Origin of the sequence: Caldicellulosiruptor kronotskyensis 2002 (genome assembly GCF_000166775.1) — a bacterium.
Lineage (GTDB): Bacteria > Bacillota > Thermoanaerobacteria > Caldicellulosiruptorales > Caldicellulosiruptoraceae > Caldicellulosiruptor > Caldicellulosiruptor kronotskyensis.
In genome coordinates this window covers 1,172,501-1,633,873 of sequence record NC_014720.1, presented here as the reverse complement: position 1 = coordinate 1,633,873, position 461,373 = coordinate 1,172,501, and the positions used below count along the sequence as shown (strand labels likewise).

Annotated in this window: 451 protein-coding genes, 12 tRNA genes, 2 rRNA genes, 1 other RNA gene, 8 pseudogenes and 1 other annotated feature (2 of these 475 only partly in view); of the genes and pseudogenes, 194 read left to right on the top strand and 280 right to left on the bottom strand. The window is 34.6% G+C overall.

Annotated features, from left to right (window positions below):
* The 9 genes from CALKRO_RS07395 to CALKRO_RS07355 form a co-directional block, all read left to right on the top strand.
* A protein-coding gene (locus CALKRO_RS07395) for a Gfo/Idh/MocA family protein (protein ID WP_013430418.1) crosses the window boundary here: on the top strand, positions 1 to 237 show its 3' end. 888 nt of this gene lie to the left of the window's left edge; 237 of the gene's 1,125 nt are visible here — the last part of the coding sequence; its start codon lies off the left edge, out of view; it ends in the stop codon at positions 235 to 237.
* Positions 234 to 974 carry an acyltransferase gene (locus tag CALKRO_RS07390; protein WP_013430417.1) on the top strand — a complete coding sequence of 247 codons (741 nt, stop codon included), beginning with the start codon at positions 234 to 236 and terminating at the stop codon, positions 972 to 974. Before CALKRO_RS07395 ends, CALKRO_RS07390 begins: the two co-directional genes overlap by 4 nt.
* Positions 940 to 2,130, top strand: a complete 1,191-nt coding sequence (locus tag CALKRO_RS07385; RefSeq protein WP_013430416.1) for an O-antigen ligase family protein — start codon at positions 940 to 942, stop codon at positions 2,128 to 2,130. Before CALKRO_RS07390 ends, CALKRO_RS07385 begins: the two co-directional genes overlap by 35 nt.
* On the top strand, positions 2,114 to 3,397 hold the full coding sequence (locus CALKRO_RS07380) for an O-antigen ligase family protein (protein ID WP_013430415.1): 1,284 nt from the start codon (positions 2,114 to 2,116) through the stop codon (positions 3,395 to 3,397). The genes CALKRO_RS07385 and CALKRO_RS07380 overlap by 17 nt, the downstream gene beginning before the upstream one ends.
* A gap of 2 nt (positions 3,398 to 3,399) precedes the next feature.
* Complete coding sequence (locus CALKRO_RS07375; protein ID WP_013430414.1) at positions 3,400 to 4,500, top strand: glycosyltransferase family 4 protein; 1,101 nt, start codon at positions 3,400 to 3,402, stop codon at positions 4,498 to 4,500.
* A 31-nt stretch (positions 4,501 to 4,531) separates the two neighbouring features.
* Positions 4,532 to 5,869, top strand: a complete 1,338-nt coding sequence (locus CALKRO_RS07370; RefSeq protein WP_013430413.1) for an LCP family protein — start codon at positions 4,532 to 4,534, stop codon at positions 5,867 to 5,869.
* A gap of 82 nt (positions 5,870 to 5,951) precedes the next feature.
* The gene (locus tag CALKRO_RS07365) at positions 5,952 to 6,458 is read left to right on the top strand and encodes a CarD family transcriptional regulator (RefSeq protein WP_013430412.1); all 507 of its coding nucleotides are present in this window, start codon (positions 5,952 to 5,954) and stop codon (positions 6,456 to 6,458) included.
* A gap of 14 nt (positions 6,459 to 6,472) precedes the next feature.
* Positions 6,473 to 7,411, top strand: a complete 939-nt coding sequence (locus CALKRO_RS07360; protein WP_013430411.1) for a YesL family protein — start codon at positions 6,473 to 6,475, stop codon at positions 7,409 to 7,411.
* A 49-nt stretch (positions 7,412 to 7,460) separates the two neighbouring features.
* Entirely contained in the window at positions 7,461 to 8,063 is a 603-nt protein-coding gene (locus CALKRO_RS07355) for a 50S ribosomal protein L25/general stress protein Ctc (protein WP_013430410.1), read from the top strand.
* Between the two features lie 131 nt (positions 8,064 to 8,194).
* Here the strand turns inward: CALKRO_RS07355 and argH are convergent, their stop codons facing one another.
* The gene (gene argH / locus CALKRO_RS07350; RefSeq protein WP_041741950.1) at positions 8,195 to 9,574 is read right to left on the bottom strand and encodes an argininosuccinate lyase; all 1,380 of its coding nucleotides are present in this window, start codon (positions 9,572 to 9,574) and stop codon (positions 8,195 to 8,197) included.
* A gap of 1 nt (position 9,575) precedes the next feature.
* Positions 9,576 to 10,787 (bottom strand): argininosuccinate synthase, encoded by a 1,212-nt coding sequence (locus CALKRO_RS07345; RefSeq protein WP_013430408.1) that lies wholly within the window; start codon positions 10,785 to 10,787, stop codon positions 9,576 to 9,578.
* A 157-nt stretch (positions 10,788 to 10,944) separates the two neighbouring features.
* On the opposite strand from CALKRO_RS07345, the gene nadD reads away from it, so the two are divergent.
* From nadD to leuS, 5 genes are read left to right on the top strand one after another with little or no spacing between them, the layout of a single operon-like run.
* Positions 10,945 to 11,535: a nicotinate (nicotinamide) nucleotide adenylyltransferase gene (gene nadD / locus CALKRO_RS07340; RefSeq protein WP_013430407.1), complete on the top strand. Its 591-nt coding sequence runs from the start codon at positions 10,945 to 10,947 to the stop codon at positions 11,533 to 11,535.
* Complete coding sequence (gene yqeK / locus CALKRO_RS07335; protein ID WP_013430406.1) at positions 11,532 to 12,110, top strand: bis(5'-nucleosyl)-tetraphosphatase (symmetrical) YqeK; 579 nt, start codon at positions 11,532 to 11,534, stop codon at positions 12,108 to 12,110. The genes nadD and yqeK overlap by 4 nt, the downstream gene beginning before the upstream one ends.
* Positions 12,107 to 13,318: an LCP family protein gene (locus CALKRO_RS07330; protein ID WP_013430405.1), complete on the top strand. Its 1,212-nt coding sequence runs from the start codon at positions 12,107 to 12,109 to the stop codon at positions 13,316 to 13,318. The genes yqeK and CALKRO_RS07330 overlap by 4 nt, the downstream gene beginning before the upstream one ends.
* Positions 13,319 to 13,339: 21 nt before the next feature.
* A complete protein-coding gene (gene rsfS, locus CALKRO_RS07325; RefSeq protein WP_013430404.1) occupies positions 13,340 to 13,672 on the top strand; it encodes a ribosome silencing factor in 333 nt (110 codons plus the stop codon).
* A 45-nt stretch (positions 13,673 to 13,717) separates the two neighbouring features.
* Entirely contained in the window at positions 13,718 to 16,171 is a 2,454-nt protein-coding gene (gene leuS / locus CALKRO_RS07320; RefSeq protein ID WP_013430403.1) for a leucine--tRNA ligase, read from the top strand.
* A gap of 29 nt (positions 16,172 to 16,200) precedes the next feature.
* Here leuS and CALKRO_RS07315 read toward each other — a convergent pair whose 3' ends face one another.
* Positions 16,201 to 17,556 (bottom strand): D-alanyl-D-alanine carboxypeptidase family protein, encoded by a 1,356-nt coding sequence (locus CALKRO_RS07315; protein ID WP_013430402.1) that lies wholly within the window; start codon positions 17,554 to 17,556, stop codon positions 16,201 to 16,203.
* Positions 17,557 to 17,705: 149 nt separating this feature from the next.
* Here CALKRO_RS07315 and CALKRO_RS07310 point away from each other — a divergent pair, with 149 nt between their 5' ends.
* From CALKRO_RS07310 to CALKRO_RS07210, 21 genes are all read left to right on the top strand, one after another.
* On the top strand, positions 17,706 to 18,365 hold the full coding sequence (locus tag CALKRO_RS07310) for a helix-hairpin-helix domain-containing protein (protein ID WP_013430401.1): 660 nt from the start codon (positions 17,706 to 17,708) through the stop codon (positions 18,363 to 18,365).
* Between the two features lie 65 nt (positions 18,366 to 18,430).
* On the top strand, positions 18,431 to 18,952 hold the full coding sequence (locus CALKRO_RS07305; protein WP_013430400.1) for a YceD family protein: 522 nt from the start codon (positions 18,431 to 18,433) through the stop codon (positions 18,950 to 18,952).
* 6 nt (positions 18,953 to 18,958) lie between these two features.
* A complete protein-coding gene (gene rpmF, locus CALKRO_RS07300) occupies positions 18,959 to 19,135 on the top strand; it encodes a 50S ribosomal protein L32 (RefSeq protein WP_013403355.1) in 177 nt (58 codons plus the stop codon).
* A gap of 105 nt (positions 19,136 to 19,240) precedes the next feature.
* The gene (locus CALKRO_RS07295) at positions 19,241 to 19,840 is read left to right on the top strand and encodes a 5-formyltetrahydrofolate cyclo-ligase (protein WP_013430399.1); all 600 of its coding nucleotides are present in this window, start codon (positions 19,241 to 19,243) and stop codon (positions 19,838 to 19,840) included.
* Positions 19,821 to 20,891, top strand: coding sequence for an HD-GYP domain-containing protein (locus CALKRO_RS07290; protein WP_013430398.1), 1,071 nt, complete (start codon positions 19,821 to 19,823; stop codon positions 20,889 to 20,891). The genes CALKRO_RS07295 and CALKRO_RS07290 overlap by 20 nt, the downstream gene beginning before the upstream one ends.
* A gap of 31 nt (positions 20,892 to 20,922) precedes the next feature.
* Positions 20,923 to 24,342, top strand: a complete 3,420-nt coding sequence (locus CALKRO_RS07285) for a DNA polymerase III subunit alpha (RefSeq protein WP_013430397.1) — start codon at positions 20,923 to 20,925, stop codon at positions 24,340 to 24,342.
* Positions 24,343 to 24,390: 48 nt separating this feature from the next.
* Complete coding sequence (gene mtrB / locus CALKRO_RS07280) at positions 24,391 to 24,639, top strand: trp RNA-binding attenuation protein MtrB (RefSeq protein ID WP_013403351.1); 249 nt, start codon at positions 24,391 to 24,393, stop codon at positions 24,637 to 24,639.
* A 19-nt stretch (positions 24,640 to 24,658) separates the two neighbouring features.
* Positions 24,659 to 24,850 carry a hypothetical protein gene (locus CALKRO_RS07275; protein WP_013290583.1) on the top strand — a complete coding sequence of 64 codons (192 nt, stop codon included), beginning with the start codon at positions 24,659 to 24,661 and terminating at the stop codon, positions 24,848 to 24,850.
* Positions 24,851 to 24,876: 26 nt separating this feature from the next.
* Entirely contained in the window at positions 24,877 to 25,845 is a 969-nt protein-coding gene (pfkA, locus tag CALKRO_RS07270; protein WP_013403349.1) for a 6-phosphofructokinase, read from the top strand.
* Between the two features lie 21 nt (positions 25,846 to 25,866).
* Complete coding sequence (pyk, locus tag CALKRO_RS07265) at positions 25,867 to 27,624, top strand: pyruvate kinase (protein WP_013430396.1); 1,758 nt, start codon at positions 25,867 to 25,869, stop codon at positions 27,622 to 27,624.
* 24 nt (positions 27,625 to 27,648) lie between these two features.
* Positions 27,649 to 28,068, top strand: a complete 420-nt coding sequence (locus CALKRO_RS07260) for an acyl-CoA thioesterase (RefSeq protein ID WP_013430395.1) — start codon at positions 27,649 to 27,651, stop codon at positions 28,066 to 28,068.
* A gap of 98 nt (positions 28,069 to 28,166) precedes the next feature.
* Positions 28,167 to 28,343 carry a 30S ribosomal protein S21 gene (gene rpsU / locus CALKRO_RS07255; RefSeq protein ID WP_011917352.1) on the top strand — a complete coding sequence of 59 codons (177 nt, stop codon included), beginning with the start codon at positions 28,167 to 28,169 and terminating at the stop codon, positions 28,341 to 28,343.
* A gap of 19 nt (positions 28,344 to 28,362) precedes the next feature.
* Positions 28,363 to 28,809 carry a GatB/YqeY domain-containing protein gene (locus CALKRO_RS07250; protein ID WP_013430394.1) on the top strand — a complete coding sequence of 149 codons (447 nt, stop codon included), beginning with the start codon at positions 28,363 to 28,365 and terminating at the stop codon, positions 28,807 to 28,809.
* 135 nt (positions 28,810 to 28,944) lie between these two features.
* Entirely contained in the window at positions 28,945 to 29,247 is a 303-nt protein-coding gene (yqfC, locus tag CALKRO_RS07245) for a sporulation protein YqfC (RefSeq protein ID WP_013430393.1), read from the top strand.
* Between the two features lie 3 nt (positions 29,248 to 29,250).
* The gene (locus CALKRO_RS07240; protein ID WP_013430392.1) at positions 29,251 to 30,396 is read left to right on the top strand and encodes a sporulation protein YqfD; all 1,146 of its coding nucleotides are present in this window, start codon (positions 29,251 to 29,253) and stop codon (positions 30,394 to 30,396) included.
* 22 nt (positions 30,397 to 30,418) lie between these two features.
* Entirely contained in the window at positions 30,419 to 31,396 is a 978-nt protein-coding gene (locus tag CALKRO_RS07235; protein WP_013430391.1) for a PhoH family protein, read from the top strand.
* A gap of 3 nt (positions 31,397 to 31,399) precedes the next feature.
* Positions 31,400 to 32,911, top strand: coding sequence for an HD family phosphohydrolase (locus tag CALKRO_RS07230; protein ID WP_013430390.1), 1,512 nt, complete (start codon positions 31,400 to 31,402; stop codon positions 32,909 to 32,911).
* Positions 32,880 to 33,356: an rRNA maturation RNase YbeY gene (ybeY, locus tag CALKRO_RS07225; RefSeq protein WP_013430389.1), complete on the top strand. Its 477-nt coding sequence runs from the start codon at positions 32,880 to 32,882 to the stop codon at positions 33,354 to 33,356. Before CALKRO_RS07230 ends, ybeY begins: the two co-directional genes overlap by 32 nt.
* A complete protein-coding gene (locus CALKRO_RS07220; RefSeq protein WP_013430388.1) occupies positions 33,353 to 34,051 on the top strand; it encodes a diacylglycerol kinase in 699 nt (232 codons plus the stop codon). The genes ybeY and CALKRO_RS07220 overlap by 4 nt, the downstream gene beginning before the upstream one ends.
* Before the next feature lie 13 nt (positions 34,052 to 34,064).
* Entirely contained in the window at positions 34,065 to 35,129 is a 1,065-nt protein-coding gene (locus tag CALKRO_RS07215) for a DUF3048 domain-containing protein (protein WP_013430387.1), read from the top strand.
* Positions 35,130 to 35,144: 15 nt separating this feature from the next.
* Positions 35,145 to 36,767, top strand: a complete 1,623-nt coding sequence (locus CALKRO_RS07210; RefSeq protein WP_013430386.1) for an MBL fold metallo-hydrolase RNA specificity domain-containing protein — start codon at positions 35,145 to 35,147, stop codon at positions 36,765 to 36,767.
* 6 nt (positions 36,768 to 36,773) lie between these two features.
* Here CALKRO_RS07210 and CALKRO_RS07205 read toward each other — a convergent pair whose 3' ends face one another.
* Positions 36,774 to 37,289 (bottom strand): hypothetical protein, encoded by a 516-nt coding sequence (locus tag CALKRO_RS07205; protein WP_013430385.1) that lies wholly within the window; start codon positions 37,287 to 37,289, stop codon positions 36,774 to 36,776.
* A gap of 104 nt (positions 37,290 to 37,393) precedes the next feature.
* Here CALKRO_RS07205 and aroC point away from each other — a divergent pair, with 104 nt between their 5' ends.
* Both aroC and CALKRO_RS07195 read left to right on the top strand, forming a co-directional pair.
* Positions 37,394 to 38,545 carry a chorismate synthase gene (aroC, locus tag CALKRO_RS07200; RefSeq protein WP_013430384.1) on the top strand — a complete coding sequence of 384 codons (1,152 nt, stop codon included), beginning with the start codon at positions 37,394 to 37,396 and terminating at the stop codon, positions 38,543 to 38,545.
* Between the two features lie 59 nt (positions 38,546 to 38,604).
* Positions 38,605 to 39,729, top strand: a complete 1,125-nt coding sequence (locus tag CALKRO_RS07195; RefSeq protein WP_013430383.1) for a D-alanyl-D-alanine carboxypeptidase family protein — start codon at positions 38,605 to 38,607, stop codon at positions 39,727 to 39,729.
* Positions 39,730 to 39,770: 41 nt separating this feature from the next.
* On the opposite strand, the gene CALKRO_RS07190 is transcribed toward CALKRO_RS07195, so the two are convergent.
* Positions 39,771 to 40,001 carry an HPr family phosphocarrier protein gene (locus tag CALKRO_RS07190; RefSeq protein WP_013403334.1) on the bottom strand — a complete coding sequence of 77 codons (231 nt, stop codon included), beginning with the start codon at positions 39,999 to 40,001 and terminating at the stop codon, positions 39,771 to 39,773.
* Between the two features lie 202 nt (positions 40,002 to 40,203).
* Here CALKRO_RS07190 and mtaB point away from each other — a divergent pair, with 202 nt between their 5' ends.
* From mtaB to CALKRO_RS06825, 74 genes are all read left to right on the top strand, one after another.
* Positions 40,204 to 41,508 (top strand): tRNA (N(6)-L-threonylcarbamoyladenosine(37)-C(2))-methylthiotransferase MtaB, encoded by a 1,305-nt coding sequence (gene mtaB / locus CALKRO_RS07185; protein ID WP_013430382.1) that lies wholly within the window; start codon positions 40,204 to 40,206, stop codon positions 41,506 to 41,508.
* Positions 41,509 to 41,534: 26 nt separating this feature from the next.
* Positions 41,535 to 42,557 (top strand): phenylalanine--tRNA ligase subunit alpha, encoded by a 1,023-nt coding sequence (gene pheS, locus CALKRO_RS07180; RefSeq protein ID WP_013430381.1) that lies wholly within the window; start codon positions 41,535 to 41,537, stop codon positions 42,555 to 42,557.
* Positions 42,558 to 42,584: 27 nt separating this feature from the next.
* Positions 42,585 to 44,960: a phenylalanine--tRNA ligase subunit beta gene (pheT, locus tag CALKRO_RS07175; RefSeq protein ID WP_013430380.1), complete on the top strand. Its 2,376-nt coding sequence runs from the start codon at positions 42,585 to 42,587 to the stop codon at positions 44,958 to 44,960.
* A gap of 6 nt (positions 44,961 to 44,966) precedes the next feature.
* Complete coding sequence (locus tag CALKRO_RS07170) at positions 44,967 to 47,111, top strand: ATP-dependent helicase (RefSeq protein WP_013430379.1); 2,145 nt, start codon at positions 44,967 to 44,969, stop codon at positions 47,109 to 47,111.
* Between the two features lie 7 nt (positions 47,112 to 47,118).
* Positions 47,119 to 47,565: a divergent PAP2 family protein gene (locus CALKRO_RS07165; protein WP_013430378.1), complete on the top strand. Its 447-nt coding sequence runs from the start codon at positions 47,119 to 47,121 to the stop codon at positions 47,563 to 47,565.
* Positions 47,566 to 48,285: 720 nt separating this feature from the next.
* A complete protein-coding gene (locus CALKRO_RS07155; RefSeq protein ID WP_013430377.1) occupies positions 48,286 to 48,837 on the top strand; it encodes a hypothetical protein in 552 nt (183 codons plus the stop codon).
* Positions 48,838 to 48,855: 18 nt separating this feature from the next.
* A complete protein-coding gene (dxs, locus tag CALKRO_RS07150; protein ID WP_013430376.1) occupies positions 48,856 to 50,706 on the top strand; it encodes a 1-deoxy-D-xylulose-5-phosphate synthase in 1,851 nt (616 codons plus the stop codon).
* Positions 50,703 to 51,512 carry a TlyA family RNA methyltransferase gene (locus tag CALKRO_RS07145; RefSeq protein WP_013430375.1) on the top strand — a complete coding sequence of 270 codons (810 nt, stop codon included), beginning with the start codon at positions 50,703 to 50,705 and terminating at the stop codon, positions 51,510 to 51,512. The genes dxs and CALKRO_RS07145 overlap by 4 nt, the downstream gene beginning before the upstream one ends.
* A 20-nt stretch (positions 51,513 to 51,532) precedes the next feature.
* Positions 51,533 to 51,886, top strand: coding sequence for a hypothetical protein (locus CALKRO_RS07140; RefSeq protein ID WP_013430374.1), 354 nt, complete (start codon positions 51,533 to 51,535; stop codon positions 51,884 to 51,886).
* A gap of 5 nt (positions 51,887 to 51,891) precedes the next feature.
* On the top strand, positions 51,892 to 52,311 hold the full coding sequence (locus CALKRO_RS07135) for an ATP-binding protein (RefSeq protein ID WP_013430373.1): 420 nt from the start codon (positions 51,892 to 51,894) through the stop codon (positions 52,309 to 52,311).
* 32 nt (positions 52,312 to 52,343) lie between these two features.
* On the top strand, positions 52,344 to 53,675 hold the full coding sequence (locus CALKRO_RS07130) for a [Fe-Fe] hydrogenase large subunit C-terminal domain-containing protein (RefSeq protein WP_013430372.1): 1,332 nt from the start codon (positions 52,344 to 52,346) through the stop codon (positions 53,673 to 53,675).
* Entirely contained in the window at positions 53,675 to 54,025 is a 351-nt protein-coding gene (locus CALKRO_RS07125; protein WP_013430371.1) for a DRTGG domain-containing protein, read from the top strand. The genes CALKRO_RS07130 and CALKRO_RS07125 overlap by 1 nt, the downstream gene beginning before the upstream one ends.
* The gene (locus CALKRO_RS07120; protein WP_013430370.1) at positions 54,009 to 54,710 is read left to right on the top strand and encodes a PHP domain-containing protein; all 702 of its coding nucleotides are present in this window, start codon (positions 54,009 to 54,011) and stop codon (positions 54,708 to 54,710) included. Before CALKRO_RS07125 ends, CALKRO_RS07120 begins: the two co-directional genes overlap by 17 nt.
* A gap of 108 nt (positions 54,711 to 54,818) precedes the next feature.
* Positions 54,819 to 55,301 (top strand): NADH-quinone oxidoreductase subunit NuoE, encoded by a 483-nt coding sequence (nuoE, locus tag CALKRO_RS07115; protein WP_013430369.1) that lies wholly within the window; start codon positions 54,819 to 54,821, stop codon positions 55,299 to 55,301.
* A 42-nt stretch (positions 55,302 to 55,343) separates the two neighbouring features.
* Positions 55,344 to 55,901 carry an ATP-binding protein gene (locus tag CALKRO_RS07110; RefSeq protein WP_013430368.1) on the top strand — a complete coding sequence of 186 codons (558 nt, stop codon included), beginning with the start codon at positions 55,344 to 55,346 and terminating at the stop codon, positions 55,899 to 55,901.
* Positions 55,898 to 56,287, top strand: a complete 390-nt coding sequence (locus CALKRO_RS07105) for a (2Fe-2S) ferredoxin domain-containing protein (RefSeq protein ID WP_013430367.1) — start codon at positions 55,898 to 55,900, stop codon at positions 56,285 to 56,287. Before CALKRO_RS07110 ends, CALKRO_RS07105 begins: the two co-directional genes overlap by 4 nt.
* A gap of 17 nt (positions 56,288 to 56,304) precedes the next feature.
* Positions 56,305 to 58,101, top strand: a complete 1,797-nt coding sequence (gene nuoF, locus CALKRO_RS07100; RefSeq protein WP_013430366.1) for an NADH-quinone oxidoreductase subunit NuoF — start codon at positions 56,305 to 56,307, stop codon at positions 58,099 to 58,101.
* A gap of 19 nt (positions 58,102 to 58,120) precedes the next feature.
* Positions 58,121 to 59,860: an NADH-dependent [FeFe] hydrogenase, group A6 gene (locus CALKRO_RS07095; protein WP_013430365.1), complete on the top strand. Its 1,740-nt coding sequence runs from the start codon at positions 58,121 to 58,123 to the stop codon at positions 59,858 to 59,860.
* Between the two features lie 173 nt (positions 59,861 to 60,033).
* Positions 60,034 to 60,633, top strand: a complete 600-nt coding sequence (locus CALKRO_RS07090; RefSeq protein ID WP_013430364.1) for a Maf family protein — start codon at positions 60,034 to 60,036, stop codon at positions 60,631 to 60,633.
* Positions 60,633 to 61,664, top strand: a complete 1,032-nt coding sequence (locus CALKRO_RS07085) for a rod shape-determining protein (protein WP_013430363.1) — start codon at positions 60,633 to 60,635, stop codon at positions 61,662 to 61,664. Before CALKRO_RS07090 ends, CALKRO_RS07085 begins: the two co-directional genes overlap by 1 nt.
* A 16-nt stretch (positions 61,665 to 61,680) precedes the next feature.
* Positions 61,681 to 62,532 carry a rod shape-determining protein MreC gene (mreC, locus tag CALKRO_RS07080; RefSeq protein WP_013430362.1) on the top strand — a complete coding sequence of 284 codons (852 nt, stop codon included), beginning with the start codon at positions 61,681 to 61,683 and terminating at the stop codon, positions 62,530 to 62,532.
* Between the two features lie 522 nt (positions 62,533 to 63,054).
* Positions 63,055 to 65,160, top strand: a complete 2,106-nt coding sequence (gene mrdA / locus CALKRO_RS07070) for a penicillin-binding protein 2 (protein WP_013430360.1) — start codon at positions 63,055 to 63,057, stop codon at positions 65,158 to 65,160.
* 16 nt (positions 65,161 to 65,176) lie between these two features.
* Positions 65,177 to 65,824 carry a septum site-determining protein MinC gene (gene minC, locus CALKRO_RS07065; RefSeq protein WP_013430359.1) on the top strand — a complete coding sequence of 216 codons (648 nt, stop codon included), beginning with the start codon at positions 65,177 to 65,179 and terminating at the stop codon, positions 65,822 to 65,824.
* A gap of 28 nt (positions 65,825 to 65,852) precedes the next feature.
* Positions 65,853 to 66,653, top strand: coding sequence for a septum site-determining protein MinD (gene minD, locus CALKRO_RS07060; protein WP_013430358.1), 801 nt, complete (start codon positions 65,853 to 65,855; stop codon positions 66,651 to 66,653).
* An 11-nt stretch (positions 66,654 to 66,664) separates the two neighbouring features.
* Positions 66,665 to 66,967 (top strand): cell division topological specificity factor MinE, encoded by a 303-nt coding sequence (gene minE, locus CALKRO_RS07055; protein ID WP_013430357.1) that lies wholly within the window; start codon positions 66,665 to 66,667, stop codon positions 66,965 to 66,967.
* A 1-nt stretch (position 66,968) separates the two neighbouring features.
* Entirely contained in the window at positions 66,969 to 68,078 is a 1,110-nt protein-coding gene (gene rodA / locus CALKRO_RS07050) for a rod shape-determining protein RodA (RefSeq protein WP_013430356.1), read from the top strand.
* A 10-nt stretch (positions 68,079 to 68,088) separates the two neighbouring features.
* Positions 68,089 to 68,514: a methylglyoxal synthase gene (mgsA, locus tag CALKRO_RS07045; RefSeq protein ID WP_011917393.1), complete on the top strand. Its 426-nt coding sequence runs from the start codon at positions 68,089 to 68,091 to the stop codon at positions 68,512 to 68,514.
* Positions 68,514 to 69,629, top strand: a complete 1,116-nt coding sequence (gene steA, locus CALKRO_RS07040) for a putative cytokinetic ring protein SteA (RefSeq protein WP_013430355.1) — start codon at positions 68,514 to 68,516, stop codon at positions 69,627 to 69,629. Before mgsA ends, steA begins: the two co-directional genes overlap by 1 nt.
* Before the next feature lie 6 nt (positions 69,630 to 69,635).
* Positions 69,636 to 70,580: a copper transporter gene (locus CALKRO_RS07035; RefSeq protein ID WP_013430354.1), complete on the top strand. Its 945-nt coding sequence runs from the start codon at positions 69,636 to 69,638 to the stop codon at positions 70,578 to 70,580.
* A gap of 40 nt (positions 70,581 to 70,620) precedes the next feature.
* The gene (locus CALKRO_RS07030; protein ID WP_013430353.1) at positions 70,621 to 71,289 is read left to right on the top strand and encodes a glycosyltransferase family 2 protein; all 669 of its coding nucleotides are present in this window, start codon (positions 70,621 to 70,623) and stop codon (positions 71,287 to 71,289) included.
* A complete protein-coding gene (locus CALKRO_RS07025) occupies positions 71,277 to 72,107 on the top strand; it encodes a hypothetical protein (RefSeq protein ID WP_013430352.1) in 831 nt (276 codons plus the stop codon). Before CALKRO_RS07030 ends, CALKRO_RS07025 begins: the two co-directional genes overlap by 13 nt.
* An 85-nt stretch (positions 72,108 to 72,192) precedes the next feature.
* Positions 72,193 to 73,020, top strand: a complete 828-nt coding sequence (gene speE, locus CALKRO_RS07020) for a polyamine aminopropyltransferase (protein WP_041741947.1) — start codon at positions 72,193 to 72,195, stop codon at positions 73,018 to 73,020.
* 17 nt (positions 73,021 to 73,037) lie between these two features.
* Complete coding sequence (speB, locus tag CALKRO_RS07015; protein WP_013430350.1) at positions 73,038 to 73,895, top strand: agmatinase; 858 nt, start codon at positions 73,038 to 73,040, stop codon at positions 73,893 to 73,895.
* Positions 73,896 to 74,095: 200 nt separating this feature from the next.
* The gene (locus CALKRO_RS07010) at positions 74,096 to 75,640 is read left to right on the top strand and encodes an acyl-CoA carboxylase subunit beta (protein WP_013430349.1); all 1,545 of its coding nucleotides are present in this window, start codon (positions 74,096 to 74,098) and stop codon (positions 75,638 to 75,640) included.
* 36 nt (positions 75,641 to 75,676) lie between these two features.
* Positions 75,677 to 75,868, top strand: a complete 192-nt coding sequence (locus CALKRO_RS07005; RefSeq protein ID WP_013403299.1) for a hypothetical protein — start codon at positions 75,677 to 75,679, stop codon at positions 75,866 to 75,868.
* An 8-nt stretch (positions 75,869 to 75,876) separates the two neighbouring features.
* Positions 75,877 to 76,260, top strand: a complete 384-nt coding sequence (locus tag CALKRO_RS07000) for an acetyl-CoA carboxylase biotin carboxyl carrier protein subunit (protein ID WP_013430348.1) — start codon at positions 75,877 to 75,879, stop codon at positions 76,258 to 76,260.
* A 27-nt stretch (positions 76,261 to 76,287) separates the two neighbouring features.
* Positions 76,288 to 77,679, top strand: coding sequence for an oxaloacetate decarboxylase subunit alpha (locus tag CALKRO_RS06995; RefSeq protein WP_013430347.1), 1,392 nt, complete (start codon positions 76,288 to 76,290; stop codon positions 77,677 to 77,679).
* 128 nt (positions 77,680 to 77,807) lie between these two features.
* A complete protein-coding gene (locus tag CALKRO_RS13325) occupies positions 77,808 to 77,972 on the top strand; it encodes a YpmA family protein (protein ID WP_013430346.1) in 165 nt (54 codons plus the stop codon).
* A 13-nt stretch (positions 77,973 to 77,985) separates the two neighbouring features.
* On the top strand, positions 77,986 to 78,849 hold the full coding sequence (locus CALKRO_RS06990; protein WP_013430345.1) for a MurR/RpiR family transcriptional regulator: 864 nt from the start codon (positions 77,986 to 77,988) through the stop codon (positions 78,847 to 78,849).
* Positions 78,850 to 78,855: 6 nt separating this feature from the next.
* Positions 78,856 to 79,485: a histidine phosphatase family protein gene (locus tag CALKRO_RS06985; protein WP_013430344.1), complete on the top strand. Its 630-nt coding sequence runs from the start codon at positions 78,856 to 78,858 to the stop codon at positions 79,483 to 79,485.
* Between the two features lie 21 nt (positions 79,486 to 79,506).
* A complete protein-coding gene (locus CALKRO_RS06980; protein WP_013430343.1) occupies positions 79,507 to 79,929 on the top strand; it encodes a HutP family protein in 423 nt (140 codons plus the stop codon).
* A 44-nt stretch (positions 79,930 to 79,973) separates the two neighbouring features.
* A complete protein-coding gene (aroH, locus tag CALKRO_RS06975) occupies positions 79,974 to 80,348 on the top strand; it encodes a chorismate mutase (RefSeq protein WP_015907796.1) in 375 nt (124 codons plus the stop codon).
* Positions 80,345 to 81,025 (top strand): (d)CMP kinase, encoded by a 681-nt coding sequence (cmk, locus tag CALKRO_RS06970; RefSeq protein WP_013430341.1) that lies wholly within the window; start codon positions 80,345 to 80,347, stop codon positions 81,023 to 81,025. The genes aroH and cmk overlap by 4 nt, the downstream gene beginning before the upstream one ends.
* Positions 81,015 to 81,590: a lysophospholipid acyltransferase family protein gene (locus CALKRO_RS06965; RefSeq protein ID WP_013430340.1), complete on the top strand. Its 576-nt coding sequence runs from the start codon at positions 81,015 to 81,017 to the stop codon at positions 81,588 to 81,590. The genes cmk and CALKRO_RS06965 overlap by 11 nt, the downstream gene beginning before the upstream one ends.
* Before the next feature lie 22 nt (positions 81,591 to 81,612).
* Complete coding sequence (gene ispH / locus CALKRO_RS06960) at positions 81,613 to 83,604, top strand: 4-hydroxy-3-methylbut-2-enyl diphosphate reductase (RefSeq protein ID WP_013430339.1); 1,992 nt, start codon at positions 81,613 to 81,615, stop codon at positions 83,602 to 83,604.
* Between the two features lie 42 nt (positions 83,605 to 83,646).
* Positions 83,647 to 84,072, top strand: a complete 426-nt coding sequence (locus tag CALKRO_RS06955) for a PRC-barrel domain-containing protein (protein ID WP_013430338.1) — start codon at positions 83,647 to 83,649, stop codon at positions 84,070 to 84,072.
* 11 nt (positions 84,073 to 84,083) lie between these two features.
* Positions 84,084 to 84,245, top strand: coding sequence for a hypothetical protein (locus CALKRO_RS13690; protein WP_013430337.1), 162 nt, complete (start codon positions 84,084 to 84,086; stop codon positions 84,243 to 84,245).
* 69 nt (positions 84,246 to 84,314) lie between these two features.
* Positions 84,315 to 85,370, top strand: coding sequence for an AI-2E family transporter (locus CALKRO_RS06950; protein WP_013430336.1), 1,056 nt, complete (start codon positions 84,315 to 84,317; stop codon positions 85,368 to 85,370).
* Positions 85,371 to 85,473: 103 nt separating this feature from the next.
* A complete protein-coding gene (gene alaS, locus CALKRO_RS06945) occupies positions 85,474 to 88,125 on the top strand; it encodes an alanine--tRNA ligase (RefSeq protein ID WP_013430335.1) in 2,652 nt (883 codons plus the stop codon).
* A complete protein-coding gene (locus CALKRO_RS06940; RefSeq protein WP_013430334.1) occupies positions 88,122 to 88,466 on the top strand; it encodes a histidine triad nucleotide-binding protein in 345 nt (114 codons plus the stop codon). The genes alaS and CALKRO_RS06940 overlap by 4 nt, the downstream gene beginning before the upstream one ends.
* A 45-nt stretch (positions 88,467 to 88,511) precedes the next feature.
* Entirely contained in the window at positions 88,512 to 89,297 is a 786-nt protein-coding gene (locus CALKRO_RS06935) for an NAD(+)/NADH kinase (RefSeq protein ID WP_013430333.1), read from the top strand.
* Between the two features lie 28 nt (positions 89,298 to 89,325).
* Positions 89,326 to 89,784 carry an arginine repressor gene (locus tag CALKRO_RS06930; RefSeq protein WP_013403283.1) on the top strand — a complete coding sequence of 153 codons (459 nt, stop codon included), beginning with the start codon at positions 89,326 to 89,328 and terminating at the stop codon, positions 89,782 to 89,784.
* 5 nt (positions 89,785 to 89,789) lie between these two features.
* On the top strand, positions 89,790 to 91,445 hold the full coding sequence (recN, locus tag CALKRO_RS06925) for a DNA repair protein RecN (RefSeq protein ID WP_013430332.1): 1,656 nt from the start codon (positions 89,790 to 89,792) through the stop codon (positions 91,443 to 91,445).
* A 76-nt stretch (positions 91,446 to 91,521) separates the two neighbouring features.
* The gene (gene spoIVB / locus CALKRO_RS06920) at positions 91,522 to 92,763 is read left to right on the top strand and encodes a SpoIVB peptidase (protein WP_013430331.1); all 1,242 of its coding nucleotides are present in this window, start codon (positions 91,522 to 91,524) and stop codon (positions 92,761 to 92,763) included.
* An 81-nt stretch (positions 92,764 to 92,844) separates the two neighbouring features.
* On the top strand, positions 92,845 to 93,648 hold the full coding sequence (gene spo0A, locus CALKRO_RS06915) for a sporulation transcription factor Spo0A (protein WP_013430330.1): 804 nt from the start codon (positions 92,845 to 92,847) through the stop codon (positions 93,646 to 93,648).
* Positions 93,649 to 93,722: 74 nt separating this feature from the next.
* Positions 93,723 to 95,267 carry a putative polysaccharide biosynthesis protein gene (locus CALKRO_RS06910; protein ID WP_013430329.1) on the top strand — a complete coding sequence of 515 codons (1,545 nt, stop codon included), beginning with the start codon at positions 93,723 to 93,725 and terminating at the stop codon, positions 95,265 to 95,267.
* Entirely contained in the window at positions 95,264 to 96,046 is a 783-nt protein-coding gene (gene proC, locus CALKRO_RS06905; RefSeq protein ID WP_013430328.1) for a pyrroline-5-carboxylate reductase, read from the top strand. The genes CALKRO_RS06910 and proC overlap by 4 nt, the downstream gene beginning before the upstream one ends.
* A gap of 12 nt (positions 96,047 to 96,058) precedes the next feature.
* Positions 96,059 to 96,496 (top strand): ribonuclease HI, encoded by a 438-nt coding sequence (gene rnhA, locus CALKRO_RS06900; RefSeq protein WP_013430327.1) that lies wholly within the window; start codon positions 96,059 to 96,061, stop codon positions 96,494 to 96,496.
* A gap of 6 nt (positions 96,497 to 96,502) precedes the next feature.
* Complete coding sequence (locus CALKRO_RS06895) at positions 96,503 to 97,555, top strand: DUF3866 family protein (RefSeq protein ID WP_013430326.1); 1,053 nt, start codon at positions 96,503 to 96,505, stop codon at positions 97,553 to 97,555.
* Between the two features lie 9 nt (positions 97,556 to 97,564).
* Entirely contained in the window at positions 97,565 to 98,116 is a 552-nt protein-coding gene (locus CALKRO_RS06890; RefSeq protein WP_013430325.1) for an NUDIX domain-containing protein, read from the top strand.
* On the top strand, positions 98,113 to 99,258 hold the full coding sequence (locus CALKRO_RS06885; protein ID WP_013430324.1) for an endonuclease Q family protein: 1,146 nt from the start codon (positions 98,113 to 98,115) through the stop codon (positions 99,256 to 99,258). The genes CALKRO_RS06890 and CALKRO_RS06885 overlap by 4 nt, the downstream gene beginning before the upstream one ends.
* Positions 99,259 to 99,273: 15 nt before the next feature.
* Positions 99,274 to 99,975: a YggS family pyridoxal phosphate-dependent enzyme gene (locus CALKRO_RS06880; protein ID WP_013430323.1), complete on the top strand. Its 702-nt coding sequence runs from the start codon at positions 99,274 to 99,276 to the stop codon at positions 99,973 to 99,975.
* 19 nt (positions 99,976 to 99,994) lie between these two features.
* The gene (locus CALKRO_RS06875; protein WP_013430322.1) at positions 99,995 to 100,432 is read left to right on the top strand and encodes a cell division protein SepF; all 438 of its coding nucleotides are present in this window, start codon (positions 99,995 to 99,997) and stop codon (positions 100,430 to 100,432) included.
* Between the two features lie 28 nt (positions 100,433 to 100,460).
* A complete protein-coding gene (locus CALKRO_RS06870) occupies positions 100,461 to 100,736 on the top strand; it encodes a YggT family protein (protein WP_013430321.1) in 276 nt (91 codons plus the stop codon).
* 3 nt (positions 100,737 to 100,739) lie between these two features.
* Positions 100,740 to 101,522 carry a YlmH family RNA-binding protein gene (locus CALKRO_RS06865; RefSeq protein ID WP_049775614.1) on the top strand — a complete coding sequence of 261 codons (783 nt, stop codon included), beginning with the start codon at positions 100,740 to 100,742 and terminating at the stop codon, positions 101,520 to 101,522.
* 24 nt (positions 101,523 to 101,546) lie between these two features.
* Positions 101,547 to 102,008, top strand: a complete 462-nt coding sequence (locus CALKRO_RS06860) for a DivIVA domain-containing protein (protein WP_013290501.1) — start codon at positions 101,547 to 101,549, stop codon at positions 102,006 to 102,008.
* A 28-nt stretch (positions 102,009 to 102,036) separates the two neighbouring features.
* Positions 102,037 to 104,799, top strand: coding sequence for an isoleucine--tRNA ligase (gene ileS / locus CALKRO_RS06855; RefSeq protein WP_013430319.1), 2,763 nt, complete (start codon positions 102,037 to 102,039; stop codon positions 104,797 to 104,799).
* Between the two features lie 81 nt (positions 104,800 to 104,880).
* Positions 104,881 to 105,966 carry a 3-dehydroquinate synthase gene (aroB, locus tag CALKRO_RS06850; RefSeq protein WP_013430318.1) on the top strand — a complete coding sequence of 362 codons (1,086 nt, stop codon included), beginning with the start codon at positions 104,881 to 104,883 and terminating at the stop codon, positions 105,964 to 105,966.
* A gap of 677 nt (positions 105,967 to 106,643) precedes the next feature.
* Positions 106,644 to 107,144, top strand: coding sequence for a hypothetical protein (locus CALKRO_RS13860; RefSeq protein WP_237699045.1), 501 nt, complete (start codon positions 106,644 to 106,646; stop codon positions 107,142 to 107,144).
* On the top strand, positions 107,141 to 107,875 hold the full coding sequence (locus tag CALKRO_RS13855) for a hypothetical protein (protein WP_237699044.1): 735 nt from the start codon (positions 107,141 to 107,143) through the stop codon (positions 107,873 to 107,875). The genes CALKRO_RS13860 and CALKRO_RS13855 overlap by 4 nt, the downstream gene beginning before the upstream one ends.
* A gap of 197 nt (positions 107,876 to 108,072) precedes the next feature.
* Positions 108,073 to 108,453, top strand: coding sequence for a BlaI/MecI/CopY family transcriptional regulator (locus CALKRO_RS06840; protein WP_013430317.1), 381 nt, complete (start codon positions 108,073 to 108,075; stop codon positions 108,451 to 108,453).
* A gap of 7 nt (positions 108,454 to 108,460) precedes the next feature.
* Positions 108,461 to 110,020: a M56 family metallopeptidase gene (locus CALKRO_RS06835; RefSeq protein ID WP_013430316.1), complete on the top strand. Its 1,560-nt coding sequence runs from the start codon at positions 108,461 to 108,463 to the stop codon at positions 110,018 to 110,020.
* Between the two features lie 33 nt (positions 110,021 to 110,053).
* The gene (locus tag CALKRO_RS06830; protein WP_013430315.1) at positions 110,054 to 110,698 is read left to right on the top strand and encodes a hypothetical protein; all 645 of its coding nucleotides are present in this window, start codon (positions 110,054 to 110,056) and stop codon (positions 110,696 to 110,698) included.
* Positions 110,699 to 110,720: 22 nt separating this feature from the next.
* Positions 110,721 to 111,923, top strand: a complete 1,203-nt coding sequence (locus CALKRO_RS06825) for a hypothetical protein (protein ID WP_013430314.1) — start codon at positions 110,721 to 110,723, stop codon at positions 111,921 to 111,923.
* A gap of 35 nt (positions 111,924 to 111,958) precedes the next feature.
* Here the strand turns inward: CALKRO_RS06825 and CALKRO_RS06820 are convergent, their stop codons facing one another.
* From CALKRO_RS06820 to CALKRO_RS06810, 3 genes are all read right to left on the bottom strand, one after another.
* Positions 111,959 to 112,585: a hypothetical protein gene (locus CALKRO_RS06820; protein ID WP_013430313.1), complete on the bottom strand. Its 627-nt coding sequence runs from the start codon at positions 112,583 to 112,585 to the stop codon at positions 111,959 to 111,961.
* A gap of 191 nt (positions 112,586 to 112,776) precedes the next feature.
* Positions 112,777 to 113,805, bottom strand: a complete 1,029-nt coding sequence (mtnA, locus tag CALKRO_RS06815) for an S-methyl-5-thioribose-1-phosphate isomerase (protein ID WP_013430312.1) — start codon at positions 113,803 to 113,805, stop codon at positions 112,777 to 112,779.
* A gap of 8 nt (positions 113,806 to 113,813) precedes the next feature.
* The gene (locus CALKRO_RS06810; RefSeq protein ID WP_013430311.1) at positions 113,814 to 114,587 is read right to left on the bottom strand and encodes an S-methyl-5'-thioadenosine phosphorylase; all 774 of its coding nucleotides are present in this window, start codon (positions 114,585 to 114,587) and stop codon (positions 113,814 to 113,816) included.
* Positions 114,588 to 114,688: 101 nt separating this feature from the next.
* Here CALKRO_RS06810 and CALKRO_RS06805 point away from each other — a divergent pair, with 101 nt between their 5' ends.
* The 23 genes and pseudogenes from CALKRO_RS06805 (at position 114,689) to CALKRO_RS06700 (ending at position 137,766) form a co-directional block, all read left to right on the top strand.
* Positions 114,689 to 114,967 (top strand): DUF5665 domain-containing protein, encoded by a 279-nt coding sequence (locus tag CALKRO_RS06805; RefSeq protein ID WP_013430310.1) that lies wholly within the window; start codon positions 114,689 to 114,691, stop codon positions 114,965 to 114,967.
* 29 nt (positions 114,968 to 114,996) lie between these two features.
* Positions 114,997 to 115,614 (top strand): TraR/DksA C4-type zinc finger protein, encoded by a 618-nt coding sequence (locus tag CALKRO_RS06800; protein WP_013430309.1) that lies wholly within the window; start codon positions 114,997 to 114,999, stop codon positions 115,612 to 115,614.
* A 137-nt stretch (positions 115,615 to 115,751) separates the two neighbouring features.
* Positions 115,752 to 119,252 carry a VWA domain-containing protein gene (locus CALKRO_RS06795; protein ID WP_013430308.1) on the top strand — a complete coding sequence of 1,167 codons (3,501 nt, stop codon included), beginning with the start codon at positions 115,752 to 115,754 and terminating at the stop codon, positions 119,250 to 119,252.
* 129 nt (positions 119,253 to 119,381) lie between these two features.
* Entirely contained in the window at positions 119,382 to 120,122 is a 741-nt protein-coding gene (locus tag CALKRO_RS06790) for a hypothetical protein (protein ID WP_013430307.1), read from the top strand.
* Positions 120,123 to 120,246: 124 nt separating this feature from the next.
* Entirely contained in the window at positions 120,247 to 120,372 is a 126-nt protein-coding gene (locus CALKRO_RS14020; RefSeq protein WP_272940822.1) for a hypothetical protein, read from the top strand.
* Between the two features lie 153 nt (positions 120,373 to 120,525).
* The gene (locus CALKRO_RS06780; protein WP_013430306.1) at positions 120,526 to 121,260 is read left to right on the top strand and encodes a hypothetical protein; all 735 of its coding nucleotides are present in this window, start codon (positions 120,526 to 120,528) and stop codon (positions 121,258 to 121,260) included.
* 93 nt (positions 121,261 to 121,353) lie between these two features.
* Complete coding sequence (locus tag CALKRO_RS06775) at positions 121,354 to 121,818, top strand: hypothetical protein (RefSeq protein WP_013430305.1); 465 nt, start codon at positions 121,354 to 121,356, stop codon at positions 121,816 to 121,818.
* Between the two features lie 45 nt (positions 121,819 to 121,863).
* Entirely contained in the window at positions 121,864 to 122,316 is a 453-nt protein-coding gene (gene lspA, locus CALKRO_RS06770; protein ID WP_013430304.1) for a signal peptidase II, read from the top strand.
* A complete protein-coding gene (locus CALKRO_RS06765) occupies positions 122,313 to 123,212 on the top strand; it encodes an RluA family pseudouridine synthase (protein WP_013430303.1) in 900 nt (299 codons plus the stop codon). Before lspA ends, CALKRO_RS06765 begins: the two co-directional genes overlap by 4 nt.
* Positions 123,213 to 123,443: 231 nt before the next feature.
* Entirely contained in the window at positions 123,444 to 123,992 is a 549-nt protein-coding gene (gene pyrR / locus CALKRO_RS06760; protein WP_013430302.1) for a bifunctional pyr operon transcriptional regulator/uracil phosphoribosyltransferase PyrR, read from the top strand.
* Between the two features lie 28 nt (positions 123,993 to 124,020).
* Positions 124,021 to 125,394, top strand: a complete 1,374-nt coding sequence (gene uraA, locus CALKRO_RS06755) for a uracil permease (protein WP_013430301.1) — start codon at positions 124,021 to 124,023, stop codon at positions 125,392 to 125,394.
* A gap of 52 nt (positions 125,395 to 125,446) precedes the next feature.
* The gene (locus CALKRO_RS06750; protein WP_013430300.1) at positions 125,447 to 126,364 is read left to right on the top strand and encodes an aspartate carbamoyltransferase catalytic subunit; all 918 of its coding nucleotides are present in this window, start codon (positions 125,447 to 125,449) and stop codon (positions 126,362 to 126,364) included.
* The gene (locus CALKRO_RS06745; protein ID WP_013430299.1) at positions 126,364 to 127,656 is read left to right on the top strand and encodes a dihydroorotase; all 1,293 of its coding nucleotides are present in this window, start codon (positions 126,364 to 126,366) and stop codon (positions 127,654 to 127,656) included. The genes CALKRO_RS06750 and CALKRO_RS06745 overlap by 1 nt, the downstream gene beginning before the upstream one ends.
* On the top strand, positions 127,650 to 128,567 hold the full coding sequence (gene pyrF / locus CALKRO_RS06740; protein ID WP_013430298.1) for an orotidine-5'-phosphate decarboxylase: 918 nt from the start codon (positions 127,650 to 127,652) through the stop codon (positions 128,565 to 128,567). The genes CALKRO_RS06745 and pyrF overlap by 7 nt, the downstream gene beginning before the upstream one ends.
* A 32-nt stretch (positions 128,568 to 128,599) precedes the next feature.
* On the top strand, positions 128,600 to 131,827 hold the full coding sequence (carB, locus tag CALKRO_RS06735) for a carbamoyl-phosphate synthase large subunit (RefSeq protein ID WP_013430297.1): 3,228 nt from the start codon (positions 128,600 to 128,602) through the stop codon (positions 131,825 to 131,827).
* Positions 131,808 to 132,575 (top strand): dihydroorotate dehydrogenase electron transfer subunit, encoded by a 768-nt coding sequence (locus CALKRO_RS06730; RefSeq protein ID WP_013430296.1) that lies wholly within the window; start codon positions 131,808 to 131,810, stop codon positions 132,573 to 132,575. The genes carB (CALKRO_RS06735) and CALKRO_RS06730 overlap by 20 nt, the downstream gene beginning before the upstream one ends.
* The gene (locus tag CALKRO_RS06725; RefSeq protein WP_013430295.1) at positions 132,572 to 133,474 is read left to right on the top strand and encodes a dihydroorotate dehydrogenase; all 903 of its coding nucleotides are present in this window, start codon (positions 132,572 to 132,574) and stop codon (positions 133,472 to 133,474) included. Before CALKRO_RS06730 ends, CALKRO_RS06725 begins: the two co-directional genes overlap by 4 nt.
* 12 nt (positions 133,475 to 133,486) lie before the next feature.
* A complete protein-coding gene (locus tag CALKRO_RS06720; RefSeq protein WP_013430294.1) occupies positions 133,487 to 134,209 on the top strand; it encodes a histidine phosphatase family protein in 723 nt (240 codons plus the stop codon).
* The gene (gene pyrE, locus CALKRO_RS06715) at positions 134,202 to 134,777 is read left to right on the top strand and encodes an orotate phosphoribosyltransferase (protein WP_013430293.1); all 576 of its coding nucleotides are present in this window, start codon (positions 134,202 to 134,204) and stop codon (positions 134,775 to 134,777) included. The genes CALKRO_RS06720 and pyrE overlap by 8 nt, the downstream gene beginning before the upstream one ends.
* 129 nt (positions 134,778 to 134,906) lie before the next feature.
* Positions 134,907 to 136,092: pseudogene (locus CALKRO_RS13840) on the top strand (ISL3 family transposase).
* Between the two features lie 711 nt (positions 136,093 to 136,803).
* Positions 136,804 to 136,931, top strand: a pseudogene (locus tag CALKRO_RS14210) (IS481 family transposase); the annotation flags it as partial.
* Positions 136,926 to 137,564 carry an ATP-binding cassette domain-containing protein gene (locus CALKRO_RS06705; protein ID WP_013430292.1) on the top strand — a complete coding sequence of 213 codons (639 nt, stop codon included), beginning with the start codon at positions 136,926 to 136,928 and terminating at the stop codon, positions 137,562 to 137,564. The pseudogene CALKRO_RS14210 and the gene CALKRO_RS06705, both read left to right, overlap by 6 nt.
* Positions 137,565 to 137,580: 16 nt before the next feature.
* A complete protein-coding gene (locus CALKRO_RS06700) occupies positions 137,581 to 137,766 on the top strand; it encodes a hypothetical protein (RefSeq protein WP_013430291.1) in 186 nt (61 codons plus the stop codon).
* Positions 137,767 to 138,219: 453 nt separating this feature from the next.
* Here CALKRO_RS06700 and CALKRO_RS06695 read toward each other — a convergent pair whose 3' ends face one another.
* From CALKRO_RS06695 to CALKRO_RS06675, 5 genes are all read right to left on the bottom strand, one after another.
* Positions 138,220 to 138,924, bottom strand: a complete 705-nt coding sequence (locus CALKRO_RS06695) for an ABC transporter ATP-binding protein (RefSeq protein WP_013430290.1) — start codon at positions 138,922 to 138,924, stop codon at positions 138,220 to 138,222.
* Positions 138,917 to 139,687 (bottom strand): ABC transporter ATP-binding protein, encoded by a 771-nt coding sequence (locus CALKRO_RS06690; RefSeq protein WP_013430289.1) that lies wholly within the window; start codon positions 139,685 to 139,687, stop codon positions 138,917 to 138,919. The genes CALKRO_RS06695 and CALKRO_RS06690 overlap by 8 nt, the downstream gene beginning before the upstream one ends.
* The gene (locus CALKRO_RS06685) at positions 139,680 to 140,618 is read right to left on the bottom strand and encodes a branched-chain amino acid ABC transporter permease (RefSeq protein ID WP_013430288.1); all 939 of its coding nucleotides are present in this window, start codon (positions 140,616 to 140,618) and stop codon (positions 139,680 to 139,682) included. Before CALKRO_RS06685 ends, CALKRO_RS06690 begins: the two co-directional genes overlap by 8 nt.
* Before the next feature lie 6 nt (positions 140,619 to 140,624).
* On the bottom strand, positions 140,625 to 141,509 hold the full coding sequence (locus CALKRO_RS06680) for a branched-chain amino acid ABC transporter permease (protein ID WP_013430287.1): 885 nt from the start codon (positions 141,507 to 141,509) through the stop codon (positions 140,625 to 140,627).
* A gap of 119 nt (positions 141,510 to 141,628) precedes the next feature.
* A complete protein-coding gene (locus CALKRO_RS06675) occupies positions 141,629 to 142,801 on the bottom strand; it encodes an ABC transporter substrate-binding protein (protein ID WP_013430286.1) in 1,173 nt (390 codons plus the stop codon).
* 190 nt (positions 142,802 to 142,991) lie between these two features.
* On the opposite strand from CALKRO_RS06675, the gene CALKRO_RS06670 reads away from it, so the two are divergent.
* Positions 142,992 to 143,537 (top strand): pyruvate kinase alpha/beta domain-containing protein, encoded by a 546-nt coding sequence (locus CALKRO_RS06670; RefSeq protein WP_013430285.1) that lies wholly within the window; start codon positions 142,992 to 142,994, stop codon positions 143,535 to 143,537.
* Between the two features lie 130 nt (positions 143,538 to 143,667).
* The gene (gene xerA, locus CALKRO_RS06665; RefSeq protein WP_013430284.1) at positions 143,668 to 144,654 is read left to right on the top strand and encodes a site-specific tyrosine recombinase/integron integrase; all 987 of its coding nucleotides are present in this window, start codon (positions 143,668 to 143,670) and stop codon (positions 144,652 to 144,654) included.
* A 10-nt stretch (positions 144,655 to 144,664) separates the two neighbouring features.
* On the opposite strand, the gene CALKRO_RS06660 is transcribed toward xerA, so the two are convergent.
* From CALKRO_RS06660 to era, 15 genes are all read right to left on the bottom strand, one after another.
* Positions 144,665 to 144,994 carry a LysM peptidoglycan-binding domain-containing protein gene (locus CALKRO_RS06660; RefSeq protein WP_013430283.1) on the bottom strand — a complete coding sequence of 110 codons (330 nt, stop codon included), beginning with the start codon at positions 144,992 to 144,994 and terminating at the stop codon, positions 144,665 to 144,667.
* Between the two features lie 898 nt (positions 144,995 to 145,892).
* Positions 145,893 to 146,255 carry a hypothetical protein gene (locus CALKRO_RS06650; protein WP_237699041.1) on the bottom strand — a complete coding sequence of 121 codons (363 nt, stop codon included), beginning with the start codon at positions 146,253 to 146,255 and terminating at the stop codon, positions 145,893 to 145,895.
* A gap of 322 nt (positions 146,256 to 146,577) precedes the next feature.
* Positions 146,578 to 146,724, bottom strand: coding sequence for a hypothetical protein (locus tag CALKRO_RS13610; protein WP_158304417.1), 147 nt, complete (start codon positions 146,722 to 146,724; stop codon positions 146,578 to 146,580).
* A 609-nt stretch (positions 146,725 to 147,333) separates the two neighbouring features.
* Positions 147,334 to 147,774 carry a PIN domain-containing protein gene (locus CALKRO_RS06640; RefSeq protein ID WP_013430281.1) on the bottom strand — a complete coding sequence of 147 codons (441 nt, stop codon included), beginning with the start codon at positions 147,772 to 147,774 and terminating at the stop codon, positions 147,334 to 147,336.
* Positions 147,761 to 148,009, bottom strand: coding sequence for a DUF6364 family protein (locus CALKRO_RS06635; RefSeq protein WP_013430280.1), 249 nt, complete (start codon positions 148,007 to 148,009; stop codon positions 147,761 to 147,763). The genes CALKRO_RS06640 and CALKRO_RS06635 overlap by 14 nt, the downstream gene beginning before the upstream one ends.
* A 159-nt stretch (positions 148,010 to 148,168) precedes the next feature.
* Positions 148,169 to 149,563, bottom strand: coding sequence for a glucuronate isomerase (gene uxaC, locus CALKRO_RS06630; RefSeq protein WP_013430279.1), 1,395 nt, complete (start codon positions 149,561 to 149,563; stop codon positions 148,169 to 148,171).
* Positions 149,564 to 149,736: 173 nt separating this feature from the next.
* Positions 149,737 to 151,041, bottom strand: a complete 1,305-nt coding sequence (gene eno, locus CALKRO_RS06625) for a phosphopyruvate hydratase (RefSeq protein WP_013430278.1) — start codon at positions 151,039 to 151,041, stop codon at positions 149,737 to 149,739.
* A gap of 47 nt (positions 151,042 to 151,088) precedes the next feature.
* On the bottom strand, positions 151,089 to 152,627 hold the full coding sequence (gene gpmI / locus CALKRO_RS06620; protein WP_013430277.1) for a 2,3-bisphosphoglycerate-independent phosphoglycerate mutase: 1,539 nt from the start codon (positions 152,625 to 152,627) through the stop codon (positions 151,089 to 151,091).
* Positions 152,628 to 152,651: 24 nt separating this feature from the next.
* Entirely contained in the window at positions 152,652 to 154,604 is a 1,953-nt protein-coding gene (tpiA, locus tag CALKRO_RS06615; RefSeq protein ID WP_013430276.1) for a triose-phosphate isomerase, read from the bottom strand.
* Positions 154,605 to 154,715: 111 nt separating this feature from the next.
* Positions 154,716 to 155,729, bottom strand: a complete 1,014-nt coding sequence (gene gap, locus CALKRO_RS06610; RefSeq protein ID WP_013430275.1) for a type I glyceraldehyde-3-phosphate dehydrogenase — start codon at positions 155,727 to 155,729, stop codon at positions 154,716 to 154,718.
* An 81-nt stretch (positions 155,730 to 155,810) separates the two neighbouring features.
* The gene (locus CALKRO_RS06605) at positions 155,811 to 156,833 is read right to left on the bottom strand and encodes a sugar-binding transcriptional regulator (protein ID WP_013430274.1); all 1,023 of its coding nucleotides are present in this window, start codon (positions 156,831 to 156,833) and stop codon (positions 155,811 to 155,813) included.
* Between the two features lie 156 nt (positions 156,834 to 156,989).
* Positions 156,990 to 159,641: a pyruvate, phosphate dikinase gene (gene ppdK / locus CALKRO_RS06600; RefSeq protein ID WP_013430273.1), complete on the bottom strand. Its 2,652-nt coding sequence runs from the start codon at positions 159,639 to 159,641 to the stop codon at positions 156,990 to 156,992.
* A gap of 112 nt (positions 159,642 to 159,753) precedes the next feature.
* Positions 159,754 to 161,049 (bottom strand): glycine--tRNA ligase, encoded by a 1,296-nt coding sequence (locus tag CALKRO_RS06595; RefSeq protein WP_148222770.1) that lies wholly within the window; start codon positions 161,047 to 161,049, stop codon positions 159,754 to 159,756.
* A gap of 61 nt (positions 161,050 to 161,110) precedes the next feature.
* Positions 161,111 to 161,845: a DNA repair protein RecO gene (gene recO, locus CALKRO_RS06590; RefSeq protein WP_013430271.1), complete on the bottom strand. Its 735-nt coding sequence runs from the start codon at positions 161,843 to 161,845 to the stop codon at positions 161,111 to 161,113.
* Positions 161,846 to 161,852: 7 nt separating this feature from the next.
* Complete coding sequence (gene era, locus CALKRO_RS06585; RefSeq protein ID WP_013430270.1) at positions 161,853 to 162,755, bottom strand: GTPase Era; 903 nt, start codon at positions 162,753 to 162,755, stop codon at positions 161,853 to 161,855.
* A 121-nt stretch (positions 162,756 to 162,876) separates the two neighbouring features.
* On the opposite strand from era, the gene CALKRO_RS06580 reads away from it, so the two are divergent.
* The gene (locus CALKRO_RS06580) at positions 162,877 to 163,758 is read left to right on the top strand and encodes an RluA family pseudouridine synthase (RefSeq protein ID WP_013430269.1); all 882 of its coding nucleotides are present in this window, start codon (positions 162,877 to 162,879) and stop codon (positions 163,756 to 163,758) included.
* Here CALKRO_RS06580 and CALKRO_RS06575 read toward each other — a convergent pair.
* The 8 genes from CALKRO_RS06575 to CALKRO_RS06540 are packed head-to-tail and all read right to left on the bottom strand — an operon-like array spanning position 163,700 to position 169,427.
* The gene (locus tag CALKRO_RS06575) at positions 163,700 to 164,923 is read right to left on the bottom strand and encodes an aminotransferase class I/II-fold pyridoxal phosphate-dependent enzyme (RefSeq protein ID WP_013430268.1); all 1,224 of its coding nucleotides are present in this window, start codon (positions 164,921 to 164,923) and stop codon (positions 163,700 to 163,702) included. The two genes, CALKRO_RS06580 and CALKRO_RS06575, sit on opposite strands and share 59 nt — an antisense overlap.
* Entirely contained in the window at positions 164,920 to 165,408 is a 489-nt protein-coding gene (locus tag CALKRO_RS06570; RefSeq protein WP_013430267.1) for an Lrp/AsnC family transcriptional regulator, read from the bottom strand. The genes CALKRO_RS06575 and CALKRO_RS06570 overlap by 4 nt, the downstream gene beginning before the upstream one ends.
* On the bottom strand, positions 165,405 to 165,995 hold the full coding sequence (locus CALKRO_RS06565; protein WP_013430266.1) for a hypothetical protein: 591 nt from the start codon (positions 165,993 to 165,995) through the stop codon (positions 165,405 to 165,407). The genes CALKRO_RS06570 and CALKRO_RS06565 overlap by 4 nt, the downstream gene beginning before the upstream one ends.
* Positions 165,992 to 166,228, bottom strand: a complete 237-nt coding sequence (locus tag CALKRO_RS06560; protein WP_013430265.1) for a PRC-barrel domain-containing protein — start codon at positions 166,226 to 166,228, stop codon at positions 165,992 to 165,994. Before CALKRO_RS06560 ends, CALKRO_RS06565 begins: the two co-directional genes overlap by 4 nt.
* Before the next feature lie 21 nt (positions 166,229 to 166,249).
* Positions 166,250 to 166,693: a dUTP diphosphatase gene (gene dut / locus CALKRO_RS06555; RefSeq protein ID WP_013430264.1), complete on the bottom strand. Its 444-nt coding sequence runs from the start codon at positions 166,691 to 166,693 to the stop codon at positions 166,250 to 166,252.
* Positions 166,694 to 166,710: 17 nt separating this feature from the next.
* Positions 166,711 to 167,985, bottom strand: a complete 1,275-nt coding sequence (locus CALKRO_RS06550) for a M16 family metallopeptidase (RefSeq protein ID WP_013430263.1) — start codon at positions 167,983 to 167,985, stop codon at positions 166,711 to 166,713.
* Positions 167,986 to 168,000: 15 nt separating this feature from the next.
* Complete coding sequence (locus CALKRO_RS14015) at positions 168,001 to 168,576, bottom strand: J domain-containing protein (RefSeq protein ID WP_013430262.1); 576 nt, start codon at positions 168,574 to 168,576, stop codon at positions 168,001 to 168,003.
* Positions 168,576 to 169,427: a DUF5685 family protein gene (locus CALKRO_RS06540; protein WP_013430261.1), complete on the bottom strand. Its 852-nt coding sequence runs from the start codon at positions 169,425 to 169,427 to the stop codon at positions 168,576 to 168,578. Before CALKRO_RS06540 ends, CALKRO_RS14015 begins: the two co-directional genes overlap by 1 nt.
* A gap of 149 nt (positions 169,428 to 169,576) precedes the next feature.
* Between CALKRO_RS06540 and CALKRO_RS06535 the strand changes: the two genes are divergently transcribed.
* Positions 169,577 to 170,110: a hypothetical protein gene (locus CALKRO_RS06535; protein ID WP_013430260.1), complete on the top strand. Its 534-nt coding sequence runs from the start codon at positions 169,577 to 169,579 to the stop codon at positions 170,108 to 170,110.
* A gap of 34 nt (positions 170,111 to 170,144) precedes the next feature.
* On the opposite strand, the gene atpC is transcribed toward CALKRO_RS06535, so the two are convergent.
* From atpC to CALKRO_RS06475, 11 genes are all read right to left on the bottom strand, one after another.
* The gene (gene atpC, locus CALKRO_RS06530; protein WP_013430259.1) at positions 170,145 to 170,558 is read right to left on the bottom strand and encodes an ATP synthase F1 subunit epsilon; all 414 of its coding nucleotides are present in this window, start codon (positions 170,556 to 170,558) and stop codon (positions 170,145 to 170,147) included.
* Between the two features lie 20 nt (positions 170,559 to 170,578).
* Entirely contained in the window at positions 170,579 to 171,982 is a 1,404-nt protein-coding gene (atpD, locus tag CALKRO_RS06525; protein ID WP_013430258.1) for a F0F1 ATP synthase subunit beta, read from the bottom strand.
* Between the two features lie 45 nt (positions 171,983 to 172,027).
* The gene (atpG, locus tag CALKRO_RS06520) at positions 172,028 to 172,906 is read right to left on the bottom strand and encodes an ATP synthase F1 subunit gamma (protein WP_013430257.1); all 879 of its coding nucleotides are present in this window, start codon (positions 172,904 to 172,906) and stop codon (positions 172,028 to 172,030) included.
* Positions 172,907 to 172,919: 13 nt separating this feature from the next.
* The gene (gene atpA, locus CALKRO_RS06515; protein ID WP_013430256.1) at positions 172,920 to 174,443 is read right to left on the bottom strand and encodes a F0F1 ATP synthase subunit alpha; all 1,524 of its coding nucleotides are present in this window, start codon (positions 174,441 to 174,443) and stop codon (positions 172,920 to 172,922) included.
* A gap of 14 nt (positions 174,444 to 174,457) precedes the next feature.
* Positions 174,458 to 175,000: an ATP synthase F1 subunit delta gene (atpH, locus tag CALKRO_RS06510; RefSeq protein ID WP_013430255.1), complete on the bottom strand. Its 543-nt coding sequence runs from the start codon at positions 174,998 to 175,000 to the stop codon at positions 174,458 to 174,460.
* A 2-nt stretch (positions 175,001 to 175,002) separates the two neighbouring features.
* The gene (atpF, locus tag CALKRO_RS06505) at positions 175,003 to 175,494 is read right to left on the bottom strand and encodes a F0F1 ATP synthase subunit B (RefSeq protein WP_013430254.1); all 492 of its coding nucleotides are present in this window, start codon (positions 175,492 to 175,494) and stop codon (positions 175,003 to 175,005) included.
* 109 nt (positions 175,495 to 175,603) lie between these two features.
* Positions 175,604 to 175,819, bottom strand: coding sequence for an ATP synthase F0 subunit C (gene atpE / locus CALKRO_RS06500; protein ID WP_013430253.1), 216 nt, complete (start codon positions 175,817 to 175,819; stop codon positions 175,604 to 175,606).
* 26 nt (positions 175,820 to 175,845) lie between these two features.
* A complete protein-coding gene (locus CALKRO_RS06495; protein ID WP_013430252.1) occupies positions 175,846 to 176,526 on the bottom strand; it encodes a F0F1 ATP synthase subunit A in 681 nt (226 codons plus the stop codon).
* A gap of 470 nt (positions 176,527 to 176,996) precedes the next feature.
* The gene (guaA, locus tag CALKRO_RS06485) at positions 176,997 to 178,532 is read right to left on the bottom strand and encodes a glutamine-hydrolyzing GMP synthase (RefSeq protein ID WP_013430250.1); all 1,536 of its coding nucleotides are present in this window, start codon (positions 178,530 to 178,532) and stop codon (positions 176,997 to 176,999) included.
* Positions 178,533 to 178,560: 28 nt separating this feature from the next.
* On the bottom strand, positions 178,561 to 179,523 hold the full coding sequence (locus CALKRO_RS06480; RefSeq protein WP_013430249.1) for an AEC family transporter: 963 nt from the start codon (positions 179,521 to 179,523) through the stop codon (positions 178,561 to 178,563).
* An 87-nt stretch (positions 179,524 to 179,610) separates the two neighbouring features.
* Positions 179,611 to 180,228, bottom strand: a complete 618-nt coding sequence (locus CALKRO_RS06475) for a hypothetical protein (protein ID WP_013430248.1) — start codon at positions 180,226 to 180,228, stop codon at positions 179,611 to 179,613.
* Between the two features lie 150 nt (positions 180,229 to 180,378).
* Between CALKRO_RS06475 and CALKRO_RS06470 the strand changes: the two genes are divergently transcribed.
* Together CALKRO_RS06470 and CALKRO_RS06465 are read left to right on the top strand one after the other, a co-directional pair.
* Entirely contained in the window at positions 180,379 to 181,581 is a 1,203-nt protein-coding gene (locus CALKRO_RS06470; RefSeq protein WP_013430247.1) for an FprA family A-type flavoprotein, read from the top strand.
* Between the two features lie 18 nt (positions 181,582 to 181,599).
* Positions 181,600 to 182,781, top strand: coding sequence for an NAD(P)/FAD-dependent oxidoreductase (locus CALKRO_RS06465; protein ID WP_013430246.1), 1,182 nt, complete (start codon positions 181,600 to 181,602; stop codon positions 182,779 to 182,781).
* Positions 182,782 to 182,806: 25 nt separating this feature from the next.
* Here CALKRO_RS06465 and uvrA read toward each other — a convergent pair whose 3' ends face one another.
* From uvrA to nth, 33 genes are all read right to left on the bottom strand, one after another.
* Positions 182,807 to 185,635 (bottom strand): excinuclease ABC subunit UvrA, encoded by a 2,829-nt coding sequence (uvrA, locus tag CALKRO_RS06460; protein ID WP_013430245.1) that lies wholly within the window; start codon positions 185,633 to 185,635, stop codon positions 182,807 to 182,809.
* A gap of 30 nt (positions 185,636 to 185,665) precedes the next feature.
* Positions 185,666 to 187,651 (bottom strand): excinuclease ABC subunit UvrB, encoded by a 1,986-nt coding sequence (gene uvrB / locus CALKRO_RS06455; protein WP_013430244.1) that lies wholly within the window; start codon positions 187,649 to 187,651, stop codon positions 185,666 to 185,668.
* An 80-nt stretch (positions 187,652 to 187,731) separates the two neighbouring features.
* Positions 187,732 to 188,295 carry a lytic transglycosylase domain-containing protein gene (locus CALKRO_RS06450; RefSeq protein ID WP_013430243.1) on the bottom strand — a complete coding sequence of 188 codons (564 nt, stop codon included), beginning with the start codon at positions 188,293 to 188,295 and terminating at the stop codon, positions 187,732 to 187,734.
* Positions 188,292 to 188,891, bottom strand: coding sequence for a dephospho-CoA kinase (coaE, locus tag CALKRO_RS06445; protein ID WP_013430242.1), 600 nt, complete (start codon positions 188,889 to 188,891; stop codon positions 188,292 to 188,294). The genes CALKRO_RS06450 and coaE overlap by 4 nt, the downstream gene beginning before the upstream one ends.
* A complete protein-coding gene (gene polA / locus CALKRO_RS06440) occupies positions 188,878 to 191,430 on the bottom strand; it encodes a DNA polymerase I (protein WP_013430241.1) in 2,553 nt (850 codons plus the stop codon). Before polA ends, coaE begins: the two co-directional genes overlap by 14 nt.
* Complete coding sequence (locus CALKRO_RS06435) at positions 191,427 to 192,719, bottom strand: hypothetical protein (protein ID WP_013430240.1); 1,293 nt, start codon at positions 192,717 to 192,719, stop codon at positions 191,427 to 191,429. Before CALKRO_RS06435 ends, polA begins: the two co-directional genes overlap by 4 nt.
* A 117-nt stretch (positions 192,720 to 192,836) precedes the next feature.
* Positions 192,837 to 192,995 carry a rubredoxin gene (gene rd / locus CALKRO_RS06430; RefSeq protein WP_013430239.1) on the bottom strand — a complete coding sequence of 53 codons (159 nt, stop codon included), beginning with the start codon at positions 192,993 to 192,995 and terminating at the stop codon, positions 192,837 to 192,839.
* A gap of 80 nt (positions 192,996 to 193,075) precedes the next feature.
* Positions 193,076 to 194,338, bottom strand: coding sequence for a phosphoribosylamine--glycine ligase (gene purD, locus CALKRO_RS06425; RefSeq protein WP_013430238.1), 1,263 nt, complete (start codon positions 194,336 to 194,338; stop codon positions 193,076 to 193,078).
* 21 nt (positions 194,339 to 194,359) lie between these two features.
* On the bottom strand, positions 194,360 to 195,901 hold the full coding sequence (gene purH, locus CALKRO_RS06420; protein WP_013430237.1) for a bifunctional phosphoribosylaminoimidazolecarboxamide formyltransferase/IMP cyclohydrolase: 1,542 nt from the start codon (positions 195,899 to 195,901) through the stop codon (positions 194,360 to 194,362).
* Positions 195,898 to 196,554, bottom strand: coding sequence for a phosphoribosylglycinamide formyltransferase (gene purN / locus CALKRO_RS06415; RefSeq protein ID WP_013430236.1), 657 nt, complete (start codon positions 196,552 to 196,554; stop codon positions 195,898 to 195,900). Before purN ends, purH begins: the two co-directional genes overlap by 4 nt.
* Positions 196,551 to 197,576, bottom strand: coding sequence for a phosphoribosylformylglycinamidine cyclo-ligase (purM, locus tag CALKRO_RS06410; protein WP_013430235.1), 1,026 nt, complete (start codon positions 197,574 to 197,576; stop codon positions 196,551 to 196,553). The genes purN and purM overlap by 4 nt, the downstream gene beginning before the upstream one ends.
* 3 nt (positions 197,577 to 197,579) lie before the next feature.
* Entirely contained in the window at positions 197,580 to 199,004 is a 1,425-nt protein-coding gene (gene purF / locus CALKRO_RS06405; RefSeq protein ID WP_013430234.1) for an amidophosphoribosyltransferase, read from the bottom strand.
* A complete protein-coding gene (gene purL / locus CALKRO_RS06400) occupies positions 198,986 to 201,178 on the bottom strand; it encodes a phosphoribosylformylglycinamidine synthase subunit PurL (RefSeq protein ID WP_013430233.1) in 2,193 nt (730 codons plus the stop codon). The genes purF and purL overlap by 19 nt, the downstream gene beginning before the upstream one ends.
* Positions 201,179 to 201,184: 6 nt before the next feature.
* Positions 201,185 to 201,883 carry a phosphoribosylformylglycinamidine synthase subunit PurQ gene (gene purQ / locus CALKRO_RS06395; RefSeq protein WP_013430232.1) on the bottom strand — a complete coding sequence of 233 codons (699 nt, stop codon included), beginning with the start codon at positions 201,881 to 201,883 and terminating at the stop codon, positions 201,185 to 201,187.
* Positions 201,884 to 201,886: 3 nt separating this feature from the next.
* A complete protein-coding gene (gene purS, locus CALKRO_RS06390; protein WP_013430231.1) occupies positions 201,887 to 202,135 on the bottom strand; it encodes a phosphoribosylformylglycinamidine synthase subunit PurS in 249 nt (82 codons plus the stop codon).
* Positions 202,136 to 202,172: 37 nt separating this feature from the next.
* Positions 202,173 to 202,892, bottom strand: a complete 720-nt coding sequence (gene purC, locus CALKRO_RS06385) for a phosphoribosylaminoimidazolesuccinocarboxamide synthase (protein ID WP_013430230.1) — start codon at positions 202,890 to 202,892, stop codon at positions 202,173 to 202,175.
* A 121-nt stretch (positions 202,893 to 203,013) separates the two neighbouring features.
* Positions 203,014 to 204,402, bottom strand: a complete 1,389-nt coding sequence (locus tag CALKRO_RS06380; RefSeq protein ID WP_013430229.1) for an NCS2 family permease — start codon at positions 204,400 to 204,402, stop codon at positions 203,014 to 203,016.
* A 216-nt stretch (positions 204,403 to 204,618) separates the two neighbouring features.
* A complete protein-coding gene (locus CALKRO_RS06375) occupies positions 204,619 to 205,848 on the bottom strand; it encodes a S1C family serine protease (protein ID WP_013430228.1) in 1,230 nt (409 codons plus the stop codon).
* A gap of 91 nt (positions 205,849 to 205,939) precedes the next feature.
* Positions 205,940 to 207,343: a sensor histidine kinase gene (locus tag CALKRO_RS06370; protein WP_013430227.1), complete on the bottom strand. Its 1,404-nt coding sequence runs from the start codon at positions 207,341 to 207,343 to the stop codon at positions 205,940 to 205,942.
* Positions 207,344 to 207,367: 24 nt separating this feature from the next.
* A complete protein-coding gene (locus CALKRO_RS06365) occupies positions 207,368 to 208,039 on the bottom strand; it encodes a response regulator transcription factor (protein WP_013430226.1) in 672 nt (223 codons plus the stop codon).
* Between the two features lie 18 nt (positions 208,040 to 208,057).
* On the bottom strand, positions 208,058 to 209,035 hold the full coding sequence (locus tag CALKRO_RS06360) for an AIR synthase family protein (protein ID WP_013430225.1): 978 nt from the start codon (positions 209,033 to 209,035) through the stop codon (positions 208,058 to 208,060).
* A gap of 27 nt (positions 209,036 to 209,062) precedes the next feature.
* Entirely contained in the window at positions 209,063 to 209,422 is a 360-nt protein-coding gene (locus CALKRO_RS06355) for a phage holin family protein (RefSeq protein WP_013430224.1), read from the bottom strand.
* 45 nt (positions 209,423 to 209,467) lie between these two features.
* The gene (gene pgsA / locus CALKRO_RS06350; RefSeq protein ID WP_013430223.1) at positions 209,468 to 210,007 is read right to left on the bottom strand and encodes a CDP-diacylglycerol--glycerol-3-phosphate 3-phosphatidyltransferase; all 540 of its coding nucleotides are present in this window, start codon (positions 210,005 to 210,007) and stop codon (positions 209,468 to 209,470) included.
* A 72-nt stretch (positions 210,008 to 210,079) separates the two neighbouring features.
* Entirely contained in the window at positions 210,080 to 210,724 is a 645-nt protein-coding gene (locus CALKRO_RS06345; RefSeq protein ID WP_013430222.1) for a single-stranded DNA-binding protein, read from the bottom strand.
* 63 nt (positions 210,725 to 210,787) lie between these two features.
* On the bottom strand, positions 210,788 to 211,381 hold the full coding sequence (locus CALKRO_RS06340) for a hypothetical protein (protein ID WP_013430221.1): 594 nt from the start codon (positions 211,379 to 211,381) through the stop codon (positions 210,788 to 210,790).
* 68 nt (positions 211,382 to 211,449) lie between these two features.
* A complete protein-coding gene (pdaB, locus tag CALKRO_RS06335; RefSeq protein ID WP_013430220.1) occupies positions 211,450 to 212,217 on the bottom strand; it encodes a polysaccharide deacetylase family sporulation protein PdaB in 768 nt (255 codons plus the stop codon).
* A 79-nt stretch (positions 212,218 to 212,296) separates the two neighbouring features.
* The gene (locus CALKRO_RS06330; RefSeq protein WP_013430219.1) at positions 212,297 to 212,752 is read right to left on the bottom strand and encodes a DivIVA domain-containing protein; all 456 of its coding nucleotides are present in this window, start codon (positions 212,750 to 212,752) and stop codon (positions 212,297 to 212,299) included.
* A gap of 72 nt (positions 212,753 to 212,824) precedes the next feature.
* A complete protein-coding gene (locus CALKRO_RS06325; protein WP_013430218.1) occupies positions 212,825 to 213,553 on the bottom strand; it encodes a tRNA threonylcarbamoyladenosine dehydratase in 729 nt (242 codons plus the stop codon).
* Positions 213,554 to 213,635: 82 nt separating this feature from the next.
* Positions 213,636 to 213,844, bottom strand: a non-coding RNA gene (ssrS, locus tag CALKRO_RS13310) — 6S RNA.
* Positions 213,845 to 213,882: 38 nt separating this feature from the next.
* Entirely contained in the window at positions 213,883 to 214,875 is a 993-nt protein-coding gene (locus tag CALKRO_RS06320) for an acyl-CoA dehydratase activase (protein WP_013430217.1), read from the bottom strand.
* Positions 214,847 to 215,941: a hypothetical protein gene (locus CALKRO_RS06315; RefSeq protein WP_013430216.1), complete on the bottom strand. Its 1,095-nt coding sequence runs from the start codon at positions 215,939 to 215,941 to the stop codon at positions 214,847 to 214,849. Before CALKRO_RS06315 ends, CALKRO_RS06320 begins: the two co-directional genes overlap by 29 nt.
* Entirely contained in the window at positions 215,910 to 216,788 is an 879-nt protein-coding gene (locus CALKRO_RS06310; protein WP_013430215.1) for an acyl-CoA dehydratase activase-related protein, read from the bottom strand. The genes CALKRO_RS06315 and CALKRO_RS06310 overlap by 32 nt, the downstream gene beginning before the upstream one ends.
* A gap of 93 nt (positions 216,789 to 216,881) precedes the next feature.
* Positions 216,882 to 217,517, bottom strand: a complete 636-nt coding sequence (gene nth / locus CALKRO_RS06305; RefSeq protein ID WP_041741620.1) for an endonuclease III — start codon at positions 217,515 to 217,517, stop codon at positions 216,882 to 216,884.
* 48 nt (positions 217,518 to 217,565) lie between these two features.
* Between nth and CALKRO_RS06300 the strand changes: the two genes are divergently transcribed.
* Positions 217,566 to 218,051: a GNAT family N-acetyltransferase gene (locus CALKRO_RS06300; protein WP_013430213.1), complete on the top strand. Its 486-nt coding sequence runs from the start codon at positions 217,566 to 217,568 to the stop codon at positions 218,049 to 218,051.
* On the opposite strand, the gene murJ is transcribed toward CALKRO_RS06300, so the two are convergent.
* The 14 genes from murJ to pstB form a co-directional block, all read right to left on the bottom strand.
* Positions 218,029 to 219,600, bottom strand: a complete 1,572-nt coding sequence (gene murJ / locus CALKRO_RS06295; protein WP_013430212.1) for a murein biosynthesis integral membrane protein MurJ — start codon at positions 219,598 to 219,600, stop codon at positions 218,029 to 218,031. The two genes, CALKRO_RS06300 and murJ, sit on opposite strands and share 23 nt — an antisense overlap.
* A gap of 46 nt (positions 219,601 to 219,646) precedes the next feature.
* Positions 219,647 to 220,726 carry a mannose-1-phosphate guanylyltransferase gene (locus CALKRO_RS06290; RefSeq protein ID WP_013430211.1) on the bottom strand — a complete coding sequence of 360 codons (1,080 nt, stop codon included), beginning with the start codon at positions 220,724 to 220,726 and terminating at the stop codon, positions 219,647 to 219,649.
* A gap of 98 nt (positions 220,727 to 220,824) precedes the next feature.
* A complete protein-coding gene (hisIE, locus tag CALKRO_RS06285) occupies positions 220,825 to 221,442 on the bottom strand; it encodes a bifunctional phosphoribosyl-AMP cyclohydrolase/phosphoribosyl-ATP diphosphatase HisIE (RefSeq protein ID WP_013430210.1) in 618 nt (205 codons plus the stop codon).
* A 1-nt stretch (position 221,443) separates the two neighbouring features.
* Positions 221,444 to 222,196 (bottom strand): imidazole glycerol phosphate synthase subunit HisF, encoded by a 753-nt coding sequence (hisF, locus tag CALKRO_RS06280; protein WP_013430209.1) that lies wholly within the window; start codon positions 222,194 to 222,196, stop codon positions 221,444 to 221,446.
* A gap of 26 nt (positions 222,197 to 222,222) precedes the next feature.
* A complete protein-coding gene (gene hisA / locus CALKRO_RS06275; RefSeq protein WP_013430208.1) occupies positions 222,223 to 222,936 on the bottom strand; it encodes a 1-(5-phosphoribosyl)-5-[(5-phosphoribosylamino)methylideneamino]imidazole-4-carboxamide isomerase in 714 nt (237 codons plus the stop codon).
* Positions 222,933 to 223,538, bottom strand: a complete 606-nt coding sequence (gene hisH, locus CALKRO_RS06270) for an imidazole glycerol phosphate synthase subunit HisH (protein WP_013430207.1) — start codon at positions 223,536 to 223,538, stop codon at positions 222,933 to 222,935. The genes hisA and hisH overlap by 4 nt, the downstream gene beginning before the upstream one ends.
* Before the next feature lie 3 nt (positions 223,539 to 223,541).
* The gene (gene hisB / locus CALKRO_RS06265) at positions 223,542 to 224,126 is read right to left on the bottom strand and encodes an imidazoleglycerol-phosphate dehydratase HisB (protein WP_013430206.1); all 585 of its coding nucleotides are present in this window, start codon (positions 224,124 to 224,126) and stop codon (positions 223,542 to 223,544) included.
* Positions 224,107 to 225,180: a histidinol-phosphate transaminase gene (hisC, locus tag CALKRO_RS06260; RefSeq protein WP_013430205.1), complete on the bottom strand. Its 1,074-nt coding sequence runs from the start codon at positions 225,178 to 225,180 to the stop codon at positions 224,107 to 224,109. Before hisC ends, hisB begins: the two co-directional genes overlap by 20 nt.
* The gene (gene hisD, locus CALKRO_RS06255) at positions 225,173 to 226,468 is read right to left on the bottom strand and encodes a histidinol dehydrogenase (protein ID WP_013430204.1); all 1,296 of its coding nucleotides are present in this window, start codon (positions 226,466 to 226,468) and stop codon (positions 225,173 to 225,175) included. Before hisD ends, hisC begins: the two co-directional genes overlap by 8 nt.
* Entirely contained in the window at positions 226,465 to 227,094 is a 630-nt protein-coding gene (gene hisG, locus CALKRO_RS06250; RefSeq protein WP_013430203.1) for an ATP phosphoribosyltransferase, read from the bottom strand. The genes hisD and hisG overlap by 4 nt, the downstream gene beginning before the upstream one ends.
* Positions 227,091 to 228,272, bottom strand: a complete 1,182-nt coding sequence (locus CALKRO_RS06245; RefSeq protein WP_013430202.1) for an ATP phosphoribosyltransferase regulatory subunit — start codon at positions 228,270 to 228,272, stop codon at positions 227,091 to 227,093. The genes hisG and CALKRO_RS06245 overlap by 4 nt, the downstream gene beginning before the upstream one ends.
* Before the next feature lie 138 nt (positions 228,273 to 228,410).
* A complete protein-coding gene (locus CALKRO_RS06240) occupies positions 228,411 to 228,977 on the bottom strand; it encodes a QueT transporter family protein (RefSeq protein ID WP_041741618.1) in 567 nt (188 codons plus the stop codon).
* Positions 228,947 to 229,624: a phosphate signaling complex protein PhoU gene (phoU, locus tag CALKRO_RS06235; RefSeq protein ID WP_013430200.1), complete on the bottom strand. Its 678-nt coding sequence runs from the start codon at positions 229,622 to 229,624 to the stop codon at positions 228,947 to 228,949. The genes CALKRO_RS06240 and phoU overlap by 31 nt, the downstream gene beginning before the upstream one ends.
* 30 nt (positions 229,625 to 229,654) lie before the next feature.
* Positions 229,655 to 230,404, bottom strand: coding sequence for a phosphate ABC transporter ATP-binding protein PstB (pstB, locus tag CALKRO_RS06230; protein WP_013430199.1), 750 nt, complete (start codon positions 230,402 to 230,404; stop codon positions 229,655 to 229,657).
* A gap of 223 nt (positions 230,405 to 230,627) precedes the next feature.
* Between pstB and CALKRO_RS06225 the strand changes: the two genes are divergently transcribed.
* On the top strand, positions 230,628 to 231,254 hold the full coding sequence (locus CALKRO_RS06225) for a DUF47 domain-containing protein (RefSeq protein ID WP_013430198.1): 627 nt from the start codon (positions 230,628 to 230,630) through the stop codon (positions 231,252 to 231,254).
* Entirely contained in the window at positions 231,247 to 232,245 is a 999-nt protein-coding gene (locus tag CALKRO_RS06220; RefSeq protein ID WP_013430197.1) for an inorganic phosphate transporter, read from the top strand. The genes CALKRO_RS06225 and CALKRO_RS06220 overlap by 8 nt, the downstream gene beginning before the upstream one ends.
* 17 nt (positions 232,246 to 232,262) lie before the next feature.
* Here the strand turns inward: CALKRO_RS06220 and CALKRO_RS06215 are convergent, their stop codons facing one another.
* The 6 genes from CALKRO_RS06215 to CALKRO_RS06190 form a co-directional block, all read right to left on the bottom strand.
* Entirely contained in the window at positions 232,263 to 233,990 is a 1,728-nt protein-coding gene (locus CALKRO_RS06215) for a sensor histidine kinase (protein ID WP_013430196.1), read from the bottom strand.
* Positions 233,991 to 233,993: 3 nt separating this feature from the next.
* Positions 233,994 to 234,692, bottom strand: coding sequence for a response regulator transcription factor (locus CALKRO_RS06210; RefSeq protein ID WP_013430195.1), 699 nt, complete (start codon positions 234,690 to 234,692; stop codon positions 233,994 to 233,996).
* The gene (gene pgeF, locus CALKRO_RS06205; protein WP_013430194.1) at positions 234,693 to 235,487 is read right to left on the bottom strand and encodes a peptidoglycan editing factor PgeF; all 795 of its coding nucleotides are present in this window, start codon (positions 235,485 to 235,487) and stop codon (positions 234,693 to 234,695) included. It lies immediately after the preceding gene.
* A gap of 55 nt (positions 235,488 to 235,542) precedes the next feature.
* Entirely contained in the window at positions 235,543 to 236,196 is a 654-nt protein-coding gene (gene fsa, locus CALKRO_RS06200; protein WP_013430193.1) for a fructose-6-phosphate aldolase, read from the bottom strand.
* Positions 236,197 to 236,260: 64 nt separating this feature from the next.
* Positions 236,261 to 237,574: a bifunctional folylpolyglutamate synthase/dihydrofolate synthase gene (locus tag CALKRO_RS06195; protein WP_013430192.1), complete on the bottom strand. Its 1,314-nt coding sequence runs from the start codon at positions 237,572 to 237,574 to the stop codon at positions 236,261 to 236,263.
* The gene (locus CALKRO_RS06190; RefSeq protein WP_013430191.1) at positions 237,574 to 240,198 is read right to left on the bottom strand and encodes a valine--tRNA ligase; all 2,625 of its coding nucleotides are present in this window, start codon (positions 240,196 to 240,198) and stop codon (positions 237,574 to 237,576) included. Before CALKRO_RS06190 ends, CALKRO_RS06195 begins: the two co-directional genes overlap by 1 nt.
* Before the next feature lie 151 nt (positions 240,199 to 240,349).
* Between CALKRO_RS06190 and CALKRO_RS06185 the strand changes: the two genes are divergently transcribed.
* Positions 240,350 to 240,727 carry a desulfoferrodoxin gene (locus CALKRO_RS06185; RefSeq protein ID WP_013430190.1) on the top strand — a complete coding sequence of 126 codons (378 nt, stop codon included), beginning with the start codon at positions 240,350 to 240,352 and terminating at the stop codon, positions 240,725 to 240,727.
* Between the two features lie 76 nt (positions 240,728 to 240,803).
* Here CALKRO_RS06185 and CALKRO_RS06180 read toward each other — a convergent pair whose 3' ends face one another.
* Both CALKRO_RS06180 and pta read right to left on the bottom strand, forming a co-directional pair.
* Positions 240,804 to 242,003: an acetate kinase gene (locus CALKRO_RS06180; RefSeq protein WP_013430189.1), complete on the bottom strand. Its 1,200-nt coding sequence runs from the start codon at positions 242,001 to 242,003 to the stop codon at positions 240,804 to 240,806.
* A gap of 26 nt (positions 242,004 to 242,029) precedes the next feature.
* Positions 242,030 to 243,028, bottom strand: a complete 999-nt coding sequence (pta, locus tag CALKRO_RS06175; RefSeq protein WP_013430188.1) for a phosphate acetyltransferase — start codon at positions 243,026 to 243,028, stop codon at positions 242,030 to 242,032.
* A 200-nt stretch (positions 243,029 to 243,228) separates the two neighbouring features.
* Here pta and lexA point away from each other — a divergent pair, with 200 nt between their 5' ends.
* Positions 243,229 to 243,837 carry a transcriptional repressor LexA gene (gene lexA, locus CALKRO_RS06170; RefSeq protein WP_013430187.1) on the top strand — a complete coding sequence of 203 codons (609 nt, stop codon included), beginning with the start codon at positions 243,229 to 243,231 and terminating at the stop codon, positions 243,835 to 243,837.
* A gap of 3 nt (positions 243,838 to 243,840) precedes the next feature.
* Here the strand turns inward: lexA and CALKRO_RS06165 are convergent, their stop codons facing one another.
* The 6 genes from CALKRO_RS06165 to miaB all read right to left on the bottom strand — a co-directional run bounded on the left by CALKRO_RS06165 (position 243,841) and on the right by miaB (position 252,304).
* On the bottom strand, positions 243,841 to 245,121 hold the full coding sequence (locus CALKRO_RS06165) for a methionine gamma-lyase family protein (protein WP_013430186.1): 1,281 nt from the start codon (positions 245,119 to 245,121) through the stop codon (positions 243,841 to 243,843).
* A 101-nt stretch (positions 245,122 to 245,222) separates the two neighbouring features.
* Entirely contained in the window at positions 245,223 to 245,501 is a 279-nt protein-coding gene (hfq, locus tag CALKRO_RS06160; protein ID WP_013430185.1) for an RNA chaperone Hfq, read from the bottom strand.
* A 64-nt stretch (positions 245,502 to 245,565) separates the two neighbouring features.
* A complete protein-coding gene (miaA, locus tag CALKRO_RS06155; RefSeq protein ID WP_013430184.1) occupies positions 245,566 to 246,504 on the bottom strand; it encodes a tRNA (adenosine(37)-N6)-dimethylallyltransferase MiaA in 939 nt (312 codons plus the stop codon).
* Between the two features lie 23 nt (positions 246,505 to 246,527).
* Positions 246,528 to 248,297, bottom strand: coding sequence for a DNA mismatch repair endonuclease MutL (gene mutL, locus CALKRO_RS06150; RefSeq protein WP_013430183.1), 1,770 nt, complete (start codon positions 248,295 to 248,297; stop codon positions 246,528 to 246,530).
* Entirely contained in the window at positions 248,294 to 250,885 is a 2,592-nt protein-coding gene (gene mutS, locus CALKRO_RS06145; protein ID WP_013430182.1) for a DNA mismatch repair protein MutS, read from the bottom strand. Before mutS ends, mutL begins: the two co-directional genes overlap by 4 nt.
* A 3-nt stretch (positions 250,886 to 250,888) precedes the next feature.
* Positions 250,889 to 252,304, bottom strand: a complete 1,416-nt coding sequence (gene miaB / locus CALKRO_RS06140; protein WP_013430181.1) for a tRNA (N6-isopentenyl adenosine(37)-C2)-methylthiotransferase MiaB — start codon at positions 252,302 to 252,304, stop codon at positions 250,889 to 250,891.
* A 177-nt stretch (positions 252,305 to 252,481) separates the two neighbouring features.
* Between miaB and CALKRO_RS06135 the strand changes: the two genes are divergently transcribed.
* Entirely contained in the window at positions 252,482 to 252,679 is a 198-nt protein-coding gene (locus tag CALKRO_RS06135) for an alpha/beta-type small acid-soluble spore protein (protein WP_013403131.1), read from the top strand.
* Positions 252,680 to 252,737: 58 nt separating this feature from the next.
* Here the strand turns inward: CALKRO_RS06135 and CALKRO_RS06130 are convergent, their stop codons facing one another.
* The 20 genes and pseudogenes from CALKRO_RS06130 to CALKRO_RS06040 form a co-directional block, all read right to left on the bottom strand.
* A complete protein-coding gene (locus tag CALKRO_RS06130; RefSeq protein ID WP_013430180.1) occupies positions 252,738 to 253,169 on the bottom strand; it encodes an ACT domain-containing protein in 432 nt (143 codons plus the stop codon).
* 66 nt (positions 253,170 to 253,235) lie between these two features.
* Positions 253,236 to 254,537, bottom strand: a complete 1,302-nt coding sequence (locus CALKRO_RS06125) for a phenylacetate--CoA ligase family protein (RefSeq protein ID WP_013430179.1) — start codon at positions 254,535 to 254,537, stop codon at positions 253,236 to 253,238.
* A 2-nt stretch (positions 254,538 to 254,539) separates the two neighbouring features.
* Positions 254,540 to 255,133, bottom strand: a complete 594-nt coding sequence (locus CALKRO_RS06120) for an indolepyruvate oxidoreductase subunit beta (RefSeq protein WP_013430178.1) — start codon at positions 255,131 to 255,133, stop codon at positions 254,540 to 254,542.
* A 4-nt stretch (positions 255,134 to 255,137) separates the two neighbouring features.
* Positions 255,138 to 256,874, bottom strand: a complete 1,737-nt coding sequence (gene iorA, locus CALKRO_RS06115; RefSeq protein ID WP_013430177.1) for an indolepyruvate ferredoxin oxidoreductase subunit alpha — start codon at positions 256,872 to 256,874, stop codon at positions 255,138 to 255,140.
* A 22-nt stretch (positions 256,875 to 256,896) separates the two neighbouring features.
* Complete coding sequence (locus CALKRO_RS06110) at positions 256,897 to 258,198, bottom strand: phenylacetate--CoA ligase family protein (RefSeq protein WP_013430176.1); 1,302 nt, start codon at positions 258,196 to 258,198, stop codon at positions 256,897 to 256,899.
* A gap of 152 nt (positions 258,199 to 258,350) precedes the next feature.
* Positions 258,351 to 260,945 (bottom strand): ATP-dependent chaperone ClpB, encoded by a 2,595-nt coding sequence (gene clpB / locus CALKRO_RS06105; protein ID WP_013430175.1) that lies wholly within the window; start codon positions 260,943 to 260,945, stop codon positions 258,351 to 258,353.
* Between the two features lie 84 nt (positions 260,946 to 261,029).
* The gene (locus tag CALKRO_RS06100) at positions 261,030 to 261,476 is read right to left on the bottom strand and encodes an Hsp20/alpha crystallin family protein (protein ID WP_013430174.1); all 447 of its coding nucleotides are present in this window, start codon (positions 261,474 to 261,476) and stop codon (positions 261,030 to 261,032) included.
* A gap of 183 nt (positions 261,477 to 261,659) precedes the next feature.
* The gene (gene nrdR / locus CALKRO_RS06095; RefSeq protein ID WP_013430173.1) at positions 261,660 to 262,121 is read right to left on the bottom strand and encodes a transcriptional regulator NrdR; all 462 of its coding nucleotides are present in this window, start codon (positions 262,119 to 262,121) and stop codon (positions 261,660 to 261,662) included.
* Entirely contained in the window at positions 262,118 to 263,791 is a 1,674-nt protein-coding gene (locus CALKRO_RS06090; RefSeq protein ID WP_013430172.1) for a sensor domain-containing diguanylate cyclase, read from the bottom strand. The genes nrdR and CALKRO_RS06090 overlap by 4 nt, the downstream gene beginning before the upstream one ends.
* A 272-nt stretch (positions 263,792 to 264,063) precedes the next feature.
* Positions 264,064 to 264,283: pseudogene (locus CALKRO_RS14205) on the bottom strand (hypothetical protein); the annotation flags it as partial.
* Positions 264,284 to 264,570: 287 nt separating this feature from the next.
* Positions 264,571 to 264,657, bottom strand: a tRNA-Leu gene (locus CALKRO_RS06085).
* Positions 264,658 to 264,871: 214 nt separating this feature from the next.
* Positions 264,872 to 265,087, bottom strand: a pseudogene (locus CALKRO_RS06080) (transposase family protein); the annotation flags it as partial.
* Positions 265,088 to 265,290: 203 nt separating this feature from the next.
* Positions 265,291 to 265,365 (bottom strand) — tRNA-Glu (locus CALKRO_RS06075).
* A gap of 20 nt (positions 265,366 to 265,385) precedes the next feature.
* A tRNA-Met gene (locus tag CALKRO_RS06070) sits at positions 265,386 to 265,462 on the bottom strand.
* A 20-nt stretch (positions 265,463 to 265,482) separates the two neighbouring features.
* Positions 265,483 to 265,558, bottom strand: a tRNA-Met gene (locus CALKRO_RS06065).
* 5 nt (positions 265,559 to 265,563) lie between these two features.
* Positions 265,564 to 265,653 (bottom strand) — tRNA-Leu (locus CALKRO_RS06060).
* A 55-nt stretch (positions 265,654 to 265,708) separates the two neighbouring features.
* Positions 265,709 to 265,793 (bottom strand) — tRNA-Leu (locus CALKRO_RS06055).
* A 123-nt stretch (positions 265,794 to 265,916) separates the two neighbouring features.
* On the bottom strand, positions 265,917 to 266,309 hold the full coding sequence (locus CALKRO_RS06050; RefSeq protein WP_013430170.1) for a secondary thiamine-phosphate synthase enzyme YjbQ: 393 nt from the start codon (positions 266,307 to 266,309) through the stop codon (positions 265,917 to 265,919).
* A 21-nt stretch (positions 266,310 to 266,330) separates the two neighbouring features.
* Positions 266,331 to 266,843 carry a nitroreductase family protein gene (locus CALKRO_RS06045; protein ID WP_013430169.1) on the bottom strand — a complete coding sequence of 171 codons (513 nt, stop codon included), beginning with the start codon at positions 266,841 to 266,843 and terminating at the stop codon, positions 266,331 to 266,333.
* Between the two features lie 20 nt (positions 266,844 to 266,863).
* Positions 266,864 to 269,227 (bottom strand): ATP-binding protein, encoded by a 2,364-nt coding sequence (locus CALKRO_RS06040; protein ID WP_013430168.1) that lies wholly within the window; start codon positions 269,225 to 269,227, stop codon positions 266,864 to 266,866.
* Between the two features lie 187 nt (positions 269,228 to 269,414).
* Here CALKRO_RS06040 and CALKRO_RS06035 point away from each other — a divergent pair, with 187 nt between their 5' ends.
* Entirely contained in the window at positions 269,415 to 270,173 is a 759-nt protein-coding gene (locus CALKRO_RS06035; protein ID WP_013430167.1) for a DUF6062 family protein, read from the top strand.
* Positions 270,174 to 270,180: 7 nt separating this feature from the next.
* On the opposite strand, the gene CALKRO_RS06030 is transcribed toward CALKRO_RS06035, so the two are convergent.
* From CALKRO_RS06030 to CALKRO_RS06015, 4 genes are all read right to left on the bottom strand, one after another.
* Positions 270,181 to 270,984 carry an Asp23/Gls24 family envelope stress response protein gene (locus CALKRO_RS06030; protein WP_013430166.1) on the bottom strand — a complete coding sequence of 268 codons (804 nt, stop codon included), beginning with the start codon at positions 270,982 to 270,984 and terminating at the stop codon, positions 270,181 to 270,183.
* A 56-nt stretch (positions 270,985 to 271,040) separates the two neighbouring features.
* Positions 271,041 to 271,715, bottom strand: a complete 675-nt coding sequence (ispD, locus tag CALKRO_RS06025; RefSeq protein WP_013430165.1) for a 2-C-methyl-D-erythritol 4-phosphate cytidylyltransferase — start codon at positions 271,713 to 271,715, stop codon at positions 271,041 to 271,043.
* A 14-nt stretch (positions 271,716 to 271,729) separates the two neighbouring features.
* Positions 271,730 to 273,382 carry an FAD-dependent oxidoreductase gene (locus CALKRO_RS06020; RefSeq protein ID WP_013430164.1) on the bottom strand — a complete coding sequence of 551 codons (1,653 nt, stop codon included), beginning with the start codon at positions 273,380 to 273,382 and terminating at the stop codon, positions 271,730 to 271,732.
* A gap of 87 nt (positions 273,383 to 273,469) precedes the next feature.
* Positions 273,470 to 276,019, bottom strand: coding sequence for a calcium-translocating P-type ATPase, PMCA-type (locus tag CALKRO_RS06015; RefSeq protein WP_013430163.1), 2,550 nt, complete (start codon positions 276,017 to 276,019; stop codon positions 273,470 to 273,472).
* Between the two features lie 196 nt (positions 276,020 to 276,215).
* Between CALKRO_RS06015 and CALKRO_RS06010 the strand changes: the two genes are divergently transcribed.
* Both CALKRO_RS06010 and CALKRO_RS06005 read left to right on the top strand, forming a co-directional pair.
* Complete coding sequence (locus tag CALKRO_RS06010; protein ID WP_013430162.1) at positions 276,216 to 277,961, top strand: ABC transporter ATP-binding protein; 1,746 nt, start codon at positions 276,216 to 276,218, stop codon at positions 277,959 to 277,961.
* Positions 277,958 to 279,751, top strand: a complete 1,794-nt coding sequence (locus CALKRO_RS06005; RefSeq protein WP_013430161.1) for an ABC transporter ATP-binding protein — start codon at positions 277,958 to 277,960, stop codon at positions 279,749 to 279,751. The genes CALKRO_RS06010 and CALKRO_RS06005 overlap by 4 nt, the downstream gene beginning before the upstream one ends.
* Before the next feature lie 51 nt (positions 279,752 to 279,802).
* Here CALKRO_RS06005 and CALKRO_RS06000 read toward each other — a convergent pair whose 3' ends face one another.
* The 15 genes from CALKRO_RS06000 to CALKRO_RS05930 all read right to left on the bottom strand — a co-directional run bounded on the left by CALKRO_RS06000 (position 279,803) and on the right by CALKRO_RS05930 (position 287,191).
* The gene (locus CALKRO_RS06000; protein WP_013430160.1) at positions 279,803 to 280,174 is read right to left on the bottom strand and encodes a hypothetical protein; all 372 of its coding nucleotides are present in this window, start codon (positions 280,172 to 280,174) and stop codon (positions 279,803 to 279,805) included.
* Between the two features lie 133 nt (positions 280,175 to 280,307).
* Positions 280,308 to 280,697, bottom strand: a complete 390-nt coding sequence (rplL, locus tag CALKRO_RS05995; RefSeq protein ID WP_013430159.1) for a 50S ribosomal protein L7/L12 — start codon at positions 280,695 to 280,697, stop codon at positions 280,308 to 280,310.
* A gap of 38 nt (positions 280,698 to 280,735) precedes the next feature.
* Positions 280,736 to 281,287: a 50S ribosomal protein L10 gene (gene rplJ, locus CALKRO_RS05990; RefSeq protein ID WP_013430158.1), complete on the bottom strand. Its 552-nt coding sequence runs from the start codon at positions 281,285 to 281,287 to the stop codon at positions 280,736 to 280,738.
* Positions 281,284 to 281,488: a sequence feature (ribosomal protein L10 leader region), on the bottom strand. Its footprint overlaps the gene before it by 4 nt.
* A gap of 15 nt (positions 281,489 to 281,503) precedes the next feature.
* A complete protein-coding gene (gene rplA / locus CALKRO_RS05985) occupies positions 281,504 to 282,196 on the bottom strand; it encodes a 50S ribosomal protein L1 (protein ID WP_013430157.1) in 693 nt (230 codons plus the stop codon).
* 76 nt (positions 282,197 to 282,272) lie between these two features.
* Positions 282,273 to 282,698 (bottom strand): 50S ribosomal protein L11, encoded by a 426-nt coding sequence (gene rplK / locus CALKRO_RS05980; protein ID WP_013430156.1) that lies wholly within the window; start codon positions 282,696 to 282,698, stop codon positions 282,273 to 282,275.
* 41 nt (positions 282,699 to 282,739) lie between these two features.
* Positions 282,740 to 283,264 carry a transcription termination/antitermination protein NusG gene (nusG, locus tag CALKRO_RS05975; RefSeq protein ID WP_013430155.1) on the bottom strand — a complete coding sequence of 175 codons (525 nt, stop codon included), beginning with the start codon at positions 283,262 to 283,264 and terminating at the stop codon, positions 282,740 to 282,742.
* Between the two features lie 47 nt (positions 283,265 to 283,311).
* Positions 283,312 to 283,581 carry a preprotein translocase subunit SecE gene (gene secE, locus CALKRO_RS05970; protein ID WP_013430154.1) on the bottom strand — a complete coding sequence of 90 codons (270 nt, stop codon included), beginning with the start codon at positions 283,579 to 283,581 and terminating at the stop codon, positions 283,312 to 283,314.
* Positions 283,582 to 283,604: 23 nt separating this feature from the next.
* Complete coding sequence (gene rpmG / locus CALKRO_RS05965; protein WP_013290321.1) at positions 283,605 to 283,769, bottom strand: 50S ribosomal protein L33; 165 nt, start codon at positions 283,767 to 283,769, stop codon at positions 283,605 to 283,607.
* Positions 283,770 to 283,945: 176 nt separating this feature from the next.
* A tRNA-Thr gene (locus tag CALKRO_RS05960) sits at positions 283,946 to 284,021 on the bottom strand.
* Between the two features lie 42 nt (positions 284,022 to 284,063).
* A tRNA-Gly gene (locus CALKRO_RS05955) sits at positions 284,064 to 284,137 on the bottom strand.
* Positions 284,138 to 284,187: 50 nt separating this feature from the next.
* The gene (locus CALKRO_RS05950; protein ID WP_013290320.1) at positions 284,188 to 284,406 is read right to left on the bottom strand and encodes a DUF1858 domain-containing protein; all 219 of its coding nucleotides are present in this window, start codon (positions 284,404 to 284,406) and stop codon (positions 284,188 to 284,190) included.
* 67 nt (positions 284,407 to 284,473) lie between these two features.
* Positions 284,474 to 285,226, bottom strand: coding sequence for a nucleotidyltransferase family protein (locus CALKRO_RS05945; RefSeq protein ID WP_013430153.1), 753 nt, complete (start codon positions 285,224 to 285,226; stop codon positions 284,474 to 284,476).
* Positions 285,227 to 285,242: 16 nt separating this feature from the next.
* Positions 285,243 to 285,923 carry a GntR family transcriptional regulator gene (locus CALKRO_RS05940; RefSeq protein ID WP_013430152.1) on the bottom strand — a complete coding sequence of 227 codons (681 nt, stop codon included), beginning with the start codon at positions 285,921 to 285,923 and terminating at the stop codon, positions 285,243 to 285,245.
* Between the two features lie 23 nt (positions 285,924 to 285,946).
* Positions 285,947 to 286,816 carry a 4-(cytidine 5'-diphospho)-2-C-methyl-D-erythritol kinase gene (ispE, locus tag CALKRO_RS05935; protein WP_013430151.1) on the bottom strand — a complete coding sequence of 290 codons (870 nt, stop codon included), beginning with the start codon at positions 286,814 to 286,816 and terminating at the stop codon, positions 285,947 to 285,949.
* 283 nt (positions 286,817 to 287,099) lie between these two features.
* A tRNA-Ser gene (locus tag CALKRO_RS05930) sits at positions 287,100 to 287,191 on the bottom strand.
* A 144-nt stretch (positions 287,192 to 287,335) separates the two neighbouring features.
* Here CALKRO_RS05930 and asnB point away from each other — a divergent pair.
* The 4 genes from asnB to argF all read left to right on the top strand — a co-directional run bounded on the left by asnB (position 287,336) and on the right by argF (position 294,509).
* The gene (asnB, locus tag CALKRO_RS05925) at positions 287,336 to 289,171 is read left to right on the top strand and encodes an asparagine synthase (glutamine-hydrolyzing) (RefSeq protein ID WP_013430150.1); all 1,836 of its coding nucleotides are present in this window, start codon (positions 287,336 to 287,338) and stop codon (positions 289,169 to 289,171) included.
* Positions 289,172 to 289,297: 126 nt separating this feature from the next.
* Positions 289,298 to 290,368, top strand: coding sequence for a glutamine-hydrolyzing carbamoyl-phosphate synthase small subunit (gene carA / locus CALKRO_RS05920; protein ID WP_013430149.1), 1,071 nt, complete (start codon positions 289,298 to 289,300; stop codon positions 290,366 to 290,368).
* Between the two features lie 6 nt (positions 290,369 to 290,374).
* Positions 290,375 to 293,608, top strand: a complete 3,234-nt coding sequence (carB, locus tag CALKRO_RS05915) for a carbamoyl-phosphate synthase (glutamine-hydrolyzing) large subunit (protein ID WP_013430148.1) — start codon at positions 290,375 to 290,377, stop codon at positions 293,606 to 293,608.
* Positions 293,583 to 294,509: an ornithine carbamoyltransferase gene (gene argF, locus CALKRO_RS05910; protein WP_013430147.1), complete on the top strand. Its 927-nt coding sequence runs from the start codon at positions 293,583 to 293,585 to the stop codon at positions 294,507 to 294,509. Before carB (CALKRO_RS05915) ends, argF begins: the two co-directional genes overlap by 26 nt.
* An 87-nt stretch (positions 294,510 to 294,596) precedes the next feature.
* On the opposite strand, the gene CALKRO_RS05905 is transcribed toward argF, so the two are convergent.
* The 15 genes from CALKRO_RS05905 to CALKRO_RS05835 form a co-directional block, all read right to left on the bottom strand.
* Positions 294,597 to 294,884, bottom strand: a complete 288-nt coding sequence (locus tag CALKRO_RS05905) for a hypothetical protein (RefSeq protein ID WP_013430146.1) — start codon at positions 294,882 to 294,884, stop codon at positions 294,597 to 294,599.
* 87 nt (positions 294,885 to 294,971) lie between these two features.
* Entirely contained in the window at positions 294,972 to 296,087 is a 1,116-nt protein-coding gene (locus tag CALKRO_RS05900; RefSeq protein WP_013430145.1) for an aminopeptidase, read from the bottom strand.
* Positions 296,088 to 296,117: 30 nt separating this feature from the next.
* Complete coding sequence (locus tag CALKRO_RS05895; protein ID WP_013430144.1) at positions 296,118 to 296,840, bottom strand: pseudouridine synthase; 723 nt, start codon at positions 296,838 to 296,840, stop codon at positions 296,118 to 296,120.
* Positions 296,833 to 298,023, bottom strand: a complete 1,191-nt coding sequence (gene thiI / locus CALKRO_RS05890) for a tRNA uracil 4-sulfurtransferase ThiI (protein WP_041741612.1) — start codon at positions 298,021 to 298,023, stop codon at positions 296,833 to 296,835. The genes CALKRO_RS05895 and thiI overlap by 8 nt, the downstream gene beginning before the upstream one ends.
* 3 nt (positions 298,024 to 298,026) lie before the next feature.
* On the bottom strand, positions 298,027 to 299,175 hold the full coding sequence (locus tag CALKRO_RS05885) for a cysteine desulfurase family protein (RefSeq protein ID WP_013430142.1): 1,149 nt from the start codon (positions 299,173 to 299,175) through the stop codon (positions 298,027 to 298,029).
* 16 nt (positions 299,176 to 299,191) lie between these two features.
* Positions 299,192 to 299,923, bottom strand: a complete 732-nt coding sequence (locus CALKRO_RS05880; protein ID WP_013430141.1) for an RsmE family RNA methyltransferase — start codon at positions 299,921 to 299,923, stop codon at positions 299,192 to 299,194.
* A 6-nt stretch (positions 299,924 to 299,929) separates the two neighbouring features.
* Positions 299,930 to 300,850, bottom strand: coding sequence for a 50S ribosomal protein L11 methyltransferase (gene prmA, locus CALKRO_RS05875; RefSeq protein ID WP_013430140.1), 921 nt, complete (start codon positions 300,848 to 300,850; stop codon positions 299,930 to 299,932).
* A gap of 38 nt (positions 300,851 to 300,888) precedes the next feature.
* Complete coding sequence (gene dnaJ, locus CALKRO_RS05870) at positions 300,889 to 302,055, bottom strand: molecular chaperone DnaJ (protein WP_013430139.1); 1,167 nt, start codon at positions 302,053 to 302,055, stop codon at positions 300,889 to 300,891.
* A gap of 136 nt (positions 302,056 to 302,191) precedes the next feature.
* Entirely contained in the window at positions 302,192 to 304,015 is a 1,824-nt protein-coding gene (dnaK, locus tag CALKRO_RS05865; protein ID WP_013430138.1) for a molecular chaperone DnaK, read from the bottom strand.
* Between the two features lie 51 nt (positions 304,016 to 304,066).
* Positions 304,067 to 304,744 (bottom strand): nucleotide exchange factor GrpE, encoded by a 678-nt coding sequence (gene grpE, locus CALKRO_RS05860; protein WP_013430137.1) that lies wholly within the window; start codon positions 304,742 to 304,744, stop codon positions 304,067 to 304,069.
* A gap of 22 nt (positions 304,745 to 304,766) precedes the next feature.
* Positions 304,767 to 305,798: a heat-inducible transcriptional repressor HrcA gene (gene hrcA / locus CALKRO_RS05855; protein WP_013430136.1), complete on the bottom strand. Its 1,032-nt coding sequence runs from the start codon at positions 305,796 to 305,798 to the stop codon at positions 304,767 to 304,769.
* Positions 305,799 to 305,908: 110 nt separating this feature from the next.
* A complete protein-coding gene (gene hemW, locus CALKRO_RS05850; RefSeq protein ID WP_013430135.1) occupies positions 305,909 to 307,042 on the bottom strand; it encodes a radical SAM family heme chaperone HemW in 1,134 nt (377 codons plus the stop codon).
* 41 nt (positions 307,043 to 307,083) lie between these two features.
* A complete protein-coding gene (gene lepA / locus CALKRO_RS05845; RefSeq protein WP_013430134.1) occupies positions 307,084 to 308,892 on the bottom strand; it encodes a translation elongation factor 4 in 1,809 nt (602 codons plus the stop codon).
* Between the two features lie 35 nt (positions 308,893 to 308,927).
* Positions 308,928 to 310,175, bottom strand: coding sequence for a CapA family protein (locus tag CALKRO_RS05840; protein ID WP_013430133.1), 1,248 nt, complete (start codon positions 310,173 to 310,175; stop codon positions 308,928 to 308,930).
* Complete coding sequence (locus CALKRO_RS05835) at positions 310,172 to 311,110, bottom strand: RluA family pseudouridine synthase (protein ID WP_013430132.1); 939 nt, start codon at positions 311,108 to 311,110, stop codon at positions 310,172 to 310,174. Before CALKRO_RS05835 ends, CALKRO_RS05840 begins: the two co-directional genes overlap by 4 nt.
* A gap of 78 nt (positions 311,111 to 311,188) precedes the next feature.
* Here CALKRO_RS05835 and CALKRO_RS05830 point away from each other — a divergent pair, with 78 nt between their 5' ends.
* Complete coding sequence (locus tag CALKRO_RS05830) at positions 311,189 to 312,313, top strand: glycosyltransferase family 4 protein (protein WP_013430131.1); 1,125 nt, start codon at positions 311,189 to 311,191, stop codon at positions 312,311 to 312,313.
* A 40-nt stretch (positions 312,314 to 312,353) separates the two neighbouring features.
* A tRNA-Pro gene (locus CALKRO_RS05825) sits at positions 312,354 to 312,432 on the top strand.
* Between the two features lie 16 nt (positions 312,433 to 312,448).
* Here the strand turns inward: CALKRO_RS05825 and CALKRO_RS05820 are convergent.
* A complete protein-coding gene (locus CALKRO_RS05820; protein WP_013430130.1) occupies positions 312,449 to 313,609 on the bottom strand; it encodes a D-alanyl-D-alanine carboxypeptidase family protein in 1,161 nt (386 codons plus the stop codon).
* A gap of 156 nt (positions 313,610 to 313,765) precedes the next feature.
* On the opposite strand from CALKRO_RS05820, the gene sleB reads away from it, so the two are divergent.
* Together sleB and CALKRO_RS05810 are read left to right on the top strand one after the other, a co-directional pair.
* Complete coding sequence (sleB, locus tag CALKRO_RS05815; RefSeq protein ID WP_013430129.1) at positions 313,766 to 314,443, top strand: spore cortex-lytic enzyme; 678 nt, start codon at positions 313,766 to 313,768, stop codon at positions 314,441 to 314,443.
* 22 nt (positions 314,444 to 314,465) lie between these two features.
* Positions 314,466 to 314,771, top strand: a complete 306-nt coding sequence (locus tag CALKRO_RS05810) for a hypothetical protein (RefSeq protein ID WP_013430128.1) — start codon at positions 314,466 to 314,468, stop codon at positions 314,769 to 314,771.
* A gap of 14 nt (positions 314,772 to 314,785) precedes the next feature.
* On the opposite strand, the gene CALKRO_RS05805 is transcribed toward CALKRO_RS05810, so the two are convergent.
* The 4 genes from CALKRO_RS05805 to CALKRO_RS05795 form a co-directional block, all read right to left on the bottom strand.
* The gene (locus CALKRO_RS05805; RefSeq protein ID WP_013430127.1) at positions 314,786 to 315,229 is read right to left on the bottom strand and encodes a Fur family transcriptional regulator; all 444 of its coding nucleotides are present in this window, start codon (positions 315,227 to 315,229) and stop codon (positions 314,786 to 314,788) included.
* Between the two features lie 84 nt (positions 315,230 to 315,313).
* Positions 315,314 to 315,460 (bottom strand): hypothetical protein, encoded by a 147-nt coding sequence (locus CALKRO_RS13605; protein WP_158304416.1) that lies wholly within the window; start codon positions 315,458 to 315,460, stop codon positions 315,314 to 315,316.
* Between the two features lie 34 nt (positions 315,461 to 315,494).
* Entirely contained in the window at positions 315,495 to 317,318 is a 1,824-nt protein-coding gene (feoB, locus tag CALKRO_RS05800) for a ferrous iron transport protein B (RefSeq protein ID WP_013430126.1), read from the bottom strand.
* Between the two features lie 17 nt (positions 317,319 to 317,335).
* Complete coding sequence (locus CALKRO_RS05795; RefSeq protein WP_013430125.1) at positions 317,336 to 317,557, bottom strand: FeoA family protein; 222 nt, start codon at positions 317,555 to 317,557, stop codon at positions 317,336 to 317,338.
* Positions 317,558 to 317,915: 358 nt separating this feature from the next.
* Between CALKRO_RS05795 and CALKRO_RS05790 the strand changes: the two genes are divergently transcribed.
* The 5 genes from CALKRO_RS05790 (at position 317,916) to CALKRO_RS13830 (ending at position 321,897) form a co-directional block, all read left to right on the top strand.
* Positions 317,916 to 318,428, top strand: coding sequence for a flavin reductase family protein (locus tag CALKRO_RS05790; RefSeq protein ID WP_013430124.1), 513 nt, complete (start codon positions 317,916 to 317,918; stop codon positions 318,426 to 318,428).
* Between the two features lie 3 nt (positions 318,429 to 318,431).
* The gene (locus CALKRO_RS05785; protein WP_013430123.1) at positions 318,432 to 318,932 is read left to right on the top strand and encodes a Csac_0668 family 2Fe-2S cluster-binding (seleno)protein; all 501 of its coding nucleotides are present in this window, start codon (positions 318,432 to 318,434) and stop codon (positions 318,930 to 318,932) included.
* Between the two features lie 139 nt (positions 318,933 to 319,071).
* Positions 319,072 to 320,787 (top strand): hypothetical protein, encoded by a 1,716-nt coding sequence (locus tag CALKRO_RS05780; RefSeq protein WP_013430122.1) that lies wholly within the window; start codon positions 319,072 to 319,074, stop codon positions 320,785 to 320,787.
* A 40-nt stretch (positions 320,788 to 320,827) separates the two neighbouring features.
* Positions 320,828 to 321,403: a nitroreductase family protein gene (locus CALKRO_RS05775; RefSeq protein ID WP_013430121.1), complete on the top strand. Its 576-nt coding sequence runs from the start codon at positions 320,828 to 320,830 to the stop codon at positions 321,401 to 321,403.
* 191 nt (positions 321,404 to 321,594) lie between these two features.
* Positions 321,595 to 321,897 carry a glycosyl hydrolase family 28-related protein gene (locus tag CALKRO_RS13830; RefSeq protein ID WP_049775612.1) on the top strand — a complete coding sequence of 101 codons (303 nt, stop codon included), beginning with the start codon at positions 321,595 to 321,597 and terminating at the stop codon, positions 321,895 to 321,897.
* Between the two features lie 439 nt (positions 321,898 to 322,336).
* On the opposite strand, the gene CALKRO_RS05765 is transcribed toward CALKRO_RS13830, so the two are convergent.
* The gene (locus CALKRO_RS05765; RefSeq protein WP_013430120.1) at positions 322,337 to 323,695 is read right to left on the bottom strand and encodes a glycosyl hydrolase; all 1,359 of its coding nucleotides are present in this window, start codon (positions 323,693 to 323,695) and stop codon (positions 322,337 to 322,339) included.
* A gap of 243 nt (positions 323,696 to 323,938) precedes the next feature.
* Here CALKRO_RS05765 and CALKRO_RS05760 point away from each other — a divergent pair, with 243 nt between their 5' ends.
* The 4 genes from CALKRO_RS05760 to CALKRO_RS05745 are packed head-to-tail and all read left to right on the top strand — an operon-like array spanning position 323,939 to position 327,295.
* Positions 323,939 to 324,358 (top strand): sigma-70 family RNA polymerase sigma factor, encoded by a 420-nt coding sequence (locus tag CALKRO_RS05760; RefSeq protein WP_237699138.1) that lies wholly within the window; start codon positions 323,939 to 323,941, stop codon positions 324,356 to 324,358.
* A gap of 6 nt (positions 324,359 to 324,364) precedes the next feature.
* Positions 324,365 to 325,513, top strand: coding sequence for an anti-sigma factor family protein (locus tag CALKRO_RS05755; RefSeq protein ID WP_013430118.1), 1,149 nt, complete (start codon positions 324,365 to 324,367; stop codon positions 325,511 to 325,513).
* 28 nt (positions 325,514 to 325,541) lie between these two features.
* On the top strand, positions 325,542 to 326,441 hold the full coding sequence (locus CALKRO_RS05750; RefSeq protein WP_013430117.1) for an ABC transporter ATP-binding protein: 900 nt from the start codon (positions 325,542 to 325,544) through the stop codon (positions 326,439 to 326,441).
* Positions 326,441 to 327,295, top strand: coding sequence for an ABC transporter permease (locus CALKRO_RS05745; protein WP_013430116.1), 855 nt, complete (start codon positions 326,441 to 326,443; stop codon positions 327,293 to 327,295). The genes CALKRO_RS05750 and CALKRO_RS05745 overlap by 1 nt, the downstream gene beginning before the upstream one ends.
* A 46-nt stretch (positions 327,296 to 327,341) precedes the next feature.
* Here CALKRO_RS05745 and CALKRO_RS05740 read toward each other — a convergent pair whose 3' ends face one another.
* The 4 genes from CALKRO_RS05740 to CALKRO_RS05725 all read right to left on the bottom strand — a co-directional run bounded on the left by CALKRO_RS05740 (position 327,342) and on the right by CALKRO_RS05725 (position 331,542).
* The gene (locus tag CALKRO_RS05740; RefSeq protein WP_013430115.1) at positions 327,342 to 329,573 is read right to left on the bottom strand and encodes an ABC transporter permease; all 2,232 of its coding nucleotides are present in this window, start codon (positions 329,571 to 329,573) and stop codon (positions 327,342 to 327,344) included.
* Entirely contained in the window at positions 329,573 to 330,271 is a 699-nt protein-coding gene (locus tag CALKRO_RS05735; RefSeq protein ID WP_013430114.1) for an ABC transporter ATP-binding protein, read from the bottom strand. The genes CALKRO_RS05740 and CALKRO_RS05735 overlap by 1 nt, the downstream gene beginning before the upstream one ends.
* Positions 330,272 to 330,355: 84 nt before the next feature.
* On the bottom strand, positions 330,356 to 330,991 hold the full coding sequence (locus CALKRO_RS05730) for a TetR/AcrR family transcriptional regulator (RefSeq protein WP_013430113.1): 636 nt from the start codon (positions 330,989 to 330,991) through the stop codon (positions 330,356 to 330,358).
* Positions 330,992 to 331,176: 185 nt separating this feature from the next.
* Positions 331,177 to 331,542 (bottom strand): hypothetical protein, encoded by a 366-nt coding sequence (locus tag CALKRO_RS05725; RefSeq protein WP_013430112.1) that lies wholly within the window; start codon positions 331,540 to 331,542, stop codon positions 331,177 to 331,179.
* Positions 331,543 to 331,987: 445 nt separating this feature from the next.
* Between CALKRO_RS05725 and CALKRO_RS05720 the strand changes: the two genes are divergently transcribed.
* On the top strand, positions 331,988 to 333,310 hold the full coding sequence (locus tag CALKRO_RS05720; RefSeq protein ID WP_013430111.1) for an ATP-binding protein: 1,323 nt from the start codon (positions 331,988 to 331,990) through the stop codon (positions 333,308 to 333,310).
* Positions 333,311 to 333,364: 54 nt separating this feature from the next.
* Here CALKRO_RS05720 and CALKRO_RS05715 read toward each other — a convergent pair.
* The 7 genes and pseudogenes from CALKRO_RS05715 to CALKRO_RS13530 all read right to left on the bottom strand — a co-directional run.
* Positions 333,365 to 333,691 (bottom strand): annotated as a pseudogene (locus tag CALKRO_RS05715) (PD-(D/E)XK nuclease superfamily protein); the annotation flags it as partial.
* Between the two features lie 114 nt (positions 333,692 to 333,805).
* On the bottom strand, positions 333,806 to 334,678 hold the full coding sequence (locus CALKRO_RS05710) for a DNA adenine methylase (RefSeq protein WP_013430110.1): 873 nt from the start codon (positions 334,676 to 334,678) through the stop codon (positions 333,806 to 333,808).
* Positions 334,679 to 334,865: 187 nt separating this feature from the next.
* On the bottom strand, positions 334,866 to 335,066 hold the full coding sequence (locus CALKRO_RS05705) for a hypothetical protein (protein WP_041741608.1): 201 nt from the start codon (positions 335,064 to 335,066) through the stop codon (positions 334,866 to 334,868).
* Positions 335,067 to 335,252: 186 nt separating this feature from the next.
* On the bottom strand, positions 335,253 to 336,137 hold the full coding sequence (locus CALKRO_RS05700) for a tetratricopeptide repeat protein (protein ID WP_013430109.1): 885 nt from the start codon (positions 336,135 to 336,137) through the stop codon (positions 335,253 to 335,255).
* A gap of 3 nt (positions 336,138 to 336,140) precedes the next feature.
* Positions 336,141 to 336,689 carry a hypothetical protein gene (locus tag CALKRO_RS05695; RefSeq protein WP_013430108.1) on the bottom strand — a complete coding sequence of 183 codons (549 nt, stop codon included), beginning with the start codon at positions 336,687 to 336,689 and terminating at the stop codon, positions 336,141 to 336,143.
* Positions 336,690 to 336,708: 19 nt separating this feature from the next.
* Positions 336,709 to 338,103: an ATP-binding protein gene (locus CALKRO_RS05690; protein WP_041741606.1), complete on the bottom strand. Its 1,395-nt coding sequence runs from the start codon at positions 338,101 to 338,103 to the stop codon at positions 336,709 to 336,711.
* 116 nt (positions 338,104 to 338,219) lie between these two features.
* Positions 338,220 to 338,519 (bottom strand): annotated as a pseudogene (locus CALKRO_RS13530) (ISLre2 family transposase); the annotation flags it as partial.
* A 7-nt stretch (positions 338,520 to 338,526) separates the two neighbouring features.
* Here CALKRO_RS13530 and CALKRO_RS14145 point away from each other — a divergent pair.
* A pseudogene (locus tag CALKRO_RS14145) lies at positions 338,527 to 338,724 on the top strand (ISNCY family transposase); the annotation flags it as partial.
* Here the strand turns inward: CALKRO_RS14145 and CALKRO_RS05680 are convergent.
* The 16 genes and pseudogenes from CALKRO_RS05680 to CALKRO_RS05605 form a co-directional block, all read right to left on the bottom strand.
* Complete coding sequence (locus CALKRO_RS05680; protein WP_013430106.1) at positions 338,702 to 339,511, bottom strand: hypothetical protein; 810 nt, start codon at positions 339,509 to 339,511, stop codon at positions 338,702 to 338,704. The pseudogene CALKRO_RS14145 and the gene CALKRO_RS05680 sit on opposite strands and share 23 nt — an antisense overlap.
* A 74-nt stretch (positions 339,512 to 339,585) precedes the next feature.
* Positions 339,586 to 341,481 carry an ATP-dependent nuclease gene (locus tag CALKRO_RS05675; protein WP_013430105.1) on the bottom strand — a complete coding sequence of 632 codons (1,896 nt, stop codon included), beginning with the start codon at positions 341,479 to 341,481 and terminating at the stop codon, positions 339,586 to 339,588.
* 126 nt (positions 341,482 to 341,607) lie between these two features.
* Positions 341,608 to 344,274: a phospholipase D-like domain-containing anti-phage protein gene (locus CALKRO_RS05670; protein ID WP_013430104.1), complete on the bottom strand. Its 2,667-nt coding sequence runs from the start codon at positions 344,272 to 344,274 to the stop codon at positions 341,608 to 341,610.
* A gap of 79 nt (positions 344,275 to 344,353) precedes the next feature.
* Positions 344,354 to 347,248 (bottom strand): anti-phage-associated DUF1156 domain-containing protein, encoded by a 2,895-nt coding sequence (locus CALKRO_RS05665; RefSeq protein WP_013430103.1) that lies wholly within the window; start codon positions 347,246 to 347,248, stop codon positions 344,354 to 344,356.
* 40 nt (positions 347,249 to 347,288) lie between these two features.
* Positions 347,289 to 347,891: a DUF3780 domain-containing protein gene (locus tag CALKRO_RS05660; protein WP_013430102.1), complete on the bottom strand. Its 603-nt coding sequence runs from the start codon at positions 347,889 to 347,891 to the stop codon at positions 347,289 to 347,291.
* The gene (locus CALKRO_RS05655) at positions 347,884 to 351,126 is read right to left on the bottom strand and encodes a DUF499 domain-containing protein (protein WP_013430101.1); all 3,243 of its coding nucleotides are present in this window, start codon (positions 351,124 to 351,126) and stop codon (positions 347,884 to 347,886) included. Before CALKRO_RS05655 ends, CALKRO_RS05660 begins: the two co-directional genes overlap by 8 nt.
* 912 nt (positions 351,127 to 352,038) lie before the next feature.
* The gene (locus CALKRO_RS05650; RefSeq protein WP_013430100.1) at positions 352,039 to 352,365 is read right to left on the bottom strand and encodes a hypothetical protein; all 327 of its coding nucleotides are present in this window, start codon (positions 352,363 to 352,365) and stop codon (positions 352,039 to 352,041) included.
* Positions 352,366 to 352,494: 129 nt separating this feature from the next.
* On the bottom strand, positions 352,495 to 354,744 hold the full coding sequence (locus tag CALKRO_RS05645) for a UvrD-helicase domain-containing protein (RefSeq protein WP_041741604.1): 2,250 nt from the start codon (positions 354,742 to 354,744) through the stop codon (positions 352,495 to 352,497).
* Between the two features lie 8 nt (positions 354,745 to 354,752).
* Complete coding sequence (locus CALKRO_RS05640; protein WP_041741602.1) at positions 354,753 to 355,196, bottom strand: hypothetical protein; 444 nt, start codon at positions 355,194 to 355,196, stop codon at positions 354,753 to 354,755.
* 457 nt (positions 355,197 to 355,653) lie between these two features.
* Positions 355,654 to 358,938, bottom strand: coding sequence for a DEAD/DEAH box helicase (locus CALKRO_RS05635; RefSeq protein WP_013430099.1), 3,285 nt, complete (start codon positions 358,936 to 358,938; stop codon positions 355,654 to 355,656).
* 13 nt (positions 358,939 to 358,951) lie between these two features.
* Positions 358,952 to 359,602: a nuclease-related domain-containing protein gene (locus CALKRO_RS05630; protein WP_013430098.1), complete on the bottom strand. Its 651-nt coding sequence runs from the start codon at positions 359,600 to 359,602 to the stop codon at positions 358,952 to 358,954.
* Positions 359,603 to 359,752: 150 nt separating this feature from the next.
* A pseudogene (locus CALKRO_RS05625) lies at positions 359,753 to 361,216 on the bottom strand (IS200/IS605 family accessory protein TnpB-related protein).
* Positions 361,182 to 361,790: an IS607 family transposase gene (locus CALKRO_RS05620; protein ID WP_013430096.1), complete on the bottom strand. Its 609-nt coding sequence runs from the start codon at positions 361,788 to 361,790 to the stop codon at positions 361,182 to 361,184. The pseudogene CALKRO_RS05625 and the gene CALKRO_RS05620 overlap by 35 nt, the downstream one beginning before the upstream one ends.
* 383 nt (positions 361,791 to 362,173) lie before the next feature.
* Positions 362,174 to 363,115, bottom strand: coding sequence for a DUF4846 domain-containing protein (locus CALKRO_RS05615; protein WP_013430095.1), 942 nt, complete (start codon positions 363,113 to 363,115; stop codon positions 362,174 to 362,176).
* Between the two features lie 12 nt (positions 363,116 to 363,127).
* Positions 363,128 to 363,331 carry a hypothetical protein gene (locus CALKRO_RS05610; protein WP_013403042.1) on the bottom strand — a complete coding sequence of 68 codons (204 nt, stop codon included), beginning with the start codon at positions 363,329 to 363,331 and terminating at the stop codon, positions 363,128 to 363,130.
* Between the two features lie 43 nt (positions 363,332 to 363,374).
* Entirely contained in the window at positions 363,375 to 365,987 is a 2,613-nt protein-coding gene (locus CALKRO_RS05605) for a M48 family metalloprotease (protein WP_013430094.1), read from the bottom strand.
* A 296-nt stretch (positions 365,988 to 366,283) separates the two neighbouring features.
* On the opposite strand from CALKRO_RS05605, the gene CALKRO_RS05600 reads away from it, so the two are divergent.
* Complete coding sequence (locus CALKRO_RS05600; protein ID WP_013430093.1) at positions 366,284 to 367,222, top strand: KaiC domain-containing protein; 939 nt, start codon at positions 366,284 to 366,286, stop codon at positions 367,220 to 367,222.
* A gap of 35 nt (positions 367,223 to 367,257) precedes the next feature.
* Complete coding sequence (locus CALKRO_RS05595; RefSeq protein ID WP_013430092.1) at positions 367,258 to 367,641, top strand: hypothetical protein; 384 nt, start codon at positions 367,258 to 367,260, stop codon at positions 367,639 to 367,641.
* 10 nt (positions 367,642 to 367,651) lie between these two features.
* Here the strand turns inward: CALKRO_RS05595 and cysK are convergent, their stop codons facing one another.
* The 6 genes from cysK to CALKRO_RS05565 form a co-directional block, all read right to left on the bottom strand.
* Positions 367,652 to 368,578 carry a cysteine synthase A gene (gene cysK / locus CALKRO_RS05590; RefSeq protein ID WP_013430091.1) on the bottom strand — a complete coding sequence of 309 codons (927 nt, stop codon included), beginning with the start codon at positions 368,576 to 368,578 and terminating at the stop codon, positions 367,652 to 367,654.
* 97 nt (positions 368,579 to 368,675) lie between these two features.
* Complete coding sequence (locus tag CALKRO_RS05585; RefSeq protein WP_013430090.1) at positions 368,676 to 368,984, bottom strand: phasin family protein; 309 nt, start codon at positions 368,982 to 368,984, stop codon at positions 368,676 to 368,678.
* A 19-nt stretch (positions 368,985 to 369,003) separates the two neighbouring features.
* The gene (locus CALKRO_RS05580; protein WP_013430089.1) at positions 369,004 to 370,647 is read right to left on the bottom strand and encodes an ABC1 kinase family protein; all 1,644 of its coding nucleotides are present in this window, start codon (positions 370,645 to 370,647) and stop codon (positions 369,004 to 369,006) included.
* 6 nt (positions 370,648 to 370,653) lie between these two features.
* Positions 370,654 to 372,675: an NAD-dependent DNA ligase LigA gene (ligA, locus tag CALKRO_RS05575; protein WP_013430088.1), complete on the bottom strand. Its 2,022-nt coding sequence runs from the start codon at positions 372,673 to 372,675 to the stop codon at positions 370,654 to 370,656.
* Positions 372,676 to 372,719: 44 nt separating this feature from the next.
* Positions 372,720 to 373,820: a Nif3-like dinuclear metal center hexameric protein gene (locus CALKRO_RS05570; RefSeq protein WP_013430087.1), complete on the bottom strand. Its 1,101-nt coding sequence runs from the start codon at positions 373,818 to 373,820 to the stop codon at positions 372,720 to 372,722.
* On the bottom strand, positions 373,814 to 374,479 hold the full coding sequence (locus tag CALKRO_RS05565; protein WP_013430086.1) for a tRNA (adenine(22)-N(1))-methyltransferase: 666 nt from the start codon (positions 374,477 to 374,479) through the stop codon (positions 373,814 to 373,816). The genes CALKRO_RS05570 and CALKRO_RS05565 overlap by 7 nt, the downstream gene beginning before the upstream one ends.
* Before the next feature lie 100 nt (positions 374,480 to 374,579).
* On the opposite strand from CALKRO_RS05565, the gene CALKRO_RS13685 reads away from it, so the two are divergent.
* Complete coding sequence (locus tag CALKRO_RS13685; RefSeq protein ID WP_013430085.1) at positions 374,580 to 374,732, top strand: hypothetical protein; 153 nt, start codon at positions 374,580 to 374,582, stop codon at positions 374,730 to 374,732.
* Positions 374,733 to 374,737: 5 nt separating this feature from the next.
* Here the strand turns inward: CALKRO_RS13685 and CALKRO_RS05560 are convergent, their stop codons facing one another.
* Positions 374,738 to 375,820 (bottom strand): D-glucuronyl C5-epimerase family protein, encoded by a 1,083-nt coding sequence (locus CALKRO_RS05560; RefSeq protein WP_013430084.1) that lies wholly within the window; start codon positions 375,818 to 375,820, stop codon positions 374,738 to 374,740.
* Positions 375,817 to 376,977, bottom strand: coding sequence for a glycosyltransferase family 4 protein (locus CALKRO_RS05555; RefSeq protein ID WP_013430083.1), 1,161 nt, complete (start codon positions 376,975 to 376,977; stop codon positions 375,817 to 375,819). Before CALKRO_RS05555 ends, CALKRO_RS05560 begins: the two co-directional genes overlap by 4 nt.
* Positions 376,978 to 377,389: 412 nt before the next feature.
* On the opposite strand from CALKRO_RS05555, the gene CALKRO_RS05550 reads away from it, so the two are divergent.
* Both CALKRO_RS05550 and trxA read left to right on the top strand, forming a co-directional pair.
* Positions 377,390 to 377,659 carry a metal-sensitive transcriptional regulator gene (locus CALKRO_RS05550; RefSeq protein WP_013430082.1) on the top strand — a complete coding sequence of 90 codons (270 nt, stop codon included), beginning with the start codon at positions 377,390 to 377,392 and terminating at the stop codon, positions 377,657 to 377,659.
* A gap of 44 nt (positions 377,660 to 377,703) precedes the next feature.
* Positions 377,704 to 378,030, top strand: coding sequence for a thioredoxin (gene trxA, locus CALKRO_RS05545; RefSeq protein ID WP_013430081.1), 327 nt, complete (start codon positions 377,704 to 377,706; stop codon positions 378,028 to 378,030).
* A 70-nt stretch (positions 378,031 to 378,100) separates the two neighbouring features.
* Here trxA and CALKRO_RS05540 read toward each other — a convergent pair whose 3' ends face one another.
* The 3 genes from CALKRO_RS05540 to CALKRO_RS05530 all read right to left on the bottom strand — a co-directional run bounded on the left by CALKRO_RS05540 (position 378,101) and on the right by CALKRO_RS05530 (position 380,246).
* Positions 378,101 to 378,826, bottom strand: a complete 726-nt coding sequence (locus CALKRO_RS05540) for an SIMPL domain-containing protein (RefSeq protein ID WP_013430080.1) — start codon at positions 378,824 to 378,826, stop codon at positions 378,101 to 378,103.
* A 100-nt stretch (positions 378,827 to 378,926) separates the two neighbouring features.
* Entirely contained in the window at positions 378,927 to 379,748 is an 822-nt protein-coding gene (locus CALKRO_RS05535) for a helix-turn-helix transcriptional regulator (RefSeq protein ID WP_013430079.1), read from the bottom strand.
* A gap of 66 nt (positions 379,749 to 379,814) precedes the next feature.
* Positions 379,815 to 380,246: an EamA family transporter gene (locus CALKRO_RS05530; RefSeq protein WP_013430078.1), complete on the bottom strand. Its 432-nt coding sequence runs from the start codon at positions 380,244 to 380,246 to the stop codon at positions 379,815 to 379,817.
* 108 nt (positions 380,247 to 380,354) lie between these two features.
* Between CALKRO_RS05530 and CALKRO_RS05525 the strand changes: the two genes are divergently transcribed.
* From CALKRO_RS05525 to ychF, 6 genes are all read left to right on the top strand, one after another.
* The gene (locus CALKRO_RS05525; protein WP_013403025.1) at positions 380,355 to 380,555 is read left to right on the top strand and encodes a hypothetical protein; all 201 of its coding nucleotides are present in this window, start codon (positions 380,355 to 380,357) and stop codon (positions 380,553 to 380,555) included.
* Between the two features lie 5 nt (positions 380,556 to 380,560).
* Positions 380,561 to 382,447 (top strand): heme NO-binding domain-containing protein, encoded by a 1,887-nt coding sequence (locus CALKRO_RS05520; RefSeq protein ID WP_013430077.1) that lies wholly within the window; start codon positions 380,561 to 380,563, stop codon positions 382,445 to 382,447.
* 23 nt (positions 382,448 to 382,470) lie between these two features.
* Positions 382,471 to 382,725: a hypothetical protein gene (locus CALKRO_RS05515; protein ID WP_013430076.1), complete on the top strand. Its 255-nt coding sequence runs from the start codon at positions 382,471 to 382,473 to the stop codon at positions 382,723 to 382,725.
* 38 nt (positions 382,726 to 382,763) lie between these two features.
* Positions 382,764 to 383,432, top strand: a complete 669-nt coding sequence (locus CALKRO_RS05510; RefSeq protein ID WP_013430075.1) for a lytic transglycosylase domain-containing protein — start codon at positions 382,764 to 382,766, stop codon at positions 383,430 to 383,432.
* Between the two features lie 48 nt (positions 383,433 to 383,480).
* On the top strand, positions 383,481 to 383,639 hold the full coding sequence (locus CALKRO_RS13680) for a hypothetical protein (protein WP_013403021.1): 159 nt from the start codon (positions 383,481 to 383,483) through the stop codon (positions 383,637 to 383,639).
* 161 nt (positions 383,640 to 383,800) lie between these two features.
* The gene (gene ychF / locus CALKRO_RS05505) at positions 383,801 to 384,889 is read left to right on the top strand and encodes a redox-regulated ATPase YchF (RefSeq protein WP_013430074.1); all 1,089 of its coding nucleotides are present in this window, start codon (positions 383,801 to 383,803) and stop codon (positions 384,887 to 384,889) included.
* Between the two features lie 71 nt (positions 384,890 to 384,960).
* On the opposite strand, the gene larC2 is transcribed toward ychF, so the two are convergent.
* The 13 genes from larC2 to CALKRO_RS05440 form a co-directional block, all read right to left on the bottom strand.
* Complete coding sequence (larC2, locus tag CALKRO_RS14010) at positions 384,961 to 385,353, bottom strand: nickel pincer cofactor biosynthesis protein LarC2 (protein ID WP_041741597.1); 393 nt, start codon at positions 385,351 to 385,353, stop codon at positions 384,961 to 384,963.
* Positions 385,331 to 386,080 carry a nickel pincer cofactor biosynthesis protein LarC gene (gene larC, locus CALKRO_RS14005; protein ID WP_041741595.1) on the bottom strand — a complete coding sequence of 250 codons (750 nt, stop codon included), beginning with the start codon at positions 386,078 to 386,080 and terminating at the stop codon, positions 385,331 to 385,333. The genes larC2 and larC overlap by 23 nt, the downstream gene beginning before the upstream one ends.
* A 29-nt stretch (positions 386,081 to 386,109) precedes the next feature.
* Positions 386,110 to 386,871 carry a nickel pincer cofactor biosynthesis protein LarB gene (larB, locus tag CALKRO_RS05490; protein WP_013430073.1) on the bottom strand — a complete coding sequence of 254 codons (762 nt, stop codon included), beginning with the start codon at positions 386,869 to 386,871 and terminating at the stop codon, positions 386,110 to 386,112.
* 27 nt (positions 386,872 to 386,898) lie between these two features.
* Positions 386,899 to 387,705: an ATP-dependent sacrificial sulfur transferase LarE gene (gene larE / locus CALKRO_RS05485; protein WP_041741593.1), complete on the bottom strand. Its 807-nt coding sequence runs from the start codon at positions 387,703 to 387,705 to the stop codon at positions 386,899 to 386,901.
* A gap of 20 nt (positions 387,706 to 387,725) precedes the next feature.
* Positions 387,726 to 388,604 carry an aldose epimerase family protein gene (locus CALKRO_RS05480; protein WP_013430071.1) on the bottom strand — a complete coding sequence of 293 codons (879 nt, stop codon included), beginning with the start codon at positions 388,602 to 388,604 and terminating at the stop codon, positions 387,726 to 387,728.
* A gap of 33 nt (positions 388,605 to 388,637) precedes the next feature.
* On the bottom strand, positions 388,638 to 390,104 hold the full coding sequence (gene guaB, locus CALKRO_RS05475) for an IMP dehydrogenase (RefSeq protein ID WP_013430070.1): 1,467 nt from the start codon (positions 390,102 to 390,104) through the stop codon (positions 388,638 to 388,640).
* Positions 390,105 to 390,133: 29 nt separating this feature from the next.
* Complete coding sequence (locus CALKRO_RS05470; protein ID WP_013430069.1) at positions 390,134 to 390,658, bottom strand: DUF6106 family protein; 525 nt, start codon at positions 390,656 to 390,658, stop codon at positions 390,134 to 390,136.
* Positions 390,659 to 390,753: 95 nt separating this feature from the next.
* Positions 390,754 to 391,311 (bottom strand): signal peptidase I, encoded by a 558-nt coding sequence (gene lepB, locus CALKRO_RS05465; RefSeq protein WP_013430068.1) that lies wholly within the window; start codon positions 391,309 to 391,311, stop codon positions 390,754 to 390,756.
* Between the two features lie 91 nt (positions 391,312 to 391,402).
* The gene (locus CALKRO_RS05460) at positions 391,403 to 393,766 is read right to left on the bottom strand and encodes an endonuclease MutS2 (RefSeq protein ID WP_013430067.1); all 2,364 of its coding nucleotides are present in this window, start codon (positions 393,764 to 393,766) and stop codon (positions 391,403 to 391,405) included.
* Positions 393,767 to 393,877: 111 nt separating this feature from the next.
* On the bottom strand, positions 393,878 to 394,225 hold the full coding sequence (locus CALKRO_RS05455; RefSeq protein ID WP_013430066.1) for a nucleotidyltransferase family protein: 348 nt from the start codon (positions 394,223 to 394,225) through the stop codon (positions 393,878 to 393,880).
* 21 nt (positions 394,226 to 394,246) lie between these two features.
* A complete protein-coding gene (locus tag CALKRO_RS05450) occupies positions 394,247 to 395,506 on the bottom strand; it encodes a glutamate-5-semialdehyde dehydrogenase (RefSeq protein ID WP_013430065.1) in 1,260 nt (419 codons plus the stop codon).
* Between the two features lie 22 nt (positions 395,507 to 395,528).
* On the bottom strand, positions 395,529 to 396,329 hold the full coding sequence (gene proB, locus CALKRO_RS05445; protein ID WP_013430064.1) for a glutamate 5-kinase: 801 nt from the start codon (positions 396,327 to 396,329) through the stop codon (positions 395,529 to 395,531).
* Between the two features lie 19 nt (positions 396,330 to 396,348).
* Positions 396,349 to 396,651 carry a hypothetical protein gene (locus tag CALKRO_RS05440; RefSeq protein WP_013430063.1) on the bottom strand — a complete coding sequence of 101 codons (303 nt, stop codon included), beginning with the start codon at positions 396,649 to 396,651 and terminating at the stop codon, positions 396,349 to 396,351.
* Between the two features lie 116 nt (positions 396,652 to 396,767).
* On the opposite strand from CALKRO_RS05440, the gene thpR reads away from it, so the two are divergent.
* The 4 genes from thpR (at position 396,768) to CALKRO_RS05420 (ending at position 399,247) form a co-directional block, all read left to right on the top strand.
* Positions 396,768 to 397,319, top strand: coding sequence for an RNA 2',3'-cyclic phosphodiesterase (thpR, locus tag CALKRO_RS05435; RefSeq protein ID WP_013430062.1), 552 nt, complete (start codon positions 396,768 to 396,770; stop codon positions 397,317 to 397,319).
* Positions 397,320 to 397,404: 85 nt separating this feature from the next.
* Positions 397,405 to 398,541, top strand: a complete 1,137-nt coding sequence (locus CALKRO_RS05430) for an MFS transporter (protein ID WP_408605135.1) — start codon at positions 397,405 to 397,407, stop codon at positions 398,539 to 398,541.
* A gap of 92 nt (positions 398,542 to 398,633) precedes the next feature.
* A complete protein-coding gene (locus CALKRO_RS05425; protein ID WP_011917223.1) occupies positions 398,634 to 398,894 on the top strand; it encodes a DUF4160 domain-containing protein in 261 nt (86 codons plus the stop codon).
* A gap of 23 nt (positions 398,895 to 398,917) precedes the next feature.
* Positions 398,918 to 399,247, top strand: coding sequence for a DUF2442 domain-containing protein (locus CALKRO_RS05420; RefSeq protein ID WP_013430060.1), 330 nt, complete (start codon positions 398,918 to 398,920; stop codon positions 399,245 to 399,247).
* 18 nt (positions 399,248 to 399,265) lie between these two features.
* On the opposite strand, the gene CALKRO_RS05415 is transcribed toward CALKRO_RS05420, so the two are convergent.
* The 4 genes from CALKRO_RS05415 to CALKRO_RS05400 form a co-directional block, all read right to left on the bottom strand.
* Complete coding sequence (locus tag CALKRO_RS05415) at positions 399,266 to 399,730, bottom strand: flagellar protein FlgN (RefSeq protein WP_013430059.1); 465 nt, start codon at positions 399,728 to 399,730, stop codon at positions 399,266 to 399,268.
* 16 nt (positions 399,731 to 399,746) lie between these two features.
* Entirely contained in the window at positions 399,747 to 400,124 is a 378-nt protein-coding gene (gene fliS / locus CALKRO_RS05410) for a flagellar export chaperone FliS (protein WP_013430058.1), read from the bottom strand.
* A gap of 92 nt (positions 400,125 to 400,216) precedes the next feature.
* Entirely contained in the window at positions 400,217 to 401,791 is a 1,575-nt protein-coding gene (fliD, locus tag CALKRO_RS05405; protein ID WP_013430057.1) for a flagellar filament capping protein FliD, read from the bottom strand.
* A 14-nt stretch (positions 401,792 to 401,805) separates the two neighbouring features.
* Positions 401,806 to 402,204: a flagellar protein FlaG gene (locus tag CALKRO_RS05400; protein ID WP_013430056.1), complete on the bottom strand. Its 399-nt coding sequence runs from the start codon at positions 402,202 to 402,204 to the stop codon at positions 401,806 to 401,808.
* Positions 402,205 to 402,345: 141 nt separating this feature from the next.
* Here CALKRO_RS05400 and CALKRO_RS14000 point away from each other — a divergent pair, with 141 nt between their 5' ends.
* The 3 genes from CALKRO_RS14000 to CALKRO_RS05390 are packed head-to-tail and all read left to right on the top strand — an operon-like array spanning position 402,346 to position 403,032.
* Positions 402,346 to 402,594 (top strand): HEPN domain-containing protein, encoded by a 249-nt coding sequence (locus CALKRO_RS14000; RefSeq protein WP_272940833.1) that lies wholly within the window; start codon positions 402,346 to 402,348, stop codon positions 402,592 to 402,594.
* Positions 402,491 to 402,739 carry a HEPN domain-containing protein gene (locus CALKRO_RS14140; protein ID WP_307189278.1) on the top strand — a complete coding sequence of 83 codons (249 nt, stop codon included), beginning with the start codon at positions 402,491 to 402,493 and terminating at the stop codon, positions 402,737 to 402,739. The genes CALKRO_RS14000 and CALKRO_RS14140 overlap by 104 nt, the downstream gene beginning before the upstream one ends.
* Complete coding sequence (locus CALKRO_RS05390; protein WP_013430055.1) at positions 402,712 to 403,032, top strand: nucleotidyltransferase domain-containing protein; 321 nt, start codon at positions 402,712 to 402,714, stop codon at positions 403,030 to 403,032. The genes CALKRO_RS14140 and CALKRO_RS05390 overlap by 28 nt, the downstream gene beginning before the upstream one ends.
* 3 nt (positions 403,033 to 403,035) lie before the next feature.
* Here the strand turns inward: CALKRO_RS05390 and CALKRO_RS05385 are convergent, their stop codons facing one another.
* The 39 genes from CALKRO_RS05385 to CALKRO_RS05195 form a co-directional block, all read right to left on the bottom strand.
* Positions 403,036 to 403,542, bottom strand: a complete 507-nt coding sequence (locus CALKRO_RS05385) for a DUF488 domain-containing protein (protein ID WP_237699148.1) — start codon at positions 403,540 to 403,542, stop codon at positions 403,036 to 403,038.
* Positions 403,543 to 403,715: 173 nt separating this feature from the next.
* On the bottom strand, positions 403,716 to 404,966 hold the full coding sequence (locus CALKRO_RS05380; protein ID WP_013430054.1) for a DNA methyltransferase: 1,251 nt from the start codon (positions 404,964 to 404,966) through the stop codon (positions 403,716 to 403,718).
* A 15-nt stretch (positions 404,967 to 404,981) separates the two neighbouring features.
* Positions 404,982 to 405,785, bottom strand: coding sequence for a type II restriction endonuclease (locus CALKRO_RS05375; RefSeq protein ID WP_013430053.1), 804 nt, complete (start codon positions 405,783 to 405,785; stop codon positions 404,982 to 404,984).
* Positions 405,786 to 406,004: 219 nt separating this feature from the next.
* Positions 406,005 to 406,520, bottom strand: coding sequence for a macro domain-containing protein (locus CALKRO_RS13100; protein ID WP_158304415.1), 516 nt, complete (start codon positions 406,518 to 406,520; stop codon positions 406,005 to 406,007).
* A gap of 20 nt (positions 406,521 to 406,540) precedes the next feature.
* Positions 406,541 to 406,732, bottom strand: coding sequence for a macro domain-containing protein (locus CALKRO_RS13990; protein WP_049775608.1), 192 nt, complete (start codon positions 406,730 to 406,732; stop codon positions 406,541 to 406,543).
* A gap of 137 nt (positions 406,733 to 406,869) precedes the next feature.
* Positions 406,870 to 407,475 carry a hypothetical protein gene (locus CALKRO_RS05365; protein ID WP_013430052.1) on the bottom strand — a complete coding sequence of 202 codons (606 nt, stop codon included), beginning with the start codon at positions 407,473 to 407,475 and terminating at the stop codon, positions 406,870 to 406,872.
* Between the two features lie 429 nt (positions 407,476 to 407,904).
* The gene (gene rfbC / locus CALKRO_RS05355) at positions 407,905 to 408,465 is read right to left on the bottom strand and encodes a dTDP-4-dehydrorhamnose 3,5-epimerase (RefSeq protein WP_013430051.1); all 561 of its coding nucleotides are present in this window, start codon (positions 408,463 to 408,465) and stop codon (positions 407,905 to 407,907) included.
* 31 nt (positions 408,466 to 408,496) lie between these two features.
* Complete coding sequence (locus CALKRO_RS05350) at positions 408,497 to 409,408, bottom strand: NAD-dependent epimerase/dehydratase family protein (RefSeq protein WP_013430050.1); 912 nt, start codon at positions 409,406 to 409,408, stop codon at positions 408,497 to 408,499.
* Between the two features lie 6 nt (positions 409,409 to 409,414).
* On the bottom strand, positions 409,415 to 410,491 hold the full coding sequence (rfbG, locus tag CALKRO_RS05345) for a CDP-glucose 4,6-dehydratase (protein ID WP_013430049.1): 1,077 nt from the start codon (positions 410,489 to 410,491) through the stop codon (positions 409,415 to 409,417).
* A gap of 24 nt (positions 410,492 to 410,515) precedes the next feature.
* Entirely contained in the window at positions 410,516 to 411,289 is a 774-nt protein-coding gene (rfbF, locus tag CALKRO_RS05340; protein ID WP_013430048.1) for a glucose-1-phosphate cytidylyltransferase, read from the bottom strand.
* A 23-nt stretch (positions 411,290 to 411,312) separates the two neighbouring features.
* Positions 411,313 to 412,326, bottom strand: a complete 1,014-nt coding sequence (locus tag CALKRO_RS05335) for a radical SAM/SPASM domain-containing protein (protein WP_013430047.1) — start codon at positions 412,324 to 412,326, stop codon at positions 411,313 to 411,315.
* Positions 412,327 to 412,353: 27 nt separating this feature from the next.
* Positions 412,354 to 413,361: a radical SAM/SPASM domain-containing protein gene (locus CALKRO_RS05330; RefSeq protein WP_013430046.1), complete on the bottom strand. Its 1,008-nt coding sequence runs from the start codon at positions 413,359 to 413,361 to the stop codon at positions 412,354 to 412,356.
* Positions 413,362 to 413,365: 4 nt separating this feature from the next.
* Positions 413,366 to 414,415, bottom strand: coding sequence for a radical SAM protein (locus CALKRO_RS05325; RefSeq protein ID WP_237699134.1), 1,050 nt, complete (start codon positions 414,413 to 414,415; stop codon positions 413,366 to 413,368).
* Between the two features lie 47 nt (positions 414,416 to 414,462).
* Complete coding sequence (locus tag CALKRO_RS05320; RefSeq protein WP_013430044.1) at positions 414,463 to 415,608, bottom strand: FkbM family methyltransferase; 1,146 nt, start codon at positions 415,606 to 415,608, stop codon at positions 414,463 to 414,465.
* Entirely contained in the window at positions 415,595 to 416,851 is a 1,257-nt protein-coding gene (locus CALKRO_RS05315; RefSeq protein WP_237699147.1) for a glycosyltransferase family 4 protein, read from the bottom strand. Before CALKRO_RS05315 ends, CALKRO_RS05320 begins: the two co-directional genes overlap by 14 nt.
* Before the next feature lie 115 nt (positions 416,852 to 416,966).
* Entirely contained in the window at positions 416,967 to 420,767 is a 3,801-nt protein-coding gene (locus CALKRO_RS05310) for a glycosyltransferase (RefSeq protein ID WP_013430042.1), read from the bottom strand.
* A gap of 112 nt (positions 420,768 to 420,879) precedes the next feature.
* Positions 420,880 to 422,856 carry a glycosyltransferase family 2 protein gene (locus CALKRO_RS05305; RefSeq protein ID WP_013430041.1) on the bottom strand — a complete coding sequence of 659 codons (1,977 nt, stop codon included), beginning with the start codon at positions 422,854 to 422,856 and terminating at the stop codon, positions 420,880 to 420,882.
* A gap of 95 nt (positions 422,857 to 422,951) precedes the next feature.
* Positions 422,952 to 423,770, bottom strand: coding sequence for a flagellin N-terminal helical domain-containing protein (locus tag CALKRO_RS05300; protein WP_013430040.1), 819 nt, complete (start codon positions 423,768 to 423,770; stop codon positions 422,952 to 422,954).
* A gap of 126 nt (positions 423,771 to 423,896) precedes the next feature.
* Entirely contained in the window at positions 423,897 to 425,990 is a 2,094-nt protein-coding gene (locus CALKRO_RS05295) for a DEAD/DEAH box helicase (protein WP_013430039.1), read from the bottom strand.
* Between the two features lie 8 nt (positions 425,991 to 425,998).
* Positions 425,999 to 427,156 carry a BREX system ATP-binding domain-containing protein gene (locus CALKRO_RS05290; protein ID WP_013430038.1) on the bottom strand — a complete coding sequence of 386 codons (1,158 nt, stop codon included), beginning with the start codon at positions 427,154 to 427,156 and terminating at the stop codon, positions 425,999 to 426,001.
* 4 nt (positions 427,157 to 427,160) lie between these two features.
* The gene (locus tag CALKRO_RS05285) at positions 427,161 to 428,384 is read right to left on the bottom strand and encodes a BREX system ATP-binding domain-containing protein (protein WP_013430037.1); all 1,224 of its coding nucleotides are present in this window, start codon (positions 428,382 to 428,384) and stop codon (positions 427,161 to 427,163) included.
* Between the two features lies 1 nt (position 428,385).
* Entirely contained in the window at positions 428,386 to 429,540 is a 1,155-nt protein-coding gene (locus tag CALKRO_RS05280) for a BREX system ATP-binding domain-containing protein (RefSeq protein WP_013430036.1), read from the bottom strand.
* Between the two features lie 3 nt (positions 429,541 to 429,543).
* Positions 429,544 to 430,380, bottom strand: a complete 837-nt coding sequence (locus CALKRO_RS05275; RefSeq protein WP_013430035.1) for a hypothetical protein — start codon at positions 430,378 to 430,380, stop codon at positions 429,544 to 429,546.
* A gap of 179 nt (positions 430,381 to 430,559) precedes the next feature.
* Positions 430,560 to 431,993 (bottom strand): ATP-binding protein, encoded by a 1,434-nt coding sequence (locus CALKRO_RS05270; RefSeq protein WP_013430034.1) that lies wholly within the window; start codon positions 431,991 to 431,993, stop codon positions 430,560 to 430,562.
* A 208-nt stretch (positions 431,994 to 432,201) separates the two neighbouring features.
* A complete protein-coding gene (gene csrA / locus CALKRO_RS05265; RefSeq protein WP_013430033.1) occupies positions 432,202 to 432,444 on the bottom strand; it encodes a carbon storage regulator CsrA in 243 nt (80 codons plus the stop codon).
* 12 nt (positions 432,445 to 432,456) lie between these two features.
* Complete coding sequence (gene fliW / locus CALKRO_RS05260) at positions 432,457 to 432,915, bottom strand: flagellar assembly protein FliW (protein ID WP_013430032.1); 459 nt, start codon at positions 432,913 to 432,915, stop codon at positions 432,457 to 432,459.
* A 17-nt stretch (positions 432,916 to 432,932) separates the two neighbouring features.
* Positions 432,933 to 433,352, bottom strand: coding sequence for a type VII toxin-antitoxin system HepT family RNase toxin (gene hepT, locus CALKRO_RS05255; protein ID WP_013430031.1), 420 nt, complete (start codon positions 433,350 to 433,352; stop codon positions 432,933 to 432,935).
* The gene (locus CALKRO_RS05250) at positions 433,349 to 433,726 is read right to left on the bottom strand and encodes a DUF6470 family protein (protein WP_013430030.1); all 378 of its coding nucleotides are present in this window, start codon (positions 433,724 to 433,726) and stop codon (positions 433,349 to 433,351) included. Before CALKRO_RS05250 ends, hepT begins: the two co-directional genes overlap by 4 nt.
* A 37-nt stretch (positions 433,727 to 433,763) precedes the next feature.
* Entirely contained in the window at positions 433,764 to 434,711 is a 948-nt protein-coding gene (flgL, locus tag CALKRO_RS05245) for a flagellar hook-associated protein FlgL (protein WP_013430029.1), read from the bottom strand.
* A gap of 41 nt (positions 434,712 to 434,752) precedes the next feature.
* Positions 434,753 to 436,330, bottom strand: coding sequence for a flagellar hook-associated protein FlgK (flgK, locus tag CALKRO_RS05240; protein ID WP_013430028.1), 1,578 nt, complete (start codon positions 436,328 to 436,330; stop codon positions 434,753 to 434,755).
* A 20-nt stretch (positions 436,331 to 436,350) separates the two neighbouring features.
* The gene (locus CALKRO_RS05235) at positions 436,351 to 436,836 is read right to left on the bottom strand and encodes a flagellar protein FlgN (RefSeq protein ID WP_013430027.1); all 486 of its coding nucleotides are present in this window, start codon (positions 436,834 to 436,836) and stop codon (positions 436,351 to 436,353) included.
* A gap of 95 nt (positions 436,837 to 436,931) precedes the next feature.
* Entirely contained in the window at positions 436,932 to 437,219 is a 288-nt protein-coding gene (gene flgM, locus CALKRO_RS05230) for a flagellar biosynthesis anti-sigma factor FlgM (RefSeq protein WP_013430026.1), read from the bottom strand.
* Between the two features lie 84 nt (positions 437,220 to 437,303).
* Positions 437,304 to 437,744, bottom strand: a complete 441-nt coding sequence (locus CALKRO_RS05225) for a TIGR03826 family flagellar region protein (protein WP_013430025.1) — start codon at positions 437,742 to 437,744, stop codon at positions 437,304 to 437,306.
* A 38-nt stretch (positions 437,745 to 437,782) separates the two neighbouring features.
* Positions 437,783 to 438,478 carry a ComF family protein gene (locus CALKRO_RS05220; protein ID WP_013430024.1) on the bottom strand — a complete coding sequence of 232 codons (696 nt, stop codon included), beginning with the start codon at positions 438,476 to 438,478 and terminating at the stop codon, positions 437,783 to 437,785.
* 105 nt (positions 438,479 to 438,583) lie between these two features.
* Positions 438,584 to 439,306 (bottom strand): SigF/SigG family RNA polymerase sporulation sigma factor, encoded by a 723-nt coding sequence (locus CALKRO_RS05215; RefSeq protein ID WP_013430023.1) that lies wholly within the window; start codon positions 439,304 to 439,306, stop codon positions 438,584 to 438,586.
* Positions 439,303 to 439,755 carry an anti-sigma F factor gene (gene spoIIAB / locus CALKRO_RS05210; protein WP_041741584.1) on the bottom strand — a complete coding sequence of 151 codons (453 nt, stop codon included), beginning with the start codon at positions 439,753 to 439,755 and terminating at the stop codon, positions 439,303 to 439,305. The genes CALKRO_RS05215 and spoIIAB overlap by 4 nt, the downstream gene beginning before the upstream one ends.
* A gap of 34 nt (positions 439,756 to 439,789) precedes the next feature.
* On the bottom strand, positions 439,790 to 440,119 hold the full coding sequence (locus tag CALKRO_RS05205) for an anti-sigma factor antagonist (RefSeq protein ID WP_013430021.1): 330 nt from the start codon (positions 440,117 to 440,119) through the stop codon (positions 439,790 to 439,792).
* 170 nt (positions 440,120 to 440,289) lie between these two features.
* A tRNA-Gly gene (locus CALKRO_RS05200) sits at positions 440,290 to 440,363 on the bottom strand.
* 76 nt (positions 440,364 to 440,439) lie between these two features.
* Entirely contained in the window at positions 440,440 to 441,027 is a 588-nt protein-coding gene (locus CALKRO_RS05195) for a YdcF family protein (RefSeq protein WP_013430020.1), read from the bottom strand.
* 125 nt (positions 441,028 to 441,152) lie between these two features.
* On the opposite strand from CALKRO_RS05195, the gene CALKRO_RS05190 reads away from it, so the two are divergent.
* Positions 441,153 to 441,229: transfer RNA gene (locus CALKRO_RS05190), tRNA-Val, on the top strand.
* 10 nt (positions 441,230 to 441,239) lie between these two features.
* On the opposite strand, the gene truA is transcribed toward CALKRO_RS05190, so the two are convergent.
* From truA to CALKRO_RS05170, 4 genes are read right to left on the bottom strand one after another with little or no spacing between them, the layout of a single operon-like run.
* Positions 441,240 to 441,974: a tRNA pseudouridine(38-40) synthase TruA gene (gene truA, locus CALKRO_RS05185; protein WP_013430019.1), complete on the bottom strand. Its 735-nt coding sequence runs from the start codon at positions 441,972 to 441,974 to the stop codon at positions 441,240 to 441,242.
* A 5-nt stretch (positions 441,975 to 441,979) separates the two neighbouring features.
* Positions 441,980 to 442,768 (bottom strand): energy-coupling factor transporter transmembrane component T family protein, encoded by a 789-nt coding sequence (locus CALKRO_RS05180; protein WP_013430018.1) that lies wholly within the window; start codon positions 442,766 to 442,768, stop codon positions 441,980 to 441,982.
* Positions 442,768 to 443,634, bottom strand: coding sequence for an energy-coupling factor transporter ATPase (locus CALKRO_RS05175; RefSeq protein WP_013430017.1), 867 nt, complete (start codon positions 443,632 to 443,634; stop codon positions 442,768 to 442,770). The genes CALKRO_RS05180 and CALKRO_RS05175 overlap by 1 nt, the downstream gene beginning before the upstream one ends.
* Positions 443,619 to 444,455 (bottom strand): energy-coupling factor transporter ATPase, encoded by an 837-nt coding sequence (locus CALKRO_RS05170; protein WP_013430016.1) that lies wholly within the window; start codon positions 444,453 to 444,455, stop codon positions 443,619 to 443,621. Before CALKRO_RS05170 ends, CALKRO_RS05175 begins: the two co-directional genes overlap by 16 nt.
* A gap of 148 nt (positions 444,456 to 444,603) precedes the next feature.
* Between CALKRO_RS05170 and CALKRO_RS05165 the strand changes: the two genes are divergently transcribed.
* The gene (locus CALKRO_RS05165) at positions 444,604 to 444,783 is read left to right on the top strand and encodes a hypothetical protein (protein ID WP_013430015.1); all 180 of its coding nucleotides are present in this window, start codon (positions 444,604 to 444,606) and stop codon (positions 444,781 to 444,783) included.
* A gap of 61 nt (positions 444,784 to 444,844) precedes the next feature.
* On the opposite strand, the gene trpA is transcribed toward CALKRO_RS05165, so the two are convergent.
* The 12 genes from trpA to CALKRO_RS05105 all read right to left on the bottom strand — a co-directional run bounded on the left by trpA (position 444,845) and on the right by CALKRO_RS05105 (position 455,190).
* A complete protein-coding gene (gene trpA / locus CALKRO_RS05160; protein WP_013430014.1) occupies positions 444,845 to 445,615 on the bottom strand; it encodes a tryptophan synthase subunit alpha in 771 nt (256 codons plus the stop codon).
* Positions 445,612 to 446,793 (bottom strand): tryptophan synthase subunit beta, encoded by a 1,182-nt coding sequence (gene trpB, locus CALKRO_RS05155; protein WP_013430013.1) that lies wholly within the window; start codon positions 446,791 to 446,793, stop codon positions 445,612 to 445,614. Before trpB ends, trpA begins: the two co-directional genes overlap by 4 nt.
* Complete coding sequence (locus CALKRO_RS05150; protein WP_013430012.1) at positions 446,786 to 447,400, bottom strand: phosphoribosylanthranilate isomerase; 615 nt, start codon at positions 447,398 to 447,400, stop codon at positions 446,786 to 446,788. The genes trpB and CALKRO_RS05150 overlap by 8 nt, the downstream gene beginning before the upstream one ends.
* A complete protein-coding gene (gene trpC / locus CALKRO_RS05145; RefSeq protein ID WP_013430011.1) occupies positions 447,397 to 448,179 on the bottom strand; it encodes an indole-3-glycerol phosphate synthase TrpC in 783 nt (260 codons plus the stop codon). The genes CALKRO_RS05150 and trpC overlap by 4 nt, the downstream gene beginning before the upstream one ends.
* Positions 448,180 to 448,185: 6 nt before the next feature.
* Positions 448,186 to 449,196, bottom strand: coding sequence for an anthranilate phosphoribosyltransferase (trpD, locus tag CALKRO_RS05140; RefSeq protein ID WP_013430010.1), 1,011 nt, complete (start codon positions 449,194 to 449,196; stop codon positions 448,186 to 448,188).
* Positions 449,177 to 449,788, bottom strand: coding sequence for an anthranilate synthase component II (locus CALKRO_RS05135; RefSeq protein ID WP_013430009.1), 612 nt, complete (start codon positions 449,786 to 449,788; stop codon positions 449,177 to 449,179). Before CALKRO_RS05135 ends, trpD begins: the two co-directional genes overlap by 20 nt.
* Positions 449,769 to 451,142: an anthranilate synthase component I family protein gene (locus CALKRO_RS05130; protein ID WP_013430008.1), complete on the bottom strand. Its 1,374-nt coding sequence runs from the start codon at positions 451,140 to 451,142 to the stop codon at positions 449,769 to 449,771. Before CALKRO_RS05130 ends, CALKRO_RS05135 begins: the two co-directional genes overlap by 20 nt.
* A gap of 162 nt (positions 451,143 to 451,304) precedes the next feature.
* Positions 451,305 to 452,369: a M24 family metallopeptidase gene (locus tag CALKRO_RS05125; RefSeq protein ID WP_013430007.1), complete on the bottom strand. Its 1,065-nt coding sequence runs from the start codon at positions 452,367 to 452,369 to the stop codon at positions 451,305 to 451,307.
* Positions 452,370 to 452,389: 20 nt separating this feature from the next.
* The gene (gene aroQ / locus CALKRO_RS05120) at positions 452,390 to 452,827 is read right to left on the bottom strand and encodes a type II 3-dehydroquinate dehydratase (RefSeq protein ID WP_013430006.1); all 438 of its coding nucleotides are present in this window, start codon (positions 452,825 to 452,827) and stop codon (positions 452,390 to 452,392) included.
* Between the two features lie 9 nt (positions 452,828 to 452,836).
* Positions 452,837 to 453,697, bottom strand: a complete 861-nt coding sequence (locus CALKRO_RS05115; protein WP_013430005.1) for a TIM barrel protein — start codon at positions 453,695 to 453,697, stop codon at positions 452,837 to 452,839.
* Positions 453,694 to 454,212 carry a shikimate kinase gene (locus CALKRO_RS05110; protein ID WP_013430004.1) on the bottom strand — a complete coding sequence of 173 codons (519 nt, stop codon included), beginning with the start codon at positions 454,210 to 454,212 and terminating at the stop codon, positions 453,694 to 453,696. The genes CALKRO_RS05115 and CALKRO_RS05110 overlap by 4 nt, the downstream gene beginning before the upstream one ends.
* Before the next feature lie 129 nt (positions 454,213 to 454,341).
* Positions 454,342 to 455,190, bottom strand: a complete 849-nt coding sequence (locus tag CALKRO_RS05105) for a hypothetical protein (RefSeq protein ID WP_013430003.1) — start codon at positions 455,188 to 455,190, stop codon at positions 454,342 to 454,344.
* Between the two features lie 175 nt (positions 455,191 to 455,365).
* Between CALKRO_RS05105 and sigY the strand changes: the two genes are divergently transcribed.
* Genes sigY through CALKRO_RS05075 form a run of 6 tightly spaced genes read left to right on the top strand, consistent with a single transcriptional unit; the run spans position 455,366 to position 458,493 of the window.
* Positions 455,366 to 455,917: an RNA polymerase sigma factor SigY gene (gene sigY, locus CALKRO_RS05100; protein ID WP_013430002.1), complete on the top strand. Its 552-nt coding sequence runs from the start codon at positions 455,366 to 455,368 to the stop codon at positions 455,915 to 455,917.
* Complete coding sequence (locus CALKRO_RS05095) at positions 455,898 to 456,296, top strand: hypothetical protein (protein WP_013430001.1); 399 nt, start codon at positions 455,898 to 455,900, stop codon at positions 456,294 to 456,296. The genes sigY and CALKRO_RS05095 overlap by 20 nt, the downstream gene beginning before the upstream one ends.
* Before the next feature lie 4 nt (positions 456,297 to 456,300).
* Positions 456,301 to 456,597, top strand: coding sequence for a hypothetical protein (locus CALKRO_RS05090; RefSeq protein ID WP_013430000.1), 297 nt, complete (start codon positions 456,301 to 456,303; stop codon positions 456,595 to 456,597).
* Between the two features lie 16 nt (positions 456,598 to 456,613).
* A complete protein-coding gene (locus CALKRO_RS05085; RefSeq protein WP_013429999.1) occupies positions 456,614 to 456,820 on the top strand; it encodes a PLD nuclease N-terminal domain-containing protein in 207 nt (68 codons plus the stop codon).
* A complete protein-coding gene (locus CALKRO_RS05080; RefSeq protein ID WP_013429998.1) occupies positions 456,813 to 457,748 on the top strand; it encodes an ABC transporter ATP-binding protein in 936 nt (311 codons plus the stop codon). Before CALKRO_RS05085 ends, CALKRO_RS05080 begins: the two co-directional genes overlap by 8 nt.
* A complete protein-coding gene (locus CALKRO_RS05075; RefSeq protein ID WP_013429997.1) occupies positions 457,738 to 458,493 on the top strand; it encodes an ABC transporter permease in 756 nt (251 codons plus the stop codon). The genes CALKRO_RS05080 and CALKRO_RS05075 overlap by 11 nt, the downstream gene beginning before the upstream one ends.
* 237 nt (positions 458,494 to 458,730) lie before the next feature.
* Here CALKRO_RS05075 and rrf read toward each other — a convergent pair.
* Both rrf and CALKRO_RS05065 read right to left on the bottom strand, forming a co-directional pair.
* Positions 458,731 to 458,847, bottom strand: a 5S ribosomal RNA gene (gene rrf, locus CALKRO_RS05070).
* A 73-nt stretch (positions 458,848 to 458,920) separates the two neighbouring features.
* A 23S ribosomal RNA gene (locus CALKRO_RS05065) occupies positions 458,921 to 461,373 on the bottom strand (it continues 519 nt past the right edge of the window).

Sequence of the window (461,373 nt, the reverse complement as noted above, 5' to 3'; positions counted from 1 at the left end):
GAAAATCCAGACAATGTATACGGGTTTGGTCACACTCCTTTTATCAAGAATGTTATTGAAGCCATCAAAAGAGGAGAAAATCCACTGGTAACTGGAGAGGAAGGTAAAAAGTCGCTTGAGATAATCCTGGGTATTTATAAATCTGCAATTGAAAAAAGACCAATAAAACTGCCACTTACTAACTTTTCGACAATGGATATGAAAAAAGCTTATGAAAGGCAGAGGTTGGTAAGATGAGATTTATAAGTGAGAAAGCAAAAATAGCCGAGGACGTGGAAATAGGCTATTTTGTTGTGGTAGAAGATGATGTTAAGATAGGTAACGGATGCAAAATTGGTCACAATGTAATTATAAAAAAAGGAAGTATTATAGGTGACAATGTCGAAATTTCTGACGGGACAATTATAGGAAAGTCACCTCAAAAGGCTATTGCGAGCAAGACCACAGAAGAAATTGTTCTTCCACCCGCTAAAATAGGTAACAACGTCAAGATTGGAGCAAATAGCATAATCTACAGGGGTGCTGTAATCTCAGACAATGTCTTTATAGCTGATCTTGTGACAATAAGAGAAAATGTAAGTATTGGTGAGCAAACCATTATAGGTCGTGGTGTTAGCATAGAAAATAAGACAACTATTGGTAGTTATTGTAAAATAGAAACAAATGCATATATTACTGCACTTTCAACAATTGAGGATTGGGCATTTATTGCACCGTGTGTTGTGACCTCAAATGACAATTTTGCGGGAAGAGGGAAGGATAGGGTAAAGTATTTCAAAGGTGTTACAGTAAAACGAGGTGGCAGAATTGGTGCAAATGCCACCGTGCTTCCTGGAAAAGTGATTGGAGAAGAAGGATTTGTTGGTGCTGGCAGCGTTGTTACAAAAGATGTCATGCCAAGAAAAATTGTTGTGGGAAATCCTGCAAGGGAGATAAAAGATGTACCGGCTGAACAGTTACTTGAAAACCAATAAGTATGAATTTTTGGTTGCTGCAGGTGTTGCTACTACTGTGCAGTTTGTTAGGTATTCATATATTCCTGTATATTTATTTTTGTTAGCGTTATTTTTTATATCCTTTTATATCTATAAACCAAAAATAAGATTTGATATTTTGAATTTTGTTCCTATGTTTTTTTATGTAAGCCTTGCATTGATTTCTCTCTTGTTACTAAATGTAAGTTTAAACAAGGACAAGGCTATTATAGGTATAATAAATGCTTTTGTATTCCCAGCATTGTTTTATGTCTTTCTCATTTCATGTAACGAAAATTTTATTTTGAAAATAGAAAAAATATGGTTGTTTTTATTAGCAATTGCTTCAGTTGTGTGTATTTTTGAATTTTTGTACTATATAGCTTTCAAAAGTTTGAGAGAGAGAACTATTTCAATCTTTTTTAATCCAAACACATTTGCGTTTTTTTTAGTTATGGTTTACCCGTTAGTGGTAAACAAGTTGAAAGACGAAAAGTCAAAACTTTTGATATCACTTTTAATATTTACAGAAGTCTTACTTTCTGGTTCAAGGACAGGGTTTGTAGTATATATATTTGAGTTTTTTCTTATAAATATTTACCTTATTAAGAAAAATATCTTAAAGGTTTTCTTGGCAGTAGCTGGTATATTAATTATTTTCCTTCCAAAAATTCTCTACAGAATTCCAAGCATAAATGATGTAACAAATCCTAAAACGGCTGTTGGGCAGAGAGTTTTTGTGATTGAGTTTGTTTTGAGATATTTTTCACATAGAAGCCTGTTTGAAGGAATTGGCGCAGGTCAATTTGAGCTATTTTTTAGAAAGTTAAAAGCGCCTGGTATAGTTGCCCTTCACTCGGCACATAATTTATTTTTAAATGTCCTTATTGAATATGGTATAATAGGATATATGATTTTAGTTTTTATAGTTTATTTTTCAGTTTTTCTTTCTGCATATAATTTTTTTAAACACAAAGAAGAATATGATAGAAATATTCTTATTGGATTTATTCTTATTACCATTTTTCAAATGTTTGATATGGCTGAAATTACAAATAGTAGAATGCTATTAATTAACATGCTATATACATTTTATCTTTTCTTGCCTATTTACAGATTAAAAAGGTGGAGAGCTATAGATGGAAAATACATTTAGAATTAGATTGAAACAGCAGGTTATTCCAGCTATTTTGTACTTGACCTTTTTGAGTGGTTTTTTCGGGAGTACTCTTGCGTATCCTAAACTAAGTTACCTGTTTGCATATAGAGTGTTTTTGGCATTATTGTTTTTTCTCATTTTTATCGACATAATATTAAATGGAATTGAGCTGAAGAGTTTTCTTAACTTTTCGACTTTTTTTCTAATAGGGTGGTGTGCCTACTCACTTTTAAGTTTTTTATGGGCTCAGGATATAAAAAGTGCAGTGAGGGACCAGGTTTTTTTAACCATCAATATATTTGTGATACTGATATTTATGTATTACTCAAAATATCTTAGATGGGATGTTTTTGAAAGCATAATATTGATCTCGTTTATCATCCATCTTGCTGTAGGCTATTTCGAAGTAATTACTGACAAACATTTGTGGACATCTAAGGTACCTTTATATAATCTTCATAGAACACCCTCAACCTTTTTTACAAATCCAAACGATTTTGCAACATATTTGGTTTTATATTTGCCATTTATTTTAGCCATTGCAGTAAACAAGAAGAATAATAATTTTTTCAGAAAATGGGCAGCCTTTTTAGGCACAGTTTTGGCTATTCCTCTTTTAATTCTTACAACAAGTAGGGCAAATTACATAGGATTTTTGATAACTTTGATTATTTATTTTCTTTTAACAGATAAAGACCTGAAAAAGAGTCTTCTACAATATGGAGCTATACTTTTAATTTTTTTAATGCTTATAATAGGTTTTAGACTGGATTTTGGAGCGTTTAATAAGGCAGTTGAAATGATAAAAATTCAGATTTCTTCGCTTGCTGATTTTTCGCAGACTTCTCTTTCCTCTAATGTACGGCGTGAGCTTTTGATTGTGTATGGTCTTTCGTTTTTATACGACTACCTCTTTTTTGGTGTTGGTTCTGGCAATAGTAGGGTTTTGATGGAAAAGGTGAAACAGTATACTGTAAATATTGAACTTCATAATTGGTTTTTGGATGTTCTTGTATGTTACGGTGCAGTAATATTTATCTTGTATCTTGTTTGGATATTTTATCTACTTTATAATTTTTTCAAAATGAGAAAAAAAAATAGTGCTTTAAGTATGACTGCAGTCTCTTTAATGAGCTCTATTTCTGCATTTTTTATATCAAGTGTAAGTTCATCGAAGATGATAGAGATGAGGGTAATGTGGTTTATATTTGCACTTTCGCTGTTTGTTTTAGCAAAGTCAAAAGAAGAAAAAGGAGAGTCTTGAGCTTGAAAAAGGTGCTGGTTTTGTCATCTGCTCATCCATGGGATGATGAAAGAGTGTTTAACAAAATAACAAAGAGTCTTTCGAAAAAGTACGAAACAGCTCTATGTGCTGTTGCGGACAAGGAATTTTTTGAAGTTGACAAAATAAAGATTTTTGGACTTCCAAAATTGCCCCGTTCAAAAAGATATAAAAATTATTTAAAAATCATAAAGATAATTAATAAATTTAAACCTGATATTATTCATTTTCATGATCCTGATCTTTTGGTTTTGTCTTTATATTTTAAGTTTTTTTTGAGGAAAAAAGTAATATATGACGTACATGAAGACTATCCTTTAGCTTTCAAGGACAGAAGATATTTTCCAGAGCCATTTTCTACAATATTCTCGATTTTTTTTAATCTATTAGAAAAGACTATAAGCAGACTTTTGGACGGTGTTGTGACTGTTACAGAAGACATATATTTAAAATTTAATTGCAAGAACAAGGAGGTTATCAAAAATTACCCCATTTATGATTCATTTTTGAGCGAAAAAGATGTTGCTGTTGATGGAACCTTAAACCTTGTATATATAGGAAGCGTTTCGCAGAGCAGAGGGATAACAAATTTGATTTTGGCAGTGAAAAGTTTGCACGAACTTGACATAAGCTTAGACATTGTTGGTCCTGCTGAAAATCAAAAGTACTTTGAAGAGATAAAGAAATACGAAGATGAAAGAATAAGGATATGGGGAAGAGTGCCTAAAAAAGATATTCAAGGAATTCTAAAAGGTTCTCATGTTGGGTTTGTAACTCTTTTGCCTCTTTCGCGGTATAAAACTTCACTTCCTTTGAAGCTTTTTGAGTACATGGCTGCAAAGGTAGCTGTGGTTGCTTCGAACTTTGAACTTTGGAGGAAAATAATAGAAGAAGCTGACTGTGGTGTTTTAGTTGACCCTACAGATATTCAGGATGTCAAAAATGCTATATTATTTTTTTACAACAACAGAGACCAAATAATAAAGAAAGGATTAAATGGTTACAAGGCGTTTATAGAAAAGTACAACTGGGCAAAGGAAGAGGAAAAGCTTTTTCAATTTTATGAAAGAATTATAGGGTATTGAAAAGTGCGGGGAAAGGGGAAACAAGATTGGTATGGAAAAAGCAAGGAAAAAAAAGATTATGATTTCAATTATAGCTTCGATTTTGATTATATGCATAGCTGTGGGTGGGTATATTTACAAAGTTTTTGTTATTGATGCAAAACATATTGAGAGGGTTTTCACGAAAAAATCACAGGTGTCAAAAAACTCTTCTTTAAAATATCCTTTTGACTACAATAGTGTAAATATTTTGATTGTTGGACTTGACAAGGCAAGCAACAGGACAGTGTACGATATGCACAGAACAGACACAATTCTGTTTATAAACATTAATTTCAAAGATAAAAAAGTTAAAGGAATTTCTATTCCAAGAGATACACTTACACAAATATACAAAGTTGAAAAATGGGATAAGATTAATAGTGCATTTGGTTATGGAGGAGGAGAAAAAAAAGAAGGTTTTATATATACAATGGAAACTGTGAGTAAGCTCTTGGGTGGGATGCCGGTAGATTATTATGTCGGATTTGACCTTGATGCTATAAGAAAAGTTGTAAACATATTGGGAGGTGTTTATGTCAATGTTGAGGTGCCAGTGAGGGTAAAGACAAAGTGGGTGGACATTAATTTAAAACCGGGGTATCAAAAACTGAATGGCATAGAAACTCTTTATTATGCTCTTTGGAGAAAAACTCCAGGTGGTGACATTGACAGAATAAAAAGAGACAAAGAATTAATTCTTTCGGTTTTCCAACAGCTGAAAGAGAGTAATAAGATAATAAAATTGCCAGAAATATATTGGAAGATAAGAAAACACTTTTTTACTAATCTTTCTCTTCAACAGATAACATCGCTTGCTTATTTTGCCCAGAGCATAAATAAAGAAGACATGGTATTTGAGAGTATTCCTGGCACTTATTTTAACTATGCGGGAGTGAGCTACTGGAAACCAGATTATGAAGGGATAAAAAAGCTTGTAAAGGACCTACTTGGCTATGACATTGAAATAGACCTTCAGCTTCCTGAAAGATTTAAATATGTACCACGTATTGTAAAACATAAAAATACTAATTCTTCCAAGAAAACTATAAATCAAAATTTACAGACTACCAACCAAGAAAACCAGAAAAAAACAGAAGAACAAACTCAGCAAAGTAGTTCAATTGATACTTCCTTGCCTGTACAAAATTCAGAAACTTTTTCAACTGTTGATAATAATACAACAGTTCAGCAATCTTCACAAGAACTGGAAAGTAAGCAAACCTTGCCACCCGAAAATAGACAGCAGGGATTGTACGAAAAACAAGAACAGTTATCTTCTGTCCAAAAAGGTTCTTCAGTTTCTACACCCACTGATGTAAATAGCGATGTTTATAGTCAAGACAGATAGTAAGAATTTTTGACAAAAACTTTTAAATTGGATATACTTTATTTATGTAAAGTTATTGTAAGATAGCATGGGGTGGCAATGAATGTATAAGGTGGGAGATACTATAATACACCCTTTGCATGGAGCAGGCAGGATAGTTGAGATAGTTGAGGAGAAGGTTTTCGATAGTGTTCAGAAGTATTATGTGGTAAAGATATTGTACAATGGAATGAAGGTACTAGTTCCTGTCAAAAGCGCGTCAGAGATTGGTATTCGTAACGTGATATCTGAAGAGGAAGCAAACAGAGTATTTGAGCTTTTGAAAGATAACAGTTTTAAGGTTGACATAAATGGCTGCGGAAATTATAACAAGCGAATAAGAGAAAATCAGCAAAAGCTAAAGAGCGGGAATATTTACTGTGTAGTAGAAGTTTTAAAGATGCTTGCAATGAGAGAAAAGGTAAAAGGACTTTCGACAAATGAAAAGATGATGTTCAACACAGCAAAACAGATTTTAGTAAGTGAGCTTGGGCTTGCGAAAGGTCTTGCCATTGAAGAAGTCGAGAGGATGGTTGATAACATTTTATTTGAGCTTGAGACGGCAGAGTAAGGGGGAAGTTTTTAGTGGCAGGATTTTTTGGATTTTTTGACTATACAAAGCCTGGTCCGGGTGTGCCGGAAAACCAGCCTCCAAAATCAAAGTTTATAGTGTTTTTTGAAGTGCTTGCAAGGAAATTATGGAAACTGTGCTGGTTAAATATATTATACTTTCTTGTTTCATTACCAGTATTAGTATTGCTCTACCTTATTATTGCTAATTATTTAACTCCTATTATACAGTCTGCAACTAAAGGAGCTGGAAATGTAAAAGATATTCAGTCGCTACAAGGTTTTTTGATGACAGCTTTTGGCTTGACACTTTTAAGTGGATTTATGGTGTTTGGTATAGGACCAACAACTGCAGGTTTTACGTATATTGTGAGAAACTTTGCAAGAGAAGAACATGCATGGGTTACAAGCGATTTTTTTGAGCATACAAAAAAGAATTTCAAAGAAGGAATAATTAGTTTTATTGTAGACTTGTTAATATTATGGGTATTTTCGGTGGCTATACGATTTTACTCAATTCAAAGTCTTAAATATCCCAGTGTAGGAATTATAAAGTATTTTTTAGTATTCACACTTTTTGTCTATTTCATGATGCACATATATATCTACCCTATGATGGTAACATACAACCTGAAAGTGAGACACATTTATAAAAATGCTTTTATATTCACCATTTTAAAACTTCCTCATACTATTGGAATGTTTTTGTTATTAGTAACAGTATGGCTAATTCCTTTCCTACTTTTATTTGCTACACGATTTTTACTTGTGCTTTTTCTTTATCCCTTAATATGGGTGAGCATAATTGGGCTTGCACAGAATTTCTACACAAACTACATCTTCGGGATATATCTCAATCCTCAAAAGGAAAATGAAGAGCAGCTCGAAAGTCAAAAAAATGCTGAACTTTCTTCCGACAAAGATGATGACAGCAACAACAAAGATAGTGTATAATATATAGTACTGCGCGAAAATTTAATATGCGAAGGGAGGTTGCTTCTTTATGGAACCAGTACTTGTCTACAACAGAAGGGACATATTTACAAAGAGCAATTTAAACAAACTCAGAAAAGAAGGTTATATCCCTGCTGTTGCATATGGTGATGACATAAAGAGCCTTCCTGGTTATGTTTCTAAAAAGGAGTTTGAAAAATTATATCATCAAAAAGGTTTGGCTGGTAAGATAAAGATTTCAATTGATGGAAAAGAGAGAACTGCTCTTATAAAAGAGGTTCAGACACATTATACAAAAGGGAATATAATTCATGTGGATTTTCAAATACTTTCTGAAAACAAGCCTATCTATGTTGAGGTGCCAATTATATTTGAGAACGCAGAGATTTTGAAATCAAGAGGACTTGTGCTTCAAAGACAGATGGACACAGTTGAAATAGAAGGTCTTCCTAAGGATATTCCGGAGCATTTGGTAATTGACTTGATGAGCTATGAAAAGCCTACAGCTATAAAGCTTAAAGACATAAAACTTCCAGAGGGAATCAAAATAACAGAAGATTTAGATGAGGTTGTTGCAGTAATTGATGTAAGTGAGATTACAGAAGAGCCAGAGGTAGAGGAGAAGAAGGAAGAGACTTCTTCAAATGCATAGTCATCCAGGAATGATTAAAAAATGTGACCTATATAAATATATAAAATTGCGAAAAAGAAAGGTGGCAAAAAACTAATGTGCCACCTTTCTTTTTTATTGTAATTTGTATAATGTCAAATTAAATAAATATATCATTTTAACTTATTCAAAAATTCCTTTAGATTATCAATTTGTTTTCTTACACTCTCCAGCGAAGTTCCGCCATAGCTTTTTCTGCGGTTTACACAGGTTTCAATCTTTATAAATTGATATACATCCTCTTGAATCTTCTCACAAAATCTTTTATATTCCTCTAACGATAAGTCTTCCAATGTTTTGCCGTTTTCAATACAGTACTTTACAATGTTTCCTACAATAAAGTGGGCATCTCTAAAAGGTACTCCTTTTGTCACCAAGTAATCTGCAAGGTCTGTTGCATTGATAAATCCAGATTTACATGAATTAACCATATTTTCTTTGTCAATTTTAAGAGTTTTAAGTATTTCATTTATTACTATTAAACTCATTTCTACTGTTTCAATTGAATCAAATAAGAATTCTTTGTCTTCCTGCAAATCTTTGTTGTATGAAAGAGGTAAACCCTTTAGTACTGTTAAAAGTCCAATTAAGTCTGCATATACTCTTCCTGTTTTACCACGTATTAACTCTAAAGCGTCAGGATTTTTCTTTTGAGGCATAATACTACTGCCTGAACAGAAACTATCGTCAAGTTCAATAAATTTAAATTCATCAGTATTAAAAATAATAAAATCTTCCGCAAGTCGTGACAAATGCATCTGAATCATGGCAAGTGAAAATAACATTTCAAGTATAAAATCCCTGTCAGAGACAGTGTCGACACTGTTTTCTGTAACACTTTCAAAACCGAGTTCACTTGCTACAAAAAATCTGTCTATTTCAAATGTGGTTCCTGCCAAAGCAGCGCTGCCAAGCGGGCTGGAATTTGTCATACTGTAGTTGTGTCTAAGTCTTAACAAATCTCTTTTTAGCATTTGAGCATATGCAAGAATATAATGAGAAAAAAGTATAGGCTGGGCCTTTTGCAGATGAGTAAACCCTGGCATAATTACATCGATATTTTCTTCAGCTAAGGTTGTGATGGTATTTATTAGCGTTTTTATTAGTTCTTGAAGATACAAATTCTTTTCACGACAAAATAATCTTTCATCAAGAGCAACTTGATCGTTTCTGCTTCTGGCTGTGTGGACTTTTTTGCCAACCTCTCCTATTCTTTTAATGAGCTCTTTTTCAATCAGCATGTGTACATCTTCATCAGAAATTCCAAATTCAATTTTACCTGATTTAAAGTCTTCTAATATTTGATAGAGACTATCTATGATAAGTTTTGCCTCATCCTCACGGATAATATTGCACTTTGCAAGCATTTTAACATGTGCAACAGATCCAAGAATGTCGTATTCAAAGAGTTTTATATCAGTCATAATAGAAGCATTAAAAAGGTCAAAAATCTGCGCTGTAGATTTTGAGAACCTGCCTTCCCAGAGCTTCAGATTACTCATCCTCCTTTCTGTTCACCATTCCAAATACCTTCAAAGGCAAACCAAACAGGTTTATAAATCCTTCTGCATCCTTTTGATTGTACATCTGGTCTTCTTCAAAAGTTGCAAGGTCTTTGATATATAGCGAATTTGGTGATTTTGAACCAGCAGAGTAGATATTACCTCTATATAGTACCAACCTTACTGTGCCATTTACAACCTCTTGGGTTTTGTCGACAAATGCTGAAATTGCTTCTCTTAACGGTGAAAACCAAAGGCCATCATAAACAAGTTCAGCAAATCTAATTGCAACCATGTCTTTAAAGTGTAAAGTAGCTCTGTCAAGGCAGAGATATTCCAATTCCCTGTGAGCATAATAAAGAATTGTTCCACCAGGGGTTTCATACACGCCGCGCGATTTCATTCCAACAAGCCTGTTTTCAACTATGTCCGCAATACCAATTCCATGATTTGATCCTATTTTGTTCAAAGTTTTCAAAAGTTCAACTCCACCCATTTGCTGACCATTTACCTTCACAGGTATTCCTTTTTCAAATTCAATCTCCACAGTCTCTGGTAAATCAGCAAGTTTAAGAGGATTTTTTGTAATCTTTAGTACCTTATCAAAGTCAGGCATGTTCCATGGGTCTTCTAAGTCAAGCCCTTCATGAGAAAGATGCCATATGTTCCCGTCCATGCTGTAACTTTCTTCTTTTTTAAAAGGAATATCAATTCCTTTTTGGGTAAGATAATTGAGCTCATCCTCGCGCGATTTTAAATTCCAAATTCGCCATGGAGCTATTATCTTTATTTGTGGCATAAGCGCTTTAATTGTCACTTCAAATCTTACCTGGTCGTTTCCTTTTCCAGTTGCCCCATGTGCTATTGCATCAGCGTTTTCTTTTTTTGCAATATTGACCAGTTTTTTAGCGATTAAAGGTCTTGCCATTGATGTTCCAAGCAGATATTTTCCCTCATAAATAGCTCCAGCTTTTAAAGTGGGGAATATATATTCATTCACAAACTCTTCTTTTGCATCTTCAATGTAAACTTTTGAAGCACCTGTCTTGTAAGCTTTTTCTTTTATGGCGTCAAAGTCATCTTCCTGTCCAACATCAACAACCACCGCAATTACTTCACAGTCAAAGTTTTCTTTAAGCCAGGGAATAATTACAGAGGTATCAAGTCCACCTGAATATGCCAAGACAACTTTGTTAAGTTTCATTTTATTTATCTCCCTTCACATTATTTAATTGGTTTTATAAAATTATACACCCAAATGAATAATTATGCAATGAGCTAATTTAAATTTTCTTGAGATTTAAAGGGATTTATTTTATTATAATATCTTAGATATGAAGAATTTTTCAAGGAGTCTGTGAATGAAAGTAGCTTTATTTGGAGGTACTTTTAATCCTATTCACATTGGACATCTAATTATGGCTCAGTATGTTTTGAATTTTTCGCAAGTGCAAAAGGTTATATTTGTTCCAAATGGACATCCTCCGCACAAAGTTGAGGATGTAGCAGATGCGTTCGACAGGTTTGAAATGGTTAAGCTTTCAATAGAAGATAATCCATATTTTGATATAAGCGATTTTGAAATCAAAAAAAGTAACCCAAGCTGGACAATAGATACACTTGAGTATTTTTCATCTATATATGAAAGAGTATATTTCATTATTGGAAGTGACAATCTGTCAGAGATAGTGAAGTGGTACAAGGCAGAAGAAATTCTGAAAAGATACCCTCTTATTGTTCTTCCACGAGAAAGAAATTTGTGTGCGATAAAAAAAGAAATAGAAAAGCTTTCTTCTAAATATGCTCAAGATATTACTTTGATTCAGATGCCTATTATTGATATATCTTCAACAGAGATAAGAAAACTAATTCGCCAGAACAAGAGTATAAGATATATGGTTCATCCAAAGGTGGAAGAATATATTAAGAGAAAGGGGCTTTACAAAAGGTGAAAATTGAACAGATTAAAGATAAATTAAAAGAACTTTTGGATGAGAAAAGGTATGTGCATTCGATTGGCACAATGGAGTGTGCAGTAAAGCTTGCTGAAAGGTTTGATGAAGATACGCAAAAAGCAATGATTGCAGGTCTTGTTCATGATGTTGCAAAGTGCCTTGATAGGCAGCAGTTGTTGAATTGTGCGTTGAAATCTGGTATAGTTATAGATAACATTATGCGAAGTCAAATAGAGCTTTTGCACGGTCCTGCTGGAAGTTATTTAGCAAGAAAGCTCTTTGGAATAGAAGATGTTGACATCTTAAATGCTATTGCATATCATACAACGGGAAGAGAAAATATGTCAAAGTTAGAAAAGATAATATATGTGGCAGATTTGATTGAGCCTTCAAGACAATTCGAACATGTAGAGAGGCTCAGAGAAAAATCGTTTGAAAATTTAGAAAAAGCAGTTGTAATGGCTATGGATAATACTTTAAAGTATGTAATCGACCGTGGTGGATTAATACATCCCAATACTATTTATGCAAGAAATTGGCTTATATTACGAGAAAGCGGGGAAGTAAAGTGAAGAAGATACGAATCAAAAAAGAAGCAAAGATGTTTTTGGCATCTTTTTTAGCTACTGTAGCGGTTATATTTTTCCTTATTGTTGTAACAGCTTTGTATTATAAAAATACAAAGACACTTCCGCCAATTATAAATAGTCTAATTGAAAAGGTTACAAATACTGAAACAAGCGGGCTTGAGAATAATTTGCCGATGAACATTTTGGTTCTTGGAGGAGATGAAAAAGAAGGTGGAAGGTCAGACACTATAATGCTTGTACGTATACAAAAAGATTTCCAACCAATTATTATTTCTATTCCAAGGGATACAAGAGTAAAAATAGAGGGCATAAAAGGATATTCAAAAATCAATGCTGCATATGCCTTTGGCAAGGCAAAATTGGCCGTAAAAACTGTAGAAGATCTTCTGGACATAAAAATTGACAGGTATGTGGCTCTAAATTATGAAGCGGTCAAAAAAATTGTTGATGCAGTTGGTGGAGTGGATGTTGAAGTTCCTTTTCATTTATATTACAAAGATACAACACCAGGCAAAGAGCTTTTTATAGATATTCCTGCTGGTCTTCAACATTTGGATGGAGAAAAGGCAGTTGAGTTTTTGCGCTGGCGACACAATTCAAATGGTAAAGAGTATGGTAGAGGCGGAGATTTGGGTAGAATTGAGATGCAGAAAAAATTTGTGCTTGCATTGATTGAAAAGGTATTAAAGCCACAAAACCTTATAAAACTCCCAAGTATTATCCAGACAGCAACAAAGTACGTTGATCACAATTTTACAAGAAATGAGATGGTTTGGTTTGTCCAAAATGCAGGAAAATTCAGTAGTCAAAATATAATGACAGCTGTATTACCGGGATATCCCAAGTATATTGATAAAGTTTCTTACTATATATTGGATGAAGGGAAATGCAAGCAGCTTGTTAAAGATTTAAATGAGCCAGAAATAATAAAGGAGGATATCAGAATAAAAGTAATAGGAGAAACTGGCAGTGAAAAAGCAGCTTTGATCAAAGGCGAGCTTGAATCAAAGGGATATATAAATGTTGGGTTGGAGAGTCAAAAGAGTATTCAAAATTCTACAATTGATCTAAAGAGAATTAACAGAAAATATCTTGAACAATTAAAAAATGATATTGACCTTTCAACTTTTCAGGTGGTTTATTCACCGGATTATGAGGAAAAATATGATATTTATATTAAAATAAAATAAAAAAGGGGTGAAAAAAGTAAATTGGAACAAAAAATATATGAGATTGTAAAACTTCTATCCGACAAAAAAGCTCAGGATATAGTGGTTTTGGACATTTCAAAGCTAACAATAATAGCTGACTATTTTATTATATGCAGTGCTTCGAATGTTCAACATGTAAAAGCCATTGTGGATGAGATAGAGGAAAAAGAACCAATGCATATTTTGAGAATTGAAGGCAAAGAAAGTTTCAGATGGGTTGTTATAGATTTTGGTGATATAATTCTTCATATCTTCCATGAAAAAGAGAGAGAATTTTATAACCTTGAACGATTGTGGATAGATGCTCAAAAGGTTGAGATTGCAGCATTGTAGTAATAACAAACTATTTCAAATGAAAAATCAATGGGGGTATGAGAAATGGAATATAATTTTAAAGAAATTGAAAAGAAATGGCAGCAAAAATGGTTTTCACAGAACAAATACAAAGTATCAGAGGATAGTTCAAAACCAAAATATTATGTCCTTGAGATGTTTCCATATCCTTCAGGAAAACTTCATATGGGACATGTTAGGAACTATTCGATTGGTGATGTATTTGCTCGATTTATGAGATTAAAAGGCTACAACGTTTTGCACCCGATGGGCTGGGATGCTTTTGGATTGCCAGCTGAAAATGCTGCTATAAAGCATGGGATTCATCCTTCTGACTGGACGTGGTCAAATATTGAGAATATGAAAAGGCAACTTATGGAGCTTGGAATTAGCTATGATTGGGATAGAGAAGTAGCCACATGCCATCCAGATTATTATAAATGGACTCAGTGGATGTTCTTGCAGTTTTATAAAGCTGGGCTTGCTTATAGAAAGAGATCATATGTAAACTGGTGCCCATCATGTGAGACAGTGCTTGCAAATGAACAGGTTGTAAATGGTAGATGTGAAAGATGTAAATCACTTGTTGGCAAAAAAGATTTAGAGCAGTGGTTTTTCAGAATTACCAATTATGCAGAAAGACTTCTTCGTGATATAGAAAAGCTTGACGGGTGGCCAGAAAAAGTAAAGATAATGCAAAAGAACTGGATAGGAAGAAGTGAAGGTACAGAGATTGAGTTTGAAATTGAGGATTTGGGTAAAAAAATAAAAGTATTTACAACAAGACCTGATACTCTTTTTGGCGTCACATACCTTGTTTTGGCTCCAGAACATCCTTTAACAAAGGAGATAATAGCAGGGAAACCTCAAGAGAAAGAATGTCTTGAGTTTATCGAAAAGATGCAATATCTAAATGAGATTGAAAGAACTTCTACAGAAACAGAAAAAGAAGGAAGGTTTACGGGTGGATATGCTATTCATCCTCTAACAGGTGAAAGAGTGCCAATATACATTGCAAATTATGTACTGGTTGATTATGGAACAGGGGCTGTAATGGGTGTCCCAGCCCATGACCAGAGGGATTTTGAGTTTGCCAAAAAATATAATCTTTCAATTAAAGTTGTAATAAAAGGTGAAGGTATTGACATTGAAAATCTTCAGAGTGCTTATGAAGACGAAGGTGTTTTGATTAATTCTGGAATTTTTGATGGGCTTAATAACAAAGAAGCTATGAAAAAGATAACACAGTACCTGGAACAAAAAGGTGTTGGCAGGGCGTGTGTCACATATAAACTCAGAGACTGGTTAATATCCAGGCAGCGTTATTGGGGAGCTCCAATTCCCATTGTATATTGTGAAGAATGTGGAATTGTTCCTGTACCAGAGGAAGATTTGCCTGTTTTATTACCTTACAATGTTGAGTTTAAACCAACAGGTCAGTCACCACTTTCTTATTGTGAAGAGTTTGTCAACACTACATGCCCGAAGTGCGGGAAGCCTGCAAAGAGAGAAACTGATACAATGGACACATTTATATGTTCATCGTGGTATTATTTTAGATACACAGACCCCAAAAATGATAAAAAACCTTTTGAAAAATCGCTTGTTTCTTACTGGCTTCCTGTTGACCAGTATATTGGCGGGGTTGAACACGCTATATTGCATCTTCTGTATTCGAGGTTCTTTACAAAGGTGCTATATGACCTTGGCTATGTACCTTTTGAAGAGCCTTTCAAGAACCTCTTGACCCAAGGCATGGTGTTAAAAGATGGAGCAAAGATGTCAAAATCACTGGGAAATATAGTCAGTCCTGAAGACATAGTAGAAAAGTATGGAGCTGACACAGCAAGGTTGTTTATACTCTTTGCTGCACCACCAGAGAGAGATTTGGAGTGGTCAGACCAAGGGGTTGAGGGATGTTTTAGGTTTTTAAATAGGCTGTGGAGACTTTATATAGAACTTAAAAACAAACTTGCAGATGATAGTCTTATTGGTGAGTCTGAACTTGACGATGAACTAAGATATAGATTAAATTATACAATTAAAAAGGTTACAGAGGATATAGCAGAGAGGTTTAATTTTAATACTGCTATCAGTACTATCATGGAGCTTTTGAATTTCTTGTATGAGTACAAAGAATGTGGCAAATTAAATAAAGATTTAATTAAAGATACACTCAGGAATTTATTGATATTGATTTATCCATTTACGCCTCATATTGCATGTGAGCTATGGGAGATTATGGGGTATGGTAATGATATTGAAGAGGTAAACTGGCCTCAGTACAATGAAGCTGCTCTTGTTCGAAAGAACGTAGAGATTGCTATTCAGATAAATGGCAAGGTAAGGTCAAGGATGAACATCTCTGTGGATATGACAGAAGAAGAAGTGAAACAGGCAGTCATAAGTGACGAGAAACTTAAAGCTCTTTTGAATGGGAAAGAAATAGTCAAGTTTGTGTATGTGAAAAATAGACTTGTTAACATTGTGGTGAAATAATAAAGAGGGCATTTTGAGATGTGCCCTCTTTATTTTAATTTTCTTTTTTGCAGTGTTGTAAAATCTATTGTTTTTGTCGACCTGAGTTTTAGTTTCATTTTTTTTCGCTTAAACCTGATTATAGTTATTATTGTAAATAGAAACACACATAAAACAACTACTGCCAAGATTTCTATAACAAGCTTAGTACCCTTTATCAAATCCTTTTTTACGTTTTGTAAAATTTTCTTTGAAGTTTGCATTTCGTAGCTTTCATATGAAAGAACAGGAATGGAACTGATGAGGTATCCCCTGCTGTACACATACACATTTCCGATTACTGTGTCCTTGTATATTGGCAGTTTTAGGTCCTTTAAAAAGTCTATAGTGTATGTTAAATCAGATTCTGCTGGTGAATAAACATTTTGAAGAACATAAACAGGGGTTTTGAGATATCCATCCAGCCATTTTTGATTTGTTTTGTCTATTAATACCTTTCCGACAATTTGATGTTCTGAAAAAAGTTTCACTCTTTTAAAATTGTTAAAGCCATAATTAAACAGCTTAATTGCGTCTGAAAAAGCATCTTCAGAAGAGAGAATAACAGCAATAAGTTCTATGTTGTCTTTTTTAGCGGAGGCAATTAAGCATCTTTTTGCCTGGGCTGTATAACCTGTTTTTATTCCTGTTGCATATGGGTAATAATATTTAGAGTTTTTTCGCAAAAGCTTATTTATATTATAAATTATCTGCCACTCAGGTTTTTTATGCATTGAAGCAGTGGTTATTCTATATTCAACTGTAGAAAATATCTTTCTCAAAATTTCATTTTGATAAGCCTGTCTTGCAATAAGGCTCAAATCATAAGCAGTTGTATAATGCTGAGGAGAGTGAAGTCCGTTAGGATTTACAAAATGAGAATTTTCGGCACCAATACTTTTTGCATACTGGTTCATTTTCTCAACAAATGCGGGGATATTACCTGCTATATTTTCAGCAATCACATTAGCTGCATCGTTTGCAGATATCAAAAGCATTGCGTAAAGAAGGTCCTGGAAAGATATAGTCTCACCTGGATTCAAATAATAACTGCTACTTCCTGGTTCAATCATTGTGGCTTTTGAAGAAACTTTAAATATCTTGTTAAGATTATGTTCATATGATATAGCAACAAGTGCTGTGAGAACCTTGGTAGTACTTGCAGGAAAACATGTTAAATTAGAATTTTTTTCAAATAAAATCTGCCCCGTATGTGCTTCAACCAAAATGGCTGACTTTGCGCTCAAGAAAAGTTTGTCTGTGGACTCTTGTTGTGAGTATGTATACAAGGGGTATGTAAAAAGTAGTGCAAAAAAAAGAGCTGAAATAATTAGATATAAGACTACCTTTTTTAGAAACTGAGACATTAAATACTGTCACCGCCTTCAAAAGATTTGTGTGCATGTGATAAAATAAGTATATATTATGACCAGCTTTTATGTCAATTGCTGGACTTCTGGCAAAACTTTTTATTTATTTATCAAGTACGATAACCAAAAAAAGAAGGTGAAATAAGATGCCTGTATTTACAAAAAGAGAAAAGGTTATGATTGTGATTATTGGTGTACTTCTTATACTCAATGTATACCAGTATTTTACACACAATGGTCTTTCGGACAAAAGCACTGGGGAAGTGGTTACCATTGAGTCGCAAGAAGGTGACAATGACATTGCGAACAATGAAGGTAAAGAAACAGCTGAGACAAATATTCAAGATTTTCAGCAAAAATGCATTGTTTATGTGTGCGGAAACGTAAAAAATCCAGGAGTTTATGAGCTTTTGCCAGGCAGCAGAATAAACGATGCCTTGGTTTTGGCGGGTGGAGCTCTACCTGGAAGTGACCTGAATTCAATTAATCTTGCTGAGAAAATTTCTGATGGGCAAAAGATTTATATTCCAAAGATAGGCGAAGTGCAGTCGCAAAGTAGTTTATCTTCTTCAACGGGTGGAACAAAACAAGAAACTATTTCTGAAGATGAAAGAAAAATTAACATAAATACTGCTACCAAAGAAGAGTTGAAAACTCTTAATAGAATTGGTGATAAACTTGCTGAAAGGATAATAGAATATAGACAAAAGCATGGACCATTTAAAAGTATTGAAGAGATAAAAAACGTAAACGGTATTGGGGAGAAGATATTCGAGAGTATTAAGGATTCTATCACAGTGCAATAAATTAATTGACAAAACTCAAATAAAAGTTTATAATACAACCGTTATGATACGAGGTGACTATAAAGATGAGATTAGATGTATCAAAGTTAAAAACAAATGGTGACTCTGAAGAGTTTGAATTTTGTGAATCTTGGGAAAAGCTTGAATTTAGAGGTGATATTTTATTTTTTGTAGAACCTGTCTATTTTTACGGAGTTGCTACAAAGAAGGGAAATTTGATTGAGGTCAGTGGCAATGTTAAAACAAAACTAAAAACTATATGTTACAGATGCACAGATGATGCTTATGTTGAAGTTGACGTTCCTTTTTATGAAGAGTACTCAAATAGAGAAGATACTACAGATGATGAGGTAATTAAGTTTGAAGATGATGTCATTGAATTTGATGATAGTATAATTGCAACAATTGTTCTGTATCTGCCGATGAAGTACCTGTGTAAGGAAGACTGCAAAGGGCTTTGTCCTGTGTGCGGGACAAACCTAAATGTGAGTTCATGTTCATGTGAAAAAGATGATATTGACCCAAGATTGAGTATTTTAAAAACACTTATTAATGAGCTTGAGACAGATGAGAAAAAGGAGGTGTAAAATGAAATGGCACAACCAAAAAGAAGATGGTCAAAACAAAGAACACACAAACACAGAGCAAATTGGAAATTGGAAATTCCAAATCTTACAGAGTGTCCACAGTGTCATGAGATGAAACTTCCTCACAGGGTATGTCCAAATTGTGGGTATTATAGAAATAGAAAAGTTGTAAACCAAGACTAACAAAATAGCCCTGATTTATTTTCAGGGCTATTTTGCTTTGGGTACATAAAAGGTATTTTAATTGTAATGAAAAAGTGATAAATTAATAGAAAAGGGTGATATAAACTGGTCAAACGAAAAATAAGAAAGGTTATCGGAATCAGGCGAAAATTAGTTGAACCAAGGAGAAAGTTATATCTTGATATATTGGTATACAGAAACCTAAAAAAACTTCTTTCAACCCTTGAGTTTCAAACCGTCTTTACTTACATGAGTCTTCCATATGAAGTTGATACCAAAAGAATTATTGAATATCTTATCAAAAAAAATAAAAAGGTCTGTATGCCTAAGATTGTAAATAGTGCAGAAATGGTGGCGTGTGAATACAAAAAAAAGGATAAGCTTCACAGAAATAAGTTTGGTATCTTGGAGCCGTCAAGCAAGCAGCAGATACCTCCATCACAAATAGATGTCTGTATAGTACCTATTGTTGCGTTTGACAAGGATTTAAACAGGGTGGGGTTTGGCAAAGGTTACTATGATAGGTTTTTGAAAAAGGTAGCCCAACATTGTGTGAAGGTTGGGATTGCATACCATTTTCAAAAGGTAAAAAGAATCAAAGCAAATGAGCACGACGTAAAGCTTGATGTAATTGTGACTGACAGGCTTGTCTTATTGCAAAAAAATGCATATAGGGGAGAATGTGATGAGAAGGATACTACTTAAAAATGCAAAAGAGGGTATGGTGCTTGCACGGGACATATACAGTGAGGATGGCAAAGTTTTAATTGCAAGTGGTCAGAAACTCACAAATAGTGTTATAAAAAGGTTAAAAGAATTTGGAGTTTATGACATTTACATTGTAGATGACAATACCGAGATTTACATAGAGGATGTTATAACCAAAGAGATAAAAGAAGAAGCATTTGAGATTGTAAATGGTGTTTTTACGTCAAAATATATAAATACGCAAGAGATTACTCCTGAAATAAAGGAGCTTGTTAGCAAAATAATTTCTTCTCTTTTGAACCAAAAAGAGGTTATCTTAAACCTGTGTGATATACGTACAGTTGGGAACTACACACTTTTTCATTCATTCAACACAACCGTGCTTTCAATTTTGATTGGAATAAAGCTGGGATATGATTTTGATAAACTCATGGTACTTGGTATGGGCACTTTACTTCACGATATTGGTAAAATAAAAATTCCCAGAAATATTTTAAGTAAGAGAGGACCTCTTCAGGAAAAGGAATATGAGATGATAAAGATGCACACAATTGTTGGATATGATATCTTAAGCTCTGAGTACAAATTTGACCAAAATGTTGCAGAGATTGCACTTTTTCATCACGAGAGATTGGATGGCAGTGGTTATCCTTTTGGCAAAACCAGAGATGAAATCCCGCAAATGGCTAAAATTGTAGCTGTGGCAGATGTGTTTGACGCTTTAGTTAGTGACAGAGAGTTTAGAAAGCGATTAAAACCTCACATGGCAATTGAATATTTGCTAAATTCATGTTCAACACATTTTGATAGTTATATCGTTTCCAAGTTTGTCACATTTATTTCTCTTTTTCAAATTGGAACACCGGTTGTACTCAATACACGAGAAAAAGGAATAGTAGTTCACAATAACCCCAAGTTTCCATCAAGGCCAATTGTTAGAATTTTTTATGATAGTGAAGGTAAAAGGCTTGCATTTCGAAAGGATATAGATTTGGCTTTGAATTTCCACTATTATATTGTTGATGTGTTAGATGATTTAGAGATATAAAACCAGGAAAGAAGAAAGGTGCAAAAGAGAAATGAGTTTTGTTCATCTTCACCTTCATACTGAGTATAGTTTGTTGGACGGAGCTTGTAGGATTGATAGGCTTTTTGAAAGAGTAAAAGATTTAAATATGAACGCTGTGGGAATAACTGACCATGGAGCAATGTATGGTGTTATAGATTTTTACAAAACTGCCAAAGAAAATGGTATCAAGCCTATAATTGGATGTGAGGTATATTTAGCTCCACGGACTCGCTTTGATAAAGAACCAAATATCGACAATGATATCCACCATCTTGTCCTTCTTGCTATGGACAATGATGGCTACAGAAATCTTTCCAAGATAGTTTCAATTGGATTTGTTGAAGGATTTTACTATAAACCAAGGGTTGACAGAGAAGTCTTGAGCAAATATTCAAAAGGACTTATAGCTCTTACAAGTTGTCTTGCAGGGGAGATTCCTAAACTGATTTTGAGAGAGCAAAAGGAAAAACTGTATGATGCAATTAATTTTTATAAAGAGGTGTTTGGAGAAAACTTTTACTTTGAACTTCAATATCATTACATTGATGAGCAAAGATTTGTAAATAATGAACTTATGAGGCTATCAAAAAAATATCAAATTCCGCTTGTGGCAACAAATGATGTTCATTATTTGAGGAGAGAAGATAGAAACCTTCATGATATTTTGCTTTGCATTCAAACAGGAAAAACTATAAGTGACTCTAATCGCATGGAGTTTCCAACTGATGAATTTTATCTCAAGTCACCCGAAGAGATGCAACAGCTTTTTGGTTACATTCCGGAAGCACTGAAAAACACGTTGGAGATTGCTGAAAAATGTAATGTTGAGTTTGAGTTTGGTAAGATTAACCTTCCGAAATTTCAACTGCCAGAAGGCAAAAGTGACGCATTTGAATACCTTAAAGAGTTGGCTTTAGAAGGATTCAAAAAGAGATATAAAAATGACGACAAAGCTGCATATGACAGGCTTATGATGGAACTTCAAGTGATAAAAGATATGGGATTTGTCGAATATTTTTTAATAGTTCAGGACTTTATAAACTATGCTAAACAAAACAACATAATGGTAGGTCCTGGAAGAGGTTCTGCAGCGGGAAGTATTGTGGCATATTGTCTGGGTATTACGAATGTTGACCCAATAAAGTATGACCTTCTTTTTGAGAGATTTCTAAATCCAGAAAGAGTATCTATGCCTGACATAGACATCGACTTTTGTTATCAAAGAAGACAGGAAGTGATTGACTATGTCACTCGCAAATATGGAGAGGATAGAGTAAGTCAGATAATAACCTTTGGAACAATGGCAGCAAGGGCTTCAATCAGAGATGTTGGACGGGTTCTGGGAGTTCCATATTCTCAGGTGGACGAAATTGCAAAAATGATTCCGTTTTCTCCAGGGATGACCATTGACAAGGCACTTGAGATAAACCATGAGCTTAAAAAGATTTATGAACAAAATGATATGGTAAGAAAAATAATTGATACAGCAAGAAATCTTGAAGGTATGCCAAGACATGCGTCTGTTCATGCTGCCGGTGTTGTGATTTCAAGTTGTCCAATTACAGATTTAGTGCCGTTGGCAAGGACAGATGATGCTATTGTTACTCAGTTTCCAATGACAACGTTGGAAGAACTTGGACTTTTGAAGATGGATTTTCTTGGGTTAAGGACACTTACTGTAATTCAAAATACGTTGGAGCTTGTGAAGAAAAATAGAGGCATAGAGATTGATTTAGACAGGATAGACTATAATGACAAAAATGTTTATGAATTTATATCAGAAGGAAACACAAACGGTGTGTTCCAGCTTGAAAGCAGTGGCATGAAACAGTTTATGAAAGAACTCAAACCTGAAAACTTAGAGGATATTATTGCAGGAATTTCCCTATTTAGACCTGGCCCCATGGACCAGATTCCAGTTTATATTCAGAACAAAAATAACAGAGAAAAAATTGGATACCTCCATCCCAGCCTTGAGCCAATTTTGAATGTCACCTATGGATGTATTGTGTATCAAGAACAAGTTATGCAAATTTTCAGAACACTTGCTGGATATTCGCTTGGAAGAGCTGACCTTGTGAGAAGAGCAATGGCAAAGAAAAAAGCCGATATACTTATGGAAGAAAAGGATAGATTCATTGAAGGAGCTATGGCAAATGGAATAGATAAAGAAACAGCTGAAAAGATTTTTGCCATTATAGAAGATTTTGCAAGTTATGCATTTAACAAATCACATGCTGCCGCATATGCTATATTAGCATATCAGACAGCATATTTGAAAAAGTATTATACCATCGAGTTTATGGCAAGCTTAATTACAAGTGTTATGAACTCGAATGAGAAGGTTGGAATGTATATTGAAGAGTGCAGAAAATTTGGAATATCTATTTTGCCACCTGATATAAACAAAAGTAGTTATGACTTTACAATTGAAGGAAATAGTATAAGATTTGGACTAAGAGCTATAAAAAGTTTGGGAGAAAATGTCATTGCCCACATCTTAAAAGAGAGAGAGAAAAAAGGAGAATTTAAGGATTTATATGACTTTATAATGAGGGTTGATACAAATACTGTAAACAAAAGGATTATTGAAAATTTGATACGTTCGGGTGCATTTGACTTTACAGGTTTAAATAGAAATTCGCTTTTAGCTTCAGTAGAGGATATTCTTGCTATAAAACAAGCTAAAAAGAAGAATGCAAATCAGTTTAGTTTTTTTGAGATATCCGGTAACGAAAATGAAAGTTTTGTATACAAAAATATGCCTCAACCAACTGCCCAGGAACTCATGAAAATGGAAAAGGATACAATTGGAGTATATATAAGCAGTCATCCGCTTGAAAAGTATACAGAGGAAATTTCAAAATATAATATAACTCCTCTCTCTGAGATATCTGGTATGTCTGAAGAAGATGAATACAAATTTGAACAAATACTTGTGTGTGGAATATTAAAAGAAGTAAAAGTAAAACTTACAAAGAACAACCAGACAATGGCATTTGCAAAATTAGAGGATTTGACAGACTCTGTTGAGGTGTTATTTTTTCCTACCGTTTATGAGAAGTATTCTCATTTGATAAAGGAAGATATGGTTGTGATAATGGAGGCAAAGGCAACATTCAGAGAGGATGAAGGAGTAAAAGTTATTGCTCAAAAAGTAGACAGGTTGGGTGAGAAGCATCAGGAAGGTCAGGGAAGCGGTGAAAAAGCAATCGCAATAAGGGTAAGTGATGATACAATATTAAAGTCAAAAAAGTTCTTAGCATTTATAAAGTTCTTTTCAGGAAAGTCAAAAATAGTTCTTTATTATAATCAAAAAAGGCTAATTTCCAAGTCAAACTTATGTATAGAAATAAATCCTACTGTGATTGAACAGCTCAAAGAGTGGTTTGGCGAGGAAAATGTTTGGATAGAAGATATAGATTCTTGATTTTTAGACCGTTTTGTTATAATATTTGAAAAGAGGTGAGAGTGAGACATGGAAAATGAAAATGTATACGAATACAAAAATGGTGACTATATAGTGGTCAAAGCACTTGAAAACGGAGTAAATGTCATAGGGCTTACAAGAGGCAAGGACACAAAACTTCATCACACAGAGAAACTTGACAGTGGTGAAGTTTTACTTGCTCAGTTTACTGAAGTTACGTCGGCAATTAAGGTAAGAGGTAGGGCTGAGATCTATACAAAGTTTGGGCTTATTGTTTCAGAGTCCCAGAATAAATGATGGTGTAGAAGGTGTTTTTATGTGGGAAGTTGTTTATATAACCTCCAATAGTGAGATTGCCAACAGAATCAAAGAGGAGCTTGAGAAGGTAGGGATTCTTGCAAAGGTCAAATCTATTTCTCAGGAAGGCAAAGAAGGTTATTTTGAAATAATAGTGCCAGAAACAGATGTCAATGAAGCACACAACATAATAATTGAAAAAGGATTTTAAACTAAAAAGAAAGGGGAACAGAATATATGCCAGAAGTGAGAACTATTGGTGTTTTGACAAGCGGTGGCGATGCACCAGGAATGAACGCTGCTATACGTGCTGTTGTGAGAACTGGTATATACTATGGGTTTAGAGTGATGGGCATAAGACGCGGGTATAATGGTCTTATTGAAGGCGACATTTTTGAGATGAACCTGAGGTCTGTTTCAGATATAATCCAACGTGGTGGAACAATCCTTTTGACTGCAAGGTCTCCTGAGTTTATGACAGAAAATGGGCTCAAAAAAGCTGCTTCAATGTGCAAGATATTCAAGATTGATGCTCTTGTTGTAATTGGCGGAGACGGGTCTTTCAGAGGGGCAAGAGACTTGAGTAAGTTTGGTATAAATGTTGTTGGAATTCCTGGAACCATTGACAATGACATCGCATGTACAGACTACACTATTGGTTTTGATACAGCATTGAATACTGTACAGGATGCAATTAACAAGATAAGAGACACAGCAACCTCTCATGAAAGAGTTAGTATTCTTGAGGTAATGGGACGTCATGCGGGATATATTGCTCTTTATAGTGGCATTGCAGGCGGTGCTGAGTCGATCGTAATTCCCGAAAAAGGTCTTGACAAGGATGAGATAATAAGAAGAATAATTGATGGAAAAAACAAAGGAAAGCTTCACAACTTGATTATATTGGCTGAGGGAATTGGTGGAGCAACAGAGCTTGCAAAGGAGATTGAAGAAGCAACTGGAATAGAGACAAGAGCGACCATCCTTGGGTATATTCAGAGAGGTGGCTCGCCTACTGCGTATGACAGAGTTGTTGCAAGTTTGATGGGGGCAAAAGCTGTTGAGGTTATCAAAGAAGGGAAGCAGAACAGGATAATTGCAATGAAGGATGGAAAGATTGTTGATTATGATATTGACGAAGCACTTTCTATGCAAAAGACAATTGATGAATACATGTACAATTTAGCTACAATCCTTTCTTTATAACTTTTTATGGAGGGTTTAAGTTTGAGAAAAACAAAAATAATTTGTACATTAGGTCCAGCGACCGACTCAGAGGAGATAATAAGGAAACTTGTTGAAAATGGGATGGATGTTGTGAGGTTAAATTTTTCTCATGGTACTCATGAAGAGCATAAGAAAAAGATTGACATGGTAAAAACAATAAGAGAAGAACTTGACAAGCCTATTCCCATTTTGCTTGACACCAAGGGTCCAGAGATAAGAATAGGTTTTTTTAAAGATGGCAAAGTAGAACTGAAAGAAGGTCAGAAATTTGTTCTGACTGTGGAAGAAATCTTAGGAAATGAAGAGATTGTTAGTATAACTTATAAAGAACTTGTTGAAGATATAAAACCAGGTGATAAAATTCTGATAGATGATGGACTTATTGAGCTTATTGTTGAGGACAAGACAGAAAAGAACATAATCTGCAAGGTAAAAAATGGAGGAGTTTTAACCAACCAGAAAGGGGTAAACGTACCGGGTATACCCATTAGGCTTCCTGCACTTACCCAGAAGGATAAAGAGGATATTCTGTTTGGGATAGAAAATGATGTAGATTTTATTGCAGCCTCATTTATAAGAAAGGCAAGTGACGTTGTTGAAATTAGAGAGTTTCTGAACAAAAATGGTGGAAAGGACATTTTAATAATTGCCAAGATAGAAACTCAAGAAGGTGTTGCCAACTGCGACGAAATAATAAGAGTTGCAGATGGAATTATGGTTGCAAGAGGAGATTTAGGGGTAGAACTTCCTTTTGAGGAAGTTCCCCTTGTTCAAAAGATGCTGATTGAGAAGTGTTACAAAGCAGGAAAGCCTGTCATAACAGCAACCCAGATGCTTGAATCTATGATACGAAATCCAAGACCTACCAGGGCAGAGGTTAGCGATATTGCCAATGCCATATTTGATGGAACTTCTGCAATAATGCTTTCTGGCGAGACGGCAATGGGCAAATATCCTGTTGAAAGTGTTGCTACAATGGCAAAGATTGCCGAAAGAGTGGAAAATCAGATTGATTATATCAAGAGATTTCAATCTCAGGTATTTGATATGCCAGTTAATGTGACAAATGCTATTTCGCACGCAACTTGTACAACTGCACATGACCTTGGTGCAAAAGCTATTATAACTGTAACAAAGTCAGGTAACACTGCAAGAATGGTTTCAAAATTCAGACCTGCTTGTCCGATTATTGCAACCACACCTTGTGAGAAGGTTAGGAGACAGCTGAATCTGTCATGGGGTGTGTATCCATTTTTGGCAGAATACAAAAGTTCAACAGATGATATATTTGACCATGCTGTTGAGATAGCTGTAAAATCCAAGATTGTAAAAAACGGAGATTTAGTCGTCATTACTGCTGGAGTTCCTGTTGGCGTGAGTGGAACAACAAATATACTTAAAGTTCATGTCGTTGGACATGTTTTGGTTGAAGGGCGAGGTTGGGGAAGCGGAAAGGTAACAAGCAGGGTATGCGTTGTTAAAAACATTAATGAACTTAAGCAGAATTTTGAAGATGGAGATATAATAGTTACAAGCCAGACAAATAATGAGTTTATACCTTACATGAAAAGGGCTTCGGGAATTATCACAGAAGAGGGTGGACAGAACTCTCATGCAGTAATTGTAGGTGCTGCACTTGATATCCCTGTAATAACAGATGCTAAAAATGCATTGGAGATATTAAAAACAGGGATTGTAGTTACAATTGATACTCAAAAAGGAATAGTATTTAGTGGAGAGCAGAAGATAGAAGAATAAAAGTTTATATAGGGGTAACAAATAATGATAGAAATAGAATTAGTAGTTAGGTATGCAGAAACAGATAGAATGGGTATTGTGCATCACTCAAATTATTTTGTGTGGTTCGAAGCAGCTCGTACAGAACTTATAAAAAAGGTTGGTATATGCTATTCGCAGATTGAAAATGAGCTGGGAGTGTACCTACCACTTATAAGCTGTTCTTGCGATTTTAAGAGAGCTTGCTTTTACGAAGATAAGATAACGGTGAGTGCAAAGGTTAATAATTTAACACCTACAAGAATAAAATTTTACTATCAAGTCAAAAAGGATGGAGTTTTGTGTGCAACAGGTTTTACTGAACATGCCTTTGTTGATAAAAATTTTAAACCAATAAATCTGCAGAAAAAAAACAGGGATTTGTTTTTGAATTTTGAAAAGCTGTGGGTTGAAGACAAATTGTAATATTTAAAACTGTTTGACATATCTTAATTAAGTGAGTTATAATAATACCATAATCCTGAGGTAGTGTTTTTGAGCCTGGTTTGAGGGGAGGGAAATTGATGTCAGAAGTAAGAGTGGGTGAGAATGAATCACTCGATAGTGCCCTCAGAAGATTTAAAAAGAAATGTGCAGAAGCTGGGGTTTTAGCTGAACTCAGAAAAAGAGAGCACTATGAAAGCCCAAGCGTTAGAAGAAAGAAAAAATCAGAAGCTGCACGTAGGAGAAAGCGCAGATAAGGAGTAGGAGGCGTTTTTGTTGAGTCTCAAAGATAAGCTCCTTGAAGATTATAAAACTGCTATGAAAGAAAAGGATGTTGTTAGAAAAAATGTTGTTGGTATGGTGAGAGCTGCAATATTGCAGTTTGAAAAGGACAACAAGGTGGTTCTTGACGATAGTGGAGTTCTGAGTGTCATTGCTAAGGAAATTAAGAAGAGAAAAGATAGTTTACCTGAATATATAAAAAGTGGCAGACAGGATTTGATTGATGAGTTGAATAGAGAGATTGAAATTTTGACTTCTTATCTTCCACCCATGCTCAGCGAAGAAGAAATAGAGCAGCTTGTAAAGGAAACTATAGAAATTATAAAACCTAATGGAATAAAAGATATGGGGAAAGTAATGCAAGAGGTTATGAAAAAGGTAAGTGGCAGAGCAGATGGAAAAGTTGTAAGTGAGATTATTAAAAAATATTTACAACAATAAATAAAATAATCGAAAGATAAAAAGTGGCCTTCTTGATGCAAAAGCAGAAGGTCACTTTTTTATTTTGGATAAGTTATAAAAAAATTTGAGGGAAAATAAAATAGAGGTGAACCTTAATTTTTAAATAGGGCATTTATGCCGAAGATATCAAAGAAAAATTTAAGACAGTTTGCTTTGTTATCTCAGCTTCCCCAAGAAGTTATAACAGACCAGCCAAGAATTACTTTAATAGGTGACCAAGAAATTATTGTTGAGAACCATAAAGGACTCATTTGTTATGAAGACACTTTTGTTAAAATAAACACAAATATATCTCCTCTTGCAATTGAAGGAGATAAACTTGTAATTGAAAGAATGGACAGCGAAACAATTATTATAAACGGAAGAATAAAGTATGTAAAATATTTTTTTGATCCCGAACAAGGGAGAAGTGATTGAAAGATGTGCAGTGGAAGACTTGTTTTAAAAGTAGAAGGAGAGAATTTAAACAAATTTTTAAATATGCTTATTTTCAACAAGATTTTACTTAAACTGTATTCTAAACAGAATAATACCATAATTATAGGTATATCAACCAAAATTTTTAAAAAAGTAATAAAGATAGCAAAAAGAACAAAGTGCAAAATAAGCATTTTAGAGAAAAATGGAATGTATTTTTATTTAAAGGAGCTAACGTTATGGAAAGTAATTACAGTTGGAGTATGTATTTTTATTTTAATAGTTTTTAATCAGTTTATTTTTGACATAGCTATTTTAAACCATGGTTCTGCAGATATGTTGTTAAATGAAAAAATAAAAGAAAAACTTTACCAGTACAATATAAAGCCATTTATACTGAAAAATAAAATTGACGAAAAAATACTTGAAAGAAAACTTCTTACTGAGTTGGGTGATTTAATGTGGGTAAATGTGAAAAAAGAAGGTGTTCGTCTGTTTGTGGAGTATGTAAAAAGAGAAATGGCAGAAATAGAAAACAAGAAAGGACGGATATTTGCAGCAAGTAGCGGAATTATTAAAAGAATAATCTTAAAATCTGGGAATTTACTTGTCAAAGAAGGTGATACTGTAGTATATGGACAGCTTCTTGTAGATAATAAAGTGTTCTCCAAGGATGGAATTGAGTATTTTGAAGATGCAAATGCCCAAATTGAAGCAATCACATTTTACACCGTCCCTGCAGATTTTACTATTCCTTTATATCAAAAAGAATATATTTCAAAAGCAACAGTACCATACATAAAAGTTGGTAATTATGAAATCAAACTTAAAAATATAGTTACTAAAAACGAGAATTGTGATAAAATTAAAATAAAAGAGTATAAACTTTCACCTTTGGCTATTTGGGTGGGAGTGTATGAAGTCAAAAGATACAAGCTAAAAAGATTTGTGCCTACGTTTGATCAAATAAAGGAAAAGGCTAAAAGAGAATGTGACCAAAAGTTTATGTCACTTACAAAAAATAAGAAGATATTAAATGTTTTGTCAGTTCGCACATATATAAAAGTGATAAAGCAAAAAGGTGAGATAAGGAAAATTGAATGCCAAAGAAATTATGAATGTTTAGAAGAGATTGGCGTTAAAAAATAAAATCTTAGGAGGTTAGAAATATTTGGAAGAAAGACTCATTTCAACTTTAAGCATTGAAGACACCCAAGAACTTTGGAACATATTTGGTGAGTTTGATTCTAAAGTTAAGACTTTAGAAGAGCTTTTGAATGTAAATATTGTGTTTAGAGACAATGGTATAAAAATCATAGGCAATAATCCAGAAAATATAAGTAAAGCAGAAAAAACGATAAAAATATTACATGACATGGAGAAGAAAAAATTAGATATTGATGAACATACTATACGTTATATAGTAGAGACTTTAGAAGATGAAGAAATAAGAAGTTTAGAAAATGATGTTATCTTTATAACTCACAGAGGCAAACAGGTAAAACCTAAAACTCTTGGTCAAAAACGATATATAAATGCAATTATGAACAATACAATTGTATTTGGCATTGGACCTGCAGGTACAGGTAAGACTTACTTGGCTATGGCAATGGCTGTTCATTACCTCAAAAAGAAAGAGGTAAGCAAAATTATTCTTACAAGACCGGCTGTTGAAGCAGGTGAAAAATTAGGATTTTTACCTGGAGATTTGCAAACAAAAGTAGACCCATACTTGCGACCAATTTATGATGCACTTCATGACTTAATTGGCACAGAAACCTACCAACGGTATATGGAAAGAGGAGTAATTGAGGTTGCACCGCTTGCATACATGCGTGGAAGGACCTTAGATGATGCTTTTATAATTTTAGATGAGGCACAAAACACTACTTCAGAGCAAATGAAGATGTTTTTGACAAGACTTGGTTTTGGCTCAAAGGCAGTGGTGACTGGTGATATTACTCAGATTGACTTACCAAGTGGGATTGAGTCTGGACTTGTTCAGGTAACGAAGATACTTAGGGATATTGAAGGAATAGAATTTGTTTTTTTGACTTATCAAGACGTTGTTCGTCATCAACTTGTTCAAAAGATTATTAATGCTTACAATAGGTATGAAGAAAAACGAAAGGAGAAACAAAAAGCATAGACCATGTTAAAAATTTTTGAACGATGGCATGAGAGAAAAAGGATTTATTATTATCGATTTATTCTTTTTTTCTCTTTTTTTGGGACCTCGTCGCTATTGATAGCACTGTCTAAAAGAAAAGAAACACCCATAATTTGGAATAAAATTTTTCGGTTTTTTAATCCTGAAATAAAATATTCTAAATTTAGAATAGACGGTGATTTATCAGCTGCAATTTTATTAATTTTGATACTTTCTCTCATAATGGGAGTGTATTTATATCTTTTTGAAAGAAAATTTATAGACAACTGCAGGGATATGGCAGCAACAAGTGCTATTATAGCTCTAAATCTTCTTTTAATAAAGTTTCTTCTTCCCATACCAACATATGCTGTGCCGGCTTTTGTAGGAGTTATTTTGATTTCGCTTTTGATTGATGTAAGAGTTTCGATAATTTTTAATGTAATACTTTCTATTGTAACCCTGCTAATTGTGGGAATGAATAACCTTAGTTTTGCTCTTCATCTTTTTGTGACAGGAAGTTTGTGTGCAATTGTATCGCACAGTATTAACAATAGGCTTCAATTTATATCCCACGGATTTTTGGCCAGTTTAATATCCTCACTTTTTGTTTTGTCAACTGAATTAGTATTTAAAATGAATGAAGCTGAGGTGTTGACCACTTCAGCAAACTCTTTTATTGGTACGGCACTTTCGTTTATTATTGCGTATGGAACTTTACCTGTGTGGGAGTACTTATTTGATTTTACCACCCCGATTAGACTTATGGAACTTTCTAATCCCAACCATCCATTACTTAAAAGACTTTTACTTGAAGCTCCAGGTACTTATCATCACAGTTTAATAGTAGGGAATTTAGCCGAGATTGCATGTGAAGCAGTTGGTGGAAATTATCTTCTTGCCCGCATAGGCGCTTATTATCACGACATAGGAAAGCTAAAAAGACCTTTTTATTTTAAGGAAAATCAGATTATTGAAGAAGACCCTCACAACAGGATAACTCCTACTCTTTCAGCTCTTATAATAATCTCACATACAAAAGATGGTGTGGAGATTGGGAAGGAATATAGGCTACCAAGACAGGTTCTTGACATTATAAAACAGCACCATGGTACTACTAAGGTGGCATTTTTTTATGGAAAAGCGCTAAGTCAAAATCAGCAAGTGAGTGAGGAAAAGTTTAGGTATGATGGACCAATTCCACAGAGCAAAGAAGCTGCAATTGTTATGTTGGCTGACTCTGTTGAAGCAGCTGTCAGGGCTCTTTCTTCTCCGACGCCTCAGATGATTGAAGCTACTATAAGAAATGTAATTCAAGAAAAGCTTCTTGATGGGCAGCTAAATAACAGCGATTTGACATTTAAAGAACTTGAAATTATATTGGAAAGTTTTATCAAGGTTTTGACTGGTGTTTTTCACAAGAGGGTTAGTTATAATATATTTGAAGATTCTTCAAACAAATCAGATGAGGTGATGGTAAGAAGTGAAAATATTCATTCAAAATCAGCAAGATAAAGTTGATATTGACCAACACATTTCAAAGATAATTGAAGAGTCGATTGTAAATACCATTAAGGTTTTCTTGGAAGAAGAGAACTTTGAAATAAGTGTATTCATAGTTGATAACAGCTTCATAAAGGAACTCAATAGAAATTATAGAAATGTCAATAAAGAAACAGATGTACTATCTTTTCCTATATTCGAATTTAAAAATGGGAAGCTTTTAGAAGATATAGTGATTATGGAAGATGAAATTCCTCTTGGTGACATTGTAATTTCAATCGAAAAGGCAGCACAGCAGGCGAAAGAATTTGGTCACTCATTGGAAAGAGAAATTGCATATTTAACTGTGCATTCTGTTTTACATCTTTTGGGTTTTGACCACATAGAAGAGGATGATAGAAAAGTAATGAGGGAGTATGAAGAGCAAATTTTACAGAGCATGGGGTTGACAAGATGAACAAAAGAAGAACCTTGCTGGAGAGTTTTGACAATGCAATAAATGGAATAATAATTTCTTTTAAGACTCAAAGAAATATGAAGATTCACTTTATAATAGCTTTTACAATTCTCTTTTTAACTATTGTCTTTAAACTTAATAAGATCGAAACAGTATTAGTACTAATTTGTATTGGTTTAGTTATTGCAACAGAACTTATAAACACTGCAATAGAAAATACCATAGACCTCATAGCAAAAGAGTTTGAACCGAAAGCAAAAATTGCAAAAGACGTAGCAGCAGGAGCTGTGTTGGTGTCTGCCTTGATGTCATTAACCATAGGGTATTTTCTTTTTTATGATAAAATAAAGCTACCAATAGAATTAACACTTAAACATATAAGAGGTATTTCTTTTCATGTAGTGTTTTTATCCCTTATAATTGTAGCAATGGTCATAATAGTTGTTAAGGCTATTACAAATAGAACAAAGTTTATGCAGGGCGGAATGCCAAGCGGTCATACTGCTTTAGCTTTTGCTGCGGCAACTGCTATTTTAATGCTCACAAACAACCTCATAATAGTATCACTTGCTCTTTTTTTGGCTCTATTGGTACTTGAGAGTAGGATAGAAGCAAAGATTCATACAGTTTGGGAGACAGTTGTAGGTGCCATTATTGGAGTTCTTGTAACCCTTTTGATATTCAAGATAAAATGAAAGAGGGACCTTTATGAAACATAAAAAAGAAGTTTATTTGAAAAAGATTTTACCATTAATAATAGGAATTATAATTATTTCTTTGTCAGCATGTGGTAAAAAAGAGACCAAAAATGAAATCTTAAAAACAAGTAAAACATTACAAACGATCAAAAATGAGGAAAAAGACAATACTCAAGCTCAGCAATTTAACTATCTTTGTAGATTTACTGGAGAAGTCATTTACCCAAAAGATGAACATCAAATAATAGCAGTTATGATTAATAATGAACCTGGTGCAATCCCTCAATCTTCGTTAGATCAGGCTGAGTACCTTTATGAAGCTTTGATTGAGGGTGGAGCAACACGAATTATGGCAATATATCACCATACATATCCTAAAAAAGTAGGTCCTATAAGAAGTGCAAGACCGTATTTTATGCAGATAGCAAAGTCACTTAATGCTTACTTTGTACACTGTGGTGGTAGCCCACAAGCTTACAGGCTTTTCAAACAGAATTTTATACCTCATATTGATGCTATTTACACAGGTGGCGGAATTTTCTTCAGGACCTCAGATAGAAAAGCACCGCATAATCTCTATTCTTCTATGGAGAAGCTTTCAGCTTTTTTTGATAAAAAGGGTTACAAAATGCAGAAAACTTACAAAACATATCCTTTAACAGATGAAGTAGTGAATAAATGGAATTCAGAAAACACCAAAATAAAAATTACTTTTTCAGGATGGTATTATGTAAGATATGAATATGATGAACAGAAAAAAGTTTACAAAAGGTTTATAAAAGAAAAACCTCATCTTAACAAAGAGACAGGTGCTGTACTGACTGCAAAAAACTTAGTAATAATTTTTGCTCACTATGACACAATAAAAAACGATGACAGAGGTAGACAGGAAGTGGATTTTTCAAAAGGAAAAGGGTATGTTCTGCAAATGGGAAAAACTATTCCAATAACTTATGAATTTAATATGAAAAATTCATTTATATTAAAAGATGAAAATGGGCAAGAGATTAAGCTTTTAAAAGGGAACACATGGTTTGAGATTGTACCGCAGTATGGTAAGGTTAAGTTTGAATGAGAGGAGAGAGAAAATTTGAAGATAACTTTCATAGGTGGAGCTCAAAGTGTGACAGGTTCATGCTACCTTTTTGATCTTGAAGGCAAAAAATTTCTGGTAGATTGTGGTATGTTTCAAGGTGGTTTGACTGAAGAACTGCTCAACTATGAATCATTTCCTTTTAATCCGTCAGAAATTGAATTTGTCATTCTTTCTCACGCTCATATTGACCATAGCGGAAGAATTCCAAAACTCTATAAGGATGGATTTAGAGGAATAATTTGTACAACAGATGCGACAATGGACTTGTGTAGTATTATGTTGCCAGACAGCGCTCATATTCAGGAAAGCGAGATTGAATGGAAGAATAGAAAAAGGAAAAGAGAAGGGAAAAAACTACTGCTACCGCTTTATACCTTAGAAGACGCAGAAAATGTCTTAAAACATTTTAGAGGCGTAAAATATGGTCAGAGAATTCAAATAGACAAAAATTTGAGTTTTGTTTTTAAGGATGCTGGACATATGCTTGGTTCAGCTATAGTTGAGCTCTATGTGAAAGAAAATGGTAAGGAGTACAAACTTGTTTTTTCTGGTGATTTAGGGAACAGAAATGTTCCTATTTTGAAAGACCCTACAATAATAGATGATTGCGATTATCTGTTCATTGAAAGCACTTACGGCAATAGGCTTCATGTAGACGTTGAAAACAAATCTAAAAAACTTATAAATATAATAAGTACAACTATTTCAAATGGTGGAAAGGTTATAATTCCATCTTTTGCAGTTGGGAGAACACAGGAAATATTATATGAGATTGCAAAAGAAATTAGCACTGATTCTGAAGAGGCTAAAATTATAAGAAATGTAGAGATTTTTGTTGACAGCCCACTTGCAACTTCTGCAACTGCCATCTACAAAAAACATATAGATTATTTTGATACAGAGGCAGCTATGTTTATAAAAAATGGTATATATCCTCTTGAGCCACCTAATTTGAGGTTTATAAAATCTGTGGATGAGTCAAAATGGTTAAATGAGTATGACAAAAGTTGTATAATAATTTCTTCAAGTGGGATGTGTGAGGCAGGAAGAATAAAGCATCATCTTAAACATAATTTATGGAATGAGAAAAACACTGTGCTCTTTGTCGGTTATCAGGCACCAAACACTCTCGGAAGAAAGCTTTTGGATGGACAGAAGAAGGTAAAGATATTTGGTGAAGAGGTAGAAGTAAGAGCAAAGATAGAGTATATCGAGGCATATTCTGGTCATGCAGATAAAAGTGGGCTTTTTTCGTGGATTGAACAGATGAATCAAAAACCAAAGAAGATTTTTGTGGTCCATGGCGAGAAGGAAGTTCAGTTCGAATTTGCAAAAGAATTACAAAACCGGTTTAAAACAGATGTCATTGTTCCTATGCGTGGCGAGGTGTATGAAATTGCACCTGAATACGTTACACAAAGTGAAAGGTTATTCTCGGAACTTCCTTCATTTGTCAATCTTTCAGTACTTGCTCAGATTGAAGAGATTGAATATGAACTGAATAGACTAAAGGAAGGTATAAAAAACTCTGCTATTTCTCCAGAAAGGCTATCTACACTCAATTCGAATTTAGAAGAACTGAGATACCTTCTCAGTCTTGCGTTGAATGATTATTGAAAATGTTTATCTTATATCAACATTTTTAAGAATAAACAGTTTATCTTCAAATTTAAAGTAGATATTTATTGCAAAAATATTATATGGTAATAGATGAAATTTAGCATAGAATTTTGCTTTATACAACATAGGTTGGTCTTGAGGAAAATTTTCTATTTCAAAATAAGGAATTGGATAATATTTTTGTTTTGTGGCTGCATCTTCAATGTAAATATATTCAAAAGCAGCTTTATTAATCCTCTTTTTTTCTAAGTTTTCTATTATAAGAGTTAAACCAAAATAACTCTGATTTCCGGTAACCTGTGAGTATGTGATATAAAATTTTTCCTTTGTCACTTTTTCAAGGCTAACTTTTGTATTCTGTACGATCACTGAGTATTGTGATTCTCCGTAGCGGATTGATAAATTAGAAGGCTCATGGTAAACGTATATATGTTTATCCGAATTTTTAATAATAAATATGCTCAAGATTATATAAACCGCACATAATGTGTAGAGTATACGAATAAATCTTCTTTTCATCTTTTCTTTCTACTAACAAAACGATAATGTTTAGTACATTATCATTATATTTAAGAAGGGTAATTTGTTTGATACAAAAAAACAAAAGAAACTGAGGTGAAACAATGAGATTTTTAGATGCTGGTGAAACACATGGAAAAGCTTTGATAGCCATAATAGAAGGATTTCCTGCACATGTAAAAATAGATATAGAAAATATAAACCATCTTTTACAACTACGTCAAAGGGGTTATGGAAGAGGGAAGCGAATGGAAATAGAAAAGGACAGAGTAAAAATTTTATCAGGAGTCAGAAACTCTTTTACCACAGGAGCCCCTATTACATTGATGATTGAAAATAGGGATTACGAAAACTGGAAAAGTTTTATGGATGCAACGCAGTGTGATGTAGATACCAAAAAAGTGACAGTTCCACGGCCTGGTCATGCAGATTTGGCTGGTTGTTTAAAATATGAGTTTGATGATGCAAGAAATGTATTGGAAAGAGCCAGTGCAAGAGAAACTGCTATAAGAGTAGCAGTTGGAGCTGTTTGTGAAGAACTTTTGAAAATGTTTGGCATTAAACTTTACAACCACGTTGTTGAGATTGGTAGGGTACGGCTTACAAAATCGTATTCATTTAATGACACAGAACTTTTTGAACAGGCTTTATCTTCTTCAGATCTGTTTTGTATTGACAAGGAAGCTGAAATGAAGATGAAAGAGGAGATTGATATAGCAAAACAAATAGGTGATAGCGTGGGTGGGATTGCTGAGGTAATTTGCAAAAATGTTCCATATGGTATTGGTAGCCATGTTCACTGGGACAGAAAACTTGACGCCCAGATTGCTCACTCTGTAATGAGTATTCAGTCTGTAAAAGGTGTTGAAATTGGTATGGGATTTGAAGCGGCAAGGCGGTTTGGTTCTGAAGTTCATGATGAAATTTATTATGATGATAAGAAAGGTTTTTATCGAAAGACAAACAATGCAGGTGGTATAGAAGGCGGAATTTCAAACGGCATGGATATTGTTGTTCGGGCTGCTTTCAAGCCAATTCCAACTCTATATAAGCCCCTCAAAAGTGTAGATATAAGAACATTTCAACCTGCTGAGGCAGCAGTAGAAAGGTCTGACATATGTGCTGTGCCGGCAGGAAGTATTGTCATGAGAGCGGCAATTGCGTATGTTCTGGCAAATGCTTTAATAGAAAGGTTAGGAGGAGATTCTGCTAAGACTATGTTAGAAACTTTCAAAAGAATTTATAATAAAGGGTAAAATACATATACCCTCACATCCATGGGCATACTAATTAGATGTGGGGGTGTTTTTTTGTAATGAAAGCAAGGGTATTTGTTCTTATATTTGCATTAATAATAACTACAGCATTTGGTAAGATATGCTATGCAAATGAAAAAAAGAATTTACCACAACTGAGCTCTAAATCTGCAATAGCTATTGAATGGGTAACAGGGAAGATTCTCTTTGAAAAAAACAAGGATTTAAAACTTCCAATGGCAAGCACAACCAAAATAATGACAGCAATCCTGGTGTTAGAAAACTGTGATGTAAATAAAGAAATTGAAATTCCGCCACAGGCTGTGGGAGTTCCAGGGTCATCTATGTACCTCGAAAAAGGAGAAAAACTGAAAATAATAGACCTTTTATATGGACTTATGCTTTCTTCTGGGAATGATGCTGCTGTCGCCTTGGCAATAGCAACAGCTGGTGATGTAAAAAGATTCGTTAAACTTATGAACAAGAAAGCAAAAGATCTTGGCCTTTCAAACACTGTATTTTCATCTCCACATGGCTTGGAACAAGGTCAGCATTATACAACAGCTCACGACCTTGCAAAACTTACCGCATACGCTATGAGAAATCCAATATTTCGACAGATAGTAAAAACCAAAGATATAGAAGTACCATGGACTACAAGACCTTACAATAGAATTCTAAGAAACAAAAACAAGATGTTAAGATTATATCCTGGTGCTGATGGTGTAAAAACTGGATTTACAAAAAAGGCGGGTAGGTGTCTTGTCACTTCTGTTTGCAGAGATGATTTTAGAGTCATATGTGTGGTTTTGAATGCTCCGGATATGTGGAATGATACGCAAAAGATTCTCAACTATTGTTATAACAACTTTAAAGTGGTAAAACTTCTACCTGATGAAATGGGTTATGTAAAAGTTAAAAACGGAAAAAGTGATTGGGTAAAAGTTGGAACAACATATAAATGTTATTGGGTAGTGGAATCAAGTTGTTTGCCAAAATTAGATGTAATTTTGCAGGTAGCAGAAGCGCCTATTGAAAAAAACAAGGTGATTGGTAGGTTGAATGTGTATCTTAAAAATGAAAAACAGAGCCTCCCACTTGTTGCATTACAAGAATGTCCAAGAAAGTCTTTATGGGACAGAATAAAAGAAAAATTGTTTGAAAATAGAATTAGACAAAAATAAATTTAGCGTGGACGAAAAATCCACGCTAAATTTATTTTTTCTTATTTTTCCATAAACGGTTCAAGCTCTTTGAGCAGTTCATCGCAGTTGTCTGAATGAATTTCTACCTTAATTGGTTTGCTAAGGTCCAAACTAAATATACCCATGATAGATTTTGCGTCAACAACATACCTTCCTGATGTAAGGTCAATATCAAATGGGTACTTGCTAACAATGTTGACAAAGTTCTTGACAGCATCAATTGTGTTCAGCTTTACTGTTACTGTTTTCATTTTAAATTCCTCCCTTCACAACAAAAATAATACTCATTATTTATCATATCATGTTTATGAGCTTTAAATCAATTAACTCCTTACACATTTTCTATACCCTTTTTTCATAGAAAAATAACAATTAAAGATATATTTTTAGCTCTTCACTAATTGGCTGCTAAATATTATAATATAACTTAAATGTGGAGGTGAACAAATTAAATTGAAGATTGCCTTTTATACACTTGGATGTAAGGTCAATCAGTATGAAACCCAGGCAGTAGCTGAACTTTTTAAAGAAAGCGGGTTTGAGATTGTCGACTTTGACAGCAAAGCAGACGTGTACGTGATAAATACCTGTACAGTTACCAACATAAGCGATAGAAAATCACGACACGCAATAAAAAAGGCTAAAAAACTTTCTCCGCAAAGTATCGTAGTTGTAATGGGATGTTACCCGCAAGTGTATCCCCAAGAGGTTGAAAAGATAGAAGATGTAGATATCATAATTGGAACAAAAGATAGACAAAAGATTGTTGATTATGTTAGACAATATTTGGAGGACAAAAAGAAAATTGTAGCAATAAATGAAGATTATAAAAGAGAAGCATTTGAAGAGCTTAAGATATCAGAATTTAATGAGCGTAGCCGTGCTTTCATAAAGATAGAAGAAGGTTGTGACCAGTTTTGTTCTTATTGTATAATCCCGTATGCAAGGGGAGCAGTTAGAAGCAGAAGTTTAAAAAGTATAGAAGAAGAGGTTATAAGGCTTGTTCAGAAGGGATACAAAGAATTTGTTATTACAGGAATTAACATCTCATCTTATGGGAAGGATTTGGATGGGAAGGTTACACTTATAGATGTTATTGAGAGGGTAAATAAGATTGAAGGTGTTAAAAGAATCAGACTGAGTTCTTTAGAACCGGTTATAATGAATGGTGAATTTATAGAGAGGTTACTTAGTTTTGACAAACTGTGCCATCATTTGCATCTTTCCCTTCAAAGTGGCAGTGATAAAATATTGAAACTTATGAACAGACATTACACTACAGCACAGTATCAAAGTATAGTAGATAGAATAAGAGAAAAATGGGATGATGTAGCATTTACAACCGATATTATAGTGGGTTTTCCGGGCGAAACAGAAGAAGATTTCAACGCTACTTTAGATTTTGTTCAGAAAATAGGTTTTTCAAGGATTCACGTGTTCAGGTTTTCTCCAAAGAAGGGTACTAAAGCATATGAGATGCCAAACCAAGTAGATAGCAAAGAAAAAGAAAGACGAAGCAAGATAATGAAAGAAGTGGCAGCGAGCCTTTCATATCAATTTCATAGTAAGTTTGTTGGGAAGACGTTAGAAGTTTTGATTGAACAGGATTCTGATTTTGACGGATATTATGAAGGGTATTCAGGAAATTATATCCGTACTCTAATAAGGAAAAGTCATATGATAGTACATGGGGAAATTTACAAAGTTAAGATTACACAGGCTTATAGACAATATGTTAAAGGAGAAATAATTCAATAAAAAATACAAAAAGGTGGTGTGTAGGATTGAACACTGACATAGCAAATTTAAAAAACCAATGCATAGAAGAACTATCAAGAATCAAAAGTTTGCAGGAACTTGAAGATTTTCAGGTCAAATATTTAGGTAAAAAAGGCATTTTGAAAAGTAAGTTAAAAGAACTATCAAAGCTTGAACCAGCAATTCGTGCTCAAGTGGGAAAAGAATTAAATAGTCTGAGAGAGTACCTTGAGGAAAGCATTGCTATCCAGCGAAAAAGGTTTTTAGAGGAAGAGAAGCAAAAGAGGATACAAAGTGAACGCATTGATGTGACTATACCTGGCAAAAGAGTGGAAATAGGAGCCATTCATATTCTTTCTCAGGTTCAAAATGAAATAGCAGAAATCTTTTTAAATATGGGGTATGAAATTGCGGAGGGACCAGAAGTAGAGCTTGATTATTATAACTTTGAAGCATTGAATATCCCAGCTGACCATCCTGCACGAGATACACAAGATACTTTTTATATTTCTGAAGACGTACTTTTGAGAACGCATACCTCCCCTGTTCAAATCAGGGTTATGAAAAGTAAAAAGCCTCCAATTAAAATAATTTCTCCTGGAAGGGTGTACAGGTCAGACGAGGTGGATAGCACACACTCTCCTATTTTTCATCAAATAGAAGGACTATTTGTTGACAAAGGTGTTACAATGGCTGATTTAAAAGGGACACTTGAAGTGTTTGCAAAGAGATTTTTTGGTGAACAGACCAAGGTTAGGTTCAGACCACATCATTTTCCGTTTACTGAACCTTCGGCCGAGGTTGATATTTCATGTATCTTCTGTGGTGGGAAAGGATGTAGAACATGTAAGGGTGAAGGTTGGATAGAAATACTTGGTGCAGGAATGGTTCACAGAAAGGTTCTTTTGAACTGTGGGATTGATCCAGATATATATACTGGTTTTGCATTTGGTATGGGTGTTGAAAGAATAGCACTTTTGAGATATGAGATTGAGGACATTAGGCTCTTTTACGAAAATGATTTGAGATTTTTGAAACAATTCAGATAAAACTTTATACAGAAGGAGTGAAGAATATTGAAGGTTTCATTAGAATGGTTGAAAAGTTATGTTGATATAGATTGTTCGGTAGATGAGCTTGTTGATAAACTTACTATGAGCGGAACAAAGGTTGAGGGATATGAGAAGAGACTTGAGAATATTAAAAATGTTGTAGTGGGTAAGATTTTAGAAATTTCTTTGCACCCTCATAACCAGAATCTTTTTGTTTGTAAAGTAGATATAAAAGATAAAATACTTACAATAATAACTGCAGCAAAGAATGTAAAAGAAGGTTTATATGTTCCTGTAGCAAAACCAGGTGCTGTCTTAGAAAATGGTAAAACAATTGATGTTCTTGAGTTCAAGGGAATATTATCGGAAGGAATGCTATGTTCGCTGGAAGAGCTTGGACTTACCCGCGGAGAGTTTCCATATGCTGACGAGAATGGGATATTTATACTTGAAGGTATGGATGACAGCATGATAGGGAATGACATAAAGATTGCACTTGGAATAGATGATGTGATAATTGATTTTGAGATAACCTCAAACAGGCCCGACTGTTTGAGCATTGTGGGTATTGCAAGAGAGATAGCTGCTATTTTAAACAAACCTCTGAAGTTTCCAAATGTAAGTTTCAAAGAGACAGATGAATTGATAAAAAATTATATAGATAATATTGAAATTCAAGATAAAAAGATTTGCAGAAGGTATATCGGAAGAGTTATAAAAAACGTAAAGATTGAACAGTCACCTCTGTGGCTAAGAAGAAGACTTGTGGCTTGCGGTATAAGACCAATAAATAATATTGTTGATGTAACAAATTATGTAATGCTCGAGATGGGTCAGCCTCTTCATGCATTTGACCTCAACAAGATTTGTGGCAGAAATGTTTTTGTAAGACTTGCAAGTGATGGTGAAAAGATTATAACTCTTGATGGTGTAGAGAGGGTTTTGCGGTCATCTGACATTGTTATTGCAGATGAAAACAGAGCCATAGCAGTTGCAGGTGTGATGGGAGGATTAGATACTGAAGTTGATGAGAGTACAAAAGTTGTACTTTTAGAGTCTGCAACTTTTAATCCCGCAATGGTAAGAAGGACAGCACGATATTTAGGACTTAGAACAGAGGCTTCAAACAGGTTTGAAAAAGGTTTGAGCCCATACTTTGCAGAACTCGCAATTCAAAGAGCGTGCGCTTTGATTGAACAAATTGGAGCAGGCGAGATTGTAAAAGGAGCTGTAGATACCTATGTTGACCCATGGCAGCAAGTAGAAGTAAAAGCTGATTTTTCATATATAGAAAAACTTCTTGGTCTTAGAATTGAAAAAGATGAAGTGGTGAATATTCTTAGCAGACTTGAAATAAAATATGACGAAGTAAAAGATGTATTTATAGTACCACCTTTTAGGACTGACATTGAAGATATGGCTGACATTTCTGAAGAAGTTATAAGAATATATGGGTATGATAAACTACCTTCAAGGGTTTTCATGGGAAGTGCTATTTCGTCTGGTCTCACCCAAAAGCAAAAAATAGTAAACAATATAAAAATTTTTCTTGCCAACAGTGGTTATTATGAAATTTATTCATATTCATTTGAATCGCCAAAAGTTTATGAGATTTTAAAAGGGTATAACTTGGATGATGCTGTCAAGATTTTAAATCCACTCGGTGAAGATTTTTCTATCATGCGAATGCAGCTTATGTCTTCTGTATTAAAAACAGTTTATCTCAATATATCCCGAAATATAAAAGACGTAAAAGTATTTGAGCTATCTACAGTATTTAAAAAATCTAATGAAAAACTTCCGCATGAAAAACTTGTTTTAGCAATAGGAAGTTCGGCTCAGGATTTTTATTCTCTAAAGGGTGTACTTGAAAATCTTTTTGACATGCTTAGAATAAAAGATGTTAAGTTTTCATCGCAACATCAAAATCCAAATTTGCATCCTACACGTTCAGCAAAGATTTATACCGATGAAAGTTTTCTTATAGGCTACATTGGAGAAGTCCATCCGGATATATTAGAAAGATTTGACATACCTGTAAGAGTTGTATATGCAGAACTTTTTATAGATGAGCTGCTTGAGGCTGAGAAGGAAGAAAAGAGGTATGTTCAACTTCCGAAATATCCAGCTATTGAGAGAGACTATGCATTTGTTGTACCAGATGATGTAGAAAGCAGGGTTATTGAAGAAATCTTCAAAAAATATAGCTCTGACATTTTAGAAGAGTTTCGTCTGTTTGATGTTTACAAGGGACAACAAATAAAGCAAGGTTTCAAAAGCTATGCCTATAGAGCAATTTTCAGGTCAAAATCAAAAACACTTTCAGATAGTGATATTAACCAGATTCAAGAGAAGATTTTAGATGAGCTTAAAAACTACAATATAAGTTTGCGGGAGTAGAAAGATATGGAATGGCTAAAAGAATTAAATGAGCAGCAAAAAGAGGCGGTTCTTTCAACAGAAGGGCCGCTTTTAGTATTGGCTGGTGCAGGTTCAGGGAAAACTCGTGTCATAACATATAGAATAGCATATATATTGAATATGGGATTAGCAGATCCTGGCAATATTCTTGCAATTACGTTTACAAACAAAGCTGCTGATGAGATGAAAGAAAGAATAAAAAGGCTTGTTAGCACCCAATCATTTTCAGAGATGTGGGTGTCTACTTTTCATGCTGCGTGTGCAAGGATTTTGAGAATGGAAGCTCATAATATAGGATTTTCAAACAACTTTGTAATATTTGATACACAGGATAGAAACCAGCTTTTGAAAGAGTGTTTTGACAAATTAAACATTGACCCCGAAAAACTTGATATTAGATATGTATCAAGGCATATTAGCAATCTCAAAAATCAGTTAATTGGACCTTCTGATGTATACAGATACGGTGAGGTCGATGGTCGTGTTGTTGAAGTGTATAAACTTTACAATAAACTTTTAAAAGAATACAATGCGTTTGACTTTGATGACCTTCTGTATTACACTGTAGTTCTTTTTGAAACAAACCCTGACATTCTGGAAAAGTATCAGAATAAGTTTAAATACATCTTGGTAGATGAGTATCAGGACACAAATCATGCTCAGTTTTACTTTGTTTATTTACTTTCACAAAAACACAGAAATATCTGTGTTGTTGGTGATGACGACCAGAGTATATACAGTTTCAGAGGAGCAAATATAAAAAATATTTTGGAATTTGAAAAGGTTTTTAGCGATGCCAAGGTAATAAAATTAGAAAAAAACTATAGGTCTACAAAGACAATACTATCAGCTGCAAATGAGGTTATAAAAAACAATAATTACAGAAAATTTAAAAAATTGTGGACAGATAACATTGATGGCGAAAAGATTTTTCTGTACTCAGCTTTTGACGAAGTAAATGAAGCGGAGTTTGTTGCATCGAGTGTGAAAAATCTTATTGAAAGCGGGATTTCACCCTCAGAAATAGGAGTGCTCTACCGAACAAATGCTCAATCTGTAAACTTTGAGAATGCACTTTCAGCTTATTCTGTACCCTATAAAGTTGTAGGTGCTTTGCGATTTTATGAAAGAAAAGAAATAAAAGATATAATTGCTTATTTGAGACTCATTACAAATCCGCATGACGATTTGAGCCTATTTAGGATTATCAATGTACCCAGAAGGGGTATAGGAAACAGTACCATAGAGAAAGTAAAAGTTTTAAGTGAAGAGTATAATGTTTCTGCATATACCATTTTACTTGAGCGAGCAAAGTTTAATTTTGACAAAAAGACATATGAAAGGCTGAATGGCTTTATATCTCTGATAGAAGATTTGAAAGCTGAGGCAGAAAATTTATCTGTATCTGCAGCTATTAAACTTGTGCTTGAAAAGACAGGGTATTTAGAAAGTTTGCTCAGTAGCAAAAGTGAAGAGGAGTTTCAAAGAGCTAAAAATATTGAACAGCTTATAAGCACTGCAGCTATTTTTGAAGAAGAAAATGAAGAGCCAACCTTGCAAAATTTTTTGAACTCTATTACTTTGAGTTCTGAAGATGAAGATACTCAAAAAGAAGAGAAAGTTTCACTTATGACAGTTCATGCTGCAAAAGGATTGGAATTTGAAGTTGTCTTTCTCACAGGGCTTGAAGAAGGATTGTTTCCGCTTGTTAGGGCAGAAGAACCCATTGATGCTGAAAAGGAACTTGAAGAAGAAAGAAGACTGTGTTATGTTGCAATTACCAGAGCAAAAAAGCTTCTTGTTCTGACATATGCTAACAATCGAAGAGTATTTGGCAGGTTTTCTTCACGACAAAGGTCTTGTTTTATTGAGGAGATTCCTCAAAGATACATTCAAGTTGTCTATAGTCCTATTACTAAAACTCACCAAACATTTTCTGTCAAGATTGATCAATCTGAAGATTTTTCTGTTAGCAATTTACAGGTTGGAAACAAGGTACAGCATGGAAAGTTTGGAGTTGGAAAAGTTATCTGGCTTTCAGATGATATGAGAGAGGTAGTAGTAGATTTTGAAAAGATAGGTCAGAAAAGACTACTTCTGTCATATGCAAATCTCAAGAGGATTGGTTGATGGAAAGATGAAAGAGGTTGTGTTAGAGATTTTAAAGAATAAGGCGCTTGAGGTTGGCGTTGTTAGCTGGTTTGTTGCACAGTTTTTAAAGATTGTGATAGCATTTATCATGACACGAAAAGTTAATCTTAAATGGTTTATAAGCTCTGGAGGAATGCCAAGTTCTCATTCAGCGTTTGCATGTGGTCTTTCAACTGCTGTAGGACTTATAGATGGATTTAGTTCAACCAATTTTGCTATTTCATTAACATTCACTTTAATTGTAATGTACGATGCAGCAGGAGTAAGAAGAGAGGCTGGGAAACAGGCACAGACTTTAAATGAAATAATTGAGATGTATCTTTCACCACATTACAAGCCTCAATATAAACTAAAAGAGCTCATAGGTCACAAACCTACAGAAGTCTTTGCAGGAGCTATAGTTGGAATATTAATTGCCACAATAATGATTTGAAGCAAAACAAAAGCTGTGATATAATAATATTCTGAAAACTGAATAATCCAAGAATGTTAAATGGGATAGGGTGATGCAGTATCCTAGTCAGAGTGGCTGCTTTCGAAGGCGGGCCTAAAAATCCGCCAAAGGGCACACCGATGAAGTTCCTGGTTCCGGCTTCTGACGCCCAGTCAGGGGTTGGAGCTGGGAGTAAGGGTTAAGGGAGTCCTGCAATGGCATGCAGGATGCAACCCTTTTCCCGTGGAGGCTAACGCACAAAAAGAAAGAAGCTTTTTGTGCGTTAGTAAAACCTACCGCCAGGTGCGTCCTTTTAAAAAAGGATGTGCTTGGGGTAGTGTAGCCTGCCTTGAGCGGAATAGACGGATGGCCGAATTTCCGGCCTTCCTAAAAATAGGGCCCGTTTTTAGGAAGGTCTTGGGGCCTGAAATCTATTTCGCAAAAGAGGCTAGAAAGCATGCCCTCTGTCGAGGAAAGCTCCTAGGCTGTGCCATGTATTGGCTTTACGAAGGGGATTAAAGTGCGGACTAAGTGGCGATCTGGTTGTGTGTTGGGCAACCGCACACCCAAACTTTTAAAGGGAAACCGCCTCCTGGCGACGGGAGGTAAGTTTGGGGGAAATCCTACCAGACCTTAAGCCGCAAAATTTACCCTTCGTAAAATCACCCTATCCCAATAAATTTATGTATTTTTCAAATAGTATGTCTTAGGAGATGAAAAATGAAAAATAAGAAGAAAATTCAGAATAGAAAACGAGAATATTTCAAATGGACATTAATATTGTTTATTTTATCGTTTTTATTGTCGGCTACTCTAAACTACATTTCAAGCTATGTATCAGAAAGATTACCTGTAATAATTTCATTTATACTTTTATTTTGTATAATTTTATTAGGAATAATCTTTGACATAATTGGGATTGCTACAACCGCAGCTGATGAGGTTCCTTTTCACGCGATGGCTGCAAAGAAAGTAAAAGGGGCAAAGGTGAGTGTATGGCTCATAAAAAATGCAAGCAAAGTGTCTTCTATTTGCAACGATGTTATAGGAGATATATGCGGAATATTGAGTGGAGCACTTTCTGCAAGTATTGTATTTTATATGGCAAAAAATAGCAAAGCCAATCCCATTCTTCTTTCTATACTTCTGACTGCAATAGTTGCTGGTATAACAATATCTGGCAAGTCAATCGGAAAATATTTTGCAATCCAAAAGAGCAATGAGATTGTAAAAATATGTGGGAAAGTACTTGGAATATTTTTAAAAATGTAACTTGGGAAGTGAGAGGTATTGGGTATATTAGAAAAAGTAAACTATCCTGAAGATATAAAAAGATTGAGTATATCTGAACTTTATGAACTTGCTGAAGAAATAAGAGAATTTCTGTTGTATAACATCGCCAATACAGGTGGACACTTGGCGGCAAATTTGGGAGTTGTTGAGCTAACTCTTGCTCTGTTAAAAGTATTTGATCCACCAAAAGATAAAATTGTGTGGGATGTAGGACATCAATGTTATGTTTATAAGATTTTGACAGGACGAAAGCAAAAATTTAACACTTTAAGGAAATTTGGTGGTTTGAGCGGTTTTCCAAAATCAAAAGAAAGCATTTATGACTCGTTTGATACTGGACACAGTTCTACTTCTATTTCTGTTGCATTGGGATTTGCAGTTGCACGTGATCTTAAAAACGAAGACTACGATGTGATTGCGGTAATAGGAGATGGAGCTTTAACTGGAGGACTTGCATATGAAGGGCTCAATAATGCAGGCAGATATAATGGTAAACTTCTTGTTATTTTGAATGACAATGACATGTCAATCTCCAAAAATGTTGGTGCGATTGCAAAATATCTATCAAAGGTACGAACAAAACCACGTTATTTTAAATTGAAAAAGGCTACTGATAGTTTGGTAGAAGGAATTCCGATTGTTGGGAAAAACTTAAGCAAGTTTGTGAGAAAAGTAAAAGGAAGTTTAAAATATTTTTTCTTTCCTGGGACTTTGTTTGAAGCTCTTGGATTTGAATATTATGGACCTATTGACGGTCATGATATAGAAAGACTTTGTGAGGTATTCAAAAGTGTTAAAGATTTTGAAAGACCTGTTTTGGTTCATGTTGTTACACAAAAAGGTAAAGGATATGAACATGCTGAAAGATTTCCAGAAAAATTCCATGGTGTTCCACCATTTGACATAGAAACAGGAAATCACTTATCTGACAATACTTCAAAGACATTTTCTGAGGTTTTAGGTGATAAGCTTTGCGAGCTTGCCAAGCGCAATCCAAAGATATTAGCAATTACCGCTGCAATGCCTGATGGTACTGGTCTTAGCAAGTTTGCAATAATGTATCCTCAAAGATTTTTTGATGTTGGAATAGCAGAGGAACATGCGGTCACTTTTGCAGGTGCTCTTGCTAAAGAGGGATTTAAACCGTTTGTGGCTATATATTCAACCTTCCTGCAAAGAGCTTTTGACCAGATTATTCATGATGTGTGTCTTCAAAATTTGAATGTGGTCTTCTGTGTAGACCGAGCAGGTCTTGTAGGCGAGGATGGAGAAACACACCATGGAAGTTTTGATATATCGTATTTGAGCCTAATTCCAAACTTGACATTGATGGTGCCAAAGGATACAAAAGAATTTGAAATGATGTTGGAATTTGCAGCTTTCTACCAGGACGGTCCTATTGCAATAAGGTATCCACGCGGGAGCTGTAAGCAAGTTGGTCTTTACGATGAAATTAAACTTTCTGAACCAGAGATATTAAAACAAGGAGAGAATCTGGCTATATTTTCTATTGGAAGACATGTTTCAATATTGTATGATATTATTAGCAAAAACAAGTTGGATGTAACACTGGTAAATGTGAGATTTATAAAACCTTTGAATACTAAAATTATAAAAAGAATAGTAAATACACATAAAAAAATTTTAATTGTAGAGGACAACAGTATTATCGGTGGACTTGGTGAAAAAATAAAAAGTATTATAGCTGAAGAAAAATCAGTAGAGATTAAGCACATAGCTATACCTGATAGATTTATTCCTCATGGTTCAATTTTTCAGCTTTATTCTATGCTCGGGATGGACAGAGAGAACTTAACAAAAATTGTTATGGAGCTGATAGAGAGTTGAAAAAGAGGGCTGATTTACTTCTTGTTGAAAAAGGTCTGGTAGAATCACGTGAAAAGGCAAGAGCATTAATTTTGAGTGGTAACGTATATGTGAATAATCAAAAAATAGAAAAAGCAGGGGAAATGATAGATGAAAGGAGCCAGATAATAATTAAAGAGCCACTAAAATATGTCAGCAGAGGCGGTCTTAAACTTGAAAAGGCTTTAGATTTTTTTAAAATTTCGGTTGAAGGCAAAATAGCCCTTGACATTGGTGCTTCAACAGGAGGATTTACAGACTGTTTGCTCCAACATGGCGCTAAAAAGGTTTACTGTGTTGATGTTGGATATGGTCAGCTTGCATGGAAGTTAAGAGAGGACCCGAGAGTAGTAAATTTTGAAAAGACTAATTTTAGGTACTTTGACAGAAAAAGTATTCAGGATAAAATTGATATTATAGTATGCGATGTCTCCTTTATTTCTTTGAACCTAATTGCAGAGAAGGTAAAAGAGTTCATGGAGAATAGCACAGAAGGTATTTTGCTAATAAAACCCCAGTTTGAAGCAGGAAGAAAGGAGGTTGGAAAAAGAGGAGTTGTAAAGTCTAAGGAAACTCATAAAAATGTGATCAAAAAGGTAATTGATCACTATTTTTCTCTCGGAATCTCAATCAAGGGTCTGACATATTCGCCAATCACAGGGCCAGAGGGGAATATAGAGTATCTTCTCTATATTAAAATGGAAGATGAGACCGAAAATAACATAGTTGACATTACGATAGAAGAAATTGTCAACCAAGCCTTTGAAACATTCGGTCAGAAAAAGTAAAAATTTGGAGGTTATTTGTTATGAAATTAACAAAGATTAAGGAACTTTTAAATTGCAGGGTTTATTTCGAGCCTGAAGATCTATGTAACGAAGAATTTTTAAATGCATGTGGCTCTGACCTTATGAGTGACGTTTTGGCATTTGTAAAAGAAAAGGTGATTTTATTGACAGGTCTTGTAAATCCTCAAGTGGTAAGGACTGCAGAGATGATGGATATAAAAGCTGTGATAATTGTTCGAGGAAAACAACCATCTGAAGAAATGTTAAAACTTGCAAAAGAAAAGTGTATAGCTCTTCTTGGAACTGACTATCCAATGTTTCAAGCATGTGGAATACTTTATGAAAACGGACTTGGGAAAGAAAGGTGCTGCTGAGAAAGATGCTGCTTGAGCTGGAATTTGAGATTGAGCCAGGTAATTTTATATTAGCAGGGGAAGCTTCTTCTAAGATTAAGGAGACTCTAAAGAAACTTGGTGTAAAACCAGAGATACTTAAAAAAGTTGCAATTGTCTCTTATGAAGCAGAGATGAATATTGTTATACATTCTTTTGGTGGGATTTTAAAAGCCGTAATTTCAAAAGATAAGATTGAAATAGTAGCTCAAGATGATGGACCTGGCATTGAAGATATTGAGCTTGCTATGAAAGAAGGATATTCCACCGCTCCAGAAGAGATAAGAAACTTGGGATTTGGAGCAGGTATGGGTCTTCCAAACATGAAGAAGTATTCAGATTATTTTGAGATTGAATCACAAAAAGGAAAAGGTACAAGGGTATATATGGTTATTTACAATAAATGACTATCTTTAATATTTAGGGAAGTGAATAATAAATGAAAAATTTACATTCTATAATGCTTGACAAAGAAAAATGTAAAGGATGTACAAACTGTATTAAAAGATGTCCAACTGAAGCCATTAGAGTTCGAAACTCAAAAGCAAGGATTATTGACCAAAGGTGCATAGACTGCGGAGAGTGCATAAGGACATGCCCGTACCATGCGAAATATGCCATTACTGACAGTTTAGAGGAAATCAATAAATTTCAATATAAAGTTGCACTGCCAGCCCCTTCGTTTTACGCTCAGTTTGAGGTTGATGATGTGAATAAGCTTCTGTATGCTTTGCTTAACCTTGGGTTTGATGATATATTTGAGGTAGCAAAAGCAGCTGAGATAGTAACCCACTTTACAAAGCAGTTTATTCTTTCTGAGAAAAACAAAAAACCAGTAATTTCCTCTGCATGCCCAGCAGTTGTAAGGCTTATTCAAACAAAATTTCCGGACTTAATCGAGAATATTCTGCCAATTGCTTCACCTATGGAAGTTGCTGCATATATTGCTAAGAAAAAGATACATAAAGAAAAAGGAATTGATGAAGACAAAATAGGCGCTTTTTTTATATCTCCATGTGCAGCAAAGATGACATATATAAATAATCCTCTTGGTTTTGAGCGTTCATACGTGGATGGAGTAATAGCGATAAAAGATATTTATGGACTTGTAAGAAGTAAACTAAGAGAAATAAAAGTTATAAAGCCTCTTTCAATTACCTCAGGCAAAGGTATTGGATGGGCAGCATCAGGTGGCGAAAGCTTGGCGTTGGAAATTGAAGAGTATATAAACGTTGATGGTATTCACAACGTAGTTAAAGTTTTAGAAGAGATTGAAAATGGCAGGCTCAAAGACATCACATATTTTGAAGGTCTTGCTTGCACTGGTGGGTGTGTTGGAGGGCCTCTTGCAGTAGAAAATCCGTATGTTGCCAAAAATCGTATTAAAAGATTGTCTTCCAAATTAAAAGACAAAGAAGAGAGTCTTTCAGCGTGGACAGCGGAAATTATTAATAGTTTTTCTCTCAGGCTTGAGGATGTTCTTTTTGAAAAAGAGTTGGAGACAAATCCTGTGCTTGAACTTGACTCTGACATTGAAAGAGCTATGGAAAAGTTTGAAAAGGCAAATAATATCCTAAGTATACTTCCGGGTTTGGACTGTGGTGCTTGTGGTTCACCTACATGCAAAACTCTTGCCGAGGATATAGTGCGTGGTTTTGCCAATGATACAGATTGTATTTTTATTCTTAGGGAAAACATAAAAGAGCTTGCAAACAAGATGGTTGAGCTTTCGAATAAACTACCACCATCACTTGAAAGGAATGATGAGTAGTGCCAAGCATTTTAGATTTATGCAGGTATTTTGAATTGGCAAATGGGATTGTAAAGGATGAACAGTATGAAAATGTATATATTGGAGATGTTTTAAGTTTTGCAATATCGCATATTAAGGACAATAGTATATGGATTACCATTCAAAACAATGTAAATGTGGTTGCTATAGCAACTCTCAGAGAAGTAAAAGCAATAATCTTGACAGAAGGAGTAAAGCCCGACGCTGATATGCTTCAAAAATCAATAGAGCAGCAAATTCCAATTTTTACAACAGAACTTTCACATTTTGAAACAGCAAGGTTGCTGATTCTTAAAGAAAAGGGAGATAAAAATGAAGCTTTATTATGACCTTCATATTCATTCGTTGCTTTCTCCGTGTGCAGACAATGATATGACACCACATAATATAATAAATATGGCAAAGTTAAAGGGATTAGATGTTATATCTGTTACAGACCATAACTCCACATTAAACCTTGAAAATTTTTTGGAAGTAGCAAGTTTACTTGACATTTTATTTATACCTGGAATTGAGATTGAAACAGAAGAGGAGATTCATGTTCTGCTGTATTTTAAGCACAAAGATGTTTCAATTATCAGAGAATTTCAGGGCATTATTGACAAACATTTACCTTTTGTTAAGCTCAGAGAAGATATTTATGGTAATCAATACATTGTTGATACACAGGACAATATAATTGGAAGCTATGAAAAACTTCTTCTCCAACCACTTACTCTAAACTTAAAACAGGTTTATGAGGTTTCCAAATTCTACAACATGGTTTTTATCCCTGCTCATATAGACAGACAATCTTTTGGTGTAATTGGAAGGCTTGGTTTTTTGCCTGAAGAGCTAACTAATTTGACCTTTTTAGAGTTATCTGGCACCAATGAAATAGAATTTACCAAGTTTCTCCCTCAAAACAAAGATTATATTTTTCTCCATTCCTCAGATGCCCATCATCTGTGGGAGATAAATGAAAGGGAATTTTTTATTGAAAGTGATATACTGTATACAATATTTTTCAATTAAATTCTCCAAAATTTATACTTCATTTATAACCCATTGTATGTTACAATATTAACAGTAGCTTTAACTCCATATGTTAAATTTCTAACAATAGAAGGGGGATGCAGATTTATGTCTTGTTGCCAGGGTAAGAATCTGACAGAAGAGAATTTCAAAAAACTTGATGAGATTATTGAAAAAAATAAATCAAGAAGAGGGGCTTTAATTCCAGTTTTACATGAGGCACAGGAGCTTTTTGGATATTTGCCCTATGAAGTTCAAAAAAGAATAGCAGAAGGACTCAATATACCCATGGCGGAGGTTTACGGTGTTGCAACATTTTATACGCGCTTTACGTTAAAGCCGACAGGTGACCATAAGATAAGTGTATGCATGGGTACAGCTTGTTATGTTAAAGGTGCAGATAAAATTTTGGATAAGTTAAAAGAACTTTTAAAGATTGATGTAGGTGAAACAACAGAAGATGGAAAATTTTCGATTGAAGCGACAAGATGCTTAGGAGCTTGCGGACTTGCTCCAGTTGTTGTGATTGACAATACTGTTTACGGGAAATTGAGTGTGGATGATGTTAAAGATATTTTGTCAAGATATTAACTTAACAAATTGACAATGGTAAGAAAATATAAGGTGATATAATTGAACGAGATTTCGCTTTATATCCTTGACCTTGTTCAAAATTCGATAGAAGCAGGTGCAAGTTTAGTTAAGATTGAAATTGTCGAAGATTTGAAAGAGGACCTTTTTACCATTACAATAGAGGATAACGGCAGAGGTATTCCCAAGGATGTTATTGATAAAGTAACAGACCCTTTTTACACTACAAGAAAAACGCGAAAAGTAGGACTTGGTCTTTCTTTAGCAAAACAAGTTGCAATGGACTGTGAAGGAAGCTTTGAAATTGAAAGGCTCGAAAGAGGCACTAAAATAGTGCTAAAACTGAAACATTCTCATATAGACAGACCTCCTCTTGGAAATATTACAGAGACCCTACTTGCACTTATAAGTGGAGCACCAAATGTAGATTTTACATTTTGTTACAGAAACAATCAAAGTGAATTTATTTTTGATACGAAAAGCATTCGAGAGATTTTGGGCAATGATGTTCCTTTGAATACTCTGAGCATTCTTGACTTTATACGTGGTCAGTTAGAAAGAGGTTTATCAAATTTAACCGGAGGTGCAAATAATAAATGATTAAATCTATTCAAGAGCTTGAAGAAATAAGGAAAAAAGCGTTAGAAGAGCTTGAGTTCAGAAAACAGCAGGGCGAAGGTATAAGAGTTGTTGTTGGTATGGCAACATGTGGAATAGCAGCAGGTGCAAGACCTGTTATGCTAAAATTTATTGAAGAGATTCAAAAAAGAAATTTAAAAAACGTTACAGTTGTTCAAACTGGTTGTATTGGACTTTGCAAGTATGAGCCAATTGTAGAGGTTTATGAACCAAATAAAGAAAAGGTCACATATGTCAAGATGACGCCTGAGAAGGTCACAAGGGTTGTTGCAGAGCATTTGGTAAATGGAAAGCCGGTTTATGAGTATACAATTGGTTATGAAGAAAATAAAGAAGCAAATAACTAAAAGGAGGGAAGGCTAACATGCCATTGTACAGATCGCATGTTCTTGTATGTGGTGGGACAGGTTGTACATCAGGTGGGTCAGATAAAATTTATGATGCTTTCATTAAAGAAATAGAAGAACAAAACCTAAAAGATGAAGTTCAGGTAATTCGCACTGGATGTTTTGGTCTTTGTGCGGAAGGTCCAATTGTAATTGTTTATCCTGAAGGAGCATTTTACAGCAAAGTTGCAGACTCTGATGTAAAAGAGATTGTGGAAGAGCATCTTTTAAAAGGAAGAATAGTAAAGAGGCTTTTGTATAAAGAATCCATAGAAGAAGGTCAGATAAAATCATTAAATGAGGTTAAATTCTATAAAAAACAGATGCGAATTGCTCTTAGAAACTGCGGTGTTATAAATCCAGAAAATATTGAAGAATATATTGCATATGATGGATACAAGGCTTTGGCAAAGGTTCTTACAGAAATGACACCTGAACAGGTGATTGACTGGGTAAAAAGGTCAGGTCTTAGAGGAAGAGGTGGCGGTGGATTTCCAACAGGACTCAAATGGGAGTTTGCAGCAAAAGCTCCAGGTGATGTTAAGTATGTTGTTTGCAACGCAGACGAAGGTGACCCAGGAGCGTACATGGACAGAAGCATCTTAGAAGGTGACCCGCATTCTGTAATTGAAGCAATGGCTATCGCTGGATATGCGATTGGCTCAAAGCAAGGTTACGTTTATGTCAGAGCAGAGTATCCATTGGCAGTAAAGAGATTAGAAATTGCTATTGAACAAGCAAGACAGTATGGACTTTTGGGTAAGAATATACTCGGCACAGGATTTGAATTTGATATCGAGATAAGGCTTGGTGCTGGTGCATTTGTCTGCGGTGAGGAGACAGCGCTGATGACATCAATTGAAGGGCACAGAGGAGAACCAAGACCAAGACCACCATTCCCAGCTGTAAAAGGTTTGTGGGGAAAACCTACTTTACTTAATAACGTTGAGACATACGCAAACATTCCAGTGATAATTCTAAAGGGACCAGAGTGGTTTGCATCAATTGGAACAGAGAAGAGTAAAGGGACAAAAGTTTTTGCACTTGTTGGAAAGGTTAACAATACAGGTCTCATTGAGGTGCCAATGGGAACAACTGTAAGAGAGATAGTTGAGGATATTGGTGGTGGAATTCCTGGCGGCAAGAAATTTAAGGCAGTTCAAACAGGTGGACCATCAGGTGGATGTATTCCAGCATCGCTTATGGACACACCAATTGACTTTGATTCTTTGACTGCACTTGGTACAATGATGGGATCTGGCGGTATGATTGTAATGGATGAAGACACCTGTATGGTTGATATAGCAAAATTCTTTTTAGAATTTACAGTTGACGAGTCATGCGGAAAATGTCCACCATGTAGAATAGGGACAAGAAGAATGCTTGAAATTTTGCAGAAGATAACAAGCGGAAATGGCACAGAAGAGGATTTAGAAAAGTTAGAAGAACTTGCATACTCAATAAAAGACAGTGCTCTTTGTGGACTTGGTCAGACTGCACCAAACCCTGTTTTAAGCACGCTGAGATATTTCAGAGATGAATATGAAGCACATGTAAAAGAAAAAAGATGTCCAGCAGGTGCTTGCAAGGCACTGCTCAGGATTGTGATAGATAAAGACCTTTGCAAAGGTTGTGGCATATGTGCTAAGAATTGTCCTGCAAATGCTATCACAGGACAGATTAAAAAGCCTTTTGAGATTGATCAGAGCAAATGTATCAAATGCGGTGTTTGCATAGAGAAGTGTCCGTTTAAAGCAATCTCCAAGAAGGCATAATCAAGGGAGGGTATGACAAATGGAAATGGTAAATATAATAATAGATGGCAAGAAGATTCAGGTACCAAAAGATTATACAGTGCTTCAAGCAGCACGCGAAGCAGGAGTTGAGATTCCAACTCTGTGTTATCTCAAAGGTATAAATGAAATTGGTGCTTGCAGAATGTGCGTTGTTGAAGTAAAAGGGGCAAGAAGTTTGCAGGCTGCTTGTGTTTATCCTGTGTCAGAAGGCATGGAGGTCATCACAAACAGTGAAAGGGTAAGAAGAGCAAGAAAGGTTAATCTTGAACTTATTCTTTCAAATCATGACAGGAGCTGCTTGACATGTGTCAGAAGTGGAAACTGTGAACTTCAAAAACTCGCAGAAGATTTAAATGTTAAGCAGATTAGATATGAAGGTGAAAATATAAGAAGACCTCTCGATGATTTTTCACCTTCTGTTGTAAGAGATCCAAATAAATGTATACTTTGCAAAAGATGTATAAATGTTTGTAGGAATGTTCAAGAGGTTGGAGTTATTAATGCAAATTACAGAGGTTTCAGAACAATTATATCCACCGCATTTGACAGAAGTTTGAATGATGTTGCATGTACAATGTGCGGTCAATGTATTCAGGCTTGCCCAGTTGGAGCTTTAAGAGAAAAAGACTCAACAGACATTGTGTGGAAGGCTTTAGCAGACAAGAACAAATATGTTGTTGTTCAAGCGGCCCCAGCTGTGAGAGTTGCGCTTGGTGAAGAGTTTGGACTTCCAATTGGTACAAGAGTTACCGGCAAGATGGTAACTGCTCTTAAGATGCTTGGATTTGACAAAGTATTTGATACAGACACAGGCGCAGACCTTACCATTATGGAAGAAGGTACAGAGCTTATTAACCGAATTAAAAGCGGTGGTAAGTTACCGCTAATAACCTCATGTTCACCAGGCTGGATAAAGTTCTGTGAGCACTACTTTCCAGAATTTTTAGACAACTTATCAACCTGCAAATCACCACATGAGATGTTTGGGGCTATTTTAAAGACATACTTTGCACAGAAAATGGGAATTGACCCTGCAAACATGTTTGTTGTATCTGTCATGCCATGTACCGCTAAGAAATTTGAAGCTCAAAGAGAAGAACTTGCTGCAAGTGGATATCCAGATGTTGATGCAGTATTGACGACAAGAGAGCTCGCAAGAATGATAAAAGAAGCGGGAATTGACTTTGTGAACTTGCCAGATAGCCACTTTGACGATCCAATGGGAGATGCAACAGGTGCAGGTGTCATCTTTGGAACAACAGGTGGTGTAATGGAAGCAGCACTGCGAACTGTATATGAAGTGCTAACAGGAAAAACACTTGAAAATGTCGAAATTACTCAAGTTCGTGGCCTTGAAGGAATAAGAGAGGCTGAGATTGATGTTGGCACTATGAAGATTAAAGCAGCTGTTGCACATGGTCTTGCAAACGCTAAAAAACTTCTTGAAATGGTCAAAAACGGAGAAAAAGAGTATCATTTTATAGAAATTATGGCATGTCCCGGTGGCTGCATAATGGGTGGTGGACAGCCAATTGTTCCTGCAAAGGTAAAAGAAAAAGTAGATGTTGCAAAGCTAAGAGCAAGAGCAATATACGACGAAGATAGGTCCCTGCCAATAAGAAAGTCTCATGAAAACCCTGCTGTAAAAAGATTATATGAAGAGTTTTTAGACCATCCAAATAGTGAAAAAGCTCATCATATTCTGCATACACACTATAAAAAAAGACCACTATACTGATCTTAATTTAAACCTTAAGAAAAAAGAAGCTGGTAATACTGATTTGCCAGCTTCTTTTTTTATCAAAAGTTATTTTTTTTGTAACATATTAATGATATAATAGAATATCAGAGAGCCAAGAAAGACTGCACAAAATTCACTACTATAGAGGAAAGGGGTTAGATTTAGCAAAATTGAAAAGATTAATTCTTGCATCCTCATCACCCAGAAGAATAGAGCTTTTAAAGCAGTTTGGTATTGAGTATGAAATAATTCCATCAAACATTGATGAAAGTATAGATCAAAGTCTTTCGGTTGAAGAAAATGTAATGCAGCTTGCTAAAAAGAAAGCACAAGAGGTTTTTAATAAACTTAGGGAAGACAATAAACATTTTTTGGTTATTGCAGCTGATACTGTGGTGTTTGTTGAAGGAGTTATTCTTGGGAAGCCCTCAAATGAAGATGAAGCTTTCTGGATGCTCAGAAAAATAAGTGGTAAGTGGCATAGTGTTTACACCGGTGTATGTATAATTGATGGACCAAGGGAGAGAATTTTGGTGGAATACGAAAAAAGTAATGTTTATATAAAGCATATGTCCGATGAGGAGATATTAAGATATATCTCAACAAAAGAACCTTTTGATAAAGCGGGGGCGTATGCAATCCAAGGTTTTGGAAGCTTAATTGTTGAAAGGATAGATGGCTGTTTTTACAATGTAGTTGGTCTTCCATTATACAGACTAAACACCATGCTACGAAAACTTGGATATGACTTAATGAAAGGAGAGTTGTGATGGGACTTATAAAATCATTCTACAGAGATTTGGGAATTGATTTGGGCACTGCAAACACTCTTGTACATTTACGTGGAAAAGGCATTGTTGTGAATGAACCGTCTGTTGTGGCTGTTCAAAAAGACACTGGAAAGATTTTAGCGGTTGGAAATGAAGCAAAAGAGATGATTGGCCGAACACCTGGCAACATTGTAGCAATAAGACCGTTGAAAGATGGAGTTATTGCTGATTTTTATACAACTCAGGTTATGTTAAAGTATTTTATGGAAAAAGCGTACAAAAAATCGTTTCTTGGTTTAAGACCAAGAGTTGTAATATGTGTTCCATCAGGTGTAACAGAAGTTGAGAGAAGGGCTGTGGAAGAATCGGCTTACAAGGCAGGAGCAAAAGAGGTTTATATAATGGAAGAACCCATGGCAGCGGCTATTGGTGCAGGACTTCCTGTTGATGAGCCGTCTGGTAGCATGGTGGTAGATATTGGTGGTGGCACTTCAGAGGTTGCTGTGATATCCTTAGGTGGAATTGTCACCAGTAAATCCCTCAGAATTGCTGGAGATGAGTTTGATGAAGCAATTTCAAACTATATAAAGAAGGAATACAACTTAATGATAGGCGACAGAACTGCAGAGGAGATAAAAATAAACATTGGTTCTGCATATCCTCTTGAAAAGGAAGAATGGTACGAAATAAAAGGAAGAGACCTTATAACAGGCCTTCCAAAGATTATAAAGGTCTCATCCACAGAAATAAGAGATGCTTTAAAAGAACCTGTTATGGCAATTGTTGATGCGATAAAACAAACTCTTGAAAAAACTCCACCAGAGCTTGCAGCAGACATTATGGAAAGAGGGATTATGCTAACAGGTGGTGGTGCGCTTTTAAAAGGGCTTGACAAACTTATAAGTAAAGAGACTGGTCTTCCTGTTCATATAGCTGAAAGACCTCTTGATTGTGTTGCATTAGGTGCTGGAAAAGCATTGGAAGAAATTGAAACCTTGCAAAAGGTAATGATTAACAGGAGCTCAAGGTAGTGGAGGATGAAATATATTGAAAAAAAATATTTTATTAACTATTGTTGTTTTGTTTGCATTTTTATTTAGTATAGCTGCAACTGTAGTATCCCTCAAAAACTATGATTCAAATATTGTCTCGAGAAAATTGAAAGAGGGATATATTCCTGCAAATTCCCAAGTAGTTAAGGTTATAAGAGATATAAGAGAATATATAACCGGGATACTTCATCTCAACCAAATCATCGCTGAGAACAAGCGATTAAAAGAAGAGCTGAATAAACTAAAGACTGATAAAATTACTATTGAAGAGATAAAAAGTGAAAATATAAAATTAAAGGAACTTTTAGGGCTCAAAGAACAAATTGGGGTGGCTGCAAGTTTTGAGATTGCCAGGGTTGTTCAAAGGGCTCAAGAAGCATGGCTTAGTTTTTTTATCATAGATAAAGGAGAAAAAGATGGTGTAAAGAAAAACATGGTCGTTATCAACAATCAGGGACTGATAGGATATATTGTGGATACGGGAACGAACTGGGCAAAAGTAGTGACACTGCTTGACCCTGACTTTTCAGCATCTGCTATGGTTGTTCGTACACGGGAAATTGGTGTTGTAAGAGGTAGTGTCAATCTTTTATCAAAGAGATTATGTGAGTTGAGGTATATCTCGAAAGATTCAAAGATTAAAATTAATGATATCGTTATAACCTCTGGGATGGGAGAGATATTTCCAAAAGGAATTGCAATTGGCAGGGTTGTGCAGATAAAAAACGACAGGTTTGAGCTTACTAAAAACATTTTAATAGAACCTTTAGCTGACATCGAAAACGTAGAATATGTGATGGTAATAAAACAGGTAAAAGATATAAATTTATCGGTAGGTGTTAAGTAAATTGCTCAAGAATAAGTTTATTTTACATGGAATAAATATTGTTATTGCCATTATTTTTCAAACACTATTGCAAGAGGTTATTCAAATAAAAGGAAACACTGTATTACTTTTTTTGCCACTCATTGTTAGTAACGCTGTATTTTTTGATTTTTTAGATGCAATAATAGCTAATCTGTTTATCATTTTTGTTTTTTGTTTTTTATTTACAAACAATTTTTTCTTAAACCTCTTTTTAATAGTTTTACTTGTAATTATCTCAAATAGACTAAAGGAGAAGATTTATCTGCAAAGAGTTGAGATATTTCTCTTATTTCTTTTAATCTACATCTTTTCTCTAAATTTATTGCAATATACTGCAATAGGTATTGCCTTCAATGAAATACCAGTTCTTTCAGTATTATTGAGTAATTCTATAATTCAATTTATACTAAATTCAATATTTGGAATATTCATTTACTTTACTGTGTCGAGAGAGAGTAAATACTTACTGAAACTCAAAAAGGGGAGAAATTTGAAAGAAGAATGAAGATGTTATTTATAGAAAAGTTAAGAGATAAAAATGTATTTAGCAGGTGGACTTTTTTATACATACTTTTTATATGTCTTGTGTTAATTTTGGTTGTGCGATTGAGTTATTTGCAGATTATAAAGGGAGATTATTACTATGAGCTTTCAGAAAAGAAATTAATGCAAAAAGCAAGCTTGGAAGCGCCAAGGGGTATTATCTATGATAGAAATGGCAGACCACTTGCTGATAACAGACCTGCTTATGTTCTCCAGATTATGAAAACTCAGCAGCTTAGAACAAAAAATCAAAAAAGAGACTTCACAAAAAAGATAATAGAAATTGTGAACATTTTAAATAAAAATGGAGACAAAATTATAAATCAATTTAAAATTGACATAAATCCAATCAGATTTAACTTTAGTATTACAGACAAGAAACTTGCAAAAAAAGTAGAAATACAATGGAAAAAAGACAGAGACATTCCCTTGAATTTTTCTGCACAGCAAGCTTTTGAATTTTTGAGAAAGAAATTTTATATTCCAGAAAATCTTGACCTACAAACAACTCTTCAGGTCATGGCTATTGAGGATATGCTATTTTATAACTATTATCAAATGTATCAACCTGTTACAATTGCAGTTGATATTTCCATGAAGACAATTGCTGAGATTGAAGAAAGACGTAGAGAGTTTTCATTTGTAAACATAGAAGCAAAGGCAGTAAGAGTTTATAAGGATGCAATATACAATGCGTTTGTGGTAGGAAGGATAGGTAAAATAACTCAAGAACAATACGAAAAGCTAAAAGACAAAGGATACTCCCAGGATAGTTTAATTGGTGTTGAGGGAATAGAAAAAAGGTGCGAAGATTATTTACGTGGTAAAGATGGACTTCAGCTCATCGAGGTTGACAAGTTTGGAAGGATAAATGATGTCAAGATAGAAAAACAGCCAACAAAGGGTGCAAATGTCTATCTGACCGTAGATTCTAAACTTCAAAAAGTTGCTTATGAATCGCTCAGAAAAGTTTTACAAAAGATAAGAAACGGTGATTATGGTGAAAAATTTCCAAAAGCAAACAGTGGTGCAGCGGTAGTAATTGATGTCAAAACAGGTAATGTTCTTGCTCTCACAAGTTATCCTTCATATAATCCTAATGTATTTATAAAAGGCATCACTGCAAGCGAATGGTATAAGCTGATTAATGATCCTACAAGGCCAATGTTTAACAGAGCAATTGCCGGGGTATATCCTCCTGGTTCAACTTTTAAGATACTGACAGCAATTGCAGGTCTTCAGGAAGGTGTCATCAAGCCGGATGAAAAAATATTGGATACAGGTAGGTATTTGTACTATGCAAAATCAGGATTTACACCTGCCTGCTGGATATGGAATAGATACCACACGACCCATGGATGGGTGAACGTCGAAGATGCATTAAAGGTCTCTTGTAATGTGTTTTTTTACGAGACAGGTAGAAGACTTGGAATAGAAAGAATCGATAAATACGCTACACTGTTTGGACTTGGTGGCAAAACTGGCATCCAGCTTGATGGTGAGTCAAACGGTATACTTGCAAATGAAGAAAATAAAAAGAAAATATTTAATCAACCTTGGTATCCAGGTGATACTGTTTTAGCAGCTATTGGTCAGTCTATAAATGCATTTACACCAATTCAAATGGCGAGTTTTATTGCAACTGTAGCAAATGGAGGGACAAGATATCAGGTGAACCTCATAGACAAGATTGTGGATGCCAATGGGAAAATCATCTATAAGTCTGCACCAAAAGTACTAAGCAAGGTGAAGATGTATGAATCAACAAAAAAGGCTGTTTTTGAAGGAATGAAAAGTGTTACAAGTGAAGAGGGTGGAACTGCAAGACAAGCATTCAAGGATTTGCCGTTTACAGTGGCAGGGAAAACAGGAACATCACAGTATTCAAACTCATCGGCTGCACATGCTTGGTTTGTTGGTTTTGCACCTTATGATGACCCCCAGATTGCTTTTGCTATTATTTTGGAAAACGGTGGACATGGTTCATATGCAGCATATGTTGCGAGGGATATAATAGATGCCTATTTTGATTTACCTCAGCAACAAGAGAAAAAGTTGCAATAAAGGGGGAGGATTTATTTTGAACGAACCTGTTGTTTTGAAAGGGTTTGGGAAAGGAATAGCTGTGATTTTAGACAGCAGTTGTGATTTTGATATAATCTGTGACTATTTTAAGCAAAAAGTTATAAACGGAAAAAATTTCTTTTCGGGATATGAAATTCCTATTCAGTTTATTGGGAGAAGACTTAATAGTTATGAGTTACAAAAACTAATAGAAATAATGAAGACATTTGGAGGGGTGCATGATATAATATTCCCATGGGATGAGATCAGTTTTCATAATCTTATTTCAACTTCAGAGGAACGAGTTGAAGATATAAAAGAAGAAAAGCTCAATGCAAAGGTGCATAAAGGTACTCTGCGTTCAGGACAAGTTATAACCTCAGAGTCTGATCTAATAATTATAGGGGATGTTAATCCAGGAGCTGAGGTTATATCTAAAAATAACATTATTGTCCTGGGAGCTCTCAGAGGAATTGCACATGCGGGCATTTCAGGGAACAAAAATGCTGTTGTTTTTGCGCTTGAGATGGACCCTGTTCAAATTAGGATTGCCAATATAATTGCAAGATCACCTGATGAAGAAAATAAACGTGAAAAGTCAATTGCTGAGATAGCTTATATAGAAAATGATGTGATAGTCGTTAAGCCTGTTTCACAATTTTAAAATAACCAAAAAAGGAGAGTTTTAGAAGATGGGAGAGGTTTATGTAATTACATCTGGCAAAGGTGGAGTTGGTAAGACAACAACTACTGCAAATGTAGGAACATATTTAAGCGTTTTGGGGAAAAGGGTTCTTTTGATTGATGCTGACATAGGTCTTAGGAATTTAGATGTTGTTATGGGGCTTGAGAACAGAATTGTATTTGACATTGTAGATGTTGTAGAAGGAAGATGCAAACCAAAACAGGCTTTAATTAAGGATAAAAGGTTTGATGGACTTTACTTACTTCCTGCTGCCCAGTCAAAGGACAAAACTGCTGTTTCGCCTGAGCAAATGAAAGCTTTGTGCGAACAGTTGAAGGACGATTTTGATTTTATCTTGATTGACTGTCCTGCAGGAATTGAGCAAGGCTTTAAAAATGCAATTGCAGGTGCACAAAAAGCAATTGTGGTAACAACCCCGGAGGTATCTGCTGTACGTGACGCCGACAGGATTATTGGCCTTTTAGAAGCATATGAGCTGCACAATCCTAAGCTTATTATAAACAGGATAAGATTTGATATGGTCAAACGTGGAGATATGATGGATATTGATGATATTCTTGAAATTCTTTCGATAGAACTTCTTGGAATAATACCTGACGATGAAAAGATTATAATATCTACTAACAAAGGAGAACCTGTTGTAATGGATGAAAAATCAAGAGCAGGACAAGAGTATAGGAATATAGCAAGAAGAATCTTGGGAGAGAATATTCCTATTGTGAATGAAGAAGAAAATTTAGGATTTTTGAGCAGGCTAAAAAAGCTTTTTGGGTTAAATAATTCTTAGGAGGAATAAGAATGTTTGAATTTTTTAACAAGTTTTTTAACAAACAGGCTTCAAAAGACATTGCAAAGGAGAGGCTAAAACTTGTTATTATTCACGACAGGGCAAACGTGTCTCCAGAACTTTTAGAGTTGATAAAAAATGAAATCTTAAAAGCTATACAAAAATACATAGTGATTGACGACAAGCTCTTGGAAATTCAAATAACCAGAACACCGTCTGAGCAGAAAGGCGAATTTGTTCCTGCACTTATTGCCAACATTCCTATAAAATCTGTAAAGAAAACTGAGATTTTAAACAACGAGGCTGACGACTAAAATGATGGTCAAAAACGAACAAACGATAAAAAAAAGGTTCAATGCTTTTTTAACCATTTTAGTGATAATTCTTTGTCTTACTGGTTTTATTCTAATTGCAAGTGCAACTAATGTTCTGGAGACAGGAAAATATAAATTGGTCATTTCGCAAGTCATCTGGTTTTGTTTGGGACTGAGCTTGTACTTCATTTTTTCGTTAATTGACTATAGAATATTTGCAAACTTTTATGTTATTATTTATATGATAATGGTTAGTCTGCTTTTGTATGTAGACATAAAAGGTATAAATGTGCTTGGTGGTCAGAGATGGATAAAAATTGGACCATTTTCGTTTCAACCGTCTGAGATTTCTAAATTGCTCATGGTAATATTTTTTGCAAAAGTTGTTACAATGCAGGAAAATATTAATAAATTCAAAACATTGGTAAAAGTATTAATTTTCACTGCAATTCCTATAGTTCTTGTTTTAAAACAACCTGACTTGGGAACAGCTTCTGTGTTCATCGCCATAATTGCTACAATTTTATTTGTTGCAGGGCTGGACTTGAGATATTTCTATGCAGCAATTGGGGCACTATTGATTTTTATTCCTATTGCATGGGAATTTGTTCTTCATGAATATCAAAAAGATAGAATAAGAATATTTTTGAATCCCCAGCTTGACCCGATGGGAAAAGGATGGCAGGTAATATACTCTCAGATAGCTATAGGGTCAGGAAGAGTATTTGGAAAAGGCTTGTTTATGGGAACAATCAACAGACTTGATTATCTTCCAGTTAAAGAATCTGATTTTATATTTGGCGTAGCAGGTGAAGAACTTGGATTTGTAGGATGTATAATTATAATAGTGATATATGCACTGCTTATATTGAGTCTTATTAAAATAGCATCCACTTGTAAAGATAAACTTGGTTCTTATATTGTTGCTGGAGTTGCAGGAATGTTTGGTTTTCAGATGTTTGTCAATATTGCAATGACTCTTGGGATAATGCCAGTGACTGGAATTCCTTTGCCCTTTGTAAGCTATGGTGGAAGTTCGATGCTTACTTCCATGGCATCACTTGGAATAGTGCAAAGCATTTATAAGGAAAATATAAAAACTATGTTTTGAGGTGAAGAGAATGAATATAGCACTTATTGCCCACGACAAGAAAAAAGAACTCATGGTTCAGTTTGCAATAGCTTATAAGTTTATACTGTCAAAACATACATTATATGCAACAGGAACCACTGGAAGATTAATTCAGGAAGCAACAGGACTTGAAGTTCATAGATTTCTTCCGGGTCCGCTCGGAGGGGACCAACAGATAGGGTCGTTGATTGCATACAATCAGATTGACATGGTGATATTTTTGAGAGACCCACTTACAGCTCAGCCTCATGAGCCAGATGTAAATGCACTTTTGCGTCTTTGTGATGTCCATAATATTCCTCTTGCAACAAACATTGCAACAGCCGAACTTTTGATAAAAGCTCTTGATAGAGGAGACTTATCATGGCGTGAAATTGTAAATCCAAAATTGCAAAAAAACAAGAGTGATAAGTGATGATAAAAGGGAAGGTTAGAGTTGATAGAAAAACCAAAAACTTGGTAAGAAGACTAAGACCAGGTGAAATACCTGTTATATTGCACGAGGATATTGATGAGGTAGCTGCATATTCTCTCTTAGAAAAAAAAGTAAAGGTAGTAATCAACTGTGCTAAGTCTTTTACTGGGAAATTTCCAGCAGTTGGTGCAAAGATTCTTCTTGCACATGATGTGATCATAATTGATAATTTAGGGGAAGATGTATTTAATCGAATAAGAGAAGGGGACGTTGTAGAAATCGAAGATGATAAGATATTTTTAAACGGTAATTATCTATGCATTGCAAAATATCTTACTAAAGAAGAATTTGAATCATTTTATCAAAAGAGTTTCAAAGAGATGGAAAATCTTTTGGAAGATTTTATAGAAAATACATTGGAGTATGCAAAAAAAGAAAAAGGATTTATCTTAGGACAATTTGAAATGCCTGATATTTCAACCAAAATTGCTGGCAGACATGTACTTGTTGTGACAAGAGGAAGCAGTTTTAAAAAAGATATAAAAGCAATAAAAGGTTATATTACAGAGGTAAAACCAGTTGTGATTGCAGTTGATGGCGCTGCTGATGCATTGCTTGAGGAAAAGATAAGACCAAACATTATAATTGGGGATATGGATAGTGTATCTGAAGAAAGTCTTTACAAATGTGACGAGATAATTGTTCATTCATATCCAAATGGATATGCACCAGGGCTAAGAAAAATACAGGCTTTAGGACTTAAGGCAAAAACAATAGCATGCCCTGGTACGAGTGAAGATGTTGCTTTGCTTTTGGCTTATGAAAAGGGGGCAGAACTTATAGTTTCGGTTGGTTCTCACAGCAGTATGCTTGATTTTTTAGAGAAAGGTCGAAAAGGAATGTCAAGCACTTTTCTGGTCAGGCTAAAAATAGGTTCAAAGCTTGTGGATGCAAGAGGTGTATCCAAGCTTTATACTGAAAAGGTAAGTTTCAAGTATATTGGGGTTTTGTTGTTTTCTGCACTTATTCCTATACTTGCAATCCTGATGGTAACTCCGCCTTTTCAATACTTTTTCTATTTAATTCAACTAAAACTGAGAGTAATCTTGAGGTAGGAAAGAATGAATGGTGTGAGTATAAAGTATTTCGTTATTACTATTGCTTCTATCTTTGTTGCTCTTGGAGTTGGGATTCTTATTGGATTTTCTGTAAATAGTGAAAAATTTGTTCAAAAACAGTTTCAGCAGCAGTTAAGCCTTATAGATAAGAATTTAGTTGAGTTAAAAAAAGAAAATGACAGGCTTTTAAAAGAGATCGATGAGTACAAAACACAAATAAATCAACTGGGAAAAATAAATAACACTCTTGTAAATGCATATCTTAAAACATGCAAAAGTAATGCAGTTGTGAGTCTCATTTTAACATCAACAGATTATTCATACAACGACCTAATAGATTTTTTGAGAAAAAACCAAATAAAGTTAGCAAGAATTGTTAAAATAAAACGGACGTTTGTGGACGTTTTGAATAACAAGACAAACGATTTTCCGGAATACAAACTTCCGGAAGATGCGATAAATACTCTAATATTGTATGCGGTATTTGATATGAAGGGTGAACTTTTATCAAAACTTACAGAAAAAAGATATATAGAAATAAATAGACTATCAGGAGAAATTGCCGATACAATTTTAATAGCAGGTGGAAATACCATTCAGAACGATACTTTTAACGCAATTGATAGAAGATTTATTGAAAAGTTGAGAAATATAAATGATCTCAACATTATTGGGGTTGAGCAATCATACAGTGAGATAAACTATTGTGAAAAGTACAAAAGCATGGGCTTAGATACAGTTGATAACGTTGATGAACTGACTGGAAAAGTTTCACTTATTGAGCTTATAAGAGGCGGAAATGGCAATTATGGTATTAAAAAAGAAGCAAACCTTCTGATGCCTAATACTTTTACAAGTATTGATGTTTCTGAAAATTCATTGAAAAAAAGAAGAGAAAGTTTGATTGAACAATATCAAAGTTTACAGTCTGCAAATATTATTCAATAGAGTTAGTGTTTGCAAACTTCTTACGAGAGGAAGAAAACAATTGAATATAGTTGTGGTAATTCCTGTATATAATCCTCCACAATCTCTTGAAAAGCTTCTTCTGGACTTATCTAACATAAAGTTTATAAAAAATATACTTGTTATTGATGATGGTTCTGAGAAAAAAAATTTACTAAAGTGTGATGAGTGTACTATACTAAAACATGATAAAAACAAAGGCAAAGGTGCGGCTCTTAAAACAGCATTTGAATATCTCAAAAACAAGAATTTTGATAAAATAATACTTTTAGATGGAGACATAAAAGTAAATAAAGAAGATCTGCAAGCATTTTGCGAGAACGTATTTATTCTAAATGATAAACAAGTGGTAATTGGTTATCCTGTAAAAGTGAGAAAAAAGGGATTTGGAGTTGTCAAAAAGTTTGCTAAGTTTGTAGTGAGAATTTATACCAGAAAAGAGGTTGATCATTGTCTCAGTGGTCAGAGGATAATTCCATTTTCTGCTTTAAAAGATATTAAATATATTCCTAACAGATATGGAGTAGATATTTCAATGTTAATTGATTTTATTAAGATGGGTTATGAGATAAAAGAGGTTGAGTTTGATTTTTCACACGACGAAAAGGGAAAAAGTTTGAAAGATTTATTACATAAAATTCGACAGATGAAGGATATATTTTGGGTTTTTATTACTAAATGGAGGGCGTGAAAAATCTGGTAAAGGATTATTTAATTTTTTGTGGTTTCGAAATAGCGATGCTAATTCTTTCCACTTTTTATCTTAAAAAATACAATCTTTTGTTGAAAGAAAATTTTAGAGGTAAGAAAATCCCGTGTTGTATGGGGATTATTTTGTCGCTGAGCTGGGTTATATATTTATTACAGATATTTTTTCATAATTCAAATGCAAAATGGTTAGTTTTAGCTATTTCGATGTGGTTCATATCCTTTATAGGTTTGTTGGACGACATTTTTGGTGACAATAAAAGCAAAGGTTTTAAAGGACATGTTATAAGATTTATAAAAGATGGTGAATTTTCAACTGGACTATTAAAAATGGTGTCAGTGCCAGTTGTAATTTTTATGTCAAGCGTCATTTTGCAAAAAGAAATAGACGAATCAGTGTTTTATGCTATTTTCGGTTCACTGTGTGTTAATCTCTTTAACCTGTTTGACCTTCGACCTGGCAGATGCATAAAAGTGTTATGGATATTTGTTATGTTGTTGAGTTTTTTTATGCATTTTGACAGTACGGCAGTTGTGCTTTTGGCTTTAACTATTCCGTTTTTCATAGGTGATTTGAGAGAATTTTATATGCTTGGAGATGCCGGCTCTAACGCGATAGGGTATCTGTTCTTTCTGTTTTTGACAAATAGCTATTCAAAAACTTACAATTCGCCTTTGATATGGGCTGCGTTTGTAGTTGTTTTCGGACTCAATGTTTTATCTGAACACATCTCGTTTTCAAAGGTTATTGAAAAAAATACACTTTTAAATTTTATAGATATGTTAGGGCGAAAAAATTAATAACTTGAATTTATTTTTCGGATATTGTAATATATTCACTGTTGTTTAAAGTTTTCGGCAAGGAGGTAAATAGAAATTGGCTGAAATGGAACTTTGGTTTACCGAGCAACAGACTCCTGACTTGGGATTTACATGCAAGATAACAAAAACCATCTATACAGCAAAGACTCAATACCAAGACTTGGCAATACTTGAAACAAAACAGTTTGGCAGGATGCTTGTACTGGACGGTGCTGTTCAGACAACAATTGCAGATGAATTTTGTTACCATGAGTTAATTTCTCATGTTCCGTTATTCACCCATCCAAATCCCAAAAAGGTTGCTGTCATAGGTGGGGGAGACGGAGGAGTTATCAGAGAAATTCTCAAACATGACGAGGTTGAAAAGGCATATTTAATAGAGATTGATAGAGAAGTTATAGAAGCAAGCAAGAAATACCTTCCTGAGATAAGTTGTGCACTTGATGATGAAAGGGCAGAGGTCATTATAACCGATGGAATAAAATTTGTATCCGAGAACAAAAATATGTTTGATGTTATAATTGTGGATTCAACAGACCCTGTTGGTCCTGCAGTGGGACTTTTCCAAGATAGTTTTTATAAGGCAGTGTTTGAATGCTTAAAAGAAGATGGGCTTTTTGTTGCACAGACCGAGTCGCCTTTTTATGATCAGGACCTGATAAAAAATGTATTTCACGCTGTGAAGTCCATTTTCCCAATAACAAGACTTTATCTTGGATTTATTCCAACGTATCCGAGCGGACTTTGGAGTTTTACTCTTGGTTCTAAAAAGTATGACCCACTTGAGGTAGATATTTCAAGGATAAAAAGGATTGATACAAAGTATTACAATCCAGAGTTGCATAAAGCTCTATTTGCACTGCCAACTTTTGTTCAAGAAATTATAAAGTAAAAAAGGGGTTAAAATGAATGAGTTTTAATCTCTACAAACCCTTTTTCCTATGTGCTTCAGAGAAGTACGAAGATAGTCTCATAGTTTTAGCAGGAATTCCTATGGATTTCACAGTAAGCTTTAAACCTGGCTCGCGTTTTGCTCCTGCAAAAATAAGAGAAGTGTCAATAGAGCTGGAAGAGTATTCTATCTATCAAGACAAAAGCCTGTATGATAAGACCTTTTGTGATATGGGAGATTTAGAGCTTCCTTTTGGAAATATCGAAAAAAGTATTGAGACAATATACCAATTTGCTTGTAAGCTGTTTGAAGATAATAAAGTTCCTATTTTCTTAGGCGGTGAACATCTGATCAGCTTTCCTCTCATAAAAGCGGCGGCAAATTCAAATGGTAAAGAGTTTTATGTTCTTCACTTTGATGCTCATGCTGATATGAGAGAGGAGTATCTTGGCGAAAAGTTTTCGCATGCAACTGTTATGAGAAGAGTGGGTGAGGTAATAGGTTTTAAGAATATATACCAGTTTGGTATAAGGTCGGGGTCTAAAGAAGAGATTGAATTTGCAAGAAGAGATAGCAATCTTTATTTTATCAACAAGTGGAATGATATTAATAATGTTATTAAAGATTTGAATGGTAAGAAGGTATATCTCTCGATAGATATAGACGTGTTTGATCCGGCTTTTGCCCCTGGTACAGGAACACCAGAACCAGGCGGAATTCTATCTTCAGACTTTTTTGAGATTTTACTTAAATTAAAAGACCTTAACATAATAGGAGCAGACATAGTAGAGGTTGCTCCATATTATGATATTTCTGATAGAACAGCACTACTTGCTGCAAAGATAGTAAGAGAGCTGATATTAATGATTGAATAAAAAGTATAAATTATGCATTAAAAAATAACAGGGTGTGGACCACTTATAAAATAGTACTTTTTCAAAGTCCACACCCTCATTTTGTTTTTTCAATTTTTTCTTGCTAAAAATATTTGGATGTTATAAAATAGAAATTAGCATAATATATTAATACCAGATATTAATACTACATGATAAATCACCTTTGAGGAGGATTTTTAATGACAAACAAGCTCAGAGAGCTCAAGCAAAAGAGAGAAAGAATACTAAAGCTTGGTGGAGAAGATAAAATAAAAAAACAGCATGATAGCAAAAAACTTACTTGTAGAGAGAGAATAGAATATTTACTTGACCCTGGAAGCTTCAATGAAATAGATATGTTTGTTGAACACAGATGTCAAGAATTTGATATGAAAGATACATTTGTCCCCTGTGATGGTGTTGTAACGGGTTATGGAACAATCAACGGCAGAAAAGTTTTTGTTTATGCTCAAGATTTTACTTCAATAGGCGGTTCTCTTGGCGAGATGCATGCAAAAAAGATTTGTAAAGTTTTGGACTTAGCATTAAAATATGGTTGTCCAGTGATAGGTATAAATGATTCTGGTGGTGCAAGAATTCAAGAAGGTGTTGATGCATTAGCAGGGTATGGTGAAATCTTCTATAGAAATACCATGGCATCAGGTGTAATTCCACAAATTGCAGCTATAATGGGACCTTGTGCAGGTGGAGCTGTATACTCTCCTGCTATTATGGATTTTATTTTTATGGTGGACAAAACCAGCCAAATGTTTGTTACAGGACCTCAGGTTATAAAAGCTGTGACTGGAGAGGAGATATCCTTTGAAGAGCTTGGTGGCGCTTACACTCACAGCTCAAAGAGTGGAGTTGCTCATTTTATTGCAGAGGATGAGTATCACCTACTTGATATGATAAAGTATTTATTGTCGTTTATACCTTCAAATAACATGGAAGACCCACCTTTTATAATGTCATCTGATTCAGAAAAAAGATTTGTTCCCGAGCTCGAAAATATAATTCCGCAAGAGCCAAACAAAGCTTATGATGTAAAAGAAATAATTTATAAAGTAGTAGACAACCAAGAATTTTTAGAAGTACAACCTTATTTTGCTCAAAATGCTGTTGTAGGATTTGGTAGAATAGGGGGCTTTAGCGTAGGAATTGTAGCAAATCAGCCCAAAGTGAACGCTGGAGTGCTTGATTATGATTCGTCTGACAAGATAGCACGATTTGTAAGATTTTGTGATGCTTTTAATATTCCCATAATAACATTTACAGACGTGCCTGGATTTTTGCCAGGTGTTAACCAAGAGCACAATGGAATAATACGTCATGGGGCTAAGGTTTTGTATGCATACTCAGAGGCAACAGTTCCAAAGATAAATGTAATTTTGAGAAAAGCATATGGTGGGGCTTACATTGCAATGAGCAGCAAACACATTGGTGCAGACTTTGTGTTTGCATGGCCAACTGCCGAGATAGCTGTTATGGGACCAGATGGCGCAGCAAATATTATATTTAGAAAAGAGATACAAAGCGCTCAAAATCCCGAAGAGGAAAGAAAAAGAAGGATAGAAGAGTATACTCAAAAATTTGCAAATCCATACATTGCAGCTGCCCGTGGGTATGTTGACGATGTGATTGAGCCACAGCTTACCCGTAACAAAATCATTGAGGCGCTCAAAATTTCCATTACAAAAAGAGAGCAAAGGCCTCCCAAAAAACATGGCAATATTCCATTATAAAATGTATTTTTGTAAAAAAAGGAGAGTGTTTTAAAAATGTATGCTCAGGTCAGTACTATTTCAACCATTACAAAAGAAGAACTTGCTTGTATTTGTGCTTGCTTGCACATTGTGATGGGTAAAGAGAATTATAAAATTACCAATATTACAAAACAGCAAAACAAGTGGGTCAAAGGTGCGAGAGAGATGATACTCAATCAGTCACAGATGTTTTATAGATGGAGGTAAAGCTTGTGATGAGAAAGTTCAAGGTGAAGATCAATAGTCAAGAATTTGTTGTAGAAGTGGAAGAAATAGGAGTTGAAAATGCTACTACTGTTGTGTCAAGGCCTAAGATTGGCCATTTTGAGCCAAAACAGGAAAAACATGAGGATAAAACAAAACAAAGCCCTGTACTTTCTTCTGATAAAAATTCGGTTGTTGCCCAGCTTCCGGGTACTATTGTAAGGTTGCTGAAAAGTGAAGGCGATGTTGTGGATGCAAATGAACCTGTTTTAATTCTTGAAGCCATGAAAATGGAAAATGAAATAACTGCACCTGTCAAAGGAAAAATTAAAAGAATACATGTAAAGGAAGGGCAGAAGGTAGCAAAAGGAGATTTGCTATTTGAAATAGAGTAAGAAAAATTTTCTGGAGGTTTAAAAATAATGGGGGTAAAAATAACAGAAACAATACTCAGAGATGCTCATCAGTCACTCATTGCAACCCGCATGACAACTGAACAGATGCTTGAGATTGCTCCTGTGCTTGACCAAGTTGGTTATTATTCGGTTGAGTGCTGGGGCGGTGCTACATTTGATGCGTGTCTGAGGTTTTTCAATGAAGACCCATGGGAAAGATTAAAAAGACTGAGAACTGCTTTTAAAAAGACAAAGCTCCAGATGCTTCTTCGAGGACAAAATCTTGTTGGGTATAGACATTATTCTGATGATGTTGTTGAAGAGTTTGTAAAAAAGGCCATATACTATGGCATTGATATTATAAGAATATTTGATGCACTTAATGACATCCGGAATATTGAAATGGCTCTAAAAATAACAAAAAAAGAAAAAGGACATGCCCAGGTTGCCATATCATACACTGTCTCACCTTATCATACTATTGAAAACTATGTAAATTTGGCAAAACAAATAGAAGAGCTTGGGGCAGACTCAATTTGTATAAAAGACATGGCTGGGCTTCTCTCTCCATTTGATGCTTATAAACTTGTAAAAGCGTTAAAAGAGCAGGTAAAACTTCCTATTCATCTTCATACACACTACACCACAGGATTTGGATCAATGACATATTTGAAAGCTGTCGAAGCAGGTGTGGATGGTATTGACACGGCTTTATCTCCGCTTGCACTGGGCACATCCCAGCCTCCAACCGAAACAATTGTATATGCACTTGAAAATACAGAATATGCTCCAAAACTTGATTTAGAAAAGATCAACGAGGCAAGCGAATATTTTAAAGTACTCAGAGAAGAATATATAAGAAAAGGGCTTCTTGACCCGAAAGTATTAAGTGTTGATATAAACGCTCTTCATTATCAAATACCTGGTGGAATGCTATCAAATCTTATTTCTCAGCTAAAAGAACAAGGGCAGGAAGACAAGTTAGATGAGGTTTTAAAAGAGGTACCTGAGGTTCGAAAAGATTTTGGATATCCGCCACTTGTAACTCCTACGAGTCAAATTGTGGGAACACAAGCTGTTTTGAATGTTATAGCAGGTGAGAGATACAAACTTGTCACAAAAGAAACAAAAGCATATTTTAAAGGTGAGTATGGGAAACCTCCAGCTCCTGTGAATGAAGAGGTAAAAAGAAAAATCTTGAAAGACGAAAAAGAGATAACCTGCAGACCTGCAGATTTAATTTCTCCAGAGCTTGAGAATGCAAAAGAAAAAATTAAGGAGTATATTGAAAATGATACTGATGTGGTAACTTACTGTTTATTCCCTCAACTTGCAGAAAATTTTTTCAAATTAAGGTTCGCAAAAAAATACAAGGTTGACGCTGATCTTGTTCAGGGTAACAAAGTGTATCCTGTGTAAAATAAGGAAGGACATAAAATAGTGTTCTTCCTTTTTTTCTTTATAAAATGCTCTTATAAGAATATAAGCATTGTGATATAATTAATTAAGAAGAATAACAAAAAACGAATAGGATGTGGGATTTAAAAATGGAAAACGAAAAGCTTGAACTTATCTCTTCAATGGAATTTGAAGAAAACGTTCCAATCTATAAAATAATAGATTTTCTTAATAAAAGTTTGAAAGACAAAAATATTATTGTGGGGCTTTCAAGAAACCACAATAAGATTGTTATAAGTATATACCAAACATAAGGAGAAATGCAAAATGACTTATGATTTAGAAGCAAGGATAATTGAGCTTATGCCAGAGTTTAGTAAAGGGCAGAAAAAAATTGCTCAGTTTATTTTAGAACATGGAGAAAAAGCAGCATATATGACAGCACTTGCGCTTGGCAATTCAGTTGGTGTAAGTGAATCCACTGTTGTAAGATTTGCTGAGAGGCTTGGTTTTGAAGGTTACCCTGAGTTCCAGCGAGCTTTACAAGAGCTTATGAAAAGCAAGCTTACGTCAGTGCAAAGGGTAGAACTTTCTGCAAGTAGAATAAATGAAAAAGAGGTTTTAAAAAGTGTTCTCCTTTCTGACATGGACAAGATAAAGCAGACATTAGAACAGATAGACGAAAATGTTTTCAACCATGTTGTGGATGAGATAGTAAATGCAAAAAAGATATACATTATTGGAATTAGAAGTTCAGCAGCATTGGCTGATTTTTTAGGTTTTTATTTAAATATGATTTTGGACAATGTCAAGGTTATCACAACAAGTGGCATCAGTGATATTTTCGAACAGGTATTTAGAATTACAAGTGATGATTTAATAATTGGTATTAGTTTTCCGAGGTATTCAAAGCGCACTTTAAAGGTTTTGCAGTATGCAAAAAAACAGGGTGCTAAGATAGTTTCACTTACAGATAGCAAAATATCACCTCTATGCAAGTACAGTGACTATGTTCTTATTTGCAGAAGTGATATGGTGTCGTTTGCTGATTCGCTGGTAGCACCGCTGAGTGTAATAAACGCATTAATTGTCGCAACAGGTCTTAGGAAAAAAGAAGAGGTTGCAAAGACACTTGAAAAACTTGAAGAAATATGGGACGAGTTTCAGGTATATGAAAAGGAAAACAGGTGATGCAGCTTGAAAAGAATTTATTTGGTAAGACATGGTGAGACTGACTGGAATAAGCTCAACCTTGTTCAAGGTTCAATTGACACAGAGCTCAATTCAACTGGTATTGAACAGGCAAAAAAGATTGCTGAGAGGCTTAAAAATAAGAAGATTGATATAATATTTTCAAGTACATTAAAAAGGGCTTATACTACGGCAAGTTATATAAAATCTTATCATCCCCAAACTTTATTTGAAACTTCTGAAAAACTCAATGAGATAAATTTTGGCGAGTGGGAAGGGTTAAGCTTTGATGAACTTGAAAAGAAATACTCTCAGACATACTTGATGTGGAAAGACAATCCCGATAAAGCCATTTTCCCAGGTGAAGGTAATCTGGATGTTGTTATGAAAAGAGTTAAAAGTTTTTATGATGATGTTTTGCAAAGGGATTACAGAAATATTGTAGTTGTTACTCACGGTGGGATAGTAAAACTTTCAATCATACATCTTTTGAACCTTCCTCTTGATTTTTACAAAAAGTGCTGGATTGGGAATGCAAGTTTGAGTATTGTTGATATAAAAGGAGAAAGGACAATGTTAAGTCTTCTTAATGATATGTCTCATTTAACATCAGAACACGTTCGTCCAATAATTTAAATAAAAAGTGGGGTATATAAAGTGGTGGAAAAAAAAGAGTTTGGTAGCAAGGATGTTTCAAGAGCAGCTATTTTGATGGCCTTGAGCCAGAATAGACAAGAAGAAAAGAAGATTCAAGAAGATTTTTCTAAAATAGGAATAAGATGTGCAGCAGTAGATTTTGGTGGAGAATTTATAACCTCTGTTATGAAAATTGTTGAAAGAGCAGTTGTTGCTGCCAAGAGAGAAGGCGTTATAAACGAGGTACATCAAGAGGAAGGAGCTGTTGCAGGAGCAACAAGAGAAGCAATATCTCAAATTATGCAAAAAGCAATTGGCCTTAATGTGGGTGGAAAGATTGGCATTGCAAGGTTTGAAGAGCATGTTGCAGTTGCCATATTTTTTGGGATAGGACTTTTACATTTAAATGAGGTGGCAATAGGACTAGGTCATAGAGTTATATGAAAGTTTTTGTGCAAAAGATGAAAGAATTAGTAGGGGGAATAATCTTGGTTTTTGCAATAAGAGGTGCTACAACTGTTGAGAATGATTGCAAAGAGGAGATTGTCAAATGTACTCAAGAACTTTTGAATGAAATTATACTTAGAAACAATCTTAAAAAAGAAGAGATTGTTTTTATTTTGTTTACAATGACCAAAGACCTAAAATCGGCTTTTCCAGCATATGCAGCAAGACTCATGGGATTTGTGGATATTCCTCTTATATGTGCTCAAGAGCTTGACATTGAAGGAGCGCTAAGTAGATGTATTAGGCTTCTTATGCTTGTCCAAAGAGATAATAGCTTTACTCCTAAACATGTTTATTTGAAAGAAGCAACAAAACTCAGGGAAGACTTAACTTGCGAGAAAGGTGAAGATTTATGAAGAAGATTAACATTGCAATTGATGGTCCTGCAGGAGCAGGAAAAAGTACAATTTCAAAGCTTTTAGCAAGCCAGCTTGGATATATTCATATTGATACAGGGGCAATGTACAGAGCTGTGGGGCTCAAAGTATTAAAGAACAATATCTCACCGCATGACAGAAAAAAAATTGTTGAGATTTTAAACTCAACTGATATACAAATAAAACTTGTGGATGGCAGGCAGCTTGTCTTTTTAGATGGTGAAGATGTCACAGAAAAAATTCGCCAGCCCGAGGTTTCAATGTATGCATCTGACGTGTCAAAAATAAGAGAAGTACGAGAAAGACTTGTAAAGATGCAACAAGAATTAGCAAGACAAAAAGGGGTTATAATGGACGGAAGAGATATAGGAACTCATGTTCTACCAAATGCTGAGCTAAAAATCTTTTTAACAGCCACGGCAGAGGAAAGAGCAAAGAGAAGGTTTTTGGAACTGAAACAAAAAGGCTATGATGTAGATTACTATCAACTTTTAGATGAAATAAAGAAAAGAGACCAGAATGATATGACAAGAGAGTTTGCCCCTTTGAGAGTAGCTGAGGATGCCATTGTCATAGATTCGACTTCTCTTTCAATTGAAGAGGTCTTGCAAAAGGTTTTAGAGCTTTTTTACAAGGTGGTCAAAAATGAAGTATAATTTTTTTCTCAACCTTATTCGGAAGGTTGCTTTTATCATTTTAAAGTGTATCTTTTTCATAAGAGTTGAAGGGAAAGAAAATATACCAGAAGGTCCTTTTATTATCTGCGCAAATCACAGAAGTTATCTTGATCCAGTTTTGATTATACTTATATTCGACAGGCGAGTATATTTTATGGCCAAAAGTGAACTTTTTAAAATATGGTGGCTTGCACCAATCATCAAAGCTTTTGGAGCTTTCCCTGTCAAGCGTGGCAAAAGCGATATTGGAGCAATAAAAAAAGCTATAGAGGTTATAAGGTCTGGCAATATTTTGGGTATTTTCCCGGAGGGAAAGAGAAATAGGACAAAAGAAATTATTTTAAAAGGTGAAAAAGGAGTTGCAACTGTAATTAAAGCAACAGGCGCAAAAGTTTTACCAGTTGGCATTTCTGGTAAGATAGTTCCTTTTTGTAGGGTAAGAGTGAGAATCGGAAAGCCGATGGAATTTAGAAATAGTACTATGGATAATCAAGAGATTGTGGATAAAATTATGAATGAAATTAAAGAACTTATCCTGAAATAACAGAAGAGGGGAAGTAAAAAAAATGATTATTAAGGTTGCGCAAAGTGCTGGATTTTGTTTTGGTGTTCAAAGGGCAGTAGAAGGCGTTTTGGCGTGGGCAAAAGCAAATAAGGGAAAATCTATAAAGGTGTATGGTATGTTAATACATAATAGCTATGTTATAGATAAATTGAAAGATTTAGGTGTAAAAGTTGTAGAGGATATTGAGCAAATTGGGAAAGAAGATATAATTTTTATTCGTTCTCACGGTGTTTCAATGGAGGAGTATGCCGAGATTGAGAAAAGAGCAGAGAAAGTTTATGATTTTACATGCCCATATGTCAAAAAGATTCACGAAATAGTGAAGGAACACTCAGAAAACGGGTATGACATAATTGTTGTTGGTGATATGAGCCATCCTGAAGTAAAAGGAATTGTTGGGCATGTTGGAAATAATAGAAAATGTTTTGTGGTAGATGGTATTGAAAAAGTAAAAGAAGCGATTAATCAAATTGAAGGCAAAGCTGCAGTTGTCTGTCAGACCACGTTTGACGGCAAAAAATGGAGTGAAATAAGAGAATTTTTAGAGTCTCATACAAATTATAAAGTGTTCGATACCATATGCAAAGCAACAATAAACAGGCAAAAGGAAGCACAAGAGCTTGCAAAGCATGTGGACATAATGTTGGTGGTCGGTGATAAGAAAAGTTCTAATACCAACAAATTGTATCAGCTTCTGAAGGAGATAAAACCCACATTTTTTATTGAAAAAGTTGAAGATTTAGATTCAATAAAATTAGATAGCTATATAAAAAGCATTGGGGTGACAGCAGGTGCTTCCACTTCTCCTGAACAGATTGAAGAGGTGGTAAAACATCTGGAAGAAAAGTTTAATGAGATGAATCTGAAAGATTTTGAGAGACTTATTGATAGAAGCTTTTTGACAGTGCAAAGAGGTGAAGTTGTAAAAGGCAGGATAATAAAAGTTGAGGAAGATTATCTACTTGTTGATATTGGTTACAAGGCAGAGGGTATAATTTACAAAGACGAGGTTATCAAGAATGGAAATGTAAATTTGAAGGATCTATTTAAGATAGGTGAGGTAATCGAAGCAGTAGTGATAAAAGAGTCAGATGAAGAAGGAAATGTGGTTTTATCAAAGTATCGGGCAGATGTACTCCACGGGTTTGAAGAGCTGCTTTCAAAATATGAAAATAAAGAAACTGTAAGAGTAGTTGTTAAGTCAATTAAAGAAAAAAGCATTGTTTGTGATTTTAGAGGTACAAATGTTTATGTGCCAATTTCTCAGTGGGGTGAAGATGTTCAAATTTCTGATATAGGAAAGATATTTGAAATAGAAATCACAGATGTCAGCAAAGAAAAAAAGATCGCTTTTGGAAGTCGAAAATCTTTGTTAAAACAAAGAGAAGAGGAGAGATTTATTAAACAGATTAATTCTTTAGATTTTTCCAGAGAATACGAGGGCACTGTAGTTGAGATAAGAGAAAAAGGCATTGTGGTAAATTTTGAGAAACTACGAGGTTTTGTACCTGTAAGTGAAGTTGGATATTTGAAAAAAGGTGCAGAATTTAAAAAATTATTTGAACTTGGCGAAAAAGTCAAGGTGAAGATTCTTGATATAGACAAGAATAAAAAACAGATTTATCTTAGCATAAAAAAGACTCAAGATGATGAGTGGATAAAAAAGATTAAAAACTTGTATTTGGGAATGCTTGTTGACTGTGAAGTGACAAAGGTGTTACCTTTTGGACTTGTTGTGTGGATTACAGAACATGATGTTGATGGTTTTGTTCACATTTCAAATATTCCACTTGGATACAACCAAAGACCACATAACCTGTATAAAGTTGGAGATAGCTTGAGAGCAAAGGTTATAGAGATTGATGAAGAAAAGCGAAGGATTGCGTTGTCTTTAAAAGATTTGCACGAAGAAGAAAACATAGATACTGAGCATAATGAAGACTTTGTGATAACACTCGCTGATTTTGTGAAGAATATAAAGTTAGAACAATAAAATTTGATCTTTTAAGAGCCTATGAGGATTTCATTTTCTATCTTGAAAAACAAACCCGTCCTTAATTTGGATAACAAGATAACAGGAAAAGTAGAAGACATGTTACTCAGAGATGACAAGGTGATTGGGTTTAAAGTACGAGTCAAAAACTCATTTAAAATACCATCGTGCGCATATGTGCCGACAGAGGACATTGAGTCTATAAACAATCAACTTATGATTGTCCGCAGCATTCATACTTCCATTGACAGCTTTCCATTTTTAAGAGCACAAGAAATTTTTTTGAAAGAAGTAATAGACGAAAATGGGTTTTTGATAGGGATTGTAATTGACATTATATTTAATGCAGAGAACTTTAAAATTGTAGAATATCAGGTTTCAGAGAGTATTTGGAGTTATATAAAAAATAAAAAAATAATATTGAGCCCTGAGGAAATAATATTAAGAGAAAATAAAATATTAAGCTGAGGTGTGAAATCTTGAAAAGAATTTCTGCAAAACATGTATTGATAGGAAGCATAGTAGGCGGGATTATATCTGCCATGCTGTCCCAGGCATCTCCAAGGAGAATGAAAAATAAACTTTTAAAAAGAATGATTACTAAAAAGCTGATGGCTATGCTAAATAAGCTTTTGCGATAGGGAAGGTTTTCTTCCCTACTTTTTTAATATTTTAAGGGATAAGAATAATTCTATTTGAGGTGTTAAAAAGTGCATATAATAAAATTGGTCAAAAGATATTTTACAGATATATTGTTCATAGCTCTAATTGCAATCGTTATTTATTTTTTTGCGAATATGAAGGCATTTTGGCCGATTCTGATTCCATTTTTGATTGCACTATTTTTGTCATATCTCTTAAAACCTTGCGTAGATTTTTTAGAAACAAAGATTCGGTCAAGAGATATCTCAATCCTGATTTCGTTTGCAATAATCTTTGGTATCACCATTATGGTATTTGTATATTTTATTCCTTTATTTGTTAGCGAAACTAAGCAGCTTATCCAAAACATTCCTGATTATATAATACTAATTCAAAAATGGTTTTTTGAGATTGATTCTAAACTTTTGAATAAACTAAACATTGATATTAAAGAAATACTAAACGCTAATTCAATCAATATCGAAGGAATTTCCAAACAAACATTATCAATATTTTTAAACATTGTAAAGAGTATTTCCTCTAACATTTTGTATTATCTTCTTATTCCTATTATATCTTTTTATATCCTGAGGGATTGGAAAAGGTTAGTCATGTGGATAAAATGGTTATTACCCGAGAAATACAGAAAAGAAGGACTTTATATCTTTGTTGATATAAATAGGGTTCTTCATCAGTATATTCGAGGGCAGCTTCTTGATGCCTTTATAGTTGGACTGCTCAGCTTTGTAGGATTTTCTCTGCTTTCTGTAAGATATGCAGCTCTTTTGGGTGTAATAACTGGTATTGGCAATTTGATTCCCTATTTTGGACCAATATTTAGCAGTATTCCAGCAGTGATAATAGCACTTTCTGACTCCTACATAAAGGCTATATTGGTTGTGATTTTTTTAGTCCTACTTCAGCAAGTTGACAGTTTTATCATATCCCCACGAGTTATTGGTTCAAAAGTCGGGCTTCATCCTCTTACCATAATTATAGTTATAATCTTAGCAAACAAAATATTTGGGTTTGTTGCAATGTTCTTTGCCATTCCTATTGCTGCAGTAATAAAAATTATATTTATTAATATCATGAAAAGGATAAAATCTGAGAAGATTGAGTGAATATTGTTGACTTTGTAATTTGGCTTTAATAAAATTTTGATTGTATTGAAAAATTATAAAAACTACCTTCTAAAAAATATCAAAAGGAAAGGCTGATTGAAAGATGTACATGTCTACAGACGAGATAAGAGAAAAGTTTCTCCAGTTTTTTGAATCAAAAGGACATTTGAGGCTACCAAGTTTTTCACTTATTCCCAAAAACGACAAAAGTCTTCTTCTGATAAACGCTGGAATGGCACCATTAAAACCATATTTTTTGGGAATTGAAGAACCTCCTCGCCGAAGGATTACCACATGCCAAAAATGCATAAGAACACCAGATATCGATAGAGTAGGTAAAACTGCAAGACATGCTACTTTCTTTGAAATGCTGGGTAATTTTTCGTTTGGTGATTATTTCAAGAGAGAAGCTATTATCTGGGCGTGGGAGTTTGTTACAGAGGTTTTAAAACTTCCAAGAGAGAGGTTATGGGTTACAATATATGAGGAAGACGATGAGGCTTTTGAAATTTGGCACAAAGAGGTAGGCTTAGAGCCAGATAGAATCAAAAGAATGGGTAAAGAGGATAACTTCTGGGAAATAGGAACAGGACCTTGCGGACCATGTTCTGAGATATACTTTGATAGAGGCGAGGAAAAGGGTTGTGGCAGGCCCACTTGCGGTATCGGATGTGATTGTGACAGATTTGTTGAGTTCTGGAATCTTGTTTTTACTCAGTTTGATAAGGATGAAAATGGTGTATACCACAGGTTAAAAAATCCAAATATTGACACAGGTATGGGGCTTGAGAGAATTGCAGCAATTATGCAAGAGGTTGACTCTCTTTTTGACATTGATATAGTGAAGGCTATTCGTGACAAGGTATGTGAAGTCACAGGCTATGACTACGGAAAAGATGCAGAAAAAGATGTATCGGTTCGTGTCATCACAGACCATATTCGCGGCACAGTGTTCATGATTGGTGATGGTATTTTGCCTTCAAACGAAGGAAGAGGGTATGTTTTGAGAAGGCTTATAAGGCGTGCTGCACGACACGGTAGGATGCTTGATAAAAAAGAAGCGTTCCTGCACCTCATTGTAGACACGGTTGTAGAGTCTTACAAAAATCCGTATCCGGAACTTGTTCAAAAAGCTGAGTATATAAAGAAAGTGCTCTATAACGAGGAGAGCAGGTTCAATCAGACAATTGATGTTGGGCTTGAGATACTTGAGAGTGAGATTGAGAAGCTTAAAAAGAACAAGGAAACAGTTTTAAATGGTGAAATTGCATTTAAGATGTACGACACTTACGGATTTCCTCTTGACCTCACAAAAGAGATAGCTGCAGAAAAGGGGATTATTATTGACCAAGAGAGATTTGATGAACTTATGCAGCAGCAAAAGGAAAGGGCAAGAGCTGCTCAAAAAGAACTTGAAAATGCTGGGTGGAAGGATATAAACATTGTCATTGATGAGGATATTGAAACAATTTTTGTTGGTTATGATACTTTAAAACAAGAGGCAAAGATACTAAAGATTTTTCTGGACAATGAAGAAACAGCATATGCAAAAGAGGAAGATGTGTGTTTTGTTATCTTAGACAAAACTCCTTTTTATGCAGAAAGTGGTGGACAAGTTGCAGATAAGGGCATTTTAGAAGGTGAAGGAGTTTTAGCAGAGGTTTTAGATGTCAAGAAAGGACCAAGGGGAACAATTCTTCATAAGGTAAAAGTTTTAAAAGGTGAGATAACTGTTTTGTCAAGTGTGGTTGCTAAAGTAGACGAAGAGCTAAGACTTGCTACGATGAAGAATCATACAGCAACACATCTTTTGCACAGTGCACTAAGGAAAATATTGGGACAACACGCACAACAAAGTGGTTCACAGGTTACCCCTGACAGACTCAGATTTGACTTTGCTCATTATGAGCCACTGTCCGAGGAGCAGCTAATTGAAATTGAAAAGATGATCAATAACATTATTCAACAGGCTATCCCTGTTGAAAAGATTGTAACAGATTTGGACAGTGCTTTGAGGATGGGTGCAACTGCTTTGTTTGACGAGAAGTATTCAAATGTGGTAAGGGTTATAAAAATAGGCGATTTTAGTATGGAACTGTGCGGTGGAACACATGTGGATAACACGGGTCAGATAGGAATGTTTAAGATAATATCTGAGTCGAGTGTAGCTGCAGGGGTTAGAAGAATTGAGGCAATTACTGGAAACAAGGTCTATGGGTTTATTCTAAATACTCAGCAGACGTTAAAACAGTTAAGAAGCAAAGTGAAAGCCAGCACTGATTCTGAGATAATATCGAAGATAGAACAGCTTGAGAACAAAATAAAGAACCTTGAAGTCGAGATAGAGAAATATAAACTTTTGGTTGTTGAAAATGAACTTTCATCCCTTTTTGGTAAAGCGGTTGATTATGGTGAGTTCAAGTTGATTGTAAACAGAAAAAAGACTGACGATATGGATTATGTAAAACTTCTTACTGACAAGATTAAAGAAAGAGATTCAAAAGCAATTGTGCTCAATATCTTAGAGCAGAGTAGTAAGGTCACTGTACTCATGTCATGTTCAAAAGAGGCAGTTAAAAAGGGAGTTGATTGTGGAAAAGTGGTAAAAGAAATATGCTCAGTACTTGGTGGAAAAGGCGGTGGAAGACCAGATTTTGCCCAAGGCGGTGGAAATGATATATCGAAGATAGATATGGCATTACAGACAGCTGAGAATATTTTGAAAGATATATTAAAGGGGAGTGCTCAAAAATGAGTGAATGTATCTTTTGTAAAATCCTAAATAAAGAAATTCAATCTGAGATTGTGTATGAAGACGAGCTTATTTGTGCTTTTAAAGACATAAATCCCACTGCACCCGTGCACATCCTTATTGTTCCTAAGACACATATAGAAAATTTAAATGATGTACAGCAGCACCACAAAGAACTTATAGGTCATGTATTTGTTGTAGCAAAAGAATTGGCAAAAAAGTTTGAAATTGATGAAAAAGGATATAGAATTGTGGTAAACTGTGGAGCTGATGGTGGCCAGACTATTGACCATTTGCATTTTCACTTACTTGGCGGCAGAAAATTTTCCTGGCCAGCTGGTTAAATAAACAATTTGTTTGGGCAATAATAAAGGAGTATGGTTTTGCAAATGGAAGTTGGAATTTTTGTAAATTTTCAAAAAGAACGCAGCAGTGAGATCTTAAAAAATATTGTATCCATTTTTAACCAGAACGGCGTTAATTGGCTACTGGTAAATGAAGAGAACAAAAAAACCAAAAATTTTGACCTCCTTATCACAATAGGAGGAGATGGCACACTTCTGAATGTGGTTGAAAAGGCCTCGAAAGAAGCAACACCAGTTCTTGCCATTAACTGTGGAAGGCTGGGGTATCTTACTGAAGAGGTAGGAGATGATATTGAAAAGGCAATTTTCAATCTGTTAAAAAAAGAGTATTTTATTGAAGAGAGACACATTGTTGAAGCAAAGGTAAAAGAGAAGGTTTTCTTTGCTTTGAACGATGTTTGTATTGTCAGAAATACTTTTAACATAGTGGACCTGTGTCTTTATATTGACGGTGTGTTTGCCCAGGAGTATAGAAGTGACGGTATTATAGTTGCAACAGCTACTGGGTCGACTGCATATTCACTTTCGGCAGGTGGACCTATAGTTGAGCCACAGCTGGGGGTGATTTTAGTCACCCCTATTTGTCCTCATTCTTTGAGTTCAAGAAGTCTTGTACTTGGCAGCGCAAGAACTATAAAAGTGGAAAATTCATCTTCTGAAAATGTTCAGGTAGTAGTAGATGGCAGATTTGTAGATGAGCTTGCGCCAGAAGAATTTGTTGAATGTAAGATTTCTCAACACAATTTAAAACTTATAAGGCTTAAGCAAAGGAACTTTTATGAAATTCTTAGAGAAAAAATAAAAGAGTAATATAGAAGGATAGAGGTGAAATTTTGCTATGAAATCTGAGAGACAACAGAAGATTTTAGAAATAATTCAAAATGAAGATATAGAAACACAGGAAGAGCTTGTTGAAAGACTCAAGGCACTTGGATATGATGTGACACAGGCTACGGTCTCAAGAGATATAAAAGAGCTAAGACTTACCAAAGTTTTGACTGAAACAGGAAAGTACAAATATGCAGTTTTATCAGGTCCAGAAGCAAATATTACCGAAAAACTTATCAAGGTCTTTTCTGAGTCAATAGTCAAATATGACACTGCTGATAACTTGGTTATTATAAAGACAATTACAGGTGCTGCACAGGGTGCTGCTGCTGCCATTGATTCGTTGAGTTGGCCTGAGGTTGTGGGAACAATTGCAGGTGATGATACCATTTTCATAGCAACTAAAGGCAGTGCAGCAGCTGATAAGATAGTTGAGAGGATAAAAGCTATAATAAGCCAAGGTGAGTAGATATCATGTTAAAAAGATTATTAATCGAAAATATTGCTATAATTGATAGACTTGACATTGAATTTGACAAAGGTCTGACTATACTAACAGGTGAAACTGGTGCAGGTAAATCTATTATCATTGATTCTTTATCTTTGCTTTTGGGAACAAAATTCAAAAAAGAAATTATAAGAACAGGATGTACAAAGGCCTGCGTATCTGCAGTTTTTGAAATCGAAAAAAAGAGTACTATTGAGAGATTGACTCAGATGGGAATTTCTCTTGAAGACAATTATTTGATTGTTAGCCGTGAAGTGTACAGCAGTGGCAAAAACATCTGCAGGGTTAACAATCAGTTTGTATTACTCTCAACATTAAGAGAAATAACTAAGCATATATTTGAAATTCATGGTCAGAATGAGACTCATCTTTTAAACGATAAAAGGATTCAACTTTTGTACATAGATAGGTTCTGTGGGAGAGAACTTGAAGAGTTAAAAGCTGAATATAAGGATTTGTACCATGATTACCAAGAGAAAAAAAGGCTTTATGAACAGATAATAACAAAAGAAGAAGAGCGGGAAAGACAACTTGATTTACTAAACTACCAAATAAATGAGATTGAAAGCGTAAAACCCCAAATAGGTGAGGATATAGAGCTTGAAAAAAGAAAAGAGATTATCCAAAACAGCTGGAAACTCAAGCACAACAGTGAAAAAATGCTTGATACTATCAATAATACAATTATAGACTCTCTTGAGATGTGTATCAGACTTGCTAACGAAAATTCAAGGTTTGACAAGGAATTTGAGGCAATATCTGAAAGACTGAACAACGTGTATTATGAAATAGAAGACATCTCATTTTCTATATCCAAAAAAAGCCAGAGCTACGAAGTGAATAAAGATGAGATAGAACAAATAGTGGACAGACTTGATAAAATAAACAGATTAAAGAAGAAATATGGAAGCACAATCGAAAAGATACTGGAGTACAGAAAAAATTTATTAGAAGAGAGGGAAAAAATTAGGAGTAGTAGCGAACAAGCTTTTGAACTAAAAGAGTATTTGAGCAAAACTAAAGAAAGACTTGAGGAAATTTCTAAGAAGATGTCGAATATCAGGCGGAGAAAATCTGAGGAGTTTGAAAAAAAGGTATTAGAGATACTTTCCCAACTTGAAATGAAGAATGTAAGTTTTTATATTAATTTTCTTGAAAGAGAGCTTTACGAAGAAGGAATTGACGAAGTAGAATTTTTGATATCAACAAACGTTGGTCAGCAGCTAAAGCCACTTTCTACAATTGCTTCAGGCGGGGAACTTTCAAGAATAATGCTTGCAATAAAATCTATTGTGGCAGAAAAAGACGATATAGAGCTGATTATCTTTGATGAGATAGATAGCGGACTGAGTGGAGTTGTTGCCAACAGACTTGCAAAACTTTTAAAAGAACTATCAAAGAAACACCAAATTATATGTATTACGCATTTGCCCCAGGTTGCTGCTGCCGCAGATACACATTATTACGTATATAAAGAAGTTAAAGATAATTTTACAATCTCAAATATCAAAAAGCTTGAAGGGAATGAACAGTTAAGAGAGATTGCCAGAATGTTTTCTGGAGAAAATGTTACAGAAAGTTCTCTTCTTCATGCAAAGCAGTTAAAATCTCAGTTTATTTGAAGTATTCAAGAATATTTTAAGAGGGTAGTGGAGAGGATAATTTATTAGAAATTTTAAATTGACAGGTGTTAAACAATTGAAAAAACTGGCGGGTGGACTTTTTCTTTTCTATATTTTAATTACCACCTTTTTTGTCATCTATCTTTACATTACTCCTGATTGTCTTACTTGTTACAGCTCAGACAAAGCTATTACTATTAAAACTCCTATTTTTGTTAATGTTAATCTAAGTCCTTCAAATGTTCAAACCAGAACACAAATAAAATTTCTTTACAGAACAAATAAGATTTATATCCCAAAGAAGAATTCTTCAGTTTTATGCGAGCTAAAAATTGGTACAATACCGCTCAAAAAGGTAAGAATCTCTATTCTTGAATCAAACAAGGTCTGGGTTTCTGGGAAATTTATAGGAATCAAGCTTATGACAGATGGAATACTTGTTATAGGATATTCTTACGTAAGTAATGGTAGTAATTCAACTTCACGAGTTCCTGCAAAAGAAGCAGGTATCCAAATAGGTGATAAGATTGTATATGTAAATGGGCTGAAGGTAAAAGACTGCAATCAGCTTTTTAAAATCATAAACTCATCAGGTGGCAAGTCCTTAGTTTTTGTAATCAAAAGAGGACAAACCTATAAACAGTTCAAAGTAAAACCACTTCTAAGTAACGAAGGTGTATACAAAATAGGACTGTGGGTCAGGGATGGTACAAGTGGCATTGGAACAGTTACATTTGTAGATACCGAAAGAAAGGTTTTTGGTGCTCTTGGTCATGGTATATCAGACATAGACACAGGTATTCTTCTGGATGTGAAAGAGGGACAAATTTATTCAGCCGAAATAGTTGATATAAGAAAAAACGATAAAAGTGAGATTGGCGAAGTTGTTGGCAAAATCAATGAAAACTGTGTAGTTGGAGATGTGATTATTAATACTCCATACGGGATTTATGGTAAAATAATTCAAAGTGGTTTTTGGGATAGCCTTCAAAGTATGGAGATTGCCCGACTTCAGGATATTCACGTAGGTAGTGCATATATTTTTAGTGAGGTTTCAGGGAATATTGAAAAGTTTGAAATAAAAATAGAAAGAATTTTGCCTCTTTATAGAAATTCGACAAAAGCATTTGTTATAAGGATTACTGATAAAAGACTTCTTCAGCTCACATCTGGAATTGTTCAAGGAATGAGTGGCTCTCCAATTATTCAGGATAACAAACTTGTCGGAGCTATTACTCATGTTTTTTTGCAAGAACCAGAAAGAGGATACGGTGTTTTTATTGATAATATGCTAAATATCACAAAATATATCAAATAAATTTATTTAAAAATACTAAAAGGAAGTTTCGGTTAGCTGTTGAATTTTTATGTATATAACACATCAAAATGAGGGAGATATATGGAAAAGTTAAAAGTAGTGATTGCAGATGATAACAGACAATTTAACATGCTTTTAACAGAAGTTTTCAATTCCCAGCCAGATTTTTTTGTGGTTGGTAATTCTTACGATGGTATTGAAACCTTAAAAGTTGTTGAAGAAAAGAAACCGGACCTTTTGATGCTGGATATCATAATGCCGTACCTTGATGGAATTGGTGTAATAGAAAATCTTTCAAGTGTGGAAAAACGCCCAAACATAATTGTCATTTCTGCAGTTGGTCAGGAAAATATTTCGCAAAAAGCAATTAATATGGGAGCTCTTTACTACTTTGTTAAACCTTTTGATTTGAATATTATGATAGAAAGAGTGAGACAACTTTTAATCAGTACATCTTCAAAGTCAGAGACTGCAGAGATAAATTTTTCAAAACCTGCTGAGAAAAAACCTGTAAGCGAATTAGACTTAGAAGCCGAGGTCACAGAAATTCTAAAAGAGGTTGGAATTCCTGCACATGTGAGAGGGTATCAATTTTTGAGAGATGCAATTGTCTTAGCCACTATGGATGCAGACCTTTTAAATGGTATCACAAAGGTTTTGTACCCTATGATTGCAGAGAAATACAACACCACACCAACCAGAGTGGAAAGAGCAATAAGACATGCAATAGAGATTTCAGCAACAAGGGGCAAGGCAGAAACACTTTATAAATATTTCGGGTATTCCACGTCACAGGATAAAGGAAAGCCTACTAACGCTGAATTTATAGCCATGATAAGCGACAAGTTAAGACTCAAGATAAAGAAGTCTTCCCAAGCAAAATAAACGAGGATTTAAAACAGGATAATTTACATACACTTTTAATATGGAACAACAATTTGATGTGAAAGCTTAAGTTTATGAAAAAAGGATTAATATATTCAGCAATCATCTTAACAGTGGGGTCACTTTTTGCAAAGTTTGTTGGTGTATTTTTAAAACTTCCTCTTATAAATATTGTTGGCGATTATGGGATAGGGTTGTATCAGCTGCCTTATCCCATTTATACTACCGTTTTGACTTTTACAATGACAGGTTTTTCACTCGCAGTATCAAAACAGATTTCCTCCTCTCATGCAGAAAAAGATTACAGGGCTTGTAAACTCACATTTTACACAAGTTTGATTGTTATAACAGCTATTTCTTTTATATTTTCACTTGCATATGTGTTTTTATCCAAAAAGATTATAGAAATCTTCAAGTGGCCACAAGAGGCTTATATTCCATACTTGTCGTTAGCACCTGCACTTTTTCTTGTCTCTGTACAATCATCATACAGAGGGTATTTTAACGGTGTCAAAAAGATGACTATTGTTTCAATCTCGCAAATAATAGAGTCGATAGGACGAGTTTGCTTTGGCCTTTTGATATGCATTTTGCTCTTAAAAAAAGGGGTGCACTTTTCGGTTGCAGGGGCACTTGCAGGAAGCAGTATGGGAGCTTTATTTTCTTTAATCTATCTTGTTTTTGCTTTGCAAAAAGATAAGATTATAAATAATACCAAAAACAATGCCGAAAATAAAGAAGTATACCGTGATATAATCTTAGAATCTAAAAATATTCTTTTGCTTACTATTTATTTTTCACTGTCGTCGTTTTTGATGTCAGTAATATCAATTGTTGACTCTTTGCTTTTTCCATATTTCATGCATATAAGAGGGTATCAGGATAGAATAATCTCACAGCTGTTTGGAATATTTTCAGGAAAGGCAATGACTCTCATACATGTGCCACTTACATTCAGTGTGTCAATGGCTGTGAGCATAGTTTCATATGTTGTGGCTGCAAAACAGCAAAAAGAAAAAACAGAGCTCATTTGCACTGCTTTTGAGTACATCATTCTTGTGACACTACCTTGTTGTGCAGCGTTTTATTTTTTCTCTGATACCATATTCAAAATTGTATTTTTCAACGCTGCAACAGGGGATAGCGTGCTAAAAATCTCTGCTTTTCTTACCATCTTAATCTCTCTTGTTCAGTTTACAACGTCGGTGCTGCAAGCAACTGGACATTTTGTAGCACCTGTAAAAAGTATCCTGACGGGTTTGATTATAAAGATTATATGCATGTTTGTGTTTATTGTAATATACAATCTAAACATATCAGGGCTTGTCTTAGCTAATATCATGTGTTACTTTGTGGTGTTTGTGATAAACTTAGATAAGTTAAAATCCTTTGGTTTTGCCCATTTTAATATGCTAAAGATGTTTTATATTGTCCTTTCAAGTGTTATAATGGTTATTGTAGGCAGAGCAATACTTAACATTCTCAAATCCTCTGTCTTTATCGAAGGTGTAGTTATGATAACTTGTTGTGTATGTGTGTATTTTATGTGTACATTTGTATTCGGTATTTTGAAGGTTTCAACAATAAAGGAATTTATACTTGAGGTGAAAAGAAAATGAAGATAGGAATAATTGGCTGCGGAAACATGGCAAGTTCAATCGCACATTCAATAAAACAATCTATTGAAGCTCATCTTTTTTGCTATGACATAGACCTTGACAAGGCTAATAGGTTTTCCCAAGCTTATGGTGCCACCAAGATGAATAGTGAAATTGAGACTGCAGAAAGCAGTAGCATAATCATAATTGCTGTAAAGCCAAAAGACATCGTTGATGTGCTTGAGAAAATAAAAGATTGCATTTCTGAAAAAATAATAGTTTCTATTGCAGCAGGAATTTCAATTTCAAAAATAAAAGATGTTGTAGGGGACAAAAAGATAGTGCGAGTAATGCCGAATGTAAATATAAGTGTACAGAGAGGCGTTATGGGAATATGTTTTTCTGAAAAGGTATCAGCTGATGAAAAAGAAAAAATATTCTACCTTTTCAAAAATATGGGTGAGGTTATAGCTACTGATGAAAAACATATGGATGCAATAACAGCTTTATTTGGAAGTGGTCCAGCATTTGTTGCACACTTTATTGAAAGCTGCGTAGATGCAGCAGTCAAACTCGGATTTTCAAGACAAGAAAGTTTAAACTTGGTCTTAACATTGTTTGAAGGTACTGTTGTTAACATGAAAAATAATATGTTAACTACACAACAGATAAAGGATATGGTAACATCTCCTGGAGGTACAACAATTGAAGGGCTTGTGGAGTTTGAAAGAAGAGCAGTAAAAGGAGCAATAATAGATGGGATACTCAAGGCATATGAAAGAGCCAAAAATATATTGTAGGTGTAAAAAGTGATGAAAGAAGTTACAATTTACACCGATGGTGCTTGCAGCGGAAATCCTGGACCAGGCGGATGGTGTGCTATTCTCATATACAAAGGAATCAAGAAGGTGTTAAAAGGCTTTGAAAAATATACAACAAATAACAGAATGGAGCTCAAAGCGGTTGTGGAAGCTCTAAAGGCATTGAAGGAACCATGCAAAGTGGTAATCTATTCAGATTCTGCTTATATTGTAAATGCTATCAATCAAAATTGGATAGAAAAATGGCAGAAAAATGGATGGAAGACATCTGAAAAGGAAGAGGTCAAAAACATTGATTTGTGGAATGAACTTGTAGAGCTTATGAAAATTCACAAAGTAACTTTTGAGAAAGTAAAGGGCCATGCTGACAATGAGCTTAATAATCTTTGTGATAGAATTGCAAGAAGTATGATAAAAGGGGAGCAATAAGACAAAGTGTTTGAAATAAAAAAAGGGATTGTGACAAGAAAGATAAATAACACAGGGGTTTGCCAGTATGTTGAAGTAAAATATCAAGACGGTGATGTAGGTATAGCTATAAACTTTTTAGATATAAATCACGAGGTAAAAGAGGGACAAGAGGTTTTAGTAAACACAACAGCAAGAATGCTTCAGCTTGGGACTGGCGGATATGATTATATTTTGCCTTTTGAGGCTTTTAAAAATTTGTCAAAAGGTCATATAATGAAGCTCAGATACACACCACTGCAATTTTCTGTCCTAACAGAAGAAGAAAAAAATCCTGACCTTTTTGATAAAGTCCCAAATTTTAATGATATAATTGTTATTGTATGTGAGCTTCATAGCATGCTTTTGCCTCTATGTATTTACCTTAAAGAAAAAGTAAAAAGAATAAAGATTTCTGTCATATTAAACGATTGGGGAATGTTAAATGCAAAGCTTTCACATAACTTAGAATTTTTAAAAGAAAACAAATTTGTAGACTACATAATAACATGCCAGGAAGCATTCAATGGTGAATTTGAATGTATAAACGAAATAAATTCTCTCATTTTTTCTCAAAGCTTGGGATGTGATGTTGCTATAATTTCTCCCCTGCCCGGAATTGTGGGAACAGGGACAAAGTTTGGGTTCAGTAGTTACAAGGCTGTCCATGTTATTGAGGATGTAGTTAGGTTTGGCGGTAGAGTAGTGTTTCCTGTGAGAGTATCGAAAAATGAAAAAAGACAGCGGCACAGATTCATAAGTCATCATTCTCTTACAATATTAAATTATGTCAATTGTTCTGTAGAAATTCCAATTTTTGATTTTGAGGATAAAATATTTTTCGCAAAAATATATAAGATATTAAACAATTACCGTGCAAAGCATACTGTAGCTGTGGTAAACGAAATAGATAAAATGATAGTTGAAAAATATAAATCAATCATGAGCACAATGGGGAGAAGTTATGAGCAAGATTGTGAATACTTTTTAGAACTTTTTGCTACAGCTGAATATGTTTCGACAAAACTTAAAAGGAGATGAAGAATAAAGATGGATTTTTATGAAAAGACCATAGACTCTACATTGATATATGACGGTTCATTTATATCATTAAAAGTGGACAAGGTTTTACTTCCAAACGGCAATATCTCTCAGCGTGCTATTGTACTTCACTCGGGTGCAGCTGTAGTTGTTCCTGTCGATGATGAGAACAATGTCATCTTTGTAAAACAGTTTCGAAAACCAATTGAAAAGGTAATAATAGAACTTCCTGCAGGCAAGCTTGACAAAGACGAAGATCCACTCGAATGTGCCAAAAGAGAGCTTGAAGAAGAAACAGGTTATAAAGCAAGCGAATTAATAAAACTTACCGAGATTTATACAACGCCTGGATTTTCAAACGAAGTGATACATGTGTACCTTGCAACAGGCCTTTTCAAAGGAGAGGTTCATACAGATGCTGATGAGTTTGTGGAAGTACTAAAAATTAAGATGAATGATGCTATTTTGATGGTCAAAAAAGGTGAGATTAGGGATGCAAAGACAATAATAGGACTTCTTCTTGCAAACATGTATTTGCAGGAGCAAGGTTTGATAAAATGAGGGTATATGCCGATTTGCACGTCCACATTGGATTTTCTAATGGAAGGTATATAAAGGTACCTTCTTCAAAAACCCTTACGCTGGAGAATATTATAAAAACAGCAAAAGATGAAAAAGGACTTGATGTGATTGGTATTGTCGATTTTTTATGCAAGGATGTAATTGATGAAACTGATAAGCTATTAGATAAAGGAAAGCTTGAATTGAAAGATGGAAGCCTGTATTCTGAAAGGCTTTTGATAATACCTGCAGCCGAGATTGAATTGAGGTTTTGTTCAAATGATTTTCACTGTCTTGTCTTTTTCGAAGATTATGAAAAGTTAAAAGACTTTAGAAAAATAATTAAAACCTACTTTAATCAAATTGATTTTAGCTGTCCAGTTTTCAGAGGCCAAATTAGCGAATTTGAAAAGATTGTATCATCTTTTGGACTTTTAACTGTGCCTGCACATGCATTTACACCATATAAAGGTTTTTATTCAGCAGCACAAAGAGTTGAGGAGGTTTTTAAGAAGATAGAGGTTTTTTCAATAGAGCTTGGTCTTTCTGCAGACTCTTATATGGTAAATGCTCTTTGTAATGTTCAAAAAAGGAGTCTTCTTTCTAACTCAGACGCTCATTCTTTAAAAAATATTGCAAGAGAGTTTAACGAAATTGAGGTTGAAAATGTTTCTGCAAAAGATGTTATAAAAAGTTTAAAGGAAAACAGAATAAAGGCAAACTATGGCATAAACCCAAAACTTGGAAAATATCATAAATCGTATTGCAATAGATGTAACAGTTCATTTAATTTAAAAAGCCAAGATTTAATATTATGTCCATTTTGCAAAAGCAGAGACATTGTAATTGGTGTTGAAGACAGAATTTCTTGGCTTTGCAGGACAGAAAATCCTATTGAAAAACCGCCTTATTTTTACACATTCCCTTTTGAACTTGTACAGGGATTTGGACAAAAAACGATCAAAAAAATAATTGACGTTTTTGAAAATGAAATAAACTTTATTAAATCTCTAAATAATGGTACTTTTAAGAATTATAACATTGATGAAAATGTAGCTCAAAAACTTGTAAGATTTATGAATCAAGACTACACCGTTAAATTTGGTGCTGGAGGGCATTTTGGAAGAATTATATTTGAATAAACTGGGTGATGACTTATGGTTGACAAAGAAACGCTTAAAAAAAATATTGAGGATGTAATGGAAAGAATTGAAATGGCTTGTTTAAGAGCTGGTAGAAAGCCAGATGAGGTAAGCCTGCTTGGTGCAACCAAAGGGGTAGATGTCGAGACTATAAAGCTTGCAAACCAGTTTGGTCTAAAGATTTTTGGTGAGAACAGGGTACAAGAATTCTTGCCAAAGTTTCAAGAACTTCCTTATCTTGAATGGCATTTTATAGGAAGGCTTCAAACAAACAAGATTAAATACATTTATGATAAAGTAAGTCTCATTCATTCAATTGACAGCCCTCAGCAAATTGATGAACTTGAAAAAAGATGTGCAAAAGCAAGTAAAATATGCAGTGTACTTATAGAAATAAACATAGGTGGTGAAGAGTCAAAGGGTGGAGTTAGTATAGAGAAAGTAGATGATTTGATTGAAAAGATCAGTAATTGTTCACATGTCATTCTCAAGGGTTTTATGACAATACCTCCAATCGAAGATGACGAAATGAAATTAAGAGTGTACTTTAGAAAGATGAAAGAAATCTTTGAAAAATATAAGAAATTAAATTATAATAATGTTAACATTGAAGTGCTGTCAATGGGTATGAGTGGTGACTTTGAGGTGGCAATAGAAGAGGGTGCCACCTTGGTTAGAATAGGAACTAAAATCTTTGGGGAAAGACCACAAAAATAATAAGGGAGGTTTTTTGGTCATGTTTGATAACCTTCAAAGAAAATTTTTAAACCTTATTGGCATTGAAATTGAAGAGGAGGACAAGCCTCAGGACATTTCAAAAACAAAAGATGAAAATGCAAAACCAAAACATGAAACGCCAAAGGTAGTGACAATCGGAAAAGCAAACCAGACAGAAGTTACAGTATACAATCTCAAACTCTTTGATGAGGTTGTTAAGGTTTGCGATGCTCTTAGAGAAAACAAAATAGTTGTTTTCAATTTAGAACAAGTAGCAGAGGAGCATATACAAAGAATAATTGATTTTGTAAGCGGGGCTGTTTATGTTCTGGATGCCAAGATTCATAAGGTGAGCAAAAAGATATTTGTTGTTGTTCCAAGAAGTATTGATTTAGAGGTTGATGAACAGCTCAAAGAAGAGTTCAGGTCGAAAGGTGTATTTGCCTGGTTGAAGTAATCAAGACAAAAATTTTTGGGGGAGTTTTATGATAAGATTTTTATTTGGATTTGCAGACAAGGCAATTTCGTTTGTTGAATTTTGTATAATAGTTGATGCAATTTTATCGTGGGTGATAGTTGACCCATACAACAAATATAGGAGGATATTAGGTACTATTGTAAATCCTATCCTTGACCCTGTGAGGAGAGTAGCTTTGCGATACATTCGGATAGGTTTTATTGACTTTTCTCCTATGATTGCTATAATTCTTTTAGAAGTTTTAAGATGGCTTTTGCGACTACTTCTTATAATATTAATATGAAAAATGGGGCACCAGGCTATGACTTATATTCCCGAAGAGAACAAGTATGAAGTGCTGAAACTCAAAAACTTGATAAAAAAGCTTAGCTGGGGAATTGAATATTCTGACTTTCTTTCCCCGTTTGCAATAAAGTATGCAGTCGAGGTCCTACTAAAGAATCAAAATCATATTCTACACAGAAGTTGGGGCGGGTATGAAGACAGCGAAAGAAATATATTGGCCCTTTTTAACAGAGATTTTGAAGAATATACAGAAAATCTCACATATCCAATACAAACAATTTTAATTGAAGCTAAGAATAATCTTTCTCACAGACAAATTTTGGGTAGTTTTATTGGAAACGGACTCAAAAGAGACAAAATAGGTGACATTTTGGTCAAAGAAAATGGCGCGCTTGTGTTTGTAAAAGATGAAATTGCAACATATGTTGTAACAAATATAGACAAAATAGGCAATGAGAAAGTAAAATGCAGTATTGTTGAAAATGGTCAAATCGATATAAAATGGTTTATCAACAATAACAGTAAAAGAGTTGTTTATACAGTTGCATCGCTCAGAGTTGACAGTGTAATAAGCCACGGTTTTGGAATTTCAAGAGAAGAAGCAGCAGATTTAATCAGACAGATGAAAGTAGCAGTCAACTGGGTATACATTGATAAACCTTCGTATGCTGTTAAGGAAGGGGATTTGGTTTCGGTACGTCATCATGGGCGACTCAAAATCGAAAAGGTATTGTCCACTACGAAAAAGGGAAGAATTAGTATAGAAGTTTCGAGATTTTCATAATTTTTATGCGGAGGTAAAATATTGATGTTAACCCCTCAAGATATTGAATCTAAGACCTTTAAAAGGGTGTATATAGGCGGGTACAGTGTTGAAGAGGTAGAAGAGTTTTTGGACCAAGTTTTAAAAGATTATGAGGCTTTGTACAAGGAAAACTTAGAGCTCAAAGACAAGATTGCACTTTTGAATGAGAACATTCAAAACTATAAGACAATTGAAGAGACCCTTCAAAACACGTTGATTGTTGCACAGTCAACTGCAGAGGAGATTAAAAAGGTGGCATATCAAAAAGCTGAGACAATAATCAAAGAAGCCGAGATGAAGGCTTCAAAGATGATAGAAGAAGCAAATAGCAAAGTTTTGCAAATAACATATGAATATGGGGAGCTTAAAAAAAGGTATCAACTTTTTCTTAACAAGTTCAGGAATTTACTACAAACTGAACTTAGTGCACTTGAAATGGTAGACAAAGAACTACAAAACGACTAATATTTTTGGCAGGGGGATGAAACACGAGATGGACTGGAGTCAAACATTGAACTTACCAAAAACCGATTTTCCAATGAGAGCAAACTTAGCACAAAGAGAACCTCAATTTCTAAAGTTCTGGCAAGAAAATGATATTTTCAAAAAGATGCTCGAAAAAAATAAAAATAATAAAAAGTTTATTCTTCATGACGGACCACCTTATGCAAATGGCGACATTCATTTAGGACATGCCTTGAACAAAGTTTTAAAAGACATAGTAAATAAATACAAATCATTGCATGGCTATTACACACCTTATATTCCTGGCTGGGATACACACGGTCTTCCGATCGAGCAGCAGGTTATCAAAAAGCTTGGAGTAAACAGGCATGAAATCGACCCAGTAGAGTTTAGGAAAAAGTGTAAAGAGTTTGCCCTCAGCTATATTGACATCCAAAGACAACAGTTCAAAAGACTTGGCGTGTTTGGTGAATGGGAAAATCCTTATATGACTTTAGACCCAAAATTTGAGGCAAGACAAATTCGCGTATTTGGAGAAATGGCTAAAAAAGGGTACATCTACAAAGGTTTAAAACCTGTTTATTGGTGTCCGTCGTGTGAAACTGCATTAGCAGAAGCAGAGATTGAATATCAGGAAGACAGGACATACTCTATTTATGTTAAGTTTGAAGTGATCGACGACAAAGGATTGTTTTCAAATTTACCTATAAGAGATAAAAAGGTATACATTGTAATTTGGACAACCACAACATGGACACTTCCAGGCAACTTAGCAATTGCCTTAAATGCTGATTTTGATTATAGTTTGATTGATATCGGAAATGAGATATTAGTTGTGGCATCTGAGCTTGTAGAAAGAGTAATGAAGACAAATAAAATTGAGCAGTACAAAGAAATTGCAAGGTTTAAAGGCAAGGATTTAGAATATGTAAAATGTAAACATCCATTTTTGGATAGAACTTCTTTAGTAATTTTGGGTGAACATGTAACTTTGGAAGCAGGAACAGGTTGTGTTCACACAGCACCGGGTCATGGTGAAGAAGACTTTGAGGTTTGTCAGAAGTATAATATACCTGTAATTGTTCCAGTTGACAATAAAGGATATTTGACAAAAGAAGCTGGCAAGTTTGCAGGCCTCTTTTATGAGGATTCAAACAAGGAGATTGCAAAGGAGTTGGAAGCTTCAGGTCATCTTCTTGGTGTTGAAAAGATAACTCACCAGTATCCTCACTGCTGGAGATGTAAAAATCCTGTTATATTCAGAGCGACCGAGCAGTGGTTTGCTTCAGTCAAAGGTTTTAGAGATCAGGCTCTCAAGGCTGTAGATGATGTCAAGTGGGTGCCAGAGTGGGGAAGAGATAGAATTTACAATATGATTGCAGACAGGCAAGACTGGTGTATCTCAAGGCAGAGAATCTGGGGTGTGCCAATTCCAATATTCTATTGCAAAAATTGCAGGAAAGAGTTAATAACTGATGAAACAATTGATTATATAGCAAAAATATTTGAAAAAGAAGGTTCTGATGCTTGGTTTTCTAAGGATGTCAAAGAACTCTTGCCAGAAGGTACAAAGTGTCTTGTTTGTGGATGTAGCGAGTTTGAAAAAGAGACTGACATTATGGATGTGTGGTTTGACTCAGGTTCTTCTCATGCCTATGTTTTAGAGAGCAGAGAAGATTTAGAGTGGCCATGTGATATGTACTTAGAAGGAAACGACCAGTACAGAGGATGGTTCCAGTCATCGCTTTTGACAGCTGTTGCGACAAAAGGAAGAGCACCGTATAGAATTGTTCTGACTCATGGGTTTGTTGTTGACGGCGAAGGGAAGAAAATGTCAAAGTCAGAAGGAAATGTAATATCGCCGTTTGATATCATCAATGAGTTCGGAGCAGACATTTTAAGGCTTTGGTGCGTTTCAGCTGACTATACAACAGATATGAGAATTTCAAAGGATATTATAAAACAGCTAACAGAAATTTATAGAAAGATAAGAAACACAGCAAGATTCTTGCTTGGAAATCTTTATGATTTTAATCCGAAAACAGATAAGGTAGGATATGAAAACCTTAAAGAAATTGACAAGTGGGCGTTACAAAGGCTGTATAAGTTGATTGAAAAGGTTACAAAAGCTTACGAAGAGTATGATTATAATCAGGTATATCATCTTGTTCATAACTTCTGTGTAATTGACATGAGTAATTTGTATCTTGACATAAACAAAGATAGACTTTATGCATCAAAAAGTGAAAGCCTTGACAGAAGATCTGCACAAACTGTCATGTACGAAATACTAATTGCGCTCACAAAACTCATTGCACCAATTTTGTCTTTTACAGCAGAAGAAATTTGGCAAAATATTATTTTTAAAGAGGAAGACGCTGAATCAGTGTTTTTGACAAGCTGGCCAAGTATCAATGAAGATATATTAAGAGATGAAGCATTAAGAGAAAAGTGGGATAAAATAATTGAAATAAAAGACATTGTTTCAAAACAGCTTGAAATTGCAAGAAATGAAAAGCTTATTGGAAGTTCATTGGATAGCAAAGTGAAAATTTTTGCAAAAGGTGATATAAAAAGATTTATAGAAGAAAACAAAGACATTATTCAGGAAGTATTAATTGTTTCTCAGCTTGAGGTTGAAGAAAGTGATAGCGGCCAGATAAAAGTGGAAGTTTATAAGGCTGATGGTTCAAAGTGTGAACGATGTTGGAAATTCGATACAATGGTTGGAAAGAATGAAGAAAGTTTAAATGTATGTCCAAGGTGCTATGAGGTTGTAAAGGGTAAATAACATAAAAAAGATAAAGCCGGTATTATAAGAAGTGCCGGCTTGTCTTTTAATTTTATAAAATTTACAAAAAGGATGGGTAGGATGGAAGATAGGATTTACTTAAGTTTAAAAAGGGAAGAAAAAAATATTCCCATTATCTTTATTGAGAGTATAGAAAAAACCGGAGAATATCTTGCATCTTTTAATTGCTCAAATCTTGTAATATTTACCGACAAGATGGTCTACAGACTCTACAAAGATTTTATTGATAGTCTTTCCTACTCTTACCTCTACCTTTTTGATGAAGGAGAGGAGTCAAAGTCAATAGAATCTTACCTAAAGGCAATTGATTATCTTTTAGATAGAAATGTGGACAGAAGAGCATTGTTTGTTGCAATTGGTGGTGGAGTTATTGGTGATGTAGTCGGATTTATAGCATCTACATATAAGCGTGGTGTGAAACTCATTCACATTCCAACAACTCTTCTTTCAATGGTTGACAGTAGCATTGGTGGAAAAACTGGTATTAATCATAAATCTTACAAAAACCAGATTGGGACATTTTACCAGCCTGAAATGATAATAATATCTCCTAAGTTTTTGGAAACATTACCAAAAAGCGAGATTTTATCTGGTTTTGGTGAGATAATAAAATATGGTTTTACCTTAGACAAAAGTATATTGGATATGAAAGATAGATTTGAAAATGATGTTTTTGAGATTTTTCAAGATAAAATACTTGCTATGCAGTTGATAAAGAAATCTATTAACTGTAAAGTCGAAGTTGTTGAAAATGACGAAAAAGAATCACATTTAAGAGAGGTTCTGAATTTTGGCCACACAGTAGGTCATGCATTAGAGACATATTACAATTACCATTTTTCTCATGGTATATTCGTTATTTTTGGAATGGTTGCTGAGATGATACTTTCAAACATTCTATTTAATTTTGATTTATCAAACTTAGATTTTTTAATAAGAATTTTAGAGAAGAATAATATAAAGCTTCCTCAAAGATTTGAAAAAAGTCAAATTATCTCAATTATGAAGTATGACAAGAAGAATATAAATGCTTCAATAAGAATGGTTTTATTAAAAGATGTATGTGATTATGTTTTAGGTCACAAAATCGATGAAGATGTTTTGTATAAAGCACTTTGTAAGTTCGAGGAAATTGTTTTATCTTAAAATACATCAGTCTGACAATGTCAAGAAGAAGCTTCCTTGTCTTGGCTATATAGCTTACAAATTATAAAAAACAAATGCCAAGAAAAGGGAGCTTTTTTATGTGTTAATTATAACATATTAAGTGTTCATTTTCCTGCATCGTCGTAGATTGCCAAATAAAAATTATACTTCTCTTATGAATCTGCATCAAAAATTTCAAAAAACTTTTCAAAAACATCTTTACAAACTACTTTTTACTGTTGTAAAATATAAATGTAACTACAATTGTAAAAGGAGAGTGAAGAAAATGAACAAAGATTTATTAAAGCCATCAGAAGCTGAGTTAGAGGTGAGGTTAAAAAAAGACATCAAATGGGAGTGAAGAAAGGTTTTATCAATAAAAATTGTTTTTAATGATGTTCAATTTGGATATGGTGTTATCGCAGATATTCATATGGTTGCAGGTGGCTATCATCTACCTAGTTATGATAGACAAAAAGAATATTGGCATTATATTGCATTAATTGGTTATGATCCAGTAAATCATCAAATTTATTATTCAGATTCATCTAAATACAATAACGGATGTAAATTGACTGATAATTATAGCGAATTCGTCAAATTATGCAAAGACAGAGGTATCGTTTGGTAATTTTAAATTAGATCAAATAAAATCACAGAAACGAGGAGAAGTAAAAATGTGTAATATATCAAAAACTACGAAAAAAATATTTATTTTAATAACTGTTTTTATTTTATTTTCTTTTCTTAAATTCATTAATAGTCAACCATTACCGCGAATAGTATATGGTAAAAATCTTTTTGAATATTTTCCCAAAAATGAGGGTAATTTTAATAATATTCTTTTAAAAACATTTAAAAAGAATAAAGATGAAAATTTGATTATTGCTATTGACTCAAACAGATTTATTGGACTTTCTAACAATGAAGATGCATATTTTATTAAAGACATTAAAAAAAACTATACAAAGTTGATATACAAAATTACTGAAAAAAATTTTCTGAGCATTGCTGAAAACTTTGATGGAAGATATTTCTATTGGATAGAAGGAGAAAGAAAAAAGGGATATTTATATCTAAGTTGCAATTGGAAGTTATATGGATATGATATTAATACCAATACTATCTGCTTGATTGATAAATGTAATGAAACAGTATTTCAGCTAATGATGATATGAAAGCTAAAGCAAGTGTTATGTGGAGAGATATATTTGCTCACAATGGCAAAGTTGTTTACTTAAACTACGAAAAGGATAGAAAAGGAATTATCTATTTAGTTATAAAATTATTTGATATGAAAACAAAAAAATATTCTATAATTGAAAAAATACCTGAAAAAGAAAATAGATTAATATATCCTCCATCTATTTATGGTGATAATATAGTTTGGTGTATATCAAATATTGAAGAAACTCATACAATGAGGATAGAAAGTGGAGAAATATACTTATATAATATCGAAAAAAAGAAAAAAACGAGAATCTCTCCAAATAATGAACTTGTAATACCAAGGATTTATAAAAATTATGTTATTGCTCTTCGCCATATAAATGGCATAAGTTCTCAAGATCAAATAGTTTTATGTGATATATCAAAAGCACCAATTAGATGGAAAATAATAGTATACCCTGAATTGTATTCTATGAAAAATTCAAATATGATTACATTTGCAGACCCATATGTTTCAGGAGGATATTTGTCTTGGTACGGCAATTACTTAAAAGACGGTATTTATATATTTTCATTAAAAGATTTAAAATATTACAAGATTCCATATTTAAAACTGCAAAAAGGATATTCCAATTATATCATGCTTTATTCTGAAACTCCTTCTACTAATTTATTTATAAGAAGTTATTTTAAAGATAATACTAACGGAAAATATAGTGAGTATTTATTTTTAAAGTGAATAACCAACAATTGTAAATTGATAATGGCAATTGATTAAGATAACAGGGACTGTCCAAAAGGGCAGTCTCATTATTTTTACTTTTCAGTTATAAAAAAGGAAATAAAAATCATTTCAAAAAAACCTTCTTTACAAAATATTTTTTACTATTGTAAAATATATTATGTAATCACAATTGTAAAGGGAGAGTGAAGAAAATGAACAAAGAATTATTAAAGCCGTCAGAAGCTGAGTTAGAGGTTATGAAAGTTTTATGGGAAGAAGGAAAGCCCCTCAGTGCTCCAGAGATAGTGCAAAGGTTAAAAGAAAAAGACATCAAATGGGAAAAGTCAACCATATACACCTTGATTGACAGGCTTGTAAAAAAGAAAGCAATAAAGCAAGAGAAAAAAGATAAACTTTACTACTACAGTCCTTCTATTAGCAAAGAGGAATACGCAAAGATAGAAACAGCAAGGGTATTGAATAAGCTATTTAATGGCTCTGTAAAAGATTTATTAGCAGCATTAGTTGAAAGTGGAAACCTAAAAAAAGAAGAGCTTGAGGAGATTAAGAAGTTATTAAGAAAAGAGGAGTAGAGATGAGATGAATATAGAAGTTATATTCAAATGGATTTTAGTAATGACAGTAGGTGGAAGCATAGCTGTTTTGATATTTGCTATTTTGAGCAAAATCTTTAAAGAGCATTTGAGTGCAAGGGCAAGGTATTATATTTGGATGGTAGGGCTTTTTTGTTTCACCATTCCATGGAATGTATTGATTAAATTTTGTAAGAAAGATAGTAGAGTACTAAATCAGAGTATTATATTAGGCAACAGCAGTCATATGACCTCAAAATTAAATAACAACAATGCATTGAACTTACAACTAACAGAAAATACAGCACAAGGTGGGGCTTTAATTGCCCTGCCTTATAAAAATATTAGTTATTTTAACCTTGAAAAATTTGTAGAATTTATTGGTTATGTCTGGCTTGTAGGTGCTATAGTATTTTTTGCATGGTTTTTGATAAGGTATATTTGGTTTAAAATGATACTTATAAGAAGTTCACGAGAATGTTCAAATGAATATTGCAGGAGAATGATTGAAAGGTATTGCAATCTAAGAAAAATTCCAAAAAAGATAAAGATATTAGAAAGTGATATTATACAAACACCTATGTTAATCGGAATAATTACTCCGATCTTAGTAATACCAACAAAGGACATAGTAAGAGAAGATTTAAGATTAATCATAAGACATGAACTTGTACACTTCAAGAGAAAAGATATACTTGTTAAATGGCTAAGCAAATTAATAAATGCACTTCACTGGTTTAACCCCTTGGTATATTTTGCAGTTTTAAAGCTAAATAGAGAATGTGAATATTCATGTGACGAAGAAGTAATAAGAAAGCTTAAGAAGGATGGCAAAAGAAGGTATGCAGAGGTACTTTATAACACACTTTTGGTGAGTATAGGCAGTGGAGCAGGCGCGGCATTTGGTCTGGTAGGTAAGAAAGAAAGCATTGTTGAGAGATTTAGGTTTATTATGAGTTTGGAGTCAAGGAAAATGAGCAAAGGTGCAAAGGTGTTTGTTGTAGTGTTAGTATCAACAACAATATTCTTAAGTGCATTTGTTCAAATATGGGCAAAAGATATTTTGAGTTTTGATAGCGATGAAATAGAAGCAATCAAATCAACTATAGAAGGATTTTATGAAACACAGTACAAATCTTATCTTCAAATGGAGTATATAGATATAACACCGTACTTGGATATGTCAAAGATACAGAATCATAATAAAGTTGTTGCATTAAAAATGTTAGTATTCAGAAGAAAATATACAGACGAAAAAAAATATTGTTATGTTGAGAATAGACATTTTCCATATGAACTTCATTACAAGGAAATAGAACTTGATGGCAACAAAGCCAAGGTAGTTATTGACTTAGAGATAAAACTGAAAGAAGCATATCCATCATTTATTTCTTATGGTGATAATATTTTTGAATTAGAAAAGCAGGATGGGACATGGAAAATTACAAAGCATATCTATGACAAATGGGCCTTAATGCATTATGAATTCTCTACTGACCAAAAGTTACCAGAACCTGATTACGAGCAAATAAAAAAGCAAATAGATAGAGATTTTGGTATTGAATAGTAACATGATATTATAAAATGGGAGGCGAATACATTGAAGATAAAAAAAGTTATTCCATATATTTTATTATTCACACTAATGATGCTAAATATAAGCGGGTGCACAAGAAAGGATTTTACAAAAAAAGAAGATGAATACACTAAAGCTCAAAAAATAGCTTTTTCAGCATTGTCAGACGCTTTTTATATGGTTAAAAATAAGAATTTTAATGTACTTAAATATAAAAAACATGATAATTGGTATCTATTTTTATTTTATATGACTACCGATAATTCACCCCAATATTTGTTATGTTTGGTTGAAAACAATAAAGCGTTATGGTATGCATCTGCTGGGTATCCAGCAATGAGTATGGGATTTGGAGTAAATCGAGTTAAATATAAAGGAAAAAGCATTTATTTTTGTAACTTAAATACCTCTACATGGATACCATCAACAGGCGCACGAAAGCCTACTAACTACACTAAAATGGTATTTGAATTTGAAAATGGGACAAAACTAATAGAAAATGTAAAAGGTGATAAGGGATATATTGTTATTGTAGACGGTTATAAAAAGCTAAAAGACTTAATCTTATATAACGCAAAAGGAGAAATAGTAAATAGATACGAAGATATAGGTTATGACTGTTATGAGTGTAAGGTAGTTGCGTTTAAACATGTTAACCTCAAAGAGTAATATCTCGAGGGGACGAAAAATTATGAATTTAACTATTTGGAAAAAAGGAAATGTAAAAATAAAAACATTTTTAAACGTTTCTATAAGTTTAATAATAGCAGGAATAATTTGTTTTGTTATTATAAGTCATCTAATAGGAAATATTTCAGAAAAAGTAGGCTATGTAGAGCGTTTTGATAAAACCGAAAATGGTGACTTTTTTGCTTTATTTTATGGCAAAATCAGGCACAGTAGTGGCAAAGAAGATTTGCTTTTCAAAATCAAAATGAGCCGCAATAAAATAAAAGGTTTAGATTATTTTCCTGTACGCTTATTTGCATGGGGAAAAAATCAGGTAGCTTATTGTGGTGAGGATTTGAAAGAGTTAATTTTAGTTGATTACAAAACTAAAAAAGAAGTTTATCGAAACCAAATGCCAGAAATGATAAAATATATCAGTGCTAATAAACAAACAGGTGAGTTTGTTATTGCCACTGAAAAAAGACTGTATCTTTTGAAATCAGAGTATGTTCCAAAAAACAAAATATATACTTTTTCACTAAAACAAGTTGCAAGAGGTTCATTTTGCTTGCCAGTTCTTTCACCAAACGGAAAGTATATTGCCTGTGGTGAGATGGATAATAAAGAAAATGATGCTGCTACCTCGCTGGTTTTGATTGATTTAAATAAAAATATTAAGAAGAAGTTACTTTACGAAAGATTTGGAGATTTACCAATCAATAATGTATATAGAATTATTTACTCTATTGCATGGAGCACGGATAGCAGATATATTGCAATCAGTACTTCAACTCCTGCTGATCCATCATATATTTGGGTTTCAGTTGCTGACGTATTAACAGGGAATGTAACAGAGTTTACGAAAAATACAGGGCTGTGCTCTCCGCCTGTAAATTCTTTTTCAGAAGATAAATTTATTTTCTCACAGGGAAGTCCTGGATATAAAGAATTTGGTGACTATTCAAATATTAGAGATCCTTTTAGAGCAAAATTAGTGCTATTAAATATTAAAAATGGAAGTTTAGAATATATTAGCGAAATTCAAAAAAATATAAATACCTACTGGCCTGTTGTTGGTTTAAATGGAATATACTTTACTGATAAAGGCGGATACTTTTCAAGTGGAAAAGGGTGTTCAATTTACAAGCTAAAAAGCAAAAGAGTACTTCAGTTGTTTAAAGTAAGAGGAAATTTGGTGAGTTATGATACTATTCGAATACATTAGAGCTGATAAACAACTATTATAAGTCGCCACTATTTTTAATTGTTGCTTGAAAAATCGCTTATGATCCATTTGTTTTTAATTTTCTCAACCAAGAGAACCATTTTTTTAATATCACCATAAGGGTCAGCTGGATTTATGGTGTAAGAGTCTGTAAAGCAGTACACAAAATAAAAATATCCTTTTTTGTTCCAAATAACGGTTTGCTTGGGGTCAGCAGGTTCTACCTTATAGTAACAGGTATAAGTATCTTGTGTAGGTTTGGGAAAGAGTATTTTTAGGACTTTTTCGGATACAAATGAATATATATCTTTGTTTGAAGCAAAACCAAGGATGCTTTTGTGATTGGCTTCATTTAGCACAGCTTTAATAATTTTATAATGTACTTGCCTTTCTGCTTTTACTTTACTTATGTTGCTGTCCACAGTTGAGTTGTTTATATTCTTTTCTTCAACAACGGGTAAAACTGAGATGATATCTGCTATAAATTTCTTTTTGTTTTTTATAATATGAATTCTCTCGGAGCTATTGTCTTCTGGCTTATGCTTATTTAAGATTGTGTCAGCCTTAATGTGAGAGATTTTTAAACTAATACTTAATAATACCAATGATCCAATGAGAATTAAAGAGAATATTAACATTAATTTACGAAATATATTTTGCATTTGTTTAATCCCCCTTAATTTTACTTTGTATTAATTTTTAGAAAACTTAGTTTATAAACATTGTACCACATATGTAGATGAAATGCAATTCTAAGCAGAAAAAAAGCAATGACATTCTAAGTACTAATTCTTTATAGCTACAAAAAATAAACGGGGTACTCAATTCTTACAATACCCCGTTTTTTGACAGACTACTTTTCTTTAAGTTTTGAAATATTCTCCTCAAACGGTGGGAAAATAACACCTTTTTCTGTAATTATAGCAGTAATGTTCTCAGCCGGTGTTACATCAAATGCAGGATTAAAAACCTTCGATCCATCCGGAACAATCTTTTTATCATTGAAAAATCTTATTTCATCTTCGCTTCTCTCTTCAATAGGAATTTCTGAGCCTGATTTTATATTAAAATCAATGGTTGATACTGGTGCTGCTATGTAAAAAGGAATGCCATGGTGCTTTGCCAAAACAGAAAGAGAGTAAGTTCCAATCTTGTTTGCTGTATCTCCATTTAAAGCGATTCTGTCAGCCCCTACTATAACACAATCAATTTTTCCAAGCTTCATAAGATAACCTGCCATGTTGTCACAAATAACTGTATTGGGAATACCATCTTCAGAAAGTTCAAAAGCTGTGAGCCTTGCCCCCTGAAGATACGGCCTGGTCTCATCTACATAAACATGAATATTCTTGCCGGTAAAATGAGCTTCACGGATAACACCAAGTGCAGTTCCATACCCGCCTGTTGCTAAAGCCCCTGCATTACAGTGAGTAAGGATATTTGCACCCTCTTTTATAAGTGTATTTCCATGTTCACCAATCTTTTTATTGATACTTTTGTCTTCATCTTCTATTTTCCTTGCCTCTTGTAGCAGCAAACTATAAATTTGGCTTTGAGAAAGATTTTTTGCCTCTTCAAAAATCTTTTTCATCCTCTCAAGTGCCCAGAAAAGGTTCACAGCAGTGGGTCTTGAGCTTGCAAGAATGTTTATGACCTCATAAATTTTAGTGGACTCCATATCCTTTTCAATTATCTCCTTAAAACCCAATACAACTCCATATGCAGCAACAATTCCAATAAGCGGTGCTCCTCTTATAATCATATCCTTTATTGCTACATATACATCCTGATATGTGCTACAAACAAAATACTCTTTTTCAAATGGCAGCTTTCTCTGGTCAAGCACAATTAGCTTATCATTTTCAAACTCAAAGTGTTTCATCTTTCTTCTTACTCCTCGCAAACATAATCTACATCAATCTTTTCAATCATTCTGTATATAAGCTTTTTTACTTTGTCATTATTTTCTCTAAAGACTCTGTAAACTTCTTCTTCTGTCACAGGCTTTATATCATCTCTTCCTTCAAGTCCTGCGTCATAGTCTGTAATAAGGGATATATTCACATAACAGATACCAAGCTCTTTTGCAAGAATTACTTCTGGATACTGTGTCATGTTAATAACATCCCAGCCCATGCTTGAAAACCATCTGCTCTCAGCAGTTGTGGAAAATCTCGGACCTTGTATTACAACAACTGTCCCCTTTTCATGCACAGTAATTCCAAGCTCTTTTGCAGACTCAATTCCAATTTTTCTCAAATATTCACAGTATGGCTTTGCGGCAGATATGTGCCTTACTTCAGGTCCTTCAAAGAATGTGTCTTTCCTTCCCCATGTCCTGTCAACAAACTGGTCACACACAACAAAGTCACCAGGTTTTATCTCAGGCTTTAAGCTTCCTGACGCTGTTGGTCCAATTATCTTTTTGACTCCAAGCATCTTCATTGCCCAAATGTTTGCTCTGTACGGAATCAAGTGAGGAGGATATTGATGTTTTTTGCCATGACGGGGCAGAAAAGCTACTTTTTTGCCTGCAATCTCAACCAAAGAGATTTTGTCGCTTGGTTTTCCGTATGGTGTTTCAAGTTCTATCTCTTCAACATTATCTTCTAAAGAGTAAAAACCAGAACCGCCAAAGACCCCTATATCAGCTCTGTTTTCCATCTTTTCTTACCTCCAAGAATTAAAAACTTTTGCATTTCAAAAAAATTATATAAATAAAATGTGCAAAAATCAACAAAATAATTTATTGAGAAGGTGATATGATGTCAAGAGACGAATTTGAAGAAAAGTTAAATGATTTTATCTTAAAACTTGAAAGGATGAATTTTAGCTACTATATAGAATATTTGAAAAACCCAAAGAAGATAATTTTTACAAACTTCTTATCGGGTGCTGCACGGGGATTTGGAACAGCTTTTGGCTTTTCTATTTTGGGTGCTCTTCTTTTATATGTACTTAACGCTATCGTAAAATATAACCTTCCTGTAATTGGCCGATATATTGCTGAAATATTGAAATTTGTAAAGTTTTATATGCATTAAAAAAACTTCAGTAAAAGGAGAGATTAATATTGCAGCCAGCTGAAATTGAAATGCTGAAAAAATTGCTTTTAGAGAAAAAATCTGAAGTAGAAGAGTATTTAAAAAATACTAAAAAAAATCAGATTGCAAACTTTAGCTCACTCTATTCAAATGAGGTGTCAAACTATGACAATCATCCAGCTGACATTGCATCAGACCTATTTGAAGCGGAAAAGAACATGAGCTTGAAAGCTGACATGAAAAGAAAACTTGAGCTGATTGAAAAAGCGCTCTCCAAAATTGAAAAGGGAAACTTTGGCTACTGTATGTCCTGCAAAAAAGAGATTCCTATAGAAAGGCTTTTGGCAATCCCTTATACAGAATTTTGTATAGAGTGCCAGAAAGATATGGAAAATCAGGAAAATTATCAAACAGACCAAAGACCAATCGAAGAAAAGGTGCTGGGCAAACCTTTCAATGACAAGTTTCCAAATCAAGGGGAAGAAGAACATGATGGCACAGATATGTGGAATTTAATTAGAATTCATTCAACAAGCAATACTCCTCAAGATGAAATGGTATCTGATGGAAAAAATTATTACAAGAATGTAAATGATATTGATGATAGTGTTGAAGAAATAGATAAAATTTCTAAAGATAATTTTTAAAAGAGACTAAAACTAACTAACTTTTAATTAACACTAATGAATTACCAAAAAACTATATAGCTATTGACAAGATTTTTATAATTATTATAGAATATTTACAAGATTATTCAAATTTTTAGTAGTATGGAGGGTTTTATATGAGGTATTTAAAGAAATTTATTTCTTTGTTGGTTGTATTCTTATTTACTATCAACTTTTTTTCCCCTTACTTTGTCAAATCAGATAATTTATCATTGAGTGATGCATCAGTATTTCAAACCTCACAAAACTTTTCTCAAATCCAAAATCCCCGTGAACTTTTACAAATTCAAATTAAAAAAATTTCTACTCTCCCTGAATTATTTTATGACTTAAAACCATCCCCTGAGGAAAAAGTCAAAAAGATATCAATTTATTTAACAAAAGCCATAAATTACTTTGATAGCGACACGACAATTACTAATTCAGACTTTTTTGATTGCATTGAGAAGGCTGTAAGGCAGCTTGAATTTTATCAAAAGCACAGTAATTTTAAAAAACATTATGATTCAACTTTAGAAGAAATTAAACTAAATCTAATTGCAGTAACAAGAAAAGTTACAGAAAATCTAAAAATAGTTTGTGAAAATAATCAAGGTATATTTACCCAAAAACAAAAGAAAGAACTTTTAAAAGCAATTGAAGAGTTTAATAAAGGTGTTGAATTTGAAGGCAAAAAGAACAATGAACAAGCTATTCATTTTTATCGAAAAGCATGGGAACAGTTAAATGAACTTAATATTACTATTTTAAAGCTTCAGGACAAAGATAATGATAAATGTCCAGATTTTTTAGAAGAAAAGTTCGGTCTTAAAACAAATAAATTAGACACCGATGGAGACAATCTTTCTGATTTTTTTGAAATATTAAAACTTTTTAACTTTACAGATGGAAAATCAATTGATACTGATAAAGATGGTATACCAGACTGGCAAGAAGATCCTGATGAAGACAAGTTAACTAATATAGATGAACAAAAATACAATACTGACCCGCTTTTGCCAGACACAGATAACGATGGTTTAGATGACTATTTTGAAATATTTACATTTAAAAGTTCTCCTTTGAAATTTGACACAGATGAAGATGGACTGAGCGACAAAAGTGAATACTTATTAGGAACTAATCCTAATAATCCTGATTGTGATGCTGATGGTTTACTTGACGGACTTGAGGAATATAAGCAAACCTTTAAAGACGATCAGACTGGAACAAAAGTAGAAATTGTTGCAGAAGGGGACATTTCATCCTTTGTTGAAATAAACAATCTAAAAGACGAAGAAGTATTTTCTGAAATTTACGGAATAGTTTCAACACCAGTTGATATTGAAGTATATGCACCTTTCAAAGAAGCGACAGTATTTATACCAATTGATACAAGCAAAATCCCAAATCAAGATTTTCAAAATGTAAAAATGTTTTATCTTGATGAAGATTTGATGACTTTTGTTCCACTTGACGAACAAGGTGTTGATCCTGTAAACAAAGTGGTATGGGCAAAAACAAACCATTTTACAACATTTGTATTATTTTATATACCAACATGGAAAGCAATTTGGGAGGTTCCAATAAATAAAGGCGAAAGAGAAATAAATCAACAAATCAATTATATAGACCTTGTATTCGTGTTAGATTCATCTGGCAGCATGAGCTGGAATGATCCAAACGGGTATAGAAAAATTGCTGCAAAATCATTTGTTGATGCCTTGATACAAGGGGATAGAGCAGCTGTTGTCGATTTCGATGATTTTGGTTATTTACTACAGCCTTTAACGACTGATTTTCAAGCCGTAAAAAATGCAATTGACAGGATTGATAGCTGGGGAGGAACAAACATTGCAGAAGGCATTAGAATTGCAAACCAGCAATTAATTTCTCTTAGTTCTGAGGATAGAATAAAAGTAATTATACTTTTAACAGATGGTGAAGGATATTACGACAATAATCTCACAACTGAAGCAAAAAACAATGGTATAACAATATATACTATAGGTTTAGGAACCAGCGTTGACGAAAATCTTTTGAGAGATATAGCAACCCAAACAGGAGGCATGTATTTTCCTGTATCTTCTGCTTCTCAACTACCACAGGTGTTCAAGCGAATAACTGAAATAGTTACAGAACCAATTGATACAGACGAAGATGGTGTTCCAGATTCTGTTGAAATTTCAGGTGCACGAACAGGTCTTGGAACAATTGTATATTCTGATCCATCAAATTCTGATACAGATGGAGATGGAATTTTAGACGGCTTAGAAATTGGACCATTGGTTTGTGCAGCAAACGGGTATTATTACAAAACAACAAGTGATCCGAAAAAATGGGACAGCGATAATGACGGACTTTCTGATGCGGAAGAAGATGAACTGGGAACAAAGATAAATCTTGCAGATACCGATAAAGATGGTTTGACTGATGGAAATGAAATTAGCATGGGGTATTCACCCCTTCATAAAAATTATGATGGTGATTCATATCCTGACAAACAAGAATTCGAAAAAGGACTTGATCCTTATCTTTATGATAAAACTTGGTATGAACATATCAAAGACATCTTAGCTGGTGCAACTTGCGGCGATGCAGGTGAGATTTTAGTTCGACATGGACTTTTAGCTGAAAGAACTCTAAAATCATTCGGATATTTAATTGGTCAAATAACTTCTGGATTTATACCATTTTCAGATATAAGAGATGCTGTAGCAAGTTTGGCAAAATTAGATTTTGCAGGAGTATTAACAAATTTAATTGGCTTTATACCTGGTGTGGGAGACTGTGCTGATATTGCAAGAACACTTACAAAATTTATTAGCTTTGGTGATGAATGTATAAGCATTGTAGCAAGGTTTATTGTTCATAAGTTTGATGAATGGCAAAATGTCTTTGGAAATTTCCTGTTATCTCCTGTGTTTGCTCTTTTATGCAAAGGACAAGACAATTTTGATGTTGCAAAAAAAGTCGTAAATGGGGATTATGATAAACCTTTGAAGGCTGTCTCTGAATTTGCTCAGCACAATAATTTTGATGAAATTGCATCAATTATAAAAAATAGCAAAGTCAAATTTTCTATAACTCAAGATATAAAATTGGAAAATGCTAATAGTATCATAGCAAGAGCAAAAGAATATGTAAGTAAAGCAGGACTAAAAAGTGCAAATGCTTTAGCTGAAAGAATTGCTGTTGAAGCTGCATATGAATATTATACTAAGTTAGGCTATAAATGTATATACAAAGCAAAACACGGTGTTAAAGGACCAGATTTAATTTTTGTTACAAATACACAGCCAAGAGAATATCTAATAGTAGAAGCGAAAGGTGCTTTGGAAAACTCAAAATATCCGACAGTAGGAGAAAGCAGGCTGTTTAGCAATGTTTATAATCCCAAAACAAGAACAAAAGAAAGATTAGCCCAGCTATCTTTTGATTGGCTTTCAACAAATTCTGAAAGATACTTATATAAAGTAGAAGAAGGCATGAGAGAACAGCTTGATAAAGATGCTGCTAAAATAGAATTTGAAGAGTTTAAAAAATTCATAGAAAAAAAGGAACCTATAGAGCAGCACTGTTTTATGCTTCGCAGAATCAAAAGATTAGATGGGATGGCGGATTTGGCAAATATTTGACAGAAATTTTAAAGAATGATGAAAACATAGCATCGTTCGAAATGGTAAAGATGATATTGAAATAAAGTAAAATTGTTACCAAGGGCGGGAATGGTGGGGAAATTTTGAATGTTTTAGAGGTGAAAAATAATGGCTGAGTGGTGGGAAATTAAGCTCAATCCTAAAAAGCTTAAGAAATTACTAAGTGAAGAGCTGGCAAGAATAGAAGATGATGCAAATTATGGTTATGTACATGCTTTCAAAGTTCTCGCAGCAGGAAGGTATTACATGTATCTTGGAGATTTTGAAGAGGGGAAAAAGTATATTTTGAAAGCTATTGAAGCTAAGAAAAAAGATATTGATACTTTTATCAAAGAATGTGGCTATGAAAGTGAAGCAGTAGCGATAAACAAGGTCAGATTAGCCAAGATGTACAGGTGGGTTGGTGAAATGGATAAACTCAAGCAGGAATGTCTTGAGGCTGCTAACATTTTCAGAAAAATATATGAAGAAGGGAAAAAAATTAATAGAAGTTTAGTGTTATATCCTGATAGCAGCCGTGACTTTTATGTTGCATGGTCAGCAGCTGAATATTATCTTGGTAACTATCAAATGGCTGTGGATGTTAAAAAAATCTATGCAAAGAATACATTTGGTATTGTTTCTTCTGGTCTTGCAGAGTATATATTGAAAAAAGACGTACAAGCATTGAAAAATCAAATAAAAATTCTTGTTGAAGGTATAATTGAATTTAAATGTGCTCCAAATTATGATACGAACGTATATGACCCATGGCACTGGTATGAAGAAGCAAAGAAGATTGCTGGTCTACCTGGCATCTTTAGCTTATTCGACCCTTCTCCTCCTATTCTGCCAATACAAGAAGACTAAAAAATAAAATTTATTTAGCAATGTTTATAATCCCAAAACAAGAACAAAAGAAAGATTAGCCCAGCTATCTTTTGATTGGCTTTCAACAAATTCTGAAAGATACTTATATAAAGTAGAAGAAGGCATGAGAGAACAGCTTGATAAAGATGCTGCTAAAATAGAATTTGAAGAGTTTAAAAAATTCATAGAAAAAAAAGGAACCTATAGAGCAGCACTGTTTTATGCTTCGCAGAATCAAAAAATTAGATGAGATGGCGGATTTAATAAGTTTTTAAAAGAGATTTTGGTTAGAGACAAAAACATAACATCATTTGAGATGGTAAAAATGATTTTATAGATTTTAAGCTAAACTTTAGGGTGGGAAGGGACCGGGAAATTTTGAATGTTTTAGAGGTGAAAAATAATGGCTGAGTGGTGGGAAATTAAGCTCAATCCTAAAAAGCTTAAGAAAATGATTGAAACAAAACTAGAAGAAATAAAGAATGATGAAAGATATGGTATTATGGACAATTTTGCATTTATAGCAGCAGGAAGGTATTACATGTATCTTGGAGATTTTGAAGAGGGGAAAAAGTATATTTTGAAAGCTATTGAAGTTAAGAAAAAAGATATTGATACTTTTATCAAAGAATGTGGCTATGAAAGTGAAGCAGTAGCGATAAACAAGGTCAGATTAGCCAAGATGTACAGGTGGGTTGGTGAAATGGATAAACTCAAGCAGGAATGTCTTGAGGCTGCTAACATTTTCAGAAAAATATATGAAGAAGAGAAAAAAACTGATAGCGTCTTAGTGTTATATCCTGATAGCAGTCGTGACTTTTATGTTGCATGGTCAGCAGCTGAATATTATCTTGGTAACTATCAAATGGCTGTGGATGTTGAAAAAATCTATGCAAAGAATACATTTGGTATTGTTTCTTCTGGTCTTGCAGAGTATATATTGAAAAAAGACGTACAAGCATTGAAAAATCAAATAAAAATTCTTGTTGAAGGTATAATTGAATTTAAATGTGCTCCAAATTATGATACGAACGTATATGACCCATGGCACTGGTATGAAGAAGCAAAGAAGATTGCTGGTCTACCTGGCATCTTTAGTTTGTTTGATCTTTCTCCACCTCTGTTGCCTATTTGGTAATCCAGATTAAATAACTGATTAAGTTTTTATTGATAAGCAATTATAATTTATTATAGAAGCGGAACGAAAACAAATTATTTGGAGGTAGATATTATGAGCACACCTTCTTTTATGTTTTTAGAATATAAATTAAAACTCTTAAGTTTACCAAAGAGAGATGTTCAAGAATTTGAAGATAAATTTTTAGAGTTTATTCAAAATTTTTGTGAAATATTGTTGGCAAATATGCGAGATTATTTTCCCAACAATGCAATTGATAACACTTATTGGTCAAATATTTATTATGATTGGTCAGAAATAGAAAAGCTTGAGGATACTGTTTATCGTGTAAAGTTAGCCTTTGCTCATGATTTTACTTTATCAAAAAGAGGAAAGAAAAAGTTTGCTGAAGAGTGTAAAAATTTTGTTAGAAGACTAAATAAATTCTTTGAAATTTTTGAATTTGATGTTAGATTTGAAGATGAGCCATTTAATATAGAATACTATGATCCTGGTTCTGAAGATAATGACGACGAAGATTTGTTTTTATATGATGATGACGATGATTTGTTTGGCTAATATTATAATATCATAACATAGTTGTACATGATTCAAGGTGATTCAATGGTTTACTGGATTATAATTATGTTAACTTTTGTGTTAGACCAGATAACAAAGGCAAGAGCTGAAAATGTTTTTGTAGGAAGTTCTATTAATTTACTGGGTGGAATTTTATCGCTCACTTATGTACAAAACAGAGGCGGGGCTTTTTCAATCTTAGAGGGAAAAAGAAGATTTTTTATAGTGGTTTCTATTGTCCTCATTTTGTTTTTATGTTATATGATTTTCAAGTCCACAAACAACCTTTACAAGCTTTCTTTTTCGCTGATAGTAGGGGGAGCGATGGGAAACCTTTTTGATAGGATTGCTAAGGGTTATGTGGTAGATTTTATAGACATAAAAGTTATACCCGTTTTTAATCTTGCAGACTTTTTTATAACCTGTGGCGTGCTTCTTTTGATATTTTTGATACTAAAAGAAGGAGGCGAAGAGATATTTCTGAAGAAAAAACCTTGACAGTAGAAGGTTTTGACGGCCGACTGGATAGGTATCTTTCTGAGGCTCTTTCTAAAACCCGCAGTTTTGTTCAAAAGATAATAGAAGAAGGAAATGTATGGGTAAATCAAATTCAAGTTTTAAAACCTGCATATAAAGTCAAGAGTGGAGATATAATCAAAGTTGTTATTCCAGAGCCTAAACAACTATCTCTTGTTGCCCAAGAAATAGATATTGAGGTTTTATATGAAGATGAACACTTAGCAGTGATAAATAAACCGCGGGGGATGGTTGTACATCCCGGTGCAGGCAATTTTGAAAATACTCTTGTAAATGCACTTTTGCACAAGTTCAGTGGGAGACTTAGCAGTATAAACGGGGTTATAAGACCCGGGATTGTCCACAGGCTTGACAAAGACACATCGGGACTTTTAGTTGTTGCTAAAACAGATGAAGCACATATTAAACTTTCTGAAGCTTTAAAATCTCATCAAATAAAGAGGATATACTATGCTATATGTGAAGGTGTGTTAAAAGAAGACAGTGGCGTAATAAATGCACCGATTGGGAGGCATCCTGTAAATAGGCTTAAAATGGCTGTTGTTCCCAATGGGAAAGAAGCAGTTACTTACTTTGAGGTTTTAGAAAGGTTTGACAAATACACTTTTATAAAATTAAGATTGAAGACAGGAAGGACTCACCAGATAAGAGTTCATATATCATATATAGGTTATCCTTTGCTTGGAGACGGAATTTACGGAAGAGCAAAAAATGAATTTGGAGTTGAGGGGCAGGTTCTTCATGCAGGTGAAATTGAGTTTGTTCACCCTATAACTTCAGAAGTTCTGCACTTTTCAGCCGAGTTACCTGAATACTTTCTTAAGATTTTAAACATACTGAGAAGTAAAAAACAATAAATACCGCTTATTACATTAAAAACCATAGACAAACTGTACATCTTGGTGTTATAATAGCTAAGAAATAAATAAAAACCGAATAGTGACTTTAAGAGAATTTGAGACCTTTAAGCTGGCCCTGTGAGGCGGCAAGGTTGAAATATGAGAGGTTGAAAGTATTAGCATGTCAAAAAAGCTTCTTGCCAATTCACAGGCAGGAAGCTTTTTTTGTGCCAAAGGAGGTGCTGTATTTTGGAAAAATTAAAAGAAATTATGGATGCAAATCAAATGCGAAGGGCTTTAGTCAGGATTTCTCACGAGATACTTGAAAAAAACAAGGGTGTTGAAAATCTTTGCCTTGTTGGGATTCAGCGAAGAGGTGTAACTCTGGCAAAAAGAATACAGGAAAACATAGAAAAGATAGAAGGGATAAAACTTCCTTTAGGTATTTTGGACATCACATTTTACAGGGACGATTTGAGTTTGCTTTCTGAGCATCCTACGGTTAACTCCACAAGGATTGATTTTGATATAAACAACAAGAAGATAGTTTTAGTAGACGATGTTCTTTTTACAGGTAGAACAGTAAGAGCAGCAATTGAAGCTTTGATGGACATGGGAAGACCAAAGATGATTCAGCTTGCAGTGTTGATTGACAGAGGACACAGAGAACTTCCAATTAGGGCTGACTATGTAGGAAAAAATGTTCCAACTTCAAGAAAAGAAATTGTTCATGTTCTTGTTGATGAGTTTGACAACGACAACAGAGTAATAATTGAACAGCTTGATAGGGAAATATAACTTTAAAAGAAAGGGGAAAGCTTTGAAAATGAACAGAGTTGTTCAGGTTGAAGAAAAGCTTCCATTTTTGAAAACATTGCCTTTGAGTCTTCAACATCTTTTTGCAATGGTTGGCGCAACAATCTTGGTTCCTATTCTGGTAGGACTTAGCCCAACTGTGGCTCTCTTTACAAGTGGTGTGGGGACCATAATATATATTCTTGTAACAAAAAATAAAGTTCCAGCTTATCTTGGTTCGTCTTTTGCATATATAAATCCTATTATCACAGTTTCTGCCTCGCTTGGAGGAAAAGAATATGCTCTTGCTGGATGCATTGCATCAGGTGTTGTATATCTGATTGTAGCATTTCTTGTTTACCTATTTGGGACAAACTGGATTGACAAGATTTTGCCACCGGTAGTTGTTGGTCCTGTTGTAATGATTATTGGACTTTCTCTTGCAAGAGCTGCTGCTGTGAAATCAGCAGGACTTTTCAAAGAGGTTGTAAAAGATGGTCAGATTTTGGAAGTTGCTGTAAATGTCCTAAAAAGTCCTGTTTGCTGGGTTTCTATATTTACATTACTTGTTGCCGTATTTGGCTCTGTTTACTTTAAAGGATTTTTTAAAGTCATACCTGTTTTAATTGGACTTGTGAGTGGATATCTTTTTGCATATGTACTTGACTTGATTGGTATGAATACAAATCTTCTAAATTCGTTCTATCCAAATGGCAAGTATATTCCATTTTTAAATTATGAAGTTATCAAGAATGCAAAGTGGATAGGGCTTCCTCAGTTTACATTTCCTAAATTTTCACTCTCTGCTATTTTATCAATTGCTCCAATTGCCATAGTTACAATAACAGAACATATAGGACATCTTCTTGTGACAAATAATGTTGTGGGAAGAGATTTTACAAAAAATCCAGGACTTCACAGGTCATTAGCAGGAGATGGACTTGCAACAATTGCTGCAGGTTTTCTTGGAGGTCCTCCTAATACAACATATGGTGAAAATATTGGCGTTATGGCAATAACAAAGGTGTACAGTACATGGGTAATCTTATGGGCAGCAATCCTGGCAATTTTGCTTTCATTTGTCCAAAAGCTTGGTGCTCTTATTCAGGTAATTCCTTCATCTGTAATTGGAGGAATCAGCATCCTGCTGTTTGGTGTTATTGCTTCATCTGGTTTGAGAATGATGATTGAAAGCAAGGTGGACTTGTCTCAAACACGCAACCTTGTAATTGCTTCTGTGGTTTTAATAATTGGTGTTGGTGGAACAAGACTCAAATTTTTCAACATTGAATTTGAAGGAATGGCTCTTGCTACATTTGTAGGAATAATTTTAAATCTTCTTTTACCAGAGTCAAAAGAACTTAAAATAGCAAAGACAAAAGAAGCTTTAGAACCAAATAATTAAGGGTAGGGGTTATTTTCCCTACCTTTTTTGTAAACAGTCGGAGGTGGATAAATTGAAACATTTGCTTGGGCTAAGAGAGCTTTCAAAAGAGGATATAATAAAAATACTGAATCTTGCAAAAGATATGAAGACAATTCTAAAGAGCGAAACAAAAAAGACTCCTCATCTGCAGGGGTATTCGGTTGTAACTCTGTTTTATGAAAATAGTACCAGAACACGAACATCGTTTGAGCTTGCAGCAAAGTTTATGAGTGCAAATACAACATCAATCTCGGTGCAAACCAGCAGTGTGCAGAAAGGGGAATCTTTGCTTGACACTGTAAAAACTTTGGAAGCTCTGAAAACAGATGTTCTCATTGTTAGACATTCAGTTTCTGGCGTGCCGCATTTTATTGCTAAAAACTGCTCATTTTCGGTCATAAACGCAGGTGATGGAATGAACGAGCATCCAACTCAGGCACTGCTTGATATGTTCACAATAAGAGAAAGGCTTGGAACAATTGAGAGGTTGAAGATAGCAATCATTGGTGATATTCTTCACAGCAGGGTTGCAAGAAGCAACATATGGGGACTTTCTAAGTTTGACAACCAAATCACAGTGTTTGGGCCACAAACTCTTATTCCGCCTTATATTGAAAACTTTGCTTATGTTGCATCTTCTTTAGAAGAGGCAGTCTCAGGAAAAGATGTTGTAATAGATTTGAGGATTCAACTTGAAAGACAAAAACGAGGCTTTATAACCTCAAAACAAGAATATTACAAGTTTTATGGATTAAACGAAGATATAATGAGGTATATTTCAGGCAGCACCCTGATTATGCATCCTGGTCCTGTCAACAGGGGGGTTGAAATTTCTTCAGAGGTGATGCAGCTGCCAAATTCAACAATTGATGAGCAGGTCACAAACGGTATTGCCGTTAGAATGGCAGTTTTATACCTTTGCACGCGCAAGGAGGGAATTTATAGGTGATGATATTGATAAAAAATGCACAGATTGTAAATAGTATTCACGACAAAAATGAAAAAGCTGATATACTGATAGTTGATGACAAGATAGAAAAGATTGGTATTAACATAGAAGAAAATCCAGATAATATGATTATAATAGATGCAAGCGGCAAGTATGTAATGCCAAGCTTTACCGATATTCACTGTCATTTGCGGGAACCTGGTTTCGAGTACAAAGAAGACATAAAGAGTGGCAGCAGAGCTGCTTTAGCAGGAGGATTTACAACCATCTGTTGTATGCCAAACACAAACCCTCCTATAGACAACAGAGCAATGATTGCGTATATAAAATACCGTGCAAAAGAGGTCTCACCAATTGAGGTTTTACCTGTTGGGGCTATAACAAAAGGACTTTCAGGAGAAGAGCTTGCAGAGATAGGATTTATGAAAGAAGAAGGGGCCATTGCTATATCAGACGATGGAAAGTGTGTTATGAACGCAAACATTATGAGAAATGCTCTTTTGTACTCAAAAGATTTTTCAATACCTGTCATTTCGCACTGTGAGGATTCGAACTTATCTGAAGGAGGACAGATAAATTTAGGATATGTGTCAACAATCACGGGACTTAGAGGAATTCCACGCGAGGCAGAATCAATTATTGTCGCAAGAGATATTCTTCTTGCAAAAGAAACAAAAGCACATCTTCATATAACCCATGTGTCCACCAAAGAATCTGTTAGACTTATAAAAATTGCAAAAGAGTGGGGTGTAAATGTCACGGCTGACACATGCCCACATTATATAAGTCTTACAGAAGAAGAGGTGCTTGGATTTAATACAAATGCAAAAGTAAACCCCCCTTTGAGAACACAAGAGGACGTGGAAGCTTTGATTGAAGGACTAAAAGAAGGTGTAATCGACTGTATATCAACAGACCATGCCCCACATCATAAAGATGAAAAGAATGTCGAATTTAACCTTGCTGCAAGCGGGACAATTGGATTTGAAACTGCATTTTCTGTGCTGTTCACATATCTTGTTGAGAAAAATGGATTTGATATTGGGAAAATAGTGGAGCTTCTGCACCACAATCCAAGAAAAATAATTGGACTTTCTCCAAATGTTATAAAAGAAGGAAAAAAAGCTAACCTTGTAATTGTAGATTTAAAGAAAAAGTGGGAAGTAAAAGAGGATAACATTGTGTCAAAATCAAAAAATAGTGTGTTTTTGGGTAAACTTTTGACTTCTTATGTTGAGACAGTAATATATAATGGGAAGATATTAAAAAAGGACGGTGTTTTGAATTGCTGAACTTTTCTGATAGGCTAATTGAGTCTATAAAAAAGAAAAATAGTGTTCTTATAGCAGGAATTGATACAAGCATTGAAAATATACCAGATTATTTTATCAAAAGATTTTATGATAAAGAAAAAAGCGAGATTGACAATTTAAAAACCATTTTGTTTGAATACAACCGAAGGATTATCGATGCTGTGGAAGAAAATGTGGTTGGAGTAAAGTTTCAGGCAGCATTCTTTGAACAGTACTCTTACCATGGATTTGAGGTTTTGCATAAACTCTGTGAATATGCAAAAAACAAAAAGCTTGTGGTAATCTTTGATGGTAAAAGAAACGACATCTCAAGTTCTGCAAAAGGATACTCAAACGCCTATCTTGGCGAAACACCCATTTTTGGTAAAAAAATAAGGTTTTTTGAGTTTGATGCAATCACCACAAACCCTTATCTTGGTCAAGACGGTATAAAGCCATTTATTGAAGACTGTGAGAGATTCAAAAAAGGTTTGTTTGTGCTTGTTAAGACTTCCAATCCTTCTTCTGGTGATTTTCAAGATCTGATGGTAGAAGATAAATACCTTTTTGAAGTTGTAGCCGAAAAAGTTTATGAATGGGGGAAAAACTGCATAGGGAAAGAAGGTTACAGTGATGTTGGTGCTGTTGTAGGTGCAACCCAGCCTGAGGCTGGTAAAAGAATAAGGGAAATCTTGCCAAACTCTTTCCTTCTTGTACCGGGAATTGGTGTGCAAGGAGGAAAAGTAGAAGATTTGAAATATTTTGTGGACAGCAACAACATGGGCATAATAGTAAATTCGTCGCGTGATATAATCTATGCATACAAAAACTATGTTCATTCTGATTTTGAAAAGAGTAGCTACTTAGCTTCAAAAAGTATCAAGGAAAGTATCAATGCAGCAATCTCTTAAAGAAATAAAATCAAAAGAGGTGAGACTTTAAAGTGCCACTGAGAAAGGATATAAAAAAGGTTTTGGTTATTGGTTCAGGACCGATTATAATTGGCCAAGCAGCTGAGTTTGACTATTCAGGAAGCCAGGCTTGTAAGGCGTTAAAAGAAGAGGGTATTGAGGTTATTCTTATAAACTCAAACCCAGCAACAATCATGACAGACAAAACAATGGCAGACAGTATCTATATCGAGCCTATAACTTGTGAAATAATAGAAAAGATAATTCAAAAAGAAAGAGTTGATGCCATATTACCAACACTTGGAGGGCAAACAGGTCTTAACACTGCTGTTGAACTTTACAAAAGTGGGATCCTTGACAAATACAATGTCAAGGTAATTGGAACAAACATTGAAGCTATTGAGTTTGCAGAAGATAGACAACTTTTTAAACAGCTGATGATAAAAATTGGCGAACCTGTTGTTCCGAGTGAGGTTGTAAACTGTGTAGAAGATGGTCTTGCGTTTGCAAAGAAAATAGGCTTTCCTGTTATAATAAGACCGGCATATACCCTTGGTGGGACTGGCGGTGGTATTGCAAACAATGAAGAGGAGTTTGTTGAGATTGCAAGAAGAGGTCTTTCGTACAGTCCTGTGCACCAAATACTTGTAGAGAAAAGTATAAAAGGGTGGAAAGAGATAGAGTATGAGGTTATGCGAGACTCAAACGGATGCCTGATTACTGTGTGTAACATGGAAAATATTGACCCGGTGGGAATTCATACAGGCGATAGCATTGTTATTGCACCATCGCAGACACTTTCTGATAAAGAATATCAAATGCTAAGATCATCTGCTCTCAAAATCATAGATGCTCTGAAGATTGAAGGAGGGTGCAATGTTCAGTTTGCTCTAAATCCTGATAGCTTTGAATATGCAGTAATTGAAGTAAATCCAAGGGTCAGCCGCTCATCTGCTTTAGCTTCAAAAGCGACAGGGTATCCAATTGCCAGAATTGCTGCAAAGATTGCGCTTGGCTATACACTTGACGAAATAGAAAATGCTATTACAAAAATGACATACGCAAGCTTTGAACCTGCTCTTGACTATGTTGTTCTGAAAATTCCACGCTGGCCGTTTGACAAGTTCACTTATGCAAATAGAAAGCTTGGTACACAGATGAAGGCAACTGGAGAGGTCATGGCAATTGGAAGGACCTTTGAAGAAAGCCTTTTAAAAGGTATAAGGTCTCTTGACATAGGACTGGACTACTTAGACCTTCCAGAGCTAAAAAGTTTAGATAACGAATCTCTCTCACAACTTATAATCGAGGCTGATGACAGAAGAATATTTGCACTTGCTGAGGCTATAAGAAGAAGATATGAAGTAGAATACCTATACCGAATCAGCAAAGTAGACAGATTTTTCCTTCACAAGATTAAAAATATAATCGAGATGGAAGAGAGAATTAGAAAAGAGGATTTAAACAGCAGTATTCTGCTTGAAGCAAAGAAGATGGGGTTCAGTGACAAGACAATTGCAAGTCTCAAAGAGATATCTGAAAATGATGTGAGGAGTTTAAGAAAAAGCCTAAACATAACACCGGTATACAAAATGGTTGATACATGTGCAGCAGAATTTGAAGCAAAAACTCCATATTATTACTCAACATATGAAAGAGAAAATGATGTAGCAGTATCACAAACATCATATACACAGAGAAAAATTGTTGTTTTGGGCTCAGGTCCGATTAGAATTGGTCAGGGAATTGAGTTTGATTATACTTCTGTACACAGTGTTTATGCACTCTCAAAGCTTGGCATAAAATCTGTCATTATAAACAACAACCCCGAAACTGTAAGCACTGATTTTGATACCTCAGATATGCTCTTTTTTGAACCTCTCACAAAAGAAGATGTGCTAAATGTTATTGAAACAGTAAAGGCAGAGGGTGTGATAGTCCAATTTGGCGGTCAAACAGCTATAAAACTTTCTCAGCAGCTTGCAAAAGAGGGTATCAAGATTTTTGGTACAAGCGCAGAGGGAATAGATATCGCAGAAGACAGGGAAAGATTTGACAAAATCTTGAATAAGCTTAACATCAAAAGACCTCCAGGTTACACATGTTATACGCTGCAAGAAGCACTAAGAATAGCAAACTCATTGGGATATCCTGTGCTTGTGCGGCCATCATACGTTCTTGGCGGACAGGGTATGAAGATTGCCTTTGATGATGACGATATTGTTGAGATGCTCAGCTATGCAAAAAATTTAAATAACCACCCTATCCTCATTGACAAATACATCGTCGGAAAAGAAATAGAGGTTGATGCTATATCTGATGGCGAGGATATCTTGATACCCGGGATAATGGAACATATTGAAAGAGCGGGTATTCATTCGGGAGACAGTATTTCACTGTATCCTGCAAGGAATATTTCAAAGTATATTGAAGAGAAGATTGTCGAATACACCCTCAAAATAGCAAGAGAGCTTGAATGCAAAGGGCTTATGAATGTGCAGTTTATTGTTCAAAATGAAGAACTTTATGTTATCGAAGTAAATCCAAGAGGCAGCAGAACGGTACCGTTTTTGAGCAAGGTAACTGGTGTTCCCATGGTTGAGCTTGCAACAATGGTAAGTTTAGGGTATAAGCTGAAAGATTTGGTAAACACAGTTGGGCTTTTGCCGAAAAAAGATTTCTATGCCTTTAAAGTTCCTGTTTTCTCATTTGAAAAACTGCCTGATGTTGAAGTATCACTTGGTCCTGAGATGAAGTCAACAGGCGAGGTTATGGGAATTTCGAAAGACTATTATGTTGCTCTCTACAAAGGGCTTGTTGCAAGCGGAACAAAGCTGCCATTAGAAGGTGGAGTGCTTTTTACTGTTGCCGACCCTGATAAAAATGAAATCATCCCTATTGCTGAGAAGTTTGAAAAGCTTGGATTCAAAATATATGCAACATCAAAGACAGCAAAACATCTGAACTTTTATCAGGTTGCTGCAAATTATGTTAAAAAAGTGTCTGAAGGAAGTCCAAATATAATAGATTTGATTAGAAAGGGAGAAATAAACATTGTTATCAATACTCCTACAAAAGGAAGGCAGCCTCAAAGAGATGGTTTTTTGATAAGAAGGTTTGCTGTGGAAAACAAAGTGCCAATCTTCACTTCAGTTGACACTGCAAAAGCTGTAGTTGAAATTATTGAGTTTCTAAAACAAAAAAGAGAACTTGACATATTTAACATAGGAGAGATTGATAATGAAGCTATTAGAGGTTAAAATTGAAGAAAATGTAATGATTGCAAATAATATATTTCTTCTATCCTTTGAATCTGAATATTTAGCAGAAAATTTTAAACCGGGCAATTTTGTGAATATTCTAATTGATAAAGAGAGCATTTATCCTCTTTTGAGAAGACCTTTCAGCATCTCTTTTGTTGAGGGAAAAAGAGTCTATATCGGTTACAAAGTGGTAGGTAAAGGCACAAAGCTTCTTTCTCAAAAATCAAAAGGAGAGGCTATTGATGTCTTGGGTCCACTTGGAAACTCATTTTTGACAGACACATTCGACGGTAAGGTTGCTGTAATTGGAGGGGGGGTTGGAATTTTCCCCCTTGTTGGCCTCTGTAAAGAGCTCAAAAATAGAGGCAATAAAGTTGATGTATTTCTTGGATTCAGAAGCATAAAATCAATGTTTTTGGTAGAAAGATTCAATAGCATTTGCAACAATACCTTAATAGCAACAGATGATGGCAGTAGCGGTTACAAAGGGAGTGTTGTTGAGCTTTTTAAAGCAAATTTTTCAAAAGAGAAATATAAAATTGTTTTTTGCTGTGGGCCAAAGCCTATGTTAAAGGCGATTAAAAATCTTAATCTCCCTGTAAAATGTTATGCCTCTTTAGAAGAAAAAATGGCGTGCGGGATAGGCGCATGTCTTTGCTGTAGTATAAAAGGAAAAGGTGACAAAATGTATCATGTGTGTTCAGATGGCCCTGTTTTTGATATAATGGAGGTTGAGATTGAATGAATTTAGAAGTTGAGATAGCAGGGGTAAGACTCAAAAACCCTGTTATTGCAGCATCAGGCACATTTGGTTTTGGTCGTGAATATTCAAAGTTAATTGACATAAGTGAATTTGGCGCTATATGTACAAAGGGCATCACTTTAAAAAAGAGAATTGGCAATCCCCAGCCAAGACTTTGTGAAGTGTATGCAGGAATAATAAATTCTGTTGGTCTTGAAAATCCCGGAGTTGAAGCATTTGTAAATGAAGAACTCCCTTTTTTAAAAGGCTTTAATACCAAAATCATTGCCAATATAAACGGTTTTACCAAAGAAGAGTTTGTTGAGCTTACAAAAATCTTGGGTTCGCTTGTGGATATGATTGAAGTAAATTTATCTTGCCCGAACGTGAAAGAAGGTGGAATGGCCTTTGGCAAAGATCCAGAAAAGGTCTATGAGATAACAAAGTCTGTGAAAGATGTGGCAAGCTGTCCGATCATTGTTAAACTTACACCAAATGTCACAGATATAACTCAGCTGGCAATAGCTGCAGAAAAAGCAGGAGCAGATGCAATTTCACTTATAAACACTGTGTCTGCTATGGCAATTGATATTGAAACAAGAAAACCCTTGATAAAGATGGTAACAGGTGGACTTTCAGGCCCTGCTATAAAGCCAATTGCAGTTAGAATGGTTTATGAGTGTTTCAAGAAAGTTAGAATACCTATTGTTGGCATGGGAGGAATTATGAATTACAAAGATGCCATTGAGTTTTTTATTGCTGGTGCAACTGCCATTCAGATAGGCACTGTGAATTTTATAAATCCTAAAGCTGTTTGCGAAATAAAAGAGGGAATTGAGGCTTATCTTGAAAGAAAGGGTTTTAATTCCATAAAAGAGCTTGTAGGTAACATAAATATCTGAGGTGAAAACAAAATGTCAAAAACAGTTGTATATCTTATTCGTCATGCAGAGGCAGAAGGAAATTTTATAAGAAGATTTCATGGTATTACAGATTCCAATGTAACAGAAAAGGGTAAATTGCAAGCTCAAAAACTTGCAGAAAGATTAAAAAATGTCCATTTTGATGTGATTTATTCAAGTCCTCTGAAAAGAGCCCTTTATACTGCAAGCAAAATAGCAGAGGGAAGGGATATAAAGATTATAATAAGAGAAGATTTGATAGAGATAAATGGTGGAGATTGGGAAGACATGTGCTGGGATGAGCTTCCTTTGCTTTATCCAACAGAGTATGAAATGTGGGAGAAAATGCCTCACAAACATTGTATGCCAAATGGTGAAAGTATGTATGAACTTTTCTTGAGGGCAAAATCTGCTTTTGAGGACATCGTAAAGTCAAATGTGGGAAAAAGAATATGCATCGTAACCCACGGAACATTAATTAGGGCTCTTCTGACGTATATAAAAGGATATGAATTTGAAAGACTCAACGAGATTTTGTGGCAGGACAATACTGCTATAAATATAATCGAGTACAAGGAAGGGAAATACCACCTTGTTGTTGAGGGCGATTGGTCTCATCTTGGAAAGGAGTTTTCCACAATAGCATATCAAGATTGGTGGCAACAGTTTTTAAAAGAAAGAGGAATTGAAAAACAAGATTTAACTATCATTGAAAGGAGAGAAAGCTATGAATAAAGAGGCTTACATTCAGATGTTCAAAGACACGGGTGCACTTTTGGAAGGACATTTTCTTTTATCCTCTGGAAAACACAGTGCAAAGTACCTTCAATGTGCAAAAGTATTGCAGTACCCAAACTTGGCAGAAATGATCTGCAGGGACCTTGCACAATACTTTAAAGATAAGCAAATTGACGTTGTTATAGGACCTGCATTAGGAGCAGTAACGCTTTCGTACGAACTTGCAAGACAGCTAAATTGCCGTTCCATCTTTGCAGAAAGAGAAGATGGGATAATGAAACTTAGAAGAGGATTTAAGATTGAAGAGGGAGAAAAAGTTTTGGTAGTTGAAGACGTCATAACAACAGGCGGGTCTGTGAAAGAAATAATTGAAATTGTAAAAGAGTACAAGGGAGAAATTGTAGCAATTGCCGGTATTGTTGATAGAAGTGGTGGTAAAGTGGATTTAGGATATCCTCTAAAGACACTTTTGACTCTTAGCATTGAAACTTACGAGTCAGATGAATGCCCTCTTTGCAGGGAAGGAGTTCCTATTGTAAAGCCAGGGAGTAGAAAGATAAAATAGAGGCTCTATAATAAATATTGGGGTGGTAAGAAAAGAAAAAATATAGCACTTATTCTGAATGCCTGCTATAATTAAAATTGTTTTTAGAGATAAAAAAAACACACAAAAGAAAGGAGGCATCCAGAATAAGTGCTCAATCATAATTATATCACAGAACTTTTGAAATCAAAAGATATCATTCTCCACCAAGTAGTAGAAAGCGAAAAGGAGGTAGAACTGCACATAAGTCAGACGCAAAAACCTCACAAGTGTCCTAAGTGTGGTAGTATCACAAGCAAGATACATGATTATCGTGTCCAAAGAGTAAAGGACGTACCAATAATGGGTAAGAGAACATATTTAGTTTTAAGAAAGCGAAGATATGTTTGCAAAGAATGTGGAAAGAAATTTTTTGAACACATAAATTTTTTAGGCAAGGACAAAGAATGACAAATAGATTAGCAGCATACATTATAAGTCAGCTCAGTAGCTTAAGCAGTATGAAAGAAGTGGCAAGACAGACAAATGTATCAGTTACAACAGTTATGAGGTTATTTGATAAGGTAAGTCCTACCAAGAAAATAGAGGATTTTTCTTCTGAGGCGATATGCATAGATGAATTCAAAGGAAATGCAGGTGGAGCTAAATATCAGTGTATAATTGTGGACCCTGTGAAAAAGCAGATAGTAGAAATTTTAAAAGACAGAAGACAAGATGTTTTGATTGAATATTTTAAGAGATTGAAGGATAGGGATAAAGTAAAATATTTTGTATGTGACATGTGGAGACAATTTGTGGAGACAGCAAAGATATATTTTAAAAACGCGAAAATAGTAATAGACAAATTTCATTTTACAAGATATGTGTATTGGGCGTTAGAAAATGTAAGGAAGAGAGTACAAAAGGAATTAGAAGATAATTTAAGGAAGTATTTCAAGAGAAGCAGGAAACTACTGTTAAAGTCTTATGAAGAACTTACAGCAGAGCAGAGAGAAGAGTTAGAAGTGATGTTTTGGTACAGTAGAGATTTAAGGAAAGCGCATAGACTCAAGGAAGAATTTAGAAAAGTTTTGGAAAGCAGTAATTCAGCACAAGCAAAAGTTGAATTAAAAAATGGATAGAGGCAGCAGAGAGAAGTGGCCTTTCTGAATTTTGCAGATGTATAAAGGTTTTTAGGAACTGGTTTTCAGAGATAGTAAATTCATTTGATGTTCCATATACAAATAGTGTAACAGAAGGTTTTAACAATAAGATAAAAGTTTTAAAGAGAAATGCATTTGGATATAGAAATTTTGAGAGATTTAGAAAGAGGATTTTATACAGTTGTGGTAGTTAGGAGTTAGAAAGAGAATATTTAAAACCCGCAAAAGTCGCGGGGAAAGGCAATATTAGGTTTTTAAAATTATTTACCTGTAATAGGCATATATTACAATTAATGCTTGGTTGATAAAACTGAAAAAGGTGGGCATTCAGAGTACCCACCCCAACTCTTGACAAAGAGCCAAAATAGAAAGGATGTTAAAACAAGACCGACCGAGAAAATAATTGTAGGTCGGTCTTGTTTTGTTATAAACTTGAGAAAATTGAAGAAATTTTAAGCTATTTAAAGAAAAGAGTATTCTGAGCTCAAAATTTAGCTGAAAATGGACTAAAAAAAAAAACGGGATTGACAGTGTGAAAATATATGAGATAAAATTTGCATAGAAATTCCAAGAAGAAGTTTACAGAAAAATAGTTTGAGAATAAAGTGCTCTAAATAAGAGAATAAAGAAACAATCATACTAAAAAATCAAGTGGGATGAAGAAATGAGAACTCGAATAAGTGTAAAGATATTTACCACAACGAAAGGATGTACGAAGCTGCTTTTGGGAAAGTTATAAAAAGAATTGAGGCTGCCTCCATCCTGGCATGAATATGATTAAAAAGTGTAATCTCACATTCAAAAGAAAAGTCAAAAAACTACCAGGATGGGAGAACAGCCTACTATGAATATCATATCATGAAGTAAGAAAAATATCTCCTGAAAAAGCCAGAGAATTAGTGAGAAATGTAAGAAACCAAATAAAAATCCGAAAAGAATAATGGAGCAGAATTTTATGGGGGAAGTGAAAAAAAGCTAAAGAAGTAGAAATGAGAGGCTGTCATTTTTAGGAGTAGAGCCAAATCCTATTCCACATCTACAAATAGAAAATCTTAGCTATAGCTATGATGGAAAGAAGTGGATATTAAAAGATCTAAATATGTCTATAAATAAGAATGAAATAATAAAAATTAAGGGGCCTAATGGGAGTGGAAAAACCACATTATTAAAGATTTTGATGGGAATCATCGAAGACGACAAACTTATTTACTCAGCATATTTGGATGGTAAACAGGTAAGATTTTCGGATATAAAGTTCAAATTTTCTTATGTTCCAGACAAAATATACTTACTTGAGAATCTTTCTGGTTTTAAAAATATAAAGTTTTTCTCATATGTTTTTGATGATAACGAATACATTAAAAAAGTGTATGAGTTATGCAACTTATTAAACATAAGTACGTATCTTAAACAAACTGTTTCAGAATATTCAGCAGGAATGAAGCAAAAATTATTTATAGCTATGATGCTGGCTAAAAAAGCTGAGCTGTATCTTATGGACGAGCCATTTAATAGTTTAGATACAGAAAGTAAGATTATTTTAGCAGATATTATTTTTGAAATGAAAAAGCAAGATAAGTCATTTGTAATTGTATCGCATTCAGATAGTGATAATTTAGTGTATGATAGGATTATTGACCTTGCTCAATATAAAAATCAATTATAAAGGAGGTTTTTTTAAATTGAGTAACAGAAAGGTTTGGTTATACATTATTGGATTTATCGTAATTATACTAGCTGCTGTGATACTAAGAGTGTTTTTTGAGATTAAAGGTAATGTAGCATTGTTAATCTTCATTATTCTAATTTTAGGATGGGGTAGTTTATTTCAGAGAGAGTTAATAAAATTAGTGAATAGAAGAAAATAATCGTTCTAAAATATAATTTTAGACATAAAACATTAATCATTTATAATTTACGAAGTAGCAAAAATTGTTGAAGGGACAAGGTTATAAAAACTTTGGCAAGTAAAATAAAGCCAGAGAGAAGGACATGTAAAAAAATTCTCCTGTATTTTGCCTCAGTCTAAATGACTGCCAGGTAAAGATTGATACGAGTAAAGTTTTAGATTTTTGAGAGTGCTATAGGAAGGGTAATTTGAGGCATCGATAATATTGATTATAAAGTATGTATAAAAAAATAAGCAAGAGGATAACAAGGTCGGAGAAGGTACAAGATAGAGGTATGATAAATGATGTAACTTAAATTTTTTCGGTCTTCCTCTCCTGCTCCCTAAAACACAGAAGGAAAAAAAATAAAAATTAACAGGGCTTTTCCGCAAATTTTTGTCGGACAAAGCCCTGTATTTTCCCTTAGAATAATTACCCACCCAGATATGCTTTTTTAACCTCAGGATTTGCTGCAATTTCTTTTGCCTCTCCGGATAAAACAATTTTACCCGTCTCTATTACATATGCTCTGTCAGCTATTGAAAGTGCCATGTTAGCATTCTGTTCAATCAGAAGAATAGTTGTCCCCTGAGAATTAATTTCTTTTATTATCTTAAAAATCTCTGTTACAAGTATAGGTGCAAGTCCCATAGAAGGCTCATCAAGCAGAAGTAATTTGGGTCTTGACATTAGAGACCTTCCGATTGCCAGCATTTGCTGTTCTCCGCCAGAAAGTGTCCCTGCAAGTTGATTTTTTCTTTCATATAGTCTTGGAAATCTTTCAAACACAAGTTCTAAGTCTTTTTTTATTGCCTGTTTATCTTTCCTCAAAAAAGCTCCAAGCTCCAAATTTTCTAATACCGTCATTTCAGGAAACACGCGTCTTCCTTCTGGCACGTGAGAAATGCCAAGTTTAACAATCTCCATTGAAGATTTTTTGGTAATATCAATATCCTCAAACAAAATAGTGCCTGAACGTGGTCTTATCAAACCAGATATAGTCTTTAGCAGCGTTGATTTTCCTGCACCATTTGCTCCGATTAATGTTACAATCTCTCCTTTTTTAACCTCAAGTGAAACAGAAAACAATGCTTGAATAGCACCGTAAAATACGTCAATTTCATTTACTTTAAGCAAACTCTAAATCCCCCTCTCCAAGGTAGGCTTCTATCACACGAGGGTTGTTCTTGACCTCAATAGGAGTTCCGACAGCTATAACTTCTCCATAGTCAAGAACATAGATTTTCTCACATATGTCCATTACAACCGACATGTCATGTTCAATTAAAAGTATAGTCAAATCAAACTTCTCTTTTATAAATTTAATAAGGTTCTTTAGTTCCTGTGTTTCTTGAGGATTCATTCCAGCTGCTGGTTCGTCTAATAAAAGCAGTTTTGGTGATGTTGCAAGTGCACGAACAATTTCAAGCTTCCTTTGTTCACCATAGGGTAGATTTTTAGCAAGTTCAAATCTTTTTTCATAAAGTCCAAAAATTTTTAGAAGTTCTTCAGCTTTTTTATGATTTTGTTCCTCTTCTTTCAAAAACTTCGATGTTCTGAAAATCGCATCAAAAAGGTTATAACTAATGTTCTTATGAAAAGAAATTTTCACATTGTCAATTACACTGAGTTCCTTGAACAATCTTATGTTCTGAAAAGTCCTTGAAATCCCCAGCGCAGAAACCTGGTATGTCTTTTTATAAGTAATATCGTAGTTTGAAAATTCTATCCTGCCAGTATTAGGATTATATATACCTGAAATCACATTGAACACTGTGGTTTTCCCAGCACCATTGGGACCGATTAGCCCGATTATTGCACCTTTTTCAATATCAATGTTGACATTGTTCAGAGCTATAATTCCTCCAAAATTTACTGTTACATTTTTTATTCTAAGCATTTTTCTCACCACCAATTGGTATAAGCTTTGAAAGTTTTATTTCTTTTGTCCCCATAAGCCCTTGAGGCCTAAATAACATAATTATTATCAAAATAATAGAGTATAAGACCATCCTCACAGCTGGATAATCTTGTAATAACGCAGAGATTATAGTTAAAACTATAGCGGAGATAATTGAACCTGATATGCTTCCAAGCCCACCCAAAACAACTATTACTAATATGTCAATTGATTTAAAGAAGTTGAACATATCTGGCTGAATAAATCCAAAAGAACCAGAATAAATTGAGCCTGCAACACCTGCAAAAAAGGCACCTATCATAAATGCAAGGACTTTATATAAAGTTGTATTGATTCCCATAGCTTCTGCAGCTATCTCATCTTCTCTGATGGCAATCATAGCTCTACCAAACGAGGAATTGATAATGTTTAATATAACCACTACACTTAAAACTGTAATGACAAAATATCCGGTCCAGTCAATTCCTTGTGGTATATCACTTATTCCACTTGCTCCACCTAAGTAATCTATATTCTGTATGATTACTCTTATAATCTCTCCAAAACCAAGTGTAGCAATTGCAAGATAGTCACCCCTCAGCCTTAGCACAGGAAGACCAATAATAAGACCACATATCATTGCAAACAACCCACCAATTAAAACGGTGAGATAAAATGGTACTGGTTTTTCAAGAGTTGTTAAAACTGCAGTTGTATATGCTCCAATTGCCATAAATCCTGCGTGTCCAAGGGAAAACTGACCAGTGATACCATTTATTAAATTTAAACTAACAGCCAAAATAATATTTAACATTATCAAAAAGAGGTTTAGTTTGATATAATCGTCTATAATACCAATCTTTATTAAAAGCATTATTATTAAATACAAAACAATTATAAATACAGAATATACCAGAAGTCTTTTCTTCATCTTTCCCTACACCTTCTCTTTTATATTTTTTCCAAGCAGACCTGAAGGTTTTATAATCAAAATCAATATCAAAAGGGCAAACGCAACTGCATCTTTATACATAGAACTGCCATATCCACTAACAAGTGTTTCAATAATACCAAGTGAAAATCCACCAAGCATTGCACCAGGAATGATACCTATTCCGCCAAACACAGCGGCTATAAAAGCTTTGAGGCCAGGTAGAACACCCATAAGAGGGTTTATAGTGTTATAGTAAAGTCCAACTAAAACACCAGCTGCTGCAGCAAGAGCAGAACCAATTGCAAATGTATATGAAATTGTAGTGTCGACGTTTATCCCCATAAGTCTTGCTGCATCCATATCTTGAGATACTGCTCTCATTGCTTTTCCTACCTTTGTTCTTTTGACAACAAAGTTTAAAATTATCATTAAAATGATTGTAATAATTAAAAGGTATATCTGTTTATTGTTTATTACAATCTTGCTTTGAAACAAATGATAATTTTTTTCATCAACAAGCCTGGGAAAAACTCTCGAATCAGCACCCATTACTATTTGCATCAAATTTTCCAAAAGTAGTGAAACGCCAATTGCTGTTATTAATGCTGAGATTCGTGGTGAGTTTCTCAAAGGCTTGTAGGCAAATTTCTCAATAAGCATTCCTAAAATGCTGCAGAACATCATAGAAATAATCAAAGAAGGTATTAAACCCAGTTTCAAATATGTAACACTCAAATACGCAATATATGCGCCAACCATAAAAATGTCACCATGAGCAAAGTTTATAAGTTTTATTATCCCATATACCATGGTATAACCAAGACTTATAAGAGCATAAATACTTCCAAGAGTTATACCATTTATTAATTGTTGCATGAAAGTAGACAACGTTTTTCTCACCTCTTTCAAAACATAAAAAATATTTTTAGAAACAAATGGTAAACAATATAAGGGAAGGGGCTATTTCACTAACAATTGCCCCTTCCGAATCTCAGTGTAACTTAGTTTTATGGATTAAGTTTCTGTTTAAATTTTTGTACACCATCTTTGAGCTCAATAATAACAGCAGATTTTTCAGCATTGTGATATTTATTTATGCTTATAATTCCTGTAACACCAACAAAGTTCTTTGTATTTTCGATTGCCGCTTTCAACCTTTCTCTGTCCTTTGCTACACTGTCAAACTTCAAGTTAGCTCTTTTGAGAGCATCTGCAATAAAATACCCAAGGTCATAACCAAGAGCAGCAAATGCATTTGGTTCTTGATTGTATTTTGCTTTAAATTTCTTTATAAACTCTTGAACCTTCACATCTGTATCTTGGGAAGAATAATGAGCAGAGAAAAACACATTGTTAGCATTCTTTTTGCCAGCTTTTTCAACAACTTTTGGATCATCAAAACCATCTGCACCAAGTATAGGAATATTCATTCCAAGTTCACGAGCTTGTTTTATGATAAGTCCTGCTTCATCATAATAAACAGGCGCAAACAGTACATCTGGATTTTTGGCTCTTATTTTTGTAAGTATGCTGCTAAAATCTTGTTCACCCTTGCCAAATGCCTCTTGAGCAATAACTTTTCCGCCGCTTTTCTCAAATATATTTTTGAAATTCTTTAATAGTCCTTTGCTATAGTCTGAAGTCGCATCATAAATTATAGCTGCCTTTTTAGCTTTCAAAGTTTTCAATGCAAAGTTTGCCATTACATTTCCCTGGAATGAGTCGTTAAAACATGTTCTGAAAACATATGCCTTTGTTTTCCCAGTTCTTTCATCAACTGTAACTGCATCATCTGTTGCAGAAGGTGAAATTATAGGAACTTTATGCTTTGTTGCAGCAACTGCAGCTGACTTTGTAGCACCTGAAGTTGCCGGTCCTAAAATAGCAAGAACATTTTCTCTTACAGCAAGTTTTGTTGCAACATTTTGAGCTTCAGTCTTGTCAGATTTGTTGTCAATAACTACAAGTTCAATCTTTTTACCTCCAATACCACCTTTTTTATTGATTTCGTCAATTGCAAGTCTTATACCTTCGAGTTCTTTTTGTCCGTATTGAGCAACTGCCTGTGAAAGTTCTAAATCTACACCTATCTTGATGGCATTTTTAGATGAAGCAAATGATACAGTAAATATTGAAAGCGCAAATACTAACAAGAGGATTATTGAAACAATTTTTTTCACTATAGTTCACTCTCCTTTTGAAAATTTTTGTATGTATTTTGTCTTTATAGTTTATAGTATAAAATATCTTTAGATTGAATACAAGTATTCAGAGTGTTTTTTCTGCTGTTGTTATAGACATCATTATTTCCACGTTGTAAAATTAATATAATTGAAAGAAAACCATAGGGTAGGTAAGGAGTGAGTAAATATGTACTTTAAGTCGGCAGGTCCTCATAATACTCTTGAGACAATTGAGCTTGCGATAAAAACTGCAATTGAAAGAAATATTAACTATATTGTGGTGGCTTCATGCAGTGGAAGTACAGCTAAACTTCTAAAAGATTGTGGGAAAAATGTTGTAGTTGTAACACACGTAAATGGTTTTTCTGAACCTGGAAAGATGGAAATAAGCCAGCAAATTATTGAAGAGCTTAAAGCAATGGGATTTAAGGTCTATACAGGCACACATGTTTTGTCAGGAGCTGAAAGAGGAATATCGAGAAAGTTTGGTGGAGTATATCCAGTTGAAATTATGGCACATACACTTAGAATGCTTGGGCAAGGCGTGAAGGTTGCAGTAGAGATTTCTGTTATGGCTTTAGATGCAGGACTGATACCGTATGGAGAAGATATAATTGCGATTGGTGGAACATCTGAAGGTGCTGATACTGCTGTAATTATAAGACCTTCACATGCAGCTTCTATATTTGAAACAAAAATTAAAGAAATAATTTGCAAACCTTACGATTTTTAAAAAGCCATATAGGTTGTTAAACAAGAAAAAGAAAAAAGCTTGACATGATAAAAAGAAGAGAAGTATAATAAATTTTAGAAAAATATAATTGCACAAAATAAAAATTTTGTGCAATGAAGGGAATGAGAAAATGAATTTTTCTGATATTCCATCTTATGTTGCAGATTTTTTGAATTATATGATTACAATCAAAAATAAATCTCCAAATACCATCAAAGAATATTATTACGACTTGAGAAACTTTTTGAGATATCTAAAAGCAAAAGATCTGAATATGCTCAGCCAAATCGAAAAGATTGAAGACCTTGAAAATATTGATGTAAGCAATTTTGAAATTGAAAAGCTAAAAGCCTTAACTCTTAGCAATCTGTATGAATATTTTTCTTTTCTTGCTACACATTTTAACAACGGTCCTTATGCAAGAGCCCGAAAAGTTGCATCAATTAGAAGCTTTTTTAAATATCTTTACAGCAAAGCTAAACTCATTCCTGATAACCCTGCAAAAGATTTAGAATCGCCAAAACTTGGTAAAAGAAATCCAAGGTATCTTACACTTGATGAAAGCAAAAAGCTACTTTCTGCAATTGATGGTGAAAATAAAGAAAGGGACTTTGCAATAATTACTATTTTTCTAAACTGCGGATTGCGCCTTTCAGAGCTTGTAAATATAAACCTTTCGGATATAAAAGATGATATGCTCAGGATTGTTGGTAAAGGCAATAAAGAAAGAATAATATACTTAAACAAAGCCTGTAAAGATGCTATTGAAAACTATTTGAAAGTCCGCCCTACAGAAGGTGTAAAAGACAAAGATGCTCTTTTTTTGAGTGAAAGAAAGAAAAGAATTAGCAGAAGAACTGTTCAATACATTGTTGAAAAGTATGTGAAGATGGCAGGTATAAATCAGAAAAAGATTTCTGCCCACAAGCTTCGTCACACTGCAGCAACACTTATGTACAGGCACGGCAAAGTTGATATAAGGTCTCTTCAGACTATCTTGGGTCATCAAAGTATCTCCACAACAGAGATTTATACTCATGTAAATGACGATGACATCAAAAAAGCCTTTGAAAAAAACCCCCTCTCAGGAGAAAACCAGGACGTGTTGGACTCCTGATAAGGGGGTTTTATTTTGTGCACAGAAGTTTGTACGTTTTTACATCTACAAATTTTAACACTTGCCCAGGATACAAAATTGCATTTTCTAACTTATTTACCTTTCGTACAAAAGAGATATAATCGCGAATGTCTACACTATCATCAACAAAATTCTTTGAAATTGTCCACAGCGAATCTCCCTCTTTTACCTTCACAAATATCCAATTTATATTCTTTTCTTTATCAATTCCCTTCCCTTCTCCAATCGAAATCATCAAAACTGTTATAACAAATACCATTATAAGAAGCAATGCAATACCAAAACGAAACTTATTTTTTATAACAACTTTTGTTCTCATAAAATATTCATTCTCTCCGATAAAATGTTCTATATAAAGAATATCAAACAAATGTTTATATGTCAAGAGGTAATACAAAAAAGTATTTAATACTTTTATTTTTACAAATCTCTTTAGATAATTTTTTATTTCCTCCTGCTATTTTCGTTATATCACTTGCTAAATGAAAATTATCCAATATAAATTCTGCTCCATCTATTTACTCTAATCTCTTCTTTATTTAATAAATATGAATAAATCTTTCTTTTCTAATATTAGAAAAGTAGTTACTTTAAGTCAAATATTTAAAATTCCAATTATAACAAAATTTCAAGGCTGCCAGTTCGCTCCAGAACATATGAAATGATCTTTCTCAACTGGCAGCCTTGAATTATTCCGTTTGACGTATAATTGTAATATCTTAAATTATCCTTAGTATTTTTAACAAGAATACTATAAATATTACTAAACCTCCTAAGCCATATAAGCCAACACTTTGTTTGTAAACCGCAAATAAAGATACACACTCCAAATAAATTGGTACTATAATTGCAATTTTACTCCATTTCTTTTTACTCTTAACTATTCCTAATACAAATAAAAAGGCTAAAATAGAATATAATATAAAAAAAGCTATCAGCATAGAAATATCACCCCATTTTTAAATAAAATGTATTAACGAAAATGAAGGGTGTTTAAATAATTTTAAGATAAGCCGTTTTTCTTGGTAAATAATCATTCAAAATTTTATTGCCAACTTTCTATTTTTGAGTGTTTCGTTAATTCATTTTTCAAAACAAGAAAGATTATTTGAATTTTACATACTCCCGAAACTACTAAACTTTCTATTTAACAAGGGGTTGCCTATTCTATATTCAAATAAGCAGTCCCTAAAAGTTTAATTTTTATCTTGAATTCATTAGTGCATTTTTACCGGTCTAAAATATTTATATAAAAAACCTCTACTCGCATCAATTCTTATTTCATCCTCATTAACCTCAATAATTATTTTACCACACAGCCAATTTGTAAGCTTATGCGGTGTTGTTGCAATAATTTTGTTGGCATCTTTTTCAATTTTAGTGTAATACCCTGTTCTTTTTATTCGTTCTTCTAATTCATTTTCTGATATAGTACCTTTTTTATAGACATATACTTCATGATCACATAAGTAACCAAAAATAATTGCCATTGTCAAAGAGCACAAAAATATCATCAAACCAAATACTAATATAATTTCCGGCTTTACATATAAATCATTTAATTTTGCTACTATCAACACAAACAAACCAACTCCTGCTGAAGCACCAAAACAGTATGCAAAACATTTTAAAATCGATTTAAAAAGCAATCCCTATCACCTACTTTTACTTCATAATTAAAATGGAGTAAAGGAACCAATTGCCCCAATCACCATTGCAGCTGACCACGCTGTTTTAAACATATCTTTAACTTCACCAGTATTATAAGCAATTACAGCCCCTGCAGCCATTCCATACGTAAAGCCTAATACTGCACCTGCTATCGCACCGAATATTCTATTACCATTTATTTTTTTTTTTTAATTTATTGTCTTTTAAGACTGTATAATCTTTTAAGCTGATCTAATAACCAATATACACCACCTCCAATAATTGCGCCAACAAAAGAACTAACAGGTTCTGCCGCTGAGCCAAAAGCTGAACCAGCAACACACAAACACCCAATACTGTCCCACCAACTTCACTAAGATAAAAACCCAAGTCGTTCAAACCCAATTCCCACCTGAAATGTTTAGTAATATTGACATTGCAAAAATATTCAATATCAACAAGCCCTTCTGTGGACTTAATTACTTAAAAAACTTTTCAAAAAATTCCTTTTTTCTTTCTTGAATCTCTCATTTGGTACAAGAAATACCAAAATCCCTGTCCATATTTTATAGTATCTTTTCTTCATCTCTCCATCCCACTTGATTTTTAGTATGTTGCCTTCTTTATTCTCTTATTTAGGATATTTTGTACTCATGCTATTTTTCTGTAAATTTCTTCTTGAAATTTCTATGTAAATTTTATCTTATACATTTTCACTCTGTCAATCCCGTTTTTTTTTAGCCCATTTTCAACTAAATTTTGAGCTCAGAATATACTTTTCTTTAAATAGCTTAAATTTTCTTGAGTTTTTTAAATGATAAGTTTGAAAATAGGAAAAATATATCGTTTGTTTAATAAAAGAAATAACCACATAGAGTAAATGTAGTAACAAAAGAAAAAGCCCTCTGTGTTACAATTTTGATTTTAGAGAAAAGCTGCAACAAAACATAAGGGAAGATAAAAAATAAAGAATAGAACAACCAATGAAATGTAATTTGTTTCAAATTTTCACCATGTGCTTAAAGACAAAAATGGATTTACTACTTTTATTTTACCAAAATACTGACCAGAATTTAAATCTTCACTCCATACTACCGAACATCCCAAACTGATAGCGCTACAAAGTATCAAAGCATCCCAAAAAGAGATTTTATATCTTTGTGAGAGCTTGATGGCTTCTAAAATATCTTCTACTTCAATTGTGGCTACCTTCCATAACTTTAAGTCTGATATGATTTGAAAAGCAGTATCAAAACTTATAGGATTTTTAACTTTTTTTGTAACAACAACAAAAAATTCTTGAAGAACTTGAGTGCTCAGCGCGCCATTTCTTTCTTTCCAAAGTTTCTCCACAATTTGTTTAGCTACTACGTGCTTTTCACCTGCAGATTTATCATAAGCATAGACCAAAATATTTGTGTCAACAAATTGATAGTTACTTTCTTTCATATAAATCTTCTCTCCTCCACGTGATTGCTCCACCTGTTCCAAGGTCAAATCCTTCTTCTAAAAGCTTAAGATGCTGTAGATAAATCTTTTGATATGATTCCTCTCTATTTACAAGCTCTTCTAACAAGCTTGTAAGCAGCGCAGAAATAGATGTATTCCTTTCAACAGCAATATGTTTTATCTTTTGAATAAGTTCCTTAGGAAGAGACAAAGTAATATTCTGATACTTACGCATGTTTTTCACCTCCACGTAAAATAGTGTATCACATATTTACGTGAAATTCAACATTAAGTTTGGATGTATTATTCACCAATCAATTATGTGATAGGAAATGGAAGTATAAAAATTAGGGTGGAATATACAATTCCACCCTATGTCTTCCTCATCTATCTTTTAAAACCCAAAATACTTTTTTGCATTATAATAACAAATGCCTTGAACTATTTTGCCAAGTGTTTCCAAATCATAAGGATATTCGCCGTTTTCCACCCACTCGCCAATCAAATTGCAAAGTAGTCTTCTAAAGTATTCATGTCTTGCGTAAGACAGAAAGCTTCGAGAATCTGTTACCATTCCAACAAATCTGCTCAAAAGCCCAAGATTTGCAAGGTCTTTCATCTGCTGAATGTTGCCATCTTTGCTATCGTTGAACCACCAAGCTGCACCAAGCTGCATCTTGCCAGGAATGCCACCGCCCTGGAAAGACCCCATAATTGTTGCAAGAACATAGTTGTCTTTTGGATTTAAGGAATACAAAATTGTCTTTGGCAATGAATTTTCTTTCTCTAATGAATCAAGGAATTTAACAAGTGCAAAGGCTATATGACCATCGTTTATTGAATCATATCCTGTGTCAGGCCCCAAAATATTGAACATTCGTGTGTTGTTGTTTCTCAGAGCATTTATATGAAGCTGCATTGCCCAGCCAAGACTTGAATAAACCTTTCCTAAGAATCTCAATGTATACGTTTTATATTTCGCGACTTCAATTTCTGTAAGTTTCTCACCTGCTAAAGCTTTTTTGAAAATATCAGCTACTTCATCAAAAGATGCATCGGCAAAAACCATATCGTCAATAGCATGGTCAGAAGCACGACATCCCACAGAGTGGAAAAACTCTGCTCTTGACTTTAGAGCATCTAAAAACTCATCATAGATTTCTATCTTTTTTCCATAAACTTCTCCAAGCTTTTCTACCCACGGAATGAACGTTTCTCTATCGATGTTCACACCCTTGTCAGGTCTGAAAGTAGGATAAACTTTAACATTGAAGCCTTTATCATCTTTCAGTTTTAAATGATACTCAAGTGTATCAACAGGGTCGTCTGTTGTGCAAATCACTTCTACATTTGACTTCAAAATTATATCTCTTGCTCCAAGCTCTTTGAGGACTTTGTTTGTGTTTTCCCAAATGATAGGTGCAGATTTTTCATTTAATATATCATCTATTCCAAAGTATCTTTTAAGTTCTAAATGCGTCCAATGATAAATTGGGTTTCCTATTGCCATTGGAATGGTCTTTGCCCATGCCAAGAACTTTTCATAGTCATCTGCGTTACCTGTTATATACTTTTCTTCAATTCCGTTTGCTCTCATAAGTCTCCACTTGTAATGGTCTCCTCCAAGCCAAACCTCCGTGATATTCCTAAACTTCTTATTTTCATAAATTTCCTTTGGATTCAAATGACAGTGGAAATCTACAATTGGCATATCCTTTGTATATTTTTCGTAAAGCACTTTAGCAGTCTGGTTATTCAAAAGAAAATCCTCATCCATAAATCTTTTCATCTTTCCAAACCTCCTTGAAACTTATTTCAACACAATTACTAAAAGATTCAAACAAAATTCACAACAAAATCTGTTTGAATATATTATAAAATGAAAAGAGGGAAAGTTCAAGACTTTCCCTCTCTCTTTATTCTGTTTTGAATTCAAAATCTTATATTTGGACTTTTGTGGAGTTATTTTTTCTTCAAGTTAAAGAAAGCGTTCATTCCAGGATATACGGCAATACTACCAAGCTCTTCTTCGATTCTCAAGAGCTGATTGTATTTTGCCACTCTGTCTGTTCTTGACGGTGCACCTGTCTTTATCTGACCAGCATTTACTGCAACAACAAGGTCAGCAATTGTTGTATCTTCTGTCTCGCCTGATCTGTGTGATACCACTGCAGTGTAGCCTGCTCTATTTGCCATCTCAATTGCTTCTAAAGTTTCTGTAAGTGTTCCTATCTGGTTGAGCTTAATTAATATTGAGTTTGCAACACCAAGCTCAATTCCCTTTGCAAGCCTCTTTGTGTTTGTAACAAACAAATCATCACCAACAAGCTGAATCTTGTTGCCAAGTGCTTCTGTGAGCATCTTCCAGCCTTCCCAGTCTTCTTCTGCAACACCGTCTTCAATGGAAACAATTGGATACTTCTCAACAAGCTTTACCCAGAACTCTACCATTTCTTCTTTTGTTCTAACTTTACCTTCTCTTTCGAAATGATACTTTCCATCCTCTTCGTTGTAGAGCTCCGATGTTGCAGGGTCAAGTGCAATTGCAATGTCTTTACCTGGAGTATAACCAGCTTTTTCAATTGCTTCAACAATCACTTCCAACGGTTCTTCGTTAGACTTCAAGTTTGGCGCAAATCCACCCTCGTCACCAACTGTTGTGTTGTATCCTCTTGCTTTGAGCACATTTCTCAAATGATGGAACGTCTCAGCACACATTCTGAGCGCTTCACTAAAAGATTTTGCACCGACAGGCATAATCATAAACTCTTGCAAATCAACCGAGTTGTCAGCGTGCTTACCACCGTTTAAGATGTTCATCATTGGCACAGGCAAATATTTTGCGTTAACACCGCCAATGTATTGATACAGTGGAAGGCCAAGTGCGTTTGCTGCTGCTTTTGCAACTGCCAAAGATACACCCAAAATTGCGTTTGCACCAAGCTTGCTCTTGTTCTCTGTTCCATCAAGCTCAATCATAAGTTTATCAATCTCAACTTGGTTAAGGGCGTTCATTCCAATAATTTCTGGCGCAATAACTTCATTAACATTTTCAACTGCCTTGAGAACACCTTTGCCCATATATCTCTTTTTATCACCATCTCTGAGCTCAACAGCCTCAAATATACCTGTTGACGCACCTGATGGAACAGCAGCTCTACCTACAAATTCGTCATTTACAATAACTTCCACCTCAACAGTTGGGTTTCCTCTTGAATCAAGAATTTCTCTTGCTTTTACAGCTGTAATAGAAAGGTCAACCTTCATTTATTTATTCCTCCCTCTAAACATTTTTTGTCAGTATCTATATGATTTTATTTAATAATAAGCGAACTTCCTTTCATCTCTGAAGGCTTTTCTAACCCTAAGATGTCTAAGATTGTTGGAGCAATGTCTGCTAAAATTCCGTCATTCCTCAATTTTACATTGCCATATCCAACAAGATACAAAGGTACCTTATTTGTTGTATGAGCTGTATGAGGTTCACCTGTTTCATAATCAATCATCTGTTCGCAGTTGCCATGGTCAGCAGTAATAATAACCACTCCGCCTTTTTCTAAAACTTTGTTAACAACTTTTCCTATACACTCATCAACAGCCTCAACTGCTTTTATTGCAGCCTCCAACACTCCAGTGTGTCCAACCATATCACCGTTTGCATAGTTACAAATTATCACATCATACTGGTTGCTTTCAATTCTCTCAAGAAGAGCTTCAGTTACCTCATAAGCACTCATCTCAGGTTTTAGGTCATATGTTGCAACCTTTGGGGATGGCACCAAAACCCTGTCTTCTCCGACATTTGGTACTTCAACACCACCATTGAAAAAGAAGGTGACATGAGCATACTTTTCTGTCTCAGCAATTCGAAGTTGTTTTAACCCTAACTTGCTAAGGTATTCTCCCAAAGTGTTTGTTAAGTTCTCTGGCTTGAAAGCAACATAACAGTTCTTTATTGTCACATCATACTGGGTCATACATACAAAGAACACTTCAAAATATCCCTTTTTCCTTTCAAACCCATCAAACTCAACATCACAAAATGCTCTTGTGATTTGCCTTGCTCTATCGGGTCTAAAGTTGAAAAATATTATGCTGTCGTGTTCATTTATGGTTGCAGTGGGCTTGCCATTTTCGAGCACAACAGTCGGAATTACAAATTCATCAGTGTTACCTTTTTCATACGACTTTTCAACCGCCTCTAATGCTGAGCTTGCGTACTCCCCTTCACCAAACACCATTGCATTATAAGCCTTTTCTACTCTTTCCCACCTTTTGTCTCTGTCCATTGCATAGTATCTGCCCATCACTGTTGCAATCTTGCCACAACCTATCTCTTTCATCTTCTGTTCAAGTTCTTCAATGTAAATCTTTGCGCTTGAAGGTGGAACGTCTCTTCCATCCAAAAAACAGTGAACAAATACCTTTTCAAGATTATGCCTCTTTGCTAGCTCCAAAAGAGCATAAAGGTGAGTGTTGTGACTGTGAACACCACCGTCTGATAAAAGCCCCATTAAATGCAGCGATGAATTGTATTTTTTGCAATTCTCTATTGCCATTAAAAACTCTTCTTTTTCAAAAAAGTCACCATCTTTAATTGACTTTGTTATCCTTGTGAATTCTTGATACACGATTCTCCCAGCACCTAAATTTAGATGACCTACCTCAGAATTTCCCATCTGACCTTCAGGAAGACCAACGTCCATGCCACTGCTACCAATCAAAGTATATGGGTAATTCTTTTCGTAATAGTCAAGGTTGGGGGTCTTACCCAAAGCAACAGCATTACCCTCTTGCTTTGGGTTGTAACCCCAACCATCCATGATGATAAGAACAACAGGTTTTTTCATCATCTTATTCCCCTTTACTTGCCATAATTAGTAGTGTAATATCTTTGCAAATTCCTGAGCATTAAGGCTTGCCCCACCAACTAAACCTCCATCAATCTCTGGCATATTGAAAATGTCTGCTGAATTTGCAGAGTTTACACTACCGCCATACTGAATTCTAACCTTTTGTGCAGTATCTTCATTGTACATCTCTGCAATTACATTTCTGATAACCCCAATTACTCTATTTGCCTCTTCAGGTGTTGCATTCTTACCTGTACCTATTGCCCAGATGGGCTCATATGCAATGACAACCTTTTCAACATCTTCTTTTGAAACACCATTTAGTGCAATCTTGACCTGAAGCCTTACAAGCTCATCTGTAACGCCATATTCTCTTTGCTTTAAAGTCTCACCAACACATACAATAGGTTTTATACCAAATTTCAGCGCTGCCAAAACTTTTTTGTTTACAATTTCGTCTGTTTCACCAAAGTACTGCCTTCTTTCAGAGTGACCAATTACCACATACTCAACTCCAACTGCTTTAAGCATCGGACCAGATATCTCACCTGTATATGCACCTTTTTCTTCATAGAACATGTTTTGTGTTCCAAGTTTTATATTTGTTCCTTCTATTGCTTCTTTAACATAAGGAACAAGAATTGATGGAGCACATATAACTACTTCTGCCTGAACATCATCAATATATTTTTTCAGCTCTTCCACAAACTCTTTTGCTTCCTGTGGAGTCTTGTTCATCTTCCAGTTTGCTGCGATTATTTTCTTTCTTGGGTTTTTGTCAAGCAGACATGCAATACCAGGTAGTACCTTTCCTTCTAAAAACTCTAAAGAAGCACCGCCACCTGTTGAAATATGTGTCATCTTATCAGCAAACCCCAGTTTTTCAACAGCAGCAGCTGAATCTCCTCCACCGATAATTGCAATTGCGCCATTTTCTTCAACAGCCTCAGCAACAGCTCTTGCAATAGCTTCTGTTCCCTTTGCAAAGTTTGGAAATTCAAATACGCCCATTGGTCCGTTCCAAACAATTGTCTTTGCCTTCTTTATCTCTTTTGAGAAAAGCTCAATTGTGGTATTTCCTATATCCATACCCATCATATCATCTGGCATCGCATCTGATGGCACATACATAAACTCTGTATCATTTTTGAACTCTTTTGCCACTATGCTTCCAACAGGTAGCAGAAGGTTTACTCCTTTTTCTTCTGCCTTTCTCATTATCTCTCTTGCAACGTCAAGCTTATCATCTTCGCATTTTGACTTTCCGATTTTATATCCTTTTGCCTTCAAGAAGGTATAAGCCATTGCACCGCCAATTAAGAGACTGTCAACCTTTTCGAGAAGATTTGTGATAACTCCAATCTTGTCAGAAACCTTTGCACCACCTAAGATTGCAACAAAAGGTCTTTGCGGATTTGCAAGAGCATTGCCAAGCATCTCTATTTCTTTTTCCATCAAAAATCCAGCAACTGCAGGCAAGAACTCTGCAACACCTGCTGTTGATGCATGTGCTCTGTGAGCTGTACCAAATGCGTCATTGACATAAATGTCTGCAAGCGAGGCTAAAGCTTTTGCAAATTCTCTATCATTTTCTTCTTCTTCTTTGTGGAATCTGACGTTTTCAAGAAGAACTACATCTCCTTCTTTCATCTGCTCAACACACTTTTTCGCATCCTCGCCTATAACGTCTTTTGCAAGAACAACTTCTTTGCCAAGAAGCTCAGAAAGTCTTTTTGCAACAGGGGCCATTGAATATTTCGGGTCAAATTTGCCCTTCGGTCTTCCTAAATGGGATACCAATATTACCTTTGCGTTGTGGTCAATGAGATACTTTATTGTAGGAAGAGCTTCTCTTATTCTTCTATCGTCAGTGATATTACCATTTTCATCTTGCGGAACGTTAAAATCAACCCTCACAAGAACTCTTTTGCCACTAACATCTATATCTCTTATGGTCTTTTTGTTGAGCTTAGGCATTGTTCCAATCACCCCAAAATATATTTTTCAAATCAAGACTGGTCCGGAAGATATTTACTGTCATACAATCTTTCCCGGACCAGCCTTAATAACTAATTTTTTAAATTAAAATTACAGTCCCTTATTTACAATATAGTTCAAAAGGTCTGCAACTCTGTTGGAATAACCCCACTCGTTGTCGTACCATGCAACAACCTTTACAAGTGTATCTTCGATAACCATTGTTGAGAGAGCATCAACTATTGACGACCTTGGATCTCCTTTGTAGTCAACAGAAACAAGTGGCTCTTCACTGTATCCCAAAATACCTTTGAGTTCGCCTTCTGCAGCAGCTTTCAAAACGCTGTTTACTTCTTCTTTTGTTGTTGGCTTTTCAACCTCAAACACAACGTCTGTAACAGAAACAGTTGGTGTTGGAACTCTGAGTGCAAAACCATTGAGTTTTCCTTTGAGGTGTGGAAGAACAAGCGCTACTGCCTTTGCTGCACCAGTTGTTGTTGGGATAATTGAAAGCGCTGCTGCTCTTGCTCTTCTTAAATCCTTGTGTGGAAGGTCCAAAATCTGCTGGTCATTTGTATATGAGTGAACTGTTGTCATAAGACCTCTTTTTACCTTGAAATGATTATCAATAACCTTTGTTACTGGTGCTAAACAGTTTGTTGTACAGGATGCATTTGAAATTACATGGTGCTTAGCAGGGTCGTACATCTCCTCGTTTACACCCATAACAATTGTGATGTCTTCATCTGTTGCCGGAGCTGTGATAATTACCTTCTTTGCACCTGCTTGAATGTGCTTTTCAGCATCCTGTTTCTTTGTAAATCTACCTGTTGACTCAATTACAACCTCAACACCCAAATCTTTCCATGGCAGGTTTGCTGGGTCTTTTTCAGCCAATACCTTTATCTCTTTGCCATTGACTATTATTGATGTGTCTGTATAGTCCACTGTGCCATTGAAGATACCATAACAGGAGTCATACTTCAAAAGATGTGCTAATGTCTTTGGATCTGTCAAGTCGTTTACTGCAACAACCTCAAACTCATTTGGATATTTTGCTAAAATTGCTTTGAAAGCATTTCTACCAATTCTACCAAAACCATTAATACCAATCTTCACAGCCATCTCTACCTACCATCCCTTCGTTATTTTTTTATTTTCACACTGCAAAAGCTATCTGCTCTTGCAGTGTTTTTGCCTTCATCTTTACTTTTCTAAACTCATAATCTTTCTAGCTATCCCTTCGTCAATAACAAATATGGTATTGTTTTTTATCTCTCCAAGCGATAAAATCGCTTCTGCTTTATGTGAACCACCTGCAACTCCTATCATATATTTAATGTTTTTTATTTTTTCAAGTTTTATACCTATTGTGGTGGTTGAATACACAATCCTGCCATCTTTGTCAAAATAATACCCAAATATTTCGCCAATTGCTCCAACTTCTTTAAGCTTTTCTATCATATCCTGGCTTAATTTCCTTCTTTTTGCCATTTCAATTGCATTTCCTATTCCAAACACAAGCATATCTGCACTGTTAATATCGTTTAGAACCTCTTGTATCTCTTCTTTTTTAATCAAAAGATTGTAAACCTCTTCATCCATTGTGTCAGGCAGGTGAAGAAGCTTATAACTACCGTTCATCTTTTTTGCTAAATTTGCTGCAAGTGTATTTGCTTGCTTTTCTACTTCCTGACCTATCCCGCCTCTTGCTGGAACAACCAATATATCCTTAAAAGAACATACTGGAAAATTGTCAACAACCTCTTTTACTGTTTGCCCACCTGTCACTGCAATTATCTTTACATCTTCTATCAATGAAATGATAACCTTGCTTGCCAAAATTCCAATTTCTTTTAGCACATAAGGATTTAAATCAGCATCACCCGGTACAACATACACATCCTTTGCTTTTAAAATCTCTTTTACCTTTGCCCTTATATCTTCTAATCCCTTTATATCATATACTATGTTAGAAAGTTTTTCAAGAATATCTTCGCCTTCATTTGTTAAAATAGTTCCACTTTCAGTTACATTTATAAGCCCTAAATTTCTCAATATGTCTATTTCATTTCTGACAATTCTTTCAGTGAGATTAAGCTTTTCTGCAAGAATTCTTCGCCCAATTGGTTGATAATAGCTAATATTTTTGAGAATTTCGTATCTTTTTTCAATAATTTCAACTATCTCAGGAGCAATTTTCTTTAAATATTCAAAATAACTTTCCATACTCTCTCATTCTCCAGCGGGACAATTTTATCCATATAACTTTCTTTTTAGTCCCAATTATATTATACCATTTTTTTATCTCCATTCAAGTGTATACATACAAAAAAAGCAGAGGAAGGCATTTTTCGCCCTCCCCTGCCCTTCTCTGCAGTAACATTATTTATCAATAAATGCTTTCATCTTTGATTTTACCTGAGCTTGTGCAGCTGCAAGTCTTGCAATTGGCACTCTGAACGGTGAACATGATACATAGTCAAGTCCTACGTTATGGCAGAATTCTATGCTGGATGGGTCGCCGCCATGCTCACCACAGATACCAAGTTTGATGTCTGGTCTTGTTGATCTTCCAAGTTCTGCAGCCATCTTAATGAGTTTGCCAACACCTTTTTCGTCAAGTCTTGCAAATGGGTCTGTTTCGAATATCTTCTTTTCAAAGTAGTCATTTAAGAACTTGCCAATGTCATCTCTGGAGAAACCAAAAGTCATCTGTGTTAAGTCATTTGTACCAAATGAGAAGAACTCAGCTTCTTTTGCAATCTCATCAGCAGTAAGTGCAGCACGTGGTACTTCAATCATTGTTCCAACTTTGTATTCAATCTTAACACCTTTTTCTTCCATAACTTTCTCTGCTGTTTTTACAATAATATCTTTGATATATTTGAGCTCTTTGAGTTCACCAACAAGAGGAACCATTATCTCAGGAACAACATCGATACCTTCATTCTTTACATTGATTGCTGCCTCGATAATAGCCCTTGTCTGCATCTCAGCAATTTCAGGATATGTTACAGCCAAACGGCAACCTCTATGTCCAAGCATCGGGTTGAGTTCGTGCAAACTCTGAACAATTGCCTTGAGTTCTTCAAAGGTAATGCCCATCTGTGCTGCAAGTTCTCTTATAGCATCATCTTCTTTTGGCAAGAATTCATGGAGTGGTGGGTCTAAAAGTCTTATTGTAACAGGATAACCTTTCATTTCTCTGAACAGTGCTTCAAAGTCTCCTCTTTGCATTGGCAGGAGCTTCTCAAGAGCTTTTCTTCTCTGCTCTTCTGTTCTTGCAACAATCATCTCTCTCATTGCAGGAATTCTATCCTCTTCAAAGAACATATGCTCTGTTCTGCAAAGACCTATACCCTCTGCACCAAACTTCCTTGCCTGTGCAGCATCTCTTGGTGTATCTGCGTTTGCTCTAACTTTAAGTCTTCTTATCTCGTCAGCCCATTGCATAAATGTTGCAAAATAGCCTGTAAGCTCTGGCTCTTTTGTTGGAAGCTCTCCAGCATATACGTATCCTGTTGAACCGTCAAGTGAAATCCAATCACCTTCACGGTAAACTTTTCCATCAGGTGTTGTGAAATATTTCTCTTCTTCGTTTATAGTAATATCTCCACATCCCGCAACACAACATTTACCCATACCTCTTGCAACAACTGCAGCGTGTGAAGTCATACCGCCTCTTGATGTCAAAATACCCTGAGCTGCAACCATGCCTTCAATGTCTTCTGGAGATGTCTCTGTTCTAACAAGAATAACCTTCTTTTCTCCTCTTTCAACAGCAGCTTTTGCTTCTTCAGCTGTGAAATAAATCTTACCTGTTGCAGCACCAGGTGATGCAGGAAGACCTTTTGCAATTGGTTTTGCAGCTTTGAGCGCATCTGGTTCAAATGTTGGGTGAAGCAATGTATCAAGCTGTTTGGGATCAACTTTTAACATTGCTTCTTCTTTTGTAATAAGTCCTTCTTCTACCATATCAACTGCAATCTTGAGCGCTGCCTGTGCAGTTCTCTTACCATTTCTTGTCTGAAGCATATAGAGTTTTCCTCTTTCAATTGTGAACTCCATATCCTGCATGTCTTTGTAATATGTTTCAAGCTTCTTTGCAATGTCAGCAAGCTGCTGGTATACTTCTGGCATTGTCTCTTTCAAAGCAGAGATTGGCTGTGGTGTTCTGATACCTGCAACAACGTCTTCACCCTGTGCGTTCATCAAGAACTCACCATAAAGCTCTTTTTCACCTGTTGCAGGATTTCTTGTAAATGCAACGCCTGTACCAGAATCGTTGCCCATGTTACCATATGCCATCATCTGAACATTTACAGCTGTTCCCCAATCGTGTGGAATCTCGTTAAGTCTTCTGTATACAATAGCTCTTGGGTTGTTCCAGGATCTGAAAACTGCTTTTACCGCTTCTAAGAGTTGAACTTTGGGGTCTTGTGGGAAATCTTCACCTTTTTCAGTTTTGTAAAGCTCTTTGTACCTTACAACAACCTCTTTTAAATGCTCAGCTGTCAAGTCTGTATCGTATTTTGCACCATACTTTTCTTTGACTTCATCAAGTATCTTTTCAAACTTATTCTTTTCAATGCCCATAACAACGTCAGAGAACATCTGAATGAATCTTCTGTATGAGTCGTATGCAAACCTCTCATTGTTTGTAAGTTTTGCTAACCCTTCAACAACTTCATCATTGATACCAAGGTTGAGGATTGTATCCATCATACCTGGCATTGAAACTCTTGCACCACTTCGAACAGAGACAAGAAGTGGGTTGCTTGGATCGCCAAATTTCTTGCCTGTGATCTTCTCAAGTTCAGCAAGTTTTTCAAAGATCTCTTCTACAATCTCATCTGCTATCTTTTCGCCTTCTTCATAATATCTTGTACAAGCCTCTGTTGTGACAGTAAATCCAGGAGGAACAGGAAGTCCAAGATTTGTCATCTCAGCAAGATTCGCGCCTTTTCCACCGAGAAGTTCTCTCATGTCTTTGTTGCCTTCATAGAACATGTAGACATATTTCTTTTTGCTCAATTAAAATCCCTCCTATGTGAAATTTATTAGGGAAAATATATAAAGGGGAAACTTGGCATGTTACAACATAAAATATTATAGCATATTTTTGCAGTTTGAGAATATATTTTGTTTAAAACTTTACCTCAATTCTTTCTTCAAGGTAAGGAATTATTTCTTTTATATGCACCCTCACTTGCTCCATTGTATCCCTATCTCTTATTGTAACAGTTTCATCTTCTAAAGTCTGATAATCCACTGTGATCCCAAACGGTGTTCCTATCTCATCTTGTCGTCTATATCTTTTACCTATGCTACCACTTTCATCGTATTGAACAATCCACTTATATTTAAGCTCATTGTAAATTTCCCTTGCTTTTTTTACAAGCTCTTCTTTTTTCATAAGCGGGAACACAGCAGCTTTTACAGGTGCAATTGCAGGATGAAGGTGAAGTACCACTCTAAAGTCATCTTTATCTATCTGCTGGTATTCATATGCATCAATTAAAAATGCAAGTAAAGATCTGTCCACGCCTGCAGATGGCTCAATTACATATGGAATATACCTTTGTTTTGTCTCATCGTCAAAGTATGTTAAATTTTCGCCACTGTATTTTTGATGCTGTGTTAGGTCAAAGTCTGTCCTGTTTGCAATACCTTCAAGTTCAGACCATCCCATCGGAAATAAATATTCAATGTCCACACATGCTTTTGCATAGTGTGCAAGCTCGTCCTTGCCGTGCTCACGAACTCTTAAGTTTTCCTTTCTTATTCCCAGATTGTAATACCAGTTTATCCTTTGCTCAATCCAGTGTTTGTGCCAGTACTCATCAGTCCCTGGCTTTACAAAATACTCTATTTCCATCTGTTCAAACTCTCTTGTCCTGAAAATAAAGTTACCAGGCGTGATTTCATTCCTGAACGACTTACCAATCTGAGCAATTCCAAAAGGAAGCTTTTTTCTCATGGTCTGCTGGACATTAACAAAGTTTACAAAAATACCTTGTGCTGTTTCAGGTCTCAAATATACTACTGCCGACTCGTCCTCCACTGGTCCCATAAATGTTTTGAACATAAGGTTGAACATCCTTGCCTCGGTAAGTTCACCGCCGCACTCAGGGCATTTGTACTCTTGAAGCTGGTCCACTCTCCATCTTTTTTTGCAAATCTTGCAGTCAGCCATAGGATCGGCAAAATTGCTCAAGTGTCCGCTTGCTTCCCACACCTTTGGGTTCATCAAGATGCTCGAGTCAAGCCCCACAACATCGTCTCTGAGCTGGACGTTTGCTTTCCACCACAATCTTTTTATGTTATTTTTCATCTCTACACCAAGAGGACCATAGTCCCAGCAGCTATTAAGTCCACCATATATCTCGCTTGATTGGAATATAAATCCACGACGTTTGCAAAGGGCAACTATTTCATCCATTGTCACCATATTGCTCTTACCACCTTCAAACTTTATTATTTTATCAAGAGTCGAATTTATTTTATTGTATAAACCTAAAAAAATCAAGAATTTTGATATCTTTTTGCAGCACCATTTTAATATATGGTAGCGTTATGGTCTTTATCTTGTTATTCAAAGACCTGTCAAGCGAAATCTTGTTGAGCTTTTTTAAGTTGGTTGCTACAATAACCAAAATACTCTTTACAACTTCAATCTCAATTTCTATATCGTTCTCTTCTTTGCACTTTTCGCAAGTAAGACCACCGTATTTGAAAGAAAAGAACGCTCTTGTAATGTCCTTTCTCTGACACTTTACACACTGGGTAAACTGAGGGAAAAAACCAGTATATACTAAAATTTTTATTTCAAATATCCTACTGACCATTTCAGGGTCTTTTCCTTTTTTCAGAAGATAAAGAGAGTTCAAAAGAAGCCTTAAAACATCCTCATTTTTTTGTTCAAATTCCAAGAAACTGTCAACAAGTTCAATAAGATATCCCGAATAAATTGCAAGATTTACATCTTGAGACAGTTCAAAAAATGATTCAATCACAGATGCTGAAGAAATTGAGTATATATCCTTTGTTTTTCTTATAACAAACTCACAGAACATGAGCGGCTGAGAACAAGCAGACAAAACACTCAATAGCCTTCTACAATTTTTCGATAAAACTTGAATTTTGCCAAAATCGCTTGTGAGCACAGTCAAAATCTTACTCGACTCTTCAAAGTTTGTCTCTTTTAGCACAATTCCTTTAGTTTTAATTAATTTCATCTATTCCTCAGACCTCTTTAAGGTTATAACCGAGCATTTTCATGGCAGAGATGTCATCTCTCCAGTTTTTCTTAACTTTTACCCAAAGCTGAAGATTTACTTTTATTCCGAATATCATCTCAAGCTCTTCCCGTGCTTGCATTCCAATTTTCTTAAGCATCTGACCGCCTTTACCAATAATTATTGCTTTGTGCGAATCTTTTTCACAATAGATGGTGGCTTCAATATCCAGTATATCCTTGTTTTCTCTTTCTGCAAACCTCTCAATTGCAATTCCAACCCCGTGCGGTACTTCTTCAGAAAGATTGAGCAAAATCTTTTCTCTTATAATCTCTGCTACAATGAAGCTTTCTCTCACATCAGTTGTCATATCGTCAAGATAATACTTTGGCCCTTCTGGAAGTAGCTCTTTTATTTTGTCAAGAAGCAGGTCACAATTGTACCCATTAATTGCGGCTATGTCAACTATAGATTCAAAATTCAGTTTTGTTGAGAAAATGCTTTTCAGTATCTCTATATTCTCTTTTGAAGCAAGGTCAGATTTGTTCAAAACCAGAATCTTAGGAGTTTCCACTTCCTTTAACCTTTCTATTATTGCTTCATCCCATGGTCCAATTCCATTGTCAATTGCTTCTACAATATACAAAATCAAATCCACTTCTTTTAAAGTCTTCTCAGACACTTTTACCATATACTCACCCAACTTGTTCTTTGGAGGATGAACACCTGGTGTGTCGATGAATATAATCTGAGCATCTTCTAAGGTAAGGATACCCTTTATACTGTTTCTGGTTGTCTGCGGTTTGGGAGAAATAATAGAGATCTTTTTACCAACAAGGTAGTTCATAAGAGTAGATTTACCAACATTAGGGCGGCCAATTAAGGCAACAAATCCAGATTTGAATGCCATAGAGCATATCACCTCTATTGTATTGTGATATAATTGTTTTAAAAGTGGTAGCTATTGATACTCTCAATAAATTATCATATCATATGTTAAAAAATTTTAACAGGAAGGATGAAAAAACTCTATGAAGCTAATATACGTGGTAAAAAAAGAAGATTTGAACATGACATATAAACAAATATTGCAAAAAAGACTCTTTTTTTCTTCAACGCTGATGAGCAGGTTAAAGGCACATGGTCAAATAAGGTTTATTCCTCCAATCTATTCTGTGCATCAATATCCACAAGAAAATGCTGTAATTGAAGTCGATTTGATATTTTCCAAATCAAACATAGTTCCTGTTGAAGGAAGCATAGACATATTGTATGAGGACAACTTCTTTTTATTTGTAAACAAACCTTCTGGTTTACCTTCACACCCTTCTAAAGGACATTACTTTGATACAATCGCAAACTATGTTGAGTATTATTTAAATTCTAAAAACCTTACTTCACACATTATAAACAGGTTAGATAAAGATACATCAGGGATAGTTGTATTTGCTAAAAATTCTTACTTTCACAGCATCGTTTCATATGAGTTTGAAAAAAGACGAGTTGATAAGACATATATTGCAATTGTTCACGGAATACTCACAAAAAAAAGCGGGCTTATTGAAAAACCCATTAAACGCTCAGATGATGGCATCAAAAGAGAAATTCATCAAGATGGAAGTTTTGCCTTCACCTACTACGAAGTTATTGATACTTTTGAAAACTTTTCAGTGTTAAAGTTAAAACCAATAACGGGCAGAACACATCAACTAAGAGTTCACTTATCATCAATTGGTCATCCAATTGTGGGAGATTGTATTTACGGTAAAGAAAAAACACAAAATACTCCTTTGCTTCTTCACGCTTATTCAATAAGATTTAATTTCAAACTAATTAGTAATAAAGCCTACGATATTACTTCTCCACTACCACATTATTTTCATGAGTTTGCTGGAAGACACCTTGAGTTTTGAGACTTAAAACAAACTTTTCTATTCTGTCCAAAGCTTGTTTTATGGTTTCAATCGAATAGGCATATGAACATCTTATAAACCCTTCTCCTGACCTCCCAAATGCAGTACCTGGCACAACTGCTACTTTTTGTTCGTACAAAAGCCTTTCTGCAAACTCCTCAGAAGGAAGACCAGTGGACTTTATAGATGGAAAAACATAAAATGCGCCTTTTGGTTCAAAACACTCAAGTCCCATCTTGTTAAATCTGTTCACCATGTAGCGTCTTCTTCTGTTATACTCCTCTTTCATTTTCTCAACCTCTGAAAGCCCATTTTTAAGTGCTTCAATAGCAGCATACTGAGAAAATGTAGGAGCACTCATTATAATGTACTGATGTACCTTTGCCATCGCTTTAATAAAAACCTCATTGGCAGCAACAAATCCAAGTCTCCAACCTGTCATGGCAAAGGCTTTTGAAAAACCATTTATAACAATAGTCTTTTCTTTCATTTCAGGGAAATTAGCAATTGAAACATGGCTTCCTTCATATGTAAGCTCAGCATATATTTCGTCGGAAATTACTAAGATATCTTTATCTTTTAATATGTCAACAATTTCTTTTAAATCATCTTTTGTCATAATAGCACCTGTTGGGTTATTGGGATAAGATAAAATAATAGCCTTAGTTCTGGAAGATATTTTGGGCAAAATATCCTCTGCTCTAAGTTTAAAGTCGTTTTCCGGTCTTGTTTCAATCTCTATCGGTACACCACCTGCAAAAATTACACATGGTTTGTATGAAACAAAACAGGGTTCAGGAATCAAAACCTCATCACCAGGATTTACTATACTTCTTAAAGCAATATCGATTGCTTCGCTTGCCCCAACAGTTACTAAAATCTGATCTCTGTAATTTGGATAACTAAGGTCGAATCTATCTTTCAAATACCTGCTAATCTCTTTTCTCAGCTCCAGAAGCCCGAAATTTGATGTATAGTGGGTATGTCCTTCTTCAATAGAATATATCCCCATCTCGCGAATGTTCCATGGAGTTACAAAATCAGGTTCACCAACTCCAAGTGATAGGGCATCCTTCATTTCAGATACAATATCAAAAAATTTCCTAATACCTGAGGGTGGAACGCTTTGAACGCTCTTTGAAATATATTTTTCTAAATTACTCACAGTGTTATAACCTCCCTGTCGTCCTTTTCGCCATCTTCAAGTATCACACCTGCATCTTTGTACTTTTTCATAATAAAGTGGGTTGCTGTTGAAAGAACATATTCAAGTGGTGCAAGTTTAGAACCAACAAACTGAGCAATATCTTTCATGCTCTTGCCCTCTACAACAACGTGCAGGTCATAATCTCCCGAAAGCAAATATACAGCTTTTACTTCAGGAAACTTATAAATTCTTTTAGCAATGGCGTCATAACCAAACCCTCTCTGGGGAGTTACTTTCACCTCAACAATTGCTTCAACCACTTCTTTTTCAGTTTTTTCCCAGTTTACAATTGTATGATACTTTACAATAACCTTATCTTGTTCAAGCTTTTTTATAACCTCTTCAATGTTTTCCTTATCTTCGCCAAGCATTACTGCAATCTCTTGAGCAGAGAGTTTTGGATTTTGTTCTAAAATCTCCAAAACCTTTATTTCAATGTTCATTCTTCTTCCTCCTCCTTTGCAAGATGTTTCAAAAATTCAATCAAAAAGCCTTTCTCCCTCATACTTTCAATTACCTCATGGTTTATAACAACTCCTGCAGGTAGTATCAACTCATCGTCCACATAAAAGTCTTTTTGTAATTTTTTGGCTGGCAAACGCTCATCGTCGTCTAAAAATCTTTCTATTTCATCTACCAAATTGTAAAGTCTTTTTAAGATTTCTTCTTTGTATTTTTCAAGATATTGAATATGCTGAATTATACTTTCTTTAATCTTTTCAAGTTCATCTAAGGTTTTTGAATATTCTATCTGAACTTCTTGTGCTTTTTTTGAATAGTATTCCTCCCATTCGCTTACAAAAAAGTCCTCAATGAAAGCTTTATAATATTCGATATCCTTGATATGTAAATTAGACAAATTCTTTTTAAACTTTTCTATCTCTTTTGCAAGTCTTTCGTTTTCTAAAGTCAAAAGGTCTCTTTCTCTATCAAGCTTAGAAATTAAATTTTCAAAACTTTGGGTAAGATTTTCAATATAACTTCTCACTTGAGACTTTGAAAAGCCAAAAAGAGAGGTTGGAAGAATCATTCAGGTTCCTCCTCTTTTATATTTGCAATTATTACATCCTCACCTATCACAATAATATCATTCCATGGAATTACTTCTGTCTCCCACCTAAATCCCCGTTTCTTTTTTAGCTCAATGCTCAGTATATTCCCTTCGTCGTCAATTATTAACTCTAACAACTCAGAACTTCCTACAATTCTGCCTGACTGCTGAGATACAACGGGTTTTGAATTTTTTATTTCGCTCAAAAGCATACTTTTACCCACCTACCTTTTCTATAAACCACTTGAACCAAATCCTCTGTCTGCTCTGGAGGTTGTTGATAGCTCTTCTGCCTCTTCGATCTTTGCTACCCTTTCAAACTTTGATATTACCATCTGAGCTATCCTATCTCCTCTCTTTACTACAAAAGGTTCATTGCCAAGGTTAATTAATATTACTCCTATCTCCCCCCTGTAATCACTATCGATTGTTCCAGGAGAATTTAAAACAGTGATACCATGTTTTAAAGCAAGGCCACTGCGAGGTCGTACCTGCGCTTCATATCCTTCCGGAAGTTCAATGTAAAGACCTGTTCTGATGAGCTTTATCTCACCAGGGTTTATAATCTCTTCTTTTTCAACACACGCAAACAGATCCATTCCCGCCGCCCCGCTTGAAATATATGTTGGAAGCGGTAGATCCTTTGCATCCTTTGCTCTTTTTACCCTCAGGACCATAAATGCCTTTCTCCTTTCTATTGTGTCAATATTCTTTGTTCAAAGATTTTTAAATCCATTTCTCTTTTATTCCCAACAACAGCAACTGAAAATTCCTTTGATAAAACTTCTCTTGCTGTGTCAATAACCTTTATATAGTCAATTGAATCTATAATCTTTGTAATGTGTTCAAGTTCCATAATTTTGTTTAAAAGTAACATATTTTTCCCCATATTTGACATTCGGCTGCTTGTGTTTTCAAGACCAAATATAATACTCCCTTTTATCTGCTGTTTGGCAACTTCAACCTCATCAAGTAAGATTTCTCCTTTTAAAAAGAGACGTAGCTGACTCATGATTTCTTTGTATACTGCTGAAATATTTTTCGGGTTTGTTCCTGCATAGATAATAAGAACTCCAGCATCTTTGAATGTGCTCACAAACGAGGTTATGCTATATACAAGTCCCAACTCCTCTCTTATTCGCTGGAAAAGCCGTGAGCTCATTCCCCCACCAAGAATATTGGATAAAACCAAAAGCTCATACACCTTTTCATCTTCCTGCCCAAAACCTTCAAATGTAATTGCCAAATGAGCTTGGTCAACCTTCTTGTTTTTAATGACAGCACCTCTATTAAAAGCTGGTTTTGAAATAAAATCAAAGCTATCTTTTTTACTGTTTGAACACTTCCAATCTCCAAAGTACATCTCTGCAAACTCTATAAGCTTCTCTTCTTCAAAATTACCAGCAACAGATATTACAATGTTTTGAGGAATATATCTTTCTCTCATATAATTTTCAATTTTATTTCTATCTATCTTTTTTACAGTTGATTCTTTTCCAATTATAGGATACGAAAGAGTCTGGTTTTTCCATATCAAATTATTAAGTGACTGATACAGTATCTCTTCAGGGTCCTCTTTTGTCATGTTGATTTCTTCAATAATTACTGTTTTCTCTTTTTCCATCTCTTCTAAAGCAATGACAGGATTTAAAATTAAGTCTGACAAAATATCAAAACCTTTTTGTAAAAACTCATCTAAAACCCTTACATAAAAACATGTATACTCCTTTGCAGTAAAAGCATTTATCTGTCCACCAATTGATTCAATTTCATATACAATTTCTTTCGCACTTCTATTTTTAGTGCCTTTGAATAAAATATGCTCTATAAAATGAGAAATTCCATTTATCTTTTTTGTCTCATACCTTGAACCAGCCAAGACCCAAATCCCTATACTCACAGTTTTTACTGTATCAATTTTTTCATATACAAGCCTTATACCGTTTGAAAGTGTGTGAAGTTTTATCACAAAAAGGAAACCTCCTTAGCAACCTATATCGTTATCACAACAACATTCCCAACATGCAATTATCTGACATATTGTACAAATGTCGCAGTCATCATGTCTTCTATATCCCCTATTGTATGCTGACCATTCATAATTTCTTGAAGCCATTTCAAACTGTTCTTTTGCGCGTCTGTACTCATAATTTCCAGGGTCACGATTATAGGCTTCAAGAAAAAATCGGTATGCTTGATTTATCCATCCTCTTTTTTGATATATTATTCCCATCAAATAGAACCATTCTGCGTCATTTCGAGGGTTTTGATTTAGCAGACTTTCTGCTTGAGCTATATTACCCTGCATAATCAAGTCTCTCACCTGTTGGTAGAGAGAGGTTTGTTCGTATGTAGAGTATTCATAGTTTGAATATTGATCGTTCATAAGGATATTATATGCTTCATTTATCTCTTTTAACTTTTCTTCTGCAAGTTCTCTTAAAGGATTGTCCTTAAACTTATCGGGATGGTACTTTTTTACAAGATCAAGATAAGCTTTTTTTATTTCTTCCTTTGAAGCACCTTTTCTCACACCCAAAACCTCATATGGGTCTCTCATTACTCCTTCAACTCCTTAAAGAAGTTTGTTGTAAAACGCTCTAAGACCTGCTGTGTTTTTGAGTACATACCTACCTGAACAATGTTGTCCAGTATTGAATTATTATACCCCTTAATATAGTCGCTTAATATGGCAAGATAATTTTCCAAACTTACCTTCAGAATGCTGAGTTCATATTCAAAAAGTCTTTTATCCTGCCTACACTTTTCAAAGTGGTATTTCAGACAATTATATCTCTTTTTCTTCACATCATCAATATAGTCGTCAATAGCATCGATGATGTATACCCACACACCTGTATAATACCCAATCTGTTTCAAAAGTTCTTGGTCATTGTAAGCAAATATTTCGGCTAAAATATTACCAAAATTGTGTGCAAGTTCATCTATACTTTTATAGCCATTTTTCTCAAGAGACATTTGTTTTTTAAACAATTCTTTTATCTTCTCAAACGGTTCTCGATGTGATTTTGTTATCTTATTTATATACAATTTCAGAATACTATAAGGAATATAACTAAATACATTCTTTTCATCAAGAATATTATCATAAAGCTTGAAAAAACTCAAAAAAACCATTTGGTTGCTCACATATTCCAAGATTTCATTAGGTTTCAAAAAGAACCTTTCCTTAAGTGGGTGAGCAATACACCTTGTTTTTCCTAACTCATCTTTGACTTTAAAATGTTCTTTTAGTACAAGATACAAAAAAACAAAATCATAGTTAAGAAATACTCGCGGAAGGTTTCCTATCTTTCTTGTCTGAAGACATATACCACAGTAAACTGCCTTGTAATATTCATATTCTCGCACTTTTAGTTCTGGCTTATAAGGAACCACATATCCGAACACTAAATTCTCTCTTCTCCTTTTCTCTCTTACTTCCTATGTTTTTATAGTAGCAAAAATGATTAATAATGTTAAGCAAATTTTAGTTGATTTTTTCTTGAAGAGTAATTAATATTATTGTGATAGCATATCACATTTTAGGGGGAAAGAAAATGGGTTATAAATACTGTCCAAGATGCGAACTTAATAGAATTCCGGATGATCAAGATTTGTGCCCTGTGTGCAAAAAGGACTTAGAACAGCTAAAAAAGGTTACAGAGGCAAACATGAAACTATGCCCATATTGTCATGAAGAGTATATTCCAGAAGACCAAGACATGTGTGAGTCTTGCTTTGAAGAAAGGCTGCTCACTGGAGTTGTTGATGACTCTGAAATTGAAGAAGAAGTAGTCAAGGAAGAAACTGGCTCAGAGTTATTTGAAAATGATTTTGTAGATATAGAACCAGATATTCTAACTCAGCTACCTGATGAAGAACTTGACCTTGTTGACGCACCATTAGATTTAGAAGAATTAGAAGTAGAAGAAGAAATTCTATTGGATGATGAAGATATAAAGGAAGAATCAGAGGACTATGAAGAAAAATCTGAGATTGAAGATGAAAATTCCTCATCTGAAGAAGAGACAAATAACAAATCAAAAAAGGAAACAAAATCTGAAAAGAAAAAAGGAAAAAAGAAAAAATAAATGAGGCAGTGCAAAGAAAATTGCACTGCCCTTTTTATATCTCCTTTTTATTTTCTTCGGCAAGTTTTAGCCTGTTTAGTGCTCTGTACAGTGCTGCCCTGTACCTTTCATATTCATCAGGAGGAAGTTTCTGCTCAAGTCTCTTTTCTGCCCTTTCTTTTGCCAAAAGTGCTCTTTGTCTGTCTATTTCCTCTGGCCACTCTACAGCATCACTCAATATTGTTGCCTTATTATTTTTTACCTCAAGCAAACCACCAGCAATGGCTGCTTCTCTCCACTTTCCATCTTTTTTTATCCTCAACTTTCCAATACCAATGGGAACAACAATAGGCTGATGGTTTGCCATAATACCTATTTCACCATCTATTGTTCTCAAAACTATCATTTCAACCTTATCTTTAAAAAATACCCTTTCAGGCTGGAGAACCTCTAATTCAAATTCAGCCATCTTTAAATTCACCTCAAAATTTACTTGCTTTTCATGTCTTTTTCGTAGTTTTCATATACCTCATCTATTGTTCCTACCATGTAGAAATACTGTTCAGGAATATGATCCATCTTCCCTTCAATTATCTCTTTGAACCCTCTTATAGTGTCTTTCAGCTTCACATACCTTCCAGGTCTTCCTGTGAAAGCTTCAGCAACAAAGAATGGCTGTGACAAAAATCTCTGAATTTTTCTTGCTCTGTAGACAATCAGTTTATCTTCTTCTGATAGCTCATCCATACCCAAAATAGCAATAATGTCCTGCAGCTCTTTATATCTTTGAAGTATTTGCTGCACAGTCCTTGCAACATAATAGTGTTCTTCTCCCACAATTCGCGGATCAAGTATACGTGAGGTTGAATCAAGAGGATCAACCGCAGGATATATTCCAAGCTCAGCAATCTGTCTTGACAAAACTGTTGTTGCATCCAAATGAGCAAAAGTTGTAGCAGGTGCTGGATCAGTTAAATCGTCTGCAGGTACATATATTGCTTGAACAGATGTAATTGAGCCTTTTTTTGTAGATGTTATTCTTTCCTGTAATGCCCCTACCTCGTTTGCAAGTGTTGGTTGATACCCAACTGCCGAAGGAATTCTTCCTAAAAGCGCTGACACTTCAGATCCTGCTTGGATGAACCTGAAGATATTGTCAATGAACAAAAGAACATCTTGCCCTTCTACATCTCTGAAATATTCTGCCATGGTAAGCCCGGTCAGAGCTACTCTCATTCTTGCCCCAGGCGGCTCGTTCATCTGACCAAACACCAATACAGTCTTTTCTATAACACCAGACTCATTCATCTCAAGCCAAAGGTCGTTACCTTCTCTTGTCCTTTCACCCACACCTGTGAAAATTGAAAAACCCCCGTGCTCTGTTGCTATATTTCTTATAAGCTCCATTATAAGGACAGTCTTACCAACGCCCGCACCGCCAAAAAGTCCTATCTTACCACCTTTTGCGTACGGAGCTAAAAGATCAATAACTTTTATACCCGTTTCGAAAATTTCAACTGCAGGTACCTGTTCTTCAAACGACGGTGCACTTCTGTGAATGGGCCAGTAATCTGAAGCTACTACTTCACCTTTATTGTCAATAGGCTCTCCCAATACATTAAATATCCTACCCAGCGTTCCTCTCCCCACAGGTACTTTAATAGGTCCACCTGTGTCTATTGCCTTTACACCTCTTCTAAGTCCGTCTGTTGAACCCAAAGCCACACATCGAACAGTGTCATTCCCGAGATGCTGAGCAACTTCAGCAACAAGTTTTTTACCATCAAAGTGAATTTCAATAGCATTATTGATGGCTGGTAAATTTTCACTCTCAAATCGTATATCAATAACAGGTCCTATAATCTGGACGACATACCCTACATTTTGTTCCATTTTTGACTACACTCCCTCAAACTAAAATCAAGATTGTTAAAAATATTATTTCAAAGCTGCAGCACCACTTATAATTTCTGAAATTTCTTGGGTAATCACAGCCTGACGTTCTCTGTTGAGTTTTAAAATAAGTTTTTGTATCATCTCATCAGCACTTTTTGTTGCATTGTCCATTGCTGTCATCCTTGCAGCAAGTTCACTCACATATGAGTCCATCATAGCCCCAAAGATAATTCCTTTGATGTATTCATAAATAACGATGTCAAGTACAGAAACTGGGTCTGGCTCGTAGATTATCATCTCATCGCTTTTGTCATCTTCTATACCAAATTCTGTCTTATCGAGAGGCAAAAGCTTTTTGACAGTAACTTCTTGTCTTATGGTTGAAACAAGTTTTGTGTAAATGATGTAAACTTCATGAACTTCACCAGTATAATATTTTTTCACAATCTTTTGCGAAATGAGTCTTGCAAACTTTACAGAAACAGACTGTGTTTGATAATTAAAATCTTCTTCAACTTGATATCCATGACGAACTAAAAAGTTTCGACCTACCACACCTACAGGAAAAAACGTCACATCCGCTTCTTTCGCTAAATTTTCATATAAGCTGATTGTACTTTTCAGAACGTTTGCATTATACCCACCACATAACCCTTTGTCGCCACTGATAACTATAACTCCTATTTTCTTCTTCCCCTCTTTATACGACCCTTCAAAAAGAATGTGCGGGGTTTTTATTCCATGTAAAATCAGATCTTTCATAAACTCATTTACCTTTTCAAAATAAGGTCTTGTGCTATCGAGTCTATCTCTGAGCCTTTTCACCTTTGATGCAGAGATAAGATACATTGCCCTTGTTATCTTTTTTGTTTCATTGACACTTCTGATCCTTGATTTTATCCATCTTGTTTTGTTCGCCATCTTGTAATCTCACCTACTTGTTACTCTTAAATCTCTCTTTGAACTCTACTATGACCTTCTTCAAAAGCTCTTCTGTTTCAGGTGTCAAATCCTTTGTCTCTTTTATAGAATCAAATATCTGGGGATAGTTTGCTGATATATACTGTACAAGCTTCTCATTAAATTCCCTGACCTTTGAAACTTCTATATCCATCAGATAACCATTTATTGCACTGTACAAAATCACCACCTGATGCCATACAGGAAGTGGCTTGTACTGTGGCTGTTTTAACGTCTCTACAATTCTTTGTCCCTGAGCAAGCCTTTCTCGCGTTGACTTATCGAGTTCTGAACCAAACTGAGCAAAAGCCTCAAGCTCACGGTACTGAGCAAGATCAAGCCTTAACCTTCCTGCAACCTTTTTCATAGCTTTTGTCTGAGCTTTCCCACCAACTCTTGACACAGATATTCCAGCATTTATCGCAGGTCTTACCCCTGCGTAGAATAATTCACTTTCAAGGTATATCTGCCCATCTGTAATTGAAATGACATTTGTAGGAATATATGCTGAAACATCACCTGCTTGAGTTTCTATTATTGGCAGTGCGGTAAGAGATCCGCCTCCACGCTCAGCATTCAGTTTTGCCGCTCTTTCCAAAAGTCTTGAATGTAAGTAAAACACATCACCAGGATAAGCTTCTCTTCCAGGTGGACGTCTTAGTAAAAGAGACATTGCCCTGTATGCAACAGCGTGTTTAGAAAGGTCATCGTATATAATGAGTGCATCTTTGCCCGACTCCATAAACTCTTCTCCCATCGCGCAACCTGCGTATGGAGCTAAGAATTGAAGAGGAGCAGAATCACTTGCAGTTGCACTAACAACAATGGTATAATCCATCGCACCGTATTCTTTTAAGGTATGGACTATCTGAGCAACTGTAGAGGCCTTTTGCCCAATTGCCACATAGATGCAATAAACACCCTGATCTTTCTGGTTTATAATCGTATCTATTGCAATTGCAGTTTTACCAGTTTGCCTATCACCAATTATAAGCTCTCTTTGCCCTCTTCCTATAGGAATCATAGCGTCAATAGCCATTATACCTGTCTGAAGAGGCGTGTTAACAGGTTCTCTTTCTATTACGCCAGGTGCTATTCTTTCTACTGGTCTAAACTTTTTGGCATTGATGGGCCCAAGACCATCTATAGGTTGTCCCAGAGCGTTTACAACTCTTCCTAAAAGTTCTTCTCCTACAGGCACCTCAACAACTCTACCTGTCCTTTTTACAATGGTACCTTCCTTTATTTCTTTATCATTTCCAAGTATGACACACCCAACATTGTCCTCTTCTAAATTGAGAGCCATTCCATAAACTCCATTAGGAAATTCTAAAAGTTCACCAGCCATGCAGTTGTCAAGACCATGTATTCTTGCAATACCGTCACCTGACATTATGACAACACCGACATCACTTGTGTCAATCTTTTTTTCATAGTTTTTAATTTGCTCTTTTATAATTGAAGCAATTTCATCTGGTCTAATTGTTACATCAACCATTTGACATCTCACCCCTACAAAATAGCTATCTTTACAAGCTCTTTTCTCATTGAATCAAGAGCACCTTTTATTGAAGCATCAACTTCAATGTTATTAAATAACAGCTTTATACCACCAATTATGCTTTTGTCAACTTTTACAATGAATCTTGGATTTTTGACTCCGTACTTTTTCAAAAGCCATTTAGAAATTTTGTTTAACACATCGCTTCCAATTTCATGAGCAACAATAACCTGTACATCTACATTGCCTACAATTTTGTCATATATCTCTTTGTAATAAAAAGGTATATAGGGAAGAATTATTTCCCTGCGTTTATCAATGAGAAGATAAAGAAGGTTCAAGATATAACTATCAATGTCACCACCAAAGAATACTTTGATTCTTTGTTTCTTTTCTGAACGCTTCATTTCTAAATCGAACCAAATAGTATTAAATTCATTATTGTTTTTGATAATCTCAAACATTTTAAATAGTTGCTCATAAAATATCTCCAGCTTTCCTTCCTCTTGACCAAGCTTAATGAGTGCTTCTGCATATCTTTTTGCTGCCAACATTTTTAAGCAACCCCTGCCTCATCAAATATGTTCTCAACCATCTTCTTATTTTCCTCTGTATTTAAATTTTTCTCAATAACCTTCGATGCAGCAAGAAGTGCAATTGAAACAAACTGGTTTTTAAGTTCGTTTATTTGCTTCTTCTTTTCAATCTCAAATTGTCTGAGCGCATCTTCAATAATTCTGTTAGCTTCAAGTTTTGCATTTTCAATAATTTCGGCTGCTTGTTTTTGTGCCTCTAAGGTTGCGCTTTCAACAATTTCATTTGCCTTTGCATGTGCCTGGGCTAGTATATTTTCATATTCTTCTTTTAGCTTTATTGCTTCTTCTTTTGACTTTGCTGCAAAATCAAGTTGATCTTGAATCATCTGGGATCTTTTTTCCATAAATTGCGTAACTCTTTGGAAGAAAAACTTTTTGTATATGAGGTAAAGTATCAAAAAGTTTATAATTGCCCAGAAGAATATATTTTCAAATACCCTGAGCTCAAACATTTTATTATACCATCTCCTTTTTAGTCTGCGATTATTAGGAATGTTTGCTTTTTTAGTAATATTCAGGCATGTAAAAGAGATGACGCTCCCCAAAAAGTATGGAGAGCGCTTATTTAACCTTTAAAACTAATAATATTGCAATAACAAAACTGTAAATAGCAACTGCTTCTGCAAGAGCTGCACCAAGGAAAAAGATCGGCATAATTCTTCCTTGTGCTTCTGGTTGGCGGCCAACTGCTTCGGATGCTTTTGCAGTTGCAATACCAATACCAATACCTACACCCAAACCTGCCAACATTGCTATACCAGCTGCCAATGCTGTCATTTAAAACACCTCCAAAAATTAATAGATTATTCTTCTAAGGCTTCGTAAAGGTAAATTAAAGATAGAAATGTAAAAATTGTTGCCTGAAGAACTCCGTCAAATATATCAAAATATATACTTGCTACTGCTGGAATACCAACAGGAGGTATGTGGGACTTTATAAGGCCATGGTAAATGAGCTCCATGATGGTAGTCCCAGCAAGAATATTTCCGAATAATCGAGCAGATAAAGAAAGAGTCCTTGTGAAATAATCCAAAAATTTAAATGGGAAAATAATAATGATGGGTTTAAAATGACTTAAAAACCACCTCAAAGGGTTCTTAAGTATCATGGTTGAAATTATTAATACCAGGATAGACATTACACCAAAACTTGCAGTAACGTTCAAGTTACTTGTTGGTGGCTGAAAACCGAAAAGCCCTAACAGATTCAAACTTAGTAAGAACAAAAACAGAGTCCCTAAATATGGTGAAAAAATACGCCAATAGTGACCCAAAAAGTTTTTTGTTATCTTATTCATAGAATCAACAATAAATTCAGCGATCATTTGCTTTCTCGTAGGAACAAGTTTCATATTAGATGTTAGGTAAAAAGCAAGAGCAATCAAAAATAACATCACAACCCACATTTCTACAACAGCAACTCTCACAGGTATACCTTTCCCAATAGGGATGGTAAATAAAATCTTCAATACACTTTCGCCCATCTTTCGCTTCACTTCCTTGAGAGCTTTTTTGAGTAAACATAGGCAATAGAAAATGAAAGTAGCAAGGCTATAGGATAGCTTATTAGAAGAACCACAATGTATATGGTTTTTGTGATATTGTAAACGGATATAAAAGAGACCAAAAAAATTAACAGAATAACAATTAAATAGTGACTTATAAAGTAGATTATACTAAATTGTTTTGAAAGAATTCCTTGGACCACTTTAGCCAAAGTATAGATTGTACAAATAAACAAAAAACTTATTGCTACTGAAATTAACAAAACATCTGCTCTCTTTGAATATATATATAAGCTCAAACACAAGCACAAATAGATAAGTGAAACTAACTTTAAAGTCAAGCTTACCACATAAAGCCTCATTTTACTTCTCTACTTTCCGAAGAGAAAACTTATAAATATGTTACACCCTTCTGTGAGAAATTTCAAGCCCATCAAAAAAATTTTTTGTTATTCCCATTCAATTGTAGCAGGAGGTTTTGAAGTGATGTCATACACCACCCTGTTGACCTTTTTCACACTGTTTACAATCTCATTTGAAACTCTCTCTAAAATCTCATAAGGTATTTTAGCCCAGTCAGCTGTCATTCCATCAATACTTGTAACAGCTCTTAGAGCAACTGTGTAATCATATGTTCTCTCATCACCCATTACACCAACACTTTTCATATTAGTTAAAACTGCAAAGTACTGCCATATTTCATTGTCAAGGCCGCTCTGTTCAATCTCTTTTCTAAAGATCCAATCAACCTCGCGCAGTATGTCCAATTTTTCCTCTGTAACCTCTCCAATTATTCTTATTGCAAGACCAGGTCCAGGAAAAGGCTGCCTTTTGACAATCTTTTCAGGTATTCCTAATTCTATTCCTACCCTTCTCACTTCGTCTTTAAACAACTCTCTGAGAGGTTCAATTATTTGTTCGAATTTTATTTTTTCAGGAAGACCACCAACATTGTGGTGGCTTTTTATAGTTGCAGCCTTGCCAACCCCGCTTTCAACCACGTCAGGATAAATAGTACCCTGCACCAAAAACTTTATATCTCCAAGCTTTTCTGCTTCTTCTTCAAATACTCTGATAAATTCCCTTCCAATAATCTTTCGTTTTTCTTCTGGATCAGTAACACCTCTTAAAGCCTCCAAAAACCTGTCTTTTGCATCAACCTTGATTACATTCATGTCAAATTGATCTTTAAAAACACTCATAACTTCTTCAGCTTCGCCCTTTCTCAAAAGACCATGGTCAACAAATATGCAATAAAGATTTTTCCCTATAGCTTTGTGAACAAGGACTGCTGCAACAGAAGAGTCAACACCACCTGAAAGGGCACATACCACTTTTTGGTTGCCTACAATATCTTTTATCTCATTTACCTTTTCCTCAATAAATGATGAGGTTTTCCAATCACCATGGCAATTACAAATGTTAAATAAAAAGTTTTCTATAATTTTCTGACCATATTCGGTATGGACAACCTCAGGATGAAACTGAACACCATATATTTTTCTGGTATCATCCCCAAATGCTGCAATAGAACAATTTTCGGTGGATGCCAAAGCTTTAAACCCCTCTGGAAGTTTTTCTACAAAATCTGTGTGGCTCATCCAACACACAGAATGTTCAGGTATTCCGCTGAAAAGAGGAGAAGTAATATCGTATTTTATATGCGTCTTTCCATACTCTCTAAATAGCGCCCTTGACACTTTTCCTCCCATAATATGAGCAATTAACTGGTTTCCATAACATATCCCAAGTATTGGAATACCTTTTTCGAACAGTTCTTTGTCAATCATAGGAGCGTTTGGCTCGTATACACTTGATGGTCCACCTGTAAATATAATTCCTTTTGGATTTTTACTAATTATCTTTTCAAGAGGTGTGTCGTATGGCCAAATTTCACAGTATACTCCGCATTCTCTTACTCTTCTTGCAATAAGCTGGTTATATTGACCACCAAAGTCCAGAACTATTACAATCTCATGTTGCAAACTTTCTCATCCTTTCTTCATAAAGTTATTAAATATGATAGTATAGAAACACCAGTAAAGGGATTGTTATGAGTGAAAAAATAGTTGTTATGAATATAGTCCGGGTAGCATAGTGGCTATCGCCGTCATACCTGTAAGAAAGCACAGAACTTATTATAGCAGTTGGCATTCCTGTCTGAAGTATGATTATAAGTCTTGTAAAATTGTCTATTGGTAAATAATTTGTAAGGTACATAATACCAAGTGGCAATAAGATCATCTTAAACAGTATTATTACGTAGGCAGAAAAAGTTTTCAATGTTTCTTTTAACGATACTTCTGCCAGCAAACATCCAATGAAAAACATTGAAAGATAAATTGTGGTTTTTCCAAAAGGATTTAATGCGTCATAAATTGTCAGAAACACTTTGTCATATAAACTTTTTATGTTATATGGCAATATCCCCTTTATGAGATAAATGATAAATGCAACAAAGACAGCAATAGAATTTGCATTAACAAACCCAAATTTAGTTTTCTCACGATTGTGCCGGCTTATTATTGAAAGTCCTAATGACCATGCCAAAAAATCATGCATTATATTGTAACTTGCTGCAAAGAAAACCCCTTTTTCACCAAAGATTGAATATAACAGGGGAAAGGACAAAAATCCTGTGTTGCCAAAAGCTGAACAAAAAATATGAGTGTAAAAAGTTTTTCCTTTGAGTTTAAATAAAGACCCTGTTATGTAACCAAGCAGAAGCAAAACAATAATTCCAATAAACGCTGAAAGTATCAAAATAAATACATTTTTTACTACTTGAGAGGAATAAGGTTTGCTACTTATTGTTGTAAAAAGCAAAATAGGTGCTGTCACTTTTACAATAAGTTCACTTACAGAGTCTTTTACTGTATTTGAAATCAAATTTAGCTTTGTTCCCATAAAACCTATAAATACAATAGCGAAAAGAAACAGAAAATTTTTTAAGAGAATCAGAACTTCATCATTCATTGCTGTCAAAACCCTTCTAAATAAAAAGTGCACTTCAAATGTTCAAGCTCTATTATATAAAAAAAGAGTGCCTTTTTACAAGGCACTTTATTCTGTTATCTCTATTTCTTCAACTTCTTGTGAGGTGTTCGCGAGTGAGTTGAGTTTTTCTTTCATCTTGTTCATCACTTCTTTCGCAACATCAGCAGAATACTTTTCCATTGCAAAAACAGGCGTTGTTGTAGGAGTTGATGCCTTTACTACCCTAATTATTTTTAGTTGTGGTTTATCTTGAGTGGTAGGACGAACCTTTGAACCCATCAAAATGTAATCAGCATATCCCTGTTTAAATACTCCAATTACCACTTCTTCATATGGCTGCGATAGGAACTTTGAAGATTCTGAGGCTTTAATCTGCATGGGAATAATCTGGGTCTTCCCATCTTTGCCTGTGGTGTATAGCTGATCCAAATTTGAAAACACTACACTTGCACCTTCAACAGGAAGACCAGTTTTACTATCAACAACCATAACCTGCAAATAACCTTTCAACCCCTCAGTTTTTGAAACTTGCTCAGATGCTGGCACAGAAGAATTTTTTTTGACTTCTGTAGAGGTTAATTTTGAACTTTCCAGGCTTTTGTTGGATATTATTCCTACTAATGCAATAACAAATATAGCTAAAATTGTAACAGCTAAAAACCTGTTTGAAACCTTGCTAAGCATATTTTATTATCTCCTTTGCCAAATAATGTTTCTACTAAAATATATTATTCAAGTACATTTTCTATCACTACTTGTTTACTGAAAAAATATTAGGGTATAAATAATTTTGAATATTAAAAAATCATCCTTAGAAAGCGGAGGGAAAGAAAAATGCACACCAAACTAAGAGATGGAGTTTACTCAGTCGGTGTACAAGATCCAAGCTTGAGGATATTTGATATTGTAATGTACACTAAATATGGGACTACCTATAATTCTTATTTGGTTATTGGAAATGAAAAAATAGCTTTGATTGAAAATGTTAAATATAAGTTTTTTAATCAATTTTTAGACAATATAAAAGAGGTTATCTCACCAGAAAAAATAGACTATTTGATAATAAACCATACAGAACCTGACCACTCAGGGTCAATTGAGAAACTTTTAGAGATAAACCCCAATATAAAAGTGTTTGGAAGCAGCACCGCAATTAAATTTTTAAAAAAGATTGCAAATAAAGATTTTCAAGCTCAAATTATCAATCATAATGACGTGGTTTCTCTTGGGAATAAAACTTTAAAATTTATTTCTGCTCCTTTTTTGCACTGGCCTGATTCCATTTATACGTATTTGGTTGAAGACAAAATTCTTTTTACCTGTGACTCTTTTGGCTGCCATTTTAGTACTGAAAACCTTGATATAAACTGGGTCATGCAAAACCAAAAAGAAGGTTTTATGGATGCCTACAAGTATTACTACGACGTTATTATGTCACCGTTTAAAAGTTATGTCCTGCAAGCAATAGATAAGATAAAAGATTTAGAAATTGATATAATTGCTCCAGGACACGGTCCTATATTAACAAATTATAGAGAGGATTTGATTTCGTTATATAAATCATGGTCTGAAAAGCTTTCAGAAAAGCCGTCTAAACCTTATGTTGTGATAGTATATGTATCAGCGTATGGATACACAGAAATGCTTGCAAAAAAGATTGCAGAAGGTATTGAGCAAAGTGGGGTAGATGTCTTTGTATACAACGCAATTGAACACAAACTTGAAGAAATTGTAGAGAAAATCTATTTTGCAAACGGTGTTTTGTTTGGTTCGCCAACCATAAACTCAGATGCCCTCCCACCTATATATGATATACTCACGAGATTAAATCCAATTGTTCACGGCGGAAAGGTAGCAGCTGCATTTGGTTCATACGGATGGAGCGGTGAAGCTGTGCCAAATATTGAAAGCCGTCTTAAGCAGCTAAGATTAAAAGTAATCCAGCCCGGGTTAAAGGTGAATTTCAAGCCAAACGAAGATGAGTTAAAAAAATCTTTTGAATTTGGTATACTATTTGCTGAAAAGATAAAAGAATAAAAAGCTGGTGCATATGCAATGGAAAAGTATGATATTGTTGTAATTGGTGGAGGACCTGCCGGTGTAACCATTGCAGAACAGATAAGAAAAGAGAACAAGAATATGTCAGTTTGTATCTTAAGTGATGAAAAGGTCTTGCCTTATTATAGGTTGAGACTTGGACATTATCTTCAAAATCCCATAGATGAAAAGTTCTTCTTGAAATCTTTAGAGTGGTACCAAATAAACAATATAAAATTGATGTTGAATAGTAAGGTTGAAGAATGTAATTTAAAAGAAAAATTTGTGGTTTCACGGGGTCAAAATATAGAGTGGAACTATCTTATTATTGCTTCAGGCTCAAAACCCTACCTTCCTGAGCATCTGCAAAACAAAGATCTGCAAAACTTTGTCTTCACATTTAGAAACTATGAAGATTTGCTTGCGCTTAAAAAAAGACTGTTACAGGCTGGCAAAGTTGTAATTGTTGGTGCTGGACTTTTGGGATTAGAACTTGCATCTGCACTTGAGGGTAAGGAAATAATAATAATTGAACTGAGTGAAAGGATATTACCAAAGCAGTTGGACGAAGTTGCCTCTTTTCTTCTGGGAGAACATATTGTAAAAAAAGGAATTAAGATAATTTTGAATAATAAAATTGAGAACGCTGAACCTTTTCAAAGCGGTTTGAAAATAACACTTTCAAGTGGTCAGGCTATTGAATGTGATATACTTATTTTTTCGACTGGAGTTGTACCAAATACTGAGTTTATAAAGTCCCCTGAGAATATTTTGAATAGCAAAAAGGGAATTGAAGTTAATTACAAAATGCAGACCAAGATTTCAAACGTGTATGCTTGTGGTGATGTTGCCCACATTGACGGTCAAAATCCCGGAACATGGACGTTTGCTTTAGAGAGTGCAAAAATAGTTGCAAAAAATATTTTGGGATTTGAAACCTTCTATCAAAATATGCCACTGCCATATTTCCTAAAAGCGTTTGGACTTGAAATTGTTTCTGCAGGTGATATGCAAAATCTGCAAGATGCAAATATACTTGAATTTTTAGACAAGAGTAAAATGATTTATAAAAAGTTTGTGGTAAAAAACGACAAGTTAACTGCCTACCTTCTCTTAAATGATACCAAAACACATTTGCAGCTTTCTAAGTTTTTAAATAGTCATGTTGACATAAAATTGTTGGAAAACCTTTTAAAATAAAAAGCGGAGCTGAAAAATGCTCCGCCTATTTTTTAGCATAAATTCTATCTTTCAATATTTCCTTTAAAAACATTCCTGTATATGACCTTTCGCACATAGCAACCTCTTCCGGGCTGCCACACACAACTACCTCGCCGCCTTTATCTCCACCCTCTGGTCCCAAATCAATTATATAATCTGCAACTTTTATAACATCAAGATTGTGTTCAATTACAATTACTGTGTTGCCCATATCCACAAGGCGCTGAAGGACAGCAATTAACTTATTGACGTCATCCATGTGAAGACCTGTTGTAGGCTCGTCCAAGATATACAGGGTTCTTCCAGTTGCTTTTTTAGAAAGTTCTGTTGCGAGTTTTACTCTCTGCGCTTCTCCACCAGATAAAGTGGTGGAAGGCTGACCCAGTTTTATATAACCAAGCCCTACATCATAAAGTGTTTGAAGCTTGGATTTTATCCTCGGAATGTTCTTGAAAAATTCCAACGCCTCTTCCACTGTCATTTCAAGCACATCAGCAATGGTCTTATCCTTGTACTTTACCTCTAACGTCTCTCTGTTATACCTTTTTCCTTTGCACACATCGCACGGTACGTATACATCAGGTAAAAAATGCATTTCTATCTTTATAATACCATCTCCCGAACAAGCTTCACATCTTCCACCTTTCAAATTGAAACTAAATCTTCCTGCCTTATAACCTCTGAGCTTTGCCTCGGGCGTTTGGGCAAAAACTTCTCGTATATAATCAAAAACACCTGTGTAAGTTGCAGGGTTCGAACGTGGAGTTCTTCCTATAGGTGATTGATCTATATTTATAACCTTATCAAAATGTTCAAGGCCTATTATCTCTTGAAATTTACCTGGTTTTTCTTTGGACTTGTTCAAAATTGTACTTGCTGCTTTGTAAAGTATTTCGTTTACAAGGGTACTTTTGCCTGAGCCTGAAACACCAGTTACACAAGTAAAAAGTCCAACAGGAAAGCTAACATCAATATTTTTAAGGTTATTTTCTGATGCACCCTTAATAGTAAGCCATCTACCATCAGGTTCTCTTCTTTTCTCAGGTATCTCAATCTTTTTCTTTCCGGAAAGATACTGTCCTGTGATAGACTCTTCACATGAAATTATATCATCCAATGTCCCTGCAGCAACCACTCTTCCACCATGCTCGCCTGCTCCTGGTCCAATGTCTACAATAAAATCAGCTGACCTTATTGTATCCTCATCATGCTCCACAACAATCAATGTGTTGCCAAGATCTCTGAGTTTTTTAAGGGTTTTTATTAGTCTGTGATTGTCACGCTGATGCAATCCTATACTTGGCTCATCAAGAATATACAAAACTCCAACAAGTCCAGATCCTATCTGGGTAGCAAGCCTTATTCTCTGCGCTTCACCACCAGAAAGTGTGCCAGCTGACCGTGAAAGGGTTAAGTAATCAAGTCCTACATCTATCAAAAAGTCCAGTCTTGCCAGAATCTCTTTTATTATCGGCTGTGCAATTACTTTATCTTTTCCTTGAAGGTTTAACTTCTTAAGAAACTCTTTTGCTTGTAACACCGTCATGTCAGCAACATCTGCTATAGATTTACCCTCTATCAAAACCGCCAAAGCCTCTTTTTTAAGTCTTTTCCCTTGACAGTCAGGACATGTAAACGTGCTCATATACTCTTCAATCTCTTGCTTGACATATTCTGACTGGGTCTCTTTATATCTTCTTTCAAGATTATTTATTAGCCCTTCATACTTTGCAAAGTATATACCACGTGGAGTATAAATTTTTATCTTCTCCTCACCTGTTCCATATAAAAAGATATCTAATATTTTCTTGTCCAGTTTTGCAACAGGAGTATTTAAACTAAAATTATACTCTTTTGCAAGTGATTCCAAAATCATTCTTGAATATGAATTTGTTTCAGTAAAGTTCCACCCATTTATTTCAACCTGACCTATTGGGATAGATTTATCTGGAATTAATAGGTCAGGGTCTACCTTTTGCAAATAACCAAGGCCCATACACGTTGGGCATGCACCATATGGTGTGTTGAAAGAAAAAAGACGTGGAGTTATCTCTTCATACGAAACTCCACAGTCTACACATGCAAAGTTTTGTGAAAACACAATTTCATCGCCATCAACAATAGATACAGTTACAATCCCCCCTGCGAGCTGGAGCGCTGTTTCTATTGAACCCGCAAGCCTTGATTCTATTCCCTCTTTTACAATGAGCCTATCCACAATGACGTCAATACTATGTTTTTTGTTCTTATCAAGTTTTATCTCTTCTTCAAGTTCATATACAATACCATCTACTCTAACTCTTGCAAACCCGCTCCTTCTCAGGTCTTCAAACAGTTTCTGATACTCACCTTTTCTTCCTCTTACAACTGGCGCAAGTATTTGAATCTTTGTCCCCTCTTTAAGTTTCAATACCTCGTCTACCATCTGGTCAACTGTTTGCTGTGAGATAGGTTTTCCACATATATAGCAATGAGGTTTTCCAACTCTTGCAAACAAAAGCCTCAAATAATCGTAAATTTCAGTAATTGTTCCAACAGTCGAACGTGGATTTTTAGAGGTTGTCTTTTGGTCAATTGAAATTGCCGGAGAAAGTCCTTCAATGTATTCTACATCTGGTTTTTCCATCATTCCTAAAAATTGCCTTGCATAAGAAGAGAGAGATTCTATATATCTTCTCTGTCCCTCAGCATAGATTGTATCAAACGCCAAAGATGACTTTCCTGAACCAGAAAGACCAGTAAAAACAATAAGTTTGTCTCGTGGAAGTACCAAATCAATATTTTTGAGGTTGTGTTCTTTTGCACCTTTTATAACTATATACTCTTTTGACATCTTCTTTTTCTCCTCCAAGCAATAAAGCCATTAAAGAAGTTTTTTGAGTTCAAATATTTTGTCCCTTACTTTTGCAGCCTTTTCAAACTCAAGTTCTATAGCAAGCTTTTTCATCTCCTGTTCAAGTTCCTTGATATATTCTTCTATCTCTTCCTTTGTCATATTTTCTACAATCTCTTTCTCCACAACTTCGTATTTCTCTTCCTCTTCAGCCACAGACACTGTCGCTTCAATTATCTGCCTTATACCTTTTCTTACAGTTTGAGGTACAATACCGTGTTTTTGATTATATTCTATTTGGATTTTCCTACGTCTGTTTGTCTCATCAATAGCTTTTTGCATAGCGTTTGTGATTCTATCTGCATACATTATAACCTTTCCATCAACATTTCTTGCAGCACGTCCAATTGTCTGGATAAGCGAAGTTTCTGACCTCAAAAAACCTTCCTTGTCAGCATCTAAAATGGCAACAAGTGACACCTCAGGAAGGTCAAGACCTTCTCTGAGCAAATTTATCCCTACTAAAACATCAAATTTTCCAAGTCGTAAATCTCTGATAATCTGCATACGCTCAATTGTGTCTATGTCTGAATGCATATATCTGACCCTGATTCCCACATCTTTTAAATACTCAGTAAGGCTTTCAGCCATCTTCTTGGTAAGAGTAGTGACAAGAACTCTCTGGTTCTTTTCCACTCTTTTTCGTATCTCGCCAATCAGATGGTCAATCTGACCTTGTACAGGATGAACCTCAATTTCAGGGTCAACAAGTCCTGTCGGTCTTATAATTTGTTCAACAATACGTGAAGATTTTTTGAGTTCATACGGTCCGGGTGTTGCACTTACGAAAATTACTTGGTTGAGCTTTTCTTCGAACTCTTCAAATGTCAATGGTCTGTTATCATAAGCAGATGGAAGTCTAAAACCATATTCTACAAGGGTATCTTTTCTTGCTTTGTCCCCATTGTACATAGCTCTTACTTGAGGTATTGTAACATGCGACTCATCAATGAACATTATGAAATCATTTGGAAAATAATCAAGCAAAGTATACGGTGGACTTCCAGGTGGTCTGCCAGTTAAATGCCTTGAATAGTTCTCTATCCCTTTACAAAAACCCATCTCCTGAAGCATCTCTATGTCATAGCGCGTTCTCTGCTCAAGCCTCTGAGCCTCAACAAGCTTACCCATACTTCTTAGCTCTTTTAGCCTTTGTTCAAGTTCTTCTTCTATACTTTTTATCGCTCTTTTCAATTTCTCAGCAGTTGTCACATAGTGGGATGCTGGAAAAATTGCAACATGGTTTCTTCGACCAATTACTTCACCTGTTACAACATCAAACTCTGTGATTCTTTCTATCTCATCCCCAAAAAATTCTATTCTTATCGCCCTGTCTGTATTAGATGCAGGGAAAACTTCGAGTACGTCTCCTCTTACTCTAAATCTTCCTCTTCTAAAATCAATGTCATTTCTTTCATATTGCATTCTTATAAGGTCTCTTATAACCTCATCTCTGTCTTTTGTCATGCCGGGGCGCAACGAAATAGTAAGATTTAAATAATCTTCAGGACTGCCCAAACTGTAAATACATGATACACTTGCAACAATTATAACATCTCTTCTTTCAAATAAGGCAGATGTAGCTGAGTGTCTGAGTTTGTCAATCTCTTCATTTATAGATGAATCCTTTTCAATATACGTGTCAGTTTCTGGAATATAAGCTTCAGGCTGATAATAGTCATAGTAACTTACAAAGAATTCCACTGCATTTTCTGGGAAAAATTCTCTAAACTCACTACAAAGCTGTGCTGCTAAAGTCTTGTTATGTGCCAGCACAAGCGTGGGTCTTTGAACATTCTCTATGACCTTTGCCATTGTGAATGTTTTGCCAGACCCTGTAACACCTAAAAGTGTCTGAAACTTTTCTCCCTTTAAAATGCCTTCTGTTAACATCTCTATTGCTTTTGGCTGGTCACCAGTTGGTTTGAAGTCTGAAACAAGTTTAAATTTTTTCATCTTAAATCACCAAATTTTATTTTATCTTATTAATCATCAATTTTCAAACGTATGTTTGGAAAATCTGTGCCGCGCTTTCCTTAATAATCTGTATTTTTAAATGCTTTTGGATAAAGTTTTTTGTACATCTCGTAACTCTTAAAAACTCTTTTTACAAAATGGTTTGTCTCTTTAAAAGGAATTTCTGTTATTTCAATAGTGCTTCTTTTTCTAATCGAAAGCCATTTATTTACATTTGTCATGCCAGCATTGTAAGCTGCAACTGCAAGCTTTGTATCACCAGAGTAGTAGTCTATAAGATATTTTATATACCACGAACCAAGCCTTATATTGTAATCAGGATCATAGAGATTCTCTTCTACGTATTCCGTTTTAAGCTTTTGAGCAACCCACTTTGCAGTTGAAGGCGAAAGCTGCATAAGTCCCACAGCGCCTTTTTTTGAAACTGCATACTGGTTAAAGTTACTTTCAGATTTTATTATCGCACATATCAAATATGGATCTACTCCTATTTCACTGCTATATTTACTTATGCTTTCAGAAAACTTTAGTGGATATATTTGCTTTAGAACAAAAAAATAAAATCTTTCAAAAAATAAAAGAAGAACAAGTAGTAAGACTATTATTATAACCTTCTTCTTCAAATCAATCCATCCTCTTTTAGATATTTTCTTATTAAACTTTTTAATTCTTCAATATCAAAATTATTCACAATAACCCTATTAGCAAGATTCTTATAGCTCTCCAGTATTTTTTGTTTTTCTAAAAAAGATTTTATTTCCTTTTCACTCCATCCATTTCTTTTTATTATTCTCTCAATCAATATATTTTCTTCTGCTTCAACAAACCATACAACAGAACAGAGTTTATTGAGTCCTATTTCAAATAAAAGCGCAGCATCTATGACAGTTGGGTATTCTTTAAAGACCTCTAAAACCAAATAGTTTACCCTTTCGAAAATAAATTTATGAGTTATCTTATTTAGAACCTCAAAACGGGATTTGTCAGCAGTTACCAAAGCTCTCAATCTGTTTCGATCTATTTTCCCTGATACCAATATTTCTTCCCCAAAAACATCAGTTAACTTTTTTTTGAGTTCTTCGTTTTTTTCCAAAAGGGTATGATATTCTTTATCAACATCAACTACTTTAAAGCCATAACTTTGCGCTAATATGCTACTGATGGTACTCTTACCCGAACATATCTTCCCTGTGATTCCCAAAACTCTATTTTGTCTCATACCAGTTCAGTCCTTCTTTTACTTCAACTACCAAAGGTACTTTTAAAGTTACCGCATTTTCCATTTCTCTTTTTACTATTTCCTTTACTATATCCTTTTCTTCGTATGGGGCTTCAATTAAAAGCTCATCGTGTACCTGCAAAATTATTTTTGATTTGAGATTGTTTTCTTTAAGTTTCTGATAAACCTTAATCATTGCCAATTTCATGATATCAGCAGCACTGCCCTGAATTGGCGAATTCATTGCAATCCTTTCTGCATAACCCCTCAAGTTTCTGTTTGTAGATTTTATGTCTTTTATATATCTCTTTCTATTAAATAAAGTCAAAACAAATCCATTATCACGAGCAAACTTAACAGTATTATCTATATACTCTTTAACTTTGGGATAACGCTCAAAATACCTGTTTATAAACTCTGCAGCTTCTTTCCTGGAAATTTTAATATCCCTTGCAAGACCATAATCAGAAATCCCATAAACTATACCAAAATTTACTGCTTTAGCTTGACTTCTCATCTCTGGAGTAACATCGGCTATGTCTACACCAAAAACCTCAGCTGCTGTCTGAGAATGAATGTCAACATTATTTTTGAAAGCACTTATAAGTCTTTCATCTTCAGAAATATGGGCAAGTATTCTCAGTTCAATTTGGGAATAATCTGCATCAATCAGTACATGTCCACCTTCAGGTACAAAAACCTTTCGTATCAATTTCCCCTCATCATATTTTACAGGTATATTTTGTAAATTAGGATCGCTGCTTGCAAGTCTTCCTGTGGCTGTACCTGTTTGGATAAAGGTTGTATGAACTCTACCCGAAGAAGGATTTATTGCCTGTAGTAATCCCTGACAGTAAGTTGTCAGTATCTTTGTATACATCCTGTAATCCAAAATAAGAGGAACTATTTCATGTTTGTCAAAAAGCTCTTCTAAAACCTCGGCATCAGTGGAATATCCTGTTTTTGTCTTCTTTATTACAGGAAGTTTTAGCTTTTCAAACAAAATGTAAGAAAGCTGTTTCGGTGAATTTATGTTAAACCACTCACCTGCAATCTGGTATATCTGCGTTTCAAGTTTTAATATTTTGTTTTCAATCTCTTTGGTATACTGGATAAGGGCATCTCTATCCACCTTAAATCCTGTTTTTTCCATTTCATATAGAACTGGGATAAGAGGTCTTTCTATATTCTCATATAAAAACTGGCATGAATTTAAATCTATTAATCTTAAAAGCTCGTCCCATAACCGTTTTAGAAGTACCACAGAGACTATTTTCTTGTCTTTTCTTACAGCTTCTATCTCAGTGTTCAAGTAAGATACAAACAACGTTTCTAACTCATATGAACTTCTTGTGCTGTCAAGAACATAGGAAGCAATCATTACATCTTCGCAATTTTTAATATTATTAGTGTCTTCCAGGTTGAGTTGATGAAATATATTTTTCAAATCATACACAATTTTCACAGTGTCACTTTTTAAAATCTCCTCTATCAAAAGTTTATTACTTGTTACAAATACAGTATTACTTTCTTGATCATATAAATAAAAACATTTTTCGCCCTGGACAAACATTAATGGAATCTCTTTTGATCTTATTTGTGAAATACTTTCAAGCTCTTTTTGTTCAACGTCAGGTATATCGGTTCGCTGCTGAACAAATTCAAATTGAACAACTTCTGATAGTCCTAACCGTTTTATTATGCTTTTGAACTCTAACTGCACCAAAATCTCATAGAGCCTTTCCTTGTTCCACTCTTTTGTTCTTAGGTCTTCAAGTTTAACATTTAGTGGTAAATCACATACAATTGTTGCTAAGCGCTTGGATAAAAACGCCATATCTTTTCCTGCCTCTAACTTTTCACGAATGGAACTTTTAATTTTATCTAAATTTTGGTATATCTCTTCTAAGGATGAGTACTCTTCCAAGAGCTTCTGGGCACTCTTTTCGCCAATTCCCTTTACCCCGGGAATGTTATCTGATTGGTCTCCAACAAGCGCTTTGTAATCAGGCACTTGATTTGCCCAAACCCCATATTTTTCTTTTATGTTTTCAATGGTGTACAAATCTTCCATTGTTCTGTCAAACTTGGTTGAAACAATTTTTACAACTACGTTTTTGTCAAGTAATTGAAGAGTATCCCTATCACCCGTAATAATAACAATATCCAAACCAGTATTTTTGAACTGGTTAACAAGTGAGCCGATTACATCATCTGCTTCATATCCTTCAAACTCAATTATTGGAATGTTAAAGGCATAAAGAATCTCTCGAACATAAGGGATTTGTACTTGAAGGTTATCTGGCATAGGTTTTCTGTTTGCTTTGTATTCTTGGTATTCACTTTTTCGTGCCTCTCTTCCTTTTTTATCAAATGCTACAGCAACATAATCAGGTTTTTCTTGTTCTAAATATTTCAATATCACATTTACAAATCCATAAATAGCGTTTGTTGGAATATTATTTGAGGTTGTCAGTTCAGGAAGAGCAAAAAAGGCTCTGTACAAAATGCTGTTTCCATCGAATATAACCAGTTTCATTTTCTATCTTCCCTTTCATTAATTCTTAAAAGTTCTTCTTTTTTGAATGAATAGTTGTTTTTATAAAAGTGTCCAAACTTGAAATCATAGTATAGAAACAATAAAGCCTTTAAGTCATTACTTGTTTTATAGTAGCTTAAATCTTCATAGTAGTTAAAGAGAAACCTGTACAACTCATAACAAGTATATATTGTTAGAGTTTCATTTGGATATATTCCATTCTCAAATTTTTTATCAAACTCTTCTATATTCATCAAAGTCTCATCTGTGAAAAATTTATTGTTTCTTATAATATGCCATTCTATCTCACCGATGAGTCTTTCAATAAAAGTTTTTATTTCTTTTCCTGTCAAAGAACAAAGCTTAGAATAAAGAAGTAAAATATAAGGCAGATGATAATATGTTTTTATTGAGGTTAACATAAGATTTTTATTGTAAAAGTTAAAATAAATATTTTCTTTTGTGGATAATAGTTCTATGCTTTCTTGAAGTCTTAAAATTTCACTTTTACTAAGTTTACTTAAAATTTTTATATAATAAAAACAGGAAAATTGTAACGAAGACGTATAGGAAAGCTCGAAATTCGTAAGCTTTTTAGGTAGATATAAAAAATAGAGTTTTAACATCTTTGCCGGAATACTAAGTGATAATCGGTACCTTCTCGCAATGTCTACTTTTGAATACTTTATTATATCAACTATGCCAATGTATTTTGGATTGTTTGCCAATTCTAAATTAAGTCCTATTTCAAAAGATTTTAATCTTGGATTGAAGTTTTCAACGCAATAATAAATTGAACTTCCTTTGTGTACTTTGACTTCTATCTTTATATTTGAGCCTTTTTTAATCCTTAACACTGGTAGTAAATTTTGAAAACAAAAACTATTCTGTTTTTCATCTATCCAGAATGAATGGAAAAACCCTATGCACAATAAGTTTTCTTTTATTTTTGTTGCAAATCTCAAATATATTTCATCCAGTTGTAAAATACCACAAACTTTTAATAGAAAAAACGAATCCTTAGTTTTCAAAAGGATAATTTGTGTATTTGAGTTGTTACACACAAGTCCTTTCTTTCCTCTTTGAAGGTTTGGCATAAAAACAATTTCTGCTTCTTGAAGGTCAAAAGCCACTCCTATATTATTAACATCACAGCTGTCAGTAAAAGAAAGCTTTATAGTAAAACCATCCTTTTCATTTACGATTTCATACCAAACCTTTTTCAAACCTCGACCGGCCTGTGTAAATACATCGTTTAAAAAAATATATGAAGGAATGTTTGCTATCATTCTTTTCTTATACCTCTTTGGCATTCCTATAAAAATTATTATACCATAAAAATACCCTAAGCCATCCTAATAAAACAACAAAGATGACTTAGGGTACTCCTGATTTACTTTGCGAACTTATTTTTTCTCAAACATATCCTTGCCAACACCACAAATAGGACAAACCCAATCGTCTGGCAAATCCTCAAACTTTGTTCCTGGCGCAATACCGTTTTCTGGATCTCCATTTTCAGGATTGTACTCGTAACCACATATACTACATACCCAAATCTCCACTTTAAATACTCACTCCTTTTTTAGAAATTTAAACTGTCAAATAATTTATACCTCATTTTTCTCTTCTTAAAACACAAATTTTATTCAATCTCCTTATCACCTATATCAGTTCGATAGAACATATTCTCAAAATGAATTTTTTTGACCTCTTCATATACCTTCTCTTTCGCTTCTTTTAGCGTCTTTTCTCTTCTTACTACATTCAACACCCTTCCACCAGCAGTTTTTATCTTACCGCCTTCCTTTTTCGTATTTGCATGGAACAATATGGTCTTTTCATCAAGACTTTCAAACCCACTAATTTCAAAGCCAATCTCATATTTGTCTGGATATCCTTTTGATGCAAGCACAACACACAAAGAATACTCTTGTTCAAACTTTACATCCATACCCCTTAAATTTCCTTCTCTCGCCTTTACCATTATTTCCATAAGTTCGCTTTTCATAAGTGGCAAAATTGCTTGTGCTTCAGGGTCTCCGAAACGTGCATTAAATTCTAAAACCTTTGGACCCTCTTCTGTCAGGATAAGCCCCCCATATAGTACTCCTTTGAAAGGTCGCCCTTCCTTTCGCATGCCATACACTGCTCTGAGCATTATGTTTTCTAATATATCCTCAAAAATAGCTTTATTGACAAGTTTAGATGGTGAAAAAGCACCCATTCCACCTGTATTTGGTCCCTTATCACCATCAAATGCCTTTTTGTGGTCTCTTGCTGTTGTAAGAGGAACAATATCTTTGCCATCAGAAACAACAAACACTGAAACTTCCTCGCCCAAAAGATAATCTTCGATAATCACTTTGTCGCCTGCAGCTCCAAAAACTTTTTCTCTCATAATAAGATTCAAGGCATCAATTGCCTCTTGCTGGTTATTTGCAATAATCACACCCTTGCCAAGAGCAAGACCATCTGCCTTTATAACAACCGGATATTGTGATGTCTGATTTACAAATCCTACGGCATCTTCAATATTGGTAAACACCTCATATCTTGCAGTTTTAATTCCATATTTCTTCATCAAATCCTTTGCAAAAGCTTTACTGCTTTCTATCATCGCAGCATCTTTTGTAGGTCCAAACGTCTTTATACCAAAAGATTCAAGATAATCAACAATCCCGTCAGCCAGTGGATTGTCAGGACCAATAACTACAAAATCTATTCCTTTCTCCATACAAAAGTCTCTTATTTTTTCAAACTCATTTACTTTAATATCAGCACACTGTGCTATTTCGCTTATCCCTGCATTGCCTGGAACGCAGAACAACTCTTTATAACCTTCATTGTATATCTTCCATGCAATAGCATGTTCACGTCCACCATTTCCTACAATTAGCACTCTCATGGCTAAAATTCCACCTCTTTCTTAATGCCTAAAATGTCTCATTCCTGTGAATACCATAGCTATATTGAACCTGTTTGCCATCTCAATTGAATCCTTGTCGCGGATAGAACCACCTGGCTGAATAATAGCACTAATTCCTGCTTTGCCCGCAGCCTCGACACTGTCTGAAAATGGGAAAAATGCATCTGATGCAAGCACTGCTCCTTTTAAATCAAATCGTGACCTTGAAATTGCATGTTCAACAGCCCATATTCTATTTGTCTGACCCATTCCAATACCCAGGGTCATTTTATCCTTTGCTACAACTATAGCATTTGACTTCACATGTTTTACAACCTTCCAGGCAAAGATTAAATCTTCCAATTCCTTTTCTGAAGGTTTTCTTTCCGTGACAACCTGAAGTTGGTCTACAAGAAGCATTCTATCCTTTTCTTGTACTAAAGCACCGCCGTTTACAGATTTTATATCGTAGAAAGTATCAGTCTTTTCTAAGGATGCTAATTTTAAAACTCTCAAATCTTTTTTAGAACACAAAATGGAAAGAGCATCCTCGTCAAATTCCGGAGCAATTACAATTTCAAGAAATATCTTTTTGAGCTGTTCTGCTACATTTTTGTCAACCTTTCTGTTGAAAGCAACAATCCCGCCAAATATTGATATCGGGTCACTTTCATATACCTTTTTGTAAGCCTCATTAATATTCTCTGCTGACGCCACCGCACATGGATTGTTGTGCTTTATAGCAACACATGTGGGTTCATCAAATTCCTTCAAAAGTTCTATAGCACTGTCACTGTCAAGGATATTGTTATACGAAAGTTCTTTACCATGAAGCTGTGTACAATTCACAATATTAGAGGTTTCGATGAACGGTAACGATATCTTATAAAAACATGCCTTCTGGTGAGGATTTTCTCCATATCTTAAGTTCTGTAAAAGTTCAAGTGGAACTGTAAAATGCTTCGAAAACGATTGGTCTTTTCTTACATGTTTGAAATAGTTAAAAATCATTGAATCATAATAAGAGGTGTATTCAAAAACTTTTGTGGCAAGATAAAATCTTGTCTCATAAGAAACTTCTCCGTTTTTTTCTATTTCCATTGCTACTATATCATAATCTTCAGGGTCAACTATAACTGTTGTGTATTTAAAATTTTTTGCAGCAGCTCGAATCATGGTTGGCCCGCCTATATCTATATTTTCTATAACGTAATCAAGCGTAACATCTTTCTTGAAAATAGTCTCTTTAAACGGATAAAGGTTAACAACAACCATGTCAATTGGCAGAATATCCAGTGCCTTTAAAGTTTCTAAATGTTCTTTGTTATCCTTCATTGCAAGAATTCCTGCGTGAATATTTGGGTGAAGAGTCTTTACTCTGCCATCCAAAATCTCTGGAAAACGGGTGACATCAGAGATATTTATAACCTCAATCCCATTTTCGGTCAAATACTTCATAGTACCGCCTGTAGAGATAATGTCATATCCAAACTCTTTTAGCTTTTTTGCAAATTCCACTATACCGTTTTTATCGTAAACACTTATAATTGCCCTCTTGTTCATATTTCAATTCCCACCTTTTTTAAGATTTCCTTATCTTTTATGATAACTTTTCTGCCTGCAACTTCTATCTTATCTTCACAAAGAAGCTTTATAGCTAAAGGATATATCTTCCATTCAACCTCTTCAAGTACCCTCTTTTGAAGAGTCTCAGGAGTATCGTCTTCCCTTACATATATAGCTTTTTGCAAGATTATTGGACCACCGTCTGGTACTGCATCAACAAAGTGGACTGTTGCACCTGTCACCTTCATTCCATATTCTAATACACTTCTGTGAACGTTTATACCATACATACCTTTGCCACCAAATGCTGGAAGCAAGGATGGATGAATGTTTATAATTTTGTTTTTAAATTCTTCCACAAAATACTCTGAAAATATATAAAGGAAACCTGCTAAAATGACGTAATCAATTTTTTGACATTTAAGTAACTTTACCAAATATTTTTCATACTCCAAAGAAGAAGGAAAATCTCTCCTGGATATATAAATTGCTTGAATACCGTTTTTTCTTGCCCTTTCAAGTGCATATGCATCTTTTTTGTTGGATATGACACATGAGATAGTAGCTGGTATCTCTCCAATTTTAATCTGGTCAATGATTGCCTGAAGATTAGAACCTGAACCTGAAACAAATACAGCTAATTTTTTCATTTTAAAACAACTCCGTCTTCACCTTTTTGAATTGCACCTATTACCCATGCATTTACTTTCTCTTGTGCTAAAATCTTCAATGTCAAATCCACACCTTCTTTAGAAACTATCAGAATCATACCTATTCCCATGTTAAATGTTGAAAACATCTCTCTTTCTTCTACTTTTCCATATTCCTGAATCAACCTAAATATAGCAGGAACTTCCCAACTACCTTTTTCGATGATGGCAGAGTAACCTTTCGGAAAAGCACGAGGTATATTTTCAAAAAATCCACCGCCTGTTATATGAGCTATTCCTTTAACATTTACTTTTTCAAGCACTTTCAAAACAGGTTTTACATATATCCTTGTAGGCTTCAATAGCTCTTCCCCAAGGGACAATCCAATCTCTTCATATATTTTTTCAAGCACTTTTGGATTATCATCTATCCCAAAAACTTTTCTCACAAGTGAATAACCGTTGCTGTGAACACCACTTGAAGCAAGTCCAATTAATACATCTCCTGTGTTTACATCCTTGCCACACACCGCTTTTTGTCTTTCAACAATTCCAACAACAAACCCTGCCAAATCATACTCATCTTCTTTATAAAATCCTGGCATCTCAGCAGTCTCTCCGCCAACAAGCGAGCATCCTGCCATTTTGCAACCTTCAGCAATGCCTTTCACGATGTTTGCAACCTTGCTACTGTTTAGTTTACCACATGCAATATAGTCTAAGAAGAAAAGTGGTTTTGCACCGTGACACAAAATGTCATTGACACACATGGCAACACAGTCAATTCCAACATTGTCATGCTTATCAAGGTAAAACGCAATCTTCAGTTTAGTACCAACTCCATCTGTGCCAGAAACCAAAATATATTCAGAATTTCCAATATTCAAAAGATACATACTCCCAAAACTACCTATGTCAGTAATAACATTTGAATCAAAAGTTTCTCTCGCTAAACTTTTAATCAAGTTCACCGCTTTGTAACCTTCTTCAATATTTACTCCTGCATCTTTATATGTGGTCATTCTTCAAACACCCTCTTCAAGAATATATTTATTAAAATTCTCTGGTATTTCTGTTACATACTCTCCGCTAAAACATGCTGTACAAAATTGATGGATTTCCCCATTAAACACCTCATTCAACCCATTTAAGCTCAGGTACTCTAATGAGTCAGCGCCTAAAATCCTTGCTATCTCCTCAGTTGAGTAGTTTGCTGCAATTAGTTCTTTCCTGTCAGGTGTATCAATACCGTAGTAACAAGGAAAAACAACTGGAGGAGAACTTATCCTCAGATGAACCTCTGATGCCCCTGCATCCCGCAGCATTTTTATAATCTTTCGCGATGTTGTTCCCCTGACGATAGAATCATCAATTAAAACCACTCTTTTGCCTGCCACATTGTTTTTTAAAACATTGAGCTTTATTTTCACCGCTATTTCTCTTTGTGTCTGCTCGGGTTTTATAAATGTTCTTCCTATATATCTATTCTTTATAAAACCTTCTGAAAACGGAATGCCAGCTTCTTCAGCAAAACCAATAGCAGCAGTTGTCCCAGAATCTGGTACACCAATTACAATGTCACAGTCAACATAAGACTCTTTGCAAAGTTGTTTTCCAAGTCTTTTTCTTATTTCATAAACACTTATTCCTTCCAAGTATGAATCAGCCCTTGCAAAATAGATAAATTCAAATACACATAAGTGTTTAGTACCATTTTCATATTTTATACTCTTAACACCATTTCTACTTACCGAAATTATCTCTCCTGGTTCGACATCTCGTATATATTCTGCTCCAATAGTGTCCAGAGCACATGTTTCTGACGCAAAGCAAATACTATTGTTTATCTTTCCCATTACAAGTGGCCTTAGACCATAAGGGTCTCTTACTGCAATAAGTTTGTTGGGTGTTAGAATCAAAAGAGAATACGCCCCTTTTATTTCATTCATAGTTTTTAAAATAGCTTCTTCTATATTTTCGGATTTTATCCTGTTACGTGAAATCAAACTTGCAATAACTTCAGAATCAATAGTTGTCTGAAAGATTGCGCCTTCCTGCTCAAGTTTCTCTCTTATTATATGTGCATTGACGAGATTGCCATTGTGTGCAAGAGCCATATGACCTTTTCTGTATTTTATAACAAGTGGCTGAGCATTTTCCCTGTCACTTTTGCCTGTTGTGGAATACCTCACGTGACCAATTGCAGAATATCCTTTGAGATGATTGAGCACAACCTCATTGAATACTTCATTGACAAGACCACTATCCTTGTGATAGATAATATTCCCCGAGTCATTTACTGCAATACCGCTGCTTTCCTGGCCTCTGTGTTGAAGAGCGTAAAGTCCAAAATAAGTAATCTTTGCAACATCAAGTTTACCATCCGGGCAATATATGCCAAATATTCCACAATGGTCTTTAAAACTTTCCTCTAACTCTTTAAAGCACATGGTATTGCCTCCTGATATATCCTCTCAATCTCTTTTAGGTCCAAATGAATATCTTTATCATTTATTTTACCATTTATTATATACTCATCTGTTACTCTTCCTACCACAGTAAACTCAATATCTTCTAATATGTCCTGTATTTCTCTTAAATTACCTTCTTTAAATGTAACCACAAACCTTCCCGGTGTTTCGCTGAAAAGATAAAAATCTTCTCTTAGCTTTGTTTTTATTTGTAATTCGGCACCCTTTGAACCTCTTATTGCACTTTCTATAAGAGCAATTGCAAAACCTCCGTCTGAAATATCATGAACAGAGTTGAAAAGACCTTCCTTGATACATTCTAAGACCTTATCACATACTCTTTTATGAAGCTTCAAATCGAGTTTTGGCACCCTACCAGAAACTATTCCATGATAAAAACTTAAATATTCGCTTGCGCCTATATCATCTGAGGTTTTACCAACAACTGCTATCAAATCACCTTCATTTTTAAATGAAATATCAACAGCTTTTTCAATGTCATCAATTATACCTATCATTCCAATTACAGGCGTAGGGTAAATAGCTCCTTCTTCTGACTGGTTATAGAATGATACATTTCCGCCAGTTACAGGAGTTTCGAAATACTCGCATGCAACTTTCATTCCTTCAATTGTCTTGACAAACTGGTAGTAAATTTCCGGATAGTGCGGATTTCCAAAGTTAAGTCCATCTGTGATTGCAAGCGGTTTTGCTCCCACAGCTACAATATTTCTATAACTTTCTGCCAACACAAGCTGAACTCCCTCATATGGATTTAAATAACAGTATCTGCCGTTACTATCTATTGTGACAGCAATACCTTTTTTGGTTCCTTTTATTCTCAAAAGACTTGCATCATGACCTGGTCTTATGACAGTATCTGTTCTGACCATATGGTCATATTGTCGATATATATATTCTTTGCTTGCAAGGTTAGGATTTGAAATCATCTTGCAGATTGCCTCGTTTAAATCATTAGGTTGTGGAATTAAATATATATCAAAATTTTCAGCCTCTTTTATTATCGCTGGCTCTTTTATCTCTCTGACATAAGCAGGCGCATGAGCAAGTGCCTTTGCAGGAACCTCTGCAATTACCTTCCCATTTTCAAGAACCCTTAGCATACCATCATCTGTAACTTTTCCAATTTTTACGGCATGAAGCCCCCATTTTTCAAATATTTTATATACCTCTTCTTCCTTTTCTTTTTTAACAATGACAAGCATTCTCTCCTGTGACTCTGAAAGCATAACCTCAATTGGGTTCATACCCTCTTCTCTTTTTGGAACAAGTGCTACATCTATCTCAATGCCTGTTCCTGCTCTTGCAGCTGTTTCACATGTTGAAGAAGTAAGTCCAGCTGCACCCATGTCCTGAATACCAACAACTGCATCTGTTTGAAAAAGCTCTAAACATGCTTCTAAAAGAAGTTTTTCCATAAATGGGTCTCCAACCTGCACAGCAGACCTTTTCTCCTCTGATTCAGCTGTAAGATCTGTTGAAGCAAATGTAGCCCCACCCATTCCATCTCTGCCTGTAGTATGACCAACGTAAAATACAGAGTTGCCTACTCCCTGGGCAATCCCTTTGAAAATTTTATCTTTCTTCATAATACCTACACACATGACATTGACCAAGATATTGTTTTTGTAAACAGGGTCAAACGTAGTCTCACCACCTACAGTGGGAATACCCACACAGTTGCCATATCCTGCAATACCAGCTACAACACCTTCAAACAAGTATTTTGTTCTACTATCACTGAGACTGCCAAACTTGAGCGAATCCAAAAGAGCTATTGGTCTTGCTCCCATTGTAAATATATCTCGTATTATTCCTCCAACCCCTGTTGCTGCACCCTCATACGGTTCCACTGCTGATGGGTGATTGTGACTTTCTACTTTAAAACACACTGCATATCCATCACCAATGTCAACAATCCCTGCATTTTCCCCTGGACCTTGAAGGATATGTTCACCTTTTGTAGGAAGATTCTTTAAAAATGCTTTTGAGTTTTTATACCCACAATGCTCAGACCACATAACCCCAAAAAGATTAAGCTCAAGCTCGTTTGGTTCTCGCCCCAGAATTTTTACAATCATTTTATACTCATCGTATGTCAGACCCACTTCTTCATAAAGATGTTTTTTCAAAACCTCTCACCTCGACTTTAAATAATTGACAATGCTTAAAAATACTCTTTTACCATCTTCACAACCAAGGATTTTCTCGCTGCTTCTTTCAGGATGAGGCATCAGTCCAAAAACATTTTTTTCCTTGTTACATATACCTGCTATATTTAGAATAGAACCATTGGGATTTGTTTCATCATTGACATTGCCATATTTGTCACAATACTGCAGCACAATCTGCTGATTTTGAATCATTTGTTTTAATGTTTCTTCATCTACAACATAGTTACCCTCACCATGGGCAATAGGCAGGTTTATTACTTCCCCCTCTTTGTAGAGATTGGTAAAAGGAGTGTTGTTATTTACTACCTTTACGTACTGGTCACTGCAAATAAACTTAAGATTTTTGTTTCTTATCAGCGCGCCTGGCAAAAGATGACTCTCAGTAAGGATCTGAAACCCATTACATATACCTATCACAAGCCCTCCGTTTTGAGCAAATTCTTCTATTCTTGGCATTACTCTTGAAAACCTTGCTATAGCCCCTGCTCTTAAGTAATCTCCGTACGAAAATCCTCCAGGCAAGATTATACAATCAAACCCCTTTAATTTTTCATCACTGTCGTGCCAGATATACTCTACATCCTCATTTATTACATCTTTAATTACATGAAAACAATCACTATCACAGTTAGAACCCGGAAAAACTACAACACCAAACTTCATCTTTTACTCCTCCGAAATATTAAACTTGTACTCTTCCATAACAGGGTTGCATAAAAGCTTTTCACACATGAGTTTTACCAATTCTTTTGCTTTTTCAATATCATTTTCGTTCAAATATACCACAATATATTTTCCCATTCTGACTTTTTCTACGTTGTTAAATCCCAGGCTCTTTAAAGAATTTAACACAGCAATGCCTGGTGGGTCTGAAATTGATTTTTTTAAATATACAAAGATTTCTGCCTTGAGCATTCCTATTTCTCCTTTCAAATAAATATTTTAAACTTGTTTACTTTTTATCCAAGCCAAGTCTTCTTAATATTTCCATATATGCCTCTTCCACGTTTCCAAGGTCTCTTCTAAATCTGTCCTTATCCAGTTTTTCCTTAGTTGTAGTATCCCAGAACCTACAGGTGTCTGGAGAAATCTCATCAGCTAAGATTACATCTCCCCTGTACCTACCAAATTCAAGTTTGAAGTCGATGAGGTCAATGTTAACTTGTTTTAAATAATTTCTAAGCACATCATTAACTTTAAAAGAATACTCTTCAATCTTACTAATTTCTTCTTCGGTTGCAAGTTCCAAAGCTAAGATATGGTATTGATTTACCTGTGGGTCGTGAAGTTCATCATTTTTATAGCAGAATTCTAAGATGGGCCTTTTCAAAATTGATCCTTCTTCAAGTCCAAGTCTTTTGGACAATGAACCTGCAGCTATATTTCTCACGATAACCTCAACTGGTATTATTTGCACCCTTTTAACAGCTGTCTTTCTTTCATCAATCTGTTCAATAAAATGTGTGGGAATGTTGTTGGACTCTAATATTTTGAAGAAATGGTTTGATACTAAGTTGTTAACAACTCCTTTATTATTAATTATACCTCTTTTTGTGCCGTCAAAAGCCGTTGCATCGTCTTTGTATTCAATCACAACAACATTAGGATTGTCAGTTTCATAAACCTTTTTTGCTTTGCCTTCATATAAAAGTTTTGTGATGATATAACTCATTTTAAAAGCCTCCCAATTTTCGATAGTGTAAATGTTAAAGCTTTCTTCTAAAAATAGCAATGTATATTTATACAATGCCTGGATTTTTAAAGGGGAGCAGTCTGTATGCTCCCCTTTTTATTTAATGTGCAATAACCATAAATCTCAAAATAAAGAGTATAGCAAGAATGTATGTTATTGGATGAACCTCTTTTGCTTTTCCTCTTAAAAGTTTAACCAAAACATAGAATATAATACCTGCTGAAATACCATTTGCAATGCTGTAAGTAAACGGCATAATTACAATTGTTAAAAATGCTGGAAGAGCTTCTTCAAAATCATTAAAGTCAATCTTTTTGATAGAACTTATCATCATCACACCAACAGCAATTAACGCTGGAGCAGTTGCCTGGGATGGCACAAGCCCTATAAACGGCGCAATCACCAATGCAAGGATAAACAAAATACCTGTAACAAATGATGTGAGACCTGTTCTTCCACCTTCTTCGATACCAGCTGCACTTTCAATATAAGTTGTAACTGTAGAAGTACCAAAGATAGCCCCAACAATTGTTGCAATCGCATCAGACATCAATGCCCTGTCCATATTTGGTATATCTCCTTTTTCATCAAGCATCCCAGCCTTATCAGCAAGACCTACAAATGTCCCGATGCTATCAAACATATCTATGAGAGTAAATGTCAGTATCACCGCAAAAAGACTAAGAAGAACTGCACCAATGCCGCCTCCTTGACCATGTGCCGCAAACAAACCTGCAAAATCAAAGTTAAAGGCAGAGACTTTAAATGCTTCCAACGAAAATTTAAATTTCGACAAATCCACAATTTTCAAAGGAAAGCTTATTACCGTTGTTATAATTATTCCAATAATAATTGCACCTTTTACTCTTTTTGCAATTAAAATTCCTATAATTAAAAGACCTATAAGAGCAACAATCGCACCTCGAGAAGATATTATTGCTGAGTTTATATTGGGATCATTTGTCAAAGACTTAAAAGCAGATGTAAAATCGCCGAACTTTGGAAGTTTAGAACCGGAGTCTATTACTACTATTCCACTATTTATAAACCCGATAAAAGCTATAAAAAGTCCAATACCAGCTGTCATGGCATGTTTTAAAGATTGAGGTATAGAACGAACTATAGCTTGTCTGAGACCAACTGCCGTGATGATAACAAATATAATACCTGATATAAATACTGCTGCTAATGCTTGCTGTGGAGTATATTTCATTTGAAGGCACACAGTGTAGGTAAAGAAAGCGTTAAGTCCCATCCCAGGTGCAAGAGCAAATGGAAGATTAGCATAGAGTGCCATAATAAGCGTTCCAACTGCCGCACCAATACATGTGGCAAAAAATACAGCATGCTTATCTAATCCGGTCGTGCTGAGAATAGAAGGATTTACAAAGATTATGTATGCCATTGTGATAAATGTAGTAAAACCTGCTAATACCTCTGTCTTTACATCAGTTCTTCTTTCTTTAAGCTTGAAAATATTTTCTAACACAAATATACCACCTTTCTTCGAACATTTTTTAAATATAACATCCGAATGTTTGGTATTTACAAGTACATATTATCAAAGCAAAAGGCTTTATGTCAATAATTAATTGTGAACAAAATTAATATGTTATTAAATAATATTCGGAATGATAATATACAAAAAAACAGGTCACACCTTCTTTAAAAGATGTGACCTGTTTAATTCTTTCCAAAACTTATTTTAGTCATTAGTAGTTGTGTTAACAGGAGTACCCAAAGTCACTTTGAAGTCCTTGGTCTGACCATCCCGCAGTACTCTTATGGTTATTACGTCACCAATCTTATGATTTGAAAGTATTGATTGAATATCTGAAAATGTAGTAACTTTCTTACCATCTATCTGCAAAATTATATCTCCTTCTTTCAAACCAGCTTTTGCTGCACCTGTACCTGGATAAACCTTTGAAATATACATCCCCATAATGTTGCCAGACCTGTCATAGTACTCCATAACAGATATACCTATGGTTGGCCTTAAAACCTTTTTATATTTCATCAAATCGTTTATAATCGGTTTTACATAGTTTATTGGAATAGCAAAGCCCATTCCTTCAACACCTGTTTGAGAAATCTTCGCTGTGTTAATGCCAATAACCTCACCACTACTATTTACAAGTGCTCCTCCACTGTTACCTGGATTTATTGCAGCATCAGTTTGAATTAAAGGAATCTGAACGCCATTTCCCATATCAAGCTTTCTATTGACCGCGCTCACAACACCAAATGTAACCGTCCCAGCAAACTCTTGTCCCAGAGGATTTCCTATTGCAACTACAAACTCCCCAACTTTTACTTTTGATGAATCTCCAAGTGGAGCAACAGCCTTTACATATTTCGGGTCAATTTTTAAAAGCGCTATATCACTCAAAGCGTCTGTACCAACAATTGTAGCTGGAACTTCTTTTTCGCCTGATAAAATCACGGACACAGATTTTGCACCTGATACTACATGGTTGTTTGTTACAACATAACCATCTTTACTAATTATAACCCCAGAGCCCTCACCTATTGTAATTTCCTGTTCTTCATCTGTCCACCAGTTATAAGCTGTTCCTTTGTTTTTAATTCCAACAACAGCTGGACCAACCTTTTGTGCCACATCTGTCACAAATGAACTGTTACCAGAATTAAGTACAACTGTTTTTGTAATAGGTTCTGTAGCAGTGGAATTATTCAAGTTGAAACTGTTCAACGTAGAGTTAATATCATTTTTAAAATTATTAAAATTAACACCAAAATATGCCATAAAAAATATTGACATTAAAATAGCACCTATTAAACCACCTATAAGCCCTGCAACTATATATTCTTTTACTGACTTTTTCTTTCTTATCGTTTTTGGAATCTCAAAATTTATGGGACTGTAAGATGGTTGATAGTTTGGAGTTTCAAAATCAAATTTATCTGTCATCTTTATTCACCTCTCAATTTGTTTTTTCACTTATAATTCTACCCCTTGTTTTTGAAAAAATTATTAACGAATTGTTAACAAATAATAAAAATTATTTTAAATCCAGTGTGAATGTAAACTTAGAACCAACTCCTTCCTCGCTTTCAACCCAGATGTTCTGTTTATGAAGCTTTATAATCTCTTTTACAATTGAAAGCCCTAACCCAACTCCATTTTCAAGGCTTCTTGACTCATCAACCTTATAAAACCTTTCCCAGATAAGCTTTTGTAGCCTTTCAGGAATACCCACGCCTGTATCCTGTATTGTTATATAAGCTTTACCATTTACTACTTCAGAATATATATATATCTTCCCGCCAACCTTGTTATACTTTATAGCATTGTCAAGAAGATTGTGAACAACCCTGCTTATCAAATCCCTATCTGCCTTGACAACAAGTTCTTCGTCAACTTGCAGAGTTACATCTATTTCTTTTTCTTCTATTCGTTTCTCAAACTTAATTAGCTCCTCTACAATTACAGAATAAATCTTAAATTCACTCAAATTAAGATTTATTTTCCCCCACTCAAGTCTCGACAATTCTAAAAGTTGATTAATCAAATTGTTAAGTTTTATAACCTCTTCTTTTACAAGGGTCAGATAAAAATCTTTTTTGTCGTCTGGAATAGTCTTATCCAATATACCCTCTACAAATCCTCTTATAGAGGTAAGAGGAGACCTGAGCTCATGTGACACATTCGAGATAAAACTTTTTCGCATCATCTCCAAGTTTTCTAATTTTTCAGTCATATAATTAAAAGATGAGATAAGTTCGCTAATCTCGTCATCACTATTGTTTGGAATAGGAATTTTTTGTGAAAAATCACCTTCAGCTATTTTTCTTGAAGCCTGTGCAAGCTTTTTAATGGGAGTTATAATCCTTTGAGTCAGTGCATATGTTATTATCAAAACAACTAAAACTTCAAACAATGTAATCAGCCAAATTATTTTATTATACATCTTTAATGTCTGTCTTATTTCATCGGTTGAGGTGATAAGAAGCAGTCCTGAGACAACATGGTTATTTATCACAACCGGATACCCTATCACAAGATATTCTCTTTTGATCATATCCCCTATAAGAAGCTTTTTTACAGCAATTTCTCCTTCAAAGACCTTGTCTCTTATTTTCTGCAAATTCAAATCATCTATATAAACCTGTTCATCTGAGTTTAATATTACATTTGCATTTTTATTTATCAGCAGGATTGAAGCATTCAAATAATCTCTCAAAAATCTAATCTCGAACCTAAGTCTATCCTGTTCCAAAAACCCTGTTATATACCAAAGAGCAAGTCCAGTTGCTATCTTTTCAGCTTCACGAACAAGCTGAGTCTGTTTTTGAGAGACAAAATAGTTTTCTGTAAGGTTATTGAGCACTGTCCCAAAAATTAAAAATCCAACTGCAATTATGATTGTATATGTCACCACAAATTTAAAATATATAGATTTCAATTCTTTTCACTTCCTCAACAAAGCCTAAATTTCAAACTTATAACCTACACCCCATACAGTCTTTATCTTCCAAGGATATTTGTCCTTTTCAATCTTTTCTCTTATTCTTTTGATGTGTACATCAACTGTACGAGTGTCTCCAACAAAGTTGTAACCCCATATATGGTCAAGAAGTTGCTCTCTTGTGAACACCTTGTTGGGATGTGATGCTAAGAAATACAAAAGCTCTATCTCTTTCGGCGGCATATCTATTACTTTATCTTCAAGTTTTACCTCATATGTAGTGAGATTTACTGTTAGATTTGGATATACAACAACCTTTTCATCATTGACTTCACCCTGTGTTCTTCGCAGTACTGCTTTTATTCGTGCAATTAGTTCTTTTGGATCAAACGGTTTTACAATGTAGTCATCTGCTCCCAGTTCTAGCCCAAGTACCTTATCAAATGTCTCTCCCTTTGCAGTGAGCATTATAATTGGAATGTTACTGATTTTTCTAAGTTCTCTACATACTTCATATCCGTCTTTTTTGGGCAGCATAATGTCCAGTATAACAAGGTTGGGCATTTCATTTTTGAACATAGCAATTCCATCCATACCATTGTGAGCAATTACTACTTCAAACCCTTCTTTTTCTAAGTAAAGTTTTATTACCTCACATATCTTTACATCATCATCAATGACAAGGATTTTCATCCTTTTTCTACCTCTCTTCTACACAACTTTATATATTTCATCTATTGGCAACTCATTGATATAAGTTTTTTCTCCGCTTTTAGAAATAAATTCTATATTCGGTTTTTCTATAATTTCTCCAACTATACAGCATTCAATGCCATTTTGCCAAAGCTTTTTAACCAGCTCATCTGCCATGTTTGTCGTAATTAACATACTTCCACTTGAGATAAGCTTATATGGATTTAAATTAAAAAAAGCGCACACTTTCTGAACTGCACCACTGAGATTTATCATATCTTCATATATTACAGCTCCTTTACCTGATGCTCTACACACCTCATATATAGCTCCAAAAAGTCCGCCTTCTGTAATATCATGCATACTGGAGGCATATTCTCTTGCTATCATTCCCTCCTTCACAACACTTAATTTTTCTACAAAACTTTCTATTTCTTTTTCTTCGTGGCTATTTAATATATCCTTCAGTTTTTCTTTATACTTGTTATATAAAATAAAAGTGCCTTCTAAACCTATTGTTTTTGTGATAACAATTTTATCACCCGGCTTTGCTCCACCTGTAGAAATAAGAAGTTCTTTTTTTACCTTTCCAAAGCCCGTTGAAACAATCAATGGTCTTGTAACTGCAGTTGTCACTTCGCTATGTCCGCCTAAGAGATGGATGTTTAATTTATTGCAAGCATCTCTTATTTGGGTCAATATATACGCAAAATCATCCTCATCACTCCCGGGAGGAAGAAGCACAGTAGTAAGTACCCCAAGTGGCTGTGCACCAGCTGCTGCCAAATCGTTACAGGCAACAATCACCGACAAAAAACCACTCATACTGTCGCCTGCTGTAATTGGGTCGGTAGTAAGAACAGCTATTTCTCCTTCGATATCCACAGCAGCACAATCTTCTCCAATATTAGGAAGTAACAAAAGATTTTTGTCTGTTCTTAAATTACTAAAGACATGCTTCTTAAGTATTTCTAAAGGTACCTTTCCTATATCCAAAAAGAAGACCCCCTTTGACTCTTCAATTTAAAATACCCTATCTGGCAAAAATATATCAAACATCCCTACAACAAAAGAGGTAATCAAGTTAGCTATAATGGGTACTTTAATACCTGGTACTGACATATTACCAAAATATAAAATAGCAAAAGTTACTAAAAAAGCAATTATTCCTCTTCCTATAGGGGTTCTATAAAGTGTTGTTATTCTCTCAATTATATATGTTATCACAGATATTGCTACAATTAAAGCTGTTCCTATCATCCAATTACTGAATACAAAGTTGGGGTAGATTAGCTGCATCAAAAGCATCATAAAAGAAGCAACAACAAATCTTACAATTATGCCAAGCCAGCTTGCATACCTTTTTTCAGTTTTTTCACTCATAACAAAAGCACCTCCTATTTGTAGGTTAACCAACTTACAATGCAGTTATTCACGGGAGGTGCTTTTGAGTCTTTTATATTCATTTACATATTTTGATACATACATCACAAGTGCAAAAATAGCAAAAATTAAAGCTAATATGAGAGTAGGAAAGGATATCTGCCATCTCAAAATTAACGAGACAATGGCTATGTAAAACAAAAAAGTTGAAATTTTCCCATAGATATTAGCAGAAACCACTATTTTTATCTTCCCATATAAGAGAGCCGAACCTAATATCATAAAAATCTCTTTTGCAAGCACAATATAAAAAACCCATGAAGGTATATATTCTTTCAAAACAAGGCACCACAAGACTGTAAGTATCATCAACTTGTCTGCAAGCGGGTCAAATAGCTTTCCAAATTGTGTAACCATATTGTATCTTCGTGCAATAAAACCATCCAAAACATCAGTGAGTCCTGATAATAAAAATATACTCAGCGCTATAAGATAATTGTACTTCAGATGAGAAAGAAATATTGCAGCAAATACTGGTACCAATACAAATCTTAAAATTGTGAGAATATTTGGAAGATTCAACAACTACACCTCTTTTTTCTTTTGTCACTTTTTATGATTTTATCATATTTCAAAGATAATATCTACATCACATCTTTAGCTTACATTCTCACTCTTTTCTACTCTTTCAAGCTTAAATATAGAAACCTCGTAAGCAGTTCTTATCTCTACTCTACCATCTTCCAATTTCTTTTGATAATCTCTACTTTGCACTCTTCCCCATATTTTTATGTTATCACCTATTTGAAAGGTACTTGCAAAACGAGCATTTCTTCCCCAAGCAATACAAGGTATATAATCTGACTTCCCGTATAGCCTATTTACGGCGAGCAAAATATCTGTTATTTCTCTTCCTAAAGGCGTGGTACGGTACTGAGGTTTTTTGCACACATATCCATTTAAGAATATCTCATTGATATTCTTCGAAGGGTCAATGCTCTCAACATTTTTAATGTCCCTTGCAAATACTGTTAAGATGATTCTGTTTCCCACATTTGAAGGATTGTTGTATGACCTAAACTGTCCTAATACTTCTACTAAGCTTCCCGCTTCAAGATTTACATTGATTAAAAGTCTATCAGAAACTGTTACAATTAAAATATCCTTTTGCTGAGAGAGCCTTGGAACTTCAAGCTTAAAAGTAAAAAATTTCTCACCAAAACTCTCATGACTAAAATTAAGTGGAGTAACAACCTTTCCACATAAGTAAACTCTGTTGTTTTCCAAAGGATTTTGAGACATGGCAAACACTCATCCTTTCGTACTTTATTAGCCTATTTTTATACTATTCAACAAACTAAATTTTTAGACATTCAAATTCAAACCACACAAACTTTTTAAAGTAGCAGAAATCACACAGACAGATATCCCCTCTTCCTCTTTTTGTAGATCTTCTTTTTCTTTTATTTCTTTCTCGGCAATAATATTGCCGTCAATAGTTTCAACAGCTCTCTGGAAGAAAAGGCTTATGCTTACCTTATTATCATTGCCATAATCAAGATGAGTTATATTTATGGTGTTTTGGGATGAAAAGCCTATGTCAACAACCTTACAAGAAGCATTTTTTAATACCATAGGCAAGCTGTTATCCATAAAGATCAAAATTTTCTGGTGTTTATCAAAAATGTCTTCCCACTTATCTAAAATCTCGTTCTGAAGTACAACAGCCAGTTCACAATATTTAATAACATTTTGTGGACAATCTAAATAAAAAATGATATAATCAAATGGAAGATTAAAGTTTGTAAGCAAATTTGTAATTTTTTCAGTATTGATTTTTTCATTCGCTAAATCTATTTCTAATATTTTTTTACCCTTTTTTTTTACAAAATCAACAAAGTCGCTTTTAAACATTTCTTTGTACAATAGGCTTTTATACAACACACCTATTTTTACCATTTTATTTTTCTCCCCGCTGTTTTCTACCGCATATATTAGTGTTACCATTCTTATTTCAATTATTTAAGTTACCTTACTACTTTCCTCTGAACACCTTGATGGTCAATATAATAACCATCTTTGTATATAAGTTCTGAAACTGTAACAAATTCATACCCTTGCTGGGTAAGTGTATTTAATATCATTGGCAAAGCATATTTAGTATTTTTTGCATTATTATGAAACAATACGATAGAGCCACTTTTTACTCTCTTTAATACTCTCTGTGCAATCTCTTGTGCAGATAAATCTTTCCAATCAAGTGAATCAACATCCCATTGGATAACATAATATCCCAAGGAAGAAAGAGTTCTTATTAAAGTGTTACTGTAATCGCCATATGGAGGTCTAAAAACCACTGGCTTTTTATGAATAATTCTCATAATTTTTTCTTCACAGCTTTTGACATCTTTAATTATCTCAGATTCAGATAATCTTGACATGTGAAGATGCTTGTCAGAATGGCTTCCTATTTCATGCCCTTGACTGAAGATATTTTTTACATCTTCAGGATATTTCTCTACCCAAAATCCTACAAGGAAAAAAGTAGCTTTTGCATTGAATTTTTTGAGTATACTAAGCAGTTCTTTTGTATCGTCGTTTCCCCATGCAGCATCGAATGTTAACGCTATTTTCTTGTCATTTCTGTCAACACAGTAAATTGGTAGAAGCTTTTTTTGATTTATAACCTCTACAGTTAGCCTTGAATAGATAAATATAGTATTTATTGTAAGCAAAACAAGAATTGTGATTAGGACCAGCTTCATAATTTTGGAAATGTTAAACACTCTTATCATTACTCATTCCACAAAGTTTGTTCTAAGGTAAATTTATGAAAATGGCAGAAATAATATGAAAAAATAGAGTAGCATATTTTTACATAATGCTACTCTCTTCTTGAAGTTCAGATTGAGAATCTCTCACAGTTTTTTCATCAAATTTTGAAATGAAGGATTGAAGTTCTCCTTTTATTCGCTTTATTTCGTCTTTTAAATTTTGAAGAAGTTTTTCATGCTCTTCAATTTCAGCAAGAAGAGCTCTTTTTTTATTTTCTCCTTCTTCAATTGCTTTTGATACGATACCCTCTGCTTTTTCCTGAGCAATTATGAGAAGTTCTGCTATTTTTATTTTCTGTTCGTTCAATTTTGAAAGCTCTTCCTCAAGCTTTTTCAAAGTATTTTTTAGCTCCTCATTTTCCTTCTTAAGTTCTTCAATCTTTTCCTGTTTTTCTTTTATTTCCTTTTCATAGGTCATCTCCAAATTATTTAAATACTCTATAACAGAGCTTGGTTTAAAACCCCTAAAAGTTCTTGCAAATTTGTATGTATTCATTTTTCCCTCCAGATTCTCTTAAGACCTTTTTGAATATTTTAACATAAAAAAGATTATTTTTGTATATCAAAATTAATCACCAAAAACCAAGTCCTTTACCACCTCATAAGCCATAATAAATCCTGCAACAGGTGGAACAAACGAAATACTTGCTGGTACATGCTTTTTCTCTGACTCTTCTTTTAAATATCTATAATCGGGTTTTGATGGTTTTTCCTCAGAGTACACAACCTTTAAACTCTTAATATTTTCTTTTCTCAGAATACTTCTAAGTTTTTTAGCGAGTGGACAATAACGTGTAGAATATATATCAGAAACTTTTATAAGCAAAGGATTTATCCTATTGCCCATACCCATACAGCTTATTATTTTTATGTTCTCTTTTGTAGCAAATTTTATAAGTGCAACCTTTGCCCCAATATCATCTATTGCATCTAATATATAATCTAAATTCTTATTCCCAAAAATCTTATAAATATTCTCAGATGTAATTTTATTTGGTATTATCTCTATTTTCACAAAAGGATTAATTTCAACTGCCCTTTCATGTGCAATATCCACTTTATATCTACCTATATTTGGAATTGCAGCTATCAGTTGACGGTTCAAGTTAGAGGGAACAACTCTATCTTTGTCAACAATAACAAAATTTCCTACTCCACAACGAACAAGAGCTTCAAACGCAAAACTTCCAACTCCACCAAGCCCACATACTGCTATTTTTGCCTTTGACAGTTTTTCAATCTTATCTTCTCCAATCAGCATCATAGTTCTTTGGAAAATATCTGCTGGACCTATCAATATTCTTATTCTCTCCTCTCACAAGAAAATCAAAAAAATAAAAGACCCTCTTTTGTTTTTTGGGTCTTTCTTCTTTCATGTCAGGAACTCCACCATGCCGTCCTCAGGGAGTTTCCCAGACCCTGCCTCAGCAGGTGGGTATCCTGCCAATAGCTTTGCATTACTTCCTGTTTGTCACCCAAGCAAAACCTTGGGTGGGAAGCCTATGCGCCACTATTGGACTCCGGATTCCCTTTTTTGATGGTGTTGGCCTGGAACTTCACCATCTTGTAACGCACACGGCAGAGTTCCTGCCATAGCTTTGTTTTGTTATTCTTAATTTAAATATATCACAGATTTTTAGAGTTTTCAATATGATAATTCCTATTAGATGAGTATTTCTGGCATTTATCACCCCACCTTGCCACTAAATTGCCATTATTATAAAAACTAACAACCTCGCAATAGTTTGAGCAATCACGGCACTCAAATCCTTTTGTCTCAAATTTGCACCTGTGTATGTTTTCAAAACCTCTGAATTTGGTGATAAGACCTTTTGTCCTCTCTTTTGCCAAAAGTGCAATACCTATTGCCCCCATAACATTATAGTATTTGGGAACTATAATCTGAATTCCAAGAAGCTCTTCGAATGCCTTTTTCATTGCTATATTTGCCGCAACACCTCCTTGAAATAGTATTGGACTTTCCAACCTTTTTCCTTTTGCCAAATTAGCAAGATAGTTTCTTGCCAGAGCTAAACACAGCCCAAAAAGAATATCTTCACAAGGATGTCCAAGCTGCTGTTTGTGAATCATATCTGACTCAGCAAATACAGCACACCTGCCAGCTATTCTTACAGGATTTTGTGATTTTATTGCTATCTCACCAAATTTTTCTATTGGAATATTAAGTCTTTCTGCTTGCCTATCTAAAAAAGAACCTGTTCCTGCAGCACAGATTGTATTCATAGCAAAATCAATAACAATTCTATCTTTTATTAAAATTATTTTCGAATCTTGTCCACCTATTTCAATTATAGTTCTTACATCAGGTACAAAAAAGATTGCAGATTTTGCATGAGCAGTTATCTCATTTTTTACAATATCTGCTCCTACCACCAGCGATGCCAAATGTCTTCCTGACCCTGTAGTACCAACTCCTTTTATTTTCAACCTGTCTCCATACTTTTCATACAAAGTGCCAAGAGCCTTTTGTAAAATTTCAATAGGCTTTCCTTGGGTTCTGAGATATATGCTTTCAATTACTTCACCTTTTTTATCAATCAAGACTACATTGGTACTAACAGAACCAATATCAATCCCAAGAAATAACTCCTCTCTCAAATTTCTCACTCCTTGCTTCAATTAGGTCTAAAAAGGCTTCTAAACGTGTTTTAATTCCTACGTCACTGTCAACTTCGTCTATTACAACGTGTAGTACAGGAATATTTATTTGATTTCTTATACCGTTTAATACTGATTTTGCTATTATTTCTGGCATACATGTGAGAGGAAAAATATGCAATATTCCATCATATTTCTGGGTTGCATAGTATTTGGCATAAGAAATGGTCTCTCGTGCGTGACCTCCAATTAAAACTGGCATTACATCTTTAGAATATCTCTTAACAATTGGATCTTCCCTTTTAAATATTGGATATATTAGATGTGTATCAATCCACTGGGAAATATAAAGATTTCTTTCAACCTCACATCCCATCTCACCAAGTATTTTTTCAATATTCAAGCTTGAAAAACTATCAATAATAGTATATATTTCCCCTACAATTCCTATTTTTCTGACCTTCTCATTTACAATGTATAAGTTGTCAAGCAAAACATTCGTGGTATCAACCAATCTTTCCATTTGATCAATTCCGAAAACTTTAATTGCTTCATTTCTGAATTTTTCATATATCTTATCTACACTTCCCTTAACCATTTCCCTTGGTCTTAAAAAATGTACTTTTTTTTCAATCCCATCTACCTTTTTGGCTAACCTATACACTCTTTTTAATACACTGGCTATATTTTTTCTTGCAAATATCTTACTTACCCGCTCCAAAAAATTCCTAAAACCATAAAAAAGAGGTTCGATGACTATCATCTCTACATCATAGCCCAAATCTTTGAGAATCTCTTTTTCAAGTGCACCATAGTATCCAAATCTACACGGTCCACATCCACCAAAAATTACAATAGTGTTAGCACCCATTTCAATTGCTTGAATGAAATTTCCCATGTTCAATTTAAAAGGTAGACAAATAAATTCGGGTGAAAGTCTCTTTCCAATTTCAAGAGCACTTTTGTTGTTATATGGAGGAATGACCACTTCAAATCCAAGTTCTTCAAAAAGTGCTTTGCCTATGATAAATAGATTACCCATATGTGGAAATGTTATTTTTCTCATCACTTTTTCTCCTCCATTCAATCATATCTAAATATGCTTCTATTCTTGTTTGTATCCCCACATCAGCACAGTGTTCATCCACAGTTATACAAAGATAAGGCAGTCCTACTTTATTGCATTTTCTCATAATCAGTTCCTGCAAAAAAGAGTCAATCCCACATCCAAATGTCATAAGGTACACTATGCCGTCAATTTGTGTATTATTTACTGTCCATTCAAAATAATTGTAGATATCCCTTGCAGAGGACCAGAAGAACTCCTTTGGCAAATCAGAGGAGATATAAAAAGAATTAAAACGATAGTATGCGGGGTAAATAGGATTGTAGCCCGCGCTTTTTATAGTTTCCAATATACCCTTGTTTAAAAATTCATCAAAGATTACATAGCTATGTGCCAATACCAGTATATTTTTAGTTTTAGCTATCTTGGACATAGGAAAATCAAAAAGATGTTCATTTTTCATACTTTTTTCTGACATTATTTTTCTCTTTTTTCTTAAATTTATCTCCGGGACTATAAGCTCAACTCCACAGTAGTTGGTTTTTATGATATCTGGAATACCAATAATCTTGGGGCATGAATATGTGCCTGGTAATAAAGAAACAAGGCGTGGCAAAAACAACACATCTACATTCTTTTTTCTTATAAGATATTCTACATGTCCAATAAAAATTTTGGCAGGGATACAAAGTTCATCACAGCCATTTTTAAGACCATATTCTATCATTTCCTTTGTTGTCTTACCTGAAAAGATTATTTGAGAATCTTCTAAGATTTCTGGTATAACTCTTATAAAAAAGTTTTCCATTCCAGCATAGCAAAAACTATTTGGAACTCCTACCTTCACTTTTTCAATTCTTCCTTTCAAAGATTGAGAGCGTTTTTCTATTTACTTATTTTTCACCACTTTGGCAGTAAAAATACAAAAAAATAGGCCCTTCTATTTTCGGGCCTTGAAATATTCACAAACATCTTTTATAGTACACACTTCACATCTTGGTTTTATTGCCTTACAAACTGCTCTCCCATGGTAAACCATCAAATTGCTAAATATAGTGTACAACTGAGGCTCTACAATCTTCTTTAGCTCAAACTCTATCTTTGTTGCATCTTTACTATTTACAAGTCCAAGCCTGTTTGACAGTCTTTTGCAGTGAGTGTCAACTATTATGGAAGGTATTCCATAGATATTTGCCATTATTACATTTGCTGTCTTTCTCCCAACTCCTTTAAGTTTTACAAGTTCTTCTATAGTAGTTGGTAATGTACCATTATATTTTTCAACTATGATTCTTGCAGTCTCTTTTATACTTTTAGCTTTATTTTTATAAAACCCAACAGGCTTTATATCGTTCTCAAGCTCAGAGATATTAGCCTTTGCAAAGCTTTCAAGTGTAGGATACTTTTTGAAAAGCTCAGCGGTAATCTTATTTACACGCTCATCTGTACTCTGTGCTGCTAAAATGGTTGCAATTAAAAGCTCATATGGTTTATTATAATTTAAAGTACACTTTGGCTGTGGATAAATCTTTAAAAGTTCTTTTATCACATAGCTTGCTTTTTCTTTTTTTGTAATCTTCGTTCACTCCCTAAGAATTTTTTGATGAAAGGAGAAAAAAGTAAAATGAATATTCGTAAAGCAACAATTTCTGATATCACAAACATGCTTTATATCTATAACTATGAAGTTTTGAATTCAACATCTACATTCGATATTCATCCCAAGACTACCGAAGATTTTCTGAAATTGTTCGATAGCCACAGTCACAGGTACCCTATTTATGTAGCAGAAGAAAATTCCACTATACTGGGTTATGGTTATCTCTCCCCGTTCTCAGAAAAAGAAGCTTATTCAATCACAGTTGAAGATACTATATATATACATCCATTGCACAGAGGCAAAGGCATTGGCAAGCAGATTTTAAAATTCTTAATAGAAAAAGCTAAAGACACAGGGGCTGCCAACATAATTGCAAAAGTGTGTGCTGAAAACTATATAAGTTTGCATCTACACAAATCATTTGGTTTTGTAGAAGTCGGAAAGCTAATCAAAGTTGGTAGCAAATTTGGTAGGTTTTTGGATGTTATTATTTTACAGCTAATCCTTTAACCTTTTTTATTATTTTTATTGAGTTTTCCAATATCCACTGAGCTTCTTTTATTTTCAATAAATATATTACTGTACTATATGAAATTACACCTACAAACCCCCAGATCAAAAGATTAGTTACCTTAGTTATAAATGTCACAGGCGTTTTTATTTGTATCAGATTTTTTACTAAAATAATACTTATAACCATCACAAAAGAAGCAAATAGTGCTTTTACAAAGACTATCATTGAGCTTTTTAGATCAATCTTTCCTATCTTTTTAAACAAACTACGCATAAGTAAAAATACTGATACATATGCAACAATACTTGTACCCAGCGCTAAACCTCTGTGTTTTAGGTATTTGACAAGAACGATATTTAAAACTATATTAATTGCTACAGCTAAAATACCATTTTTCATTGGTGTGAGAGTATCCTGGATTGAATAAAAAGTTCTGCTAAGGATTTCTCTCACTGCATAACCTAAATACCCTAAGGAAAAAAACATAAGAGCACCACTTGTCAGATAAGTTGAACGGCTATCAAATGCCCCTCTTTCATATACAAACTGGACAATCTCACGTGATAATACCAAAACTGCAGCTGTAATAGGCACCATAATCAATATGAGAGAATTTATAGAGAGTAGCAAATATTTTTTGAACTCTTCTTTCTTTTCACTTGAAAAAAATCGTGATAAATACGGATAAATTACAGCAGAGATCGAGCCACTAAATATACCATAAACTACTCCATTTAGTTTATCTGCAAAGTTCAAAGCTGAAATACTTCCCTCAGGTAAAAAGGAAGCCAAGTACCTATCAACAAAAGAATTAAGTGACATAACCGACGAACCAATAAATACAGGCAGAACAAGCTTAAAAAGTTTGATTATGTATGGGTCACGTAAATTAATATCTAATTTAAATTTAAATCCCTTTTTGATTGCAAACGGCATTTGAAATAACACCATTGAAAGGTATCCAAGTACAAACGCAATAGCAACACCGTATATGTCAAATTCTTTCTTTAAAAAAGCTGATAAGATGATAATTGCATTGAATGGTAGTCCTACAAGTACAGGCACTACAAAATTTTCATTAGACTGAAGAAATCCTTGCAAGATATAGTTAGCTCCTAAAAAGATTATATAAAAAAATGTAATTCTCATCAGCTGCCAGGTTAGCTGTTTTACAGAACTATCAAATCCTCTAAAGATCACTTCAACTATAAACGGTGAAAAGATAGAACCTATTACTGCTACTATAAACGCAGCCAGAACAATTAAAAAAAGGGACTTGCTTGCAAATCTACTTGCTTTCTCTTTGTTCTCTTTTACTAATATTTCATTGTATATAGGGATAAAGGTAGTAGAAAAAGAAGCTAAAATACTTGCAAAAAAAACGCCCGGCAACAGCTGGGCTGCAATCAAAGAGTCCAATTTATAACTCGTCCCGTAGAAAGCACCTAAAACAACCTCACGCAAAAATCCAAACAATTTTGACAGTATAGTTGTAATGATAACAAAAAAAGTAGCTTTGGTAATTTTTTTGGCACTGTCAGACATATAAGACCGCCCTTCTTAAAAAAATAATGACGAGCTAATAAAAAGATTATATAAACTTGTCCAGCTTTCGTTCTTTGAGAATTTCAACAATCTTTTTAACATCCTGTGCTCTGTTTTTTGCACAAACAAGAACTGCATCTTCTGTCTCAGCAATAATTACATCAGATACATTAATTGTGGCGATAAGTCTGTTGTTTCCATAAATTATGCAGTCACGCGTATCAATCCCAACATGCAAAGCTTTCACAATGTTACCATCATCGTCTGGTGGAAATATTGCACCAAGAGAATCCCATGACCCCACATCATTCCAGCCAAAATCGCCAGGTACCACTACCACCTCGTCAGCTCTTTCCATTATCCCATAGTCAATAGATATATCCTGAAGAGATGGATATATCTCTCCTATTTTCTCAAACTCTTGGTCTGTCCAAAGATATTCATATACAGAATAAAATCTATTGTAGATTCTGGGGAGGAATCTATTGAAGTTTTGAATGATTGTGTCTATCTTCCACACGAACATACCACTGTTCCACAGGTAATTACCGCTTTTTATATACGCTTTTGCTCTGTCAAATGATGGCTTTTCGACAAATTCCAAAACCTCATAAGCTTTTTTCTCATATTTATCACTTGAATCTCTGTCAAATTTTATATAACCGTAGCCAGTTGATGGGAAAGTTGGATTTATTCCAATTGTTATGAGCTTATCATGCTTTTCAGCAATTTCAATGCAGGTATTTATTACTTCAGCAAATCCCTCGTTATCTTTAATATAGTGGTCAGATGGAAATACACACATTATTCCATCTTCATGTATTTTTTTAATTTTAAGTGCAGCATATAAAATACAAGCTGCAGTGTTTCTTCCAATTGGTTCATAAATGATGTTATTTCTATCTATCTCTTCATCAAGTACCTTCTCTATCATCTCTTTTTGGTTTATGTTTGTGACAATAAAAATGTTTTTCTTGGGAATGACCTTTGATATCCTATCAATTGTTTCATTTATCAAAATGTCATTTCCAGAGAGGTTTAAAAATTGCTTCGGCGACGAGCTTCGTGACAAAGGCCAAAACCTTGTACCGCCACCACCTGCCATAACCACTGCAAATCTTTGCATTTTTAAACCCCTCCTCTTTAAGAAATAGTAAAAATCTTCAACATTTATATTATATAATATTTTTCAAATTTTAAACAATGGAAAAAAGCCAAAAAGTATTATTTTCTTCTTTCCTCCAAGCTTTTTAAAATATCTGTCCAGTCAAGGTTAAAATACGCCAGTAAAACGCTCAAGTGGTACATCAAATCAGATATCTCATATATTACTTCTTCTTTTTTACCATTCTTTGCTCCAATTACTACCTCTGTTGCCTCCTCGCCAATCTTTTTAAGTATCTTATCAAGTCCCTTTTCAAATAGGTAAGAGGTATACGAACCTTCTACCTTATTTTGCTTTCTATCATTAATTGTTTTCATTAGTTCAAAAATAATGTCAGTTGCCACCTTTTTTTTATCACCTTCCAATGCGGTGAAAAAACATGTTTTGTTGCCAGTATGACATGCAACCCCTGTTTGTTCAACAATGGCAAGCAAGGTATCACCGTCACAGTCTAAAAATAAACTTTTTAATTTTTGGACATTGCCTGAAGTCTCCCCTTTTCTCCATATCTTGTTTCTGCTTCGGCTAAAATAGTGCATATACCCTGTCTGAATGGTAAGCTCTAAAGCTTCCTTGTTCATGTACGCCAACATAAGTACTTCACCTGTTGAGTTATCCTGTACAACAACAGGCACAAGTCCATTTTGGTCAAACTTCAAAGCTGAAATATCTATCATTTTATATCCTCACCTCAATGCCATTATCTTTTAAGTAACTCTTTAAATCCCCAATTAAAATCTCTCCAAAATGAAATATAGAAGCAGCCAAAGCAGCTTCTGCTCCAACTTTGAAAGCCTCTAAAAAATGCTCAGGCCTTCCAGCACCACCTGAAGCAATGACAGGAATATTTACGCTGTTACAAATAGCCTCTAAAAGCTCTAAATCATACCCTGCTTTTGTTCCGTCTCTGTCCATTGAGGTAAGTAGTATCTCGCCTGCCCCTCTCATTTCAACTTCTTTTGCCCACTTTACAGCGTCAAGTCCTGTGTCTATCCTTCCTCCGTTTATATAGACATGAAAACCGTCACTGTGCCTTTTTGCATCAATTGCCACCACAATACACTGTGAACCAAAAACCTTTGCAGCTTCATTTACAAGGTCAGGATTCTTAACCGCTGCAGAGTTAATTGAAACCTTATCAGCACCAGCCAAAAGTAAATTTCTAATGTCATCTAAATTTCTTATTCCACCGCCTACCGTAAAAGGAATAAAAACTTTTTCAGCTACATTCTTTACAACCTCTATCATTATATTTCTCTCTTCATGCGATGCTGTAATATCTAAAAACACAAGCTCATCAGCACCAAGCTGGTTATATTTTTGAGCACTTTCGACAGAGTCACCAGCATCAACAAGGTTGATAAAGTTTATTCCTTTAACAACCCTTCCTCTATTGACATCAAGACAGGGAATTATTCTCTTTGCAACCACTTGTATCCTTCTCCTTAATTGAATATTTAAAGTAAATTAATTACCTCCTCTAATTTGAGCTGTCCTGTATAAAGAGCTTTTCCAACAACTGCCGCATCAACACCTATACTTTTAAGCCTCATAATATCCTCTTTTGTTGAAATCCCACCTGATGCTGTTAAAAAACCATCAAAAAGTTCTCGAATATATTTTGCAGCTTCAAAGTTATGTCCTTTTAGCATCCCATCAGTTGTTATATCTGTATAAATAAGCCTTTCAAATCCCAAAGTTTTTATTTTCATAATTCCTTCTTCAATGGTAATTGTTGTTGCTTCCTGCCATCCAGAAAGTTTTACAAAACCATCTTTAAAGTCAAGAGAAGCAATAAATCTTTCTTTACCAAACACCTTCATAACTTCATTTACAAAATCAGGATTTTTAAAGATTACAGAACCCAAAATGATATAGTCAACTTCTGAAGATATATAAAGCTCAACAGTAGCCTTGTCTCTAATGCCACCACCACATTCAACTGTCAAGGATGTAACTCTTTTTATGTTTCTTATAACTTCAAAATTCACTGGCCTTCCAACTTTTGCTCCATCCAAATCAACAACATGGACGTATTTAGCACCACTTTTTTCAAAAAGTTTTGCCTGCTCAATTGGGTCTGAATTGAACAGTTGAACCTGACTATAATCTCCCTGAGTAAGTCTTACGCACTTTCCATCTATAAGGTCTATTGCAGGTATAACAATCATAGCAATCCCCCAAAGTTCTTAAGTATTTGCAGTCCCACTTCACCACTTTTTTCAGGATGAAACTGAGTACCAAATATATTGCCACTTTCTATTGAAGAGTCAAACTCAATACCATGCTCACACACAGAAGATACTATTGATTTATCTCTATTTTCCACATAATACGAATGAACAAAATACACAAACTGGTTATCCACACCCTTTAAAAGTTTTGAATTTCCTTTAACTTTTATCCTGTTCCATCCCATGTGTGGAATTTTGATGTTCTCTTTTTGAGGAAACTTTTTGACCTCTCCGTTGAAAATTCTTAAACCCTCACAATTGCCTTCTTCGCTAAATTCGTACAAGAGCTGATAACCCAAGCAAATACCCAAAAATAAAGACTCTTTTATTTTTTTTTTCAAGACATCAACAAGGCCAAATCTTTCAAGGTTTGATACAGCTACGTCAAATGCTCCTACTCCTGGTAGAACAATTGCCTCGGCCTTTTCAATTTCATCTTTGCTTGATGTAACAAAAGCTCTAAAGCCTATGTATTCAAATGCTTTTTGTACACTCCTTAAGTTTCCCATCCCATAGTCCACAATGCATATTTTTTTCACAACTTATAACACTCCTTTTGACGATGGAATTCTATCATCGATTATCGTACAAGCTTCTTTTAAGGTTCTTCCAATAGCTTTAAAAATGGCCTCGCAAACGTGATGGTCATTCTCACCAGCAAGTTTTTTTATATGAACTGTGGTTTTAGAAGACCAAACAAAAGCTTTGAAAAACTCTACAACCATTTGAGAAGTCATATCTCCAAGCTTCGGTAGCTTAAAATCTACATCAAATGCCAAATATGGCCTTCCTGAGATATCTACTGCTACCATTATAAGTGCCTCATCCATAGGTAAAATAACATGCGCATATCTTTTTATACCTCTTTTATCTGACAAAGCCTTTAAAAAAGCCTGACCCAAAACTATTCCGACATCTTCTATGGTGTGATGGTCGTCAATGTATATATCACCCTTCGCTTCAAGATTAATGTCAAATTTTCCATGATGAGAAAATAACTGAAGCATGTGGTCAAAAAAACCTATGCCTGTTGAGATTTTGTAATCACCATTTCCATCAATATTAAGAATTAGTTTAATATCTGTCTCTTTTGTCTTTCTCTGAACTTCAGCAACTCTTTGACCCATCTTTTGCGTTCTCCTTTTTAAATCGAATGAGATTTTCTGTTATTATATCATTATCTTGAGGCTTGCCCAATGTAATTCTTAAAAGTTTTTTGTCCCCCACCTCAAACTTTTTTACAAGAATTTTCTTCGCAACAAGGTATTCAAATATTCTGTCGGCATACTCATCTACAACTGTCACAAAGTTTGCTTCAGACTGAATAACATAGTAGTATTCTTTGAGTTTTTGTATCATCCTATCTCTTTCATCTTTTATTAGCTGGATGTTATCTTTTAGCTTTTCGAAATTTTCAAGCACCTTGATAGCTATGTTTTGGGTTAAGACATTGACATTATAGGGAGGTTTTACTTTGTGAAGGTTTTTTATAATATTTTCATTTGCAATACCATAACCACATCTTATACCTGCAAAACCTATTTTGGAAAATGTTTTAAGTATAATCGTATTATTGTATCTTCTTACAAACTCTATATAGTCAATATCGCTATATTCACCATAGGCGTTGTCAATTACTATAAGCTTTGAAGGAAATGCTTCTACAAGAGTTTTTAAATTTTCAGCGCTCCATGCAATACCAGTTGGATTATTTGGAGTATCAATAAATATTACCTTTATTCTCTCATTTGCACTTATCTTAGCAATTACCTTTTCAACATCAATTTTCCATTGGGAAGTAATATCAAAAAAACAAAATCCTACGTCAAAAAGTTCAGCAGTTATCCTATACATTGTAAACGAAGGATATAGAAAAAATACATGGTCATCCTGATCACAGCATGCTTGAACAATAAGCTGAATTATCTGGTCTGAACCATTTCCTACAATAAAATTTTCACTTTTTAAATTGTAAAATTTCGCTAAAGCTTCTTTAAGTGGTTGAGAATTGATTTCGGGATAAAAACACAAATTAGGTATGCTATTTTTTAAAGTATCCAAAATTATATCTTTTAACTCTTCATGAAGTTCAAGAAGATTTTCGTTGGCATCTGCTTTAACTAAACATTCTATTTGGGGTGTTGTATAGTTTGAAAAATTTTCTAATCTTTTTTTAAACATCTTCTAACCTCACCTTCAACGAATTTGCATGAAAGAGGAAACCTTCTTTTTGCGCTATGTTTATTGCATGTGGTGCATCTGTCAAAAACTGTTCTTTTGAATACTTTATTAAACTCATTCTCTTGACAAAATCATAAACCCCGAGGGGAGAAAAGAAACTTGCTGTACCAGATGTTGGCAGTACATGATTTGGTCCTGCGATGTAGTCTCCAATAGGTTCAGGGGAATATTCACCTACAAAAACTGCACCAGCGTTTCTGATCTTAAACAACACTTTTTCTGCATCATTGCAACAAATCTCTAAGTGCTCAGGTGCAATTATATTCGCAATCTCAGCAGCCTCAAAAAGATCGTCAACAACTATTATCACACCGTTTTTTTCGATAGCTTCAAAAGCAACTGAGTTTTCAAATCTTGCAAGCATCTTATCAACATTCTCAGAAACCTCTTGAGCCACCTGCAAAGATGTTGTCACTAAAATACATCTTGCCATGGGGTCGTGTTCCGCCTGAGACAGCAAATCTGCAGCAATGTATTTCGGATTTGCAGACTCGTCTGCAATAACCATTACTTCACTTGGTCCTGCTACTGAGTCAATATCTACATATCCAAACAACAATTTTTTAGCAGTTGCTACATAGATATTTCCTGGTCCCACAATCTTATCTACCTTGGGTATAATCTGTGTTCCAAACGCAAGCGCCGCAACTGCTTGAGCTCCTCCCACTTTATAAATCTCATCAATGCCACAAATTTTTGCTGCTGCCAAAGTGTACTTGCTGATACTCTTGTTCTTGTCAGGTGGAGTTACCATTATTATTTTTTCAACGCCAGCAACTTTTGCAGGAATTGAATTCATCAAAACTGTTGAAGGATAAGCCCCTTTCCCACCGGGAACATAAATTCCTACTTTTTCAAGAGGCATAATAATCTGGCCAAGTAACGACCCATTTTTTATATAAAACCAGCTTTCCTCTTTTTGCCTCATGTGATACTCATAGATATTTTTATACGCAGCATTCAAAGCATCTATGAAATCACCATCTTCTTTTTCACATTCAAAATATGCTCTTTCAATCTCTTCTTGGACCACTCGCAGCTCATTCAAGCAAATACCCTTACAATCAAACATCCGGGTGTAGTAAAGCAATGCTTCATCTTTCTTATCTTTTACATCAGAGATTATTCTGCGAACCTTCTGTTCAATTTCTTCCTCGTTTTCCCATTTTCTTATTTTAGCCGTCTCTATGTAGTTTTCAATCTGTTGTTTGCTGGACAAGATTCTCACTCTTCAATCATCCTTTCCAAACGATTTATAATATCATCTATCTGAGTTTTTAATTTTAGACTTGCCCTGTTTGCAATAAGCCGAGCACTAATGTCGTATAGCTTTTCATATACTTCAAGTCCATTTTCCTTCAGAGTTCTACCACTCTCTACAATGTCTACTATCATGTCTGAAAGTCCTAAAATAGGAGCAAGCTCTACTGAACCATTGAGCTTTATTATCTTTACATCCTCACCCCTAACATTTTCAAAATACTCTTTAGCAATGTTAGGAAATTTAGTTGCAATTGTCTTATCAGGCTTTTTCAAAAGAGCTTCGCTTATCCCTTTAGGTCCTGCCAAGGCTACAAAACATTTCCCAATCTTTAAATCTAAAAGTTCGTACACTCTCTTATTCATTTCAAGCAACACATCTTTACCAACAACACCAACATCTGCAACACCATATTCCACATAAGTGGGTACGTCAAAAGGTTTTACCATGAGAAAACGCAGAGAATTTTGAGTGTCCTCGATGATCAATTTTCTGCTTTCCTCAGATATATCAATGTCTACAAGTGATGCTCTTTTCAAAAGTTCAACTGTTTGCTGGGCTAACCTTCCTTTTGGCAACGCTATAGTGATCATTCTAAATCCTCCAAAACATATGTTTTTACGCCTTCTTCATCTATATACATGAATTTTTCAACCTTCATAGCTTTGCTAATAAGAAAGGCTTCTTCTATTTTTGCTGGTACTGTATAAAAGTAAATCTTCTGTTTTTCATTGTCTGTCTTAAGAAGCAGTTTTAATGCCATTTCAAAGTGCCCTTCCTTATATAAAACAAGGCTGTCGTATTGTCTTTCCCTTCTTTGAGCATTTTTTAGTTTCCACTCTAAAATTCTGTCTAAACCAATTGCAAATCCAATGGCATATAATTTGGTACCAAATATTTCACACAAATTATCGTATCTACCACCATTTAGCACAGGATAGCCAAGTTCTTGTATATAACCAGAAAATATTATACCTGTGTAATAGTTTAGATGTTTTACCATTCCAAAGTCAATAGTAATATAATTTTGATAACCCAGTTTTACCATATTATTATATATCTCACTTAGTCTCTCAATCGCCTGTTTAGACATTTCATTATTCGCAAATTTTTTAGCCTCTTTTATCTTGTCCTCTCTACCATAAAGTCTTGTGAGATTTCTGAAAATATCTATCACTTTTTGGGAAATGCCCTTTCGAATCAAAAAGTTTTCAATCCCTATATAGTCCTTCTTGTCAACAAGCTTGCAGAGCACTTCTGAGGAAGCCTCATCAATCTCACAGTCCTTAGCAATTCCTTTAAAGAAATTTACCTCTCCAACATCTATTGTAAAGTTATTCACTCCAAGTTCAAGTAAACTTTCTACCGCAAGCGCTAATACCTCTAAGTCTATATAGAAACTATCAGATGTATGAAAGTTTTCTATGCCTGCTTGAAAAAATTCCCTCAAATCCCCTGCTTCTTGTTGAAGAAACTGATATGCCTTGCCAAAGTAACACAATTTGAGTGGATAAACTTTTGTCTGAAACTTAGCTGCAATCTCTGCAACCTTTGGAGTAAATTCATTTCTCAAGGCAATTACAGTTCCATCGCTGTCCATAAACTTTATAGTGTTGCTGCCATTTAAGTTTTTTGACTTTTCATAATCTTCAAAAGTTGAAGGTTCAACCAATTTGTACCCAAATTTTTTAAATAAAAAGATAGTCCTTTCTCTTACCTCTTCTAAGGTATCAGACACTGGAGGATAGTAATCCACAAACTTTTTGCTCATTTTTTCTCCCTTTCATTACTTTATCATAATGAAGTGATGAATAGATATCATGTTATATTATATTACAAAAGAACTAAAAAAGCAACAAAAAAGTGGAGCCATCATCTTAATCATATAGGGCTCCACTTGTTAAGAAACTTATATGAGATTTTTGCCTTTCATCTGCTTTTCAAGTGCCAAAAATAAAGGTAACCCCAAAAAGTATGTGGCAATTGCCTCTCCCATTCCAATCGATAATACTGTAAAAAGATACCTGATAATTGGATTTAGATTTTTCAACCACTCAATTTTCAAGCTGCCTATAAAATATTGCCATATATAAGCTGATACAACCACAGCATTTACTATAATAGTGGGCAGAGGTAAAAAAGGTTTTTTCTTTATTCTGGTTGTAAGCAGCGCAGCTATTAGTGTTGCAAGAGAACCAAAAATCACATCATATATACCTGTTATACTTACTACCATGCCATATAGGTTTGCTAAAAAACACCCCACAAACAGACCAATAGTAGCTGAAACTGGCATCAAGGCAGGAAGAAGAGTAAGTGCCTCTGATATTCTTATCTGCAATGGTCCATATGATATAGCTGGTAGAAACGCGGTTAAAACAAAATATAATGCTGCAATCAGAGCAGCCCTTGCAATTACCTTACTGTCAATCTCAATTTTCCTTTTCACCTTGTTTCCTCTTCCCTGCCTTCCCATTCATGTTTATGCATACCTGTTATCTTGTACACAACCCATTCGGCTATATTTGTAGAGTGGTCTGCTATTCTTTCTAAATATTTTATGACCAATAAAAACTGAACGCATTGAGAAACTGCTGCAGAATTTTCTTTCATTATTTGCTCAAGTTCATCAATAAGGTTTTGATACATTGTATCAACCAAATCATCACGCTTGACAACAGACTTTGCAAGTTCTATGTCAGAATTTACATACGAATCTAATGCATCTTTTAACATCGAACGAGTAATTTCAGCCATTTTAGGAATGTCAATTAAAGGTTTTACATAATCCTCTTTTGCAAGCTTGAGCGTTATCTGGGAAATATCCTCTGCATGGTCAGCAATCCTCTCAATATCTGTTGCAATTCTCATCGCAGTTATTATAAGCCTTAGGTCACTTGCAAGCGGCTGTTGAGTAGCAATAACAATAGCACATTTTTTCTCTATCTCTTCTGTAAGCTCATCAATCTTATCATCGTTATCTATTATTCTTTGTGCAAGTTCAACATCTTTTGTCTTAAGTGCCAAAATTGCTTTGTCAATAGCCTCTTCTGCCATAGCTCCCATCTTGAGAATATCAAGATGGATTTCTTTGAGCTCATTTTCAAATGTCGGTCTTGTCATATCAAAAGTTCACCTCTCAAAATAATATAATTATCCGAACCTACCAGTAATATAGTCCTCTGTTCTTTTGTCCCGAGGGGTATTAAATATAGTGATTGTCTTGTCAAACTCTACAAGCTCTCCATTTAAGAAAAATCCTGTAAAATCAGAAATTCGAGCAGCCTGTTGCATATTATGAGTGACTATTATTATTGTGTAGTTTTTCTTGAGCTGTTCTAAAAGCTCTTCTATTTTTAATGTTGAAATTGGGTCAAGAGCAGATGTTGGCTCATCAAGCAAAATTACCTCAGGCTCGACTGCCAAAACCCTTGCAATGCAGAGCCTTTGCTGCTGGCCTCCAGAGAGCGAAAATGCACTTTTTTTCAGCCTATCCTTTACTTCATCCCACAGATAGGCTTTTTTAAGACTGCTTTCTACAATCTCATCAAGTACTTCTTTCTTTTTAATACCATGAATTCTTGGCCCATACGCTACATTGTCATATATGCTCATTGGGAATGGATTTGGTTTTTGAAATACCATTCCAATTTTTTTTCTAAGTTGAATAACATCAATCTCTTTGTAGATGTTTTTGCCTTCAAAATATACAGTTCCTTCTATTTTTACGTTTTCAATAAGGTCATTCATTCTATTTAAAGTCCTCAAGAAAGTAGATTTTCCACAGCCAGATGGTCCTATCAATGCAGTTATAGCTTTTTCGTTTATCTTTATGTTTATATTTTTCAGAGCATGGTTCTCCCCATAATATAGATTTAAATCCTTTGTTTCTATTATTACCATCTTGAAGCAACCTCTCCCTACTTTTTGATAGCTACAACTTATATATTTTATAATTATAACATTAAATTCTTGTTTAATGTATGTTAAAACTGTGTTAAATATTATATAATATTCTTTGTGCAATGTAAAACTTTTTATGAGGTTCGCAGGATTGATAAACAAAAATAACTTTTATTAAAATGGTCTTTGTGGCAAAAATTCTACAAAGAAGGGGTTGTGAAATATGTGGAGCATAATTCCAAAAGAAAACCAGTTTTTTGTTTTATTGACAAACGCTGTTGAAAATGCTTATCAATCAGCAGTGATGTTAAATCAACTCCTCAATAACCTTTCAAATATGCAAGAGCTTATCTCAAAGCTTGAAAAAGCTGAAAACAAAGGGGATGATATTACCCACCAAGTGATTGAACTCCTCAACAAAACTTTTATCACACCTCTTGACAGAGAAGATTTGTTTGCAATAATCAAAGAGATTGACAACATTGTCGATTCGCTCGAAACAGTTGCGCATAGGTTTGAAATCTATAATGTAGACACAGTTAAGCCTGAGGCAAAGATCTTATCGGAAATGATCATAAACTGCACAAAAGAATTAAAAGGAGTAGTAGAAAATCTAAAGGATTTAAAAAATACTAAACTCATAAAAGAAAAAATAATAGAAGTAAATAGAATTGAAGATGAAGGTGACATTGTGTACAGAAATGCAATTAAAAAACTTTTTGCTGAAAATAAGGACAAGCCTATTGAAGTAATCATTTGGAAAGAAATTTTTGGCTTTTTGGAAGACACACTTGATGCGTGTGAAGATGTAGCAAATGTAATAGAAGGGGTTGTGACAAAAAATGCATAACATACCACTTAATTTACTTTTAATAATCATTTTAGCTCTGACTTTTGACTTTATAAACGGCTTTCATGACACGGCAAATGCTATTGCAACATCAGTTTCAACAAGAGTGTTAACACCACGCACTGCCATATTTATGTCAGCAGTTTTTAACTTCTTTGGTGCAATGATAAACACAGAGGTTGCAAAGACAATTGGCCATGGAATAGTTGACCCGAGATTTGTTACACAAAACCTTGTGCTTGCGGCTGTAATAGCAGCAATTGTATGGGATTTGATTACATGGTGGTGGGGAATACCTTCTTCCTCATCACATGCAATAATTGGTGGTCTTGTGGGTGCTGCAATTGCCGCAACAAAATCACTTGCCGATATAAATTGGATAGGATTTGTCAAAAAGATTGTTCTTCCTTTGATTGTCTCTCCTATCTTAGGTTTTGTTTTTGGATACCTATTTATGATGATTCTTTACATATTGTTTGCCAAAGTACATCCAACAATTGTGAATAGATACTTTTCAAAGTTCCAAATACTCTCTGCAATGTGGATGGCATATAGTCATGGTTCAAACGACGCCCAAAAATCCATGGGAATAATAACCATGGCGCTGGTAGGAAGTGGAATTTTAAATGAGTTTGTTGTACCTGACTGGGTTAAATTTGCCTGTGCTCTCGCCATGGCTTTGGGTACATCAGTAGGTGGCTGGCGAATAATTAAAACAATGGGAATAAAGATAATAAAACTTGCACCAATAAACGGCTTTGCAGCAGAAACTGGTGCAGCACTAACAATCCAGTTTGCAACTCATATTGGTGCACCAGTTTCCACCACTCATGTCATCTCATCCTCTATTATGGGGGTAGGTGCATGTAAAAAGTTTTCAGCTGTTAGATGGGGGGTTGCAAGAAATATTGTTATTGCATGGGTTTTGACAATTCCAATGTGTGCTCTCTTGGGAGCTATCATTTCTATACTAATCAGCTGGATAGCATAACTATAAATAAGGCTGGCCTATTGATGTGGGTCAGCCTTTTTTACAATTGGAATTGTTACCGTAAACTCACTGCCTATACCTTCCTGGCTTTCAACCCAAACTTTTCCTCCATAAAGCTCTACTATGTGCTTTACAATAGAAAGACCCAAGCCTGTGCCTCCAAACTTTCTGGACCTTCCTTTATCCACTCTGTAAAATCTTTCAAATATCCTCTCAACTTCCCTTCCAGGTATTCCAATTCCTGTGTCCTTAACCTTTATAACAATTAAGTTATCTAATTTCTCTACAGTCACCCATACTTTCCCATTTTCTTTGTTATAAACAATTGCATTATCTATTAAATTTATAAAAATCTGCTTTAGCCAATCGCGATATATGTTCATCTCAAGACCCTCTTGGACCTTTATATCAAGTTGAATATTCTTCTTCTCAGCTTTTATTTTTAAAAGTTCGATAATCTCAAGCACAACTTCTTTAACCACCACTTTTTCTTCTAAAATGGGCATTGCCGCATTCTCTATTTCCGAAAGATAGAGAAGATCATTTATAAGTCTCACAAGCCTTTCTACCTCAACCTCAATAATGTTGAGAAACTTAATAGCAACATCTTTATCATCAATTGCACCATCTTTAAGTGTTTCTACAAAACCCTTTATTGAAGTAAGTGGTGTTTTGAGTTCATGCGATACATTTGCCACAAAGTCAGACCGAATTCTTTCTAACTTTTTCAAAAAGGTAATATCACTTAATATTAAAAGTATACCTTCTTTATTGTCTTCATATGAAATTTTCTTCTTATTTATTTTCAGAAACTTTGTTTTATTATTGATACTAATTTCAATCTCCTTTTCATTTATATCCTGTTGGAAAAGAAACTCGAAAAGTTCATATACTCGGACGCATTCAAGTAAACTTAATCCAACTTTGAGGTTAGTTTCAAGAATGTTTTCTGCTCCCCTGTTGAACGTAAGTATTCTTTTATTCATATCAAAAAAGATTATACCAATGTCTAATGAGTCTAAAAGAGAAGTGAGCCTTTTTCTTAATATATTAGATTCGCCAATCTTTTCCTCCAAAAGCTGATACATCTTTGAAAAGCTGAGACTAAGCCATCTGAAATCTTTTGGACTTTTAACATCTTGAATGCTAAATTTTTCCAGTCCCTCTGAAATAAGCGAAATCAGGCCTTTTAACGGTTGATATAAAACAGATGAGATTCCTATTGCCAAGGCTATACCCAGAAAAATACACATCACTGCAAATTTTAGAGTATTTAATAAAACCTTTTTTAAGATTGTGTCTACTTTGTCAAGAGGAACTGAAACTCTTATAAACATTAATGTATTGTAAATTTTAACTTTTTTTGCTGCATACAAAAAGTAATGCCCCAGTGTTTTGCTCCTTCTCATCGAAAACTCTACTTTTCCAAAAACTCTATTGGCATTTGCAATCTCTGGTCTTTTTAAGTGATTTTCCATTTTCTTTACATTTGCTTCAGAGTCGTAAAGAACAACCCCACTGCTACCAACAATAGTTACTCTAAAATCGCCTTTGTTATAGATATTATTCAGTTTATCAACACCAAAAGAATAAATGTATTTTTCAACTTCATTTATTTTAGCAACAAGCCATTTTTTGTTTTCATCTATATATATGTTTTTATAAGTCTCATATGAAAGAATTCCTTGAAGAAGTGTTATAACTACCACAACTAATATAGTATAACCAAAAAGCTTCGACCTCATGCTTTACTCAGACCTTTCATTAAACCTGTAACCTACGCCTCTGACTGTTTCTATGTATCGTGGATTTTTCTCATCGTCTTCAAGTTTTCTTCTCAAAAACCTTATATGCACATCAACTGTTCGTGTATCTCCATCAAACTCGTATCCCCATACCCTTTGCAAAATAAAGTCTCTGTCCAACACCCTGCCTCTGTTTTCGATAAGAAGCTTCAAAAGTTCAAACTCTTTGAACGAAAGAGGTACATCCTGATTATTTTTCTTAACTGTTCTTTTCGAAAAGTCCACTTCTACATCTCCAAACTTGACCTTATCTTCGACCTCAGGCTTTAAACTCTCTACTCTTCTCAAAAGTGCCTTTACTCTTACAACCAGCTCTTTTACACTAAAAGGCTTTGTTATATAGTCATCTGCGCCAAGCTCAAGCCCAAGTATTTTATCAATCTCTTCAGATTTTGCAGATAACAAAATCACTGGCAAATTTTTTGTATCTTTATTAAATCGAATCTCTTTTAAAACTTCATATCCGTCCTTGTCACTCATCATAATATCGAGTATAACAAGGTCAACTTTATTATGCTTTAAAATCTCAAGTGCTAATATGCCACTATCTGCCTCAAATGTATTATATCCTTCTTTTCTGAGATTAAATTTAAGAAGCTCAAGAATGTGCTGCTCGTCATCAACTATTAGAATATTTTTCATTTACCTTCTCACCATCCTCAAGATTGCAACCATACTACCCAAATTTTCTGGCTTTCTGTAGTCTCTTCTGTACGAAAAGAATATATCTACATTCTCATACGTACACATATCACAAGATATTATCTGACAGGTCTTAATACCATTTTTCTTCAAATCAAGAAATATTGCTTTTTTCAAATCGACAAAAAGACCCTCTTTAGACTCCAAACAAACCTCATCTCCAAATTCTCTCAAAAACATCTTGTAAACATCTTCACCCACCTCAAAATGTCTTTTACATATCCCTGGCCCGATCGCCACAAGTAAATCTTCAGCAATAGAAAAAAATTCTTTCTTCAGAACCTGGATGGCATTTTCGGTTATATGCAGCAAAGCCCCTCTCCAACCAGAATGAACCAGAGAAATTACCCTTTTCTCTGTATCGACAATATAAACAGGAAAACAATCAGCATGCATCGTTATAAGTGCAATTTCAGGGATATTTGTTATAAGTCCATCTGCCTCTGCTTCTTGATTATATTCAAAAAAGTCAAATCCTCTTTCTACAATTATTATATCATTTTTATGCACCTGTTTTGCATAGAAAATATTTCTATGGTCTATTTTTAAAGCCTCAAAAAGAATATGAAAGTTTTTGTCCACTTCATCTTTCTGTGCAGTCCATTTATAGCTCAGATTGAAACTATCATTTCCACAACCCTTTCGTGTTGTGAAAAAACCCTCTATACCATATTCTTCAAATTCGCTTATTCTAAATATCTCTATACCATTTATATTCTCTTTTACAAATCCCATCTTTCCCCTCCAGTCAAAAATTTAAAAAAACAGCAACCCTTCTTTCAGGGTTGCTTTAACTTTTCTTGGGTACCTTTTCCCAGTCTTTCAAGAATCTTTCGATACCAACATCGGTCAGAGCATGTTTTGTCATCTGCTCTAAAACTTTAAATGGCACTGTTGCTATATGAGCACCTGCTTTTGCAGCTTCAATGACATGTATAGGATGTCTTATACTTGCTGCAATTATCTCTGTTTTAATATCAGGATAATTCTTGAATATTTGTACAATCTCCTTTATAAGCTCAATACCATTTTGCCCAATATCATCAAGTCTTCCCACAAATGGCGATACATAAGTTGCTCCAGCTTTTGCTGCTAAAAGTGCTTGAGCTGCTGAGAAGATGAGTGTAACATTTGTCTTAATACCTTCTTTCGAAAGAACTGACACAGCTTTGAGCCCCTCTGCAGTCATTGGAATTTTAATAACTATATTTTTATGAATCTTTGCTAAATCTCTTGCTTCCTCAATCATACCTTCTGCTTTAAGAGAAATTACCTCTGCAGAGATTGGACCATCTACAATTGAACAAATCTCATTAACTACTTCTTTGAAATCTCTGCCCTCTTTTGCAATCAAAGACGGATTTGTAGTAACACCACAAATTATTCCCCAAGAATGAGCTTCTCTTATCTCATTCACATTTGCAGTATCAATAAAAAGTTTCATTTCTGACAACACCTCTTTCTTTTAATTTTCTTCGTATTAATATTTTATAGCAATTGCTGTATAATTACAACCTACTTAACATGCTTTTCAGAAAACCTCTTGCTGCCCCTACAAGATATAAAGAACCACAAATTATGACTGCATCATCTTCATTACACAAACCTAATGCATATTTAATTGCTTCTCTGAAATCTGGTACAAACTCAACACCACACTTATGCGAAATCTCAAGAGCTTCTTTTTCAGAAAAAGCTCTCTTTTGGGAAGGAACAAGAGTAAATATAACCCTTTGCGCCACACTCTTTATCAACGAAATCATCTTTTCATATTCTTTGTCCTTTAAAATTCCTACAACAGCCACAATCTTCTTATCATTTAAGTATATTTTGCAGTTTTCTACAAGCACTTTCATCCCATCTACATTGTGCGCACCATCTAATACAACCAAAGGTGTATCTATCAAAACCTCAAACCGACCGTTCCAGCGAGCATTCAATAGCCCTTTTATTAACGCTTCAGTTTTTATGTCATATTTTTCTTTCAAACATTCATACACATAAACACAATTTAGAGCATTTTCTACCTGATGTGTGCCAAGTAGCTTAATCTCAAGATTTTTATAAATTCCTTTTGGAGTAACACAATCAAAAACAATTCCTTCCAGTGTGTTCTTCAATACATGATAATTTCTTTCTACCTCGATTAGCTGAGCATTTTGCTCCTTGCACACTTTCGAAATAACCTCTTTTACCTTTTCATATCGCTGAAGTGCCAGTATTACTTTGGTATTTTGCTTTATTATTCCTGCCTTCTCGAAAGCAATTTTTTCAATTGTTGAACCTAAAATGTCCATATGATCAAAACCTATTGATGTAATTACGCAAATTTCAGGGTTTTCTACTACATTAGTTGCATCAAATCTTCCACCAAGTCCAACCTCAAGAACAACAAAGTCTACATTTTTTCTTTTAAAAAACTCAAAACCAATGGCAGTTACAACCTCAAACTCTGTGGGATGTGAAAAACCTTGTCTTATCATCTCTTCAATTCTTTCTTTTACAAACTCTGTAATACTGGCAAGTTCTTGATTGTCTATTGGTTGATTGTTGAGTTTTATCCTCTCGTTAAAAGATTCAAGAAAGGGTGAGGTATAAAGCCCCACCCTAAAGCCTGCCTCAATCAACATCTGATTTATAAAAGCACATGTGGAACCTTTCCCATTCGTGCCCGCAACGTGAATAACCTTTAACCCTTTTTGAGGATTCCCCATAAACTCAAGAAGTTTTGTTATATTCTCAAGACCAAGCTTTGTACCAAATTTATAGGTTGAATGAATAAAATCTAAAGCTTGTTCATAAGTCATGAGCATCTTTAACATCACCTGAGACTTTCTAATCTTTCTATCTGCTGTACAACTGAAAGAAGCATCTGCTTGTATCTCTCGTATTTTTCTTTTTCTTCATTTACAACCTTTTCAGGTGCTTTTTGTAAAAAGTTTTGATTGTTCAGCAGTTTCTCAGATCTCTCAACCTCTTTTAAAAGTCTTTCCTTTTCATCAAGTAGTCTTTTAAGCTCTGCTTGAACATCAACTATTTCTTTCAATTTCACATACGCAACTCCCCAAGACAGTACTAAAGCTACGCTATCTTCTGGAGCTTCATTTGAGATTATAACCTGATCAAAATTTGCAAGTCTTTTGACGTAAATCTCCCATAAGCTCAATTGATTTGCCATTGAAAGGTCATCAGTCTTTATATATACCTTAGGCTTGATATCAGGCTTGATGTTTTTCTCTAATCTCAAATTTCTCAGACTTCTTATGAGTTCTATAAGTTTTTCAACCATTTGAATGTCTTCAGTAAATTGATATCCCCTTGGCTTTGGCCAGGTTGCTATCACAAGACTCTCTTCAACATGTGGAAGGTTCAAATAAATTTCCTCTGTTACAAATGGCATAAACGGATGCAATAGTTTCAGAACATTTGTTAATACTGTCAACAGTACATATTGAACTTCTTTATTGTTCTCGGCTTCTTTATTGTAAAGTATTGGTTTAGACATTTCAATATACCAATCGCAAAATTCATCCCATATAAAGTCATATAACTTTTGAGCAGCAATCCCAATTTCAAACTTTTCAAGGTTTTCTGTAACTTCGCTGATAAGTGTATCAAGCCTGGAAAGAATCCATCTTTCGGTAAATGTAAACTTGCTTTCATCAGGTTTAAAACTTGTGTCAATGTCAAGGTTCATGATCACAAATCTTGCAGCATTCCAAATCTTGTTTGCAAAGTTTCTATTAGCTTCAACCTTTTCCATATGAAATCTTGTGTCATTTCCAGGAGATATACCAGTGACAAGTGTAAATCTGAGCGCGTCAGCACCGTACTTTTCTATTACCTCAAGGGGATCTATACCATTGCCCAAGGATTTGCTCATCTTTCTCCCCTGAGCATCTCTTACAATACCGTGTATCAAAACATACTTAAAGGGTTCTTTACCCATATGCTCTAAACCAGAAAAAATCATCCTTGCAACCCAGAAGAAAATGATATCATATGCAGTTACCAAAACATCTGTTGGGTAGAAATACTTCAGGTCTTCTGTCTCCTCAGGCCAGCCAAGCGTAGAAAATGGCCACAGAGCAGACGAAAACCAAGTGTCAAGCGTGTCCTCATCCTGATACACGTTGGTAGAACCGCATTTTGAACATACCTTTACTTCTTCTCTGCTGACCATCATATTTTCGCAATCACGGCAATAATAAGCAGGAATTCTGTGCCCCCACCACAGCTGTCTTGATATACACCAGTCTTTTATATTCTCCATCCAGTTAAAGTATATCTTTTCAAATCTTTCAGGTATAAATTTAATCTTTCCTTCCTTCACAACTTTTATTGCAGGCTCTGCTAAAGGTTTCATCTTGACAAACCACTGTTTTGAGACAAGAGGCTCTATTACAGTTGAACATCTATAACAGTGTCCCACATTGTGAGTATAGTCCTCTTCTTTCACAAGAAGACCAAGATCTTTTAAGTCCTTTACAATATTCTTTCTTGCTTCATACCTCTCCTGCCCTGCATATTTTCCTGCATTTTCGTTCATATACCCTTTTGTGTCTATCACCTGAACCATTGGAAGGTTGTGTTTTTGCCCAATCTCAAAGTCGTTCGGGTCATGGGCAGGAGTTATCTTTACAACACCTGTTCCAAATTCCATGTCAACATAATCGTCTGCAATTATTGGTATTTCTCTATTCACAAGAGGAAGCACAACTGTCTTCCCAATCAAATGCTTGTATCTTTGGTCATTAGGGTTTACTGCAACGGCAGTATCACCCAGCATTGTTTCAGGCCTTGTTGTAGCCACAATCACATAGTACGAATTATCTTTTGCAGGGTATTTTATATAGTAGAGCTTTCCTTTTTTCTCTTCATATTCAACTTCGGCATCAGAAATTGTAGTGTGGCAGGTTGGACACCAGTTAATCATCCTCTCGCCTTTATATATAAGTCCTTTTTCATAAAGTCTTACAAAAACTTCTTTTACAGCATTTGAAAGTCCTTCGTCCATTGTGAACCTTTCTCTGTCCCAGTCACAAGATGCCCCCAGTTTCTTGAGTTGTTCAATAATCCTGCCACCATATACTCTTTTCCACTCCCACGCACGCTCTAAAAATTTCTCTCGCCCTATCATCTCCTTCGTTAAGCCTTCTTCTTTCATATTTTCAACAATCTTTGCCTCTGTTGCAATGCTTGCATGGTCAGTACCAGGAAGCCAAAGTGCACAGTATCCCTGCATTCTTTTGAACCTAATAAGAATATCTTGGATGGTATTGTTCAGTGCATGGCCCATATGTAACTGCCCTGTAATATTTGGAGGTGGAATAACAATTGTAAAAGGTTTTTTTGAATAATCAATCTTTGCATGGAAATACTTTTTATCAAGCCACATTTTGTAGAGCCTGTCTTCTACCTCTTTCGGATTATATACTTTTTGCACTTTCACATCCCCCTTAAAATGTTTTTATTTCATATTTTATATTATTTCAATTTTAATTTTGTTTCAAACTTTGTGTTAGGAATATTAATTTGGTGGGTATAAAGTAATTGTAATTTAAAAAATTAATTTTTACAAGGGAGGGTCTTAATCAATGATTAAAAGAGGAAATGTATACAAATGTGAAGTCTGTGGAAACATAGTAGAGGTTTTGTATGCGGGTGGTGGCCAGCTTGTATGCTGTGGACAACCTATGACGCTGCTTGAAGCTAACACAGTTGATGCAAGTTTAGAAAAGCATGTCCCTGTTATCGAAAAGACAGAAGAGGGCATCTTGGTCAAAGTAGGTGAAGTTGCTCATCCAATGGAAGAAAAGCACTACATTATGTGGATAGAACTTATTGCCGACGATAAAGTCTACAGAAAATATTTAAAACCAGGTGATGAACCAAAGGCATTGTTTGAGGTCTCGGCTGAGAATGTAGTGGCGTATGAATACTGCAATTTACACGGATTGTGGAAAAAAGAATAATAAACAATAGGGGGTTGCATAAAAATCTTTTGTTTTTCTTCTTATATTTGCAACCCCCTATCTTTTTCATGAAAGCTTATTTTGAAAGAAGTCTTTTTGTCTCTCTTGCAATCATAAGTTCCTCATTTGTAGGAACTATTAAAACCTTTACCTTGCTCTCAGGTTTGTTTATTTCAAAAACCTTGCCTTTTTCTACATTGAAGTTTCTTTCTCTATCGTACAGAACACCCATATACTCTAAATCAGTCAAACATTTATCTCTCACAAGAGCGTTATTTTCACCTATTCCAGCAGTAAATATTATTGCATCTACTCCACCCAAGACTGCTGCGTACTCACCAATATACTTTTTAACCCTGTAACAGAACATGTCAATTGCAAGCTGTGCTCTTTCATTACCCTCATTTGCAGCTTTTTCTAAATCTCTAAAGTCACTGCTCACACCTGATATACCAAGCACACCCGACTTTTTATTCAGAAAATCATTCATCTGTTTTACATCCATTTTTTCTTTTTCCATAAGATAGAGTATCACAGCAGGGTCAATTGTTCCGCTTCTTGTTCCCATTGCAAGACCAGCCAAAGGAGTAAATCCCATGCTTGTATCAACTGATTTTCCGTACTTTATTGCACATACACTCGAACCATTTCCAAGATGACATGTTATAAGTTTTAACTCCTCAAGAGGTCTTCTTAAGTACTCTGCAGCTTTAATTGCAACATATTTGTGTGATGTTCCATGGAATCCATATTTTCTAATTTTATATTTTTCATACACCTCATATGGAAGCGAATACATATACGCATATCTTGGCATTGTTTGATGAAATGCTGTATCAAATACAGCCACATTAGGTTTCCCAGGAATCTCTTTTTCACATGCTTCAATCCCCATTAAATTAGCAGGATTGTGAAGAGGCGCAAGTTCAATACATTCCCTTATTGCTTTCTTTACCTCTTCATTGACAATTACCGCATCACTAAAATATTCCCCGCCATGAACAACCCTGTGACCAATTGCATCAATTTCATCCATGGAATGGATAATACCAGCTTCTTCATGTGTAAGCATCTCTAACACAAGCTTAATAGCAACATTGTGATCATTTATTTCCTGTTCTTTTACAATCTCTTGACCATTCTTTTGATGTCTAATAAATGCCCCCGGCAAACCAATCCTGTCAACAACACCTTTACAAAGAGCAACCTCCGTATCAGTATCAATAAATTGATACTTTAAAGATGAACTTCCTGAATTTAATACTAAAACCTTCATTTCCACATTCCCCTTCTATCAATAATTTATTTCATCATAGCCTGTACAGCAGTAATAGCAATAACCCCCACAATGTCTTCAGCTTTGCAGCCTCGGGACAAATCATTTACAGGTTTTGCTATTCCCTGGGTAATAGGTCCGTACGCTTCTGCTTTTGCAAGCCTTTCTGTAAGTTTGTATGCAATGTTGCCAGCATCCAAATCAGGGAAGATTAGAACATTTGCTTGCCCTGCAACAGGACTTCCTGGCGCTTTCAGCTTTGCAACAGAAGGAACTATTGCTGCGTCTGCTTGAAGTTCGCCATCTATTAAAATGTCTGGTGCTTTCTCTTTTGCAATCCTTGTTGCCTCAACAACCTTGTCAACCATCTCAGACTTTGCAGAACCTTTGGTTGAATATGAAAGCATTGCTACTTTTGGAGTTTTACCAACTAAAGCTTCAAAGCTCTTTGCAGATGTAATAGCTATATCAGCAAGCTCTTCTGCTGTTGGATTTGGATTCAAACCTGCATCAGCATATACAAAAACTCCATTTTCACCATATTCGCAGTTTGGTACAACCATAATAAAGAAGCTTGAAACAAGTTTTACCCCAGGTGCAGTTTTTAATATCTGCAGAGCCGGTCTTAATGTATCTGCTGTTGAGTGAATAGCACCAGACACCATACCATCTGCCAAACCTTTGTACACAAGCATAACACCAAAATACATCGGGTCTTTCATAAACTTTTTTGCATCTTCCAGTGTTATACCCTTGTTTTTTCTTAGTTCATAAAATTCATTGACAAATTCATCAAATCTATCAAAATTGTCTGGGTCAATAAAAATAGCTTCATCTACATTTGCATCAAACTTTGCTGCCTCTTTTTTTATCTCATCTTCTTTGCCAATCAAAACTATCTTAGCTATCTTTTCTTTCAAAGCTATAGAGGCAGCCTTTAAATTTCTTTCTTCGTAGCTTTCGGGTAGTACAATTGTTTTTATATCTGATTTTGCTTTTTCTATGATTGTATCAATAAATGCCATTTTTTAATACTCCTTTCGTTTATTATTTGACATATTGCACCTTATATATTATAAAACAAATTGTATCTTGTATACAAGAATTATTTTACTTTTAAAATAAATTTCCGCCTTAAAATACTAAACAAAAGTTTGAAGAATGTATGTTTTTGTGTTATAATTATCTCAAAATAATAATGCTTAAAGAAGGGGAAATAAGTATTATGAAAAAACAGCTTACAAAAAAGCAAGAGGAAATATTAGAGTTTATCAAAAAGAGAATCAAGGAAAAAGGCTACCCTCCTGCGGTGAGGGAAATTTGTGAGGCAACAGGTCTGAAGTCTACCTCAACAGTCCATGGTCACCTGACACGACTTGAAAAGAAAGGTTATATTAGACGCGACCCATCCAAACCAAGAGCCATAGAAATAGTAGATGAAGAATTTTATGTTCACAGAAATGTTGTTCAACTTCCTCTTGTTGGAAAGGTAACAGCAGGTGAACCAATCTTAGCAGTGGAAAATATAGAAGAAACTATGACCCTGCCGTACGACCTTGTTGGAACAGAAGATGCATTCTTACTCCGAGTTAGGGGAGATAGCATGATTGAGGCAGGAATTTTCGACAATGATATAATAATTGTCAGAAGACAAAATGTAGCTGAAAATGGAGATATTGTTGTTGCCTTAATTGATGATGAAGCAACAGTAAAAAGATTCTATAAAGAACACGACCATATAAGACTTCAACCAGAGAATAAGGCTATGGAACCAATTATCGTCAAAGACGTAAAAATCCTTGGCAAAGTAATAGGACTTATCAGGAGGATGTAGCAATTACATCCTCCTGATATTTTCTATAGCATGCAAAATCCCAACAAGTCCAGTTTCAAATGAAGAACTACCTTGAAGGTATGCGGCATAAGGCTCTCTGATTGGCGCATCACAAGAAAGTTCCAAAGACGTACCCTGTACAAATCCGCCTGCTGCCATTATTACTTTATGAGAATATCCCGGCATATCCCAAGGTTCAGGCAAAACATTGCTGTCGACAGGACAGCCTTTTTGCACCCCTTGACAAAATCTTATAAGTTCGTATTCGTTTTTAAACACAATTGTCTGAATTATATCTGTTCTTTTTTCATTAAATTTTGGAAAAACTTCATATCCTAACTTTTCCATTATATATGAAGCAAACATAGCCACTTTCAAGCTTTCAGCAACAAGATATGGTGAGAATAAAAGCCCTTGTAAAATCTCTTTGTTAAATCCAAGAGACGGCCCAACTTCTTTCCCCATGCCGGGAGAATTCAGCCTGTCTGCACACATTTCAACAAGTTCTTTTTTCCCTGCGATATAGCCGCCACATGAAGCAATTGTCCCACCAGGATTTTTGATAAGTGAACCTGCTATCAAGTCTGCTCCTATTTCGGTTGGTTCCAATTTTTCCACAAATTCACCGTAACAGTTGTCAACTACAACAAATGTTTGTGGAGAAATAGATTTTATATACTTAATTACCATTTCTAACTTTTCAATTGAAATTGAACTTCTGAGAGAATATCCTCGTGAACGCTGAATAAAAACTACTTTTATAAAATTTTCTTTTAAAGTAGTTTCTATTTTTTCAAAGTCAAAGCTATTACCCTTCAAATCGATTTCCTGGTATTTTATTCCGTACTCAATAAGATTTCCATGCCCACCTTCTTTTATTCCTATTACTTTTTGAAGTGTATCGTATGGTTTTCCGCTGATTGAAAGAAGGATATCACCTGGTCTGAGCAAAGCAAATAGCATTGTTGCAATTGCCTGCGTACCAGAAATAAATTGGATTCGCACAAGTGCATCGTCACATCCGAAAACTTTTGCAAAGATTTTTTCAGTCACATCTCGCCCGCTATCTGAGTACCCATATCCATCTGTCTTATTCAAATGTGTGTATGAAAGTTTGTTTATGTGAAAAGCATTTAAAACCTTTAACTGATTGAATGACTTTATTTGCTCTACAAATTCAAAATTTTCTTTTAAATCTTCTAAAGCTTGTTCTGTTAAGCTTAGTAATTCATAAGAAAAATTATAAAATTTTTTTAATCCGTCGATATCTATCTTCAATATCATTGGCACCTCTCTTTTAAATTCTGATTGTCAAAAATTAAAGAAAGCTCATGAAACACTCGTTCATGAGCTTTCTTTTGAAATTGTGCGTTCTATTTTGTCTCTTAACCTTGATTATTATTTGATTGTTGAGAAGCTTGTTGATTATTCTGTGCCTGAGCCATATAGTTTATTGGCTTTGAAGGCATGATTGAAGATATAGCGTGTTTGTAAATTAGTTGTTGCTTGTTATTGTCAGTCTCTACAATCAATGTAAAATTGTCAAAACCCTTGATAGTACCTTTTAACTGAAAACCGCTGAGTAGGAAAATTGTAACATTTACTTTTTCTTTTCTTAATTGGTTTAAAAATAAGTCCTGCAAGTTTAAACTTCCTTTCGCCACTTTATGTATTCCTCCCCAAACTTAAAAGTTTTTTATATTATAATTTTTATATGTTTTTCTTAAATTATACCACACTTTTGCAAAGTTCAAAACATTTTTTCACAACTTCTTCAAACCTCATACCTGTTACATCCAAAAATACAAATTCTCCCTGATATTTAAACCAAATCCTCTGCCTTTTAGCAAACTGTCTTGTCCTTATTTTAAGTTCTTCTTTGGCCTCTTGCAAAGAAATCTTCCCTTCAACATACGGTATCACCTGCTTATATCCAAGCCCTTGCATAGATTTCAAATCCTTCGAATATCCCATCTCTAAAAGCTTTTTGACTTCATCTACAAGTCCCATGTCAAACATTTTTTCAACCCGCTGGTCAATTCTTTGCCAAAGAGCTTCTCTTTCCATTATAAAACATAGCGACAATACATTATATTTTTCACTTCCCTTCCTTCTTACCTTATCTAAAAACTCTGTTGGCTTTTTGCCAGTCAAAAAATAAATTTCCAAATATCTTACAACCCTTTTTACATTGTTTGGATGAACAGAATTTGCAGCATCTTTGTCTATTTCTTTAAGAAGTTCGTAAAGATACATATTGCCTTTATTATTAAGCTCATCAAAAAGCTTTTTTCTAACTTGTTTTGAATCCCCCATCTCAGGAAATTCAATATCGTCCACAACTGACTTTATATAAAAGCCAGTACCGCCCACAAGTAAAGGTACCTTACCTCTTTTATAAATATCAAAAATTGCATTCGTTGCATCCTTTTGAAACATCGCCACATTATAGTCCTCATCTGGAAATACTACATCAATAACATGATGTCTGACAGCTTCTCTTTGCTCCTTTGTAGGCTTTGCTGTACCAATATCCATAAGCTTGTATACACACATCGAATCTGCAGACACAATCTCGCCATTTACAAGCTGAGCCAGCTCCACTGCAACATCTGTTTTCCCCGTGGCAGTAAGTCCTGCAATAACAATTAAAGGTATTTTCTCCATTATTCTTTCACCTGCGCTGATATTTATACAATTCTTTTGAACATTTTTTCAATTTCTCTCTTAGAAATCTCTACTACCACTGGTCTTCCATGCGGACAGTGAAAAATTTCTTTTTTGATTAGCACAAGTTCAACTATTTCTTTTTTTTCTAAGTCTGAAATTTTACTATTTCCTTTTACTGCTGCTCTGCAAGCAATTCTTTTTAGCAGGTCCTCAGAAATTCCTACAAGACTCTTATCTTCAACCATTTGTTCGTATATCATCTCTATTATGTCAATTAAAAACATTTTTTCGATATTCTCAGTCAGTATAGCAGGCCATGTCCTCACTAATATTTCATTTTTCCCAAAATCCTCAATTTCAAAACCCATCTTTTGAAAGATAGCTTGGTTTGAAATCACAAACTCTTTTCGTGAAGATGGAATCTGAACAATAACAGGAGAAGCCAACACTTGGCTTTGAACATTTGAAGAATAAATTTGGCTTTTAAAATCTTCAAATAATCTTCTTTCATGCACCGCGTGCTGGTCAATAAGGTATAAGCTGTCATCGCCTTGCACAATAATATAGGTATCAAAAGCGTAACCAACAATCTTGTAGTTTCCTGCATCAAAGTTTTCAAAGCCCTGTTGCTCAATTACAATCTCTTCTCTCCTTGAAAAAATTCTAAAGAAATTTGGCTGCTCTGAAATAACTAAGGATATATTATTTTTTAAGTTATCAGATAAAACTCCAGCTTGTTTTCGCTCAGCAACAGCATCATTTCCAACATTAGTTTTACTTAAATCAGCTTTAGGAATCATTTTTTCCGATTTCAACGAATCTGTTATAGCTTTATAAATAGTATTGTAAACAAATCTTTCATCTCTGAACTTTATTTCGAGTTTTGATGGATGCACATTGACATCAATCTCAGAAGGCGGAATTTGTATAAAAAGAAAAACTATTGGAAATCTACCTGTGATGACCGAATTCTTAAACGCCTCATCAATGCACGATGAAAGAAGTTTGCTTTTGATATATCTTCTGTTGACATAAAAATGATAACCTGAGCGTGTAGCTCTGCTCACAGTGGGGTTTACAAAATAACCCCAAACTTTTAAAGATTCTTTCTCAAGAGAAAATTCAACAAGATTTTTTACTATTTCTATCCCAAATATAGAACCAATGGCAGACTCAATCTTATTATCTCCTGGTGTAAAAATTTGTCTTTTGCCATCTGCCTCTGCCCGAAATGAAATCTCCGGCCATGCAATTGCAATCTTTTCTACCACCTCAAGACAATACTTTTGTTCAGTTGTTGGAGATTTTAAAAATTTTAACCTTGCAGGAGTATTGTAAAAGATATCTTCAACAACAATTCTTGTCCCCTCTTTAAAAGGACAAAAACTTTTAGAAAGGACTTTCCCACCTTCTACTTTTACCATGCACCCTCGTTCTTCTTCTAAATGCTTAGAAACAAGTGTCACCTTTGATACACTTGATATTGCACAGAGCGCCTCCCCTCTAAATCCCATTGTTTTGATGCTAAATATATCCTCAAAAGATTTTATCTTGCTGGTTGTATGTCTTTCAAACACATATTCCATGTCATCAGGGTGAATTCCCTTTCCATTATCATATACCTCAATTCTCTTCATACCACCTTTTTCTATTTTAACATCAATTAAATTTGCTCCTGCATCTATTGAATTTTCCAAAAGTTCTTTGAGGCAGGATGCCGGTCTTTCTACAACCTCACCCGCTGCCAAGATGTGAGTTAACTGTTCAGGAAGTTTGTAAAGCTCTCTCATATCAATTGCCTCTCTTTGGCTTTAATTATTTCATGTTTGAGCTCACTTAGGATATTTAAAGCCTGGATAGGAGTTATATTTAATATATCAAGCTTTTCAATTTTGTCTATTATCTCCTCTTTTTTATATGAAAAGAAATCTATCTGCTCTGTAAACTCCTTTTTGATTTCTTTTCTAAGTTTTCTAATATTCTTTCTATTTATATCAGCTTCTTCAAGCTGTTTTAGAATTTCCTCTGCCCTTTTTAATACCTCTTCTGGAATTCCAGCAAGCCGTGCAACATGAATCCCATAACTTGAGTCACATCCACCTCTAACAATTTTCCTTAAAAATATAATGTTTTTGCCCTCCTCCTTTACATCAACCCTATAGTTTTTTACACCTGGAATCCTCTCTTCAAGCTCTGTTAGCTCATGGTAATGAGTTGCAAAAAGAGTTTTTGCACCAATTTTAGATTTATCAGCAACATACTCTAAAACTGCCCATGCTATGGAAAGTCCATCATATGTGCTTGTTCCTCTTCCAACCTCGTCAAAAATTATAAGGCTTTTTGGCGTTGCATTTTTCAGTATGTTCGCAACTTCTGACATCTCAACCATGAAGGTACTCTGCCCAGATGAAATATCATCAGATGCCCCTATCCGTGAAAAGATTTTATCAACTACACCAATGTATGCCTCATCAGCAGGTACAAAACATCCCATCTGTGCCATTATGACAATTAAGGCTACCTGTCTCATGTATGTAGACTTACCAGCCATATTTGGACCAGTTATAATCAAAACTCTGTTTTCTGCCTGATCAAGTTCAGTGTCATTTGGAATGAAATTGCCCCTGCCTATCATCTTTTCAACAACTGGGTGTCTACCGTTCTTAATATATATTCTATCCCCTAAGTAAACATTTGGCCTGACATACTCATTGTCAATTGCAATACGGGCAAATGAACACAGAACATCCAAGATGGCAATATTGCTTGCTGTCTTTTGAATTCTTTCAATCTGAGCCTCAATCCTATCCCTTATTTCGCAAAAAAGCTGGTATTCAAGTTCGATGAGTTTCTGGTCAGCACCCAATATTTCATCTTCCAATTTTTTGAGCTCCTCTGTTATATATCTTTCTGCATTTGCAAGAGTTTGTTTTCGAATGTACCTGTCCGGAACAAGAGAGTAGTTTGACTTGGTCACCTCAATATAGTATCCAAAAACCTTGTTATAACCAATCCTGAGATTTTTTATACCTGTGAGGTTTCTCTCTTTCTCTTCGTACTGAACCAAAAGTTCCTTGCTATTTTTGGATATATTTCTCAATCTATCTACTTCTTCATTAAAACCATCTTTAATTATTCCACCCTCTTTTAGGGTCACAGGTGCATCCTCATTTATAGAACTGTCAATAAGCGCATATATATCTTCTAATGTATCAAGACCCTCATAAATCTCTTTTAACAGTTGTGCAGAAAATGAAGAAAGAAGTTTTTTTAAAGCTGGCAGCACTTCAATCGACCTTTTTAGACTTAGCAAATCTTTGGCATTCACATTCTTATATGCAAACTTTGAAGAAAGTCTTTCTATGTCATACATTCTACTCAAAAGCTCTTCTATCTGTACTAAAATGGAATAGTTTGATTTGAGCTGCTCAACACTGTCGAGCCTTCTATTAATCTCAATAACGTCAATAAGAGGTCTTTCAATCCATTTTTTTAATAGCCTTGAACCCATTGACGTCTTTGTTTGGTCCAAAATACCAAGAAGGCTATTCTTTCTGGAGCGCTGAATAATACTCTCTGTGAGCTCCAAATTTCTCTTTGTATTTATGTCAATCTGAAGATAGTTTTGGACTCTGTAAAATTCATACCTTCTTATATAATCAAAGGAAATTTTTTGGGTCTCTATTAAATACTTTAGCAGATTCCCTACGCTCAAAATTAGCCTTTCATCTATTTTACCTACATTTATCTGATTTTCTATGACCTCATAGCACTTTTGTAAATCCACAAACTCTATCATCTGCACAAAAGAAGCGCAGTTTTTCTTCAAAAATTCATAAAGCTCATCTTCTATATTTGAAATTAAAATTTCACTGGGACTGTATTTGCCAATTTCATTTACCAGTTTCTGAAGGTCCTCTTCAAGAAGGCAAGAGTACATCTCACCAGTTGAAACATCTACAAATGTCAGGGCAAATTCAGATCTGCCTTTTGATATACAACATATGAAATTATTGGCTGTCGAAATATTATCGTCAATAAATGTGCCTGGAGTTATTATTCTTGTAATTTCCCTTTTAACAATTCCCTTTGCAAGCTTTGGGTCTTCCACCTGTTCGCAGATAGCAACCTTGTAACCTTTTTCGATAAGCTTTGCAATGTAACTGGTCGCAGAATGGTACGGCACACCGCACATAGGAGCTTTTTCATTGTTTCCACAATCTCTGCTGGTTAAAGCTATCTCAAGCTCTTTAGACGCCACAATCGCATCTTCAAAAAACATCTCATAAAAATCGCCAAGCCTAAAAAATAAAATACAATCTTTCACCTTCTGTTTTATTTCCATATATTGCTGCATCATAGGAGTTAACTCTTGCATAATCTAAATCACCTCGCCATACAGCCAATGCTCTGCAGCTTCTAATATCTTTACATTGACAAACTTAAACATAAACTCCTCAGAACATTTCACATTGACAACCTTGTTTGTTCTTGTCCTTCCAACAAGCAAGTTATTTCTTTTAGAGCGACCATCAATAAGAATTTCGTATGTTCTGCCAAGCATCTGCCTGTTCTTTTTTAAAGCTATCTCTTCAACAAGCTTTACAAGACGTTGAAATCTTTGGTGTTTTATATTATCTGGAACTTGATTGGGCATTTTTTCAGCTGGTGTCCCTCTTCTTTTCGAATAGATAAATGTATATGCAGAATCAAACTCTACCTTTCTGCACACATCAAGAGTATCTTCAAAATCTTCATCTGTTTCTCCCGGAAAACCTACAATTATGTCAGTGGTAATTGCTATATCAGGAATATTTGTTTTAAGCTTTTCAACAAGTCTAAGATAGTCTTCTTTTGTATAGTGCCTGTTCATAGCCTTTAATATCCTTGTTGACCCCGACTGAACTGGCAGATGTATATGTTCACAGACTTTCTCCAAATCCCTCATAGCCACAATAAGCTCGTCTGACAAATCCTTAGGATGAGAAGTTACAAATCTAATCCTCTCAATTCCTTTTATTTCATTTACCTTTTCAAGTAGCTTCGGGAAGGTGATATTATTTCCTAAGTCTTTTCCATATGAATTAACATTTTGCCCCAAAAGAGTAACTTCTTTTATTCCATTTTGAGCAAGCTGTTCAATCTCATAAATAATCTCTTCAGGTTGCCTGCTTCTTTCTCTTCCTCTGACATATGGAACTATGCAATAAGAACAAAAGTTGTTACATCCGTAAATTATATTGACAAATGCACTAACTCCTTGCCTTCTTGCAGTTGGAATTCCTTCAACAACCACATCCTCATCTTCCGAAACATCAATAACAGTTTTTTTCTCGGTAATAGCAGTGTAAAGAAGTTGCGGAAATTTATGAAGACTTTTTGTGCCAAATATTATATCCAGAAATGGAAACAATTTTGCAAGTTTTTGTGCAACTTCAACCTGCTGCGGCATACATCCGCACACACCAATTATCAAATCAGGCTTTTTTTCCTTTAGCCTCTTTAAAGGACCAATATTTCCATATACCCTTGACTCTGCATGTTCTCGCACGCTACATGTGTTAAATATTATCAAGTCAGCTTCTTGAATGTTTTCAGTCTCAATGTATCCCATTGCATTTAATATTCCAGCTAATTTTTCAGAATCATGAACGTTCATCTGACAGCCGTATGTCACAATATGATATTTTTTATTTTTGCCATTTGCAAGGTAATACTCTGTATTCATTTTTTCAATCTCTTCAACAAACGGCGCCTGTGTTCCAAAATCTATATAATAAATGCCTTTGTTTTCCAATTTTATCCCCCTCAAAACTTTTTATTTGACAAGCTTTATTATAGCATTTTATTTGTCAAATTATAATATCTTAAAGTCTCCCATTTTTTTCTTAATATTTCTTTAATACTTGGTGCACACTTCTTTATTGAAAGCAGAAACAAAAATCTTTTTCAACAAAAAGGGAGGAAAACTAAGATGCCAAGAAGAAAGAGACTTGTTCCAGAGGCAGCACCTCAACTTGACAAATTAAAACAGGAAACTGCCAGTGAGGTTGGTGTAACTCTTGACAACTACAATCCTAACATCACTGCAAAACAAGCTGGAACTGTCGGTGGATATATGGTTAAAAAGATGATACAGGACTATCAAAACAGAGCAAAAAATCAGCAATAACAAAACGGGGAGGAAAGTCAAAACTTTCCTCCCCATCTTCTCAATTAATATAATCAAATTACAATGCATATACCTCTTCAGCTGGAAGTATTTTTACATTGTTTTCTTTTAGCACTTCAATTGCCTCATCAGCTTTCTCTACTTTTAGTATAACAAGAGCCTGGTCACTAAGCTTTCCGACAAAAGCATACATGTACTCTATCCCTATGTCTTTTTTGTAAAGTATTTCAAGAACCTTTGCAAGCCCTCCTGGTTTGTCTTCCACAGCAATGGCAATTACATCTGTTGCCGAAACTGTAAAACCATTTTCTTTTAAAACCTGCAAGGCTAAATCAGGCTTGTTAACAATCAGCCTCAAGATACCAAAATCGGTTGTATCAGCAATTGACAAAGCTGAGATGTCTATATCGTGCTTACCTAATATCCCTGTCACTTCTGCAAGCCTGCCTGATTTGTTTTCCAAAAAAACTGAGATTTGCTTTACAAACATCTTAATTACCTCCTACAATCACAGACTTACCACTTTACCTATTATATAGATACCCAATTTTTTTAATTATATTTTTCTCTTGTCAATAACTCTTTTGGCCTTCCCTTCACTTCTTTCAATTGTCTTTGGTTCAACAAGTCGAACCTTTACAGAAATTCCAAGAGTCTCTTCAATAGCTTTTGTTATTTTCTTCTCAAGCTGTTCAAGTTTTTTAACCTCATCAGAAAACATTCTTTCAGAAACTTCTACTAAAACCTCAAGAACATCAAGATTGTTAACCCTGTCCACAATCAGCTGATAATGTGGCTCGACTTCTCCCATCTCAAGTAGGACGCTTTCTATCTGAGATGGGAAGACATTGACACCACGTATAATTATCATATCATCAGTTCTACCAATTACCTTTTCCATCCTTACTAATGTTCTACCACACTTGCACCTATCATAGTGAAGAGCAGTTATGTCTCTTGTTCTGTATCTTATAAGCGGAAGTCCTTCTTTTGTAATTGTGGTAAATACAAGCTCACCATATTCACCTTCGCCCAAAACCTCACCTGTTTCGGGATTAATTATTTCAGGTAAGAAATGGTCTTCATTTATATGCATTCCACACTGATATTCACATTCAAACGAAACCCCAGGTCCAATTATTTCTGAAAGACCGTATATATCGTATGCCTTGATATTCAATTTTGATTCTATCTCTTTTCGCATGTTTTCTGACCACGGTTCTGCACCAAATACCCCTGACTTTAATTTAAGCTGAGATTTATTAATTCCCATCTCTTCCATAGTTTCAGCAAGATAGAGAGCATATGAAGGTGTGCAAGCCAAAACTGTTGTTCCAAAATCCACCATAATCTGTATCTGTCTTCGCGTATTTCCAGATGAAATTGGTATTACTGATGCACCAATCCGCTCTGCCCCGTAGTGAACACCAAGCCCACCTGTGAAAAGACCATAGCCATATGCTATCTGGACAAACGAGTGTTTGTCAGCTCCAGCTGCCACAAGTGTCCTTGCCATAACCTCAGACCAAATACCAATATCATGTTTTGTGTATCCGACAACAGTGGGTTTACCTGTTGTTCCAGAAGAAGCATGAATTCTTACAATTTCGCTCAAAGGTACAGCAAAAAGTCCATACGGGTAGTTATCACGCAAGTCCTGTTTTGTAGTAAATGGAAGTTTCTTTAGGTCGTCCAAGCTCTTTATGTTTTCAGGGATAATACCAAGCTCTTGCATTTTTCGCCTGTAATACGGCACGCTCGTATATACTCTTTTTACAGTCTCAACAAGTCTTTTGAGCTGAATTTCCTGCAAAGTACTTCTGTCCATGCACTCCATATGTTCATCCCAATATCTCATCTTCACTTTTCCACCTCACACATTTCTATTCTTCTACCAAGCTCAAATGCTTTTAAATTAATTTCAATAAACTCTTTTTTTACATTCCTCTCTATAGACTTTTTAAATAAAGCCTCATCTATATCCAAAAACCTGCTAAAAAATCCCAGCATCAAGGTATTTTGGACCCTTGAATTTCCTAACTGAGAAAGCAGCTTTTTAACTTCAACTCTACAAGCCTTAACACCAACTGTTTGCAAGATTTTTTCTACATCAGGATATTCATAAGCTCCTGTTATTACACTCAGAGGAGGAATTTCATAATCTGAATATATCAAAATGCCATTATTTTTCAGATACTCAAGCCACCTTAAAGCTTCTAATTTTTCAAACGCCAAAATATAATCAGCTTCTGCTCTGTCCACAAGAGGTGAGAATACTTTTTCACCTGCTTTTACATATGTAACTACACTTCCGCCTCTTTGTGCCATACCATGGACTTCAGAAATTTTTACATCATATCCAACATTTAATAGAACATCTCCCAAAATTTTGCTAAATAATATATTTCCCTGACCACCAACACCAACTATCAATATATTTATATTCTTCTTCATACAATCACTGCTCCTTTTGACTTGAAATTGCTCCAAACTTACAAACATCTTCACACATTCCACATGCAAGACATAAGTTAGTATCAATTGTAGGTTTATCTTTTAAGGAAATAGCAGGACAACCCAAACTCAAGCATAGTCTGCAATTTTTGCATTTTTCAAAATCAATATATCTTTTTGAAATTGTAAACTTATGTCTTCGGTGTAATCTGCATGGTGCTTTAGCAATTACAACCTTAACACCTGGGAGGTCTAATAATTGCTTTATTTTTACTACATTTTCCTTTATTTTATACGGATTTACTTCCTCTACTGCAACGCAGCCTAATGCTCTGCAAAGGCTCATAAGGTCAAGTTTGTAAGTTTGCTCTCCTTTTATTGTATATCCTGTTGCGGGATGGTCTTGATGCCCCGTCATTCCAGTTGTTGAGTTGTCTAAAATCATAACAAGTATATCAGAACCATTGTATACAGCATCAATAATACCTGTTATCCCTGAGTGAACAAATGTAGAATCTCCAATCACTGCGATAACCTTTTGATTTTTATCTGATGCATTTGATATTCCGTGCGCCATTCCAATACTTGCACCCATGCAAACGCAACTGTCCATTGCATTAAAAGGAGATAGTGCCCCTAAGGTGTAACATCCAATATCCCCTGTGATGACAACATCTTTTAGTCTGCTTAAAACATAAAAAATTCCTCTGTGGGGACATCCAGGACAGAGTACAGGAAGTCTTGGAGGTAGTGTCTGTTTTACTTTGTACGGAAGTTCAACTTCTTTGTTCTCCACTGCCTTTTTTATAAATGATGGCGAATATTCACCTGTTAATTTGAAAATCTCTTTTCCCACAATATTGTTTATCCCCATTGCTTTTATATTCTCTTCCAAAAATGGGTCAAGCTCTTCAACTACATACACCTTTTCAAATCGAGAACAAAAATCTTTTATTAGTCTCTCTGGAAGTGGCCAAACCATGCCAAGTTTCAAAACCCACGCATCAGGATAAGCTTCTTTGACATACTGGTAAGCTATCCCAGAGGCAATGAAAGCCATTTTCTCTGTTCCTTGTTCAACCTTGTTAATTCCAATTGTCTCTGAAAATTCTTTTAAACTTTTTAATCTTCTTTCTACAAATTCATGGCGTGGACGGGCCATTGCAGGCATCATGACATATTTTTGTATATCTTTTTTGTATTCAAATTTTACTTCTTCTCGCTGCCCTTCTTCTACAACAGATTGAGAATGAGCAATTCTTGTGGTAAGCCGCAAAATTACAGGAGTATCAAACTTTTCGCTCATCTCAAAACCAATCTTGACAAAATCAATGCATTCCTGACTGTCAGATGGCTCTAATACAGGTACTTTTGCTGCTTTTGCTATATTTCTGGTATCTTGCTCGTTTTGAGAAGAATGCATACCTGGGTCGTCTGCAACAGCTATCAAAAGCCCGGCATTTACTCCTGTGTAAGATGCAGTAAAAAGAGGGTCTGCTGCCACATTTAAACCTACATGTTTCATTGAACAGATGGCACGCCTGCCGTAAATAGCTGCACCAATTGCAACCTCAAGCGCTACTTTCTCGTTTGGCGCCCATTCACAATAGATTTCATCATACTGGGCTATTGCCTCTGTAATCTCTGTTGAAGGTGTGCCAGGGTAAGCTGTTGCAACCTTAACTCCTGCTTCATAACATCCTCTGGCAACAGCAAAATTTCCAAGCAAAAGCTTTTTCAATTTATCTCAGCCTCCATTACATTTAATTGTTTTTATTTCTCAAATCAATTACTCTTTTTGCCTTTCCAGTAGTTCTTTCTAAAGTTTTTGGTTCAACAAGTTTTACCTTAACATTTAATCCCAATACAGTAAATATCCTGTGCCTTATCTTATTTTCTAATTTCTCGAGTTCAGCATATCTTTCCAAAAGTTTTCCATCAACAAGCTCTACATGAACTTCTAAATCATCCAAATATCCTTTCTTTGTGACAACAAGTTGATAGTGAGGACCTATACCTTCAATTCCCATTAGAACACTTTCTATCTGAGAGGGAAATACATTGACACCTCGGATTATTAGCATATCATCTGTTCTTCCTTTAACAGATGTCATTCTCACATTTGTCCTTCCGCACTTGCATGGCTCATATATAAGTGAGGTGATATCCCTTGTTCTATATCTTATAAGAGGCATACCTTCTTTTGTGATGGTTGTCAATACAAGCTCTCCTGTTTCTCCTTCTTCAAGAACCTCTCCTGTGTCGGGATTTATTATCTCAGGATAGAAATGGTCTTCATTTATATGTAACCCTTCTCTATATTCACACTCTCCAGAAACCCCTGGACCAATTATTTCAGAAAGTCCATAATTTTCTGTTGCAAAAAGTCCCCACTTCTTTTCAATCTCTCTTCTCATCTCAACTGTTGAAGCTTCTGCACCAAAAAGGCCCAGTCTTAGTTTTATCTTTGACTTATCAATGCCAAGTTCATTTGCCACCTCGTCTATGTAAAGTGCATAAGACGGTGTACATACCAAAACTGTAGCTCCAAAATCCTGCATAACCATAAGCTGCTTTTCAGTATTACCACTTGAAATTGGAATTACTGTTGCACCAATTCTCTCTAAACCCTGGTGAAGTCCAAAAGCACCAGTAAAGAGTCCGTAACCAAAAGCAATCTGAGCAATATCATGTTCTCTGACACCTGCTGCTGTGACTATTCTTGCAACAACCTCTGTCCACACTTCCATGTCATGTTTTGTATATCCTACAACGGTTGGCTTACCTGTTGTGCCTGAGGAGGCGTGAATTCTAACAATTTTTGAAAGAGGGACAGTAAAAAGACCATACGGATAGTTTTCTCTCAGGTCATCCTTAGTTGTGAAGGGAAGAAGCCGAATATCTTTTAAAGTCTTAATATGATGTGGCTTTACTCCTATTTCATCGAATTTTTTACGGTAAAAAGGAACATTTTCATAAACCCTTTCTACCGTTCTTTTAAGTCTTTCAAGCTGCAGTTCTTCATACTGTTTTCTATTGAGTTTTTCATATTCAGACCATATCATCCCAACCTACCATCCTTCCTACCTTTTATGTATAAATTCAAATATGCAAAAACCACAAACTTATTAAGTATTATATTTTAATATCTCATCTTTTTCAAGCAAAAAACTAAAAAAAAGGCCATGTCAAACCTCACAAAATGTTCGACATGGCTCTACTTTACTATAACAAATTTTCCATTTTCAATATCTATATCAATCCTCTCACCTTCAACAATGGTACCCTTTAAAATCTCTTTTGCTATAAGTGTCTCAACATTTTTTTGCAAGAACCTTTTTATTGGCCTTGCACCAAAGTTTACATCAAAGGCATTTTCCATAACAAACTCTTTTGCTCTTTGTGTCAGCCTTATTGAAATTCCTTTTTCTATTAGCTTCTGCTGGATTTCTGCAACTCGAAGGTCAATAATTTTTATAATCTGCTCTTTTGTGAGAGGTTTGAAGATTATAATCTCGTCAAGCCTGTTTAAAAACTCTGGTCTAAAATGTAATTTTAATTCTCTATCTATTAGTTTCCGTGTCTCTTCATCTATTTCACCATTTGAAATTTTTGCATTCAAAAGATACTCACTTCCCAAGTTAGAGGTCATTATTATTATTGTATTTTTAAAATCCACAGTCCTGCCCTTAGAATCAGTAAGCCTTCCATCATCCATTATCTGAAGAAGAATATTAAAAACATCTCTATGAGCTTTTTCTATCTCGTCAAAAAGCACAACAGAATAAGGTTTTGTTCTAACAGCTTCTGTGAGCTGGCCTCCTTCTTCATATCCTACATATCCTGGTGGTGCTCCAATCAAGCGTGAAACTGAGTGTTTTTCCATATACTCTGTCATGTCAATTCTTATCATATTGTTTTCAGAGTCAAACAGAGCTTCAGCTAACGCTCTTGCAAGTTCTGTTTTACCAACACCAGTTGGACCTAAAAACAAGAAGGTACCTATTGGTTTTCTCGGGTCTTTTATTCCAGCTCGTGCTCTCATTATTGCATTGCACACAGCTTCAATTGCTTCATCCTGACCAACAACACGTCTGTGCAAAATTTTGTCAAGCTCTAAAATCTTTTGCCTTTCTGTCTCTACAAGCTTAGCAACAGGAATTCCTGTCCATTTTGATACAATCTTTGCAATCTCCTCTTCTGTTACTTCCTCTTTTAAAAGTCTTCTTTCCGGTGGGATCTTTTCTAACTCCTGACGTTTTCTATCTAAAGCTTTTTGGAGTTCTATTAACTTGCCATATTTCAGCTCAGAGAGCCTATTTAGGTCATAGTTTCTTTCAGCCTCTTCAATTTGAATCTTAACATTTTCAATCTCTTCTTTGATTCTTCTTACCTCTTTTATTAGCTCTTTTTCATAATCCCATTGAGCTGAAAGCTCATCTGCCCTGCTTTGAAGCTGCGCAATTTCCTTTTCAATCTCCTCTATGCGCTGTTTTGCGCTCGGGTTTTCTTCTTTTTGCAAAACATTCTTTTCAATTCTCAGCTGCATAATTTTCCTTGTAATTTCATCCAGTTCTGTAGGCATAGAGTCTATCTCAGTTCTCAAAAGTGCAGCTGCCTCGTCAATCAAGTCGATTGCTTTATCAGGTAAGAATCTATCTGAAATATATCTGTCCGAAAGCTTTGCTGCTGCAATCAAAGCATCATCTGTGATTCGTACTCCGTGATGGATTTCAAATCTCTCTTTAAGTCCTCTCAAAATGGAAATGGTATCTTCAACAGATGGAGGATTTACTAAAACAGGCTGAAATCTCCTTTCAAGTGCAGCATCCTTTTCTATATATCTTCTATATTCGTCAATTGTTGTTGCACCGATACAATGCAGTTCTCCCCTTGCCAGCATGGGCTTTAAAAGGTTTCCTGCATCCATAGCACCTTCTGCTCTTCCAGCTCCAACTATGTTGTGTATCTCATCAATAAAAAGTATTATTCTTCCTTCAGAAGCAATGATTTCATTTAAAACAGCTTTCAGTCTTTCTTCAAACTCTCCTCTGTATTTTGCACCTGCAATGAGGGCACCCAAATCAAGAGCAAAAATTGTCTTGTCTTTAAGCCCCTCTGGTACATCTCCTTTTACAATTCTTTGTGCAAGCCCTTCAACAATAGCAGTTTTACCAACTCCAGGCTCGCCAATTAAAACAGGGTTATTTTTGGTTCTGCGCGAAAGTATTTGGATAACTCTTCTTATCTCTTCATCTCTTCCAATTACAGGATCAAGCTTGCCTTTTCTTGCAAGTTCAGTAAGGTCGCGGCCATATTTTTTTAAAACTTCATAAACTTCCTCAGGATTTGGATTTGTTATTCTTTGATTCCCCCTAATTTTATAAAGCTGCTGTAAAAATTTTTCGCGTGTAATTCCATATTTTCTGAATATACTCTTAGAAGAAGGGATATCTGAGTCTATCATAGCTAAATAAACATGCTCAACGCTTATATATTCGTCTTTAAACTTTTTTGCTTCCTCTTCTGCCCTGATTAAAATCTCGTTTACATATCTATTTACGTATACCGTTGAAGCACCAGGTCCGTATACCATTGGAATCTTTTTCAGCTGCTCTTCAATATCTCTTTTATAAAGCTCTATGTCAATACCCATGTTTTTAAGAATCTTTGCTACAAGTTTATCATCTTCATTCACAAGTGCATAATGGAGATGCTCTGGACCTATTTCTTGATGCTTGTAAACAATAGCTGTATTTTGTGCATCTAATAGAGCAGTTTGAAGACTTTGAGTAAATCTTTCCATATTCATCTCAAATCAACACCTCACGTAAAAAGTATTTAAAGGACAGTATAAAACAATCAGGGAAGGTCTTTACCTTCCCTGAGAATTTGCTTATTCTATATCAATTGTTCTTACATTTGGTTTTGAAGGTCGTTCTTTTGGAAGTACTATTCTCAAGATTCCGTCCTCGTATTTTGCTTTGATACCATCCTCTTTTACATTGTCAAGATAGAATGTTCGGGAAAATGCACCATATCTTCTTTCTCGTCTTATAAAGTTTTCTCTCTCTTCTTTTTCCTCTTTCTTTGTCTCTGCCTTTATTGTAAGTTTGTTATCATAAAGCTCTATCTTGATATCCTCTTTTTTGACCCCCGGAAGTTCTGCTTCAATAATATACTCATTTTCAGTCTCCTTAATGTCAGTCCTCATGAATCTTGTACCTTTTTCAAAAGGTGCAAAGAAATCTTCAAACCAGTCATCAATGTCAAAAAACTCTCTTTCAATCTTTCTCATAATGTCAAACGGTTTTCTTCCAAATGGAACTATGTCTCTGAGCATCTTACATCACCCTCCTCTTTTCTATTTTTTATTTTTAGGGCGTTTTTGATTTTGACTATCTTTGACTTTCAATTACTATTATATACCTTTTTCTTTTACTTTCAATTCTCAAATTTGCCCAAAATCGACGATTTTCTGTGATTTTTTGTACTCTACTTTTATTTTTCTCACTTTCTCTCAAGATTATTCTATCTTTTCTGTTAAAAGCTTCTGAAGCTCTTCTATAAAGGTATTTATATCCTTAAACTGCCTGTAAACAGAAGCAAACCTCACATATGAAATCTCATCAATCTTCTTGAGCTTTTCCATAACCATCTCACCAATTTCTCTTGATGAGATTTCTTCGCGCATAGAATTATAAATCTCATTCTCAATTTCATCTACAATCTTATTCATCTGCTCAATAGAGACAGGTCTTTTCTGGCACGCTTTTATAATACCATTTAAGATCTTATTCCTGTCAAACTCTTCTCTTCTATTATCTTTTTTAATAACTAAAATTGGCTGTTTTTCTATTTTTTCGTATGTTGTAAACCTTTTTTGACATTTTAGACACTCACGTCTTCTTTTTATAGTTTTTCCTTCATTAGTTGGGCGAGTATCAACAACTTTACTGTCTTCATACCCACAAAAAGGACATCTCATACTTTCATCTCCAATTCCTGATTATATACTACTGTGCAATTTTTCCCACTACTTTTTGCTCTATACATTGCAATATCTGCACATTTAATAAGATCTTTTACATTGTCAGCATGCAAAGGATAAGAAGCAATACCAAAGCTAACTGTTACCCGTGTTTGAATCAAATTATCTTCTATTGTTTCACTTTCAATAGCTCTTCTGATTCTCTCAACTACCTTGTAAGCTTCATTACTTTCAAGGTGATTAAAGACTATTATAAATTCCTCTCCTCCATAACGTGCAACAATATCACCTTTTCGTACTCTTTCTTTTGCTATTCTAACTATCGTTTGCAACACCTTGTCGCCGAACAAATGTCCGTATGTATCATTTAACTTTTTAAAATTATCAACATCAAAAAGAGCAATGCTAATCGGATATCTTCCTGCAGATGCCTGAATCTCTCTTTCTAAGACTTCATAAAGATATATTCTATTGAAAGCACCCGTTAGCCCATCAACCATAGCCATTGACCTCATCTGCTGATACAAACTTGAGTTTTCCAATGCAATTGAAACTTGTGCAGCAATAGATGTTAAAAATCTAAGATTGTCTTCTGTAAATACATCTTCAAATATATGTTCGAGTAGTATTATTCCATACTTGTCATTTTTTGTCGCCAATGAAGCATACATTATCGACTTTGTAGCTCTTCCATTTATAAAAGGACAATCTTCACTGCTCACCTTATTCCTATAGCCATTTTCACAATTTAATGCAACACTTCTGAGCCACCCTATATTCTCCTGCTTAAAGCTTTCTTTTTGTTCGTTCTCTGGAAGGTTAGAAAATGCAACATAAAGCTCTGTTTTTTCTTTATTAAATAAAAGTATAGAGCTTTTGTCAACACCAGTGACTCCAATTAAAACATCATTAACAAACTTTAAAAGCTCATTAGTATCAAGTATTTGTGTTATTATTTTACTAATTTCCTGAAGATTAAAAAATTCCCCCAGAGAGATGTTTAGTCTTTTGTTAATCTCCTTCAGATAACTTATTTCCCTTTCCAATTCTTTAATTTTTGCATCTTTTGCCTCACTAAGCTGCTGTTGGTTTCTTAAATTTTCTTCGTACTGTTTTAGTTTTATACTAATTTCATTAGTTTGACTTTTTTCAAAGACCTCAAGTTTGTTAGAATAAGAAAACCAAAAGATATAAAATAGAATATAAAATAGGTTTCTCAAATCTTCGCTGGTGATATTGTTTGTAATAAAATCGAGAAATATAAAAAATGTATATGAAAAAATCAAAACCATTGCTACTTGCCTTAAATTTCTCATATTTATTCTTTCAATGTAGAATAGGAATACAAGCGATATGACAAACATCAAATCAAAAAGCCTCTCATATCCGAAAAAGAATACAAGATTTACAACCTCAAAAAATTTCAAATACCTAAAAATCTCTTCATTAATCTGTCCATTCTTACCAAAAAGCCATATCTTAAATATATTGTAGGCTGATGAAATAAACAAAAATATTAGAGGAACAAGCCACTGTGAAAAAGAAAGTGTTTCTATAGTGGGTGAAAATAACAGCTTATCAAAAAGTAAGTACACTGCAATTGATAAAATTAAAAACCATGAAATTTTTATGTATTCCCTTTCAATTGCTATTTTTTCAGTGCTCACAAACCTTCCTCCCATTTATAGCAATCCATTGTCTTCAAGTAACAACTTTTTTTTTTTTGCATTTATGCTATATATTTACAATAATCAAAAAATACAACACAAGTATACTTCTTTTATCTTTATTATATTACATCTCACAAGCTCTGTCTATAAAAAGAAGTGACAAACCGTTAAAGGGAACTAATGGAATAATTGTACAAAGTGAAGCCTGACTTTTGCAGATAGTTAAAATAAAAATAGCTTGCAATCCCTTGTGAATAAAGGATTGTAGTCTATTTAAGTTTTAGCAAAATATCATAGTAAAAATTACTCTTTTTTGTCTCTTCCAAAATTTTCTTAATTTCCTTTAGTCTCATAAATTTCTTACTAAAATCTATGTTCAAGTTTTTCCAATCTCATCAAGTACTTAATCAAAAAATAAAATATGTAATAGCTTTCTTTAATATGGCTACAAGATGTTTTCCTTAAACTTTTAAGTATCTTTAGCACACATTATTTTGTTTCAAAAATCGGGTATATCTTTCTATTGTCTTTTTGTCTATTTCATGAATATTGGTGTTTGCATCAATAAAACGAGTAAATTATTCAAAGTTTATGGTATAATATTCAGGGAAGGTATTAGCTAAATTTTTGAGTTTGCAGTGTGTAATAAATTCGTCGGATACTTGTTTGAATGTTTTACTTTTTACTTTCATTTTTACTACTCCTAAAAAGAAAAACCTCACCAGAGTTTTGTTCTGGTGAGGTCTTTTTTCTATATCTACCTCTCATTTTTTACATGGTGCGGATGGGGGGATTTGAACCCCCATGGGGAGAGCCCCACAAGATCCTGAGTCTTGCGCGTCTGCCAATTCCGCCACATCCGCAAAACTTCACTCTTTCTTCAATATATTTTAAGCCATTACCACATGGTCTGTCAATAACATTATTTTGGATTCCCTCGAATAGGTGTAGAGATATTTTCTACAGCGAAAGAATGTGCGAAAATACTAAATTGTTTTCTAATTCCTATTTTACACTTTTCCTTCAATTTTCTAATGCCCAATAAACATATCTTGTAAAATGAAATTTGTCTATTTCTATTAAATATGTCCTCTTACCCATTATTGGTACGTTCTTTACTCTTTGGACACGATGATCATGTATCTTGCTTGTGATACTACCACATTTAGGACACTTATGAGGTTTTTGCGTCTGACTTATGTACAATTCTACTTCCCTTTCGCTTTCTACTATTTGGTGGAAAATGAGATCCTTTGATTTCAAAAGTTCTGTGATATAATTATGATTAAGCACTTATTCGGGGTGCCTCCTTTCTTTTGTGTGTTTTTTTGTACCTAAAAACAATTTTAACTATAGCAGGCATTTAAAACAAGCGCTATATTTTTCTTTTCTTACCACCCCAATATTTATTTTAGTGCCTATTTTTTCTTCAACAACCTAATTGTATAAGATAAATAAAAGGGCTTTTTTAAAAAGCCCTTTTTTCCTTTTTTATTTGGTGACCCCGAGGGGATTCGAACCCCTGTTACAGGCGTGAAAGGCCTGTGTCTTAACCACTTGACCACGGGGCCATACCTCTTTTTACATAAAATGGTGGCGGCGAACGGATTCGAACCGCTGACACTGCGGGTATGAACCGCATGCTCTAGCCAACTGAGCTACGCCGCCATTTTTACTATATTTATATTTGGTTGCGGGGGGAGGATTTGAACCTCCGACCTTCGGGTTATGAGCCCGACGAGCTACCAGCTGCTCCACCCCGCGACATCTGGTGCCGGAAACCGGACTTGAACCGGTACGACCTTATTCAGGTCCCAGGATTTTAAGTCCTGTGCGTCTGCCAGTTCCGCCACTCCGGCATCGCAATTATATATTTTAATGATTACATTTAATTTTGTCAAGAGATTTTTCTCTTGGTGCGGGTAGAGGGACTTGAACCCCCACGGCTGTTGCCACTAGATCCTAAGTCTAGCGCGTCTGCCAATTCCGCCATACCCGCTTGCTTTTGCGTATAATATTTTAGCACAAGCTTTCTTCTTTGTCAAATTTAAAGTTTTTTGCTCCGAACACCTATCTTAATCCGTGCTATTGTTTCATGAGGTGTTCGGAGCAAATAAAAACTTTATTTTATATACACATATATCTTCCTTCTCCTTGGTCCATCAAACTCACAAAAGAACACTCCTTGCCATGTACCAAGCATCATTTCACCATTTCGAATTATAATATTAACAGATGAACCTATCAGGCTTGCCTTTATATGCGCATCAGAATTCCCCTCACTATGGCTATAGCCATTGTTCGCTGGCACTAACTTTTCAAGTTGTTTTTTTATATCACTTACAACTGAGGGGTCAGCATGTTCATTGATTGTAATACCTGCAGTTGTATGTGGAACAAATACTGTCATTAGTCCTTCTTCGATATTAGACTGTCTAACAATTTCTTTTAGTTTACTTGTAATATCAACAAAGTCCACCCTGTCTTTTGTTCTTATCTCAATTTCCCTAAACAAATCAGAAATTCCCTCCTGTATTTATTTTCTTTGGTATTTATCCCAGTGAAGTATAGAGGATAGTGGCTTTTTATTTCTCACAGGTTCTTCATCAGCATAACCTATTGCAATGAGCGCACAAAGTTCTAAATTGTCTGGAACGTTTAGTAGCTTCTTGACATCTTCAGAATGCTCCTTTTTATAGCTTGCAACCCAACAGCTACCAAGTCCTAAAGCTTTTGCAGCCACTAAAATATACGTGGTCGCTGCTGACATATCTTCTAAAATATATTCGAAATCTTTCTCATAAAGCACAGCAACACAGCATGAAGCGTCTTCTATGAATTTGCCATATCGGGCTTTTTGAGCAATTTGTCTTTTAATGTTTTCATCTGTTACTACAACAAATTCCCAGCCTTCATTTCCTCTTGCAGTAGGTGCAAATCTTGCAGTATCAATTATCTTTTCAATAACTTCTCTGTCAATAGCTATATTCTTTTTATATTTCCTGATACTTCTTCGAGACTTTAAAACTTCTAACATATCTATAGACATCTCAAAATATCTCTCCTTTCTTACTCATCTTTTTTATCACTAAAACCTACCAAATTGTCTAAGTATCTTTTTAACTTTTGCCTTGCCAAAAGTACCACTTCTTCAAACTTTTTGCCTGTCAAAATCTCAATAGCTTCATCGATTGTTTTTACTGCCCAGATGTGAAAATTTTCTTTTCTAACTTCTTCTACCACCTCGTCACACAATACTAAATTTTTTATATTTTGGTGTGGGATTATAACACCCTGCTTGCCATTTAAACCTTTTTTCTTGCAAACATAATAAAAACCTTCTATCTTTTTTGTCACACCGCCAACAGGCTGAATCACTCCTTTTTGGTTTACAGAACCTGTTATTGCTATTCCCTGATAGATGGGCATATCACTCAAGGCTGAAAGCAGGGCACAAAGTTCAGCTGCTGATGCAGAATCACCTTCAATGCCAGAATATAGTTGTTCAAAACATATAGTTGCATTTAAAGTAAGTGGCATATCTTGGGCAAACAGCTGGGAAATATACCCTGAGATAATCAAAATACCTTTGCTATGAGTTTTACCAGACATTTGTACTTCACGTTCAATATTTATTATACCACTTCTTCCGCTACTTGTGGTAACAGTTATTAGAGAAGGTTTGCCAAAAACATAGTCACCAACATCCAGAATTGCAAGAGCATTTATTTGGCCTACCTTATAGCCATCTACATCAACTAAAATAGTACCTTCCTCAATCATATGGTTTATTTTTTCTTCATATTTTGCGCTTCTGTATTCTTTTTCACAAATTGCTTTGCTCACATGTTCCTTTTTCACCACATTACTTCTTTCCAGTTGAGCCCAGGTGTTAGCTTCTGCCAATATCTCAACAATTTCATTAAACCGTGTTGAAAGCTTTTCCTGGTTCTCAACAAGTCTGCAGGAGTATTCAATTACCTTCTCAACGGCATCCTTGGAAAACGGCAATGCATTTTCTTTTTTACAAAATGAACTAATAAACTGAATCATCTTATAGAGATTATCTTGATTGTAATCCATTTCGCTGTCAAAATCAGCTTTAATCTTGAAAAGCTTTCTAAAATCTTCATCGTATGTGTATAAGATGTTATAAATATACTCACTACCAATCAAAATAACCTTTAAATCAACTGGTATAGGTTCTGGTTTTAAAGAAGGAGTTATAAAAAGTCCATAAATATCCTTTAGATTTTCAATGTATATCTGACCTGTTTTTAGTACTCTTTTCAAGGCTTCCCATGTCTGTGGATAGCTTAGCAAATCTTTTGCCTGAAGGATGAGATATCCTCCGTTTGCTTTGTGAATTGCTCCCGCCTTGATTCTGGTGTAGTCTGTAACAAGAATGTTGCCCATCTCGTTATCATATTCAATTTTTCCTATGAGATTGTAATAAGTGGGATTTACTTCATAAACAACAGGCGCGCCATCTAATTCTGAATTGTCAACGATTACATTGACCTTATATTTATCAAGTCTTGAGAATTTTTTATATGGAACAAATTGCAAAGGTATTTGTGTGTCTTCTTCTTCTTTGTCCAAAAAATCATCAAGATTTTCAATAATGTCATCTGTTACACTATCAATATAATCCAAGATTTTTATGTTATCTTTATACTTGCTTCTAATTTCATATACATAATGACTTATTGTAAAGACAGCTATCCTCTTTTGTAGTTCTTTTATTCTCTCTTTCAACTCTTTTTCAAGAATCTTTATCTTCTTTAAAACTTCTTGAGTTTCAAGTTGAAGCTTCTTGACCTTTTTTTCAATTTCATCTCTGATAGTCTTTTCTAACTCAGGATATTCCTCTTCTGAAATCGCCCTACCATTTACAATAGGAATAAAATACACACCGCTTGGAGTATATTTTATCTCAAAATCATATTCTCTTGCTTCTTCAGCTAACCTATCTAAAAGCTGTGTCCTTTTTTCCTGATATTCATTGTAAATATTATTTTTGTCATTTTCGTATTCCTCACTGTTAAAAACCTTCTTCAAATCATTAATTACAAACTCTAAGAAATCTGTCATATCCTTCTTGAAAACTTTGCCCATTCCTTTTGGCAAAGATATTGCAATAGGTGAGTCAGGATTGGCAAAATTATAAACATAAACCCAGTCGTTCGGAGCAGGTTTGTTTTTTGCTATCTCCTTTAAATAATTTTCGGCAAAGCTTGTCTTACCTGTACCTGTGGGACCACACATGTAAATGTTGTATCCTTTTGTGGTAACGCTCAGTCCAAACTCAAATGCTCTTTTGGCTCTTTCTTGCCCAATTATAGTTGTTAAAGGTTCTATCTCATTTGTGGTTTTAAATTCAAAATTGGATAAATCTACATTCTTTTTTAATTTATCTGGTGTAAGTTTCATAAACTTTTCACTCCATCTTTGTAGTTTTGCTTTAAAAATTTTATACCCATTTTTTCGATATTTATTCTTTTTTATATAAACAACTTTGCAGTTGTTACAAAAAGAAAAAGACTGTAAAATAAATGTTATGAACCATTTTAAAATTGGTAACAATTAATAAATAAAAAAATATAAGGAGTTGCTGAAAATGGGGAAAGAAAAAATATACATGATTCCTGTCAATGATGCTTTCTCGATAAATTGCGAATGTGCTTTTTGTTACCTTGAAAATAATTTTGAAAAACAATGCATTGAAATAGTGCTCGGTGAAAGTGTTATGGAAGTTGATGCAAGGATAGAAACTAATGAAAAAGGCTTTTGCAGAAGGCATTTTCACATGCTGCTTGAACAAAAAAATAAACTTCCTTATGGCCTTATATTGGAAACTCACCTTAATGAAATAAAAAAACATCTTGAAAAACTTATATATTCCAATTTCTCAGCGGTAACTTTGCAGCAAAAAGACAGATTTCTAAAAAAACTTCTGGGTAATCAAAATTTGAACAAAAACAAACTGACAGATCTAATACAATACTTAGAAAACCTCTCTGTCCAGTGCGTTATCTGTGAAAGAATTCAAGCAAGGATGAAAAATTATTTTGAAGTATTCTTTTTCATGTGGAAAAACCAAAAAGATTTTCAGCAAAAAGTTCTTTCTTCCAAAGGATTTTGCCTACATCATTTCAACGAACTTTTAAAGTATTCTTTAAATTGTTTGTCTAGAAAAGAACTAAACAATTTTGCCGAAAAAATTTGTAAAATTGAGCTTGATAATATCTCTCGAATTTATACAAACGTTTGTGACTTTAATAAACAGTTTGACTATCGAAATGCCAATAATACAGTGACTGAAGAGATAAGAAACTCTCTTTTGAATGCTACTGAAAAACTCGGAAAATACAAGTAAAACATTTTTACACCTGTACTCCTTTTGCAATGATATGAATGTATTCTACATTTATTGAGGTATAATATTCTATTTCTTCTTTTATCTCCCTTTGTATTTTTTCAAGCACAAATTTTATGTTGCAACCAAATTTTAGTATAACCTCTATTTTTATATACAACAGATTATTTTTGATAGCAAGGTCAATTGAAAGTATCTTAGCAATATCATTGCTTTTTTTGAGTACTCTGCGAATATACGCAATCAAGACATTTTCTGAAATAGTATATTCGCCCAAATAGCTAAAGGTAGGTCTTACTATAGTCTTTTCGGCAACAATATAATCGTTTAGGTTAATTCTCTTAAAAAGCTTTAAAGGATATATCAGCAAACCAGAAAAGTCTTTTTTTATTTCAAAAGTTGGAACAGGCACAACGTGTTTTCCCTCTTTATTTCGCATGGTTATTGCTTTTTTTATTTCAAAGTCATTCGAAACCTCTTTGATATCAACAAACCTTTCAATAGTTCCCAATTCTAATCTCCTTGCTATCATCTGTGCCATTTGCTTGGATGTAGCTAATATTAAAATCGAATCAATGTTCAAATCCTTTATTGCTTTTTTCACTTCATTTGCATGATCATCTTCCATAAAAAGTGCTCTTCTTACCGAAGCCAAATATGTAGGTTCTTTCTTTGCAGACTTTCCTGCAACAAGCTTTGAGTTGTAAACCAAAATACCGTCGTCTATTATAGCACTTGCTCCCAGCATCTTCGCAACCACTATTGCCTTATAGCTTTTACCTGTACCACTTGGTCCAACTAAAGCATACACTTTCACAGCCTCACAACCTTTTCAAAAAGTTTTAAAACCTTTCAAAAGATATTTTACTACCAATACCCCTTCTCTACAATAGCCTCCGCAATTAGAAGGTCTTCTTTTGTTGTTATCTTGAAATTTATTCTACTATTTTCAATTATTTTAGGTTTTATACCTAACCGTTCAACATACTGAAGATCATCTGTAAACAACTCATTTTTAAACATCTCATATCCCCTGTATATTAAATCAAATTTAAAAACTTGAGGTGTTTGTATCAAACATATATTAGACCGTGGCAATGTATTTTGAATGTGACCATCCACTACAAACTTTACAGTATCATTTGCCAAAACCCCTGGCGCAACTGCAAAATGAGTCTCAACATCAGCAATTAGTTTTTCCAGAAGTTCTAAAGTAATAAAAGGTCTTGCAGCATCGTGGATTGCAACAATATCACATTCTCCTTTTAAAATCTCCAATCCTCTTTTTACAGTGTCTGCTCTCTCGTTCCCACCATAATCCCAAAAAATAACCTTGCTAAATTTATCTTTTAAATATCTTGCAATATCTTCAAAACCTTGAGGTACAAGTAGCACAACTCCATCAATAAAATGTGATTTTTCAAACACTTCAAGAGAATATTCAATTATCATTTTGCCCTTTAAAAATAAAAATTGTTTGGGGGTATTCCCCCCAAACCTTGTGCCTTTACCTGCTGCACATAGAATAGCACATGTTTTCACTCTTTTCCCCCCATTTACTCTACCATATCAGGATAATACATTCTCCATGATGTCCAGCCACCACTCATATTTAAACAATCAAAACCATTTGCTTTTAAAATCAAACATCCATGATATGACCTAAATCCAACACCACAGTAAACAATAATCTTCTTGTCCTTTGGAAGTTCGCTTAGTCTGTTTCTAAGCTCATCTACAGGAATATTTATCGCTCTCTTTATATGTCCAAACTCGTACTCTTCTGGTGTTCTTACGTCTAAGATAAGATACTCTGGATTATCAAGAAGCTCAAATACTCTGTCAGGTAAAATATTCTTGACCTCTCCACGAATTATATTAGAAGCTGTCATACCAGCCATTATAACAGGGTCTTTTGCAGATGAAAATGGCGGTGCATAAACAAGATCAAGATTTTCCAAGTCAAATACAGTCAAACCTGCATATATAGCAGTTGCAATAACATCAGCTCTTTTGTCAACACCCTCTTTCCCCACAACCTGTGCACCATAAATTCTGCCAGTTGAGTTGTCAAATATAAGTTTTATTGTTAGCTGTTTTCCCCCAGGATAGTAACCAGCATGATGAAGAGGATGAACAATTGTCACGTTATAATCAATTCCCTGGTCTTTGCATTCAGCTTCGCTAAGTCCAACCTTCGCCAAAGCCCAGTCAAATACTTTGATAATAGAACTGCCTACAACTCCTTTGAATTCCAAGTTTCCGCCTGCTGCATTGCACCCAGCAACTCTTCCCTGTTTGTTTGCAGGTCCCGCCAAAGGAATCCATACATTTTTGCCTGTAATAATACTCTTTACTTCAACTGCATCGCCGGCTGCATAAATGTCAGGGTCAGAGGTCTGCATCTTGTTATTTACCACAATTCCCCTGTTCACTTCAAGGCCTGCTTCTCTTGCAAGCTCAACATTTGGTATCACACCTGCTGTCTGGAAAACAACATCGCATTCTATCTCTTCGCCATTTGAAAGTTTTAATCTCTTTGCAATCCCGTCAACAACATCTGCATCAACTACAGATACACCAGTTTTCACATCAATACCTTTTTCTTTTAACGTATATACAACAGGGTTTGTTATCTCTTTGTCAAACTGAGGTAAAATAGAACTTTTTAATTCAACAATGGTACAATCCAAACCCAGAAGATTTAGTTGCTCAGCAAGTTCCATGCCAATATAACCAGCTCCAATTATAATTGCTTTTTTAACTGGAGCTGCAGATAAAGTCTCTTTTATTTTATCAACATCGTAGAGTGTAAAACATGTATAAGAGTTTTTGCAATCTTTCAAAAAAGGCAAAACAAAAGGTCTTGCACCTGTTGCAATAATAAGCTTATCATAGCTTTCTTCATATGTTGTATTATTTCTTTTGTCTAAAACTGTCACAGTCTTCCTATTTCTGTTGATTTTCATAACCTGGGATAACGTGCGAACATCAATGTTATATCTTTTCCTGAATAGCTCCTCTCTTACAACAAGCAAGCTATCTCTTTTTGGGATTGTTCCACCAACATAGTACGGAAGACCACAGTTCGCAAATGATACATATTCTCCTTGTTCAAATAGCACAATTTGAGCATGTTCGCTTGTTCTTCTGGCTTTTGTAGCTGCAGATGCTCCAGCTGCCACTCCACCGATTATAACAATTTTCATTTGTTTGCCATTCCCCTTTCTATCAGTAATTTTAAATTCTATATGTCATTTCTTTATCAAATTATCTTCTCATTTCATTTTATCACTTTAGATATTTTTTGCAAATATATTATGAAGCAAAGATGGAAATAATGAACAAATTATGATGATACCCCATTCAAGACTTTTCAAGGAACTTACCTCAAATACTATACCCAGCTGTGGTATATATATTACCAGTAAAAATAAAACAAATGATGAAATTACAGCAATTAAGAGGTATATATTTTCAAATAACATTGAAAATACATTTCTTTTATTTGTCGAACACTCAAAAGCAAAAATAAGTTGAGATATTACAAGTGTAGCAAATGCAACTGTTCTCGCTGTTTTGAGGTTGTAGCCTTTAAAAAGAGGTAAGTAAAATGACAAGGTTGCAAAAAAGCCGATTAAAAACCCTCTTATTACAATTTCTTGCATCAGTCCACCTGCAAAAAGGCTTTCTTTTTTTGGTCTTGGCGGTCTTCTCATTAAGTTTTCATCACCTTTGGAAAGAGAAAGAGCTGCTGCTGGAAGACCATCTGTCACAAGATTTACCCATAGAATTTGCATGGGTAAGAGGGCAATTGGCAAATTTAATATTGAGGTAAAAAGCATTATCAATACCTCGCCAATATTACAAGCAATAAGATACTTAACAAACTTTTTTATGTTGTCGTAGATAATTCTTCCCTCTTCTATAGCATGAACAATCGTAGCATAATTATCATCAAGTAATACCATTGAAGCAGCTTCTTTTGTAACATCGCTTCCACTTATCCCCATAGCTATGCCAATATCTGCTTCTTTGAGTGCTGGTGCGTCATTTACTCCATCACCTGTCATAGCAACAATGTTCTCTTTTCTTTTCAAAAGTCTTACAATTTTTAGTTTGGAAAGTGGGTCTACCCTTGCAAATACCGAAATATTGTCAATATTCTTCTCGATAAACTTCTCATCCTTTTGAAGTTCCTCGCCTGTGACTACCTCTTCAATGCTATCTGCAATTCCAAGTTCCCTTGCTATTGCAAACGCTGTAAGTTTATGGTCACCTGTTATCATAACTGTCTTAACTCCAGCTTTTTTTGCCTTGTTAATTGCCAGCTTGACACCTCTTTTGGGTGGATCTATCATTCCAACAAGCCCCAAAAAAATCATATCATCTACATCTTGTGAATTAAATTTCATGCACATAAGCAAAACTCTCAATGCTGCACTACACATTAGTTCATTTTTCTTGGCAATTATCCGCTTTTCATAGGAGGTAAGTTCTTTTATTGTCCCATCTTGACACATATAAAACTTGCATATTCCAATCAAGCTTTCATATGCACCCTTGACAAATAAAATACTGCTATCACCACATTTTACTGTTACACCCATATACCGTTTGTTAGAATCAAAAGGTATTTCTGCTACTTTTTCTTCTCTTTTTATATACTCTTTATATTTTTTGGCCAAAACCAAAAGTGCTATTTCAGTTGGGTCACCACTTGTTTTTAACTCATTTCTGTCTTTTTCTAACTCTGCATTGTTGCAGTTAACAGCACACATCATTATGTAATCAAGAAGCTGATTTTTTACAATTCGGCCGTTTAAAAGAATCCTTCCTTTTAAATCATACCCTGTCCCTTCAACCTCAATACTCATATCAACTGTCTCTATCCTTTTCACAGTCATCTTGTTCTCTGTCAAAGTCCCTGTTTTGTCTGAACAAATAACATTCACACTCCCTAAGGTCTCAACAGATGAAAGCTTTCTTACAAGGGCATTTTTCTTTGCCATACGCTGAACACCTATTGCCAAAGTAATGGTTACAATAGCAGGAAGACCTTCAGGAATTGCTGCAACTGCTAAACTTATTCCTATCATAAACATATCGTAGATATTTTGTTTTCTAATTATTCCCAGTATTACTATTACACTGCATATAGCAATACAAATTACAGCAAGTATTTTACCAAGCTGGTTTAATCTGACTTGCAAAGGTGTTTTAGTCTCCTGTGTTTCTCCCAGTACCTTTGCAATTTGCCCCATTTTGGTGTTAAGCCCTATTGAAGTAACCTTCATCAAGCCTCTTCCATTAACTACATATGTGCCCATGTAAAGCTTATTTTCACTATTAATATCCTTCTCCACAGCTATAGACTCACCTGTTAAGATAGACTCATCAACCTTCAGTGAATATCCTTCGACTAATATTCCATCTGCTGGAATTCTGTCTCCTTCTTCAATTACTACAATGTCTCCTACTGTTACATATTTTGCTTCAATTACTTCTAATTTCTTGTCTCTTATGACTTTCGCTTTGTAAGAAATATAGTTTTTTAATGATTCCAAAGCTCTTTCGGCTTTGTATTCTTGAATAAACCCCAGCATTCCGTTCAAAATTATAAGAAAAAAGATAACAATAGCATCTAAAAACTCGCCAAGCAAAAATGATAAAGCCGTAGACACAGCCAAAATCAGAACCAGGATATCTTTGAACTGGTCTAAAAATATTGAAAGAGGTTTCTTTCTTTTTTCAATTTTAATCTCATTTATACCATATTTTATTATATTTTTTTCAACTTCTTTAAAAGAAAGACCTTTTTCAAAGCTTTTAAGATTGTTCAGCATTATAGTTTTTCCATCCTTGCCTGAATATCTATAAACAATATTATTAAACAGCTCAATGTTTTATGAAAAACAAATACAGGCTTAAAAAAGTGAGCTAAATATTAAAATTCTTATATTTATTTTCACATAAATCAGATTTATAATGTATTAAAGTAGCAAGCAAATGAAAATTTAAATTCGGAAGGGTGCTTCTTACGTGGACAACTTGAAAAGATTATCACCATATTTTCGAAAATATAAAAAACTTTTAATCCTTGGTTTTATTCTCATTTTCATATCTATAACCCTTGGAATGGTAAATCCATATATCTCTAAGCTGATCATTGATGAAGCAATTTCAAAGAAAAAGTATCAGTTGCTTATACCATTTGTCATCACAATGCTCAGTGTAAGCTTAGTGCGGGGTGTTATAAGATATAGTCACTCATATTTATTTGAAAACGTATCCCAGAATATACTGTATGAACTCAGAGAAACGCTTTACAATTTTTTTCAAAGACAGACCTATGAATTTTATGACAAAACTCGAACAGGAGAAATCATGGCACGCATGACAGGTGACTTGGAAGGAATTAGAATGTTTTTCTCCACTGCCTTAGCTCTGCTTGCCGAAAATATTTTGAACTTTTCGATATCACTTACCATAATGTTCATTTTAAACGTAAAGCTTACATTTGCTCTACTTCTCTCAACGCCTATATTGCTAATTTTGGTTTATATTTTTGACAGAACCATAAGACCAGAATTTATCAAGATACGAGAAAAGTATTCTAAACTCAACACAGCTACTCAGGAAAATATTACAGGTATCAGAGTTGTAAAGGCTTTCTCACAAGAGAACTTTGAAATAGAGAAATTTTCATCTGCCAACAACGAATACAAAGAACAAAATATCACAGTGGGACTTATCTGGGGCAAATTCTTTCCTATGATTGAAGCAGTGACATCTTTACTTGTTCTGATTATTTTCGCACTGGGCGGTTTTATGGTAATTAAAAATTTAATTACAGTTGGAACACTTATGGCTTTTCAAGGTTATCTATGGGCTATAATTTGGCCTTTGAGGTCCTTGGGATGGATTATAAGTATGGTGGAAAGAGCAAACGCTTCTTGTGAGAGAGTGTTTGGATTGCTCAGTACACCTGTCAAAATCAAAGGAAAGCCAACTCCATTTGAAGTTACGGAAGGGTATGTAAGGTTTGAAAATGTGTATTTCAAACACTCTGGAAATCTTGTGCTAGAAAATATCAATTTTGAAGTAAAACCTAAAATGAAGGTTGCTATAATGGGGCCAACAGGTTCAGGAAAATCTTCTGTGGTAAATCTTATACCCCGTTTTTATGACGTATCAAGCGGAAGAGTACTAATAGACGAAATAGATGTAAGAGACTACGACCTTAAAAAGCTCAGAAGCGCAATCTCTGTAATTCCACAAGAGACATTTTTATTTTCTGATACTATTGCAAATAATATAGCATACGGCGTGGAAAATGCTTCTTTGGAAAATATCATAAACGCCGCAAAACTTGCTCAGGCACATGAGTTTATTATCCAGTTCCCAGATGGATATGATACTCTTGTTGGAGAAAGAGGAATTGGTCTTTCAGGCGGTCAAAAACAACGAATTGCAATAGCAAGAGCTCTTTTGAAAAAACCTAAGATATTAATTCTTGACGATGCAACATCAGCGGTTGATATGGAAACAGAATATTTGATAAGCAAAGCGTTAGAAGAATACTTTAAAGATTGTACCGTATTTATCATTGCTCATAGGGTTTCAATGGTTAAAGACTGTGATTTAATACTCTATCTTGAAAATGGAAAAATTGTAGAACAAGGAACTCATAGTGAACTTTTAGCTAAAAAAGGCAGATATTATAATATATTTGTTCAGCAATACAAAGATATTTTAAGTACACAAAAAGAAGGTGGTAGATTTTGAACAATTCCACAAAAAGGCTTAGAATTGAAGAAGATGAACCAATAACAAAACCTTTTAATTGGTCGCAGTTTGTAAGACTTTTGAGATATATAAAGCCATATAGAAGGTACTTTATATACTCTCTTCTTCTGATGATGCTTGCTACATTCTACAACCTTGCCGGACCGTATTTGATAAGATTGGTTATTGACATTGATATCCCACAAAAAAACATTCATGCTCTTTTGTATAAGGCAGTTTTCTATATTGTACTTACTTTACTGTACGTAATAAGTCTTCGTCTTAGAACCATCTTTATGACAAAACTCGGCAACAATGTGGTCTCAGATATTCGAATGCATCTTTTTACCCATCTTCAGAAACTGTCTCTTAACTTTTTTGACAGTCGACCAGCAGGCAAAATAATGGTAAGAGTAATGAATGACGTGGATTCTTTATCAGAGCTTTTGTCTAATAGTATTTTAAATGTGCTGGTTGACACTTTAAACCTTTGGGCTATCATAGTAATAATGCTTTCAATTGATATAAAACTCTCCTTTGTCGCACTTGGAGTTCTTCCTTTGTTAATCTTAATAATCATGATATTAAAAAACTCAATAAGAACAAGATGGCAAGATGTTAGAAAGAAATCTTCTACTCTCAATGCATATATACACGAAAGCATACAAGGAATGAAAATAACTCAAGCTTTTACAAGAGAAGAAAAAAACGCTGAAATATTTAAAAATTTAAACACCACATTCAAAAATACATGGATGAAAGCAATCAGAGTAAACAATCTATTTTGGCCAACCATAGAATTCACTGGAACTCTGTCGAGCGTTCTCATATTTCTTTTTGGCATCTGGATGATGAGAAAGGGGTACACAACACTTGGCATAATCATAGCATTTTCTAATTATATGGGAATGTTCTGGCAACCTATTAGCAATATATCTAATTTTTATAACCAGCTGCTTGTTGCTATGGCATCAACAGAGCGCATATTTGAAATTCTTGATACTCAACCGGATATTCATGATGCCAAAGATGCATACGACTTGCCACCAATTAGAGGTGAAATAACGTTTGAAAATGTTTCTTTTTCATACGACGAGGAAAAACCTGTTTTAAAAGATGTTTCATTTACCATTAAAGCTGGTGAGACAATTGCACTTGTAGGCGAAACAGGTGCAGGAAAAACCACAATAATAAATCTCATTGCAAGGTTTTATGATCCTCAAAAGGGAAGGATATTGATTGACGGGCATGACATTAAAAACGTAACCTTAAACTCTTTGAGAAAGCAAATGGGCATAATGCTTCAAGACACATTTATATTCTCTGGTACAATTGCAGACAACATTCGATATGCAAAACCTGATGCCACAATGGATGAAGTAATAAAGGCTGCAAAGATTGTAAATGCTCATGAATTTATCATGAAAATGGAAAACGGATATGACACAGAGGTTAACGAAAGAGGAAGTCGCCTTTCTATTGGCCAAAGACAGCTCATTGCATTTGCCAGAGCACTTTTAGCTGACCCAAAAATACTGATATTAGATGAAGCAACCTCGGCAGTAGATACTCAAACAGAAGTCCTAATCCAACAGGCTATTGAAAAGCTAACATCGGGCAGGACCTCAATTATTATAGCCCACAGACTGTCCACAATCAGAAATGCAGACAGGATATTTGTCATCCACGATGGACAAATAGTTGAAGAAGGCAATCATGAACGGCTTATTGAGAAGAAAGGCTATTACTATAATCTTTATACCTCACAGTTTAAATATTTTGAAAAATAGTAATCCCAATTAAAAATGGCTGGTCCAAAGTAGCCAGCCATTTTTAATGATTCATGCTTGATATTTGTTTATCGTACTTAGAAGCTGTGTCTGCCATTTTTCATAAACCGGTATTATTTCGTTTTGATACTTGGCAAGAAGCTTTTCAGCTACTGGCTGCTTGTACATCTGAAGAAGTTCGCTCAACCTTTCTTGAAATTCATTTTCTATCTCCTGAAGACTTTCCACATTAAACTCATCTTGAATTACTCTCAGAGCACTTGAAATGCTTAAAAATGCTTCAATGATATCGTTTAAAAGATAAAAAGAGTCTTCAAACCTCAGCTGAGGAATTTGAACTCTTATGATATAATCAAAAGCTTCTGACATGGTAGAGGTAAGTTCATTTATCTTTTGGACAATCTCTAAATAATTTTCATTCATTTTTCTAACCCAACCTTCCCAAACTTAGTGTAAATTATGTATTTAATAATACCACAATAAACTCAAGATTTCATCAACTAAATTGAAAAAGGGCAGGATTACTTCCCGCCCTTTTTTAATAATTTGACATTCCTTATTTGAGTTCAACTTTTGCTCCAACTTCTTCAAGTTTCTTTTTGATCTGCTCAGCTTCGTCTTTTGAAACATTTTCTTTGATTGGCTTTGGAGCACTGTCAACAAGGTCCTTTGCTTCTTTCAATCCAAGACCAGTTATCTCTCTCACAACTTTGATAACTTTGATTTTGTCGCTACCAGCGTCTGCCAAAATAACGTTAAATTCTGTCTTCTCCTCTGCAGCTGGAGCTGCTGCCTGAGCACCAGCAACTGGAGCTGCTGCAACTGCAACTGGAGCTGCTGCTGTAACGCCAAACTCTTCTTCTAAAGCTTTTACCATCTCAGAAAGCTCTAACACTGTCAATGTTTTGATTTCTTCAATTAATTTTTGAACCTTTTCGCTTGCCATCTTTAAACAACCTCCCATTTTAAAAATTTTTATTTATATTAAGCACTCTGCTTTTTAGCAATAGCATCGAGTGCCAGAACAAGCTTCCTAATCGTACCAGAAAGTGCATAAACAAGACCAGACATCGGCGCGTTCAAGCCGCCAAGCATCTTTGCAATAAGCTCTTCTCTTGACGGAAGTTTAGAAAGTGCATCAACCTCTTTTGCAGAAATCACTTTACCTTCAATAAATCCGCCTCTTATTTCTAACTTTTCAAGGTCTTTTGCGCCTTCTTTTAATACCTTTGCAACCTTTACAGGGTCGTCGTATGAAAATGCAACGGCAATAGGTCCTTCAAAAAACTGTTCAAGCTCAGAAAGATTATTTTCCCTTACAGCAAAGGTAAACAAAGTCTTTTTTACAACCTTGTACTCAATTCCTGCTTCTCTTAACTTCTTTCTGAGTGCTGTGTCTTGTTCAACGGTAATTCCATGATTGCAAACAATCACACCAGCTTTTGCTCTGGACAGCTTTTCCTTGTATTCATTTAAAAGCTGTTCTTTTACCGCTCTTGACTTTGCCAACAAATTCACCTCCCTTTTGTATCCCATAAATTATTAAAGCCTCTTTAAGTTTACCTTAAAGAGGCTGTAATTATCCTTCCCCCATTCAGCCAACAATAAAAGACAAATTCAAGCTATCCCGGCCGATGGGTTTTAAAATAATTACAACCTCGGTAGGCAAACCTTTAAGCAAAGTACTTTTAAAAAGTACTTTGCACCTACTGTCTTCGGTTGTAGGCTATTCACTTTTTGAATTTTAGAACATTATAATGGCTTCAATGGGTTTATTTTAATACCAGGTCCCATTGTTGTTGCCACTGTAATACTCTTTATAAACTGCCCTTTTGCAGCAGCTGGTCTTGCTTTAATAATTGCCTCCATAAGTGTTCTGTAGTTTTCAAGAAGTTTTTCTTTACCAAACGAAACCTTGCCAATTGGACAGTGGATTATAGCTGTCTTGTCAAGCCTAAATTCAACTCTACCAGCTTTTGCTTCTTTAACAGCTTTTGCAACATCCATTGTTACAGTCCCTGATTTTGGGTTTGGCATCAAACCTTTAGGACCTAAAATCTTACCAAGTCTTCCTACCAAACCCATCATATCGGGTGTTGCAATACATACATCAAAGTCTGTCCAGCCTTCATTCTGAATCTTTGCAACAAGCTCTTCTGCACCTACATAATCCGCTCCTGCTTCTTCTGCTTCTTTTGCCTTGTCACCTTTTGCAAAAACTAAAACCCTTACACTTTTACCTGTACCATTTGGCAAAACCACAGTGCCTCTTACTTGTTGGTCGGCATGTCTTGGATCAACATTTAATCTCACATGTACCTCAACTGTTTCGTCAAACTTTGCATAAGATGTTTTTAATGCAAGTTCAATTGCTTCTTCCGGGTCATAAAGCTTTGTTTTATCGACAAGTTTTGCAGCTTCTTGATATTTCTTGCCTCTGAACATTCTCTTTATAAACCTCCCTTGTGGTATTTGCGGCTATAAATTAACCTCCCACACCCTGTCGTGTGTACAAAAAATATTAATCTTCAACTACAATTCCCATACTCTTTGCAGTACCTTCAATAGTTCTCATAGCAGCCTCCAAAGATGCAGCAGTTAAGTCTGGCATTTTTTGCTCAGCAATCTTTTTAATTACATCCCTCTTTAATGTAGCCACCTTTTGCTTGTTTGGCTTTGGAGAGCCGCTCTCAATCCCTGCAGCTTTTTTCAATAATACTGATGCTGGAGGTGTCTTTGTAATAAATGTAAAAGACCTATCAGAATAAACAGTTATAACAACTGGAATAATCAATCCAGCATCTTTTGCTGTTCTTTCATTAAACTCTTTGCAAAACTGCATAATATTAACACCATGTTGACCTAACGCAGGTCCGACTGGTGGTGCTGGTGTTGCCTTACCTGCTGGAATTTGAAGTTTTATTTGTGTTAAAACTTTTTTTGCCATTTTCCCTTTTCACCTCCTGGTCAACTTGAGTTTAAAATATATCATAATCTTTCTACCTGGTGGTAATCAAATTCCACAGGAGTTTCTCTTCCAAATAGGTTAAGCATTACTCTTACCTTTTTTCGTTCTTTATTTATTTCAACAACTGGCCCATAAAAATCAGCAAATGGACCAGATACAACCTTCACATTGTCACCAACCTCAATGTCAAATACCTCCACAACCTCTTCTTTAATACCCATTGCTTCTATTTCTTCATCTGTAAGAGGTGTGGGCTTAGATTCAGGTCCCACAAAACCAGTCACGCCTCTGACGTTTCTTATCGTGTACCATATCTCATTGTCCATTACAGCTTTGATTAACACATACGACGGAAATTTCTTTTTTTCTTTAACAATCTTCTTTCCATCTTTAATTTCAGTGACAAGTTCAGTAGGAATCCGAATGTCTAAGATCCTATCAGACAAATTTCTATTTTCAATTATTTTTTCTAAATTAGCTTTCACTTTATTTTCATAGCCTGCATAGGTATGGACAACATACCATTTTGCTCTTTTATCACTCATTTTGAAGGGCTAAAAGCCCGCCCTCCTTTTTTCTCAAGAATTGCTTTTTATTTTATCTTTAATAAAAGCTTGAAAATAAGTTGGTCGTATATAAGGTCAGCAAGCAAAATGAACACTGTGAAAAATAAAGTAAATGTCAACACCACAATCGTGTGCTTTACCACCTGTTTTTGTGAAGGCCACACAACCTTCTTCATCTCTATTCTAACATCTCTGAAAAACTTGAGAGTCTTAGCCCACCAATCTTTAAAACTCAACTTTTTTTTGTTACCTTGGGGTTTTACAACTACCTTTTCCACCTTTTTCTTCTCCACCATTATTCACACATCCTCTTTCTTAACTATTTAGTTTCTCTATGGATGGTGTGTCTTCTACAAAACTTACAATACTTCTTTAACTCAAGTCTATCTGGGTCATTCTTCTTGTTCTTTTCTGTCGTGTAATTCCTGTTTTTGCACTCAGTACATTCAAGATGAATTATCATTCTCGCACCTTTTGCCGCCATATTTCTGTGTTCACCTCCATCTCAAACCTTCTATAAATTACCTCATCCTTCTTATCTTTTCTTTTTCAGAACAACACTTTGTATTATTCAACAATGAAAATTTGCAAAAAAAAATAACCCTTCTTTGCTTGACTTTTTAAATCTATCATAAACAATTAAAATTGTCAATAACCAAATGGAGCCCACGACCGGGCTCGAACCGGCGACCTCCGCCTTACCAAGGCGACGCTCTGCCTGCTGAGCTACGTGGGCGCTTACAAAAATAAAGGGGAGCATACCCCCCTTTTTGTCATTTGGAGCGGGTGATGGGAATCGAACCCACGCTGCCAGCTTGGGAAGCTGGTGTTCTACCATTGAACTACACCCGCACTACCACTTATTATTTTAATACGATTTGCTTTAGATGTAAAGTATTTTTTTACTCATCCAAAAGACCTTTGCTCTTGAGATACTCGTTTAGCTCATCTACAAGCTTCTGCGCATCTATTCCATGAAGCGCACATGCCTCTTCAATGCTTTCTCCTTGAGCAGAAGGGCAACCCAAACAGTGAAGACCATTGTTCAAAAATATTGGAATGGTCCCTCTATCAATCCTCAATACATCTGCAATTATTGTATCTGTTGTAATTCTTGGCATTCCTATTTGCCTCCTTTTTGAGATAAAAGTATCATTTTTATATTATACCACAATTTCAATCGGAATTCTACCTCTTTTTTTCAAGATAGAACTTTGCCACCATAAGGTCAGAGTCTTTATCTACATCCTGCCCCAATTCAGGATATGTAGAGATGATAGCTTTAGCTTTAACCTTAAACACCTTAGACACTCTTTTTTCAACTTTCTGTATTGAAAGTCTCTTAGTTAAAAAGAGCAATAAAATGGTAGGTCCTATTAGCCGCGCCATAGCAATAGGATTTTTGCGCTTTTCCACAAGCTTTTCGGCAAGCGAATAACACTTTTCAAATACTGATGGAGTTATTATAATGGCATTTCCACCAGTAAATGTTCCTTCTTTCACAGTCCCATATGTTCTTTTCATCTGAGGGTATTTCTCATCGTTTATGCTCTTTTCAACAATTGGATAACATATATCTGCCCCAGATTTAATTGACTCTTCGATAAAATGATCTATTGCTTCAGCGGTAATAAAGGGCAGGTCGGCAGTTAAAAATAAAATTTTTTTGTTATCGTTCAAAAATTCTATCGCTTTTTTGGCATTTCTCATTATCGAGGTGTCTTCTGCAACAAATTCAACCTGTGGATACCTTGAAATTAAAAATTCTTTTAATTGAACTGGACCTACAACAACTCTGCGCGAAATATGCTTGGAACTGCATACTGCATCAAGTACGTACTCTATTAAAAATTTTTCTCCTATTTTGATCAATGCCTTGCACTCATAAGGAGTACCTGATTTGTTTTTATCAGATCCAGCAAGTATTACAGCATTTATCATATTTTTCACCTTTTTATTAAAATTTTAAACTATTGATAAGCTCTATTTCCTGATTTTTTATGTGCTCTTCTGCTATTTTCTGGGCTTTTTCAACATCTCCACTTATAATTGCTTCTACAATCTCTTTGTGTTCTTTCAAAAGATTTTCACTTTTTCTGTAAATCTCTTTAAGATATATTATCCTAAACCGGGTTATTTGCTCGCGAAGGTTATTTATTATGTGCTGAAGTTTTTCATTCTTCGCACCCAAATATATCAAGTCGTGCAACTTTATATCGTCATTTATCATTCCTTCAATATTTCCCGACTTAAAATTTTTTTCAAATGAAGCGAGAACCTTTTTAAGCTGATCTTTCTCAGATTTTGTCATCCGCTGGGCTGCAAGACCTGTCGCAAGCTTGTCAAGTGCAGCCCGTATCTCTAATACATCCATTATCTCTTTTTTAGAAATATCTGCAACATAAGCACCTTTTCGGGGAAGCATCACAACAAGTCCTTCAAGTTCAAGTTTTCTTATTGCCTCTCTAACAGGTGTTCTTGAAACACCAAGCATTTCTGCAAGTTTTATCTCCATAAGTCTTTCGCCAGGTTTTAAATCGCCGTTTACAATCATGTCTCTGAGCTTTTCAAACACAATCTCGCGCAGAGGTTTGTAATTTTCTATCAAAAAATAATGTGACTCATTCTTCTCATTCATTTTTTATCACAACTCCTACTATCCTAAAATTCCAAAACTCCACTGCCTTCACATGTTGTAGTCAAGATTATTTCTTTTATAAACACCTTAAGCCTCTCTGCAGCTTTTAAAGCATCATACTTGTTACCAAAAATCCCAAATACAGCCGGTCCACTTCCTGTCATAACTGTTCCAAGAGCATTGTTATTTCTCATAATGTCCTTGACTCTGTTTATGACTGGATACTGATTTACTGTAACCGCCTCTAAAACATTGCAAAGGTTCTTTGCTATCTCTTTTACATTACCTTCTTCAATTGCCGAAATCATAGCTTCAATGTTTGGTCTCTTTTTTACTTTGCTAATGTCAAGTGCCTCATATACAGCCTGTGTGGAAACATAGACCTCTGGCTTTGCAATAAGGATATTCATCTGAGGAGCTGATTTTAATTTTAAAACCTTTTCGCCAATTCCCTCACAAAGAGCTGTTCCACCTACCAAACAAAATGGAACATCAGCACCAATCTCTCTTCCAATTTCCATAAGCTGCTGCTGAGAAAGATTTAACTCAAATATTTCATTCAGACCTTTTAAAACTGCTGCTGCGTCAGTGCTTCCACCAGCTAAACCTGCAGAGACCGGAATGTTCTTCTCAATATGTATTTTCACACCTTGCTTTACACCAAAACGCTCTTTTAAAAGTGAAGCTGCAATGTATGCATGGTTTTTATTGTCAGTTGGAATATTTTCACTTGAAGTTGTTACAATTATACTGTCTTCTTCTATCTTTTCAATATTGATTATATCATACAAATCTACTGTTTGCATTATAGTTCTTATCTCATGATAACCATCTTCCCTTTTTGAAAGTACATCTAATGCTAAGTTGATTTTTGCATAAGCCTTGAGTTTCAACTCATTCCACACCTTTCGCAATGATGATTGTAAAAAAAAGTATTTATTGTGTATATTGTATTCTTGTGTTTGGTCTCAAAAACTATATTATCACAAAATATAAAGAAATATGAGGAATATTGATTCTTACAATATATAATCGCAAGATGAGATGTAATAAAAAAAGACCATTATTCTCTTCATGGTCCTTAAATACTTGTTCAATTATAATATTACACTATGTGCCCAAAAACTTGCAAGCACTTTTGTAGTGGTAACAAAAAAATCCTAATAAAAAATTAAATGGCGGAAGGGGTGGGATTCGAACCCACGGCCCGCTTCAGGCGGGTCACTGGTTTTCAAGACCAGCTCCTTAAACCACTCGGACACCCTTCCGCTAAAATCTTCTTTTTTCGATGCAAAATTTATTATAAAACATCTGATATGATATGTCAATAACCCAAAAAAAACATCCTCATTCACCATCTTACCTTTTGCTTAATATATTAATACTGAAATTCTAAAATTGGTTATAGGAAAATGTGCGGATTTAGCGGATGGATATGTTTTTGCTCAGACATTTCTGAATTCCAGGATGTAATAACAAAGATGACAGATGTACTTAGTCACCGCGGACCTGATGAAGAAGGCTATTATATCACCAAACATGCTCTGCTCGGGCACAAACGACTCACCATTATTGACCCTGAAGGTGGCAAACAGCCAATGATCAAATTTCATGGTCAAGAAAAATTCATTATAGTCTATAACGGTGAGCTTTACAATACTCAAGAACTTCGGGCAAAGCTTCAAAGCTTAGGGTATCATTTCAGTTCATACTCAGATACCGAAGTTGTGTTGACTTCATATATTCAATGGAAAGAAGAGTGTGTGAAATATTTAAATGGTATATTTGCTTTTGCAGTTTTTAATGAAACCAAAAATGAGCTTTTTATATCTCGGGATCATTTAGGAGTAAAACCGCTATTTTTCTCTATTAAAAATGACAATTTTATTTTTGCTTCAGAAATAAAAGCTCTTTTAAAGCACCCTTTAATATCCACGAAGGTAAACAAAGAGGGTATTTTTGAGCTTATAGGTCTTTGCCCTGCAAGGTCTCCATTTTCAGCAATTTTTAAGGACATTATAGAACTTCCTCCTGCCCATTATGTAGTGTATAGCGAAGATAGATATGAAATAAAAGAATATTGGCAGTTAAAACCTGAAAAGTTTGATAACACCGTAGATGAAACCATTGAGATTGTAAAAAACTTGGTTACAGATGCAATAACAAGGCAGCTTGTTTCTGACTTTGAAATATGTTGCTTTTTGTCAGGCGGGTTGGATTCAACCATTATCACAACAATTTCTACCAACCAGTTAAGAAAAGAAGGTAGAAGATTAAAAAGTTTTTCTATAGAGTATAAGGATAATGTAAAATATTATAAATCCAATCAGTATCAGCCCACATTAGACAGCACCTATGCCAAGATAGCTTCAAAAAGTATAGGTACAGACCACATTGTAGTTGAAATTGACAATGAACTCTTATGCAATGCCCTCACCCTTGCCACAGTTGCAAATGACCTTCCTGGCATGGCTGACATTGACTCATCACTGCTTCTCTTTACAAACCAAGTGAGAAAATATGCAAAGGTTGCCCTATCGGGTGAGTGTGCTGACGAGATTTTTGGTGGATATCCATGGTATTGGAGAGAGGATTATAAAAATTTCGAAACCTTTCCATGGTCGCCTTCATTAGAATTTAGAAAAAATCTTCTGTCGCAAAAATATTCAAAATCAGAGCTTGAAGAGTATGTTAACTCAAAGTATAAAGAGTCGGTAGGAAAAGTAAACTATCTTGACAGTGACTCTCAGGAAGATGTAAGACATAGAATTTTGTACTACTTGAATGTTAAGTGGTTTATGGTAACGCTTTTAAACAGAAAAGATAGAATGAGCATGGCAAATTCTTTGGAAGTAAGAGTTCCATTTGCAGATTATAGAATTGTAGAACTTTTGTACAACGTTCCTTGGAAAATTAAATACCTTAAAAATATGGAAAAAGGCCTTTTAAGATGCTCATTTGAAGGAATTATTCCTGATGAAATAAAGAACCGCAAAAAAAGTCCTTATCCTAAAACCTATAATCCTGAGTATCTCAAAAAAACAAAGGAAAAGGTTTTAGAGATTATAAAAGATAACTCTCCCATATTTGAGATAATAGATAAGACTTACTTGAAAATCATAACAGATAAAGAATATTTCCCATTGGATAAACCTTGGTTTGGTCAGTTAATGACCCTTCCCCAATTTTTTGGATATATTATCCAGCTTGATTATTGGGCAAAGACCTACAATGTAGATTTCGAATAAAAATAAATTTAATGTTGTATTTTTATTCATTTTGGTTTATAATTTATTTGACAACATTTTAGTATTGAACTTAAGACGAGATTTTGATACTCTTTTATTTAAAAATGCTCAAGAAGGAGAATGAAAATGAAAAAAGCGGTACTTGTTTTAGAAGACGGGCTGACATTTGAAGGAATTTCACTTGGTAGTGAAGGTGAAACAATTGGTGAAATTGTATTCAATACATGCATGACAGGATACCAAGAGGTACTGACTGACCCTTCCTACAATGGTCAGATTGTTACAATGACATACCCTCTTATAGGCAACTACGGAATAAATAGTGAAGATGTGGAGTCATACAAACCTCATGTTGAAGGTTTTATTGTAAGAGAGGCATGTAAAACACCTTCAAATTTCAGGGCTCAGAAGACATTGCATGAATATTTAAAAGAGAATAATATTGTGGCAATTGAGGGTGTTGATACACGAGCTATAACAGAACACATACGAAATAAAGGCTCAATGCTTGGTATTATCTCAACAGAGACCGACAATAAAGAGATACTCCTGAGCAAAATATTTGAGTATAAAAAACAAAAGCCATCTTTGGTAAAAGAGGTTTCGACCACTCAGGTTTACAGAATTGAAGGCAATGGCAAGAAGGTTGCTGTTTTAGATTTTGGAATAAAGCAAAACATCTTGAGAGAACTTTCAAAAAGAGGGCTTGATTTATATGTGTTTCCGTATAATAGCTCTCTTGACCAAATCATGAATATTAATCCAGAAGGGTTTGTATTTTCAAACGGACCGGGTGATCCTACTGACTTAGAAGAAATCTTCCCCACTTTGAAACAAATAATAGAGCTAAAAAAACCTATCCTTGGAATCTGTCTTGGCCATCAGCTTTTAGGTTTGTGTTTAGGACTTAAGACATACAAGCTGAAATTTGGTCACCATGGAGGAAACCACCCGGTAAAAGACTTGATTTCCGGCAAGGTTTATATAACCTCACAGAATCATAACTATGCAATTGAATATAAAGAATATGAAAAAATAAAAATCACACATGTAAATGTAAATGATAAAACTGTTGAGGGGTTTGCTCATCTTGATTTGCCTATAGTATCTGTTCAATACCATCCTGAGGCAAGCCCGGGTCCACATGACTCAAAATATATATTTGACCAATTTACTAAGCTTTTGAATGGAGTGTAGAAAAAGATGCCAAAGAGAAAAGACATAAAAAAGGTTTTGATAATAGGCTCTGGTCCGATAGTAATTGGGCAGGCTGCTGAGTTTGACTATTCAGGAACTCAGGCCTGCCGCGCTTTAAAAGAAGAAGGAATAGAAGTTGTACTTGTAAACTCCAACCCCGCAACAATCATGACTGATACAGAAATTGCTGACAGGGTATATATTGAACCAATTTCAGTTGACTATATCGAAGAAATAATCAAAAAAGAAAGACCACAAGGACTTTTGGCTGGACTTGGTGGTCAGACAGCACTCAATATGGCATTTGAGCTTGCCGAAGCAGGAATTTTGGAAAAGTACGGAGTTTGCCTTCTTGGAACATCGCTTGAAACAATTAAAAAGGCAGAAGACAGGGAACTTTTTAAAAAGACCATGATTGAAATTGGAGAACCTGTGCCAAAAAGCATCATAGCACACTCTGTACAAGAAGCTATAGAATTTGCAAGAGAAGTTGGATATCCTGTTATTGTTCGTCCTGCCTATACCCTTGGCGGCACAGGCGGTGGAATTGCTTACAATGAAGAAGAATTAAGATATATTGCAAGCAAAGGATTGAAACTTTCTTTAATTCATCAAGTATTGATTGAACAAAGTGTCCTTGGCTGGAAAGAAATAGAATATGAGGTCATGAGGGACAGCAACGACAATTGCATCACAGTGTGCAACATGGAAAACATAGACCCTGTGGGAATTCACACAGGTGATAGTATTGTTGTTGCCCCATCTCAAACTCTTTCTGATAAAGAGTATCAGATGCTGCGAAGTGCTTCTTTAAACATAATAAGAAGTCTTAAAATTGAGGGCGGATGCAATGTTCAGTTTGCACTAAATCCAAACAATATGGAATATGTAGTAATTGAGGTAAATCCAAGAGTGAGCCGTTCGTCTGCCTTAGCATCAAAAGCTACAGGATATCCTATTGCTCGAATTGCTGCCAAAATAGCAATTGGGCTTACACTTGATGAAATAATAAATCCTATCACCCAAAACACATATGCAAGCTTTGAACCGTCTATAGACTATGTTGTTGTAAAAGTGCCCAGATGGCCGTTTGACAAGTTCGAAAAGGCAGACAGACGACTTGGCACACAGATGAAGTCAACTGGCGAGGTCATGGCTATTGGAAGAACATTTGAAGAAGCTTTTTTAAAAGCAATAGATTCACTGGATGTCAAGATTAATTATCAGCTTGGTCTTAAGAAATTTGAAGAAATGCCAGATGACCAACTTTTAGAGTATATAAAAACTCCAAACGATGAGAGAGTTTTCGCAATATGCGAAGCTCTTTCCCGAAATTATGACTGCAAGTTCATCTCAGACCTCAGCAAGATTGATTACTTCTTTATTGAAAAGTTCAAAAACATAGTTGATATGTCAAAACAGCTCAAAAAATATGACATAGAATCACTGCCATATGACCTTTTACAAAAAGCTAAAAGGCTTGGGTTTGGTGACTCATACATTGCAAATCTTTTAAAAGAAGATGTGGACGAGGTAATAGAAATAAGAGAGAAATGTAAGCTAAAACCTTCTTTCAAGATGGTTGACACCTGTGCAGGTGAGTTTGAAGCAAAAACACCATATTTTTATTCCACATACGAAAAAGAAACTGACTTAGTTGTAAGTTCAAAGCCCAAGGCAATTGTAATAGGTTCAGGACCAATTCGAATTGGTCAGGGAATTGAATTTGATTATTGCTGTGTTCATTCAATATTCGCGTTAAAAGAAGAAGGAGTTGAAGCTATAATCATCAATAACAATCCTGAAACAGTATCAACTGACTTTGATACATCAGACAAGCTCTTTTTTGAACCTCTTACAAAAGAATGTGTTTTAGACATAATAAAACAGGAAAAACCAATGGGCGTAATAGTTCAATTTGGTGGTCAGACTGCAATAAATATGGCTTCATACCTTGCAAAAAACGGTGTGAAGATTTTAGGAACTTCTATGGAAAGTATTGACACTGCAGAGGATAGAGACAAGTTTTTGAATCTTCTCAAAAACCTCAATATTCCTTATCCTCCAGGTGGGGCTGCATACAGCTTGGAAGATGCGGTGAAGGTTGCTCAGCAAATTGGCTATCCTGTTCTGGTAAGACCATCTTATGTTCTTGGCGGAAGGGCAATGGAGATTGTCTACAGCCGCGAGGAGCTTGAAAAATACATCAAAGCTGCAATTGAGATATCAATAAAACATCCTATTTTGATCGATAAATACATCCTTGGAAAAGAAGCTGAAGTTGATGGAATCTCGGATGGAGAAGATGTGTTAATACCTGGGATCATGGAACATATTGAAAGAGCTGGTGTTCATTCTGGAGACAGCATGGCAGTGTTTCCTCCCCATACACTCTCTGAAAAGGTAAAAGAAAAAATTATTGATTACACTATAAAACTTGCCCGCGCCTTGAGAGTTGTAGGACTTTTCAATATTCAATTTGTAATTGACAAAGATGAAAATGTTTATGTAATAGAAGTAAATCCTCGGGCAAGCAGAACTGTGCCAATTTTGAGCAAGGTTACGGGAATTCCTATGATAAAGATTGCAACTAAACTCATACTTGGCAAAAAGCTCAAAGATTTGGGATACCAAACTGGGCTTGTAAAAGAACCAGACTTTTTTGCAGTAAAAGCTCCTGTATTTTCGTTTTCCAAATTATCAAAGGTTGATGCATACTTGGGACCAGAGATGAAATCCACCGGCGAAGTTCTTGGTATCTCCAAAAATCTAAAAGTTGCTCTTTACAAAGCTTTCATATCCTCCAATCACAAATTTATGAAAAACGGAAGCTGCTTGATTTTAGCACCTGAAAGTGAAAAGGATGCTATACAGCAGATTATACGAAAACTATATGAAGTAAACTACAAAGTGTTCCTCGTAGATAGCATGAAAGATTATATAAAAGGCTTAAATGTAGAGTTTATAGACAAAGAGACTGCTCAAAAGTTGCTACTTGAAGACAAGTTCTCGTTTGTAATAAATATTCCATCCAAAGACAAAATGCAAGAGTTTGGTTTTGTTTTGCGAAGACTTTCTGTTGAGTTTGGAATCACAACATTGACATCGATTGACACAGCACTGTATTATGTGGACGTTCTATCTTCACTGGATGAGATTGAAAAAGATATCTATTGCTTGAATGATTTATTTAAAGATGAAAGGATGAAGTGTTATGAGACATTTTCTTCATCTAAATGACCTTTCAAAAGAAGATATTCTGTATTTAGTTGAACTTGCAAGTAAGTTAAAAAAAGAAGCTAAAAGAGGTTTTTATTTCCCTTACTTAAAGAACAAAGCGTTGGGACTTATATTTACAAAGGCTTCAACAAGGACACGTGTATCATTTGAAGTGGGAATCCATCAGCTTGGCGGATATTCACTCTATCTTGGGAAAAATGACCTTCAGCTTGGCAGAGGTGAAACAATAGAGGATACAGCAAAGGTTCTGTCGCGATACCTTGACCTAATTGTTATAAGAACATATGAACAAAAAGAGGTTGAAGAGTTTGCAAAATACTCTTCCATCCCAGTTATAAATGGGCTTACTGATGATTATCATCCAACCCAAATCATAGCTGATTTTCAGACAATTTTTGAGGAGAAAGGAAGGCTCAGTAATCTAAAAATTGCATATGTAGGAGACGGCAACAACGTAGCAGCCACACTTTTGGTAGGCGCAGCAAAACTTGGTCTCGACATTGCAGTTGCAACTCCACCCGGCTATGAAATAAAGAAGGAAGTTGTAGACTTTGCACTTGATGAAGCAAAAAAGAGCAAAAGCAACATCATCTTTACTTATAGTCCAAAAGAGGCTGTAAAAGATGCTGATGTTGTCTATACAGACACATGGGTTTCGATGGGACAGGAAGAAGAAAAGGAAAAAAGAATAAGGGATTTTGAAGGATATCAGGTAGACAGCTCTCTTATGAAATTAGCAAAGGATGATGCGATATTCTTGCATTGTCTTCCAGCATACAGAGGGTTCGAAGTAACCTCAGAGGTTATAGACGGTCCGCAATCGAGGGTATTTGATGAGGCAGAAAATAGGCTTCACGCTCACAAGGCTATAATGATTTTTGTGTGTGTTGGGAAAATCTGAACCAGTTTTTGAAGGAATTAATAAGGCTGCCCACAAAGTAAAAGTAACTAAATTCTAAATATGTTTGCTGGGCAGCCTTACCCATTTTTATTTTTTGGTGTTTCTGTATGTGTCTTTAAAAATCTCATAGTTTCCAAATGAAGTCATGCAAATTAATATGGAATTGATAATAAGAAGAACAATATCCTTAAGTGTATTGTTATGAGGAATAAATATAAAAGAAAGAATAAGAGTTACTGCAAAAGTGTATATTCTGATCACATAATCTTTGCACCGTTTTTTAAAAATGCTTTTGGTAAACTGGACAATTACATTCGTAGCGATAGCAATACCAGCAAATGTCCCAAGCTGCTGAGCAGAAAGATAATTTTCCATTTTTCATCCTCAATTAATATATTATGTCTACTTCTATGATATTCTTAAAAGGCAAATACTGTGAAAAAATTTTTTCAAGTAAAGAGTCTATTTTAAGTTCTCTGGGTTTAAGCCTTCCAGATCTTTTATCACAAATCTTCCATCTTTTCTAATGAGCTTTCCATCAAAGTAAATTTCCCCACCACCATATTCAGGTGTTTGAATGAGTACAATGTCCCAATGCACAGCTGATCTGTTGCCATTGTCAGCATCCTCATATGCGCTACCTGGGGTAAAATGGATGCTTCCCGCAATCTTCTCATCGAAAAGTGTGTCTTCCATGGGCTTTGTAATATATGGATTCAGACCAATTGAAAATTCACCAATATACCTTGCACCCTCGTCAGTATCCAATATCTTGTTGAGCTTTTCTGTATTGTTAGCAGTTGCCTTTACAATCTTTCCATCTTTAAATTCAAATCTTATATTTTCAAACTTGAACCCTGCATAGTTCGAAGGTGTATTGTATGTTATATAACCATTTACAGAATTCTTGACAGGCGCAGTGTATACCTCACCATCGGGAATATTCATGTGACCATCGCATTTGACAGCTTTCATGCCTTTAATTGAAAATCTCAAATCTGTGTCTTTTGCAACTATCCGAACCTCATCTGTGTTTTGCATAAGCTCTACCAAAGCATCCATTGCTTTCGACATTTTGCTATAGTCAAGATTGCAAACGTTAAAATAAAAATCTTCAAACTCTTCCAAACTCATCTTTGCCTGTTGTGCCATCGAATAGTTGGGGTATCTTAATATGCACCATTTCGTCTTTGGAACTCTGACTTCTCCGTGAACTTTGTGAAACCATATTCTTTGATACAGATTCATCTTCTCGTCTGGAACATCTGAAAGTTCAAATGGATTTGGTGAAGATCTAATACCTATATATGCATCCATCTTTTCCATAAGATCTCTTTCATTTTGAGCGATCATTTCTATCTGCTCTTCTGTTGCACTCAAAAGAAGAGTTCTAAGTAGTGTTGGATGTTTTAACCACAAAAATGGTTTTGCACCTTTTAAATATGAAAGTTTTACAAGTTGATTTGCAAGTTCAATCTCCTGTCCAATAAGCTCAATTAAAATGTTCTCGCCTTCTTTTAATTCAACCGAATACTCAATAAGGTTTTTTGCAAGAAGTTTTAACCTCTCATCAGTCAATTTAGCACTCTCCTTTCAGTTTTTTAATTTTCATTTTTCAAACACCTTGTTTGCTGTTTCTCTATCTAAGAAAACAAATTCCCCTTCTTTTAGTTTTCCAAGCTGGAGTTTGCCAATTGCAATTCTTTTTAACTTCAAAACCTTATGACCAATTTGGTCACACATTTTTCTTATCTGCCTATTCCTTCCCTCATGGATTTTTATCTCAACCAGAGCATTACCATTTATGAGCTTTAAAATCTTAAATTTGGCAGGCGCAGTCATTTTCCCATCTATTAAAAGTCCTTTTTCAAACCTTTCTATCTCTTTCTTAGAAGGAATGCCTTTGATTAAGGCTATATAGGTCTTTTCAATATCGTGTTTTGGGTGTGTGACTTTATATGCAAATTCTCCATCATTTGTAAGAAGAATCAAGCCAGTTGTATCAAAATCAAGCCTCCCCACAGGAAATACCCTCACATTTACTTTGTCCTTGACTAAATCAACCACTGTTTTTCTTCCCTTTTCATCCTTTGCAGAAGAAATGACACCAAAAGGTTTGTTAAGCATTATATATACCTTCTGCATCTGCGGGGATATCCTCTTTCCATCTACTTCAACCACATCTTTTTCTGGGTCAACCTTGAACCCCAGCTGATTCACAAGCTCTCCGTTTACTTTTACCCTGCCTTGCAGGATAATCTCTTCACACTTACGCCGGGAAGCAACACCGCACTGTGCCATAAATTTCTGAAGTCTTACAAACTCACCTATCTCTTATCACCATCCACTCGGTATTTGTTACTGCCTTTTCAATCAGTTCTTCTGCCTTGAGCTTGCTTTCCTCAGCCAAAACTTGTTCAAGCTTTGGTTTGGTTTTTGGATGCTTAGGAACAAACACAGTACAGCAGTCTTCATAAGGAAGTATAGAGATATCATATGTGCCAATCTTCTTTGCAAGTCTTATTATCTCTTCCTTGTCCATGCCAATGAGCGGTCTGAAAACCGGCATTGAAACAGCTGCCTGCGTGCAAAACAGACTTTCCATTGTCTGGCTTGCAACCTGACCTATGCTCTCACCGGTAATCAAAGCAAGTCCACCGTTTTGCATAGCAATCTTTTGTGCAATCTTCATCATGAATCTTCTCATTATTATTGTCAAGAATCTCTCATCACAATTTTCATAAATAGAAAGCTGAATTTCAGTAAAAGGAACTATATAGAGCTTTATCTTATCTGTGTATTTTGCCAAAACCTTACACAAGTCTATTACCTTTTCCTTTGCTTTCTCGCCAGTGTAAGGAAAACTGTAAAAGTGAATTGCTTCTATCTCAACACCTCTTTTGGCAATCATAAAGCCGGCAACAGGACTGTCTATACCACCGGACAAAAGAAGGTGCGCCCTGCCACCTGTGCCAAGCGGCATTCCTCCAATACCTTTTTCTTCTGATGAATAGACATATACTTTGTCTCTTATTTCAATGTTCAAAGTAAATTCAGGGTTGTGAACATCAACACAAAGTCCATACATTTCTGCAAACTTCTTCAAGATATGCGCACCTATTAACTTAGAGACCTCTGGAGACTTTAGCTCAAATTTCTTATCTGCTCGCTTAGTCTCAACCTTAAAAGTTCTCTTGCCCTTTTCGAGCTCACTTTTGGTAACAACTTCAGCAGCCTGCTTTATTCCCCCTAAATTCTTTTCAGCGACTTCGCATATGGTAATTCCTACAATTCCAAAAACGCGTTTGAGCCTTTCAATAGCTTCATCAAAATATTCCTCACTCAAATTTTCAACAAATATTCTGCCCTGCTCCTTTTTAACCATAACCGAGTCAATGTCAGAAAGTCTTTTTTTGATATTTCTGACCAGAGTATCCTCAAAAAAAGGACGATTTTGACCTTTTAATGCAAGCTCACCGTATCTTATCAGTAGTGCTTTCAATTTTGAGCTCATCCTTTACTTTTTTATTTTTCTCAAAAATCCCAACGCTTTTTCAATGCACTCAAGTGCATAGTCAACCTCTCCAATTTGATTGAGGTAAGAAAACGAAAAACGTATACTGCTTTCTGCAACATCCAGCTTTTTTCCCATGCTGTGCAAAACCTTGCTGTAAGTTCTGCCTTTTGATGAACAGGCAGACCCAGAAGATGCAAATATACCATAACTTTCAAGCGTGTGAAGAAAAACTTCAGATTTTATACCCAAAAAAGATACATTTAATATCGCATCGGATGTCTTATCTAAAGGAGAGTTTATCACAACATCATCGAACGCTGAAAGTCCTTCAATAAATCTTCGCTTTATGTTCCTAAGTTTATCAGGTTCAGAAACTTTTAGCTTATCAAATATCTCAATTGCTTTAGCAAACGAAAAAATGCCTGGCATGTTTTCTGTTCCAGGTCTTATACCTTTTTGCTGCTGTCCTCCAAAGATTATCGGCTGGATGTTAATACCCTTTTTGATATACAAAGCTCCTATTCCTTTTAATGCGTGTATTTTATGACCACTTATCGACATAAGGTCGACATTCAATTCTTTAACATTGGTCTTTTCTTTCATAAAAGCCTGAACAGCATCTGTGTGAACAATAACATTTGGATTTTTCTTTTTTGCAATTTCAGATAGTTTCTTCACGTCAAATATATGCCCTGTCTCATTGTTGACAAGCATCACGCTTACCAGAATGGTATTCTGGTCTATGAGCTTTTCTAACTGCTCAAAATCTAAATTTCCCTCAGCATCCACAGGTACATATTGTATTTCAAATCCATTTCTCCCTAAATACTCAAGCGTAGATATAACAGAAGGATGTTCAACAGGTGTTGATACAATTCTTTTTCCCCTTTTCTGATGTGCAACCGCACAGCCAATAAGTGCCAAATTGTTTGCTTCTGTTCCACCAGAAGTAAAATAAATCTCATCGCTGCTACTTCCAAGTTTTTTTGCAATAATTTCTTTTGTCTCTTTTACTATTTTTTCTGCCTCAACACCAAGTCTGTGAAGCGATGAAGGATTGCCGTAGGTATCTTTCAAAAACTTTGAAAGCTGATAAATTACTTCATCAAAAGGCCTTGTGGTTGCAGCGTTGTCAAAGTATACATTCACAATTTGTCACTTCCCCTCACATTTCTCCAAGTTCATGCATCAGGATGGAAAGCGCTGCAATTGAGGCTGTTTCACTTCTGAGTATTCTTTTGCCAAGCGAAATAACTTTCACATTTTTAAAGGTTTTTAACTCTTCTATCTCCTCTTCTTCAAAACCACCTTCAGGTCCAACCAAAATCCCAATGTTATTATAATCTGAAGATATACACCACTCTGAAGTCTCCGATTCTTTTTCATAAGGAATAAAAAGAATATCAAGCTTATCTAAATATTTCTCTTTAATCTCAGAAATTCTAATTGGCATTTCGATTAAAGGTGGCATAGGGCGAAGACACTGTTTTTGGGCCTCTTGCGCAATTTTGCGCCACCTTTCAACCTTTTTTTCCTGTTTTTCTGAAATATCAATCACCACTCTTTTAGACACCACAGGTACAATTGTTTTTACTCCAATCTCTGTTACTTTTTGCACAATAAAATCCATTTTTTGGTTTTTGATAATACATTGAAATAAAAAAATGTTTTTGGTACTTTCTCGGTCATTCAAAGTTTTGTTTTCTATTAAAAGTTTTATTCTGTCTTTTGAAATTTCAACTATACGCGATGAGTAATCATAATTGCCATCACATAGATTTATCTTATCTCCTTCTCTTTTCCTTAAAACCTTGACTATATGATTTATATCTTCTATATCTGTGATATAGGCAATATTATTCTCAATGTTCTGCTTTTCAACAAAAAAGATTGGCACTTAATATCACCCTACACAGCTTTTTTTACTAACAATCAAACACCATGTACCCATTTTTTTCACTTCTACAATTTCAAGACTACTTTTCTCAAAGCTTTTCAAAACATCTTCAAGCCTGTCCTCGATAATGCCAGAAGAGATAAAAATTCGGTCGTCTTTCAAAACTTTCTTTACATCTCTTGAGAGCCTCACAATGATATCAGCAACAATGTTAGCAATAACCACATCGAACTTTTCTTCTATGCCTTCAACAAGGTCATTCTTTTTTATCTCAATCTCAACTCCATTTAACCTTGCGTTCTCCTCTGCCACCTTAACAGCAACCTCATCAATATCAACTGCTAAAACTCTTCTTGCCAAAAACTTTTTTGCAGCTATTGCTAATATCCCTGAACCTGTTCCAACATCAAGAACATCCATCCCTGGCTTTACATATTTCTGGATAGCTTCAAGACACAAAATTGTTGACTCATGAGTTCCTGTGCCAAATGCCATACCAGGGTCAAGCCAAACAATTGTTTTGCTGTCTTCGGCTTTATAATCTTCCCATGAAGGAACAATCACAATATTCCCTATCTCAACAGGCTTATAATACTTTTTCCACTCTTCTGCCCAGTCCTTTTCATTAACTTCAGAAACACTAATTTTACCTTCTCCAATATCAATATATTTTGCAATTTCTTTAAGCCTCTCCTCAATAGTATGGGTAAGCTCTAAAACATTGCTACTTTCAGGGAAATAAGCGCAAACTTTCGCATAATCCTTTTTTGTAAACTGGTTTTCGTCAATATAATCCCATAAATTTGGTCTTGCCACAATTTCATTGTCTTCAATGACAACACCGTTTGCTCCGAGTTCGTATAAAATATTGGAAACAGCATCTTCTGCCTCTTCGGTAGTCTTAATTGATATCTCATACCATCTCATTTGTTCTTTCTTCTCCTTCTTTCAAACTCAAAAATGTCTTAAGAAAAAGCTTCTCTTATCCTATCCCAAAAATGTTTTCTCTTTTCATATCCCTCTTCTGTTGAAATTCTTTCAAACTCTCTCAAAAGCTCTTTCTGCTTTTCTGTAAGCTTTTTTGGAACCTCCACTATAAACTTCACAACAAGGTCGCCTCTCCCTCGCGATCGCAGGTTCGGAACGCCCTTGCCTCTAATTCTGACCTCATCACCATTTTGTGTTCCTGGTTCAATTTTCACCTTTGTCTTACCATCAAGCGTTGGAATTTCTATCTCGCCACCCAAAGCTGCATTAACAAATGTTATTGGAACCTCAATATAAAGGTCCTGCCCGACTCTTTTGAACACAGGATGAGGTACTATTTTTATTCTAATATGCAAATCACCGTTAGGACCGCCTTTGATGCCGCTCTCGCCCTCGCCTCTTAACGTTATCACTTGGCCATCATCAATTCCTGCTGGAATATTAATCTTTACTCGTCGCTGTCTTCTTACATTTCCCGTTCCACCACATTCTCTGCATGGGTCTGTTATAATAGTTCCTGTTCCGCCGCATGCATCACAGGTTTTTATGGTGGTGAACTCCCCAAAGAATGTTGCCTGTCTTGATCTTATCTGGCCCGTGCCGCCACACTTTTGACATCTCACAGGTGCAGAACCTGGTTTTACACCACTTCCACCACAACTACTGCATTTTTCAGTTCTGTAAATTGGAATCTCTTTTTCACAGCCAAATACAGACTCTTTTAAAGTAAGTTCTAAATCGACATATATATCAGCACCTTTTCTTGGTGCTTCTTTTCTTCTTCTGGATGTTCCAAATATATCAAAGCCTTCAAACAGGTCTTCAAAAATATCACCAAAACTGCCAAAATCAAAGTCAGCAAATCCACCGCCAAATCCACCAGAAAAACCACCGCTACCTTGTGCACCATATTTCGGGTCAAACGCTGCATGACCAAACTGGTCATAAAGCTTTCTCTTTTCAGGATCGCTCAAGACTTCGTATGCCTCGTTTATCTCCTTAAATTTTTCTTCTGCCTCTTTATTACCTGGATTTGCATCAGGATGGTATTGTTTTGCAAGTCTTCTGTAGGCTCTTTTTATCTCTTCTTCTGTTGCATTCCTTGGAACACCTAAAATCTCATAGTAGTCTTTTTTTTGTGCCATTCTTTATCACCCGCTTACTTTACTGAATATTATTATATACCAATAACATGAATTTAACAAATAATCATAAAAAGGACCAAAGCCATTTTTAAACACTTCATGACTTTGGTCCCCTACCTTGTTTATATCACAGTCTTTAGTATACTTTATAATCAGTATTTACATTGCCATCAGGACCTCCCTGTCCACCACCTGGGTTTGGTCCACCTTGCGGTCCCGATGTGGTATAACCCTGCTGATAAAGTCTTGTAGACACATCATAGAATGATTTTGTGAGTTCGTCAATAGCCCTTTCAATTTGTTCTTTATCTTCACCATTCATAACATCTTTCAAGGCTTTTAGTTTTGACTCAATCTGCTGCTTTTCATTTTCTGTCATCTTGTCACCAAGTTCGCGAAGCAGCTTTTCCGTCTGGTAGATGATAGAGTCTGCTCTGTTTCGTGCCTCAATAAGTTCTTTTCTCTTTCTATCCTGTTCAGCGTACATTTCAGCTTCTTTAATAGCTCTTTGAATCTCTTCTTCACTCAAATGTGTCTGGGATGTTATTGTAATCTTTTGCTCTCTTCCCGTGCCAAGGTCTTTTGCTGAAACATGTACAATACCGTTTGCGTCTATATCGAATGTAACCTCAATCTGTGGCACTCCTCTTGGTGCAGGCGGAATACCATCAAGTATAAATCTTCCAAGTGTCTTGTTATCCTTTGCAAGTGGTCTTTCACCTTGCAGAACGTGAATTTCAACCTGTGTCTGACCATCTGCTGCTGTTGTGAATATCTGGCTTTTTCGTGTTGGGATTGTTGTATTTCTTTCAATAATCTTAGTGAACACACCACCCAGAGTCTCAATACCAAGTGAAAGTGGTGTTACGTCCAAAAGCAATATGTCTTTTACCTGTCCTGCAAGAACACCTGCCTGGATTGCAGCACCAATTGCAACACACTCATCCGGATTTATTCCTTTAAACGGCTCTTTACCAGTAAGTTTCTTTACAAATTCCTGAACATATGGAATTCTTGTTGAACCACCAACCAAAATGACCTTGTCAATCTGCTCTGGAGTAAGCTTTGCGTCAGAAAGTGCTGTCTCAACAGGTTCTCTTGTCTTTTCTACAAGGTCTTTTATAAGCTCTTCAAACTTTGCACGTGTCAAAACCATATCAATGTGTTTTGGACCGTTTGCATCTGCTGTGATAAATGGCAGGTTAATTGTTGTCTGAAGCGCAGACGAAAGTTCAATCTTTGCCCTTTCTGCTGCATCTTTTAGTCTCTGGAGCGCAACCTTGTCTTGTCTCAAATCAATACCGTGCTCTTTCATAAACTCATCAGCTATATAGTCGATAATCCTTTGGTCAAAGTCATCGCCACCAAGTCTGTTGTTACCAGACGTTGCTAAAACTTCAATTACACCATCGCCAATCTCCAAGATTGAAACGTCAAATGTTCCACCGCCAAGGTCATATACCATTATCTTTTGATGACCTTCTTTGTCAAGACCGTAAGCTAAAGCCGCTGCTGTTGGCTCGTTGATGATTCTCAAAACCTCAAGCCCTGCAATTCTACCTGCGTTTTTTGTTGCCTGTCTTTGCGAATCTGTAAAATAAGCTGGAACAGTTATAACAGCTTGTGTTATTTTTTCACCAAGATATGCTTCTGCATCAGCTTTGAGTTTCATCAAAATCATAGCAGATATCTCTTCTGGTGAATATTCTTTGTCATCTATCTTTATCCTTCTGTTTGTACCCATATCTCTCTTTATTGATATAATAGTCCTTTCAGGGTTTGTGATAGCCTGTCTTTTTGCTACATGACCGACAAGCCTCTCACCTGTCTTGGTGAAAGCCACAACTGATGGAGTTGTTCTAAACCCTTCTGCGTTAGGAATTACAACAGGTTGACCACCTTCAATAACTGCCATACAAGAGTTTGTTGTACCAAGGTCTATACCTAAAATATGAGCCATTGTTATCAACCTCCTTATTGTTAAAAATTTAGTTTTAAGTTCTTCTTAAATTTAATTAGCATTTGCAACCTTTACAAGGCTATATCTAATAACTCTATCTTTTATCTTGTAACCTTTTTGAAATTCTTCAATTACAACATTTTTACCGTACCTTTCATCTTCAACATGCATAATTGCATTGTGAAGGTACGGGTCAAATTCTTTATTCAAAGCCTCAATTGGCTCAACACCAAGTTTTGAAAAGATATCATCAATCTGTTTTTTTATCATTTCGAGTCCTTTTAAAAGTTCATCATTTGTGTCCTTTGAATTTTTTGCAGAGTCAATTGCTCTTTCAAAGTTGTCAACAATCGGAAGGAGTTTTCCAACAACATCAGCAACAACTTCATAATACATATTCTCTTTATCTTTTGCTATTCTCTTTTTATAGTTATCAAAATCAGCAGCTATTCTTTGACATAGACTTTTGTACTCTTCAACCTCCCTTTCTTTCTCTTCAAGCTGCTTTTTTAAAGTTTCCACAGTGTCCTCTTGGTGAGGTTCAACCTCAATATCTTCACTACTTTCATTTGCCCCATCATTTTCCTGTGTTTTTGCTGCGTCCTCTTGAGGTTCTTGAAAATGTTGCATATTCTCATTTTTTCCCTCGGAATTAGTTTCTTCTAAAGTCTGAGCCTCAGAAGAGTTTACCTCCTCGCTCTTTAGATCTTTGTTTTCCATGTCAAGCATCTTCACAAATCACCTCTTTAATTTATTCTGTAAAAAGTCTTGTCAAAATATCAGATAAAGTGTCACAAATGTAATCAATCAGTGAAACTGTCTGAGAATATCTCAGTCTTTTTGGGCCAATTATACCTATTGAACCGGCAATACTGTCACCTATTCTGTAAGTGGAAAGAACAACACTGCACTCTTTTAAATCCTCTATTGGATTTTCTGTACCAATTCTGATGGTTATATGTTCATGCATTGCAGAGTTTATTATTTGTCTTAACATCTCCTTTTGCTCAAATATATGGAGGAATATCTTTGCTTTTAGAACATCACTAAACTCAGGAAAATCAAACATGTTCTTAATTCCACTTAAAACAACTTCTGTGCTGTCAGCTGCACTGATTGTGCGCAGTACATTTTCAATTATTGGTGACAAGATTGTCTTGTTTTTGCCAAGTATGTTTTCAATCTCAAGCACAATTTTTTGGTCAATATCTTCAAGTCTAAGCCCACTTAGTTTCTCATTAAGGATATTTGATATATATATAAAATCTTTTATGTCTACATTTTCTGGTTTGTCCAAGAGAATATCTTTTACAAGACCTGTGTTTGTCACTAAAATTAGTATATATCTTTTGGTGTCAACTGGTACAAGCTGAAGATACTTTATAAAGCTCTTTTTAACATTTGGTGTTGAAATTACTGCTGTGTAGTTTGTAAGGTTAGATATTATCTTTGCAATGTTCTCCATATATTCGTTTATTTCATTGAATTTGATATCAAGTTGCGACCTTATAAATTCAACTTGCTGTGGCGAAAGCCTTGATACCTTCATCAGCTCATCAACATAATACCTGTAGCCCTTATCTGAAGGAATTCTACCAGCTGATGTGTGGGGCTGCTCTAAGTATCCCATCTCCTCTAAGTCTGACATCTCGTTTCTGATTGTAGCAGAAGAAATACCAAAAATGTACTTCTTAGCAATTGTTCTTGAGCCAACAGGCTCACCTGTATTTATATAATCATCTATGATAGCTTCAAGTATTCTTCTTTTTCTTTCATCCAACATTTTCCTCACCTTACTGTTAGCACTCTCTGTTGATGAGTGCTAATTCTAAGATATAAGATATCACTTAAGTAGATTTTTGTCAAGTATATTTTTGACTTTCTTTGACCTTTTTAAACAAACTCCATCCATACTAAATTTGCAAGGTCAATTCCTCTCTCTGTAAGTTTTAGACGGCTGTTGTTTACCTCTATCAATCCATATTTTTTCAGCTTCTCAATTTGAGAGTTGTACTTTCTTTCAAACTCTACGCCAAATCTTTCTCTAAATTCATCAAGAGAAAATCCTTCTATCTTTCTTAGCCCTAATATGATAAACTCCTTTTCACTTTCTTCATTTGAAATAAACTCTTTCCCTTCCACAGCTAAACCATTTTCTTTAATTTTCTTAGCATATTCGTTTATATTAGAAGTATTATAATACCTGTAACCCTCAAAAAATGAATGAGCTGCACAGCCAACTCCAATGTATTCCTCTACATTCCAGTATTTCAAGTTGTGTTTGCACTCAAAACCTTTCTTAGCAAAATTAGAGATCTCATAATGATAAATTCCAATCTCAGAAAGTATTCTTTTTGCCCACCAGAACATTCTTCTTTCTTCATCTTCGCTTGGCAACAAGCTCTTATACTCTTCATATCTTTCAAAAAGAAATGTTCCCTCTTCTATCTTCAGTGAATAAATTGACACATGAGGCGGTGAAAATTCCAAAAGTGTATTGAGTGTTTGCATAAAACTTTTAAAAGTCTGATATGGAAGACCTGTGATAACATCAACGCTAAAATTTTCAAAATATAAAGGTACTCTACTTAAAATCTTAAGCGCAACCTCAGAGTCATGGACTCTACCAATTGCTCTCAGTTCTACATCGTTTAGCGACTGTATCCCTATACTTAGCCTGTTTACTCCTGCCAAGCTGTAACTTTGAAGTTTCTCATGTGTGATACTCTCAGGATTTGCTTCGATGGTTATCTCGCAGTTGCTTTTAATCTTGAAATTTGAACATATAAATTCTAATAGTTTCAAGATATAATTTGCAGAAATAGAAGAAGGTGTACCACCCCCTAAATAAATTGTGTCTATCTCTATATCATAATTTTCTTTATAATAAATTAATTCATTTTCAAGCGCGCTAAAATATGCAAAAATCACATCATCATCATCAACATTTTCATATGACACAAAATCACAGTAATAACACTTTCTTTTACAAAAAGGAATGTGAATATATAGTCCTATATTTCTCAATTGTGGCTTGCACTTCCTTTTTTTTATTTTAACCAAATGGTTTAGTCTTCAAGCTTTAAAACAGCCATAAATGCCTCCTGCGGTATCTCAACCTCTCCTACCTGTTTCATTCGCTTTTTACCTTCTTTTTGCTTCTCTAAAAGCTTCTTCTTTCTTGTAACGTCACCGCCATAACACTTAGCAAGCACATCTTTTCGCAAAGCTTTTACTGTTTCTCTTGCTATAACCTTGCTGCCAATACAAGCTTGAATTGGTATTTCAAATAAGTGTCGAGGGATCTCTTCTTTTAACTTCTCAACAATTCTTCTTGCCCTTTGATAAGCTTTATCCTTATGAACAATAAACGAAAGCGCGTCAACAACCTCGCCTTTTATCATAATGTCAAGCTTTACAAGCTTTGACTCAGCATAACCTATAAATTCATAATCAAATGAAGCATAACCTTTTGACCTTGACTTTAGAGCATCGAAAAAGTCATACACAATCTCCATAAGAGGCATCTCATAAGTGAGAATAACACGTGTTGTCTCAATATATGACATGTCTTTAAAAATTCCTCTTCTTTCCTGGCACAGCTCCATCACGCTACCTACAAATTCGTTCGGTACCATGATAGTTGCCTTTACCATTGGTTCTTCCATCTTGGCAATCTCGTTCGGGGGTGGCAGTTTTGTTGGATTGTCAATGTACAAAACCTCACCATTTGTCTTTGTAACTTTAAATACAACAGAAGGTGCTGTTGTGATTATGTTCAAATCATATTCCCTCTCAAGCCTTTCTTGAACAATCTCCATATGCAAAAGTCCAAGAAATCCACATCTAAAACCAAAACCGAGCGCTGCTGAGCTTTCTGGTTCAAAAAACAACGCTGCATCGTTGAGCTGAAGCTTTTCTAAAGCTTCTTTTAGCTCCTCGTACTTTGTATCTCCTGTTGGATAAATTCCACAGAACACCATTGGGTTTAATCTTCTAAAGCCCGGCAGAGGCTCATCAGCCGGATTGTTCGCATCAGTTATGGTATCACCAACCCTTGTATCTCTCACTGTCTTAATTGACGCTGCAATGTAACCAACATCCCCGGCTCTTAGCTCCTCGCACGGGATTAGCATTCCAGGTTTAAAATATCCTACCTCTGTCACAGTAAACTGAGCACCAGTTGACATCATCTTAATAGTCATATTAGGTTTCACAACACCATCAAAAACTCTTACATATGCCAAAACACCTTTGTAGTTGTCATAAAGCGAATCAAAAATCAAAGCTTTTAGCGGTTTTGTATCGTCACCTTTCGGAGGTGGAATGTCTCTTACTATCCGTTCCAAAACCTCTTCAATGTTAATGCCCATTTTAGCTGAAATGAGCGGTGCATCCGATGCATCAAGTCCAATCACATCTTCTATCTCTTTTTTGACTTCTTCAGGTCTTGCACTTGGTAGGTCAATCTTGTTTATAACAGGTATTATTTCTAAGTTATGTTCAAGTGCAAGATAGACATTTGCAAGGGTCTGCGCTTCAATGCCTTGGGTTGCATCAACAACCAAAATTGCACCTTCACAAGCAGCAAGACTTCGTGAAACTTCATAGGTAAAGTCTACATGACCAGGAGTATCTATCAGATGAAAGATATATTCCTTGCCATCCTTTGCTTTATAGTTGAGCCTTACCGCCTGGGCTTTTATGGTAATTCCTCTTTCTCTTTCTATATCCATGGTGTCAAGTACCTGGTCCTGCATCTCTCTTTCTGTGAGTGCCCCTGTGAGCTCAATTATTCTGTCAGCCAAGGTTGACTTTCCATGGTCTATGTGAGCTATTATGCAAAAGTTACGAATTCTGTCCTGTCTTCTCTCCACCTCAGTATAATCCCCCTACGCACAAAAAATTTTGTTCATTGCACATTTTTAAGCCATTTCTCAACATCTTCAAGCAGTTTTTTGGCATAATTAATGTAGGATGTCTTTACATCAGTTCTATTTAAAATGTCTTTTGCTTTAAGAACAACAAAATCATAGTAACTTGCATTTCTTCTTGTCTTTCTAAAGATATATATTGGTTCAACTGATATCTTTTTAGTGATCTTATTCTCTTTTTTAACAAGATCAAGTCTCACTGTCAAACCAAACCTATTGTATGGAAAAATAACTGTCTGGTCACACAGGAAATTACCAAGCGAATAAAATACTATCCCCTCTTTTATATTGCCTGACTCATCCTCAATTTTAATCTTTTCAAACGGCTGAATTGTATGAGTATGAGTACCAATTACAATATCAACACCATTCTTTATAAGCTCTTTTGCAAACTCTTTCTGCTCAAAACTAACTGAGTTTGAATTTTCAACTCCCCAGTTTGTATATGCTATTATAATGTCACAATTGAGTCCTTTCAAGTACTCAATCTCATTTTGTATCTCATCCTTGTCAAGAAGACTAACAAAATCTTTATAAGTAGAACTTACTCCCAAATAGACTGATGAAAGATCTTTTGTGAATGCAGCAACACCAATTCTTATGTTATTTATATCTAAAACTTTTGAAGTATGTTCTTCTTGAGAGAACTTAACGCCTACTGTTTCAATCTTTACCTCTTTCAAATTATTTATTGTTTTCTTCAAACCTTCCACCTTTCCATCAAATATATGCGATGATGAAAGTACCGCAAGATTAAATCCAGCTGACTTGAGCACATCTAAAACCTCTTTTGGAGCGTTGTATTTCCCATATGTTGAAACAGGAATATTGTCAGTAATTGTGCTGTCAAACTTGAAAATACTAAGGTCCGAATAAGTGATATCTTTAACGTTTTCCAAGATGTCCCCGAATACATAATTCTGAGATTGCCTGTCATAATAAGATTTTAAAAGATAGCCGTTGAAAAACACATCTCCTGCCATAAATAAACTTGCCTTGTATTCTTTTGGCTGGGACTTAAGCTTAACAGACAAAGAATTGTTTTTAGCAGAAGTATTCTTATTCTGCTGTGTCTTTTGCAAAGTCTTTTGCTGAGGTTTTTGGTAAACCTCAGCTGAGACAGGAATGTATTTTTTGATGTACATGTTTTCATAGTAAAAAAGAGCATTTATCCCTATCAAAAGTATTATGATAAACGACCCCAATGCATATAAAAGCTTTCTCATATCTCCAGCCCTCTTTCTTTATATACGTTTATTGAAGAAAAACCTTCGATATCAACCGGGAATTCTACTGTCTCTTTTACTATCTTTTGACCATCCAAATACCTTAAAATACCTTTCTTCCCAATCTCAAATTTAAGATAATAAGCACACAAGGCCTGCATATCTGCCTTGTACTTTTTATTTAGCTTCCAATCACCATACTTGCTGTCACCCAAGATGCAAAGCCCAATGTGCGCAAGCTGCGCTCTGATTTGATGGGTTTTACCTGTCTTGATTTCAACATCTACAAGCTGCAAGTCATCTTTTTGTCTTACAATCTTATATGCTGTCACCACTTCTGAATAGCCATCTTGTGGAAAGTCAGAAATATATACTTTGCTCTTTTTTGAATCTTTTTTAAGATAGTGAACAAGCACTCCACTTTCTGGCAAATCAGCTTTTTTAGTTATACATAAATACTTCTTTATAATTGCCCTTCTACTCATATATTTTAACATCTCGCTTAAAACTTGTCTATTTTTTGCAATGATCATAAGTCCTGCTGTATTCCTGTCAAGCCTGTGACAAAGCTGAGGAAGCTCTTCTTTATTGGAATAATTATCTTCTATCCAGCTGACAACAGAGTACTCATTGTTCGAATCTGGATGTGATGGAATTCCGTATGGTTTGTCAATTACAACAATGTTGTCATCCTCGTACACTTTAAGAATCTCCTCTTTTTTGTGCTCCAAAAATCTATCTTCTATCTCAAAACTCACTGTATCTCCAAACCTCAAAACCTGTCCTTTTTGAGCAGGAAGAAAACTTACAATAATTTCTCCTCTCCTGAGCATTTTAAAAATTACACTCATTGGAATTGTAGGATATTTCTTTTTTATGGCTTTTTCCACTTTTACCCCTGCCAGCTCTTTATCAACAACAAAATTCACCGTCACTTCTTGATCACTCCCTTTTAACACATGAGAATACTAATATCATATAATAAAATTGACCTAATTGAAAATGAAAAAATCATGAAAATTGGTATTGATGGTAGAGCTGCTAAATGGTATAGAGGTTCCGGTATTGGCACATACACCTATCAGCTTTTAAATTATATCAAAAAACTCGACAAAGAAAATGAATATTTAATAATTTGGCCTGATAGCTGCGAAACAGAATTTGTACTTGCACAGAATATAAACATCAACCTTCTTCCTCAGCAGATAGATAAGTTCTGGGAAGAAATTATGATAAAAGAGATTATACTTCAAAATGATATTGATATATATCATGTCCCTCAAAATGGCATTGGGCTTCCTCTGTCTAAAAAGTGCAGTTACATTATTACTCTGCATGACATAATTCCTTTCAGGCTTCCTGAAACAGTTGGACCGGGCTATTTGAGAATATTTAGAGATGTCGTCCCAAAAATTATAAAAATAACCGACTGCATCATCACTGTATCTGAGTTTTCCAAAAAAGATATTTGCGAATACTTCGACATCCATCCATCAAAAGTATTTGTAACATATTTAGCAGCAGAAGACATATACAAGCCATTACCAGAAGATGAAGTCAAAAACTTTCTTTCGCAAAAATTTAACATTGATTTTCCATACATCCTTTATGTAGGTGGTTTTTCGCCGAGGAAAAATCTTAAAAGATTGGTCAAAGCTTATTCCTTAATAAGAGAAAAAATCGAGCACATCCATCTTGTTATACCGGGGAAGTTCAGCAGAAGTTATGAGGAAATAAAAAATCTGGTTGAAAATCTTAAGCTCACTTCCCACGTACATTTTCTTTCTTATGTGGATGTAGAATTTATGCCATATATATACAACGGTGCTTTGCTTTTTGTATATCCATCACTGTACGAAGGGTTTGGTCTTCCACCACTTGAGGCAATGGCTTGCAAAGTCCCGACTATAGTAAGCAACACAACTTGTCTACCTGAAGTTTTAAAGGATGCTGCTCTGTATGTTGACCCTTATTCCGAAGAAGACATTGCTCAAAAAATACTGCTTGTATTAGAAAATGTAGAGCTGCGAAATCAGCTTGCTCAAAAGGGTTATTTTCTTTCAAAAAGTTATAGCTGGGAAAAAACAGTTATGAATACTTTGAAAATTTACCAGCAAATTTTTTCCTTGAAATATTAAAAAAATTAGAATATAATTGATGATGTAAATAACAAGAGGTCGGGGCGTAGCTCAGTTTGGTTAGAGCGCTAGCTTGGGGTGCTAGAGGTTCGCTGGTTCAAGTCCAGTCGCCCCGACCATTTTATTTTTTCAAGATCAGCTTTCAAGCCTAAAAAGCATGCGGAAAATATCAAAAAGATTTCTCTTTTGGACATCCTTCTTAGCAATTAAGTCATACACGCCCAGCAATTTCCCTTCTTGCCATAGTTCTAATTTTCCAATCTTCTGTCCAGTTTTCACAGGTGCTGATATTTGCTGAGGCAATGCCACTTTTGACTCAACTGTACTTTCATCACCTTTTTTAACAATAAGCTTGACATCTGTGCTCAAAACTGCTTCTACTTCTTTCTCAATTCCATTTTTCACCTTTACCTTCCCAAAACAATATCCTTTAGAATAAGGGCTGTACATTGAAAAATTTGCAAAACCCCAATCCAAAAGCTTTGTGGCCTCATTAAACCTTGTTTTGCTGTCTGGTGCTCCCATTATAACCGCAATTAAATGAAGGCCATTTCTCAAAGCTGATGCTGATACACAAAACTTAGCTTTGTCGGTAGAACCTGTTTTGACACCTGTACATCCTCTATAAAACCTTACAAGCTTGTTTGTATTTGTAAGGCCAAACTTGCCTTCCCTTATGGTATCTACCCATGTTGTAAGGTATTTTCTGATGATCTTGTGTTTTAAAAGCTCTCTTGACATTATTGCAACATCATATGCGCTGGTATAATGATTCTCAGCATCAAGGCCGTATGGATTTACAAAGTTTGTGTCGAGCATTCCAAATTCTTTTGCTTTTTTGTTCATCATATAAACAAATTCTTGGACGCTTCCTGCAATGTGCTCTGCAAGTGCAACGCATGCATCATTTGCCGAGGCAATTGCAATTGATTTTAAAAGCTCTTCAACTGTCATCTCTTCATTTTCTTTAAGATAAACTTGAGACCCTCCAAGACTTGATGCGTTTTGACTTGCGACAACTTTGTCAGAAAGTTTTATCTTACCTTTTTCTATTGCTTCACATATCAAAATCATAGTCATTATCTTGGTGATCGACGCTGGAGGAAGTTTTTCATGTGAGTTCTTTTCGTAAAGAATCTTTCCTGTGTCAAAGTCAACAAGTATTGCTGATTTTGCTGAAATTTCTAAGGACGGTGTTTGGGTTTGAAGGGACTCGCCAAATACCTTCTTACAACCAATATGTGAATTTCCAAAGAGTAGGAAAATCAAAATTAAAATTGCTATTGCCTTTCTCACCTTGCCATCACCCCAATTCTTTAATTCTCCTACTTTTAAATTATCTGCACATTCAGCTTAGGTTATTCATTATACATATTCTCAAAAATTTAGATGCATAATACTATTTGTAAAATCTTTTTGCAGAGTGAATTAAACTGCATGGGGTGATGATAAATGAGGTTTATAAAAGCATTAATACTACTAATACTTTTGAGTTTGAGCGTATATACTATAGCAAACTATCAACACCTTAAATTCAAATATGCTCTTTCTCCTATTATTCTTTCATACTATGGCTCTACAGGACCAGAAGTTATTGAAATCCAAAAAAGACTTAAGCAGTGGGGATATTACGATGGGCCAATTGACGGTATTTATGGATATAAAACATATATGGCAGTAAGATATTTTCAAGCAAAAAACGGCCTTAAAGTAGATGGAATTGCAGGAAGCGAAACTCTCAGGGCACTTGGAATTGTCACAACAACACGTTCATCGTACAGCTCAGACCTCAACCTTCTTGCTCATCTTATCAGCGCAGAAGCGCGGGGAGAACCTTATGTCGGACAAGTTGCAGTAGGAGCAGTGGTGCTAAATAGAGTAAGACATCCAAGCTTTCCAAATTCAATAGCAGGTGTAATCTATCAACCAGGGGCTTTTGAGTCTGTAGCAAACGGCCAGATAAACCTTTCGCCGACAGTATCAGCAATAAATGCTGCAAGGGATGCACTAAATGGCTGGGACCCAACAGGTGGCGCAATTTACTTTTTCAACCCTGCAAAAACTACAAATAAATGGATTTGGAGCAGACCAATTGTAGCTGTCATAGGCAATCATGTATTCGCAAGGTAAAGGAAGGTGAATCAATTACAAGATGCAACTGCCTTTTAAATTTTACCCACAACAGCCTGTAGCAGGTGATAAATTGATAATAACTTATAATAATGGTATTTTACTGGACGGTCTTGAGAAAGATATTTATCTTAAATTTGGGTTTGGAAATGAATTTGTTGAAGGGAAAACTTACGAAATTAAAATGGTAAAGAAAAATGGCGAATATATAGCAGTATTACCTTTGATTAAAAGTGGTTTTTTATTTATTGCATTCAAAGACAAGTTTGAAAATTTCGATGATAATAATGGTAATTTTTATAAGATAAGTATAAAAACAAAGGAATGAGAAGAAGTATCTTCTCATTCCTTTTTGCAGTCTTTACATATACCATAGAACTTAACTATGTGATTAACAACTTTAAAGCCTCTTTCTTTTTCTATTTGTTCTTCTAAACTTTCAAGCAAATCATCTTCTGCTTCTTCCACTTTACCACATTTTATACATATCAAGTGATGATGATTGTGAGAATCTTCGTTATTTGAAAGTTCAAAACGTGAACACCCATCGTCAAGGTCAATCTTGTTAAGAACTTTTAAATCATTCAAAAGCATTATTGTCCTGTATACTGTTGCAAGTCCAATCTCTGGCATCTTCTCTTTTACTATCTTGTAAATCTCTTCAATACTCAAATGTTTGTCTTGATTGTCAAGAATTGAATCTAATATTATTCTTCTTTGGGTTGTGAGTTTATAACCTTTTTGCTTAAGCTGATCTTTTATTTCTTCCAACTGATCTTTTTTCATTCTGAATATCACTGCTCCGCAACATCAATTTATAATTTGTAATTTATTTATGATATACATTTTATTCTCTCAAAAGCTTAGATGTCAAGACTTCATTGAACAGTTCTTTTTGCAGCTTCTGCAATTTCCTGAACACTTAAACGCTTCAAACAAAGATGCGTTACACCGCGGACATTTTCTGTTTGAAATATCCACCTCATAACCGCACACAGGACATTTTACTTTCATCACAAAAACACTCTCCCTTTTGTTTTGGACTGAATCTTTAAAGTACTATATGTGCAAGAACCCCTCCCACTAAAATCGCAATCACAGCGGATGAAATCCATACAAAAACTGAATATTTAAGCCCGTTTTCTTTTGTCATCATAGCAAAAGAAGTAATACAAGGGACAAACAATGTTGTTGTTACAAGCGCAACAAACATCTGACCTTTTGTAGTTGGAATTGTCACAAGTCCTGCAGCTCCATAGTCACGTCTTATTATGCTCAGGATAAACACCTCGGTTATCTCCTTTGGCAGCTTTAAGAATCCTGTAACAACCGGCTGTGCAAAATTTTCTATAGCATGAAGAAGGTTTGTTGCATCCAAAAATCCAAGCACAAGCGTTGCTGCAACAAAGATCGGAAAAGCCTCTACCAAAAATCCTTTTGATTTATAATAGGTCTTTTTCAAAACATTAGAAGGCTGAGGAATTCTCAAAGTTGGGAGATCTATAAAAAGCGATGTTGATTCACCCTTTATAATTTTGTTTAATATTCTGCCCACAAGTCCAAAAATAAATCCAATTATCAAAATATAAGCAACAAGATACCAAAAGCCAAGTCTTGAAATAAGCCCACTGATTATCCCAAGCTGAGCAGAGCATGGTATTGTGAGTCCCAGCAAAAACATAGTAATGATCCTTTCTCTTTTTGACCCTAATATTCTTGTTGTCATTGTTGCCATTGTAACACAGCCAAATCCCAAAATTATAGGAATTATCGCCCTTCCATTTAAACCTATTTTATTGAACACTCTGTCAACAAGCGCTGCAATTCTGGGAAGATAACCGCTGTCTTCTAATATACTCATAAAAAGGTAGAAAGCTATAACAAGGGGAAATAGCAATCCCAAAAAGATGATTGGAAACATAGAAAGTATTCCATAATTGCCAACAATAATCTTTTCTAAAAATGTATTTGAAACAAACTTTTCTATAATACCTTTTACATAGCTAAGATAATATTCTCCCATTACTGTATTCATAGTAAAGTCAACCAGTTTTTGTGCAACAAGTACTCCCATAAAATAATACATAATATACAAAGTGGCAAATAAAATAGGAATTCCCGTGACTGGATTTATAAGAATTCGACTTAGTTTGTTTTTAAACTCAAGGTTTTTGGTATCAAACTTGACAGTTTTATTGAATATCTCATCCACATAGGTGCGCCTCAAAGCGTATATCTTTTCTTGAAGTTCAGATACTGATGAACTGAATACATTTTCAGCTTCGGCAAGGCTTTCCCAAGAAAATTTCTTTCCTTCAGATTCTAAAATCTTTTCTAAATTAGGTGTGATTTTGCCCTTTTTAAAAAGATTTTTGTCTATGGCTTCTCTCAACTTGTCAATACCAATTCCTTTGCTTGCAGATGTTACTATCACTTCAACACCAAGGCTTTCTTTTAGTTTGTCTATGTCAATTGTGATATTGTTTTTCTCAACCTCATCAACCATGTTAAGCACAACTATGACTTCTTTTTGGTAATCAATAAGCTGCTGTGTTAAGAATAAATCTCTGTCAAGATGAACACTGTCAACCACATTTATAACCTTTTGAGTATTCAGCACAATATCACGCGTTACAATTTCTTCATCATTGAAAGAAGAAATTCCATAAACGCCTGGTGTGTCGACAATAACATAATCCTTGTAAAATCCATAATTAACATCTACAGTTGTGCCAGGATAGTTTGAAACTTCTACATATCTTCCTGTCAATCTATTGAAAATAACTGACTTTCCAACATTAGGATTTCCAACAAGTGCTATTACCTCTTTGTCATCTGGAATATTTAGCATCTCTTGAACACAGTGACAGTTCAAATGTATCAAGCCCCTTTCTACTTTTGAGTCTCAACTTCAATTTGCTTAGCAAGACCGTTTCCTATTGCAATCTCTTGGTGATTTTTCCTGAGAATAATAGGACCATTATTTATTTTAGCTACACATTTTACTTTGCTTCCTTCATTTATACCAAATCTCAAAGCATACACACGTGCGGTTTTGCTTTTTATGCTCTTTATTATAACTTCCTTGTCTTTTGAAATCATATCCAGCGTCAAAGCTGATCACCTCTCATGATATTCAACATAGTACTCTTTGTTTTTTGAAAACAATTTGTAATTGATATTTTGTGTTAATTGAAAATCATTTTCAATTATATAATAACAGATTTTTCTTTCTTGGTCAAGAAGAATATTTGAAACTGCATCTCTTTCATTAATCACTATTGTACTTTTATTCTTTTATCATTACAAAATATTTAATACATTTAATAAAGAAGATAGTTATAATTCATATATTTACCGAATTTTGAGGGCGATATGCTTTGAAAACTAAAATTCATTGTAGTATATTTAAGTTTTAGAGGACAATCCAAAACTCCTAAGAATTTCAAAATTTCTATCGAGGTGATTTTTCATGGCACACAAAATGGTCAAAATTGAAGACCTCAATTTTAATCCCTTTACTCTAATTGGAAAAGAGTGGATGCTCATTACAGCAGGGAACATCAAATCATTTAACACAATGACTGCAAGCTGGGGAAGCCTTGGCTATATTTGGGAAAAGCCTGTTGCCTTTTGTGTAATAAGACCCCAGAGGTTTACAAGAAAGTTTGTTGAAGAAAATGAATTCTTTACACTTTCGTTTTTTGATAAGGAGTATAGATCAGCTCTTGAAATTTGTGGGAAATATTCTGGCAAAGATGTTAATAAGGTTGAGATGGCAAAGCTCACCCCTAAAGAAGATGAAGAGTTCAAAACAGTGTTTTTTGACGAGGCTAACCTTGTTTTGGTTTGCAAAAAGATTTATTTTCAAGACATAATCCCTGAGAATTTCCTTGATAAAAGCATTGACAACTATTACCCTGCAAAAGATTATCATAGAATGTTTATTGGAGAGATTGTAAAAGTTCTAAAGAAGGAGAGATAGAAAGTGAATTGCTGTACAAATTTAAGTTGCTCATGCTGCGAAAGCACCTCTATCGAACATTTTTCTCAAGTTTGTCCTATTTGTAAGCACCAGGGAATGCTTGTCAAGAACTTTACTGTAAAGCATATAGTTTTAGATGAGTATTTGTCCCAAGTAGGAAACGAAGATTATTTTTTGTGCACAAACCCAGAGTGTGATGTAGGATATTATAAAGGCGAAAATGTTTTTTACAAATATCAGTTAAAGGTACCAATCTGGCTTAAAAAAGATGCAAATCCCAAGTATGTATGCTATTGTGGCAAGGTTACAGAAGAAGATATTATGGATGCTGTTTTGAAAAAAGGTGCAGAAACTTTCAGTGAAGTATGTAAAATCACTGGTGCAATGAAAGATTGCAAATGTGAGATAAACAATCCTACTGGAAAGTGTTGTGTAGATATTGTAAAAGAGGCATTTGAAAAAGCTATGATAATTGGAAAAGAAACTAAGGACTGCCTGAGCTGATGCTATCGGCAGTCCATTATTTCTATTGAAAAAGTAATTGTCTTTTATTTTAACTAAAAAAGATTGTAATGAAAATTTTAAGTAGTATAATATTCCTTGTAATCGATTTACTCAAATTCTGAAAGGAAGGTTTTTGCAAATGGCATACAAAAACTTTAAACTGGCAATATACTGCCCTGCTGGATTTTTAAAAAATGTGGAACTTGAAACACTTGAAAAAGATTTAGATTTTTTCAAAAGACACTTAGACATCTCAAAGGTATATCTTGAGACACACAGAGGTGCAGATACCATTCCAAGAGAGAATATGCTTAAAATTAAAGAGTTTTTTGAGAGGGAAAATATCAAAACTTCTGGTGGTATTACTGCAACTGTGATATTTGAAAATGAAGAGCTTGATTATTATAGAATCTTTAATACTTTCTGTTACACAAATCAAAAACACTTAGACAAGTTAAAAGAGATTGTTCAATATACAGCTTCTTTGTTTGATGAGATCATTTTAGATGACTTTTTCTTCACTGCCTGCACATGCCCATCTTGCATTAAAGCAAAAGGAAATCTTAGCTGGAGCGAATTTAGATTAAATTTAATGACAGAGGTTTCAAGAGAGTATGTAATAAAGGCTGCAAAAAGTGTTAAGCCAGATGTAAAATTAATAATCAAATATCCAAATTGGATAGAGTCTTATCAAGAAACAGGTTACAACCCTCAAACTCAGGTAGAGATTTTTGATTATACTTATACAGGTACAGAAACCCGCGACCCTGCTTATACACAACAGCATCTTCCAAGGTATGCAAGCTATTCACTTTTGCGATGGTTTGAAAATCTAAAGCCAGGCAAAAACCTTGGTGGCTGGTTTGATGCTTTAGACTGCCTATACAACATTGGTAGCTATCTTGAACAAGCAAATTTAACTGTATTTGCAAAAGCAAAAGAAATTACCTTGTTTGACTTTTCACGCCTGAGAAACTCTGTATTTGTCCCAGCACTTGGGCTGCAGCTGCGTCATCTTGATGAGATTTGTAAATACATTGAAAATCCTATAGGAATTCCTGTTTACCATCCATTTAATTCATACGGTGAAGACCACATTTATGACTACTTAGGAATGGTTGGAATACCATTTGAACTTACACCCCATTTTTCTGAAAACAGTGATATTGTTTTTATCACAGCTGACTGTACAAATGACAAAGGTATCATTAAGAAGCTTAAAAATCATCTCTTAGCTGGGAAAGGCATAATAATGACCTCCGGTTTTTTAAAATCCATGCAGGGAAAAGGAATTGAAGATTTGACCTCTGTAAGAGTAACAGACAAAAAGGTTTTTACAAACTTATTTGCTATCAAAACAGAAGTCTGTTCATTTTCAAAGTATGTATATGGTAAAAAAGAAATACTAATTCCTGTCTTAGAGCACAGGACAAATGCGTCATGGCAAGAGATTGTCGCAATCTCAGGTGAAAACAACTTTCCTATTCTGATGAAAGACTCTTATGGCAAAGGGACTATTTACACGTTGACTGTACCCGAAAACTATTCTGACATTTACAATTACCCACCTGAAGTCTTGACAGAAGTTCGAAAGGTATTTATGAAAAATTTTGATTTTTACATTGAAGCCGAGGGAAAGATAGCCATTTTTGCATATAGCAATGACACCTTTATAATAGAGTCTTTCTTGCCTTATAGATGTAAAGTAAATGTGCACCTTAAGATAAAAGACAAAAAACTTATGGATGCTTTGAGAAATTTTGAGTTCAAACCTTCTTTGGTATCACAAAATGAGAATATATACGAAATCAACTTAGAACCAACAAGTTTTAGAGTTTTGAAATTAGAAAACTAAATCTTCTTGAAATTTCTTGCGAAAGGAGAGTGTTTGTAAAATGAGCAGTATGTTTGAGAATGAAGTAATAAAAGCAATTAAAGAACGTCGAAGTGTAAGAGAGTTTTTATCAAACCAGGTCGAAGAGGAAAAAATAAAAGCTCTTCTTGAAGCTGCAATCTTTGCTCCATCTGCTGTAAATGGTCAGCCATGGTTTTTTACAGTGGTTCAAAACCTTGATATTTTAAACAAAATGAATCAAGAAATAAGAAATGTTATGCTTCAGTCTTCTGATGAAAACTTAAAGAAATTCGCATTAAAAGAAGATTTTAACGTTTTCCACAATGCCCCAATGGCTATAATTGTTTCAGGAAAAGAAAATAGTCAATCTGCCCAGATTGACTGTGCAGCTGCAACCCAAAACATCCTTCTTGCTGCAAAATCTCTCGGTTTGGCAACGTGCTGGATAGGATTTGTCGGGATACTTTTTTCAAGTCCAAAAGCACAAGATTATATAAAACTTCTGAAAATCCCTGAGGGATACAAACCTTTATGGGCAATTGCTTTAGGATACACTGAAAATTATCCTCAAACAGTACCTGAAAGAAACTGGAATGTAGTTGAGTGGATAAAGTAACTTTTTTTCTCAAACACTATAGGGATTGTAAGGAGGGCTTTATGCCCTTCTTTATCGTTTGTTACAATATGTTTAATCACTGTTATTTACAACCATCAAAGTCTAACATTTTCTCAAAATTATTGAGAGGATTTTAGTGATTTTTTAGGTTATTTTAAATGTATAAAACTAAAGTAATAGGAGGTACACTCTTGAGAATAATTGTAACTGACTTTGGAGCAAAAGGAGATGGAGTGAGTTTTTGTACAGAGGCAATACAAAAGGCCATTGACACCTGTTTTGAAAATGGTGGTGGAGTTGTAGTTATACCTGCTGGAATTTATTTGAGTCGCCCTATAAGGTTAAAATCTAATGTAACCCTATATTTGGAAGAAGGTGCTGTAATCAAAGCAACCAACAATATTGAAGATTACTACCAAATTGGTTATTACCACAACGAATTACTTCCCCTGAAGAAGGTAATTTTATTGAAGATATCTCTATTTCCAATATAAAAGCTTATTCGGAAAATGGAATTTTAATCTATGGCAAAGATAATAATATCCGAAATATTTCACTTAAAAGTATTGATATATACCTTAGATTTGGCAAAAACAGACCACTTTTTGGCAAAAGAATTGACATTCTCCCAAACAAATGCCCACCTTTCCCTGATTACATGAATAAAATTCCATGGATTTTTGCAAAAGATGTTTTGAATCTTAAACTTCAAGATATAAACTATGGATACAATTTACAAAACTTAAAAACTGATTTTGACATAGAAGGAATTTTTCAAAATGTAAATAACTTTTCTTTTCTGGTATTAGAAAAGTAGCTACTTAAAGTCAAAAGTTTAAAATCCCAGTTATAACAAAATTTCAAGGCTGCCCGTTCACTCCAGAACATATGAAATGACCTCTTTCAAATGGCAGTCTTGATTTTTAATTTTTTTCATCTTCTAAATAAGTCGAATTTATCCAGTGTTATAACATAAGGATGATTATAAACCTTTCTCAGATGTTCAAACGAATTAATTTTGCCATCAGTTGCAAATCCGCCCCACCAAGGCATAAACCAAAGCCAATAAGTTTTTGTGTTTTGCAAAACATCTGGGTCAGGAATTGGTCCGTTTTCTGTCAAAGCTATGGGTTTTTTAGCTTCTGTTAGCTCAAAGACATAATCATACCAAAATGAAAGAGGACCATAGTTTTGGGCCGGGGCATAAAAGTCAACCCCTGCAACATCATAGTAGTCTTTTTCTATTCTCCAATCAGGATGTGGTGCATTCCAAACCCATATGAGATTGTTTAATTTAAAGTGATTAGTAAATATATCATACAAAAGATAGTAAAGCTTTTTGTAAGCATCACACCCTTTTGCTCCCCACCAAAACCATCTGCCATCAGCCTCATGTAATGGTCTGAAAATAACTGGAACATCTGCATCTGCCATGATTCTCATCCACTTGCCAATTTCATATATATCCTCCATCAGCATTTTGTTTTCTTCAGTATTAGGGCAAAGAGCAACCTCAATATCAAAATCGGTGTTTTTTGTATAAAAAGTCTTATCGTTGCCTCCTATTGGAGAGAACCAATGCCAGCAAAATGTAACAATTCCTCCTAAATCCTTGTGCCATTTAATTGATTCTTCAACAGAGCCTTTATTTAAAATTACTTCAAACATTGCATCGTAGGTCATATTATTAGTAATGGTTTGTCTTGTATAACTTAGAAAATCAAAACCACGAAGAGCTGGTTTTTTGCCTGTTTGATATTCTAAATATGCAATTTCTGGTCCTGGTGCTGTGTTTGTGTGCTGGCCTGCAATAATTGCCTTGCTATAAATCTTTGAAAAATATTCCATCAATTTTTTGCATTTATCAGAGGCATTTTTGTTTGAAAGATCAAATGAAGGAGCACTGTAATTTTGCAACTTATCTTCTTCAAGTTCAATTGCATATATGTGAGCTACTCCCCAGCCACCATAAATTTTGATTTTTTTCTGACCTTTTTCCAAGAAGGCCCTCCCAATCTTCATTTTTGAAACTTCACCCGATTCAGAATGCAATCTAATATCGCCATGACACAATCCATCTATATCTACGAGATAGACAGCTTTTGTGTACTTTTCTATTTTATAATTCAAATATAGATTGTAATAACCACTTTTTTCTATTTCTATGCAAAACTCAATTTCAAATCTGTCTGATTCAGGCAAAGCACTATAAATATCTTCCCCGCTAATATGTTCTTTAATAATTTTTACTCCATTTAACATTGCTTCTTTTATAGATTTGCTTATCTTCATAGCTATCTCATCATCCTTTCACAAAGACTCTCTTTGCAGTTTTTTTATCTTTTATTTCGTCAGCAGTATATCAAATACATTATAAATTAGCATGCAGAAATTTTAAAAAATATCTTAATATTCTTTTTTAAAACATGTCACAAATCCTGTTTTTAAATTGTTTATAATATTAGAAAACAAAAAAACAAAGGGGGTTTTGAGTCGCTGGACTTCGAGCAGATTTACTCTAAATACTATCAAAAGGTGCTAAATTACCTGCTATTTACGCTGAAAAGTTCAAAAGAGGCAGAAGACATTACTCAGGAGGTTTTCTACAAGCTCATTAAAAATCCCCCTCGCGAGGATAATATCCAAGGATGGCTTATTACTGTTGCAAAAAATCTTGCAATAAACTACTTAAAATCGCAAAAAAGAACTACTTTCGGAGAAAAGTATCTGCTTTTTTCTCAAGCCCCAGAAGATGATATTGAAATACTTCAAGTCAAAATGACACTTGAAAAACTGCCTGAGGAACAAAGAGAGCTACTAATTTTGAAATACTCCGGATATACATATGAAGAGATAGCAAAGATTATGAATATAAACCCGAATTCTGTTGGCACTATGATTGCAAGAGCTCAAAGGAAGTTCAGAAAAATATATGAAGAGGGGGAAGGAGAGTGATATTTGATGTGCTATAGCGAAGGAAAGCTCCAAGAGCTCATTGATGGGGTGCTTTCTAAAGAAGAAAGTTTGCAAATAAAAAAACATCTTCTTGTGTGCAGAAAGTGCAGAAAACTCTACAATGAACTGAAGGAGACAGATGAGTTTGTATCTACGAAAATGCAAAAAATCCACAATTTAAGCGCAAATAACAAAAAGGGAGGGTTATTGGGTATGCTTAACAAAAATAGAAAGATTATTCTTGCAGCAGCTTTAGCACTTGTCTTTTTAGTCAGCATAATATTTACACCATTTGGAAAGGCTTTGTCAGATGCTTTGAAAATTTTCAGAGCTTCGTCCATAGAGCCAGTTGCAATTACTATTTCCGACCTTCAGGAAATTGAAAGCAAGCTTCAGCAAATTAATGCTAATTCCACGATTGATTTAAAACAATTTGGAAAAATTGATTTTAAAAGCTCAGAAAATAATAGCATATATGTGGAATCATTAAACTCAACTGAATTTGAATCTGCAAAGAACATTTTTAAAAAATACAATATAAATCCCGATGAAATAGCTTATCTTTGGCAAAAAGAAAATATCAAGAGTATGATGATAAACGAGAATCCAAATATAGAATTAAAATTTAAACTTGACATTGACAAAGTAAACCAGCTCTTAAAATCACTTGGCTCCAAAACCCTGCTACCTCAAACACTTGACCAAAAAGAGTTTGTGCTTACTATGGAAGGTGCACTTAATTTAATGTTCTATCCTGTAAAAAATTCTGAAGAGTCCAAAAAAGGCACTGTATATATGATACCCTCATTAGAAATAGGAATTGTAAAAACTCCAAAGTTAACAACCCCAGTTGAATTAGATGAGGTTAAAATATATGAAACAATAGCAAACTTACCGTTTGTTCCAAACAATATAAGGTCTCAGCTTCTTTCAATCAAAGACCCTCTTTCAACACTCCCTGTACCTGTGAACAAGGATCTGTATGATTATAGGAAAATTAAAATTGGAGGCAATGACGGACTGGTTGTCTACCTTAAAAACAATCCTAATGATAGGACAATCGTATGGGTGGACCACAATAATAGTGTAAAATATATTAAAGCAGAGTCTACCTCCGAGCAAAAGCTTCTTGAATTTGCAAATTTGCTAAAATAACTGAAAAATAAAAAGGCAGGGATGATACTTGATACTGAAAACAGAAAACCTTACAAAAGAATATTCGTCTAAAAACGGGTGCTTTAATATAAACCTTGAAATAGAAAAACCTATGGTGTTTGGGCTTTTAGGTCCAAATGGTGCTGGAAAAAGTACACTTGTAAAAACCCTTGTGGGGCTTTTGAGACCCACAAGGGGAAAGGCTTTTTTGCTTGGGAAACCTCTTGATGATATTGTTATTAAATCAAAAATAGGCTATCTTCCTGAAAATTTTAAATACCCTGACTGGATGACAGCTTATGAGGTTATGGAATTTCACTGCCAGCTTTTAAGAATGAAAAACTACAAAAATGAGATTTATTCTCTGCTTGAAAAGGTAGGTATAATTGAACACAAAGACAAAAAGATAAGGTGGTTTAGCAAAGGGATGCAGCAGAGGCTTGGACTTGCAGTGAGTATGTTAAACAGACCTGAGATAATATTCTTAGATGAGCCAACCTCTGCACTTGACCCAATTGGCAGAATTGATGTGAGAAATATAATAATTGAATTAAAAAACCAAGGAACAGCAGTGTTTCTAAACTCACACCTTTTGTCTGAGGTCGAAAAGGTTTGCGACATGGTTGCTATAATCAACAAAGGGTATATCTTTGCGATGGGTACAATTGATGAGCTGACAAGAAAAGCCTTAAAGGTAACTTTTGTGCTGGATAAAGTAGATAGCAAATTATTTGAAATTATGAGTTTGAAAAATATAAATGTCTTGACTCATTTGCAAAATACCTTAGAGGTAGAACTTTCTTCGTATGAAGACATACCCATCCTTGTTGAGGAATTTGTGAAAAGTGGTTATAAGATATACGAAGTTAAAAAATCCCAAGAGCTTGAAAATGTGTTCTTGCAGGTTATAGGAGAGGGGTTTTTCTGATGGCGGCAATAATAAGATACTCTTTTAAAGAATTTGTGAGAAAGAAAATATTTTTGATTACAATTTTGATGTCAGCAGCCTTTTTGTTTCTGTACAGTTGGGGCTTAAAAGAAATAGCAGAAAATCTAAAGCAGCAAAGAGGCATGATGACATTTGCAATGCAGCAGGTTACTGTATTTTCATCGCTTGGGTTTTACTTTTCACATCTGATGGTTGCTTTTTTGGTTGTGTTCGCAACATCAGGTATAATTTCGTCTGAGATTGAAAATTACAATGTGCACACAATCATTGTTCGTCCAATTGCACGTTGGAAATATGTGCTTGCGAGGTACTTAGGTGCCTTGATTTTTATAACTTTATATTCAACTGCAATATTCTTTTGCATCTACACTATCAACAAGACTTTAGGATTTTCAATTGATCACACAATATCACAGGTAGTTTTGGGATGGCTTTTGTTTGAATTAATTGCTATAGTCCTTTTGACAGTTACAACATTTTTCAGCACATTGTTCTCAACCCTTGCAACTGGTATACTTGTTGTACTTCTGTTTGGATTTGCAATGATAGGAGGTTTTTTGGAACAGATTGGCTATGCAATAGCAGATTTTTCAAAGGCATCAACAACACTTCAGACAATTGGTATTGTATCAAGCTTGATCTTGCCAACTGACAATATTTATCGTGAGATGGCAAATATTCTTTTTAAATCCAATTTGATTGACTTTTCAACTATTGACCCATTTGCAGGAATATCAAAAAATAGTATATACATGAGAATATATTGGTTTTTGTACGTATTTGCTTTAATGTATTTAACAATTAAAAGGTTTGACAAAAAGGACTTGACATAACAAAAAGGGCTGAGCTTTTTTCTCTTGCAAGCCAGCCCTTTTGACATCAATCAAGCTGCCCTTTTAATATCTCAACCGGCATTACCCTTGCTATTTTCTGCCTTGCCAAAAACCTTGAAATTAGAAAGACTAAAAGAAGTATTACAAATGTAGACAATACACTCTGCACGCTCAAATCAAGGCTCATTGCAAAATCTATATCTTTTGTCACTGTGCTCATAAGCCCATCCATTGTAATTTTAGATAGTGGAATTCCTGCAACAAATCCTATTAAAAACGAAATATAGTTAAAACCGAGAATCATTTTAAAAATACTTCTTTCACTGTGCCCCAGCATTTTTAAAATTCCTATATTTTTCTTGTTTTCATTTAAAGTCAAAGTAGACAGAACATACACAATCAAAAGAGCAAGCACAGCAGCAATTAGCGCCATCACACCTATAGTCTTTGATAAATCGCCAGCAGATGCCTTTATTGTATTTACAAGCTCAGATTTTGTGTAACTTTCAAAAATTAAGCTCTGTGGAATTTCCAACTTTTCTTTTGAGAATATCCCAATATACTCTCCACTGCTATATCCAAAAAGCTTATTAAAACTTTCAAGTTCCATATACCCATTGTTCCCAACAGGAAGGTTGGCAACTTTTTTCACTTTTAAAGTATATTCTTTGCCTGTAAATTTGTTTTTTAGTTTAATCTTATCTCCTTCGCCAATACCAAGTTTGCTTGCAAGAGGTTTGGTTATGATAAGCTCACTTGACACAGAGATTTCTTTTCCTTTTTCATCATACAGTTTTATCATATCTGAGTTACTTTTAATACCGTAAATTGTAATACTCAGTTTTGTCCCTTCAATGTCAAAAGACAAAATATTGTACGGCTCAGATGTAGCTTTTAACTTAATCTCAGGATGGGCAGAAGAAGAATTCAAAGAATAAAGATAATTGTACTTAAAATTTTTCTCATATGTTCTTTCTATTGCAGTTATGATCGAATCTTTTGCAGTCATACCATACATCATAAGGATTGTTGAAAAGATTATCCCAACTGCCAAAATTAGTTCCCTGCCAATATGACGCCAGCCATATTTTAGCATAATCCTTGTTCCAAACTCAAATCTGTCAAAAAACTTTATTGAAGGAAGCTTGCCAAATTTTATTTCATCAACGCCGTGAAGCATCTGAACAATTGTGAGCTTGAAAAAGTTCTTGATTGCAAGGTAACCTGAAAGAAATATAAATATGGCTGGGAGAAGCATCGCAACAAATATGTGCTGCCATGGCAAAATTGACTTTATCTTTGGTAATGCAAAATATGACCTGTAAAACTGTGCAAAAGGAGATGCTTCAATAACTCCAAGTACAACACCGAAGATAGAACCAAAAAGCCAAATATAAAGTGGAAACCTCATGAAGACTTTTAGTACATCTTTTTGTGTATATCCCATTGAATAGATTGTACCAATTTCAGCATGCATAGTATTTATTACCCTTCGCATGACAATAAAGAGTATAAAAGATGATACAAGAATTATAAAAAGACTGAGTGGCAAAGTTAAGTTCTTTGCATTTTTAACTTTTATCTCTGTATACGTTATTCGCGGATTCTGATCTCTTTGTACAAATTTCAAAAGCCCCCAGTTGTTATTTAAAAACTCTTTAAACTTGTCAATGTTTTCAACTTTACCTTTGAAACAATAATAATGAACAGGAAAAATGTTGAAAAGTCTTCTCATCTCATCTTCATTTATAAGAGCAAAACCAAAATGCTCAGGGTCAGGAAGTAAGTCTTGGTCATTTTTAATGATGTAAATATAATCTGGAAGATAAGCAATGCCTGAAACCTTGAAATTTTCTCTACCGACAGTCAGCACTGACCCTATTTTGAGTTTGTGTTTTTTGTAAAAAGCAGGGTCTATGAGTATTTCGCCTTTTGATGGCATTCTGCCTTTTTCTATATATGGTTTGTTTATTTCTTTTGGCACTGAAAAAACTCTTAAGGTAAAATGGTCATTTTGGACATCAGTAAATAACCTTTGTTCTACATTAATTTTAAATTTTTCTTGTAGAAGTTTTATATCAACCTCTTTTGCAGTAATAAAATTCCCATCTTCCTGATTGTATCTGTTTTTGAACATTTCATAGTTGTAATCTATATCCTGCATTGACACAGCAAAAAGTGTATATGTCATTGTGGCAATAGCAACAAGCAGCATTATAGAAAAGAACTGTAAAAACTCTCTCTTGATTACTCGCAGGGGAATTTTTTTGATGACCATCACCATGTCACCTCTTGAGCAGAAATCTTTTGAGGATTTTTTGAAAATTCTACAAGTCTACCTGACCTCAGCCTCAACGTAGCATCTGCCATTTTAGAAATTGCAAGGTTGTGTGTAATTATCAAAATGGTTGTACCAAACTTTTTATTTACATCTTCTAAAAGTTTTAACACAAGTTTGCTGCTGTCATAGTCAAGAGCACCTGTTGGCTCATCGCACAAAATCAATGCAGGGTTTTTGACAACTGCCCTTGCAATTGCCACCCTTTGCTGCTGTCCGCCAGACAATTCAAAAGGAAATTTGTCCTTTTCAGAATAGACATCCATCATTTTTAATACCATATCAATATCCAAGGGATTTTTGCTAAGATGTGCACTTGAGAGCACATTTTCATATACCGTAAGACCATTTATGAGGTTAAAAAACTGAAATACAAAACCCACATAGTCGCGCCTGTACTCAGAAAGCCTTTTTTGATCCATTGCAGTTATCTCTTTTCTATCTACAAAAACTCTGCCTTCATCTGCCCTGTCAAGCCCGCCAATGATGTTAAAAAGCGTTGTTTTACCTGACCCAGATGGCCCTATCACAGTGTAGATTTTTCCTTTTTCGAGCTCAAAACTAACTTCATCGAGCGCCTTGATTGTATTTTGGCCCATCCTGTAGACCTTTGAAAGATTCTCAACCTTCACAAACACTTAGATTCATCTCCCTTATTTTTTATATTACTACTATATATTATGACTCATTGGTCATATGACTGTCAAGTCATATTTATATTTTTACTTTTTCCCAATTCCTTCTTTTAATAGTGTCCAAAACTGCGACATAGCCTTTTTGAAGTATTCTATATCAATCTCAAGTGTAGTTGACATATTTTGCAGAGCTTGTTCTATTATAAACTTTTTCATATAGAAGCCTGCACCTTCTAAAAATATGGCAATTACGGTCGCATCAATATCATCTCTTATAATCCCTTTTTCTTGGTTGTATTTTATAACTTTTATCAAAAAATCTCTTGACTGTTTTAAAAATCTCTCATTTACTTCATCTTTGAAAGGGGCATCATGTGAAAAAAACGCTCTTTCTATAAGCATGTATTCATATTTTAGTTCTTTCATTGCAAGCCATACACTATTTAACGAATTTTCATAGTACTCAAAAATATTTATACGCCCCATATTAAGGCTTTCAAGAAGACTTAAAAACCTCTGATAAGAAACCTCTATTGTATAAAAGTACATGTCTTTTTTGTTTTCAAAATACTGGTACATACTCCCTTTTGCAACTTTGCACTCTTTTGCAATATCTGATATATCAACCTCATGATAAGGTTTTTGTGAAAAGTACTTTATTAACGTATCTGTTATAAGCTTCCTCTTTTCTTCTGGAAGGTTCAAAAACGTTTGCTTAGGCATAAATCTCACCTCAAGATTATTATGACTTTTTGATCATGTGATGTAAAGAAAATTTTATTTTGATTGAACTCTATGATGCAATATATCAAAAATAACAAGAAGTAAGTTAGCTGTATAAAACAAATGGAGCTGCCTATTCATCTGCTTGGACAGCTCCAGCAATCTTGTCATTGTTATTAGTTTCTTTATCTTTTGCGCTCTTCTCGAACTATATTTTCATTCTTCAACTCTTCTAAAACTTCATTTGGATTTACGCCAAATCTTTCCAAAGAAGCAAGTATCCCCAAACACACTGTCACATGGCAAAATATTTTCTCAGCAAGTTTTTTTCCTTTTTCAATTGTGGAAAACTCTAAATAGCTGTTTAGCTCATTTTCTACATCTTCTTTTGTAGCACTGAACATCTCTTTTAGCTCATCAAATGACCTTGCAGTTGGTACAAGCTTGATAGAAGATTTTTTTGAAAGTTTTGGAAAATGAAATTTCAGATACAAAAGTAAACTTGCTATTCCCCCTATGAATCCTATAAAAAACAAAAAAACATTTGCCAAACTATCACACTCCTTCGAAATTTTATTATACCATAGATATTCATGTTGTTGTTTTGAATTTTACTTCAACTTTTTCAAGAAACATTTAAACTTACATTTTATTAAACTCACCTCCTTTCTTTTGTGTTATTTTCAATTTTCGCAGGAATTTTTATATACTCCGATAGGAAGTGTACTACGCCCGTTTAAGACAAACCTGTCATGCTGCCAAATGACTTGAACAAGAAAGGGAAAATTGTAGCTAATTTCTTATTATATTCAAACCGCTTTTCTAAAAAAGTTCAAATTTTATGCGAAGTTAAAAAAACATAAATACTTATTTTGAATAAAAAGCTTTTCAAAAGACATCTGTTGTCCTAAAATAAAATTAAAAGACAATAGATCATAACTGACTTAAAAACTTTACAAAAGATTTAATTTATAGACAAAAGGAGATATAACAGTGATGAATGAGAAAATAAAGCTCTACAGACTGTGTTTTGAAAACCTAAAAGTCTATCGAAACCTTATTCATGATAATGTTCTTGAAAAGCTGTACAATCTTATCTGCTACATCGACGATGGAAATCAGGATTTTGCAAGAATTGTAAATCTTTATAGCACAGTTTATTACAATCTTTTAGAAGCTGGTAAAGGCTGTAGTTTAAAGGAATACATTATTGAGAAAATTCTCTTTAGCGAAAATACTTTTACGAAATTAGCAGCAAATAGTATTAACAACAGAGCAATAGATGAAAGTCTTAAAAAAGCTGCAGCTTATGATTTAGACTGCCTTGAGTTTATATCAAACTTTTCTGCAAAAGAGATAAAAGATTATTTAAAAGAATCTGCTGCCTTGCCAAACTTTTTAGCTGAAAGTTTTTTAGAGCTCAAAGGCACAAATACCATATTGCACAACATCATTGATAATTCTACAAAAACCATCATTGAAAAATTTTTAAAAAAAACTTGCTGGAGCAGTTTAATTGAGGAGCTTGTAGAATTTCACAGGCAAAATGGCTTTGGAATCTTTGCAAAATACAAAGGTTTTTCATGGGATGGCAAGAAGCTAATTGGCATTGAGAACTTAGACCCAATAAGATTAGATAGCCTTGTAAATATTGACAGGCAGAAGAAGATTGTTGTTGAAAACACCTTAGCGTTTTTAAATGGTCAAAGAGTCAACAATATCCTGCTTTATGGCAGCAGAGGAACTGGAAAGTCATCAACTGTAAAGGCGCTTTTGAACGAGTTTCATCACATGGGTTTGAGAATTGTTGAGGTGTACAAAGACCAACTTTACACTTTTCCGAGGCTAATTAGAATCTTAAGAGATGTCCCGCTTAAATTCATAATTTTTGTAGACGATTTGTCTTTTGAAGACATTGAGGAAAATTATACCAAACTAAAAGCCATTTTAGAAGGGTCTTTAGAGGCAATGCCCCAAAATGTTGTGATATATGCAACCTCAAACAGAAGACACTTAGTAAAAGAAAGGTTTAGCGACAGAAGCAGTCTTTCTGATGATGAAGTGCACTTTAACGACACTTTAGATGAAAAACTTTCTCTTGCTGACAGGTTTGGAATAGTGGTCACATACCCATCCCCAACCCAGCAAGAATACCTTGCAATTGTTGATGAGATTGCAAAGAAAAGAGGAATTGAGATTACAGAAAAGCTTCACAGGCTTGCTCTGCAGTGGGAGATGAATTACAACGGCCGTTCAGCAAGAACAGCTAAGCAGTTTGTTGACTGGTATGAGGCACAGGTTAAAATGGAAAAGGGCTAAGGCACTGACAGATTCGCATTTAGCCCTTTTGAGTTTTTTAATATCTCTCTACTTTTACAGTAATTTTAAATTTGATCTTTTGACAAAATCTTCAAAAGATATTATTTCTACCAAGTTCCCCTCTTTTATATAGTCAACATGTTTTTGATTTAAATAAAAATCTTTTGCTTTCTTAGTATATCCTGTTCCACTAATTATAATATAAGCTTTTTTATACTTTGGATTTTCCTTTAAAATTTTAACCAAGGTGATTATCTCATAAACTATTTTTTGCTCTGCGGTCCCGCGTGTTTGCTGCCATTTAGCACTCATAATTATCTCGTCATTTAAAACAAAATCAGCTTTATATTTATTCCCAAAGAGATCATTGCCAACCACAACTTGTTCTTTAAACGCACCAGGGTAATTTTATAACAATGCTTGTTGAATCAATTTTTCATGAACCTTCCCTGTCCAAGTACCTCTTCCACCAGGCGACACAATAACACCTTCTTTTCAGTAATTAGTTATAATAACTTCTTTATGGCCAATCCTTTTCTCCGCACTTGAATTAATGAGCCTTTTTGCCTCTATTACCTCAATGTTGTAATTTCTATAAAGATCTCTTATAAACTCTGAATCTGAGTTGCTTACCATAACAAAACAACCCTTTTTGCTCAGGTTATCACAAACATTTTTCAGTCTTACTTGTTCCTCTTTTGAAAAACCTGCAACTGTGTAATCAGTAAAATTAGCTGTTTTGGACACAGGCATGTATGGAGGATCGAAATATATAAAATCAAACTCAGAAGCTTTTTTCACTGCTTCTTCAAAGTCTGCATGTAAAATTTCAACAGATCGTAGCATTTCTGAAAAGGCAAATATTTCTTCACTGGTTGGCATTTTAGGATTTTTATATCTTCCAAAAGGAACATTGAATTCGCCTTTTGAATTCACTCTGTAAAGCCCATTGTAACAGTGTCTGTTCAAATAGAGCAATAACACTGCTTTGAGTAAGTTTTCACTTTCAATTGTACTCATATTTTTTATTTTAATAGAATTGTAAAGTTCTCTTGCCTTATAATAATTGTCTTCGGTGTTTTTAAAATCCAAATTTTTAATATAGTAAACTACCTCATCTGGACAATTTTTAATTGCAGTGTAAAGGTTTATGAGTTCAAGATTAATATCCGAAACAACAGCATTCTTTAAAATTCCTCTATTATAAAGCTCTATCAAAAGTGCTCCGCCACCTAAAAAAGGTTCATAATATGTGGAAAAATGGCTTGGCAGTTTTTCAAGTAAACTCTTTATTATCTGCCTTTTACCACCCGCCCATTTCACTATGGGCACAACTTTTTGGCGAAAAAAAGTAATTTGAGTCCTCATTGCAACATCATACTCCAGATTTAAAATTAACTATTGATTTGATTATACCATACATTTGTTTGGTGTGCAAGGATTAATATCTTATTTGATATCAAACAAAATTTTAATCTATGAGTTGCTCTCATACTTAAATTGCCATTAAAATCCTTTCAAATAATCAATAACTATCTGATTTAGCTTAGAATATTCACTTATATTTTTCTGTTCTGACCAGAATTTCTCTTCCTATAAGTCTATTTTTCCTCTTTACTTTCAAATTAGCAGATGAAGTACCGATTTGTTGTTTTTGTTTTACCTCATCGATTGAATTACAGTATATAAAATCTTTCCATGCTTTAATAATAGCAATGCTTGTAGCACACTCCTCATACTCAAAAATCTCTCTCAAAACACCTCATGTAAAGAGATTATAACCTGGAACATTTTTAAGTTGCGAATAGCACTCAAGTCAAAATTTTGTGTTTGATCATCCAAAAAAATCTTTGCACCTGTGTCGAAAGTGCTAATATGACAAGAAAATGTCTCTGGGATGTTCATTTAGTTACTCATATGTAAAGTAAATATGGCAATAATATTAATATTTCCTTTTACAAAATAATCCTATAAAAGCTTTTTTAACAAATTCGCTGAATTTATATACAATCGGCATTACAAATATCATCATATAAATAAAGCCAAATATAGTAACCCAAACAGCAGCCAGTATATACATTTTTATTAGACTTAATAACAAAAAGCCACCCAAAAATAAGATATAAAATAATTCATATGGTAATTTCAAAAAGAGGCGGTTAAAATAAAGCAAAGGTGAGTTTAGCATTTTCAAATACTCCAAAACCATAAGCATATCTTGGTCATTTGGATATTCTTGCCAAGCAAGCTTAGCATAATTATACGCCTTTTTGAAGTTTCCTCTATTGACTTCATACAAAACTAATAATTTATATACACTACCAATTTTACCTGAAGATGTAAACAATTTTTTAATTGTCTTGTTAGCCTTTTCAAAATTTCTATTGTAAAGATTTACAAAAAATTCATTTTCTAAAATTAAATCATTTGTGGGTTCCAAAGACTTGGCATATTTTAAAATTTCTAAGCCCTTTTCAATAAAACCTGTTTCAATTAAAAGTTCGCTGTAACAAGCTAAGACTTCTACATAAACATTATCTATCTTTAAAGCCTGCAAATAACATCTCTCAGCCTGAGAATAATCTTTTTGATGGTGATAAATCTGCCCTAAAACAGCCCATGCAACTTTATTATTAGAATCAATTTTCAGAGCTTCTTTAGCATAATCTTCTGCTTTTTTCAGATTACCAGATTCCAATTCTATAGCTGAAAGTTGAATATATGCTTCTGCATTTAAAGGGTCTTCTTGTAAAATGTTTTGAATAACTTCACGTGCTTTTTTATAATTTCCACTTTCTAAATAATGCAAGACAAGGTCTCCCCGCATATCTCATGACCCCCATACTAATTTAGCAACTACCGCTCCTATAGCTAATCCTATGCCTACTTGTATTATAATTCCTACAAACACAACAGCTGCCATTGATTTGTAAAAACCATTTTTTACAGCATTATAATATACAATCTGTCTCTTTTCTAAGATTCTATAAAGGAGTAAATATAGTACATTAAATAATCTTACAATAATTTTCCTGTAAGATTTAATATCATTTCTTTTTTCATTCGCAATCTCATTTGATTTCTTTAACCGTTCTCTGATGTCAACAATTTGCTCTTTAGTCTTTCTCTCTCTTATTGCTGTAATTGTTTCATAAGTAATAACACAAGCTTCAGCGGCATATAATAGAATAGCTAATAATACAAATAAACTAATTATTTTCTTGCTGACACCCATTGTCTTTAAATTTCCAATACAAACAGCTGCTAAAGGTATAATGCCCGCAAGAATAGCTACCCACCAAAAGTTTTGAGATTTATAAATTCTTTTACTCTCATAATTTCCTAATACGGGTTCAAAAAGTTTCTGGTTCCTCTCCATCTCTTCTCACCACCCATATTTATAAATGTTTGCAGTATTTGTTAATAAACTTTGCAACATCATCAAACCTTCCATCTTCATTTGCGAAAGTAATATAGTTTTTCATGATGCGCAGCCATTCAATAGTTGAAGGTTTAACCTTTTCAATTGCTTTAAGCAAATCTTCAGTAGTTATTCCTCTTTCTTTCCCTCCACTCAATATGTCATCTATAATTGCTTCTGCAGCAGTTTCTACTACATTTTCAATATCTGCTCCTGAGAAAAAAGAAGTCCTTTGCGCTAATAAATCGTAATTTATCTCACCATCCACAGGTCTTCCCATCAACTTTACTCTGAAAATTTCTTTTCGAGCTTCTAAATCAGGAGGTGGAACAAATATCAGCCTGTCAAATCTTCCTTGTCTTAATAAAGCCATGTCTAAATCCCATGGAGTATTGGTAGCACCAATAATAAGTATTCCTTCATTTTCAGATTTGAATCCGTCCATCTGCAACAGTAATTCATCTGTGAGCACTCGGAAGGACTCCTGTCTTTGTTTTACTCTGCTATAGCCAAATGTATCAACTTCATCAAAGAAAAGTACACACGGTTTGTGAAAGCGAGCATACTCAAAAACTTCTTTCAAGTTTTTTTCGCTTTGCCCAAGATATGGATCAAGTATATCAGAAATGTTAACAGCTAAAAAAGGCAAATTACACTCACCTGCTAAAGCCCGTGCAAAAAATGTCTTGCCACAGCCTGGTGGCCCATAAAAGAGAATACCTCCACCTATCCTTTTCCTAAATTTCTGGAAAATAGATGGATTAAAAAGAGGTTTTATAATCCTTATAGTTAGTATGTTTTTTAGCTCCTCATAGCCGCCGATATCACTAAAAGTAATCTTTTCTTCTCTTTCTTTAATAAATTTGTATATTTCTCTTTTAGTTTTAAAAACTTGAAAGTCAATAACATTTTCTAAATATTTATCATTATCGCTTGCTTCTTCGACTTCTTCAAATTCCTCTTCTAATTCTTCCCTTTCAGCTTCTTCATATTCCTCTTCTTTCACAATTTCTTCATCCTCATCAAATTCATCATTTGCCTCAAATTCATGGTCTACTTCTAAGCACTCTTTTTGGGAATTTGAATACTCTTCAATTTTCACCACCTTTTCGTCCTCTTGTATATCTGAAATTTTAGAATTCTCTTTTAAATCCATTTGTGGAGCCTTCTCTTCTTTAACAACACTACTCATAGCCTCTACAATTAAAAGCTTAAGATCTTTCTCATTACAATTCTTCAACGCTGCTATAAAATAATTCATAGCAGCAGTACTATCACCATTTTCCGCATATTCAAGTCCAAGCAAATAAAGTACTTCACTTTTTTCAGGCATTTCTTGAAGTAATTTTTGAAGCACTTCTATCTTACTCATTTTATTTTTATATCTTGTATATAAAATTTGCTTTAATTATATACTATACTTGGACAACATGTCAATATGAGGATTAAAAGCGATAGTGTTAAGAAGTTTGTAGGAAAATCTTTTTATTAAAATACTATTGCATTTAAGAAATCTCCAGTACTTAAGGTTTTCAATACCCTAAACAATAAACCAACTTTTCCTCTCTCCAGAATTGGTATATTATTCCTTGTTTCCTCAACCTACTCCTTTATCCTCTTAATATTTTTTCTCATGATCTCTTTCACTACTTATTCACTTCTGTCTCTCTTTTCTGCCTTCGGACAAATCTCATTTAAATACGCCTTTCTTAAGTTTACACCATTATACTTCAAGCTCAATAACTTTACCATAATCTTTGCTCCTTCTTCGCTCCATCCTCCTTGTCTTTAACTCATCGACCCACAGATAAAAAATTGTGTCAAAGATTTCTACCCCTTTGAGAAGTTTGAAGGGTGACAAAGAAGCAGGAACAGGAGTATGTATTAGTTAGGTTTTTACAATGGGTATAAATTACATCTAATTGAATTACATGTAATAGTAACTGTTAAAATTAATATTTATGGAATAATTATTTATTCAACAACTTTAAATTTTGTTTAGAAGCTTTTTCTATTGTTTTTCCAATAACAAAACTTGTAAATATTATATCTAATATTTTTCCAAAATAAAATTGTAGAAGCGATATTTTACATAAAAATTCCTTACTGGGAAATTCATAAAAATAAGGTATTGCTATTTTAAGAATTTTAATGTAATTTATGTTCTCGCTATTAAGGTTTAAATGATAAAATGTAAAAGCATAATAAACACCAAAATATAAACCTGTGATACAAATCACTAAGACATAATAAAATAAAATTGCTAAAATACCGACTATAAAAGACGAACACTCTAAAGCTAACTTAACATATGAGATAAGCAATATAATTAAAGAAACACTTACAATAAAAAATATCCCAAAGTATATATTAGGATTTAATCCTATTTCCATCCATATCAAAAGCCATATCAGCAAAAACATGACACAAAGAGGAATAGTAATAATTTCAATTATAGGGTCTTGAGCTTCTTTTAATGTATTTCTTGGAATATTAATCATTAATATAACAATATAACTTAAAAAAGTTAATCCTAAAAAGCGTTTTATGATAAAAGAGAGTGTAATTGTAGTAAAACTTTCTTGCATAAATTTTTCAAATATTATGAGTACTATGAAAAAAAAGATTGCTAACCCAAAACTTATAAATAATGATCTTAATAATATTTCATGGAATATTTTTGTTTTTTCATTTTTCATTATTTTTTTGATAAGATTCATAAATTTTTGAACATTTTGAACAACACATAAATAAATTTTGTAAATTTCCCTCTTTACCATATCTTTTCTCCTCGCTTAAAGACAAGAACAACTTTACTTAATAACTGATAAAGAAGACTCATTGGTATTATAGTTTATTCCTCTCGTAATTTTTCAAATAATTTATTAACCTCAAATGGTATTTCACTAACCTCACAGTTCTTTGCCAATTCAGGTAAAATACATCCTTTTTCTATCGATAAATCAACTTGATTTCGGTCGAAGATACTATTTATAAATTCCTTAATTTCCTCACTATATTTTGTTTTTTTGTCACCACTTAGTTTTTTACGCAAATTTAAAACCCATTTATCAATTTCACTTATTAAATCAGGAGTAATAATATCATTTATAATTTTTTGGATAGTTCTTTTAATCGTTTCATCAGTAAATGCATCTTCAAATTCTTTTTCACCCACGGAAATAACATCTAAAACAATGTTTCTTTTTTTGCATTCTCCAATAAATTTGCGAAAACTGTGATTCGGATTGTTCCAAATATCATTGTCTATAAACACATACAACTTGATATATGGCATAAACTCTTGTATTATTCTACAAAATGGTTCCGCTTTGTCACATCCCTTAATGTGAATTATCTTTATCAAATCATTGTACAACATCCTATCATATAATTTTTCATAAAGGATATTCAATGCTTCTTCATCTGTCGATCCTTCTACAAGCACTACTTTTCTGGTAAAGAATAAATCGCTATTTTCTATTCCTAATTCCCTAAACAGTTCTCTTATTTCATCCTCTGCTCTTTCATTCATAAATGATTTTTCAACTTTCGTTTCCCCATTTATTTTTTCAAACAACACAATTTTTTTCGGCAAAACATAGTTAATTATAAAGGGCGAATGTGTTGTCATTACTATCTGGTTATCCATCTTTAACTTTTCAATAATTGACATCAACTCATATTGCGCTCTCACATGTAAATGCGTATCGGGTTCATCAAAAAGATAAAGAATAGGCTTCTTAAAATCCTTTTTTTCTGCATATTTAAGTAGTGCTAATGTCATTCGTCGTTTTGTTCCATCACCTTTTTTGGTTAGCATTATTCCCTGGTCATTATTATCTTCATTTAAAAACACTTTAATCTTAATACTTTTGCTTATATTCTTTTCAATTCCATCCAATTCATGTAATAAACTTATTCTTTTAACTTCTGGAAGAAAATTTTTTATATCTTTTAATAAAAGTTCATTTATTTCTTTTTCTTTGTCTTTAATAATGTTTTCAATTTTTCCGTTTATAATTTCAGAAATTTTTTTATCATACTCACCAATTTTTATAGGTTCATCAAGTATACCCATTAAACTTTCTTCTAAATATAATTTATACAAAATATCATCTACATTATAGAATGTTTTTCCATCAAGATATAAAAAATCAAAATATTCATATAAATAATCATCAAGTCTATCTATCTCAACAGAAATTTTTTCTTTATTAATAATTTCTTCTTTCTTCTCTTCTAATATATCACTGAATTTTTTTCTTAAAGTCTCTAAGCTACTACGAGAACCAATATTACCACCCAATTGGCTTATAACTTTTTTTAATTTTTCCTCACTTAAATTGTTGACTAAGTCTGGATTTTGAATGTATTCTCTAAATTCATCTGTCGATTTACATAGGCATAATAAAGGATCTTCATTTAAGTCTTTTTTTATATACTCTACAACGTCTCCATTTGAAAGCTCAATTCTTATTCTAATTGGTTCATTTATAAAATCACTTTCGTTTTTTTCATGCTCACTTTTTCTTACAAAAAAATCTCCTTCTTCTATTTCTAACTTTTTATCCTGCTTTTTCGCTTTATTATTCACACTAAAAATTATTCTAAAAACATCTAAAAAAGAAGACTTACCACTATCATTTTCGCCAACTATCAATGTTAAGTCTTCTTCCAAACCTATTTCAGTTCCTTTAAAACATCTAAAATTTTCTACTACAACTTTGGATATATAAACTTTTCCCACTTAACTTCCACCTCTCAGCTTCGAATACCTATTTGGAATCTTATAAATATTTTATCACTAAAATCTTAATTATTTGTCGAACTTTGTCGAAAAATATACTATATAACTGCATAACTGCAAATGTCACTATTTCCACCCCCTACACAACCACTCTTTCCTTTGCTCATTGTCCAAAATTCTTTTACAACTTTCCCAGTCGACTTTTTCGACATGTTCCTTATATTTTATATCAAATGGATGTTCGGAATTTAGTATCTCAACCGTTTTGACAATTTCCATCCACTCATCTTTTATAATCTCTGGAAGTGATCCAATCATGTCATATGTAGCTTTTATTCTGCCAGACAAAACCGCATGTATCTTATCTTCAATAGAATCTTTGTATCTTAAGTTATACACATAAACCTTATCAAATTGCTGACCTATTCTTTTTATTCTTCCCTGGCGCTGCTCAAGTCTTATTGGATTCCATGGAAGGTCAACGTTTATAAGAGCACCAAGTGTTTGCAAGTTCAAACCTTCTGCAGCGGCATCTGTTCCAATCATAAGTTTAATTTTACCGTCTAACACAAGCTCTTTTATCTCATCCCGTTCTACCTTTGAATAAAATCCATTTTTGATAATGCCAGATTTATCACCACCCGCATAAATTGCTATGTTCTTGTCTGGCATAGCTGAAGACAACTTTTGTGCAATGGTCCAAGCTGTGTCAAAGTACTCAGAAAAGATTATGCAGCCTCTTTCAAGCCACCCCATGTCGTTTAAGATATGCAAAATTTTGTTTAGCTTTGGGTCTTTGTCTTTGTTATATTCAAGAAGATCTATTATTTCTTCCAAACAGAAAAGCTCATCCCTGCCTGTGATACTAATTCTATCAGGCATTTCATCGTCTTCATCCTCTTCAGAAAAGTCGTCTTTAACAATTGCTCTCTTTTCATAAATTGCTTTCGCAGTGTTCAAGCCTGCTTGCATAGAAGAGCCCATCCTTCGCAAAAGTAGTGTCTTGTAAAACCCTTTCGCGCCTGTTTTCTGCCTCAGTAAATTTGTAAATTCTTCAGCATATTCATAAGCTTTTTTGAGTGGTGCAGAAAGTACAAGACCTTCATCATCACCTTCACCAAAAAGGACAACATCAATCTTCTTAAGATACGGCTCACCTGTTTCTGGATCAATTGTATTTTCAAGTGTACTTCTTTTTCTCTTGACAATATGTCTGATAAAAGGATTATACTTTTCCATGAAGTTTTCTTCTATAAGCTCATCTACGATATCCTGCTGGGATGGCAAAAGTGCATCATAATCATCATATGAAACATACTCATCGTCACCCATACCAAGTGATCTTCTGAGTTTCCCAATTGTAAATGGATTTTCACTTGAGGGAGGCAGAGGATTTCTTATCCAGCTCCAGTAATAAGCCTTACTTGAAATTTCTTTTTCTCCCCTCACATAATCAATTCCTTCTAAAGGTCTCAGTTGCCACAGGCTAAATGCATCGCCTAAAACCTTTTGAGATCCCTGTGCTAGTATATACAGAAGGTCCCAACCCTCAATGGGATGTAGCTGAATTGGAGTTGCAGTTGCTAAAATCATTGTCTTTGTCTTTTGTGATAGCTCAAGTAAAAACTTCATAAGGTTATTAGGCTCTGGCTTTTCAGCAGGCTTATTTAAATTTTGGCGCCTTGCCCTGTGCGCCTCATCAACAATTACACATTCATACTCAAGGTCCAAAAGAGGCTTTACAATATCCGAATTAGAGGTAATCAAGCCTTGTGAAATTATTCCTATTCGCCTTGGACACTGTAAGATTGGAGGTATGCCATTTGCCTGTGCCCTGTACTCTTGCCCTGTTTCAACTATCCATCTTTTCCCATCCCACACAGCAGAAGGTATATCAAATATTGTTTTGAGCTCATCCTGCCACTGCCATAAAAGTGTCTTTGGAACAATTATTAAAACAGGTTTGTCTCCATAGAGCGCTGTTAGCTGAGCAATCATACCAAGCTGGGCGGTTTTGCCAAGTCCAACCTCATCTGCAAGAATGTATCTTGCTCCATCTTTGCAGTGCTCTTCAAACACCATTTTTACAAAATACTTTTGGTGATTCCAAAGCCCAAAACCTTCCCGGTAAACAGGTGCTTCTATCACAGGAGATGCAGGATCAGGCTCTTTTTTCCACTCCTCAATGTTAACTATATTTCTTTCTGCCAATCTTCCTATATTTTCAATTATCAAATCACAAAGCTCACAAGCATAAGGATTATTCCAGAAAAAGTCAAACTCATTTTGCACCCATTCCACGCTCTCAATACTGTCATCTGCCCAAAGTATCTCGTAGTTGCCTTTCCAGGCAGGTAGGGTTTCATTGACACTCCCAACAAATGCAATCTTTCTACCATCTGATAGATTTATGACACCGGCTTTGCCATGTACAAGTCCATACAGATCATTTGGTACAACTCTTACCTGAAGTTTACCGCTTTTCAGAAGTTCATAGAGTTTTTTAAACCTCTCTGGAAACTGTTCAGCCTTAAGCTCAGGTTTTGATTTGAACCATTCCCTGACAAGCTTTTGTTTTGCAAGTTTTGCCACCAAAACGTCCTTGCTCTCAACCTCAGAGTTGCAAACAACCCTTGCAACTCCTTCTATACTCTCAATTGCTTCACCTGCTATCTCTAAGATAGATGAGCTAAAGTAGCCAGCAAGTCTATCATAGCTTTTAGCATTTTTCAGGTGTTTGTTTAAAAATCCCTCTGCAAGGTCAATAAGACGTGACGAATATCTTTCAAGCATATTTTACAAAAAGGCAATACCCCGCACCCTTTTTCTGCAGGATACTGCCTTTTTGGGCACCTCCTTCTCGCTTTAAATTTTACAGTCTATCGTTTGCCACACGCTCAGCAAGATATGAAGCTATTTTTGAGTCGTTTTGCCAGTGTTCCATGCCATCAATTTTCTCAAGCCTTGCAAGGTATCTGAATATTATCTCTATCTTAGTTTTGTTGTTCCAGTATTTTGTTCCAAGTTTGGTCTTTAACATCTCATGTGAAAGTGCAACCGCCTCGGCAGTGTCATTTATTTCCTGGTCTTTTTTTATTGCGCTATTTATCGCGAAAAGACAGTAACGCAAGATTGTTGTACTAAACGCATGTTTGGTATCAAGAAGTTCCTGCCCAAGCTCGCTTGCTGTCTTTAGTCTTGCTGAATTTGATTTTTTTATTGCAAAAAGTTCATCATAATCAGCAACACCAAGACTCCTTGCAGCATCTTGATATGCACCTATTCTTTTTTCGCCCCTTGTTTCAAACTCGATGCCTCTTATATAAAACTTCTCATAGCTTTCCATCTTGCGCCAAATTTCATAAATGGTATCTTGGTCAAACCCAAGGTATTTCAAACCTTCTGGTACTATGTAGCTGCTTGCATATTCGCGCATGGAATCCAAAAACTCTTTAATCTTCTGGTTTGTTGCTTTAAGATTGCAGGATGTCAAAACACGCAATGCTGCATAGTAGCCTGACAGCTCCAAATCTGTTGGACTAAAATTAGGCTCTGCTTCATCTTTGTCAAGCTCATACATGAGCTTTATCTGTCTTTCTACCTCTTCTTTGCCAAAAGGATACAGCTCTTCAATAAATACAGGCTCAAGTTGAGTTCTATCAATCTTCTTTAGAACAACACTCACAGTTGACTGGACAAAGTTGCCCTCTGACATATTGTCCTCTGTCTCTGTTGCAATACTCCATGCATTGACAGACAAAAGCCCTGAGCTGAGCAAAATTTCTGTTAGGTCTGCAAAAACCTGTGAGTCCTGGTGTGTAAACATGAGGACAAAATAGCCATTTTCAGGCATATTAGAAACGATGTTTTTAAGAATCTCTGTAAAAGCTGCTTTAAACAGTTCGCGGTCACCCCGAACTGCCAATGCCCTTTTGCTGTCTGTATACCAATCTGGAAAAACTTCTTTCAAAAACTTCTTATCCCATGCTAAGAAGAACTCTGATAGCTCATGGTAGTTTATTGCATCGGCATAAGGTGGGTCTGTTATCCAAATGTGGCAGGATTGATTTATGTCGCGGGCGTCTTGTAAAAACAATGAAACTGATTTTTTTAAATTACAATTGTTTATATTAAAACAGAAAATTTCTTTGAGAGACCATAAAGACCGTATTCCAAAAATATAAAAAGTGTTAAATGCTTGATTATAAAATGTTTGTTTGTTAATTTCATTAAATCCGCCTTCCCAGCGGCATAATTTGGAATTCCAATCACAACACCTATTAACCCCCAACAACCCCACAATTTTCTCCTCTTTTGTTCTTGCCTCTTTGTCAATAAGCTCCATCAAAAGCCCATGTAAAAGTAACTGTCGTGGATTGAAAAGCTGATGCCAATATGCCCAACCACGTGTTCGTATAGGTTCGTTCGTCTTCTCCCCTTCTTCAATCATATCACTTGGAATATACCCTTTTTGCTGCCACTCATCAAATCTTTCTTTCAAAAGATCTATAACTTTCCTTTCCCTTTCCAAATCCTCATCATCTGGGGCTTTGTAGTATCTTTGCCCTTTTTCATCCTCATATCTTATGCAATACAATCTTTCTTGAAAAACATCATCTTCTCTTGGTATAAATTCATGTTTTTCCCAGCGTCTTAGCCCCCAAATTGTTTTGCCGCTCTCATCAACCTTATCTCCCCTAATTGACGAAATACTTGTTTCCATTTTACAATGTGGACAAATTAGATAACCATTCTTCACAGTCCCATTTTTAGCTGCTTGTTCAAGCTCTGATTGGCTGACATTCATTTTGATTTCTATATCAAATCCTTTTTTAACTGGGTTTTCGTGCAACACAGCAATAGTTTTAGAATTTTTGCCAATTACCGAAGAAGGTAGTAGAGGTACTTTGAAACCACATTCAGGACAAATTGTCTCAACGCAGTATAAATATGCATTTGCTCTATGCCCTTTTGAGTTGTGCTCAATCTGCCACTGAGTTACAATCTTGTCTGCTGCTTCAAATACTCTTTTTTGAAAGTCTTTTAGTTTTTCAATCTCATCTTCGGGCAGGCTCAAAAGATTCAAAGCAGCCCATGTAAGAAGCATCGCAACAGGGTTTAGGTCTGATGCAAAAACACTAAACCCCAGCCTTGCTGCTTCAAATGGAATACTCCCACCACCGCAAAAACAATCTCCAACTGTTGGAATCTGTCCAAATCTTTTTTTGCCAAGTTCTTCAACAAGAGATGAATACGAATATGCATTTGTTCCGAGATGTTCATTTATCTCATCCCAAGCGCTTTTGGGTAGATTTTCTATCTCTTCGGGACGCTTGCAATATCTTAGCTTCTGTTCATATGGCATCCTTTTAAATATTCTTTCTTGAAATTCTTCTCTCTCAGCTTTTTTTAAATCTTTTTTGTAGCTTATCTTTCCATCATCTGTAACATCGAAATATTTTGCTTTTTCTTCTTCTGTTGCAAATTCAAAAAGCTCTCTTGCTGATATGCTGCTTTTTTTTCTCAGCTTTAAACCTTCTTCGTCCATAGCCATAAGCTTGAGAAAAATCTTCATATCTTTTTTTGGATCATCTGTTGCAGGCAAAAGAACTCCCAAAAGTAGTGCACGCACAAGCACAAGAGGTTTTCTGCCCCACCATTTGCCAAGTCCTGTTAATGTCTGTCCTGCACCTGCTTTTCGCTCTTTAAATGCCTCCTTTGAAAGTTTTGAAACTGGGAATTGAACTTCTATAAAAGATTTCTCCATCTTCTTCCATCTCCTTTTAGGTCAAGAATTTCTGTCAGTATTACTCTTCATATATAACTTTTTGTTCTTTGATGCTTTCAAAGTCAAGCTGTTTAATTTGTTTTTGACTTACTGGATTATCAAGCAAAGCATATTTTAGTGCCATTCTCCAACCTTTTCTGTCATTTACCCTGCCTGTTGCAGCATTTGTAACACCATACAACCACCATCTCTCTTCTGGTCGCAAGCCCTGCCAGTTGACAATTGCAACAGGCACCTGCGAATCATCAGTGCAATCTTCCAGTGCCCAGAGCAAAACCACAAGTTCTTTCCCCAAAAGTCTGTGAACGGGATTTTGCCCAACTTTCCACTTAGATTTCTTAAAACCCTCCTTTTCAAGACGAAAATTGAACTCCTGTGCAATATACGGTGCAACTATTTGCCACAGCCATTTAGGAACAATTACTTTGAGCTGGTTGTGAAGAGGACTGTTCTCATCAATATCTTGTACTTCCTTCCCCTCTTGCCATATAAATCTTTCATACACCTTTACTGTTTCGTTCTTCCCTTGAGGAATTACCACCATAAAATGGTGTTGCGTCTCAGATGGTACATATCCAAAGCCAATTGAGGCTGCAGCGTCTTTCTTTTTAGATTTACTCATTCTGTGTTATTGCCTCCTTGAAGTCATTAAGCGTCTTGCCTTTTTGCTTTATCCATTCTTCAAAGTCTTTTGCATCTTCAAATAAGAGCTCTGTAATAACTCCTATGACATTTTGAATACCTTCGTTATAAAAATCAGACTTAACTTTTTCAATAAGTGTAAACACTTCTTCAGGATTTGTACCTTGTGGTTTTTTGCATGTTAGCACAATATAGTTATCATCATCTTTATATACATCGATTGAGTAATTGACAAGTTTCCCATTACAATTTTTTAAAAGTTCAATCTCTCTTTTAAGTTCTTCTAAACCATAAATTAGAATTTTCTTCTTATTTAAAAGTTTTAATCTTACATGTTTTGTATAATCAAGTTCAATTTGCTTAATTACTATATTTCCTGTAACATCTCTTTTCACAGGAATATTCTTTTGCTCTGAAAAAACGCCATCTTTTTCTGCAACTACAATAATAACCTTTGCATCATCTGGTATTACAATATCACCATTTTCAGCAATTTTCCCATCATAGCGCGGGTTTGTACCATCCGTTGTATATTTCACAATAGCCTGTGGTGCTGTTCGAACTTTTATATGAGCTCTTCCTTCTTGGTCAGTAAACCTCACATTATCATCAATTAAAATCGGGCACACGTATTTTACAACATCACCTTTTGGATGATACCCTGTGGAATCAATGCAAAGAAAACTAAGCTTTACTACTTTTGTCCTGAACTCATTGACATTTGGCACAACCGGTGAGTTCTCTGATACTTCCTTATCACCTTCTTCATAATGTACAACATCACCAAACATTGGTATGAGTTTTAAAACTACTTCACCTGTGTCAAAGTCAGGAGATACAAAATGAACTTTTACTGTTGTTTTGTCCTTTGCTACCTCACCTCTTAAAATAAGCCCTCCACTTTCTTTCCACAGGCCTTTCGAAAGCATCTCGCACTTTAAATTCTCCAGGGCCTCTGGTGGATGCCAGAACCACCTTGCATCTCGCGCTGCTCTTTCAATAATCTCGTTCCAGCTCATTGATTCTCTTGTGAACAAAAGATTTTCTACCTTTTCGCGAAATTCATCAATGTCATTTACTTCTATATACTTTTTGTTAAGCAACACTTTTTGAATGACAATCTCTCCATCTCGATTGTTGCCAAGAAGAGCTCTAACTCCGTCTATCCCTTTTGCACCTTGAGAATCACTATTTTCACTCGCTGGCAGATATTTTAAATCTTCAGGAATAAGTTCAGCGTTTTGTTTAGTATATGGCCTCTGTGGATAGTAAATCTTGTTAAAAGTCTCTCTCAAGACTTCTAAAACCGCAGTTTTCATCTTGCTCTGTTCATTTTCTGCTCGTTGATATTCTGTGTCAGTCTCTGGAACACCCTCTTTTCTGAGCTCATTTAGCACGTTTTCCCAACACATATACTCTCTTATTCTCTCTAAAAGCGTATTATACATGGTAGTAGAGCCTGTCAAAAAGAGAAGTCTATTTTTGTATGTTTGATTTTGCCAAAAACCTTCTAACGCAGGGTTAAGAGAACCTTTTGAGTCATAAGGCTTTGAAATAACCAATATTACACTATTCATATCCACATTGATTTTGGATATATCATTTGGTAAGGCGATGATTTTCTGGTACACCTTTTGATAGCAGTTTAGATTCCTTGGTGAGAAATACTCATAAAGAAGCCTCTCTAACACTGCCTCCGCTTCATCTAATGTATACATACTTTTGAACTTTCTCATACGCGCAATTACATTTTCCATTGGCGTGAGATATATTCTATCATTTGCATCTATTCTTGTATGCAATGAATTTTGCTTAAATTCTTCAATTATGTTCGCAAGACTGCTTAAATCTTTGTTTGGAGAGCTCATATATGCAAAAAGCTCACTTGTTGTAAGACCTAACGGAGATTTTGTAATTTCAGACAGCGAAGACAGCAAAATCAGTTTTGCAACTTCACTTGCTAAGTTAGTATTGTACTTTTGGTCAATAGCCTTTGCAGTTGTAATATGAGCTGTTGAATAAACATCGTGCATAACAGCATTTTCTAAACTCTGCTTTATGTTTGTAATCTCTTCGCGTGTATTGTAATCGCTCAGGTCAAAGTCGTATGGTTCAATTAGATACTTCTGCTTTGCAAGTGCTCCTTCTTCACGATAAAGGTATCTTATGTAATGCCTCATAAGACGAATAAGTCCTCGTGTTTGCTGAAAATTGACATTTTCTCTGAACCTGCTAACAAGCTCCATTATTGCAGGATGAAACGGATATGTCCTCTTTATCTCAGTGTAAATTCTCTCAGGCTCAACTGTAGTCTGTCCTTTTTTATTACCCTCTTCAATAACCTCTTTGTAGGCTCTTGCAATCTCTTCTACATTTGGGTCATTTTCAGGGTTTTGTGGACACTCCTTGAAAAACCTCTTTCTCAAAATACAGTACACATCATTTGTAACCATATCAACCGGCTGGATAGAAGAGGCAACACGGGTTGCTTCTTTGTCAAGTTCTGTTGCTAAAGCACTTTGTAAAAGCTTCCCACCTTGTTCATACGCTGCCTGAAGGTCTGCAACAACTACCATTACGTTTGAAAGTTCTTTTTTCTGAATGCTATTAAAAAGATTCGAAAGCCCAATTGAAACAACCTTTCCAAAGTTGCTCTCACCAACCGGGATACTCTGGACATACTCAAGATATAACGGAAGCTCATCAAGCAATATCAAAAGCGGATCTCCTGCAAGAAGCTCAGTCCACTCTCTATCACCCGGTGCAAACATATGGTTCTGAAGAGACTTGTTCAAAACCTCCTGCTTGCCCAGTTGATTGGCAATCTCTACCCACGGAATAGAATTTGTCCACCGCCCAGTAAATACTGCAAGTCTTATTCTGCCTGTGTACATATATGGGTGATTTTCGCCCAAAATCTTTTTTCTGAGTTCAGGGTATTTTACCAAAAGACCCAGTGCAATCATATTATGGGTCTTGCCGCCACCCATTGCCTGTCGCAGAACAATTACACCTTGTTCATCGTCAATTCCACTAAATCTTTTGAACGCAACATCAAATAATCTTCTCATACCGTTTGTTATGTACGTTTGTTCGAAAAACTTTTCCGGGTTGATTTTGTCAGAAAGAAGGTCCGAGATTTCCTGAACATCTTCTGAGCTTCTTGTGGTAAATACATCTTCTCTTGGTTTACAAAGATCGAAGAGAGTTTTCATGAGAGACTACCTCCAGTGAATTTAAATTTTTCTAACAATAGTTTACTTAGAAAGTTTAAACTCAAATTTAGAGGTTTTAATTTGAAATTATTTTTTAAATTGTTATGTTTGGATTTGCTCTTATTTTTCAAACTCTGGTGACAATTATCTTTTATTTAATTATAACAATGCTTCAGTAAATGGTAAACATCTTTATGCATGAAACTGTAAAGAAATGGAAAATTAAAAATGAATTATTTAGGTTATTCCACATATTTAAACCGGCTCAATAAATAATCAACCTCATCCATCTTGCCTAAAAAATACAACTCAATAATATCCCATCTTGTCTTCGTGTCAATTTGTTTTGAAAAAAATTCCGTTAATATCTGTTCAGATTTTTTCCTCCTTCTTTCTCAATGTATTTTTGATTTTCTCAAAATATCTCCTTATTTCTTCAAATTTCATTCTCGAAATGAATAATTATATGCTTATAATTACTATTATTACTTTAATTTGCCACGCTAAGATTAAACTTAACCTATTTCACGTATTTATCTTGTACCATATTACGGCGGGTTTTTGTCCACCCAAAACCATAGCGTTTACCCTCTCATGTCTCTCAGGTTCTCATTTTTTAGCCCTCAATTCCCTCGTTCCATCTACCATGGCGTGGACACAAAGCTATGCTTTCTTGCAGGTTCTTCGCCCGTATGGAGAATGTTCTTCTTTTCACCCGCTCAATTTTTTCCTAACTACTTTCAATAAATCGTTAAAAAATCTCCTCTTTCTTTAAAAATATCGACTAATAGCTACTCCTTTGCTCATTATAACCATTTTAGATAACTACTAATTTGTCCCTATAATAGCACTTCTAAGTTCAGAATCTGTAAATGAACATAACATGAGATATTATATGAGTAAAATAAGAACTTATCTTTCCTTATCTTTCTGAAATATATGCAAACAATACCCACATAGACCCGTCTTTACAGCTTCTATCATCTCTGACCATAGAATTTCAGTACCACATTTATTACATTTTTTCTTGTAATTTGGTTTAATAGCATAAAATATAAAAGCTCTCCTTTGATTTTCTGATAATGAATCATATCCTTCTGTCAAAACTATTTCTGCAATATCTTTTACAAAGTCTTTTTCTATCATATCCATTTTTATAATTTTCTCAAGATATTCATTGAAGTCATCTTCGTAAAATCTCTTTTCAAGTTTCTCAATATCATTTTCATTTAAATACATAGTGCATTCCTCCATTTTTAAATTAATTATTTTCTTCTTGCTCAATTACCTTCTATTTTCATTATGTATTCGTTAAAATTACCAATTTAATTTTAAACTACTTTACTCGAGATAAATAATAAAAGTTTTTTATCTATACTCAATTACAATTAATTTTTCCAAGGCTCGAGAACAAGCAATATACAACTCATTCAGTTGAAGGTTATAGTCAAAAACTATTACTTCAGGAAATTCTAAACCTTTTGCACTTTTTATATTTAAGATATTCAGCTTGTTTTCTGAAAAACTTCTGCGGGAATCGAATATAACATTGACTTCTTCCATATTAATGTTCACTTTATTTTTGAGTTTCTCTAATGCATTTAAATCTTTTAAGATCAAAACTTTTCTTCTGCTATTCATTCTTTTAAGAAGATCATGAAAAGCTAAAGTGCTCAACTTAGAAAACTCAATTACTTCAACAACTCCATCTAACCCAATAGACTTCATACTTAAAGAACATCTTTTATTGATATACTCTGTAATCTGCTTGCTATTTCTGTAGTTTACATCCAGCTCATAAATATCATAATTGTTTCCATCTAAATTCTCAAAAAAGTATTCCTGGTTTATTAATCGTGTCTTTTGCAATTTGTCTCCAAACGCATTGATAAATGGCATACCATTGACTTTTGCTGTCAGCATAATCTCTTTTGCCAATAAATCCTGGGCTTCGTCGATAAAAAGATATTTGTCTGCTTCAGGTAGTTCACCAAATTTGTGATACAAAACTTCCAATAGGGCATACAATTCAAATTGATACTTTTTCTCCAAGGGGATTTTGTATTTGTTCTTAATTTGCTCAATAAAACATTTCCATATAAATGTAAAATAACTCAATTCTTTGCCCTCTAAAAAATCAGCTAAGGACAATACAATAGCATTTAAATTGTAAAAATCTATAATGAAATCCTCCACTTGACTAAGAGTTATTTCTTTTTCTTCATAATTCAATGTATCTACCATGTACTTTTTAAATGTCTCAAATACTGTTTGAATCTCATCAAAAGCACGCTTTTTATCTATAAGTTCCTGCTTAAAATAGCTAAACGGCGATAGCAGTATAAAGGTTCTATTACCTTTTCTATCCTTGTAAACCTCTTCTTTCACATGTTTCATGCCAAAATAAGCATTTTCGTTAAGGAAATTTTCTTCCTCAAATGTAAAGCTTATTTTGTCAAGATTAGAGTATATTGTTTTAGATATGATAAGTTCTTCTACAATATTTAATTTAGAAATTATACTCTCAATCACACTTCCATTACCTGCTATTTTTCCATTCTCTTTTAACTCCGTCAGTTTCCTTAAGGCTATATCAATATCATTTAAAAATTCCATTTCTGTTCTGTTTAACCTCAGTGCTCTTTTTTTGAATTCGCTAACCAAGTTAAATTTTTTATTCTCATTATATAGCTTTTTCGGTATTTCAATTGCTTCGATTAATTCTGAAAACTTGCTTTGAAAATAGTTTAAAAACTCTCTTCTGTCTCTACAATTAATAATTTCTTTCTCGGAAACAAATTTCCTTACTACATCCCGTAAAACAATTAAGTCGTACTCATTTTCTTCAAATTTTCTGTACTCGGATGAAAAATCTATTTTTCTTATTTCATCTCTCACATTTGGATCTATATTATCATCATCTTCCAGCATATCTACATCATATTTGAGAGACTCTAAAGAAGGAATTTTATAGATTCTATGTAACTTACAGTATCTTCTAATCAAGTCAAGCCAATACTCTTCCAATGTATAGCGTGGTATATTAGATAATTCCAACTTCTGAGCAAGTTGATCTAGTTCTACGTTGAGATTTTTGTTTGGTGTAATAATTTTAATTTTTGAATTTGACAGATCTTTATTATTATAAAGCAGATAAGACAATCGGTGAACTAAAACCATTGTTTTTCCTGAACCAGCACAACCTAATACAATAATATTTTTATTCGATTTTTCGCTGATAATCTTGTACTGGATATCTTGAATAGTCTGAATTATATCATGAATTACAGGATTCTCTCTTTGCTTTTTTATGATACCAAGTAAAAATTCATCAACAATCTCATGCTTGTCTCTCAGTATGTCTATCCCTCTAATATAGCTATCATAATAACCACAAAAACTCCCTTGGTAGATATCAAATTTTCTTATTAACTCCACTCCATATTTTTCAAAAAGAACACGGTTTTGTAAATAATAAACCTGGCAAACGGGTTCTCTCCAATCTACAATTTTCTTGTCCACCTCAGGTAAAGCTCTGTCTCCAATATATATGGTGTTTAAATTATAATTTGATAAATCTAATCGTGCAAAATAAGGTTTATTAATGGCCTCCTGCAATTTCGTCTTTATCTTTGCAAGACTGCTGTATATTTATCAAAAGAATTTGTAAAGCTATCAGAGAAATCGTTAAAGCCATATTTTAAAAGTTCAAATTCTTCAGAAACTTTTTTATATTCCTCCTGTAACTTTGACTTTACATTATCAAAAAATGTTTTTTCTTCAATAAAAATCTTATCTTTTTCATCGTTGATATAATATTTTAACTCATCTAATGGAATATGACTTTCCCCTGTTAACATTACTACATCACTAATCTCATCCTCCGAAAAGAAAAGATTTTTCCCTATTGAATCAACTCTGAACACTTTTATCCCTTTAGAAGTTTTACATTTTATGTACTCTCCATCAAAATCAACCACAATAACTTCACCATAAGAACTTTCTTTGTCCCTTATATAATTTCCCCTATGATATAATTTGCAACCAGGATAAATCTTATCATTAAGCATAGAGAACTTCCACCCCCTGTAAGAGGATGTCAAAAACTTTTAGCATACTAATACATATATTACCACATAAATTTATAAAATTAACAAAGTTTCTGTGGAGAGTTATTTTTTGATTTTTGTTATGGTTTTATTTGTAAATATTGTTGCAAATTAGGTGTATTTTAAGGCTATTATAGTGCGAGTGGAAAGAATTTGTAACAAAAGAATAATTTTGTCTTAAGTTTGGCCTAAAAATTCAGCAGGATTAGCCTGTCATCATGTTCTGAAATATTTCAACTGTGGTATAATGATATCAGGGTGCGTTGACCTGTTTACATCAATGTAGTCGGTGGAAGGAAGAAGTGAAGTAGTTAGATGGTCTTTTATTGTATATGATTTTGATTTCATTATAACAACACAACAATAAATTAAACTAAAGATTGCTTTTTAAATTCTATCATTGTTTTGCCTAACGTTGCTAAATTTCAGACTTATATTGACTTAAAAGATTTTCTACTTCATCCATCTTTCCTAAAAAGTATAACTCTATAATATCCCACCTTGTCTTATTATCTATTTGCTTAGAAAAGAATTCAGTCAATATTTGCTCAGATTTCTTTCTTCTTCTTTCGATATCACTCAAAATGCTATTAGTATACCTTGGATTATTAGCTAAATATTTCAGTTTCTGAGGATCATTTATTCTTATGAAGAGTTCAATATTCCTGCCACCAAAAACTTCATAGCTCGCAAGCTTGAATATTTCTAATAGGGATGCAATTTTAATAAACTCCGACACATCTTTGTTATCTTTTGACCATTCACCTTTTGAGACTGGTAAATACTTTTCATAAATTTTTGAACTTATAGATCTATCAGGTTTCATTCCGAGAAGTAATCTTATACAATGACTTTTTATGTTACGATATTTATAACTACATACCCTATATCTTTTCTCTCCGCTTTTTGCATCTACCTCATGCTGAATAAACTTAAAATCAGTTGCATTATAAGTAAAAGCATCTAATTTATCTTCTTCATTTACTAAAAATAATTGTAGAATCAGATTAGCAATATATGTGTTAACATTGAAATCACTCAAATACTTTTTAAATAGTTCTAAAAAATCACTTGACGTAAATAATTTATCCCCACGCCCTGTTTTCAGTTCATCAAATATACAAACTAATTTTTCCATTACATATTCCATTTGCTTTATGATATCATCAAAATCATATTTATATACGACTCTAAACCTAACTCTTGGTGCTATTTTATCACTGAACTCGAATAACGTCCCTTCAAAAAATTCTCGTTTGAACTCAGCAAATGTCTTATTAGAATATTTTTCTTCCCACAACTTAGCTAAATTTATTTCAAAGACTTTCCCTGAATCTATAATTTTGGTGTCTCCATTTAATTTATCATTAGAAGGAATCACTCTTGTATTATCAATTTTTATTTCAGTTAAATATTTGCCGAATATGACTTCAAAATCACTTACAATTGAATATGGGACATGAATATAATTATGTGAGAATAATCCACGTGGTCTTACAAACAATACTGGATATTGATATTTTTGATATAAATCCTTTGATATAAGCATTAGTCCACTTTTAACTTTATTTTCTAAGTCACTTTCATTTGAAAAAATATACGAAAATGCCTCAGGTGAAACAAGTATATTTCTAACCTTCTTTTCATCATAAATTTCACAGAGTTTTCTCATCATCTCTTTCAATTGATATTGTCTTATAGCAGATAAACCATATAATGTCCTTATATAGCGAAGATCCTTGGGAGTGAAATCAATTATTGCTTTTCCTTTAACTAATTTTGGATTTCTTGCTGCTCTACCAATTTCTTGCACATAATCAGCTAAATTGCCTGTTGGAGCATAGTGATATATATTCACTATGTCCTTTACATCGACACCCATACCAAAAGCTTTTGTGCAAATCATAATCTTTTTTACGCCTTCTTTGAATTCCACTTGATTATCATTCTTTGTAAGCTTGTCTAAGTCTCCATAATATTTTCCAACAAAATGTTTATATTTAGCATCAAGTTCATTATAAATGCTCTCAACATGTGTAGTATAAGGACAATATATCACTGATTTCTCTTTACGTTCTAAAAATTCCTCTATTCTCTCTTTAGCCCTTTCTATTTTAAACCTATCATGTGATCCAACTAAATCCTTATGATATTTTATCTCAAACTCAATATTCTCCCTCTTAGCAGGTCCTAAATAATATTTACACTTTCTCAAATTGAGATTTTCAACGGTCTCTAAGACCATGTCATCTGGTCCTTGATATACAGCAGTAGCTGTTAAGCACACTACAGGAAATTTCATATTAAGTAATTCTCTAAGTTTTTTAATATAGTCTCCTAAATACCAATAATCCACTCTAAAATCTCTGCCCCATGTAGTAACTAAATGAGCCTCATCAATCACAAACAAACCAAGTTTTCTATTTCCTATTAACGTTTCAATTGGTGAAGAAAGTAAAAATTCTGGGGAAAGATATATTATTGAGATTTCACCATCTTTTAACTTTTGAATAATAATTTCTTTTTCACTATAAGTTACTTGAGAATTTATTGTTTCTGCAAAATTAACACCATTATCTTTCAAACTTTCAACTTGGTCTCTCATTAATGAAATAAGTGGAGACACAATAATCGTGACTGCATTCTTTTTTTCTGCTAAATAAATAGCTGGGATTTGGAACAACAATGATTTACCTGAACCAGTTGGAGCTGTAATAAAAATATCATTATACGAATCATCATTATTATAAGCTTTTTCGCATTGGCTTATTATTTCCGAAATTATATGCCCTTGACTTATTGTTTCAAGTTCAAGGCTTTTATCAGGATCTTTATAAAATTTTAATTCTCGAAATTCACTTTCTTCTCCCCAATATTTTTTTAGAATATAAAGATATTTATTTGCAGTCTCTTCTTTGTTATAAAATTTATTCCCTTTAATTATAGTTACGGATTGATTTATCTTTCTACAAAGACTTACAAAAGATGAAATCTGTTTTTTATTATGTTCTTCTTCTAACTGTATTTTAATCTCGTCAAATATTTCACCATTTTGAATTTTATTAACTACTAATTGATATTGAATATCATTAACACTTATAGTATTCTTGTCTGCAATTCCTATAGAATAATCAAAATCTATCTCATCAAAAAAATTTATTTCTTCAAATCCTTCATCTATATGTTTATTAATATATGAAACAAATGTTACATCTTTATTCTTTTTTATGTCCGCATAGAATTGGTAATAAATATCTAAAGGACTTTGATGCAAAATAGGTTGACTTTCTTCTTTCTCTTGTATTTGCTTCAAATAACTATATTCTTCATCACTCAATTCAATATCTACTGGATAATAGATATTAAAAAGATTATTATTAACAATAAGCGGTTTTCTGCCAAATAGAGAAAGGCTCAAAAATGTAGAAATATAAATGAGTTCCTCGTAAAAACCCCATAAAATTTGTATACTTTCACTTTTACCTAAAATTTCCTTTGTGTACTTTCTCTTGTCATAGCCAAAAAATTTTTTTACATCTATGTAACCTTTCGAGTTCAAAAAGTATTCTCCTGATAAATTTGAAAAATTCTTTTGAAACAAATGTTTATAAACCCATGTTGGAAAACCTTTGAAGAAAATAATAGAATCTTTAAATCTCTGGCTGTTTTTCTGAAAAAACTCATCTAACAAAGACGGATACATATAGAATCTCTCCTTACAGCTTTATTGTTTTCTTCTTTTTATTTGCTCTAACACTCCTCACATGTTCTCTCATGTTTCTCCTGTCACTTATATTAGCTGATTTGAGCTTTTCGTAAATTGCATCACGCTGCTCATCAGTTAGACATTCCTGGTTATATTTCTTTATTGTTCTTAGCAACTTAACAGTATATATCACATCTGTTTTAACTTTTACTTTTAGCTCTGCTTTTGTCGTGAAAACAATTATAGAGATAAACTTTAAATTTTCAAACTCTTTTAAAATCTCTTTCAATGCCTGAATATGACCATAGTTCTGCCTGATTGGATTATAAAATTTTTCTTTTCTTTTATAAATGACTTGCGTCCAATACTCGTCAAACTCATTTCCATAAATCCACCCTTGATAGTTTTTTGTCTCAATAACAAATATTCCATAATTTGAAACAACAACATGATCTATTTGAACTGTTTTAGAACCAACTTTAATCAAAAGGTTATTCAAAACTTTATACTTTTTAGGGTCTAATCGAGCCAGAAAAAACGAAACTGATTTTTCACCCAATGCTCCTTTTATTTTCGGTCTCAACAATGATAATATTGCGCTTATAATTAGCAAAACCCATATGTACCATAAATCTAAAAGCAGATCAAAAGCTAACTTCAATCTCTTACCTGGTCAACCAAACTGTGCAAACTAGCACAAGTTTGGTGGCTGGGGTATTTGTAGTCCGCCTTTCAAGCTTTCCCAGCCCCAGCAGGCGGTTTTTGGGAAAGCTATAGCCCCTGCCCCAAGAAGCAGGAACTTGCGCCCTTTTTAGCCGGGTCTCCCCACTTGCCCTGAAATCAAAAGCGATTTCAAGACAGACATATCACGCAGGACTCTGTCAGGGGAGAGTGGCGTTACCACCGCTACCCTGAGAACTCGCCAGGAATTGTAGCATTTACTACAGGTATCAGAACTTGTTCCACCCAGAGGCCCTGATACCCTTCCTGACTCACTCCCAGGGCTTTGTAATATTTTTATTGCCCTATCTATCTTTTTGAGCTGTATTTTCCTAACGTATGGGTTTTTAACTACCTTCTTTACGTGTTCCTTCAGTTCTTCCATGTTGTTTACGTCAAGTCTACTGAGGAATGCTATGTAGTTGTACGGTACTCTTTCTTTCAGTCCTAATCCTCTTCTTGCTATTACATACGCTGCTGCCACATCCTTGCTTACCATATACTGCGGTGCATACTTTAGAATTCCTATCACAGAAGTGTATGCAGGGTTCACTTCTACAACCTCTATCCCTTCTCGCTTTGCTAAAAGTTTTATCTTCTCCAAAAGCAACCTGTATCCAAAACAGTGCCTTATCCGCCTCGATTTTCTTCCTGAAAAATCTCCTCTTTTGCCCCTGTCCTGTATGCTAAGACTCTCAATCACTATGGCTTTTTGCTTCTCTTTCGCCATCTGTACTATCATGTGTGCATACTGCCACCTGTAATACTCTCTCTTGCTTGAGCTCCCACTCTCAAGCCCTGGCATTGCTACCTTGCCATATCCCAGAAGCTGTCCGTACTCATCTGTTTCTGCCCATGCAACATTCTTTGGATATGCGTTAGTGTCTATCCCTATAACTCCATTCGCTCTCGTTATCGCAGGCTGTGGGAAAACTTCTTCAACGGTGAAGTAGGCATATACTACACCGTTTTTGAGTTTCAGTTCTACAGAGTAGGGTTCTCCTGAGATGCTTATTGACTGCAGAAGTTGATTCCTGTCTGTGTACGTTCCAGCTTTTACTTTCCATCCAGGCTGTATCCTTGCATATACATATTCCCTTTCTCCTACGTTGATTCTAAGTCTTGTACAATCTTCATCTATCTCAATCCTTGTATTGAGATTCCCCTTTTTGCTCCTGTCTCCTCTTGAATACAGATTCCCTTTTCTTTTCTCCTTCCACTCTCGTTGAAGTTTCCTGTATGCCCTGCCGTTTATATGTCTCTTTTGGAGCTTTTCAAACAACTCCCTGCCACCAAAAATAACCTTTCTTGGATTTTCTCCTCTCTCTTTGTAGGACTTTAAAACGCTGTTTGCTTTCATTATCGCATCATCGACATATCGAGAGTTCAGGTTGAAAATCCCCTGGAGTTGCTTTTTAAGTTCATTCCTCTTGTGTCCTTCCAGTAGTCTCTTATACGCATACCTCATACAAGAGGATCATCTTCTCATAAGGTCTAATACTGCCTTTTTGTCTTCCTCTCTATCGAACACTAACTTCGCCTGAACTGTTACCATGCTTTTTGGCACCTCTTTGCCCATAAATCCTCGCTGCAAAAGATGTTACTATCGCTATTAAGTCCTCTGCCAGTTCTCTGTTTATATCTTCTTCGTTTTCTCTGTCATTTAACACTACAAGTTCTACCCCAAAACTCTCCATGAAAAACTTAAGATACTCAAATCCAAACCTTGCAAGTCTGTCTGGATACTCTATTACAACTTTTGCAACTTCTCCTCTTTTGATTTTGTTCAAAAGTTTTAATAGTCCTCTCCTGTTTTCATTGACTCCGCTGGCTATTTCAGATATAACTTCATACTGCCAACCTTTAGACTTTGCGTATTCTTCAAGTCTCCTAATTTGGTTTTTAAGGTACTCTTCTTGCTTTTTAGTGGAGACTCTTGCATACAAAACAACGGTTGGTTTTGGTTTTTCCTCTATCATACCAAGTAGCTTTTCTATGTCTTCTTTTTTATACCTTCTCCTTCCCTTCGGTGTCCTGAGAGGTGTTATTAACCCTTCCTTTTCCCAGTTTATTAGTGTTCTTCGGCTGATGCCATATATCTCTTTAACTTTTTGCACACTTAGTAACATTCAACATCACTTAGTTAAAATTATACCTTTTTACATTGTTATTTTCAACTGTTATTACCTCCTTCGACAAACAAAATTCGGCTTTATTAGACAGTATACGTTATTTTCTCTAACAAACTAATATAAAAAGCATAAAATTACTATCTTATTTACATTATACCATAACTTAGTAAAATAGATATATTAAAATTAACTGTATCGATGAGCTTGAAATATTTGTGTTTATATCTCAATGAAGAAAGAATTATTATAATCTTTTAAACTAAATTTTTTTAAATTACTCAGAAAAACTTTGGTCTTTCTATCATTCAAATTTTAAACGTGTCGCATGGAAACAAAATGGGTACAAAAGCTAAATGTTCTTGGATATTCAGCTCATCTCTCTACTCCCCAAATCTATATACCTGATCTTTTGTAAACTGCCACTCTGGGGTTACTAAAATATCTCCAAAGTTTATTGAATACCAGGGGTTGCTATCTTCATTTGCTGGGTTTTTCAAGATGTGAATGTCTTGGGCTGGCATATAGCTTTGTGCAAGCAAGAATATCTTCTCACCTGTCTTCGGATTCTGGGCCACATCAACCACAATAGCGCAATGACCAGGGTCGCTACCTTTTAAAAATACATCTCCAATTTGCAAATCACTCAATGGCACTCTTTTCATTTCTTGAGAAAGTGACAACGTCCCAGCATATGCAAATACCATATCAAGATATTTTCTGAAACACTCATAACTATCATCATATCCAGCAACTTTAATCCAATAAGTTTTGTTCCCTTCAACTTTGATTCTGTAGCCTTGCATCCATTTTTTAAAATCAGCTCTAAAGCCATTTGTGAAGTTAAAGTGAATTTTGTCATATTGTCTGTTCTTATAAAGATACTCTGAATAGAGCCTTATGACAGCATCAGCACACTGCTGCAAATCTCTTGTACCAACATCCATGTCAATTACTGCAACATATACGTCGTTTGGTTTTTCTTCACCATTATAGTACTTTACCTTTGTGCCATGGGGCTTGAGTGGCAGATTCCTCAAGTATTCAGCAAAAGACCCTCTTGGAACTTCAACTCTTTCATATCCTTCTGGCACTTTTATTCTTTCGATTATTGTTCTGCCATTGCTATTTATGAGACTTTCTTTGTAACTTTGTTCTGACTTATTCGTCGGGGAAGAAATACCATCCTTTTCTTCTAACCTTGGCTTTTCTACAATTTCAGTTTTTTTATTCAATTGAGATTGTTCAGTTGTACATCCTACCATCAGAGCAAAAATAAGGATACTTACTACTCCTAACCGCATTAGTTTGCTTAGCTTAGGCATTGAATCAGCTCCTCATTTAAACAGCTTTTTCAAAAGAGTAAATATGCTAAAAGTTGTTTTATTGTATATCTTGTTGTACATGTACTTCTTGGGGTTAGTCATCCAGCCATAACCTCGCGGAGCTTTTAAACCTAAACTGTGCCGTATAAATCTCTTAACACTTGTTCTGGCAGCTATACTTTTCCTTATACTTGGTTTTCTCATGCCAAATTTCATTTTATCTACCTCCTCGCAATAATAAAAAATGATTTTTTGATTATTAGGACTCACTCTTTTTTTCAACCCTCTTGACAATCTCAAGCAAAAGACCTGTCTGGTCATTTTTGTCAACAAGTTTATACGTCCCATCTATGTTAAGCCTAAATTTCCAGTAGCTTTGAATTGGTTTCCCGTTAATTTTAACATCCCATATGTTATAAAAAGAAATCAAAGCCTCATTGTCATTAAATTTTTCAAATACAGTTTTGTGTGTACATTCTATAGGAGTTTGAAAATCAGAAATCTTATAAAGCCTCCTGATGCTTCCTGATTCTATAAAGTTCCATCCTGTTATCTCTGAAACTTTTGGAAGAAGGCTATATACTTGTTGAGAGTACCAGTTGTTAGAAGGTTTTGTTTGAACATATCTTGCTATTTTAATATTTTCATTGCCAATACTTTTCAAATATTCTTTAGCGTACTCATAGATTTTTTCTGAAAACTGGTAATTCAAAAGAAGCTTCTTTGCCTTTTCACTTCCAAATATCCTTTCGATTGACTTTGAAAAATACTTACCCTGTCCTGTAGGTATTGTAAGAAAAATACCCTTTACACTACCATCACTATTCAGAAGAATTTCACCCTTTACAATTTCAACGCCCCCTAAAGCCTCTGCAGCAAATTTATTATTTACAAAAGAAAAACCCGCAAAAGAATACACAACCCCAGCCATGACTTTATTTTTCTCAGACTCTTCAAACACAACTTTATAGTCCACAAAAATCTTTTCAGGAAGTGGGATTGTAGAAGGAAGTTTTGCTTTTCTCAGATAAACATTGAATGCTTCTTTGATAGCATCATCAATATCTTTTCTGTTTACCCAAGGTGGCAGTTTAATCTCATATTTTAATGCACAAGTTCCTATGCTCTTATCTTTTACCTTCTCAATAAGTATTGCCGCTGAGTTTTCATATTTTGGCCAATCTCTATCAACACACACAAACCATTTATAAACACTGTTTGACACAGACTCTTGTTCACCCCTTAAGTTACTGAAGCTATAAGAGTATTTTGATATTATTTTTCCTATCTCTTTATTCACTCCCCACCACGGCTTATCTTTATTAAAATCGATCGCTGGGACATACTTAATAAGTGTTCCTGAGTCTGAGGAGTAAGAATACAAATATGATTTGCCACTTTTTTCAAATATTTCAATATGGTAATCATTACTAAGAACTGTGTTGGCTAAGCTAAACTTTTTCCTTGTTTTATTTATGCTTTTCACGATATTTTCAATATCTTTTTCATCAGTAATATCTACTTTAGCTGGCAACTCAATTTCTTTTTTGCTTTCAGCAATCTCGATTAAGGTAGGGATACTCTTTTCTATTTTTATCTTTTCAATATTTTGCGACCAACTTTTAACATCTTTTTGGGATAAAATCACACCAAAGACAAGATAAACAGTGGCAAATAGTGCACAGGCTGTTATCAAATAATTACAAATTTTCTTTAATTTATGATTATCTCCTCTCTCTAATTTGTTTTCGGCTTCAGCTAATATCTTAATTCTACTTTTGAGCGAAGGATGTGACTGAATCTTTTCTAAAGCGTTCGAAACATCACCTTTTATGTAATTGATAGCATACAAAGTTTTTAGAGCACTTTCATACTCTTCTCTTTTTATACCACTTTTCAAAACAAACAAATCAGCTTCTATTTCGGCAGTTCGGCTAATAAAGCTGGGTAAAAGCAAAAATTGAATGGTTCCAACTAAAAAAACTACTATTTGTATGAAATTATAAAACTCACAATTTGAAACAAAATAATTAGCAATGCTTTCAAGCCCAAACACAAAACTTAAGTAATAAAGTATTGCAACAAACCAACCAAATAGAATTTTTCGTCCATGTTTTGCTTTAATATGACCAATTTCGTGAACTACAGCTGCTTTAATCTCTTCTTCCTTTAGGTTCTCTAAAGCATATGAGGTTACCAAAAGCTTTTGTTTGAACAAACCTGCTGCAAAAAGATTTGCAAACTTTTGACCAAGTGTATCAAGAACTTCTACCTCGATTGATTCAATTTCAAATTTTTTTAAAGTATCTTTTATTATCTTCCCTTCATTTTCTTTGAGTTTTCTTTTCGGATACTGCAGATTAAAAATTACTAAATAAAATAAGTAATTACCGACAAAAATGGCAACAGACAAAAAATATAAATATTTGATATCCCCTGTCCTCGAAATTTGAACAATAGGCAAAAAGATTATACCAAACATCAAAACCAAACCTAAAAATCCAGACACAATTTGCCGCAGAAAAAATGCATTTTTTAACTTTTGATTTAGAATTTTAGCTTGAATAGAGGTTGCAAAAAATATTGAAATTATAAAGATTTCAATAAAATAGATTATGAATAAATAAAAATGCCTGGAAAAAGTAAATTTATCAGAATTTAATGCTATAATAAATATACTACCAGTTGCACCAAATATTGAATTAACCAAAAATATTGATCTTATTAAAAATGTGTTTAACTTAGTTGCTTCCTTCTCTTTTTCCACACTTTTTTCATACCTTGACACAATATATATTTTGAGTCCTGTCATAACAGAAAAATACAATATCAAAAATATCAGATTTGCTATGACGTTTTTAATCCACGGCACAAAACTCCACCTCTCATTGTTTATAAACCAAACTCGAATATTTATAACAATAACATTTTATAACAAAAAATCCTTCAAATCAACATCAATAGTTTTGCTTTTCAAAAATTAAGAAAAAGAGCAAATAATAATTTTCAGAAGAAAAAGCCCAAATAAAGAGCAAATGTCCGAAAAAATCAAAAAAATTTTAAGAAATTTGACTTTTTCTGACCTTGACAAAGTATTAATTTGTAATAATATTTAATATTGGAAGGTTGTATAATCCTCCTTTAAAGAAAGAAAGGAGGTGGCATCAAATGGCAGCAAAAGAGACCACAGCTCAGAAAACTCATGAGTCAGCAGCTCCAAAAACCCAAGAGATGGATCACCTACAAGATGCTGTGAAGCTCAAAGACCTATCTAAAGCTGCACCTGAACTTTTTGGTGTAAAGACAGGAGTTGAAGGGATAGACAAGCTATTTTACAAGCTTGAGTTTTCGAAAGACCATGGAAAACCTGTAATAAAACCACTTGGCGGAATTCCTGCGTACTCGGTGATAAACGTAAGTGGTGTTGCAGATACAGGCAAAAGCCTTTTTGCTGAACAGTTTGCTGTAGTGCAGGCAAATGAGGGAAATAATGTTCTGTATGTAACTGTTGAGACACCTGCTGAGTTTTTGTATTCATCATTGTTATTTCGCGCAAATGCAATGAACATTGACAAATCTAAAGTGGAAGAAAATATCTATATACTTGACGTAACAAGAGATTTTAACATCCGCGGAAATATAAATAACTTTATAAAGACTATTGATAATGCCGCATCAAAGTTTAATATAAAAAATGTTGTTATTGACTCTATTACAGGATTTTTTGAGTCAAAGGAAATTTACGCTCGTGAGATTGTAAGGACAATTTATAATTTCTTAAAGTCTAAAAAACTCACCACTCTTATGATTTCACAAAAGAGAAGTGGACAAGAACACCTATCAGCTGAAGCTGCAGGTGGATATGCTGTGAGCCACATTGTAGATGGTACAATTGTATTTTCAAAACAGATTATCATGAACAAGTTTGACAGTTCTACTTTCAAAAAACCAATTGGTGAGGTTATACGTCTTTTGAGGGTTGATGGCTGCAGAATGTGCGGTCATGACTCAAAGACATATGTGTTTGAAATAGACCAGACTGGGCTTATCAAAGTGCTGTATCCTCTTTCTACTCTCACCAACCAAAACTCTGGTGAAAAGGAATGAGATAAAAAACTGGTAAAACAAAGGAGGTGCAAGCCATGAAAAGAATTGAGCTTTTAAAACAAGACATGGACAAGGTGATAAAAGAAATATTTATGATTGCTATAGACATCTTAGGTGGTCCTAAAAAACTTGTTGAGTATAAAAGACTTACATGGCTTGCATCGTTGATGGAAGCAATATTTGTGATTTATCTTCATAACGAAGAGAATAAATCAGCAGATGAAATTGCTGAGTTTTTAGGAATAAGCAGTCAAACAGCAAAGGCAATTTTGCAAAGCAAACCTGAATACGCAAAAATCAAGTTAGAAAGTGGTGAAAGTAGCGAAAAGACACATATTGCAGGCGGTATAGCAAAGATTGCATACAAAAAATGGAAAGAAGAAAATGAAAAAGGCTCTATGTCGCATCAAGAGGCATAGAGCCAAAATTTTATATCCCGACATCAAACAAATCAGTAGACAAATACCTTTCTCCTGTGTCTGGAAGAAGAACAACAATCATCTTCTTTTTATTTTCTTGCTTTTTTGCAACCTCTAAAGCACCATAGAGTGCTGCACCAGATGATATCCCCACCAAGATGCCTTCTTCTCTTGCTAAATATCTTGACATCTCATATGCATCTTCGACTTTTACCTTGACTATTTGGTCATATATTTTTGTATTTAATACCTTCGGCACAAACCCTGCACCGATCCCCTGTATTTTGTGAGGACGAGGCTTTTCTCCTGACAAAACTGCAGAGTCATAAGGTTCAACTGCCACAACCTTAACAGACGGTTTTTTCTCCTTCAAAACTTCACCAACTCCTGTGATTGTTCCACCTGTGCCAACTCCAGCAACAAATATATCAATTTTACCATTTGTATCATTCCAAATCTCAAGTGCAGTTGTTTTTCTGTGAATTTCAGGGTTTGAAAGGTTTTCAAACTGTTGTGGCATAAATGCATTAGGGGTTGAATTATAAATTTCAAAAGCTTTTTCAATTGCACCTTTCATACCCTTTTCACCAGGTGTCAAAACAATTTGAGCCCCATATGCCCGAAGCAGTTTTCTTCTTTCGATACTCATTGTCTCTGGCATTGTCAAAATAAGCTTATAACCTTTAACAGCGCAAACCATTGCAAGAGCAATTCCTGTATTACCGCTTGTTGGTTCAACAATTACAGTTTCTTTGTTTATGAGGCCTCTTTTTTCAGCATCTTCAATCATAGCAAGACCAATTCTATCCTTTACACTTCCACCGGGATTAAAATATTCTATTTTTGCTACTATTTCTGCATCAAGATCTTTTGAAAGCTTATTTAGCCTCACAAGAGGCGTTTTCCCAATTAGCTCCACGATACTGTTATAAATCACCTGTATACCCCCTAATTCCAATCGAAATAGTATGTTTTAATTTAATTATATTACTTTTTTTTCAAAATGTCAAAAAAAATTAAAAAGAAAAGTTTTTCTATTCATTCTTTTGTTTTGACAGCTCTTCTCTTATTATCTCTCTTATTCTCTCCTCTGAAATAACTTCTGACTTTGTTGCAAGGTTCATCTTGTTTAAAATGTTCTCAACTTGTTTTGCAATATAGTCGTTGAGTTCCTTTCTCTGCTCTTCGCCCTTCTCCATAATCTTATTTACCATTTCTTGTACTTCATTTTTGCTAATCTCACCTTTTTCAGCAAGCTCATTCACAAATTTTTCTACTTTCTCTTTTGAAATAGCAAAAACTCCAAGTCCAATGTTGATAATCTTCTCTAATAAATCCTTCATTCTAACACCTCCACAAATATTATTTTTCTCTTCTGATAATCAAAACAAGCATGATGATAATAAGAACAATCAATATTAATATACCCAATCTTAAAGCCCATAAATACCATGCTGATAAAATTGTTTTATACAAGGCTGGAGAAAGCAAACCTCCAACTGTCATGCCTGCAATTATTATACTAACTGAAAGAAAAATAACCGAAAGCGAAACCTTGTTTGCAAGTCTTTCCATCTGGTGCAGAATCTTGTCTATGTTTTTAATCTCAATGTTAACTGTAAGTTCGTCCTCTTCAAGCTTTTCTAATACTGTCTCTGTCTTTTTAGGCAAAAATTCAAACAAACTAAGGTAAGATAACAGAATCCCAAACAAATTTGAAATGCTAAGTTTAGACAGCCTATTTTTTAACACAAGCCTGTTTACATACGGCAAAATCGCCTCTAAAATATTTAAATCAACTTTCAAAAGAGCAATGTCGTTTTCAAGAAGGCTGAGCGTCCTGCCAAAAAAAACAAACTGGTGGGGAATTTTTAGCTTGTACTTAAACGTAAGCTTAAAGACATCATTGAACACATCTGCTACTTTAATAGAACTGATGGGCTGGTTTATATAATGATTCACTATACTTTCAATATCATTGTAAAATTTGTTGGCATCAATGCCTTTTTGAATTATTCCAAGCTCTTTGAAAGCCTTTATTGCCCTTTTCTTATCATTCAGAACTATTCCCAAAAGCAAGTTAGAAAGACCTTCTCTATCTTGTTTACTAAGGTAACCTACCATTCCAAAGTCTACAAAGGCAATATCATGATTATCTGTAATTAAAATATTACCTGGATGAGGGTCAGCATGAAACACTCCCAGCTCAAATATCTGTGAAAGATACAGATTTACAAGCTTTTTGCCAAGCTTCAGCCTCTTATCAAGTGGAATTTTTTCTGCATCTATGCTTCCCAGAGTATTTGCCTCAACAAAACTTGTAACAAGAACCTCTTCGGAGCAAAGATCATCATACACATCAGGAATAATAACCACCTTGGTTGAAAGAGCTTTCTTTAGCTTTTTTATGTTGTTTTGTTCAAACCTGAAATCTATCTCTTTTAAAAGCACATTTGCAACTTCGTTTACTATATCCGAAAAACTGATAATATTTTTTACTGGTGAGTACTTGTCCAAAATTGCACTTATTCTTTTTAATATCTCTATATCAGTTTTAACCTCATTATCAACATTAGGTCTTCTTATTTTCACAGCAACCTTTTTGCCATCTATATAACCTATATGGACCTGACCAATTGAAGCTGTTGCAATTGGTTCTCTTTCTATATATTCAAACTTACCAAAGATACCATTTCGGACCAAAATAGTTTTTGCCTCATCAAAGGAAAATGATTTTACGTTTTCCTGAAGATTTTTAAGTTCTGCTATAATGTCTTCTGGCACAAGGTCAGGTCTGTTAGCAAGAAGCTGACCCATTTTGATAAATGTTGTTCCAAGCTCTTCTAAAGCATTTTTAAGCCTCTGTCCTCTATTTACTTTGTTTTCAGAAAACCTTTTAAATTTTACAAGCGGAGTGCTACTAAAGACATAGCCAAACCCGTGTTTTACAAAGACATTTATTATATGTCTCAACCTGTTAATTGTTTTTCTTCTATTGTTTTGCAAACAAACTCACTCCATTAAAATCTTTTCTGCTTCTTCGCGCGACGAAGCTTTTACTAACTTTTCAAAATCTTCTTCGTTCAAAATTTTAACACCAAGCTGCTGAGCTTTTGTAAATTTGCTACCAGGGTCCTGACCTACAATCACAGCTGTTGTCTTTTTAGATACACTTTCTGTCACTTTTGCACCAAGACTTTCTAATATTTCTTTTGCTTCATTTCTACTATACTTTGACAAAGCCCCTGTCAAAACAAATGTGTAGCCTTTTAAAATATCCGATTTTGCTTTCTTTTCAGAAACCGTATTTACACCAGCAGCTTTTAGCCTTTCTATTAGGTGTTTTGTCTGATCCTGCCTGAAAAATGTCACAACGCTTTTTGCCATCTTTTCACCAAAGTCAGGAAGACTTAAAAGCTGCTCTTCTGTTATAGTAAAAAGGTCATCTATAGACGATATATGCTCAGCAAGAGTTTTTGCAGCTTTTTGCCCAATGTGCCTTATCCCCAGCGCATATATTAGCCTGTCTAATGGTCTGTTTTTAGATGCCTGTATAGCTTTCAACAAATTATTTGTAGACTTTACTCCAAAACGCTCTAAATTTACCAAGTCTTCAAACTTCAAATAATAAATATCAGCAGGAGTCTTTATAAGTCCTTTTTCAAACAAGGTTTTTACAACCATTTCGCCCATGCCGGCGATGTCCATTGCATCGCGCGAAACAAAGTGTAAGATTAACCTGTAACTTTTAGCAGGGCATTCAACACCTGTGCACCTGTATGCAACCTCATCTTCAAATTTTATAACATCTGCTCCGCAAACAGGACATTTCTTTGGCATCTCAAAAATTCTTTCTTGCCCCGTTCGTTTTGAAAACACAACCTCCACAACCTCAGGGATAATCTCTGCAGCTTTTTGTACTATTACTGTATCGCCAATTCTAATGTCCTTTTGCCTTATATAATCCATGTTATGAAGAGTTGCCCTTGAAACAACAGAACCTGAAATTCTTACAGGCTCCAAAATTGCTGTGGGTGTTAGAATACCTGTGCGCCCAACATTGACCTCAATATCCAAAAGCTTTGTCTCTTTTTTCTCAGGCGGAAATTTGTAAGCAACAGCCCATCTGGGCGACTTTGCAGTCTCCCCCGCAACATCTCTCAGTCTTAGCTGGTTTAGCTTTACAACTGCACCATCTATTTCAAAAGGAAGCAAGTCCCTTTTTTCTTCAATTTTCTTTATAGCTTCAAATGCTTCTTTAATATCCCTGCAAACAACATAGTCAGGTGAAACTTTAAAACCAAGATGCTTTAAAAACTCAAGCGCTTCTGCATGTGTTTCAAGCTCTTTTTCACACCACTGAACATTGAACACAAATATATCAAGCTTTCTTTGAGCTGTTATTCTTGGGTCAAGCTGACGAAGCGACCCTGCCGCTGCATTTCGTGGATTTGCAAAAAGAGGTTCTTCATTCTCTTCCCTTTCCTGGTTGAGCTTTATAAACTCATCTTTCGGCATGAAAACTTCTCCACGAACAACAATGGAGATGTCTTCTTTTAGCCTTAGCGGAATAGACCTTATAGTCTTTAAGTTTTCTGTGACATCCTCACCTACATTGCCATCTCCACGGGTTGCACCCCTGATAAAAAGACCATTCTCATATTCAAGCGCAACAGATAGCCCGTCAATCTTGTATTCAACAACATAGTCAAAATTAGATGTACCAAGAAGTTCCTTTAGTCTTCTGTCAAAATCGTAAAGTTCCCCCTCATTGAACACGTTTGAAAGTGAAAGAAGAGGCACACGATGCACAACCTCTTTAAAACCTTCTTTTACCTTCCCACCAACCCTTTGAGTAGGAGAATCTGGAAATACATATTCAGGATATTGCTTTTCAAGCTCAACAAGCTCACGATATAACATATCATATTCATAGTCGCTGATCTCTGGATTATCTTCAACATAGTATTTATAATCATGATAATTGATAAGATCAACAAGTTCTCTTATCCTTTTTTTTATAAACTCGCTCATATGCCTTTTTCACCCTCTTTGTTTACAATTTTTAAAATTAAGATTCAGTAAATGTTTGTAAAGCTGGTATTGATTTTAGATTTATATATTTTCAGATCATCTTTTTTCTTAAACTTTTCAAAAAGGCTGTAAACAATATCCACAAACACCTTTTCGCTCTCATAATGTCCAAGCTCTATTATGCTCATCGATAGCGACTTTGCCAACAAAATCCCGTGGTGACCAACTTCGCCTGTGATAAGACAGTCTGCACCCTTGAAATATGCATCTTTTATAAGGTCTTTACCAGAACCACTGACAATGGCTATCTTCTTAAAAGCATCTTTTTGAATGCTTGCTTTTACGAAATCAAGGTTTAGTTTTTGTTTTAGCTCTAAGATAAGATCTTTTGCCAAAACCTCTCTCTCTCCAACAACTCCTAAACTTTCATATGATATTTCATTTTCAAGCCGGTATATGTCATATGCAACTTCTTCATAAGGATGAGCTTTTAACATCGATTTTATTACATTTTTGAGCTTATCTTCAGGTACTATGCTCTCAAGTCTTACCTCTTTAACCTTTTCAAGCTTACCTACCTGTCCTAAAAAAGGTTTTGCACCTTCTTGAGGCTTGAAACTACCTTCACCTTCGACTGCAAAAAAGCAATGGCTGTATTTTCCAACAAAGCCCGCACCTTCATTTGCCATTGCCTCTAACACATTTTGTACATAGTCTACTGGTACATACACAACAACTTTAAAATACCCATTTTTTTGTTTGATGTTCAAACCCTCAATGTTTTCAAGACCTATGAGATTGGCAAGCCAGTAGTTTATACCATGTTTCGAGACATCTGCACTGGTGTGAGCAGAATATATATTTATGCCGTTTTTGATAGCATCTATGATAATCCTTCCTTCTGGTGTGTCATCTTTTATGCTTTTGATTCCCTGAAAAATAAGGGGATGATGAGAAATTATAAGCTTTGCTCCAAGCAAGATAGCTTCTTTTAAAACCTCCTCTGTCACATCGACACATATCAAAACCGAATCTACTTTGTCTGAATAACTTCCAACCTGAAGACCGCAGTTGTCCCATTCATATGAGAGTTTTTTGGGAAAATAGGTTTCTATAAACGAAATTATTTCCTGAGCACTTACCACTTTTTCAATTCCTCCTCAATCATAATTAAAACCTTTTCTTCATATGAGGTATCTAAAAAACTTTCCTTTTTCATCCCCATGATTTTCTGCATCTTTTCTTTCATTTTCAAAAGAAATTCATAACTCTCTTCTGTTCTGTTAAGAATATGCTTTCCAATGTAAATATCTTTGTCTGAAAAAGATATTTTTTCTTGCGAGTAGCTGGATTTTATAATGACATAAAACCTGTTTTGGTCCTTTATAACCTTTTCATTTAATATATCAAACCCATTTTCAAAAAGCCATTTTCTTAAAAGCTCAATGTCTTTCATTGGCTGTAATATCAAAGTGGTATTAGATATTCTGTCCTTTGCCCTGGATAAGATACTACAGATGTTTTCTGCTCCCATCCCTGCTATAACAGCTTCATCAACATCCTCTTCAATTGGATCAAATCCGTTGCCAAGCAAAAACTCTATTTTATTATCTACATTTTCTTTTTTAGAAAGCTCTATTGCTTTCAAAAGAGGCTGAAAATTGATGTCAACTGCAAAGACTTTATTTGCAATTTTTCTTTTGATAGCTTCTACCGCAACATACCCGTGGTCACATCCTATATCAGCAAGAGTGTTGCACCTATCCAAAAGATTTATGATTTCTTCAATTCGCTTTGAAATCACTAAAACTTTTCTCCCCAAAATCTATCTTTTTCTTTCTAATAACAATTATAATTTTTGTCAATAATAATATCAAACACTTTACTCAGCAGGAATAAAAGAATTGAAAAAGCCAAGTGATATTGAAAGAATAACTGAAATGCTACAAAATTTTTTAAATCTTAGTAAGGAAGATACTCAAAGTAATTTCAAAACAACCATAGAAAATCAAAATATGCCAATTTTTAAAAAATTAGAAGAAAAAAAGAGGTTGTGAAAAACTTACACAACCTCTTTATTCTTTTCTTCACTTTTAACAAGATCTTCAATGAAAAGCCTTGCTAAGAGGTAACAAATTGTAGATTCTGCACCCTGGTTCTGGTTAATGCCATCCTCTTCTATACCATCTCTACATCCACCTGTTTTTTCATCATACAGAGGCTTTTTGTGAATATTTTCACCTAAAAACCACTTGAAAGCTTTGAGAGCTTTTTCTTTGTATTCTTTTTCTTCAGTGATTTTATAAGCCTCAGTATAGGCAATCACACAGTCACATGCATCAATTGGTTGCTCATCAAAATAAGGACGTTCTTTTCCTTTTTCATACCATCCTCTGTTCCCTATAATTCTTAGAATTCCATTTTCAAATAAAATATCAGACAAGAAATCAAGAGCTTCTTTTGCAACCTTTAAATACTTTTCTTTTTCTGTAACAGCAAAAGCTCTAAACAAAGCATAGGGAATTATTGCATTGGCATATGTGAGCTTGTCAGAAAACCATTTCCAGTTCTCATCTGAGTGTTTGTGGTAAAAGTTTAAAAGTTTTTCAGAAAGAGCTTCTAAGTACATTTTTGCTTCGCTTGAAAACTCTTTTATGTCGTGCAACATTGAAAGTGCAACTACTGAATAAGCAATGCTAATCGGGTAGCTGAGGTGTAAAACATTTCTGAGCGAGCGCTTTAACATCACATACGCAAGCTCTTTAATAGAACTATCAAGTATCTCAGAGCTGTAAACATACGAAAGAGCAATCAAAGACCTTGCAAAACAGTCTTCCGTGCCTTTTTCGTCAATGAACACCCTTGAATAATTCATAAAGTTTCTGAAAAAGCCATCCTCGGTGTAAGCATTGTATAAAAATGCCATGTATCTATAAACAAGGTCAAGGTATAATTTGTCTCCTGTCTTTTCATAAAGCCTCAAGGCAACAATCAGTGCTCTTGCATTGTCATCTGTTGTATATCCTTCTTTATAGTTTGGCACTGAGAATTTAGCGTGCTGCAAAATTCCTGTTGAGTCTGTCATTCTAAAAAGATGTTTTGTGTTTAAAGAAGGAAGGGCAAGCCTCTTTGTGCCTCTTTTCATGCTATCACCCCTACCTTCTTGTTTATTTCAACAACATCATAGAATATATCTATCATTCTCTTTGCAACATTGTGCCAGTACATCTCTTTGCCAATCTCCAATGTCTTTCTTTCAATCTCTTTCCTGAGACTCTCATCTTTAAGAAGCATCAATATTCCCTCTGCAATGGACTGTGCATCTTCAAACTCTACAAGAACACCTCTGCCATCCGAGAGCATTTCCTGAGCGTAAGTATAAGGCGTCGAAACTATAGCTTTGCCAGAACCGATAGCATATGCGAGTGTCCCTGATACAGCCTGCTCCCTCCCTATGTAAGGAGTCAGGTAAATGTCGCTCAGGCGTAAATATTCCATTATTTCTACTTTTGTTAGATATTTATCAACAAACTGGACATTGTTTTCTAACTTTAATTCTTTTACCATATTCATAAGTTTTTCTCTATACTCTTCACCTTTTATTCTTTTGATATTTGGATGTGTTTGACCCAAAATCAGATACACAGCCTCTGGAAATTCTTTTCTTACCTTGTTCATTGCTTCAATCGCATACTCTAAACCCTTGCCAGGACTAATAAGTCCAAACGTGGATATCACTTTTCTACCTTTTAATCCATACTTTTCTTTCAAAGTCTCTCCATCATCAAGCTCCATATATGGTACACCATGGTGAACAATTTCGATCTTTTCTTCTTCTATGTCATACACTTCCATGAGAATATCCTTGGTGGTTTTAGCCATTGTAATAACCTTAGAACTCACATCTGCCAACTTTTTCAGTATCTCAAATTGTTTTACAGTTGGATTTTTCAAAACTGTGTGGAATGTTGTAATGATTGGTTTTTTGATAAGCTTCACAAATGGGATTATATAATCTCCATCCTCTCCGCCAAATATTCCATATTCATGCTCAATTACCACAACATCAATGTCCGACATATTAATAAGATTAGCTGCTTTTACATAATTTGAAAATTTGTCTTGATTAATATCATATAGCACTCTATTATCATAAATATGCTTGTCTTTGCTCAGAGCAATTATATAACAACGTCTTACATCATTATATTTTTCAATTGCATTTACCAAATCCTGTGTAAAAGTGGCAATACCACATTCTCTCGGAGGATATGTGCTTACAAACACTGGCTTTATAGCCATTTAAATCCCTCCTTTTCAAAAAATATTTAGTTTGTAGCTAAAATTATTTTTCCCACTGCCACTTTTACTTATACCTTGCCCTCAAAACCGCTGGAAACCCATAGACGACATGAGACTTTGACTTTATACCCTGATTTGTTTTACTTTGACCTTCCTTGATTTTTAATTATACCCATCTGTGAATACTTGTCAATTATTAAAAAAGTCTATTTTAGGCGATTTAAGACCAAAATTCTTTATTATTTTTTAATTTTTTGAGATAAATCAATTCTATCTTTAATTATCTCTTAAAATCTAATGTTTATTATAGAAACCTTTTGCAAAAAATTATTTTTAAAAAATGTTGACAAAATGAAAAAAGAGGGTATAATAATTAAGTGATAGGGGTATATGGTATAGGGAGGGTTAGAAAGTGGATGAATTGAGAAAAGAAAAAGAAAATCTACTGCTGAGACTCAGAAAGATTGAAGGACAGATTAAGGGTATCCAGAAAATGATTGAGAATGACAAGTCTTGCAATGATGTTTTGACACAAATTGCAGCTGTAAAAGCTGCACTCAACAAGGTGGGAGCAATTATACTTGAAAAGTATTCAAAGTCATGCATTGCTGAGTACAAAAATACTGAAAATGAAAAAAGCATTGATGAGCTGATTGAAACCTTATTAAGGTTTATCAAATAAATAAAACTGGGTATATATAAAAATTGAAAGGAGATGTGATAAAGATGGCAGATAACATTGTAACTTTAACAAGTGAAAACTTTGAAAGAGAGGTCTTGCAATCAGATATTCCTGTTGTTGTGGATTTCTGGGCAGCGTGGTGTGGACCTTGCAGAATGGTTGCACCTGTTATAGAAGAGCTTGCTCAGGAATATGCAGGGAAAGTAAAATTCGCAAAACTCAATGTTGACGATTATGGCGACATAGCATATGCATTCAGGATCATGAGCATTCCGACAATAATGCTCTTCAAAAATGGCAGGGCTGTTGACAAGATTATAGGTGCAAGACCTAAGAGTGACTTTGTAAACTTTATAAACAGAAATCTCTAAAGCTCTTAGAACTATTTGAAAAGGCGGCAGTTTTATCCCTGCCGCCTTTTTGCATATATTTTAGAAAATCTTAATATACCAATGTTACCTCTGCCTTTATCTCAATTGTTCCAGGCTGAATTTGAGTTGATGTTGAAGAAGCCATAGCTTCTGCTTTGTAGTAAACTATTGGAGGATTGTTCACATAGCTATTTTCCGTAACAGATTTTGGCTTGCCAAGACTTATGCCAAGTCCTTTTGCAATTGTTGCTGCCTTTTGCTTTGCATTTTCAAGTGCTTTTGAGAGTGCCTGGTTGTAGTAAGGCGATGAATTTGAGATATCAAATGTAAGGCTACTAAATGTATTTACACCATTTCTGAATGCAGTATCAATTACCTTCCCAACAATAGAAAGATTTCTTACAGTTACAGTCAAATCAGTTGATGCATAAAAGCCCACTATCTTTGAAGTGCCGTCATCTTTGTTGTAAGAATATTTTGGATAAACATTTACTCTGAGTGTCTTTATATCCTTTGGGTCAATTCCAAGCTTTTTTACTGCATCAATGGTTTTGTTAATCTTTGCTGCAGTTTGAGAGTATGCAGCATCTGCACTGACATTTTCACTCATAACTCCAAATGTCAAAATGGCTATGTCAGGTTCTACATACACCGATGCCTGCCCTTTTACAGTAATCTCTGTTTTTGCTTGATAAGATGCAGATGATGCATCTACATTTTGCGCCAAAAATACCAAAAAAGTTGATAGCAGCAGCAAGATTGCCAAACTTACAGCTCCAATCTTTCTGTTTTTCATCTTTAACTAAATTCCCTCCTAAAAAATAGCTTCTTCTTGTTTTTTATTCTACCTTATATAACGCTAAGCTTCCATAAATGTTACGACATTTAAAAATTTTTTAACCAAAAAGCCTTTTGAACTGCATTGGTGTTATTCCTTCCAGCTTTTTGAACATATAGCAAAAATAGCTTGGATTTTTGAATCCAACCTCATAACATACTTCTTTTATTTGAATCATCGGGTTTTTAATCAAAAGTTCTTTTGCTTTTTGAATCCTAATTCTTATCAAGTATTCGTAGGGTGTTGTTTGAAAAGTCTTCTTAAAAACTGAGCAAAGATGCTGCGGTGAAAGACCAATCTGCTTAGAAAGTTCATCTAAGGTAATGTTTTTAGAATAATTCTCTTCAATATATTTCAAGATTGGAAGTAACTTCAAATAGTTGCTCTCAAAATTTCTCTCAATTTTATTTTGCAGATTTAATGCCATGTGAAGGATGAAGCTATAAATGAGCTGCGAACACTCAATCGACACTATATAATTGTAAAATGATGCTTTGTTTGAAATAGCTTCTAAAATGCCTTCCAAATACTGCTTGCTTGAGAGTTTAAATATTTCAAAAGGTTTTATTCCCATGGTTTTTAATATCATCTCACAAGCAGGACCGTTGAAAGTAAGCCACAATGTTGACCACTCAGAAGATATCGCATAATATTCATGAGGAACACCTGGCCACAAGAAAAATGCCACAGACTCATCAACAATGTATTCCTTCCCATCCACAATTAAAACTCCTCTTCCTTGCGCGGTGTGAAGATAATGATAATCCGGATGCCCATTCTTTCGAACAATATGTTCTTGATACCGATTAAAACCCACGCTTTTGAGATAAATAGGAAGTCCTTTTTCCAAAGAAGTGTTGACTATAAAGCAGGTTTTCATAATGCTGTCTTTCCCCTCTTAAAAGTTTCAAAGTTTGTTTTCTAAAATCTGAAAAATAATATTCTTTTAGCCCAGTGCAACAAATATAGAACCTGCGGCAATTAGCAGCACTCCAATTGCTGTGTAAAATGAAACTTTCTCGCCAAGAAAAATGGCAGCAAGTACTATTGCAAACACAACCGAAAGCCTGTCGATTGGCGCAACCTGCTGAACCTTCCCATTCTTGAGAGCCAAAAAATAGAAAAGCCATGATAGAGCTCCTGCAACGCCACTTAAAACAATAAACAAAATAGCTTTTTTATCAGCTAATATTTCCCCAACCTTGCTCAGTTTCCCCTGAAATGCAACTACAATGATTAAAAAAGCAGCCATAATCACGGCTCTTATAGATGTTGCAACGTTTGTATCAATGCCTTTTAGACCAATCTTCCCAAATATTGCAACAAGAGATGCAAACAGAGCTGATAAAAGTCCGAATATTAGCCACAAATAGTTCATTATATTAATCCCTCCGTTTTCATCAGATGTATAGTCAATTACATTTTAGCCAATAATCAAAATGATAGCAATTAAAATTTTTGATGGAAAGAGAGGTATTGAGGTCAAATGAAAGGATCAATTGATATTTTGTCTCAGATTTCACAGCTCAAAGAGGTTGACTATAAAAACACCTTGATGATAACCTCGCTAATTGAAGTTTTGGTTGACAAAGGCATTATCGCACGAAAAGAAGTATTTGAAAAATCAATATTTTTGGACAGACTTATAGAAAGCGAAGCACAAAGAAGAATTGAAAAGAGCACATAAAAGTTGTGCTCTTTTTCATTTTTTGTGGTATTATTTTAATATATCGCACTTTATTAGAAGGGGGAAATATAGGCTTGAAAGGAACTGTTGTTTTAACCTGGCTTGAAACAATTGGAAATATATGGGGAGATGATGTTAAAAAGTATGCAAAGCAAGGTATGGGGCTCGATGAGTCGGTAATAATTTCACCAACAGATGATATTGACGATGAGCTTGTTCACAGGATGATTGAGAAGGCGTGCGAAAAGGCAAATATTCTTCCATCGCAGATGTGGAGAGAGATTGGAAAAAACAACATAAGAACCTTTAGTAAATGGTTCCCTTCATATTTTCAAAGGTTATCACTAAAAGGTTTTTTAGAATATATGGATGATGTCCACAGCCAGCTTACTCGAATGATAAAAGGTGCAAAACCACCCAGAATAATCTTTGAAGAGATATCGCCAAACGAGGCCTACATAACATATGTGTCCAAAAGAGGATTTTATGATTATTTCCTTGGTCTTCTTGAAGGAAGTGCTGAATTTTTCAATGAAAAACTTGACTTTGAAGAGCTTGAAAGGTTCAAAGATGGTGAAGGATTTTATCATCTAAAGATTAGAATTAAATTTGAAAAGACAAACCGAAAGGTTAAAAAAGCTTATTTTAATATAATAGCAGGTTTAGGTTTTATAAAATCCTTAGAGTTTAAGATTTCTATATTCTCAAGCATCGCTGTCATAGTTTTAAGCTTCATACTTAACCCAAACAAAACTGAATATGTCAACCATCTTCTTATGGCAGGTCTAACTTTCATAACCACATTCATTGCGGCTTTTTTCATCTTAAGACCATTAAAGCCTATTTATGACGAATTGAATTCACTTAAGAATTTAGACTTTAGCGGCTCACTGATAATAAAGACAAATGACAAATTAGAAAACTTCGCAAAAATGTTAGCAACTACAAAATCTTCTGTAAAAAAAGATTTGCTTTTACTCAAAGGCGGAAGTGACGAGATATATAACTTCTCTAAAAACATAAAAGAGATTGCTGACAAGATGAAAAATCTTTCTGATTCTGTTGCTGGAATTGTAAATGATGTTGCTCAAGGTGCTGTTCATCAGGCAGAAGAAATTGAAAAGGCTGTAACAACTTTGAATGAAAATATTGAAAATCTTAAACAAATTGTTTCTCAACAAACTCAAACAAAAGATATTTTGACCGATGTTAATCAAATCCTTAATAATTCTGGAAAAGACATAAGTGAAGCTGCAAAGGATATAAACAGAATCAGCACCGAGTTTTCTGAAATAGTTCAAAAAGGTAGTAAACTTTCTGAAGAGGCAAACGAGGTTATGAAGATAACATCAACAGTTGCAGAGATTTCAAACCAGATAAATATGCTTGCTCTCAATGCTTCAATTGAAGCTGCAAGAGCTGGAAATGTCGGTGTTGGATTTGCAGTTGTCGCAGATGAGATAAGAAAGCTTGCAGATAGCACCATGTCGTTTGCAAAGACAATTAACAAAAACCTCAAAACATTTGTGGAGGAGATTGAAAATCTGTCGACAATTTTGACCCAGCAGTTTGAAAAACTCACAAAGAGTGAATCTACTTTAAATGACGTGGTGAATAATAACAATCAAAACATTGAAAGAATATCAAATGTGGTTGAGACTTTAATTTTGCAAATTGAATCTCTTTCGCAGGAAGCCGAGAGGATTTCAAGTGTATTCGAAACAATTACATCTCTTTCGGCAATATCTCAAGAAAACTCTGCATCTGCACAGGAGATGGCGGCTTCAATTTCCATGTATGCAGAAAGCATAAAAGAGCTTTTGAACAAGGTTACTGATCTGGAAAATCTTTCAAATGTGTTTAAAGAAGAGCTTTCAAAATACCGATTATAAAAATAAAGAGGAGGGTTTTGAAAATGTGCAAAACTTTTATAGCTGCAATTTTAGTTGACAACAGGTTGCATGATGCACCAAAACTTCAGGAAATTTTAACGAAACATGGTTGTCTAATCAAAACAAGACTTGGAATTCATGAGGCAGGTGAGAGCTGTTCAAACCAGGGACTTATCATCTTGCACATGCAGGCAACAGAGGATGAGATAAAAGCATTTGAAAACGATGTGAAACAGCTTGAGCACGTGAAACTTCAGTATATGAATCTTGAATGCTAAAGGCTTTTAAAAATAAAGTAGCTTGAGGGGATTTTGTTATGGCAATTTATAATGTTCAGGATTTTATTGCGCAGAAATTTTCCCAGATAGCGCAAAGAATATCAAGCAAAACTAACCTGCCCCAAAATTTTAAAGATATATTTGTGCAGAGCTTTGAAAATGCCGTTCAAACAACCAATGTAGAAACTGATACACCAATTTTGAGCACACAGACAAAAGCTGCAGATATTATTTTGAACAAAAGACTTGGCAGCTACAACCTGCAAAGCTCAAGCTATTCTTTTGAGCCTTCGACCGACAAATTTAATCTTAGAAAAGACGATATAATATCAATCGCAACACAAAAGGCAAAACAATATGGAGTTTTGCCAAGCCTTGTCTTGAGCGTAATTGAAGCAGAATCAGGTTTTCGTCAAGATGCAGTCTCAAAGGCTGGCGCAATTGGTCTTATGCAGCTTATGCCTCAAACTGCAAAATCTCTTGGTGTAAACCCATATGACCCTATTGAAAACTTAGACGGTGGGATAAGATATTTGAAGGAAAAGATTGAAGAGTTTGATGGAAACATTGAACTTGCGCTGGCAGCTTACAATGCAGGTCCAGCAAACGTTTTAAAGTTTGGTGGAATTCCACCGTTTGATGAGACTATAAACTACGTTCAAAGGGTGCTTTTGCTTTCTCGAAAATACAGAGAATATGATGTATAATCCCCCTCTTCAGTTGCACACATTAATAGAAAGAGGGGGAGATTAAAAATGGTCAGAACAAGAAAGCTGTATAATCGCCAAAGAAGTAGATACAGCATGCTCAAGGCAAAAAAGAATATGCTGTGTATGCTCGGCTCTTATCTTACAGGGCTTTTTAAGGGTATGATGATTGGAATGATAATCGGGAAAAAACTTAGAAAAGATTGAAATGCTTTTGAAAATTTTGATGCCACCTTGTAAAATAACTAAAAAAGTAAAGCAAGGTGGCATTTTATTTTGAATAATTCTAAATTGATTTTTGACACAAAGTATTCTATACTGTTTATTTGTAAAAAACAAAAGATTTTCATAGGGGGCAAAAAAGAAAAATGCGACTTGGTATTGTTGGACTTCCAAATGTAGGCAAGAGTACTCTCTTTAATGCTATAACAAAAGCGGGTGCAGAAGCTGCCAACTACCCTTTTTGTACAATTGAACCCAACGTGGGAGTTGTCGCAGTGCCTGATGAAAGACTCGATGTACTTGCCAGAATATACAATCCTGAAAAGGTGACACCTGCTTTTATTGAATTTGTTGACATTGCAGGGCTTGTAAAAGGTGCAAGCAAAGGTGAAGGCCTTGGCAATAAGTTTTTGTCTCATATAAGAGAGGTTGACGCAATTGTTCATGTTGTTCGCTGTTTTGACGATACTGATATAGTCCATGTGGAAGGAAGTGTAAACCCAAGAAGAGACATTGAAACAATCAATTTAGAACTGATCTTTGCTGACATGGAAATGCTGGAAAGAAGGCTTGACAAGACAAGAAAACTTGCAAAAAATAACAAAGAAGCAGCACATGAACTTGAAATCATGGAAAAGATTTATTCTACATTGGAAAGTGGCAAAATGGCAAGAACGCTCAAATTCGATGATGAAGACGATTTAAAATTTGTAAATTCGCTCAATCTTCTTACATTCAAACCTACAATTTATGCAGCTAATATCTCTGAAAAGGATATTGGAAAAGAAAATGAATATGTAAAAGTAGTAAAGGAAATCGCAGCAGAAGAAGGGTCAGAAGTAATTGTCATCTGCGCTAAAATCGAAGAGGAAATTGCTGATCTGCCAGATGAAGAAAAGAAAGAATTCTTAAAAGAACTTGGCATTGAAAAATCGGGACTTGACAATTTAATCCAGGCAGGATACAGGCTTTTGGGGCTGATTTCGTTTTTGACAGCAGGAGAAAAAGAAGTAAGAGCATGGACAATTAAAAAAGGAACAAAAGCCCCTCAGGCGGCTGGCAAAATCCACAGCGATTTTGAAAAAGGATTTATAAGAGCTGAAGTTGTGCCGTTTGAAGTGCTGGTAGAGTGTGGCGGGTTTGCTCAGGCAAAAGAAAAAGGGTTTGTCAGGTCAGAAGGGAAAGATTACGTCATGCAAGATGGTGATGTGGTTATATTCAGGTTTAATGTATAAAGATATTGTATATTGCAAGAAAGGGGCTATCCAAAGTATTTTTTGGACTGCCCCTTTTCTCATCTTTTTTATTATTCAGTCAATTTTTTAATATCTTCAAATTCAAGTTTGATTTTTTTAATATCCTCATAAGAACTTATCTTTAACCTCAGCTCGGGATTATCCTGAATTCTTTTCTCCTGTCTTTCCATCTCTATTCTTTGCATCTTTACAAATCTTATACCAATTGTAGATGTCCAGCGAAAGATTGCAGAGGCTACATTCTCAAAGTTTTTGGCTTTTGTTATAACCCCAATCTTGTAAGCTGGCCTACCTTTTTTCATGAAAATTGGAGTAAAATAGACATCCAACGCACCGCTTTGCATTATTTTCTCAAGCGCAAGCGAAAGGTGTTCGCCTGTCATATCATCAACGTTTGCAAATATCTCAAAATAATCACCATCAAAATTCAGTTTTTTTTCCAACTATAGCCCTTACAACATTGGGAATAGGAAGTTCTTTTGTCCCTGCACCATACCCAATCTTTTCGATGGTCATACTCGGCATTTGGGAAAATGAGCTTGCAACTGCTGCTGCAATACCAATGCCTGTTGGGGTTATAAGTTCAGATTCAATATCCTTTGTGGAAAGTGGAATACCATTTTGCCTTGCTATCTCCAAAACAGCTGGTGCTGGCACGGGAATAATCCCGTGCATCGATTTTGTAAAACCTCTGCCGTCACAAAGAGGCGAAAATACTATTTTTTCAGGCTTTAAATTGTCTATACAAAGAGAAAATGCAACAATATCCACTATTGAATCATCTGCTCCAACCTCGTGGAAAGAAATTTCTTCTGGGTTTTTGCCGTGCACCTTAGCCTCTGCCAAAGCTATCTTTTCAAATATTTTTATCGACATCTCTTTTACAGCCTCTGGCAAAGAACTCTCTAAAAGAATCTTTTTTATATCTTTAAAAGTTCTGTGATGATGGGTGCTATCGCTGTGATGGTCATGTTCATGTGAGATAGTATTTACTATAAATCTTTTTGCTTTAATACCATTTACAAATTTCTCCTCAATCGAAAGCTCCACGTCAAGCTTTAAAAGGGAAATATTTGATTTTATATACTCAAAATCAACTCCACAGTCAATCAGCGATGCAACAAGCATATCACCCGCAAGGCCTGAGATTGCATCAAAATAGAGAATCATAAAAAATTTCCTCCTCTTTTTTTCCTTCTTTACAAGTTCTGATTTGCAAGCGAATTTATCATATGGGCAACAATAGCTGCACCAAATCCATTATCAATGTTGACCACACTAACACCATTTGCACAGGAGTTTAACATAGTAAGAAGAGCTGAAAGACCTTTAAAATTTGCCCCATAACCAACAGATGTTGGAACAGCAATAACAGGTTTTGAAACAAGCCCAGCAACAACTGACGCAAGTGCACCTTCCATACCGGCAACTGCAACAACTGCATTTGCTGATTGAATATCATCAAGGTGTGCAAACAGCCTGTGGATTCCCGCAACACCAACATCGTACATCCTCTTTACATTGTTCCCTAAAATCTCTAAAACTATAGCTGCTTCTTCCGCCACCTTCAAATCGGCAGTTCCAGCAGACACAACTGCAACGTGTCCTTTTGGATTTTTGATAATTTCAACCCTCTTTGCACAGATAATTCTACCTGTTTCATAATATATCACATCATCTTTTAGATGTTCTTGTAGATACTGGTACTGCTCTCTGCTTGCCCTTGTGCCAATAATGTTTACTTCTCCTCTTTCAATCATCCTCTCAAAAATCTTCAAAATCTGCTCTTTTGTCTTTCCTTCGCAAAAGATTACCTCAGACATACCCTGTCTGAGCTTGCGGTGATGGTCAATCTTTGCAAAGTCAATGTCTTCAAACGGCATCTTGGCAAAAGCCTTCAGTGCCTCGTCAACCGAAATTTTGCCGTCTCTGACATCCTCAAGTATTCTTCTTACATCCATATCATACCTTCTTCCTTTCGTGTTAAATCAGTTCATGCTTCCTGTCCTGTAGCCGGAAAGGTCAAGCGTTACATACTTAAATCCCAAGGCTTTCAAAGCGTTTGAAACTTCATCAATCAGTTTAAGGTCGAAAAACCTTGAAAGCTCCTCTTTTGCAACCTCAATTCGCGCAATAGCTCCGTGATGTCTTACTCTTACCTGCGAAAATCCTTTTTGAACCAAAAAATCTTCTGCCTTTTCTATCATTTGAAGTTTTTCCAATGTAATTTCATCACCATATGGAATTCTTGTAACCAAACATGCAGAAGAATGTTTTTTATATGTGGAAAGCCCAAGCTCTTTCGACAGATACCTTATCTCCTCTTTTGTAAGTTCTGCTTCAAAGAGGGGGCTTTTGATACCTTCCTCTTCAAGAGCTTTTCTGCCGGGTCTAAAATCCTGAAGGTCATCTATATTTGAACCTTCAACTATTTCGTTTAGATTTAACTCCTCTTTTAATACTTTTAATCTCTTTATCAAATCTTTCTTGCAATAATAGCATCTAAGCCTATCATTTTTCATAAAATCCTTATTTGAAAAAACGTCTCTCTCTATAACAATCAGCCTTGCTCCAATGTCTTTTGCAAGCTTTGCTGCATCTTCTTTTTCCCTTTGCGGGCTCAAAACTGAACTTGAAAATACTCCAATGGCTTTTTTCCCCAGAACATCAAACGAAACCTTTAACAAAAATGTAGAGTCAACTCCCCCCGAAAATGCAACAAGAACGCTTTCATAGCTTTTTATAATTTCTTTTAGCCTTTCAAGTTTTTCATATGCAATTTTTTTATCCACCAATGTTTTAATCCCTGCCTCTTTTATTTTACTTTGCTTGCAAGTTTAATTGCAAACCATCCTTCAAATATTGTCCCTGGCTCTAAGTAATAAAACTTATTGTTGATATATCCTTCATGTTCACCCATCCAGGGCTCCACACATACAAAATCAAAATCTTTTAAAGACCAAACTACTATGTTTTTAAAATTCTCATCTTTCAAAAGCAATATTTTTTTGTCCCTGTCAAGAGTAATTTCAACTTCGCTACTTCCTACATCCAAAAAGTCAAGGTTGACCTCAGGTTTTGAAAAATCAATCTCTTTGAAATCCTGAAGGTCAATAAACCTTTTTTCAACATCGTCAAAGCACTTTTCACATTCAAGCTTGAGAGTAAAATCCTCTTTATTGCATAAAAAATAAGGGTGAAATCCTGCATAAAAAGGCATTATACTACTATCCTCATTTTTAACAATCATCTTTACTTCAAACATTTCATCGTTCAGCAAATATTGAAGCAAAAGTTCAAAGTCGTATGGGTAAAACCTTTTTGTAAATTCGTTACTTGAAAGCCTCAAAATTATACCATTTTTGTCTGGCATATCAACGTACCCTGCTATATTAAAATTGCTGTCTCTTGCAAATCCATGATTTTTCATCTCAAACTCTTGACCTTTGAAAAAAATCTTGCCGTCCACAACTCTTCCACATATCGGGAACAAAACTGGTATTCCGCCTCTTATGTTTTTTGTTCTGTCAAAAAGTGTCGCCTCATTCAAATAAAGAATCTCTTTGCCTGAAAGATTGAGTAAAACAACAATTGCACCCCGCTCGGGTGCAACTGTAAAATATGAATTTTTTGTCTTTGAATATATCTTAACAAGCTCCAAACCATTTTCAAATGACTTTTCAACAAATTCCAAAACAGCTTTCCTCCCCTTATTCAAAACTTCTGACTACTCAACATGAACCGAATAGTTTGGTGCTTCTTTTGTAATATAGATGTCATGCGGATGGCTTTCTCTAACACCAGCCTGGGTAACCTTGACAAACTTTGCCTTTTGTTGAAGCTCTTTTATAGTCCTTGCACCGCAATAACCCATACCAGACTTTAAACCGCCAATGAGCTGGAAAACAGTGTCTTCAAGCGGACCTTTATATGGAACTCTACCCTCAACCCCTTCAGGAACAAGTTTTGAAGCATCTTCCTGAAAATATCTATCCTTGCTTCCTGCTTTCATTGCAGAAAGCGAACCCATACCTCTGTAAACCTTAAACCTTCGTCCCTGGTAAATCTCACACTCTCCAGGGCTCTCTTCACATCCTGCAAAAAGACTTCCTATCATGACAACATCAGCACCAGCTGCCAGTGCTTTTGTTATATCCCCAGAATACCTGATTCCACCATCAGCAATGACGGGAATACCATATTCTTTTGCAACCTCAGCAACATCCATTATAGCAGTTATCTGCGGCACACCAATACCTGCAACAACTCTCGTTGTACAGATAGACCCAGGACCAATTCCAACCTTCACACAATCAGCTCCAGCCTCAATTAAATCACGGGCAGCCTCAGCAGTTGCAATATTGCCCGCAACAACCTGAATGTGTGGATACCTTGATTTTATCCTCTTTACCGTTTCAATTACACCCTTTGAATGCCCGTGAGCTGTGTCAACAACAATCACGTCAACCTGGGCTTTAACAAGCGCATCAACACGTTCATCTGTGTCTCTTGACACACCCACAGCAGCAGCACAAAGTAACCTTCCTTTGCTGTCCTTTGCTGCATTTGGATACTTTACTGCCTTTTCAATGTCTTTTATGGTGATAAGACCTTTTAGATTTCCTTCATCATCAACAATAGGAAGCTTTTCTATTTTGTGTTTTTTCATGATCTCCTTTGCTTCTTCTAAGGTGATGCCTTCCTTCGCAGTGATAAGGTTACTTGATGTCATAACTTCTTTAATTGGCTTTGAATAGTCTGTCTCAAATCGAATATCCCTGTTTGTAATGATACCAACAAGCTTGCCATTTACTGTTATCGGAACACCTGAAATGCGATACTTTGCCATTAGCTCCATTGCTTCATATATCTTGTTGTCGGGGGACAAATAAAATGGGTCAACTATTACACCATGTTCAGACCTTTTTACTTTGTCTACCTCGCTTGCCTGCTCTTCAACTGTCATGTTCTTGTGAATAACACCAATTCCACCCTCACGGGCAATGGCAATTGCCATACGCGACTCTGTTACAGTGTCCATTCCAGCTGACATAAGAGGAATATTGAGTTTTATCGTCTTTGTAAGATAAGTTGACACATCAACATCCTTTGGCAAGACTTCACTGTATTGAGGTACAAGCAAAACATCGTCAAATGTCAGTGCCTCTTTGATTATTTTGTCTTCAAATGCCATCTCAATCTCAATCTCCTTTGGAAGAATTTTTATCTATAAATCTGGTAAGGCTTTTTCTGGAAGAATTTATTTATTGCCTGAATTATCTCTTCGTTTGGCTCAAACAAGATTCTTGTTTTTTTACCTTCTACATTGGCAACAATAGCATATACATTCTCCTCGCCACTGTTTGACGTGCAGTCAAATGACTGGACAATACTTTTGTCATTCTTTTGAGCGTTGAACATGCTTGTATCTTTTGAAGAAATAAAATAGTCAATCTTTCGGATGTCCAAAGAGACAACTCTGCTTCGTTTTCTCTGAGCAACTATCTTGTCTATGTCAAGATAGTGGTTTGTTACTGCATATTCATATTCAACATTGTAGTTCCTCGAAAGATAAATCGCACCCCATATAGCTAAAACTAAAAGAACAGGGCCTAAGGTGTTTATGATTGGTATAAAGAATGTTATAAGTCCAACCAACACCCCGCCGATAATAATCAGTACTTGTTTTGCTTTCTCACCCGATGTCTTTCTCCTCACAATCAACTGTTCATGGAAAACATCATTCATAACTTAATATCAGCCCTCCGAATAACTCTAATTTTTTAAACAAAAAATCTATCATAAAGTAAACTTTTATTACCATCAGAAGTTTTTGTCTTTATCTATTTCACTACTCCTGCGCGACTAAGCGGATATACTCTAAACACAACTTTGCCTAAAATATCATCTCTTGGAACATACTTGTGTTCCCAGAACCGGCTATCATGAGAGTCATTCCTGTTATCACCCATCATGAAATAGTGTCCAGGCGGAACTTTGTATGGTCCAAAGCTTCCTACCATAGGTTCTTTTAAATAATTTTCTTTATAGACTTTACCGTTGATGTACAAAACACCATCTTTTATCTCGATTGTGTCACCTGGAAGACCTATCACTCTTTTGACATACAAAGTTTTTCTGTCATCTGGATACTTGAAAACTACAATGTCCCCTCTTTTTACATCTTCTATATGAAGAACATAACCAAGCTTATATACAAAGAGCCTATCGTTTAGCTGAATTGTATTGAGCATAGATCCCGTTGGGACAATCACAAGTGAAAAGACATAAGTGCGAAGGATAAGAGCAATAAGCACTGCACCGCCAATCCATAAAATCCATTCGACTGCTTCTTTTACCACTTTGTTTTGAAGTTTCAGCGTTTGATGTTGTTCCATCACAATTTCGTCCCCTTCTTTTTTAAGTTAAAAAATAGAAGCTTAAATATAAGTTTAATTGAATTTATCTGCCAAGTCAATATCAAGAAAATCATTAGTCTTTCAGCTCAACTACTGTAACACCCTGTTCACCTTCACCATATGTTCCATCTCTGAATGATTTTACATGAGGATGACGTCTTAAAAAATTTCTTATCGCCTGGCGCAAAACCCCCGTGCCTTTCCCATGGATTATTGTAACCTGCTTTAGTCCCGCTGTGTATGCGTCATCTAAGTACTTGTCAACCTCTAAAATGGCATCGTCGCTCGTTTTGCCCCTTACATCAATGGACATGTCAATGTTCTTTTCTTTGATTATTACATTTCTAGATGCTATTTGATAAATTTTGCTATCTTGTCCTTCCACCTCTTCAATATCAGAAAGATTGACATTTATCTTCATAATACCTATCTGGACAGTAAGATTTCCCTTTGAGTCTGGCAGGCTTTCGACAAACCCCTCAGCATCAAAGCTTCTGACATACACCTTTTGACCTAAACGAAGATTCTGTATTGTTTTTTTGGTTTTGGACTCAGCTTCTTGTTTTTCCTGCTGTGAAATACTTTGAATCAGCCTTTCATATTCTCTTTTTTTCTCTTCTAACTCCTTTAAAACTTCTTTTTCCTTTAAGTTTTCAGCAAGTTTTCGAAGGTCTTTAAAAAGATTTTCTATTTCATACTGTGATCTTTCTACAATCTCTTTTGCCTCATTTATGGCCTTTTTGCGAATTCTCTCTCTTTCAGTCTCAAACCTTTTCTTCTCCTCTTCATACGCCGCCTTTAAAGCTTGTGCTTCATGCTTCAATTTTTGAGCAAGTTCAAGGTTTTCTTCAGCTTCTTTTTTCTTTTGTTCCATTTCGTTTATTATTCTGTCAAGATCAATTGTCTTTTGAGACAGATACCCTCTTGCCATCTCAACAATACCTTTGTCAAGCCCAAGATTGGATGAAATTACAAGTGCATTGCTCCTTCCTGGAATTCCTATCAAAAGCCTGTACGTAGGCTTTAGGGTTTTTACATCAAACTCACAAGAAGCGTTTTCAAACCGATTTTCTTGCTGAGCAAATATTTTTAGCTCACCATAGTGTGTTGTAGCTATCACCTTGCTGCCCTTCTCAGAAAGATATTTCAAGATTGCCTTCGCCAAAGCTGCACCTTCTTCAGGGTCTGTACCTGCTCCAATCTCATCTAATAGCACAAGAGTTTTATCATCTGCATTTTTTGTTATTTCAATGATGTTTTTCATATGTGCTGAAAATGTGGAAAGACTCTGAACTATACTTTGATCATCTCCAATATCAGCAAAAATCTTTTGAAATATGCAAAGCTCAGAACCCTCATCTGCTGGAATGAATATTCCGCTCTGGCAAAGAAGACAAAAAAGTCCAACCGTCTTTAGTGTTACAGTCTTTCCACCTGTGTTTGGGCCTGTTATTATAAGAACGTCGAAGTCTTTGCCTAAATGAATATCAATAGGAACAACCTTGTCTTTTTGTATTAATGGATGCCGAGCTTTTTTGAGATTTATAATGCCACTTGCGTTAATAATTGGTTTGCTTGCGTTCATTTCTTTTGCCCAAATAGCTTTCGTAAATACTATGTCAAGCTCAACAAGTGCATAAAAAGATGTTTCAATTTCCTCACAATAGCTTGCTATCAAAGAGGATATCTCTTGCAAAATTCTCTCTATTTCCTCTTTTTCTTTATTTTTCAAAATTCTGATTTGATTTGATATCTCAACACAAACAAAAGGCTCAACAAATAAAGTTGCACCTGTTGCTGACTGGTCATGGATAATTCCTTTTACTTCATTTCTAAACTCTGCTTTAACAGGAAGTAAGAGCTTTTCACCTCTGATTGTTATAATTGGTTCTTGCAAAAACCTTTGGATTTTTGGGTCGCGAATCATGCTATTTAACTCGTCTCTTATTTTATTTTCAAGTTTTCTGATTTTATCTCTTATCTCCTTGAGCTTTGACGATGCTGTATCTAAAATTTCATCTGGTGTTAAAAATGTCTGGTCAATTCTTGAGATTACTTCTTTTAAATTTACAAGTCTTTTTTTCATACTTTCAAGAAAACTAAAGTCTTGTGTGTAAGAAAGATAAGTTCGCATCTCATAAGAAAGTTTCAACACTTTTCCAATTTGCAAAATCTCTTGTGGATTTAAAGTTGCCCCAAGCTTTGATTTCTTAAGGCTTGGCAGTATATTTTCAAACTCCAAAGTTGGTGGATTTCCATACTTTAGAACGTACCTGTAGCTTTCATCGACCTTATTAAGTTCATTTTCTATATCTGCAACATTGGTTGATGGAATAAGGTTTTCAAAATATTCCTTTGCTGGAGTTGACTTTGCCATGTTTTTTAAAATCTCAACTATCTTGTCATACTCCAACGCTTTGAGTGTCTTTTGGTTCAACTTTCAAAACCCCTTCTTATATGAAATTTAAGTTCTCAAGTTTTAATTATACCACAAAACAAAAGCAGGCTGTCTTCATATTTCATGAAAACAGCCCCTTATTGAATATGCTCATCCATACAATACAATCCCTTCGTTCTCTATATTTTTATAGTAAGGTAAGATTTCTTTATATTGCATATATCTCTGATAACTGATGTCTACTATAGAAATTAATTTAAAGCTTCTATATCCAATTTCACTTATTATTTCATCCAACTTATTTTCATAGTCTTTTAACACTTGCTCGTCTTCATCAACTAATACCGCTATATCAATATCAGATTCTTCATTTTGAGTTCCTTTAGCATATGAACCATAGAGGACTATTTTCCTTAGTTTATCGCCATATAATCCTTTCAACTCTTCAACCACTTTATTAATAATATCATGGTAATTTTCCAGTTTGATATCACTCACAAAAATCAACTCCAATTTCTTCTATTCTCTTACCTGCCCGCTTCCATAGATAATGTATTTTATAGTTGTGAGCTCTTTTAAGCCCATAGGACCTCTTGCATGAAGTTTTTGAGTTGAGATTCCAATCTCTGCTCCAAAGCCAAATTCAAAGCCGTCTGTAAATCTTGTTGATGCGTTCACATACACAGCCGCTGCATCTACATAGTCCAAAAACTTTTGAGCGTTGAAATAGTCCTTAGTTACAATAGCTTCTGAATGTTTTGAACCATATTTGTTAATATGTTCAATTGCATCATCAATACTGTCAACTACCTTAACACCCATAATCAGATCTAAGTACTCTGTATACCAGTCTTCTTCGGTTGCTAACTTTATTTCAATTCCATTTTTTCTGCAAATCTCAGCTGTTAAAGAACACCCTCTTATCTCAACATTTCTTTCCATCAACTCTTTTAAAATCATCGGCAAAAATTCTTCTGCAATGTTTCTGTGGACTAAAAGCTTTTCAGCAGCGTTGCAAACGCCTGGTCTTTGAGTCTTTGCATTTATCACTATTTCTTTTGCCATCTCAAAATCAGCGCTTTCATCAACAAAAACGTGACAATTCCCAACACCAGTTTCTATCACAGGAACTGTTGCGTTCTGCACAACAGTTTTTATAAGGTTCGCACCTCCTCGTGGAATCAAAAGGTCCAAATACTCATTTAATTTCATCATAGCAACAGCAGTCTCTCGCGATGTATCCTCTACAATCTCTATGCTGCTCTCTTCAATTCCAGCCTCAATTAAACCCTCTTTCATTACCTTTACAAGTGCAATATTTGAGTTTATCGCTTCAGACCCTCCTCGTAAAAGGACACTGTTCCCTGCTTTCAAACACAAGACAGCTGCATCAACAGTAACATTTGGTCTTGCCTCATAAATAATTCCAATTGCACCAATCGGCACTCTCTTTTGACCAATCAAAAGCCCGTTGGGACGCTTCCACATAGAAATAACTTCTCCAACCGGGTCAGGAAGTTTTATAACATCCTCAATCCCCTTGCATATTTGCTTTATTCTGTCCTCTGTTAGCTTTAACCTGTCTAAAAGTGCTCCTTTGATGCCTTTAGAAACAGCATTTTCCATATCTTTTTGGTTTTCTTGCAAAATAAAGTCCATCTTTTCTAATATCTTTTGAGATATGCATGAAAGTGCCCTGTTCTTTTCATTTTCAGAAATGTTCATAATTTTTTTTGACGCTTCTTTCACTTTTTTTGCTTTTTCAATCAAATCACTCATCTTTATTCTTCCCCCTTTGCACTTATCTCGAAACGGCATTTTTACTAACAAATAAGGTTCCTATCTCTTTGCCCTCTAAGATCTCTTTTACAATTGATGGATTTTCGCCATTTGCAATAACCATAGGAATCCCATGTTGCATTGCAATCTTAGCAGCTTCAATTTTGGTTTGCATACCGCCTGTTGAGTTGAGAGTGCCAGCACCGCCCGCAATGCTTTCTATATATGAGTCAATCTCAAAAACCTCTTTTATAAGCTCTGCACTCTTGTCAATTCTCGGGTCACATGAATAAAGCCCATCTATGTCAGAAAGGATAATCAAAAGGTCAGCACCAATTATTGTGGCAACATAAGCAGACAAAGTATCGTTGTCGCCAAACTCAAGCTCTTCAATTGCAACAACGTCGTTTTCGTTCACAATTGGAATTGCACCATATTTGAACAGGTACTCAAATGTGTTCTTAACATTTAGCATCTTCTTCTCTTCATCAACAACATCCTTGGTAAGAAGCACCTGAGCAACCACAACTCCGTATTCACCAAAAAGCTTTTCATAAATCTGCATTAAAATTCCTTGGCCAATTGCCGCAAGTGCTTGTTTTTCCTGCGTTGTTTTGTGATTCTTGGTAAGCCCAAGCCTTCCTAACCCTGATGCAACAGCGCCAGATGTGACAAGCACAACGTCCCTTCCTTCATTTTTTATGTCAGAAAGAACTCTTGCAAGTTTTTCTAAACGCGAAAGATTTAATTTGCCGGTTGGATATGTTACAGTACTTGTCCCAACCTTTACAACAATCTTTTTTGCATTTCCAAAGTCTCGCATTTTTAACTTTCTACTCCTTCTAATCCTTTTCTATAGTAAAATCTTCCAAGCTATTGTTAAAAATAATTTTGTACTTTGTATTCCCGTCAACCACATAAAGCTGAGTCTGGGTTAAAATATCAATATTAATTCTTTTTAGTAGTTCTTCTTGTAAAATGGAAGCAATATTTGGTATAAATCTTTTGGGGTCGTTTTCATCAAGACTTTTAATATATATTGGAAGCTTTCCGTGTTGGGGTTTGTAAATTTCAACGTTTATAACTCCAGGCGATACAGGGATGTCTGTTGGATACAAAAGTTTTACATTATAAAGTACTTCCATAATGCCCTTCCCCCTGATAAAATTTAAGATATGAGCTGTTTATATTTATTCTACCAAATAAAAAGTTGGTATTCAAAGATTTTTCTAAAAATTTAGTCTGAAAGGAATGAAGATAAATGCGAACATTCATTGGTATTGATTTTCCAAAGAGTTTAAAAGAGCAGATTGTTGAAGTACAAAGCTTTTTAAAGTCAATCAGTAAAAAAGGCAGATGGAAGTACATTGACAACTTTCATTTAACCCTCAAATTCTTAGGTGAGATTGAATATGAAAAGGTAGAAAAAATCAGACAGGCGCTTGAAAAAAATCTAAAAGATTTTTCCCGTTTTTCATTGAAAATCTCATCGTGCGGATATTTTAAAGGGCATGGAAATTTGAGAGTTGTGTATCTAAAACCAGATGGCAATATTGAAAAACTCAATAACCTTTTTTCGCTTGTTGAGGATGCAATGGCAGATGTTGGATTTGAAAGAGAAAAAAGAGAGTACACACCCCATATAACAATTGCTCAGGATGTTGTGTTAAATGAGCCTTTTGAGAATTTTCAAAATTATGTTGAAAACTTTTCTTTTGATGAAATTCCTGTTGAAAAGGTCATTCTTTTTTTGAGTGAGGAAATAGATAGAAAAAGAGTCTATACACCCCTATTTGAGATACAGCTACACTGATTTAGAATTTTTCGAAAGAAAGGACTGAACAGCTGTGTTAAAACATTTTTCCAAAAAAAGCTTAAGCACTGTTTTCTCAAGCATTATGCTTTTCGTGTTTGCCAACGCTTTTATGGGAATTGGCAGTGGAATAAACGATACAATATTTAATAACTACATTGCTGCAAATTACAATATCTCTCCAATGGCAAGAGGAATTTTGGAGTTCCCCCGTGAAACTCCTGGTTTTTTGCTTATATTCTTAATAGGCTTTTTATATTTCCTTGGTGATTTGAGGGTAAGTATAATTGCAACATCTTTGTGTTCATTTGCCTTGATTGGTCTTGGATTTTTTGCCCCAACTTTTCTGCTATTGATTGTATGGACTGCTATTTACAATACAGGAACACACCTGAACATGGTCTTGAGCTCAAGTATTGGAATGGAGCTTTCTAAAGAAGAGGAATACGGAAAAACCTTAGGTCTTATTAGTTCAGTAGCAACAGCTGCATCTATAATAGGTTATTTTATAGTTATGGTAGGATTTAAATTTCTGAATTTTTCTTTCAAGACAGCATATGTTATTGCTTCTGCGATGTATCTATTTGCTGTATTATTTTTATTACCTGTTAAACTCCCAAGAAAACCTCAGCACAAAGGATTCAAGTTTGTCATCAAAAAAGATTACTGGCTTTATTATATACTTTCAATCTTCTTTGGAGCAAGAAAACAAATATTTATCACCTTTGCACCCTGGGTCTTGATTAAGATTTTCAAACAACCTGTTGCAAATTTTGCACTTGTAGGAATCATTTGTTCGTTTTTAGGAATTGGTTTTAGAAACATAATCGGAAGGCTCATTGACAGACTTGGCGAAAAGACAATACTTACATTTGACGCGTTAGTAATCTTTCTTATATGCCTTGGATATGCAGCAACTGAGAACATAAAAATAAAATGGGTTGCACTTTCGGTTGCATATGGTTGTTACATCATTGACAACTTGATGTTTGCCACATCAATGGCAAGGTCAACATACATAAAGAAAATTATAAAGCATCCTGACGACCTAACTCCTACTCTTTCAACAGGCACAAGTATGGACCATGCAGTTTCAATGAGCCTTCCTATGCTATCTGGTTTTCTGTGGAATAAATTCGGGTATGAATATGTGTTCTTACTTGCAGCTTTCTTTGCGCTTGGGAATTTGTATTTTGTAAGGAAGATAAAAGTTGAAAGTTAGTTACCCTTAAAATTTTAAGATATGATTTGTGAAATTTAGAGTATAATTTTATTAAGAACAAACCTATTGTGCAAACTGAGGTGAAAATAAAAATGCCGGAAATTTGTATTTTCTACGGCATAAGGATAACAATGTACTATGACGACCATAATCCTCCGCATTTTCATGCAACCTATGCTGGATTTGAGGCAGAAATTGATATATTAAATACAAGGGTTATAAAAGGTTTTTTGCCTAAAAGACAATTAAAACTTGTGTTGGCTTGGGCAGAAATTCATAAAGATGAACTTATGCAAAACTGGGAACTTGCAAAAGATCACAAACCACTGATGAGAATTAATCCTTTAGTTTAAATCTTTGGGGTGATTAATATATGATGGAATACTACCCTGAGGTTGTCCAAGTTATTCCTACTGAGGATTACAAGGTGTATATATACTTTGATGATGGTAGCATAAAACTATTTGATGCCTCTACTCTGCTTGAAAAGGGTGAGTTTCAAAGACTCAAAGATAAAAAATTCTTTATGGAAAGATGCACTGTTTTAAATGGAACACTTGCATGGGATGTAAGTGGAAATTACGATGAAACAACCTGCCTTGACTTAGACCCACTTGTTCTGTATGAAACTTGCCCTGAGGTTCAAGAGCCAACTTGGCTTTTTGAAAAGATTGAAAATGAATTCAAGCAAAAGAGTGACAAATAAGGGGCTTTTTAAGCCCCTTTACTCTTTTCTGTCAAAGCCGGATGGAAACTGGGTTTGTTTGTACTGGGAATAGTCTTTCAAAGCCTCTTTTTTGTACCTCATGCTTTTTATAGTCTTTTTTATCTCATCAAATTTTGCTCGAATCAAAATATTATTCTTTTCGTCTATGTCCTTTATCACTTGAAGTTTTTGCAAAATAGATGATGTAAGGCTTTTGAGCAAAATGCCTGTCTCTTTATCAATATCTGTTATTTCATCAAAACTTTTTATTCCTTTTTGTCTTTTGATACTTTCAAACTCTTCTAAAAACTCACTGTCTATTCTATTTATTCTCTCAATCAAATCCCCTTTTTCATCAACAATCTTAGAAAGCTCATCAAAGTTGTCATTTAAAATATACTCCTGCTGCAAACTTGTGAGAGTCAAAAACCTATCCACAAGCTTTTCTTTTTCTTCAAGAAGACTTACAAGCTTATTATACATAAACCCCAGTCCTTTTTTATTTATTCTTCTGCTGTCTTGCAATCTTTATTGCCTCTGCCCATGTGTTACGCAAATCCTGCACAATTTCAAGTGCCTCTTGCAAATATTTCTTATCTTTTTTAAGATTTGCTTGAATAAGCCATCTGTAAATAAAATCATATAGGCTCATCAAATTTTTTGATATCTCATATTGCATATCAAGGGTTGACATAAGTTCTGTGATAATATTCTCTGCCTTGATAATATTCTCATTTGCTTTATCAAACTTTTTCTCATCAATTGCCTGCATTGCAAGTTTTATAAACTTTATACAGCCATCATAAAGCATAAGAGTCAATTCTTCTGGTGGCTTTGTCATTATCATTTCCTCTTGATATCTTGCTGCTGCATCCATAAATTTTGCCTCCTCATATTTCTTATTCTTCAAATTTTAATTTGTTATTCTGAACTACTAAATTTCTATACTATTAAATTTCTATAAGTATGCTACCTACCACTAAACTGTTGAGATAACCACGAGCTTTGAGTATTCATTTGAGCAATCAATCGCTCAAGCTGAGTAAACTGCCTGTAATATCTATCTTCCACCTTTTGCAGTCTCTCTTGCTCAGCGTTCATCTGGTCAATAATTCTTCTTAGCTGCTTTCCTATAAAACTGTTCGGGTCATATGTGCTTGTAAAATATGGTTTGCCAGCTCTGTCATATATCTTCTTTAGAGTATCATTTGCAAGACTGTAAAATCTCTGGAGAATTCCATCATCATCAATAGATTTTGTGTCGTCACCACTGCTTGTAAAAAGCTTCACAAATGCATCAAAATTATTTGCTATTGCATCTCTGAGCTTAGCTTCATCTTTGATATAAATTTTTCCTTCTTTGCTTTCAAAATAGCTGTATGTTTCTATTCCTGCTTCAGATATCGTATCTAAGTTAGAAGGAAGACCTGGAACTTGTTTGTATAAGTAGTTTCGCATATTGTCCAAAAAACTTGAAAGTACAGAATCACCATATAAAAGCCCTTTTTTAGCTGCATCCTCCCACTTTTGAATGTCTGTGTCCTTCATCTGGGCTTTTTGTTCTTCTGTCAGAGGCAAATAGTCTCTGTTTCGCTTTTCTGTAATTTTGTTGTATATCTTGCTAACAAGTTCGTTATATTTGTTAATAAAGTCCTTGATATTGTTTACAATTGCATCAATATCTTTTGAAATAGAAAAAGATTTATACTGCGCACTGCCTTGGGCATCCAATGTTGTTTTATTCAATGTGATACTCATACCATATACATTCACTGTATTTGTTGATGATTGAACAAATGATTCATTATTGAAACTATCTTTGATATAAACTCTTGCATCTGCGCCTGTTCCACTTGCTATTTGAGCATAATTGTTATTTACATCTTTCACAGTAAAACTCACATTGCTCCCTGTTTTTTGAGAAGCTATGATTAGTTTATTTAAGGTTGAGTCGTAATAGGCTTTCAAGGCACCATCACTGCTGAATGCCGAATTTATTTCTTTCGCCAAATTAGTACCAAAAGTTGCAGTAGAATCTCCTGGATTCCATGTAAGCTCTATTGTTTTTGTGACAGTTGAACTGCCAACTGTCAATTCAACTTGAAGTTTCACATTATTCTGAGCATCTTTAGTAATTACCGTAAGATCATTCACTACAGCATTCGCCTGGGTTGCAAGCTGTTCCACTTTTATTTGATAATTTCCCTCAAGAGCATTAGCTGTACCTGTAACAGAAACATAACCAGACTCAACAGCCTCTCCACTTGTTTTAAACTTTACAAAATTACTTGAAAGCTTGAGATTAAATAGATAGTCTTTAAAACTTGATATAGCACTCGCCATATCCATATAATCCTGTCTTTGCCACTCTAAAAGCTGTTTTTGCTGATACAGCTTATTATACTTTGTCTTCTCAACACTCATAAGTCCCTGGATAATAGAATCTGTGTCAAGCCCACTTGCAAGCCCACCTACTCTTGTGTAGTATTTATACATGTCATAAGGATTTGTGTAGCTTGTCGAATTAGTTGAGTTAACATTCATCTTTTATCACCACCTTATCTTCTCTCATCCACAAAAATACCTGCAAGCTCCCAAAGCTTTGCAATTATATCTAATATCTTCTCTGGTGGTATTTCTCTTATAAGTTCATTTGTCTCTTTGTCATACACTTTGACAACAATTTCATGTGTCTCTTTGTGAATAGAAAACTCAAGCCTTGTGTATTTTGCTTCAAATGCTTTGTTTGCTTGGTTTATCATCTTTAGGAGTGTATCTTCATCAAGTTCTTTTCTGCTGTTTTTGTCTGCAAGATTATCAATAACTTCTTCTTTATTTATACCCTTTTCTTCTTGCAAGCTAACTTCAATATTTTCGGGTCTTGTTCGGTTGTCTTGAATCCTTGATACTGTATTCGATATATCAATGGTTTTGATCCCAATGCCATCAACAACCATTATCGCTTCCCTCTCTTTTTGGTGTTTCTCTTTATATTATCGGTTGTGGAAAGGGAAAAGTTTAATGAATGCTTTTTTGCACTTTAGATTTGTGATAAAATATTTAGTAAGAACATTATAGATTTTGTGAGTGTGAGCGTTTTGAAAAAAGAAGAAATAATTCAGTACTGGATTGATTCGGCACTTGACGATTACAAGACCATGAAGCATTTATTTGAAAGTGAGGACTATCTTTGGTGTTTATTTATGTGCCATATAATTGTCGAGAAATTATTAAAAGCTTTATATGTCAAAAATATTGAAACCATTCCTCCAAAAACCCATGATTTATTGTTTCTTGCAAAGAAAATACAACTTCCTTTGGACACTTCTATGGCAGATTTTTTTTGACCTTCTTACAACTTTTAATATAAATACAAGGTATCCCGATTATAAAAGAGAATTTCACAAAAAATGCACACGAGAATATACACAAAATATAATTGAAAAAGTGGAGGATGTTATAGAATGGCTAAAAAGATTGATTCAAGAGTAAAAAATACAATTATGGAGTATATTAGTAAACTCAAAAAAGAAATAAATGTTATTGATGTATATCTATTTGGTTCATATGCAAAAGGAAATTATCATAATGATAGCGACATTGATATTGCAGTAATTTCTGACCAGTTCAAAGGTGACTGCATTGAAGATAGATTATTATTAATGCGACTTAGAAGAGACATCGATCTTAGGATTGAACCCCATCCTTTTAGACCTGAAGATTTTACTGATGAAAATCCTTTTGTAAAAGAGATTAAGGAGTATGGTATTAGGATACAATGTTAAGGCTTATTTGTTCTTCACCTTAAATATTTTCTTCATCTGGAGCTCATATACTTCATTGATAAGTTCTTCATTGCTAAAAAATGAATATTGACCATTTGTTTGAGGAAAATATTCAAAAATAAGACTCTCTTCTAATGCACACTGATCTACTTTTACCCATTTCCCCATCAAATGATTGATAGCTTTGTTGTGATAACTCAATAAATATCGTCCGATTATAAGTGCTCTGTGACATTGTGCAGGATCGAATTCACTGCACATCAAAGCTATTGTTTCTCTTTCTGCAAGATCAAGTAAAGTCTTTATGCCTTCTTTAAACTCCATTGACTGGATTATTACATTGTAATTCCAGTAACCCTCGGGAGTATAGAAAGAAGGATTTTCTGGCTTTCCGCCAAGGAGATTTCCAAGGAAAATGTAGCTTATATTTACCAGTTCTAAAGCTTTTTCTAAATTTTCCTTCCTATACTCTGGAACAAACCTTGAAAAAGGATTTGTCCTTACATCTATAAGTGTTAAAATTTTATATTTTTTTTAATATATCTAAAAAATTAACAAATCTTGTTGATGAACAGCCAATGGAATATATTAGTTTCAATAAAATACCTCCTGGTCTAATTTGGATATTCTTTAAATATCTTTAAATATAATTTATATGTACATTTTGTAACCCCAATAATAAGCTATATTTTTCTAAGTATAACTACTTTTTCTTTTAGCATAGTATTGTCTTTTTGCCCTTGAATATTAGATGGACTATTTTTTAAGGGCATTCGTTTGTTAATAATATTACGTTCCAATGTATCAACCCAAACAAATCCAAAAAATTCAAACATTTCTTTAGTAATTTCATCTGTAGGAATTTCTATACCTCGAACTTTTCTATTCGCAACTACATAGACTGCATATCCTTTTTTTCTAACTAACTTAGCTAACTTCTTGATTGAATAAAAATAATCATGAAAAAATCTTAGAACTTCTTCGGCTCTTTTACTATCCAATTGTAAAATTTTATTGAAAACAGAATTTAAAACAGGTAATTGGAATAAAATCGGATCAAATTCTCCAATTTTTTTCTTTCCACCTAAACTTTCTTTATCAACATCATACTCCCATAAATTAAGCCACTGCAAAGAGAGTCTTGAAAATTGACCATAAGCAACTGTTGTCCTAGCATCTCCATAAGGCGGAGAGGTCAATATTAAGTCGACTGTTTCATTTTCTACTTCATCCAAATCTAAAATATTTTTGTGAAATATTTTTACATAATTAGAATTATTAGTAATTTCTCTGTACAAAAGTTTTTCCTCTGTTACTTTAAAGTCTCGTTCAAAAGTTTTCCAAACATCAGGATTATGTTGTTTCAATTTTTCTTCTTCGAGTCTGTATAATTTAAATTCTGAATTACGAGTATTACTTACATTTCTTACTGTTTTAGCGAATACAAGTTTAAAGAAAAGTTTATATATATCTTGATCTACTACTTCAATAGCTGTTTTTAATCTTTGTAAGTTTATCTGAACTTCTTTTTTAAACCAAAAATCAATATTTTTAAATTTAGGTAACTCAAACTCTTTACCTTCAAGTTGCTGGTAAGCTTTAAAGATTTCTATAAAGAATTTTTCTAATTTAGATAACTCAATTTTCCCTATGTTAATCTTAACATTGCTAATTAATATCGCCAAAGGATTTATATCAACGCCAATAGCATTTCGCCCATTTTTTAAAGCTTCATAAAGTACAGTTCCAGACCCACAAAAAGGATCAAGAACTATATCATTTCTCCTTGTAAAGCTTTGAATCAAAAATTCTGCTAATGGAGCTGGCATCATTGCTGGATAAGAATGAATACCATGAATTGACTCTTTTATCTTGTAATCTTTAAAATCGATATCTACATTACTTAAAAATAAATCAAATTTCAAATTTTCCATTTTATTTCACCTTGCTTAATTTTTTAAATCAGTTACTAATTCACCTAAGGGTCTTATATAACTCACATTGATAGGTTTTTTACCATCTTTGCTTTCCTCAACTATTTTATTATAACTTTCTGTTGGAAGATAAATAATTAATTTCTTTTCTTGAAATTCACATATTTTATTAAGTGTAACGTCTAAATCCAATGTAACAAAATAAAATCTTTGATTAACTGTTGCTTGTGGTACTTCTTGACGCCAACGTTCTCGTAAAGTTCTTTTACAAGTTATAAAAAAACATTTGTCAGGTTTTGTAAAAGCTTCAGCCACAGAAGGAACAACAATATCAATATAACCAAGTCTTTGTTTATCTTCATTATTTGTTGGAATTTCCGATTTGATCCCATACAAACTAAGCAAAAATTTAATACTTTCTTGAAACTGCACACCAGCTCTTGCTTTTCTCATCTGTCCAATACTTTTTTCTAATAATCTTATAATTTCAATTGCTTCATTAAGTTCTTTAGACAGTAATCTAATAAATTCGGTTGTTCCTTTTGTTTGAATAATATTTTTCCACTTTTCCAATACTTTTTCTGTTTCTTGTTTATCTTTAAACTTATTTTCAAAGAACAATTGCAAAGCTAATAAAAAAGCCTTCTGTTCATACTTCCTAAATATTTCAAGTCCGCGTTCATCAATAAAGCGCAACAAATACTCAAAATCTTTTTTCTCTTCAAACTTTTTTCTACAGTCCTCAAATAGTTGTGCTCTTAAACTCTTTGGTTCGGGAATTACACTTTTTGCTTTATCAATTATTTCTTCAAGTTTCATTTTTTTTAACACCCTCTATCTTCAGCATATATTATATCAGAACTTATATTCGAATATCAAGAAAAAAGATTTAATTTTTTATTTTTGTTGATAAGTGCTGAAATCTCACTATTTTTTATATAAAAAAGCAACAAATCTTGATAACAAAGAGCAAATAAAATTAAATGTCTTTATAAAAGTGTCTTCTAACTTACAACTAAGTATTTTACGCCTATCTACCTATCTATCAAAAAATGATAAATTCTCATAGTGATTAGACTGTGATTTTTTTGCTCTGTTATAAAGCTCAATAAATAATTTTTCATATGTTTTATTACTTATTTTCTTTTCACTTTGTAAAAGTTTTAATCTCTTTATTGGCATTTGTTTTAAAATAGCATCTCGAAGGTCGCGCCTCAATTTTATTTCAGCTAAAAACCTATCGCCCTCTTCATTTAATATTCTTATCATCTCTCTCTCAATACCTTCAGCTTCTTCCAATTCGTCAAGACAAATATAAACAGAAATATCGACCTTTTTGAGGTATTCAACCATAACTGCTTTGACTTGCGACCAAGGCAACTTCCCTGCATTTGTTCCCAGTTTGGGAAATGCTATAGATTTTATATTCCACTCTTTGTAATGCTGAACAAAATACTCAAGCCTTTTCTTGATCCATACAAGCTTAGAAGGATATTTCCAATGATGTTTTGTTGGAAAATTGATAATTTTTGTCCCATCATTGGCTATAAACAAATAAGGTTCACCTATTTTCACTAACTTTTTTTGCATCTATTCACATAATCTTCATACATCTTGGGATATCTGAGCTTAAATTCCAAAGCTATGCCTGTTCCCATAACTCCCATGCAATTTATTTTATTGACTACGGCATCAGCACCTGCATTGAACACAGTGCCAAGATAAAATGTAATATTGGAAATATTTTCCACATAATTAAGTTTCATTTAAAGTACCCCTTGTGTGTTGGTTTGAGTTTTCTAAACTAAAATTACATCACAAGTGTGATTTTTACCTATTACAACATCTTTCTAATATGGTTATCTCTTCTATTCAACAACCTATTATAATACTTGTTAAAATTCTATTCAACTTTTTTCATTAATTTTTTACTTTCCCAAATTTTATATTGAATTAGATTAGAATTAAAAAAATTTCTATCAGAATATTTTTCACTGTATTTCTTTATCCTCTTAGTAATAAAGGTATCAATATCACTAAGCAAGATGTTTTCAAATTTCCCTCCTGTATGCCTACTCTGTGAAATAAGTATTTTAACAATTGTATAATTCTTATAATAATAGCTACTGTTGTTTAACAATTTATCATAAAATTTTTTGAACTCATCACTTCCATTTCTAAAAAACCCCAATCGCTGTAAACATCTTCTTACTTTAGATTCAATAAATAGATCCCTATCTAAATAACCACATTCTCCACTCTTTACTTCACAAATTACTCCTATAATATTTTCTTTAAACTTGGGAATCATATTTTTTAAATCTTTATCCCAATCGTCTTCCCTTCCCCCAATCTCTTCATAAACATATGGAAACCTAATAGCAATAATATCAGTTTCATACGTTTTATTTTCCTCTTGTCGATTTCTATCCAGCACATAATTATCTAAAACGAAAAAACCGTTAAGTCGAAAATACCAATATGCAAGTTCTTCAGCATAATTTCGCATACAATTCTCACCATCCCAGACTTTTTATGTCAATCTTTTCCTTATCCCCTTATCAAAATCGCCATATATGCTAACGTATTAACATTATTTTTCTCAAGTATTTGGAGCCAGTTTGCAAGGTAGACAGTATTATGTTCAATGGTTTTTGAAAATGACTGAATAAGATTTACTGCTACATCTTCTGTGAAATCAGATTTATAATAATTGCAAAGACCAATGATAAGAAGCTTAATTGTTGCCAAATTTGTGCAAAGGAGCATATAGCTTTCAAAGGGTGTATCACAGTCAAAAGGGAAGAGGTTTTTAAATACATGATTTACAGCATAGTTTTAAAATATATAATACTGATGTTCATTAAAAAAAGGCACAAAATATTCATTAAACGCTCTTTCATAGTTATAGAGAATCTGGCTATTCTCCGCTTTTGCATTATACCAAGTCTTTATACTTAAAAGGAGTACGGAAATATTTAAACTCTGGTAAATTTTTGTCCCTTTCTGAAAGTATAGGATTATCAACTGGCCAAGGAATTCCTGCACTATCCCATCTTATTCCAGTATCATGTTCTTTTGAATATACATTTGTAACATTATAAATTACTATTGCCTTTTCACTCAAAACACAGTAACCATGTGCTAATCCCTCAGGAATATATAAAATATTAGATTTTTGTGCGTTTAGATAAAAAATATCGTACTTACCATAGGTTGGAGAGCCTTTTCTTAAGTCTACAACAACATCCATTATCTCTCCCTCAACACAATATACAATTTTAGCTACTTCATAAGGTGGTAATTGAAAATGCAAGCCCCTTATTACATTTTTGTGAGAAATAGTAAAGTAGCTTTCTTTTATACTTGTGTTAAGCAAAATGCTACTATAAAAATCACTATTATAAACTTTTACAAACGCACCCCGTCGGTCTTCCTTAATATCAGGGATAAATTCAAAACAACCAGGAATGATCGACTTCTTTACCTCTTTAAACATACAACATGTCCTCCTGATAAAGAAATAAGTATTAATATTTTTTAACATCTTCCCTAAAAAGAATTTTCAGCCCCTCTTTTAACTTTACTCTTGGTTGCCAATCAGGCAAAATTTTGTAATTCATCCAAGGAGAAAAAAACTCCTTTTCTCTATATGGTAAAGCCCCCCATCTTACTTTTAATCTATCTCCTGTAATTTCATTTATTATCCCAACTATTTCTTGTAAGGTATAATTTTCATTAGATACAACACTGAAGCATTCGTTTTTGAAATTTTTTTTATAAACAATTTCTGCAGCATGTAAATACGCCACCACAACATCATCAATATATACAAAATTCATTACCTGTTTCCCTGGTGACATGTCTAAAACTTTACCACTTAAATATGCTTCTTTTAATAAATTTATAATTTTCTTTCTCTTATCTCCTGGACCATATGTATCAGTCAAATCCAATGTAATTACATTTAAATTATACGCTTCTGTATAAAATTTCAAAATATCTTGAAAAGCTTTTTTAGTTGCCGCATATAAATTTACAGGATTATATTCTTCATTATTGTAATGTAGCCATGAAGTTCCTGTGTTAATCAAATATTTTACTTTATTCCTTACCATTGACTCTAAAATATACATTCCAAATTTTATATTACTATTAATCAAGTCATCTATATCATCTGGGGTATGGTTATGAAGAAATCGTGCTGCTAAGTGAAAAATTATGTCTGGTTTTTCGGTAGATAGAATTTTATCAATTTCTTTAAATGAACCACCAAATTGATATAACTTAATCTTATCTTCTATATCTCTAACATAATCCATATTGCTTGTTTCCCTTTTTATCCCTATAACTTGGCATTTCATATTATTAACTATATACCTTGCTATATTAGAACCTATATATCCCGTTATCCCTGTAATAAAAACTTTCCCATACCACACATGATATCACTCCAAATATTTCTCAGCACACTCTTCATATCTTTTTATTTGATTTAAAGAATATTCAAACATATCTTCAGCTTCCTTGAAATAAAAAGCTTTGTACCATTCAATAGTTTCTTTAATGGTTGTATATATATCATAAATGGGATACCAATTTAATTTCTCCACTGACTTACTAATATCTAACTTTAAAACATTTGCTTCATGGAAACTATTTTCATTTTCAATTCTAACTTCTAAATCACTCCAATATTTTTTTACTTCCTTTACAACGTCAATAACCTTGAGCAACTTAAAATCAAAAGGTCCAAAATTCCACGCTTCACTATACTTTTCAGGTTCTTTTTGCAACAGATAAGCTAATTTTAAATATCCAAGCAATGGCTCTAAAACAAATTGCCAAGGTCTTGTTGCATTGGGGTTCCTTATTTGAAGAGGCTTGTTATACATTATCGCCCTAATGATATCAGGAACAAGCCTATCTTCAGCCCAGTCTCCTCCTCCTATAACATTGCCTGCTCTTACTGAAGCGACACCTACTTTATTTTTCTTAAAATAACTTGCTCGATATGCTGAAACTATTAACTCAGCACATGCCTTGCTTGAACTATATGGATCCACTCCCCCCAATGAGTCAGTTTCTCTGTATGCATAAACCCATTCTTTATTTTCATAACACTTATCAGATGTTACTATAACTATAACTTTTACACTTTCTGTTAATCGCGAAGCTTCTAATACATTAATTGTACCCATGATATTGGTTTCATAAGTATAAGCAGGCTCCAAATATGATCGTTTTACAAGTGGTTGTGCTGCTAAATGGAACACTATCTCTGGTTTATACTGCTTGAAAACATTAGAAAGAGTTTCATAATCTCTTATATCACCCTCAATATTAATAATCTTGTCCCTTAATTTACAAATTTCAAATAAACTTGGCGTTGTTGGAGGCTTTAACGAATAACCAATCACTTCTGCACCATTTTTTAGTAACCACATAGTGAGCCAAGAACCTTTAAACCCAGTATGACCAGTTATCAATACTTTTTTTTTGGAAAAACTATTTAAAAAGTTCATATACAGTTCCCCCAACGAAAATACTTAATCCCACAACTTCCATGGAGCAGTCCCACTATTCCACAAATTTTCTAATTCAATTTTGTCTCTTAGTGTATCCATTGCTTTCCAAAACCCATAATGTTTATATGCATTCAATTGATTTTCCTTTGCCAATCTTTCTAATGGTTCTCTTTCAAAAATTGTAGAGTCATCTTTAATATAATTAAAAATTTCTGGTTCTAAAACAAAGAATCCTCCATTAATCCACGTTCCATCTCCTGCTGGTTTTTCAATAAACTCAATTACATTGTTCTCATTATCAATTATTAACGTTCCAAATCTCCCTGGAGGCCGAACTGCTGTAACTGTAGCTATTTTATTTGATTTTATGTGTGATTTATAAAGCTGGTTGATATTTATATCTGCCACTGCATCTCCATAGGTCAACATGAAAGTCTCATTGTTTATATATTTTTGAATTCTTTTGATTCTTCCTCCAGTCATAGTATTTAGTCCTGTATCTACTAATGTAATTTTCCAATCTTGATTGAAATTATTGTGATAGTAAATTTCCCCACTTTTTATATCAACTGTAATATCACAATTATGTAAATGATAGTTTACAAAGTATTCTTTTATTATATAACCTTTATAACCTAAACATATAATAAATTCATTGATTCCCCAATAAGAGTATATATTAAGTATATGCCATAAAATGGGTTTATCGCCTATTTCAACCATGGGCTTAGGTTTACTTATGGTTTCTTCACTAAGCCTTGTTCCAAATCCCCCTGCCAAAATCACTGCTTTCATTTTTCTCTTTTCATCCTTTCATGCTATTCAAATAACTTTTTCAACTGTTCTGCATAATCATCAAGTACATCTTCCTCATAAATTCCATATTTATATGTTTTACATTTTGAACATACACTGCTTGCATTTTTAACTCCATCCAACATACTTCTTCTAAATGCTTTAAATTTTAAACCGTTCCAAATATCTAAGATAGATTCTACTGTTGCATTACCCACAATAGTCGGATACGAGAAAGAACAGCAGGGAACCACATTACCATCTGGGTTAATTTGCATCATGTAAAAAGGTTGTGGACAAATATTAGCTTCTAAGAGAGGAGTCCCATTTTGGGTCATATCTAATGTTTTTTTACCTGTTAACCTTGAATAATCTATTTCTTGCACTGCAGGAGTCAAATGTTCAATAGCAATAAAATCACATATATCACCAAAAATTTCAAAAAACTTTTTTTCTTCTTCATTTTCTAATGCACAATCAATAATTTTGATGTAAACCTTTGTACTGCCTCTATTTCTATAGAAAAACTTCAGATTTTCTACAAACTGATTAAAATCAATATCTATCCGCGCTAAGCTTTTATATTTTTCTTTAGAAACTCCTTGAATAGAAATTCTTAGTCTATCAAGCCCAGCATTTATTAAAGATAAAGACAACTCCCGATTAAGCAGCAATCCATTTGTAACTATATCAACACTCTCAGCAATATTTTTCATCTTAGCATATCTGACCATTTCGGCAATATCTTTATGAAGCAATGGCTCTCCTATACCAGCAAACCTCAGCATTTTTAATTTATTGGGAAAATTTGCTATTTCATCTATGTATTTCTTATAAATATCCATATCCATGGCTATTTTACTTGAAATATAACCATGTTGACTCTTCGGAATTGAATAAATACAATAACTGCATCTAAGATTACAAGCATAAATTGGAAATATCTGAACTAAAAAAGGGGTATCAAGTGGCAATGATTTTGCTAAAACTGTCCTCTTTCCTCCCGGCGTAGTTCCTTCGAGTATCTTAGCCTTCAATAAAAACACCTTCTTCTTAGATCATTTTTATTTGGTTAATCTTTTCAATATATTCTCAGCTTCTGAATCCAACTCATCTTCGGGATGTGCAACGTCATCTGGTGCACAACACTTAGCACATTTTTCGTTTTTTTGTCTCATATTTTTCAATTGCATTAACCAAAATTCCTTTAATTTGTTACCATTCCATATATCAAACAAAGTATCTCTATGAACATTTCCCAATACAATAGGTTTATAGATAGAATCACATGGCACCACATCACCATTAGGAAAAATTGCTAACATATAAAATGGTAACGGACATACTTTTCTTCTTATATGAGCTCTTCCATAACGATCGATAGAGTTATAAGCCTCTTCCGGATACTTAACACCGTCATAAACCGGTTTACATTTCTCTATATACATCCTATCGCTTATTTTTGAAAATATATCATAAAACTTTTCACTTTCTCCTTCTTCTAATGCTATATCCATTATCTTTACAAAAACATTGCATTGTTTTTTGTTTTCGAAAAAATACCTTATATTATTAATAAACTCATCAAAGTTTAGTTGATAATTACATATATTTTTATACTTCTCAGCGGAAAGTCCTTGAATAGAAATCCTTATAGTATCTAAGCCAGCTTCTATTAAACTTTTAGCTACCTCTTTATTTAGTAATGAGCCGTTTGTTATTATTTCAATTCTCTCAGCAATATCATTTTTCTTTGCAATTTCGACCATCTTCGAAATGTTCCTGTTAATCAAAGGTTCTCCTTGCCCAGTGAGTGATAAAAGTTTCAATTTTTGCGGGAATTTTTTTACTTGTTCTACAATCAGATTAAATGTTTCTATGTCCATATTCTGAGCTTCAAAATTATACCTCTTTTTCATTTCTTTTAACCCTAAAGAATGTGCACAGTAAATGCATTTAAAATTACAAAAAGTTGTCGGAAAAACATACAAGCTAAATGGAGTTTCCAATGGTATAACCGCAGATAGTTTAACTCTATCAAGACCGCATATTGGCTTTATTTGTGCTACCATGTAATTACATCTCCTTGGTAAAATTATTAAAGCGTTTTAAAAGTTCCCCAGCAACATCATCTAAATATTCATTGCTGTCTAAAATACATGCTATAGAAACACATCCAGAACATCCAGGAATTTTGTTCCTATTAAATTTTAGATGTTCCCTTATCAAATTGATACGTTTTTCCCCATTCCATATCCTATTTAAACTTTCAACATGTATATTTCCAATTATCAGTTCTTGAGGAAGACCATTCACAGGACATGGATACACATTTCCATCAACATCAATTTGTAACATGTAAAATATAACTGCACATACATGTCGATAACTTACCTCTTCATTATGCAGGTTGCGTGAATTGTCTGCTAACCCCTTATGGTCTCCCATAGGTGGTTGAAGAGTTATCAAATGTTCAATATATATTTGGTCGCATATATCTCCAAATAAATTATAAAATCTATTCATATCTACTTCATTATCTAAAAGTGCATCTATTATTTTTATGAAAATTGTACAGTCACCTTTATGTTCATATAAATACTTTAAATTATCATAGAACTTGCTAAAATCCAAATCTACCTTAGCTACTTCTTTATACTTTAAAGCATCAAGTCCTTGCAATGAAATCTGTATCCTTGTAACTCCAGATTCAATAAGAGCATCAGCAAGTTCTGGTGTAAGCAAAGAAGCATTTGTTAAAATATCTAATCTGTCTGCAATGTTCAATTCTTTTGCTTTTGCAATCATTCTCAGAAGTTGAGGATTCATTAACGGTTCTCCTAACCCAGAAAATACTATCCTCTTAGGTCTTTCAGGAAATTCTTTAATATCATATAGTATTTTTTCATACATTTCAAACTGCATATGTTTTATCCTATACCCTAACATCCTCCATGCCCCATTTTTATCATCTTTTGTACTATGAAGACAATAAAAACACTTAAAATTGCAATACCGAGTGGGTTCAATGAAAATAGTAAATGGTGCCGATAATGGAATAATATCAGCAAGTCTCTTGCGATTAGTATCGTAACTTGGTTTAATTTTAGCTTTCATAATTATCATCTTCCTCTCTCTTTATTAATGCAACTTATGAAATCTCAAAGTAAAAACTAACAAGTCGCATATAAGACTGTTTCCATTCCGTATAATCCATGAGTTCGCAAATAAAGTTTATAATTAGGATTAATCTTTTTTATTAAATAAGGAATCTCCCATATATGCTCAATTTTGTGATAAACACTTATGGCTAAATCAGGAGAATATTTTTTAATTATACTTTCTGCACCTATAAGAGCTTCATATTCAGCTCCTTCAATGTCCATCTTGATAAAGGTTGGGGCAAAATCTATTAATATATCATCTAATGCTACGCATTGGATGTAAACATTGCCATCTTCTGAAATTGCACTAATACTTTGCTTTCCTGCAGAAAATCTCACCAAAGCAGTTTCTCTCCAAACACCACAAGGAAATAGAAAATGTTCTTTAGCTATTGGATATTTTTTTATCTTATCTGACAATTTTTTAAAATTATCCATATCCGGTTCAAATAAAGCTATCTTGTCAAATTGCCCCACAACCTTATTTAACATATAAGCAGTATCACCATCATAAGCTCCGCAATCGACAAATCTTGAATATCCTTTTTTAAACATTATATTATTAACAAAATACTGAAGATCAGTATCCGACTTGGAAAATTTGTTCCAATTTGAGCATAAAACTGCTTCAATAAAATTGTAAAATAACTCCTGACTTCTTTTATCACTCAAATAAGAAGCTACTTCAAATATTTTTTCTTGGCATAATTTTAAAACATCATTGATACCATTTAACTTATTTTCAGATAATCCCTTCGTAATAATATAATTGTAAATCTCATGATAGTAACAAATTTTCTTATAACCTAAATTGTTAAGCCATAAAATAACACTTTTTAATTCATCATAACTGCATCTAAAAGCAACAATAATAAAAGCTCTTTCCTTATTTATGCTCTCATCATCAACATTATAGACAGGTTTATTCATACATTTCTCTATGACAGATGCTTTCCTATCCATAAACCCCACTATGTCCAAATTTAATTTTTGCAATAATTCATATGTCATTCTCCCAGCATTTCCCGCTCCATAAATAAAAATATCAGAAGAAATAATTTCATTGAAAAATCTATTTCCGTATTCACTATTGTTATATGACATAATTAAATCTTTTATTTTGCTTTGAAAGCTATTATTTTTAACAACTTTCATTGTTTTCTTCCCCCAATATTTTTGTCCACAAGGCAAGATAATCATCGTTTGGAAATTCTCTTTTATAATGGAATACTGAAGATTTATTTTTTTGTTTTAGCAGGGGGCTTGTTGACTTAATTAATCTTTTTATTTCTTCAGTCTGATTACCTATTCCAGCTTCATAGCTAATTTTAAACGCTTCATAATCCTTTCCCAAGCAAGACATAAACCATTCAGCAGGAGTCTTCCCCAAATGCTTTCTGAAATTAACAAATTTCTTTGGCTCATTCATAGCTGATTCGCAATTGCTAATAAAAGATTCCACAAAACTTTTAGATGTATATTTTTTCAAAACATATTCACGAGCCCTTTCGCCCATTTCTTTTCTTTTATCTGGATTATAAAATAAATACCTTATTGCCTGTCCATATTCTTCTACACTATTAACTAAGATTCCTGTTTCACCGTCTTTAATTATATACCTTTCTGTCAACTGATTAAGAAGAACAGGTGGAATTCCTGCTGCCATAGCTTCTATAATAGAATTTTCTGTAGTGCATGTATGGTATGGCATTAAAGGACACCCTAAAACATCAATTTCTGAAAGCATCGGCTTTACATCATCTACATATCCAGTAAACACAAATTTATCTTTCAATCCTTTTTCTTCAGCCCTCTTTTCAATATACTCCTTTGCCGGTGCATCACCAACTAAAATAAACTTAGCTTCCTTCACTTCAACAGCTGAGCAAAATTCAACAAAATTAGGATGTAATTTAGAAAAATCAACTAACCCTATATATCCTACATTAAACCCATAATGTTCTTTCCTTTCTGTATTTACAAAATCATCTAAACCCGGACATCCATATACAATACCTGTCTTCCTTTTTAAAATATCTGCAGGAATTTCTTTAAAAACCTGTGCTTCATATGATGCTTCGGTAGTGAAAATAACTCTTGTTGCTTCTAATAGAAAGTTCGGATTCAAAGCAGGAACAGTCAAATTATTTATATGTGTCCATATAATTATACGCAGTGGGATTTCAGGTAAATAATATAAAAACTTTGATGTTTTAGGATGATGCCACCAGTGAATTATAACTATATCGCTTTCAGAAAGCAAATCTTCTATTTCCGAATTATCAGGAAATATTGATACTTTAGCTCCTGCTTCAACGGCTGAATTAATAAAATTCCATTTCAGAGGTTGTTCTAATACAATTATTTTATGTTGTATTTTGTAATCAGTCAAATTCACCAGCCCTGAAATAACTCTGCCAACTCCTCCGCCCATATGAGAAGTAACATGACATATTTTAAGCACTTTTATATCATCTCTCTTTATCTTTATATAACTATTCAGAATTTATTCTTTAATAACCGACTATATTTCTGTAAAGCTTAGCGGCTTCATATACATTTGTTACACCAAACTTGCTTGCATCAATAATTAGCCTTCCGTTTTCCATAAACATTGGAACTAACGGGCTGTTAAAATAATTTTCATATCCGACAAAATATTTATTGTTCAAATAATTATCTTCATACCATTTAATCAAAGACTCGTCCCCATATCTTAAAATACACTCATATAAAATTTTTTTCTTTTCCTCCAGATTTTCATCATTGAAAAGATATTTTGTGCAGGCTTTAAAAAAGTTATTAACGTTTATTTCAAAATTATTATCATTTGCAAAAAATAACTCCTTTGCTTTTAGGGCAGCTATTAGAACTGATCCTTCCTCCCCCGCAAAATATGGTGCATTAAACTTTTCGTAAGGAACACCAATTTCATATAACTTTTTAATTTCAAACTCAAGAGTATCATATCTAACCACATTATTACCTATAAAATTGTTAAACTTAGCCAACCCGTTCACTCCAGAACTTCTATGTGAAGAACCCCCGATTGTCATAGGCATATGCACATATATGTATTTCCTCTGCAGATAAGCAAATACAATTCCTGTATACACATCAGGAGGTGGACAATAAAATATTTTACCCACTTTCTTTTTTATTCTTTCAGCTAAGTCTCTTTTAATGACAGAATTATAGTAAAACATGGGTAATACACTGTATCTCATCTCAAAATTTAAAACAGCTTTCAAAACTGACTCATCATATATACTGTATTTTATGTTACTTTTTTGAGTTGGATATGGAATAAAAAGTCCATTTCTAATGCTGTTTATGGCAACATTAGGCCATCCATATGCCACAACGTCCCAACTAATTGATAGAGGATAATCAAATTGTTTGATTAAATTCGGTAAAATTTCCAAACAATGTAATAAAAGTCCGTCATCAGAACCTAAAATTATCATGTATTCTCCGTTTGCTTTTTCGTATGCAAATTCATAGTTTTCTATCACCGCCAAATTCCCGTTAGTTCTGTAATACTTTATTTTTTCACAGTTAAGCTCTTCAACAATTCTTCTTGTATCTTCATCTTCTGGTGAACTATTATCACTTACTATTATTTCATAATTGTCATAATTTTGTTCTATACATGTTTTTAAGGTGTATTCAACAATATCTGCTGAATTTCTTGTAGGTACTATTATACTTATAAATGGTTGATTGTAAAAATTGAAATAAATATTTTTTATTTCTTCTCTTCTGATTTGCCTTTTTAAAAATTTATAAATATAAGAATCATGATTAAACGAAAACAATAGGCTCCGTTCACTTTGAGTTACTGGTTCTTCTAATAAAGTTTTTAGGTAGATATGATAAATAACTTTGAGATTATCATCATCTAACTCTCCAATTAACTTTAGCGCTGTTTTTATATCATTTATACATATAGACCCTATCACAAATATTCCTTTGAGGTTATTAGTTTTTTGCAGATATAATATTTCTTGTTTCAACTCCTCTCTCACAAACGAAGAATTAAGTATAACATTCATTAAGTCTGCAATATTGTGATTTTGAATCAAAGCTTTCAAATACAGTCTTTCAGTATAGTTAGTCTTTTTTAAATTATAAACTTCTTTTGATGCTTCCTCAAATCTTTTCCCATCCTCTAAATTTAAATAAGCTGCTTTCATAGCTTGGAATATTGGCCACTTGTATTTTTGAACAATATTATCAAGCATTTCTTTTATGTGTTTTTCTAAGCTTTCCCTTTCTTCTTCCACTATAGCTTTATCAGCTATCCTGCAAAGTAATGCTGCTCTTGCATTCCACGAATTTTCAACGAGAAAATCGTCTATAACTTCTTCTTCACATTTTAAATAAAGACATTCTTTTATTGCCTTATTGAATTCCTCGGCTGTAGTAGCAAGAAAAGTATACGGCTTATCTATTGCCGTTTCGGGCATATACGTAGTAATTACAGGCAAACCGCAAGCTAAATATTCATACTGTTTTATTGGATCACAGCTAATAACAATATTTTCATCATCCTTAAAAGGAATGATTCCTATTTGCATATATCTCAAATAATTTCTAAGCTCACTATGTTTTTTAGCACCCAAAAAGTAAAGATTATTAAATTTTTTATCTAAAATTTTCTCATCCCCAAAACCTATAACTACAAACGATTTGTCAGGATTAGCTTCAATGATATCATAAAAAAGCTCTTTATCAAACCACTTATAAATCGCTCCTACATAAACAATTCTGGGTTCAGGAATATTTCTTAGGTCTTCTGGAATATCATGGATGTTATCAATAAGAAAATCCTCTTCATTGACTGCATTTCGAGAAAGAAACACGTTTTCTCTTTTTTCGATTGCAGCTCTTTCAAGATATAATGCAAGAGAAGTAGTAGTAATTCCATCTGCTAAATCCATTAATTCCTGTTCCCAAATGCTATCCTTTTTAGTCCCCCAGAATGCATTTTCCAAATCAGTATGGTCATCCACACATTCATAAATATGAATAAAACGCCCTTTTAAAGACTTAATAACATTAACTTGATAAGGCATATAAGTAATAATGACAGGTTCTGATTCAATCTTTGTTGAATCTATTAGTTTTTGAACTACCTCAATATAATTGGTGATGATTTCTTTCCCATTGTGTTCAACTGATATAGGGACAAAAATATTTACTCCGTCAACAACAATTTTGTTATCAAACGTATATCTAACCAAATCATCCACAGTAAAATCTTTATCAGAAATATTTACTTTTACAGTTGGAGTAACATACATCACTTCATGACCAAATTTTGTTAAAGAACGAGCTATGTGATGAGGACGTTGATAAATACCGCCCCAACCGCACGAAGACAAAATTATATATCTTCTCCTTTGAGCTTGTTTAGCTACATCAAAGATATTTCTCAAGGTTTTATTGTTGCCGTATAAATTTTCCAACTTATTTTTTAAATCCTTATCTTTAGCATATCTGCACGATAGTCCATAGTATACAGCTGCATCACTTTTAATGCCTTTTTTTTCTAAATATGTTGCATAATCATAATACAAATATTGCAAGTCTTTATATATCCGCCCTATCTCATTATCATTTTTAGCTTTATCTAAACCCTTTTTATAATAATATTCAGAAAGTTTATATTCGCATTTGATTTTATATAATAGTCCCATATAATAATTTAAACTAAAATCGTCTGCATGTTTATGAAGTCCCTCCATCAAAATTTTTTCTGCCTCATCAAGATTTCCTTTTTTAATTGCAATTAATCCTTTTATGATATATTCATCTTTATCTTCAAGTGCATTTTTATTTTCTTCTGCCATTTTTTCAGCTTCCGTTATTTTACCTTCCTCAATTAATTTCATTACATCATTTTTAATTTTTTGGATAGAAGATTTAATCTCATTAATCAAATTCAATATTTGTTCATCTCTTTCTCCCACACTTTCTAAATATCTAAGTGCTAACCTCTTTTCACCTAATAAGCTTAAGAAATATCCTAAATTGTATAAAGTGTCAAGATGTTGACTATTGATGTCATATGAAGCTTTCAAAAAAGGAATAATATAATCATACAATCCCTCGTTAAAACAATAAACGGCTAAATCATTCAGTACTTTATCCTTAGCATTTATTTTTTCTGTTAGAACTATTTTAATTATCTCTTCCGCCCTTATAGAGAATTTCTTTATTAATTCAACTATATCTTTTAAAGAATTTACCACATTTATCTCCCTATCAATATTGAATAATAATTTCTTGATCTCTTTTATAATATCCATATATATTCCTCCATTTAAGCGATACTCAAAAAATACAGTTTAATAGCTGCCGTTGAACGACATTTCTTTCGTTAAACCAGATAAAATATAATCCTCAAATTATTCTTGTCATTTATATGTATTTGGAACTGTTTTCTATAAGCCAATTAAAATCTATTCCCGTATAGGTTTCACAAAATTTATCTATTATAAAATCTACTTTTTGAGTTAGAGAAAGAGCTGAATAAAGCTCATATAACAATATGTAAGTAGGAACATATGAAGAATTAATCGCTAATGCTGCTTCAGCCAAATTAATTGCTTCATGATATTCATGTGCTCTTTTAAGATGGTCTGCTAAAATATATAAGATTCTATAATCTAAATAACCTTCTCTTACAATGTGTATCATTAGTTCTATTGCCTTCAATTTGTCATAAGTTTCATATAAGTATAGAGCTGTTTCAGCTGTTACTTTTAAATCCTTGTAATATTTCAGATTATTAATGATGCTCTCTATTAAATCCCTTTGATTACATTTTTTTAATGCTGTAATTACATTTTTTATGGAATTACTCTCTAATCGATTGATAAACTTTTTGTTTATTAATGTATCTATCACAGAAATTGATTTATTATTTTTAAACATTTCACTAATACTTGAAATATTACCGAGTTTTAAAAAAGCAATATAATAGAAAAACTTAAATTCCTCATTTTCTGTGTTGCTATCATCTTTAATTCTACTTGCAGCAAGTTCTATTGCTTCATTCCATTTCCCTTTTCTCAGAAACATTATACATTTAAAATACTCCTTCAACTGATTATTGGATAAACTTTCAATAAGTTCTTCTATCTCATTATCTGTCCTATTTTCTAAATAGGTATGTATCAAAACAGCTTTATCAATGTCACTCAAATATTCCCTATCCAATAACCTTGAGATTTCATCATATTTATACAAGCTAACTAAAACTTGTGCTAAATTAGCAAACAAAAAATGAATATCAGATTGCTCTTTTGCAACCTCATAAAACAAATTAAGCACTTCTTTATATTTTTTTAGTCTTTCATAGCATTCAGCTTTTAAAATTTTAAATTCTTTTTCTCCTAAACCAATTACAGAATTAATGTTAAATATATGAATATCTTTGTCATTCTCCCCTCCTTTTTTAATTAATTGAATCAGTTCATCAATCTTTTTTATACAAATCAAAAACAAGTTCTGATAGTAATACCACAAAATTTCTAAAAAATAATAGTCAAAATTGCCTACATTTGCAAAAAACCTCTTTGCAGTTATAATGATATCATACGCTTCCTTATATTTACCTAACTGCAGATAAGTTAGTATTAAAAACTTTAAATATCTACTTGCACTTAAATTAAAAACCGAAAATTGTTCTTTAATACGTAGTAAATGGAACAATGCCTTTTCATAGTCTCCTAATCTGTAATACTCCACTGCAATATTTAAATTTTGAAAGAAGTCGTTTGGATTTTTTTCTAAATATCTCTTCAAAATTGAAATATTTCTTTTTGATTTTTGTCTTTTATTAGCAATAAAACTTATATATCCTAAATGAATTATCCTTATATCACTTATAACTGTAATAGGTGGACGATTTTCTTCTATATTAAATAAATTTTCATGAATGGGATATACAAATCTTAAAGACTTTTTATTTTTAAAAATTCTATAATTAGAATGAATCTCTCCTGTCACTGAGCAATATACATCTTGATAATTCAATATTTTTGTTAAAATAGCTTCTGTATTATCAGCACACTTTGAGATAGTTTCCAGCATTTTATTTTTATCTTCTGGATGAAGTCTTTCATCTGCATCTAAGAAAATAATCCAGTCTGTATTTACATATTCTAATGCTAAATTTTTTACTTTTGAAAAATCATCCTCCCATACAGTTTCTATCACTTTGGCACCATATCTAAACGCAATTTCTTTTGTAGAATCGGTCGAACCTGTATCAACTAAAATAATTTCATCCACAACGTCAATAACACTTTCTATACACCCACCAATAAAATTTTCTTCATTTTTTGTAATCACACAAAGAGCAAGAGAAAAATCTTTATCTTTTTTAATCATTTCAAATTTCATTCTCCTTCTTTAAATTGAAAGAGGAAGAGAAAAAACATTCTCTTCCTCTTCTTTCACGCCAAAACATAAAATTTCTTTTCGATTTATCGCAATAATTGTAATACTGCTTGAGGCAACTGATTAGCTTGTGCAAGCATTGCAGTTGCTGCTTGCATTAGAATATTATTCTTTGTAAATGCCATCATCTCTTTTGCCATGTCAACATCTCTAATTCTGCTTTCTGCTGCTGTCAAATTTTCAGAAGATACTCCTAAATTGTTGATTGTATGTTCTAACCTGTTTTGATAAGCACCAAGTTTTGCTCTTACTCCTGAAATATATTGGATAGCACTATCAATTGTGGAAATAGCTGCATTTGCTGATGCTTGCGTAGAAATACTAATTCCACTTAATCCCAATGCACTAGCTTGAGTATCAGATATTGTTAATGTTATATTTTGATTAATATTAGCACCTATATGGAATACTAAACCTGTTGTTGCAACTGTTCCATCCAATAATGCTTTCGTGTTAAATTGAGTTGTAGTTGCTATACGATCAATTTCTTTTACCAATTGATCAACTTCAGATTGGAGTGCTTGCCTATCTGCATCAGTATTTGTATCGTTTGCTGCTTGAACTGCAAGTTCTCTCATTCTCTGTAAAATTGAATGTGTCTCATTTAAAGCACCCTCTGCTGTCTGAATCAAAGAAATACCATCCTGTGCATTTCGAATAGCTTGATTTAAACCTCTAATTTGTCCTCTCATCTTTTCTGAAATTGCTAAACCTGCTGCATCATCGCCTGCTCTATTGATTCTCATACCAGATGAAAGTTTTTCAAGTGACTTTGCCAAAGCATCATTATTAATAGTCAACCTGTTATAAGTGTTTAAAGCTTGAACATTGTTATTAATACGCATACCAAAACACCCTCCCTGAACTTAATTTTTTAGCTTCACGTCCCTGTGAAGCTTTATTTTGTTTTCATTAAGATTATCGGTAAGATGGTTTTATGAATTTAGGGGGTATGGGAAAAATTTTTGAATTTAATGTATTAATTTTGCAAGGTACATTTCTAATTGTGTATGAGTGACATTTTGAAATTCAGCTTTTTTAAATAGTTTTATTTCATTTTCCAAATTTATAATCCTAACTATTTCTTTTAGCCTGATTTTCATTGGAAGCAGTTTGTTGTGAGGATTGATTTTTAAAGCTTTTTCTATCCATTCAATATCTTTTTCTATAAATTCAATCATTGAATAATAGTTTAGATCTTTCAAAGATGAAATAACTTTATTACAATAACTTTTATTAAATTGCACTAAAAACGGATTAACAGCTTCAATAGCCTTTAAATCTAACATCCTTATTAATAACTTTATAAAAAACTCCCTTTGTGTTGATCCTAAATGAAAGACATAAACCATATTATCTCTAATAATATAAGGAAAAACTTTATCTTCTAATCCCAAATATGTCCTTATTGCATAAGGCTGCGTATTAAAAAATATAGTTTCATATGGTGCATAACTTAAAAGACCACCATCTAACTTCTCAGATGAATTTTTCACAATTAAACTGTTTCCTTGAATATCTATTATCTCTTTGTTTTGACCTGTAATTTTAATCCTTTTGTTTTGAAAATCTTGGACATTTGTTGCTAAAACCTTATTCTTTTCAAGATCATAAATTGACATTCCGCTTGCAAATCTAATTGTTGAATGAATTTGTCCGTTTGAAAACTTATCAAACCAATCATTCTTTACAGTTAGCTTGCCATCATCCGCTTCTTTGAGCTGGCTGCTTAAAATTAGATTGTTTATAATGTCATTTGCAACTGATAAGTCTTCAAAATAATATTTTAAACAAGATTCTATTAAGCTTTTTAGTGCATCTTTGCTTCGTTTAAAATCTTTTGACTGAAATATGTATGAGATTATCTGCTGGATAATAACATGAAAAATATTCCCCACTGCTGTATTTAAAAGAATTCCATTTTGTGCACAAAGGAGCATAGCTTTTTGAATTAGTCTTTGAGTATCATTTTCAGCACATAAAAGGACCTCTATTCTCTCATTTTTTCTGTTCCCACGCCCAATTCTTTGAAGAAAGCTATTCATATCAAGCGGCGGTTCTGCCAAAACAACCAAATCAATTGAGCCAATATCAATTCCTATTTCAAAGGTAGAAGATGAAACTGCTATAACCCTTTCATGCCTTTTTAAAATTTCTTCAGTTTCTTCTCTTTCAGACTTTGCTAAACTGCCATGATGAGATACAATTTGGTAGTTTGAATCTTTTAAAATACTTCTGAGCTCTGCTACTAAAGCATCAACTTTATTTCTTGAATTACAAAAAATTAGAATTTTCTTAAACCTGTTTTGAAAATCAATGCTGCAAAAATACTTGAATATTGTCTCATCAATTGAAACAATTTCATCTGATATTAGATTTATTTCTCTTTTCCCTTCAGCTTTTATTATTTCACCATCAGGAATATAATACTTTAATATCTTTTCAGGTTCCTTCATTGTTGCACTCATTCCAATAATCTGAATCTTTTCATCATCACACCACTTTTCTTTAAAAGCTTGAGCTTTTAGCCTTCTTAACCTTTCAAGTAGCCATCTTACTTGCTCACCTCTTGAGCTACCATATAAAAGATGCACCTCATCTAAAATAACCGCATAAACACAAGATAAAATATGCCCAAAACCATTTTTAAGTTTTCCTCTACACATCATACTGTCAAATGACTCTGGTGTTGTAATTAGTATATTCGGAATTGTTTTAAATTCGGCTTGATAATCCCCTGTTTTTCTTAAAATATTAATATCATAATAGATAAGCCGTGAAATAAGCCTTTCATAGATATCGTTAACTAGTGCTCTTGTTGGACAAATGTATAAAATTGTCCAGACCTTGAACCTTGACTTTAACCTCTCAATCAAGGGTGCACATGCAGCTTCTGTTTTGCCACTTGCAGTAGGTGAGCATATTAAAATATCTTTTCCCTCAAGTATTTTGGGAATTGCCTTTCTTTGAACATCTTTTAGTCTACCATAGCTTCCAAAAAACATATCCCATGTTGAAGAAAGCTGATTCTTAATATTTAGATCTTCTAAATAGCCATTATCCATATTTCTTATCACCTTCTTATGCCTGGTGGTCCATACTGCAAATCCAGTAGTGTCAAATACCATTTTATAATCGAACGAATCTGCCTGCTCTCACTGTTAGGAAGTTTACTTTCTATGAGTTTTGTTAGATTTTCTCCTGTGCTTAAGCTAAACTCAGACCACAATTGATAAGTCTCACAGTAAAGGACATGCAGCTTTTTTAAAAGCTCTATTTTTTGAGATTCACTCCACTTTGTCACCTCAAACATATTTTCAGGTGTTTTTGAAATATATCTTGTGATGTCTGGATCACCCTTTTCGCCACCTTGATTTATTGCTGAAAATATTATACAAAGTGGAGCTCTTGGAATATTCAACCCGCCACTTAAATATCGTCCAATTACGTACAACATGTCTTGAACCATTTTATAATTGCTTGGATTTTTTATTCTTTCCACCTCATACTCGTCTATTGTAACCATAAGGCCTTTATAACCTGCAGCAACTACTAAAGTGGCAATCCCTGCTAATGCCTCAATAAAATTAAAATATCGTTCATCTACTTTTCTACTAATAAGAGTTTTCAGTTTTAAATTTGAATATCCAGAATATCTCAAAGCACTTGATAGCATTTCATTTACATCAGTTGCACTTACCTCATCACTGCATGTAAGAAGTGATTCTATAAAATAAGAATATTCATCTAATAAACCCACCTCAGCTAAAGCTGTTATAACATTTAGGTATTTTTGGATTGTTTCAAATCTTTTTAGTTTTTCAAAGCTGCCGTTTTTCAATAGCAATGCCTTTAAAAAAAGACTTACTAACGGGTAGTCTGAATATATATCATTGTCTTGAATACTTAAAAATAATATGTTCAATAGTTTTGATGGATTAGAAAGGCTTATGCCTTCTCCATCAACTTCCACTTTAAATGTAAAAAACCCTTCTTTTCGTGCTATATATCTCATAACAGATAGGGTGTGACTTTTTCCACAGCCATATTCTCCACAAACTTGAAATCCAACAGGCAAAAAAGACTCGCATTTTCTCAGTATCTTTTCTGTAACATCTTTGATCTGATCAAAACCTATTGTAAGCTGGTCTATGTAATACTCTGGCACCAATCCAAATCTAAGTGATTCTATAACCCTTAATTTTTTAAATGTGGTATCTTCTCTCATCATGTTTTTAAACCTCATCTTCGTATATGTTTTGTGTATATATTTTTCCTAAATTACCATAATTAATCTCTCTTTCTTCAAGAATTTCTAACAAATATGTGCAAACAGCCTTTGTTATTTCACGCTTGTTTGAGCTCGAAACACCTCTTTTTATAATTTCACCTGATATCTCGTCAGCCTTTTTTAGTATCTCATCTTTTGAAATGTTAATTTGGTCTTTGAAAGTCTCATAAAATACATCTGAAATCTTCATAGCAATTTTCTTTGACAAATCAATAGAATCAAGTCGTGTAAGGTTAATAACTGGGGCTAAAACATTTCCACTAAAAAAATCCTTCTCATACGGACTTGAAAGCCTTTGCTGCAATGCTGGGTATTTATTCATTTCTTCATAAACATCATTTGTCATAGCATATACAATTAGGGCAGAGGCATCTTTTAAGTTGACAATAGCATCTAATAAAGAACGCAGTGTTGAAAAAATCTTGGCAAGTTTTTTTCTATCAACATTAAAACTCTGTTCAGCCTCATCAAAACCCACAATTATTCCTCTATAACCAATATAATAAACAAACTGGAAAAGAGAAAAAAGCATATCCTCTGCACGCTTATTTTGAGCTGATTTTGTCACTTTGGATATACCCAATTCTCTACAAAGTTTACTGTCTGAAATATTGCCTAATAAATAATCACAGCACGAATCAAAGGTTGAAATATCCCCGTTGAGGTAGGAAATTATTGCTAATTTTATAACCTTCCCGAATTCTCGTGATTTAAAGCTACCATCATTGATATCTCTTAAAAATTTTTCTTTCAAATACTGAGAATTTTTAGTATCGTTTATTATATTGTCAAGTGTATATCTTAAAAACTCACTTAAACCCTCATTCTGCTGTAATGGTGCTTTCATATTCCGTACAACTTCACTATAAATCAGTAGTTTATCAGAAAAATCAATATCCCGATTTAGAGCAATTTCGGAAGTAACACAGTTTTCATCTCTTGCAATTTCCATTAAATGGCGCAAAAAATGTGTTTTTCCTGACCCATATGGACCTACAACAAATTTTTGTGCGCAAATGTTTCGGCCAAAATGCTCATAAAAGTATTTTTGTCTAATTGCCTCAAACACATTCTCATATCCCACACCAAAATATTTACATCCTTCAGCTGGTGCTGTTCCGTGTTGTGCCATAGTATATAATGCTCTTAAAAATAAGTTCTTATCCAATTTATCTCATCCTTTCTAATATCATAGTAGCAATAGTCTTTGCCAGCTCTCGTTTATAACCTGAACCTACATTTCTTCTTAGTACCATTATGCAACTGTTTATGACTTCTTTCTTAAAATCATCATTTAATATGCCAAAATTTTGAGCCAATCTTAAATAAGCCTCAACCATTTTAACCATAAAAAGCTTATGGTCTTCGCTCAATGTGTTAACAAAGTCAACTTTCTGAAGCGGAAGGCGCCAACCTACGCATTTATTTTCACCTTGAACTATCTGCAAGCGCTGAGCCAGAGCCTCGTACCTATTTGCAACTTGGGAAATAAAGTCAGGCAAAACCGAAAATACTATCAAAACCCCTTCCAAAGCACCACTTGAACAGCCATCAATTAATCGGCGCATAAGGTTTGCTGCAAGCTGGCTACGCCTTGAAATTCTTTCTCCAAAACCCGAAAGCATTCTTTCATTTTCATCAAACAACAATACAACTCCTTTAAACCCCAAAATATGTAAAGATGATAAAACTGTTTTTAAAACATTCTCTGCGTTAGACTTACTCAAGCTTGCCTTTACATTATAAATCCCCACGCTTTTAAAGGTTTGAACATTGACTTTTCGACCAACCAAATACTCTTTTACAACTTCCCATGCCTCATTGTTCAAATTCTTTTTGTTAAGAGCAAGCAAAATGGCATTTTTAAAACTTGCTGATGGCAATTTTGCTGACTTTAAAATCTCCTTTTGCCTGTCATCTACCAATCTTTCACCTGCAAACGTTAGAATCTCTGGCAGTGATTTGTATGTTATCCCTTCATGCCTGTATTCGACGTTTTCCAAGATGTACTCAACCACCAGCTTCCAATCAGTCAATGAAACAGCACTGTCCAAAGTTGTAAATGCAACCAGCATGTCTTTCGATAAAGCTTTTTTGTAAATTAGATTTAAAAGATGAGTTTTCCCAGCACCATATGCACCTTCAATAAATTTACATGTTGCTCCGTCTTTTGCAATAAGATTCTCAATCACTTCGTTCTCAAAATAGTTCATGTAATCTTGATTCCCAACATCAATCAAATCTGCAATCTCAACATCATCTATCCCATGCTGGGAAATCCTTTCGAGTGAAGACAATATACTATCCTTGCTCATCATTTGCATTTTTTAAACACCTTCTTTTGTTTCATACACATAGCACATTATCTTGTAATCATCATCAGGATTAAGCCCGTTTACATACATACCCTTACCCTGCATTGTTTCTTGCATACTGCCAGTTTGCAAGGCAAGCCGTTTGTTTTTAGGTATCTCATCCCATATGCTTCTGTAGATATCTAAATTATACAAAAACGCCCATTTAGGAAACTCTGTATACTTTGTTATCTTAGCATCAGGTTTGTTTTTTTCTAAATATCTTCTTATTTGAAGTAGTCTAACTTCTGTATAAAAATCGAAAATACTCACAACATCCCTGCCACTTTTAAATCTTGCATATTTATATGCATCCCAGAATATATCTATAAGTTCATCCTTAGGCATAAGGAATTGAAATAGTAACTTTTCTGCCTCTTCTATCAAAGATTTAATATCTTCTTTTGAATTTACCCTAGTCCAACCAATGATTGTTTGATTATTATAAGAAATGCTAACAGTTGATGATTGAGGTTTAGTCTTTAACTGGATACTTTTTATTCTCCAACCATCACTGCACTCTCTTAGAGGAACTCCTTTTTCTTTTAGTTCCATGATCAATTCAGATTCAATTAGTTTAAAGTTGTAAGACATTTTTTCCTTTTCTTTGGCAATTATGTCTTTTGCTCTGGTTATAATATCATTCAGTGTTTCAAAAACACTGCTAAGATTTGACGCGCTAACTACAAATTTTTCTAACTTTTCTAAAACATCTTTGTCATTTGGTTTTATCTCTGTTATTTTGTTGAATACCTTTAAAGCATCTTTGAGCTCTTTTATAACAACTTCAAGTTCTGAAGTTTGTTTCATTTTTAATCTGCCCCCATCTTTAGTGTTTTTACAAAATTAATTACTTTTAATTTATTTATACCACCTTGGTTCTACTTTAATTAAGATAAAAGCAATTTTTTTGATATAAGATTTTGCCAAATATAAAAAGTTATCAGCAAAAATAGCTGCTGGTAACCTCTAAAAAACATATTTTTAAATTATCTTTTTCCCAGCAAATACATAAATACAAACGCAGGAATCTTTATTATTGGAACCTTTGCAGAAAGCTCAAGCTTCCCATAATCTTCTGCTCTCTTTGTAATAAGCACTGCTGAGATTATATCTTTTTCTTTTTGGCACATCTCCACAATTGCATCACTCTCAGGAAGTGTGCTATCTTCTCTAAACTTCACCTCAATTAGGCTCTTACCATTTGGAAACTGGGCAACTATATCAATTTCTTTTTGATTATCAGTCGGTTTTCTAAAATAGCCTATCTTTACATTCTCTTCACTGTAGAAGCTGTATATATGCTTAAAAACTGCTGCTTCAACTGTAATTCCAAGTTCTTTGCTATTGGTGAAGAGATTATCTATCATTAAAACTGCATTTCTAATAGCTGGGTCAGATATATATATTTTCGGTTTTGCTTTTAAAACTTTTTTACCGCCCAATTCAATTGGAAGGCTCCTATAAATCAAATTTGCATTTTCGAGCAAGTGAATATAATTTTCTATTGTGGTAACTGATACATTCTCAATTTGTTTGCTGATGGTTGAAATATTTATTACACTTGAAGAGTTGAAACACAAGTACAAGAAAACTTTCTCTAATACTGTCAAGTTTCTAACATTAAATAGTGAAGGAATATCTCTTTTGATGACCTTATCTACCACATCTTCTCTTAAAATTCTCTGAATTAAAAACCAATCTTCTGAAAATACAAATTCAGGGAATCCCCCAACCATCAAGTATCTGTTGAAATATTTTTGTAAAGGCATGAGCAAAAAGACAAGTTCAGAAATCTGATGATCATTAAAATTTGAAAGCTCTCTAAAATCTAAATTTGGTAAATTCTTAGGTCTTTCTTCAACACCAAGTATTTCACAAAATTCATAAAATGAAAGAGTTGGAACTGAAACGACTGTCCAGCGACCAACACCACTTTCCTTTACTCCTTCAATAAGTTTAGGTGAAGCAGAACCTGTTGCAACTACCTTCCATTTTGGCCTCAGGTCATAATATACTTTTAGCCATCTGTCCCAATCGCTTGCGTATTGAATTTCATCCAAAAATACATAAGCTTCCTTTGATTGATTGATGTTTAGCTCATAAAGACTCAAAATTTGATCAAATGAACAGAGTTTAAACAGAGGATGATCAAAAGAAACATATAGTATCTTTTTTGGATTAACTTTATCTTTTAAAAGCGACTCTATTATTTGGTATAATATAGTTGTTTTACCTACGCGACGTGCACCCGAAAGTATGATATATCTTCTGATAGTTGGATGATTTAGCAAACTGAAAACTCTATAGTATGCCATTCTCTTTACAGGTTTAGATAAATCTTGTGGAAAATACCCTTCTCTCCACCAGGGATTATAAGAGTATAAAATTCTTAATATGTTTTCTGAGCTTGTAATGGTCAATCTTTTCACCTCCTAATTTAATATTATAACACATACTTTTAACTTTTAGCTCAAAAATATAAAGTATACTTTAAATTTTTAATCTAATTTTATAAAATATACTTTAAATTTTTGAGTCTACCCTAATTAAAATTATCCCCAAAAATAAAAAGGCAGGTTTTGTTCCTGCCTTTAAGTAAGCCCTTCCAACTTCTTGTTTCTTGCAATTTTATACTTGCTCGTCGGACAAAATCTCTTTTAAATCTTTAATTTTGCTGAGTCTCTTTCTTCCCTGCAACGCTTCAACGTTTTCATTTTTGACCTCTTGAAGTAGCTCATATCTCAAAACCTTGATATTTTTTGGAGCCTCTATTCCAAGTTTTACACAGTCTTTTTCTACACTGATGACTTTTATTATTATATCATCTCCAATTAAAATTTGGTCGCCTTCTTTTCGCGAAAGAACAAGCATCTTTTATATACCTCATTTCTGCTCATCTGAATTCAAATTTTCAAAAAGGTAATATCGAAGTGGATATCTTTCATCATCTAAAAGATACTGTATTCCCTTTCTCTTGTGCACATTTATAATAATTGGAGCTTTTAAGTTTACTCTTGTTTGCTTTACATCTTCTGGAATTACAACAATACAAAAAACTGCAACATCGCTTTCTGATTCTATCTCAAGCTTTTTTAAAACTTCCTCACCTATATCAAATTCATAGTCAGGTTTTATGTCAAATGGATTAATGATGACAAATGCAATGTCTTTATCTTCGATTGACTGTAGCCACAAAAAGGGACTGTCTTCTTCTTTGACAATTACAAATTTTTTTAAATTCTCAAATGCAGGAATTCCATCTTCAAAGGTTATTATATTCTCCTCATTTACTTCAAGCTCTCCAAATACTCTTGATTGGACTACTGACTTTTGGACTACCATTTTTTATACTCCCTTTTTTATAGTTTTAAATAATCCACAATTTCCTTAAGAACATTCTTAATTTCATCTAAACCATTCTTCAAAATGTCATATATAACATTTAAATCTAATTGGGTATATTCATAAACAATTGTATTTCTCAAATCAATCATTTTCTTTATAAAGACAGAAGAATCATCCGAAATAACCTTCTCGGTAGCTAAAATTTCAGGAATATCTTCAAAATTCTCAGGTACTTTAAATTGTTTTTCAGCAATTATGCGATTGCACAGGCTTATTAGATTTTGAGCAATCAAAAATAAATTGTAAGCAACTACATCTTGAATATTACTAATATCTTTAAAATTTTCAAATGTAATACTTTTAAATCTCTCTATTCTTTTCATTCTAAACATTATTTTGCTTATCTTATCTATTATAACCTCTCTTCCGTTCATACCCTCACATCAACCTTACCCATCTCAAAATCTATATACACCTTGCCACCTTCAAAGTAAATTTGCGGGCGGCTTTTTGGGATGACATCTACGTTATAGCCATACTCAGGAAATGCTTCTTCTATGCATATGTCAATTATAGGCTGACCACCATCTTCAATTCTGGCAAGTCTGTTGCCATTTTCTGCTGTCTTTTCTATATACCTTAAAACCTGCTCATAACCTCTTTGAGCAGAACTACGCACAAGGTAGTCTGTTGAACCAAGGTTTACCTCTTCCCAGCACCTGTCTTGATTTATTCTAACTTTTATATGCTCCTGAGAAAGTTTTACCTTTACAAACTCCTGGTGAATTTGAATCCTTGCTATTTGCATTTTTAGCACTTCCTCAAGCTTTTTTGTTAAAGACTATTTAAAACCTCAAGAAATCCAAAAGTGTTGGTGGTAGAATCTGTGCACCTGTCTGAAGTGCTGCCCTGTAAACATTTTCTGCGGTTTTTAGCTGCATTATAATCTCTGCCATGTCAACATCCTCGTTGTTTGATAGCAAAGTAGTAAAGTTCACATTGTCGTCACTGAGCCTATTTTTAATAAGCTCAAGCCTGTTCTGAAGAGCACCCACATCTCCACGCTGTGCAACAACATTGTCAATGTGTCTGTCAATATCGCTCAAAAGAGAATTTACTGAAGTTGCATCCCCGCTTTCAAGTGCATTTATAAGATTATCCAAAACTTTGAATAAATTGCCTTTATTTTCATCAGTTTCACCTTGAATATAAAAAACCTGGTTGGCTGTCTTATTAATGCTAATATAATTCGCTTTCATAAGTTCAAACTGAATAATATTTTTACCAGTCGACAAATCAATAGGATACCCTCCAGTTGAATCAAAACTATTTGTATCTGAAAAAGAACCATCAGAATTTATCGGTGCTGTGTCTGTTTTAAAACCAGAGAAGATATACCTTCCTGCATAGTTTGTATTCCCAACTTGAATTATATGCTGTTTTATTTGAGCAACCTCTTTTGCAATCTGAGCCATATCTTCTTTTGTGTTTGTTCCGTTTGCACCACGCACAGCAAGCTCTCTAACTCTCTGAAGACTTTCATTGATATCCGCAAGAGCACTTTCTGTTGTGTCAACCCACGATATTGCATCATCCACATTTTTCTGAAGCTGTTCTATTTCTGAAACGTCAGTTCGCAGTCTCAATGACCTTGCAGTAATCACCGGGTTATCTGACGGATAACGGATTTTCTTACCTGTTGCCATTTTATACTGAATGTCGTCTAACCTGCTTAGGTTTTTGTTTAGATTTATCAAAAAGTTGTTGACCATCATATTGTTTGTAATTCTCACGAAAGCTTCACCTCACAAATTGATGAAAGTAATAAACTTTATTATCTCCCAACAAGACCAAGACGATTTACTATCACATCAAGCATCTCGTCAAAAGCATTAATCATTCTGGCTGAGGCTTGAAAACCGTGCTGGTATCTGATTAAATTTGTCATCTCTTCATCTATAGAAACACCTGATACTGCCTGGCGTCTGTTGTCAAGCTGGGTGACCATTACCTTTTGGTTTTCTGCAAAGTTTTTGGCACCCTGAGAATCAACCCCAAGGTTTGAAATCAAAGACTTTAGAAAATCTTCAAATTTTCCTTCTTTGAAAACTGAATTGTCATTTCTTAGCTTTAGCATATCAACAACAAGGTCATTCCCACCTGGAAGACTACTTGCATCATAAGTTGTTGCAATGTTGTTAAGGTCGTTCATAACAGCATCAGAGACTTTTATATACCTTGCATAGAAAAATGTCTGGCCAACAGGTGGTTCGAAAAAGTTTATATTTGTATTTTGTCCGTTGAGTGACCAGCCCTGTGTGTGAAGTTCATTGAACTTTTCGATAAGTTTTTGAGCAAACTCATTGAGTCTGTTCAAATAGTAAGGAATACCTGTAAAATAATTTTTATTGGGAACATCAACAGGCTGACCATTTACAACCATATCCTCATCCAGCCCACCAACACCGTCTCGCATATCCAAAAGTCCTTTTAGCTCACCTGACTTTATATTCAAAACCTGCCCTGTGTCCTTCCACATAACAACAAAAAGTCCTGGGACGTCGTAAAGGTTTTGCTGTGATAGCGGGTCATCAGGATTGAATCCTGTTGGCAGACCACTTGAGTCAAATCCACTTTTTCTCATAATTTTCGATTTGTCTGTCTCAAGCTCGTAGACTGTAAAGTGATTTACAAGGGTCTCGCCGCCAGCTATCTGCACAATGAACCTGCCATCTTTGTCTTCATAAGCAGTTGTGTCAACAATTTTTGAGAGTTTGTCAACAAGAAGATTTCTCTGGTCACGAAGGTCATTTGCCTTTTCGCCTCGAAGCTCCAAAACAAATATCTGCTGGTTTAAATCTGCAATCTGAGAAGCTATGCTGTTTATTTCTAAAATTTTATCATATACCTGGTCATTTAGCTCGCTCTGCAAATCTTCAAGCTGTTTGTACATCTTATGTATCGCATCAGTCAAAGCTTGAGCTCTCTGGCGAACAAGCGCACGAACTGTTAAGCTCTCTGGATTTTTTGAAAGCTCCTGCAAGCTTGAGAAAAATTGGTCTATAACAGAAGACAGCCCCGTGTCGCTCGGTTCATTGAATATGGATTCTATAAAATTCAGGTTATCAGCTTTTATTTCATACTCTCCCTGGCGCGAATATTCGTTTCTATATTGAATATCTAAAAACATATCTCTTATCTGCTCAAGGCTTTGCACATCAGCACCCATACCAACCTGAAACTTTGGGCTATAAAAACCAACCTTAGCAGATGGTGGATTTGACTTTACATTTAAAACCTGTCTTGTATACCCTGGCGTTGAAGCATTGGCAACGTTGTGCGATGTCACCTCTAACCCTTTTCTGTTGACAAATATACCTGTTCTTGCAATCTCAAGCCCGTAAAACGACATTCTATTTCAACCCCTTTTTTCTACAGCTTAACATCAAAAAGGTTTTTCTTTTGTGACCCTGTCTGCCCATCCTTTTGATATGTAGTGTTGTCCGAAAAATACGATGAAATTACGTTTGTCATAAAATCTATATATTCAAGTGCACTTGAAACTAATGAAGCGTTAAGGTCATTTGTTTTTTTAAGCTTAAAAATAATTTCACCAAGTCTTACTTTCAAATCGTTTATTCTCTGCCATTCATCTGGTGTGGCTATACTTACAAGGTCGTTTAGATTGACAATAACGATATTTTTTTCTTTTGATAAAGCATTCAAGATTTCTTGCCTTTCTCTTTCAAGTTTTTCGATTATTTCTGTCTCTTTTTTCTCTTGATTTGATACTTCAATTAGCGCTGAGAGATTGTTTTCCACAATGTATTTTGTTTTTTCATTGCTGAGGTTCAAAATCCTCTCAAATATCTTATACTCCTCTCCTAAAAGCTTGATTATTTTTTCTACATAGTTCATCTTCCTGCTTCCTTCCCATTCTATTAGATATTAAACCACAAATGTTTATAAATAAACATTAAGGCTGCTATTAATTTTTAAAAGCAGCCAAAAATTTACTCGTTCTTTTTTGAAGCTTTGTATTCTCTTATTAGCTTTTCAACAACATCTTTTCCAGATACATTGTATGTGCCAGAGTCAATCTTCTTTTTTATCTCATTTACTTTATCCTCACGAACATCAGGTGTTTGCTTTATAGCATTCAAAACTGCCTGAAATTCTCTTGCCTCACTTGATATTTCAATCTTATCAGTAGAAGCAACTTCCTGCTTCTTTTCAACTCTGCTTACCTTTGCTGTTTGGGTGTAGATTTGAAATATCTTTATCCTGTCTTCTATCCTCATCTTACATCCCTACCTCGACTTTAGCTTCGAAGCTTCTTCTACAGTTATTATCGTGAGAAAATTCAAAAAAGTTTAATTAATTTTTCACTTGTTCTCATCTTCTTTTAACTCCTTCGAAAGATACCTGTAACCTGCTTCTTTTCTTTTTGCAAACTCTTCATTTTTCTTTTTCGATTCTTGAAGCTTTTTGTCGTCAAGATAACTCAAAAACCTTGTTCCAACCTCTTTTTTACACTCATCACAAAGTCTTCCTGTTTTAATTGCCTTCCCACATCTTTCACATTCTAAAATGATATTGCTCTCACCAACAATCTCAAGTCTTTCCTCTTTTAAAAACCTCAAAATCTTTTCAGGTGACACACCTGTTGCGTTTGATACTTCTGGCAAGGTTGCACCGGGATGATCATAAAGATACTCTTTTACTTTTTTGAAATCTTCTTCTTCTTCCTTTCTGCATTGAGGACAAATAGGACTTCCATCATAAAGATAAATTTTACCACATCTTCGACAGTTTCTTACATCCATTATTTAAAAACCCCCTTTTAAAATTTTAAATTGGTACTTTATCTTGCAAGCTTTGTTATCGCAAGAACAGAGACAAAAACACACTTTACCCCATTTTCAAGCAAAACTTTTGAACACTCATTTGCTGTAGCACCTGTTGTGAAGATGTCGTCAACAAGAATAACTTTTTTGCCTTTTATAATATTTTCATACCCTTTTTTAAGCTTAATTTTACCTTTTATTTCACTTTGTCTTTCGTGGCGTGAGAGGTTATAAAAAGGTTTTGTAAAACCTACTCTTGTAAGAATGTCAACTGTGGGAATTTTAAGTATCTTCCCAATATTTTTGGCAAGCAGATAAGAATGATTAAAACCTCTTTGCAAATACCTTTCATAGCTTGTTGGCACAAAGGTTATTATATCAGCATTGATACCAGCATCAAGAATCTTTTTAACCATAAGCCTTGAGAAGGTTATTGCATTTTGATAAAAACCTCTGTACTTAAAAAGATGAACACCTCTTCGAACTACCCCTTCATAGTAGAATACTGGAAAGACTTTTTCAAATGCAAAGTTTTCTCTCAAGCAAGATGAGCAAACCGGCAAATCACTATCACCAATAGGTATTCCGCATTTTTGGCACGTATTGCCTGAAATAAATCTTATATTTTTCTTGCAATCATCGCACGGGCTTTTGCCAAGCCTGCCACAAAATGCACACCGCGGCGGAAAGAAAAATTCAATTAGTTTTTCCATTGAAATTTTTAAAAACTGAACAGGTAATTTTATTTATATTAAATCACAAAGGTAAAAAAATTTCTATATAAAAATAAAAAGACACGCTTTCTCAATCACAGCGTGTCAAACAAACTCCCTCTTTATCCTCTCCAAAGCTCTTTTTTCAATCCTTGATACATGCACCTGGGAGATATTGAGCTGTTTTGCAATCTCAGATTGTGTTTTGTTTTTGAAGTAGCGCATAAATATTATGTAGCGTTCCCGTCCTTTTAATTTTTTAAGCCCTTCTTTTAATGCCATCAAATCCAAAAGTTTTGTCGAATAATCTTCTTCATCAGATGCTATGTCCATCAGCGTGATAGGTTTTCCCTCTTCCTGATTTATAACTTCACTCAGCGATGCAACCTCAGATGACGCATCCAAGCAAAGCAAAATCTCATCGTTAGAAAGCCCTGTCAACTGCGAAATCTCTGAGATTGTGGGTTCTCTTCCATGGTTTGATACAAACTGGTTTCTTAGTTTTTTTATTTTACCCTGATTTTCTTTTATCTTTCGTGAAACCTTTATCTTGCCATCATCACGCAGATACCTTTTTATCTCACCAATTATCATAGGAACAGCATATGTTGAAAACCTGACATTAAACGACGGGTCAAACCTGTCAACAGCCTTTATAAGCCCTATTGAGCCTATTTGGAATAGATCCTCAAGCTCTACTCCTTTTGCAGCAAACTTTTTTACAACACTCCACACAAGCGCAAGATTACTTTCTATCAGCTGTTGGCGTGCAAGTTTATCACCATTTTTAGCCCTACTTATCAATTCCTCATGGGAAGCCTTGCTCAATTTTCTGCACCCTCGCTCTTTCGTTTTTTAATAGCTTTAAGCATCTTAACACATGTGCCTTTACCAACCTCTGATGTAACGTCAAGCTTATCCATGAATGTTTCCATTACAGTAAATCCCATACCAGAGCGCTCCTGGTCAGGTTTTGTTGTAAAGAGTGGTTGCCGAGCAAGCTCAACATCTTCAATTCCTTTACCAAAGTCAATTACTTCAATCTCAACAACATAATTTTCATAAATCTTTCCTTTTATTATTATTTCCCCAATTTTATCCTCATATGCATGAATTATTGAATTTGTTACAGCTTCAGATACAGCAGTTTTTATTTCAGTAACTTCATCTAAAGTAGGATCAAGCTGAGCAACAAACGCAGCAACAGCAACCCTTGCAAATGCTTCGTTTTGGGCTTTTGAGGGAATTTTCAGTTCCATATAATTTAAAACCTTCATCTTCAAAAATTCACACCCTTTCAATTCTTTTAATTTAACTCAATGCCTCTTCAATAGTTGTATATTTTTTTATTAGTTTTTCTATTCCACAAGTTGAAAGAAGCTTGTTGATATAGTTTGAGTTGCAAACCAGGACAAGTTCTTTGGCAAATGCTTTTGCTGTTCTAAACCTTCCTACAAGAAAGCCAACACCTGATGAGTCCATAAACGAAAGCTCTGAAATGTCTATCACAACTTTTTGAACTTCTGGACTTACAATTTTCATATCAAATCTGAGTCTATATTTATCTGCATTGTACTGGTCAAGCTCGCCTTTTATCTTTAAAATCAGTATTCCCTCCATAATGATTGCTTCAAAATCCATTTTATTGCACCTCGATTTGAAAGTTATATTATTTCTAATTCTATATTACCCTAAAAAACCCTTCAGTATTTAATGTAATATTTTGTCGAAATAGAATATTTTGTTTTTAAATAGAAAACAAAAAACCCTCAACAGCTAATACGCTGCTGAGGGGAGTTATATTCTTTTTCTGGAGCGGGTGATGGGAATCGAACCCACGCTGCCAGCTTGGAAGGCTGGTGTTCTACCATTGAACTACACCCGCTCGTTTTTTCCCCTTGCACATTGAATATTATAATACCTTATCTTAATGTTGTCAATAGGTATTTGGGCGGGAAAAATCAGAAAGATGAAAGAGTTTTGAGAATCTCATACCAAACAGCTACACTTTCGCGCATAAAACCATAGTATTCTTCATGCAAATATTGTTTTACATATACACCTGAAAAAGAAGAATTTATTTTTAATTTTTTAGCAATCAAATGTGCTCTTTCTAAGTGAAACATATTTGAAACAATTATAGCGCTTTTGAAACCTTTCTTGTTCATAACCCTTTTTGCATGGAGAAGATTTTCATATGTCGAAAAAGATTTATCTTCCTTCAAAACAAACTTTGGCAAAACTCCCATTTCTACAAGATACCTTTTGCCTGCCTCAGCTTCAGATATGTTTTCACCCGGCCCTTTTGCACCACAGACAACTATGTATCTTGCATAGCCTTTTTTATAAAGTTCAAAAGCTCTGTTAAGCCTTTCTCGAAAAAACGGACTTGGAAAATCACCATAAACTGCACAGCCCAAAACAATTATACAGTCTGATTTTTTAGGCTTTGCAGAAATGCCAAAAATAATTATTGATGCTTCTGTCACTGCAAATATCAAAATCACAATAACCAATGTGCAAAGCAAAATTTTTAAAAACCTTCTCATTTAAAGTACTCCCTGTTACATTCTTCAAATTTTCTTTTATGTTCAATTGCAGCCTTCATTTGATATTTGCATTTTACAAAATATATGTTATAATACATACTGCAAAAAGTAAATAGCTAACTGGTGGGGATATAGCTCAGTTGGTTAGAGCGCTTGCTTGACATGCAAGAGGTCATAGGTTCGAGTCCTATTATCCCCACCATTTATTTTTGTCAGTAAACAACATCAACAAGGTAAAGCCCCCATGGTGGCAAGGTCTTTCCTGCCTTTGTTCTGTCTTTGCTTTCTATTATAAGCGGAATATCCATTGGTTTTAATTTTCCTGCTCCCACATCCAAGATTGTTCCTGCGATAATCCTTGCCATGTTGTAAAGAAAGCCATTGGCTGTTATATATATTGCAATGCACTCATTTTCAAAGGTCAAATATGCATTGTATACACGCCTTATGGTTGTCTTTGCTTCAGAATCAGCAGAACAAAAACTTTTAAAGTCATACTCCCCTATAAAGTATTCACATGTTCTTTGCATGGCATCAACATCAAGCTGGTATGGATAATAATACGCATAGTTTCTCAAAAGCGCAGGACGGCTTTTTTTGTTATAAATAAGATACTTATAAGTCTTCTGCCTTGCACTGTATCGCGCAGAAAAATCTAAAGGCACCTCAATTGCGTCTTTTATAGATATATCGCCAGGCAGGACAGAATTTAAGGCAAGCGGAAACTTGTCTGTTGGAATTTTGCTGCTTGTTTTGAAATTAGCTTTTTGATTTAAAGCATGAACACCTCTGTCTGTTCTTCCAGAACCAATCAAGTTTACCTCTTCGCCTGTCAACTTTTTTATAGCTTCTTCAATTGTTCCCTGAATAGTTTTTTTATTTGGCTGTTTTTGCCACCCAAAATATCCTGTGCCATCATATTCTATGGTCAAGAGAATATTTCTCAAGTTTTTCACCTCACAACAATCGCAAGTATGATTAAAATCCCACATATAACAAACGAAATATAGTCAGAAAGTCCAAACTCAAGTTTTTTGAGCTTTGTACGACCTTCTGAGCCTCTGTAGCAGCGCGCTTCCATCGCAATTGCAAGTTCATCTGCTCTTTTGAAAGCTGAAATAAAAAGTGGAATCAAAAGCGGCAAAAGTGATTTTGCTTTTTTTATTAATCCCCCTGTTTCAAAATCAGCACCTCTTGACATTTGAGCCTTCATAATCTTGTCAGCCTCTTCGTAGATGGTTGGTATAAACCTTAATGCAATTGACATCATCATAGAGATTTCATGAACAGGAAATTTTACCTTTTTTAGGGGCTTTAATAATACTTCCAGGGCATCTGTTATTTCAATTGGCGATGTTGTGAGAGTAAGAAGGCTTGTGGCAAAAATGAGCAGTAAAAGTCGAATTACTAAAAAGACAGAAAGAACAATACCTCTGTCGGTTATAACAAGCCCTAATATCTTTATCACAGGTTTTCCTTGAGTCATAAAAAGATTAAAAACTACTGTTATAAGGATTAATATAAATACAGGTTTTGTTCCGCGCAAAAGTATAAGCGGGTTTACTTTTGAGAGCAAAATCCATAGAAGTATTAAGGCAAACAAAAATGTATATCCATAAAAGTTATTTACCACAAATATCGAGATACAAAAAAAGAATAGAACTATTATCTTTGTCCTTGGATCAAGCCTGTGCACAAATGAATCTTTTTTTATATACTGACCAATCACAAAGTCAACCATTATAGCATTTCACCTTCTCTTTTGAATGCAAGATTTTTCACAATCATATCAGCAACATTTTCAATACTGTATTCAAACCTGTCAATCTTAAAACCCTTAAGTTTTAATCTGTGTTGGAGATAAAGAATGTCAGGTGGCAAAAGTCCACTTTTTTCAAGAAGTTCTATATTCTCAAAAGCCTGATGTTTAGGACCATCGAAATGAACTTTGCCTTTGCTCAGAATAATAACCCTCTCACAGAGCACTGCAACATCTTCTAAGCTGTGTGAAATCAAAATTATTGTCTTTTTTGCTTCTTTGTGAAGTCTTTCTATGATATTAAAAATCCTTTTTCGACCACGCATATCAAGCCCGGCTGTTGGTTCATCAAGAATTATACAATCTGGGTCCATTGCAAGTATTCCTGCAATTGCAACCCTTCGTTTTTGACCACCCGAAAGTTCAAACGGCGATTTTCCTAAAAGTTCTTTGGGTATCTCTAAAAGCTCACATACCTCTTCTACCCTTCTTTTTACTTCATCTTCAGAAAATCCAAGGTTTTGAGGACCAAAAGCTATGTCTTTGTAAACTGTCTCCTCAAATAGCTGATATTCAGGGTATTGAAACACAAGCCCAACTCTTTTTCGAATTTCCTTTGCCCGCTTTTTATCCTTTGTATTTATACCATCAACAATAACATCACCTATCTGCGGCACCAAAAGCCCGTTCATCAGCTGAACCAAAGTAGATTTGCCCGAACCAGTTTTGCCAATAATTCCAATAAACTCTCCCTTTGTTATTGATAGGTTTATATTTTCAAGCGCCTTTTTTTCAAATGGTGTTTTGTAGCCATATATGAAGTCTACATTTTTCATTTCAATGAACATAAAAATCTCTCCATTTCGTCAACCGACCAGATTTCTTTATTAATCTTTACACCTCTTTTTTTAAGTTCAATTGAGAGCTTCAAAATTTGTGGCATGTCAAAGCCCATCTCATAAAACCAGTCAAGCTTTAATAGCTCAAGAAAAGAACCATCAAACTTTATATGTCCTTTATCCAGCACAATGCTTCTTTGGCTCAAGATCATCTCGTCGATATTGTGTGTGACCAAAACAATGGTCTTTCTCTCTTCCTTATTAAGTCTTTGTATAGTAGCTATAACCTCTTTTCTTCCTTTTGGGTCAAGCATAGAGGTTGGCTCATCCAATATGATGCACTCTGGTTTCATCGCCAGAACACCAGCAATTGCAACCCTCTGTTTTTGCCCACCAGACAGTTTGTACGTGGCATAGTTTTTATATTCCATCATCTCCACAGCCAAAAGTGCGCTGTCAACAGCTTTTCTTATCTTTTCTCTCGGCATTCCTAAGTTTTCAGGTCCAAATGCAACATCTTCTTCAACAATTGATGCAACAAGCTGGTTGTCAGGGTTTTGAAATATATATCCACACTTTCTTCTTATATCCCAGACTTTTTCTACATCTTTTGTATTCATACCATCTACAATTACATCGCCTTTTTCTGGTATTAAAAGACCGTTTATTAGTTTTGCAAGGGTTGATTTACCAGAACCATTTAGCCCCAATATCGCAACAAATTCTCCTCTTTCAATCTTAAGATTTATATCAATCAAAGCTGGTGTTCTTGTCCCATCAGAGCTTACATATGAAAAGCTGACATTTTTAAACTCTATAAAAGCGCTCATTTTTCTTTTCTCCTTTTTGCCAAACTACATTCTATTATAGCAAAAATTTTTGGCCTTAAATATACATGTATTTTTGAAGTATCCCTGCATACATCAAACATATTAACGAAAAAGAGGGTATAATATATATTGGAAGGGGGGATTTGAAATGTTTGCTCCAAGGTGTGACATCTATTTTGATTACAACTTGATAAATTTAAAAGAATTCAACTTGCCAGTTGAACTTGAGAATCTTGAAGCAGAAGAGTTTTCAAAAATTGAGGAGACACCAAAGAAAATCAGTCGACTTTTGAAAGAAAGTGAAAATACGGAGGTTCCTGTAAATTGAAGGGTAGCACGGCAGGAAGGCGAAAATATAAAAAGGGGATGTTTTTAGCATCCCCTTAAATTTATTTGTGTTTTAGACTTTCAGAGATTTCTTTCAAAAAATCTTCAAGCTTGTCTTTTCCTTCATCTATCTTTGTGATTATTGCGCTTCCAATGACAATACCATCTGCAAGGTCTTTGAACTTCTGAACATCTTCTTTACTCTTTATACCAAATCCAACTGCCAAAGGTGTTGATGTAACGGTTTTCAGTTCTTTTAGAAAAGTAAAGATTCTATCATCAATCTGCCCTTTGAAACCTGTCACGCCTTTTCTTGAAACACAATACAAAAAACCGCGGCTCTGCCTACCTATCATTTTTGCTCTCTCAAGAGAAGATATTGATACAAGGTCAATATAAGTAACACCAAACTTTTCAGCTGATTCTTTAAACTCAAAGCTCTCTTCAAACGAAACATCTGGGATTATCACGCCATCCACACCGCAAGCTTTGCAACTTTCAAAAAACCTATCAATTCCCTTTTTGTAAACTGTGTTTGCATACAACATTAGCACAACCGGCTTATCTTTTTTAAACTTTTCAATGCTTTCAAAAAGGTGGCTCAATTTGACACCTTCACTGAGAGCTTTTATAGAAGCTTTTTGAATAATTTCTCCATCTGCAATAGGGTCAGAAAAAGGAAAACCAATCTCTAAAATGTCTACATATGAATATACAAGCTTTATAAACCAAAGTGTTTCTTCAAAAGTTGGATACCCAAACGTAACATAGCCTATGAAAGCTTTTTTTCCCTCTTTTTTTAGCTTTTCAAATCTTTCATCTATTAAATTCATATCTCATCATCCTTCCAAAGCTCAAGTACTGTGTTTATATCCTTATCACCTCTTCCAGAAAGGTTCACAACAACAATGTCACTGGTTTTAAACAGTCCCATTTTCGCCCTTTTAATAACCTCTGCAAGAGCATGACTTGACTCCAGCGCCGGAATTATCCCTTCAAGCCTTGTGAGCAGCAAAAATGCATCCACAGCTTCTTTATCAGTAGCCCCCACATACTCAACTCTTCCTGTCTCTTTCAAATACGCATGTTCAGGTCCAACACCAGGGTAGTCAAGTCCTGCTGAGATCGAATGTGTGTTTAGAATTTGCCCTTCCTCATCCTGTAAAATATACGTTTTAGCACCGTGCAAGATTCCGACAGACCCGCTACATAGCGTCGCAGCCGTTTTACCTGTATGTATCCCCTCTCCTGCACCCTCAACACCGATAAGCTTTACCTCATGATCTTCCAAAAATGCTGAGAAGATACCAATTGCATTAGAACCACCACCTACACATGCAAAGATATAGTCTGGAAGTTTTCCTTCAAGCTTTATTATCTGATCTTTTGTCTCTTTCCCAATCACACTTTGAAAGTATTTTACAATTGTTGGGAACGGATGAGGTCCTGCAGCTGTACCAAAAAGGTAAAAGGTATATTCAAAGGTCTCGCTCCAGTCACGCATTGCCTCGTTTATTGCATCTTTTAATGTCTTGCTTCCCTTACTAACTACTCTTACCTTACTGCCAAGCATTTTCATCCTCTGCACGTTATGAAACTGCCTTTTTGCATCCTCTTCACCCATAAATATCTCACATTCCATCCCAAAAAGAGCAGCAACTGTAGCCGTCGCAACACCGTGCTGACCAGCTCCTGTCTCGGCAATAAGTCTTTTTTTACCCATATGCTTTGCCAAAAGTGCCTGACCAATGCAGTTGTTTATCTTGTGTGCACCGGTGTGGTTCAGGTCTTCTCTTTTGAGATATATTTTAACTCCAAGATGATCGCTCAAGTTTTTGGCAAAGTAAAGTGGCGATGGTCTTCCAACATAGTTTTTGAGATAGTACTCATACTCTTGATTGAATTTTTCGTCATTCACAAGCTTGCAAAACTCTTCTTCTATCTCTAAAAGAGCTGGCATAAGAGTTTCTGGGGCATACATTCCACCAAACCTTCCAAAATACCTATCCATTTTTTGTTTCACCAACCTTGTGTTTATTTACTTTTTCAATAATCTTTTTCATCTTTGTAAAATCTTTGAAACCATTTGTCTCAATTCCTGAGCTGATGTCAATCCCAATTGGATTTAGATTTAGGTATTTATCTATATTTTCAGGTGTTATTCCACCTGCAATGATATAACCAAAGTCAGCAAGTTTTGCAACCTCTGTGATATCCAAACTACTGCCTTTTGGTCTGTCAAGAAGCACAAAGTCAGCTATTTCTGTATAGCGTTTAGCTTCTATTAAATCTTGTTGTCTTTCAACTTCAATAGCCTTTATGACCCTAAATCCAAGGTCTTTCAAATGCTTTATATATTCATAATTTTCTTTGCCGTGCAGCTGCACAAAGTCAAGTTGAAGATAAGTCGCTATTTTTATAACCTCTGATATGTTTTGGTCCTTGAAAACTCCAACTGATTTTATTGAAGGACTTTTAGCTAAAACAATATCTTTTGCAAGGTCTTTTTCAACCTTTCTCGGACTTTGAGCAAATATTAAGCCTATCATATCAGGCTGAAGTTTATTGCACATCTCAATGTCAACAAGCCTCTTTAGCCCGCAAAACTTTACTATCATATCCTATCACCAATTATTTCAAGCGGATTTTGCGATTTCATAAAAGATGTCCCTATCAAACATCCATCAACACCGAGCGAGAGAATATAGTCAAAATCCTCTTTTGTCTTAATTCCACTTTCGCTTATCACAGCGACTTCCTTTGGAATATACTTCAAAAGCCTTTCTGTCTTTGTTATGTCGATGGACAAATCATCTAAGTTTCTGTTGTTGATTCCTATGAGTTTTGCACCACACTTCAAAGCTTTTTCAATTTCATATTCATTTTCAACCTCAACAAGCGGTACTATGTCAAGAATTTCCAAAATCTTAATAAATATTGCAAGCTGCTTCTCTGACAAAGCTTTTGTGATAAGCAAAGCTGCGTCTGCGCCTATCATCTTTGTCTGGTAAAGCTGCCAGATATCAATGATAAAGTCTTTTCTTAGCACAGGCAGAGATACCACTTTTTTTACTTCCATCAAATCTTGTTCTGAACCCTTGAAAAAAAATCTTTCTGTCAAAACTGATATGGCAAAAAACCCTAAATCTTCATACATCTTTGCTATTGCTTTTGCATTAGCATCCTCTGATATTACACCCTCCGATGGTGATGCTCTTTTTATTTCACCAATTATACAGAATTTATCTTTTTTGAATATTCTTTTGAACCTGTTTTCCGAATAGCCACCTTTAATCTTCTCAACTGCAAGTTTCTTCATTTTCTCAACAGGTATGAGATTTTTGCACTTTTCAACCTCTTCCTTTTTATAGCTCAAGATACGCTCAAGCACACTCATTTTTAATTACACTCCCGATTTATAAAACTGCTGCAAGTCTTTGAGCTTTAAATAAGCTTCTTTGCTCTCGATTGCTTTTGAGGAAAGCTTAATTCCTTCTTCAACATCTTTTGCAACCTCACAAATGTAAAGTGCAAATCCACAATTTAAAACAACAGCCCAAAAATAAGGCGATTTTTCTCCCTCAAGCACACTTATCAAAATCCTTGCATTTTCTTCAGGCGAAAAGCCTCTAATTGAGCTTGTATCAAATTCAATTCCATAGTCTTTTGGGTCAATATAATATTCTCTGAGATTCTTGTCTTGTATCTCAAGCACCCTTGTCTTTTGAGAAATGGAAATCTCGTCAAGCCCGTCAAGACTATGTATGACAGCAGCTTTTTTTCTCTTGCCTCTTAACACAGAAGCCACTTTATCCTGCGCATCAAAGCTGAATGTCCCAACAACCTGATATTTAAGTGGTACAGGGTTCAAAAGCGGACCTAAGATGTTAAAAACAGTTCTGATACCAAGTGATCTTCTTAAATTTGCAACCTTTTTCATAGCAGGATGATACAGTGGTGCAAATAAAAACGCAAAGTTGAGTTTCTCAAGCCCTTCTAAAATTTTATCTTCCTCAGCTTGAATATCAATTCCAAGTTTTTCTAAGATATCAGCTGAGCCTGAGTTGCTTGTAATGCTTCTGTTACCATGTTTTGCTACTTTTACGTCAAAACAGCTAAGGACAATAGCTGCAGCTGTTGAGATGTTAAATGTGCCTTTTCCATCGCCACCTGTTCCACATGTATCAATTGTAGCTTGATGGTCAAAGTTGAGTTTTTTTGCCTTGTCATAAAAGGCATCAACAAATGCCGAAATTTCTTTTTCTGTTTCACCCTTTGTTTTTAGCGCTGCCAAAAATGCACCAAACTTTATCTCATCAAGTTCTCCTTCCAAGATATTGTCAAGAAGATTTTTTACCTGGTCATATTCCAAATCCTTTTTGTTTGTCACAAGCTCAAGCACATCGATGAGCATCTTTTTCCACCCCATCATAGCATATTTCTAAAAAGTTTTGAATAATTGTCTCGCCATCAGGAGTCAGGATTGACTCAGGATGAAACTGAATCCCATAGACTCTCAAGTTATCATTTACCAAGGACATGACCTCATCATCTTCACTCACAGCAGCTATCTCAAGCTGTTTTAAAGACGAAGATTTCTCAACCACAAGTGAATGGTACCTTCCTGCAAAAAATCTCTCTGGCACACCTTTAAAAAGTCTGCTTCTTTTCCCGCTTTCAAGCAGGTCAACCCTCGATCTCATTCCATGGTAAATTGTCTTTGCATGAATTACTCGTGCTCCAAAACATTCTCCAATCACCTGATGACCAAGGCACACACCCAAGATTGGAATACTACCCGCAAATGTATTTACAACCTCTTTGCTCACACCCGCATCTTTTGGACTGCCAGGACCCGGAGAAATTATTATACCAGCCGGATTTAACTTTTTTATTGTATCAACTGTAACCTTGTCGTTTCTGAACACCAAAACCTTTGCTTTACTTGCAATCATCTGGTAAAGATTAAACGTAAAAGAGTCATAGTTATCTATTAACAATATCATCCTCGTTCACCTCCATTATCCTCAAAAACGCTCTGAGCTTGGTCAAACACTCCTGATACTCATTCTCTGGCACTGACAAATTTACAATTCCCGCACCACTTTGAAGCTTGATAATGCTTTCCTTTTTGTCCTTCACAGCCATTCTTATAGCTATGGCAAGGTCAAACTGGTCTTTGTAGATATATCCAATTGCTCCTCCGTAAAGATCTCTTCTCTGCCTTTCGTACTTTTCAATTAGCTGCATAGCTCTTATCTTTGGTGCGCCGGTCAGCGTCCCGGCCGGAAAAACAGATAGTATCGTTTTTGTGAGGCTCTTTTCTTCAAGTTCACCTGTTACAACTGAATATATATGAATGAGATTATAAAGCCTTTTTATTCTCAAGTACTCTTCTACTTTTACAGTCCCGGGTTTTGAAATCCTGCCAAGGTCATTTCGCGCAAGGTCAACAAGCATGACATGTTCACTTATCTCTTTTTTGTCTTTCAGTATCTCAATCTTTTTCTGGGCAATATCATCGCCTTCGTTTATCCTGTACGTTCCTGCAATTGGAAATGTCTTTACTGTGTTTCCTTTTTTCTTTATAAGAGTCTCTGGCGAAAAACAAATTATTTGGCTTTCTTCATTGTTTATCACAATGCTGTACTCTGAAGGATTTCTCTCTTTCATTGTGTAAAAAAGATGGTTTGTCGATATATTGCTTTTGACCATTATTATTTGAGACAGAACAATCTGAAAAATCTCACCATTTCTGATATCCTCTTTTGCCTGCTTGACAGTGCTGATAAAGTACTCTTTTGGAGTCGAAAAGACCACATTGCTTTTTATATCAAACAAAGTTCTTTGATACTTCTTTAAATTTATTGCAGCAGCTTTTTCAAATTCTTTGCTACTTACCAAAAGAGTTTTCTTGCCTGTAAGTTTGTCAACAAACACATTTTTTCTGTAAACATTTAAAACTATATAAGGACTGTCAGTTAAATATATGTCTTCTAACAGATTTACCGCATGGTAGTTAAACTGACAGGTGATATAAGCATTCTTTCGAATTAAGATTTCCAATATACTATCAAGCATTGCAGGAATATCCTCAAAGAAAACATCTTTAGTTCCTTCAAAATCAATCTCGATCCTGTCACGGTAAACTGTAACACACAAAAGCCTATCAAGGCAAAATGCTACCATCTGGGAATTTTCAAAGAAAAAGAAATCCTCTACGATTGAATCAAAATCTATATTTGATAGGTCAATTGAATAGTTTGAATATTCTTCAAAGAAAGGTATACTATTTCTAATATCATGATAACAAAAAAGCCCCGATGAGCTATCGGGGCGCACGTTTGCCACCTTTTTCATTTTACAGCTCATCTCCTCTCATCTCTTCTATTCTCTTCTTTTCTCATCTCTTCTAAGCTTTTTACAAGCTTAAAAAAATGATCTTTCTAAGCTCTCTAAAGCCTAAAGCTATTCCTATTTTTAAGTATATCAGAAAACTTCTCATCTGGCAATACCAAATTTCTAAATTACAATCAGCTCCTTTGTCGACTTTGTCAAAATTTCACATCCACCACTTTTTACAACAACTATATCTTCTATTCTCACACCTCCAAAATCCTCAATATAAATGCCTGGCTCTATCGTTACAACCATATTTTCTTCTAAGACCATCTCAGACTTTGGTGAAAGCCTTGGAAGTTCGTGAATTTCAAGTCCAACACCATGTCCCAAAGAGTGTCCAAACTTTTCCATATAACCAAAAGAGCCTATATAGTCACGGGCAATTTTGTCAACTTCGTTTGCTTTTAAACCTTCTTTTATAAACTCTTCTGCCTTTTGCTGAGCTTCCATTACTATATGGTATATCTTTACCATCTGATTTTCCACTTTCCCTACAAATACCGTCCTTGTCATATCAGACATGTAGCCGTCAAAGTTGCATCCAAAATCAATTGTAACAGTATCGCCAGCTGCAATTTTCTTGTCTGTTGCAACACCGTGTGGTAAAGAACTTCTTTTACCAGAGGCAACTATAGGTTCAAATGAAAAGCCTTTTGCACCGTTTTTCAGTATAAAGTAGTTGAGCTCTGCAACCACGTCATTTTCGGAAACACCCGGCTTTATGAACTTCAAGATGTGATCAAATGCTCTGTCAGCAATCTCAACAGCTTTTTTTATTTTCTCTATCTCTTCATCATCTTTAACAGCTCTTATTTCATCCAAAGAAAACGAAAGTGCACATACCCTGCCTTCAAGCTTTTCTTTCATCTCACTGACAACAGAAAACGGCAGATGATACCCTTCAATAAAAAGCTTTGAAATGTTATGCGATACCATCAAGTCTTTTATAGCATCATAAAGTTTTCCTTTGTAGTCAACAATTTCAAATTCAGTTGCTTCTTTCTTTGCCTGCTCGGTATACCTAAAGTCTGTTAAAAGATATTTTGTTCCTTCTCTTGTAATAAATAGAAAGCTTTCATCGCCTTTGAAATTGCTAAGGTATCTGACGTTTTCTTTTTTGGACACAAAAACTGCTTCGATGGTCTCATCTCTTTTGAATATTTTCGCAATTCTTTTGCTAACCATTGCCAAAGCTTTGCTCCTTTCTACTCTAAAATCTCTTTCAAAGCATAAAGTGCTATTATATAGCTTTTAATGCCAAAACCTGAGATTTGACCTGTGCAGGCAGGTGCAATCACACTTTTGCGTCTGAACTCTTCTCTTGCATGAATGTTGGAAATGTGTACTTCAATCGCGGGAATGTTTACAGCTTTTATTGCATCATGGATTGCATAGCTATAATGAGTATAAGCACCTGGGTTTATTATAATAGCATCAACCTTTTCAAAATATGCGCTGTGAATTTTATCTATTATTTCTCCTTCATGGTTTGATTGAAAAAACTCCACTTCAAACCCAAGTTCCTGTGCTTTTTGTGAAATAGATTTGAGGACATCTTCGTATGATACGCTGCCATATATATTTTTTTCTCTTATTCCAAGAAGATTAAGATTTGGACCGTTTATGACCAAGACCTTTTTCATGGTAAATATTCACATCCTCTTTTCCAAAGTCTCTTGATATATTTTTTTTAGAACAAGAGCATCCTCTGCCATATAGTCTTTTGATTCGCAGATTATCACTGGTTCGAGCTTTAGCTTGTAAAGAGCCTCTGCCAGTGGTTCAAAGTCAGGCTCAAACTGTTTGTCTTCATAGTTCCAGTGTTTTTTCTCACCCTGTGATGTGTATTCTATCCTGCTAAAATGGCTGTGAAAGCATTTCATCCTCTCATATCCAAGCTGGTCAATAAATTTCTTGAGTAAATTTTCAAAATCCTCTTCTGTCTTCAAGCTGCCGCCTTCGAAAGCATTTATGTGCCCAAAATCAATGGTTGGAAGCAGCATCTCGTCCATTTTGCAAATCTCTATTATCTCATCGCTACTGCCAAGATTGTTTTTCTTTCCCATTGTTTCCGGACACAAAAAAATTCCATCTACATGCATTTCTTTTACCACATTTACAACTTCCAATATTGCCTTTTTGGCTGTTTCAAAAGCCAAGCTTCTTTCTACCTTTGCGCACGAACCGGGATGAAATACAATTCTTTGCGCTTTCATCTCCTTTGCAACTTCTACGCATTCATAGATGTACTCTTTTGACCTTTGCAACTTTTCTTCTTCCTGGCTGCCAAAGTTTATATAGTAAGGTGCATGAATGGAGACAAGTATATCGTACTTTTGCGCTTCCTGCCCAATCTGTCTTGCCTTTTCTTTTGAAATGTTTACCCCTTTGTTGCACTGGTACTCATAAGCAGAAAGACCTATTGATTTTAGCCACTTTGGCGCATCAACGCTTGATTTATAACCGGCATCGTAAAAACTCTGAGAGTTTCCTGCAGGACCGAATCTTATCATCTTTTACTCTCCTTTGCTAAGTGAATTGAAATTATCTTTTCTGCTGCAAGCTCTGGAGTGAGTATGTCTGTGTTTATTTCAAAATCGCAGTTTTTATAAAATGGCATTCTCATGTTCAAAAGCCTGATGATGTTGCTGAGCTTATCACCATTTTTCAAAAGAGGTCTTGTATCATCGTCTTTTAGCCTTTTGAGAATACTTTCGGCTGAGGCATACAAAAAATATATTACCCCGTTTTCTCGCAAAAGCTTTACATTTTCGGGATTTAAAACAACTCCTCCACCTGTTGAGATAACAACATTTTCAAGCTTTGAAACTCTCTCAATTACCCTTGTTTCGACCTCTCTGAATTTTTTCTCACCGTGCACTTCAAATATCTTGTCAATTGTCATACCAAACTCTTTTATTACCTCTGAGTCTGTGTCAATAAGCTCTATATCGAGTTTTTCGGCAATTAATTTCCCAATGGTTGTTTTACCACATCCCATAAAACCTGTAAGCACAATATTTTTCATGTGAATACCTTTCCTTTTTTGTACGAATTATAGGGTAAGAGTTTGTATCTATTATATCATAAATTTTTGCCATTGAAAAAATAAAAGACCATTCTCATGAATGGCCTTTTTGGTTATTAACTTTTAATTTTACTGTCCCTGGGCTTTTACAATGTCAATGCAGTTTATAAAATCTTTCAACATTGCCCATCCAAGCAAATCTTTTTCGGTCTTTATCATATACCAATCGTACATCTTATTGTTCTTCTTTGATTGGTCCTTAAACCAGTTTGAAGGATCACATTGTACTATCTCTATTTTTTCACCCTTTTTTGTTGTGGTGAGCTTAGTTTTCTGTTCCCTGTACGAATATAACACGAAAGGTCTTTTAACATATGCAAACACCCCAACATAGTAAAGCTCTTGCGGAGAAAGTTTTAAAGTTCGCACGCCAGATGCATTCTGATCCAAAATGTATCTTTCTTTTTTCACCCAGAAATCCATATTCCTTTCAATAATGACCTCTTTATTCCCATCGATGATTGGTTTTGAATCAGTATTAAGAAGTTCTTTTAAAACTTTACCGTTATATTCTAATATAACATACTTTTCAACCTTGTTTGATCTGTAATGTAGCAAGATCTCCTTGTATCCATCACTGCTGTCAATATCTACAATCTCAGTTCCAATTACCTGCAAAATGTTTTCTTTTGGTTGATAAAGCACATTGTTTACACTCAGCACATATTTTTTCTGGTTTTTATCAAGCCAAATACTTACTGTATCTATCTGCGCATCTGAGTTCAAATCAATCTGCTGCTGGAAAACCAATTCTCTCTGGATATTTTGTTTTGCAGATTTTGAAGTTTTTTGACCTGAAGCCGGCAACTTGTTTAAATTTTTAGCACTTGCTGCCATAAACAAGCTTTCGATAATAAGGGCTATTATTAATGGAATTATAAGTAATATCAAAGCTTTTGCTATCATTCTTTTGAGCATTCTTATTCATCCTTTACATAATATCTGTCCTTCTAATTATAATCATACTCCATCAAAAAAGGGGTATCAATACTAATAAGCAAATTTACAAGATTTTTTAATATTTTTGTAATCCAAATCACTTCGAACTTTTTTGCAATCAATAGCGTTTAACTTATAGCAGGAGTGATAGGTAGTGGATGAAAAAAGGTTAATAGAAGAGGCAAAGAAAGGAAACAAAGAAGCTCTCTACAAGCTTATTGAAAATAACTTAAATATTCTCTCAGGTTTTGTGACGAAGATGGCTCAAGATTATCATTTTGCTCAGGATGTTGTTCAGGAAACACTTTTGCGAGCTATCATGAACATTGATAAGTTCTCGCCAGATGCAAAGTTTTCGACATGGCTTATAAAAATCTCTATAAATGTGTACAAGGACTTTTTAAGAAAAAATAAGAGATATATCTATTTAGATGAGTCATACAAAGATTATATGCAGGACGTAGAACATGTTGCCATATCAAACAGTGAATACAAGGACATCTGTAGCTCTATTTTGTCGCTTGATTATAAATTCAGGGCTGTTTTTATTCTAAAACATTTTTATGGATATAAATATAAAGAAATTGCTAAAATTTTGAACTGTCCTGTCGGGACAGTAAGGTCAAGGCTCCATTTTGCCATAAAATTTCTGATAAAAGAGCTTGAAAAGAAAGGAGTGCTGGAGAGTGAAAGCAAAAAAGAATGAGAAAATTCAAGATTTAACTATTGATAAATACTATGAAGAATTAGAAAATGAAGCTTTAGAAAAATTAGATTTTAATAGTGCTTTGCTTGAAAAGCTAATACTTTTAAAAAACAAACTTGAACCTATGAATGAATCTCCTTTGGTAAAGATAGATATCCAGAAAGTCATTGAAGATGCAATAGAAGCAAAAGCCAAAAAGCAGGAAAAGGTTAATCTTCTATTATTCATTTTATTGAGTTTTCTTGTCTTTTCTATTTATATTTTACTAATTAACATCAATGGTTTTGGATTTTTTGTAAGGCTTCAGATGCTCTTCGGAACACTGATTCCATGGATTTTAATCCCTGCATCATTGATATTCTCAAAAGGAAAGGTGTGAGAACATGAAGGTTAATAAAACATTTACATTTTTTTGCATAACTGCTATCGCTTGCTTGAGCTTTTTGCTTTTTTTAGTTCAGCAATTTTCTGATGAGAAAATACCACTTGGTCTTCTGTTAATTTTATTCTCCTTACTGATGGCTCAGGCTGTGTATATATTCTTCGATGCTAAAAACAGAGGCGAAAAATACTATTTTCTCTGGGGACTATTTGGACTTCTGAACTTCCCCAGCAGTCTTATAATATATCTTCTTATCACGAGGGTAATTTTAAAAGATAAAAATAGAAAAACTTACTGAAAAGGAGTGTTTTGGAATGCTCGGAAATATGGATATGGAAGAAATGCTAAAATTAATTGCACCTGTAATTGTTCTGCAGTTTGTTCTTATGATTTTCTGTCTTGTTAAGTTGAAAAATGACAAAGTAAAATACCTTCCAAAATGGGCATGGGCACTAATAATAATTATTTTCAACTTTGTAGGTCCTATAGTTTACCTGCTACTCGGAAGAGAGCGTGATTAGTTTGTTGAAAGTAATAAATCTTCACAAAAGCTTTGGAAAGGTAAAAGCTTTAAAAGGCATATCATTTGAAGTACAACCTGCTACTGTTCATGGTTTTCTTGGACCAAATGGAGCAGGTAAGACAACCACAATGAAAATTCTTTCTGGACTAATTAATTTTGATGAAGGATCAATCTTATTTGAGAATCTTAATTATAAGACAAACAAAAATGCCATAGTGAAACAAATTGGATTCCTTCCTCAAAATCCTGTATTCTACGGTTATCTCACACCAGTTGAGTATTTAAACTTAATAGGACAAATTTGCAATTTTGAAATTAGAGCTATTAAAAAGAGGATTGAAGAAGTTCTTGAGATTGTAAAACTTTCAAACGTTTCTAAAAGAAAAATCTCAACTTTTTCGAGTGGAATGCTTCAAAGACTTGGAATAGCTGTCGCAATATTTAATAAACCAAAACTATTGCTTCTTGATGAACCAACCGCTTCTTTAGACCCAGAAGGAAGAGCTGAAGTGTTAGAACATATAAAATCTTTGAAAGAAGAAGGAATCACTGTCTTCTTCTCAACACATATATTGAGCGATGTAGAGAGAATATGCGACTATGTCACTATATTACATGAAGGCAAAGTAATTGTAAGTAGTAGTTTAGAAAACCTCCAAAAACGATACATTCAACCCATTTTTTGTGTTGAGTTTGAAAGTATTCCCGAAAATTTTAAAGATAGATTATCTAAAGTTTCTTATATTCAAAAGATTGATATTGATAATTATGGAAAGGTTTCTATTTTCGTTAACAATATTGAATATGCTAAAATAGATTTAATTAAAATTTTATCACAGTTTGAAACACCTATTTTGTCTTTTTATTTGAGAAAGCCTTCACTGGAAGACATATTTATAAAGGTGGTAGATAAAAGTGACATTTAAAGCGTATTTTAGAAAAGAATTTATTGAAGGAATAAGGCAGTACAGATATCTCATTTTCGCAATAGGTATAATATTGTTTGCCATTTTAGATCCAATAATGCTAAAACTTCTTCCATCTTTTATTAGTAACAAAATTCCCAACAATTTAATAAATCAGCTATTCAAATTTAACCCAAGAGATGCTTTGGCAAACTATATTAAAGATCTCTTTCAGATAAGTACGCTGTTTATAATATTCTCTAACGCTGGCAGTATAAATGAAGAAATCTATTCTCAAAAAATTGTTTTACCCTTCTCAAAAGGGGCAAATAAAATTCAAATTGTACTTGCAAAGTATTTTAATACTGCAATTGCAATCTGCTTTTTTCTGTTTATCGGTCTAACACTCAATCAATATTATGCTAACCTTTTATTTGAAGGGCAAAAACTATCTTTTTCACATATAATTTGTGTTTTTTATCTTTTGTGTATTTATTATTTGTTTGTAATTTCACTTACATTGTTTTTTAGCAGCCTCACAAAGAAAAATATTACAGCAGGAATTTTAGCATGCACATTTGCGTATTCCACAGCACTTATTTCTCAGTTTGAAAAACTTAAAAAATTCAGTCCATACAATTTAATCTTACTCACAAATAATGATAATCTGCAAAATGCAACAGAAACAATTATTATTTCTATTCTTTTAACCATTTTGTTTTTGCTTATAACTATTGTTCAATTCAATAACTTGGAAGTAATTTGAATTTTTTATTATTTGCAAAACAACAAAAATTTTTTCTGTTTAAAGAACTGTCCCAAAAATAATCGGATAGTCATTTTTGCTTTAAAACAATTTATTACAGATAAAATTATACTTGTAATATTGCAATTTAAAGTTTTTCTTTCAAATCAGCTTTCTTTATTGACTTTTTCTAAGTTATCAAAACGATTGGTATTCATTTTATTGTTAAAAGATTAACGATACTAAACAAAATAAAAAATCCGGCAGCCACCTACTTTCCCGTGCCGTCTCCAGCACAGTATCATCGGCGTTGCGAGGCTTAACTTCCGTGTTCGGAATGGGAACGGGTGTTTCCCTCGCTCTTTCGCCACCGGATTTGTCAGCTTATTCATTTTCTTCAGCAGCTTTCTAAGCAGCCTCGCAAGTGAATAGGGAGAAAGCTCCTCTTTCGGTCAAGCTCCTCGGGCCATTAGTACCGCCTTGCTCAACGCCTCACAGCGCTTACACATGCGGCCTATCTACCTGGTAGTCTTCCAGGACCCTTACCACCTTTGAGGTGTGGGGTATCTCATCTTGGGGTGGGCTTCACGCTTAGATGCTTTCAGCGTTTATCCCTTCCGGACTTGGCTTCCCAGCCGTGCCCCTGGCGGGACAACTGGTAAACCAGCGGTCCGTCCAACCCGGTCCTCTCGTACTAGGGTCAGCTCCCCTCAAATACCCTGCGCCCGCGGCGGATAAGGACCGAACTGTCTCACGACGTTCTGAACCCAGCTCACGTACCGCTTTAATGGGCGAACAGCCCAACCCTTGGGACCTACTTCAGCCCCAGGATGCGATGAGCCGACATCGAGGTGCCAAACCTCCCCGTCGATGTGGACTCTCGGGGGAGATCAGCCTGTTATCCCCGGGGTAACTTTTATCCGTTGAGCGACGGCTCTCCCACTTGAATACCGCCGGATCACTAAGCCCGACTTTCGTCCCTGCTCGAGATGTCTCTCTCACAGTCAAGCCACCTTACCGCCTTTGCACTCCTACCGCACGATTTCCATCCGTGCTGAGGTGACCTTTGGGCGCCTCCGTTACCTTTTAGGAGGCGACCGCCCCAGTCAAACTGCCCACCTGACAGTGTCCCATCACTCGGTTCAGAGTGTCTGGTTAGTGCCCCAGTGCACCCAGAGTGGTATCCCACCGTCGGCTCCATGGATGCTGGCGCACCCACTTCTCCGCCTCCCACCTATCCTGTACAGGGCACACCAAAACACAGTGCCAGGCTGCAGTAAAGCTCCACGGGGTCTTTCTGTCCAACCGCGGGTAACCAGCGTCTTCACTGGTACCACAATTTCGCCGGGCACACCGCCAAGACAGCGCCCAAGTCGTTACGCCATTCGTGCGGGTCGGAACTTACCCGACAAGGAATTTCGCTACCTTAGGACCGTTATAGTTACGGCCGCCGTTCACTGGGGCTTCGGTTCGGAGCTTCGCCCTCTTCAGGCTAACCCCTCCCCTTAACCTTCCAGCACCGGGCAGGCGTCAGCCCCTATACCTCGCCTTTCGGCTTGGCAGAGACCTGTGTTTTTGATAAACAGTCGCTTGGGCCTATTCCCTGCGACCCTGAGCTCTTCACCCAGGGCACCCCTTCTCCCGAAGTTACGGGGTCAGTTTGCCGAGTTCCTTAGCGGTGCTTCACCCGTCCGTCTGTGGATCCTCTCCTCGCCCACCTGTGTCGGTTTCCAGTACGGGCACCTGCCTTCGCCTACGCGACGCTTTTCTTGGCAGTGTGAAGCTCGGCACTTCGCCTACTATTACTTCGGCTCCCCATCACGGCTCACGGTTGCCGAGTGAGCGGATTTGCCTACCCACTCCCGCTCGCCGCTTGGCCGGGGTCTACCAACTCCCCGGTTGCCTGCTCCTCCTGCGTCCCGCCTCGTAGGTTAACCTCCGGCAGGTGGCTCAGGATTATCAACCTGATACCCATCAGCTACGCCTTTCGGCCTCGCCTTAGGCCCCGGCTAACTCTGGGCGGATTCGCCTTCCCCAGAAAACCTTGGGCTTCCGACGGGCAGGCTTCCCACCTGCCTCGCGCTACTTATTCCGGCATTCTCACTTCTGCCTCGTCCACCCTGGCTTTCGCCTTGGGCTTCGCCCTAACGCAGAACGCTCCCCTACCGCTATAGCCACACCTTCCCGTGGCTATAACCCGATGCTTCGGTGTGTGGCTTTAGCCCCGAGTATTTTCGGCGCCCAGCCGCTCGACCAGTGAGCTGTTACGCACTCTTTAAAGGAATGGCTGCTTCTAAGCCAACCTCCTGGTTGTCTTCGCGGCTGAACATCCTTTGCACACTTAGCCACACCTTCGGGACCTTAGCAGTCGGTCTGGGCTGTTCCCCTCTCGACCACGGACCTTATCGCTCGTGGTCTGACTCCCAAGCTTAAAACCGCCAGCATTCGGAGTTTGATAGGGTTCGGTAACGTTTTTGCGCCCCTAGCCCAATCAGTGCTCTACCTCCAGCGGCTACAAGCTTGAGGCTAGCCCTAAAGCTATTTCGGGGAGAACCAGCTATCTCCGGGTTCGATTGGAATTTCTCCACTACCCTCAGCTCATCCGACGCCTTTTCAACGACGACCGGTTCGGGCCTCCATGTGGTCTCACCCACACTTCACCCTGGCCAAGGGTAGATCACCCGGTTTCGGGTCTACTTACGCATACTAATCGCCCTCTTCAGACTCGGTTTCCCTGCGGCTCCAGCGCTCTCTCGCGCCTTAGCCTCGCATGCGTAAGTAACTCGCCGGACCGTTCTTCAATAAGTACGACGTCAGGGACTTCTCGCCCCCTCCGTCTGCTTGTAGGCACAGGGTTTCAGGCTCTATTTCACTCCCCTCCCGGGGTTCTTTTCACCTTTC

Bases quoted from the DNA above. Each gene is read 5' to 3' on its own strand.
- CALKRO_RS07390 (WP_013430417.1), top strand. From the start codon at position 234: ATGAGATTTATAAGTGAGAAAGCAAAAATAGCCGAGGACGTGGAAATA.
- CALKRO_RS07385 (WP_013430416.1), top strand. From the start codon at position 940: ATGTACCGGCTGAACAGTTACTTGAAAACCAATAAGTATGAATTTTTG.
- CALKRO_RS07380 (WP_013430415.1), top strand. From the start codon at position 2,114: ATGGAAAATACATTTAGAATTAGATTGAAACAGCAGGTTATTCCAGCT.
- CALKRO_RS07370 (WP_013430413.1), top strand. From the start codon at position 4,532: ATGGAAAAAGCAAGGAAAAAAAAGATTATGATTTCAATTATAGCTTCG.
- CALKRO_RS07365 (WP_013430412.1), top strand. From the start codon at position 5,952: ATGTATAAGGTGGGAGATACTATAATACACCCTTTGCATGGAGCAGGC.
- CALKRO_RS07355 (WP_013430410.1), top strand. From the start codon at position 7,461: ATGGAACCAGTACTTGTCTACAACAGAAGGGACATATTTACAAAGAGC.
- CALKRO_RS07345 (WP_013430408.1), bottom strand. From the start codon at position 10,787: ATGAAACTTAACAAAGTTGTCTTGGCATATTCAGGTGGACTTGATACC.
- nadD (WP_013430407.1), top strand. From the start codon at position 10,945: ATGAAAGTAGCTTTATTTGGAGGTACTTTTAATCCTATTCACATTGGA.
- leuS (WP_013430403.1), top strand. From the start codon at position 13,718: ATGGAATATAATTTTAAAGAAATTGAAAAGAAATGGCAGCAAAAATGG.
- CALKRO_RS07315 (WP_013430402.1), bottom strand. From the start codon at position 17,556: ATGTCTCAGTTTCTAAAAAAGGTAGTCTTATATCTAATTATTTCAGCT.
- CALKRO_RS07310 (WP_013430401.1), top strand. From the start codon at position 17,706: ATGCCTGTATTTACAAAAAGAGAAAAGGTTATGATTGTGATTATTGGT.
- CALKRO_RS07305 (WP_013430400.1), top strand. From the start codon at position 18,431: ATGAGATTAGATGTATCAAAGTTAAAAACAAATGGTGACTCTGAAGAG.
- rpmF (WP_013403355.1), top strand. From the start codon at position 18,959: ATGGCACAACCAAAAAGAAGATGGTCAAAACAAAGAACACACAAACAC.
- CALKRO_RS07290 (WP_013430398.1), top strand. From the start codon at position 19,821: ATGAGAAGGATACTACTTAAAAATGCAAAAGAGGGTATGGTGCTTGCA.
- CALKRO_RS07285 (WP_013430397.1), top strand. From the start codon at position 20,923: ATGAGTTTTGTTCATCTTCACCTTCATACTGAGTATAGTTTGTTGGAC.
- mtrB (WP_013403351.1), top strand. From the start codon at position 24,391: ATGGAAAATGAAAATGTATACGAATACAAAAATGGTGACTATATAGTG.
- CALKRO_RS07275 (WP_013290583.1), top strand. From the start codon at position 24,659: ATGTGGGAAGTTGTTTATATAACCTCCAATAGTGAGATTGCCAACAGA.
- pfkA (WP_013403349.1), top strand. From the start codon at position 24,877: ATGCCAGAAGTGAGAACTATTGGTGTTTTGACAAGCGGTGGCGATGCA.
- CALKRO_RS07260 (WP_013430395.1), top strand. From the start codon at position 27,649: ATGATAGAAATAGAATTAGTAGTTAGGTATGCAGAAACAGATAGAATG.
- rpsU (WP_011917352.1), top strand. From the start codon at position 28,167: ATGTCAGAAGTAAGAGTGGGTGAGAATGAATCACTCGATAGTGCCCTC.
- yqfC (WP_013430393.1), top strand. From the start codon at position 28,945: ATGCCGAAGATATCAAAGAAAAATTTAAGACAGTTTGCTTTGTTATCT.
- CALKRO_RS07240 (WP_013430392.1), top strand. From the start codon at position 29,251: ATGTGCAGTGGAAGACTTGTTTTAAAAGTAGAAGGAGAGAATTTAAAC.
- CALKRO_RS07230 (WP_013430390.1), top strand. From the start codon at position 31,400: ATGTTAAAAATTTTTGAACGATGGCATGAGAGAAAAAGGATTTATTAT.
- CALKRO_RS07220 (WP_013430388.1), top strand. From the start codon at position 33,353: ATGAACAAAAGAAGAACCTTGCTGGAGAGTTTTGACAATGCAATAAAT.
- CALKRO_RS07215 (WP_013430387.1), top strand. From the start codon at position 34,065: ATGAAACATAAAAAAGAAGTTTATTTGAAAAAGATTTTACCATTAATA.
- CALKRO_RS07205 (WP_013430385.1), bottom strand. From the start codon at position 37,289: ATGAAAAGAAGATTTATTCGTATACTCTACACATTATGTGCGGTTTAT.
- aroC (WP_013430384.1), top strand. From the start codon at position 37,394: ATGAGATTTTTAGATGCTGGTGAAACACATGGAAAAGCTTTGATAGCC.
- CALKRO_RS07195 (WP_013430383.1), top strand. From the start codon at position 38,605: ATGAAAGCAAGGGTATTTGTTCTTATATTTGCATTAATAATAACTACA.
- CALKRO_RS07190 (WP_013403334.1), bottom strand. From the start codon at position 40,001: ATGAAAACAGTAACAGTAAAGCTGAACACAATTGATGCTGTCAAGAAC.
- CALKRO_RS07170 (WP_013430379.1), top strand. From the start codon at position 44,967: ATGGAATGGCTAAAAGAATTAAATGAGCAGCAAAAAGAGGCGGTTCTT.
- CALKRO_RS07165 (WP_013430378.1), top strand. From the start codon at position 47,119: ATGAAAGAGGTTGTGTTAGAGATTTTAAAGAATAAGGCGCTTGAGGTT.
- CALKRO_RS07155 (WP_013430377.1), top strand. From the start codon at position 48,286: ATGAAAAATAAGAAGAAAATTCAGAATAGAAAACGAGAATATTTCAAA.
- CALKRO_RS07140 (WP_013430374.1), top strand. From the start codon at position 51,533: ATGAAATTAACAAAGATTAAGGAACTTTTAAATTGCAGGGTTTATTTC.
- CALKRO_RS07135 (WP_013430373.1), top strand. From the start codon at position 51,892: ATGCTGCTTGAGCTGGAATTTGAGATTGAGCCAGGTAATTTTATATTA.
- CALKRO_RS07130 (WP_013430372.1), top strand. From the start codon at position 52,344: ATGAAAAATTTACATTCTATAATGCTTGACAAAGAAAAATGTAAAGGA.
- CALKRO_RS07120 (WP_013430370.1), top strand. From the start codon at position 54,009: ATGAAGCTTTATTATGACCTTCATATTCATTCGTTGCTTTCTCCGTGT.
- nuoE (WP_013430369.1), top strand. From the start codon at position 54,819: ATGTCTTGTTGCCAGGGTAAGAATCTGACAGAAGAGAATTTCAAAAAA.
- CALKRO_RS07105 (WP_013430367.1), top strand. From the start codon at position 55,898: ATGATTAAATCTATTCAAGAGCTTGAAGAAATAAGGAAAAAAGCGTTA.
- nuoF (WP_013430366.1), top strand. From the start codon at position 56,305: ATGCCATTGTACAGATCGCATGTTCTTGTATGTGGTGGGACAGGTTGT.
- CALKRO_RS07095 (WP_013430365.1), top strand. From the start codon at position 58,121: ATGGAAATGGTAAATATAATAATAGATGGCAAGAAGATTCAGGTACCA.
- CALKRO_RS07085 (WP_013430363.1), top strand. From the start codon at position 60,633: ATGGGACTTATAAAATCATTCTACAGAGATTTGGGAATTGATTTGGGC.
- mrdA (WP_013430360.1), top strand. From the start codon at position 63,055: ATGAAGATGTTATTTATAGAAAAGTTAAGAGATAAAAATGTATTTAGC.
- minD (WP_013430358.1), top strand. From the start codon at position 65,853: ATGGGAGAGGTTTATGTAATTACATCTGGCAAAGGTGGAGTTGGTAAG.
- minE (WP_013430357.1), top strand. From the start codon at position 66,665: ATGTTTGAATTTTTTAACAAGTTTTTTAACAAACAGGCTTCAAAAGAC.
- rodA (WP_013430356.1), top strand. From the start codon at position 66,969: ATGATGGTCAAAAACGAACAAACGATAAAAAAAAGGTTCAATGCTTTT.
- mgsA (WP_011917393.1), top strand. From the start codon at position 68,089: ATGAATATAGCACTTATTGCCCACGACAAGAAAAAAGAACTCATGGTT.
- steA (WP_013430355.1), top strand. From the start codon at position 68,514: ATGATAAAAGGGAAGGTTAGAGTTGATAGAAAAACCAAAAACTTGGTA.
- CALKRO_RS07035 (WP_013430354.1), top strand. From the start codon at position 69,636: ATGAATGGTGTGAGTATAAAGTATTTCGTTATTACTATTGCTTCTATC.
- CALKRO_RS07025 (WP_013430352.1), top strand. From the start codon at position 71,277: ATGGAGGGCGTGAAAAATCTGGTAAAGGATTATTTAATTTTTTGTGGT.
- speE (WP_041741947.1), top strand. From the start codon at position 72,193: ATGGAACTTTGGTTTACCGAGCAACAGACTCCTGACTTGGGATTTACA.
- speB (WP_013430350.1), top strand. From the start codon at position 73,038: ATGAGTTTTAATCTCTACAAACCCTTTTTCCTATGTGCTTCAGAGAAG.
- CALKRO_RS07010 (WP_013430349.1), top strand. From the start codon at position 74,096: ATGACAAACAAGCTCAGAGAGCTCAAGCAAAAGAGAGAAAGAATACTA.
- CALKRO_RS07005 (WP_013403299.1), top strand. From the start codon at position 75,677: ATGTATGCTCAGGTCAGTACTATTTCAACCATTACAAAAGAAGAACTT.
- CALKRO_RS07000 (WP_013430348.1), top strand. From the start codon at position 75,877: ATGAGAAAGTTCAAGGTGAAGATCAATAGTCAAGAATTTGTTGTAGAA.
- CALKRO_RS06995 (WP_013430347.1), top strand. From the start codon at position 76,288: ATGGGGGTAAAAATAACAGAAACAATACTCAGAGATGCTCATCAGTCA.
- CALKRO_RS13325 (WP_013430346.1), top strand. From the start codon at position 77,808: ATGGAAAACGAAAAGCTTGAACTTATCTCTTCAATGGAATTTGAAGAA.
- CALKRO_RS06990 (WP_013430345.1), top strand. From the start codon at position 77,986: ATGACTTATGATTTAGAAGCAAGGATAATTGAGCTTATGCCAGAGTTT.
- cmk (WP_013430341.1), top strand. From the start codon at position 80,345: ATGAAGAAGATTAACATTGCAATTGATGGTCCTGCAGGAGCAGGAAAA.
- CALKRO_RS06965 (WP_013430340.1), top strand. From the start codon at position 81,015: ATGAAGTATAATTTTTTTCTCAACCTTATTCGGAAGGTTGCTTTTATC.
- ispH (WP_013430339.1), top strand. From the start codon at position 81,613: ATGATTATTAAGGTTGCGCAAAGTGCTGGATTTTGTTTTGGTGTTCAA.
- alaS (WP_013430335.1), top strand. From the start codon at position 85,474: ATGTACATGTCTACAGACGAGATAAGAGAAAAGTTTCTCCAGTTTTTT.
- CALKRO_RS06940 (WP_013430334.1), top strand. From the start codon at position 88,122: ATGAGTGAATGTATCTTTTGTAAAATCCTAAATAAAGAAATTCAATCT.
- CALKRO_RS06935 (WP_013430333.1), top strand. From the start codon at position 88,512: ATGGAAGTTGGAATTTTTGTAAATTTTCAAAAAGAACGCAGCAGTGAG.
- CALKRO_RS06930 (WP_013403283.1), top strand. From the start codon at position 89,326: ATGAAATCTGAGAGACAACAGAAGATTTTAGAAATAATTCAAAATGAA.
- recN (WP_013430332.1), top strand. From the start codon at position 89,790: ATGTTAAAAAGATTATTAATCGAAAATATTGCTATAATTGATAGACTT.
- spo0A (WP_013430330.1), top strand. From the start codon at position 92,845: ATGGAAAAGTTAAAAGTAGTGATTGCAGATGATAACAGACAATTTAAC.
- CALKRO_RS06910 (WP_013430329.1), top strand. From the start codon at position 93,723: ATGAAAAAAGGATTAATATATTCAGCAATCATCTTAACAGTGGGGTCA.
- proC (WP_013430328.1), top strand. From the start codon at position 95,264: ATGAAGATAGGAATAATTGGCTGCGGAAACATGGCAAGTTCAATCGCA.
- rnhA (WP_013430327.1), top strand. From the start codon at position 96,059: ATGAAAGAAGTTACAATTTACACCGATGGTGCTTGCAGCGGAAATCCT.
- CALKRO_RS06890 (WP_013430325.1), top strand. From the start codon at position 97,565: ATGGATTTTTATGAAAAGACCATAGACTCTACATTGATATATGACGGT.
- CALKRO_RS06885 (WP_013430324.1), top strand. From the start codon at position 98,113: ATGAGGGTATATGCCGATTTGCACGTCCACATTGGATTTTCTAATGGA.
- CALKRO_RS06880 (WP_013430323.1), top strand. From the start codon at position 99,274: ATGGTTGACAAAGAAACGCTTAAAAAAAATATTGAGGATGTAATGGAA.
- CALKRO_RS06875 (WP_013430322.1), top strand. From the start codon at position 99,995: ATGTTTGATAACCTTCAAAGAAAATTTTTAAACCTTATTGGCATTGAA.
- CALKRO_RS06870 (WP_013430321.1), top strand. From the start codon at position 100,461: ATGATAAGATTTTTATTTGGATTTGCAGACAAGGCAATTTCGTTTGTT.
- CALKRO_RS06865 (WP_049775614.1), top strand. From the start codon at position 100,740: ATGGGGCACCAGGCTATGACTTATATTCCCGAAGAGAACAAGTATGAA.
- CALKRO_RS06860 (WP_013290501.1), top strand. From the start codon at position 101,547: ATGTTAACCCCTCAAGATATTGAATCTAAGACCTTTAAAAGGGTGTAT.
- ileS (WP_013430319.1), top strand. From the start codon at position 102,037: ATGGACTGGAGTCAAACATTGAACTTACCAAAAACCGATTTTCCAATG.
- aroB (WP_013430318.1), top strand. From the start codon at position 104,881: ATGGAAGATAGGATTTACTTAAGTTTAAAAAGGGAAGAAAAAAATATT.
- CALKRO_RS13860 (WP_237699045.1), top strand. From the start codon at position 106,644: ATGTGTAATATATCAAAAACTACGAAAAAAATATTTATTTTAATAACT.
- CALKRO_RS13855 (WP_237699044.1), top strand. From the start codon at position 107,141: ATGAAAGCTAAAGCAAGTGTTATGTGGAGAGATATATTTGCTCACAAT.
- CALKRO_RS06840 (WP_013430317.1), top strand. From the start codon at position 108,073: ATGAACAAAGAATTATTAAAGCCGTCAGAAGCTGAGTTAGAGGTTATG.
- CALKRO_RS06835 (WP_013430316.1), top strand. From the start codon at position 108,461: ATGAATATAGAAGTTATATTCAAATGGATTTTAGTAATGACAGTAGGT.
- CALKRO_RS06825 (WP_013430314.1), top strand. From the start codon at position 110,721: ATGAATTTAACTATTTGGAAAAAAGGAAATGTAAAAATAAAAACATTT.
- CALKRO_RS06820 (WP_013430313.1), bottom strand. From the start codon at position 112,585: ATGCAAAATATATTTCGTAAATTAATGTTAATATTCTCTTTAATTCTC.
- mtnA (WP_013430312.1), bottom strand. From the start codon at position 113,805: ATGAAACACTTTGAGTTTGAAAATGATAAGCTAATTGTGCTTGACCAG.
- CALKRO_RS06810 (WP_013430311.1), bottom strand. From the start codon at position 114,587: ATGGAAAACAGAGCTGATATAGGGGTCTTTGGCGGTTCTGGTTTTTAC.
- CALKRO_RS06805 (WP_013430310.1), top strand. From the start codon at position 114,689: ATGTCAAGAGACGAATTTGAAGAAAAGTTAAATGATTTTATCTTAAAA.
- CALKRO_RS06795 (WP_013430308.1), top strand. From the start codon at position 115,752: ATGAGGTATTTAAAGAAATTTATTTCTTTGTTGGTTGTATTCTTATTT.
- CALKRO_RS06790 (WP_013430307.1), top strand. From the start codon at position 119,382: ATGGCTGAGTGGTGGGAAATTAAGCTCAATCCTAAAAAGCTTAAGAAA.
- CALKRO_RS14020 (WP_272940822.1), top strand. From the start codon at position 120,247: ATGAGAGAACAGCTTGATAAAGATGCTGCTAAAATAGAATTTGAAGAG.
- CALKRO_RS06780 (WP_013430306.1), top strand. From the start codon at position 120,526: ATGGCTGAGTGGTGGGAAATTAAGCTCAATCCTAAAAAGCTTAAGAAA.
- CALKRO_RS06775 (WP_013430305.1), top strand. From the start codon at position 121,354: ATGAGCACACCTTCTTTTATGTTTTTAGAATATAAATTAAAACTCTTA.
- lspA (WP_013430304.1), top strand. From the start codon at position 121,864: ATGGTTTACTGGATTATAATTATGTTAACTTTTGTGTTAGACCAGATA.
- uraA (WP_013430301.1), top strand. From the start codon at position 124,021: ATGAACAGAGTTGTTCAGGTTGAAGAAAAGCTTCCATTTTTGAAAACA.
- CALKRO_RS06745 (WP_013430299.1), top strand. From the start codon at position 126,364: ATGATATTGATAAAAAATGCACAGATTGTAAATAGTATTCACGACAAA.
- CALKRO_RS06730 (WP_013430296.1), top strand. From the start codon at position 131,808: ATGAAGCTATTAGAGGTTAAAATTGAAGAAAATGTAATGATTGCAAAT.
- CALKRO_RS06725 (WP_013430295.1), top strand. From the start codon at position 132,572: ATGAATTTAGAAGTTGAGATAGCAGGGGTAAGACTCAAAAACCCTGTT.
- CALKRO_RS06720 (WP_013430294.1), top strand. From the start codon at position 133,487: ATGTCAAAAACAGTTGTATATCTTATTCGTCATGCAGAGGCAGAAGGA.
- pyrE (WP_013430293.1), top strand. From the start codon at position 134,202: ATGAATAAAGAGGCTTACATTCAGATGTTCAAAGACACGGGTGCACTT.
- CALKRO_RS06690 (WP_013430289.1), bottom strand. From the start codon at position 139,687: ATGCTTAGAATAAAAAATGTAACAGTAAATTTTGGAGGAATTATAGCT.
- CALKRO_RS06685 (WP_013430288.1), bottom strand. From the start codon at position 140,618: ATGAAGAAAAGACTTCTGGTATATTCTGTATTTATAATTGTTTTGTAT.
- CALKRO_RS06670 (WP_013430285.1), top strand. From the start codon at position 142,992: ATGTACTTTAAGTCGGCAGGTCCTCATAATACTCTTGAGACAATTGAG.
- xerA (WP_013430284.1), top strand. From the start codon at position 143,668: ATGAATTTTTCTGATATTCCATCTTATGTTGCAGATTTTTTGAATTAT.
- CALKRO_RS06660 (WP_013430283.1), bottom strand. From the start codon at position 144,994: ATGAGAACAAAAGTTGTTATAAAAAATAAGTTTCGTTTTGGTATTGCA.
- CALKRO_RS06640 (WP_013430281.1), bottom strand. From the start codon at position 147,774: ATGAAAGAAAGTAACTATCAATTTGTTGACACAAATATTTTGGTCTAT.
- CALKRO_RS06635 (WP_013430280.1), bottom strand. From the start codon at position 148,009: ATGCGTAAGTATCAGAATATTACTTTGTCTCTTCCTAAGGAACTTATT.
- uxaC (WP_013430279.1), bottom strand. From the start codon at position 149,563: ATGAAAAGATTTATGGATGAGGATTTTCTTTTGAATAACCAGACTGCT.
- eno (WP_013430278.1), bottom strand. From the start codon at position 151,041: ATGAAGGTTGACCTTTCTATTACAGCTGTAAAAGCAAGAGAAATTCTT.
- gpmI (WP_013430277.1), bottom strand. From the start codon at position 152,627: ATGATGAAAAAACCTGTTGTTCTTATCATCATGGATGGTTGGGGTTAC.
- tpiA (WP_013430276.1), bottom strand. From the start codon at position 154,604: ATGCCTAAGCTCAACAAAAAGACCATAAGAGATATAGATGTTAGTGGC.
- gap (WP_013430275.1), bottom strand. From the start codon at position 155,729: ATGGCTGTGAAGATTGGTATTAATGGTTTTGGTAGAATTGGTAGAAAT.
- CALKRO_RS06605 (WP_013430274.1), bottom strand. From the start codon at position 156,833: ATGGAAAGTTATTTTGAATATTTAAAGAAAATTGCTCCTGAGATAGTT.
- CALKRO_RS06595 (WP_148222770.1), bottom strand. From the start codon at position 161,049: ATGGATGAAATAGTTGCCCTTTGCAAACGTCGTGGATTTATATTCCAA.
- recO (WP_013430271.1), bottom strand. From the start codon at position 161,845: ATGAAATTAATTAAAACTAAAGGAATTGTGCTAAAAGAGACAAACTTT.
- era (WP_013430270.1), bottom strand. From the start codon at position 162,755: ATGGCATTCAAATCTGGATTTGTTGCCTTAATTGGCCGCCCTAATGTT.
- CALKRO_RS06580 (WP_013430269.1), top strand. From the start codon at position 162,877: ATGAAGCTAATATACGTGGTAAAAAAAGAAGATTTGAACATGACATAT.
- CALKRO_RS06570 (WP_013430267.1), bottom strand. From the start codon at position 165,408: ATGAACATTGAAATAAAGGTTTTGGAGATTTTAGAACAAAATCCAAAA.
- CALKRO_RS06565 (WP_013430266.1), bottom strand. From the start codon at position 165,995: ATGATTCTTCCAACCTCTCTTTTTGGCTTTTCAAAGTCTCAAGTGAGA.
- CALKRO_RS06560 (WP_013430265.1), bottom strand. From the start codon at position 166,228: ATGCTTTTGAGCGAAATAAAAAATTCAAAACCCGTTGTATCTCAGCAG.
- dut (WP_013430264.1), bottom strand. From the start codon at position 166,693: ATGGTCCTGAGGGTAAAAAGAGCAAAGGATGCAAAGGATCTACCGCTT.
- CALKRO_RS14015 (WP_013430262.1), bottom strand. From the start codon at position 168,576: ATGAGAGACCCATATGAGGTTTTGGGTGTGAGAAAAGGTGCTTCAAAG.
- CALKRO_RS06535 (WP_013430260.1), top strand. From the start codon at position 169,577: ATGGGTTATAAATACTGTCCAAGATGCGAACTTAATAGAATTCCGGAT.
- atpC (WP_013430259.1), bottom strand. From the start codon at position 170,558: ATGGCTGAATTTGAATTAGAGGTTCTCCAGCCTGAAAGGGTATTTTTT.
- atpD (WP_013430258.1), bottom strand. From the start codon at position 171,982: ATGGAACAAAATGTAGGGTATGTCGTCCAGATTATAGGACCTGTTATT.
- atpG (WP_013430257.1), bottom strand. From the start codon at position 172,906: ATGGCGAACAAAACAAGATGGATAAAATCAAGGATCAGAAGTGTCAAT.
- atpA (WP_013430256.1), bottom strand. From the start codon at position 174,443: ATGGTTGATGTAACAATTAGACCAGATGAAATTGCTTCAATTATAAAA.
- atpH (WP_013430255.1), bottom strand. From the start codon at position 175,000: ATGTTGGCAGCAAAAAGATATGCAGAAGCACTCATTAAGCTTGGTCAA.
- atpF (WP_013430254.1), bottom strand. From the start codon at position 175,494: ATGTTTGAGCTCAGGGTATTTGAAAATATATTCTTCTGGGCAATTATA.
- atpE (WP_013430253.1), bottom strand. From the start codon at position 175,819: ATGACAGCATTGGCAGCTGGTATAGCAATGTTGGCAGGTTTGGGTGTA.
- CALKRO_RS06495 (WP_013430252.1), bottom strand. From the start codon at position 176,526: ATGGGCGAAAGTGTATTGAAGATTTTATTTACCATCCCTATTGGGAAA.
- CALKRO_RS06480 (WP_013430249.1), bottom strand. From the start codon at position 179,523: ATGAATGATGAAGTTCTGATTCTCTTAAAAAATTTTCTGTTTCTTTTC.
- CALKRO_RS06475 (WP_013430248.1), bottom strand. From the start codon at position 180,228: ATGCTTAGCAAGGTTTCAAACAGGTTTTTAGCTGTTACAATTTTAGCT.
- CALKRO_RS06470 (WP_013430247.1), top strand. From the start codon at position 180,379: ATGCACACCAAACTAAGAGATGGAGTTTACTCAGTCGGTGTACAAGAT.
- CALKRO_RS06465 (WP_013430246.1), top strand. From the start codon at position 181,600: ATGGAAAAGTATGATATTGTTGTAATTGGTGGAGGACCTGCCGGTGTA.
- uvrA (WP_013430245.1), bottom strand. From the start codon at position 185,635: ATGTCAAAAGAGTATATAGTTATAAAAGGTGCAAAAGAACACAACCTC.
- uvrB (WP_013430244.1), bottom strand. From the start codon at position 187,651: ATGAAAAAATTTAAACTTGTTTCAGACTTCAAACCAACTGGTGACCAG.
- coaE (WP_013430242.1), bottom strand. From the start codon at position 188,891: ATGAGACAAAATAGAGTTTTGGGAATCACAGGGAAGATATGTTCGGGT.
- polA (WP_013430241.1), bottom strand. From the start codon at position 191,430: ATGAAACTGGTTATATTCGATGGAAACAGCATTTTGTACAGAGCCTTT.
- CALKRO_RS06435 (WP_013430240.1), bottom strand. From the start codon at position 192,719: ATGATAGCAAACATTCCTTCATATATTTTTTTAAACGATGTATTTACA.
- purD (WP_013430238.1), bottom strand. From the start codon at position 194,338: ATGAGAGTGCTAATTGTAGGAAATGGTGGACGTGAACATGCTATTGCA.
- purH (WP_013430237.1), bottom strand. From the start codon at position 195,901: ATGAACAAGAGGGCAATTATAAGTGTTTACGATAAAAACGGTATAGTG.
- purN (WP_013430236.1), bottom strand. From the start codon at position 196,554: ATGAAAAAATTAGCTGTATTTGTTTCAGGTTCAGGTTCTAATCTTCAG.
- purM (WP_013430235.1), bottom strand. From the start codon at position 197,576: ATGACCACATATAAAGATGCAGGAGTAAATATTGAAGAAGGTTACAAA.
- purF (WP_013430234.1), bottom strand. From the start codon at position 199,004: ATGTGCTTTAAAGAGTTAGAGGAAAGTTTTAAAGACCATTGTGGAATA.
- purQ (WP_013430232.1), bottom strand. From the start codon at position 201,883: ATGAAGTTTGGTGTTGTAGTTTTTCCGGGTTCTAACTGTGATAGTGAT.
- purS (WP_013430231.1), bottom strand. From the start codon at position 202,135: ATGCTCAAGGCAGAAATCTTTGTATATTTAAAAAAATCAATTTCAGAC.
- purC (WP_013430230.1), bottom strand. From the start codon at position 202,892: ATGAGTTATATCATCACAAAACTTTTATATGAAGGCAAAGCAAAAAAG.
- CALKRO_RS06375 (WP_013430228.1), bottom strand. From the start codon at position 205,848: ATGACAGATAAATTTGATTTTGAAACTCCAAACTATCAACCATCTTAC.
- CALKRO_RS06365 (WP_013430226.1), bottom strand. From the start codon at position 208,039: ATGAAAATCCTTGTCATTGATGATGATGTAAAGATATGTGAGGTAATA.
- CALKRO_RS06355 (WP_013430224.1), bottom strand. From the start codon at position 209,422: ATGAGTGAAAAAACTGAAAAAAGGTATGCAAGCTGGCTTGGCATAATT.
- CALKRO_RS06345 (WP_013430222.1), bottom strand. From the start codon at position 210,724: ATGTCTCAAAATCCTTTGGAAAACAACAGAGTTTACTTATGTGGAAAG.
- CALKRO_RS06340 (WP_013430221.1), bottom strand. From the start codon at position 211,381: ATGGTAAAAATAGGTGTGTTGTATAAAAGCCTATTGTACAAAGAAATG.
- pdaB (WP_013430220.1), bottom strand. From the start codon at position 212,217: ATGATAAGAGTGTTTAACATTTCCAAAATTATGAAGCTGGTCCTAATC.
- CALKRO_RS06330 (WP_013430219.1), bottom strand. From the start codon at position 212,752: ATGAATACATACAAATTTGCAAGAACTTTTAGGGGTTTTAAACCAAGC.
- CALKRO_RS06315 (WP_013430216.1), bottom strand. From the start codon at position 215,941: ATGAGAAAAATAACATTTCCACATATGGGTAATCTATTTATCATAGGC.
- CALKRO_RS06300 (WP_013430213.1), top strand. From the start codon at position 217,566: ATGAATATTCGTAAAGCAACAATTTCTGATATCACAAACATGCTTTAT.
- murJ (WP_013430212.1), bottom strand. From the start codon at position 219,600: ATGTCTGACAGTGCCAAAAAAATTACCAAAGCTACTTTTTTTGTTATC.
- CALKRO_RS06290 (WP_013430211.1), bottom strand. From the start codon at position 220,726: ATGCAAAGATTTGCAGTGGTTATGGCAGGTGGTGGCGGTACAAGGTTT.
- hisIE (WP_013430210.1), bottom strand. From the start codon at position 221,442: ATGATAGATATTTCAGCTTTGAAGTTTGACCAAAATGGACTTGTGCCT.
- hisA (WP_013430208.1), bottom strand. From the start codon at position 222,936: ATGATTGTTATACCTGCAATAGACCTTATAGATGGAAAGTGCGTAAGA.
- hisB (WP_013430206.1), bottom strand. From the start codon at position 224,126: ATGGGTCAAAGAGTTGCTGAAGTTCAGAGAAAGACAAAAGAGACAGAT.
- hisC (WP_013430205.1), bottom strand. From the start codon at position 225,180: ATGTTTAAAAAAAGATTAGAAAATTTTTCAAACTATACAACACCCCAA.
- hisG (WP_013430203.1), bottom strand. From the start codon at position 227,094: ATGATCACTATAGCGTTGCCAAAAGGAAGGTTAGCCCAGCAAACAGTT.
- CALKRO_RS06245 (WP_013430202.1), bottom strand. From the start codon at position 228,272: ATGAGCAAAAAGTTTGTGGATTACTATCCTCCAGTGTCTGATACCTTA.
- CALKRO_RS06240 (WP_041741618.1), bottom strand. From the start codon at position 228,977: ATGGGAAGGCAGGGAAGAGGAAACAAGGTGAAAAGGAAAATTGAGATT.
- phoU (WP_013430200.1), bottom strand. From the start codon at position 229,624: ATGACAAGACCGACATTTGAAAATGAGCTCAAAGAAATCCATCTTGAT.
- pstB (WP_013430199.1), bottom strand. From the start codon at position 230,404: ATGGTAATAATAGAAACAAAGGATTTAAATCTATATTATGGGGAGAAC.
- CALKRO_RS06225 (WP_013430198.1), top strand. From the start codon at position 230,628: ATGTGGAGCATAATTCCAAAAGAAAACCAGTTTTTTGTTTTATTGACA.
- CALKRO_RS06220 (WP_013430197.1), top strand. From the start codon at position 231,247: ATGCATAACATACCACTTAATTTACTTTTAATAATCATTTTAGCTCTG.
- CALKRO_RS06215 (WP_013430196.1), bottom strand. From the start codon at position 233,990: ATGAGGTCGAAGCTTTTTGGTTATACTATATTAGTTGTGGTAGTTATA.
- CALKRO_RS06210 (WP_013430195.1), bottom strand. From the start codon at position 234,692: ATGAAAAATATTCTAATAGTTGATGACGAGCAGCACATTCTTGAGCTT.
- pgeF (WP_013430194.1), bottom strand. From the start codon at position 235,487: ATGGGATTTGTAAAAGAGAATATAAATGGTATAGAGATATTTAGAATA.
- fsa (WP_013430193.1), bottom strand. From the start codon at position 236,196: ATGAAACTTTTTATTGATACTGCAAATGTGAATGAGATAAGAGAAGCT.
- CALKRO_RS06195 (WP_013430192.1), bottom strand. From the start codon at position 237,574: ATGTTAAAGATGCTCATGACTTATGAACAAGCTTTAGATTTTATTCAT.
- CALKRO_RS06185 (WP_013430190.1), top strand. From the start codon at position 240,350: ATGATTAAAAGAGGAAATGTATACAAATGTGAAGTCTGTGGAAACATA.
- CALKRO_RS06180 (WP_013430189.1), bottom strand. From the start codon at position 242,003: ATGAAGGTTTTAGTATTAAATTCAGGAAGTTCATCTTTAAAGTATCAA.
- pta (WP_013430188.1), bottom strand. From the start codon at position 243,028: ATGGCATTTATTGATACAATCATAGAAAAAGCAAAATCAGATATAAAA.
- lexA (WP_013430187.1), top strand. From the start codon at position 243,229: ATGAAAAAACAGCTTACAAAAAAGCAAGAGGAAATATTAGAGTTTATC.
- CALKRO_RS06165 (WP_013430186.1), bottom strand. From the start codon at position 245,121: ATGATATTGAAGATAGATATCGACGGATTAAAAAAATTTTATAATTTT.
- miaA (WP_013430184.1), bottom strand. From the start codon at position 246,504: ATGGAGAAAATACCTTTAATTGTTATTGCAGGACTTACTGCCACGGGG.
- mutL (WP_013430183.1), bottom strand. From the start codon at position 248,297: ATGAGAGAGCTTTACAAACTTCCTGAACAGTTAACTCACATCTTGGCA.
- mutS (WP_013430182.1), bottom strand. From the start codon at position 250,885: ATGCAAGAGTTAACTCCTATGATGCAGCAATATATGGAAATAAAACAG.
- CALKRO_RS06135 (WP_013403131.1), top strand. From the start codon at position 252,482: ATGCCAAGAAGAAAGAGACTTGTTCCAGAGGCAGCACCTCAACTTGAC.
- CALKRO_RS06130 (WP_013430180.1), bottom strand. From the start codon at position 253,169: ATGTTTGTAAAGCAAATCTCAGTTTTTTTGGAAAACAAATCAGGCAGG.
- CALKRO_RS06125 (WP_013430179.1), bottom strand. From the start codon at position 254,537: ATGAGATATTGGGATGAACATATGGAGTGCATGGACAGAAGTACTTTG.
- CALKRO_RS06120 (WP_013430178.1), bottom strand. From the start codon at position 255,133: ATGAAGAAGAATATAAATATATTGATAGTTGGTGTTGGTGGTCAGGGA.
- CALKRO_RS06110 (WP_013430176.1), bottom strand. From the start codon at position 258,198: ATGATATGGTCTGAATATGAAAAACTCAATAGAAAACAGTATGAAGAA.
- clpB (WP_013430175.1), bottom strand. From the start codon at position 260,945: ATGAATATGGAAAGATTTACTCAAAGTCTTCAAACTGCTCTATTAGAT.
- CALKRO_RS06100 (WP_013430174.1), bottom strand. From the start codon at position 261,476: ATGCTCAGAGACATAGTTCCATTTGGAAGAAAACCGTTTGACATTATG.
- nrdR (WP_013430173.1), bottom strand. From the start codon at position 262,121: ATGAGATGTCCTTTTTGTGGGTATGAAGACAGTAAAGTTGTTGATACT.
- CALKRO_RS06045 (WP_013430169.1), bottom strand. From the start codon at position 266,843: ATGTCTATAGATATGTTAGAAGTTTTAAAGTCTCGAAGAAGTATCAGG.
- CALKRO_RS06040 (WP_013430168.1), bottom strand. From the start codon at position 269,227: ATGAAACTTACACCAGATAAATTAAAAAAGAATGTAGATTTATCCAAT.
- CALKRO_RS06035 (WP_013430167.1), top strand. From the start codon at position 269,415: ATGGGGAAAGAAAAAATATACATGATTCCTGTCAATGATGCTTTCTCG.
- CALKRO_RS06020 (WP_013430164.1), bottom strand. From the start codon at position 273,382: ATGAAAATTGTTATAATCGGTGGAGTGGCAGCTGGAGCATCTGCAGCT.
- CALKRO_RS06015 (WP_013430163.1), bottom strand. From the start codon at position 276,019: ATGCTGAACAATCTTAAAAGCTTTGAAAAAGGTCTTTCTTTTAAAGAA.
- CALKRO_RS06000 (WP_013430160.1), bottom strand. From the start codon at position 280,174: ATGAATGAAAATTATTTAGAGATTGTCCAAAAGATAAATGAACTTACC.
- rplL (WP_013430159.1), bottom strand. From the start codon at position 280,697: ATGGCAAGCGAAAAGGTTCAAAAATTAATTGAAGAAATCAAAACATTG.
- rplJ (WP_013430158.1), bottom strand. From the start codon at position 281,287: ATGGGATACAAAAGGGAGGTGAATTTGTTGGCAAAGTCAAGAGCGGTA.
- rplA (WP_013430157.1), bottom strand. From the start codon at position 282,196: ATGTTCAGAGGCAAGAAATATCAAGAAGCTGCAAAACTTGTCGATAAA.
- rplK (WP_013430156.1), bottom strand. From the start codon at position 282,698: ATGGCAAAAAAAGTTTTAACACAAATAAAACTTCAAATTCCAGCAGGT.
- nusG (WP_013430155.1), bottom strand. From the start codon at position 283,264: ATGAGTGATAAAAGAGCAAAATGGTATGTTGTCCATACCTATGCAGGC.
- secE (WP_013430154.1), bottom strand. From the start codon at position 283,581: ATGGTGGAGAAGAAAAAGGTGGAAAAGGTAGTTGTAAAACCCCAAGGT.
- rpmG (WP_013290321.1), bottom strand. From the start codon at position 283,769: ATGGCGGCAAAAGGTGCGAGAATGATAATTCATCTTGAATGTACTGAG.
- CALKRO_RS05950 (WP_013290320.1), bottom strand. From the start codon at position 284,406: ATGCCAAGAATTACAACAGATACAATAATTGCAGATGTATTGAGGATT.
- CALKRO_RS05945 (WP_013430153.1), bottom strand. From the start codon at position 285,226: ATGATAAATGCTGTAATACTTGCTGGATCTGATAAAAACAAATCAGGT.
- CALKRO_RS05940 (WP_013430152.1), bottom strand. From the start codon at position 285,923: ATGAATGAGAAGAATGAGTCACATTATTTTTTGATAGAAAATTACAAA.
- asnB (WP_013430150.1), top strand. From the start codon at position 287,336: ATGTGCGGATTTAGCGGATGGATATGTTTTTGCTCAGACATTTCTGAA.
- carA (WP_013430149.1), top strand. From the start codon at position 289,298: ATGAAAAAAGCGGTACTTGTTTTAGAAGACGGGCTGACATTTGAAGGA.
- carB (WP_013430148.1), top strand. From the start codon at position 290,375: ATGCCAAAGAGAAAAGACATAAAAAAGGTTTTGATAATAGGCTCTGGT.
- argF (WP_013430147.1), top strand. From the start codon at position 293,583: ATGAGACATTTTCTTCATCTAAATGACCTTTCAAAAGAAGATATTCTG.
- CALKRO_RS05905 (WP_013430146.1), bottom strand. From the start codon at position 294,884: ATGGAAAATTATCTTTCTGCTCAGCAGCTTGGGACATTTGCTGGTATT.
- thiI (WP_041741612.1), bottom strand. From the start codon at position 298,023: ATGAGCTCAAAATTGAAAGCACTACTGATAAGATACGGTGAGCTTGCA.
- prmA (WP_013430140.1), bottom strand. From the start codon at position 300,850: ATGAGATGGTATGAGATATCAATTAAGACTACCGAAGAGGCAGAAGAT.
- dnaJ (WP_013430139.1), bottom strand. From the start codon at position 302,055: ATGGCACAAAAAAAAGACTACTATGAGATTTTAGGTGTTCCAAGGAAT.
- dnaK (WP_013430138.1), bottom strand. From the start codon at position 304,015: ATGGCTCATATTTTAGGTATAGACCTTGGTACAACAAACTCTTGTATG.
- grpE (WP_013430137.1), bottom strand. From the start codon at position 304,744: ATGCTTGACATGGAAAACAAAGATCTAAAGAGCGAGGAGGTAAACTCT.
- hrcA (WP_013430136.1), bottom strand. From the start codon at position 305,798: ATGTTGGATGAAAGAAAAAGAAGAATACTTGAAGCTATCATAGATGAT.
- CALKRO_RS05840 (WP_013430133.1), bottom strand. From the start codon at position 310,175: ATGAGAAAGCTTTTATATGCATTGGGGTCGTTTATCATAATACTTTTG.
- CALKRO_RS05830 (WP_013430131.1), top strand. From the start codon at position 311,189: ATGAAAATTGGTATTGATGGTAGAGCTGCTAAATGGTATAGAGGTTCC.
- sleB (WP_013430129.1), top strand. From the start codon at position 313,766: ATGAGGTTTATAAAAGCATTAATACTACTAATACTTTTGAGTTTGAGC.
- CALKRO_RS05810 (WP_013430128.1), top strand. From the start codon at position 314,466: ATGCAACTGCCTTTTAAATTTTACCCACAACAGCCTGTAGCAGGTGAT.
- CALKRO_RS05805 (WP_013430127.1), bottom strand. From the start codon at position 315,229: ATGAAAAAAGATCAGTTGGAAGAAATAAAAGATCAGCTTAAGCAAAAA.
- CALKRO_RS05790 (WP_013430124.1), top strand. From the start codon at position 317,916: ATGGCACACAAAATGGTCAAAATTGAAGACCTCAATTTTAATCCCTTT.
- CALKRO_RS05780 (WP_013430122.1), top strand. From the start codon at position 319,072: ATGGCATACAAAAACTTTAAACTGGCAATATACTGCCCTGCTGGATTT.
- CALKRO_RS05775 (WP_013430121.1), top strand. From the start codon at position 320,828: ATGAGCAGTATGTTTGAGAATGAAGTAATAAAAGCAATTAAAGAACGT.
- CALKRO_RS05765 (WP_013430120.1), bottom strand. From the start codon at position 323,695: ATGAAGATAAGCAAATCTATAAAAGAAGCAATGTTAAATGGAGTAAAA.
- CALKRO_RS05755 (WP_013430118.1), top strand. From the start codon at position 324,365: ATGTGCTATAGCGAAGGAAAGCTCCAAGAGCTCATTGATGGGGTGCTT.
- CALKRO_RS05745 (WP_013430116.1), top strand. From the start codon at position 326,441: ATGGCGGCAATAATAAGATACTCTTTTAAAGAATTTGTGAGAAAGAAA.
- CALKRO_RS05740 (WP_013430115.1), bottom strand. From the start codon at position 329,573: ATGGTCATCAAAAAAATTCCCCTGCGAGTAATCAAGAGAGAGTTTTTA.
- CALKRO_RS05730 (WP_013430113.1), bottom strand. From the start codon at position 330,991: ATGCCTAAGCAAACGTTTTTGAACCTTCCAGAAGAAAAGAGGAAGCTT.
- CALKRO_RS05720 (WP_013430111.1), top strand. From the start codon at position 331,988: ATGAATGAGAAAATAAAGCTCTACAGACTGTGTTTTGAAAACCTAAAA.
- CALKRO_RS05710 (WP_013430110.1), bottom strand. From the start codon at position 334,678: ATGAGGACTCAAATTACTTTTTTTCGCCAAAAAGTTGTGCCCATAGTG.
- CALKRO_RS05700 (WP_013430109.1), bottom strand. From the start codon at position 336,137: ATGCGGGGAGACCTTGTCTTGCATTATTTAGAAAGTGGAAATTATAAA.
- CALKRO_RS05695 (WP_013430108.1), bottom strand. From the start codon at position 336,689: ATGGAGAGGAACCAGAAACTTTTTGAACCCGTATTAGGAAATTATGAG.
- CALKRO_RS05690 (WP_041741606.1), bottom strand. From the start codon at position 338,103: ATGAGTAAGATAGAAGTGCTTCAAAAATTACTTCAAGAAATGCCTGAA.
- CALKRO_RS05680 (WP_013430106.1), bottom strand. From the start codon at position 339,511: ATGGTAAAGAGGGAAATTTACAAAATTTATTTATGTGTTGTTCAAAAT.
- CALKRO_RS05670 (WP_013430104.1), bottom strand. From the start codon at position 344,274: ATGCTTGAAAGATATTCGTCACGTCTTATTGACCTTGCAGAGGGATTT.
- CALKRO_RS05665 (WP_013430103.1), bottom strand. From the start codon at position 347,248: ATGGAGAAATCTTTTATAGAAGTTCAATTCCCAGTTTCAAAACTTTCA.
- CALKRO_RS05660 (WP_013430102.1), bottom strand. From the start codon at position 347,891: ATGAGTAAATCTAAAAAGAAAGACGCTGCAGCCTCAATTGGCTTTGGA.
- CALKRO_RS05655 (WP_013430101.1), bottom strand. From the start codon at position 351,126: ATGAAAACTCTCTTCGATCTTTGTAAACCAAGAGAAGATGTATTTACC.
- CALKRO_RS05650 (WP_013430100.1), bottom strand. From the start codon at position 352,365: ATGTATTTAAATGAAAATGATATTGAGAAACTTGAAAAGAGATTTTAC.
- CALKRO_RS05640 (WP_041741602.1), bottom strand. From the start codon at position 355,196: ATGCTTAATGATAAGATTTATCCTGGTTGCAAATTATATCATAGGGGA.
- CALKRO_RS05635 (WP_013430099.1), bottom strand. From the start codon at position 358,938: ATGTATCCGTCTTTGTTAGATGAGTTTTTTCAGAAAAACAGCCAGAGA.
- CALKRO_RS05620 (WP_013430096.1), bottom strand. From the start codon at position 361,790: ATGTTACTAAGTGTGCAAAAAGTTAAAGAGATATATGGCATCAGCCGA.
- CALKRO_RS05615 (WP_013430095.1), bottom strand. From the start codon at position 363,115: ATGCCTAAGCTAAGCAAACTAATGCGGTTAGGAGTAGTAAGTATCCTT.
- CALKRO_RS05610 (WP_013403042.1), bottom strand. From the start codon at position 363,331: ATGAAATTTGGCATGAGAAAACCAAGTATAAGGAAAAGTATAGCTGCC.
- CALKRO_RS05600 (WP_013430093.1), top strand. From the start codon at position 366,284: ATGGCAGCAAAAGAGACCACAGCTCAGAAAACTCATGAGTCAGCAGCT.
- CALKRO_RS05595 (WP_013430092.1), top strand. From the start codon at position 367,258: ATGAAAAGAATTGAGCTTTTAAAACAAGACATGGACAAGGTGATAAAA.
- CALKRO_RS05585 (WP_013430090.1), bottom strand. From the start codon at position 368,984: ATGAAGGATTTATTAGAGAAGATTATCAACATTGGACTTGGAGTTTTT.
- ligA (WP_013430088.1), bottom strand. From the start codon at position 372,675: ATGAGCGAGTTTATAAAAAAAAGGATAAGAGAACTTGTTGATCTTATC.
- CALKRO_RS05560 (WP_013430084.1), bottom strand. From the start codon at position 375,820: ATGAAAAGAGGCACAAAGAGGCTTGCCCTTCCTTCTTTAAACACAAAA.
- CALKRO_RS05555 (WP_013430083.1), bottom strand. From the start codon at position 376,977: ATGGCTATAAAGCCAGTGTTTGTAAGCACATATCCTCCGAGAGAATGT.
- trxA (WP_013430081.1), top strand. From the start codon at position 377,704: ATGGCAGATAACATTGTAACTTTAACAAGTGAAAACTTTGAAAGAGAG.
- CALKRO_RS05540 (WP_013430080.1), bottom strand. From the start codon at position 378,826: ATGAAAAACAGAAAGATTGGAGCTGTAAGTTTGGCAATCTTGCTGCTG.
- CALKRO_RS05535 (WP_013430079.1), bottom strand. From the start codon at position 379,748: ATGAAAACCTGCTTTATAGTCAACACTTCTTTGGAAAAAGGACTTCCT.
- CALKRO_RS05530 (WP_013430078.1), bottom strand. From the start codon at position 380,246: ATGAACTATTTGTGGCTAATATTCGGACTTTTATCAGCTCTGTTTGCA.
- CALKRO_RS05525 (WP_013403025.1), top strand. From the start codon at position 380,355: ATGAAAGGATCAATTGATATTTTGTCTCAGATTTCACAGCTCAAAGAG.
- CALKRO_RS05515 (WP_013430076.1), top strand. From the start codon at position 382,471: ATGTGCAAAACTTTTATAGCTGCAATTTTAGTTGACAACAGGTTGCAT.
- CALKRO_RS05510 (WP_013430075.1), top strand. From the start codon at position 382,764: ATGGCAATTTATAATGTTCAGGATTTTATTGCGCAGAAATTTTCCCAG.
- CALKRO_RS13680 (WP_013403021.1), top strand. From the start codon at position 383,481: ATGGTCAGAACAAGAAAGCTGTATAATCGCCAAAGAAGTAGATACAGC.
- ychF (WP_013430074.1), top strand. From the start codon at position 383,801: ATGCGACTTGGTATTGTTGGACTTCCAAATGTAGGCAAGAGTACTCTC.
- larC (WP_041741595.1), bottom strand. From the start codon at position 386,080: ATGATTCTCTATTTTGATGCAATCTCAGGCCTTGCGGGTGATATGCTT.
- larB (WP_013430073.1), bottom strand. From the start codon at position 386,871: ATGGATGTAAGAAGAATACTTGAGGATGTCAGAGACGGCAAAATTTCG.
- guaB (WP_013430070.1), bottom strand. From the start codon at position 390,104: ATGGCATTTGAAGACAAAATAATCAAAGAGGCACTGACATTTGACGAT.
- CALKRO_RS05470 (WP_013430069.1), bottom strand. From the start codon at position 390,658: ATGAATGATGTTTTCCATGAACAGTTGATTGTGAGGAGAAAGACATCG.
- CALKRO_RS05450 (WP_013430065.1), bottom strand. From the start codon at position 395,506: ATGAGTGATTTGATTGAAAAAGCAAAAAAAGTGAAAGAAGCGTCAAAA.
- proB (WP_013430064.1), bottom strand. From the start codon at position 396,329: ATGCGAGACTTTGGAAATGCAAAAAAGATTGTTGTAAAGGTTGGGACA.
- CALKRO_RS05440 (WP_013430063.1), bottom strand. From the start codon at position 396,651: ATGGAAGTACTTTATAATGTAAAACTTTTGTATCCAACAGACATCCCT.
- thpR (WP_013430062.1), top strand. From the start codon at position 396,768: ATGCGAACATTCATTGGTATTGATTTTCCAAAGAGTTTAAAAGAGCAG.
- CALKRO_RS05430 (WP_408605135.1), top strand. From the start codon at position 397,405: ATGCTTTTCGTGTTTGCCAACGCTTTTATGGGAATTGGCAGTGGAATA.
- CALKRO_RS05425 (WP_011917223.1), top strand. From the start codon at position 398,634: ATGCCGGAAATTTGTATTTTCTACGGCATAAGGATAACAATGTACTAT.
- CALKRO_RS05420 (WP_013430060.1), top strand. From the start codon at position 398,918: ATGGAATACTACCCTGAGGTTGTCCAAGTTATTCCTACTGAGGATTAC.
- CALKRO_RS05415 (WP_013430059.1), bottom strand. From the start codon at position 399,730: ATGTATAATAAGCTTGTAAGTCTTCTTGAAGAAAAAGAAAAGCTTGTG.
- fliS (WP_013430058.1), bottom strand. From the start codon at position 400,124: ATGGATGCAGCAGCAAGATATCAAGAGGAAATGATAATGACAAAGCCA.
- fliD (WP_013430057.1), bottom strand. From the start codon at position 401,791: ATGAATGTTAACTCAACTAATTCGACAAGCTACACAAATCCTTATGAC.
- CALKRO_RS05400 (WP_013430056.1), bottom strand. From the start codon at position 402,204: ATGGTTGTTGATGGCATTGGGATCAAAACCATTGATATATCGAATACA.
- CALKRO_RS14140 (WP_307189278.1), top strand. From the start codon at position 402,491: ATGTCAAAAATATTGAAACCATTCCTCCAAAAACCCATGATTTATTGT.
- CALKRO_RS05390 (WP_013430055.1), top strand. From the start codon at position 402,712: ATGGCTAAAAAGATTGATTCAAGAGTAAAAAATACAATTATGGAGTAT.
- CALKRO_RS05380 (WP_013430054.1), bottom strand. From the start codon at position 404,966: ATGGAAAATTTGAAATTTGATTTATTTTTAAGTAATGTAGATATCGAT.
- CALKRO_RS05375 (WP_013430053.1), bottom strand. From the start codon at position 405,785: ATGAAACTTGAAGAAATAATTGATAAAGCAAAAAGTGTAATTCCCGAA.
- CALKRO_RS13990 (WP_049775608.1), bottom strand. From the start codon at position 406,732: ATGAAACTTAATTATGTGGAAAATATTTCCAATATTACATTTTATCTT.
- CALKRO_RS05365 (WP_013430052.1), bottom strand. From the start codon at position 407,475: ATGCGAAATTATGCTGAAGAACTTGCATATTGGTATTTTCGACTTAAC.
- rfbC (WP_013430051.1), bottom strand. From the start codon at position 408,465: ATGTTTAAAGAGGTAAAGAAGTCGATCATTCCTGGTTGTTTTGAATTT.
- rfbG (WP_013430049.1), bottom strand. From the start codon at position 410,491: ATGAACTTTTTAAATAGTTTTTCCAAAAAAAAAGTATTGATAACTGGT.
- rfbF (WP_013430048.1), bottom strand. From the start codon at position 411,289: ATGAAAGCAGTGATTTTGGCAGGGGGATTTGGAACAAGGCTTAGTGAA.
- CALKRO_RS05330 (WP_013430046.1), bottom strand. From the start codon at position 413,361: ATGGTAGCACAAATAAAGCCAATATGCGGTCTTGATAGAGTTAAACTA.
- CALKRO_RS05325 (WP_237699134.1), bottom strand. From the start codon at position 414,415: ATGATAATTATGAAAGCTAAAATTAAACCAAGTTACGATACTAATCGC.
- CALKRO_RS05320 (WP_013430044.1), bottom strand. From the start codon at position 415,608: ATGAAAGTTGTTAAAAATAATAGCTTTCAAAGCAAAATAAAAGATTTA.
- CALKRO_RS05310 (WP_013430042.1), bottom strand. From the start codon at position 420,767: ATGGATATTATAAAAGAGATCAAGAAATTATTATTCAATATTGATAGG.
- CALKRO_RS05305 (WP_013430041.1), bottom strand. From the start codon at position 422,856: ATGATTAAAAAAGATAAAGATTTTTCTCTTGCTCTTTGTGTGATTACA.
- CALKRO_RS05300 (WP_013430040.1), bottom strand. From the start codon at position 423,770: ATGCGTATTAATAACAATGTTCAAGCTTTAAACACTTATAACAGGTTG.
- CALKRO_RS05295 (WP_013430039.1), bottom strand. From the start codon at position 425,990: ATGGATAATGGCTATTTAGAAGATCTAAATATTAAGAATCAGCTTTCT.
- CALKRO_RS05290 (WP_013430038.1), bottom strand. From the start codon at position 427,156: ATGATGAGAGAAGATACCACATTTAAAAAATTAAGGGTTATAGAATCA.
- CALKRO_RS05280 (WP_013430036.1), bottom strand. From the start codon at position 429,540: ATGCAAATGATGAGCAAGGATAGTATATTGTCTTCACTCGAAAGGATT.
- CALKRO_RS05275 (WP_013430035.1), bottom strand. From the start codon at position 430,380: ATGAAACAAACTTCAGAACTTGAAGTTGTTATAAAAGAGCTCAAAGAT.
- csrA (WP_013430033.1), bottom strand. From the start codon at position 432,444: ATGCTTGTTCTTTCGCGAAAAGAAGGCGACCAAATTTTAATTGGAGAT.
- fliW (WP_013430032.1), bottom strand. From the start codon at position 432,915: ATGGTAGTCCAAAAGTCAGTAGTCCAATCAAGAGTATTTGGAGAGCTT.
- hepT (WP_013430031.1), bottom strand. From the start codon at position 433,352: ATGAACGGAAGAGAGGTTATAATAGATAAGATAAGCAAAATAATGTTT.
- CALKRO_RS05250 (WP_013430030.1), bottom strand. From the start codon at position 433,726: ATGCAAATAGCAAGGATTCAAATTCACCAGGAGTTTGTAAAGGTAAAA.
- flgK (WP_013430028.1), bottom strand. From the start codon at position 436,330: ATGTCGTTTTACGGGCTTGAGATTGCAAGAACAGGTATATTTGTCAAC.
- CALKRO_RS05235 (WP_013430027.1), bottom strand. From the start codon at position 436,836: ATGAACTATGTAGAAAAAATAATCAAGCTTTTAGGAGAGGAGTATAAG.
- flgM (WP_013430026.1), bottom strand. From the start codon at position 437,219: ATGAGGATAGAAGACAGGATAAAGATATTTCAAATCTACACCCAAACA.
- CALKRO_RS05225 (WP_013430025.1), bottom strand. From the start codon at position 437,744: ATGGATGTAAGAAACTGTCGAAGATGTGGTAAAATTTATCTTTATGAT.
- CALKRO_RS05220 (WP_013430024.1), bottom strand. From the start codon at position 438,478: ATGGAAAAACTAATTGAATTTTTCTTTCCGCCGCGGTGTGCATTTTGT.
- spoIIAB (WP_041741584.1), bottom strand. From the start codon at position 439,755: ATGAAGGTTTTAAATTATATGGAACTGAAAATTCCCTCAAAAGCCCAA.
- CALKRO_RS05205 (WP_013430021.1), bottom strand. From the start codon at position 440,119: ATGGATTTTGAAGCAATCATTATGGAGGGAATACTGATTTTAAAGATA.
- CALKRO_RS05195 (WP_013430020.1), bottom strand. From the start codon at position 441,027: ATGAGAAGGTTTTTAAAAATTTTGCTTTGCACATTGGTTATTGTGATT.
- CALKRO_RS05180 (WP_013430018.1), bottom strand. From the start codon at position 442,768: ATGGTTGACTTTGTGATTGGTCAGTATATAAAAAAAGATTCATTTGTG.
- CALKRO_RS05175 (WP_013430017.1), bottom strand. From the start codon at position 443,634: ATGTTCATTGAAATGAAAAATGTAGACTTCATATATGGCTACAAAACA.
- CALKRO_RS05170 (WP_013430016.1), bottom strand. From the start codon at position 444,455: ATGAGCGCTTTTATAGAGTTTAAAAATGTCAGCTTTTCATATGTAAGC.
- CALKRO_RS05165 (WP_013430015.1), top strand. From the start codon at position 444,604: ATGTTTGCTCCAAGGTGTGACATCTATTTTGATTACAACTTGATAAAT.
- trpA (WP_013430014.1), bottom strand. From the start codon at position 445,615: ATGAATTTAATAGATGAAAGATTTGAAAAGCTAAAAAAAGAGGGAAAA.
- trpB (WP_013430013.1), bottom strand. From the start codon at position 446,793: ATGGATAGGTATTTTGGAAGGTTTGGTGGAATGTATGCCCCAGAAACT.
- CALKRO_RS05150 (WP_013430012.1), bottom strand. From the start codon at position 447,400: ATGATAGTAAAGTTTTGCGGGCTAAAGAGGCTTGTTGACATTGAGATG.
- trpC (WP_013430011.1), bottom strand. From the start codon at position 448,179: ATGAGTGTGCTTGAGCGTATCTTGAGCTATAAAAAGGAAGAGGTTGAA.
- trpD (WP_013430010.1), bottom strand. From the start codon at position 449,196: ATGCTCATCGATGTGCTTGAGCTTGTGACAAACAAAAAGGATTTGGAA.
- CALKRO_RS05135 (WP_013430009.1), bottom strand. From the start codon at position 449,788: ATGATATTGTTAATAGATAACTATGACTCTTTTACGTTTAATCTTTAC.
- CALKRO_RS05130 (WP_013430008.1), bottom strand. From the start codon at position 451,142: ATGAAAAAGGTGGCAAACGTGCGCCCCGATAGCTCATCGGGGCTTTTT.
- CALKRO_RS05125 (WP_013430007.1), bottom strand. From the start codon at position 452,369: ATGGTTAGCAAAAGAATTGCGAAAATATTCAAAAGAGATGAGACCATC.
- aroQ (WP_013430006.1), bottom strand. From the start codon at position 452,827: ATGAAAAAGGTCTTGGTCATAAACGGTCCAAATCTTAATCTTCTTGGA.
- CALKRO_RS05115 (WP_013430005.1), bottom strand. From the start codon at position 453,697: ATGATAAGATTCGGTCCTGCAGGAAACTCTCAGAGTTTTTACGATGCC.
- CALKRO_RS05110 (WP_013430004.1), bottom strand. From the start codon at position 454,212: ATGAAAAATATTGTGCTTACAGGTTTTATGGGATGTGGTAAAACAACC.
- CALKRO_RS05105 (WP_013430003.1), bottom strand. From the start codon at position 455,190: ATGCTCAAAAGAATGATAGCAAAAGCTTTGATATTACTTATAATTCCA.
- CALKRO_RS05090 (WP_013430000.1), top strand. From the start codon at position 456,301: ATGAAGGTTAATAAAACATTTACATTTTTTTGCATAACTGCTATCGCT.
- CALKRO_RS05085 (WP_013429999.1), top strand. From the start codon at position 456,614: ATGCTCGGAAATATGGATATGGAAGAAATGCTAAAATTAATTGCACCT.